The following is a 461,373-nucleotide window of genomic DNA, read 5'->3' on the forward strand; positions in this document are numbered from 1 at the left end:
AACATTCAAAAAAGCGTGCACCTACTCCCAAATATGTAAGTCAAAACCAGTTGGTTTTAGAAGGTTTTGAGAGTCCTTTTGAGAGAGAATTGAACCCTGCTAACCGTTGGGTTCGTTTGGCTAAGCTACTTCCTTGGGATGAACTGTGTTCCATTTATCGCAAACATTTTCCGGAAAAATCGACAGGCCGTCCTGATTTAAGCCCAAGGGTTGTCTTAGGGTCAATCATCATCAAACATTTATGCAATTTAGATGATAGGGAGACGGTTGACCAGATTTCTGAGAACATCTATATGCAGTATTTTTTAGGCTATTCTTCATTTAGTGATGCACCTGCGTTCGACCCTTCTCTTTTCGTAGAGTTCCGCAAGCGTCTTGGCCTGGAACAGATTAATGCTATTAACCAGCGAATTTTACAAATAAAACGAGAAGCAGAACAAATTAGAGAAAAAGGATCAAATGATGCAAGGGATGATGGTGAAGACCCACCTCACAAAGGGACTTTGATCGTTGATGCAACAGTTTGTCCACAAGATATAGCATATCCTACGGATCTAAATTTGCTCAATGATGCGCGCGAGAAATCCGAATCATTGTTGGATATTGCCTATAAACTTTCCCCTTTAGAGACTAAACCGAGGAACTACAGGGAAAAAGCAAGGAAAGAATATCTAAAGACAGCGCAAAAGAAAAGAAAAACACATAAAGAGATACGGTCTGCTATAGGGAAGCAATTAAAGTATCTCCATAGGAATATACGTTCCATCGAAGGTATTTTGGATACCCTTGACCGGATCCCTTTCGATAGGCAAGAGTATAAATATTGGCTGGTCATCCAGGAACTCTACAGGCAACAAAAGTTGATGTACGATACTAAGACCAAAAGTGTAGACCATAGGATTGTGAGCATTCACCAACCCCATGTTCGTCCCATAGTGCGTGGGAAAACAAATGCAAAAGTGGAGTTTGGTGCCAAGATAAACATGGCACTGGTAGATGGTTTTTCATTTTTGGATGATACTAGTTGGGAAGCCTACAATGAGGGTACCAGATTGAAAGATTGTGTGGAGAAGTACCGAAAGCGGTTTGGTCATTATCCAAAGAACGTTTTGGTTGACAAAATATATTGTACCCGAGAGAACCGTAAGTACCTAAAAGAAAAAGGGATCAATCTCAGGGCCAAACCCCTTGGAAGGCCCTCCAAAAAGGCTTTGTCAAATCAAGTAAGCCCTGGGGAACGTAATCCAATTGAAGGAAAGTTTGGTCAAGCAAAGACAGCATATGGTTTAAACCGTATAAGGGCAAGGCTTGAAAATACCAGTGAGTCTTGGATTGCAAGTATCATATTAGTGCTCAACTTAGTCCATTTGGCTGAGGTGGCACTCTATTGGATAAAAGCAATCTTATTCAGTGAAAACTTTATTCAAAACCAAACCAATTCGATCATAAACTTGAAAATCAATGAAGGCTGAGTTTTTCAGCAGACCCTACCTAATTCGTTAATTTGAAATGCACCTAAAACTTTTAAACCCAATTAATAAACAAAAGAACCTTCTCTAAAAAGAGAGGGTTTCTTTTGTTTAGGGTCAGAGGGATGGCAGTATTGTAAATTCATCTACCATCATTTACGATCATAATCCCACCCCAACCCTCCCGAAGGGAGGGATTCTTACCTTCTTATCTTTATATTAAATAATTTTGATTCCCCCTTTGGGGGTTAGGGGGATAATAGCATTATAAATCTATCCGGTCAATAACTAAACCTATAATTATCAAAATCAACACCTTAAGGTCAGGGGGGAAGGCAGTATGATGAATTTTATCTATTTACTACCATCGGTGTCCGAATAGAATAAATAAAAGTTTAGAAAGCTAGTAATAGTAAGGTAATTCCAAACTTTGAATTGTTTGGAGGTTGCTTTTTTACTTTTTTAAAAGTAATTTGTTCTTTAACGTAAATAGGGTCTGCTGAGAAACTATTTATCTATTGTTTTATAAGGCATTATAGTTATATTTAGGCAATCAAGTGCAAGGTTATTATGACAAAACATTCAAAAAAGCGTGCACCTACTCCCAAATATGTAAGTCAAAACCAGTTGGTTTTAGAAGGTTTTGAGAGTCCTTTTGAGAGAGAATTGAACCCTGCTAACCGTTGGGTTCGTTTGGCTAAGCTACTTCCTTGGGATGAACTGTGTTCCATTTATCGCAAACATTTTCCGGAAAAATCGACAGGCCGTCCTGATTTAAGCCCAAGAGTTGTTTTGGGGTCAATCATCATCAAACATTTATGCAATTTAGATGATAGGGAGACGGTTGATCAGATTTCTGAGAACATCTATATGCAGTATTTTTTAGGCTATTCTTCATTTAGTGATGCACCTGCGTTCGACCCTTCTCTTTTCGTAGAGTTCCGCAAGCGTCTTGGCCTGGAACAGATTAATGCTATTAACCAGCGAATTTTACAAATAAAACGAGAAGCAGAACAAATTAGAGAAAAAGGATCAAATGATGCAAGGGATGATGGTGAAGACCCACCTCACAAAGGGACTTTGATCGTTGATGCAACAGTTTGTCCACAAGATATAGCATATCCTACGGATCTAAATTTGCTCAATGATGCGCGCGAGAAATCCGAATCATTGTTGGATATTGCCTATAAACTTTCCCCTTTAGAGACTAAACCGAGGAACTACAGGGAAAAAGCAAGGAAAGAATATCTAAAGACAGCGCAAAAGAAAAGAAAAACACATAAAGAGATACGGTCTGCTATAGGGAAGCAATTAAAGTATCTCCATAGGAATATACGTTCCATCGAAGGTATTTTGGATACCCTTGACCGGATCCCTTTCGATAGGCAAGAGTATAAATATTGGCTGGTCATCCAGGAACTCTACAGGCAACAAAAGTTGATGTACGATACTAAGACCAAAAGTGTAGACCATAGGATTGTGAGCATTCACCAACCCCATGTTCGTCCCATAGTGCGTGGGAAAACAAATGCAAAAGTGGAGTTTGGTGCCAAGATAAACATGGCACTGGTAGATGGTTTTTCATTTTTGGATGATACTAGTTGGGAAGCCTACAATGAGGGTACCAGATTGAAAGATTGTGTGGAGAAGTACCGAAAGCGGTTTGGTCATTATCCAAAGAACGTTTTGGTTGACAAAATATATTGTACCCGAGAGAACCGTAAGTACCTAAAAGAAAAAGGGATCAATCTCAGGGCCAAACCCCTTGGAAGGCCCTCCAAAAAGGCTTTGTCAAATCAAGTAAGCCTTGGGGAACGTAATCCAATTGAAGGAAAGTTTGGTCAAGCAAAGACAGCATATGGTTTAAACCGTATAAGGGCAAGGCTTGAAAATACCAGTGAGTCTTGGATTGCAAGTATCATATTAGTGCTCAACTTAGTCCATTTGGCTGAGGTGGCACTCTATTGGATAAAAGCAATCTTATTCAGTGAAAACTTTATTCATAAACAAAAACAAACCAATTCGATCATAAACTTGAAAATCAATGAAGGCTGAGTTTTTCAGCAGACCCTAAATAGTTATTACAGTATTGATTTTCAATACCATAATGATGAGTCTTGATTTTTGTTTCCAGAAGCGATAGCGACCTGCCCGTCCGCAGGCAGGTCTTGAATCTTTACTAAACACTAATGATTTACTACTTAATTTCCTCTACAATACTATTCAAATTCAATTCATGTCCCCCCGGATGGGTTTTAAATCTTATATTGGGTAATATTTGGCCAACTCTTAGCTTTTCAAGTTCGATATTTTTCTTTTCAAAATACGGATCATTTTCCCCAACAATATGAATTAATTTCGAAGTATTGGTGAGATGAAGAAAATGTTTTTGATTTAGTTCCTTCGGAAATGCTCCGGAAATGATAAAAAAATAAGAAGGATTAATTTTGTAATTTGCAATCCACCTACTAGCCATACTTACACCTTGAGAATATCCTATAACAACCAATTCTTTCTCTAACGGAATTTCTTCTTTAGTAAAAATAGCATGGATATACTGAAGATTGTTTTCAATTTCTATTGTGGTATTTTCTTTGGTTAGCCAACTCGAACCTATTTTTTTGTAAGAAAAGTCTTTATAGTATTTAGAAGGAGCTTGAGGAGCAATAACATAATTAGTTGTAGGATCTAATTCTTGAAAAAATCGGATAAAATACCTACTGAGATAACCAATACCATGAAATACTAACCAAATCTTGTTAGTCTTGAGAGTTAAGCTAAACAAGGTGCTGTATGTATTGGTACTATGATAAGTAATTTCCTTTTCCATCTTTATTTTTTATAAAAGTATAAATTATCTGAAAAGAAGAAAGTGATTTTTCAGCTTTCACTATTTTTACCTAAAAATATGTTGGACAAAACCTTTATTTTACAAGAATGCGCTAAGATGTGTAAAAATACGCTAATGGAAACTTTAGATATAACATACACAGATGTAGGCGAAGACTTTTTAGTTGCAAAAATGCCGGTTACTCCAAGAGTATATCAACCGGATGGGGTTTTACATGGAGGTGCTATGGTAGCTTTAGCTGAAAGTGTAGGTAGTGCTGCTTCTTATCTGTTTTTAGATACTAAAAAAGTAGCCGTAAGAGGTATTGAAATCGCAGCTAATCATGTAAAAAGTGTAAAGGAAGGTTTTGTATATGCAACAGCTACCGTATTACATAAAGGCAGAACTACACAGCTTTGGGATATAAAAATCAGAAACGAAGAAAAACAATTAGTATCTGTAGTGAAGCTAACAACACTGGCGATTCCTAAAATTCAGTAAAGTTGGATATAACTAAACTAAAGCATAAAGTACAACAGCACTTAGAAGGAAAAAAACCTCTAGTTTTATTTAAAAAACCGGAGGATAAAAATATTAAAGGATATTTTCAAAAAGATACAAACTGTTATTATGTAAGTGATTCTTATAATAATGGATTTGTATTTTGTCCTTTCGATGCTACAGAAGCCAAAATTATTTTTCCAACCAGTCAATGTGAAGTTATAAATACCTCTTTAATAGAGGAGAGTGTAACAGGTCATAAAGTTCCGGTCGCCTCTATTGATTTAAAATTAAATACAGAAGATGATAAAATAAGACATATAGAATTAGTCCGTAAAGCAAAGCATGCTATTGATAGTCAGTTTTTTAAAAAAGTAGTAGTATCTAGAAAATTGCAGTATACCATTGATCAACCGGATCACTTTTTAATTTTTCAGAAGTTGTGTCAAAAATATCCCGAAGCCATGACCTACTTCTGGTATCATCCTAAAGTAGGATTATGGTTTGGAGCTACACCTGAATTATTATTAGGTAATAAAAATTCTTACTACGTAACTACAGCACTTGCTGGTACTAGAAAAGTAGATAATTTAGAGGTTGCATGGCAGTCTAAAGAAAAGGAAGAACAGCAAATTGTCACGGATTTTATTGTACAAAATCTGTCCAAAGAATTCAAGAATATAAAACGTATAGGGCCAGCAACAGTAAGAGCGGGTAATTTATTACATTTAAAAACGGATATTTTTATTGAAGAAGCCATTTCTAATAATAAAATACTATCAATTATTAGCCTGCTGCATCCCACTCCGGCGGTTTGTGGTTTGCCAAGACAAGCTGCATTCAATTTTATTCAAGAAAACGAAGGGTATCACCGTAAATTTTACACCGGGTATCTAGGAGAAATTAATGAAGGTGAACCACATAAAAAAGTTACCCTTTATGTAAATTTAAGATGTATGGAAATTGTACAGGATCAACTGAATATTTATGTAGGTGGTGGAATTACTGCACAGTCTGACCCGGAAAAAGAATGGTTAGAAACCATACACAAGTCTGAAACTATGACTAAAGTTTTATTTAGTAGCTAACTTGACTGATCAGCTTTAGCCTAACTAAGGAAAGGAGTTGGCTCGGCAATTTTTAATTTATTAAAGAATAGGGTTATCAAAGAATTCTAAAGATACAGGATATCTTATATTTGTAAAATCATACTCATACCATAGATGGCTACTCGCATTTATTCGGCTATACCTTTATCACAAACGATTGTTGCCCTTTGTGCAGCTAAAGAAATAAGCAACATTGTAATTTCACCCGGATCAAGAAACGCTCCTTTAATTATAGAATTTTCAAACCATCCTGATATGAATTGTTATAGTATTGTGGATGAACGTTGTGCTGCTTTTTTTGCCTTGGGAATGGCACAACAACTTCAAAAACCTACTGCATTGGTGTGTACTTCGGGGAGTGCCTTGCTAAATTATTATCCTGCAATTGCCGAAGCCTTTTATAGCGATATCCCTTTAATCGTATTAAGTGCGGATCGTCCTATTGAACGTATTGATATTGGTGATGGTCAAACCATTCGGCAAAAGAATGCGTTTGAAAAACATATTTTGTATTCAGCTAATCTATATTCTGAAATTGTGCCTCAAGAACCCAGTACGGATATTAAAATTTTACAGAAACAAAAGGAATCTCAAAAACACAACGAACGCGAAATCAACCTGGCGATTAACAAGGCAATAACGCATCAGGGTCCGGTTCATATTAACATTCCTTTTTATGAACCTTTATATAACACTACTACAAAAGCCCTGGTTACGCCTAAAAGTTTACCACTTAAAAAAGAAACCTTTATACTGTCCGAAGAGGTTAAGAATGACATGTTAGCAAGATGGAATAAGGCTACTCGTAAAATAATATTGATTGGAGTAAATCATCCGGATCCTTTGCTGAATATGTGGATGGATTATTTTGCCAAAGATAGTTCGGTATTGGTTTTAACTGAAACCACCTCTAATGTTCATCATCAAACGCACATCCAATGTATTGACCGCCTGATTACACCATTAACAACTCAGGAATTTAAGGAATTGCAACCAGAGATCTTAATTACATTTGGTGGTATGGTAGTTTCTAAGCGTATCAAAGCGTTTTTACGAAAATATCAACCGGAAACGCACTGGCATATTGATCCGATCAAAGCTTTTGATACCTACTTCTGTTTGACAGAACATATAAAAGAAATTCCGTCAGTTTTTTTTAGTTACTTTTTCAATACAAACGTTCGTAGTACTTCTGGTTCTTATAAGCAACACTGGTTAGCAATAGATCGTAAAAGAGCATATAAACAGAAAGAATACGAAGCTACAATACCTTTTTCGGATTTTAAAGCATATCAATTGATATTCGAACGTATTCCTCATGATATGCAAATACAACTTAGCAATAGTTCAACAATCCGATATGCCCAGCTATTTCCGACCGACCCGTCGCATACTGTTTTTTGCAATAGGGGCACGAGTGGTATCGATGGTAGTACTTCTACCGCTATTGGAGCTGCCCTTTATGCTAATAGAGAAGTGACGTTGATTACCGGTGACCTTAGTTTTTTCTATGATAGTAATGCTTTATGGAATGCATACATACCTGCTACCTTTAGAATTATTCTAATCAACAATTCGGGAGGAGGAATTTTTAGAATTTTACCAGGTAAAGAAGAATCTGAAAGTTTTAAAACTTTTTTTGAAACAGTACATCATTTGACGGCTGAGCATCTCTGTAAAATGTTTAATTTTACCTATCATCAGGCTAAAAATGAAGAAGAAGTTATAAAAGGTTTACAATCGTTGTATAGTAGTGCTAAACGTCCTAAACTACTGGAAATTATCACTTCACGAACTGTTAACGATAAAGTGTTACTTGATTATTTTAAGAATTTATGTTAAGAAAAATGAATAGAATACCTCGTTTACTATTAAATTAATTGAAGAAATATAGTATATTTGAATTATATGCAAAATTAACTTAATTAAACAAACCATCTTATGAGTAAAAGAGAAGCATTAATTACTAAATATGCCGAAGAAATTAAATCAAAATTTAGTGAAGAGCCGGATATGGATCTTTTAACAAAAGTCGTTATCGGTTGCGGACCCGCAATTTATGGTAAAGATGCCTCTACGGTATCCGGAGGTAACGAGAAAGAAATGGAAACCGTTAAAAATAATTTTATTAAGAAAAAGTTGGGTATAACTGACGAAAGTAAAGTTAATGAAGCTTTGGATTCAGTTATGGATGCTTACGGTAAATCTAATAAAAACAGATACCGGGCAGTCGTATACTATATGCTTACTAAACATTTTGGTAAAGAAGAAATTTACAAATAGTATATCACTATAGGTATGATAAAAGCTGTTAAATTTAATTTTGACGGCTTTTTTTATTTTGTACTAAAGTAGTACTTGACTTTCCGGTATTCCTGTACATTTGTAAAAAAATTAAGATGTTAACTTTAGGAACCTATCAAACATTAGAATTGATAAAAGTAAGAGATCAGGGAGCTTATTTAATTGATGATAAAGAAAATGAAGTCTTGCTACCTAATAAGTACCTTCCGGAAGATTTTGAAATTGGTCAAACTATAAAAGTATTTCTATACCTCGATCATGAAGAGCGTATTACTGCAACAACGCTTCAACCCTATATTACCTTACATTCTTTTGCTTTGTTAAAATGTACACAATCAAATGAGGTAGGTGCTTTTTTAGATTGGGGCTTGGAAAAGGAATTATTTGTACCTTTTAAAGAACAGGCAGTAAAAATGAAATCCGGAAAGAAATACCTGATATATCTTTATCTCGACGAAAAATCAGATAGGTTGGTAGCTTCCAGCAAGACTAATAAATTCTTAGACAATTCTTTAGTCCTGGTTTCTGCCTGGGATAAAGTGGATTTAATTGCTTCGCATCCTTCTCCTCACGGATGGAATATGATTGTAAATCAAAAATATCTGGGCTTAGTCTATGAAGATGAAATTTTTCAAGCCATTTCGGTAGGAGATCAAATGGAGGGCTGGATTAAAAAGGTAAGACCTGACGGGAAAATAGATCTAACACTTCAACAACATGGTTTTAGGAGTATTGAACCCAATGCAGAACAAATTTTAAAAGAGCTAAAGGCACATGGCGGATTTATTGATTTAAATGATAAGTCTGATCCGGAAGCTATTAAAGAAGTTTTTCAGCTCAGTAAAAAGAGTTTTAAAAAGGCCATTGGAAATTTATATAAATCACGCCTAATTACAATCGATACCGAAGGTATACACCTTATCGAGAAAGCATAATAATTAGTTGTTAGTAAGGAAGTCCGGTAAAAGGATTGTAAGCGCCCGTATAAAAACTTGCATCTTTATACACAGAGTTTCTTACCGATCCCCTGTTTACGGTAAAATCCAAACGGTTCCTGCCGGTAATAGTAGTTTTATTTAAAATTTGGGTTGGTAATCTAACTGAGAATTGTTCGATAACATGAGGATTTTTTGACTCATATAAATAAGGCGTTCTGTTTTGAAAAGCCTGACGTCTTAAATCAACTGAAAGGTCAATTTCCATAAGGGTAAAGGTGCTTAAAGGAATACTCTTAAGATAAGATAAGGAGGGTTGCTGAATGGTATATTCTATGACCACATCTCCTTTATCCGTTTGATACGGAGCATTTTGATCTAATTGAAGCACGTTGCTTTCCTGTAGTTCTTGTGTATATCCTGAAAACACAAGACTAAAAGTCAAAATAATCCACGTAAAAAAAAGCTTCTTTTTCATCTTTTATAAATTTATCAAAAATTATGCTAGAAACCGGAAAATCCAGAAAAATAAACTAGAACACCTTTCCTTGATGTTTTTGGTTTATTTTTGACAACCATTAGTTGTATATATTATGAGCGAGATTGCCTGGAAAGTAGTTAAAGAATTTGAAGATATTACCTATAAAAAAGCGGAGGGGGTGGCGCGTATTGCTTTTAACCGTCCAAATGTTAGAAACGCTTTTAGACCTAAAACCGTTAGCGAACTATTTGAATGTTTTCTGGATGCCAGAGAGGATACATCTATCGGAGTAGTCTTGCTGTCAGGAGAAGGACCTTCTACTAAAGACGGAGTATTTTCTTTTTGTAGTGGTGGAGATCAGAATGCCAGGGGACATCAGGGATATGTAGATCAGGAGGGCACACCGCGTCTTAATATACTCGAAGTACAACGACTTATACGCTTTATGCCGAAGGTGGTAATTGCAGTCGTACCGGGATGGGCAGTAGGAGGAGGGCATAGCCTACATACGGTCTGCGATCTTACTTTGGCTAGTAAAGAACATGCGATTTTTAAACAAACCGATGCGGATGTGACTAGTTTTGATGGTGGGTACGGATCTGCATATTTGGCAAAGATGGTAGGGCAAAAACGTGCTCGTGAAATTTTCTTTTTAGGTAGAAACTACAGTGCGCAAGATGCTTATGAAATGGGAATGGTGAATGCCGTAATACCACATGAAGAGTTGGAAACAACGGCTTATGAGTGGGCACAGGAAATTTTAGCTAAATCGCCTACGTCTATTAAAATGCTAAAGTTTGCGTTTAACGCTACCGATGATGGAATGGTAGGTCAACAGGTTTTTGCAGGAGAAGCTACCCGATTAGCTTATATGACAGATGAAGCTAAAGAGGGTCGAAACGCTTTTTTAGAAAAACGAAAACCTAACTTTAAAAATATAAAATGGATTCCATAGATATCCATTGGTTCTTTCCTAGCAATAGGTAAATGTTAATTGATAATTCTTAAAATATTACTTTAAGCCTAAAATCTTTTTGACTTCCCTTCTTCACTTTTGTAGTGGAAAAAGGGCAATTAGATCAATATGAATTTAGCAACAATTAGAATTATTGTCTTGTTGTTCTATCGAAGTTTGGGATATTTTTTTGGGTCAACTTCATGCATAATACCATATACCTTTTCAAAAATATCGTCCGTAGAAGGTTTGCTAAAGTAATCTCCATCTGTTCCAAAAGCAGGCCGATGATCTTTAGCGGTCAAGGTTTGCGGTTTACTATCCAAATAAGAGTAAATATTTTGCTCATCCAATAATTTATGCAACATATATCCGGTAGCTCCGCCAGGTACATCTTCATCAATTAATAAAACACGATTGGTCTTTTTTACACTTTCTAAAATATCATGATTCAGGTCAAAAGGCATCAGGGATTGTACGTCAATAATTTCTACGTCAATATGTACTTTTTGTAATTCTACCGCAGTTTCTTCAACCAATCTTAGCGTAGAACCGTAAGAAACAAGGGTGATATCACTTCCCTCTTTTACAGTCTCCACTACTCCAATAGGAGTTCTGATTTCAGATAGGTTCGCTGGTTTTTGCTCTTTAATCCGGTAGCCATTTAAACATTCAACTACAATAGCCGGTTCATCAGAATCCAATAAGGTATTATAAAATCCGGCGGCTTTTACCATATTTCTAGGAACCAATAATAAAATACCTCGTAACAAACTTAATAGTCCGCCCATTTGCGAACCTGAATGCCATATCCCCTCTAATCGATGTCCTCTTGTTCTGACAATTACTGGTGCTTTTTGACGGGCAAAAGTCCGATAACGCAAAGAAGCAAGGTCATCACTTAAGATTTGTAAGGCGTATAGGATGTAATCCAGGTATTGTATTTCGGCAATAGGTCGCAAACCTCGCATCGCCATGCCTACCCCTTGTCCAATAATAGTAGGTTCACGTATTCCTGTATCCGCAACCCGGATATCACCGTATTTTTTCTGAAGCCCTTCTAATCCCTGGTTGACATCTCCGATTTTACCACTATCTTCTCCGAAGATCAGTAAATTAGATTGAGACTCTAGCAACAGGTCAAAATTATCCCTTATAATGATACGGCCGTCCACTTCCGGACTATCTGCGGTATATTCTGGTTTTACTTCTTTAATATGTATCGCCGCACTCTCATAATCATTATATAGATGTGTACTGTATTTAGCTTCCACTTCTTTCATATAAGCGTGTAGCCACTGTTGCATCCCTAATTTTTCTGAGAAATCCTCATGAATAAGATAACGTAATGTTTTCCTGGAAGTTTCAATAATATCACAACGGATGGGTTCTTCTTTTGCTTTTAGAGTTTGTACCAGAGGTACTATAAATTTACGATGCTCACTTTTATCTAAAATAGCTTCAAGGTGGGTGACCGCAGTATTTCTCTCCTCTTTAATTTTAGAAGTATATTCATACCAGGCCTGAGCCTTTCCTTGTCTGACATTTTTTTTAGCTTCTTTTTCTAAAGCTAATAGCTCTTCATGGGTAGCAATTTTTTTATCAAGAATCCAGTCCTTAAATTTTTTATTGCAATCATATTCCCGTTCCCAGTTCAGGCGCTCTTCACTTTTATAACGTTCATGAGACCCAGAGGTAGAGTGTCCTTGCGGTTGGGTTAGTTCTTTTACATGAACAATAACCGGAACATGCTCATTTCTGGCAACCTGGTTTGCTTTTTCATAGGCGGTAACCAGGGCAGGATAATCCCATCCGTTTACCGTTATAATTTCATACCCTTTATGTGTGTCATCTCTTTGAAACCCTTCGAGGATTAAAGAAATATCTTCTTTAGTAGTTTGATGTTTTGAGTGAACCGATATGCCGTAGTCATCGTCCCATATACTGATGACCATAGGTACTTGTAGTACGCCACCTGCATTTACCGTTTCCCAAAACAAACCTTCACTGGTACTTGCATTGCCGATGGTTCCCCATGCCACTTCATTTCCTTGTATAGAAAAATCTTCATAACCGGAAGCAACACTTTTTTCACCCCGGTACACTTTTGAAGCCTGAGCCAATCCTAACAGTCTGGGCATTTGCCCGGCAGTACAGGAAATATCCGAGCTTGAATTTTTTTGAGCCGTCAACTTTTTCCAGCTTCCGTCAGGATTCAGGCTGTGAGTTGCAAAATGACCTCCCATTTGCCTACCAGCGGCAAAAGGTTCTTTTTCAATATCAGCATGGGCATATAATCCGGCGAAAAATTCCTGGATGCTGTATTGCTCAATAGCCATCATAAAGGTTTGATCCCGATAATATCCGGATCTAAAATCACCATTCTGAAATACCCGTGCCATGGCAATTTGAGGTAACTCCTTACCCCCACCAAAAATACCAAATTTGGATTTACCGGTTAAAACTTCTCTTCGACCTAACAAGCTACATTCTCTACTTAACAGGGCTATTTTATAATCCTCAAGCACCTGGTTTTTATACTCTTCAAAAGAGATAGAAGTAGAAGAAGCTGTTTCTGCCTGCATAGATACTAATTTAGCGATTTTACAAATCTAGTTAAAAAACTACTCATTTGCAATTAAAAAACTAGGAGGGGTATTGAAAATAATGTATAGAATCCGTAATGTTGTTATTGAATTCTTTATTTTATGATTTATATGAACATTTTATTAAGAAATATTCAAAAAATTCACATTTCCCCAGTTATTCTATAAAACGCGGAATTAATACCATTCCCTCGTAAATAATCCGATAAGCGTTTTAGGACTTAAGGTAATCATAAAACGAATTTTCTCCGAATAGTTAGGTTGGCTAATTTCCCATCCGTTGTTAGAAACTACCGGAAAAAATAATTCAAAATAATCCTGTACCAGACTTAATCGTATTCCGGCATCATATACAAAATTAGGTTGATTTCCTTTATTCTTTACTAACCCAATATCTCCGTAGGCATATATCCAATTCCAGATATTAGTATTAGCATTAGCCGTAGCAATCCATTGGTTGGCAAACGGGGTATCAAGTTGTGATTTAAATCCACCTTCGGCTGGAATGATTTGCTGGCTCACCAGACCTTCTTCTTCGCTTCTTCCGATATAATTGAAGTCAAATAAATAATCAGAAGGTCGATCTAACGCAAAACTAAAGTAATCTCCATCTCTTTCCGTATCATTGAATAAAAAGGCTCCTGCAAAAAATCGTAGGTTGATAGATCGATTATTTAAAAATAACTTTCGGTAGTTAATCGTAGCTGCTATCTTACTAAAATTTTTAGCAATTTGATAGTCAATAAGATAAGAAGTAAAGTTAGTAAGGTTAAAATCCGAGTAAAGGTATCGGGTATTAAAAACACTATAATCAGGAGTATTAATAATATCGCCTAAGTTAGCCAACTGCTCTTCACCCGGTTCATCCCTAAAAACATTTACACTCCGAATACTTAAGTTTTCCTTTACATTACTTCGTAAATCCTTAGGTCTCCAAAAAAAAGTAACGGAGGGGGAAAACCTCCAGGCAAATAAATTTTCATTATAGCTACGTTTACTTCCGTTTACAATATATCTTATTTGATATAAGCCATCATCGGCTAAAAAATGTCGATACGTAATTCCACCACCTCCAATTAAAGTTTTAGACCCAAAACCGTAACTAGGGGTAATTTTATACGAGAAATTTCGCCTGATAAAAGTAGTATTATAAAACTTGGCTCCTATAGTAAAACCATCATAGATATTGTCAAATTCAAATTCAGGTATAAAAAACATTTGACTTCTGCTAGGGTCTTCAATATCCTCAAAAAACCGAAACTGAAAGGGTTTATTAAAGAGACCTTTTAAATTCTTATAGTTATTTCTTCGGTTTACTTCGGGGATTACCCTATCGTAATCTAATACTAATTTATCGTAATCTTTATTTTCAATAGTGACTTTACGGGTATTAGAAATACTGTCAACCCAAGTGGTAAAAACCGGTTTTTTATCTTTCAAAGCAGTTATGGATACCGGCATTGAATTTTCTTTTGTGTTTTTAATCGTAATTTGTAAAGAATCCTTTTTCTTTTTAACGGATTTAAACGTAAAGTCAATTAACGAATTAGAACCTACAAAATCACTAAAAAACCAACTTACATCTTTATCCGTTTTTTCTTGAAGCAGTTCCTGAAATTGTGAAGAGCCAGTAATAGTAAATTGATTCCGGTCGTAGAATTCTCTTATTGTATTAGAAAGTAGATTAGGAGCTTCCAGATAGGTTTCTAAATAACGCAAACCTACTCCGGCCTTATATGCATTTGCAATGTTTTTATTAAATTTTATTAGCTCATCTTGTGGCAAGTCTAGAGGTTGATGTAAAAACAACCTTGCCATATTCTTGTAAAGTAAAAAGTATTGGTCATTAAACTCAATATCAGAAAGATGAAACCATCGAATACCAATAATATTACTGAGATTACCAATAGCTTTCATTTTTGAGTAATTTTTTTCTGTATACCCCATCATTAGATAAATGTGTAATCCGTCCTTCAACCAGGCATCATATCTGGGATTAATTAGTAAGGTTTTTTCAAGATAGTTCTCAGTAATAGCTTTTAACTGTTTGATTTCATATTGAAAGCCATCCGGGAAGGGTCTTACAATATCAGGAAGTTGATTTAAACCATAGACCGGATTATTTTTATAATCATCTTTTGTAATAATAATCTTTTTATAAGGATAATCTCCCAGATTATTTTTAAGATAATTGATAATTCGGGTGGTGGCAACTTTTTTCATCTCCGAACTTAAATCATTATCCTCAATATTACTAAGCAACTCAAGTTCGCCTATCTGATAATTATAAAATGAGTTTTTCTGTTCTAAGTAAATAATAAGTTCTGTCCGGTTATTACCTGTCAACAATATCTTTTTATAATTCGGAATATTGCTATCTAGTTCGCTTTCTGTTAATTCTGTAGTGACATGGTAAATATCCGGAAGTTCGAATTCAATGGAATAATCGCTAATAGCACTAAAATAGTCGTCTAGGTTTTTATTGCTATAAGTTTGCCAACCTTCCTGATAAACAGCAGGAGTTATATACCAATGTTTCAAATGATAATCACCATTATCATAAAATCCAAAACGGGTAAACTTCTCACTGGGAATTTTTACGGTGTACGCCAATTGCAAGGTATAAGATTGTCCGGGAGCAAGAGGTTGGGGTAACGTGATTTTAATTAGGTCAGCCTGTTCTTCAAAACGTTGCCAGGTTAACATATGGTTCCGATCATCCTGAATTACTTTAATATCTGTACTTCCACGTTCAATATCCTTCGCATAAAAAAATCGTTTTAGAAATTCTTCTGAAAAACGCTTTCCGAGGGGAGTTGTCTTATCCGTATAACTGTTGGCCCAATCTAAAAGAACCAGGTGATCCAGGGTGTCCCGGGACTTATTTTGATAGACAATGTTCTGATCAATAGTAATGGTATGTAGCGCGGCATCCAGTGTTGCATTCATAGTTACCTGATGTTGAGCCGTAAGAAACAACGTCTGTAAACAGGAAATAGCAATAACTAGTTTTCTAAAATTCAATTTTTTATTTTTAACGATAGGCTACAAAAGGAAATACCATAACAATTTTAAAAGTTCGGACTTAAATTAAATTCGTTATAGAATTCATCCAGAATAGAAAGTACTTCTTCCGGGGTGTCCACTACGTGAATCAGGTCAATATCACCTGAACTGATATTTTGAAAACTGTCCAGTAATGTAGTTTTTATCCAGTCTACCAATCCGCTCCAAAATTCGGTTCCAACTAAAATAATCGGGAATTTACCAATCTTATTCGTCTGAATTAATGTGATGGCTTCAAACAATTCATCTAACGTGCCAAAGCCCCCGGGCATAACTACAAAACCCTGAGAATACTTGACAAACATGACCTTTCTGACAAAGAAATAGTCAAAATCCAGGCTTTTATCACTGTCAATATAAGGGTTATCATGTTGCTCAAATGGCAAATCAATATTTAACCCCACCGAAGTACCTCCTGCCAGATGTGCTCCTTTATTTCCGGCTTCCATAATTCCAGGACCACCTCCGGTAATAACTCCATAACCGTGCTGTACGATTTTTTCAGCCACATCTACGGCTAACTGATAGTATTTATTATCTGTTTTTGTCCGGGCAGAACCAAAAATCGAAACACAGGGACCAATTTTACTCATTTTTTCAAACCCGGTGACAAATTCACCCATGATTTTAAAAATAGCCCAAGAATCGTTAGTTTTAATTTCGTTCCATCCTTTGTGACGTTGTTCTTTTCTCATATTTTATAAATCCGTACTTCATAGCCATTGGATTACCAGTAATAAATACGTTAAATGATAATCTATGTGACAATAATAAGTACACTATTTTACACTTGCTATTTGTTTAGGTGCTAATTCTTTCTTTAAGAATCTGGCAGTATGACTATTAGGGTCATTGCTTACTTTTTCGGGCGTTCCTTTAGTGACTACCGTTCCTCCGTTCTTTCCACCTTCCGGTCCAATATCAATAATATAATCAGCAATCTTGACAACATCCAGGTTATGCTCTATTATTAAAACGGTATTTCCTTTGTCGACTAATTCATTTAAAACTTCCATCAATACCCGGATATCTTCAAAATGTAATCCGGTGGTAGGTTCATCCAGAATATAAAAGGTATTTCCGGTATCTCTTTTTGATAGTTCTGTAGCCAATTTAATTCGTTGCGCTTCTCCTCCGGAAAGGGTGGTGGATTGTTGTCCAAGTGTTATATACCCCAGTCCTACATCCTTTATAGTCTTTAACTTTCGGTATATCCGGGGAATCTGATCAAAAAAGTCACAACTATCATTAATAGTCATTTCTAATACATCCGAAATGGATTTTCCCTTATATCGTATTTCCAGGGTTTCCCGGTTAAAACGCTTGCCCTGGCAGGTCTCACATTCTACATATACGTCCGGTAAAAAATTCATCTCTATCACCCGTAATCCACCACCTTTACAAGTTTCACAGCGTCCTCCGGCTACATTAAAACTAAAGCGTCCCGGTTTATATCCCCGGATCATTGCTTCAGGGGTTTTTGAAAATAAATTTCGAATCTCGGAAAATACACCAGTATACGTTGCCGGATTTGACCTCGGAGTTCTTCCGATAGGCGTTTGATTGATATCAATTACTTTATCTGTATGATCCAACCCTGTAATACTTTTATAAGGCATTGGTTCTTTTACCCCGTTAAAGTAATGTGCATTCATGATCGGGTATAGGGTTTCATTAATCAAGGTAGATTTACCACTTCCGGAAACTCCGGTTACTACGATCATCTTTCCTAAAGGCAGGTCAATAGAAACATTTTTTAAATTATTACCCGTAGCCCCTTTTAAACTAATTTTCTTCCCATTTCCTTTTCTTCTTTTTTTCGGAATTTCAATTTCCCGTTTACCGGAAAGGTAATCGGCAGTTAAGGTCTGATGCAGGTACAATTCTTCCGGCGGTCCTTCACTAATAATTTCGCCTCCGTATTTACCTGCCCGGGGCCCAATATCAATAACGTAATCCGCCCGTTCGATCATGTCTTTATCATGCTCCACAACAATAACAGAATTACCCAAATCCCGAAGTTGTACCAGGGAATTAATTAGTTTCTCATTATCTCTTTGATGTAAGCCAATACTGGGTTCGTCCAGGATATAGAGTACTCCTACCAACTGCGAACCTATCTGCGTGGCAAGCCGGATCCGTTGTGCTTCTCCGCCTGATAAGGATTTACTGCTTCGGTTAAGGGATAGGTAAGTAAGTCCCACATCAATTAGAAATTGAACTCTGGTTTTAATTTCTTTTATAATTTCACTTGCAATGCTTTGTTGTCTTTCTGAAAGGCGATCTGTTAGGCCTTCAAACCAATCAGCAAGTTCAACAATGTCCATCAACGCCAGTTCGGCAATATTTTTACCATCTACCTTAAAGTATAAAGATTCTTTGTTTAAACGGGAACCTTTACAGACCGGACAGGTGATATGATCCATAAATTCCTTTGCCCATCGCTTTAAAGAAGCCGAATCATTATTTTTATAAGTATTTTCAATAAAAGTAGCTACCCCTTCAAAATCAATTTTATACGACCGGGTAACTCCCAGAGTTTTACTATTTACCGAAAATTTATCGCTTCCGCCGTATAAAATAACTTGTAAAGCCTCCTTTGGGATACTTGCAATAGGATCACTTAATTTAAAATTGAATTTTTTACCTATTAAGTCCAGTTGTTTAAAGATCCAATTGTTTTTCTGTGGTCCTTGCGGCACGAGCCCCCCGGCTTTAATAGATTTGGTAGTATCCGGGATGATTTTTTTTTCATTTACTTCATATAAACTGCCAATACCGTTACAATTCTGACAGGCACCTTTTGGAGAATTAAAAGAGAAATTGTTTGGTTCGGAGTTAGGATACGAAATTCCGCTTGATGGACACATTAAATTCCGGCTAAAAAAGCGAGATTCCCCGGTTTCCTGTTCAATCACCATTAAGATATCATTACCATGATACATAGCGGTGTTTATGGTTTCCATAAGTCTTTTAGGATCCTCGCTACCATCCTTGTCAATAACCAACCGATCAATGACAATTTCGATATCATGCGTTTTGTAACGATCCAGTTTCATGCCTTTGGTAATATCCTTAATCTCACCATCGGTACGAACTTTAACAAATCCCTGTTTTGCAATTTGTTCAAATAACTCGCGGTAATGACCTTTACGAGAACGAATGACTGGAGCCAGGATATTAATACGTTTTCCGTTATAATTATTAAGAATAAGATCTCGGATCTGCTCATCGCTATAACTGACCATGCGTTCTCCAGTGTTGTAACTATAGGCATCACTGGCGCGGGCGAATAAGAGCCGTAAAAAATCGTAAATTTCTGTAATGGTGCCTACCGTACTACGCGGACTTTTACTGGTCGTTTTTTGCTCAATGGCAATAACCGGGGATAATCCGTCTATTTTATCCACATCGGGACGTTCCAGACTCCCTAAAAACTGGCGGGCGTAAGCGGAAAAGGTTTCGATATACCTACGTTGCCCTTCGGCATAAATGGTATCAAAGGCCAGTGAAGATTTACCAGAACCAGAGAGGCCGGTAATAACCACAAGTTTTTCTCGGGGAATGGTTACATCAATATTTTTAAGATTGTGCACTCTAGCCCCTAAAACTTCAATGTTTTCTTCGAATTCCGCCATATTTTTGCAAAGTTGCAAAGGTAGTGATTTCGCCTTGGATAGTAAAACAAGTGTAACTTTGAGAGATGTTAAAGATTGTTAAGTAGTTATTCTCTTTTTAATATGAGAAGTACAAGGTATTTGTTATTGATTATTAAGTTATAAAGTAGACTAGCCAAAAGGCACTAGGCAAAAGTGTCTGGTGTTATTAATTATTAGGTTACTGAGTTATTAAGTTATTAAGTTGGGTTATTTAGTTTATTTGTTGTTTTCTTAAAATGTTAGAAGTTAGTAATAGACCGAGGGCTGAGGTACTCGAAGCCCGGTTTCTTTTAGTAATTAGCCAAAAGGCATTAGGCAAAAGTGTCTGGCGTTATTGATTATTAAGTTACTGAGTTATTAGGTTATTAAGTTGGGTTATTTAGTTTATTTATTATTTTCTTAAAATGTTAGAAGTTAGTAATAGACCGAGGGCTGAGGTACTCGAAGCCCGGTTTCTTTTAGTAATTAGCCAAAAGATACTAGGTAAAAGGTGATTTTTATATGATTGTTTGATAGTTTTATGTCCTGCTTCTTGGTTCTTGCGTCCTGATTCTCATATCTAATTTCAATTGTCCATAATTTTAGTACTAAATCAAAGCCACAAAAACCAAATTTGCAATATCCCACTCTTTGTTTATTTTCGTAAAAAATTTAAATATGATTTTAGGTATCGGTTCTAGGATTAAACATCCTACTCACGGATTAGGGGTAGTGACAAATGTGACTTCAAAAATGTATTGGGTTACTTTTATAGAGAAGGGACTGGAAACTATTGGGGTAGATGAAGATTTTGAGGTGATTGAAGGAGTAGATGGTGAAGTGGACAGTGTAAGTTTCCTGGAAGTAGAATCTATTTTAAAAAATATACTTAAAAAGTACAGTGATATTTCTGAAATTGTTCCTATCGCAGATAAATGGAAAGGCGGAAAATTAGTTTTAGAACCGGTAGATACGAATCTAGCGTCCAAAGAGGTCCCTATTGATACCTTTTTTCATAAAATTGTAATGGTAAGAGATCGTGTTCGGGTAATGGAGCAAAAGATCAATAGCTCTGCCCTGGATGAACAACTGAAAATTGATTTGCAACAATATATTTCTCGAATTTACGGAAGCCTGACTACCTTTAATGTTCTTTTTAAAAATAAATCACAACATTTTTCAGGAAGTAGTTCTAAATAATGCAGCGTATATCTATTATATTTCTTTGATGCTATTACTTTGTCAATTGTCAATATAGTTTGTTATAAACTTTCATAATAATCAAAAGCCGCTTCTATAATATCTTCGGATACTAACTGGTTAAATACGGCTTCTCCTATTTCTTTTAAGAGTACAAAATAGACATTTCCGTTTTCGTTTTTTTTATCGAAAATAAGTAGCTCTTTAATTTTCATGCGGTCTTCTCTGGCAATAGCCACTTTATTAAAAGTAGCCAGGATTACCTCACTAATTTCAGTCAATTCGTTATTAGTCAAACCGGTTAGTTCTTTAGAAATATAACTTTCAAGAATCATCCCAATGGCAATGGCTTCCCCGTGTAAAAGGATAGGCTTGTCCGGATTTGTCAAGTAAAAAGACTCTATTGCATGTCCTAGGGTATGCCCAAAATTAAGGAATTTCCGAATGTTTTGTTCGGTGGGGTCTTTTTTTACAATATTATTTTTAATAATTACCGAATCATAAATCATTTGACCTAATTCCGAATGATCAACCGCAGATAAATCACTTAGCTTTTTCCAATATCCACGGTCTTTGATCAAACCGTGTTTTAACATTTCGGCAAAACCACTACACATTTGGTTCACCGGAAGGGTTTCTAAATACTCAGGATCGACCAATACCATTTCGGATTCGCTAATAACCCCCACCATATTTTTTAAATTACCCAAGTCCACACCTGTTTTTCCGCCTACGGAAGCATCCACCATAGCAAGTAGGGTAGTAGGTACATTTATATATTTGATTCCTCTTTTAAAGGTACAGGCGATAAAACCACCCATATCTGTAACTACACCACCCCCCAAATTGATCATCAGGCTTTTACGATCCGCCCCTAATTCTGATAAAACATTCCAGATACCGGTACAGGTCTCAATATTTTTATGAATTTCACCCGGTTCTACTTCAATAATTTCAGTATCATACGAAGCTTCAATATTACTCATAAAATGCGCGAAACAATTCTGATGAGTATTTGTGTCTACCAGGATAAATATTCTAGAATGCTCGGCACTTTCTAAATATTTGTTTAATTCAAGGTATGCAGTATGCCCAAAATGTACTACGGAGGCTAAGGAGGTTATCGATTGCATGGTAAAACTATTCTGAACGCGAAATTAACTAGAATTCTATATAATAACACCTTTAAGTACTATTTTTTAAGAATATCAAAAATGGCAAACGCGCCACAAGGATTCATGGAAAAACGGTAACTTTGGAAGACAGGTTTAAATTGAAGAAATATGAAAACAATGGTTCCTATAAATGTACTATTTGACAATACTAAAATCGCTTTTAAATTAAAAAGCGATGCTGATCTGGAAAGGGCTTACTTCTTATTTAAAATGATTGCAAATGAACCGCTGGTAAGGATTGGTACGGCAGTAACTAATTTTGCCCTAAAAGCGCATTTACCCGTTCAGGGATTGATTCGGGCCACTGTTTTTGACCACTTTTGTGGGGGAGTTGATGAAGAAGATTGTCTGCCGGTTATTGATAAAATGTATACGCAAGGTAAAGTATCCTCAGTTTTGGACTATTCTGTAGAAGGTAAAGAAGAAGAAGCCCAGTTTGATGCGGCTTGTCAAAAAATTTTAAAAATCCTTGATTTTGTAGACGAAAAAGAAGCCATTCCTTTTGGGGTGTTTAAACCAACCGGATTCGGACGTTTTGAACTATGGAAAAAAAAGTCTGCTGGTCTACTTTTAACTCCTGAAGAGGAAGAAGAATGGAACCGGATCATAGAACGGTTTCACCTGGTATGTCGTAAAGCTCACGATTGTAATGTACCCTTGCTTATTGATGCCGAAGAGAGTTGGATGCAGGATGCGGCAGACGATCTGGTAACCGATCTGATGAACATTTATAATAAGAAGAAAGCAATCGTGTACAATACCCTGCAGATGTACCGACACGACCGACATGCCTATTTTCAAAAACTACATCAAAAAGCAATAAAAGAAGGCTTTGTTATCGGTATTAAAATTGTAAGGGGTGCCTATATGGAAAAAGAGAATGAACGTGCCAAAGAAAAAGGCTATGCTTCTCCTATTTGTAAAGATAAACAAACCACCGATCAGAATTTTGACAATACACTTGAATATATTTTATCTAACTTAGAACATATTTCGGTGTTTATTGGTACGCATAACGAAGCAAGTTGTTATAAAGCTATTGACTTGATGTCACAATACAACCTGGATAAAACGGATGAGCGAATATGGTTCGGGCAATTATACGGAATGAGTGACCATATCAGTTTTAATCTAGCTGAAGAAGGGTATCAGGTAGCAAAGTACCTGCCTTTTGGCCCGGTAAGAGATGTAATGCCTTATTTGATCCGTCGAGCTGAAGAAAATACCTCAGTTGCCGGACAAACCACTCGGGAGTTAGACCTTATTAGTAAAGAAAGAAAACGACGTAAAGTTTAAGTACTTTTTCGCTAATTTTGTAAGTGCGGATGATTTCTCTCCTCATCATTTCATAAAAGTAGGAATCACTTATGTATTTAGATTAAAACGAAACACATGTCGGTTTTAAAAGACAAAGTATCACAGGATTTTATAGAACTTGAAGAAAAGTACGGAGCCCATAATTACCATCCTCTCCCGGTGGTTTTAGCCAGGGGCGAAGGGGTGTACGTCTGGGACGTAGAAGGTAATAAATATTATGATTTTTTAAGCGCATATTCTGCGGTGAATCAGGGGCATTGTCATCCTAAGATTGTAGATGCGATGACCAATCAGGCCAAAACCCTAACCTTAACTTCCAGGGCATTTCACAACGATCAATTAGGTCCTTACGAAGAATTTGCTACGAATTATTTTAATTACGACAAATTATTACCCATGAATACCGGGGCAGAGGCCGTAGAAACCGCCGTAAAAATTTGTCGTAAATGGGCGTATGAGAAAAAAGGAATTTCAAAAAACGACGCACAAATTGTAGTTTGCAAAAACAACTTTCATGGGCGAACGACTACGATTATTTCTTTTTCTAATGATCCGGTTGCCCGAAAGAACTTTGGCCCTTACACTTCAGGTTTTCTTAAGATTGCATACGACAATCTGGAAGCCTTAGAAGAGGTACTGGAAAATAATGATAATATTGCCGGATTCCTGGTAGAGCCTATCCAGGGAGAAGCGGGGGTTTACGTACCTTCGGAAGATTATTTAATAAAGGCAAAGGCTCTTTGTAAAAAGTATAATGTATTATTTATTGCTGACGAAGTACAAACCGGAATTGCCAGGACAGGCAGGTTACTAGCAACCTGCGGTAATTGTTCCTGTCCGGAAAAAAACTGCTCAGGTACTCCCGAAGTAAAGGCGGATATTTTAATATTAGGAAAAGCCTTAAGCGGGGGAGCTTATCCAGTTTCAGCAGTCTTGGCGAATGATGATATTATGGAAGTCATCCGGCCCGGAAATCACGGAAGTACCTTCGGAGGAAATCCGGTGGCTGCGGCAGTCGCAATAGCCGCCCTGGAAGTTGTACGTGATGAAGAATTGGCGGAAAATGCGGATCAGTTAGGAAAATTATTTAGATCCGAATTGCAAAAATACGTGGATCGTTCTTCGATTGTTCAGCTAGTTCGAGGAAAAGGCTTACTAAATGCCATTGTTATTAATGATGATGAAAATAGCGATACCGCCTGGAATATTTGTATGGCTTTAAAAGATAACGGGTTATTGGCAAAACCTACGCATGGTAATATCATTCGTTTTGCACCGCCGTTAGTAATGACCAAAGAAGAATTGCTGGACTGCGTTCATATTATTATAAAAACCTTACAGGATTTTGAGTAAGTATGTTTTATCTATTGGTGTCCGGTAAAGCTTTAAGATCGCTATCGCTTCAAGAATCAATACTAATTATTATCATATTGAAAATTAGTATTATAACTCGTGGTGTATTTAAATAATAGTTATTATAAAATCCGTCCGTTCGAGTGCTTCGACCAAAGGAAGAAGTGTATCGAGAACAAGGATTTTTAGTTAAAAAAGCTATTCTCGATACATTTTTTCTTCATTTCATTACGAAAAAACACTCGAATTGACGCTTTTTTCCCTTTAAATGCATCAGAGATTATGATAATTATTAACTTTAAAAAAACAAAACACTTTTTAAAAAAGTAGAAAAGCAACCTCCAAGTACTTTAAAGTTTGGGATCATTCTATTTTTCTTATCGTAGCCAAAATTAAAAGGTCATTGCGAAGAAGTGGTAATTATTAGTTTTACCTTACCTTCTCTACAATGACCTTCCTTTATTTTAGACAAAAGCGAATTATCCTATTCGGACGTTCCGCTTTCATAACTTCTTTGCATTTCTTCAATCATTAATTGATATCCTTCAAAACCTACCGTAACAAATATATAGATCATATAGATTAGTACTAACAAACTTAGAACAATTCCGATAATTGCCAGAATTCTTCCGGCCTTAATATTTTCAAATCCACTATATAGACTAGGATCGGTATTGTATAGCTCTGTGTCTTTTTTAGCAAAGTATAAAGCGATGATAGCAAATATAATTCCGGGAATCCCCCAGCAACAACAGCCTAAAAGAGATAAAATTCCGAAAATTAAAACTAAAGTCGAATTGGGTAATTTTTGTTTTTCCATAAAATATAATTAAGTAAAGATAAATTTCATTTTTAATATATAATTGCCCACCATAAAAACTACAATAGCAGTAATTAGCGTTAACTTTAAATACCAACTGTATTTAATTGTTACAAAGAATTCAGATAAAATAAAAAGTAAGAAGCCTAAAAGCGGATAAATAGCCGGGTACATATAAAAAGCTGCTTTAAATTCCCCTTTAGCGAGTAGCCATAAGGAACGTTGCATACCACAACCCAGGCAATCAATTCCTAAGAAATACTTATTTAAACATGGTAACATATATTCTTCCAAAATACGCTCTTTATGAAAGCAATATACATAATTTGGATTGAATTTATTTTGAAAGAATACTAAAGAATACCGGTTTATTAGTAATTTCGTAGTTAAATAATTTAGTTTGAAAAAGAAAATAGCGGTCATAGCTATACTTGTCGGAGCCCTAATCCTCATTGTACAGCTTGCTTTAAAAAGTAAAGGCTATTATGTGCAAAGTGTAGGTATTCTATTACTTATGGGTGGCCTTTTTCTAATAAATACTTCCATTCCTTCTTCTACATCAAATGTAGAAAAGGATAAAATTGAAAAAGATACTAGCGAAAGTTATGAAGATAGGGGATAAAGTTTCGGTATTAGACGACCCTATAACCGGTGTCATTACTAAAGTTGAGAATGATCAGATTATTATCAGAACCGAAGATGGTTTTGAAATGGAATTCACTCAGCAGGAATTAGTAGTGGAACATAGCACCCTATCCTTGGTACCATCTTTAGAAGAAATAACAGATGCCGTTCAAGACAAAGAACACTTTAAAAAGAAATCTAAGAAACCCCTTATTACTACAAAAAAGAAAGAAATTCCTGCAATGGAAGTAGATTTACATATTCATAAGTTAACTGAATCTTCTAAGGGAATGTCTAATTACGACATGCTAAATCTGCAATTGGAGACAGCTAAGCGACAATTACAATTTGCAATAGAGAAACGTATATCACGAGTCATATTTATTCATGGAGTAGGCCAGGGAGTCTTAAAAGAAGAATTACGTTACGAATTTTCTAAATACGATGGTATTAAAGTAAGTGATGCGGACTACCAGAAGTACGGTTTGGGGGCTATGGAAATTTATATCTATCAAAACCCAGATAGAAAATAGGATAACAACTACAGACAAATGATTATTCGATTTAACCGGTCACTAAATACAAATAAAATCTATTTATTCTGTACCAATCTTTGCGTACCCAGTAAAATTACTTCATTTCGTAAGGATATGCCTTCTCCGTTTAAGGAAGTACCTATCATGGTTAGGGTACGATCAAAGGTTAAAGTGGTATCCGTACTTTCAACTTCTACGTACTGAAATACACCGGCACCACTAATACTTTTTAGTTCAAAATCCACATTATTTTCTGATGGCGGAATAATACTGCAAAAATAGGTGTCCGGATTAATACCTTCGGTTAATTTTCTGTAGATTAATAAGTTAGTTTGTTCGGTTAAATTGATAACAATATCTTCAGCAGAAAAAGTATTAATGTCAAATGTAGAGCTGGAAAAGTTAAATGAAATAAGCTCATCCCGGTTATCTGAAACTTTGTAAAAAACAAAGTCATTCGTATCGTTATTTCCACAACTATCCAGGTTTGCTTCAAAGTCTATATCTCTGGTAATCTCATCACCTTCACTACAAGCTATTATGAGTATTATAAAAAACCCTAAAATCCAATAATTTTGAAACATCCTATTTATCTACTGAAGTTATACTATCTCTCTCGACTTCGCGAAACCCTAAATTTAAAAAGTCTTCATCAAAAGAATCCTGGTTTTCGGAAAATATCAGGTTAAATAAAGATACTTCCGTGCGATAGGTTACCTTATAAACATTATTCTGAGTAATAGGCTCAATTGCCCCCGGTATTATATCTTCCATGCTATTAGTATCCAGATATTCCGGAATACCGTCCCCATCCGGGTCATACTGCTCTGGGTCGTCATTTTCGTTTAAAACTTCATCTCTTGTCAAAATACCATCCCCATCATCGTCATTATCCCGGTAATTAAATATACCATCTCCGTCCGTATCATCGTCTCTTGGGTTTCCATTTCGATTTAAATCTTCTCTGATGGTAGGTACTCCATCACCGTCATCATCATTATCCCTATAATCAGGGATACCATCTTCATCCGTATCTCTATAACTATCATCTGTGGCAATCCCGTTTGATAATTCGGCACTGGTTAAAATACCATCATTATCATCATCCGTATCCAGATAATTAGGAATACCATCATTGTCAGTGTCATCATCTGTCAAATCATTATTAGCATTTAAATCTTCAATTTCAATAGGATCAACCATTGGGTCATCGTCTAATGCCGGTACCCCATCTTCGTCATCCTGTTCTACGATAGTTACCGTAATCTGCGCCAGTCCTTCGGTACTTTTTACTTCGTTAATAACATTAATATCACTATCAGGAACCGTATTACAGTAATAGTCATTAGTAATATCACGGTCAAACTGCCGGTAGGTTAATTCATTGTTACCTTCAGACAGCATAAAAGTCAGTGGGGTTTCGGTTTCAGAACTGGCGTCGTATTGGTCACTTATAAAATTATAAGAAATAGCTTCATCAAGTTGCGGATTAATTTTAAAGAAAACAAAAGAGTTTTCTTCAATTCCCGGGCAAACATTCAGGTCTAACTCATCAAATTCAAAACTAGTCACAATAATATCCCCATCATCACAAGCAGTCACGACCAGGCTGAGTACGAAAAGAAATAGACTATTTTTAAAAAATCTTATCATATGATACGCTTTATTCTACTTAATGACGCTATAATTTATACAATGTTGTATAAAGGCAAAAATAATGGATTTTAAAGATTATCCTGACAAGCTATTTCAATAAAGTTTTTTAAAGTAGTTTTGTATCTCTAAAGTAATTCGCATATGCAGGTTTATTTTGATAATGCAGCTACTACTTCTATATTCCCCGAAGTAATACAACGTATGACGGAGGTAATGCAGCAACCATATGGAAATCCGTCATCCACACATGCTTTTGGACGATCTGCTAAAAGCGAACTTGAAACTTCAAGAAAAGAAATAGCAAAAATCATAGGAGCTCAGGCCTCCGAAATTGTATTTACTTCAGGAGGTACTGAGGCAGATAACCTGATTTTAAACAGTGCGGTTCGAGACTTGAAGGTACGTCATATTATCACTACAAAAATCGAACATCATGCGGTCTTACATACGGTAAATTCTTTACAACTTTATGATCCTTTAAAAGTTAGCTATATACCAGTGCTATCAGATGGAAGTATTGATTATCGAAAATTAACTGAATTTTTACAACAATCGCAACAATCTAAAGAAAAAACCCTGGTTAGCTTAATGCATATCAATAATGAAATCGGGACTATACTTGATTTACAAAAAACCGGAGCATTATGTCAAGAATACGGTGCTTTGTTTCATAGTGATATGGTGCAATCCTTTGGGCATTATCCCATAGTCATGGAAGAACTTCCGATTGATTTTGCGGTTGCCAGTGCACATAAGTTTCACGGCCCTAAGGGTATCGGTTTTGCTTATATTAAAAAAGGTTCTGGTATTAAATCCCTTATTTACGGCGGATCGCAAGAAAAAGGAAATAGGGCAGGTACCGAAAGTTTGCATAACATCGTAGGAATGGCAACCGCTCTTAAAATTGCTACTTCTCAACTTGAAGAAGACAGAAGGTATATAGAAGAAATAAAGAAATATTTTACGGATCAGCTTAAAAATGTATTTCCGCAGGTTCGCTTTAATGCAAAGAGTGATACCAATAATCAAAATACGTACACCCTGGTAAATGTTTTACTACCAGTATCGGTTCAAAAAGCAGCGATGTTATTATTTCAACTGGACATTGCCGGAATTGCTTGTTCAAAAGGAAGTGCTTGTCAAAGTGGAAGTACCAGCCATTCTCACGTTTTACAGGAGATTTTATCAGAAGAAGACTTGCAAAAACCATCTTTACGTTTTTCTTTTTCTAGATATAATGCAAAAGATGAAGTAGATTATTTTATAGATACGTTAAAGAAATTGGTGTAGTTTTAGCCAATCAGTCTTGAAATAATGAATTCTTCATATAGAACCTCACTTCATTAAAGATCAAAAGTGTGTTGACCAGATAGTAATCTCCTTCGGAAGCTAAAAGGTTTTTTCTAGAAATCTAAAATTTCATTGCTAATTTTACGTTTAGTACTCTGGGGGATAAAAAGTTAGGTACAGCAAATTGCAATCCCGAAGATGCATCTCTGACAAAGGTGTTTGTAATAGCGTTTTGGCGGTTAAAAATATTAAAAACCTCTAGTCCTAAGCTTAAGGATTTAAAAGAAGAAAACAATCCGCTTTCCACTTTCTTTTTCTCTTCATCGATAAAGATATAAGAAATCCCTAAATCCGCCCGGTGATAATCCCTAAGGCGTTGATCTCTAAAATTTTCTCCTTCTGAATTTTCGGTATAAGGATCTGCATAATTAGGCGTACCACCCGGAACCCCGGTTTGGAAGAGTAAATTTAGGTAGGCTTTTAAATTAGGAATAGTAGGAACATAATCCTGAAATAATAAACCTACTTTAAAGCGTTGATCGGTTGGTCGTGAAATAAACCCACGGTCTTCAATATTTTCTTCTGTCTTTAAATATCCCACGCTTAACCAACTTTCGGCACCGGGAACAAAATCTCCGGTTAAGCGGACATCAACTCCGTAAGCATAAGCTTTGGCATTATTTGCCGCTTCGTAACGGATTCGTACATTTTCAATAGTGTATGGATTTACATCAGTTAAATATTTATAATAAATTTCTGAAGTTAAGGTAAACGGCCTTTTCTTTAGTAAAAAACTATAATCGTTACCCAGAACGATATGAACGGATTGTTGTGCTTTTACATCTGGTTGTACGGTTCCCGTAGAATCCCGTAACTCTCGATAAAAAGGAGGCTGATGATACCAACCTCCGGAAAGCCTAAAGATCATATCGGTTTTTTCCCAATCGGGTTTTAGGGCAACCTGCATTCTTGGACTTATTTTTACTGAAGCACTAGAGCTTATATTTTTACCGTGAACATTCCAATAATGACCACGAACTCCGAAATTAGCCCAAAGTTCATGTTCTTTCCATTGCGTTCGAATACTGTATTGTCCGAAACCAGATACACGGTCAATTTTAACTTCATTTAATGCCCGTACCGAATTAAAAGGTACGATCGGACTTACATTAGGATTGTAAGGTTGATCATTTACAAATTCGGAAAATGGCGGACGTATGGAAAAACCCAGGGAGTCGATAATCTCATATTCCTGTAAACGATCCAAAATATCTTCTTTAGTATACTTAATACCCCAATCAACCTGATGTTCGTCTTTATTATAAGTACCTTTATGCTCTGCATTGATAATAATGGCATCCAGGTCATTTCGGGCATGGATAAATTGAGACCCGGCCCCTCTAAAAAATTCCACTTCTCCCACATTTTCACTGCCAATATCATTATTTACATCTCCCAGCGCATAATTTGCTAAAATGTCGTAATATTCTTGCTCCTGAGTTTGGTAGGCAGAACCGATAAATCGAAGCGTTGTATGTTCAGTAGGTTTATAGGTGCCTTTTAATGCTCCAAAATAAGTATCATATCGATCAATCTCTTCTCCCTCGTAGATCACCCTCAATTGTTGATTACTTTGTAAGTTACCGAAGTTGATAAAACTTTGTATAGGTTGAAAATTATAACGGTTGATCGCTAAATTTCCTAAAAAACCTAATTCAAATTTATTAGAAAAGTTATAAGAAATATACGTTTGAATATCTCCAAAGGTTGGTCGGAAATTAACATCAGTTGGTCGGGATTTTACAATAATACTATTATCCCGAAAACGAACTCCCAGGATTGCTGCTAGCTTTTTATCTTTTGAGATTCCTTCGGCGGAAACAAAAACATTTCCCAGGCCGGTAATAATCCCGTCTCGATTTGAATTACCACTACTAGGCCTTGTACCTACCAGCATTCCAATATTTGCCGTAGCACCAAATCCCGTGGGACGTCTGTAAGTAATATCTAAAACCGAAGATAATTTATCACCGTACTTTGCTTGAAAACCCCCAGCTGAAAAGTCGACACTTCTAACCAAATCGGTATTTACAAAACTAAGTCCTTCCTGTTGTCCTGATCTTATTAAGAACGGACGATATACTTCAATTTCATTTACATACACCAGGTTCTCGTCAAAATTACCTCCCCTTACCGAATATTGCGTACTTAATTCATTATTAGAACTGACTCCCGGTAAGGTCTTTAATAAACCTTCAACCCCCGGATTTGCCGATGGGGTCAACCGAATGGTTTCCGGGTCCAGGGTAGTGATACCTTCAACGGTCTTCTTTTCCCGGCCACTTATAATTACTTCACTAATCTGTTCAATATCCGTTTTTAAAACCGGATTAAGTTCGTACACCTGATTCTCTTCAAGTGCTATTTTAAAAACAACATTTTTAAAACCTAAATAACTTATAGAAACTTTTATTTCCTGATTTGCCGGTACCAGAAGTTCATAAACCCCATTATTATCTGATAAAGTACCATCTTTATTGTAGCGGATGCTGGCACCTGGAACCGGTTTTTTTTCTTCATCTAAGATGACACCTTTTAAAAGTGCTGACTGTGTATGAACTTTAAAAGTGATAAGGTACATTGCCGCTAACAGCAAGAAAATAAGTTTACGCAAAAGTTAGTATTTAAGGTTTACGATAGAATGTAGTGTTCAATACAGTACGGTTTCCTACTTTATCTAACACGATTACTTCCAGATTATTTTGTGCGGTATCTATAATAGCATCTTTAAATTTGTAAATCAACATTCCGGTTTTATAATCATATTCAGTTAAAATAAATTTACCATTGAGAGTCGCTTTATATGATTGTATTCCGGTTTCCATATCATCAATTTTGAGTTTTAACTCCGTTTCATAAGAAATCCATCGGTCTTTATCAAAATTAACCGGTGTAATTACCGGAGGTATACTATCTGTATAAATGCCATACGTTCCAAAATTACGGGTTTTGGTACTAAGTCGAGTGCCTTTTAGCGAAGTGGTTGAATAATAAACTTTTCCATTTTCTGTAAGTTCGCCAAAATATAATTTAGAACGGTCTTCGGGTTTGTAATTAGAAACATCCGCAGCTATCGTTATTTTTTTATGTAGAGGTATTACATCCTTATGTAAGTATAACGTACTGCCCTCAGTATCTATAGTGATAGTAGCATCCTCATACAATACTTTTTTTGGTATGTACACATCAAAAATCCCTTTATTAAAAGTAAAAAGGTCATTAGCATCTACGGTAATACCTTTAGCATTTGTTATATCCTTATTATTATCTTGTTGTTGGGTAGAGTAGGTAAGAGGTATTTGTATAGTTGTGGTATTTTGTTGAAAGTCTTTTAAAATGATTTCCACATTGTATGACATTTCTTTTTGAACTTCTAGAAAACCATGATTTACCGTTTTATCATAAATACTTAAGGGATTATTTTTTAAGATAAACAACCTGGCAATTCGATCATTATTAGTTTGATAGTAGCTGTAATCCGTAAGTTGGTTGATGTACCGGGTTTCAGAAAAGGAGAAACGATTCATCTCCATCGTAAATACGGATTGGCCGTTAACTATCAATTGATAACTGTATACACCGTTTTGATTTGAACTGCCATTTTGACGATCAAACGCCTGAATTCCAAAACCTATCTTTCCATTAGTTGCTACCGGAAGTGCCTGATATGTATGCATATCTGTTTGAGTAATATTTAGTTGCATCGGAGTTTGTGACAAAGCCATATCCTGACCTTTTGCCTGGTATAAAAATAAATTTTGAATAACAGGAGCAACGGTATCTTTTACTTCTAGGTCATACTTAAGGGGATTCAGCGGTCTGGAATAAGCATCCCGTATTTCAAAATGCAAATGAGGTCCGCCACTTCCACCGGTGTTTCCACTATAAGCTAAAAGTTCATCTTTTTCCAGAGTAAGAATACTATCTTTTGGGTATAATTCAATTTCAAAAAATTCTTTAGCGTATTGACGCTTTTTTACGTAAGCCTCGATTTTTGGAGCAAATTCCTTTAAATGCGCATATACGCTAGTTTGTCCATTGCCATGTTTTACATACAAAGCTTTTCCGTAGCCAAAATGGGAAATCTTAATTCTGGAGATAACCCCGGGTGCCGCAACAAATACCTCAGCTCCTTCCTGACCCTTTGTTTTGATGTCCAAACCGGAGTGAAAATGATTAGACCTTAATTCGCCAAAGGTGCCGGATAACTCTAAAGGGAATTTTACGGGTGAATTAAAGTAGTCATTCTTATTTTTAGTCTGGCTATACCCTAAGAATCCAAAAAATAAGCACAAAAAAAATAGTATTCGCATAGAAAGTAAAAGTAAAAATTTTGTAGCTAAAAATCAGGAATTGTCTTATGAAAAACTAAAGAGCTATAAATTAATGACTTGATTTCGTTTCTTGATAATTATTACCAAATTAGTTTATAAAGTATTGGGTATTCTCAATTGGTATGTTAACTTTGTGATAAGTTAATATCGCTGAAAGCAACATAAAAAATGATCGAAATTGTTGATGCTCTAGAAAGTAAGATTACTTTATTACTGGATAAATACCAACAATTAGAACAGCAACGTAATACACTGCAAGAGCGTATTATAAAACTTGAAGAAGTAAATAAGTTGCAGGTTGAGGAAGTGAAGCATTGGCAGGAAAAATGTTCTGCTATGAAAAACGCCCAGGCGATGTTAGGTAGTAATGAATACAAAAAAGAAACCAAACATAAAATTAATACGTTAATACGGGAAATAGATGCCTGTATTGCTTATCTCTCTGAATAATGATGCATGCCGGAGCAGTTAAAAATTAAAATATCAATAGCTGATAGAATTTACCCGCTTACTATTCATCCTGACCAGGAAGAAGGTTTGCGGATTGCTGCTAAAAAGATTGAAGCCATGATTAAACAGTACGAGCAGAATTATGCGGTGAGGGATAAACAGGATGTATTAGCCATGAGTGCCTTGCGATTTGCAGCACAAACGGAACAAACGGTTTTAGAAAATGATAAGGATAAAGAAAAAGTATATCATAAGCTAATGGCTTTGGATCATTTACTGGATCATCATTTGTCATAACGTTCATTCACATAGCATTAAATTACTGCCTGTACTAGTTATATTTTTTGATAAACTCAACAAGAATTTTTTTAAAAAGGGTGAGTTTAAGTTGTAAGAGCGTGCCGTCGCTATGTTTTACTACATAGAGGAGCGGATTATCGAGCAGCTTGTTAGCCCTAAACCTGTTTTTACAGAGTTTATACAAAACCCGGCTGGTACAGGCTTTTTTTATATATAACTACAAACATTATGGAAACAATCATATTTATTATTATTGCTTTAATTGCCGGTGTAGTCATCGGATTTTTTATAGCAAAATACCTGGAACGCTCCGGTTCTTCATCTCTGACCGCTAATGCTAAAAAAGAAGCGGAAACCATCCTAAAAAATGCAACTAAAGAAGGAGAAAGTATAAAAAAAGATAAAATATTACAGGCCAAAGAAAAGTTTATCGAGTTAAAGTCCGAACATGAAAAAGTAATTTTCTCAAGAGATAAAAAAATAGCAGAGGTTGAAAAAAGAACCCGAGATAAAGAATCACAAATATCCGAAGAAGTCAATAAAAACAAAAGAATTAATAAAGTCTTAGAAGAAAAACTAAAAGACTACGAAAACCGAAGTGAATACCTGGAAAAAAAGAAACTTGAACTAAAGAAGTTACATAAAAGCCAGGTGCAACAATTAGAAGTAATCAGCGGGTTATCTGCAGAAGATGCCAGGGCACAATTAATTGAATCTTTAAAAGAGCAGGCAAAAACAGATGCCATGGCGGTGATCCAAGATACGATCGAAGAAGCCAAACTTACTGCACAACAAGAAGCAAAAAAAATAGTGATCAGTACCATTCAACGTATCGGAACCGAAGAGGCCGTAGAGAATTGCGTATCCGTTTTTAATATTGAAAGTGATGATGTTAAAGGACGAATCATTGGAAGGGAAGGAAGAAATATCCGGGCTATTGAGGCTGCTACCGGGGTTGAAATTATTGTGGATGATACTCCTGAGGCAATCATACTTTCCTGTTTTGATTCGGTGCGAAGGGAAGTTGCCCGCCTTTCTTTACATAAACTAGTAACCGACGGACGTATTCACCCGGCACGAATAGAAGAAGTAGTTAAGAAAACCCGGAAACAAATCGATCAGGAAATTATTGAAACCGGTAAACGTACGGTTATTGATTTAGGAATCCACGGATTGCACCCGGAATTAATTAAAATGGTAGGAAGAATGAAATACCGTTCTTCTTACGGTCAAAACCTGTTACAACACAGTAGAGAAGTAGCTAAACTCTGTGGGGTAATGGCTTCGGAAATGGGATTGAACCCAAAATTAGCAAAACGGGCCGGATTATTACACGACATCGGTAAAGTTCCGGAAACCGAAACGGAAACACCTCATGCTATTTTGGGAATGCAATGGGCAGAAAAGCACGGTGAAAAGCCGGATGTATGTAATGCGATAGGAGCTCACCATGATGAAGTGGAAATGACTTGCCTTATTTCTCCAATCGTACAGGTGTGTGATGCTATTAGCGGTGCCAGACCTGGTGCAAGAAGACAGGTACTTGATTCTTATATTCAACGTTTAAAGGACCTGGAGCAAATTGCCTTTGGGTTTAAAGGGGTTAAAAAAGCCTATGCCATACAAGCAGGTAGAGAACTACGAGTAATTGTTGAAAGCGAAAAAGTAAATGACGAAAGAGCAGCAAGCCTCTCTTTTGAGATTTCCCAAAAAATCCAAACGGATATGACGTATCCGGGACAGGTTAAAATTACGGTTATCCGTGAAACACGAGCGGTAAATATTGCGAAGTAGTTTGATATAATCAACTTCAAACAAGATCAAAAAAAACTCCCGAATGAATTTCATTCGGGAGTTTTTTTGTTATATAAATTCTTTTAAGACTCTGCGGACTCTTCTTTTTTACTAATTTTAATAGTCAACTCTTTAGAGCTTTCATCAAAATCCATAAAAATAGCATCACCTTCCTGTAATTGCGAATTGATGATTTCTTCAGCAAGGGCATCTTCAATATATTTTTGAATAGCTCTCTTTAAAGGTCTTGCTCCATACTGCTGGTCAAATCCTTTATCTGAAATATAATCCTTGGCTTTATCGCTTAACTTAAGGTCATAGCCTAATCCATTAATTCTACCGTACAATTTATCTAACTCAATATCGATGATCTTATGGATATCTTTTCTTTCCAGAGAATTAAATACAATCACGTCGTCTACCCGGTTTAGGAACTCAGGAGCAAAAGCTTTTTTCAAAGCTCCCTCAATAACCCCTTTGGCATATTCATCAGACTGTGATTTTTTAGCTGCAGTTCCGAATCCAACTCCCTGACCGAAGTCTTTTAACTTTCGAGCTCCGATATTAGAAGTCATGATGATGATCGTATTTCTAAAATCAATTTTTCTACCAAGACTATCGGTAAGGTATCCGTCATCCAATACCTGTAACATCATGTTAAATACATCCGGATGCGCTTTTTCGATTTCATCTAATAAAATTACCGCATATGGTTTTCTACGTACCTTTTCGGTTAGCTGTCCACCTTCTTCATAACCTACGTATCCCGGAGGTGCTCCAATGAGTCGGGAAACAGCAAATTTCTCCATGTACTCACTCATATCAATACGAACCAAAGCACTTTCGCTATCAAACAGCTCTCTAGCCAGAACTTTGGCTAACTGCGTTTTTCCGACTCCGGTTTGTCCTAAGAAGATAAAAGAACCAATAGGTTTATTTGGATCCTTCAGTCCAGCACGGTTACGCTGTATCGCTTTCACCACCTTAGTAACGGCTACATCCTGTCCGATTACCTTTCCTTTAATAAGTTCAGGCAATTCAACTAGTTTATTACTTTCGGTTTGAGCAATTCTATTTACAGGAATTCCTGTCATCATAGAAACTACATCGGCTACACTTTCTTCATCTACCGTTTCTTTATGTAGTTTAGAATCTTTCTCCCACTGTTCCTGAGCTTTTCCTAGTTCTTTTTCAAGATTTTTTTCGTCATCCCTCAGTTTAGCTGCTTCTTCATATTTCTGCTTTTTGACAACATTATTTTTATGTTCCCGTACTTCTTCCAGCTTCTTTTCTATGTCAAGGATACGCTTCGGTACATCAATATTAGTAATATGCACCCGTGACCCGGCTTCATCCAGAGCATCAATGGCTTTGTCCGGTAAAAACCGATCGGTCATATAACGGTTTGTCAACTTTACACAGGCTGCAATAGCTTCCTCAGTATAGGTAACATTATGATGTTCTTCGTATTTTTCTTTAATATTATTTAAAATCTCTATCGTTTCCTCAATATTGGTAGGCTCAACGATTACCTTTTGGAAACGTCTTTCTAAGGCTCCGTCTTTTTCGATATACTGTCGGTATTCATCTAGTGTAGTGGCACCAATACATTGAATTTCGCCCCTGGCTAACGCAGGTTTAAACATATTAGAAGCATCTAAGCTTCCGGTAGCTCCACCGGCTCCGACGATCGTATGGATTTCATCAATAAAAAGAATAATATCTTCATTCTTTTCTAATTCATTCATTACCGCTTTCATCCGCTCTTCGAATTGTCCGCGGTATTTAGTACCTGCTACTAAACTTGCCAGGTCTAAAGTAACTACCCGCTTATCAAAAAGAATTCGGGAAACTTTTCTTTGTACAATACGTAAAGCAAGACCTTCTGCAATAGCAGATTTTCCTACTCCCGGTTCTCCGATCAACAACGGATTGTTCTTTTTACGACGGCTTAAAATTTGTGAGACTCTTTCAATCTCCTTAGTCCGGCCTACTACCGGATCCAATTTACCTTCTTCGGCCATGGCAGTTAAATCCCTTCCGAAATTATCTAAAACCGGAGTTTTGGATTTTTTATTCGATTTATTTCCTCCGGAAGGAGAATTAAAGGGATTGTCCTTAGCACTTTCATTAGACAAATCATCATCTTCAGAAAAGGACTCGGCTTTTGTATCTTCTATATAGTCATCTTCGTTTGCAATCATATATTTAAATTGATCTTTTACGTTATCATAATCCACTTTCAACCGGTTTAATAACTTGGTTGTAGGATCATTTTCATTCCTTAAAATGCACAGTAATAAATGTGCGGTACTGATGGAAGAGCTTTGAAATAATTTTGCTTCCAGAAACGTGGTTTTTAAGGCTCTCTCTGCCTGCCGGGTAAGGTGTAAGTTTTTCTTTTCGTTAGAAATTACCGCAACCCCCGGGTTAGCAGGACTTAAAATTTCCACTTTTCGACGAAGGTTGGTTAAATCTACCTCCAGTGCATCCAATATATTAATAGCTTTGCCACTCCCATCCCGAAGCAAGCCTAGCATTAAGTGTTCAGTACCAATAAAATCATGACCCAGGCGTAAGGCTTCCTCTTTACTGTAAGCGATCACATCTTTAACTCTGGGCGAAAAATTATCATCCATAAATTCTTTCTTCTTACTTTTCTAATCCTTCTCTCTTTTACTAAAATAGTAATTTTTACTATCAAATCTCAAAAACTATTCCTTTAATTCTGATAATAATACATATGACAGTTTTACAGGAGAAAAGTATAAGTATTCCTAATTATTTGGTTAAAGATACTATTTGATCTACAAACCCATTAAGAGAATAGCTTAAATAAATAACGCAGATGCGGTTATGGCTGCTCGTCATTATTTTTGTCAAGTTTATGTACAGACCTAAAATAAGCTTGAAATTGTTATTATTGATCCTTTTTTGTTAATAAATTGGTGATATTAAAATTAGGTGTCTTTTATGGAACCGTAGGATTTGCGTAAATTAGCATGTTAGTAATAAATTAAAAGAATTTCCATATTTATGGCAGAAGGAGAAAGGTTAGTTCCTATTAATATTGAGGATGAAATGAAATCTGCGTACATTGATTATTCAATGTCCGTTATTGTATCCAGAGCTTTACCCGATGTTCGAGATGGTTTAAAACCCGTTCACCGAAGGGTATTATACGGTATGTACGAATTAGGGGTACGGGCAAACAGCGCCCATAAAAAGTCCGCAAGAATCGTAGGAGAAGTTTTAGGTAAATACCACCCTCATGGAGATACCTCGGTATATGATACGATGGTGCGAATGGCACAAGAGTGGAGTTTGCGATATATGTTAGTTGACGGGCAAGGTAACTTCGGGTCCGTGGATGGAGATAGTCCTGCGGCCATGCGTTATACGGAAGCCAGAATGCAACGGATATCCGAAGATATGCTGGCGGATATTGATAAAGATACGGTAGATCATACCTTAAATTTTGATGATACCCTCGAGGAGCCTACGGTACTACCTACCCGGGTACCGGGGCTTTTAATTAACGGAGCTTCCGGGATCGCAGTAGGTATGGCTACTAATATGCCGCCACACAACTTAAGTGAAGTGGTAGACGGTACGGTTGCTTATATTGAGAACAATGAGATTGAGGTGGATGAATTGATGCAATACGTGAAGGCACCGGATTTTCCTACCGGAGGAACTATATATGGTTATGACGGAGTTCGGGAAGCTTTTAAAACCGGGAGGGGACGTATTGTTATCCGTGGGAAAGCAACCATGGAAGAGGTAAACGGTAGAGAATGTATTATCGTTACTGAAATCCCATATCAGGTGAATAAGGCCGATATGATTAAAAAGACGGCAGACCTAGTTAATGATAAAAAAATAGACGGAATCTCAACCATACGGGATGAATCTGACCGAAAGGGAATGCGAATTGTTTATATTTTAAAACGAGATGCTATCCCAAATATCGTTCTTAATTTATTGTACAAATACACGGCATTGCAATCTTCTTTTAGTGTAAACAATATTGCCCTAGTTAAAGGAAGGCCTAGAATGTTGAATGTTAAAGACATGATTCATTATTTTGTAGAACACCGTCACGAAGTGGTAGTGCGTAGAACAAAATATGAGTTAAGAAAAGCTGAGGAACGCGCACATATCCTGGAAGGTCTAATCATAGCTTCAGATCATATTGATGAAGTAATTGCATTGATACGTAGTTCTGCAAATGCAGATGAAGCCCGACAAAAACTGGTCGACCGTTTTAAACTTACGGAAATCCAGGCCAAAGCAATTGTCGAAATGCGATTGAGACAGCTTACCGGACTGGAGCAGGATAAATTACGAGCCGAGTACGAAGACTTAATGAAAACGATCGAAGATTTAAAGGATATCCTGGACAAGAAAGATCGTAGAATGGAAATCATTAAGAACGAACTTCTTGAGGTTAAAAAGAAGTACGGGGATGAGCGCAGGTCTCAAATTGAATATGCCGGAGGGGATTTAAGTATTGAAGATATGATCCCTGATGACAAGGTGGTAATTACCATTTCGCACGCAGGGTATATCAAAAGAACTTCCCTCACCGAATACAAGAAACAAAACCGGGGAGGAGTTGGTCAAAAAGGGAGTACTACCCGAAACGAAGATTTCCTGGAACATCTATTTGTAGGAACTAACCACCAGTACATGTTGTTTTTTACCCAAAAAGGAAAATGCTTCTGGATGCGGGTGTATGAAATTCCGGAAGGTAGTAAAACTTCCAAAGGGAGGGCTATTCAAAACCTGATTAATATAGAGACTGATGATAAGGTAAAAGCTTTTATCTGTACTCAGGATTTAAAGGATGAGGAATACATCAACAGCCATTATGTGATTATGGCAACTAAAAAGGGGCAGGTTAAAAAAACATCCCTGGAACAATATTCCCGTCCGCGAACAAATGGTATTAACGCCATTACCATTAAAGATGAAGATGAATTACTAGAAGCTAAACTTACCAATGGGAAAAGCCAGGTGATGTTAGCGGTTAAGTCCGGTAAAGCCATTCGTTTTGAAGAAGAAAAAACAAGGCCTATGGGGCGTGGTGCTTCCGGAGTGCGGGGGATTAGCCTTGCTAACGATGCCGACGAGGTAATCGGAATGATTGCCGTGAATGATATGGAAAGTAACATCCTGGTAGTTTCGGAAAATGGTTACGGTAAACGATCCAAACTGGAAGATTACCGAATTACCAATCGTGGTGGGAAGGGAGTTAAAACCATTTCAGTTACAGATAAGACAGGAAGCTTAGTAGCTATTAAGAACGTAACGGATGCTAATGACCTGATGATCATTAATAAGTCCGGAATTGCGATTCGCTTATCCGTAGAAGATTTACGGGTTATGGGAAGGGCTACTCAAGGCGTTAAATTGATTAATTTAAAAGGGAGTGATGCTATTGCAGCGGTTGCTAAAGTGATGCACGATGAAGATGATGTGGAAACCCTGGAAGAAGAAGAATCACCCAATGACTTAAACAAGAATATCAATACCGCAAATACCACAAATGATGACCTTCAGGATGTTGACGGCACGACTCTTGATGAAGATTCAGAAGAATAACTATTTATTAATACACTATACCCTAAAAATTAGAAAATGAAAATGAATTGGATAACGGCACTTGTGATATGTACCAGTGCCTTAGGATTTTCACAGAAACAAGAATTAAAATCTGCTGCAAAAGCCTTAAAAAGCGGAGATACGGCTGCTGCTAGTCAAGCGCTGGCCACAGTAGAAGGTCAAATTGAGAATGCTGATGATAAATTAAAAGCTCAATATTATTTTTTACAAGGGCAGTCAACTGCTGCGGATACTTCATTACCGGCACAGGAGAAGGCGGCTATGGCTTATGTAAAAGTGATGGAAGTAGAAAAAAAATCCGGTAATAAAAAGTTTTCCGCAGATGCCTCAAAAAAATTGCAACTACTAAGAGAAAACCTGGTAAAAGAAGCTATCAAGGATCAGAAGAAAGAAGCATATTCGGATGCTGCTGAAAAGTTATATTTGGGGTATAAAACAAATAAGAGAGATACTTCTTATTTATATTTTGCAGCTTCAAATGCTATCAATGCTAAGGATTATGATAAAGCATTAGAGTATTATAATGAATTAGTAGCTTTGGATTTTAACGGTGTAGAAACGGAATATCTGGCTACAAAGAAAGAAGACGGTAAGCCAGAATCTTTTCCTTCAAAAGAATTACGGGATTTTTCGGTGAAAACCGGAAGTCATATCAAGCCAGAAGATAAAGTTTCAGAATCTAAAAAATCCGAAATTACTAAGAACATTGCATTGATTTATATTAGCCAGGGAAAAGATGAAGAGGCTTTAAAAGCAATGGAAGCAGCTAAGAAAGCAAATCCTACGGATCCCTCTTTACTACAAGCTGAAGCGGATATGTATTACAAATTAGGTAATATAGAAAAGTATAAAGAATTGATGGAGCAAATTGTTGCTAATGACCCTAATAATCCTGACCTTTTCTATAACCTGGGGGTGAGTGCTTCTAAGTTAGGTGACAATGAGAAAGCTAAAGAGTATTATTTAAAGACTTTAGAATTAAAACCTAATTATAGTTCTGCGCAATTGAATTTGGCTTCCCTGATTTTAAATGGTGAGAAAGAATTAGTAGAGCAGATGAATGCTTTAGGAACTACAAGTGCAGATTATAAAAAGTACGATGCTTTAAAGGCGAAACGTATGGATATTTATAGAGAGGCAGTACCTTACCTGGAAGGATCTTTAGAAAGTAATCCGGATAATATTGAAGTAGTACGAACCTTAATGAATATTTTCTATCAATTAGATGATTCAAAAGCAGATAGTATGAAAAATAAATTAAAAGCTTTAGAAGGAGGTAACTAATAAAGCTTATTAGAAAAATAAAAGAAGCCGTTTCATTCATTTTGAAACGGCTTTTTACTTGAGTTCAATTGGTATTTCTACTTGCGCTATATTTTTGCTAAATGGCAATACGGGGTTTATCAAAAACCTGAACATTGTCCCATAGCCTTTCTTTTACAATATTCATCATTCGCTTGTTAAGTGCCGATGAATTTTTGATATATTCCTGGTACTCCTTAACGGTAAATAATCCTATAATCATACCTTTTATACTGTTTCTAAACTTCATATCTTTTTGCACAGCATACTCCATATAGGTTAATTTCTTTTCTAAGGTAAGATTGTAAAATACATTTTTCCTTTTTACAATATAGTTTTGAAATACTGCAATTAGCAGATCGTTTTGTAATTTAATAATTGGTCTGAGGGTTATATTCTGAAATTTTTCTTCTTCACTCATTCCCGGTAAAACCCGGGCTTTACTGATTTCCGGACGAAGGGTTTTGATGTGTTGCTCTCTATTATCCATAATGCAAAGTTTGTTAAAAGTACCTTTTTATTTCTATGGTGCTTACTAATACGCAATTAATTATGAACTCTTTTGTAAACATTTGGATTATATAGCACAGTTAAAATGGAAAATTATTGATTTTCGGCAAAAATTTTAAACCCGCCTGCAGACGAGTCGGTCGCTATCGCTTCCGGAATCAAGAATTAAGATTAATTACTTTTAAAAAAGTAGAAAAGCAACCTCCAATTACTTTAAAGTTTGGGATTTCCTTATTTCCCTATACTTTGTAATCTTTTATTTATGTTAACCGGATACTAATAAATCATTTAGCTATACTTAAGAGGGAGTTCAGCTTTTTCAATTTTCTTTCTCTTATAAAAAGTAGATTTTATTTATATTAACTACAAATTTGCAAGTATGGAATGGGGAAAACTGGACGATCCAAGAGATGTTGATTTTACATTGCCTTCTGACCCCATTGATTATAGTAATAAGTGGGGTGGAAGTGAAGCGGATGATTTTTTAATATACGTGGGGTATGCTAATTTGAGTAAGGTTGAATTAAAAGGTTTTTATCCTAAAGGAACCAAAGAGTTACTCCCTTATTATTCAAGTCAGTTAAATGCCATAGAATTTAACGCTACCTTCTACAAGGATTTTCCTAAGGAACAGTTGGAAAAATGGAGGTGTCAAACCATGGGTGATTTCAAATTTTTCCCGAAAGTCCCTCGAACTATCTCACATGATAAAAAATTACATCCGGATGCTTCACCATTGGTTCGTTCTTATGTTCATTCCATACAACACTTCGGATCAAAATTAGGGATTCCTTTTTTACAAATGTCGAAAACCTTTACACCTCATAATGGATTCTACTTAAAACAATTTATTGAAAACTGGCCTACCGATGTTCCGTTAGCTATAGAATTAAGACATAAGGATTGGTACAGAAATCCCGGGGTTAGTAACCGCCTTTACGATTTGTTAGAAGCGCATAAGGTTACGCATATTATAACTGATACTCCAGGAAAAAGGGAGTTATTGCATATGCGACTTACCAGTAAAACTGCCTTTATAAGATTTGTAGCTTCTGAATTGTCTGCGGATTATCAAAGAATGGATGATTGGATAGAAAGAATATTTACATGGAAAAAATTGGGTTTAGCACAAGTCTGTTTTTTTATCCATCAGGATGTTCAAAAAACAAAGCCTTTTTTGGCACATTATCTAATTCCTAAAATAAATGAAGTCTTTAAAACCTCATTAAAGCTTCCTACGCATGACTATCATCAACCTAATTTGTTTACATAGTAGGGTTATGCCCTATTTGTTTAATACTATTTACATACCTAAAATTCTATATGATTTCTTAATTACTTCTAAATTTTAACACACTTCTCATGTTAAAATTCAAGGACATTGTGTTATTTGTCTTATTTTTTTGTAATTTGTCGATGAATGTGAAATAAATATTTTAATAATAGCTAAACACTTCAAATGAAAGCCCTAATTTTTTACCCTTTTTTAAGTTTCAGTTTATTTTTGTCTGGTTGGTGTTCTGCACAGACTAGTATTAAAGAACAGCCTATAGAATTAAAACCTATTTTAGAAATTTCGATACTATCTACAGAAACTGAGCATGAGCATTCTCACTGTGAGCATGCTTTATTTAAAGACTTTAAGAGTAGCCATGAAATTACCGGAATTATGTCCCTTGACGAAATAATTTCTTCTGACGATGTGTCTGATTTCAGATGTACCGGTGGCTTCTGTATGAATGAGGGTCATAGTCATAAAAAGGGGTTGTCATTTCAAAAGCAACTTTTTAATTATTTTATGAAGGTCTCCATATAGGAAAGTATCCTCAAGATTTAATCTCAATAATCTTATTTTTTCATTTTATACTGATTAGTAATCTTTTGGTACGCTATATTTGCGGTTCTAATAGGTATATATGAATTTTTTAGATTTAGGAGTTACTTCTGATTTAGTTAAAGGCTTAAAGGAGATAGGGATTGTATCGCCTTCTGCTATACAACAAAAAGCCATACCTGTTCTCCTGGAGAATACTTCTGATATGGTTGCCAGAGCTCAAACCGGAACCGGGAAGACGGCTGCTTTTGGTATTCCGTTACTTTCTCATATCAATCCAAAAATTCCAAATGTACAGGCTCTGGTGCTAGCTCCGACCCGGGAATTATGCCAGCAAATTGCCAAACAGTTTTTTAAATTCACCAAGTATTCAGACAAAATCTATGTAGAAGCTGTTTACGGAGGGGAAAAAATTGATCGACAATTAACAAGGTTAAAAAGAACTACACATGTGATTGTAGCCACCCCGGGAAGGTTAATCGATTTAGCAGACCGTGGTATTATCGATCTGGCTAAAATTAGATTTTTAGTTTTAGATGAAGCAGATGAGATGCTAAGCATGGGGTTTAAAAAGGAACTTACCACGATTTTAGAAAAAACAACTTCACAAAAAAGTACCTGGTTATTCTCTGCCACTTTACCAAAAACTTTACAGGAAATTATTAAAAGGTATGTACAACCCAACGCCACTCACATTACCATTGATAAGGGTAGTGTAGTTAATAGAAAAATTACGCATCAATATGTACAGGCAGAAGAAATTGCAAAAACAGATATACTTACCTATTTCTTAAAGTCCAGAAAAAATGACCGGGGTCTTATTTTTACCCGTACGAAAGATGCGGCCAGAAAATTACACAAAGTACTTCTTGCCAAAGGATATCCGGTAGGTTTATTAGAAGGGGATATGCATCAAAAAGATAGGGATAAGGTGATGCGCGCTTTTCTAGGGAAAAAGGTAAATTTATTGATATCTACGGATGTAGCGGCAAGAGGGATTGATGTACAAAACCTGGCCTTTGTATTACATTTTCAGCTTCCGGATCAGATTGATTACTATACACACCGTAGCGGAAGGACTGCTCGAGGTGGTAAAGAAGGTCTATCTTTAGCCTTGGTATCAAAGGAGGAATTTAAATTTTTAAGGGCTATTGAGAACGAATTGAAAATCCGTTTTAGCCAAATACGATAAAGGTAATCGTTTAAAATACTTTTATCGTAGATTTAAGATCTTTAGTATCTGGTAAGGAATCAAGAATTAAGAGTTAAGATCGCTATCGCTTCTAGAATCAGGAATCAAGACTAATCATTATAATATTAAAAATCAGTGTTATAAAATTATTTACGTAAAAAGTAAATTACTTTTAGAAAAGTGAAAAAACAGCCTCCAAATACTTTAAAGTTTGGGATTACCTTATTTTACTATGTTTGTTATATACTTATCTATTTTAACCGGACACTGATAATCAGAATGTTAAAGAAGAGTTAGGCTCTAGTTTAAAATAACGTATATTATTCTCATTCATATAAATCAATCCCATCCCCAGCCCTTCCCAAAGGGAAGGTAGCTAAAAGTCCTTTCCTTTGGAAAGGATTTAGGATAGGATAGGTAGCTGTAAATAAAATAGTTGAAGCAATTTTAATACACCAATACCTTTATAAACTAAAGCTAAGAGTTACTTCTTTACACCGAAGTCTTGTTTTTACCGGAAGGTTTGTTTTTTATACGAAGGGAAGTATTAATTTTGTTATTTTTTGATTCTACCAGTTCAATGGCGGTCATCAATTTTTTAAAATCTACGGGTTTTGAAAAATATTTGTCAAATCCAATCTTTATAAATCGCTGTTTGTCTCCAGGCATGGCATAAGAGGTAACTGCATAAATAGGAGTGTCATTGATATCATCTAATTTTTTAAGATGAGCTAATAATTCACAACCGTCCATTTGATCAATACCCAGATTGATATCGACTAAAATCAAATCCGGTTTTACTTCTTTAAGTGTATCTAAAGCTTTAGTCCCGTTTTCTGCAATGATAACATTGAGGAATTGAGATGACAACATCTTATCCATAACCATTGCGTTAATTTTATTATCTTCTACATAAAGTATTTTCATATGATAAGGGGTAAGTTTATAATAAATTTAGTTCCCTTATTCCTCTTACTTTGTACAGTTATTGTTCCCCCTAATAACTCTATATATGATTTGGACAAACTTAATCCGATACCCGTACCCTCATACTGTCGGTTTAATCCAAAACTTTCCTGAATAAACGGATCAAATATTTTTTCCAAATTCTCATTCTTTATACCTATGCCCGTATCGGTTATTATCACTTTTGCAAAGTTAACTTTATCCATTTTCAGGATCGTAACAGTCACGCTTCCCTCATTCGTGTATTTGATAGCATTATTAATTATATTATTAAGTGCTATCCTAAAAATTGTCTCATCGATACGAACACGAGGACATTTCTCTTCCAGGTTTAAAATATACGTAAGATTTTTGGCTTTTGCAAGATGTTTATACTCTCTATAAGACGTTTCAACGGAATAATTAAGGTCTATTTCTTTAAATTGAAGGAATTCTCTTATTGTGTCTATTTCACTAAAACGAGAGAGGCTATCCATCGTTTCTAATAACCTGTCTTTGCTTTCTTCTAGATGTTGTAGTAGTTTTTGTTTATCTTCAGGAAATTCTTTTTGGTTTAACAAAAGATTGATGATAGTAATAATACCATTGAGCGGGGTTCTTATCTCATGACTAAAGTTGGAAAGAATATTTGATTTTAAATCACTTAATTCCTGCTCTTTAATATGTGCTTGCTTTATGGAAATTTCAGCATTTTTAAATTCGGTAATATCATGAAAGGAGACCAATACGGAACCTATTTGATCTTCAGAATTAAAAATGGGTGTGTATTTTGATTCCAGCCATTGCGTCGAACCTTTATACGTAGACCGTTCAATTTCTTTTTTTACGACTTTACCTTTTAAAACTTCATTAAATTCATGGGCAAAACTGTTTTTAAAATTTACCGGCATAACGTCTATAAAATGAGTAAGATCATTGGTAGTATCAATACCATAATCTCTCTTTATAATCGTATTGGTATCTTTATCTGCCATTAAAATCCGACCTTCGGTATCTAATAAAATGGTATAGGTAAAACCATTATTGATCATAGCAAACAACCGGCTTTGATTTTCGGCAACTAGCTGTTCGTTAACCCTACGCTCATGTACATCGATAAGGTTACCGATCATTCGTACTGATTTTCCGTTTTCATCTTTCTTTCGGTATCCGTATACTTCATAAAACCGATATCGATCATCTTTTTGCTTTAAACGAAAGTGATTAAAATAAAGATGCCCATCATTTTGAATTGCTTTTGTATGACGGTGCATGGCTTCTTTTACATCATCAAGGTGAATCATTTTACGGAATTGTAATTCATGTACCAATTCCTGATTAAGCGGAAGGCCCAGCATTTTTCTAAATTCTTTGCTGTAAAAAACCAAATCTGTGGTTAAATCATGATCAAAAAGCCCGGAACGTATGCCTTTTAATGCCAGGCGTTTTGTTTCTTCATTCTTTTTAAGTTGAAGTAAATTAAGAACACGTTCCGTAACATCACTCACGGTACCATTGATAAATAGTACTTGATTTTTATGTAGGATAGGTTTCCCTATAACCCGGTAAAATCTTTCTTTTTTATCTTTAGTAATTATGGTTTGTTCATAGTCCAATACCTCTTTTGAAGCTACTACCTCCTTTATCCGCAATTGCATGGTTTCCAGCGCCTTTTTTATTTCGCTTTTACAAAAGGTATTGTCATTTTGAATATGTAGCACTTCATGAAATTCGCGTGAAAAGAAGATGCGGTCATTCTCCGGGTTATAATGCCAGGCACCCGTACTTGTAATTTTGGACAAGGTATGTAGCGCAATATGTTCTTCGTTTTCTTCGGTAGAATCTATTCCTATACCATAGATTAGATCATTTTGTAATACAAAATTGAACTTTAGGGTAAGCAGGTGCTGATGTTCTGTAAATTTATTAAAGCGTAAATTCTGCAAACCGGCACTGCCGTCATTTTTAAGGTTATTGAATAACTGTTCGCATGTTTCTTTATCTGCTTCAACTAATAAATCCTGGAGATATAATGTACTTTGATCATGGGTCTCTAAGCCTAAAATAGCTTGTGCATGCGTATTTACCTTTAAGATTTTCCCGTCCTCTCTTAAAGTGATAAAGAGCAGTAAAGTTTTATCAATTAGAAATTCAAATTCTGTATTATTGAACGACATTAGGTGGAAATTGTTCTTTTAAATGTACAAAATTGATTTAATAAATTACGGAGTAGTTGGGCAAAACAGATCATAATGACAAGGTAAAATGAAGTAATGGACTACAAAAAAGGGTAAACCGTAATAATCACCGCTGATTATTTAAATATTCTTATCCAAAAATCATTTTGAAATTACTCTAATTTCCCCATTTTAAGATGTTTATGGGTATGGATTTATATAAAAATATATTGGTTTCTGGTATAGAATCAAGACCCGCCTGCGGACTAGCAGGTTGCTTAAAAAGTAGAAAACTGACCTTCAAATATTTTTAAGTAAGGCAGTTTATAGAAATGAATATGATACTAACTGAAAAGCCTGTCAAAATTATGGGCTGACAGGCTTTCCAAAATATGACTAGTTAATTTTTTAGAATTTAACTACTATCTGTGTTTTAAGTAATGCCCCGCTGATTGCATTTCCTACTTTAACTATATAAAAGCCTTTTCTAAAGGAAGTGGTATCAATGGTTAATTGACTACTTTGTGAGGGTATGTTATATACTTCTTTGTAGACCAAACTCCCTCTATAATCGTAGATGGCTATAAATCCAGGAGTAGGATTGCTAAAATCAAATTGCAGGCCTAAGAATTCATTAAAAGGATTGGGTGCTATTTTAGTTTCCTGTTTTATTGCAGCTGTACCAACACTACAACTACCTAGAGTATATCCACGATCTAATAAATAAGGTACGGCAAATGAAGGTACACAGCGGGTTTTTTGACGAATACACATTTCTACACCCGTAAACCATGCTTTATTACAGGAAACATCTGTAACAATTACTTTAACTTCTTTACTCACAGCGTTATTTTCTGAGTCCGTAACCGTTATAGTTAAGGGAAGATTTGTTGTAGTGGTTACCAGTTGAGTAGGTTCTACATTGCCGGTACTCCATTGATAGGTATAAGGAGCCACCCCACCGGAGGCTACGGCGGTTATTATTTGTTGCGAAAGTGGTTTATATCCCTGATAGAGTACAATACTATCCAGAACGCTTACTTCTAAGGGTTCTACTGGTGCTTTATAAAGAAAACGAACTACCGTTGGGAAATGATCTGAAGTGGTAGTGCCATAATCCGTAATAAAAGACTGAGGGTCAATTAGTACTTCGGAATCTTCAATATAAGGTTCAAATAATTCATTTGAAATTGCAGTATGGTCAATCACGGAGCCAAAACCAACGGTTGAACTTAAACCCTCAAAGGAAAACGAATCGGATACAATATCAAAATTGTCCGTATCATTTACAAAAGGGAGTAGGGGAGTTGGGCCACCTCCAATAGAGACATCCACGTCGTCATTATAATCTCCAAGTAAGATTAACGAAGCATCTTTATAAAAGGTATCTATGGTATCTTTTAATACTCCAAAATCATATCTCTTACGGGCTACATCGTCGTCTGATCTTCCTGATTTAGCATGTACGTTGATAATCTGTAAGGTGTCAATGACGTTATTAAAGTTAGTTTCAACTTCTAGCAGGTAAGGTAGACGTCCGCTGGACCAAAAAGAACTGGCACTTCCGGTAGGATAATCAGCCAGGTCATTGGTAACACCCGTACGTGCATTGGTATAGAAGGCTTCAAAAATTACTCTTTCATTCAATACTTTAATCTTTTGGGAATCGTAGATAAAACACAATTGCTGAGGCGGAAAGTCATCGTTGTTATTTTCAAAAGAACGGGAAAATACATCCGAACAAATGACTTTAAAATTACCTTCTTTAAATTCCGTTAAGGCATCCATTAGAAATTGCTTATCTGAAACCTCTTGTACGGCAATAATATCAGCTTGTAAAGAATCTAATACACGTAGTACATTTTGTTTTTGTAATTCTACATCAGATGGACCAAAGCGCGGTAAGGTAGCTCCAAAAAATTCAAGGTTCCAGGTAGCTACATCTAAGGTTATAGCTCTGGGAATTTCCTCTCCTGCAGGAGGTTCTATGACAAATTCGGTACTTTCCGGAATATCTCCTAGGACTCTGGGTAGAATCTGAAAAGCTCCGTTAAAACTTCCTACCACCCCGATAATAGTGGTTGGATTGTTCGGTTTTACCCGTCCTATCAAACTCTCTACGGAATTATCAATACGAATGTTTAAAGAAGTAGATCCGTCAGTTATTTCGTGATTACCACTATTGAGACGTCCGGGAACCACAAAAGATACATTATCTACCTGTACCAATTGTCCTTCTATCGTACTGATTTGATCTAAAATTACTGATAAGGGGTCTATAGAAAAGTCAGTATCGATCTCTTTTACTTCAGTTACTGCGGATAATTGCATCATTCCTCTAAACTCGCTTAAGGTAGCTGTAATTTCTAAGGAATTTCCGATAGAAAATACCCCTTCTCCATGAACCTGGTTATCAAAAATAGCAATGCCACCGGTATTATCCTGAATATAGGCAGGTCCTCCAAACTCATCTGCTACGGTTAAGGTACCGTTGATTTTTACCTGTGTTCCTAATGGTAAATTTCTTACTTCCGAAATTGTTTTTAGTTCCACCTCAATAGGATCTACTCCTTGTCCGAAGGATTGGTTTTGGTTTACAGCGCCAAAGCTTTGAGTACCGCTATCCCAGGTAAAATCCTGGTAGGTTTGCCCGGTTCCAATCAGTTGTAAGGAAGTACCAATTGGGGTGTTAGAAGCTTCAGCAATACCAATATCTTCACTAGTCAATCCGTTTGCTGGGCCATCTGTTGCCGTTAAGGTACCTTCGTAGCTTAGAAATTGAAGTATTTCTGCCTGGTTATTTACTAATGCCATACCATCCGGAGATCCGTTTTGTAATCCGTTGATAGGTATACTGACAAAACCAAATCCTTCAATAGTTTCCGGAATGACCATGTCCAGATTGATCGTATTGTAAACTGCGCCTCCGTTCCCATTGTATAAAACAATCTGGTAACCCGTCAGATCTAAATCTGCAGGACCTGCAAGTTCAATCCCTTCATTAGCGTCAGCTCCGGCATTATCATAATGTATTTCGTTAATAAAAACTTCTTGTGCGTATGTGAATTTAAGGCATAAACATAATAAAGAAAAGAAAATCCCGGGTAATCGTAAAGTAGTTTTCTGATTCATAGTATTTTAATAAAAATAATATTTATGGATGATATAATAGGATTGACACCTATTTTGATGAAGCAAATAAAGTAATAAAAATGAGTAGATAGCCTTTATCTATATTATTTAATGATTTTTTAATATTTCCTTTTAAGAGAATTTTTTCAGATAATAGTAATCTGTTCATCAATACGTTGAAGTAGATTTTAAATATAAGCTTTCCTTATGCTAAAATTGATTTTAAAGATTTGCTTCTTAAACGGTGATAGGCTTATACAATTAAAACTTAATAGGGTTCTTACTGTTATATATTTTCGCTTAAACCTTAAGTAATATCCTCATTGCGAAGTGCTAATCAACTAATATTAGTTCTTTTAAATAACTTTATGTTGACGGTAAAATATCGATATACTTAGCGGCTAAAGCTTCGCCGACTTCCATAAGCGTTTCGGTTTCTTCTTTGGTAAAAATATAAACTGCTTTTTTTGCAATTCCGATGGTACCGTAGAGTTGTTGCTTATGTAATAGGGGAGCTGCGATAGAACCTTCTACCTTAGTTTCTTTGGCGGCAGGACGTGCAATACCACTTTCATCTAGTTGTAGATTACACATTTCTACCGGTTCTTTACGTTCGGCGGCGATACCTGCCATCCCTTTACCGATGGGTATGGTGGTTAATTTTGGTAATAAAAAAGCAGGAATGCCTATTTGGGCTTGTAGTTGTAATAAATTAGTTTCTGTGTCTAAAAAATGTAAGGTTCCGGTTTCACAATCAAAAGCCGAGATAATTTCTTTTAGGATAAGTTCCCAATCTATGGAATCCGTACTTAATAGATTGTTTATTTTAGATACTAGTGTCGTATTTGCCATTTGGACGCTTTTATAATAAGGTATATAATTTTTTTAAGTAATAGGTCTCTGCAAGATAGATACTTTTGTTCGATTTTTAAATTGAAGCATTAAGGTTTTATTTTAAATCCTTAGTGTCTGGTAAAGATTGAAGACCCGCCTGTGGACGGGCAGATCGCTATCGCTTCCAAAGTTAAGATTCACGACTAATTATGATCCTATTGAAAATAAATATGATAAGTTCATCCACATTAAAAAAACAAATCACTTTTTAAAAAAGTAAAAAAGCAGGCTTTAACTACTTTAAAGTTTGTAATCACCTTTTTTAGAAAATATTTTGTGGGTTATCCTATTATTCTTTTGATACTACCTTTATTTTGGTTTTTTTAAAAAAACAAAGGTTTTACTTGGCAAAACGTTGGATTTTATTACTTTTGTGGCGCGTTAATCGGAACGCATTATTATTGAGGTAAATTAGGTCGCGTAGCTCAGCTGGATAGAGCATCTGCCTTCTAAGCAGACGGTCACAGGTTCGAATCCTGTCGCGATCACCATTGTTCACAACTACGCTGTAGACAGGAATATAAAAATTCTGACAAGTTTACTTGATCAGAATTTTTTGTTTTTACACACTTAGTTTGTAAAGACAGGCAGTTGTATTTACATTATTGAGCTTTGCAGGATCAACCTAAGTTTATCTTCATCGAAATTTTCTTCTATTTTTTTTACTTTAAAAAATCATATTTCTGCTTATAGCTAAATCAACATGAAATTATAGGATTCTTTATATAAAAAATATCTAAATACTATCAAGGTATATCTCTATTTAAACTACCAAACGTATACTCATGTCGTCATAAATACTTTTAAATTAATCTAATTTCCCTTAGATTCGTAAAAAATATATGGGAAATAAAGGATATATGTTTTTTATATTGTTGTTAGGTTTCATGCAAAAAAATCAATCTACTCTATACAAAATAAGCTAAATGAAAATAAAGAAAATTGAAGTCCAAAATTTCAGATTATTAGAAAATATAGATTGCAGTCTTGAAGACGACATAACGTTGATAGTCGGAAAGAATAACACTGGAAAAACTTCTTTTTTTGAAGCACTAAAACTAGCTACTTCTACTGATAATAAATTTGTTTTTGAGGATTTTTCTCAAAGCTCTTATGTTATTTTCAAATCTATTTATAGTAAATATTTAAAATCCAGAAAAGACGGAATTACAGAAGAAGATAAAGAAAAAATAGAGTTAGAACTAATAGCCGAAATCCCTAAAATTAAAGTCAATTTTGAAATTCAATACAATAAAAGAAATAATGAATCATTAGTTGAACTTAGTGAATTTATAACTGACTTAGAAGATGCGAGAAATGATGCTACAATTTGCATTTCTTTTGAGCCTAAAAATACTTTAAATATATTTCAATCATTCGATAAGAGAGAAGATACAACAATAGAATTAATAGAATATCTACATAAAAATATAAACTTCTTATACGAAACTATTTGTTACGCAGTAGATAAAGAATCTAAATATCATAGAAAAATTGAAGATAGCTTTAAAGCCAAAATTCAAAAAGTAGTACTTTTTGAAAGCATAAAAGCAATTAGAGTTTTAGATGATATAAAAGGAGATTCTAACAACTCATTATCTTTAGGCTTTTCTAACTATTATAATCAAAGAGATAAAACTAATAATCAAGATGTAAAAGATTTAGAAAAAAAACTAGATGAAGTTTCAATAGAACTAAAAATAAAATACGAGAAAGTATTAGAAGGTATAATGTCAAAACTTGAAAAATTTGGAGCAAAAACTCCAATTTCAATTCCTCCAATAGGTATTGACTCAAAATTTGATTCTGAAAAAGTTATAAAAAACAATATTCAATATCTTTATAAACAAGACGAAATAGATTTACCTGAAAGTTATAACGGACTTGGATATAGTAATCTAATTTACATGATTTTAGAGTTGGCTAGTTTCATTGAAAAATTCAAAAACTCAAAAGAAGAAAAATTATCCAATTTTCTAGTAGTGCTTGTAGAAGAGCCTGAAGCTCATATGCATCCGCAAATGCAACAAATCTTTATAAGTCAAGTTTCAGAAGTTGTAAAAGATGCAAAAAAAAATACTGAGATACACATACAAGTAATTATCACAACACATTCTTCACATATTCTTTCAGAATCTGGAATTGATACTGAAAGAGGGTTTAATAGAATTAGATATTTCAATAGATTGTCAACTGAAACTGGATTCAAGATAACAAATCAAGACTTTAATAATTTAACAATTAAAGATGATAAACGAACTTTTAGATTTTTAAGACAATATCTGACTCTCCATAAATCTGATTTGTTTTTTGCGGATAAAGTAATCTTAGTTGAAGGAACAACCGAACGTATGCTGTTACCTCAAATGATTAGAAAATCTGCAAATTCATTGTGCAATGAGTATGTTTCGATTTTAGAAGTAGGTGGAGCTTATGCACATTCTTTCAAGGAAATGTTAGAGTTCATTAATGTTCGGACTTTAATAATTACAGATATTGATGCCGCTCACAAATACACTAAAGATGGTAAAGAAAAAAAAGGGAAATGTAAAGTTGATATTGGAGAATTTACTACGAACTACACCTTAATAAACTGGTTACCAAATAAAACTAATATATCTGATTTAGTAAGTTGTAAAGTTGAAGATAAAATAAAAGAGAATATTCGTGTAGCTTATCAAACAAATGAAAACGGATATAACGCAAGAAGCTTTGAAGATGCTTTTATAAATACAAATAAAGAATTATTTCTATCTGAACATCCTATTCAAAAAGAAAAAAAAATAAAAGATGAGTTTGCTTACCTAAGAAATAAAAAAATTGATCTATCTAAAAATATACCAGACGAATTTAGTTCTAAGCAAAAAACAGAATTTACATTCGACATTATGTCTTTTAACGAAAAGGATTATGGAGAATGGAAAGTTCCTGAATATATAAATGAAGGTTTGATTTGGTTATCTAAAGACGATTAGGATGACAGCTATTAAACAAATAATCAAACACATAGAAGATAATAAAAGTTTTGTTCTTGAAGCTGGAGCAGGTTCAGGAAAAACATATACTTTAATTCAGACAATAAATCACGTTTTAGAAATAAGAGGTAAAAGTCTCAAATTAAACAATCAAAGAATTGTTTGTATAACATATACTAATGTTGCAAAAAATGAAATAATTGAAAGACTTGAAAACAATCTTTTAGTAATTGTTTCTACTATTCATGAATTTTTATGGGATTGTATTAAAAGATTCAACAAACAATTAATAATCGAATTGGATTTATTAAATGAAACTATGCTCATTGATAAACCTGAAAAATATAAAACTGGATTAAAAGATAGAATTAAAGAAGTTACTTATGATGATAGCGGTTATAGAGATTTTGAACAAGGAAGTCTTCATCATGATGATGTAATAACTTTGTCTTTACAAATGTTTAATAATTATACTGCATTAACTCATATTTTAAGTCAAAAATATCCTTACTTATTTATAGATGAATATCAAGATACTGCAAGTGAAACTGTTGATGCTATTGTTAATCATTTACTGGAAAGAAATAAAACAAAACTATTAGTTGGCTTTTATGGAGATTCTTATCAAAAAATCTATGATGAAGGAATTGGTTCTCTTCAATCTTATATTGATGAAAACAAACTAGAACTCGTAACGAAAAACGACAATTATCGTTCTTCTGAATGTATTGTTTATTTGTTAAACAACATTCGAGATAATATAACTCAGACAATACCTGAAAACAAAGTTAATATCAAAGGAAGTGTTCAATTTATTAATTGTACAAATGATCTAATACAACCTAAAGAAAAAGTTACACACTATCGAGCTAGAATAGCACCAAAAAAGGATTTAGACTACAATAGTATAGTTGCAAAATTAGAAACGGAAGGTTGGGATTTTTCAGAGTTTGGGGATGATAAAATTTTAATAATTGCAAATAGCAAAGTTGCGGAAAGAGCAGGATTCTTAAGTCTTTATAGGCTTTTTGTAAAAAGGTATTCTCTAAGTGCTAAAGAGGCTTTATTAAAAAGAGAAAATATTTTTTCTTCATACTTTATGGGCTCTACAGACAAGAAGACTTCTAAAGAGCGTGAAACTGGAATAGAACATTTAGTTTCATTTTGGGAACAGAAAAACTATAACAGAGTTATAAAGTACTTAAAACAACAAGGTGTTTTTAGTTCTCTAACTAAACATTCTGATAAACAAGAAATAGAAAATAAATTAGAGGAGTTAACTGCATTAAGAACGACTGGAACAGTTCAAGATGTTTTTGATTTTTGCCAAACAAACCAATTATCGTTATGTTCTAGGAACTTACAACGGTTTCTAGAAAAAGTAAAAATAGATATAGAAAGTATTACAGATGATGAGGAAAAGAGGAGAGCAACTAAAAATAAAGCATTTTATGATTCATTAATGCATATTAATTATAATGAGATAATTTGTGCTTTTAAACATATTCAAGAACAAACTTCATATTCAACAAAACACGGAACAAAAGGAGAAGAATATAGAAATGTTTTAGTTGTAATTGATGATACCAGTTGGGTTGCTAAATATAATTTTGAGAAATTCTTTAATGATACTGATGATAAAGAAGACAGAAAATTAAGAACTAAAAATCTGTTTTATGTTTCTTGTTCAAGAGCTAAAGAGAATTTAGTCGTTTTAGCTCTTTCTGAAATGGGAGAATCAGCAATGAATAAAATAAAGAAATGGTTTGGTGCTGTAAACGTAGAAACACAATAAAAAAGCACAAAAACCTAACTTAAGAGTTATAAAAACATGGTACGGGTGTGCTCAATTAAAAGGTTTGTGAATATTAACAAAGTACGCCAACTATAAAATTTAACATTTAGAAAAAAAGATAAAAGCAAAATATTTATAGTTACTAAGTTATAAAGGTAGTGTAAATTAAACTCTGTCTGAGTTATTTTTTCTTATTCATTTCAAAATTAGTCGAAACTTGTTTTCGACTGATTTTGGAATGCGACCTAGCGTCAGCGACACGTTTTGATTGGTTTTTACCAATATCCAGGTCTATCCTACCCTCAAAGATAATATAAAGTTGCTGTATGGTAGAGCTCCAGTTGTGCAGAGGGCTTGTCCACTTTTTCTGGATGTTCATCGTAGCAAGGTAAACGAGCTTGAGCAGTGCCATATCATTTGTAAAGGCACCCTTGGTCTTGGTTACTTTGCGTACCTGGCGATGGTACCCCTCTACAGCGTTGGTGGTATAGATGATTTTTCTGATAGGTGCTGTATACTTAAAGTACTGTGATAGATGCTCCCAGTTGTTTTGCCAACTTTGAATGACTACCGGATATTTTTCTTCCCACTTGCCCGATAGCTTTTCCAGTTCATCCTCTGCCACTTGTTTATTTGTTGCCCGATAGACTTTTTTAAGGTCTTTCATAAACTCCTTTTGATCCTTTGAAGCTATATACTTTAAGGAGTTACGTATTTGGTGAACGATACAAAGTTGAACCTCAGCTTTAGGGAAAACACTGAGTATCGCATTAGTAAATCCTTTTAGGTTATCGGTACAGGCTATCAAAATGTCCTTAAGCCCCCTATTGTTAAGGTCGGTGAGTACCTGCAACCAGAAGTTAGCACCTTCGCTCTCAGATAAGTATATCCCTAGTATTTCTTTTTGCCCCTCTTTGTTAATTCCCAAGATGTTGTAAAGTGCCTTGTGAACGATCTTCCCTTCTACTTTAACCTTGTAGTGCATAGCATCTAACCAGACGATGCAGTATAAAGGTTCTAGAGGACGGTTCTGCCATGCTTTTACATCCGGGATGATCCTATCTGTAATCTGGCTTAGCACGGTATGGGAGATCTCTGTGTCGTACATCTCTTTGATGTGTGAAGAGATATCACGGTAGCTCATCCCTAGGCCATAGAGACCGATTATTTTATCCGAAAGGTTGTCTGCCAGGATACTTTGCCGCTTTTTGACCAACTCTGGTTCAAAGCTACTGAGACGATCCTGAGGGGTTTCAATATCAAAAGTCCCAAAACCGCTCTTGATGGTCTTCTTGCCCTTGCCATTACGTTTGTTTCCTTTGGAACGTTCAACTTCGTCCAGATGACCTTCCATCTCAGACGCTAAAGCCTTCTCAATAAAACTTTTTAGCATTGGTGCAAAAGCACCATCTTTACTAAAAAGACTCTTACCAGACATGAATTGCTCTAGTGCCTTCTTCTCTAATTCTTGTTGTTCTTGTGTTGTCATAATATCTCATTAAAATTAAACTAAAATTTTAATCAGACAGAGTACAGTTTACACTCTCGTTATAAACTGAAACTGCTTATTTTCTCCCCCTATATCCCTTATACTAACTGTTACAAAGTATTAAAAATTTCCTTTTGAGCCTTACCACACGAAATAATTATTAATTTTACTAAAAGTGTTATTATGGATATACAATCAGAAAAAATTGAGCTAACGAAATTGTTATTGAGTACCAACAATCCAAACATATTAAATTCCATTAGAGAAATTTTTAATTTAAACAAAACTGATGATTTTTGGGATGAATTGGGTATTGAAGAAAAGGAAGAAATAAAAAAAGGCTCTAAAGAAATCCGAAATGGTGAGTTTATAAGTTATGATTCTTTTATGTCAACACATAGATAGAGAATTGAATGGATAGAAAGGTTATAATTTCTAAAACTGCACAAAAGAAATTTGATAATTTATTTGAATACTTAGTTGATGAATGGTTGGAAAGAGTAAAAAATAAATTTATAGAAAAACTGGATAAAAGCATACACGTAATTCGAACTAACCCTGAAGCTTTTCCAAAGTCAGACAAGGCTAAAGGATTGCGCAGATGTGTTATTACAAAACAGACTACCTTATACTTTAGATACAATAATAAAAGAATAGAAGTTGTAACTATATTTGATACCAGACAAAATCCTAATAAGTTAAAGAAGAGTCTAAAATAACGCTTTACACTACTGTATAAAAACATGGAGCTGGTTAAAGATGTGCCAAAGATTCTGGCTTTTCTACCAAATCTCAACTATACAATTTAGTTTTTAGAAAAAGAGATAAAAGCAAAATATTTATTTTTAGCTAAGTAATAAATCGAAACGATAGTGCTTGTTAACTGCCCTACGTTTCTTTTATGAAACGTTGCAATTAATTTAATAAAAGAGAGTGCGAAACGAAGAACAATCTTATCTTTAATCATATTGAATCTTCAATAGTTTTAATAGGAATGAACATTTTTCCTGTTCCTGGAATTAAAATAAAACCATATTTAAAATAGAACTTTTCAGCTTTAGAATCGATTGGGTCAACCACTACTGCTAAGGTTCCAAGGTTTTTAGATATTTGAACACACCTGTTAAGGGCATCTAATAATATTAATTCGCCAAATCCATTTCCTTTATATTTCTCATCAATAGCTAATCTACCCAGAAGAATCGTTGGCAAGTCTTGATATGACGTTGGTAATTTTTTGGAAATACTCATTGGAAAATCACCTCTACTTATCGAGTTAGCTGACAAAGTGTAGTAGCCTACTACTAAATGACTTTGTTCATCTTCTAATACAAAACAAGCCGACAAGTCTCTTTTTATATCTTGTTTTGCTTGTCTTTGTATATAATTATCCAGCATTGAATAACCACAACTGAAAGACTTTTTGTCGTGATTATTTTCTAGCGTCGTTATTTTTAAATCCATTTGTCTCTTTAAACTTTCTATAATTTAATTGAGCACTTTTTAGTCTCTCGTTAGGAGAAGGTGGATTTAATATTGCATTTAAGAATATTTTCTTGTCTTCTAAAGTTTTAACAATTAGGTTATTATCTTTTACAATATTATTGGCTTCAGTATTAATACAGTAAACTACAAATTCGGACAAGCTCTTAAATCCACGCAACTCTGACGCATACTTTACAAACTCTTTCTGTTCCTTGCTGATACGAACATCAATTCTATCTTTTGATACGGTTGACATAATATTCTTTGTTTGTCTTAATTGCTTTATTTCTGTTTTTTTTTGTAATAATGTAATCAGTCTTATAAATGTACGTGTTTTTACCGTACATAAAAAATTAAAATTGAAGAAAGTTGAAAAAACTACCCAAAACAACACAAATAATCTATTGCTAGTTCTAGCCTACCTACAAAGATCTCTTAGATTTTCTATTTTGTTTTTACTAGCTAAATTAGGTGAGTAAAACACGAAACAAACTATATATAAGGACGCTACCAGTAATTTAACAAACCTAAAAGCACTGATATTTACTATTTAAATAAAAAACAATTTTAGCTAATTTTCATGCTATTTCGCTCTTTTAACTTGTAATAACTAATAAAAGAATTGAATGAAATGAATTAATTTTCAGTAGTGAATGATGCATTTAATAATTAGACTTTAGATGAAAACTAAAGAGATTATTATAGGATACTCGAGGAAATGCCAACAATTAATATTGAGAAACTAAATCAATGGGATTTCTAAATTCAGTAAAGTAAACACTTTTTTACTCATTTTAAAATTTCTAAGTAACGCCTTAAAATCATTGAATAATGTCTACATATAGGCTTTAAAGCCCTATTATTTTCAAACTAACAACTGTAAATATAGATACTTAGCAAAATACCTTAATACTTTTTTATGATTTCTATCGTTAATCATTTGAACGTCGACTGAACTTATTATTGCTAATTGTATAAATAACTGATATAATTAGGGCTTACACTTTTAATCTATCGTTATCATTTATAATTAAATGATAAAATTAGAATATCAGTAATAATAAAAGATTCAAGCAGCGACCTCAACAACTAACTACTAATTAACACAACAAATCATGAAAACAAAAGCTTTACTTCTAGTCTTCTGTTTGTATTACAGTTTTACTTATTCACAAAACATCGTTCCTCAACAAAACAATTTGGTTCTTGGAGAACGAACCGTACTATGGATCAGAGGATTCAATCCTGCAACGGATACCTGGAATGGGTCGGATCAAGAAATTAATACCGTGTACAACGCCTGGAATGATTATGTTTCCAGAAATTCTTATAATACCGCTTCGATAGCGGAATTTGATATTACCCCCGTTTATACTTTTAACGCAACTAATTCGGGTGGAATGGTTGATCAACTACGAGCGGCTGCGAGGGCTGGCGGTTATGATGTAGATAGTTATAACACAGTAGCTTTTCACTTTGCTGCAAACGTTGCTATCGGCGGTGGAGCCGTAGGGTCAGGTAATGGGGCTAGGGGTACGATGCTTATTCCTACAGCTGCTACTGCTTTCTTCCCCGGAGTTGTTCATGAAGGGATTCATACCATGGGATTAGGGCACGCCGAAGGTCTTGATGGAGGTAATAACATATATCCCGGGATTAATAAAGGTGGAGTCGATCCTTACTTTTTTATGGGTAGTGAAGGACCGGACGCAAGGTTAAAAGCCGATATGAATACGTATTTTAAGTATCGGTTAGGATGGATAAATGCTTCAAACGTACGAGTTCAAAGTACCTCCCCCAGTAGCTGTGTGACCAGAAGATTGTATAAATCTTCAAATATTCAAAACTATGATCCAAACAGAATATATGCTATGCAACTAGGAGCTCCTAATAATAGGATATGGCTGAGTTATGAACCTAACACTTTTAATTTAGATATTCAAAATAAGGGTAATACCGGAACCTTAATTCATTTTTTACCTAGACAATCTCCTGCGGTATCCAGACTTCTGGATGCACACCCCAATTCAATTATTGCTCCAGGTAAGTTTTCTACTGTTGCTGATTTTTGGGATGCTGCACTTAAAGAGGGAGAACAATTTTTTTGGGAAACCGCTGCGGTCACCATCCTCAGTACCGGAGGAACCGGCGATAATCAATGGGTTGATGTAGAAGTTTGTAACTGTCTAGCCACCACAGGAGATGATGATAATGATGGTATTTGTAACCAGATTGATGTTTGTAGTGGTGGAGATGATAATATGGATAATGACAACGATGATATCCCGGACTTTTGTGATGAGTGCCCTGACGACCCGGATAATGATGAAAATAATAACGGTGTTTGTGATAATTTAGAATGTTTATCTAAGGCGAAAGATGATTTTGACTACATAGAAACCTTTGATGTATCGAGCGCCAGCGGTAATTCAGATTCAAAGGCTGAAGGCTGGAAAGGGAATTGGTATTTAACTTCTGAAGATAAAAGTACTTCTGAAATTGCAAAAGGATCTTTAACACATCCTCTTGTTACTTCATCTGGAAATAAAATTAGAATCAAACACGATACAAAAGAAGAGGTAACTTCTTTAGTAAGAAAACTGGATTATAGCTTTAAAAACGGAGAGAGTTTCTGGATTGATTTCCTTATCAGAGGAAATAAAATAGGGTACGGAGGTATGTTTATAGAACCTCAGGAATTACACCAACTTTCTGTAGGTAAAAGTTGGAATACGGATATTGGAATTGCTAACATTCCGTCAGGGGTATTTATGAATGCAAATACGGACTATTGGGTGGTTGCCAAATGGACTTTAGAAACTACGGGAACGAGGATAGAATTATGGGTAAACCCAACACCTGGTAATTTTAACGAAAATAGACCTAGACTTACAGAATTTTCGAATACGGTGTTATTTGAAGTTGATAGAATTGAAATTGTTCATTCGCTAAATGCTCAAAGTAGTGATTATGAAATGGACGAAATCACGGTAGGATGTAATCCGCCGACCATATTGTCAGCATGTGCGCAAGCAGGTAGTCCGTGCGATGATAATTCTAACTGTACAGAGAATGATGTATATGATGAAAATTGTAATTGCTATGGGGTATTGATTGATGCCGATTTTGATGAAATCTGCGATTTGGACGATCCGGATGTTACTTCTTGCTCTGTAAATTCACCTTGTGATGATAATGATGACTGTACTATTAATGACGTTTACGATAGTGAGTGTAATTGTATAGGTGAATTTTTAGACGAAAACGATAACAACATTTGTGATGAAGAAGAATGTTCTTTAACTATGGTTGAAAGTTTTGAATACGCCGAGAATAGTTCCATAAACGGAGCAAATGGTGGCTTTGGGTTTGATGGTAGTTGGAGTGTTAACAATACGGCAATTAATGGTAAGATAGAAATAGAAAAGGGATCACTTGTTTACGATCAATTCATTTCTAAGGGTAACAGGTTAAGAGTTCATAATGCGAGTGAATCTCCAAACATTAACATCAGTAGAACCGCAAGTATTAATTTGGCAAGTACGGATACGATTTGGGTTAGCTTTTTAATTAGGGCAAATCAATTGAAAAGCGGTGGTGTATGGCTAAGATTGAATGACCGCCAGGATATTGCTTTAGGTAAACGTACCGCTTCACTATTCGGTATAGATAACAATAGTAATGAAAATCCTATAGAAGGAGGAACAACGCATTGGTTTGTTGCACGCTATGCCATAAGTCCATCGGGTGTAGAGGTGAATGGCTGGATAGATCCTAAGCTTGGTTCCTTTGATATAAACAATCCGGATTTGAGTAAAACGGTTAATCGTCGTTTAGCTTCGATTAATTCAATTAATATCAGATTTGATAACAGTATTAGTTCAGAATACGAATTGGATGAATTTACTTATGGATGTAAAGCGCCGTATCCATTAAGTAATAGTTCCAAAGCTACCTTATCTGTAAACAGTTTTGAAAAGGATTTTGAGATTACTATTTCTCCAAACCCAACTAAGGATATGTTATTTATCAACAAAAACAGTCCTACTGATTATAACATAAGTATGTATACGCTATCAGGGCAGGTGATTTTTGAAAATAAATCAACCAATGAAATTGATATGTCTAGCCTTAATTCAGGTATTTATTTTCTAAAAATTTCAAATAGTGATTTAACAAAAACGACAACCAGAAAAGTGATTAAGAATTGATAATAAAAAGTTTAGACTTATTTTTTTGGGATTGGTCTATATGAATGATAGTTGTAGGATGGGTGTCTTACACTTCAATAGCACTCGTTTATAATAGGTGCGAATCATAAAAATTAAGCCTAATAAATAAAACAAAGCTACCCGGTAAGATGAGTAGCTTTGTTGCTTTTATGACGGGTGTGAGTTAACTATAGTGGTTTAAAATCGTCAATATATCACTTGTTACGATGTTGTGTTTAAACTTTCGCGAAAGCGAAATAAAAACCAGACAATAAAGACTTTAAATTTCTATTGAATATTACTTTAATTCAGATATAAACTTCATTGCATTTTTCATGTTTGTTGCTTGTAATAATACTTGTTTTGTATTTTCATCTTCTCCACCAGAGGTGACGAGTCCTATAACCTCACCTTTTTTATCAACCACCGGAGAACCACTTAGCCCACCTAAACTTGTAGGGCCTTTTACCTGAATAAGTTGATGATATATTCCATCCGTGGTATCATATTTATATTCGTAAATACGTTGCGCCCCCAGCGTATCTTTATAAGACCACCCGACTACGTATACATCTTCTCCTTTCTTAAGAGGTTTGGTTCTGAATTTTAAAGGCTTATGGTTGGGTTTATTTTCTTTTACAGAAAATATAAGCCAGTCATTATAGGTTTCCCAATGATCGTTCATATAACTCCAGGTAAGCGAATCTTACCTATTTACACTTAATAGTTTGTCCAGGTTTATATAAGAAGTGCTATCATTTTTAGGATGCATTCTCCATTGATCCAGTTGTCCTTCAAAATCTACAAATTTCATCCGGTCTGTTTTAGCGATCATTAAAACGTGCTTTGCGGTAATCGCATACGTACGATTATCGTATTGAACTAAAAAGCCATTTCCGGCATTAGGATTATTAAAGGATGCGTCTGAATAAGTAACCTTATTAATGAGACCTATAGGTCGGTTTTCTAATTTTTTTGATGTTGAACAACTTACGATCGCAGTAACTACAAGTACTACTACTATATATCTTAATAATATTGGCATAGGTAGCGTTTTTTCATAGCAAATTTGTAGATAATAATGCTTGTATTCTTCTAATATCGACAAATACGCAATAACCGAATGTAAATAGGCCGCATCATCCGTTTTTTTGAATTATAGACAGTAAACACCTCTTTGTCTACAGAAAAGTTGAATCTGTCCATATTCCAATACATTGTTAATTATTCAATTACTTTTGTACGTTAAGAACCGTTCAGCAACCCATTATTCTGGTATAAATCTATTTATGAAAAAGTTATTTTTCTTTTATCTATTATTTTTATTTATTCATTTTTCCGGATGGAGTCAAAGTGAAACTTACCAAAATAAAAAAACTGAAAAAATAGTTCAAGGCTCTGTATTTACTAAAATTATAAATAGAGAATTACCCGCTACTATTGTATATGAAGATGATGATATTATATCTTTTGTGCCTTTGAGGCTTCAGGCTCCTGTTCATCTTCTTATTGTTCCAAAGAAAGAGATTTATACTATTAATGATGCTACGGAAGAAGATATGAAGGTTCTGGGTAAAATGATCCTGGTAGCCAAAAAGTTAGCAAAGGAAAGAGGCGTTTCAGAAACCGGTTATCGTCTCTCCATCAATACGAATGAAGATGCCGGTCAATCTGTGTTCCATATTCATATGCATTTACTAGGCGGTAAGAAATTAGGGCCTATGGTAGTACAAGAAGAGTAAGTTGATGCCTATCTATAAAAATAGAGTAGTGCAGCATATCCTTTTTTGGATAGGTATTTTTATATTTTATATTTTTTCAAATGCAAGCCCGGAATTATTAAGGCAATCCATAGAAACTACTTTGCTCAAGTTTCCTTTGCTTATGATCGCCGCTTATGTTTTTAATTTCTGGCAGGTGCCAAAATACCTGGTTCAGAAAAAATACATGGCTTTTGGGATATCCATGATTGCCATAGTGTTGTTACTTACCGTGTTATTTCGCGTGAGTGGATATTACTATCTGGATAAGTACTGTGAAAACGGACCGTATCCTTTTATTAGTTTACAGGATTTTCCTTTTTATATGTTGTCTTTTCATTTTCCTGCATTACTCATGTATTTTTATAAAACAAATAAAATGCAGGAGCAAGAAAGAGAAAAAATCCATCAACTAAAAAGGGAAAAAATTTCTACGGAACTCAAATATTTAAAAGCACAGCTTAACCCGCATTTTCTATTTAATACGCTTAATAACCTATATTCTTATGTAATTACTAAATCTCCCAAGGCTCCTAACATGGTTTTACAGCTTTCCGAAATTTTGGATTATATTTTATATAAAAGTCAAAGAACTTCTGTAGGGTTGAATGAGGAAATCCATACCATAGAAAACTATATTGCTCTTGAACAAATAAAGTATAACGACCGCTTAGTAGTTAATTTTAAGAAAAACATATGTAGGGCTGAATGAGGAAATTCATACCATAGAAAACTATATTGCTCTTGAACAAATAAAGTATAACGACCGCTTAGTAGTTAATTTTAAGAAAAACATAGCTAATGAGCGACAAGCTATTACACCGCTTATATTATTATCTATCGTAGAAAATGCTTTTAAACACGGGGTAAGCGGAAGTATTGAAAAACCGGAAGTTCGAATCTCACTGGAACAAGCAGAAGATTTTTTAAAATTTGTAGTTTGGAATACCAATACGAGCGAGATAAATAATAAAACTGACCATTATAAAAGTGGAATTGGGCTTGTTAATATTAAAAGGCAATTAGATTTAATTTACCCGGATGCGCACGAGTTAAAAGTTGAAGAAACCGAACAATTTTTTGAGCTAACACTGATTTTAAAAATTACTTAAGATGGTACGATGTTTATTAGTAGACGATGAATCTCCGGCAATAGCACTATTGAATGATCATATTAAAAGTTTTAAGGATTTAGAAGTAATTGCTACTGCCTATAGTGCGGTGGAAGCTTTTGAAATACTTAAAAAAGAAGAAATTGACCTTATTTTTCTGGACATCGAAATGCCGGTTTTAAAAGGTATTGACTTTTTAAAAACATTAAAAAACCCTCCAAAAGTGATCATTACCACGGCCTACCGGGAGTATGCACTCGATGGGTACAATCTGGATATTATAGATTACTTGTTAAAACCGATTTCCCTAGATAGATTTATAAAGTCCATAGACCGCTATTATGAACGTGTACAACATCAACTTGATACCACTCCGGAATTGGTGCCTACGGAATCGTATTTCTTTGTAAACGTAAATAAAAAACAAATTAAAGTTGTTTTTGATGATATTTTATATGTAGAAAGCCTTAAAGATTATGTAAGGATTCATACTACAGATCAGAGAATTGTTGTTAAAAGTAATATTGGTAAGATGGCAACACGTCTTCCTTCCCACCTTTTTTTACGAACACATCGTTCCTTTATCGTTGCTATTCAAAAAATTACAGCCTACACACAACGGGATATTGAAATCGATACGATCGAAATACCAATTGGTTCTAGCTATGCTCTACAGGTATCGGCGACACTCACTGTATAATTCAACCTTATGTTCGCTTAAAGGCTATTCATAGTTGGTTATTTTAAAGTAATCTATTTTGGTGAAAACACATATTTATACAGGCTACATTTGGAATCTATCTATTAATTAAAACAGCTATGTTTCATATAAAGTACACCATTGTTTTAGCCATTTTTTTAACAACAGTTTCCTGTAAAACGCAAAAAACACAAAGAGAATTAGAATTTGAAGCAACAAAAAATTACCAACCTAAGTCTTTAAATAACTATGGGTTTGTTCTTCCGGTAGGTTCAAAGGTACCCGAGGTGCATCAACTTGCCAACGATCTTCAAGCTGATTTCTTTTTCTATAGAAATAAGGAAAAATATGAACAAACAGCAGATAAGATTATTCAATTGGATTCAACTTATGCCACCGCCTATTTGATGAAATCCTTTTACGAAACAGATACTTTAGCATATAAAAGGCTTATGACTAAAGCTTTTGAACTCTCAAAGAAAAATGACTTGATATCAGAACGATCTATGGTACAAGCCGATTACTATCTTCTTATCGAAAAAAATTATAAAAAAGCACAGGAATACTTTCAAAAGGTGGTGGATATCTATCCTGATAGTGCTATTGCCATCTAGTGTGTAGGTATGGCATATTATATGGATGATAAGTTTGAGGGTGCTTTAAGGTGTTTTACAAAAAGTACGGAGCTTATACCTAACTTACCCAAAGGCCTGGAAATGATTTCAGGCGTCTTTTATCACATGGGGAATTATAAAAAATCATTGAAATACCTTAAAAAGGCCATGCAGCATGGTGCAAATGCCAAAAACGACATCAACTTTTCTGAATTTGAAAGTTTTGTATACTACAGAAACGCTTTATACAAAGAAACGATAGCCTCTGTAGAAAAAGCTTTTACTTACGGCGAAAAATATAGAAACAGTGATAATTTGAATAAGGTATATAATTTGGCTAAGGGTAAGTTGGATTCTATTCAATCTTTGGGAAATTGATTTTATTTGTTGCAATATATTTTCTGTTATTTAGCTTTATCTTCTAAGTAAAAGGTTTGCAAAACTAAGTTTCTATCGATGTTAATAAAAGCCAGGGAAAATTGTAATTATTACTTGGGTTAATGGATTCGTAAATTTATATTTGATGAGTTTGAAGTACGATAATCACACGCAAATCAAAACATTACCAGATACACTATTGTGGATAAGATAAAAATAGTATCTTTTTTATAACTACTTTCAAATTTCCTTTATTAACATAAAACTATAGTTAAAATGTCCGATTTAAAATCCGAATTTTTATTTGAAATAACAGCTCTATTAGATAAACCCATAGAAATTGGTGAATCGCCGCTAGGCAAACGATTAATATATCCTGTGGTAGGGGGTACTTTTGATGGCCCTGACCTTAAAGGTAAAGTTTTACCAAATGGTGGGGATTGGCTTTTAATGCTAGATGCTACCACGACAAAATTAGATGTCAGAGCAATTTTAGAAACCGATGGAGGAGATAAAATATATATTCATTACGGTGGATTTATCCATTACAAAGCAGATGGAAGTTACTATTTCCGTACTAATCCGGTATTTGAAACCTCTTCTGAGAAGTATAACTGGTTAAATTATACCATTGGTGTTGGCGTTGGGGAGTTAATTGAAGGAGGTGTAAAATATAAAGTTTACGCAATAAAATAATTAGTATGAGATCCAGGGTAGCACGATATAATTTTCCTACTCACTAAAATTATTTCTTTTAATTATTAGTGTCCGGTTGAAATGAGTAAAAGTTGGTAAAGCATAGTAAAAAAGGTCATTCTAAACTTTAAAATATTTAGAGGTTGCTTTTCTACTTTTTAAATTAATTCAATTTTTTAGCGTAAATAATTTTATAATATTGATTTTCAATAGTGTAATTATTAGTCTTGATTCTTGAAGCGATAGCGATCTTGAATCTTTTCTAAGCATCAATTTTTTTTATTATAGCTTAGTAAAACATGTTATAACCTTACTTATTTTACTTGCAAATTAAATGAAACAATTAATCTACTCATAAACTTTTTATTGTTTTGGCCTCTTTCCATTAAAAAACTTTAGTTTACAATGTTGCAATGGATTTACCGGAGCATATCATAAAGACAATGAAAGATCGCATTTCCTTTAAAAAATGGAACTTAAAATAAACATTGCCAGTATTATAGGATTAGTTGTCAATGCTAGCCTATCTATAAAAATTTCACTTCTTCTTTATTTAAAACATATTTACTAAATTTGACGTCAAATCATCAATCAATATAAATCTTCAATCAATATGCTGTCATTTTACGGTAAACAATTAAAAATCTTAATAATCCTCCTTTTAAGTTCTATTTCTATTTTTTCTCAATCTGATATTGCAGAAAAGAATCTGGATGATAGGTTGAAAACATTAAAAGAAAAAGCGGTTTATAATGGAAAGCGTAATAATTATTACACTAAGGAAAGTTTCATATTAGTTGATGAGGCGGAAAAAAAATCTTTCGAAAGCTTAGCAAGACCATCAAAACAAAGTGAAATATCAAAATTTTTTAGGAGTAGATTAACTCGGGATGATTTGAAAAAAATTAATTATTCAAGAATTAGATCCGGTATGGATTTTAATAATAATCCCTTTAAGAAGAAGAATTATGATTATAAGATAAGATTAAATTTTGAAGTTAATAAATTTAATAAAATTAGCAATCCGATAATTATTACTGGTAATACTGAGTTTAATAGAAAAATTGGAAAGATTTTTAGAAGTATTCCTATTGAAAAATTAAATATATCAGATATAAATAAAGCTTGTAAATATCAAATTCAATTATTTACTAAAGAAAAGGATAAAAAAGTTATAAATGCTAGTACAAATGTGGTTTGTGATGAGTTACCATCGTTTAAAAAATGTGATGAATTGGAATTTTTTAGTGCTGAATCAACATGTTTTTATGAAGAATTATACAGTTATATATTAAATAACATATCTATAAATGCTATTTCCAAACAGAAGAAGAGAGGGAAGATTAAGATAGAACCACGATTTACTATTGATGCTAGTGGTGATATTGTAAATGCTAACTCGATAGCACCAAATCAAATCATTAAAGATGAGGTTGATAGGGTATTGAGAACATTAAATGGAAAAATCTCACCCGCCAAGAGAAATGGAAAACCTTTTAATCATTTTTACAAAACAACTTATATAATTGTCGTAGAAAAACAAAGGAAAAATAAGAATTAAGGTATTTATAATCAAGTTCTTATTTGAAATTTTAAGAATCAATTTAATTAATTTTTTTGGAGTTTTTAAGTTTGGAAAAGGTGCAAAATAAATCTAAACTATAAATTTTTTTAGTAAGGTTAAGGAAATAAATACTCATTATTGATCTTAAAATCAAGCTAAGTATAACTAGTAAAATTCAGCAACCATATTATAGCCTTGTTCCCATTAAAACAAAATAATTTATATATCACTCTACGTAAAAACACTACAACTTTACGTACTTTACCTACAAGTTAAATGAGACAATTTATTCTATTTGTACACTTCTTTACTGTATTTACTTCTTTTTGTCAGGAAACCTTAGTTTTTAATCCAATTAATCATCTTCATCGACCATTTTTGAGTAAGAACAATAATGATTGTTGTAAAATTGAAACTGATATTTTCTTATCACAACAAAGGCCGTTAATAAAAAAGAATAGAGTTAAACAAGTTTTGATTGAGCATTCACAGATAAGTAAAGAGTTTGAGCAAACATTTGAAATTAATTATGATAAAGAGGAAAAGCTCATTAAATATTGTGGTTGGGGTAAACAAAGTGAACACTTTTGCCATGAATTTACATATAATAATAAAAAACAATTAGTTAAAATTGCAACAAATAATGTAAAAGGTTTATACGTTAAGTCACCTTATGATTCCTGTTTTAACTATGCAGGACGTTATCTTAAAAATATTACTTTTGAGTACGATCATAAAGATCGATTAAAAAAACAAAGATACGAGTTCACTTCTGAAATAGAAGAATATAACTATACGCACAGTAAAGACGGTAATACCATAATTACGTATGACTCTGATGGATTAGAGGTAAAAAGAGAAGTAAAAGTAAGTGATAAAAAATTTATTTATTTTAATGGTAATAATAGGGAAGAAATAATATTTTATGATACTGAAGATAGAATTATAGGAATCAAAGTAATTAACGATCTTAAAACTAACGGTTCCAAACGAAAATATTACTATAATAAAAATAACACTTATAGGTATTCTACCTGGGAAGGTAAAAACTTTGGAGCATTTTTGTATTATGATTCAAATGGAAAACTTAAAGGGGGTCTTGTAGGTGACGAAGATAAAAGCATTACGGAATACTATTATAATCAAAAAAGTTTATTAAAAATTGTTAATGAAAATTTCTTAAGTTCAGAATATTCTTGTGAAAATTCCTATTCTTATTATAACAATGGTTTAATAAAAAAAATTATACGAAGAATAATGACTGTAAATGAAAAGTGGAAAAGAGAAATATACAAGTATACATATGATATGTGGTAAAATTTGAACTAAAAAATTAATGTCATAGTCCCTTTTCAAAAATTAAACCTAACATCGACACTACCATGAATGCCTTAGATTTTACTGTAAAAATAGATGACCTTCACCAGTACGAATTGATCACAAAAAATTATCCTGAAAAACTCTTACCTGATCAGGTAATGTTAGCAATTGAAAAATTTTCTTTTACTTCAAATAATATTACCTACGGCGTCGTGGGAGAACAGATGAACTATTGGAAATTTTTTCCAACACAACCCGGTTATGGGATCATTCCGGCCTGGGGTATCGCTCACGTAATTAATTCTAATCATCCGGAAGTAAAAGTAGGGCAACGGTTTTATGGGTACTATCCTATGAGTACCCATTTATTAGTTACCGCGGGCAAGGTTAGCAATAAAGGTTTTATGGATATTACCGAACATCGACAGGCGCTTCCACCCATTTATAATTTTTATGTAAATATAGAACAAGACCCTTTGTTTACACCAAGAACCGAAGGATTAATCTCTATATTTCGTCCGTTATTTGTCACTTCTTTTTTAATTAATGAGGCTTTGGCGGATCAAAATTTCTATGATGCCACGCAAATTATGGTAACCAGTGCTTCCAGTAAAACCGCTCAAGCTTTGGCCTTCTTATTAGCGCACCGAAAAAAAGAAATAGGACAAGAATTCAGTCTCGTAGCACTCACTTCTGATAGCAATGTAGCATTTGTCAAAAACCTAGGTTGGTACGATCAGACCATCAGCTATGAGCAAATTTCTCACTTAACAGCTGATAAAAAATCAATCATTGTAGATTTTGCCGGTAACCATAACCTACAATTTAAACTACAAACGATACTGAAAGAAGATTTAATATACAATTGTTTAGTAGGACTGGTGGATTGGCAAAATTTAGAAGGCGAGAACCCCTTGCCAAAAGAAGGAACTTTTTTCTTTGCTCCCAACCAGGTAGAAAAGCTACAAAAAGAATGGGGAGTAATCAAATTTCAACAAAAAGTCGGAGAAGCATTATTGCAATTTATAAGTCATGCACAATCAACCATTTCAATTAAAAAATATCAAGGGGTGGAGCAATTAAAACAATTGTATACAGATACCTTAAACGGAAAAGTGGATCCTAAATACGGGAATATAGTAAGCCTAAATGAAAGTTGATTATTATAACGATTGAACAATCATAACCCTACGCTAGCACAGAAATATAGCTTAACAAATATAAAATGGCATAGAGGTTTTATAAAGAAAAAAATGGAAGATTTAGGTAAAAAACGCAAGCATAGTCTTAGCTAAGACGAGGTTTTTAACGCAGGGATTCAAATTTTCTCTATGAAGATTTATGCTATTTTAATATTAGCGTCCGGTTAAAATATATAATAGCTTATGAAGCATGATAAAATATGGAAATTCTAAACTTTAAGGTAGTTAGAGGTAGCTTTTTTGCTTTTTAAAAGTAATTTATTTTTTTGGACATGGATAATTTTATAATATTGATTTTCAAAATTATAATAATTAGTCTTGATTCTTGATTCTAGAAGCGATAGCGACCTGCCCGTCTGCAGGCGGGTCTTGAATCTTTACCGGACACTAATGCTATTTTATGTTGATGTAGCAATACATTCAATCTTTAGCATTCAGTTCGAAATAATTTACAGGGCACCTCTATCTACAAAAGGTAAAAAAACGTGGTATTTTTTAAAAGAAAAAACGCGTTACAAAAATAAAGTAGTAACGCGTTTTAACCATACTAAGAATAAGTAGTTAAGGGGTAGTAAATACTTTAATTCTTAACAAATTTTACTGTATTCACGGTATTTAGTCTGGTATTCCGGATAGAGGCAAAATACATTCCTGTCGAAAGGCCATTAACATCAATATGTTCCTCTGAAAGATCGGATATTTCGATCACCTTTTTACCCAAACTTGAAAAAATAGTAATATTCAATGGTTCGGATTGCGGATTAGTGATGAATAAATCTTTATTTGCAGGACTTGGATAGACTGTGATACGATTCTCGTTTTCTAAATCAATATCATTAGAAAGTGTGGTGCTATTAAAAATAGCACCATAGTTCTCAGTAATTGCTATTCTATCCAGATTATAATTACCTGAGCTTCCTACTTCTACACCTAAGGTACTGATTTCATTAATACTAATTCCTGTACTTTTGGCAATAGCGTTGGATTGATCAGGTTCTCCGTTTAATTTTGGTTTAGGATTAGCCCATAAATAGATATTGCTATTTCCGTTACCATTAATTTCGTATTTAGCAACAATAAGAACAGTTTCCCCTTCTGATAAACTTCTTTGTTTATCAAAATCCTCATTAATACCAAGGGTATTACTTAACATTTTACCAACTCCAAGAGTAGTATTACTATTAGGAGCTACCCGGAAGTGACCTTCCCTCAGTTCGTTTGCTTTGATAAGGTAACTCAGCCACATGGTTTCTCCGGTCGAAAAAGTTCTATAAAGTGGTCTTTCCATAGAAAATAACGGGTTACGCGGTGCTGTTCCGTTTGCTGAAAGAATTCTAAAACTATTTCCTTCTGCTTCAATCCCTTCGGATTTAAGGTTAAGCCTATCGATACGGACCATCTGTCGAGAAGCATCATTTAAGTTCCATATAGTACTAAAGCTACTTGAACAAGGGTCGTTGTTACCAACCTTATCATAAACAAAATCTTCTGTTTCCAATTTATTATCTACACTATTACAACCTACAGGAGATATTCTAAACTCAACCGAGTAATTATTTTCACCCGGTTCTTTGGTTTCTTTTAGTACTTCAACTTTATAAAGATCAGAAATATCTACGCTTTGACCCTCAGCAATAGTACCATCTCCAGCATCATGCATATCCGTATAGGTTTCGTCATCCGGGCGTTCGTCATTACTGGTAATAGAATTAGGGGTAAGATCTAATAGTACAGAGATAGCCGGACTTCTGTAAGGTACATGATGTATCATAAGTCCATCTGATCCCAGTCTTTCTCGTTCCGATAAATTTTTTACTTTCAGGTAGCTTAAAACAAATACCCCTTCATTATCATAATCGGTTAAATACACCCCAAGACGTTCTTTTGTATTCCTTGTGTGGTTATCGTGATTATAAATTTTAAAAGTTTTACTACCATTGTCATTTTTATGAATGATGTATTCATCTTTGTCAATCCAGCCAAACCTGCCTTTATGTGGTAAAGAAAGGTTAGCATCAATCTCGCAAATGTTTGTATTAAAAGGACAGTTTTTCTGATCCCCTTCACTTCCCATAAAATGATACGGATCTCTACCGCCTCGGATTTCACCGGGAAATATATTAGTACCTGCATCTAATGTATGAGCGTGACCTACAGAAAACATATGCATCATTTCATGTACAATTCCGGGGATCCAAATATTGTTTCCTCCCATTGTTATTTCACCGGTAATACCATTACCGGATCCCAAACCACCAAATTTATCCATATCTTCAGAGATGATAACATACCCCAGATAGGTTACATCTACATCAATACCGCTACGTTCAGCATATTGCCTCATAATTCGCTTCTTAGTCTGTAGCTCATCGGCACCTTGGCTATCAGCATCGCTAATATTAAGTATAGGGCTAATTAAAGAAGTTACTACAATTTTACCACCTGACATCCGGCTTGCATACTCGTTAAAAACATCTACGGCTGCACTAACTCTTTCTACAGTTGTTTCCGGAACCGGAAAATTTCCAAAAGTTGCAATAAGCACGGTAAAATTCTTGTTACCAATGGCGGGGGTCTGATCTAAGGGATAGTCACTCCGCTGGGCATTACTCACCTGGAAGCATAAGACTAATAAAAAGATTTTAATTAATAATTTGTTTAAAATAGTCATGATTGTGTGTTTAAGTAGTTAATTAAAATGTTGAATAATTCATGTGATAAGCAGAGATGATCTGCCTGTAACTTAAATATAAGCTTGCAAAAAAAAGAATAGAAGCGTAGGGAGGGAATTAGGCTATTATTCGTAGTAAAGATTAATTCGCAACGTGTTGTTTAAGAATTATCAGATGTTTTAGTTATTGGTTGTGTTAAAGTATTTTAGGTTCAAACGTATTTTTTTTATTCTTATTGTATTAACGTAATTATTGTGATTTTTTTAGTATAAATATCAATTATTTAGGTTTTTAATAACATATTTAGGTCACTTTATATTGATTTAGCAAATGGTGCGGTTAAAATGACTAAGAGCTTATAAAGTATAGTATAATAAGGTGATTCCAAACTTTAAAGTATTCGGAGGCTGCTTTCTTACCTTTTTGAAAAGGAATTTGTTTTCTTAACATGAATAATATTATAATTATTAGTTTTAATTCCTGATTATAAAAGCGATAGCAACCTGCCCGTCCGCAGGCGGGTCTTGAAACTTTACCGAATACTAATGTTAGATAATGATTAAATTACCGTTACAAACCTTCAAATTTATTATGGATAATGGTGCTTTTTTCCTGTTCCAGGTAATTAAGAAAAGCTTTGGCAACCAAAGAGAACTTTTTATTTTTAAGCCAAATCATATGCCATTTCGATTTAATAGGAAACCCTTTGATAAGAATAATCTGTAAAAGTCCGGTTTCCAGTTCGTTCCTGATACCGATCAGAGGCATAATAGAATAGCCCAATCCGGCAATAACCGCTTGTTTAACCGCCTCGTTAGAAGTTAATTCCATCTTTTTACTTACCGGTATATTGTTCTCTTCAATATAGCTTTCCATGGTATAGCGGGTTCCCGATCCGTTTTCGCGATAAATCAGGGGTAATTTTGATAAAATGGATTTATCATAATTTTTTTTATCAAATCTCTTATCCCTGTTTCCTACCAGATATAATTGATTTTCCATCAATTCGGTTTTTTCAATTTTTAGTTTGTCCGGAAGTACGGAAACTAATGAAAAATCCACTTTATTTTTCTCTAAACTACGGATAACCTGCGCTTTGTTAGTAACATCCAGTACCAGTTCTACCCCTTTATGCTGCCTGATAAAATCAGATAAAAAGTAAGGCATAATATATTTTCCGGTAGATACCACAGATATGGTCAATACGCCCGATAACTGTCCCTGATACGCCAGGGTTTTATAATTGATTTCCTTAACCTCTTCCAGGATTTTTTCCGCAGCACTAGCAATTTCTTTTCCGAAATCCGTGATGTATAACTTCCTTCCTATAACTTCTGTCAGCGGAATCGGAAATTGCTGTTGAAAATTTCTAAGTTGTATGGAAACAGCAGGTTGGGTTAAATGCAAATCCTCAGAAGCTTTTGTAATACTTTGCATCTCCACTATTTTAGAAAATATCTGTAGTTGATGAAGCGTGTAATGCATAAAATTTTATTATAAAAACGATTATAAATATAAATGAAAATATATGAAATACTACTTACATCTTTGTATAAAAAACAAAATGGAAAGCTTCGGATTTAAAGATAAAGAAGTTGTTGTAGTAAGTATGGTACATCTAATCTGCAACCCAAAAAGAAAGATTTCAGAAGTATGTAAGATGACCTTACTATTACTTCTTTTAACGCCATTTGGTTTTTCTTATTATCATCACCCTTTTTCAATTAAAATTTTATAACAAAGAAGACGTATTTATGGACTTACATTTACTTATTGATAATCTGACCAATCCAGCCTTACTTTTTTTCTTTTTAGGGGTTATCGCGGTTCAGGTAAAAAGTGATCTTAGCATACCACCTAATTCTTCAAAATTTATTTCATTATATCTTTTGCTTTCCATAGGCTTTAAAGGAGGGCAGGAGTTGTCGCACAGTGAATTTAATACCGAAATTTTATGGTCATTACTCTTTGGGATTTTTCTGGCAGTAGTGATACCGGTATACGCTTATTTTATTCTAAGAAGGAAGTTTAGTGTCGATAACGCTGGAGCTATAGCCGCAGCTTATGGTTCGGTAAGCGCAGTGACTTTTGTGACTACCATCTCCTTTTTAGAATTAGAACAAATTGCATTTAACGGTCATATGGTAGCCGTGATGGCACTGATGGAAGCACCTTCCATTATGGTAGGCCTGCTTTTGATTACTATTTTTAAGAAAAATAAAACCGAAGAAAAAATTCCTATGAAAAAAGTAGTACACCATGCCCTTACTAATGGAAGTGTGTTGTTAATTATAGGTAGTTTACTAGTAGGTTTACTAGCAAGTGAAGCACAAGCCGAAGGAATCAAACCCTTTACTACGGATATTTTTAAAGGGTTTTTAGCAGTCTTTCTCCTTGATATGGGAATCACCAGTGGGCGAAAACTTTCTGATTTTATCAGTAAAGGGTGGTTTGCCTTGCTCTTTGCGATCATCATACCCGTAATTAATGGGTGTATAGTAGCTGTAGTCAGTGGATTTTTTAGTGCCATAGAAGGAAACCGGTTGTTATTTGCCATATTAGCGGCAAGTGCGTCATATATTGCGGTACCTGCCGCCATGAAATTTGCAGTTCCTAAAGCCAATCCTAGCCTTTATATACCTATGGCACTTGTCATTACCTTTCCTTTTAATATCACGTTAGGCATGCCACTATATTTGTATATCATACAGCTATCATAAAATTAATTTATGATTATGATTAAATATATAAATAAAAATAGATAAAATATTATTTCGACTTTTACACCAATTAAAAAAACAAATCTCAACACCATAAAATATGGAAGCTACTCTGGATATGCCAAACGAAACAAGTACCGATCAAAAGATAAACCTGATTGAAGGTGGTTTTACCGCTCAGGAAGCAGCCTATATTGTGAATTCGGTTTTAAATGTAAAAATTAATTTTCATAAGTTAAACCGTCTTTCTATAACAGAAGGGAATAGTGCGGATAAATGTGAAGAGGATAACGGTAGAATAGAGGAATTATTAGAAGCGCAGGCCAAAGCAAGAGAGTTTTTTACACAGGCCAGGGTAAACGATAAAAAAGTAAAAGTAAATGCGACTATTCATATTTCAATAGAAGACTAAAGTACCTTGCATTGTTCAGAACAAGGTCTCACTACCAATAACGATAATACTTTTTCAATAATTATTAACTTTAGTGAAAAAAACGGCTCTTTATTTAAGAGTCGTTTTTATTTGTTAAACAACTAATCATATATCTATTAAAAGGCTTTTAAAAACATTAAAATATTAACGAAGCCTTTGCAATGGCTAAATCAACACTAAAAGTTTTGTTATAAATTAAAAGGTCTTTTTTCTTCTATTAGAATAAATGATATGTTTGATAACGAATAAAATACATACTATGAAAACCGTATTACACAAAGCAGATACCAGGGGAGATGCCAATCATGGATGGTTGCATTCCAAACATACGTTTAGTTTTGCCAACTATCATGACCCGCAACGAATGAATTTTGGGGTACTTCGAGTACTTAATGATGATACCGTAGCCGAAAAAAGAGGATTTGGTACACATCCGCATCAGGATATGGAAATCATATCCATTCCCTTAGAAGGAGACTTAAGGCATGAAGACAATATGGGAAACCAAACCATAATTAGGTCCGGAGATGTACAGGTGATGAGCGCAGGTACCGGGGTCATGCATTCAGAATACAACGCAAAAGAAGATGCTCCGGTTAAATTCCTTCAAATCTGGGTGTTTCCTAATACCAAAGGTGTGGAACCCAGGTATGATCAAATTACGCTAAATAAAGAAGATCGAAAAAATAAATTACAACAGATTTTATCTCCTGACCCGGAGGATGATGGCGTTTGGATTTATCAGAATGCGTGGTTTTATATGACAGACCTGAATAAAGATTCATCCGTAACCTATACCTTACAAAAACCGGAAGAAAACGGGGTTTACGTTTTTGTATTAAAAGGAAATGCTACTGTTAATGAACAACCTCTGGCTACCCGGGATGGCTTTGGTATTTATGATGTAAGCACTCTAAGCATAAAAGCCGATACGGAGGCGGAACTTCTTTTAATGGAAGTCCCAATGAGCTTAAGTTAATAAAAGCCGGAATTTTTTTAACAAACAGTAAGTTTAAACCCATGGTACATTTAAGTAATAATATTATAAAATCCGTCAGTTCGAGTGCTTCGACCAGAGGAAGAAGTGTATCGAGAACAAGGATTTTAATGAAAAAAGCTATGTAATCCTGAGTTAAACCGAAGGACTCGATATCCTCGATCAAGTCAAGGACAGGCTATTTTTTCTTCATTTTATTACGAAAAAACACTTGAATTGACGCTTTTTTCCCTGAATGCTTCGGGGGTAAGACTAAATTCATCAATTAGTAATATCTATAGCTTTAGGCGGTTAAAATGAATTTATTTGAATGTATAATAAAATTTTAGAATCAATTCAATATATCAATTTCTTCGGTAAGAAAGGAAGGTTGGCTTAGGAAGTCTGCCGAAGTTGAAAATATTTATCCCTAGCCCTCAAAGAAAAGGAACAAAAAACTGAAATTGAACAAACACCTTTCCATAAATAGTTGGTAATACGAAACAAAGATATGCTAGAGATAATAGAAGATTCAGCATTAAGTAAAGTAAGACAACTTGCAAAATATCTGGATGTCAGTTTAGTAGAAAGTTATGGAGTAGCTGTTTTACGTTTAGATAATAAAAAAGGAAAAGGATATATTAGTTATTTTTCTATTATACCAGGCCTTTCCCTGGTCGTATTTAATATAACCTTTTATGAAAAACTGGTCATTCATAAAAAAATAATAGAAGATCAGATTATTGATTTTTACTACGTATTAAACGGGATTTTTAAACATCAGTTTTCTGATATGGACAGTATCCGGAAGGTAGATAAAAACAGGAACCTTATTACCATCAGTAATTCTAATAGTACCTCTAGCATTACCTTTCTTGAAAACATAAAAATAGAAGTAAGCGATATAGTCATAAATAATCAACTATTGCCTCGCGGTACTACTAATTACATTAGACAGCTGGAACGTAATGTTAAAGAACTGGTACAAAAGGTAGGAGAAACCGCTCCCTTTTATTACGAGAGCTTAATTGACCCAATTCCCGCAGAATATGCGCAAATCCTAATTAATAATAAAAAAATGGATGTAATGGGGCGATTAATGACCGAAGGTGCCGCCATCAATATGTTATTCAGCCAGCTTAAAAATTATGAAAAAGAAACTAGCGAGAATAAAATTTATCTTCCTACAAAACTAAAAGACGAAGATTTATTAAAATGCACAAAAATCGGCGACTATATAAAAAAGTATATAAATCGTCGAGTAACTATTACCGAACTGAGTAAACACTTTTTGATTTCAACTAAAAAACTTCAGAACGGAATTCAGTTTTTATATGGGGATACGGTAAATAGGTATATTTCTAATATTAAATTAACCCATGCCAAAGAATTACTTCAAAAATCGGATTTAAGTATTAGCGAAATTTGTAAAATTTGTGGGTACCCTTCGCCTAGTTATTTATCTAAAAAGTTTTTTGAACGATATCACTTTCTACCTAAAGATTATAAGAGTTCTTTCCAAAATAAAAATGCCTTATTTGAAATTAGCTACAGGTCTGTTGCCTCACCATCCATGACTCCGGAAGATGTAAAACAAATTGTAGAAAAAGCAATTTCTTTTAATAAAATACACAATATTACCGGATGTTTGATTTACCACAATCAGACGTTTTTTCAGATTCTGGAAGGAGCAAAAGAAGAAGTAATGCGACTATACTATCAGATTACACAAGATCCTCGGCATAGCAGTCTTGTCATTGTCTGGAAAGGAGTAAAGTTTGTGAGGAATTTCAGTATGTGGAATATGGCATTAGTTACTGATAATGGCAATTTAAGAGTAACTTATGAAGACAATACAGAACATCAGGATTTAGGAAATATTATGAATAATCTCGATAGTTCCAAAGCAATTTCTGATATCCTCTGGAAAAGAATACATAAGGTTATTGAAACTCGATCTACTGCACCACCGGGTGTTTAAAAGCGTATACAATTATAATATCTAAATCTAAATCCGTAATGTAGATTCCCTGACGATCAAATTAGTTTTAATCTCTACCGTTCTGGTGGTTAAACTAGTAGCCGTAGTATTAATTTCTTCAATTAAAAATTTTACCGCCGTACGCCCTATTTTTTGTCCTGGTTGGTCCACCGTAGTAAGGGCAGGTGTGATGATAGTAGCATGCATAGAGTTACTAAACCCAACAACCGAAATCTCGTCCGGTATCTTAATTTTGTATTTGTGCAGTGCCTGAATCACCCCAATGGCGGCTCCATCTGTGATTGCAAAAATTCCATCGGGTCTGTTTTTAAGACTTAAAAGTAGATTAGCCGACCTTTTTCCATTGATAATGGATATATCTTCAGTACTAATTACTAATTTTTGATCAAGTTCAATATTATTTTCTCTTAACGCACGCAAGTATCCCGCGTATCTCATTTCTGAATTAAAGGAATTTTCGGTTTCTTTAATAATGGCAATCTTTTTTTTTCCGGTTTGAATTAAGTGGTCAACTGCATTAAAGGCAGCTTCTTCTTCATTAATTACAATTTGAGTACAAGGGACTTTATCTGAAACTTTATCAAATAATACGAGGGGTAAACGTTTTGCTAATTTTAATATAGGATCTATAGCAATGGTTTTTCTGGCTAAAGACAATAAAATTCCATCTACCCCAAATTGCATCATGGTTTGCAACATTTCATTCTGCTTCACTTCAGAATATTTAGAATCTGAAACAATAACTTTATAACCCTGATTTTCTGCTTCATCCAGAATCCCTTTTAATATGGTTGAAGTAAAAAGATGTGAAATATTAGGCACAATTACCCCTAGGATATAACTTCTTCTTGATTTTAACCCCCTGGCAAAAATATTAGGTGCGTAGTCCAAATCTAGAGCTAATTGATTTACCCTTTTTTTTGTCTCCGCACTGATGTCCGGGTGGTTTGCTAAGGCTCTGGAAACCGTAGAGATGGATAAATTCAGTTCCTGCGCCAGTATTTTAAGAGTAGCAGGTTTTTTTTCGTTCATTATAAGGTTTATTGATGGATTGGAGATGTAAAGCTAATCTGTTAAGACTAAAATTGCAAACGTTTGAACAAACGTTTGCATAATATTTTAGTGATTATTATGTAAAAATAGTTAGATATTCATATAAATTTAACCAAATATTGAGGATTATTCAATTAAAAGCACATTTAAAACGTACAATTCCTATGAAAAAAACGATAGTAACTATTATTTGCGTGTTTGCGGTAAGTCTGGGATTTGCTCAAACCGAAATTACGGGAAAAGTAACCGACAATTCGGGTGCTCCTATCCCTGGGGCCAATTTAGTAATCGCAGGAACAACTACTGGTACCGTTACGGATTTTGACGGTAATTATACGTTAACTACAGAGGTATCAGGTCAACAAAAAATACTTGCCTCCTATATTGGATTTCTGACGTTGTCTAAAAGTATAGCATTATCCGATAGCCCCATAACCTTAGATTTTGTGTTACAAGAAGGAGGGCAGCAATTAGAAGAGATTGTACTTACAGCTTCCAGTACTTTTCGTTCGCAAAAACAGGCACCTTTATCTATCAGCTCGGTCGAAATGAAAGAGATCACTAAATTATCAGCAAATAGCCAGGCTGATATCTTAAGAAGCGTACCTGGTATCACGGCAGAAGGTGGGGGAGGAGAGACCGCTACCAATATATTTGTCAGAGGGCTTCCTTCTGGGGGACAATATGTATTTAATCCGTTACAATATGACGGTATGCCGTTGATGAGCACCTTTGGGCTAAACTCATCCGCTCATGATGTGTATGCCCGCCCGGATATTGGTTTTAAAGGAGTTGAATTTGTTCGTGGGGGGTCTGCCATTTTGTTCGGAGCAGGTTCTGTTGCAGGTATTATTAACTATACTAGTAAAACCGGAGACACTAACCCCGGAAATATATTGAATATGGAAGTGGCTAACCAGGGTAGGTTAAAAACTGATTTTTACAGTGGTGGTCGCCTGGGAGGAGAAGATTCCAATACATTTTATGCCTTTACCGGTTTTATACGACATGACAGAGGTCCGATAGAAACCGGACTTACCACCCGCGGTGTCCAGTTCAGGGGGAATATTAAAAAGAAGTTCGATCAGGGGTCATTCACCTTACACGGTCAATACATTAACGATAATGCACAATTTTATCTTCCATTACCCTTAACAGGTGGTAGTAGAGAACGTATTGCAGGAAATGACGGGGAACCGGTAAGCCAATTATTAACCGGCGAACTAGCCAATGTATCTTTTAATACGCCTGGAGGTGTTTATCAAAGTCCTATTGCTGATGGGGTTTCAACTACCGGAGGGTACGTAATGGGAGATTTTAACTATAACTTTACAGATGACCTAAGATTTAAAGCCAAAGCCAGGTTTGCTAACTATGCTCATAATTTTGCCTTGTACGTAGGAGGAAATGGAGATAATGGCAATCCTATCACTTTAGATAATTATATTCAAAGCATTGCCCCCGATAATCTTGGATTTACTGCTACCTACCAGGGAGGATCCGGGGATCCGATCAACGGTTCTGATCTGGTAGTGGAGAATCTGCATGTGGATCGTCTACGACCCATGACGGATTATTCAGGTGAAACTTCTTTAATAAAAACCATAACTACTTCAGGTGGCAACAGTCATACAATCACCCTGGGATCTTTTATTGCGCGTACCGAAGCAGAAGATGTCAACTATCAATTCCGAACCCTTACCGAATTTAATAATGCGCCGCGTTTAGTCAACCTTACCTATACCGCAGCAGACGGTAGCAATGTAATTCATTCGGATGGTGGAATTTATAATCGAATTGGTCAAACCGCAAACAACTTTTTGTCGCAAGATAAGGTAGCGGTGTTTATTGCTGATGAAATGGTATTTGATCGATGGCGGTTTGATGTTGGTTTTAGATGGGAAACTACTAACGGAGAGTTTAACCAGGGACAATTTCTTACTGAAACGGTGTATGATAATCCGGAACTTACCCCTGAATTAAGTACCGTACAGGCTGAAAGCGGTAATTTTAACCGGGGTAAGGTAAGTGCATCTGATTGGGCAGTATCCCTGGCAGGACTTTATGAATTGACGGAAACGACTAATTTATATGCGAATTTCTCCAAAGGATACTTCTTTCCGCAGATACGAGGTTTTGCTCCTATCCCCGGGATTTCTGAAAATGTGTATGATGCAGAAAATATCAATCAGGTAGAGGTAGGGGCAAAATTCGGAAATGCGAAATTTTCAGGTTCCCTCGCCGGATATTATGTAGCGTTAAAAGATAGAATCCAAATCCTTCAGGCAATCGTAGGAGGACAATTAATCGATCAAACCAGATCCGAACAGAATACGGAAACCATTGGTGTTGAAGCCTCATGGAATTGGAAACTCCTAAATAACTTTAGCCTCATTGGTAATGCAACTTTTCAGGATCATCAGATTACAGAAAACCTGGATGTGGACCTGGTTAACAATACAACCACGGAGACCAATGTAGGTAATGAACTAGCCAGGCAACCTAACTTTCTGACCAGTGCCGGATTATACTATAATAATACCAAGTTTGATGCCGTGTTTAACCTAAACCATACTGGTAAAAAATTTACAGATAATACAAACAATATCGAACTGGATGCTATTAATATCTTTCGCCTTGGTGCCGGGTATACCTTTCAGAAAAAGGAAGGAAATGAGTCCGTAAGGATAGGATTTTCAGTATTTAATTTGTTTGATAGTGAAGGTATAACTGAAGGAAACCCGAGAGCAGGTGCTGCAGGTGCTACCGAAGGTGAATTCTTCTTTGGCCGACCGATATTACCAAGAAGGGCATTTATAACGGCAACTTTTAATTTCTAAGATTAGTTTAAATCAGCTTTATTTAAATTAAAACATACGGGTAATTTGAATGAATAATCCCGTCACCTACATGCGAAATATATGATACATAAGACATTGATAAACGATGCGAAAAAAGTGTTGAACGCCAATTTTCAGGAAGCAGGATTTACCATACCCAGTAAAGGATTGTATCCTTTCCAATGGAAATGGGATTCCGGATTTATTGCCATAGGTTTATCCTACTATAATATTGCTAAAGCAAAATTAGAGGTAGAAACGCTACTGAATGCCCAATGGAACAATGGCTTTATTCCGCATATTATATTTCATAAAGAAAATGATTCTTACTTTCCCGGAGCTGATTTTCACTGCTCGGAATTACACCCTTTATCTTCTAAAAAACACAAATCCACTGGTATGACCCAACCCCCAATTACGGGTTTTGTTTTAAAAGAAATGTACCGGATTGCCGAAGATAAAGAAGATATGCTTCAATTTATCCAAAAGCATATTGATAAAGTATACGAAAATCATTTGTATTTCTATACGAACCGGGACCCATTTAATGAAGGTTTGATGTATATCTATCACAACTGGGAATCAGGAACGGATAACTCTCCGGTATGGGACGATATCTGGAAAACTATGGATCCACCGGAATACGCCTTTGAACGAAAAGACACTACTCATGTAAATGCTTCTCAGAGACCTTCAAAAAGAGAGTACGATTATTATTTACACCTTATTGAAATTGCAAAAAAACATAAGTATGATGATGAAAAAATTGCTAAAATTTCACCCTTTTTAGTACAGGATCCGCTTTTTAATGCAATGTTGATTAAAAGTAATGAAGCCCTGATAGAACTTTATGATCTACTGGGAGGTGAGGGTGCTAAAAAATTAGTTATCCAACAATGGCAACAAAAGAGTAAAAAAGGTTTTAAAAAATTATTTGATGCCGAATTAGGAGCTTACATACATTATGACTTAAGGAATAAAAGACCGATACGCCATATCACCTCTTCCTCTTTTTCTCCATTATTTGCCGGGATTCCGGACGTGGAGAAAGCTAAAATTTTGACAACTACCATGCTGGAAAAATTCGGGGGAGAAGATAAATACCTTTGTGCCTCTTTTGATCCAACCAACGATAAGTTTAACCCAAAGAAATACTGGCGGGGACCGGTCTGGATCAATATGAACTGGATGCTGTACTATGGCTTAAAAAGATACGACTACAAGGAGTTGGCTGACCGGATTAAAAAAGATTCTATTGAACTAATAGACCGCGATGGGTTTTTTGAGTATTTTGATTGTAGAAAAGAAAACGGCGAACCTAACAGAACAGGGTACGGAGGAGGAAATTTTTCCTGGAGCGCTGCGCTAATTATAGACCTTTTAAAAAACTAGGTGTATGAATCTCTCAGATAATCCAAGAAAATTTGATTTTTCAAAGAAATATATTTTGGAGGATGATTTTGTTCAATTGCTTCCATTAATCGAGGCACATATTCAACCTTTATCAAAAATATCTGATGATACTGATATTTGGACTTTCTTTTTTGAAAATGGGAATACTATTGATGCTCTTTCCAGATACATTATATCGGCAACTGACAATCGAAAATTTAATAAAGAATATCCTTTTGTAATCTTTGATAAAATTACAGAACAATATGTAGGCACAACCAGGTTTTACGAATACCTGCCTATCTTTAATACGATTAAATTAGGACATACTTGGTATGGCAAAGCATTCCGTAGTACAGGATTAAACAAACGTTGTAAATATTTATTATTTGAGTTCGCATTTGAGAAAATTGGCTTAGAACGTATTGGTTTCGGAGCTATGAGAGATAACATAAGAAGTATTGCAGCTATGAAAAGCGTGGGTTGCAAAGAAGAAGGTGTATTACGAAATATGTTTCCTTCACGGGACGGTAAGGGAAGAACGGATGCCGTTCTAATGAGTATATTAAAAAACGAATGGTACCAAAGCACTAAGTATCAATTAAAAGCAAAAATTGACACATGAATTATTTAGATTACATCGTAATCATTATTTACCTAATTGCTTTTTTAGCCTTGGGTTTTATATTTAAAGAAAATAAAACCGGTGGAGATTACTTTTTAGGAGGTAGAAAGACTTCGTGGTTACCCTTAAGCTTATCTGCTATGGCAACCCAACTTTCGGCAATTAGTTTTATATCCGCCCCCGCTTTTGTAGGATTAAAAGATGGTGGGGGGATGCAATGGTTGACTTTTGAATTTGGAGTACCCCTGGCGTTGGCTTTTTTATTAATCGCCATACTACCTACTATTTATAAATCCGGTATCGTAAGTGTTTACGAATATCTCGAGAATCGTTTTGATGTATCCTCTCGCCTGATTATTAGTTTTGTTTTTCAAATCAGTAGATCGGTAGCCACAGGGGTGATGGTGTATACGATGGCGTTAATATTACAAGCAACCATACAACTTGATTTTTGGATCTCAATCTTACTTATAGGCTTGATCACTATGATTTATTCTTTTCAGGGTGGGATGAAGGCAGTAATTTGGGGTGATGTTATTCAGATGGGAATCCTGTTCTTAGGGATCCTTATATGCTTGTTCTACGGGATAAGCGAGTTAGGAGGCATAGATAATTTTTTGACCCATGTGGATAAGGAACGAGTGACGGCAGTAGACTTTAACAAATGGGGTTTTGATAATGCAGATGGTAAAGATGAATTTGGATTTTGGCCTATGGTTATTGGGGGTCTTTTTTTATACGCTTCTTACTATGGTACGGATCAGACACAGTCACAACGTTTATTGTCGTCCCGTAGTTTAGGAAATTTAAAGAAAATGTTACTGGCAAACAGCTTGCTTCGTTTTCCTTTTACCCTGACATATTGTATTATGGGATTGGTGTTGGGAACCTTATTATTTCAGGACGTAGGTTTTCAAGAACAGATGGAAAGCGTGTATCAAGCTAATGTATCCTCTCTGGAAGGTAAAAAAGCAGATTTAATGGTACCCGTGTTCATCATTCATTATTTACCAAATGGAGTAATTGGTATTTTAATTATAGCTATTATGTCCGCAGCTATGTCCACCTTGAGTTCGACGGTAAACTCCTTGTCTGCGGTGACTATGGAAGATTTTGTAAAACGCTTCCATCCCAATTTACCGGATAATAGGTATATGACCTATTCTAAATTCCTTTCTATTTTTTGGGGTATGGTCTGTTTATTCTTTGCCTTTTTTGCCGGAAACATTGAAGGTACGGTAATTGAAGTCATCAACAAAATAAGTTCAGTATTCTATGGTCCTATTTTAGCAGCATTTATACTTGCCGTATTAACCAAAAAAACACATGCCCTGGGTGCAAATGTAGGTATCGTAGCCGGAGTACTTTTTAATATGTTTTTATGGCTCTACGTACCTCAGATATTTTGGTTTTGGTGGAATGCTATTGGTTGTATAGTAACCGTCGTAGTCGCTATGATTGTCAGTAACTCTACAAAACGCCAAATTAACGAACGTGTAGAAGTGGTATATGTGTCCAGTAAAAAAGAAGTACTTATCATGTTGGGGTATTTTGTTTTAATCATAGTCTTCAGTGTAAACCTTCCTACGATCCTGAAGTAAATTTTACCATATGAAATTTATTATTGCACCCGATAAATATAAAGGTTCACTTACCGGATTAGAATTTTGTGATGCCGTAGAAAAAGGTTTAAAAAAAATATTTAAAGATGCTGATATCATAAGAATACCTCTGGCAGATGGGGGTGACGGGACTATTGAAGTTGTAAAGTATCATTTAGATACAAAAACGATAAAATTAACTGTCAACGACCCTTTATTTCGACCTGTTGAAGCTTCCTATCTTTATTCAGAAAGTACTGATACCGCTTTTATTGAAATGGCAGAAGCTTCCGGGTTAAAATTATTAACAGAAAGCGAGAAGAATTGTATGTATACCTCTACGCTGGGAACTGGGGAATTAATTGCAATTGCTTTAGCCCAAGGGGCAAAAAAGATTATTCTGGGTATCGGCGGTAGTGCTACCAACGATGGTGGTATGGGGATGGCACACGCTCTAGGTTTCCGTTTTTTAGATAAAAATAACAAAATACTTCCTCCTACAGGGAATAGCCTGATACATCTTAAAAGGATAGATACTACCCAGGTTAACCCTAAATTAAAAAATGTAAGTACTAAAGTTTTATGCGATGTAACAAATCCTCTTTACGGTAAAAACGGGGCAGCTTATATCTATGCTAAACAAAAAGGAGCGAGTGCAGCGCAAATAGAGTTACTTGATCAGGGCCTTAAAAACTATGCTAAGGTTGTTTCTGAAGATTTTAAAGTTAATCTGCAAAGAATTACTGGTGCCGGAGCTGCTGGTGGAATGGGAGCTGGTACATATGTTTTTTTAAACGGTCAGTTAACCCGTGGGATTGACCTAATAAAAGAAACGACTAATTTTGATCAAGCTATAGATAAGGCAGACTGGATTATAACCGGAGAAGGTAAATTGGACGACCAAACCATTACCGGTAAAACTATTGCCGGGGTACTTACTTCTGCTAAGAAAAAGAATATTTCCGTAGCAGCCCTATGTGGTATAGTCGACTTATCCGAAGAAAAAAGGAAGCAATTGGGCTTGTCTTATGTAGCTTCGGTTTCTAAAGATATGCCGAATATGGAACTTGCTATAAAATGCGCTTATACAAATGTTGTCAAGGCAACAGTCGATTTTGCAAGTCTTCTTAAAAATGGCAAGTTGTAACCCGGATGTATTTAGGAAAATAAGATGACCCCAAACCTTAAAGTATTTAGAAGTTGCTTTTTACTTTTTAAAAGTAATCTGTTTTTTTAAGGTGAATAATTTTATAATTTTGATTTTCAATATTATAATAATTAGTCTTGAAATTTGGTTCTAGAAGCGATAGCGACCTGCCCTTCTGCAGGCGGGTCTGAATCTTTACCGGACACTTTAGCTAAATATAGTTAAGAGAGATTAACAGAATTACCAATTTGTTTGACCCGAATCCAAATTTTAGTAAAATTATAACATAAATAGGTGACAAAATCGCGATAATAACATAGTAAAGCTGAAAAGTGTTATGTATTCATATGAAATAGCAGTAGATTTATAGTGTTATCAAACAATGAGTTGATAATAAATGATTTATAATCACACAAAAACCTAATACTATGAATACACTAGCAAGGAATACGGATCGAAATGAGTTAAATAGTATTAAAAATTCCATACCGGGAACAATACGAGATACTTGTAATTCTACCCAATTTATTATTGACCAGGCGTATGGAAAAGGAGAGATCACTCAAATTGAAATAGCCAAAGGAATACAGGTGTATAGTTTTAACCTGACTGCTAATCGTGCAATGGCAATTAACCTGGATTTTATACCTAGCCATACCCTTCAATTTATTTTTGGGATTAAAGGTACTTTTTTATATAACTATTCTGGAAACACAGAACCGGTTATGCAACAGGTGGATACTTTACAAACTGCGGTAAGTTACAGTAGTAATAGTGCCTTAACAGAATTGAAGATAACGGCACAAACACAGGTACAATTATCTATCATTACTATTGACCTTCATACTAATACCTCTGCGTTTAAGAGTGAATATACGCTAGCTAATAATTCGGAGTTAAAAAGTATAGTTTCTGAAATCGAAGGAAAAGACTATTATTTCTATAAAGGTTCTATGGATTTAATTATTGCAGAAAAATTTAAAAGTATTGAAGCTATTTATATGGATTCAAACAATATTACCCATTCACTTTCCAGTAAAGGAGCGTATTTTATTATCCTGGCAAAAGAAATTCAGAAATTTTCAAAAGAAATCAACCAGATTCAAACACCGGGTTCTTTGTTAAAAGAAGATATGAAAAATATTATTGCAGTAACCGATTGTATTAAAAAGAACCCCGAAAAGGATTATCTTATTGTAAAGGTAAGCAGGGAAACCGGGCTGTCTCCAGCTAAGCTTCAAGAAGGTATTAAAAGTTTATACGATGTGACTTTTTCGCATTTTGTAAGAGACTGCAGATTGGATAAGGCAGAAGATTTAATAAAAACTACAGACCTTACGATTTCTGAAATTGTTTATACCATAGGACTTACCAGTAGAAGCTATTTTTGTAAAGTTTTTAAAAATAAATACAAAACAAGTCCTACAAACTACCGTAATAAAACTAAGCTTACTCAACTTAATTACTCTTAAATAACTTTCCTGTGATTTTTAGCATGAAAAAGTTTAGCCCGAAACAAAATCGGGCTTTTTGACGTCTTCCTATATTTTCTTCTAGGGAAATCAATATTATCCTGATTAGTCTTAATTTTAGACGCCATAGTGACCTGCCCGTCTACAGGCGGGTCTCGAATCTTTACTAGACATTAATGTTTAAAATAGTAAAAGAGAAGAAACACTTCCATATTAATTCAATATCTTGCCTCCTTTAAAATTTTGCACAAAACCTTTATTACTTTATGAAAAAACTCGCGCTACACTGGCAGATTTTAATAGGAATGTTTACTGGGATACTTTTTGGTTTACTGATGACTCAATTAGAATGGGGGGATACTTTTATCCGAAATTGGATTAAGCCTTTTGGTACTATTTTTATTAATGTACTTAAATTGATCGCCGTACCATTGATATTAGCTTCTTTAATTAAAGGAGTGTCGGATTTAAAAGATATTTCTAAGTTATCCAAAATGGGTGGGCGTACCATCGGTACTTACGTTCTTACTACGGTTATTGCAGTAAGTATAGGTTTGCTAGTGGTTAATATTGTAAAACCGGGGGCAGCTATTAGTGAAGAAACCCGGCAAGAATTAATTGATAGTTATAAAAGAGATGCCAGTGGCAAAATTGCAGATGCGCAGAAGCAAAAAGACGCTGGTCCATTACAAGCCTTGGAGGATCTTGTACCCAGTAATATATTTAGCGCTGCCTCAGATAACCGGAATATGTTGCAGGTTATCTTTTTTGCCATATTCTTTGGGATTGGATTAATTTTAATACCGGAAGCTAAAGCAAAACCAGTTAAAGATTTTTTTGACGGTTTTAATGATGTGATTTTAAAAATGATCGATCTGATAATGCTTGCCGCTCCTTATGGGGTATTTGCTTTATTAGCAGCCCTGGTGGTGGAATCTCCAAGTGCTGATTTATTTGCTGCCTTAGGGATGTATGCTATTTCCGTAGTGATCGGATTACTTATTATGGTGGGTATTTATGTATTATTTGTTTGGATTTTTACTAAGAGAAGTCCGGCATTTTTTATTAATGGAATTTCTCCGGCGCAGTTACTAGCATTTTCAACAAGTTCGAGTGCAGCAACCTTACCGGTAACTATGGAAAGAGTGGAGGAGCATCTGGGGGTAGAAAGAGAAGTAACAAGTTTTGTATTACCTATTGGAGCTACCATTAATATGGATGGGACCAGCTTATACCAGGCAGTAGCTGCGGTGTTTATTGCGCAAGCATTCGGAATGGACTTAAGCCTGGGTGCGCAACTGGGAATTATAGCTACGGCGACCCTGGCTTCTATAGGTTCTGCAGCAGTACCGGGAGCAGGGATGGTCATGTTAGTCATTGTTCTGGCTCAAGCAGGAATTCCTGAAGCCGGACTGGCTTTGATTTTTGCAGTAGATCGTCCGCTGGATATGTGTAGGACTACGGTAAATGTTACCGGAGATGCCGCAGTGTCGATGTTGGTTGCGAAAAGTGTAGATAAATTAGGGAACCCTAAGGTTAAAGACTGGGATGATCATTATACAAAATCCGCATAAGACTAAGTTATACGTATAGATAAAAAAAATGCAGTATCTCAACATACTGCATTTTTTAGTTATATTATCTTATGGAGCCTAAAATTCTAAGCGGAACCTAAAACCTGTTTTAAGTTTCCGATCATATTTTCCCATAACATTTTACTTTCATCTGTTTCATCTTCTTCCGCAAAGTCAGAAACCATTAGGGATACATCTTTGGTAATTTCATCAACTTGGATTCTTATTTCAAAATAGTAGTCATTGCCTTCCTCTTCATCTTCTACCCATCGGAATTTTACCCGTTCCCCACTTTTCTTACTTAGTAATTTGGCTTCTTCTTCACTATCATCCCATATAAAAATAAACAGCTCTCCTCTCGAATTTACATTATCGGCAAACCATTCGGATAAGCCGGAAGGGGTAGAGATGTATTGATATAAAAGTTGAGGTGAAGATTGTATAACGAATTCCAGTTCGTATTTTATTTTATCAGCCATAAGGGTTTTTTTGTTAAAGCCAATATATAATTAATTAGCATACTATAAAAGAAATTAAAAAAATTAATTGTACTTTATTGTTTGTCTCGATGTTATTTGTTTTTATATTTGCACCCGCCCGGGTAAAACTAACAGATTTGAAAAAATTTCAATTGGTTTTATTGGGTATACAAAACAAAATTTGGCGAGGTAGCTCAGCTGGTTAGAGCGTCGGATTCATAACCCGGAGGTCGGGGGATCGTGCCCCCCTCTCGCTACGGATAATCCTTTCAAAATTACTGGAAGGATTTTTTGTTTAAAAATTGATAATTTTGGAGGATTCATATCCGCCATGGGCGGACGGTGGGATCGTGCCCCCCTCTCGCTACGGATAATCCTTTCAAAATTACTGGAAGGATTTTTTGATTGAGCTATGGAAGAATTTGTAGTTTATGTTTTATATTCTGAAAAATATAGAAAACACTATACTGGATTCACTACCAGTTTGATAGAACGATTCAAATCTCATAATAAACTAACAACTAAAGGATGGACTATTCGCTATAGACCTTGGAAAGTAGTATATATAGAATTTTGTAATTCAAAACAGGAAGCACTATCTAGAGAAAAATTTTTAAAAAGTGATTCGGGTCGAAGGTGGTTAAAGGATAAATTGATATACTAAATGGAGGATTATATCCGCCACGGGCGGACGGGGGATCGTGCCCCCCTCTCGCTACGAAAACAACCTTTTGATTGTCAAGAGGTTGTTTTGTATTTATTAGCCTGATTACTACATATTTTCAAAATTAGAGTACTGCTTTGGAGTACAGTTTAGCTACGTTTTTATTTTGTTTAGTTGTGAATCAGTTCTCTATATTAGTATACTAGCCCTCGTTTGAATTATTAAAATAGATTCATTTGATTTCCGATTTTTATCTATGATTATTTTGAATAACTATTTGTTGATTCTAGAATAACCAACAGTTCTGATTAAGGGAAACTTACAATAGTCGCTACTTGTCCAGCTGTGGGAAGGATAGCGCATTTTTCTCCACTAAATATTTCATATCTTGCTACGCAAAAACACGCCGTAGTTGCCTGCGCATTACCACACATTGCTGAAAATGACCAAAAAACAGCGAAAAAGATATTATGCTACGATTCTGATTTTAGGTTTATTTTTAATGGTTTGGCAAGTAACAATATTTCGGAATACAATAATTGACGTCTCAATCCTAATCGGAATTATTTTAGTTGTAGGAGTTATAACTTTTTTAGTTGATTTTAAGAACTACGGAAAGACTTATAAGAAAAAAGGAATTGAACTTTACCTTTATTCTGGAATGCAATATATTTTGAGTTATGGCTTTATAGCTTGCTCAATATTTATGCTGACCAATTTTTATATGGCGGATTCAGAACATATAAAAGAGACTTATGAAATAGTGAGGCGCTCATCTATACCTGGAAGAAAATATCACCGAGATAAACGAAAACCAACTTTTGACATAAATTATGACGGAATAATTAGGGTCTGCTGAAAAACTCAGCCTTCATTGATTTTCAAGTTTATGATCGAATTGGTTTGGTTTTGAATAAAGTTTTCACTGAATAAGATTGCTTTTATCCAATAGAGTGCCACCTCAGCCAAATGGACTAAGTTGAGCACTAATATGATACTTGCAATCCAAGACTCACTGGTATTTTCAAGCCTTGCCCTTATACGGTTTAAACCATATGCTGTCTTTGCTTGACCAAACTTTCCTTCAATTGGATTACGTTCCCCAGGGCTTACTTGATTTGACAAAGCCTTTTTGGAGGGCCTTCCAAGGGGTTTGGCCCTGAGATTGATCCCTTTTTCTTTTAGGTACTTACGGTTCTCTCGGGTACAATATATTTTGTCAACCAAAACGTTCTTTGGATAATGACCAAACCGCTTTCGGTACTTCTCCACACAATCTTTCAATCTGGTACCCTCATTGTAGGCTTCCCAACTAGTATCATCCAAAAATGAAAAACCATCTACCAGTGCCATGTTTATCTTGGCACCAAACTCCACTTTTGCATTTGTTTTCCCACGCACTATGGGACGAACATGGGGTTGGTGAATGCTCACAATCCTATGGTCTACACTTTTGGTCTTAGTATCGTACATCAACTTTTGTTGCCTGTAGAGTTCCTGGATGACCAGCCAATATTTATACTCTTGCCTATCGAAAGGGATCCGGTCAAGGGTATCCAAAATACCTTCGATGGAACGTATATTCCTATGGAGATACTTTAATTGCTTCCCTATAGCAGACCGTATCTCTTTATGTGTTTTTCTTTTCTTTTGCGCTGTCTTTAGATATTCTTTCCTTGCTTTTTCCCTGTAGTTCCTCGGTTTAGTCTCTAAAGGGGAAAGTTTATAGGCAATATCCAACAATGATTCGGATTTCTCGCGCGCATCATTGAGCAAATTTAGATCCGTAGGATATGCTATATCTTGTGGACAAACTGTTGCATCAACGATCAAAGTCCCTTTGTGAGGTGGGTCTTCACCATCATCCCTTGCATCATTTGATCCTTTTTCTCTAATTTGTTCTGCTTCTCGTTTTATTTGTAAAATTCGCTGGTTAATAGCATTAATCTGTTCCAGGCCAAGACGCTTGCGGAACTCTACGAAAAGAGAAGGGTCGAACGCAGGTGCATCACTAAATGAAGAATAGCCTAAAAAATACTGCATATAGATGTTCTCAGAAATCTGGTCAACCGTCTCCCTATCATCTAAATTGCATAAATGTTTGATGATGATTGACCCTAAGACAACCCTTGGGCTTAAATCAGGACGGCCTGTCGATTTTTCCGGAAAATGTTTGCGATAAATGGAACACAGTTCATCCCAAGGAAGTAGCTTAGCCAAACGAACCCAACGGTTAGCAGGGTTCAATTCTCTCTCAAAAGGACTCTCAAAACCTTCTAAAACCAACTGGTTTTGACTTACATATTTGGGAGTAGGTGCACGCTTTTTTGAATGTTTTGTCATAATAACCTTGCACTTGATTGCCTAAATATAACTATAATGCCTTATAAAACAATAGATAAACAGTTTCTCAGCAGACCCTATTTAAAGAATTAATTTTTTATCATAAGTATTACGAAAAAATGGAATTTTACTCAAATGTGGAATTGGAAGTTAGGAAAGGATATTTCGGATTTGACATTTTAGAAAATAAAAAACTTAAGTAAATAAATACGTGTAGTAACAAAAGTGGCTGTTGCGCAACTTTTTAAAATAGTATTTTTTTATTTTTAGTTATGCAAGGCAAGAAGAATTATCAGGAGAAGTTATTCTAGCAGTTTCAATGATCAAATCGTGTTCCGGAATTCAATTTTTATCGCAGGCTTCACTCACTTTTAGATTTGAACTTTCTTTATAAGGTAGGGTGATACCCTTTAAAAAGGTGTTTCTAGATTACCGAACTAAAACAAAGAAGAAAGAATACCGCGCATCGAGCAAACTCTGTAAAGACTGCCCAATTAAAGCTACTTGCTTTAGAAAAGTAAAAGAAAAACGCATTGCTGTTACCTACTACCGTGAAGTATATGAAAGGAACAACAAAAGGGTATATAGCCATCTGGGCAAATAAATAAGAAAGATAAGGCAGTCGAGAGTAGAACCAGTATTTGGTACCCTCACCCAAAATATAGGTATGCAAAAGATAAATGTCAGGGGAATTTCCGGAGCAAATAAATGCATGCATATGGTAGCAATAGCTTATAACCTCAAGAAACTATTAAAATACACAATTAAAAAGCCAAAGAGCAGAGCTAAAACTGCTGTTTTATCCAAGTTAGAAAAATGGGTAATTATAAAGTTCAATAATTACTTTTTAAGACCTCTAAACTTAGATATGAAATAACTAAAAGTTGAAAACCACATCTCATAAAAATGCCTAAAAACAAGTAAGATTAGTAAAATTTAACCCAACTTTAGGTTGCGCAACAGCTACCATTGTTAGGTAATGTTTTTTGAATTTCAATTAATTTTAACCCTGGTACCTTACACTTACTAATCATTTGAAACTTTCAAGAGGTTCATTGGTGAGTCTAACCCTTTTAATTGAATTACTTTTCCATTTTCATTCAATATAAACTGAATTCGTTCTTTAATTTCACCCACCTTAAAAATATGATTCTCTAGCTGCGTTAATTCCATTTTTCCGCCATTTCCTGCCATCTGCCCATATAAAACATTGTCTTCTAATGTTATTTTGATATGAATAGTATTACTCTTATAACTGCCTTTATATTTTAAATATTTTTTGGAATCTACAGTTGAATTTTGCGGTTTTCTAATAAAAGAGGTCAAATGATTATAATTTGAAGGGTGTATATTTCTATTATTATGTTCCCTTGCATATGTTAAGGCAAGTTTATAAGCTTCGTTATAAGCTTGCTTACTAGTTGTTTTGATATGTGGGATAACACCAACTTTTTCAAAACTTGTTTTTGTGATAGGATTAATGGTTTCTTCACTGGATACTTGAATACTAAAGCGATCATTTATGTGATGTTGCGAAGCACCATTACCTGCACCAGCTGTAATTTCGCCTATAATTGTTCCTCTTTTTAAATGTTTTATAATATAGGCAAAAGATTCTGCTGCAGATCCTGTATTTGCATTTACTAATATATATAATTTCATATTAGGTAATTTTGGACCAGATACGTTTGGATCTGTTGAAATACCATAAATGTGGTTATGCAATGTACATCGATAATCAGAAAGATGAATAGGTATTTCGCTATCAAAAAAATAACTTATATAGTGAGCGACCATTTCTTCAAAACCTCCTCCATTGTTTCTTACATCAATAATGAGTGCATCGGTATTTTTTAAAAAAGTAAAAGCATTTGCAATTAATGGTTTAATATTTTCAAGATATTGATGTTGTGTAAAATTTTTGATTTTTAGGTAGCCAATATTCCCTTCTAGAACCTTTATTTCATTAAGGCCATAATTACTCCAAAGCCCAGCTTCGTTTACCTGAGTTGGAGCTTTATTCTCATAGATAATATTTCTTGGGTCTCGATATACTATATTCATATGTAAATCGCCATTAATTGCTCTTAAATCATTTTTAAGAGAATCTTTTAAAATACTAGGATTGGTAATTTGACTATATTCATTATTAACTTTCTTTTGACGTATTCGATTTACTATTTCTATTCCAATTTCTGGTTTTATATAATAGCGTTTAACAATGGCCGAAATGGAGTCTACAATAGTATTTAGTTCGTCAGGAGTTACTGGTTCAATATTTGGTTCTTGTGCTGATACTTTTATCGATGTAATTGAGATTACAAGTAATACAAATAATATTTTCCTTACATTGACTAATTTAAGGTTAAAATTAATTATCATAATCTTTGTTTTAGTTGATGTAAAAGTGGCTTCATTCAGGAAATAGAATGAAATTAGCTTGTTTCTTAAAATTTCCTATAATCTTTTGGTAAGAACCCAGTATACAACTTAAAATTTCTTGTAAAATGACTTTGATCTGTAAATCCACAATAAAATGTTATCTCTGAAAGTGAAAGAGAAGTGTTTTTGATAAGATCAATGGCTTTTTCGATTTTTAATTTACGTTGATATTCTCCTAAGGTACATTGAAAGTATCTTCTAAAGTTTTTAGAAATCGTTACTGGATGGGCTCCTACAAGTTTTGAAATTTCTTCCAAAGACATAACTTGATCCCATTGACTGTGCAATAATTCTTTGAGTAATACAACCCATTGTGGATTACTCAGGTATTTTTTTTGTGTTTGAAAAGCAAGGAGTTCAAGCAATACAATTTGAAAGTGTAAGTAATTTTCCGAATTTAAATGCAATAATTCTTTTTGTAATTTTAAAATCAATCCTTTAGCACTTACATTAGTTTCAATGGATTTTTTGATGTTTTGCTCCGTTAGATTATGTTTTTTTAGAAAGGAATGCTCTATTTCGATATTGAGACTTTTAGAGGTTGGCTCAGGAGATATCCAACGATGTAATTCTTCTGAATGGTAAAAAAAGATGCTGCCTTCCTTTTTACTATAGGTTGTTTGATGTCTAGTTTCGGCTTTTCCTCCTTCATATACAAAACAAATATGTAGATTTTCGTGATAATGCCAATTAGGGTTATTTTTACGAATGGTATACAAGGTATTGGTAAAAATACTCCCATCTATTTGATGTTTATGAATTATTTCTCCAGTATACTCCCCTTTGTTCATTAAGGTCATTTCAAATTATCTTTTTTAATGTTGTTTAACGTCTAGCTATGCGTAGTGTGGTATTGAAAATCACTGACTTTCAATCGAGCACTTAGCCAAAGTTTATGTTTTGTTTTTATCTTTTTCTAAAATACTAAGTTTAATACTTTGGCGGCAAACCAAATAGACAATGACCTTTCAGTTAAACCCAAACCCCGCATTATCGTATAGGTGTTGTGCTTGTTGCACAAGATAGTAAAAAGCTAACATTGGTTTAATATGTTTAGTTCTTTGATTTCTTATCTTGAAGTATGCAAGGCAAGAAAATATATCAGGAGAAGTTGTTCAATAGTTTCCAGCTTAGTGATCGTGTTGGCAAAGGTAATTTCTACCGCAGGCTCAAAGAGGCTTTGGACCTGGACTATTTATACAATCTTACTTCAAAGTTTTATGGTTCTAGCGGCCAAAAAAGTATTGATCCAGTTGTTTTCTTCAAACTCTGTTTGGTAGGTTATCTGGAGAATATCATAAGTGACCGCAAGCTTATTGATCACTGCAGTATGCGACTGGATATTCTTTATTTCTTAGGGTATGATATTGATGAAGAACTTCCTTGGCATTCGACTATCTCGAGAACACGCCAGTTATTTCCGGAGTCCATATTTGAAGAGGTTTTTACTAAAGTACTTGAATTATGTGTGGAAAAAGGTATGGTCAGTGGTCACACCCAAGCTATTGACAGCGCCCCTGTAAAAGCCAATGCCTCCATGGATAGTTTAGAGCTTAAAGTCCCAAGCCAAGATCTGGATGCCCACCTGGCAGAAGTACGCCATATCAGCAAAAGGGATAAACAAACCTTCAGAAAAGCAAAGCAGGATAAATCCAGTAAAGACCAAAGAATCATTACTGCTAATGAGAAAGAACTGCAAGGAATCACTTCCAGGAACAAAAGATGGTCAAAAGATCAGGATCAGCGCCCGGGAGCTGGAAACAAAGGAAGTCGTTATACGAGCAATAAAACTCATTACAGCCCCACAGATCCGGATGCAAGGATCAATGTTAAGCCAGGTAAGGCCAGAAAACTGAACTATTTAAGCCAACTCAGCGTAGATACAAACAACCACGTCATTACCGATATAAAAGCTTACCATGCAGACGGCAAGGATAACCAGCAACTACCTGATATTGTAAAGCGCTTACAAAGGCGGTTATGGAAGCAAGGTATGATTTAGGAAAACTGTGTAGCTGATACCGGTTATAGTAGTGGAGAGAACTATGCATTTTTGGAAAGTCAAGGTATAAAAAGTTTTATACCGCCTCACGGCACCTATAAGGGTGGTCCGGATGGTTTTCAGTATATAGAAACAGAAGATCATTATCTGTGTCCCAAAGGAAACGTAATCCCATTTACCAAAGAGTTTTTAGATCATAGAACTAAAACCAGAAAGAAGGAATACAGGGCCAGTAAAAAGATATGTGCTGGTTGTCCACTGCGCAAAGAATGCCTAAAGAGCAGTCAGGAGAAACGAATAACGGTTACTTATTACCGGGCGGAATATGAGCGTAACATAGCTAGAGTAAACAGTAAACAGGGACGCTATATGAAAGCCAAACGGCAGAGTACTGTGGAGCCGGTATTTGGGACTCTTACCCAATTTATGGGGCTTCGAAAAATAAATACCATTAGCATTGGACAGGCTAACAAAGTAATGCACTTGGCGACTATTGCTTATAACTTGAAGAAATACCTAAAATTCACCAAGAAAAACCCAATAAGTAAAGTGGGAGTCTGTTTAGCCCATAATTTTTCGATTAAAATGCTCTTTAAGACAGGAAATGTAGTTGTATTAAGGTAGTTGTAAATATATGCTTTTAGAAAATCAGGGCGTAAACTCGAAATTATTGATTATCTAGTGATTTTTTAAGGGCTTGTGCAACGGTTACTAGTGTTGTGCGTTCGTACTTTTTTCAATTAATGACTTGAACGTTGTACTAAAACTGTTTTTTTGTCAGACAGAAAAGCAACGTAATAAAATTTATCTTCGTTTTCTTTCGAAAATTCACGTTCGATTTTCAATCCGTTCATCTTGAGTTTTGCATTGTCCATTTCTTTACAACCAATAGTTAGCCCATTTTCAGTCAATCCATTTTCAGTCAAATCCGATTGTAATTTTTTATAAAATTCAGTTCCGATTTCAATTATCGAAACAGATGTATAATCTCCGTGTATGTCTGGATAACCAGCAGTTTTATATTCAAATTCAGAGTTTTTTTGTAATTCAATTCCGGTTACTTCTTTAAAATCCTCTTTATAAAATTCCGCTGAGGGATAAAAAGCATCGTAAACAAAATATCCGACTATGAAGATTGGAAGGAAAACGAGAATTCTCCATTTAGAATTAATTCCTTTTTTTCTTAAAATTCTGTAAATCCAAAAAGTGAGTAAAATAGGAATTCCAATAATTAATATTGGTACTAAAATTAGAAGTAAAAAGAAGAGAAATTCGTCCATTTATTTATTCAATGTAAAGATTGGCAGGTATGACGCACAACGGTTAGTATAAGAAACGTAGGGCAATAAATAAGCACTACATTTCGGTTTATAACTAAGCCAAATTTACATATTTTGCTTTAATTTTTCTCTAAATGCTAAATTGAAAATTTGGCGACCTCGTAAAGAAGCACAGACCTTTAAATTTAGCCTAAACCGCCCTCTGTTTTTTATACCTTGTGCTTGTTGCACAAGATAGTAAAAAGCTAACATTGGGTTAATATGTTTAGTTCTTTGATTTCTTATCTTGAAGTATGCAAGGCAAGAAGATATATCAGGAGAAGTTGTTCAATAGTTTCCAGCTTAGTGACCGTGTTGGCAAAGGTAATTTCTACCGCAGGCTTAAAGAGGCTTTGGACCTGGACTATTTATACAATCTTACTTCAAAGTTTTATGGTTCTAGCGGTCAAAAAAGTATTGATCCAGTGGTTTTCTTCAAACTCTGTTTGGTAGGTTATCTGGAGAATATCATAAGTGACCGCAAGCTTATTGAACACTGTAGTATGCGACTGGATATTCTTTATTTTTTAGGGTATGATATTGATGAAGAACTTCCTTGGCATTCGACTATCTCGAGAACACGTCAGTTATTTCCGGAGTCCATATTTGAAGAGGTCTTTACAAAAGTACTTGAGTTGTGTATGGAAAAAGGTATGGTCAGTGGTCACACCCAAGCTATTGACAGCGCCCCTGTTAAAGCCAATGCATCCATGGATAGTTTAGAGCTTAAAGTCCCAAGTCAAGATCTGGATGCCCACCTGGCAGAAGTACGCCATATCAGTAAAAGAGATAAACAAACCTTCAGAAAAGCCAAGCAGGATAAATCCAGTAAAGACCAAAGAATCATTACTGCTAATGAGAAAGAACTGCAAGGAATCACTTCCAGGAACAAAAGATGGTCAAAAGATCAGGATCAGCGCCCGGGAGCTGGAAACAAAGGAAGTCGTTATACGAGTAATAAAACTCATTACAGTCCCACAGATCCGGATGCAAGGATCAGTGTTAAGCCAGGTAAGGCCAGAAAACTGAACTATTTAAGCCAACTCAGTGTAGATACAAACAACCACGTCATTACCGATATAAAAGCTTACCATGCAGACGGCAAGGATAACCAGCAACTACCTGATATTGTAAAGCGCTTACAAAGGCGGTTATGGAAGCAAGGTATGATTTGGGAAAATTGTGTAGCTGATACCGGTTATAGTAGTGGAGAGAACTATGCATTTCTGGAAAGTCAAGGTATAAAAAGTTTTATATCGCCTCACGGCACCTATAAGGGTGGTCCGGATGGTTTTCAGTATATAGAAACAGAAGATCATTATCTGTGTCCCAAAGGAAACGTAATCCCATTTACCAAAGAGTTTTTGGATTATAGAACCAAAACAAGAAAGAAGGAATACAGGGCCAGTAAAAAGATATGTACCGGTTGTCCACTGCGCAAAGAATGCCTAAAGAGCAGTCAGGAAAAACGAATAACGGTTACTTATTACCGGGCGGAATATGAGCGTAACATAGCTAGAGTAAACAGTAAACAGGGACGCTATATGAAAGCCAAACGGCAGAGTACTGTGGAGCCGGTATTTGGGACTCTTACCCAATTTATGGGACTACGAAAAATAAATACTATTGGGATCCAGCAAGCAAACAAGATTATGCACATGGCTGCCATTGCTTATAACTTGAAGAAATACCTAAAATTCACCAAGAAAAACCCAATAAGTAAAGTGGGAGTCTGTTTAGCCCATAATTTTTCGATTAAAATGCCTTTTAAGGCATAAAATAAGCAATTTAGCGCTAGTTGTGTTAAGGTAGTTATGAATATATCCCTCTAGAAAATTAGGGCTTAAACTCAAGATTATTGATTATCCTTTGACTTTTTAGGGGCTTGTGCAACGGTTACCGATGTTGGCAACAGTATTTTTGGCAATTATCAATTTTCAGACTTCTCTCTACCTTCTTTACACTTCACTAATTTTTTTATAGCATTTTTGTTTTCGGGATTCAATGCTAAAGATTTGGCATAGTTTTTTATAGAATTGTTCCAATCTTTATTTTCGAGATAAGCCTCTCCCAAACTATCATAAAGGTCATAATCGTTTGGCATTACACTAATCCCATATTGAAAAACTTTTATTGCCGTCTCTGGATTCTTTTTTTCCTCTAACCATTCGTATCCAAGTACATTAATAGTTTCATTAAATTCCATTTTTTTTAATTCTTCCTCAGAATATGCCTCTGGATTCAATTGTTCTTGTAAAAATAAAACTGGGTTGTTGATATTATTGTATTTATTATAAAATTTACTTCCTAACGACTCTTTAGGAAATAGGTGAACCATCATAGTTTTATGATTTCCCCTTTTTAATTCTTTCTTTAGGTCTACTTCCACATATTCAGTAAAATCTCCATATAAATAAACCCTAATTTTCAAAGAGGTTAAATCATAAACTGTAGAAAACTGGGTCGAAAATAAATCAGGACTTTCTTGATTCAAACTTTTCATAACACTACTACAGTAGTCTAAAGTAGCTTTTCCTTTTGTGTTATTAAGAAATTCTTGTCCTACCTGAAACCAAGGAAGAGTAACTTCTTCAAGAGACTCTATTTGAGAATAATAAAAATTAGAAAAAGATTTTTCTGATTCTTCGCCAGTAGTTAATAGGTCGCCTTCAACAATTAGATACGTTCCTGATTTATCAACGAATACAAGCATACTACTTGAAAGGGAACTTAAATTAATTGTATCTAAATATGTTTTAACTTCCTCTACTGTGGACATAGTTTGCATAATATTCCTAATAGCCTTGCCAATAGCTAATTTTGTTTTTCCTTCTGTATTTACGACTGGTAATTCTGGTTCTGCAAAACCATCGAAAACTAAACCTGCCTCATTTATAGCTCCTTGAGCGAAATTATTTAAAAGTCCCATATACATTACTCCGAAATCTTTATCTCCAGCAACTTCAAACCAAAATTGATTATTTGGGCTCAAAAAATCTTCATTATTTCCAACAAAGGTTCTGCCGTTTTTGGTGATTTTATACATACTACAAGCACTTGCTATTACTGGATTAAGTAATAGAGTTACTACTAAAAAACTTACTAATTTATATTTCATCTGTCTATTTTATCTTAATTAAAGACTTTCTGTTTTCATTATTGTTACAGTTTTGTCATATTGTTGCCAACAACAATATGAAAGACATATATCCTTTATACTACATGTATGTTTATTTACAAATCTAATGGATTTTTAATTAGCTTAAAATTATTCACAGCTACTCGCATATATATTTCCGTTGTTTTTGTGCTATTATGCCCTAGTAACGTTTGAATATATCTTAGATCTGTTCCGTTCTCTAACAAGTGAGCAGCGAACGAATGTCTAAGCATATGTGGGGTTTTTTTTCTTAGGATACCAGACTTAACGCTAGCTCTTCTAACAATTTTTGCCACACTTTCTGCTGAGTATTTACCACCTAGCGATCCTTCAAATAAATACTTTTTAGATTCTCATTGTTTATAATAGATTCTTAGGTCTTTTAGTATAGTTTGAGATAGCAGCGAATATCGATCTTTATTATTCTTTGCATTTCTAATAAAAATCAACATTCGTTTACCGTCAATATCAGTTAACCGTAGGTTTAATAGTTCGCTTCTACGTAAACCCGATGAATACAACAAACCTATGATGCAACGATGTTTTACGTTATTAGTATGTTCAAGCATAAAGATAGTTTCTTCTTTTGATATTACTTTGGGGAGTTGTTGTTGTTTTCTCGGTCTTTCAATGCTATAAAAACGATTAGGCATACTCATTACTACCTCATAATAAACTTTATACTATTGATAGCCTGATTGATATAACTATTGGACTTTCTTTGACCAATGAGATGCTGTAAATAGCTTCGGATCTCCTCTTCTGATAAGGTAATGATACCCCTATTATAAAAGTGATTGATGAATTTTTCAAAGTGCAAGATGTAAGTTTTACAGGTATTCAAAGCACATCGTTTAAGTTCTAATATTCTAAGGTATTCCTCCGGAACATACTTGTAAGAAGTTGTTTTACTTCGGTTTCGATACCAGTTGATATCCACAGGCCTGTTATCACGTATAGGCTTTTCTTTAAAAAAGAATTCCATTGACCCATGCTACTCCTCTAAACTTCTCAAATATACTGTTTAGATTTTCTTTGTTATTTACAACATATACTATTGAAAACTCTTAAAAGCTTACAATAAATTAGGACTCTCCACCATACGCAAAGAAAAATTATTTGTTGAAGGTTTTGCTTCTAATTATTTTACATATTACTGGAAAAACAAAAAGAGACAAGTGTATCTTTTTTGTTATGAATACGGGTTTTAGGATTTAAAAGAAAACCAAGAAGAGAAATACCTTTTAGTAAACTGGCAAGATTACATGAATAGATAATTAAGAACATTGACTTGAGGTATCTTATAATGGTCAGAAACAACTCGTGTAATCAATTTGCTTCATATTTTTGTATACTTTTTAATATATCTTTAAGCCAACTATAGAGATCTATATTGTTCATTTTTAAACTGGCAAACAAAGAATATAGTATTGCTGCTTTTTGAGCAGTTCTATAAGAACCAGAAAACAGATAATTTTTTAGACCTAAAACCAATGGTCTAATTGTGTTTTCTACCAATTTATTATCAATCTCATAATATCCATCAACGATATATCTTTTCAATTTATCCCATAATTTTAATGAGTATTTAAAAGCTTTTCCGATAACACTCTTGGAAAGTACTTCAAGAACTTGTGCTTTAAACCATTATTAGAATACTAAAAATTCTTCTTAAACTGTACTCCGGGTTTGGAGTACAGTTTTGAAGTACAGTTTTGCTATAAAATGAAAGGTTTTGCAATTATCGTAATTGTATAAGTATTTGGTTCACAGTACTATTTAACTATATTCAATCCTATTCATAACCCGGAGGTCGGGGGATCGTGCCCCCCTCTCGCTACGGATAACCACGTCATTATGAGGTGGTTATTTTCATTTATAAAGGTTTTACTTTTATAAAACAGAGTACAGTTTTGGAGTACAGTTTAGCTACGTTTTTATTTTTATTAGTTGGCAATCAGTTCTCTATTTTAATATACTAGCCCTCGTTTGAATTATTAAAATGAATTTATTCGATTTCCTATTTATATCTGCGATTATTTTAAATAACTATTTGTTGATTCTAGAATAGCCAACAGTTCTAATCAAGGGAAGCTTACACTAGCTGCTACTTGTCTAACCGTAGGCAGGATAATTCAATTTTTCTCCGCTAAGATATTTTATATCTTGCTCCGCAAAAACACGCCGTAGTTGCCCGTGCATTAGGCACAAGGCAATAAATTTCTCGACAAAAATCAACATCTCGCTGAAAATCGTAAATTTATAGAATGAAAAAACAGCGGATTTTTATTTAGACACCTCAGTTTTCGGTGGCTACTATGATATCGAATTTAGTGAATTTACAAAACCCTTGTTCGAGCGAATAAAAAATGGCGAATTTACCGTTTTACTTTCCGCAGTTTTACAGCAAGAACTTAAACCTGCACCCGAAAGAATAGTCAAATTGATTACGGATTTGAAGAGTGAGTATATCGAATTCCTTGATGAGGATGAGGATGCGGTTGAATTAGCGACTGAATACATTACAGAAAAAGTGGTTGGACAAACCAGTTTTGCGGATTGTCTGCATATTGCGCTCGCCACAATAAATCAAGCAGACCTACTAGTAAGTTGGAATTTTAAGCATATCGTAAATGTGGAGCGAATACGTGGCTATAATTCTGTAAACATAAAAAAAGGATATAAACAATTGGATATTCGCTCACCAAGAGAACTGATGAAATATGAGAACTAAAACAAAAAAAGAATTTGATGCCGTCAAATTCGCAAGAGAACAAAAAGACAGATTAAGTGCTAAATTGGTGAAAATGACAAAGGAAGAAATCGTGGCTTATTTCAAAAAAGTTCGAATAGAGAGCCGAATAAAGCCCAATGCCTAACATTGTATAAAATCAATAGGGCTATTAATTGCTGATACCTATGGTTTAGGCGTACTTGCAAAGTTGCTATTTTTTGTTTTAGTTTTTAAGAATGTAAACTGTAAAATCGTAAAAATAAAAAACTGCTTGTGCCTAACCGAACAGATCGTGCATTTTTTCTCCACTAAGATATTTCATATCTTGTTCTACCACAACATGCCATAGTCGCTCATGCATTACTTGCAAGCATTTTGGAACATAATTTGGGCTCAACATTAAAATTAGGTACATTTAGATATGCAAATAGAACGAACAAATAAAGAAATACTCATCCGATTATCCTCTGGAACTGACTTAATTGGACTTCAGCGAATTTTGGATTATCTAAAATTCCGTGAAATAGCATCCAAAAGTGAAGCATTGCAAGAACAAATCGATAAAATAGCAATTGAATCCAAAAAATCTTGGTGGAATAAAAATAAAGACCGTTTCATAAAGTGAAGATTGTAGTTGATACGAACATAATTTTCAGCGGATTGCTTAGTCCCGATGGAACGATTAGCGACCTTTTGCTAAATTCATATGATAAAATTAACTTTTACTCACCAACGTTTGTCCTCGACGAACTTGGATACCATCGTAAGAAACTTTTAAAGTTGACTGGATTTTCAGAAAAAGAATTGGATTATCTTCAACTGACAATTTTCAAAAAGGTTGATTTAATTGATTTGGAATCTATAAGAGAATCCACATTTGAAAAGGCTTTTGAATTAACTAAAAATATAGACCAATTCGATATACCTTTTGTTGCTCTTGCGCTTGAATTAGAATCGCCTCTATGGACTGGCGACAAGAAATTAAAGAATGAATTGTTGAAAAAAGGAATTGATTGGATTTTAACGACGGATGTAATAACCGAAATTAGAAATACGGAATAAAAACACCTGATAATGCTGTATAAAAATAATAATCAATATGAGTTTAAACCAAAAGTTCAAGCATACTTGCAAAGTCGCCTTTTTTGGTTCAGCTTTTAAGAATGTAAATTGTAAATTGTAAAAACAAAAAACTGCTTGTGCCTAACCGAACAGATTGTGCGCACTTTCTCTGCCCTTCTGTTCTTATACGAGACTGTTCAAGCCCATACTCCGCTAAGCTCCGTATAGGCTTGAATGCACGGTTAGCTACGCCACTAGTTCTTTTTTGCCACAGGCAGGAGCGTGGAACGAGCAAAAACTGATTATTATTTACTGAGCCGTAGGCAAGATAATGCATTTCCCCCCATAAGATATTTTATATCTTGCTCCGCAGAAACGCGCCGTAGTTACCCGTGTATTACCAATAATTACTCGAAAAAATATCCAATTTTACACTCTGCCGAACTTTACGCTGAAAAAAATTACTTAAAATCTGAAAAAAACTACTATAAAGGGGTAGGGTAAATTAAATCTAATTCGTTATACATATACATACAAACAAAAAATATAAAACTCATGAAACAAATAAATAGTTTTTTACTAGTATTCCTATCCTTGTGCAATTTTGTTATGGCACAGAATTTAGAAACAATTAAAGAAATAAATGATGATCTCGGACCAATGGCAATTAAGGACAATTACCTTTATCTTAGTGTTGAAGATACTACAAACCTTGGCATATCTAATAACTCAAGAATTGTAAAAATAGATATAACAACTAATAACCCAAGTATTATAAATGTTGTGACGGCATCCGACTTTATTAATTCGCTTGCATTTCATGGAAATGATCTTTACTTTACTATTAGTGGTGGTGCATATGGTGAAAATAGTAAAATTGTAAAAACAGATATTTCACTACCTACACCAAGATTAATAGATGTTTTTACCGGAATAAACAGTCCTAGATCTCTTGTTTTTAAAGGTGATATCCTATTTGTACTAGAATCTGAAAGAATTACAAAAGCTAATGTAACAGATACAACACCAGTACTCACAGAATTTATATCACTTTCTTCTACAACTCCTAATAGATTAACAAATGTTACAGATATGGCACTGCATAATGATGACCTCTATATATCTTTAAATGATGGTACAGGATTTAAGGTTGTAAAGACAGATGTTACTGCTACAAACCCAGTAGTATCAGATGTTCTTACCGGAGTAAATTTTATAAATTCATTGGCGTTTAAGGGTGATGATTTATATATATCGTTCCCTATTGTAGATGACAAAATAGCTAAAATTAATGTAGTAACGACTACACTACCAACAACGATAGTAACCGATGTTCTTACAAATAGATATAGTTCATTTCAACTTGAATTAGCGTTTAAGGATGATGATTTATATATTGGTGAAGCGACAAATCAAATCATTCTTGGACCGCCATTACAAATTATTCGTTCAGATAAAATTCTAAAATTAGACGTAGATGAAACACTATCTATTACTGATTTCAATACTACAGAGGAATTAAAGTTATTTCCTAATCCTGCAAATGAATTTATTAAAATATCTGATTTAAAATCAAATAGAACGCTTGATTATACGATCTATAATTCAATAGGTGCGCTAGTCAAAAGAGGAAAGTTATCGAAGGATGCCACAATTAATGTTGAGAGTTTGTATTCAGGGTTATATTATTTAAGTATAGAAAATAATAAGACATTTAAATTTGTTAAGAGCTAAATACACATCTTGGCATTTTTAACTGAAAATGAGGTAGTAAATTTTTACTTGAGAAGAATGGCCTACAAGTGGTGTATCTAACATAGCTGGTCAGTGTAAAACCAAAAGTTTTGTGTTTACTTGCAAAGAAAAAACAACCAAATTTTGAAATTTGGCTTTTAAAATAGAAAAGTCAAAAGCATAACATAAAATTCGGCTCTTTGTTAATCCGGAAAAAGTAAGAGTCTTTTTACACATTACGTTTCAAGTTATACAAGTCCGTTCAAGCTAATTTACACTCTGCCGAACTTTACACTGAAAAAAATTACTTAAAATCTGAAAAAAACTACTATAAAGGGGTAGGGTAAATTAAATCTAATCCGTTATATATATACAAACAAATACATATATAACTCATGAAACAAATCAATGCTTTTTTACTAGTATTTTTATCCTTGTGCAATTTTGTTATGGCACAGAATTTAGAAACAATTAAAGAAATAGATGATAGATTCGGACCAATCGCAATTAAGGACGATTACCTTTATCTTAGTGTCGAAGATACTACAAACCTTGGCATATCTAATAACTCAAAAATTGTAAAAATAGATATAACAACTAATAACCCAAGTATTATAGATGTTGTTACAGCATCCGATTTTATTAACTCGCTTGCATTTCATGGTAATGACCTTTACTTCACTATTAGTGATGGTCGATTCGGTGTAAATAGTAAAATTGTAAAAATAGATGTTTCACTACCTACACCAACATTAATAGACGTTTTTACAGGAGTAAACAGTCCTAGATCTCTTGTTTTTAAAGGTGATGTCCTATATGTTCTGGAATTTGAAAGAATTACAAAAGCTAATGTAACAGATACAACACCTGTACTTACAGAATTTATATCACTTTCTTCTACAATTCCTAATAGATCAACAAATGTTGAGGATATGGCATTGCATAATGATGAACTCTATATATCTTTAAATGATGGTACAGGATTTAAAGTGGTAAAAACAAATATTACTGCTACAAACCCGATAGTATCAGATGTTCTTACTGGAGTAAACTTGATAAATTCATTGGCATTTAATGGTGATGATTTATATATATCGTTCCCTGTTGTAGATAATAAAATCGCTAAAATTAATGTAGTAACGACTACACTACCAACAACGATAGTAACCGATGTTCTTACAGATAGACATAGTTCATTTCAACTTGAGTTAGCGTTTAAGGATGATAATTTATATATCGGTGAATTGACAAGTCAACTTATTTTCGGACCACCATTGCGATTTATTAATTCAAATAAAATTCTAAAATTCGATGTAGGTGAAACACTAGCTATTAATGATCTTAATACTACAAAGGAATTAAAGTTATTTCCTAACCCTGCAAATGAATTTATCAAAATATCTGATTTAAAATTTAATAAAACGCTTGATTATACGATCTATAATTCATTAGGTGTGCTAGTCAAAAGAGGAAAGTTGTCGAATGATGCCACAATTAATGTTGATAGTTTGTATTCAGGGTTATACTATTTAAGTATAGAAAATAATAAGACATTTAAATTTGTTAAGAGCTAAATACACATCTTGGCATTTTTAACTGAAAATGAGGTAGTAAATTTTTACTTGAGAAGAATGGCCTACAAGTGGTGTATCTAACATAGCTGGTCAGTGTAAAACCAAAAGTTTTGTGTTTACTTGCAAAGAAAAAACAACCAAATTTTGAAATTTGGCTTTTAAAATAGAAAAGTCAAAAGCATAACATAAAATTCGGCTCTTTGTTAATCCGGAAAAAGTAAGAGTCTTTTTACACATTACGTTTCAAGTTATACAAGTCCGTTCAAGCTAATTTACACTCTGCCGAACTTTACACTGAAAAAAATTACTTAAAATCTGAAAAAAACTACTATAAAGGGGTAGGGTAAATTAAATCTAATCCGTTATATATATACAAACAAATACATATATAACTCATGAAACAAATCAATGCTTTTTTACTAGTATTTTTATCCTTGTGCAATTTTGTTATGGCACAGAATTTAGAAACAATTAAAGAAATAGATGATAGATTCGGACCAATCGCAATTAAGGACGATTACCTTTATCTTAGTGTCGAAGATACTACAAACCTTGGCATATCTAATAACTCAAAAATTGTAAAAATAGATATAACAACTAATAACCCAAGTATTATAGATGTTGTTACAGCATCCGATTTTATTAACTCGCTTGCATTTCATGGTAATGACCTTTACTTCACTATTAGTGATGGTCGATTCGGTGTAAATAGTAAAATTGTAAAAATAGATGTTTCACTACCTACACCAACATTAATAGACGTTTTTACAGGAGTAAACAGTCCTAGATCTCTTGTTTTTAAAGGTGATGTCCTATATGTTCTGGAATTTGAAAGAATTACAAAAGCTAATGTAACAGATACAACACCTGTACTTACAGAATTTATATCACTTTCTTCTACAATTCCTAATAGATCAACAAATGTTGAGGATATGGCATTGCATAATGATGAACTCTATATATCTTTAAATGATGGTACAGGATTTAAAGTGGTAAAAACAAATATTACTGCTACAAACCCGATAGTATCAGATGTTCTTACTGGAGTAAACTTGATAAATTCATTGGCATTTAATGGTGATGATTTATATATATCGTTCCCTGTTGTAGATAATAAAATCGCTAAAATTAATGTAGTAACGACTACACTACCAACAACGATAGTAACCGATGTTCTTACAGATAGACATAGTTCATTTCAACTTGAGTTAGCGTTTAAGGATGATAATTTATATATCGGTGAATTGACAAGTCAACTTATTTTCGGACCACCATTGCGATTTATTAATTCAAATAAAATTCTAAAATTCGATGTAGGTGAAACACTAGCTATTAATGATCTTAATACTACAAAGGAATTAAAGTTATTTCCTAACCCTGCAAATGAATTTATCAAAATATCTGATTTAAAATTTAATAAAACGCTTGATTATACGATCTATAATTCATTAGGTGTGCTAGTCAAAAGAGGAAAGTTGTCGAATGATGCCACAATTAATGTTGATAGTTTGTATTCAGGGTTATACTATTTAAGTATAGAAAATAATAAGACATTTAAATTTATCAAGAGCTAAATACACATCTTGGCATTTTTAACTGAAAATGGGGTAGTAAATTTTTACTTAAGAAGAACGACCTACAAGTGGTGTATCTAACATAGCTGGTCAGTGTAAAACTGGACTACCTCAAAATCCCTTATTATTATTGCTATCAAAAGCTTAAGCGGAAACCCATACGATAGTACAATAACTGCCCCTTTTGCTAGATCAAATTAAAGACAATGGTTCGCAAACCCCTAAAGAAGTTATCTATGACCGGGTAGGAAAAGAGGAGCCAAATAGGGGGTACAAAGGTAGCTACATTAAGGAACGACTAATTAGTTATGTTTATTTAAACCTATTCATATTCGCAACGGGTGGACGAGGGGATCTTGCCACCCTCATGCTAAAACAATCTTTTCAAAGTTATCTGAAGAGATTTTTTAATTCTGTAAATAGCCATTTTAATCTAAATTTTAGTCATCTTCACATAATATAAATAATGGTCGGAAATGTCTCGACTTTTTATAGGAGCTAGTTTTCCGGATTGTATGGTAAAATTGGTTTTATCTGTAAAAATATAATCTAATACCGATCCCCGGATAAAAGTGCCGGAATTCAATATAGCTACTCTTTCCGTTTCACTAATTTGCTCAAGGCTATTCGTAAAGTTTTGGTTCAATGTTGATAGCAGATTAAAGTCTGATTGATAAGGTATATTTAAGTCACCAGTAAAAATATAAGGTTGCTTTTCTTGTTTTACTAAGTTTTTTATTTTTCTTATTTGATTGTTTTTTTCATCATCGGTACTTCCTGCTGCAAAATGTGAATTTAAAACTATAATTTCTGTTTCTTCGTTTAGCTTTATTGTTGCCTTTAGGGAATGATTTTGATTGTAATAATCAAGATAACGAATGGTAGGATTTTCCAGGTGTACTATTTTATACTTTGATAAAATTGCATTTCCCCAAAATCCGTTGAGAAAAAGAGTACCAAAGTTTTGTATTGCTCTATCTGTTCCATAGGCGAAATTCATATTAGTTTTACTTGCTAGATATGCTGCCTGATTTTGGATTAAAGTGGAATCATAATCAAGACCTACTTCCTGCAAAGAAACAATATCCAAATCCAGGGAATTTATTAAATTAGCTATTCTGTTTAGTTGTTGGTAACCTCCGCCAATTTCTCCTGAAAACGGATCACATGTTTGGCAATAGCCAAATTTAATATTAAAAGTACCAACTAATAATTGACCGGAAAATTCGTCTTGTACAGTTCTTGTATTGTTATAGAAAGATATATCTTCTTGATCTTTTTCAAAAATGGAAAAATCTTCACAAGAGAATAAGGTGAAAAACAAAAGAAGTACAAATATCTTCATAACTTATAATTTATTCCTAATGAAAGTAATCCGGCAAATCCCCATTTATTTTTAGGAGAATTTGTATTAAAATTAAAATCTCGTCTTTCCAATAGTGCACCTAAACCTATAGTACTCTTAATCAAAAGATGTTTTACAATTTGATATTCAAACCCATAGCCGAATGTAATTTGAAAAGTACCCGTTTGAGTTCTGGCATTTTCTACAGATACGGAATTTTTAAAATAGGTGAAGCTACTTATAAAATGAAAATTGAATTCCTCTTCTCGTTGTTCGTCTGGAAAAAGTAGAATATCTCCTTTCACTCCAAAGGTACTCTTATTATTTACAAAGCTGGAACCTGCTAACAACCCTACCTGGACGTTAAGTTTACTAAAATTTCTTCCAACTATGGGATTTGCAAACACACCTTTGGTAGTAGAAATACCTTCAATTCCTATGTAGTAGTTACTTTTCTCTTGAGCAGTAATTGTCAATAAAGTAAATAGTATAAATAGCAAAAAAAGGTTTTTCATAGTAGCATATATATTATCGACTAGTCAAGGTTGACAAATTTAATTGAGAAAAGGTATTACAGTCTTTTCTAGTTAGGTCTTTATTAATTTCTCCATAAATTTGATATAATCAAACCTATTTTAATTGCTTATACATTTATTACTAAGTTCTTTATTTTTTTATTTCATTAGCGTCCGGTCAAAATAAATAAAAGTTTATAAAGAATGGTAAAATAACGTGATGCCAAACTTTAAAGAGTTTGGAGGTTGCTTTGTCATTTTTTTAAAGTAATTCATTCTTTAACGTAAATATCTATTACAATATTGATTTTCAATACTATAATGATTAGTCTTGATACTTGTTTCTAGAAGCGATAGCGACCTGCCCGTCTGCAGGCGGGTCTTGAATCTTTACCGAAACTAATAATTTTATCCCTATTGTCAAACGTACTGCTTTCCGGAACAACATTTAATATTAGATATCTTACTTTCTTTTCAGTTCATAAAGAACACAACTTTCCAGGGTTTTATAATCTTTTAATAAAGGATGTTTAAAGGTTTGTACCTTCTTCATTCCAAGTTTTTCTATGACACGTTTGGATTTATGATTTATTTCAGGACAAATTGAGTTTATGGATTTTAATCCTATGGTTTTAAAAGCGAAATCAAGGCATTTTCTGGCTCCTTCAGTTGCATATCCTTTTCCCCATTCTTTTGGTGCTAACCTCCAACCAATATCTACACAAGGGGTAAAGTCAGCTTTAAAATTTTGTTCTGAAATTCCGATAAAACCAATAAATTCGCTGTTCTCCAGCTTATCAACCGCAAAATAACAAAATCCGCTTTTTACATATTGTTTTTTCATTCTATCAATAAATCCTTCCGTTTGCTCTTTGCTTAGAGTACCTGGAAAAAATTCCATAACTTGAGGATCAGAATTAATTTCAGACATTCTGAGTTTATCTTTGTTAGTCCAATTTCTAAAACCTAATCTTTTGGATTTAAAAAGGTACTTTTCCATTTCAGTTTAGCTACTTGTTTTTTATAGAGGTTGATGGCTACAAAGTGTTTAAATGGTGCAAAATATGTAATTTTGACGAAGAATATATGCAATTCTATTGTCGATACTAGAGATAAAGCTTTTAATACTTATAAATTTTTCCATCTTTAATAATTGTTTTTTCCGAAGTGAAATTTTGAACAGCATCAAAAGGGCTTTTGTCCCAAATAATCATATTAGCTTTTTTATCTTTTGAAAGTGAACCTGTATGTTTATCAATACCTATGGCTTTAGCCCCATTTAAACTTGCGATTTTAAAAACATCTTCAATCGAAAAACCGTAACTACCTAATAAAATTAATTCCGAAATAGTTGCTTTTCCGCCATCGGGCATATCCGTACCGATTCTGATTTCAATTCCTTTATCATGCATTAGTTTCACATATTTCATAAAAATTTTAAAATTCTCAATACATCTTCTTCTCTGTAAATCAGTAAGATCCATATCCATTGGTTCTGTAAAATAAGTTGATTCAAACTGTTGATACAAATAATGAATGGTGGTCGATATGGAAACTTTGTTTTTTGATAGTTTATCTATAAACTTTTCTAATTCATCCTTTTTAAATTCATCGAGAAATCTAAATTGTTCCAGTAAATATTCTAAAACTCTGGATTCGGAGTTTAATTCTCCAAAATGTTCTTCGAATTGTTGGTCAAGTTTATCCCAGTCACTTTGCTCGGTCAATACATTATTAGGAATAATACCTAAATGTTCATAATTAGTTAAGCCTAATTTTAAGGTTTCGCTCATTTTAGGATGTTCTAACCCAAAGCCACCAATATGTCCATAAATTTCCATACCCAAACTATCTGCTGTTCTATAAGCTACTTCAAATTCGGGATTGTTTAATCGGTAGTATAATTTAATATGCTTGATACCTGATTTATGGTATTCAATAATTTTAGATTGAGCTTCCTCAGTATTTTTCAGTACACTATGTGCTATATAAGGTTCCTGGTTTTCTTTTGATATCATTGCACCGCCAGCAGTGAAAACATCGACAAATTCCGGGGTAGGATGCTTTTGCCAGGTGAGGATTTTATCTAACCAGTTTTCGGGTTGTCCTAACATTAATACGGTAGTAGTTCCACAAGGTAAATAAGCGTCAGAAAGTCTTCTTCGGGCATCTTTATTTAAATTTAATGGTGCTTTATTCCTATCCCCAAAAACATCTGTTGGGTGAATATGAGTATCTATAAAACTAGGAGTTACCAATTTATTTTCAGCATCTAAATTTTTAAGTCCATTATAGTTTGAAGAATTATCAACTATGGCTTCAATTTTGCCGGAATTTATTACCAGTGATTTGTTTTCTAAAATAGTTCCGGATGCTACATCTAATATATCGGCATTTGTAATCAATAAATCACAAGTGATCGTTTGTTTACATGCTGATAAAAGCACAAGTAATATAATCGAAATGTAGCTTCTGATCATTAGTTTTGGTATTTTATGTATAATTTATAACCACTTTACATCGAGTATATGAACAATATATTATATATACTTAGGAACAATTTAGTAAACCTTGGTATACCGTATATAATTTTTTTAAAATTTATGAAACAAGTTTTTATTTAATAACAATAGTGTCCGGTTAAAATGAATAAAAGTTTGTGAAGCATAGTAAAAAAAGGTGATTCTAAACTTTAAATTATTTGTAGGTTACTTTTTCAAAGTAATTCATTTTTTTAGCGTAGCTAATTTTATAATATTGATTTTCATTAATGTAATAATTAGTCTTGATTCTTGATTCTAGAAGCGATAGCGACCTGCCCGTCTGCAGGCGGGTCTTGAATCTTTACCGAACATTAATGATTAAAAATCTAATAATACCCACTACAATCAAGACACCACACCCCATAACTTCCCTATTTTAAAATATTGTCCATGCTTTAGTAGAAAACATCCATTCCATAGTTCTCTGTTTCCTTTCAAATTTGCATAGTAGATAAAAACAAATTAATGATGAAAATTAAAACTTCACTAAAATCAATACTTCTGGTCTTAACACTAGGATTCACCCTTCAAACATTTTCAAAAACTAAAAACAATAAAATTATGCAAAACACCAAAAAAGAAACTATCGGATTACTAGTAATAATGAAAGCAGAATCAGGTAAAGAACAGGACCTTAAAAATTTCCTGCTCGGTGGTTTAGACTTAGTTAATCAAGAACCTCTTACTATGTCCTGGTTTGCGTTTCAGATAGATAACAATACTTTTGGGATCTACGATACTTTTGAAGTAGAAGAGGGTAGAAAAGCTCATTTAACGGGCGAAGTGGCAAAAGCTTTACTAGCAAATGCAGCAGATTTATTAGAAAATTTTAATCCCGATACAGATATACAGCAGGTTGATGTATTGGCTTCTAACCATAAGAACGGATTACAAAACAAAGGTTTACTGGTTACGATGAAAGCTAATAAAGCAAAAACTACAGACCTTGAAAATTTCCTTAATGCTGGTAAACAATTGGTTACTGATGAAGCAGGGACATTATCCTGGTATGCTATCAAAATCGATGCTACTACCTATGCAATTTTTGATACTTTTACCGATGATCCTGGTAGAGATGCCCATCTAACAGGTAAAGTAGCCGAAGCACTTATGGAAAATGCTCCTGTTCTTTTGGAAGATTTTAAAGCATCCGCAATACAAAAAATAGATATATTGGCTTCAAAATAATCGTTATATTAAAAAAGGGGTGTGATAAGCACTCCTTTTTTTAACCATCTTATGTAAAATTTCCTATGGCTCAAGTTATAATTGATAAGCAGAACGGCGAGTTAGCCTTTAGGCTGGAAAAGTTTGATAATCTAGATCATTTTGACCATTTACAAAGAAAAAATTATTATTCTGTTATTCTAATTAAAGGAAATAATTTAAAACTAAGCGTGGATTTTTTTAAATATGAATTACATGGTGATCAGATGATTTGTTTGTCACCTTACCAACCCTTTATGATTTCTTCTGAAGAATCTTGTTCGGGATACCTGTTAAATTTTCACCCAGATTTTTTCTGTACCTATCGACATCAAAACGAAATTGAAACCGAAGGTATTCTTTTTAATAACTTTCACGGATTACCTAATTTTAAAATTTCTAAAGAAGCCTTGTTTTCTAATCTGATAGATCAAATGTCAAAGGAGATGGACAGAAATTCTATCGCACAACACGAAGTCCTCGTTGCTTATTTAAAAGTATTTTTAATTGAAGCGGTAAGGCAAAAGAAAGATTTTGATAAAGAGTTGAAACCGAAATTTTCTGATGGTCAATCTGAAATATTACAAAATTTAGTAAATTCTATTGAAAACAATTACCGTAAGTTACACGCTCCCAAAGATTATGCGGAAGTTTTATGTTTAAGTACAAAAACACTAGCCGGAATCGTAAAAAAGTACCTGCAACAAACGCTTAGTTCCTTAATTTCCAATAGGATTATTATGGAAGCCAAACGGGAACTCTATTTAACCTCAAAACCTTTGAAGCAAATAGCTGCTAGCCTCGGGTATGAAGATGAGTTTTATTTCAGCAGGTTTTTTAAAAAGAAGGTAGGCGTATCTCCCGATCATTATAGAAAAACGGTGGGTTTTGCAAAATTGGAAAAATGATGAGGTTGGGATAGTGCAATGCAATTTATAATAAGGTTTTTGCATTTATTAATATTCTCTATACCATCCTTTTAATTAAATTTAAACCTAAATGATATCCTTTTGAAAATAACATACTTCTCCTTTTTGGTAATGTTCGGGTAATCCGTTGGTATTTTCAAGTTGGTTGGCCCCTAAAAAGGTAAACCCCAGTTTTTCATAGTGTCCGATTAAGCCTTTGTTTAAGCCAACAGTATCCATTCGGATGTTTTTTAAATTTCGGTTTTTACCAAAGTCATTTGCCCAATCAATTATTTTACTTACCAAATTTTGTCCACGAAACTCCGGATTGGTAGCAATCCGGTGTATATATAGTGAAGGTTCATTCTTAGTTCCCCAGATCAATTCGTCGTTTAAAGTTGTTGCCCAGATGCACGCAATTTTATCCTCAATAAGTAACTTCCATTGCCTATTTTCTTCTATTTCAGTAGTAATTAAATCTTTAGGAAATTCAGGCCAGTGCACCTGATTTTTGGACTTCATATAAGCTGTCGCCATACGGTACAAATCATATATGATAGGAATATCAGTAAGTTCACTGTTTTTGATGGTCATCTTTAGAGATTTACTTGATTTTTATAGTGTTAGTTGGAAGGGATTTAAATTAACTTATATGATTTGTAATATACTAGATTTGCTGTTAATTTAATTCTATAAAGCTAAATAGATTATACTACTTTTTAAATTAATACCTAGTAGAAAATTCATGAATATTTTAATGTTGTAATTTTAAATCAATGATTTTTAACTAACAATAAATAGCATGGATCATGCCTAAACCACTAAAGTTATGTTACTCAATTTTACGCTATATTGCCCTTTTTCTTAATTAACATATTCCCCAATAAAGTAACTCCATTGCTAGAAAGCCAAAGCCAAAACCCTAATTCATACCCAATAATTTTTCTGTAATGTCCTGCTTCATCATCAATTATTTCATCAAATAGTAAAAAGGATGATGCTATCAGAAAAGAAGCTAAACTTAATAGCAACGATACTTTATTTTGGTTAATTAAAAGCCAAGATAGAATCAGTAGAGGATTCGCCAACCAACAAAGAGTTGCTCCTCCAAAGAAGATTCCTATAGCTCCAAAAATAAATACAACAATAGAATCACCACAAAGACTTGTGGTGCAATAACATTTTTGCGTTAACGCAATAATAAGTAGTCCTATCGAAAGACTTATAGTTGTTATCTTAATTGTCTTTGTATTCATGTTTATTGCTTACAAAGTACTAGTACATATTACATATTTTCTTAAATCAAAATATACAATTTTCTAACTTAATGAAACTGGCTATAGTATTATAGGCCCCCACTATTAAATCTTCTTTGCATAATTCATTTAATAAATAAAAATAGTATTCGTGTTTACCGGAGGTGGTAACGAAATGACCAATTCCTTATTTTACCGGTAAGAACAATTTCATTTCTTCAATATTTACCTCGTCTACGTGCCCCATTTTACTTTCATCCTTTGTGATTAAATGTAAATGGATGTTTGAATCATGATGGGTAAAAATACCTTTATGTTCGGTTGAGAAAAATCCAATAATTGTTACTTCTTCATTTTTTAATTGGTAATCAGTTTGCCCCTGATGTGCTTCTTTGGGTGATGAAACCTTCGTTCCTTCAGGTAAATTTTGAATATGTATGGTTGCTTCGGATATTTTTCCAATTAGTTTAAAAGCAAAAGGTCTCTTGGAGTTAACAGTTTTTTCGTCCACAAAATTCTCAATATCTTGAATCGTTTTAATATTAGAGGTTAGAGCGATCTCATTCCATTCCGTTACATGCGTATAGACCAAAAAAGGTGCGGAAACATCAAAAGTTTTTTTAACTGTCATCGTTGAATCCGACGTGACCCTTGATACGTAACTTTGCCCGTTATTAATTAGTATTTCTCCGGTTAAATAACTTTCCGGTCCAAGTCCGTAAAGACCCGTTCTATTTGAGATCGTATCCAGGTTGATAGTACCCTGCAATTCCCCTTTCCACATCACATTTTTCATTGCTCCAACAATTTGAATGTCGTGATAGGTATGATTTGAATTATCTTTCTTTAGATTAGAATTACAACCAAATATTCCAAATACTAAAAATCCAATTATTATGTATTTTATCATCGATAATGTTTCTCTCAAGTTAGAGTTTATAGATAAATAGCTATAACCTCTTTTATATTTAGGGAAAAAAGCGTCAATTCGAGTATTTTTTCGTAATGAAATGAAGAAAAAATGTATCGAGAATAGCTTTTTTGACTAAAATCCTTATCATCTTAAGCCTGGTCGAAAGACTCAATAGTTCTGCTGAACTAGTTGAAGCACACTTCTTCTTTTAGTCAAAGCACCCAAACTGATGGATTTTACAATAATTATTATTCAAATGCACCACGGGTTAGCTATAGTATATTTTATAATACAAGATACAAAATATCTAAGCGGAGTTAAAAGCAATAACTTGCCTATAGCTATCCATATTGTCGCATATTATACGGTTGCTTATTTCATTTTCAGCTTTTCTTTAGCTAAAAATTCAGTAATAATCTTAATTTGCCTATCAATATCTTTTAGTTTTGTAAAACTAAAAATCAGACTTCTTTTTTTTCCATCTGTTAGCTTGTCAAAAATTACTTTTGCATCCATATCTTGTTCCAGAAAAACACTTAAAACCTCGGGTATGTCAACTCCTAGGGGATCCGGATCCTCTTCGATTTTATAAACAATATTTTCACCAAGTTCTTTGTTTAATTCTTTAAGGTATTTTCCGGCAACAATTATATAAAAATTCCCATCTCCTAAATGATTTAAACCACAACGATAGGAAACTTTATCATCAATCGTACAAATCATTCTGGTAGCTCTTTTTCTACTGAATTGATTTATGATTTCAGAATCGAACTTTAAGTAATAGTATCCACCCTTTCTTTTTTCCAGTTGTTTAATTGACTGTATTCCTTGATATGTTTTCATTTATAAGTAGGTATAACTTGTTTTTAAGAAGCAAGGCATAACACGTTGTAAGAGGGCAATATACCTAATCTTTTAAGGCACACTCTTTTTAACTATTTAAAAAGCTGCCTACTCAATTGTAACAAATGTTATTCCTCTAATCTTTTTCCTCCTATTTTAAATCCGATGAATAGCCCAAGATAACTATTATCTATGGTGCCAACAGACTGTTTATTTCGTATGTTAATAGTAGCTTTTGGTATAAAATTATATTCTAATCCATAGCGTATATTTCCAATTTCGATTCCACCTCGTAATAGAAAACCCATTTGATTTTTCACGCTTCCTTCTAATATTTCTAAAGAGCCATTATTTCGATCGGAAACATCTATATTGCTAAACAAATAATATCCTAAGCCAAATCCTAAGTAAGGTCGATATCTTTTAGTATTAAAATAATAATCATAGGTAGGGATAAAAGAAATGACGGCATTATCGTTTAATTCATCTATAAAATATGGTAAATTATCATTTAATCTAATTTTTTGAGGGTTGGTAGCAATTCCAAACCTCAATCCAATTACCGCATTTTTTGAAGCTTCGACTTTAGGTTCTATATTCAGTAACAATCCTAAACTATTAGAATTTGATTCTAAAAGTAGTCCTGGTTCTATCCTTAAAATTACTTGTGCATTTAAATTAAGCAAAAGAAAAGATGCTATAATCATCAAAATAATTGCTTTAAAATTGCTTTTTATATTTTGAAAAAAAACAGATAGGAAAACGTTCATTCACTTATTTAGATCGGTTATCATAATTAAAACGTTTACTATCCACTATAATTGTTACCCTGTATGAGCGGCTATGATATGCTTTTAAGGAGCAAAATGGAAATATCTTAATAGAGTATGAACTCGAACGGGTTGATATAGCAATGGTATTACAGAACAAAAAAACAAGAAATACACCTTTTACAACTGACTTTCTTTTTGTCCGGTGACCATTAAAAAAGCTTTAAGGAAGTTGTCGATATTACCGTCCATAACCGCATCTACATTCCCGGTTTCTTCGGCGGTACGTACATCTTTAACTAATTTATAAGGGTGCATTACGTAGTTTCGGATTTGCGAACCCCATTCGATCTTCATTTTAGAAGCTTCAATTTCATCCCGTTGTTCTTGTTGCTTTTTCAATTCCAGTTCAAATAACTGAGATTTTAACATTTGCAAAGCTTTCTCACGATTGTCATGTTGCGAACGGGAATCTGAGCACGAAATCTGAATTCCGGTAGGGAAGTGGGTAAGCTGTACTTTGGTCTCCACTTTGTTTACATTTTGTCCTCCGGCACCACTGGAACGAGAAGTGATAATTTCGTATTCTGAGGGGTTAATTTCAATTTCAATAGAATCATCAGCCAGCGGATATACGTAGACGGAAGCAAAAGAAGTATGCCGTTTCGCATTACTATCAAAAGGTGAAATCCGAACCAATCGGTGTACCCCGTTTTCTCCTTTTAACCAACCAAAAGCGTATTCCCCGTCAATTTCAAGCGTAACCGTTTTGATTCCAGCTACATCACCGTCCTGATAGTTCAGTTCTTTAATTTTAAAACCGTGTTTTTCTGCCCACATCATATACATTCGCATCAACATACTTGCCCAATCACAACTCTCCGTACCGCCGGCACCTGCAGTGATTTGAAGTACGGCACTCATGGCATCGCCTTCTTCACTTAACATGTTTTTAAACTCCAATTCTTCCAAGATATCCGTTACCTGATTGTATTTTTCAATAACTTCGGATTCGGGGGCATCGCCTTCTTTATGAAATTCTAATAATACCTCCAGGTCATCCGCAAGTTGCGCTGTTTTTTTATAATCCGCAACCCACTTTTTTTCCGCATTTAAGGCACGCATGATCTTTTCTGCTTCCTGGGCATCATTCCAAAAATCAGGAGCAAAGGTTTTTTCTTCTTCATTACTAATTTCAATCTCCTTTTGTTCAATATGAAGATATTCTTTTAGTTTTTCAACCCGCTCATTAATTTCCTTTACCTGTTCGGCAGTAATCATAATTGAAATTTTTCCAAAAATACGCTATTTTCAAAAGTTGACATTCCTCAAAACTACTTTTCTAAAGTAAGTATCCTTTGTTCTATTAAACAGAATATTTTAAATCTAATTTACAATAGCATTGGTGTACCAAAATTGCCCAGACTATTTTAGTTACAGCTATCTATCTTTTCCTAAATCCTTTCCAAAGGAAAGGACTTGTAGCCACCTTCCCTCAGGGAAGGGCCGGGGATGGGATTCGAAAAAGTAGAACTATTAGGGCCGGGTCGGAGATGGGATTTAAAAAAGTAAGCCTATTCAGAAAGTGCCCCCGGGACGGGATGGGACGTAGAACAAGTTGGATCATTAAGAAAGGACCAGAAATGGGAATAAGATAAAACCACTTACCAACAAAATTCACCTAACAAGAAGTTAATATCATCTTTACTACCTATTTTCTAAAGCTAAAATTTTCAACTAAAGGTATTTCCGTTTATTTTTACCCTTTTAGAACACTTTTATACAAATCATGACCAGAATATACCGTTTACCTCATTTCTTTTTGCTTTTTTGCTTATTGTTTATAACCAACATCACTTTTTCACAAGCTATTTCAGAGCAAAAAAATATAAAAAAGTATAATGGTTTTTTTAATTTCTATTACCAGGAAAAAGAGGATAAAATGTATCTGGAAGTCAAAAAAGACTTAGGTGAATTTTTATATGTTCATTCTCTAACTACCGGAGTAGGATCTAATGACCTGGGTTTAGACCGGGGGCAAATTGGAGATGGTGTTGTGGTTTATTTTAAAAAAGCCGGAAATAAATTGTTACTGGTACAGCCCAATCAGGAGTATCGGGCGGTTACGGATAATAAAGCCGAAAAAACCAGTGTAGCCCAGGCTTTTGCTACTTCGGTACTTTTTGGATTTAAAATTGAAGAAACTACGGCAACTAGTTTTATTGTTAATCTGACACCCTTTTTACTACAAGATACCCATAAAGTTAGTAAACGCTTAAAAGATAGTAAAGAAGGAACTTATAAACTGGATACGTCCCGTAGCGCGTTGGCTATGGATAGAACACGTGCTTTCCCGAAAAACGTAGAATTTGAAGCTTTGCTAACTTTAAAAGGAGAACCTACTGGGAAACAGTTGCAAAGCGTAGTACCCAATCCTAATTATGTAACCGTAAACCAACATCATTCTTTTGTAAAACTACCGGACAATAATTATAAAAAAAGGATTTTTGATCCCAGGTCGGGTGCCATGTACTTTAGTTATCAGGATTATGCCACACCCATTGATGAACCTTTAGTTAAACGATTTATCTACCGGCATCGGTTAGAAAAAAAGAACCCCGGTGCTACCCTTAGCGAACCAGTTGAACCTATTATCTATTATCTGGATCCGGGTACGCCGGAACCGGTTAGATCTGCTTTGCTGGAAGGTGCATCCTGGTGGGATCAGGCTTTTACGTCAATTGGTTTTAAAAACGCTTTTCAGGTTAAAATGCTACCGGAAGATGCAGATCCGCTAGATTTACGTTACAACGTTATTCAATGGGTACATCGATCTACCCGTGGGTGGAGTTATGGGGCTAGTGTAGCTGACCCCAGAACCGGCGAAATCCTAAAAGGGCATGTGAGTTTAGGTAGTTTAAGGATTCGGCAGGATTATCTGATTGCACAAGCCTTGCTGAACAAACCTTTTGATCAACAGTCTAATGCTGAAAAGACAATGTTAGAAATGGCATTAGCACGAATTCGCCAGCTTTCTGCTCACGAAGTAGGACATACCTTAGGTTTCGCCCATAATTTTGCTGCAAGTACTAATAGTAGGGCTTCGGTGATGGACTATCCCCATCCTAAAATTGAATTAAAAAATGGCGAAATTGATTTGACTAATGCCTACGATACAAAAATAGGGGCATGGGATAAAATTTCCGTAGCTTATACCTATTCCGTTTTTACTTCAGAAGCTGAAGAAAAGGAAAAATTAAGTACTCTGCTTCAAAATGCACATCAAAACGGGTTGCGCTATATTACCGATCAGGATGCGCGTCCTCGTAATGGTTCTCATGCCTACGCTCACCTTTGGGATAACGGGGGTGATCCGGTAAAAGAATTAAATCATATTTTGGAAGTTCGTAAAACTGCTATGACTAATTTCTCCGAAAAAAATATAAAAGTAGGCGAAACCTATTCTAGTCTGGAAGACGTTTTTGTACCTCTTTACTTTTTACATAGATATCAAACCGAAGCCGTTGCTAAAATTATAGGAGGTTTGGAATATACCTATGCCAGTAGGGGAGACGGTCAACAAGTTGTAAAGGTGGTTGATGCTAAAATGCAGAAAAAAGCATTGGAGGCACTTTTACAAACCTTAACTGCAGCGCAACTGGCAATCCCGGAAGAAAAGTTAAAACTATTTCCACCTCGTTCTTTCGGGTATCCTAAAACCAGGGAATCTTTTAAAGGCAAAACCGGTTTGAGCTTTGATGCGTTAAGTGCAACGGAGACCGCAACAGATATGACCTTAGGATTCGTATTAGAGCCTCAAAGATGCTCCAGGTTGATTCAGCAGAAAAGTTTAGATAATAATACCTTAGGGTTAAAAGAATTACTAGAAATTTTACAAAAAGAAATTTATAAAAATACGGCTTCGCAATCAGCTTATTACCAGGAAATTTCTTTTTTGGTTTCTGAAGTATTTGTCAAACATCTCAAAAATTTGGCGGTAGCCAAAAATGTGTTACCACAGGTTAATGCGATCGCCACAAACCAACTACAGCAACTACAGAAAAGGTTAGAAACTAAAGAAACAACTTACAAAGATTATTACATGTACCAGGCACAGCAAATAGCTAAATTTTTAGAAAAACCAGAACAATTCACCCCAATACCAGCGCCAAAAATCCCGGACGGTTCCCCAATTGGAAGTTTTTGTGGAGGTTTCGATTTAACAAATAAGTAGATATATGTTCTGAAGGAATAATATTTAGCAGTGTAGATGCACTTTTACAATTAAATATTTCTATAAAATTACTAGAATGTTAGAACGATAGTTTTTAATATAGGAAATATACGTGTATTTATTTTTAAAAATACACGTGCTCCAATACGATTTCGTATATTAGTAAATAAATCGCTACAATGAACACAAAATTGACCTTAACTATAGGACAAGAAATTATTCATAAGGCTAAGCAGTACGCAAGAGAAAAAAACCGTAGTTTATCTGATATAATCGAGAATTATCTTAAAACCCTTATTGATAAAAAACCTCAGGAAGAAAACGATTCCAGTCCGATCGTAGCATCTTTAAGAGGTTCTTTTAAAGCACCTTCAGATTTTGATTATAAAAAGCAATTAAACGAACGTCTAGAAAAGAAATATCTGTAATAGATAACGTACTTTTAGATACCGATGTGCCTCTTGACTTCTTTTTCGATAGAAAACCTTTTTTGAATGATGCAGCTAAAGTCTTAAGCCTTTGTGAAAATAAAAAAATTAAAGGGTATACCACTCCTGTAATCATAGCAAACGCCTACTATCTCTTACGAAAAACGGCTAAACAAGAAGTTGTCATAGGTAAATTAAATCAACTTTTAAACCTAATAGATGTAGTAAAAATGGATAGAAAAGTAGTTTTAAAAGCATTAAATGCTGATTTTAAAGATTTTGAAGATGCTCTACAAAATTTTTCAGCAGTTAATAAAGGTGAAATTAAGATAATTCTGACCAGAAATATAAAAGACTTTAAACGTAGCGAACTGGCAATTTTAACGCCTGAAACATACCTTAAGGCTAGAAGCGTCAGTAATTGATAGTTTCTTATATAGCTTCATACAAAGCATTACGTTAGTCATGATTTTTGATACTACAAACGATAGCAACCTGCCCGTCCGCAGGCGAGTCTTGATTCTTTACCGGATGATAATAACTTCAAATTAATTTACACTACAATACCATACATTTCTTAATTTTAAACTTCCAATTAAAACAAATCCACCATGAAAATTGATTTAAGAAGCGATACGATTACCAAACCTACTCCGGAGATGCTTAAAGCCATGATGAATGCTGAAGTGGGGGATGATGTATATAAAGAAGATCCTACCGTTAATCAATTAGAAAGTTATGTAGCGGAATTATTTGGAAAAGAAAAAGCATTATTTTTTCCTACCGGAAGTATGGCTAACCAGGCTGCTATTAAAATGCATACCCAACCCGGGGAGCAACTCATTGCAGATGCTTACGCACATGTATATAATTATGAAGGAGGTGGGGTTTCCTTTAATAGTGGGGTTTCTTGCAAGCTATTACCAGGAGATCGCGGACGTATTACAGCAGAACAAGTGGTAAATGCCATTAACCCTCCGGATTTTTACCATAGTCCGTTAACCAGTTTGGTTTGTATTGAAAATACCACCAACAAAGGGGGCGGGGCTTGTTACGATTTTGCCGAACTTGAAAAGATTAGAGAAGTTTGTAACCAACATCAGTTGGGGTATCATCTGGATGGTGCTCGTTTATGGAATGCACTGGAGGCTAAAAACGAAACTCCGGAACAATACGGAGCTTTATTTGATACTATTTCAGTTTGTTTAAGTAAAGGTTTGGGTGCTCCGATGGGGTCATTACTGGTTGGGGATGGCGAAATCATGGAAAAAGCCTTACGGGTTCGGAAAGTGTTAGGCGGAGGTATGCGTCAGATCGGATATATGGCAGCAGGCGGACTTTATGGATTACAACATCATCGTAAACGCCTGATGGAAGACCATCAAAAAGCGAAAGAAATTGCTCAAGTTCTTCTAAGCTTACCTTATGTAGTTTCTGTAGAACCGGTAGAAACGAATATCATTATTTTCACCATTTCAGGAAGTGAAAAAGAATTTATCGATCAAATGGCATCAAAAAATGTTCAATTTTACGGAATGGGCGGGGGTAAACTTCGTTTTGTCACCCATCTTGACTATACGGATAAAATGCATACTTATTTTTTAAAATTACTAGAAGAGAGTGCTACGATTCACTTAACTTCTTAGATTTATTTTACGCTACTCCAATTCCTGCCAGCGTAGATTTAAATAAAAGTATTTCATTATTCATTCCAGATTCCGAAGTGTACTCATTACTTTTAGCTACAATGCCTCCCTCTCTAACTTTAAGAACAAGATAAAATCTACTGTGTTCCTTTGTTTTTCGTTCAATTAAATTATGAGCAGCTATCTCTCACATGTCTTTAATACAATTCCGGATTCTTCTTTAGAAGTATATATAATACTCTTCACCAATTGCTACCCCGTAACGGTACAAAAGGAAAATTAAAAAGAACTTACCCCATGTTTTTAAATTGGCAACGACTTATAATTTAAAAAGAATTACCAGACTATTTCTTAGCATCTCCGGAATTTTCGGCGTCTTCAAATTCAATTTCGTCATCTACCGTGTTTTTAAATGCCTGTATCCATGCATTTTTAAAAATATTAGTGACTGTAGGCCAAATTTTAGTAGAAACCTTATTTAAATCTCCTTCAATTGGCACTTTAGTAGCTAACGTATTGTTCTTTTGGTTCTTTAAAACAAACTTAAAAAAGCCAACAAAGCCTTCCCATAACTTATTAAAGAACCCATCTTCTTTTCCAACTAGCTTTGCATTCTTTAAGAGAGGCTTGATATATCCTTTCAAATATCCATCAGCTATAGCCATTTCGCTGTACAAATTAAATTGCCCCTCATTAAAGTCAATACCTGCATAATGTTTAGTAAAATCATTAAGAGCCGTAGCCGCCGCTTCTTCTAGTGAAAAAGAAATATCCATATCAGGAACCTCTTTGACCAGGTCCATCTTACCATCCAACTTTACTTTTCCATTACCAATCGAAACAGCAGTAGCCTCTAGGGTAGAAGGTAATTCCCTGTCCGTTCGTACGACATTTCGTAAGTTAGTAGCATTCAGTGTTATATTATTCATATTGAGATCAATAGTAGGTTCTGCTGTTACCTCTACAAAGGCTACTTTTCCGTTAGTAATCTGCAAGGTATTGATATCAATAGGTACCAGGTCTGTTAAAGCCTTTGTCCAGTCTTCTACTTCCGGAGTTTGTGTACTATCCTGTGTTTGATCTTCAAAAACATAGATAATTGTAGGGGCATCCATTACAATTTCGGTAACAATCTTGCCTTTTAATAAAGAACGCCATTCTACCGAGATATCAGTTCGCTTAAAATCCAAAAACGGAACCTGCGAGGTAGCATCTACTTTATTTAAATACAAATTATCAATGGCATACGCTCCTCGGATCAACGAAATATCAATATCTTCTACCTGCCCGTAATATCCTGGAATCGTAGCGAGGGTCTTATTTACATAACTTTTAACCAGGTAGGGTAAGGCTAAACGCAGTATTAATAATAAAACAATGATTAATACCGGAATCAGGTACCTTTTCTTTTTATATCTTTTTCTATGTGGTGTATTCATATGATAGGTTGTGTTTCTAAAAATAAGACTTTAGAAACAAAAAATGACGTATCTCATAATTTATTCTTTTTTTCCATTGCCTACCATGGTAGAAATCATTCCGTCACGAACCTGTAACCATAGATAGTTGAAAAAGGATTTTTCCGGGTTTCGTTTGGTTTCTATCTGTCCGTATCGGTACCCGTTCTTATCAGTTTTTGAACCATTATTAATTAATAACCTACCTACCGCAGTTAAAAATTTATTGACTCCTAATCGGTCTTTCTTTAAGACTTTAAATTCAAAATCCTTATACTTCATTTTCATGTTCCCTTTTGCCATTTGGTTATTACCATAGCTTGTAAAGTATAATTCTTCCACTTTTCCGGATGCTTTGGATTGTAAATTTGAAGTTAAAAACGGATTGAAAACCTGGGCGTTAAGATGAAGTATGGTACCTGAAAGAGAAAATTGATCTGTATTTTTAGCAATACCAAAATTCCAGTCTAAGGTTAAAGGAGCAGCACCCATTAATAAGGTATTAATTTTTATTTTACAAGTATCTGCAAGCGAACTTAAGTTAAAAATAGACGCATCTAAATCTGAAAAATACAATGCTTCCGGTTGAACGCTGTTTTCCGTCTCTTCCTGGTAGCTGATATACCCCTTTTGAATCTGCGTAGTATCAATTTGTAATTGAAAAGGTAGTTCTTTTAAAAGTTGTCCGTATGATTTTTTATAAGAAGTGTCATCTGGCAAACGTTTATCACGGTAAAAACGAGCCTTTGGAGATACTGTAACTAATTTTGAAATAGCTAATTGTAAACTATCCTGTACATGTGAAATTTGAGGAGCGTCTATAGTAATCACAGGAACTTCCAGGTGGACATAATCCCTTTCGGTCTTTATTAATTTAGATAATTCACGTTTGGAAACCTTTGTTTTATAAGAGGTGTTTTCCATGACAATTTGATTTCTCTTAACCGCTACGTTTTCAACTTTAAATACTTCGTAATAATCCGTGTAGTAGGTAATCTGATGAATTCTGCCCTGAGCCGAAGAAAAAGTAAAGGGAATGTTTTGTTTTACTGTTTTTTCGGTAAAAGCAAGATTTTCTAATTGTAACTGAATTCGATTTATACTAAATTTAGGTTCTTCCGAATGTATTGTATGCTGTAATATTTTTCCATTAGTAATTTGTAAAGATTCAATAATGATAGGTAAAACTTCGGAAGTTACTTCTAAACTTAGTTCATTCGTAAAACTGTCTTCAACTATTTCAGATTCTTTAAATATTTTAATAAAAGGGTGATTGACCTTAACTTTTTCAATAATAATATTGTCATTCAATAGATAGTTATAAAAACTTAACCCGGATGCTTTTAGTTTTACATTTTCTATATGATGAGAATACTTTGCATCTAATTGTATACGAAGGGTAAGACTATCAAACTCCACAAAATTTTGAAGTAAACTAACCGAAAGGTTTTTGTAATTTACAGTGATAGTTTTAGGAAGTCTGGTAGAAAGTGCATCTTCAATCTTAGCTTTAGCATAACGTTCTAATCCGAAGATACTTAGTACTATGATAATTAGAACTAAAAATAAAATGCCACTCCACTTTTTAATCATATATAAATTTTAATTGAAGATAGAAGATATCATTTAATTTAATAGTCCAAAGCTTCTTAAATCAAACTAGTTTTAAAATTCTAAAATGACCTTAAAGCAATGATAAAAATAACAACCATCAACTAATTATTCTATAGTGTAATTTTCCATGAGCAAAGCGAACTAACCTCTAACAGCGAAGCGATCTATTATTTGAAAGCAAAGCGGTCTATATTCTATAAGCGAAGCGATCTATTGCCTACAAACGAGAGCAATCCAACCTCTAGCAGCAAAGCGGTCTATATTCTAAAAGCGAAGCGATCTAACTTCTAGTAGCAAAGCGGTCTAAACTCTATCAGTAAAGCGGTCTATTCTCTAAAAACCAAACCTACTTAAACATATCCAACCCCGGTATATTCGGCATTCCGTCTTTAGCCGCAGCAGCAAGTTCTCGCTCATTAATTTCAGAAGCTTTAGCAATTGCTTTGTTCAAGGTTAAAATTAAGTAATCCTCTAATTGTTCTTTATCTTCCAGTAGTTGATCATCAATAGTAATCCCCTTTATAACCCGGTCAGCTGTCATAGTTACCTTTAATAGATCATCACTACTTTTTTCCTCTAGGCTAATAGTAGCCATTCTTTTTTTGGTTTCTTCCACCTTTTGCTGGGCTTCTTTTAATTTGCCCATCATTCCCATCATATCTCCGAACATTTCTCTTCTTTTTTAAATTAGAAAACAAAATTAGTATTTTGCACTTACATACGACTATTTTAGATCAAATCATTACATAAAATGTAGTTCCTTTCTGTTATTTTTGTTCTCAGTTGCTAACTAGAAAAATTCCAACTTTTGAGTACAAAATTTAACCCGCCGATTGCCGATAAAATTCCTGTAACTTTAGAAAAACATGGAGATGTTAGAGTTGATAATTATTTTTGGCTTAATGATCGCGATAACGATAAGGTCATTGATTACCTCAACCGGGAAAACGATTATAATGACAGGGTAACTGCACATACAAAAAATTTCCAGGAAGCACTTTTTAAAGAAATGAAAGGTAGGATAAAAGAGGATGATGCTTCCGTACCGTATAAAAATAACGGGTACTGGTACATTACCCGATTTGAAAAAGGAAAGAATTATCCCATTTATGCCTGTAAAAAAGAAACCTTAGATGCCCCGGAAGAAATTCTTTTTGATGTAAACCAGGAAGCCGAAGGTCATAGCTATTTTAATATGCGTGGATTAAGTGTAAGTCCGGACAATCATAAAATTGCTTTTGCCACAGATACCACCGGGAGGCGTAATTACACCATTCGCATAAAAGATTTACGTACTGGCGAAATCTATACAGATGTTATTGAAAAAACTACCGGAAATTGTACCTGGGCTGCGGATAATCAAACCTTGTTTTATACGAAAAAAGATGAAGAAACTTTGCGATCAAATCGTATTCTAAGGCATAAATTAGGACAACCAGTAAGCAAAGATCAAGTAGTGTATTTTGAAGAAGACGATACCTTTTCAACCTATGTATATAAAACCAAATCAAAAAAATACATTGTAATTGGTTCCAGCAGTACTTTAACCTCAGAATATCGAATCCTACCTGCTACTCAACCCGAAGGGGATTTTACTGTTTTTCAAAAAAGAACAAGAGGTCTGGAATATAATATAGCACATTTTCAAGATTCTTTTTACATCTTGACCAATAAAGATAAAGCTACAAATTTTAAATTGATGGTAACCCCTGAGACTAAAACGTCAAAAGAAAACTGGGAAGAAGTGATTCCACATCAGAAAGATGTATTGTTAGAAGACATTGACATCTTTAAAAAATACCTGGTAATTAGTGAGCGCTCCGAAGGGTTATCAAAAATTCGAATTAAAAGTTGGGATGGCTCGCAAGATTATTACCTTCCTTTTGATAATGAGACTTATACTGCATATGTTAGTACCAACCCGGATTTTGATACCGAAATTTTAAGGTATGCCTATAATGGATTGACGACTCCCAATTCTGTCATTGATTTCAATATGGATACTAAAGAAAAAGAAATCAAGAAAGAACAGGAAGTTTTAGGGGGAACCTTTAAAAAAGAAAATTATACCTCAGATAGAGTGTGGGCTACCGCGCGGGACGGAGTTAAAATTCCAATCTCGCTAGTTTATAAAAAAGGAATCATTAAAAACGGAAACAACCCATTGTTACAATATGGTTACGGATCTTATGGTAATACGATTGACCCGTATTTTTCAACGGTTCGCTTAAGTTTGTTAGACCGCGGATTTATTTATGCTATCGCCCATGTAAGAGGAAGTGAATATTTGGGTAGGCCCTGGTATGAAAACGGAAAACTACTCAAAAAGAAAAACACCTTTACTGATTTTATCGACTGTTCAAAATACCTAATTGAAAATAAGTATACGTCAAGCGAACATTTATACGCTTCCGGCGGATCAGCGGGCGGATTGCTTATGGGGGTAATTATCAATGAAGCTCCCGAACTATATAACGGGGTTATCGCATCAGTGCCTTTTGTAGATGTAATGACAACCATGCTGGATGAAAGTATACCCTTAACTACGGGAGAATATGATGAATGGGGTAATCCTAACGAATCTGTTTATTATAAGTATATGCGATCGTATTCGCCTTACGATAATGTAAAAAAACAAGCCTATCCTAATTTATTAGTGACTACCGGGCTACATGATTCACAAGTACAATACTGGGAGCCTGCAAAATGGGTCGCTAAACTACGTGAACTCAAAACCAATGATACCCTTTTACTATTACATACCAATATGGATGCCGGGCATGGGGGCGCTTCCGGAAGGTTTGAAGCAATTAAAGAAGTCGCTGAAGAATACGCATTTATCCTTGACCTGGAAGGGATTACCACATAATTAAAAAAAATATAGTAACTTCGCGTAGTTACGATGACTGTTTATAGAGGAAGTTGATAGGAAATAGGCAGTACGAAAACACCCTTTATGAAACAAGAAATTAGAGCTCATAATTCTGTTTTGGATTTGATTGGAGATACTCCTTTAATTAAGTTAAATAGGATTTTGGCTAAATACCCTGGTAACTATTACGCAAAAATTGAAGCTTTTAACCCAGGACACTCCACTAAAGATAGAATTGCACTTTACATCATAGAACAAGCTGAAAAAAAGGGAATTTTAAAACCTGGTGATACGATTATTGAGACGACCAGTGGTAATACTGGTTTTAGCTTGGCTATGGTAAGTATAATTAAAGGTTATGACTGTATTCTGGCAGTAAGTTCAAAATCATCAGCAGATAAAATAGAAACCCTTAAAAATATGGGGGCCAAAGTATATGTTTGCCCTGCTAATGTCAGTACGGATGACCCCAGGTCGTATTATCAGGTAGCCAAACGTTTACATGAAGAAACACCTAATTCCATTTATATTAATCAATATTTTAACGAACTTAATATTGAAGCACATTATAAAACTACCGGTCCGGAAATCTGGAATCAAACTAATGGACTACTAACGCATTTTGTAGCATGTTGCGGTACCGGGGGAACCATTTCGGGGACCAGTCGTTATTTAAAAGAACAAAATAAAGATATTAGTGTTTTAGGCATTGATGCGTACGGATCAGTTTTAAAAAAATATCATGAAACCGGGCAATTGGATAAAAAAGAAATTTATCCGTATCGAATTGAAGGATTGGGTAAAAATTTGATTCCAAGCGCTACTGATTTTGATAGTATTGATCATTTTGAAAAAGTAACAGACGAAGATAGTGCACATACCGCTCGAGAATTAGCAAAAACTGAAGGATTATTTTTAGGGTATACCAGCGGTGCTGCCATTCAGGGCGTAAAGCAATTAGCTAAACAAGGTGTTTTTGCTAAAGATAGTAATGTGGTGATCCTGTTACCCGATCACGGTTCAAAATATTTAAGCAAAATTTATAGTGACCAGTGGATGGAAGATCAGGGGTTCTTTGATACGGAACAAATAGAAAATCCACAGAAGGTAGAAGTGATCCGATAGCGCTAAATTCGGGTTGGGTTTCCTACGAAATTATTATGCGAAACGATCAATTTTCTGTATTTTCGCACACTTATGTTACAATCAAAGTTGAGGTAGATGAAAGATTTATTTGATAAGATTTATGCAGACAAAGGGCCCTTAGGCAAATGGGCGGATCAGGCAGAAGGATATTTTGTTTTTCCTAAATTAGAAGGCCCGATATCAAATAGAATGAAGTTCCAGGGTAGAGAAGTCGTTACCTGGAGTATTAATGATTACCTTGGATTGGCTAATATGGACGAAGTCCGAAAAGTAGACGCCGAAGCAGCACAAGCTTACGGATCAGCTTATCCTATGGGAGCCAGAATGATGAGCGGACATACCGACCTACACGAACAATTACAAGACGAACTTGCTGAATTTGTGGATAAAGAAGCTGCTTATTTATTAAATTTCGGATATCAGGGAATGGTTTCTACCATTGATGCCCTGGTAAACAAAGACGATATTATCGTTTATGATGTAGATGCACACGCTTGCATTATTGATGGTGTACGATTACATCAGGGACAGCGCTATACCTATCGTCACAACGATATGGAAAGTATTGATAAAAACCTGATGCGCGCTACGAAGATGGCTGAAAAAACTGGAGGAGGTATCCTGCTGATTTCAGAAGGTGTGTTTGGAATGCGCGGCGAACAAGGTAAGTTGAAAGAGATTGTTGCCCTTAAAGAAAAGTATAACTTCCGTCTATTCGTAGATGATGCGCACGGATTCGGAACATTAGGAAAAACAGGGGCAGGTACCGGACAAGAACAGGGAGTACAGGATCAGATTGATGTATATTTTGCCACTTTTGCAAAAAGTATGGCAAGTACCGGAGCATTTATTGCTGCGGATAAGGAGATTATAGATTATTTAAAATATAATTTACGGTCCCAGATGTTTGCTAAATCTCTACAAATGCAACTGGTCGTAGGTGCTTTAAAGCGTCTGGATATGTTACGTACCATGCCGGAATTGAAGCAAAAGTTATGGGCAAATGTAAATGCTTTACAAAATGGTCTGCGCGAACGAGGTTTTGACTTGGGAACTACCCAAAGTTGTGTAACACCGGTATATTTAAAAGGAAGTATCCCGGAAGCCATGGCACTAGTTAAAGACTTACGTGAAAATTATGGTATCTTCTGCTCGATTGTAGTATATCCAGTTATTCCAAAAGGATTAATTTTACTTCGTTTAATTCCTACTGCATCTCATACTATGGAGGATATTGAAGAAACTCTCAATGCCTTTTCTGCCATACGGGAACGCCTGGAAAGTGGAGTTTATAAAAAAATGTCTGCTGCATTAGCAGAATCTATGGGCGACTACTAAATATTAGGGAATTGCCAGAATGTATAATAACTATCTTATAAGTAGAAAGAGCTAATTTTTTCTATAAACATGCATGTCATTTTATTATTGGTGTCCGGTTAAAATAGAAAATAGTTTATAAAGCATAGTGACATAAAGTGATTCCAAAATTTAAAGTATGTAGAGGATGCCTTTTTACTTTTTCAGATACCCGTCCGCAGGCGGGTCTTAAATCTTTACCAGAAACTAATATAATTTTACGTTGATTTGGCTATACTAATGGGAATATGCTAATAATTCATAGGTTTCATACTATTAAAACCATACCTGAAAACACTTTTTTATAATACCTATATCACCCACAAAATTAACTCTGTCCTACTTCATACAGAGCTTTAAAATTTTTTTCAAAAGAAATCTTAAAATAGGTTAATGTTATCATAAACATATTTACTTTTATAGCGTAGATAAATTATATGTTAACACTATAATTTGTTTGCGTATTCATTTAATTTATTAGATCACAAACCTTAAACTAATCTCAAAATTCACATTTTTATGACACAACATTATCTTTTAACACTATTACTATTACTAACATTATCAGTGCGTAGTCAGTCTGTTCCGCAGACGTATGAAGCGGAAAGTTCACTTCTGGGAGGTGCCGCCAAAGTTAATACCAATCATATAGGCTTTACCGGTAGTGGCTTTGTAGATCAATTTACCATAAAAGGGGCATCCGCAGCATTTACGATTGAGGTTGCCGAAGCGGGTTCTTATTATGTAACTTTACGTTATTCTAATGGCACCAAAAACGACAACACCCTAAGCCTTTATGTAAATGATGTTGATGTACGCCAAACGATTCTAAAACCTACTTCTCAAAGTTGGAAAGTCTGGGGTAATAAAACCGAAATTTTAGAATTAAACGAAGGAACTAATACGATACGGTACCAACATGATACCGATGATAGCGGGTTTGTAAACCTGGATCACATTTGGCTATCTAAGCTGGCGGGTAATGGTGTAATAGGCACCCCGATCCTTAAAGATCAGTATAGTGTAGTAGTACAGGATTATGTGCAACTACCAAATACCGCAAATAATAAACCTCCCAGACTAAATACTTTTGCCTTTTTTGAAGACCGAAAATTTGTGGGGGAAGAAAGAGAAGGTAAAATATACGAGTTAATTGAAGAGGGACAAGCGGTAACTTACCAATTGTTTTTAGATACCCGAAAAGCAATTGCTCAAAACACCGGAAGAAATTTAAATACACAATCCTCTATGCACGGAGGATTAAGGGGTATTGCTTTTCATCCGGATTTTGCTACTAATGGAAAGTTTTACACCTCGGTTATGGAAGACAGACCTTCTAACCCGGCGGATTTCAATTATATTTCAGATTCTTCGAACCCTATTGATGCTGATGGTGTATTAGTAGAGTGGACGTATGATTTTGCTTTAAACCGTATAGATTCAACCAGTTATCGGGAAGTTTTTAGAATAGGGATGCCCGTATATGATCACCCGATCAAACAGATTGCATTCAACCGCTATGCTGCTCCTGGTGATGAAGATTATGGTTTACTATACGTAACGCATGGTGATGGTAGTGTACAATCTGCAACTGCCGGAGGAGGTCTTAACAATGACGCACTGGGCAAAATACTGCGAATAGACCCACTTGCCAATGATGAAAGTCCCTACACTGTACCTGTTACCAATCCCTTTGTGGGCGATGATGCTTACTTGGATGAAATATATGCTCTAGGTTTTAGAAACCCGCATACGTTAAGCTTTAACCAGCATCGGGACGGAAAAAGTTATTTAATTTCCGGGGAAGCAGGTCGTGACAATATTGAAGAAGTTAATCTAGTGTATCCCGGGGCAAATTACGGATGGGCTAACCGCGAAGGTACCTTTGTACACCTTAATAGCGGGGGAGGTATTGTAGAAGGGCTTTCTCCTTTACCAGAAAATGAGGCAGAATTAGGGTATACCTATCCCGCGGCACAATGGGGACACGAAGGTGATATTGGAAAAGGTTTTGTAGGTCAGGCAATAGCCGGGGGCTACGTATATACCAGTCCCGACCAAAATATTCAACAGTACATATTTGTAGATTTTGCAAATTCCGGTCGTTTGTTCTATTGTAATTTTGATGATTTGCTTGCCAGCAACATTCAGTTAGATGTAAACGATCCTTTACGTAGCAGTCCTTCTTCTTTAACACAAGCACAGATTTATGAATATAGTGTGTACTACGATGATGATAGTGACCCTTCAACGCCAGCCATAGCTAAAGAATCTATGAAGGATATTATTGATGATGATGAGAACTATGATGGCAGCAACCGTGCCGATATCCGGTTTGGGCAGGATCAGGAAGGTATAGTATATATGCTAAACAAGAGAAACGGAAGAATATATACGATACAAACGGTTACTCCTGTAATACCACCTACTTTTACGTTTTCTTATGAAGCCGAAGATGCTAAAACAAATGGGGTTATCGGAACAAAACATCCGGGTTTTCGGGGAACAGGATTTGTTGAGTATTTAACTAGACAGGGTAGATTTGTAACCTTTGAAGTTGAAGTACCAGAGGAGGATTTGTACATTGTAGATATGCGGTACGCTGCCGGAAGTCCGAATGGACCTATTCAGGAAAGAACTATGAGTCTATATGTAAATCAACAAAAAGTAGAAAGTATAAATTTTGAAATAACAGGTTCCTGGAGGACACGAAGCAATAAGTTGCTGACCATACCACTCAATAAAGGAAGTAATACCGTCACTTTTCAATATGATCCTGGTGATACCGGGTATATTAATATAGATTATATAGATCTTAAAAAATCAACTTACCAGGCAGAAGATGCTTCTACAAATGCCATTATAGGAGATAAACACGCAAATTTTGCAGGAACGGGGTTTGTCGAATACCTAACCCAACAAGGAAGGTTTGTCTCATTTGATATTGATGTTTCTCAATCAGGAACCTATCAGGTAGACGCCAGATACGCTGCTCAAGAATGGAGAAATGCTACCCAAGATCGAACTATGAGTTTATATCTAAACGATACGCTTGTAGATCAAATTGCATTTCCAGTAACTAGCTCGTGGAGCGAATGGGCTAATAGTAGTATTGATCTGCCTTTGGAACAAGGTATAAATAAACTTAGATATGAATTTGATCCTGGCGACACCGGTTTTATCAATTTAGATTATATTGTAGTGTCTCAAAATATAAAAGATACAGTAGCTGCTGCTATTACTTCTCATCTGAATAATTTGATAACTGAAAAGTCTGAGGAAGTATTTGGAACGCTTTATCCTAATCCTGTACGAACAAATGTTTCACTAGCGTACAAAGGTAATTCTGAAAAAGTTCAAATTTCGGTTATGGATATGTATGGTAATAAAGTATATAGTCAGGTTTCTTCTTCTCAAGATGTTCTTTTTACTATGAGTAATCTTAAAAAAGGAATGTATTTTATAACTTTAAAAGATAATTCTCAAACGGTCACCCGTAAAATTTTTAAAGAATAGCGTTGGCATAAAAAATTAGAAGCAACTATATATATTAAAAAGCTGTCTATAAAGGCAGCTTTTTATTGTAAAAGGTTAGGGTAAAAGAACAGTCTAAATTTCTTTTCTGAAGGTACGACGCATCTTATGTTGAGTATGGTCATAATCCGTCCAAAGTGCCTGAATTGCCTTATTTTCTTCTAACTCTGGGTTAGTTTCAACCACTTTAATCCCATTGCGGATAAAGGTTTCGTTCATTTCCTTAAAAATTAAAGCCGTAATCCCTTTATTTTGATATTCAGGGTCAACTCCTATTAGGTAGAAGGATGCAGTATCATTTCTTTTTTGTGCTTTTAGGATATGTAAAAATTTTAAGGGGTAAATCTTTCCATTCATCTTCTTTAAAGCTTTAGAAAAAGAAGGCATCACAATAGAAAAAGCAATTAATTTACCAGTTTCATCGGCAATACAAGTAATATATTCCGGATTGAGATAAGGTAAATATTTCTTTTTATACATATCAATCTGATACTGCTGAATAGGTACAAAAGTCTGTAAACTACTATAGGTTTTATTCAGTAATTCAAACATATCATCTGCATATGCCAGTAACTCTTTGCTTTTATTGAACTTTAAAAGTTGTAGTTTATATTTTTCCTTGATAATTTTAGCAAAACGGATAACTTTTGGTCGGGTTTCCGTGGGTACTTTAATTTTATATTCTACCCAGGTTGCTGCATCTTCAAAACCTAATTGTTTAAAATGCTCAGCATAATACGGATAATTGTACCAGGTGATCATGGTATTTAACTCTTCAAAACCTTTAATTAATACTCCTGCTTTGTCCATATTCGAAAAACCTACTGGTCCTTCCATATATGTTAAATCATGCTTTCTTCCGTAATCAGCTACGGTTTCCAATAATTTTTTAGTAATCTCAATGTCATCAATCACATCAAACCACCCGAAGCGGACTTTTAGTTTCTTTTGCTCTTTAACTTCAATCCAATTGATAATAGCAGCTATTCGTCCTACAATTTTATCATCTTTAAGGGCTACATAATAGCTTGCCTGAGCGTTTTTATAAACCGGATTTTTTTCAGGATTGACGACATCTAATTCTTCCTTGATAATAGAAGGAACATAAAAAGGGGAGTCTTTATAAAGGGTAAAAGGAAATTTGATAAAAGCTTTCAAATCACTTTTAGAAGTCATCTCTTTTATGGTAATCATATAGCCACGATAGTTCTTTGACAAATATAGGTTGCTTTTCCTAAAAAGATGAACCTTATTTTATCATTTTGTCAGGAGAATATCAACTAAATGTTAACTAAAACCAGTTTTCTTTTTATCCGGATTCGTATTCTATCCATCTTCGTTTTCCTCACCTGCTTTCGCACGTTTTTCCTCTTCTTTTTTCCGTTTCTTTTCTTCTTTAGCCTTACGTTTTTCTTCTTCTTTCTTTCGCTTTTCTTCTTCTTTTCGTGCTTTTAAGTTCTCCTTTTGTAATTGATCATAAGCATCATCTACATCTTCTTCTTCAACTGGCTTACTTTCCTTTTTCTTCTCTTTCTTTTCTTTCTTGTCTTTTTTCTTTTTGGAGGTAGGTTTACTATCATCACCCTCCAGCTTTTTTAATTCTTCCTCAATTTGTTTTAATTCGTCTTCAATACCATCATCCTCTTCCATTTTATCCAATTCGGCATCGATATCATCAATCATTTTTTGCTTCTCTTTCTCTGCCTTTATTTTTGCTTTTTCGGCCTTTTTTGCTTCCTGGGCTTCTCGTTTTAAACGGCGTCTTTCTTCTTTCCTAAACTTTTTATCGTCTTTCTTTGCCTGTTTTTCATCAGCAACCCTAATTCGTTCCTCTTTTTCAGCAGCACGTCGTTCATCCAGTTCCTGTTCTAATGCATTTCTAAATTCTTCATCTTCAAATTGATTGACAAAAGGTTGCTTGTTCTGCTTGATACTGTCATTATCAATATCGTCTAAATCTCTCTCGTCACTAAATTCATCTCCTTCTTCATCATCCTCTAACAAGTTGTCATCTTCGAATTCTTCAAGACCGGGTTCTTCAATAATCTCGTCTTTTTTATGCCAGTCAAAGCGATAAGAAGCTCCGGCACTTACCACAAAAATAGAAGGGGTATCTTTAAAATTAGTGGCAATATTAGCATCAAGTTGAAAATCTTTACCAAATAAATAAGCACCTCCCAAACGTAAGATATCATCGCTGTAAAAATTACTTTTCTGACCCTGGTATTCTCCGAAGAGCGCCACTTTTCTTTTTATCGTATGTGTACTGGTAATGATCCATCCGATTGCCGGATTATCCGTAGTCACTTTATCCACAATTAGGTTAGTAACTAATACCCAACTACCTGCGCGGTTATTAAACCAATTGTTCTGGGTTGCAATTACAAATTTGGGTGAAATGGTTTTATCCGTAGGAAAGGTAAAAGGGTTGTCTGCACCATTAAAATTAACACCTACGTAAGCAGAAACTGCTGGAATTAAAGAACGCCATCTGAATTTATAGGTTTCCCTGGCACTTTTTAGTTTGACCAGGTCTAAAGAATCCTGCTTTTTCCAGGGGCGTTTATACGGATCATAAATTAAGTATTTGGCTCCTAAGGTATTAAATTCAAAATTGGTGCGACTGATTTTTTCTTCTTGTCCGCCCACGGTTTGGCGCACTCCGTCGCTACGTAAACGTCCGTTAAAATTAATCTCTAATTGTTCAATTAGCAGTCCGTATCTGACCGTATAATCCAGATTAAAAAGATTGGTTCGGGTTTTAAAAATATCATGTTTTTCACGTCCTAAACCTAAACCCCCTTCTAGCTGTAATACATTGTTACCTACAGAAAATGCCCCTTGCGAAGTACCCGGACGATTGGAATTAATCTTTTCAGTATACTGCGCTGATGCCTGTAGCCCAAGTAGTAATAGGCTAAAAAACAATAGAATAGATTTAGGGCTCATATTCATGATATTTGCTCCAAATATAACAGATTTTATCATTTTTTTAGGTTTACCGGTCGGTAATTCCAGAAAGAGTTCTTTATTTTTGCAAAAAACAGGTATGCATTTGGCTTCAATGACAGGAGTACTCAAGTTTATTCTTATTCTGTTGCTCATATATTACGGACTCAAGGTACTAACGCGTTTGTTAGGCCCTCTATTGCTTCGGTATATGACAAAAAAGGCAGGTCAGAAATTTGAAAAGTTTTTTCAGCAGCAATCTACCACACAACCATCCCCTGAAGGAGAAATAACAATTCAGAAGAAATCCCGAAGAAAAACCAGTAGAAATTCGGGAGGCGATTATGTTGATTTTGAAGAGATCGATTGATATCCTTAGTCTTATTTAATATATACAGAAGGCTCCTTTACAGTCAGTTTTCACTCCAAAGATTTTAAGTACCTTTAGCCGCTATATTATTTACCAAATCATTTAGATATATATGTCTGCTACTTTTAAAAAACTACTTCCGCACCTTATCGTAGTCCTTGGGTTCGTAGTTCTGTCTCTCACTTATTTTTACCCGGTATTGCAAGGGAAAATGATTTATCAAAATGACATTAAGCAATACGAGGGAATGGCTCGTCAACAAAAAGAATTTAGGGAAGATACGGGTCAGGAAACCTATTGGAACAATGCCGCTTTCGGGGGAATGCCCACTTATGCCATTGGAGCAAGGTTTCCAAACGATGTGATGGATTGGGTAGATCGTGCCATTCGTTTTTTACCACGTCCGGCAGATTATTTGTTTCTCTATTTTATTAATTTTTATATATTGATGCTTGTCATGCGGGTACCCTGGAAATACGGGGTTCTAGGTGCCTTAGCTTTTGGTTTTTCTACCTATTTAATTATAATTTTAGGAGTTGGGCATAATGCCAAAGCACATGCCGTAGCCTACTTTCCATTAGTACTATCGGGAATTCTACTGGTGTTTCAAAGGAAGTATATTTGGGGGTTTGTACTGACAGCGCTGGCTATGGGATTAGAAATACAGGCCAATCATTACCAAATGACTTATTATCTGGGATTATTAGTGGTTGTTTTGGGAATCGCTTACCTGGTCGATGCCATAAAAAAGAAAGAACTACCTCATTTTTTTAAATCTGTTGCCATTCTGATTGTTGCTGTAGCGCTGGGCATTGCGACTAATGCAACTACCTTACTTTCTACAATGGAGTATGCCAAAGTCAGTATTCGGGGTGAGAATTATTTAGCCGAAGATGATCCTACAAAATCCTCCACGACAGATGGACTGGATTATGACTATATTACTGAATATAGCTACGGAAAATTGGAATCCCTAAACCTTTTTATACCAAAGTTGATGGGAGTAGGACGTGCTTCGGATTTAGGACGGGATTCTGAATTTTATCAAAAACTCATTGCCTTGGGCTATCCTGCAAAACAAGCAGAATATTATGCCCAGGGAACTCCGCTGTATTGGGGGGCACAACCTTTTGTAGAAGCTCCTCCGTATCTTGGGGTGACCGTGGTGTTTTTAGCATTACTTGGCTTTTTATTAATCAAGGGAAGGTTACGATGGTGGTTGTTAGGAGGTATGATCGTATCCCTTTTGTTAAGTTGGGGTAAAAATCTGGAATTTGTTACCCGCTTTTTTGTAGAAACGGTTCCTTTATATAACAAATTTAGGGCAGTATCCAGTATTCAGGTACTATTAGAACTGCTTATTCCTATTGCTGCCGTATTCGGAATTTATAAATGGTTTACAGGGATTGAAGAAAAACAGGTCAAGCTTAAAAAATTAGCGATTGCCACTGGTAGTATCGGAGGCTTATGTTTACTATTTTGGTTAGTGGGGGGGAGCCTCTTTGATTTTAAAGCACCTAGTGATACGCAGCTAGCTATAGAGCAACCTGAAATTTTTGAAGCAATCAAAGCAGATCGGATTGCCGTAATGAAAAGTGATGCCTTACGTTCCTTACTTTTTGTGGTAGCAGCGGCGCTAAGTTTATGGTTATTTTTTACAGGAAAAATTAAGGAACATATCGCCTTAATTTTACTAGGAATTTTTATCGTATTAGATTTAGGGGGTGTGGACCGACGTAGTGTAGATGAAGAAAGTTTTATTACAAACCGGGCGTATCAAGCTAATTTTGAACCTACAGCCATTGATAAAGCTATACAAAAAGATAATTCATACTACCGGGTTTTAGATTTAGCCAGAGGTCTTAATAATTCTCATATTAACTATTTCTTTAACGGAGTAGGGGGATACTCAGCAGTACGGCCCCGTAAAATAGAAGATGTATTCTACAAATACCTGGCAAAAGGAAATACGAATGTTATCAATATGCTAAATATTAAATACATATTGCAACCAGATAAAGAAGGAAAAGTAGGTGTACAGCAGAATGCACAAACTAATGGACCTGCCTGGTTTGTCAAAGAATTAAAGTTTGTAGATAGTCAAAAAGAAGCTTTTGAAGCACTGGAAAAGTTGAATACCAAACAAACTGCTGTAGTGGTTACTCCGCAAGCCCAAGAATTGGAAGGATTCAAGCCGGTAAAAGATAGCGTGGCTACAATTGCGATCTCAAAACACGATCCTGATCATTTAACTTATAATGCTTATACACCGAATGATGCTTTTGCGGTCTTTGCCGAAACTTATTATAAAAACGGTTGGAAAGCTTATATAGATGGTAATGAAACTTCTATTTATGAAGTCAACTATATGTTGCGGGGAATCAAAATTCCTAAAGGGAAGCACAACATTGAATTCAAATTTGAACCCGTTGTTGTACAAACTGGTAGTACCATAACCTTATTTAGTTCGTTAGCTTTATTGCTATTATTGATAGGAGCTTTATTTTTAGAATATAAAAATAAAGGAAGAAAACTAGGAGATGTCCAAACAACCTGATCGGGTGAAAGTTTTAATTATTACGTATTATTGGCCCCCGGCGGGAGGCCCCGGAGTTCAGCGTTGGTTAAAATTTGTAAAATACTTACCACAATATAATATTGAGCCTGTTGTTTATATTCCCGAGAACCCGGAATATGCATTACTGGATAAAACCTTAACTTCTGAAGTTCCTAAAGGGGTTACTATTTTAGAGAAAGCAATATGGGAACCTTATAAATATGCTTCTTTATTTTCTAATAAAGAAACAAAAACCATAAGCAAAGGCATTATAGAAAAAAAGGCAAAACAATCATCTATTCAACAGTTATTACTCTTTATCCGCGGTAATTTTTTTATTCCGGATGCCCGAAAATTCTGGATAAAACCATCCGTAAAATACTTAAAACAGGTTCTTACAGATCAAGAAATCAACACGATAATTACTACAGGACCACCGCATAGTGTACATCTAATTGGTAACCAACTTAAAAAGCAATTAGGGATTCGATGGATTGCTGATTTTAGAGATCCCTGGACTTCTATTGGTTATCATAGCAAACTAAAACTACTACCGTTTGCCCAAAAAAAGCATAAGAGACTGGAAAAAGAAGTTTTAAATTCAGCTGATCATATTATTACTACTAGTTTTACCACCACTCAGGATTTTCAAGAACTAACTCAAAAACCAGTAACTACCATTACCAATGGTTTTGATGCTGAAAAGGTAGAAGGTGAAGTTTTTTTAGATAAAAAATTTACCATTTCACATATCGGATCGCTATTGGCAGATCGCAATCCTACTAATTTATGGAAGGTATTATCAACATTAGTAAAAAGTCATAAAGACTTTGCATCCTTTTTCGAATTGAAATTAGCGGGAGCTGTAAGTGAAGAAGTATTGTCTTCCATTGAAGAAGCCGGGTTAAAGGAGTATACCACCAATCTTGGTTATGTTTCGCATACAAAAGCAGTTCAATTACAACAAAGTTCGCAATTGCTATTATTAATTGAGATTGATCATAAAGATTGCAAAGGTATTATCGCCGGTAAACTTTTTGAATATCTGAAAGCTAAACGCCCGATACTTGCTTTAGGTCCTGTAAATAGTGATGTGGAAAAAATTATAAAGGAAACAGAAAGTGGTTATTATTTTACCTATAACACTACTGAAACATTACAGAACCAACTGCTTACTTACTATAAGCACTATAAAAATAAAGAATTGCAAAGTGCTTCCAAGAATATCTTAAAGTACCATAGAAAGAATTTAACCGGAAGTTTGGCGGAAGTAATTAAGAGTTTCTAATTTCAATGTACCTTTGAACCTATATGGGCATAGTCATTCAGCAATCCGTTCGTAATGTTGGGATTACCGGTATTGGTTTTCTACTGGGTGCGTTAAATACTTTGTTTCTGTTTACCAACTTTATGGATAAGCAGTATTACGGCCTGGTTTCCTATTTATTATCTACCTCTGCCTTGCTATGGCCTATTTTAGCCTTCGGGACTTTTAATACGATTATAAAATTTTATTCGTCTTATACCGATACGGTTGAGCAAAATCGTTTTATGAATTTAATGCTGTGGCTTCCGCTGGTTACCGCATTTATTATAGGTAGTATTAGTATTCTATTTTATAAAGAAGTAGTTACTTATTTTGACGGAGAAAATGACATTGTAAAGCCTTATATCTTTACCATCTATATCTTGGCAGTAAGTCAAACCTATTTTGAAATTTTCTTTTCATGGGCACGGGTCAAGCTAAAAAGCGTATTTGGAACAGTTTTAAAAGAAATTTTTATCAGAGCTGGTAAAACTTTGCTGTTAGTATTCTATTATTTAAAGATTATTACAATCGCTGAATTTATCTATTTACTCCTGGGTATTTATCTATTGCGTCTTTTAATCATGGCTGTATATGCTTTTAGAAAACATAATTTTTCGTTAGAATCTAAAATTCCCAAAAACACCAGTTCCATTTTAAAATATTCATTTTTAATTCTGATTGCCGGTTCGGTGGCTTCTCTATTGTTAGATTTGGATAAGACCATGATTGAGTATTATTTACCTTTAGCCTTTGTGGCTCAATACGCAATTTGTGGATATATTGCTAATGTAATTACATTTCCGGCGAGAGGTATGCATCAGATTTTATATCCGCTCACATCAAAGGTAATGAACGAAGGTAATTTTACTGAACTGCGGGTACTTTATAAAAAGAGCGCATTGAATCTTACTTTGATTTGCGGTTTATTATTTGTCTTAATATTTACCAATGTAGAACAACTATTCTTGTTAATTCCTGATACGTACCAACTATATCTGGATATCATATTAATCTTATGTCTGGCTAAATTATCTGATGCGATGGTAGGAAATAACAACGCCATTATCTATAGTTCGGATTACTATCGTTATGTACTTCTATTAGGCATCGCTACGGTAATTATTGCTATTGCTAGTAACTATTATTTAATTCCATTAAAAGGCTTAGCCGGAGCCGCTATTGCTACCGGAATTGCTATTGGTTTATATAATGTAAGTAAATTAAGTGTAGTTTACTTTAAATTTAGAATGCATCCTTTTACTTTAAAAAGCATATATAGTATAGTAATAATTAGTTTTTGTACGATCATATTTTATTTCTGGACGTTTCCTTTCCATCCTTTGCTAAATATCGTAATAAAAAGCTTGCTTATTTGTATTACGTATGCCATTCTTCTTTACGTAACTTCTATTTCTCCGGATATTAAAGAAATGATGCAAAAGGTTCTAAAAAGAAAATCCCTTTAAGGTACTTTTACATACAACTTAAAAGGATTCTCCAACTAACCAACCAAAAAAATCATTTTTATAAATCTACCTGCTTCTTGAAGATCTTGATCCGCTCTGATTACTACGGGTTGCTGATCTTGAAGTGGTATTTCTTTGCACCCCTGCCGAAGAACGGCTAGATGTACTCTTTCTACTATATTGACTGTTATTATTTCTATTTGTTACAGTTCTACTTGCTTTTTGTGTATTTCTTGAAGGACTTGTATAATTACGACTGTTTCCTGAACGTGAATTAGACGGTGTTCTTAAAGTTCCACTTGGTTTCTTTAACCTGCTATTTGTGTTTGACCTACTTGTGTTGGTATTTCTTGTAGGTGTATATTTTCTACTGTCATTACGCTGAGTTGTGGAACTATTCCTGCTTCCAGAATTGGAACTACTTCTGCTTCCGGCATGAGAACTACGAGAAGACCTTGAACCAGAATCGTAATTTCTATTATTAGAAGTAGTTGATTTAGTTCGCGAACCAATATATGTTCGGTTACCTTCTTTTCTAGTCGTACTTCTACTAGTACCTACTTTACTTCTTGACGGCGTTGTCGTATTATAACTTCTACTTCTGCTACTCGTAGCAATGGATCGTTGTGTACCATTATTGGTGTTTCCACTACTTCTGGTAAATGATCGGTAGTTGCGGTCATTAGCAGCATACATACTTTTTCTGTACGATCGTGACTTATAATTTAATCCTCTGGTTCTGCTTGCTGTAACTCCGCTTCTGTATTGGGTTACTCTTTGAGAAGGTCGGTAATAATTTCTTGTACGGTACGATCTACTATAATATCCGTCATAGTAATTGTTTCTATACACATTATACGAACAACGGTAAGGGGTATAATACTGTCGGTAAGGTCGGTTATAAACAACACATCTTTCTACGACCGGAACGGTAAAATATTGGTGAAACGAACGATATACATAACTTCGGTTATATCGGTTAATATATCCGGTACAGTTTACAAACCGCCCGAAGTTATTATAATGTACATATAAGTTACCTACCTGAGCTACTCGCCCGAAGTTGTTATAATTGATAAACACGTCTCCAACCTGGATAATCCTACCATAGTAGTCATAAAAAATAGGAACATTTTCTACCTGCACCACAGCACCATAATCATCATATTGTACATACGGATCATAATTGTAACCAGAGTTAAAGCTAATATTTAATACAGGACTGTTAATCTGAACGTTTACATTGTTTACCACCTGAGGAACATAAAAGTCAAATTGCCCGTCGGGATAAACAGAAAACTCAATCCCATTTTCATTAAAAATAAAAGACTTTCCGTAGTTATAGTTAAAGCGAGAGGAGTTAATAGCGTTTGTCTCCGTTGTCAAAGCAGTTGCTGAAAATGTAAAAAGTAGCAAGGTTGCAAAAAATAAAATTGAATTTCTCATAATTCTTGGTTTTAGTGGAATCTTGTGTGAGTAGGATTCGTTTCATACTAATCAAGCCTTATGCCAAAAATTTAAAAATAATTCAATTTTATGTAGAAAGTGTTGTGATTATTGTCACTAATTGACTGAATGTTAGGGGGTAGTGGGGGTTGGTAGATATTTTTAGTTTCATAGATTTTGGGGTAGGTACTATTTTTAATTTTGCTAATCATAAGGCCTGTAAAGGGTTCCCCTCTCGAGAGGGGTTAGGGGTGTGTTGAGTACGAGTAAGAAAATCAGAGTAAGCCAATCAGCACGCGACACACCCAAGTACTTCTAATCCAGCAAGCTGAATTGAAGTACTATCCCTCTCGAGAGGGAAGTTTATAATTCGACCGTAATACAATTGTTAGCGTTCCCCTTTGAGATATGTACTGAGGTTGTCGAAGTAGGGGTTAGGGGTGTGTTGAGTTTGAGTAAGCCAATCAGCACGTAGCACACCCAAGTACTTCTAATTCAGCAAGCTGAATTGAAGTGCTATCCCTCTCGAGAGGGAAACTTTTAAGTAGATACGGAAATACAATAGTTCCCCTCTTAAGACTTATAGTGAATTCTCCTCATGAGACCTGTACTGAGGTTATCGAAGTAGGGGTTAGGGGTGTGTTGAGTTTAAGTAAGCAAGTCGGAGTAAGCAATCCAGCACGTAACACACCCAAGTACTTCTAATTCAGTAAACTGAATTGAAGTGCTATCCCTCTCGAGAGGGAAGTCTGTAAATTTTAATTTTAAACTAATGTTATATGAAGTATAGGTTCTCCTTCTCGAGACCTGTACTGAAGTTGTCGAAGTAGGGGTTAGGGGTGTGTTGATTTTGAGTAAGCTAGTTCGTTTATTGTAATTTCTCCTTCAAATACTGTCCGGTAAAGGAGTCTGGATTTTTACTGATTTCTTCCGGGGTGCCGGTAGCGACTACGTGTCCGCCTCTTTTTCCGCCTTCCGGACCCATATCAATGATGTAATCGGCACATTTAACCAGGTCCATATTATGCTCAATCACTAAAACCGAATGCCCTTTATCAATCAGTTCATTGAAGGATTTTAAAAGCTTTTTAATATCATGAAAGTGAAGTCCGGTGGTAGGTTCGTCAAAAATAAATAAGGTTTTGTCTTTAGTAACCCCTTTTACCAGAAATGAAGCCAATTTTATACGTTGGGCTTCGCCTCCGGAAAGGGTAGAAGAGCTTTGACCTAATTGAACGTAGCCTAAACCAACATCCTGTAGTGGTTTTAATTTCTTAATAACCTTATTTTGCTTATATTTTGTAAAGAAAGTAATGGCTTCATCGATGGTCATGGTAAGGACATCATCAATATTTTTATCTTCAAAAGTTACTTCCAGCACCTCTTTTTTAAAACGTTTTCCATTACAAGTCTCACATAGTAAATGTACGTCAGCCATAAACTGCATTTCGATAGTTACTTCTCCTTCTCCTTTACAAGTTTCACAACGCCCTCCATCTACGTTAAAAGAAAAATGTTTGGTTTGGTACTTCCTCAGTTTTGCTGTTTTTTGAGAAGCAAATAAACTCCGAATATCATCATAAGCTTTTACGTAAGTGACCGGGTTAGAACGAGAAGATCTTCCAATAGGATTTTGATCAACAAATTCGACACTGGTCACATTTTGATAATTTCCTTTGATTTCGGTAAACTGACCGGCTTTTTCTCCGAAACCTCCCAATTGTTTAGTTAAGGCAGGGTAAATAATTTTACGAACCAAAGTACTTTTACCACTACCAGAAACCCCGGTAATGGCAGTCATCATCCCTAGGGGAATGGTCACATTTACGTTTTTTAAGTTATTCTCACGAGCCCCAATAATTTCAATGGCATATTTAGTTACTTTTTTTCTTTTAGGAACTTCGATTTGAAGGCTTCCATTTAAGTATCTACTGGTAAGTGAAGTAGATTTTAAAATTTCGTTGAAAGTTCCCGCAGCAACCAGTTGACCTCCAAAGGTTCCGGCTTCCGGACCAATATCAATAATCATATCGGCAGCTTTCATGATATCTTCATCATGTTCTACAACAATCACTGTATTTCCCAAGTCCCGTAAAGATTGAAGTACTCCAATCAACCTTTCTGAATCTTTTGGGTGTAAGCCAATACTGGGTTCATCTAATATATACATAGATCCTACTAGGCTACTTCCTAATGAAGTGGCCAGATTGATTCTTTGTGATTCTCCACCCGAAAGTGTATTGGATTTTCGGTTTAAGGTTAGATATTGAAGTCCAACGTTTTCTAAGAAGGAAAGTCTGCTGTTGATCTCTTTTAAAAGACGTTTACCAATCGTTTGATCATGTTCTGAAAGTTTTAAATTTTTAAAAAACAAAGCTAGTTCGTCCAGTGGCATTTCGACCAGATCCATGAGGGTAGCCCTATCAATTTTGACATAATTCGCTTCCTGACGTAATCGTTTTCCCCTACATACATTACATTTGGTTTTTCCGCGATAGCGTGAGAGCATCACCCGGTTTTGAATTTTATAGGCTTTAGCTTCCAAATGTTTAAAGAAGTCATCAATTCCTTCAAAATGTTGATTTCCTTTCCAAAGAACCTCCTTCTGTTTATCCGTAAGTTCAAAATAAGGTTTATGAATGGGGAAGTCAAATTTATACGCCCGATTGACCAGTTGATCGCGATACCAGCTCATAGAATCGCCCCGCCAGGGGTATACGGCATTTTCAAAAATACTTAACGAAGTGTCAGGAATTACCAGGTCTTCATCGATACCAATTACATCTCCGTAGCCTTCACATTTAGGGCATGCACCGTAGGGATTATTAAAGCTAAAAAGATGCACGTTAGGTTCCAGGAATACCATTCCATCCAATTCAAATTTATTACTAAAATTCCGCTCGGTGTTATCTTTTAACGACAGCACCGTACAACTTCCTTTACCTTCGTAAAATGCGGTTCCTATCGCATCTGCCAGCCGATTGTAAAAATCCTCTTCATCTCTTTTTACAATTCGGTCTACAACTAGTGAAATAGGTTTTTCCGAGATAGTCTCCAATACCTCTTCAATCCGTATTACCTCTTCTGCGACACGTACCCGTGCAAACCCCTGTTGTTGTAAAACCGTTAATTTTTCTTGTAGCGTCCGACCTTCTTCTACCAGGATTGGAGTTATTAGTAGCAATCGTTCTCCTTCTTCTTTACCTTTTACAAATTCAATAACATCCGTAACCGAATCTTTTTTTACTTCGTTTCCCGAAATAGGGGAGTAGGTTTTACCAATACGGGCAAACAATAACTTTAGGTAGTCATAAATTTCAGTAGTAGTACCTACAGTAGAACGGGGGTTAGTCGAATTTACCTTCTGTTCAATGGCAATTGCCGGGGCAATACCTTTAATATAATCAACTTTAGGTTTATTTAACCTACCTAAAAATTGGCGGGCGTAGGATGATAAACTCTCCACATACCTACGTTGTCCTTCGGCATATAAGGTGTCAAAAGCCAAACTGGATTTTCCGGAACCAGATAAACCGGTAATAACGACTAATTTATTACGGGGGATGGCAACATCTATATTTTTAAGGTTATGAAGTTGTGCCCCTTTTATTAAAATATTTTCTTTGGGATTGAGCGTATCAATATTCTCCTGAATCATAGTTATCATGCGGTATAAAGGCAAAGATACATATATAAGCAGGACTTTATAAAGTAAAATTTTGACTATGCCTAGTTAAAAAAATTAACAAAATAATGTTTGTTTTTGGGATAAAGTTCATATATTAGCGATCTAAATAAATTACCAAAAACATTTTGCCTATAGCGTAACATTACTTTAATTAAGTTTAACATAGCCTGAAAGCCCCATAGCTTGTTGGTACCAAATTAAGTAATCGATATGAAAAATGTAACGTTATCTGATGCAGTCTTAGTAAGTAATTACATTAAGGGAGAAGAATCTTCATTATCTATCCTTATTGAAAGACACAAACAACGTATTTACAGTTTTATTTATTCTAAAGTTTTTGATCGTGACGTATCCGAAGATATTTTTCAGGATACTTTTATTAAAGTGATTAAGACACTTAAAAAAGGTAAGTATAATGAAGAAGGTAAATTTTTACCTTGGGTCATGCGAATAGCTCATAACCTGGTAATCGATCATTTTAGGAAAGGTAATAGAATGCCAAAATTCGAAGACAACGGAGAGTTTAGTATTTTTTCTGTTATTAGTGATGGGAACTTAAATGCTGAAAAAAGAATTATTAAAGATCAGGTAGAAGAAGATTTGAGAAACCTGGTAAGAGAATTGCCGGACGATCAAAAAGAAGTTCTGGTTATGCGAATGTATAAGGATATGAGCTTTAAAGAAATTTCTGATAAAACCGGAGTTAGTATTAATACTGCTTTAGGGAGAATGCGTTATGCATTGATCAACCTAAGAAAAATTATTGAAAAAAATAATATTGTTCTAACAAATTAACAAGCTATTGTGAAATAAAGTCATGAATTGTTCGTTATTTAATATAAAGAAAAACAATTCGGGATTATGGCAAAATTTTACTTTACTTCTTCTAATGAAGAACATCAATTAGTACCAAGAAAATCTACTATAGATTTTCTTCTAAACTACTCAAAAGCTTTAAGTGTTATAGATTACAAAATGATGAAGTTTGAAACACTTCTGAATTAAAACTAAACTTTGTAAAAACCCGCTAATTTTTAGCGGGTTTTTTATTTTTATGATATTGAGATAGTACGGTTTTACGACCAATAGTACTGGTAATGATATCTTTATCTAATTTCCATCCTCTTGCCGGTGAGTACTCCCGGCCATACCAAATAATTTGTAAGTGCAAATCGTTCCATAATTCTTTAGGGAATAAACGTTTAGCATCTTTTTCGGTTTGAACTACATTTTTACCGTTGCTAAAACCCCATCTGTACATCAAACGATGAATATGCGTATCTACCGGAAATGCAGGAATACCAAAAGCTTGTGACATGACTACACTAGCAGTTTTATGGCCTACGGCGGGTAAAGCTTCCAGGTCCTCAAAGCTTTGAGGAACCTTACCGTCATATTTGTTGATCAAGATATGGGATAGCTCAAAAATTCCTTTGGATTTCATTGGACTTAATCCAACAGGTTTAATAATCTCCCGTATATCTTCTTTTGATAATTTAATCATATCATACGGGTTGTCTGCTTCTTTAAATAGTAAAGGGGTAATTTGATTTACCCGTACATCTGTACTTTGTGCGCTTAGTAAAACGGCAATTAATAAAGTATAGGGATCTACATGATCTAATGGAATGGGAATGGTAGGGTATAGTTCCTGTAAGGTTTTAATGGTGAAATCAACTTTTTCTTTTTTAGTCATGATGGTAGTAAAAGTTCCGGTTGCAAAAATAGGAAATCGAACTATCTCTTAAGTAGGGTTCACTGTGAAACTCATACTCTTGTACTATAATTAAGTACAAATCTTAAGTCAAGTTTACTATAATGATTAGTTTATAGGATATTTTGTTATACATTTATGGTTAATTAACAAACATAATAATATAGAGTATGACAACCTTAACTGTAGGGGATAAAGCACCTGATTTTTCGGCCTTAGACCAGGATGGTAATACTATTAGTTTACAGGATTTTAAAGGGAAGAAATTAGTAGTTTTCTTTTATCCAAAAGCCAGTACACCCGGTTGTACGGCGGAAGCTTGTAACTTAAAAGATAATTATCAAAGCTTTCAGTCAGAAGGATACGAAATTTTAGGAGTAAGTGCGGATAGTGCTAAGAAACAGCAGAATTTTAAAAATAAATACGAATTACCTTATCCGTTATTAGCAGATGAAGATAAAAAAGTTATTGAAGCATTTGGTGTTTGGGGACCTAAAAAGTTTATGGGCAAAGAATATGACGGAATTCACAGGACGACTTTTGTAATAGATGAAGAAGGTATGATTGAAGAAGTCATCACTAAAGTAAAAACAAAGGACCATGCTGCACAAATTCTGTAGTTATAGAAAGAAATAGTGTTTTGTTTTAAATTCTGGTTATAATTTAGTAAATTTACATAATTGAAAACGTAAAATTACTACTATGCTTGCTGAAAAGAAAATATTTAATACTATTCCCGGAGAGTTAGATCCTTCCTGGGTGGTAAGTTACTTGAATACCGATCAATTTACTTCAGGTCATGTTAGGGTTTTACGAAACAAAGTTAAAACAAGTGATAAAGTTCTTTCTTCTTTATTAAACCTTGCCCCAAAAACCTTTGTAAGTTATACAAAAGATATTTCAAAAATTAAAATTGACACTAAGGAGCATATCTTACTATTGATTTCTCTGCTTAAACATGGTTCTGAAGTATTTGGTTCTGAAGAGAATTTTAGTAACTGGTTAGATCGTAAAAATGTCTTTTTAGACAATAGAAAACCTATTTCCTTTTTGAATACCATAAGTGGTATACGGATAATCAACGATCGGTTGATTGCTATAGAATATGGAGATAATGTTTAATGGACCTTTACAGAATAACCCGTGACAAATATGCTAATTCTCTGGATGCTTCAGGTAGGGCAAATCGATGGAATTTTGAAAAGCAATACGTAATTTATGCATCTTCTAGCAGGTCATTAGCAACCCTTGAGTTAGTTGCCCACCGAAGCGCTATTATGGAAGGAGTTCTTTATAAAATGATTGTAATTAGCGTACCTGATAATCCTACCAACATTCAAACCGTTCCTTTAAAAAAGTTACCGTTACAATGGAATCTATTGCAAAATCGATTTATCACCCAAAAAATAGGCAGTGAATGGTACCTCAATAAAAAAAGTCCTATTTGTAAGGTTCCTTCTGCTATTATTAAAGAAGAATACAATTATATGATAAATACCATGCATCTCGCATTTTCTGAAATAAAAATTAAAAGTATCGATAATTTTGAGTGGGATCAGCGGTTGTTGTAGGGTTTTTATAATTAGTATCCAATAAAGATCCAAGACCCGCCTGCAGACGGGCAGGTCGCTATCGCTTCTAGAACCAAGAATCAAGACTAATTATTATAATATTGATTACAATTTTATCTTAATTGTTCAAGTTCAAAAAACAAATTACTCTTAAAAAGAAAAAAGGAACCTCCAAAGACTTTAAAGTTTGGAATCACCTTGTTTTACTATGCTTTATAGACTTTTATATATTTTAACCGGACACTAATGATTCTAAAACTAAGTGCTAAATATTGAAGATGTCGACTTATCTATTATGAAAATCCCTATTCGGAACCTTTATATTTTCCTTTACATAGAAGTCTTTTATCCACATCGTTTTATTTGAAAATTGTTTATGTTGATAGGTAACTTGTAAGGTGCTATCCGTTATTTCTAAAATTTGGAAATACTTATAATTTTCTTTAGTATTTAACAACTGTGGTAATTGTTCACTTTTCAGTTTAATAAAACTATTTCCTTTTTTATCTTGATACATTTCCCACGTTGCTTTTAAAGTTGGACCACAATCCGGGTAATCCCCATTATTATCCTGCATGGTCATATTGGGGAAATATGTTTGTCGATAAGAAAGAAAACAATCTCCCATATTCATCCGAATGTCATTATTTAAACGCTTCGCAATTTTCCAGGTTTTTCCTTTACTTCCGGAAATTAGTTCAATAGCATTTTCTGGCAGTAGATAAGGTTTTTTAACCTCAGAATTGCAACTTAAGAAACAAATACAAGCAACTAAAGTTAATAAAATGAAGGGTTGTAATATTTTTTGATCAAAATTATACGACAAGTTAAGTTTTAAAATTAAGAACTCACTTTTTCTTTTTGTTCTACATAACCGAAGAATTTATGTTTCTTAATCATTTCTGGGACGATGTCCGGTAATTTATTTTCCCAGCCTGGTTCCCCTTTCTGAATCATCTGTAATACTTCACGTGAAAATACATCCATAATTTCCGGATCGTAATCTGTGATATCCTGTAGTTTTCCATTATTCTTAAAGAACTTATACAGTTCTTTCATACGAGGATGCACTTTTAGATTTTCACTAGTGGTCACTTCTCCGGTTTTAGGATCTTTGAGCGGATATAAATATACTTTTAAGTCTTTAAAAAATAATTTTCCAAAGGCTTCTAAAATACCTCCACTCAAATGGCGATAGTACTGCTCGTCAAAAATATCTACCAAGTTATTAACACCCATTGCAAGTGCCATTCGCTCTTTCGTATAATTAGAGAAATATTCTACTACCTTATAATACTCTTGGAAGTTGGAGATCATTACCGTTTGTCCTAGCGAACAAAGTAAACGGGCTCTTGCCATAAAGTCTTCTTCGTCAATTTCACCTTCTGCTCTTAAGTTAGAAAGGGTAATTTCGAAAATTTCTACTGTCTTTCTTTTATCAACTTTGTTTTCGTTTAAAAACATAGACAAGGCACTTTTGTAAATGTCCATATTTACTTTAGTCACCGGTCTAAAACTTCCGCGAAGCGCCAAAATATTTTTCTTGTATAGAATACGCGCCGGTAAAATATTGTTACCATCAGGTCCGAACATAACTGCTTCTGTCATTCCGTTTTTAACCAACTGTAAACTCATCAAACGATTATCTACTTTTTCAAACCGGGGACCGGAAAAGTTAATCGTATCAATTTCAATCTGATCTTTGTCCAGATGATCGTATAGATAGCGAAGTAATTTTTTTGGATTATCGTATTTGTAATAAGCTCCGTAAATTAAATTTACTCCCAGAATTCCCAGGGTTTCCTGTTGTAATTTGGCATCGTTTTCATGAAAACGAACGTGGAGTATGATTTCGTTATAAGCTTCGTCAGGACGTGTTTGATATCGGATTCCTACCCAACCGTGACCTTTATATTTTTTTGCAAAATCAATAGTAGCTACCGTATTTGCATAGCTAAAAAACAACTTATGCGGATGTTTTTCACGGGAAAGACGCTCTTCCATCAGGCGTACTTCGTGTTTTAACATCTTTTTTAACCGGGCTTCAGTCACATATCTTCGATCATCTTCAATACCGTAAATAGCGTCACTAAAATCTTTATCATAGGCACTCATCGCTTTGGCAATTGTACCGGATGCTCCGCCTGCCCTAAAAAAATTCCGAACTGTTTCCTGACCTGCACCAATCTCCGAAAAAGTACCGTAAATATTGGCATTTAAATTAATACGAAGTGCTTTACTTTTAATAGAAGGGACAGATTCGAATTCTTTATCCCCCATGATCGTAATTGGCATAGAGCGGTGATTTTAGTTAAGTAAATTTAAGAATACCTGCGTTAACAATGTAAAACAAAACCTAAAAGTTTTGGTTTGATCCGTAAATCTATGATAACGTTAAAAAAGCACGTAAATTTTAATAAACTTTAATAATACCTACTACTTTTTCGTTAATAACCTCAGTTGTTCAATTAAAATAATACCTACATTTGCCTGCGCAGCTTGCCATTTATGAAAGTTACTTTTTTAGGTACCGGTACTTCACAGGGTATTCCTATAATCGGGAGTACACATCCTGTTTGTTTAAGTGATGATCCTAAGGATAAACGGCTTCGGGTTTCCGTATTGTTAGAATGGGATGACTACGTGTATGTTATTGATTGCGGGCCGGATTTCCGGCAACAAATGCTTGCGAATAAGGTGCGCCGAATTGACGGAATTTTATTTACGCATGAGCATGCAGACCATACTATGGGTATGGATGATATCCGACCTTTCTTTTTCCGACAAGGGGATATTCCAATTTATGCTCATCCCCGGGTTTTACAGTCATTGAAAAAGCGTTTTGATTATATTTTTGCTTCGGAAAATCGCTATCCTGGGGCACCAAGTGTTACGGAACATCGTATTGAGAATGAAGCTTTTGTTTTAGGAAATACCGAAGTTATGCCGGTAAACACCTTTCATAATCGCTTGCAAGTATTCGGTTTTAGGATTAAAGGATTTGCCTATTTGACGGATGTAAAAACGGTAGAGGAGGAGGAGCGGAACAAATTACGTGACCTGGAGGTTTTAGTTGTCAATGCACTTCGGATTGAACCACATCATTCTCATTTTAACCTGGAAGAAGCCTTGCAATTTATCAAAGAAGTTAAGCCGAAGAAGGCTTATCTTACTCATATTAGTCATTTATTAGGTTTTCACAAAGAAGTATCCAAACAATTGCCGGAACATGTATTTCTGGCGTATGATAATTTGAAAATTACGGTTTAGTTATGAGAAGTAAAATCTTTATGTACCTTTTTATATTTGCTGCCCTTTTTATTTTATTTCAATTTATGAATGCCAAAAAGGCGCAGGAATCGTATGATGCTAAAATCGAAAACCTGGAGAAAAAAATAGAGAAACAAACCGTGGCTTTTGATTCATTAGTAGGTGTTAATTTGGACATGACATATTTCTCGCTGGATAGTGATGAGGAAGCTATTTTGTATTTTGAAAATTTAGGTTACGATGCTAAAAAACTAGGGGCAACCATTGCCGATCAATTACTTGCTCAGAATAAGGCCGGTGTTGACAATCCTATTGTTCCTTTTGATGGGATGGAAGGAAATATGGCGATCAATAAAGTTCGGCTTTTAAACCATAAATGGATTATTGCTGATTTTACTGATGGGGTATATTGGGGACAGTTGTTTATTATTTATGAAATTAAAGAAGATGGTATTATTGATTTTGAAGTAGAACGTTCTTTTTTATATCCTAAGGATTAGAGGTTGATTATAAAAATAAATCCCTCAATTACTAAAGTATTTTTTAAATTTATCTAAGTAGTATTCTTTTCCAAAAATATTTTGGTCAATTTTTACATCTCGATCATTTCTAGTAAGAAGAATACCATAATCGATTGAATCTCTATCAATAATTACTGGACATTTATTACAATTGAAGATTTGAACATATCTTCTTTCCGTTATGGATTTCTTAATACTGTCTAATTCAAAAGAATCTAAAGCTTCTGAAACTCCAAATCCAAAATCTGAGTCGACTTCATATATTCCCGGTTCTTCAATATTAACATAATATTGAAAGCGTAAGCTATCCGGTCGAAGAATTAAAATTGTATTTCCGGAAACCTTAATAGTATCTTTGAGATGAGGTATATCTTCTTTAACCGTTGAGTGTTTAATAAAAGCTTTATTTTCTAGGTTCTTAAAATCTTTGGATTGTACTTTGTAGAGATATTTCTCAACTATCCTATTTTTTGTTGGATCAAAAGATTTAGATTTCATCTTGATCTTCGTATTTTCAAAACCACACCCCAAGATCATAACTGAAAAACATATCAAAACTACTATTATGTAATCTATAATGTGAATTTGTTTCTTAAATTTTAGCTTCTTCATTTCTTTTAAAAACTATATTTAACAAGAATTAAAGGAAAAATAGGACCTGCATCGGCAATAACAATTCCGTTTTTCATTATTTCAATTTATCCATATCACTAAGAATATCTTTTTTGGTAAGGTTTGAGATCGAAATATTATTTTTTGAAAGTACTTCTTCAAATTGGAACCTCGACAATCCTGCAATTTGGCTCGATTTCCCAATCGTCAACTTTTTTGATTTATACAATTGTATAGCTAATATAATTTTAATACGATCTTTTAAATCTTTCTCTGATTCGTTTAGAGCTAAAAGAATATCATTAGGAAAATCGATTGATATAGTTTGTACATTCATAATTTCTACTTTTACCCAAATTTAATGATTTTTAAAATTCTACTTTATACATAGTTTGATTATAAAGTATCAATGAAATTCAACAAATTTATTTCACCAAACTCTTATGTACAAAGCCATAATCATCTTCACTTAAACTTATTCGATACCAATCCGTGGTTTTTCCTAAAAGCATAAATTTCTTTGAACTAGTAGTAGTTTCTAAAATAGCATAGGAGGTACCTGGTCCTTTCCGAATATTAGTTCCTTTCTTAATTTGGGCTGTTTCTTTATCAGAAGTAATTTCCCACTTTTTAGCTTCTTTTCTTTCTTTGACAAATAACAGCGGATCGATGGCTCCCCGGTTGGTATAGATACCAAAGTGTAAATGCGGGGGCGTGGTACGGGCGTTTCCGGTATTACCTACAAAACCCAAGGTATCTCCAACTTGAACTTTTTGAAAACCGGAAACAGCAATGCTATCCAAATGTGCGTAATATAATGAATAACCTCGATGTCCATCTCGTAACCAAACCTGTTTTCCACCTAAACCTCGATTGCCGGTTGAACTGATTCGGCCTGCTACCGCTGCTACTACAGGAGTTCCACGTTTGGCAAAAATATCAATTCCTTTATGACTTCTTTTTCCACCATCTCTGGGAGCTCCCCAAAAACTTCGGATCGCTTTGCTATTTTTACCACTAACTGGAAATCTATATGCTGGTTTTATTTCAAAACTTATATTAAAATATGGAAAGGCAGCGAATTCAGGTTGTACAATAATTTGATAGGTTCCCGGATTATCTAACTGTATATTTTCTTCTTTTTTGGTCACCAGAAAATCTATAGGTTTTACGTTATTTAAAGGTGCTAAAGGTAAAATGTTGATAAAAATACCTTCTAAACTATCTGATTTTTGAACTTTACAAATCAATTGCTCTCCGTTTTTTATAGAAACCTGGTAACTTCGGGCGGAATTGGGTGAATTAGAATAATAAAGTTGTTCGGTATAAGGGGCTTTAATAACTAGACTATCATTTTTAACCATTTCAAATGAATGTTTCCATTTTAAAAATAAGGTGTCTCCTTTTGTAAAATTACGCTCGTATTTTTCTCTAAAAGTGGGTTGAAGAAAAACATCTGCCACTTTTTGATAATGTGTACAGGATAAAAAAACCAGTACGGTTAAAGTCAGAAAAATGCCTAGTGCTTTTACATATTTCATAGGTTTCCTGAAACCCATAAACTATGCCAGAATGCTACGTATCCGAAGTATGTAAAAATTTAGAAAATATTAACTGGAAAACCTCTACGCTCTTTAACTAAAACGGTGGAAATAATAGCTATTAAACGCTACAACCCTAATTATTTGGCATTTTCTAGATAGATTAATTCTTTTTGATACTCACTTTCAAACCAGGGTTGATATTTATATTGGCTTCCCCTAGTTTTTGAATTTCGGTATTTATAGGGTAGGTTAAAAAATTTCATGTCTTTTGTATGTTGTAAAAAGGTGGCAATATGTTTTTCTATTCTCCAGGTCATTGCATTGTCATCCCACCGGTACCAACCCTCAAACTTTCCGGAAGCATTTTCTTCAATTTGCTGTTCAATAAGCAGTGCTTTTTTAGCGTGCTGGTGCGCTGCATACGTAGCAAGTTGGGCTTGATGATAGTCTTCGATTACATAATATTGTAAAGCCAAGGTTAAATCCGCAGCCATACCCGTGAGGTGCCAGAGTTTTTGCGTTGGATAAACCAGATCCGAAAAATAGAAATTACGCCGGTTGCCGGATAGTTCACCTGCACTTTCCAGGGATCGTTGTACGGAAACCTCCCAAAGTTGTTCAGCAGACTGGTACAATGCATAATATTCTTTTAAGGCCAGGTTTATTTTTGCTTCAAAACCTTTTAACTGTATAAATTCGGATTTACGATTTCCGGGAAATTCAGATTTAAAGAACCGCGTGTTAACTTTGCGTTGATGAACCATATTCAGCATCATTTCAACATAATAAGAGTACCATTCATCACCTGGTTTACGTTCCGGATCACCTAAATCGAACTGGTTGGAGAAAAAATCTTTATAACTTTGTTTTAAATTGGTAGATTTAGATTGATATTTTTGATCAACGTACCAATCAAAATAGTAGTTTCCGGAAGGGTAATTCTTATATTTTTTAAAGTCCGTAAAATAATTTACCACCTGATGAATTCCAAAGATTTTTTCCTTCATGTTGCTCATATTTAGCACTCCCATTTCAGTCATGTTATGATCTATTGCTTTTGATATTTCGCGGTGTAAAACATTGGGGTGAATGGTATTTATCCGTAAATGCGACTTTCGGTTATGATAGGAAACATGTTGGTAAATACCCTTTTTAGTAGTACCTTTTTTGGCGATTTCAAAGGTGCGATCAGGGAATACCCCATATCCGGTATCTGCAAATAGTAAAATAGTGTTTTCCGGAAATTTTATAAGTCCTTTACGATACAATCCTCCCACATGTCCCCAAAGGTACCCGCTTACTAGCGGATTTGGATTTCCAGTGATTTTTTTAACCAGTTCGTATTGTGTTGCGATGGCTTCATTGATTACACGAGCTTTATCCGTATCAGGACTATCATCCGATATATTCGGATCATCATCCCAAAAGGCGTGATCTAGTAAACCTCTAAAACCAAGATTCCAAATAACATTTTTTCCTGCCTGGCGTTCAATAGCTTTTGTCCAGAATTCAATAAAATATTCTTTATGCGTACTCCAGGAATAAGGGATGTTTTTAGGCCAAAATAAAGGAACACTTCCTACTACTTCTCCGGCATTTTGGCAAATGTATAAACCCATATCAGAAGCCAATTTAAGGTGTGCCTCGTCAGAAAAAACCAGGGTTGACGGAATGGTTCCGGTTAATTTAAGTCGTAACATGGTTTCATAGAATTTTTCCATAAATTCCATATTAAATCCGTATTCCTGTTTTTCCATTCGGAATCCGGTGATAAGATCCTCGTCGTTTACAAAAAAGGCACGATGTTTAAAGGTATATGGTTTGGAAGTTATGACACCTATTTTAATAGTAATGCTTTCTTCAATAGTCGGCATCAGGTCAGTAAAATAGATAAACGGATCAATACCTAAATATTCTTCTGAAAAAGTATAAATAGCATGAACAAGACCTAATTCATCAGATCCGGTAAAATGAATACTTTGCTTTTTAAATTCAATTTTATAAGTATCGAATTTATGTAAAGTAGTATCTATTTTAAAATAAAAGTCAACTTTAGGTTTGTCACTGATACTTGTTCCAAACTTACGGTGTAAATCTTGTCGTAAAGCTTTTATGGCATACTGCACAGCGTCTGATGGACTTTCCTGATGCATAACTACATTATTGTGTACTACCATATTTTTTGAAAAAGCTACACTGATGGAACAGTGTAACACCATAACTAAAGCAATTATATTTTTAATCATATAAAAATGTATAATGATAACCTTCTAAGCCCTTTAGGTACATAAAGCTTTAGAAGAAATAACGAAAAGCAATTTAAGGATTCTGTATAAGGCTAAAATAGATATAAGTTTTAAAAGATGAATCAAATGAACAAATTCCTCTTGTTTATAACGAATTACCAGGTAATTTTAATAAGTCCATAGTTTTCTACGAAATTTATAAATTGTACCGCAGTAATATGTTTGTCAATTATGGAAAAATTTCAGGAGATGTTAACCGGAGGTCATCCTAACTCTTTAGGTAGAACGGTTGAAGTGGTAGATATCATACTTCATGATCATAGACGTATTGAGGAATTGTACCAATGCTATTTTAGCCAGGATGAAGTGGTACGCTTACGTACTTCTAACGCTATGAAACGGATTTGTAAGGAAGAAAAGCAACTTTTACTTCCTTATGTTGAATCTTTTTTAAACGAAATTTCGCTACTTAACCAGGCTTCTGCACAATGGACATTAGCCCAATTATTTTTAGAATTAACCCCGGATTTTACTAAGGAACAGAAGAAAAAAGCTACGGATATTTTAAAACATAATCTGATTCATCAAAAGGACTGGATTGTTTTAAATATGACTATCAAAACCCTGGGGAATTGGAGTAAAAAGGATCAGAAATTAAAGGATTGGTTGTTTCCTCAATTGGAATATTTGGAGAAAGATAAACGGAAATCGGTGGCTAATAGTGCCAGAAAAACAATGAAGCTGCTCGAAAAGCATTGATGTTGTCAAACAGATGTTACTGTAAATTAGTTTCCTTAATTTAGAAAGGTACTAATTATAGTTAGAATGACAATTACAGCTTTTCAAACAGCCTCATCAGGCTAATTTACATAATCAATATTTATATCATTCTTTAATTAATTTTCTTTTATAAAACGCACCGTTCATTTCTATTACAGCAATATAAACTCCGGAAGGAATTTGTTGAGTATTAGCTTGTGCTAAATTCCAGTGAACCGTATGTCCAAAACTATCTACGGTTTCTTCTAAAGTTTTTACCAATTGTCCGTTGATATTGTAGATAGTAATGTTAGCTTTAGTAGGCTCCTGAGCACTTAGTTCAAAGGATACTTTATCTGTAAAGGTGTTAGGATATACTTTTAGGTTTTTGTCTATGATTTGATATAATTCTTTTGCATTCTTTTTCCAGGTGGTGCCTAAAGGTTGGTCAAGCCAAACTAAAATAAATTCGTTATCATCTGGTAAGGAGGTACCTACATGTCGGCCTACGCTAAACGGATAATTATTATCATTTACAATTCCTACCAGGAAAGGGTTAAAGACAACTACACTCTCTATGGTCACAAAAGGAAAAGCAAATTCTCTACCAATACCTACGTCACCCGGTAAACCCGGAACGGACAGTTTAGCAAAATCATTCATATTTAATAGGTCAAGGTTTAGCTGTTTGGCCACTTCTTTTTCACCTTTGTTAAACTGAACTTCGTATACCGCCTTAAAGCCATTCAAGTCACCCTGTGAATCATCTCTTTCTATAATTACCCCACGGTTATCACTGAATAATACAAAATCCCCGATAGCGGTAGCTTTTTCGTTAAGTGGGTATTCAAAAATATTTTGGCTATACGCTTTTGAACGAATATCAAATTCATGGATAAGCAAGTTCTTGTTTTCAGCGTTTTCCAGAGGTTTTTCTAAAAGCGGATACAGTTTTTCTCCTTTTATATCGATGGCCATTCCTTCAAATCCACCGCTTCTTTTTACTAAAAACGGATGATTTAATTGGGTACTACGATATGGCCAGTACATACCGGCTAACCAGGGTGTGTTCTCACCATTTTGATCTTGTAAATTGGTTCCATCACCAGAAGTCCCCACTTTTGGGAAATCCCCGAATAAGCAAACCGTTCGAATGGATGGATAGTTTTGATGTGCAAGCAACAAAGTCCTAAAATCAAAACTCTGGATATCAGCTCGGTCTTCTAATTTATTAGCAATAATAGTTTCTACAATCTTTTGGGTAAAAACTTCAGGGGATAAGGTTCTTTCGGCAAAAACATCTCCCCGGTCATCTGTATCTGTACGCGGATTAATTTTAGTTTCTATATTATAACGTACTTGCGCAGCGTTTTTCCATCGTAGGCTTGCTTCAGGATGCGACTTACCTTCACCGTACTTATAATACCTCACGTAAGACCTTACAAAATCAAAAAGCTGCTGTAGTGAGGGCATTACGTAGGGATGCGGTAATCCGAATCGTTCGGTAAACGCAACGGATACCGGGGATAAATCCAAATCATTACTTTGTAACGGACGTCCGTCCAGTAATCTATCTGCGATAAAGGTGTTCTGAATTTCAGCTAAAGTCAAATCTTTTACCAATACTTCATCTTCATAAACATAAGGCATACTGTCAATTCTTCGCACTTTTGCTGCTTCAATATGCGGGTCATGATCCAATACCGGTATGGAATCACGGGTAATTCCGCAATCTGTTTCCAGAGTTGGCATGAGATTATCCAATGCTGCTTCCATAGAAGGTAAGGTATTCTCAGGACGTAAATTACGCGCTCCGCGGTGTCCCTGTGCGTCAAACTTGGTGATATCAATTAAACCTTCACTGGTAAGGAAATCTGCTTTTCCGTCCTGATCCCCATCAAAATTGCGTACTGCAGCTAATAACACATCCGGACTATCCGAGATAATTCCCTGTACTCCCAAATTCATTAGTAAGTTCATATTTACGGAATCATTAACGGTGTATACTACTACATCATGTCCGCCACGATTTAAGGAAGATATGTTAAAAATAGCACTGGAGGCTTCGGTAAGTTCTTCGGTTGGATTTTTACGATCTGCTACGAAGGTAGCTTCATTATTATCGTCTAACATTACAAACCAGGGGGACATTACCGGAGGTTTACTTCCAAATTGTGCAGCATGTGATCGCATGGCATTCATGATACGTAAAGCACTGGATTCTTCATTAAACGGATTTTGAGGCGATCTTAATTCACCACCTTCTTCGGAAACATTTGGAAGGGGGATAGGAGCACTCAATAAAATACCATTACGGTCAAACTGAAGAAGAAAAGGACCGAATTCATCTCCGATCCAATAATCCCCATTTGCGGTTTGTTGAATAGATTCGATATCAAAATCAGCTCCGGTTAAGATTCTTTCCGCAGAAAATTCATTAGTGATAGCAAAAGGAATTAAATTATTTGGATCTTTTAATTCGATAAAATTAAGAACTTCGATATCTCCCTGGTTTTTGTTTATTACCGATTTAAAATTAGGTTTGATGGTATATAACCTAAGATTATAACCGGCAGAATTTTCCATACTTCCGAAGCCATTATCCGAAAGAGCGATAAAAGTACCATCAAAGTTATTCAATACCGATGAAAAGCCCTGTACCGGTTGCTTATCTATAAAAGGGACGGGTTGTTTATTGATAGTATCCGTACCCAAATAACGTCCGGAAGTGGGTCCGGTAGCAAAGGTATTAGCGGGTAATACGGCACGGGAAACCAAAATATCTCCGAAGTTAAAGAAAGATTTTCCTAAACTTTTAGAAAAGTAGTTTTGACTAAAATTTTGATCTTGTTTTAGTTGAAATTTAGTAGTATTAGCTTCTTCTATCTGATGGGTTTGAGCCATCATTGGGATTGAAGACAACATACTGATTTTGGCAGCTCGTAACCAGGTTTTCCCTAATACTTTTAGCGTAAGACGCGTAACATACTTCATATTTTGAGTTTTAAATTAGTAGTGAAATTTTAATGAAGTAAAAGTATAAGAAGCGTGTTACGCCTGCGTTTTGTAGAGTTCACTAAAACTTTAGGAAGTTATTATTAAAGTGTTATGCGTGTAAAATTTTTGTTTTGTGGTATTAATATAAGGGTAGAAATTAATGTAAAATGAGTCATGAAGAAAGCGTTTATTTTAGACTCTTTTCTAACTTTTTAAGGTTTTATATGTATTAAATATTGTTATAATTTCTATTCTTTTACCATTGTTAAGCGTGGTTATTATTCTGTCTGCTTTTGAATCCATTCCATAAGTTCATCTTGCTTTAACTTCGATTAAGAAACTAATTACCTATGAGCGATATATGTTGCTATTGAGTGCCATTATCCGCTATGATTTCGACTACTGTTTTATTTCGCTCCGAAATCAGGTGAGCATCTTTTTCATTCACAAAGAAATTCGAGTTCGTCCAATTATTAAAATTAGTATTTAAATCTGCTAAATAATATTGTCCGGAAATCTCAAAGTCAATCATCGCCATTTGAAATTTATAAATTCCGTTTAAATCAAACATCGTTTTTCTTAAGAATTCCGTTAGTTCTGTGGGATATTTTGGATTTTCATTCCATGTTTGATATTCCGCTCCGAAAATTTCTTCTATGGTTGATGTATAAAAACAAACATCAAACCAGTTAAATCCAGTTTCAATCGACTCAGTTTCGTGAATATGGAATGTCTTAAATGGAATTGAATAATTGTCTAGATTTAAAATCCATTCATGTTCAAAATTTTCAATTTTAATATCGGTTACCTCGAAATTTTTGTTAAATGGTCCATCAACGTTTTCGAGTGATTTAATAAAATCAGTATATCGTTTTATTGGTTCCATATCTAGACTCGGACAAACTTGAATGCACAATTCATAAAATCCTCCGCACCTTAATTTTTCATTTTGAAATATGTCTTTTGTTTTAATCACGATGTCTTTTTTATACTCAACGGATCGTCTGTATCCTTTGTAGGCATTATCTTATAACGTAATACAGTTTGTAATTTTTTGTTTTACTGAGACAATACGTTAGTTATAATTTCTTTGAACATATCAATTCCTGTCTCTATTAATTCATCCGGAAAATCATAATTGGAATTATGCAAAGCTGGAGTATTCATACCTGCGCCTAATCCAAACATTGCAGTTTTGTAGTGAGTGGTAAACCACCCGAAGTCCTCCCCAAACTTAAATGGATACGGTCTTTCAATTATTTTAAATTTGTTTTTTTGAGCTGCTTTAATTACCTGTTGGTTACATTCACTATTATTTCTGCTTGCAGGAAAGTATTCAAGCCATTCTATTTTATACTCTAGATTATGACTTATACAAGTATCTTTTAGAATTGTCAATATTCTAGATTTTAACAAGTTCAATTCTTTTGTACCCCATGTTCTGATAGTATAATGTAATTCTCCATTTGAAGGTGAAATCCCATAAGATTTTTGTCCCATGTTTATATGTACACAGGTCAAAACAGAAAAATGGTCATCAAGTGGATTATTATTATTCAATTTGGATACGGCGTTTATAAATTTAGCAATCGCTAAACTTGGATTAATTCCGTTTTCTGGTTCTGCTGCATGTGACTCTTTTCCATTAAGAGTTATGATAAAACTTTGCACTTCAGCAGAAAATCCTTTATTCATTGTAATAACAGAGTTGAAAGGTGCTTGCGGAATATTATGAAGAGCAAAAATATAATCAGTATTAAGTTCTTTAAATTTTTTATCCTTAATTACTCTTTCAGCTCCTTTACCGTTTTCTTCTGATGGTTGAAATAGTAGTATTAATTTTCCGGAATTAAAAGATTGGTCTCTAAGCCAGAAAATTAAACCTGCTACCATTGCCATATGCCCATCATGTCCACATTTATGAGATATACCATTGTGCAGCGATTGATGTTCAAACTGATTATCCTCTTGAATGGGCAATGCATCTAGTTCGCAACGGATAGTAATAGTGTTTCCTTTTTGCGGAAATTCATAAATAGCAGCTAATCCAGTTCCTCCAATTTTTTCAATAATTTTTGTGGGGTGATGTTCTTCAACAAAATTCCGTATTCTTTTAGCAGTTTCAAATTCAGAACCCGATAATTCCGGATATTTGTGTAACTCTTTTCTTAATTCTATAATTTCTTTATTTACCAATTTTTCTAATCTGTTATAAAAGGATTTATCTTTTTAGGTGATTTTATTGTGCATAATAGGCTTGTGCATGAGTAGTAGTAGTAAACTAAAAGATAGTAACCTTTCGAATTAATATAGAGCTTAATTATGATACTTTTTTTAACTTTCAGTTCTAAATTCAAATAAGAAATTTAGCGGTCTTCGTAAATAAAAACAAATCTTTCGGTTTAGCAATAATTAGCTATGTTTTATTTACCTACCGTGTTAACCATAATTTATTTTTCAATTAATTCCGTTTTAAATTCCAGCCAAATAGTCAAAATATTTTCTGCTTTTTCTATTTTAATATTATCAGTCGTATTTATAATTGTTAACGTAATATTATTGGTAAGTCTCTTTTCAGCACGTTTTATATTCCGCCAAAATAGTTTAGAGTTTTCTTTATCTAATTCTTTCTTATTCATGTACAATTTTCCAATAACATAATATGGGATTACATATAAATGATGATTGTCATAATCGTGTGGCATGAATTCGTCCATTCCTTGTCCGACATCTTTGGTCAAATCAATTCCAAGTTGCTTTTCAAGTCCGTTTAGGTCGGATTGTACCTTAGAAATTTTATTTACATAATTTACGCAATCCGGACAGTCGCATATAAATCCGCTTTGAGATTTATAGAATTTTTCAGTTGCAATTCGATCAATTTCTAATTTTATATTTCCTAATTCTACAGTTATCATTTAATTCTGATTAACGGTTAGTGTAAAGAATGTAGGGCGGGCCATAATTATTGTCATTTTGGTTTGTTATATAATTAGATAAACATATTATTCTTAAATTTTTCACTGTGAACGCCAAATTTTATATATAGCGAACCTTATTAATAGTAACAACCAGTTTGGTTTAGCACAAATCCTATATTTTATATGGATTATAAGCCTACGTCTTTATATTCTCAGTTCTCCTTTTAAAATTATTTGTGCTTCACTTTTTATTGTCAATTTGCTATCATTAATCAATTCAACTTCCATGAAACCAGTTCTTTCAGAACATTGAAAAGATTTCATTCTTTTTTTATTCAACCTTTCAGACCAATATTTTGCTAAAAAAGTGTGAGTTCCTCCAGTTACAGGGTCTTCATTCGTTCCACTCCAAGGCCAAAAATATCTTGATTCAAAGTCAAAGTTATTCTTATCGGATATTGCAGTAACCAGCACGCCGTTAATAGAATCATGAGAAGCTTTTAACTTTTCAAAATTAGGTGTGAGATTGTTTAAAAGCAGACAGCTTTCTATCTCAATCAGTAAAATGTTTGTTTCTTTATTAAACTCACTATTTACGATTCTTTCTATTCCAAGTGCTTTTAATAATTCGTCAGGAGCATTTTGAGGCATTGTATCATATACAGGAAATTCCATCTCGATTTTTTCTTGAAATTTTTTAACCATTAAATCCAAACCCTGAATATTCTTGAAGTGAATATCATTTATCTCGGGATTAATTTCAAAAAGAACTTTTGAGGATGCGAGAGTTGCATGTCCGCAGAGTGGAATTTCCATTACTGGAGAAAAGTATCTTATGGAATATTTATTAGGTTGATCTATTAGCTTTATGAAAGCCGTTTCAGAAAGCCCTAATTCTTTTGCGATAGCTAACATTTGCTCATCTGTCATTTTCTGACTTAAAAGACAAACTCCAGCAGGGTTTCCTTTAAACGGTTTGTCGGTAAAAGAATCAACTATATAGGTTTCTATTTTTGTCATTTTTTATGATTGGTGCTAAAAGTGTTGTACAAGATTAGTTGTGTGGTTTAAGTACTAAAGTTAGCAAATAGATCATAAATAGAAGGTCCGTAAAGACTTTCGTAAGTATTCGAGAACAAGCAATTACTCGTAGCCATTGGTATATGTTCGTTTATTGTAATATATTAATTATCACATTTCCCCTTTTTCGCCCTTTGTCAACATATTCGTGAGCTTTTACTATTTCATCAAGTTTAAAGGATTTGTCGATAAAAGATTTTAATTCTCCTTTTTCAGCCATAACTTTTATCAGCTTAAGATGTTCATCTTTTTCTTTTGTTAGCATTTTAACTGAAACGAAAGTGCCTCCGGTTTTAAGAACCTTTTTTGCTTTTGCTTTTGATGTTTTTCCAACAGCATCGAAGATTATATCGAATTTTTCATTGCCTTTATAATAGTCATCTTTTTTATAATTTATTAAACTTACAGCACCTAATGATTTTACCATCTTAAAATTCGAGGTGCTACATACACCTGTTACTATTGAACCTTTTTGATTCGCAAATTGTACAGCATAGCTTCCAACGCTTCCGGAAGCTCCATAAATTAAAACGTTTTGTCCGTTTTTCAAATTGGCTTTTTCTAAAAGGTACATAGCAGTCATTGCTCCAATTGGTAATGCGGCAGCCTCATGATAACTCAAATTCTCTGGTTTTAATGCAATCACACCATGTTTCCATTTTTTCGGCAGGCATATATATTCAGCATACGAACCTGTATTCAACATTGTAGTTGTCCCAAATACACTATCTCCCACGTTAAATTCAGTGACGTTTTTTCCAACTTCTTCAACTATTCCAGATAATTCATGTCCTAAAATTCTCTTCTTAGGTTTGAAAAGTCCAAAAATTAACCTTGCAGGAAGCCAAAAGAAAGGTGGAAAATCAGAGCTTCGAAGTCTAACATCTCCCGAAGTAACCGTGGCTGCATATATTTTTACTAGAACCTCATCTTCTTTAGGTTTGGGTTTTTCTATACTCTTTAGTTTAAGGACTTTTGGCGGACCATATTTTTCATAAACTACTGCTTTCATATTTGTTCTTAGGTATTCTGGAAATGACACATAACGGACTTGTTTATGAAATTTAGCGTGTAAATAGGATCTAACATTTCTGACTATACACTGCGCCTAATTTTTATATTTAGCTTTAATTTTCCAGTTTTACATTTAAATTAAAAATTTAGCGGTCTTTACAAATAATACAGGAAAATTTCAATTAAACACCTAACTAGCTATATTTTATACACTTTATTAACAATAGTTATTTTTTATTTAAAATTATTTCGATTGCTTTTTTCTTAGCACTTTCACTCTTAACATTCACATCAGGTATTACTCCTTTTCGCTCCCAATTTGTTTTTGTTATTTCATTCACCGGCATTGCCGTTGAAATAGAAATTCTAAAATTATCGGATAAGGAAAAATATTCATTATTATGTGCTGAACCAGCTGATTTTTCTCCGATGATTATGGCTTTTCCAAAAGCTTGTAAGGTATAGGCAAAATATTCTGAGGCAGAACCTGTATTTCCATTTATCAAAATATATAATGGTTTTCCAATTCTTAATTTTCCATATACCAAATCCGATGTGTATTTGGTATATGCCGTCATTTTAGGATCCGAAAAGTAAGTTGTAGAAAGTAATGTTGGCGGGCCATCAAAATAATGATTTATAATATATTCTAAGACACCTGGATAACCCCCGCCATTATCACGAATGTCGATGATTAAATTTTCTGTATTCTCTACCATTTTCATAGCAGCAACTGCAGTTTGCATAGAACGTTTTGGCTGCATGAACTCCACTATTTTAATGTACCCAGTATTGTTCTCTAAAATTTGGATTTCTGTAAAACCATAGTTGAGTTTTATTTCAAGTGCTTTTTCCTGTGCTTCCCAATCTTTAGTTCCTGCTGTTTTAGTATCACTTGCCTTTAGATGATTTATATACATATGACCATCTTTACTTATTCTTTTTAAATCTTTAGAGAGTACATTAACTAAAGTGTCAGAATTTCTGATTGAATAATACTTACCAGAATTCATTTCATGCTTAAAATCAATCGCTATTTGCTTCCCCTTTTCTTTATCTACATAATTACTTTCAATTAATTCAGGAATAGAGTAGATAATTGTTTTAATTTTCTCTTTTGTTAAGTTTTGTGAATAGGTATGGGCTTGGGAGATTATTACTAGCAGTAAAATAATAATATTTTGCATTGTCTCTTATTCTAATTATTGCCAACGTTTTGTCTATGAGCAGTAGGGCATTTAAAGTCACTAAACTGTCAGCCAACAAGATACTTATTAAAATACAAAAACAATTCAAGTTTACACTTAAACCGCTATTGCTTACACAATTTATTAGCAACAGTTATTTATTTCTTTTTCCAAAAAGTGTATGAAGTTATTAATAATAACATAACCAATGGTGGAGAAATATGGTCATGAACCGGAGCATTTAATTCTGCAATAAAAGCCAATAAGAAAAGAAAGAGAAAACCGCTATATGTCCATTCTTTCAAAACTTCAGATTTATTTGTCCATATGGCGATTAACCCTAAAGTTTTGCTATTATTAGGGGAAATATTAGTTAAATGAAAAGCTTATTTCTGAAAACCTTGTTGCAAATTCAGTATTGAATATACTATTACTAATAGTTGCCAATATCATAAGTGTAAGCAAGCTGGTTGAAACGAAGTAAAAGGTTTTTTTAGTCCTTAATTTCATTTTTGTTAATTCAATGTTTCTAAAAACTTTTCTAACCTATCCAAAGCTGAACCCCAACCGTTATAGAATCCCATTTCTTCTTGTTGTTTACAATATTCAGGTGTTGCGTGAACAACACTAAAAGTAAACTTGGTTTTATCTCCATCTGCTTCAAAGTAGGTTTGTAATTCTACGTTTTCGGTCATAGGTTTAAAGTCCGCAGAAGTAATTATTTTTTTAAATTCTTCAATTTCTTTATATTTCCCTTCCGATATAAATTCGTTTCCGTTAGGCATTGGCATTGAGTATTTCCATTTTCCTCCAACTTTAAAATCATGCTGAATTACTTTGATTTCCATTCCATTTGGAGCCCACCATTTTAGAATGTGTTCAGATTGTGTCCAAGCATCCCAAACTAATTGTATAGGTGCATTAAATGTTTTCTCTATTGTTAGAGTTCTGTTTGCTAAATCGCTCATTTTTTATCGTTTTTTGTTTTTATTTGATTAATGTAATTTTCAAAGGAGTCTATTCTGTCTTCCCATAATTTATTGTACTGTTTTATCCACAAAAAAGCAGGGATTAGTTTCTGTGGTTGAATTAAACATAAACGCTCTCTACCAATTTGGTTAAAATCAATTATTCCGCATTCGTTTAAAATTTTTAAATGTTTAGAAATTGCAGGTCTACTGATTTCAAACTTTTCTGCAACTTCATTTACGCTTAAAGTTTCGGTAGCAAGCAATTCAATAATGTCTCGTCTGACTGGGTCCGCAATTGCTTGAAAAACATCTCTTCTCATTGTAAGTGTAACTGTTCGGTTACGAATATAAATGTAATCATTTAGTTACGCAAATTATTATGTTAAAAAATGATTTTGGTAAAGAATTTTGGAGGTGTTTTATTAATTATTGTTAGCTTCTGTTGTATGTTGCGTTTGCTTCCCGAAGGGAACAAATGAACTATAAAAATTGTTTCAGTGTGTTTTCTTTTAATCTATTATAAAATTCATTTTTGTCGGCATTATCAGGTAATCCAGCAACTTGTCCGTCTCCAAGTTCCATAATGATCCATTCTCCGTTTTTCTTTTTAGCAACGTCCATTGTGAAGAAACTACTATCAATTTTCTGAGCTATTTCTATAAAATTATCAAGTTCAGGTTTTGTTTCTCCATAATCTCCTTCGTCCCAGTAATCAAATACTTTAACTATTTTCTTATTTGCAAAAAAGATTCTAAACTCTTTTGTTAAAGGCATTCCACTTTTTGAGTGCTCAGCTAAATATTCAAGTTCTTCAAATTGTCTAAATACCAATCCTTCATTTAGAGAATCTCCTCTTAATTCAATGAATTTGCTAACAATAGATTTTACTTTGTCCGAATTAGATGCGTCTGGAATAAAGCAAGCTTCTTCCCAGTTATGTTTTTCGGATTTTACATAGTCTTTGACGATTATTGAACTGTCTCCAAATTCACTAGTCAATTTTAGTATTGAATCTTCATTCAATTCCCTTGTCCAATTAGATTTAGGAGTTTTTGATTCTATTTTATTGTATGATTCTGGTAAGTAATGGCAATGCTTATACTCGGCTGGAGAATTTATTAACTCGATATTCTTTCTTAAAAGTCCATTATAAAGATTCTGGTATTGAGTTAGAGTAAGCATCCACCCTCGATAGATTCCAAATTCTTTGCGTTCGACTTCTTTTATAAATTTTAGAGCCGTAGCAATATTTCCATCTGTCAATTCTTCAAAACTGATTAAAGAAAAGTCAAATCCAACATTAATAGCAGATTTCTTTTCTTCTTCATAATCAGGCTCGATTATTTTATTATCAAATACACTATCGCAATATATTATTCTCATCATTTATTTTTTCACAATGCACTACAACTGTTTGGCTATGAGAGGTAGTATACCACAAAGCGCTATTGCTCTAAGGTTTTGTTGTGTGCAGTTTTTTTTATTTCATATTCAAATTTAAGAACTTTTAAATTCCATAAAGTCAAAGTTTGTGTTGCGGTAATTCTATCATTTAAGCTTTTTACTACCAATTTGTCCTTAAAAGATCTGATAAATTTAGTCCATAACTGATCTTTTGAATCTTTAAGTAAAAAATAAAATCCACTATCTCCAATTCTTTGTCCCGAAGAATCTAAAATGAGTTCTCCTTTTTCACCAACTCTAGGAGTCAATATCACCGTTGCATTTCCATTTGGTAAAGGAAAAATAGCCTTGATACAAATCCGTTTGTTTGGTAAAGAGCAGGTCTCATAAACTCCTGAGTAAACAACTTGACCTGTTGATTTAATAGTCCTCAGCCAAATTGTCCTTTTGATTACATTTGTCTTTTTATCGACTAGTTTTATAATTTCATTCGTTAGTCCTGATGCATCTTCTAAGTTTTCTATCGGAACATTCAGTTGTTCAATTCTCCTACTAAAAACATTTTTTATGAAGATTCCAAAAATTTTGAAAAATGGGTTCCATTTTGCCTTTAGAAGCAGATCATAATTTGATGTGTTTTCATAGAAGTCAATTACGTTTGGAGATAGTCTTTTGAGTTCAGTTTCTGGCAGTCCTAGATTTAGAATTGAATCAAGTAGTCCTTTATTTTTTCTTTGGCTATCAATGACTGAATCCTCATCTTTAGCTAATTGGTCAACGAATTTAATCCCAATTCCTTTTATCCCGCCAAACGGTCCTAAAAGCCATTGATAGTTTTTATTGTCAATTCGCTGTCCAAACAGTATCACCCATTGTTGAGTAATCCAATCCTGAATGCTTTGATTTTTTCTAGCTAGTCCCATCTCCACAGATAAGGTTTAAAGAATGGGAATAAAATTGGACTTACCTTTCCATTTTCCAAACTCCGCTAAAGGCTTAAATCGAAGAGTGATAAACTCAAAATGAAAGTCTTTTCTTTCCCTTTCTTGCATTGCCTTTGAATGCCTTTTTGGTTTCTCCACTTTACTATAACCATGCACCATATCGGTCATTTCTTTCTCAGATTTCCAAATTGAAAAGGTTGAGACTGTGTTAGGGAATTTAACTGAGGCTAAGGAGAGAGTAGTTCCTGGGTGCTCTTTGACAAGCTTCTCGACGGGTTTTCCCCAATGTATAAATCTAGGAACTGCCAGAGGTTTCATTCTTGCTATTGTAACAGCAACAACAGGAGAATTTGGACTTTCTAATTGGTCTTTTTCATTTGGTAAATTAAATCCGCTAAACTTTCCCCATTCTCTAATAAAAGACAAACGCACATGCCAACCTTTTGCTAAAGTTCTTCCAAAATTGTCTTGTTTTAAATAGGATTCAAGTGCATTTTCATTTTTCCATTGTATAAAGACAGCAACTTGTCCTATCAAAATTCTAGAAGGTGAAAAGATGGAAGAACCTAAAGTCATTGTAGTCATGTATTCGGAATGAACAAGTCCTTTAGTGTCTTTGGAAATTGGACTTGAGAATATCCTCCTTACTGCTTCAAAAAATGGAAGTTCGATTAAATGATAAGAGAATATGCTCACTTTGTTTTTATTTGAATTGCTAGTTCTTTAGGTTTCTTTAAATTATATACAACGTTATAAATATGTGTCGTAGCAAAGCAAAATGTTACCAAGCCATCGACTTATTCTGCGTTGATTTTATAACTTTTTCATCATAAAATTTTTACGCCAAAGCAAATATTTGAGAACCATCAAATTTATTACTATAACTTGCTATGATATATACTTGGTATTGTAACCAGTTTTAATTTATTATTGAGTTATAAATTTCATCTTTAAAGTTTTCCTTTTGAATATCAATACTCATTTTTTTTGCATTGTCCTTGTACTTCTTATTGCTGATAAGATCAATTATTTTTGGTTCGAGATTATTGATTGTTATTTTACTAATATCAATCCCCAAAGGTCCAACTCCTTTTTGGTGAATAATTTTATTCCAAACATACTGGTCAATTATATGGGGAATGATCAAATTGGCACAGCCATATTTCAATGCCATGTGTGTTGTCCCAGAACCACCGTGATGGATAACTGAATGCGCTTTTGGAAAAATCCAATCATAAGGGATGTTTTCCATAAAATGAATTAGGGGATTGGGGTAATTTTTAGGACGAATAATACCTCCTGCACAGGTATTGATAATAGCAGCGATTTTATTGCTTTCAAGAATTTTAAGTATCGTTTCTGTTTTCTTTTCAGGACAATCATTAATCATACTGCCAAAAGTTATGAAAACGAATTTAGAATGCTGCTGCAAGAAATTGTCTAATTCAATTGATGGAGTCCAATTTCTTGTTTTATCTCTTTCCTGAAATCCTAAAACTTTTAGGTTAGCGTTCCAATATTCAGGTCTTTGAAAAAGAGAAGGTGATATGGTGTATATAACACTGTTGTCTAAAAATGCTTTTTTGATTTTTTTGGCAGTTGCTCTTCTATCTTTGTTTGCTAGCCATTTTTGAGAATATGTTACGCTTTTAACTAGACCAAAGTTGACTAATCTATAGGTTAATTTATTAATAAATTTTCCGAAATTTTTGTGAAAAATAATGTGAGGGTGATCTTTCACATAATGCATATATGGTACTGGGCTAATTAGGGTAGTTTTTCCTTTGTTTTCTATACTCCAAAGTAAGAGCATGTTTAAACTAAATTTTCGGATAATTTTTTTGTTAAAAAGCTGGATAGTCTAAACTTTGTAGTTGACTAAAACAACAATGTTTATGCAATCTAAATATAACAGATTAACTACCCAGCAATGGGAATATATGGAATTATTTTTACCTAAGAAAACCCGGGGGCATTATAAACTACGGGATATTGTAGACGCTATTTTATGGCAACTCCGTACAGGTACTCAGTGGCGTAACCTCCCGGATAGTTTTCCAAAATGGCAAAGTGTATACTATTACTTTCGCAAATGGCAAAAAGATGGGACACAAGAGAGATTAAATATTGAGCTTAACAAAATGGAGCGGAACCGACAAGGGAAAGAACCAACACCTAGCTTGTTATCCATTGATAGTCAATCCATAAAGTCCGGTCCTTTTACAAGTATGTCAAAAGGGGTTGACGGTAATAAAAAGGTAAATGGCCGTAAACGTCACGTAATTACTGATACGTTAGGTTTAGTTTGGGGGGTTGTTGTAGGGGCTGCCAATGAAGCTGATGGGGTAGTAGCCAACAAAGTTGTGGAACCTTTATTAGGGTACCTGGATAGGATGGAAAAAATAGTAGCTGATCATGCCTACAAAACAATATTTAAGAGGTGGGCTGAAGAAAATGTAATTGGACTTGAGGTAAAGATATCATCAACTCCCCCATCCACAAAAGGTTTTGTTCCCTTGAAGTGGAGATGGGTAACTGAAAGGACTTTCGGTATCTTCAACTTCTTCAGAAGACTCGATAAAGACTATGAAAAAACGAAGGAAAGTCAAGAATCTTGGGTATTATGGCAGAATTGTCAAATCATTCTCAATAGAATAAGGTAATTTATAAGAATCTTATTTAAACATGCTCTAAAGGATATATTGCTTTTGAATGATGGATAATTCTATCGGGTTTTTGCGCTTCTATAAAGCTTTCGTGTTTTTTTATTATTTCTTCATTTGCTTTTGGTTGCATAGAAATGAGTTTACGATATGCTTTTAGTTTTTTTATTCCAAATTTCCCTCCACTCATTGCAATTCTACCTGCAGAACTATCTAATAATTCGATAAACTTTGATCCCAAAGAAGCAAATTCAAATCCAGAATCTATAGCAAGATGTCTAAACTGTTCAGGAAAAAGACAAATAACTTGATGTCCATGTGCTTTTAATATTTCACCAATTGCTAAGAATGGCTCCATATCTCCTCGAGTACCTATGGATGTTAAAATTATTTTCATTCAATTGGTTACAACGTTTTGTATAAAATTCGTTTTAATGCATTTTTACACTTTGTGCTTGTTGCACAAGATAGTAAAAAGCTAACATTGGTTTAATATGTTTAGTTGATAGATTTCTTATCTTGAAGTATGCAAGGCAAGAAAATATATCAGGAGAAGTTGTTCAGTAATTTCCAGCTTAGTAACCGTGTTGGCAAAGGTAATTTCTACCGCAGGCTCAAAGAGGCTTTGGACCTGGACTATTTATACAATCTTACTTCAAAGTTTTATGGTTCTAGCGGTCAAAAAAGTATTGATCCAGTTGTTTTCTTCAAACTCTGTTTGGTAGGTTATCTGGAGAATATCATAAGTGACCGCAAGCTTATTGATCACTGCAGTATGCGACTGGATATTCTTTATTTTTTAGGGTATGATATTGATGAAGAACTTCCTTGGCATTCGACTATCTCGAGAACACGTCAGTTATTTCCGGAGTCCATATTTGAAGAGGTTTTTACTAAAGTACTTGAATTATGTGTGGAAAAAGGTATGGTCAGTGGTCACACCCAAGCTATTGACAGCGCCCCTGTAAAAGCCAATGCCTCCATGGATAGTTTAGAGCTTAAAGTCCCAAGCCAAGATCTGGATGCCCACCTGGCAGAAGTACGCCATATCAGCAAAAGGGATAAACAAACCTTCAGAAAAGCAAAGCAGGATAAATCCAGTAAAGACCAAAGAATCATTACTGCTAATGAGAAAGAACTGCAAGGAATCACTTCCAGGAACAAAAGATGGTCAAAAGATCAGGATCAGCGCCCGGGAGCTGGAAACAAAGGAAGTCGTTATACGAGCAATAAAACTCATTACAGCCCCACAGATCCGGATGCAAGGATCAATGTTAAGCCAGGTAAGGCCAGAAAACTGAACTATTTAAGCCAACTCAGCGTAGATACAAACAACCACGTCATTACCGATATAAAAGCTTACCATGCAGACGGCAAGGATAACCAGCAACTACCTGATATTGTAAAGCGCTTACAAAGGCGGTTATGGAAGCAAGGTATGATTTAGGAAAACTGTGTAGCTGATACCGGTTATAGTAGTGGAGAGAACTATGCATTTTTGGAAAGTCAAGGTATAAAAAGTTTTATACCGCCTCACGGCACCTATAAGGGTGGTCCGGATGGTTTTCAGTATATAGAAACAGAAGATCATTATCTGTGTCCCAAAGGAAACGTAATCCCATTTACCAAAGAGTTTTTAGATCATAGAACCAAAACCAGAAAGAAGGTATACAGGGCCAGTAAAAAGATATGTACCGGTTGTCCACTGCGTAAAGAATGCCTAAAGAGCAGTCAGGAGAAACGAATAACGGTTACTTATTACCGGGCGGAATATGAGCGTAACATAGCTAGAGTAAACAGTAAACAGGGGCGCTATATGAAAGCCAAACGGCAGAGTACTGTGGAGCCGGTATTTGGGACTCTTACCCAATTTATGGGGCTTCGAAAAATTAATACTATTGGAATCCAGCAAGCAAACAAGATTATGCACATGGCTGCTATTGCTTATAACTTAAAGAAATACCTGAAATTCACCAAGAAAAACCCAATAAGTAAAGTGGGAGTCTATTTAGCCCATAATTTTTCGATTAAAATGCCTTTTAAGGCATAAAATAAGCAATTTAGCGCTAGTTGTATTGAGGTAGTTATGAATATATGCTTTTAGAAAATCAGGGCTTAAACTCAAGATTATTGATTATCCTTTGACTTTTTAGGGGCTTGTGCAACGGTTACCATTGTTGTGTACCGTTTTTTTAGCTTTGGTTTGGGTAATGTTGCAATAGCTTCTCCTGCGCCAACATAAAGAGGTAAACCTAGAAGGTTTGGTTGACTAAAATGTGTGGGATTGGGAAATTTAAAGCCATTCAAGTTTTTAGAAGCTACGAAAAAAACCCTTCTTCTTTTTTGAGGTGTTCCATAATCTGCTGAATTTAATTCTTTATGAATTACTTCGTAGCCAATATCAGAATAGGACTTTTTGATAAGTTCAATCATGTTTGCAGATTTAACTTGTGTTAAGCCATAAACATTTTCCATAACCACCATTTTGGGCTGTAAGTTTTTAACCTGTAAGATAAAGTCCGAATATAGTTTCCCCAGAGGGTCTTTTGTTGCTTTTTGTTTACCAGCAACGCTAAAAGGTTGGCATGGTGGTCCTCCAATAACAATATCGGGATTGGATCCAATGGCAAGTTTTACTTCTTCACTTGATAATTCCCTGATATCCTCTCTTAGGAAATTCCAGTTTGGACGATTTGAATTTATGGTCATTTCTGACCATTTTTCTATATCAGAAGTGAAAAGAGTCTCAAAATTCAGGATATCGTCAGATGCTTTTTCAAACCCAATATCAAGCCCTCCAGCACCACTAAAAAATGATGCAATTTTCATATTTCCAGAATAATTGGAACTTATAAGGAATTCTTTAACAGATGTAGCTACTGCTTTCGCTAAATTAATTGGTACTGCATTTCCTATCTGCTTTTGAACTTGACCCAATGTGCCACAAAATTCCCAATCTATAGGAAAGTCTTGAAGACAAGCCGCTTCCCTAGGAGTTATATATCGGTCTTCAGTTGGATGAACAAATTTATTGAATATATATGCGGTTACAGTTAATGATGGTATCGCGTTCTCTAATCTATAAAGACGCATATTTGGACCGCCAGTTTTTTTATCTCCCTTTCGAATAAAGCTTTCGTGTTGAAGATATTCTGGTAAATCTCCCATTTTACCACCTTCTTTTAGGTGTTTGAAACGCTCCAAAACAATGCCTGAATATTCACGAGTTATATGGTTAGTCATTACTTGTTTCATTTATCTCAATATTGGAGAGTCCAAAGTTATTAAATGGTCAAAAATATACTTCAGATTATCTTTTTTAATATATTCAAAATCATCATTTTTTTCTAGACTATTTTCCGTACTCCATAATAGTTCGATAAACGGGTCAACATAATCTTTTCTATGTCTATAAGCTGGTAAATTAGAAATAAGAGCGGTCTCTATATTTGGATTGTCTTTGTTAATCACTCCCAACTTCAATACCTGATAAATACCTTTTTTGATATCATCTGTTCGATCCATTCCAGCACTAGTCTTACTGTCACTAATAGATTCTTTTTGAGGCCAACCATCACGCTCTTTTGCTATTTTAGGTGGGCCACCAGAAGCATTTGCTAAATAGTAAAAAGGTGAATTTCTATCCTTATTTTCATAGGCTAGTCTAGCTTTATTCCAAATATTTGACATGCTAATGATTCTTTCTTTATTTGCATTATTTGTAAGAAAGTCTGCAACAGGTTGGAATGGCCAATTGTCTGATTTGACTGTGCCTAAGGGAATTGCTTCTCCGTTATGCATATAAATTGCTGATTCTAGTTCTCTGAACTGTGAAGAAGTTAAAGTACAAGGCAAATGTTTATCACTAGCTTGATTTGATTTCACTAATAATGGAAAAGTTAGTAAAGGTGCTGATTTCACTTCTGCAAGTATTGTTTTCCCATCTTTATGCACTAATCGTGCATCAGCTGTTTCAGTTCCTCCAATACTGTATACTTCCGTAAATTCATCAAAAAGAATTTCAACGAATTTCAATATCATTTCACTACTCAGTTTACCCAATGCTCCTGATTGAGGCTTTGTTGCTTTTTGATATTGCCAAGTTCCATTTTTTTCGTAGCATGGACTACATAAATTGATAAAACCTATATGGCTATTAAATCCGCTTGGACAAGATGGACATGTCTGTAAATGACGTTCTAAGCCCGAGGTACTGTCAATATATGCTAATGACATACAAAGATCGAATACAAAAGCTCGATATTCTTTTGGTTGTTCCTTTAGCCAATTAATTATTCTAATAGCATCCATTTTCCATGGATAGTCAATAAGTGGTTCTTTTATATTGTATTCTTTCATGTTTTTCAAATGGTACACAACGGATCGGTGATATGGAGCGGACGCAGCGATAGCAAGTCTGATCTCATATCACTTGTTATCTGTCGTAACTCTTTCACTGTTTTGCTTATATAATGTTTCTAATAACGGACTTAAATGTTTACAGTTTTCAAAATTATGTTCATCTAATTCCATCCAATAGAATATAGTAAATTGATGTATTTCAAAGTCTCTATGTAATTTTTCTTCTGAACTAGTCCAACATTTCCTTAGTTGCCCTTCATTAGGTTGATCAACAATAGCCTGAAGAATCATTTCCATTAAAACAAATTTAATGTTGTCATCATTTGTTTTATCATATTCATTTAGGTAGTTGTTTATTTCATTTGGCTTTGAATAAATATATGATCAATCTTGAAATCCATATTTAGTAGGTTTATCAAATTTTGCTACAATAGTTTCCATTGCTTTTGTTGTACTAAATCTGTATTTTGGTTTTTCGAGTTTCATTGAAGTTTATTCTGTATTTAATAACTCACCAAGCCTTTCAACTATTTCATCTATGCTATATATTGATGAGTTTAAAGCTACTTTATCTGCAAGTGTTGGACTATAACTAACAACTTCATTCTTACTTACTTTATGCCAAATTGGTAATATTACTTTTATGCCTTCCATTTCTTTGGTCACCAATCCATCAAGTTCATATTGAGTCCAGTTTTTCTTAAAGAATGAACTACTTAGAATTACTACTCCATATTTTGAATTAGAAAGACCTTTGTCAATTGATCTTCTTAAACTGTCTCCAACTTTTAATTCGAATTCGTCATACCAAACTTCAAGGTTTTTATTCTGCATGGCTTCAATTAATGGCTTAACAAAGTCTTCTTTATCTTCGCTTGCATGGGAGACAAAAAAATCGAATTCCTTGATTGCTGGTAGTTGGTCAAGTTCAAGTCTTGATTCTTTACTCCAATTAGAACTTGCTTTGTTCCACCTATGTTCGCTATCAAAGTTTTCAGATAGTCTTTTAGTATTTCCTAGTTCCCTTTGAAGTTTTTTTTGAAAATCTATTTGTTCTTTTTGCCTTTTATTCTCGAGTTTGGTTTGTTTGTCAAGTTCTTGTTTACTAAATCTTTCAATATCAGATTTAGTCCGATATATTTCTTCATTCTTACGAATTATTTTCCCTTCAATATCATTAGACTTTTTTTGATATTGTTGTCCTTGTTTTGTTTTAGTTTCAATTTGCTTCAACTTATTTGTTAATTGGGACATTGAAAGATTTTTCATTGAACTTTGAATACGTGTAATTTCGCCATTGATCCTTGTGATTTTTTGATTCTCAGTCAACTGCTGCTTTTCAAGATTGAGTTTTTCTTTTTGTAATCGGATTAGTTTTGATTCAGCACTTTTTAGTTGACTCATATTTCACTTTATTTTATGACAGATAACAACAATATAAAGGACATATATCCTTTATATTCCATGTATGTTTATCTACAAATCTAATGGATTTTTAATTAGCCTAAAACTATTCGCAGCTACTCGCGTATATATTTCCGTTGTTTTTGTACTACTATGTTCTAACAAGGTTTTAATATATATCAAGTCCGTTCCGTTCTCTAACAAGTGAGTGGCAAAAGAATGTCTAAGTAGTATGGAGTAATTCTTCTTTTAATACCAACTCTTGTGGCAAATCTACCGACAATTGCATCTATACTTTCTTGGGATAATTTGAACCATTAGGAGATTAAAAATAATAGATTGTTCAACTCAAATATTCTAAGATTTAATAGCTACAAAGTATAGTAGTATCTTAGCCAAACAATATTCAAATAGAGTTTATATATTTCAGTTAAGTAGAAAATAACAAATTTTACCTGTATGATAAAGCCAAAATTTTAGGAAGATTTGATAAGAATAAGGTTTTATTCTTCCTACATTCAAGTTATAAATGCGACAGTTTGGGTTTTGTTGATCAAAGTTGCGTATACCTCATTGGGTGTTTTATACCCGAACCTTTTCCTAGGCCTATTGTTTAAAATGTTTTCTACTTTCTCTACTGCTTCCTTAGTTATCTCTGCAAAGCTACTACCTTTTGGGAAATATTGTCTTATCAGCCCGTTGAGGTTTTCATTGGCACCCCTTTGCCAGCTATGGTAGGGTTTTGCAAAGTAGAAATCAATGTCAAGCTCCTCTGCTATTTCCCGGTGGTTTGCAAACTCCTTCCCGTTGTCACTGGTAATAGTTTTGATAAAGGGCTTCCAATCTTCCAGTAGTTCTTCCGTTTTCACCTGGACTTCTCGGGCTGATTTGTTTTCTATATGCCCCATCCTTAGCATTCCTGTAGCCCTATCGTTTATAGTGACAAGGGCACCTCTATGGTCTTTACCTATCACCAGGTCAATCTCAAGGTCACCTATCCTTTCTTTTTTGTCTACTACTGGGGGGCGTTCTGTTATGTCCTTTCTATTAGGGATGCACCCCCTACCTGCTTGCTTACCGCCTCTTTTCTGGTACTTCCTTCCCTGGTTACGCAAACAAAGGTATGCTTTCCCGCCTGCTTTCTTATCCTGCCATATAAACTGGTAGATACGTTCATGCGATACACAAGGGGTCCCCTCTAGCATAGCCCTTCCTTTGATCTGTTCCGGGCTAAGGTGGTCTTCAAGCCCATCACAAACCAACTTCTCCATAGAAGGGGTAAAAACCTTATGCTTTGCTTTATCCTTATGGCGTTTTTGGGCTTTTCTTTGGGCTAGCTCAGCATTGTACTTCCCATTTCGGTTGTCAACATTGCGTCCTACTTCCCTATATATAGTAGAGCGATCCCGACCCAACTGTTCTGCTATTTCCTTTTTAGGGGTTTTAAGTTCTAAAAGCGCTGATATTTTGTACCTTTCCTCCAGCGTTAAATGTTCCATATTCTTTAAGTTTTCCAACCCAAAGGTATGAGATTTTTCGCCGCCCCCACCATAGTTTTAGCCCTAGGGCTAAAACTATGGTGGGGGCTTTTTATCAACAGATAAACTGTTGCATTTATGTGTTGAATCTAAGCTTTGTAAATCCACTTATCAATATCAAAAGCAGATATTATTAAAAAATAAAATTCACCCTATATAAAATTATATATGATCTATAATCCATTCCTTAAGTTGATGGAAATTCCTAGGATCCACACCATGCCCTACAGGGAATTCGTTTAGCTTGGTATCTATACCTAGTTCCTTCAAGGTAACCGGAGCTTTACGTGCCCAGTCAATCGGAATTACCTGATCCACCGATCCGTGAGAGCAGTAAATATTTAACTTAGAGAAATCATTTTGCTTATAGCCTTCTTTTAGAATATCTTCATTTAAATACCCGCTGAGTGCCACTACATTTTTAACTTTTTCGGGATAAGAAAGTGCCACGGCATAACTTAAGATTGTACCTTGACTAAAACCCAAAAGGCTAATATTTTTTGGATCTACCTCATAAGCGGTAACGACTTCATCAATAAAACCAGCAATTTTATCCCTTGATTCGATGGCTTGCTGATCGTCGCTAAATTTTCCGTTGGTATTGTCAAAATAAATAGCATACCACGCATTACCAAAAGGTTGCATAGGGTAGGGAGCCCTAACCGAAATCACAAATAACTCCTCCGGTAACTCCGAAGCAAATGAAAATAAATCTTCTTCATTACTACCGTATCCATGCAATAAAATGAGGGTAGGAGTATTCGGATTTTTACGAACAGGTTCTTTAATAATATGATAAAGTGATAATTCTTTAGTTTGCATACTAAAATGTTAAGTTACGAAGGTAAACCATTTCTGAAAGTAAGAACCTACAATAGGAACTTCTGTTTGCTCTTCTCGGATAGCAGATAAAAGTCCGTAAACGATTAAAACAACAGAAAATATGTAAAACCCAAAATAGACCAGGCCAGAATGAAAGATTTCGGCCAAGGCGGTCAGTACGTAGAAAGTAATCCATAACCCTAAAGCTTGTCGGATATGAAAAGTAGCAAATTTGCTTTTGTCCGGGGGTTGGTTCATAAATAAGGAAATGATGGTACCAATAATTGTAATATAAGCTACGATGGCCGTAACTTTTCCCGGTTTACCATTATTTTTAGGTAAATTATTCTCTAGAGAACCCTTTGCATTCATTGATTAAGATTAATTTTTTGATTATGAATTATACCATAGACGTTACCCTTTCCCGGATACCCTAGAAAAGCACTATTTTTAGAAGTAGAAGCAATATGTTGCGTATCAAAAATAAAATTTCCATCTGGATTAAATAGACTTAGATCAGCTTTATTACCAACTTTAATAGTATGAACCGGAACTGTAAATATCCCTTTTCCCGAAGTTAAATAACGAATGGTGTTTTCTAAACTAAAATGATTATTTAGTACACTAAAGGCAGATTCCAGCCCAATCGTACCGTAAGAGGCATATTCAAACTCGGTTTTCTTTACTTCGATATCCATAGGTCGGTGGTCGCTGGTGATCATGTCAATTACTCCATCTTGCAAAGCTTGTTGCAGTGCCTCCAAATCTTCTTTTGTACGCAAGGGAGGTAAAACCTTGTAGCGGGTGTCATAACTTTTTAGCTTTTCATCCGTAAGGAACAGGTGGTGAACGGCCACACTACAAGTAACAGCTAAACCAGCTTCTTTAGCTTCTTTAATTAATGCTACACTTTTTTTAGTGGATATGGTTGGGATATGCAGTTTCCCTCCCGTATATTTTAAAATAGAAAGGTCTCTTTTAATTTGTAATTCTTCAGCAAGTGCTGGTATTCCTTTTAATCCCAGGTGGGTACTTTGATATCCCTCGTTCATGACTCCTTTACCCGCAATAGCTGGATCTGACGGAAATGATTGTACCAATCCACCAAAATTCTGGGTGTATAATAAAGCTAGTTTTAAAAGGTTTGGGTTGGTTACCGGACTATTGTAATCACCAAATGTTACTGCCCCCGCTTGATGCATATCGTATAGTTCTGCCAGGTCATCCCCTTTTAACTTCATCGTCATGGCACCTATAGGTAATATAGTCACGGCTTTATCCGCACAGTAATTTTTTAAATAAGCAACTGCTCCGCTATGATCTGTAACCGGTAAGGTATCCGGTTGTAAAGCAATATGCGTAAATCCGCTTTGCGCAGCGACCTGCAAACCATTCTCTAGAGTCTCACGTTCTTCATACCCGGGTTCCCCGAAGCTTACACTACTATCAAACCATCCCTGCGAAATATGCAAATTAGGTAGTTCTATACTCGGTATATCCGAAGCTACGGTAATATCAGTTGCAATTTCTGTAAAAACGCCATTTTCAATAAGAAGATCCGTTGTTTTACCATGATGCGGAGATGAAGTATCAATAACCGTCGCTTTTTTCAGATGTACTTTCATGGCAAAAATTTTAATAATACTATCTCCAGGAATAAAAATAGCAGTGCAAAAATAACAAACCATTTCCAAAGATCCTTTACTTCAAAATCTTGTTTTAATTTATCAAATAACGTACTGATTTCCGTAAAATAGGTTTGGTTTTGTAGGTCTTCCGGTTTATAATAATTCAGGTAACTCTCTTTTGCATTATAATTATAAGCCAGGTATTGCAAGGTTTGATCTCTTAGCGTTGCAGAATAGATACCGGCTTTCTCAGGATTTTCCTGAGTGGTAATTTTAATTTTATTAGAAAAAGATTGTTGTAAAGGAATTATTTCTTCATCTTCAGTTCGCAATCTAATAGTTTCTTCTCCTTGGCTTGCCACCGGAAGGTCATAACTGTTTTTTTGTCCGATGGTATAGTAAATAGCCCCTATTTGTAAACTTTGCTTAGCCATATTATAAAAAGTAGGAACAATCAAGGGTGAATTCTGAAAATTAGAATTGTCAGAAGATAACGAGGCGGTAAAAATATAAGCTTTCTTACTTTCAAAAAGAAAAGGTTGTTTTCCGTTGTAATACAAAATACCATTGGTAGCAGGGGTTTGAAAATATGACGTAACCTGGGGATATTGAAAGTTGGAGACTTCTTTATTAAAAACGCCTTGGTACAAGGGATGCTCAAAGTTAATAGCGGTTATTTTCTGAATGTCATCCACCTTTTGTAAAAATGGAGTAGGGGTAAGGTTGGATAAAAGCGCGTTATAACTAGACATATTACCCTGGGAAGAAGGTATAAAACAAAAATGACCCCCTTGCGCAATAAAATTTACTATTGCATTACTTAAAGAAACCGGGATTTCTTCCAGCGAATTACAAATTAAAAAATTGGTGTCGCTTAATAAATTATAATTAAAGTTTTCTAAGCTTTGATTAGTAAATAAAAATTCATCTTCCGTAAAAATCTTTTGTAAAAAAGCACTGTCATCATTAGAAATAGCAACCACCTTAATTTTATCAGTGGGATTAATAGTAAAGTAAAAAGAATTATCAAACCTAAGGTAATTATCCTCGATTTCTACTTTTCCTTTTATTTGCTGATTTTCTTCAATTTTAAATTGAGCGATACTTTTGCGCTGCGTATTAAAGGTAAGCGTTGTTTTTCCAATTAATTGAAGCTCATTATACACTGCAACCGGGGTGGTTTCAGGTACCTTACCAGTTGCAGAAACTACCACATTTAGAAATAGTTCCCGTTGCTTATTATGAGAGAGATACATACTGTCAATACTCTTATTTGCCTTAACCTGTGGTTGTAACTGAACCATGGATAGCTGAGAATTTGACAGGGTATCCTGCTTTGTAAAATCAGAATTTTTTTGAAAATCCGAAATGATTATCGTTTGTTTAACTGTATTCTTTTCTTTTGAAATACTGTTTTTTGCTTTTTGTAAAACCACGTTATACGGTAACTGTTCCGGGGTATACTGCGTATTTAATAGATCTTTTTTAATATCTGTTAAAGTAACTTCTTTATAAAGATTGTTGTTAGTAAAAAGTGTAAATTTTTGATCTTCTGGTAAGTAATTTAATAAATCCTGGGTAGCTTGTTGCAGTAAAGAACCCTTACTGCCTTTTGCCTGCATGCTAAAAGAATTATCCAGATAGATCACCATTTCTTTTTTTACATCCGGATTATGAACTGCTGAAAAATAGGGTTGTGCAAAAGCAAAAATAATAGAAGCTATAGCTAACATTCTGGCCAGTAAGGTCAGCCATTTTTTTATTTGCGAACTTTTACGGGTTTGTAATTTTACCTGTTGGAGTAAGCGAACGTTAGTAAATTCAACTTTTTTAAATTTTCTGAGTTGAAACAAATGAATTATAATCGGTATAAGTACGGCAAAGAGACCGTATAATAATTCAGGATGTTTGAATTGCATAAAAGACATTGATTACTCAAAGATAAAGATACTATATCTTTAAATAGTGATACGCTTCTTAAGATAAATTATAAAAGTTTTGGATATTTTTTGATTTAAGGTTGGCAAGTAATAGCCTTATCTATTCATACTTTTTTGGTAAATAATCATGACTACGGAACTTTATGATTAGAAAAAGGTAAGTAGAATATACCTGCCTTACCTACAATTTAAAAGCCTTTTATTACCTACGATTAAAGTGTAATAACATTCCAAGTTTTAATAAAAGTTAATGCTTTTAAAAGAAAAAAGCCGAATATCCCTATCCAGCTTTAAAGTCTACGTAATTAGTCTTGATTCTTGATTCTAGAAGCGATAGCGATCTTAAATCTCTACCAGACATCAATGATCTAAAATATATAATAACCTACAGAAACCTGAAAAATATTATTTTTTGAATCCACACCTTCTACGGAATCACTTAATCCGAAATTGTATCGGATCTGAGCAAAAAAGTCCGAAAATTCAACTCCCGCTCCAATAGCACCGCTAAGGTCAAAGTTTTCTAATTCGGGATTAGTAAAGTCATCAGCAATATTATCATTTACTAAAAATCCAAATTGGGGACCAGCTTCTATACTTACAATTCCGGCTACTTTGTATTTAAAAAGAATAGGAATATTTAAGTAATCCAGATCAAAGTCTTTTGCCCCTTGTGCAGAATATAATAATTCAGGTTGTACCGCAAACATACCCAACAAAGAAAATTGACTTACCAACCCGATGTGATATCCGGTTTTTGATTCAGTATCAGGTCCAAATTCACCATCATCCACATTAATCTGTGCAAAGTTTAATCCGCCTTTTACCCCAAATTTAAGGTCTTGTGCTTGCGCAAGATGGGTGCAGCTTATAAAAACCAACGTAACTAAAATAATTTTTTTCATAAGTTCATCTTTAAAGTGTTTTAGTAAATATAATAACTATAACCCTAAATAAAGGTTAAAGTTGGGGAGGGTTTCTACTACTGGTAATAGTTTATTTCCGGTTAATTCCGGTAAATACATTGACTTTTGGATCGAGTGGATTACCGCTGGTTCTTCTAAAACTTACTAGCTGTCCGGTATGATATAGGGCATCTGCCAGCTGTCCGTTAAGTAGGTTCCAAAGGGGGAACGGGTATAATTTCTCTTCTCGCTGAAAGTTCATTTGTACCTTTTGTATATCTTCTTCATTGAGAGAACTAAAGTTTTTGCTTGCTATTTCTAAATTAGTCAAAGTTAATTTCCTAAGCGTATTAAAATCATACTCAGAAGGAGGAAGCTTTGTTATGGGTTTATTCTCTGAGGTTTTTCGTATGGTTTCTGATTATTCATAAATATGAACAATGGTTTGAAAAGAACTTTGTGCTTCTTCTGAAGGTTGAAAAGCCAAATCCTCTTCCCTTAAGCCTTCAGTAGCCCAATAATACCGATAACCTAACCCGTCAATCATCCGGCTTATGACAGTACCGCTAGTATAGTTTTCAGGGGTATTGGGTATTTGAACGTAGGGGAGTGTATCTCCCGAAGTTTGTCCCATCAGTGATAGCGTTTTTGTAATTATCAGTATATAAAGTAGAATCCCTACCAGATACTTTAAAATCATACGTACTTTAAAAAGAGTAGAAAGGTAAGTAATTCTAAAAGAAGTTGGTGAACTAAACGCTATCTCTATTGAGAATAATAAAAGAGTAACTTAAATTGGCGACCTGCCCGTCTGCAGGTGGGTCTGGAATCTTTACCGAACACTAATAATTAAAAATCCTTAATCTTTAACATAGAAAAATCAAAAACCGTTTTTTCTCCGGGAATTGATGAAACTGAAATGGTTCCACCTAGATTTTCGACTAACTTCTTAACCGTCGATAAACCAATACCGTTTCCTTTATTTCCGTTTCTATCTGTAGTATTTGCGGTTTTAAATAATTCAAAAATCGTATCAATTTTATCTTTTGGGATGCCCATACCATTATCAGTAACCCTAAAGTAATAATTCTGAAAATCTTCGGTAAACTGAATATCTAATCGAATGGTATCTTTATCATTATATTTAATACTATTTCCAATAAGATTAAAAAAGATCTGTTTTAAAGCAGACTTGTTGCAGTATAAAGTCGGGTCAGATTGAGGGCAACGGGTATGCATATCCTGCTTTACCGCAAGCAGAATCAAAATATCTTTTAAAACATCATTCAGCTTAAAATATTCCGCACCTACCTGAGTCAGACTATCACTTTCATAATGATCGAGGATATCGTTGATGTAACTACTCATAGAAAAAGAAGATTCTTTAATATACCCGAAGTACTCCTTACTTTCTTCATCTAATCGGTCACCTAATTTTAACTTTAACAAATCAGAAGTGGTAATTACATTAGCTAACGGCATTTTAAGGTCATGAGAAATGACCCTGGCAAACTCTTTTAAAGATTCGTTTTTCTTTTCAAGTTCCAGTTGCATCCTTTCCAGATCCTTATTTTTACTATTTAATTCAAATAAAATAACGACTTGATGCGCTAACGAATGTAATGATTCCAGTTGTCTTTTAGACAGAATTTTAGTTTCGGAGTCAAGTACACACAGCGTACCTAATGCAAATCCATTTTTATCTATTAAAGGGATTCCTACATAAAACTTGATTTCCTCTTCTCCGGTAACAAAGGAATTTCTTTTAAAACGTTCATCCCTTGTTGCATCATGAACGATTAAAGGTTCCTCTGGGTGTAAAATATTATGTGCACAAAAAGAATGTTCTTTAGGGAGTTCACTGACTTCCAAACCATACCTGGACTTCACCCATTGACGATGCCGATCTACTAAACAGATCAAAGAAATTTTTACATCACATAAGTGAGCTGCCAGTTCTGTAATCTCGTCAAATTCAGTTTCCGGAGGAGTATCTAAAATGTGCAAGGAGTCAAGCGCATTTAATCGTAAATCTTCATGGATAGGTTCAGTTGGTATAATCATGGTAATGAAAGATTTAGCTTAACTTGCAAATCTTAAATAAAATTAACAAAAATTTATCCAAAAACCGAGCTTTATTCGATGTATTTTAGGCTTATACGGTAAACACCTCTTAAAAAAACATTTAATCTGTTAGTGTTTTCATAAATAATATTAAATCTTCTTCTTCTTTTGCGGTTAAGGCAAGTGGATCGGGAGGCAAGGTTTGATAAGGTTGATCAATACCAATTCCGGCCCCTCCGCCTTTTTTATAGAAAGTTACTACCTCTTCCAGTGTGGTATATACCCCGTTATGCATATACGGTGCGGTTTTTTCAGAGTTTCTCACAGTAGGTGTTTTAAAAAAATGTTTTCGTTCTTCGGTTTCAAAAACGTAATACCTGCCCAGGTCCGGACTGATTACCGCGTTTACAGTATCACTTTCTTTAGGTACTCCGATTAATTCCATCTCCGTTTCTTTATAGTTGGGTGGAACCGTTCCGTTATAAAGAGGAGGGAAGTGACAGGTAGCGCATTTTCCTTTTCCGTGAAAAACATTAAACCCGTTAATTTCCCTTTGACTAAGAGAATTTTCTTCACCTCTCATATTTCGATCCAGTTTGGAATTAAAAGGAGCCAAATCCCTGATGTAAGTAGCAATAGCATTACGTAATTGATGCTGACTTACCTTAGTATCTCCGTATACTTTTTTATACACCTCTTGATACGAATCGTCCCGGATAACTGTTTTTTCTAAAGTTTCCAAATCCGTATGAAACTCTTGTTCATTAGCTACTACAGACATAATTTGCCCTTCCAGGCTTCCGGCACGTTTATCGTAGAAAAAAGCTTGTTGTAATCCGGCATATAACAGCGTAGGACTATTACGGGTCAATCCTTTACTAATCTTTAAGCCGTCCGTAAAAGCAAGTTCCGGTTGATGGCAGGTAGCACAACTTATATTTTTTGAAGTGGAAAGATTGGTATCATAAAATAGCTTTTTACCTAATGCAATTTTCTCCGGAGATGAAGTACCTGTTTGTCTTTCGGCAAAAAAAGATTTGTTAAAGGTATCTTGTCCAAAAAGGGAAGTAGCATCATTTTGGATTGCCAGTGTAAACGGAAAGCTTACGTTCCAGTCCTTCACAGTACGGTTCCAAAGCTTCAATTGTGCATGGGTATGTTCTTTGATAAAATAATAGCGGTCAAAACTGTTAAACTCACCTTGAAGCGCCTCCTTTGTAGCCTTAATTTCAGCGATCCAATCCTGGTACAATTCTTCATTAGTAAAGTTTGATTTTAATAAAGAAAGATAGGTTTCTAGGCTTTGATATACTTCTTGTGCTTCGGTAAGCGAATTTTCTAAAACCGGGGAATCAAAACCGGTAATCCCTGTTAATGCTACTTGAACAAATGACTTACGTATCATCCAGAGTAAATGATATTCCTTTAAATGATCTAGCGATATATTATCGGCTACCAGGGCTAATCGTTTTGCGGTTAATTTTGCATGTTTTTCAACCTCTTCAGGTGTTGCCGTCTCATCGTAGAGCGTTTCTTCTAATACCTGGTATCCGCTCGGGTTGATCATCTTAATATCCGTTTTATCCTCTTCCTCTATTTTTAAAATATTGGGTTGATTTAAAAAAGTATAATTATCAATATCCAGAAATGACAGGAGTGGTTCTGTTTTTTTAAAAAGCATTCGGGACTGATAATAATAGTCTTTAGCATTCTCAGGATACAAGCTAATACTGTCCAGGTAATCTTCTGCCGTACCAAGATCAGCAACCAGCTGGTTTTGTAGTAGGGTAGTTACCGGAACTTCCTCTAATTTCTCTTGCTTTTTACAACCGATTTGGCATAAAAGTAAAAAGAGGGCAATATAAATACTGCCCTCTTTTATAAGACCTTTATGATTTTTCATAGTCTTTTATATTATTGAATTACCTATCGGTCTAAACCTTGTATTACAAACATCATACTTCCTTCTGCGCGACTATCGGCAAGGTTCGGATTAGCGTTTGGATCCGTAAAGGGTACTTCGTCTTCGCGTTCCCAACCGTGATTTTGCGTCATTAATAAGAAAGATTTATCCACTCCGGTTTCTTCAGAGATATCGATCATCCCGGTAATTTCCCAAATACGGTCTTCTGTTCCGTAACCTGCTGCCGCAGCTGCAATTTGATCACATTCTAACACAGTTTTTAAAGCCCTGGTATTTAAGTTGTATTGATACAGTCGGGAGTAGTGCGCTGCTTCTGGCTTAAAGTCTTGGATACCATTAGGGTCTTCTTGGATATACGCATAGTTTTCAGTAACCAGGATATTGTCAGGACTGTGAAATTCAATGGCTTTTCCACCTATTTTATCTCCGTCTAATACACAGGTTATTTTACCGGCAGCAGAAGGATCATTATCGTTCAACTCAACCTTATAGATACGTCCGGAACGGGTTCCTTTACCGATCAAACCGGGTTTATCACGACCAGTCACTGCAAAATAAACTTCTCGGTTTTGATCAGCAGTTCCTCTTCTCCAGTCTACATCTTCCAGGCGGGAAAAGCCCATCACTCCTTTTTCCTTGGCTTCAGCATCCAATAAGTCTATATTTCTTTCCGTAAGCTCTACAAATTCCATATCATAAGAAGTACCTTCTTCCATATCCATTTCATAAGTCACTCCTGGCGAAGTCACTTTTAAACCGTATAGTTTTCCGTTAACCAGGTCACCACGTCGTCCTACGTACATTCCTAATTGTCCGGAAGGGATTTCATTATCACTATTATCATCTCCAATAAAAACTACAGTTTTATCCGGATAGGCATTTTTACCGATAGCAACCGCATTTTCAGTAGACCATTGTCCCATAGCGGGCAACATTCTGGGAGTAGAGGCGTCATTTGCATCTTTAAATGGAAAAGTAGCAAAAACACCTTTGGAATTTCCACCCCATTCGCCACCAGAAAGGTAAAGTGGTCCAAAACCGTGTTCTTTACGGGTAATCATTGAACCTGAACATTGCGCAGTTTCTGCCGTAGCTACTGCATTTAAAATATATTCTCCTTTTACCGGTCTAAAGGTTTTATCCAGTTCAATACGAGCAATAGAATAATCAGCTTCCAGATTGTTGATAAGCGTAAAAGTACCATCCTGATTAGTTAATAGTCCGGCACCATCTGCCATAGATCCGTATACAAAATCAGGAATGTAAGTATCTTCTGAAGAAAGGATATTGTAAATTTTAATATCTTCAAATTCAGGAAACTTTTTTAGTACAACTGGCGATTTGGAATGGTTTTTAAATTCAACCTCAGATCCCTTAGGCGGATTACTAATACCATCATCATCCTGACAGGAAAAAATACCGGTACAGATTCCGGCGACAAGCAAACATTTCAAATAATTCATAGGTGTGTAAAATTTCGTTTGTTCAAAAGTAGAACAGATTTGGGGTTTATAGATTAAGGGTTTATTTTAAAAGTATTATGATACCATTAATAAAATGTAAGATATGTAAAAATATTGTTACATACGGGAATTATTATCTGTAGTGTTTTTTAGTATATTGACTTATAACAATTTTAAAGCACTTAAAAACAATGGTTTAAAATCAAAATTTTTCAAAAACGCCTAGACCGAATAAGGAAAAATCATATTTAACCGGATCATTTTTGTCCATTTTCCGTAATACTTTGTCTAGTTCGTTTACGGCCTTTAGATCATTTTGTTTTCGATGCAAAATGTTAAGTTTACGAGCCGTGTTTCCGGAATGAACATCTAGCGGACAGGATAGGATGGAAGCAGGAATTTTTTTCCAAATACCCAGGTCTACTCCTTTATCCGGTTGTCTGACCATCCAGCGTAAAAACATGTAAATTCGCTTAGCAGCTGAATTTTTTAACGGATCGCTTACATGCTTTTCGGTTCGTTTTAAATGAGGTGGCGTAAAAAATTCTTTTTTAAATTGATGTATAGCCTGATGTAGGTTGATGTCATTCCGGTAAGGTAAAAATACGGATTCTAAATCCGGGTAGGTACTATATATATGATGTAAGTTGGCAATAAACGTAAGTAAATCGGTACTGTTAAAGGTTCTATGTACAAAAGGGGCAAGCGTAGTTAGGTCTTTTTGAGAATGGTTCATAATAAAATCATATGGAGCCATTTCTAACAGGTTCATCAATCGATGTGCGTTATTCAAAATACTTTTTCGATTGCCCCAGGCAATCGTAGCTGTTAAAAACCCCGAAATTTCTTGATCTTCTTTTTTTGAAAACAAATGCGGAATCTGAACCGGGTCGGATTCTATAAATTTAGGTTGTTCGTAGAAGATTGCTTTCTCATCTAAAAATTCTTTGGTCTCCTTAAATGTCATACTTTCTGTACTAAGAAGCAATCATTCCGTCAACCATAGTAAGCTTACGGTCTGCCATAGCTGCCAGTTCTTTATTATGAGTAATAATTACAAAAGTTTGTCCAAACTTATCTCTAAGGTCAAAAAATAATTGATGTAAATTTTCAGCAGATTCACTATCCAGGTTACCGGAAGGTTCGTCGGCAAAAATTACTTTTGGGTTATTAATTAAGGCTCGTGCTACTGCGGTACGTTGCTGTTCTCCCCCCGACATTTCTTTGGGTTTATGATTCAGGCGATGCGATAACCCTAAATAAGCTAGCAATTCTTCAGCTTTTTCCTTAGCTTCCTGCTTGGGTACCTTTTTAATAAATGCAGGAATACAAACATTTTCCAAAGCCGTAAATTCCGGAAGTAGTTGATGAAATTGAAAAATAAAACCCAATTGTTCATTACGAAACCCTGCTAATTGTTTGGCCGATAATTTAGCTATTTCTACCTCGTTGATGAGCAGAGACGAATCTTTCTTCTTATCCACTTCGTCCAGGGTACCCAATATCTGTAACAAAGTAGTTTTTCCTGCCCCTGACGCACCTACGATAGAGACGATTTCGCTTTTATGAATTTCTATATCCACCCCTTTTAAAACATGAAGGTCCCCGTAATGTTTATGGATATTAGTAGCTTTAATCATACGATGGTTTTACAAATGTGAAAGTAGCTATAAATGTAGTAGCTTACAAACTGTGACTGCCATTGCTTACTAAGATATTGTTAAATGAATCCGTATACAATTGGGAATGTGTAATTTTAAATAAAATTGAAAATTATGATGAGTGAAAAAATAGAAACTGCAGTTTTAGCCGGAGGCTGTTTCTGGTGTACTGAGGCAGTTTTTCAACGTTTAAAAGGAGTACAAAGTGTGGTTTCGGGATATACTGGTGGAAATATTAAAAACCCGGCATATCGGGAAATTACTACGGGTAGAACCGGACATGCTGAAGCTATCTCAATAACCTATGATGCAAATCAGATATCATTTACGGAGTTATTAGAGGTTTTTTTTGCCACCCATGATCCCACGACCCTCAACCAACAAGGTGCGGATCGAGGTACTCAATACCGCAGTGCCATATTCTTTGGGAATATTGAACAAAAGCAGTTAGCAGAAGAATTTATACAGGATCTAGAAGATCAAAAGGTATTTGATAAACCTATCGTCACCGAAGTTACTCCACTCGGACCTTTTTACAAGGCAGAAGATTATCATCAGAACTACTATAACCAAAATAGTAGTCAGGGATATTGTCAGTTTGTAATCAATCCGAAAATAAATAAGTTGACTAATAAATTTACCGCCAAACTAAAAGAAACTGCTTAATTCAGAAAATAGCTTAGTTCACTTCCATATTATATATTAAAAGTAAAGAATGCCATACAGACAATTTGAAGAATACAACATACAAGTTACTGATGAGGTAAAAAGTAAATTTAAAGCCATTATTTCAGATTTAGGAGAAGATGTAAACCGGGAGGGAATTTTAAAGACCCCGGAACGTGCAGCTAAAGCAATGCAATTTTTGACGCAGGGTTATGACCAGGACGCCGCAGCTATTTTAAAAGGGGCTATGTTTGCAGAATCCTACGATGATATGGTGATCGTTAAAAACATAGAATTATACTCTTTATGTGAACATCATATGTTACCCTTTTTTGGAAAAGCACATATTGCCTACATCCCTAACGGACATATTGTCGGTTTAAGTAAGTTACCTCGTATTGTAGATGTTTTTGCAAGACGATTGCAAGTACAGGAAAGGCTAACCCATGATATTTTGGAATGTATTAATAATACCCTTAAACCCCAGGGGGTTGCTGTAGTAATTGAAGCTTCTCATATGTGTATGATGATGCGGGGAGTTCAAAAACAGAATTCTACCACCACCACTTCCGGATTCAGGGGGCAATTTGAAAAAATAGAAACTCGTACCGAATTTTTACGTTTAATTTCTGCTGATTTATCCAATTAATTTTTGGAATACTGTTTGTTAATCCTTTAGGGTATGGTTAAAATTATTTTAATTCATATAAATCAATCTCATCTCTAACCCTTCCCAAGGAGAAGGTAGCTAGAAGTCCTTTCCTTTGGAAAGGATTTATGATAGGATAGATAGCTGTAAATAAAATAGTTGGGTTCAATTTGATATATCAACGCTATTGTAACCTAGAACCATTAGTCTTGATTATTGGTTCTAGAAGCGATAGCGGCCTGCCCGTCCGCAGACGGGTCTTGAATCTTTACCGGACACTAATGTTTGTTAATTACAATTTAAAATTTAAGAACATGCAGGCAAAATATAAAAAACTAGGATTAAGTATCATTTTTGACGCACTGGGAATGGCAACTTTTGCTATCCCTTTTGTAGGAGATTTTGGTGATATTGTATGGGCACCCGTAGCAGGTTGGCTAATGACCCGGATGTATAAGGGCATGGCCGGTAAAGCAGCGGGAATCATTGCTTTTATTGAAGAAGCCTTACCTTTTACGGATGTAATTCCTACCTTTACTTTAATGTGGTTATATACCTATGTTTATAAAAATGAAGAGGCTCCGGTAGAAAATACTATTGAAGTAGATTCCTTATAATTGCGATTAGGTTATTTATCAACCAGTTCAATTTGGTGCGGACTGGTTTTTGGTATTCTACGGATCACACCTCTTGCTTCTAAATCCAGTTTAACCGTTACTAAATACCATCCAACTTTTCCGTCAAAAGTTGGAGTCAGTTCGTTTATGGCTCTAGTATTTAAATCCTGATAGGTTAAGGTACCTTCTTTTTTGAGTATCGAAATAATATACTTTTTAATTATCTCATATTTAGCAAGTGCGATATTTACTCCTTTTTTACCGTCAGGGTGTAGTGTAAGTATTTTTTCTGACATCTTGATACTTCTTTAATAATAGTAAATGTAAAAAAAATTACTCTTTTATAAAACGTGCAAACCCCATTCGTTTTAGCATCCTCTTTTCAAAATTCCAGAAAAAACGAAATTGTCCAAACAACCACCCTATAAAAATAAGTAATACCTGATACACCGGGAAAATAATTAAAATACGTACAGGCCAGTACAACCAGGGGTTTGTATTCTCAGGGGTGAGTCCAACAGAATGGAGCAATGGATCTGATAAGCGAGCGGCAGTAGAACCCGTAATGGCAAATACAATAAAGATGGCTATCAGTTCCCATCTTCGGTTTACCTTCCACTTTTTAGCCAACGGCTTAAATATAAGTAAAGTGATTTGTAATAATACAAAAGCTATGATTAGAGTTATTGCAGTTGCTACTATATTTTCTAAAGTATTAGTTAATTTCATATCAATTAACTTTAATAATCCCCGTCCTATCAAGTATCCGGAAAGTAGCAATCCTAAAATACCTAAAAACGGAAAAATTAATTGCCAGGTTTGGGTAATCTCCCAGCGCTCTTTAAACTTCTGCATACAACAAATTTAAGATATAGAAATTCATCTTCAAAATCCTACACCACGAGACCTGAAAAATCTTTGACCTAATCGCTGTTCCATATATAAAAAGTAGTGATATAGCAGATAATCTACCTCATAGCCGTAGTCAATTTGAGACTGGTAGTCTATTTGTTGTTGATAAATCTGAGGATCGAACCGATTGGGTTGTATGACACGCTGATTGTATTCCTGAACGTATTGTATATTACGGGTACGTAAAAAAGTTTTCCCGTAGTATCCTCTTGGACGTTGGGTTACCAACCATCCGTTAAATCCGGGTTCGATAATAATAATCTCATACTCCAGGCTATCATTAGCAATACGTAAAGTATCTGACAGTGTATTTTGAGAAGTATTATCAGATACAGCTGTATTTCTAGTAGTAGTACAAGCGATAACGATCAATAGTATAAGAATATAGAAATATTGCTTCATAACAGACAAGATAGTAAATACCACTTGTTTATATGGATGTTAATGAATAAGGATATTAATAAATGGGATAAAATAGGAGAGTGGTAGTCGGAGTAACTGGATTACTTATATTAAGTCTAAAAATTAATTTCACAAATTTTAATCATTTTCTGATTTGGCTTTTGAAAATGCGAAAACATTTTCCAGAAAGCCACTTTTCTCTCTTCTAATGAATGAAGAAAACGGTTGTGTGAGATCTTTTTTCTCATAAACCACCATGCTCTCTCTACAGGGTTGAGTTCCGGACTATACGGGGGCAAGTATACGATCTCAAGTTTTGGGTGTTTCTTTAACCATACTTTTAGTAATTTTGCATGGTGAAACTTTACGTTATCCACTACCATAATAATCTTAGTGTGTTTTCTATAGATGTGCATTATTTTTTTCAAGTGCTTTTTAAAACTTTGATAGTTCCCCCTTTGATGAAAGGTAACGGTAATTTGCCCGGTCTCAAAATTGTAACTCCCCATAGCTGTCTGGCGTTCCCTTTTTCTTTGTTTGCAGATTGTTTTAGGTTGCTTGCCCTTAGGTGACCATTGATAACTTACAGTGGCAATGTTTGACAGGGAGAACTCATCTTCAAACAAAAGTACCGTGTCAGCAGGACTCTCCAAGAGTTTTTTTTAACTCCTCTTTGAACTCCCCTTGTTTCTCAAGATCAGCTTCCGGATAGATGCCTTTCGATTTCTGATAGCTAAAGCCAAGGCCCTTTAATATATTATAGATCTGAGCCCGTTTGTAGCTAACCCCCATATGTTTCTCAATCCAATCAATAAGTAAAGGACCGTTCCAGGTAGCTGAGTTGTACCCGTAATCCTCCGGGGTTGCCTCTAGAATTAATTGGCTCAACTCCGTTTTTTGATCCTCTGTAAGCTTTGGTTTGCGCCCTCTACCTGTTTTATCCTTTAGCCCTTCAATACCTTCTTTTTCAAACCTGGATACCCAGTTTAAAATTTGCTTAAAACTTGTGTTGTACAACGCCTCTAGTTCCCGGCTTGGCTTTCCTAAAGAAACTTGGTAAACGGCATACAAGCGTAAACCTATTTTGTATTTATCCTCGTTGTTGAAAAGTGCCTTTATTTGATCCGGTGTATAACCAGACACTTTACGTGTAGATCTACCCATATGTTTTTAACAAAGATAAACCTTTTTTGTGTAATAAAATATTAGACTTTATATAATAATACTCCCTATCATCCTGCTTTATTTTACAAAAAACAATAGCCCGTCAAAAACGGGCTATTAATGTATTATTAGTTTCTATGCGAAACATCGATAAATTATCTTTAGATGTAATAATTAGTGTCCGGTTAAGATATATAAAAGTTTATTAAGCATAGTAAAATAAGGTGATTCCAAACTAAAAAGTATTCAGAGGTTGCTTTTTTACTTTTTTAAAGTAATTTATTTATTTGACATGAATTATTTATAATATTGATTTTCAATAGTATAATATTCAGTCTTGAGTCTTGATTCTAGAAGCGATAGCGATCTTGAATCTTTGCCGGACATGAATGATAAAACATATCTAAATTCCACAAAATTATAGAGGTAAAGAAACAGTATTACTTTCCAAAAAGTCCTCCTAGCATTCCACCAATACCGTCACCCTTACCTTTGTTAGAACCCAGTACCATACCAGCTACATCGTCTAGCACACTTCCATCTCCGTCAGCATCAATTAAAGAAGTGATCAGGCTTTGGTTTTCATTAGGTTGTCCGCCTAGCATACTTCCTAGCAAAGTAGTTAAACCACTTGCGCTATTAACCGATCCTTGTTGGGTTTGTTTACCGATTACTCCCATTAATAACGGAGCAGCAACTTTAAGGATTTGTGAGATAGCTCCAGTGTCCATACCAGACTTGGCACTCAAAGTACTTTCTACCGCAGATTGTTTGTTTCCTAAGATATGCCCTAAAATCCCGGCACCATCGTTAGTTACGCTTTCATCAACACCACCATCAAATAAACCTCCCAGATTGTCCAGAATACTTCCGTTATGTTTATTAGATAAAGCACTCATCAATCCCTGAGCTCCTTCCGGAGTGGAAGCATTTTTTTTCATGGCTGCCATTAAAACAGGCATAGCCATACTTAATACGCCTGCTGTTTTTTCTTCGGGCTGATGGGTCTGTTTGCTTACCCCACTGATCATTTGTTTTCCTAAATCACTATTTAATAAGTCTAGTAATCCTGCCATTTGTTTAATTTTAATGTGAGTCTACAAGATACATTTTTAATTTTAAAATAGAAACCATGTTCTTGCAGCTTGCTTTTGTTATTTTAAAATAGAAATAATTTGATCTGCCAATTCCTGACCAATACGATCCTGAGCTTCTCCGGTAGCCGCACCAATATGAGGTGTAAGGGATATTTTTGAATTCATCAATACTTTCATCGCCGGGGTAGGTTCATTTTCAAAAACATCTAATCCGGCAAAAGCTAATTTACCACTTTCTAAAGCTTCAACCAGAGCTACTTCATCAATAACTCCCCCACGAGCAGCATTAATCAATCCGGCACCCTCCTTCATTTGATCTAGTTCTTTCTTACCAATAACGTATTCTTTTTGAGCTGGAACATGTAAGGTTATAAAATCAGCATTCTTAAGTAGTTCTTCTTTAGAAACAGTTTTTAATTTAAATTGTACCGTTTGCCCGTCATAAAACTCAAGGGGAATCTCAACCTCTTCAATAAACGGATCAAAAACCAGTACTTTCATACCAACCCCTAGCGCTATTTTTGCAGTAGCTTGCCCGATCCTTCCGATTCCAATAATCCCAAGGGTTTTACCCCGCAGTTCAATTCCGCCGGCATAGGCTTTCTTTAGATTCTTAAATTTGGAGTCTCCTTCCAGTGGCATATTACGGTTAGCATCATGTAAAAAACGTACACTACCATATAGGTGGGCAAAAACCAACTCGGCTACAGAACCTGAAGATGCAGCTGGGGTATTAATTACTTTTATCCCTTTTTCTCTGGCATATTCTACGTCAATATTATCCATACCAACCCCGCCACGTCCGATAATTTTTAAGGAAGGACAATTATCAATAATATCTTTACGTACTTTAGTAGCACTACGTACCAGAAGTACGTTAATTTCGTTTTTATTTAAATAATCTACCAATTGGTCCTGTGCTACAGTAGTAGTAATTACTTCAAATCCGGCTTTTTCCAATGCATCAATTCCGCTTTGCGATACACCATCGTTTGCTAAAACTTTCATATTGTTTTGGTTATACAAAGTTGTCCTTTACTTATTATCAGACCGCTTTCTTTTTTTGGTTATTAAATTTTTATGCTTTTCGCTCCAGGTCACTCATCACGTCAACTAAGACGGCAACACTGTCCAGGTCCATGGCATTATACATGCTTGCCCGGTAACCTCCTACACTTCGATGTCCGTTGATACCGTTGATTCCAGCCTCTTTACACATTGCATCAAAGGATTCTTTTAAGTCTTCATTAGCTAATGTAAAAGTAGCACTCATGGTAGAGCGGTCTTCTTTAGCCGTAAATCCGTTAAATAAAGGATTTAAATCAATTTCAGAATAGATTAAATTCGCTTTTTTCTCATTACGTTCTTCAATACCGGTAATACCTCCCATTCCTTTTAACCAACGTAGTGTTAACATGGACACGTATACGGCAAATACAGGAGGCGTATTAAACATACTTCCTTTGCTAATATGTACGCTATAGTCCAGCATAGATGGTATTTTTCGGCTCACCTTACCTAAAAGGTCTTCTTTTACCACTACCAGGGTGGTACCAGCAGGACCCATATTCTTTTGCGCTCCCGCATAAATTAATCCGAACTTAGAAAAATCAAGCTGACGGGAAAAAATATCACTACTCATATCACAGGTCAGAGGAGCATCGGTTTCCGGAAAATCTTTAATCTGCGTTCCGAAAATAGTATTATTAGAAGTGCAATGTAAATAGTCCAAACCTTTAGGAATGTCGTATCCTTTAGGAATGTAATTGTAATTTTTATCTTTAGAGGATGCTACTTCAATCACTTCTCCAAAGAGTTTGGCCTCTTTAATTGCTTTATCACTCCAGGTACCGGTATTGATGTATCCAGCTTTGTTTTCCAGTAAATTGTAGGCAACCATTAAGAATTCCAGACTTGCCCCCCCTTGTAAAAATAGGGCCTTATAACCCTTTCCTTCTAATCCTAACAATTCTAATGCTAAGCTTCGGGCTTCTTCCATAATATCCACAAAATCCTTGCTACGATGCGAAATCTCCAAAACAGATAATCCCGAATTATTTAGGTCTAAAACAGCCTGGGAAGCTTCTTTAAAAACGGATTGTGGTAAAATACAGGGACCTGCGCTAAAATTGTGCTTTTTCATTAGAACTTTATTGTTTATTACTTAATTCTTTAAAGAATTCTTCCATTTTTGTGAAGACTTCAAAAACATGACAAAGGTGCTAATAATCTAAAAGAAAACAGAAGATTTTTAAAAAAATTACGCATTAATTTTTTTTAGGAAATTAATTACATCAATACCATCTGCGTAGTCATTTAAGGATGGTTGCTGGGTTTCTCCAAAGGCTACAGAAGGAATGGCGGGGATATCACTGACAATACATTGTAAGGAGTCTTGATTTTTTTCCAGGTCACGTTTTAGTTGCTCCGGATCATGGTAATACTCATAAAAAAGCGAAGCTATGGATGAACTCATACTAGTATCTTCTTTTAAAATTAAAAACCCATTCTCCAGGAGTTTAAAATTGCTCATTAAGTACACCGCCTTATTGTAGTCATAATTATTGGCATACTTCGCACTATCCATCAGATAATGGTAGTCGTAGATAGCAGTAAAAAAACGTTCAAAATTATACCCCTCTGGTACATATAGTTTAGAAACACTACGGCAACCCAAGCCGTAATATCTAAAAATATCTTCCCCTAATGCCTTCAATTGCTCGGTAGTTTCATTACCTGTTAAAATCGCAATTGAATTCCTGTTTTTCCTGATAATAGCAGGTTGATCCCTAAAATAATATTCAAAATAGCGAGCGGTGTTATTACTTCCGGTCGCTATAACCGCATCAATCCCAAGTAATCGATCTTTTGTCAATTCGATTCTTGTATCAAAAGCAGGTTGTATTTTTTTTAAATAATTACATATCAAGGGAAGCAACTGCATATCATCCGAAGATTGCTTTGCTTTTACCTTATTCCCAGTAATCAAAACACATAAAAAATCATGAAATCCAACCAGAGGAATATTTCCTGCCATAACAATACCGATAGTTTTTAGCTCCGATTCCTGTAAGTCATAAGGAACTAGCCAATCTCTCAGGTTTTCGCTGGTTAATAAATTTCCCCATTGAACAAGGGCGTATCTGATATTTTCTTCAGTAAACCAACCGTTTTGATGTATGGTGCTTTTAATAATAGTATCAAATTGGGTATAAAATTCATCATTATAAGGAATGTTGAGATCAGGTGCACTTATGGGTTGTTCAAACTGTCTTAAAAATGTTCCTAAAGCAGAAAAGGCCTCAATTCTCTCATTTAAAGTCATGGCTAATTTGTTTACTATCGGTTTAGGACTTATTTTTGCAATGCAAATTTAGAATAAAAAAAGCTATGGCAATTATAATCACTGATGAATGTATCAACTGCGGTGCTTGTGAACCGGAATGTCCTAATACTGCGATCTATGAAGGTGCTGATGACTGGCGTTATGCAGATGGTACGGAGCTTGAAGGAGACGTCGTATTGCCGGGGGGAAAGGCTGTAAATGCAGAAGAAGCCCAGGAACCGGTAAGTGATGAAATCTATTATATTGTACCCGATAAATGTACGGAGTGTAAAGGTTTTCATGAGGAGCCACAGTGCGCGGCGGTTTGCCCGGTAGATTGTTGTGTACCGGATGAAGATGTAGTGGAGAGTGAAGAATTTTTATTACAAAAACAAGCTTTTATGCATAAATCGTAAAGCTTGAATAACAAAAACTTAAGGCCTATCCAATCAGATAGGTTTTTTTGTTGGCTTACGTTAAATTTTACTATTTTAGTCGCTATAACCCAAATACTATTACGAATGCAAAAATTACTATTTTTTATAGGTTGTTTAATTTTATACACTGGTTCTTATGCACAGTATCGCTGGGAACTTTCCGGGGGTATTACAAATTCAAGTCTCAATCTCGAAAATACGGAAACGACTAGCGGTATCGGATACTATCTTAGTGCTGGTTACGGATATATTTCCGGGGTTCGGGCAAAGACAAGTATTGTTTTTTCTATTGAAGCTTTACAACGCAGTAGTGAATTAACAGAAGATTTAGTTTTAGCAGAAGGTATTGGTAATATTTCCAGAGGATCGGAGTTTACAGTGACACAATTTGGTTTTTCACCTAAATTCAGGTATTTATTCTTTACAGGTAAAGACCGTTTTCGGCCTTTTATAAATGTTGGACCTAGCTTACGTTTTACCGCTAATGCAGAACTAGGCGATACGGAACTGGAATCCGAAGCTTATGAACAATTAATGATAGGAGGGGTTTATGGGGTAGGATTTTCACAAATGATTGGAGAACAATTTGATATCTTTTTTGAAGCAGGTGCTATGAATGACTTTTTAGATAACTTGAACGACGTAAAAAGTAAGTTTTTTGATATCTATGCACGAATAGGGGTACGTTTCCGGATTTATGATGCCAGAAGATAAGACTAGTTCCGTTTTTAAAAAAGCTAAATAAATATAAACTGCCTCAATAGTTTTCTACTGAGGCAGTTTTATTTTAGAATAAATTTACATTTATAACTTATAAGTAAAAGTAATATTGAACAAAGTCCCTAACTGACTAAAATGATATCCGTCATAGGTCATTTGTGAATACCGTTGGTTAAAAGTGATTAAGTTAGAATTTACCATAAGTTGTGCAGGATCGTTTAAGATGGCAGTTCCTTCTGCATTTAAAGCTTTAAATTCCCATTCTGGTAAAATATCAAAAATATTATTTACATTTAATGAAACGCTAATCTTATCACTGGCATTTACACTAATTCCAAGATCCGTCACGATTTTAGGTATAAATTCCGTTTTTAAGTTTGTATCCAGTCCTTGTTGTCTAAAGGTAGTTTTACCGAAATACGTATTATTTAGACTCACCGCGAACTTACCAATACGATAATCGCCTCCCAGAATCCATTTGGTTTGAGGCCTGGAGGTAAAGAACAAAGCTTCTTGCGTCTCATTTACTACGGACTGACCAGCATTTTCAATTAACTCCGGATTATTAACTGCGCCTTCCCGTTCATTTTGAATGGTGTAATTACCGGAAAGGTTAAAACCAAGTGTACCGTTACCCAAGCCAATATTTCGATAACTTGCCACTACATCTACTCCGGATGTTCGTGTATCAATAGCATTAATAAAGAAGCTAATATCCGACAGGTTGTTATTTTGTAATACTTGGTCTAAAGGAGTATTACCAGCGTCTGTACTTTGTATTTCGGTACTTAGTACAATCCGGTCTTCTACTGCAATATTGTAGTAATCTGCTGTTAAACTAATGTTATTGTTAATTTTTGCTCCGATCCCTGCGGTGAAATTGGTAGATTTTTCAGCATCTAGTTTAGGAATGTCCAATAAATTAGCTTGCGGAGAAACGTTATTGATCAAACCACCCACCTGGATTCCAGAACCGGCAACAAAACTAAATTGTGCTTTTTGTGTAAAAATCTGGTGTAGGGTAGGGGCCCTGAATCCGGTAGATACCGAACTTCTTAAGGTTAACCGATCTTCAAAAAAACGGTAGCTAGAACTTACTTTCCATACAAAAGCTTCTCCGAAGTCACTATAATCTTCTAAACGTATCGTTCCGTTAACCAGCCATTGTTCTGTAATATCTGCGGAAAGATCAAAATATCCCCCGAAGTTGTACCGGGTAAACTTACCTGAATTTTCCGGACGGTTTCCGGAAAAAGAGTCGGCTCCGCCACCCTCATAAGAAGCTTCATCCCCTTCAAAAATTTCAAAAATTTCTGACCTGAATTCAGCACCAAAACCTATACTGACCTTGTCAGACAGTAGACGGGATATATCTATATTCCCTACGTTATGTTTAAAGGAAGTTCCCCCCGGATCAAAAGAAATCGGACTATTTTCACGGTATTTAAAACCTCCTCTGATAAGTTCAACCCCTTCATTGGCTTCGATAGTACCGTCTCCATCAAAGTCAAACGGGGTTAAGTCAATCGTACCGTTATTATTTATGTCTCCGATAAATGTATCCGGGTTCCGGGTGTCGCTTCGGTTATGGGTATTATTGACTTTGTAACTTTGTGAATTTCCTCCGGTAGTGTAGCTGACATCATATCTCCAGTTATTACGTTCAGTAATAAAACCAATCGTACCGTTATAATCATTCAGGTCCCCTTCAAAAGTAGGAAGATATCCTATATAAGATCCGCCAGGCCCATTAGGGAAGAAATCTGCGAGATATGGAAAATCTTCTTCCGTACGCCAATAGGGAGTTCTGTAGTTAGCAAAACTATTTACTTTTTTATACACGTAGGCAGCATTTACATAAACTTCAGTTGCATCACTTATTTGATAACCCCCGTTAATTAAAAATTTGGAAGCTGCGGTCTCAGGAGATCCGTTGATATTACCAGCATCCGGAAATAACGCAAGGAACTCTTGTACATCTGCAAGATCTGCCCCAAAATCGCCGGCTTCCCCCTGAGCATCCACCGTTCCCGGTCGGTTCGCCAGGTTCACCTTAGAAAAATCTACCGTATAATTTACAAATCCTTTATCATCATCACCGACAGTTACCCCATTTTGTATATTGATACCGTAATTTTCTCCGTCACCTTCAGATGTAAAGCCGGTTCTTAGGTTGATAGCACCTGTGTCTGCATCATCCTTTAAAACTATATTCATTACTCCTGCAATGGCGTCAGAACCGTATTGCGCAGAAGCACCATCCCTTAAGATTTCGACTCTTTTAATAGCCTCGGTTGGTATACCGGAAATATCAGCTCCTGTCTCACCACGTCCCGGTGATGTTTGTGTATATAATAAAGAACTTAAATTTTTTCGTTTTCCATTGATTAAGATTAAAGTACGACTAGGCCCCATATTTCGTATTTCATAAGGGTCTAATAACGAAGTTGCATCATTCACCGGGGTTTGTACGGTGTTGAAAGAAGGTATTTTATATTGTAAGGCTTTATCAAAGGTAACCTGACCGGTAGAAGCCAATTCTTCAGCCGGCAAAATATCAACAGGTAGTGCAGAAACTGTATTACTTCTTGGTAAAGACCGGGTTCCTACCAGTACAATTTCTTCCAGTGCATTTCCGCTAATTAGTGTAACGTCTATGGTAGCTTGATTATTAATTGCCACTTCTTCTGTAGTAAAACCTATATAACTAAAAACCAAAGTGCCGGTCGGAGATGCTTCCAGCGTATACACTCCGTTAAAGTCTGTAACCGTTCCGTTATTCGTACCTTTTTCAATAATATTAACTCCGGGTAAAGGAGTTCCTGCCGCGTCAATAACTGTTCCGGTAATAACTTGTTGCGCCCATCCTAATTGACATAAGAGGAATAAAAAAATAAATTTAATTTGTTTCATAAATGAATTGTGTTTGTTAAAATAAATACGTTTATATTCTGTAGGAGGAAAAAGAAAACAGAAGTTTAAAACCACTGGAACTAACTATAAAATAGTCCGTAATTAAAGCCCTTATTGATGTTTACCCTCATACAATTGCGGATAATTTAGAAATATAATTCTATAAGCTACCTATAGGAAAGAGGAAAAAATAAGTGAAAACAGGGGAATTCGTAAAAACCTAAATTTAAAGTAATCATTTTAAGATTTCACAAATAAAATGGATGAGTAATTACATTTTTAAAAAGGTAAAATAGTTTCAAAATCAGAATTATTTCTTTATTGATGGAATACTAGTATCTTTGCCATCTTAAAAAATAAAAATGAAAGCAGGGATCGTTGGTTTACCTAATGTTGGAAAGTCTACTTTATTTAATTGTCTGTCTAATGCCAAAGCACAAAGCGCAAATTTTCCGTTTTGTACGATTGAACCCAATGTTGGAGTGGTAAATGTGCCAGACGGACGTTTACAAAAACTAGAGACTTTAGTCAATCCGGAAAGAGTACTACCTGCTACTGTTGAAATAGTAGACATTGCCGGATTAGTCAAAGGTGCTAGTAAGGGAGAAGGTCTGGGAAATCAATTTTTAGGTAACATTCGGGAGACTGATGCAATAATCCACGTACTTCGCTGCTTTGATAATGATAATATTGTACATATAGACGGATCAGTCGACCCTATCCGAGATAAGGAGACTATTGATATTGAGCTACAGTTAAAAGACCTGGAAACCGTAGAAAAAAAACTAGACAAAGTAAAAAGAGCGGCAAAAACAGGAAATAAAGAAGCTCAAAAAGAAGAAGCGGTGCTACAGACTTTACAAAAAGCTTTAGAAGCTGGAACATCTATACGGGCCATCGACTTATCTGATGAAGACCGGGAAGCCTATGTAAAGCCACTACAGTTTATAACGGATAAACCCGTGCTTTACGTTTGTAATGTTGATGAAGGTGCAGCAGTTAGCGGGAATGCTTATGTAGATAAAGTCAAAGAAGCGGTTACGTCTGAAAATGCGGAAGTGATTGTTCTTGCTGTGGGTACGGAGGCTGATATTACTGAACTAGAAGACTATGAAGAACGACAGTTATTCTTACAAGATATGGGATTAGAAGAACCCGGGTCTTCGGTTTTAATTCGAGCCGCATATAAATTATTAAACCAACAAACCTATTTTACCGCCGGGGTTAAAGAAGTTCGTGCCTGGACCATACCGATCGGTGCCACTGCTCCACAAGCGGCCGGAGTGATACATACGGATTTTGAGAAAGGCTTTATTCGTGCGGAAGTTATTAAATATGATGACTACGTCACTTACGGTAGCGAGGCTAAAGTCAAAGAAGCCGGAAAACTTGGAATAGAAGGGAAAGGCTATGTAGTTAAAGATGGAGATGTTATGCATTTTCTTTTTAATGTGTAATATTTATAACATTTTTCGGACTTCAAACATTTTTGGTATAATACCTGCTATTCATATATGAAACTAAGATATCTCTTTAATTAGTTTAATTACTAAAAAAGGGAACTACTACTACTAAAAAACATGAAAAATTTATTTTATACCGTACTATCCGCAATTTTGTTAGTAAGCTGCGGGGGTCTTAAAACCGATGTAAACTTAGCTTCAGAAAGTCCGATTTTTACGACTTTGGACTTGACAAAAACTGAAGACGATAAGGTAGCCGTTATCATCAATCCAGGTAAGGTATTAAGGGACACCCTTACCTATAGAATACCTAAAGTGGTACAGGGAACTTATGCCATTAGTGATTTCGGTAGGTTTCTAGAGAACGTAAAAGCCTTGGATTATAAAGGTAATAATATGCCTTTACGAAAAATGGACGATAATACCTGGGTAATTACCAATGCTAAGAAATTTGACAAGCTAACGTATCAGGTGAATGATACTTATGACCTGGAGAAGGGTGATAAGAACATGCCATTTTCACCTTCAGGAACCAATATTGAGCCTACTAACGTAGTGCTTAACCTCCATGGTTTTATCGGTTATTTTGAAGAATTAAAGAATGTTCCTTACGGAGTAGAAGTGATAGCTCCTAAAAATTATAAAAGAAGTGCCTCTTTAAGCCTACTAAACCGGGAGGAAGTGCCTGAAAATAATACGGTTGTTGATCGATACCTGGCTAACCGCTATTTTGAGATCACGGATAACCCTATGATGTACGGTGATCTAGATATTGAAGTATTTACGGTAGGTGATATCAAAATTACGCTAAGTGTATATTCCCCTAACAAATTACATACGGCTGCTAGCATTAAAGAAACCGTATTTAAGATGATGAAAGCTCAAAAAGCATATCTGGGTGATATTGATAGTACTCCCCGGTATGACATTTATCTGTACCTTGCACCGGGAGAACTTACTGCCCCAAAGGGTTTTGGAGCCCTAGAGCATCATACTTCTACGGTTGTAGTACTTCCGGAAGCCATACCTGAAGAAGCATTGGCATCTGCTATGGTTGATGTGGTATCCCATGAATTTTTTCATATAGTTACGCCATTAAGCGTCCATTCTGAAGATGTGCATTATTTTAATTATAACGAGCCTACGTTTTCTAAGCATTTATGGATGTATGAAGGGGTAACAGAGTACTTTGCTACCTTATTTCAAGTACATCAGGGACTGGTCGGTGAAGCTGAATTTTATCAAAAGATTGCTGGTAAAATATTAGCTTCAAAAAGATATGACGACTCTATGAGTTTTACGGTGATGAGTGAAAATGTGATCGAAAAAGAATACCAGGATAACTATGCAAATGTATACGAGAAAGGAGCTTTAATCGGTATGTGTATAGACCTTTTACTTAGAGAAGAAAGTGAAGGTAAAAAAGGAATTTTATCTCTGATGAAGGAACTCTCTAAAACTTACGGAAAAGAAAATCCTTTTGAAGATGATAAAATTATTGAAGAAATAGTAGCAAAAACCTATCCTTCTATAGGAGAATTTCTTAATAAACATGTGATAGGAACCACTCCAATTGATTATTCTGAGTTTTTAACAAAAGTGGGCTTGGAATTCAAAGAGATGCAGGTTCCGACTTCGTATATTCAAAACGGATCAACTCTGATTGTGGGAGGAGATCCTGTAAGTAATACGGTGTTTTTTAATGAAGAAGTAACAAACAACAGTTTCTGGAATGCTCAAAAAGTAATGCCGGATGATGTTATCAAATCGGTAAATGGTACAGAAATTAACATTGCTAATGCTAACCAGGTTTTAAGTCAGATAGCAGGTTGGCAAACGGATCAGGAGGTTCGTGTCGTACTATCTAGAAATGATGAAGAAATTATTATTGACACCAAGCTAACTCCGAGTACAACAAAAGCGAAGTCTATTGCTCCGCAGGAAAATGCTTCTCAAGAACAACTTACTTTACGGAAAGCCTGGTTAACCGGATCTTAGATAAAGAAGATTAATAAGTTATAAAGCTAATTTCTTGTGCTTTCCTAGGGCAGGTACTTCAATTCTTAAGAAGCTATACTTTTGGTTCTATGAGTGTCCGGTTAAAATTAATAGAAGTTTAAAAAGCTTGGTAAAGTAAGGTACGTTCAAACTTTAAAATATTTGGATGCTATTTTTCCAAGTATTTTTTTTAAATAATAATCAGTCTTGGTTCTTAATTCTAGAAGTGATAGCGACCTGCCCGTCCGCAGGCGGGTCTTGAATCTTTATTGTATGCTAATATTTTAGGCTTATTATTTTTTAAGTTAATCTCTTTATTTTTTAGAATACTTAGATGGAGATTGTCCTGTTATTTTTGTATTGAAAAATTTTAACAGGCTTTAAAGGTTTTAGGGTTGTTAAAAGTTGATCCATCTTTTAAACAATGATAATCTATAACACTAAGCCTTCATCAAATATTTACCTATGAAACTAATAATACTTCCGGCTGCATTATTACTATTTGCATTTTTTTGTTTATGTGGTTTGCATATAGATAATATTAATAAATTGGAGAATTTATCTAAAGAAAGAAAGATGAAATTAAATAGCTTAAAAGTTAATAAAACTGCTAATAATGATGTGGTATACACCGTCCAAAAAGGGGATCAGGAGTAAATAAATTAATCTATAAATAAGGATCTTTGGTCAGGTGTTGGAATCATACATTCTGTTTTTTTACCGAACCATTTATACCTATTTGCAGCAATAATATCGTAGATACCATCGCGTATAAATTTAGGCAATATTAAAAAAGAACTAAGTAACGGGTATAAACCTGATAGTTCCTTTGCAATTTTAAGAGCTGCTGTAGATTTCACATAATAAGCCTGATCCGGATGTACTAATATAATCGAATCCAGTACCTTAGGATCTATATTACGTTTAGATAAAAATTCTTTCCCCATATCACTTTGTAAAGACGCATATCTGAAAATTCTATTTTTATCACGTGCAATTATAAATTGAATTGCTCCATTACACATGTTACAAACACCATCAAAAAAAATAATTTTCAACTCCTTATCTTTCACTTTACAAAAATACAAAGCTTTTAAAGGAATATCATATTCTTTAGATTACTTTTTTAAAGTATCTTCTATGACCTGCCGTGAAGTAATCTGTAAATTCTTAGGCAAAAGATTGTCTTTAGGTAAAACCGCAAGATATCGATCGTGATTAGAATCAAAAACCTGTTTAAAAATGGGATCTTCTAACTTAAGTTCTTCACAAATTTGTTCGATTAAATCCATATGATAGATCAAGTCTGTACTACCCAGGTGGTAAATTCCCTTTTTGCTTCGATTTACTATATAATGTAGTTGCTGGGTTAGCTTAGAAATGGTAGTGGTATTAATAATTACATTAGGAAATACTTCGATTGGTACCTTTAAGTCATAAAGTCTCCGTAGTTCCTGAACTCTAGGAGAACCGGAACCAAAGATCATAGGTATTCTTGCAATTACGTATTTGTAAATAGGCAAGCGTAACAATTGATTTTCAATCTGAATTTTAAATCTTCCATACACACTTTCACTAAAGGTTTTATCAAATTCATAGGAAGGATAATTACTAAACGTATCAAACACGTTTGCACTTGATAAAAAAATTAATCTTGCCGTATTATTTTTTATCCATTGGATTATCCGCTGATGCGCATCTACCTGTGAATTAAAGTTACCTCGTATTGCCGATATGATAACGGATGGCTTTACATTATTTAATAAGATAGAAATATCTTCCAGTTCCATATCATACTGAAGAAATTTATGATTTTTCTCTAAAGTAGCATTATCCTGATGATAGGTGGCGTAGGTATCAAAATAAGAATTAAGTTCTTTATACAGAGCATTTCCTACAAAACCATTTCCTCCGATAATTAATACTCTTTTCAATATGTACTTTCCTTATTTTACTATTTGTTGTTTTTGAAAAATGGAGGTTTTACTACGGTGGCTGGTATGTTCTTATTACGCACCTTTATATGAATCGACGTGCCAGGTTTAGCATAATTGGATAAAACATAGCCTAGCCCGATTCCTTTCTTTAATGAAGGTGACATAGTACCGGAAGTTACCACTCCAATGGCTTCTTCTGTAGAAGATACAATAGGATAGCCTTTTCTGGGAATACCCTTCTCGTTAATTTCAAATCCAACCAACTTCTTTACGGATCCGTTTTTCTTTTCGATAGTTAAATTGGAGCTGTTGATGAATTCCTTATTAAATTTAGTAATCCATCCTAACCCAGCTTCCAGAGGGGAGGTTTGATCATCGATGTCATTACCGTATAAACAATATCCCATCTCTAATCTAAGCGTATCCCTGGCAGCCAATCCAATAGGTTGTATATCAAATGTTTTTCCGGCTTCCAATACCTTGTTCCATATCCTAACCACCTCCGAATTTTTACAATAGATTTCAAACCCACCGCTACCCGTATACCCGGTTGCCGAAATAATCACATGTTCAATTCCAGCGAAGTCAGCTACTTTAAAGGAATAATAAGGAATTTCGGAGAGATCAACGGAAGTTAAGGATTGCATGGCTTCTATAGCTTTCGGACCCTGGATAGCCAGTAATGCATAGTCATCGGACAGATTACGTATGTCTGCACCCATTGTATTCTGACTGGTAATCCAATTCCAGTCTTTCTCAATATTAGCTGCATTTACTACCAGTAAAAATTTCTCTGCACCCAACCGATAAATAATCAGATCATCTACAATACCACCTTTCTCATTCGGTAAACAACTATATTGTGCTTTACCATCGGTAAGTTTTGAAACATCATTAGACGTTACTTTTTGTAGAAGTTCCAAAGCTTTTGATCCGGATACCAGAAATTCACCCATATGAGAGACGTCAAACACCCCTACGTTATTTCTAACCGTTTCATGTTCTTTAGTAATACCTTCATAAGAAATAGGCATTAGGTATCCGGCAAAAGGAGCCATTTTTGCTCCCAGTTCCTGATGAACTTCAGTAAGAGGTGTTTTTTTCATGTTTTTCCTGTTAGATGATAAGGATGTCGAAATTATAAAACTTTACCTGATCCTACAATTCTTGTGGTACAAAAGATAGTATTCCATAAAACAATAGTTGTACCACCATTAGAAAACAGGTAGGGATAACAATTAGATCTTGAGAGTTAATGAATAAGAATTATTTTTTAATACTAGTGTCCGGTTATAATAGATGAAAGTATAGCAAGCATAGTAAAACAAGGTAGTTCTAAACTTTAAAGTATTGAGAGGCTGCTTATTTACTTTTTTAAAAGTAATTCATTTTTCGATATGAATAATATGATGATGTTAATAGTCATTACTATAATGATTAGTTTGGCTTTAGTTTATAAAAGCGTTGAAGTATTAAAATTAACTCAACAATTTTATTTACAGCTATCCCTCCTATCCTAAATCCTTTCCGAAAGAAAGGACTTTTAGCTACCTTTCCTTTTGGAAGGGTTAGGGATGAAATTTATAGAATTATCAAAGCTATTTTAAACTAGAACCATTAATCTTGGTTCTTGATTCTAGAAGCGACAGCGATTTTGATTCTTCACCAGGCACTATTTTTTTTAAATACTAATTGTATGGTAAATCTGTAACTGGCACATTTATTGGAAGAATAATGATGTTTTAAAATTATGTTAAATTATAAATTGATGATTGAATTGGTTTTTAAGTTAGGTTTTTTAACTTTGTGGCTATTCTAAATTTGGCGGAAAACAATTGGAATATATATATGAGGAATAATTTATTGATAGTGTTTTATGGAATCTTGATGATTTATAACACTGGTTTTTCCCAAAATGATCGTGATGCGGAAGAAGCTGAAGTTATCAATGCCCAAAAAAGTATGGTAGCAAAACTGACCGGTAAAGAGCCGATTTCTTCTAAAAAAATATTAAAATCGAGATTTACCAATGCGGAAAGAAAGCTTACTGCAGAATATTTATTTGATGAATTAAAAGAGCTAGGTGTTAAACCTTTACGTCAGAAATATGATGTACAAGATAAGTCAGGAAAAACCTATTCAGGAACAAATATTTACCTTAAGATTCCAGCCACCAATGGCAGTAAGGAATTTGTAGTGCTAGGAGCACACTACGACACTGCCGAGGATAGTCCCGGTGCTGTGCACAATGCAACCGGAGTTGCCTTAGTTTACTATGTTGGGAAAAAATTATTACAACTGCCGGCACGTTCTAAAAATGTGCTGATTGTTTTTTGGGATCAGCAAGAACAATCTATGATGGGGTGTCGGATGTTTGCAGATATGTTAAAAAAAGAGAAAAAAAATATAAATTCCATGCACCGAGTAGATTTTATAGGTTGGGATAATGATGAAGATAGAGCCATTGAATTACTTGCATCAAATCTGAGTTTGGAGTCCGCTTATCGAATAGAGTCCTTTGCGCCGGTTTTTAAAAGAACGGTTTCCTCACCGGAATCCAAAGTGTTTTCTCAATTAGGCTATGAAAACATTACGGTTACTTCAGAATTAAAAAACGGCGATAATTCGCCATTTATACATCAAACCGCAGATCAGTACAATACGGTTAATTTTAAATACGTAGCTTCCACTACAGAAATTATGTATCGAGTACTCCGAACTTTAGTAGGTCAATATTAGGTAATTATCTATCCTTTGATAGATAATATGATATTGCAACGAATTGTTATTCGTTTCGGGTAGTTAGTTCTTGTTTAATTTTTTTACCTTCTTTTTTTGTAAAATATATACTTAATCCTAAGCAAGCCGCTACTACAAATAAGGATATTGATAAAGCGACATTCTTTTTCAATACTAATATGTATAAAGAAGTAGGTATCATTACTGATAACAACCCCAAGGAAGCTCCTACGGTACTCTTAATAGTTTTTAACCTTCTTTTTAAGGTTGTAGTTTCTTTATACTTCAATTCTTTTATAAAATAACTCGTTAGCAGTAGAATAGTATTTGTTTTCTAAAATATTATTTTTCCATATTTGCTAAACTTCAGTAAGTATATTCCTTACAAGTTGTTTTGTAGCCTCACCAGGACTCGAACCTGAATCTAAAGTTTAGGAAACTTTTGTTCTATCCCTTGAACTATGAGGCCTCTTCTTATTATAAGTAATAAAAACATATCATTTATAACCCTATGGTGCATTTGAATAATAATTATTATAAAATCCATCAGTTTGAGTGCTTCGCCCAAAGGAGGAAGCATATTAATAACAAGGATTATAGTTAAAAAAGCTATGTAATCCTGAGTTAAACCGAAGGACTCGATATCCTCAATCAAGTCAAGGACAAGCTATTTTCTCTTCATTTCATTACGAAAAAACATTCGAATTGACGCTTTTTTCCCTAAATATACTAGAGGTTATTTACAATAAGTTCCCAAATTTACAAATTAAGAATTAGCTATTAAAAATTATAATAATTTAAAATGCTACTAGGGTATAAATTTTGTCTATGAAGTGGTTTAAACTTTTCTGATTGAAGCGAAAAATAGGTATTTTTTGCTTAATTGAAATCATTTTTCAGTTGCATAGCCGTAGCTACGGAACTTAAAAATGATAAAAAGTAAGTGAAAAAGAACATTTTGCAGCCAATTAAGGAAAGTTTAAACAACTTCAATGTATGCAAACTTGTAAATAGGTTTACTAAAATCCGAATAAGCGAACTTTTAACTGTATACCTCAATTAAATAATAGTTGACTGGCCTACATGAATATTTTCAAAATTCATATTAGAATCCTCGGGGTTAAGGATATAGTCGTAAATAAAATCGCCTACTTTTTCTGTAGTCAACGGGTTGTTTTTATTTAAGTCCTGAGTGGTAATATTAAGTTCTAAAGCTTTATCAATAGCATCCCTGACCGCACGGGCTTCTCCCTTTAAATTGAAATGGTCTAATAACATAGCCACACAAAGAACAGCTGCCAGCGGATTTGCCATTCCTACCCCCTGATGCGGATGATAAGAACCCCTTACCGGTTCAAACAAACAGGAATTTTGACCAACGGAAGCCGAGGCCAATAGACTGGAAGCCCCGCCGATAATACTAGCTTCATCTGCAATAATATTTCCGAACATATTTTCGGTAAGAATAATATCGAACTGGTTGGGATTTAGAATAATTTGCTTCGCTGCATTATCTACTAACATAGCATTGAAAGTAACATCCGGGTATTCTTTACTTATCCGGGTTACCGTATTTCTCCATAATTGCGAAGAAGCTAAGATATTTGCTTTATCTACCAGCGTTAATTTCTTTCTACGGTTTTGCGCAGCTTTAAAAGCTAGGTGAGTAATACGTTCGATTTCTACTTCAGAGTACTCGCATAAATCCGAAGCTACCGTACCTTTTTTACTAGTTTTCTTTTCTCCAAAAAAGATCCCCCCGGTTAATTCCCGATAGATGATAAAATCCGTATTCTCAAAAATGTCCGCGCGTAAAGGAGATCGATCTAATAAACTTTGGTAAGCAATGACAGGCCGGATACTGGCATATAATCCCAATTCTTTTCTTAGTTGCAACAACCCGCTTGCAGGTCTCTTTTTAGTTTCATGGGCATTGTCATAGTCAGAATCACCGATAGCCCCCATTAAAATTGCATCCGTTTGTACACAAAGTTCAAGCGTTTCTTTCGGCAAAGAAGAGCCGGTTAACCGGGTAGCCGCACCTCCAATTAATCCTTCTTTAAACGTAAAAATATGATCAAAACTATGCGCAATAGCATCCAAAGTTTTGACCGCCTGAGCTATAATTTCCGGACCAATACCGTCACCGGATAATACTGCAATATCTAACCTCATATAAGTAGTTTGATTCTAATAAGAGAACCCCGTTTATTCGGTATTATGAAGATACACATAATTACGAATAAACAATTTTAAATCTTAAAAATAAATGAAATCAATTGTCAACAAGCGTTTATACTTTAATTTTTTTTAGAATGGATTAGCGATCTCTCTATAAAATTGGATAAATAGGGGGTAGGTGGTTCGTAGCTAATGAGTTGTACTAATTGAGGGAGTGCCAAAGCAACAATCTTAATTATCCTGGTTTAAAAAAGAAATACTATGTACTGCTGCTATTGCCGCAGTTTCTGTCCGTAATCGATTTGTACCTAACGTTATGGCGGTAAAATTAGCCGATAGAGCCAATTCAATTTCTTTGATAGAAAAGTCTCCTTCCGGGCCAATTATTATAAGACTATCTTTTGCTTTTTGATAGGTAGTAGCCAATCCTTTTTTATCAGAATCTTCGCAATGTGCAATGTATTTTTGTCCGTTAAAAGTAGCAGTATTTCGAATAAATTCAGGGTAGGAGATTGCCGGGTTAAGCACAGGTAGGTAACATTGTAAACTTTGTTTCATCGCACTTTGTAAAATACGTTCAAAACGTTCGGGTTTGATTATCTTTCTTTCGCTGTGTTCACAAATAATAGGAGTAATTTCAGTAACCCCGATTTCCGTAGCTTTCTCTAAAAACCATTCGTACCGATCGTTCATTTTAGTCGGTGCTACCGCCATATGTAAGCGATAGGGAATTTTATTTTGTAATGCTGCATTTGCTACGTAGGCAGTACTTTTAGTATTATGCGAACTGTTGATCACAAGTGTGTATAAAGTTCCCTTTCCGTCGGTACTAAATACCTCATCCCCTTCTTTTTTTCGTAAAACCTTACTAATATGCCTGCTTTCTTCTTTTGAAAAAGCGTATTGTGAATCTTCTTTAGTTAAAAAAGGAGTGTAAAAAAGTTGCATATATTTTTAAAATGAAACTCGGGCTTTTGCCACGGTGGATAAATCAGAAAATTCTGCATTTTTATATTTTAAATATCCTACGATACCAATCATAGCGGCATTGTCAGTAGTATATTCGAATTTAGGGATATAGGTCGTCCATCCTAGAGTTCCTTCGGTTGCTAATAATGCTTCTCTAATCCCGGAATTTGCTGAGACCCCTCCACCAATAGCAACCCTTGTAATCCCTGTTTGCTTTACTGCCTTTTTTAATTTTTGCATTAAAATGGTTACAATAGTGTATTGAATTGAAGCACAGATATCATTTAAATTTTCTTCAATAAAATTCGTGTTTTCTTTTGTTTTCTTCTGAATGAAGTAAAGAATTCCTGTTTTTAAACCGCTAAAACTAAAATCCAGTCCTTTTACCTTTGGGATAGAAAAGGGGAAAGCAAGCGGGTTTCCTAGGGCAGCATACTTATCAACCAAAGGTCCGCCCGGATAGGGTAGTCCCAGGATTTTTGCACTTTTGTCAAATGCTTCTCCTACGGCATCATCCAGTGTTTGTCCGATTATTTCTATATCAAAGTAATCCTTGACTTTTACAATTTGAGTGTGACCACCACTAATTGTCAATCCTAAAAAGGGAAATTCAGGTTTCTTAGTAGAAGCTCCCTTAATAAAATGAGCTAAGATATGTGCCTGCATATGATGTACTTCAATTAACGGTATCCCTAAGCCTAAAGAAAGAGATTTTGCAAAAGAAGTGCCTACTAATAAAGATCCCATTAAGCCGGGTCCGCTGGTAAAAGCAATCGCACTTAATTGTTCTTTCTTAATTCCTGCTTTTTTTAAAGCCTGGTCGACAACGGGAACAATATTGGATTGATGTGCTCGTGAAGCCAGTTCCGGAACTACCCCTCCGTATTGTTCATGAATCTTTTGGGAGGCAATACTATTAGACAAAACAAGCGTATTTTCCAATACTGCTGCTGCCGTATCATCACAGGAAGATTCAATTGCCAGAATATAGGTTTTTTTTACAGGGTTCATGAGGAAAAGGGCATAGAAATTGTTAATATTGTGTACAAAGTTAAAACATTATAACACATCAAAAAATTTGGGAAAATAATACGTATTCTCTTTCTCACATTAGGGGTACTTTTATTTCTGCTTATTTTACTTTTTTCGATTCCATCCGTACAGACTTACGGAGGTAGTAAAATCACTTCTTTTTTAAATGAAAAATATAATGTTAATATTGGTGTAGAACAGGTAAGCCTTTCTTTTACCGGAGGGGTCGAACTTGAAAATGTGTTAATACGAGACCATCGTCAGGATACACTTATTTTTTCAAAAGTATTAGAAACTTCCATTCTTAATGTCCGGGAAATCGTTCAGGGAAGACCTCTATTAGGAGACGCCGACCTTGAAGATGTAAAAGTATACGTAACTTATTATAAAAATGATGAAACCGATAACCTTAGTTATTTTATCAAACAATTCAGCTCCGGAAGAAAAGCGGCAAAACCATTTTTATTAACTGCAAGTTCGGTAGATTTAAAGAATGGTTTGTTTGTCTATAAAGATTTTAATAAAGCGTCACCGGAAATTGTAAGATTTCGCAATATTGACTTACACTCTCAGGATTTTAAAATTGAAGGGGAAGAAGTTTTTTTACAGGTGGAAGCACTATCTTTTGAAGAATCCAGGGGATTAAGCGTGAATGATTTTAAAACGAAGTATTACTACAGCCCGGAGGCTATGAAGTTTGATCAACTGGTCATGACTTCCAAAGATTCGAAGATTGAAGGAAATTTGGATTTTTCTTACGAAAGGGGAGGCTTAGCTGACTTTAGTAATAAAGTTAACATCTTGTTTGATATTACAAAGGCTACAGTTTCTACTAATGATTTAAAATCCTATTATAAAGAGTTCGGTACTGATGAGGATATCGAAATTAGCAATACCACCTTTACCGGAATTTTAAACGATTTTAAACTCATTGACGCTACTATTAGCGGAATGGACAGGTCTTTAATTAAAGGTAATTTACGTTTTGAGAATTTATTAGACGACCCGAAACATTTTAAACTTACCGGAGATTTTACCAATCTACTTACAAATTACTATGACCTGGTCAATCTGCTACCAGGGTTGTTGGGCCGTTCATTGCCAAAACAATTATATCAGTTAGGAAATGTAAGAGGTACAGGTAACGCCATTATTACCGCCAGAGGCCTGGATGTGGATATGAACTTTTACTCTCGCTTAGGTGCCATAAATGCTTTTGTACTATTAGGAAACCTTGATAATATAAAAGAGGCAACATATACAGGTAATATTATATCCAAACAATTTGATGTGGGTAAAATGTTAGGCAAAGAACGATTAGGACTTGCTGCCTTTGATATCAACGTAGATGGGAACGGTTTTACTTTAGAAAACCTAAATACCCGGGTTGAAGGACGAATTACTAAAATGTACTTCAATGGCTATACTTATCAAAATCTTGAAGTATTAGGTATTTTAAGAGATCCTGTCTTTGACGGAACCCTGGTCGCCGATGACCCTAACGTAAGATTGACTTTTAACGGAGTTGTAGATATTTCAAAAACTATAAACAATTACGATTTTGTGGCAAATGTTGATCACGTTGATCTTAAAAAACTAAACTTTCTATCCCGGGATAGCATTGCCGTCTTCAATGGGGATGTAATTATGAAGATGAAAGGGACTTCAGTGAATAATGCGTACGGAACCATCTCTTTTGAAAAAACACTATTTAGAAATCATAACGGGAGTTATTTTTTTGATGACTTTGAGATAGTTTCTTCTTTTGATGAAGAAAATGTTCGAACAATCACGATGAACAGTCCGGATATAATTGAAGGCACGGTCAGGGGAAAATTTAAGGTAGAAAATGTTTATGACCTGTTTCGAAATTCTATCGGAAGTTTATATACTAACTTTGAAGAGGTAAAAGTAACGGATAATGAGTTTATGGAGTTTAACTTCAATATTTACAATAAAATTGTAGATGTATTTTTCCCGGAAATTCAGTTTGCTCCAAATACCTTTATAAGAGGAAAAGTACAAAGTGATGATTCCGAGTTTAAACTGACTTTTCGTTCCCCTCAAATCAGTGCCTTTGATAATACGATGGACAACATTAATATCCAGGTAGATAATAAAAATCCACTTTTTAACACCTATATTTCTATAGATAGTATTAATACTAAGAATTATGATATTTCAAAATTTAATCTAATCAACGTTACCTTAAATGATACCTTATTTATAAGATCTGAATTTAAAGGTGGTGTGGAAAACAGAGATACCTATAATTTGGAGTTATATCATACCATTAATGAAGAAAATAAGTCCGTAGTCGGATTCAGAAAATCAGATTTGACTTTTAAAGACTATACTTGGTACCTGAATCCTGATAAGCAGAAAGGAACTAACATCATAACCTTTGACAACAACTTTAATAAAGTAATAATCAAAGACATTTTGTTAAGTCATGAAGAAGAAAATATTTTACTTTCCGGTTTTACTAACGGAAAAAATAATAAAAATATTAAAGCCGTATTTGACAATGTAGACTTGCTTAAAATAACACCGGATATTCAAAATTTTAAACTTGATGGAAAAATTCAGGGTAATTTTGATATTCTCCAGGAAGGAGGACAATATTTTCCTACGGCCTCTATAACCGTTAAAAATACTTCGGTAAACAATGTAGCCTACGGAGATTTACAATTTGAAGCTTCAGGAAATGAGTCTTTAACCGCATTCCGGATTAATTCCGGATTAATTAATCCCGAAGGTAAAGAGGTAATTACAGCAGTAGGACAACTAAATAGAAAGGAGGACCAAGTCCTGATGGATATTGATTTGAACATTAACGACGTGAATTTGTCGGGTTTTAGTGATCTAGGGGGTATTGTTTTAGAAAAAATGCGTGGAACCGTTCGGGGGCGGGCCAGGTTACTTGGAGATTACCGCAATCCACAAATGTCAGGAGATTTATACTTACACAACGCCGGTTTAAAAATACCTTATTTAAACGTTGATTTGAATTTAAAATCCGGGTCGAGGGTATGGTTACAAGGGCAACAATTTGTTTTTGATAATATTGACTTTACGGACACGAAATTCAAAACCAAAGGAATATTAGGAGGGGTAATTAACCATACTCAATTTTCAAAATGGGATATGGGATTAACGATTACTGCTCCTGAACGCTTATTAGTGTTAGATACCAAGGAAGAAGAAGAATCCTTGTATTACGGTACTGGATTTATTCGGGGGGATGCTACGATAAAAGGCTTAACCACAGAATTAGTGATAGATGTAAATGCCACTACCCAAAAAGGAACTATCTTCAAAATACCGCTAAACGATACGGAAAGTCTGGGGGAAAACAATTTTATACATTTTTTAAGTCCCGAAGAAAAGAAAGCTCGTCAAGAAGGTACGGAAATATTTATTGAAGAATTAAAAGGACTGGAACTTAATTTTGAACTGGATGTTAATAATGAAGCCGAGGTAGAAGTAGTGGTAGATAAAGATACAGGAAGTTCCTTACGCGGGAGGGGAGCCGGAACCTTACTGATTGAAATTAATACCAATGGTAAATTTAATATGTGGGGGGATTTTATTGCTTATGAAGGAAGTTATAATTTTAGGTATGGAGCTTTTTTAGGAAAAGATTTTACCGTACGCTCCGGAGGTAATATTACCTGGGATGGTAATCCAACCCGGGCTATTCTGGATTTAAGCGCTGTTTATAAAACCGAAGCCAATCCGGCAGTATTACTTGAGAATGCTTCCATCAACCGAAAAATTCCTGTAGAAGTGGTGGTAGACTTAAAAGGAGAATTAATTCAGCCGGACTTACAATTTAATATTGACCTTCCTAACCTAAGTTCAGTAGCAAAAAGTGAATTAGAATATCAATTAGAAGATCAGTCTACAAAAGAATTACAGGCCTTATCTCTCGTTACACAAGGACAATTTTACGGAGGTACATTAGGTTCTTCCCTAATTACCGGAAACCTGGTGGAACGGGCTGCCGGATTAGTTAACGGACTTTTTGCCGGAGATGATGATAAATTTCAGGTAGGACTGAATTATGTTCAGGGCAACCGGGCAGTTGATCAACAAGCTTTTGACCAGTTTGGGGTGACGCTTTCTACTCAAATTAATAATCGTGTTTTAATTAATGGTCGAGTAGGAGTGCCCATCGGCGGTGTAAGTGAATCTATAGTTACCGGTGATGTAGAGGTAGAATATTTGTTTAATGAGCAAGGTAACTTGAGGGGCACTATTTTTAATCGACAGAACGAGATTCAGTACATCGGGGAAGCCCAGGGGTATAAACAAGGTTTGGGATTATCTTATTCGGTAGATTTTAATACGTTTAATGAACTTTGGAAAAGAATTTTCAACAAACCTGTACAGCAGGAAGTTCCGTTGAAGAAAAAAGATAGCATTCCTGTACTAGCTCCGGAATTTATAAACTTTACTGAAGATGATAGTAAGTAGTGAAGTTGAATTTTAGAATTAATAAATACCTGAAAAAATAACAGTTATCTAATGTAATAAAACTAGTAATCCGGCCACTAAACTTTTTATAGGTTTATCTAATAATCCAACTAAAATTAAGAATAAGTCCTTATTAGAACCATCTTAAAGGGCAACGGGATAATAATTAGTTTAAAAATTATTATTAAATAACTTTACAACAATTAACTTTACAAAATACTAACCAGCAGTAAAACTATATGGCAAAAGGAATAAGAAAAATAGGAGTAATGACTTCAGGGGGAGACGCACCAGGTATGAATGCGGCCATACGGGCAGTTGCCAGAGCTTGCTCTTATTATAATGTGGAGTGTATCGGTTTCTATCGGGGCTATCAGGGCATGATCGAGAACGATTATTGCGAGTTAAATGCACGAAGTGTCCGAAATATTATCAGTACTGGGGGTACCATTTTAAAATCAGCACGCTCACAGGATTTCAGAACTAAAGAAGGCCGGAAAAAAGCTGCTGATAATTTAGTTGCCCTTAATGTAGATGCCATGGTTCTAATTGGTGGTGACGGGACTTTTAAAGGGGGAGAGATTTTTAGTAATGAATATGATATACCCGTGATTGGCGTACCCGGAACTATTGATAATGATATTGCTGGAACGCAATTTACCATTGGATATGATACGGCTTTAAATACGGTAGTCGAAGCGATTGACAAAATCAGGGATACCGCCAGTTCTCATGACCGCTTGTTTTTTATTGAAGTAATGGGTCGGGATGCTGGTTTTATTGCTTTAAATACCGGAGTAGGAGCAGGAGCCGAAGAAATTCTCATTCCGGAAGAAAATCTGGGGTTAGACCGGATGCTAGAATCTTTACGAAGAAGTAAGCGTTCCGGAAAGAATTCAAGTATCGTAGTAGTATGTGAAGGCGATAAAATCGGTAAGAATGTATACGAACTTGCTGACTATGTTACTGAAAATCTACCGGATTATGATGTACGGGTAACCGTATTAGGTCATATGCAACGGGGTGGTTCTCCTACTTGTTTTGATCGTACACTGGCAAGCCGACTGTGTGTAAAAGCTGTTGAAATGCTATTAGATGGGGAGCGGGATATTATGGTAGGCTTAATTAATAACCAGGTAGTAGGTACCAGCTTAAAAGAAGGTATAAAATCCGGACACGGTATTAATAAGGAACTACTCCGAATTTCTGATATTTTATCTGTATAACTATACTATATTATGACAATTGCTATTATCGCCCACGACGGTAAAAAAGCCGAAATGGTACAATTCCTAAACGAACATCAGGAAATACTGCAATCAAAAAAAATTGACTTGATTTCTACCGGGACTACCGGTGAAAAGGCAGAACGGGCAGGTTTTCAGGTAAACTCTTTATTATCCGGACCACTTGGGGGAGATGCACAAATTGCCGCCGCCGTAGCAGAAAATAAGGTGGATATGGTGATTTTTTTTAGAGATCCTTTGGCTAAGCATCCGCATGAACCGGATATTTTTATGCTTATGCGATTATGCGATGTATACAATGTACCTTTAGCAACTAATCCGGCAACCGCAGAGTTATTACTAAAAGCTATATAGGTTTATCTTACTTTTTTCACTTGAGAATGAGAGATATTCTTTAAAATGGTTTGGAAAAACTGTTGCGTATCATAAGGTTTGATAATCACATCATTCATTCCTACGGATAAAGCTTGATCTCTGACTTCACCTTCTTCTACCGCAGTTAAAGCAATGATCGGTATATAAGGATTAAAAGTACGAATAACTTTAGTCGCGTCTAACCCGTTCATTTCCGGCATATTAATATCCATAAGAATCAGGTCGTAATCATTTACTCGCACCAGGTCAATAGCATCTGATCCATTGCTTGCCACGTCACAGGTATATTCTTTTTTCTTTAAAATATTTTGAGTTACAATTTGATTGATTTTATTATCGTCAACGATTAAAATATTAAAAGTGGTAGTTCCAATACTTAGGTCTTCTTCCTGTACAATATCTTCATCATAAGTATCACTACTTCCTTTTTTCTTAGCTAATTCGTATACAATGGTAAACGTGAATTCGGCACCTTTACCTTCTTCACTTTCAATTTCAATCTCGCTGTTATGTAAATGAATGAGTTTTTTAACAATAGCTAATCCAAGTCCGGTGCCTTCAAATTCTTGTGTACCGTTTTTGACCTGCGCAAAGTTCTCAAAAATATTTTTTTGTTTATCCTTAGGGATACCAATTCCATCATCTTTTATCACAAACCGTAGCTTGCAATCATGATCCGAACTTGCCAATTGATCGACTTTGATCCAGATATTTCCGTTTTTTGTAAATTTTAAAGAGTTTCCTACCAGGTTAATTAAAATTTGCGATAGTCTGATAGAATCACCGTATAACATCGAAGTAATAGCAGGGTCAATCTGTATATGAAGGTTATTGTTATTGTGTTTTTGTTTGGATTGTAGGGAATTGCTAATACCTTCAATTAAGGTTCGCAGGTCAAACGAAACTTTTTCCAAAGTAACTTCGTTGGTTTCAATTTTACTTAGTTGTAAAACATCATTAATTAGCGCCAGTAAATAATCTCCTGAGAACTTTAAGGACTCCAAGTATTCGTAACGCTTTTTTTCTTCCGGATGTTCCATTAATAAAGAGGTTAATCCAATTACTCCGTAGAGTGGCGTCCTTAATTCATGACTTACGGTCGAAATAAATTGCGATTTTAAGGTAGATACTTGTTCAGCGGTTTCTTTGGCTGCTTTAAGCTCAGCATTCTTCTCAATCAGGTCCTTATTTAATTTTTTCTTTTGTGTATTGTTCTTGTAAGCATTAATTAGAAAAGCTAAAGAAATCAAGATAATGACAACACCAAGAATAATGCTTATATGCCATTTAATTTCCTCTTCGGCTCTTTCGTCTTTTTCAACTTCATTCTGTTTGATCTGCTTTTTAAACTGACCCACCTCAAATTGTATGGTAGCGCGTTGCAGTTCAATCTCTTTCTTTAATTTGGAAGCACGAGTAAAATTACTTTGATATTCCAGTAAGTAGTTATATGCCTGTTCAAATTCATTTTGTTTACTATATAAATCTGATTTCGCTTTGTATGCAGAGGCTAATTCCCAATAGTATGTGTATAATAGTTCGGTACTATTCGCTTTGTTTTTACTTTGGCTTAAAGCCATAGATATACCCTTATCAATATATTTATTGGAACGTTCAAACCTTCTAATACTTAAAAAATATTTTCCTAAAAGAATATTAAGCTTAGTTTGATACAGGATCGGAGAATGCTCATTAATAAGTTCTTTTGCAACCTTCAGGTGTTCGTAAGATTCCAGGTATAGATCCTTAGAAATATAGTAATCTCCTAGATTAAGTAAAGGTTTGACCATACGTGCCGTATCTTCCAAACGTTCAGCAAGTTGATACGCATCAATATAAAATTTAACCCCTTCTCCGCGATGTTCGGGTTTTTTTATAATCAGATTCGCAAGGTTATTATATAAATCGGACTTTAATCCAATATCTTTTACTGTACTTGCATAGGTAATCCCTCTTTTATATTCGGTAATAGCTTTAGTATCTTCTTCATTCAATTCATAGATTTTTGCCAGAATATTTGATATATATCCCAGATTAGAATTGTCATTATGATACAATGCATTTTGGAGAGCAGCTTCTGCGGTTTCTAAAGCACTTTCATACTTATACTCTTTTAGTAAAACTTCAGCTCTTTGAATATAGGTTTGTATACTATCTGCTTCCAAAGAAGTTTGGGCTTGCAATGTAAAAGCACCACAAAAAAGAAGTGGGAGAAAATAATATTTAAAAGTATATATCAATATATGTAAGTACTTAAGACATCACAAATATACAAAATAAAATCATAATTTGAGTAAATCATCGTATATATTTGCAATTGATCTATTTTACTTGTAAGTAAAGTGTGATTTTTGTAAGAATCTTAAGAATCATTGATAAATCCTATGGAAATATAAAATTTTAAAATTTAGAATGTGTTTTACTTATCATAATGTGAATATATTTGCAACTTGAAATTAACACTCTAAAAAATATATACGAAATGACATTAGTTGGTAAAAATTTTCCAAACTTAAGCGTAGATGCAATGGACGAAATGGGGGATACGTTTAAATTAAATGTGTTGGAAGAAGCTAAAAGTAAAGGAAAAAAAATTATACTATTCTGGTACCCAAAGGACTTTACATTTGTGTGTCCTACGGAATTACATGCTTTTCAGGAAGCAGCTGCTGAATTTGATAAGAGAAATACCATAGTAATCGGTGCTTCTTGTGATACGCCGGAGGTACATTTTGCATGGTTAAATACAGCTAAAGATAACGGGGGTATTGAAGGTGTTACCTACCCAATTCTTGCGGACTCTAATCGTAACCTGGCAAATGCCCTGGGAATTTTGGATATTACAAACGAACAATTTGATGAAGAAACCGGCTTTTTAACCGTAGACGGTGATAACGTAACTTATCGTGCTACTTATTTAATTGATGAAGATGGAGTTGTTTTTCACGAGGGAGTAAACCATATGCCGGTAGGTAGAAATGTATCTGAATACTTAAGGTTAATTGATGCATATTCGCATGTTCAAAAGAACGGTGAAGTATGTCCGGCAAACTGGGAAGAAGGTAAAGAAGCTATGTCGGCAAACCGACAGGGAGTTGCTACGTACTTAGCTGCAAACTAAGAACTTTTAAAGAAGTTTAATTAAAAAAACCTAAAATATAATGATTCGGGAATTAGATACGGACAATCTTTCTGAGATTGTTAAAGAGAACGAGAAAGTAGTGGTTCAGTATTCTGCCGGATGGTGTGGTAATTGCAAGATCATGAAACCGAAGTTTAAAAAACTGGCCGGTGAACATGATAAAGTTACTTTTCTGGTAGTGGATGCTGAAAAGAACCCGGAATCCAGAAAGTTAGCTAAAGTAGACAATCTACCTACTTTTGCCACTTTTAAGAACGGTGACTTTTTAAATCAGGTACAGACTAATAAATTTGATGTTTTAAAAGAATTAGTGGATGAGATTACCCATAATTAAACACCTGACTTCATTTGCAGAAATAAATGATGAAGATTATCTAACGGAAACTATTGAAACGCTGGAAGATTTAACGGAACTTTCATCATTAAAAGATGAAGAACTGGATGTGATAGGTGAATTGATTTCTAATATGTACGGAGCCTTAGAAGTAATAAAAATGACTAAAGACGGAACTCCAAAAAAGGAAGCTTTAAATATTTTTATGAAAAGAGTAATGGGATCTATAGATACGTAATTCTTATTATAATTTAATGAAAAAGAAGGAAAAGGGGGCTGTTTAAAAATAGCCCTTTTTCATTTTAGAGAAAAAGCGGCGTATTCAAGGAAGTATAAAACACTTAATTACCGATATAAAGTACTTTTGAACTAAGTCTCACTGGTTTGTAGATAAATAAACCAACAATTTTCTTTGAATCAAATCAGTAGTAAAGATGTATACCAGGATTTAATTACTAACATTTTGCGTCTTGCCGTTCTTTTGTTCTTATATTATTTCTTAGCTTTCCATCGCAAAACCGGGCAGTATGCAAATTATTCAATTTATTAAAGGCAGGTTAAAAGGGGCAGGGTATGCAGCTAAGGGGGCCATTCTATTACTTAAGACAGAACCCAGTATTCAGGTTCAATTTGTGGTCAGTATTGTAGTTACCTTTCTCGGTCTTTATTTTAATATTTCTCGATACGAATGGTTATTTCAAATTTTTGCTATAGGCCTAGTGATGAGTCTTGAAGGGGTTAATACTGCCGTAGAAGGTATTGCCGATTTTATACACCCTGATTTTCATCATAAAATAGGTGTTATTAAAGATGTTGCTGCCGGAGCAGTATGTATCGCAGCTTTAACTGCGACCATTATAGGATTATGGATCTATATACCTTATTTTCTTACGCTAGTAGCATAATAAAACTAATTACCCTATCCCAAGCACTTTCCAAAGGGAGGTAACTAAAAGTCCTTTCCTTTGGAAAGGATTTAGGATAGGATAGATAGCTCTAAATAAAATAATTGGGTTGATTTTAATACACTAAAGCTATGGTAAACTAAAGCCTTAAAATCTGTAAAACAAGCTGACCCCAAACTTTAAAGTATTTGGAAATTACTTTTTAACTTTTTTGAATTTTATTAGTTTTAATTCTTGGTTCTAGAAGCGATGGCGACCTGCCCGTTTGCAGGCGGGTCTTAAATTTTTTCTGGACATTCATAATAATTCTTTTATGAATTTATATTTATTTGGCTATAGTTACAGGAATATCTAGTGTTCCGTATATAAAAACAACAATCCTTACGTTAGGCTATATAGAATTATAAAAAGTTTAATCGAATAGACTTAAAGAGATATTTGTACTTTTGCGACACGATATTTATAAATGGCTAAAAGAAAAACGACAACTAAACCAAAAACGACTACAAAAGCTAAACGTCCCGTGAAGAAAATAAGAGGACTTTCCCGTCAACAGAAAGTTGTTTTGGGGAGTTTTCTGTTTTTTACGGGAGTTGCGTTGTTATTTGCTTTTGTATCTTTCTTTTTTAACTGGCAGTATGATCAGAGCGAAATTTCAAGATTTCCGGAAAGGATTGCCAAGGCAAAAAACTGGTTAAGTATTACGGGTGCAAAGGTGAGTCATTTTTTTATTTTCAGGGGATTTGGGATTTCGGCAATTACAATTCCTTTTTTAATATCCCTTTCAGGTATTTATTTATTTTTTGACCTGACCCGAAAAAAACTGGCTGGTTTTTGGTTTTGGGGACTATTAGTCATGCTTTGGATTTCTGTAGTATTTGGATTTATTCAAAGTGGGGGAGGTTTATTTGCCGGGGTTATCGGTTTTGAAATTAATGATTTTCTACAAGATTATATTGGTTTTATTGGTACCGTGCTACTTCTGGCCTTTCTGGCTATCGTATACGTGGTAGTTCGGTTGGATTATACTCCTGAAAAATTAGCTACTAACCTTAAAAAGACATCTGCCGAAGTTTCCAGAGATTTTAAAAGAGCCGGAAACAAATCCAAAACCTCCGAATTTAAAAAGACAGAGGAAGAAGAAACCTGGATAAAAGATACGTTGCAATCTGAAAAAACATTGAATAGTAGTAAGAAATCTTCGGAATTAATTGTAGAAAATAATTTAGAAGAACCAATTTCTACTAAAACTAAAAATCCACTTTCTTCAGCAAAATCAACGATCAATGAATTTTTTGGTAATCCGGCAAACAGGTCCGAAGAAATCCCTGAAAAATTAGTAATAAAATCAGAGGATGATCCCGAAGATCTGGCAATGGAAGTAGAAACTACGGTGGAAGAAGAGGTAGTCGAAAATACAAGCAATGACTTGGTTAAAAACTTTGGTGAGTTTGACCCTAAACTAGAATTAAGCAACTTTAAATTTCCAACGATTGAGTTGCTAAAAGATTATTCCGTTCAAAACAGAGGTATTACTATTGATCAGGGCGAACTGGAAGAAAATAAAAACCGTATTGTTGATACCCTTAAAAACTATAAAATTGAAATTGCCCAAATTAAGGCTACGGTAGGACCCACGGTAACTTTATATGAAATTGTACCTGAAGCTGGTATCCGGATTTCAAAAATTAAAAACCTTGAAGATGATATTGCTTTGTCTCTTGCAGCCTTAGGAATCCGGATTATTGCCCCAATTCCCGGAAAAGGAACTATTGGGATCGAAGTACCGAACAAAAAATCTACGATCGTATCCATGCGTTCGGTGATCAGTTCACCAAAATTTCAGGGGGCAGAAATGGAATTACCCCTTTCTTTAGGAAAAACCATTTCTAATGAAACTTTTGTAGTTGATTTGGCTAAAATGCCACATTTATTAATGGCTGGAGCTACCGGACAGGGGAAGTCGGTGGGGTTAAACGCGATTTTGACTTCGTTACTGTACAAAAAACATCCAGCAGAGGTCAAATTTGTACTGGTAGACCCTAAAAAAGTAGAACTTACTCTATTTAATAAAATAGAAAGACATTACCTTGCCAAACTTCCCGATACGGAAGAAGCTATTATTACAGATAATAACAAAGTAATTAATACATTGAATTCTTTATGTATCGAGATGGATGCTCGCTACGAATTGTTGAAACAAGCCCTAGTTCGTAATATCAAGGAGTATAATGCCAAATTTAAAGCTCGTAAATTAAATCCTGAAAACGGGCATCAATTTTTACCTTATATCGTACTGGTCGTAGATGAGTTCGCAGATCTAATCATGACCGCCGGAAAAGAAGTAGAAACCCCCATTGCCCGGTTAGCACAGTTAGCCCGAGCCATCGGTATTCATTTAATTATTGCAACGCAACGCCCATCAGTTAATGTAATTACCGGTATGATTAAAGCTAATTTCCCAGCGAGGATCGCTTTTAGAGTAACTTCAAAAATTGATTCAAGAACCATTTTAGACACCGGGGGTGCCGATCAGCTGATAGGTAGAGGTGATATGTTATATACTCAGGGAAACGATTTGATCCGGTTGCAATGTGCCTTTGTAGACACTCCTGAGGTAGAAAGGATTACGGAATATATAGGCAGTCAAAAAGCCTATCCGGACGCACATCAATTACCGGAGTACGTAGGAGAAGATAGTGGCACAAGTCTTGATATAGATAAGTCAGAGAGAGATAAATTGTTTAATGAGGCAGCCGAAGTAATTGTCACAGCACAGCAAGGATCAGCGTCTTTATTACAAAGAAAACTAAAACTAGGCTACAACCGGGCAGGTAGGTTGATTGATCAACTGGAAGCTGCAGGAGTAGTTGGGCCTTTTGAAGGTAGTAAAGCGAGACAAGTACTGGTTCAGGATTTAAATTCATTACAACAATTATTAGATAGTGAACTGTAATTATAAACTATGTATAAGATTAGTACAATATCATTTTTAATTGGAATTCTAAGCTTTTTTCAGGCTCAGGCGCAAGATGCAAAGCAATTATTGAATGAAGTTTCGACCAAAGTAAAGTCATACCATAACATTGTTATTGATTTTAAATATACCCTGAATAATCCTAAAGAAAATGTCAAACAGGAAACTCGTGGTGACGTTACTTTATATGGAGAAAAGTACTGGCTCAGTTTGATGGGTATGGAACAAATGTATGATGGTAGTAAACTGCATGTAATTAGTTCTGAAGATGAAGAAATTAACATTTCATCCGTGAATCCTGAAGAAGAGGGTAGTGTGACCCCTTCTAATATGCTATCCTTTTTTGAAGAAGGATATTCTTATCAAATGGATATTGAACAAAACGTAAACGGAAGAAAGATTCAGTACGTAAAGCTGACACCTATGGATACTAATAGTGAATTAAAACAGATTCTACTGGGTATTGATAAGCAAACAAAGCATATTTATAAGATGATTATGAAGCAAAAAAACGGTACGGATATTACAATGACGGTGAACAGTTTTAAAACCGATCAACCTTTATCCAATACTTTATTTGTTTTTGATGAAACTAAATATGATAATTATTATATTAACCGACTGGATTAATTTAGATAGCTATTTTTGAAAATTTTAGATAAATATATATTAACGTCCTTTTTAAGGACGTTTTTTCCTCTTTTTTTTATCATCATGTTTATTCTGTTATTACAGACCATATGGTTGTTTATATCAGAATTAGCAGGAAAGGACCTGGATGCATCCGTGATCTTTAAATTTCTTATTTATGCTACTCCCAGGTTGATGCCCATGGTTTTGCCCCTGACCATATTGCTTACCTCCATTATGACCTTTGGTAATTTTGCCGAAAACTATGAGTTTGCTGCTATGAAATCTTCAGGTATTAGTTTACAGCGAGCTATGAAATACTTATCCGGTGTCATTGTTTTACTGGCTATTTTTGCCTTTCTATTCTCAAACACGGTGATTCCGGCATCAGAAAGGAGGTTTGTAAACCTTCGTAAAAACCTGGTTAAGGTAAAACCCGCTATGGTCATTACCCCTAATCAGTTTAATGATTTGGGCGATATCAATATTAAAGTCGCCGATAAACACGGGGACAACGATCAATTTTTAACCGATGTGATTATACATCAAAAGGCGGTACTACCTGGTAATTCAAAAGTGATAAAAGCAGATGATGGAGAGTTGATCGGAAATAAAGATTCTGACTTAATTACCTTGGTACTTAATGACGGTAATTACTACGAAGAGGTGCAACAAAATACCCTGAAAAAAAGGGAAAAAGTTCCGTTTGTTAAAACCTATTTTAAAAAATATGTTTTAAATATTGATCTATCCGAATTGAGTAACGTGGATGTTGATCAACAGCAATATAGTAAAGGTTACAATATGTTAAATGTGGTTGGGTTACAAAGTGAAATTGATACTATTTCTAATTTTGTAAACAATGAAGTTGAATACCTGATTGATGATATAGACCGTAGAAACGGGATTATAAATTTAAACCGAAATATGAAGATAGATTCGGTAGAAAAGAGCGTTAGTGATACTGTACATAATATATTTAATGACTTTAGTCATCAAGAAAAAATTCAGGTATATACACAAGCTGGTACCATGGTAGAAAGTATTATTCGAAAGCTTCAAAATACAGAAAACACGGTGAGTCGTAGAAAAAGGGCATTAAATAAATACGAAATGTCGCTACATGATAAATTTGTTTTAGGTGTTTCCTGTATTTTGTTATTTTTTGTAGGAGCACCTTTAGGAGCTATTATTCGGAAAGGAGGAATGGGGTTACCGATTGTGATTGGGGTTTTACTTTTTCTTAGTTTTCATTTTATAGGAATATTTGCTAAAAATGGTGCTGAAGAAGGAGGGATTCCACCTTTTTTGGGTTCGTGGCTTTCTACTTTTATTATATTTCCATTAAGTATATTCCTTACCTATCGAGCCACCACGGATCAAGGTATGTTTAGTCTGGATTACTTAATTCGCCCTATCATCAATTTAATTAAAAAGGAAACCGGTAAAGAAAAAAAGTAATTTTTTCTTATTAGAATTACGTTTAAATAGGGGTGCGTTTTTTTAAATTTTAGCTAAAGTAAGTACCTTTACCACCGAAAACACTATTACGCGCTTATGTCGAATATCCGGGAAAAAATTAAAATAGAACTGCATACAATTGAAGAAGCAATTGAAGATATTCGCAAGGGTAAAGTAATTATTGTAGTTGATGACGAAAATCGAGAAAATGAAGGGGATTTTGTAGCAGCCGCTGAAAAAGTTACCCCTGATATGATCAACTTTATGGCAACCCACGGACGTGGATTGATTTGTACGCCTCTAACTGAACAGCGTTGTGAAGAATTAAAACTTCAAATGATGGTGGCGAACAATACAGATGTCATGGAAACTGCTTTTACCATCTCAGTAGACTTAAAAGGGAAGGGGGTTACCACAGGGATATCAGCTTCTGACCGGGCGCTAACGGTAAAAGCCTTGATCGACAAGCAAACCAAACCTCACGAACTATCCCGTCCCGGACATATTTTTCCTTTAAAAGCAAAAGAAGGGGGTGTTTTAAGGCGTACCGGTCATACTGAAGCCGCTATTGATTTTGCCCGATTGGCAGGTTTACAACCGGCTGGGGTGATCGTCGAAATTATGAATGAGAATGGAACAATGGCTCGTTTGCCTCAACTCATAGAAGTTGCGAACCGTTTTGACCTTAAAATTGTTTCTATTGAAGATTTAGTGGCATATCGAATGCGACATGATTCCTTAATAGAAAAAAAAGAAGATTTCGAAATTGTAAGCCGTTTCGGGAACTTTAGATTACGAGCATATTTACAAACCACAAATAATCAGGTGCATATAGCCCTTACCAAAGGTAGTTGGACAAAAGATGAACCCATCCTTACCCGGATTAATTCTACTTTATTTAATAATGATATTGTCGGTACCTTAACCACTAATGGAGATGAACGTCTGCAAGCTATGTTCAAACGAATTAATGAAGAAGGAAAAGGAGCCATTGTATTTATCAATCAGGAAAACCAGTCGTTTAATGTACTGAATCGGTTAAAAGTGTTGAAAGATTTACAAGATGGAACAACCGTAGCAAAAGCTCCGAAAATGGAGATGGACGTTAAAGATTTTGGTATTGGTGCACAGATTTTACATGATTTAGATATCCATAAATTAAAATTAATTTCCAATTCCATTCAACAAAAAAGAGTTGGAATGCTTGGATATGATTTAGAGATTGTAGAATATGTAAAGTATTAGTAGACCTCATACATTTCTAATTACAAATTAACCTGGTAGTCAAAATTTAGATCACTTTTAGCCTATTTGTTATGTATATGAACTCACCTAAATTTTTATATCATTATTACGAAACAGAAAATGGACCTTTTCGCAATATTACAGAATTAGGACTTGATAAGGCGAAGAATATTCAAAACCAAATTTCCAAAGGTTGGAACAGCAAACGTCCTGATAATTATATAGAATTACGATTTGCTTTAGAAAAAAGAATTAAGGAATTATTTATTGAGAAAGGGGGGAAGCCTCATAGAAAAGACCCGTTTTACTTTACGCTAGGCCCTTGTAGTTGGGCAAAATCCTGGTATGTAAACCCTGGTGTTGTAAAAATTCCGTTAAACGAATTTACATCCGATCAAATTAGCTTTACCTTTCCGGACAGTATGGTTTCCTTTCAATTTTATGATGAACCCAAACTTAAAACTTATAGGAAAGAGTGTAACGGTCAAATTTTTAGAATTGAAGAACTTGAAAAATTAATTAGAGAATACGGATTACCGTCAGATGATCAACTTATCGTTGAAGAAAGTAATAAATATGATAAATACATAGAAGCACAGGTCTGGGATGATACGGTAATTAACAGGTACAAGAATGTAAAAACCTAATTATAGTAGTTATATAAGTGTCGGTAAAAGGAAAGTGTGCGAAACAACATTCTACTTACTCATCTAAGTTAACAAAAAGGCTTGAAATTCCAACTAGGAATTTACGCTGTTATTTCCTTTACACTTTGCCGTAGCACGTTTTTGTCAATTACTTAATTGATTGTTAATTTCAATTACACTCTCAAAGTATTGCTTAATATTAGAATTAGTAGTTTCTTTGATTTCATCAAAAATAAAAGTTTTGGAAATTCCATCTGATTTTAAATGGACGAAATAGTCAAAATCTGCTAATATTTGTTCTGTGATATCATCGTTCGATACTAATAAATTATTTGATATTTGTAGAAGTTGCTTTGCTAATTCAAATTTTTCTATCGATAAAGGTTGGTTTTCAAAAGTAGTATTCTCCCAATTACCAAATTCCCTGTCATTGTTTGAGTCCGTAAATATTCCTTGTTCTGTTAATAAATATAATTTCCGACAGTCACCACCGCATTGACCATATATTTCTCCAAAAATAACTTCCTTTGATTCAGGTTCTTGTTTATCATCCGAACTACAGCCCCAAGCAATTATTACTAGCATTATGATTAATCCTATTTTTTTCATTTGTCTAAGTTTGATTATATATTACAAGATTCTAAATTTCCAGAATGGTTGCGCGTAAATGTGCTACAACTAGATAATAAATAGGATCTAATTCTATAAACTTGTAATTCATTTGAGTTATATATATTACAAAATCCATCTGTTCGAGTGCTTCGACCAATAGAAGAAGTGTATTTCATCTGCATTTGGTAGAGCTATCAAGTCCTTCGACCAGACTTAAGATGTTAAGGGTTTTTGTCAAAAAAGTTGTGTAATCCTGATTTAAAATGAAGGGTTCTATAAATTATTTCTTCATTTCATCGCGATAAACACTCAAATTAACTCCTTTTTCCCATAAAAGAACTACAGATTCTATAATTAATATTGAACTAGGATAAAGTTTTGATGGTTCATAAAATAGCACAATAACTTAGTAACTAAAAAAACTTCTGCCTAGTGCCTTTTGCCTAGTAACTAATAACCGGTACCTAAACTTACATCCAAACCACCGTATCTTCAACCGAACGTCTTACCTTTTTAAATTCAGCAAACATATCATCATGTGCCCGGTATCCTATGGGAAGAGCCAGTACGGATTGTAGATCTAGTTTTTCTAAACCTAAGATTTCATCATACCTTTCTGGTATAAAGCCTTCCATTGGGCAGGAATCAATTTGTTCTACAGCACAAGCTGCTAACAAGTTACCTAAAGCTAAATACGCCTGATTTTTTGCCCAGTTTTGTATTTCCTCTTTAGGTTTAGAAGCAAAAGAAGTAAGTAATTGTTGTTTAAAAGGATTTAAAATATCATCAGAAGTGTTTCGAATAGATTTTACGAGTTTAAAATGCCGTTCAATATATGCACTGTCAATGGTACGTTCTATACAGATTACTAAGATATGAGATGCATCTACCACCTGTTTTTGTCCGTAAGAAGCAGGTAAAAGCGCTTCTTTCTTCTCTTTATTTTGAACAATAATTAATTGTAGCGGTTGTAAACCGTAAGAAGTTGCAGTAAGATTAAAAGATTGGATAAGAATATCAATTTTTTCTTTGGAGACCACTTTTTTTGGATCAAAATTTTTAGTTGCATATCTCCACTGTAAATTCTCAATAAAATCCATTAGCTATATTTTGGCGGCAAAGATATTAGGATTCTCTTACCTTTACCTACATATTTATAACTAATACTTATTGTATGATAAATTCTTCTATCGAAGAGCTTAAAGCCAACTCTGTAACCCGGGTATTTAAAGCTGTATTTCCCAGTACGACAAATCATTATGAAACTTTGTTTGGAGGAACTGCCTTGCAGTGGATGGATGAAGTATCTTTTATCTGTGCCACCCGTTTTAGTAGAAAAAAAGTCGTTACCATATCTACTGGTAATATTGCTTTTGAAAAATCCATACCGGAAGGTACTATTGTAGAATTAGTAGCAGAAGTTGTGGAAGTAGGAAATACCAGCTGTACCGTACAGGTTACCATTTTTAAAGAGGATATGTACAGTTATGAACGTGAAATTGCCGTTACCGGAAAATTTAAGTTTGTAGCAATCAACAATGACAAAAAACCTATACCTGTCATCTAGTTAACCACTGGTTTAACTGTTAATTGTTTGATTTTAATATGAAACGCTGCAAATAATAAGGTCATAAAAGGACTTATCCAATTAAAGAACGCATAAAATCCATAATCTACCACGGGTACTCCCAGTACGCCACTTTGATAGGCGCCACAAGTATTCCAGGGAATTAATACGGAGGTAACAGTTCCGGAATCTTCCAGGGTTCTGCTTAAATTTTCAGGGGCGAGGCCTTTATCGCGATAGGCTTTAGCGTACATTCTGCCTGGAACGACCAGCGCCAGATACTGATCAGAAGCCGTAATATTTAAGGCAAGACAGGTAAATACGGTACTGGCAAATAACCCGAACACCGTATCAAATAAATGGAGAAGTGTTTCACTAATTCGGGCTAAAGCGCCGATAGCATCCATAACTCCACCAAAGATCATTGCACATACGATTAACCAGATGGTTCCTAGCATACCCGCCATACCTCCAGCGGTAAATAAATCATTTAATTCCGCACTACTGGTTTCCACTGCGGTATCCACCGTAATAGCTTTCATTACCCCAATATATGCCGAATTAAAAGTTAAGGTATCTGCTCCGGCAATAGCAAGAACGATATTAGGTTGTGCAATAATAGCAGCAATAGCACCTAATAATGTACCGGCAAGCAGAGCGATGAGCGGAGGTGTTTTTTTTACAATTAAAAAGATAACTAAAACCGGAACTATAAACAACCAGGGTGAAATGGTAAAGGCTCCATCAATTGCTTCTAATTGGCTTTCAATTTGAGGCACGCCCGAAGTGTTTTGAAAAAAACCGAGTATGATAAAAATGATCAAAGTAATAACTACGGTTGGTACTGTAGTTAAGGTCATATACTTGATATGTGAAAATAATTCTCCCCCTGCCATTGCCGGAGCCAAGTTAGTGGTATCCGACAACGGGGACATCTTATCTCCAAAGTATGCCCCGGAAATCACCGCTCCGGCCGTCATTCCCAAAGATATTCCCAAGGTATCCCCAATGCCAATTAAAGCAATACCCACCGTTGCCGAAGTAGTCCAGGAGCTTCCGGTAGCAATAGAAATTATAGCACAAATGATTACACAGGCAGCCAGAAAGATAGTAGGATTTAAAATTTGTAATCCGTAGTAAATCATGGTTGGAATAATACCACTGATGAGCCAGGTTCCAGCAAGAGAACCTACCATTAATAAAATAAGTAGTGCCCCAGTAGTTGATTTGATATTATTGGCAACTTCTTCCATCATCTGTTTGTAGGACACTTTATTATAAAAACCAACAATAGCGGCAATAGCGGCACCAAAAATTAGGATAAATTGGTTACTACCACTTAACGCATCGTCACCAAAGGCAAAGCCTACGTTATAGAATAACATACCTACCAAGGCCAAAATAGGAAGTAGTGCTTCCCAAATAGAAAGTTCTTTATTCTTAATAATTAGTTCTTCTTGATTAGAATTATTTGCAGCGGATTCCTGATTCATATTTTTGATTTGTAAAGTAGTAATGTTACAACATTATCTAATTTTATGCAATTAAAAGGTTCTGACAGAAAATTAGAATAAAAGCTTGTAAATGTGTTCAAATGTTAAAATTAAGTGTATTTTATCGATATTTATTGCTTTTTATCGTGTTAATAAAAATAATGATTTATATTTACACCGTAGAACAAAGCAAAAACATTATTTGACCTACTAAACTATTGCAACAATTATTGAAAGCCCCAAAATAAATTGATAATTGAAATTGTTTTACAATTAACATTTCGCCCCAAACAAAAAAGTTCCATACCCCAAGGAACTTTTTTAGTTTGTGGTAGTTATAATTACTAGAGATATAGCTAATAAAATGTTCTAAATTTTAGTACATTCCAGCTTTATCCAACCTGTCTTTACTAGCTTTATGAATAACTCTTTACCAGCCTATTTGGAACTTATTGGCTTATTTATTTTACTTCCGGTAAGCTTTCTATGGTCTTATCCTATTTATATAAAAATGGTACTTGTCATCATTGGATTATTATATATCATTATACGATTAAAAAGAGCAGGTGCCATACATTTTGATAAAACGGTTTTAAATCAAAACGCTCCATTTTGGAAGCGATTAGGTATACAACTACTTCTATTAATAATAATCACTACCGTATACGTATATATAGAGGCACCGGATAAACTTTTTTCAGTTCCTTTAAAAAAACCGGGCTTATGGTTGGTTATTTTGGCGGTGTATACCTTTCTATCCGTTTGGCCACAAGAAGTGATCTACCGCACTTATTTCTTTAAACGTTTTGAAGTTATTTTTAAAAATAAATGGGTACTTATCCTAGTCAACGGATTGCTTTTTTCATTAGCGCATATCTTCTTTAAGAATGTACTGGTGCTCGTATTGACTTTTATCGGAGGAATTTTATTTGCCTATACCTATTTTACGACCAGATCTACCTTGTTGGTAAGTATTGAACATGCTATCTACGGAAACTGGTTGTTTACCGTGGGAATGGGGGAGATGCTGGCTTTTCCAGGGGCAGAATGAATTATGAAATGGTGTTTTTTATAAATTCAATCAATTGTGTAAAGGCTTTACCCCTGTGACTTATTTTATTTTTTTCCTCTATGCTCAGTTCAGCGAAAGTTTTATCGTAGCCTTCAGGCTGAAAAATAGGATCGTAACCAAATCCCTGGGTACCACTTTTCTTTTGGGTGATTTTTCCATTACAAATCCCCGTAAAGGTATATTGTTTTCCTTGATGTAATAAAACAATACTGGTGACAAACCGTGCCTTTCGATTAGGATGACTCTGCAATTTATGAAGAACTAAATCCATATTTAAGTGAGCGTTACGTTCGGGTCCGGCATATCGAGCCGAATAAACCCCGGGTTCGTTATCCAAAGCTTCGATTTCAAGTCCGGTATCATCCGCAAAACAGTCCAGATTGTATTTTTCTTTAACAAAAGTAGCTTTTAGTAAAGCGTTCCCTTCTAAAGTTGAAGCAGTTTCCGGGATATCTTCATGACATTCGATATCAGTCAGGCTTACCAAATCAATTTCCGGAGGAAGTATGGCTTTTACTTCTTTTACTTTATTGTCATTATGTGTGGCAAAAACTAATCTATTCATTGGTAATCTGGTTTGTGTTATAAACCTATTTTAGGCTTTTTTTGCATCAAAGTCCCGCATCCACTTTCCCTGAACTTTTAAAACCTGTTCAATGACATCGCGAACTGCCCCGTCTCCGCCATTTTTAAAAGAAATATAATTAGATACTTCTCGTACTTCTGCCACAGCGTCCTGCGGACAGGTAGGCAAACCTACTTTTTTCATGACCGGAATGTCCGGAATATCATCACCCATGTACAATACGTTTTCCGGCTGAATAGTATACTTTTCCACATATTCCTTAAACTGATGTATTTTATGGTGGGCTCCTAAAAAAATGTCCGTAATACCCAAAGCAGCAAGGCGGTTCCGAACTCCTTCATTAGTTCCGCCGGAAATAATACACAGGTTATATCCCTGTAAAAGAGCAGTTTTCATAGCATAACCATCTTTAACATTCATGGTGCGTAATAATTCGCCATGACTGTCAATAGTAACCCTTCCATCAGTTAACACACCATCTACATCAAAGATAAAGGTGGTAATATGCTTTAAATATTCTTTATAACTTTTCTCCATAATAATTCTGAATGGCTTCCGTAAGTATTCTATAAATCAATTGCTGGTGCGAAGGTAATAGCTTCAAATGATTTTCTATAGTTTTATTGTCTTTTCTGATAGCAGGACCGGTTTGTGAAGTGCCGGACAAAGTCTTCAACCCATTCTGCATGGTTTTTTTAATTAGCGGAATCAGTAATTCATACGGTACCTGATGTTCTTCACAAATATCATGGCTGATAGTCATCAGGTGATTTACAAAATTGTTACTAAATACTGCAGCAATATGAAGCTGTTTTCGCTGTGCGGAAGACAAATGATAAACCCTTGGTGAAATTTGTAAACTAAGTTTTTTTAAAAGTTGAAATAATGAAGTATTTGAAGCTTCTAAACAAAAGGGAATTTCGCTTGCCTCTACAGTTGCTTCCGAAGAAAAAGTTTGCAACGGGTACCAAACACCCCGATTAGGTTGTTCTTTTAATATATCTATATCCGTCGCACCTGAGGTATGTACCGTACCTACTTCTTTAAAAGGAATTTGACCAGCAACCTCTTCAATTGCCCGATCTGCTACGGCAATGAGATACAGGTCTGCTTCTTTCAATTGATTAGTATTGGATATAATGGTATTTTGGTTTTGTGCTTCGTGTAGTTGTCTTCCTTTTCGGTTATAACATTGTATAATTTCTACCTTAGGAAGTTGTTCTAATTCGCGGTAAAAAAAACGGGCAACCGGTCCCGCTCCTAATATGGATATCCGTATCATTCGGTAAAAATAAGGAACCTTTTAAAATCCATCTTTCTTCTTTTATGCTTAAGTTATTTTAAATGTCTCAACATCTGTTAAAACCGGAAATACGCTAGGTCTTTCAAGGTTAATCCTTGATAATGTCGTAAATTTGCATAGCAAAAAAAAGAGCAGATGCAAAAGAAATTAGCGAGAATCCTTTTTTCAACCCGCCTTATGGCACTTTTGTTTATCATCTTTGCAATTTCGATGGGGGTAGGCACCTTTATAGAAGACGGATATGGCACTCCGGCTGCCCGAATTTGGATTTATAACACCTGGTGGTTTGAAGCTATTATGGTTTTTTTCTTACTTAATTTTTGTGGTAATATCGTACGTTTTCAATTATATAAAAAAGAGAAATGGGCTACTTTATTATTACACCTTTCCTTTATACTTATTATCGTAGGGGCGTTTGTTACCCGGTATATTAGTTATGAAGGGGTAATGCCCATACGAGAAGGGGAAACTACATCACAATTTTTATCCGAAAAAACCTATTTGACGGTATTTTTAGATGGCGAAATCAACGGCGAAGCTAAAAGAAGGGTAGTTGAGAAACCCTTAGAACTTTCGGCTGCGACCGATAATGATTTTGTCTTAGAGACAGATTACAATCAACAACCAGTTACTATCTCCTATATTGACTATATTGAAGGAGCAGAATTAGCACTAGTAGAAGATGAAAACGGGGATCAATATTTGAAAATTGTAGAAGCGGGGGACGGGCAACGCCACGATCATTTTATTAAAGAAGGGGAAGTTTCAAATATTCATAACATCCTGGTCTCTTTTAATAATCAGACAAAAGGGGCGATTAATATTGTATATAAAGATGATCAGTATTTTATAGAATCCCCCTTTGAAGGAACTTTTATGCGAATGGCAGACCAGCAGCGGGGTACTCTGGTAAAAGATAGTATTCAACCGCTAATGCTCCGGTCTTTATATCAAACCGGGGGGATGCAATTTGTAATCCCGGATCCAGTCACCCGCGGTATTTATGATGTGATTTCTACCGAAATTAAAGATCAAAATCAGCAGAATGCACTTATTGTAAATGTGGAGACAAACGGAACATCTAAAGTTGTTAAACTACTAGGAGGTAAAGGTTTTGCCAATGATATGGAAAAAATAAGCCTGGGCGGACTAGAGATGTACCTAACTTTTGGTTCTAAAAAATTAGAATTGCCCTTTGCGCTAAAACTAAATGATTTTATCGCTGAAAAATATCCGGGTACAACGGATGTTTATAAATCCTATAAAAGTAAAGTTGAAATTGTAGAAGAAGGTAAAACTGAACCCTATGACATTTATATGAACCATGTGTTAGATCATCAGGGATATCGTTTTTTTCAGGCTTCTTTTCAACCGGATGAAAAGGGTACGGTATTATCAGTAAGCCATGATTATTGGGGCACTATGATTACCTACGCTGGTTATATGTTGCTATATTTAGGGATGATTTTGATCCTATTTACCAGGGGTTCACGGTTTAAAGACCTGGATGTTATGTTAAATAAAATAAAGGCAAAAAAGCAGGCCTTAACTTTATTACTTTTATCTTTTGGACTTACGGTTTCGGCTCAAAATGATACTATTCCTCCGTCAAGCGTTCCTGCAACTACTTCGATACATACGGATCATACTCAAACCCTCCCTGGAAAAAGACAACTTGATTCTATCATCAAAGCTAATGTGGTGCCAAAAGAACATGCTGAAAAATTTGGTAGCCTTGTGATCCAGGATGAACGCGGAAGAATGAAACCGGTAAATACTTTTTCTTCGGAATTATTACGGAAATTGAGTAAAAAAGATTCGTATGAAGGATTAACCGCCGATCAGGTTTTTGTTTCGATGATTCAGAACCCGTTTTTGTGGTATAGCGTACCTATTATAGAGCTAAAAAGGGAGAATGATAGTATTCGTAAAATCTTAGGAGTTCCTTCTACGGATAAAACGGTTTCCCTGATTGATTTGATGAACCCGGACGGATCGTATAAGTTAGCTCCTTACCTGGAACGTGCCAGTAAAACCAATACTCCTAGTAACTTTGAAAAGGACTATTTAAAGACGCATGAAAAGTTTTATTTATTGAATCAGGCGTTAAGCGGAGGGATTTTAAAAGTTTTCCCGGTTCCCGGGGATGCTAGTAACAAATGGGTATCAGTTCCTGAATTAAACGAACATCAATTTTCAGGAATGGATTCGGTATACACCCGGCAAATTATTCCTATTTATCGGCAAGCATTGGCAGAGGCTAAAACTTCCGGGGATTATAGTAAACCGGATCAATATGTAGAAAGTATAAAAAGTTTTCAAAAGAAATTCGGTAGCGAAGTCTTACCTACGGATCAAAAGATACAAGCGGAGATTGCTTTAAATAAATACGATATTTTTAAAAACCTTTATCGATTTTATGGAGTTGCAGGATTACTGCTTTTGATTGTGGTGATCGTTCGTATTTTTAAGGATACTAAGGTGGTAAAAGGCCTGGTTTACGCCATGTTAAGCCTGGTGATCCTTTTATTTATGTTACATACTTCAGGATTAATTATCCGGTGGTATGTATCAGGACATGCTCCATGGAGTGATGCTTATGAATCTATGATCTATGTAGCCTGGGCAACGGTAGCTTTAGGTCTAGCCTTCGGGCGAAAAAGTCATTTAACGGTTGCGGCAACGGCTTTTGTTGCCGCTATCATCTTGTTCTTTGCTCATGAAAACTGGACGGACCCGGCAATAGCTAATTTGCAACCGGTACTGGATTCTTATTGGGTATTAATTCATGTATCTATTATTGTAGGGAGTTACGGACCTTTCTTTGTAGGGGCTATTTTAGGCGTTTTAGCTTTACTTTTAATGATTTTGACCACTACTTCTAATAAGAAAAAAATGGATTTAAACATTAAGGAATTAACGGTCATAAACGAAATGGCGCTAACTATTGGTTTAGTAATGCTGACCATTGGAAACTTTTTAGGAGGAATGTGGGCAAACGAAAGTTGGGGTCGGTACTGGGGTTGGGACCCAAAAGAAACCTGGGCGTTGATCAGTATTATGGTATACGCGTTTGTTATTCATATGCGATTAGTGCCCGGACTTCGCGGACGATGGTTTTTCAACTTAATGTCCGTAGCCGCGGTGGGATCAATTCTTATGACTTATTTTGGGGTGAATTTTTATTTAAAAGGATTGCACTCTTATGCCAGTGGAGACCAGGTAGTCACTCCATCTTCGGTATATTATAGTGTGGTGGTATTAGCTATTCTAGGTACAGTTTCTTATTGGAGATACACTAAGTATTATAAGAAAAGCTGATGATTCATTTTAAACTAAATGGAAGAACCTGATGAAAGGTATTTAACCTGTTATTTTTTCAGATTGAAAACTGATTTTCAGTTTCTTATTATAGCTTGGAATTTGATTATAAAATTAATTTTAAAATTGTTGCAAGATAGGCACATAAAACATACATTTGCATCCGCATAATTGATATGCAGACGATCATTTACAAGTTGAAAAATAGGAGAGGTGCCAGAGTGGTAATGGAGCAGATTGCTAATCTGTCAACGCGTAAGTGTTGCCGGGGTTCGAATCCCCGTCTCTCCGCTTTAATTTATTTAAAATTAGATAGTAATTATTAGTTTAACTAAATAATTTAAAATAGATTTGCAAACTGAAAATTTTAGATAACCAGATCGGGGTGTAGTCCTGTATTAATTACAGGATAAACCCCTTCCAGTTATCGCGCCGCGTTTGGGATGCGGAGGTTGTTATGCTTAAGGCTTGACCGCTATAAAAAACTTAATACATTTCGTTGTAGCGATTGTATTGAATAAATTGAATTATTAAAACGTGTTGTATTTGTACTAAGTTTTAAAACTGGTAGTCAGATAAAACAAAATTTTAGATAACCAGATCGGGGTGTAGCGTAGCCCGGTTATCGCGCCGCGTTTGGGACGCGGAGGTCGCAGGTTCGAATCCTGCCACCCCGACAAATTTTAATGTTGATTTACAGTAAATTAGCATTAAGATGAATAATAAGAAGCTAAAGGTGGCAGTTGAAGTGGCAGTAAGCCAGTTCGCTGCTAAATTTAGATTAGTAAATAAAGATCAATTTCAGGATATGCCCCTATTCAAGAAAGCGAGATTTGTTCACTCTGAAGGAACTACAAAAGGAAGTTACATTCTATTCTACGTTTGGGATGTTCAAAAAGGTGATCTTACCCGCAAGCGTTTAGCAATTCCGCAACAGTACAAAACATTAGAACAGCAAAAGGCTTTTGCTAAAGTTCGTTGTAAACAAATAGATAGACTTCTAAAAGAAGGGTATCATATTGATCGAAACAAACAAAAGCTACAACAGCAGGATTCAGCAGATAATTCCTCAAATCAAACGATTAAAGAACCTGTAAAATTAAAAGAACGTGTTACTATAGATAAAGCTATCACATCATTAGTAGCTATAAGAATTGCTAAAAAGTATAGTGAAAACGGTATCAATACTTATAGAAAAGAATTGAAAGCTTTTCTTAAGTGGGGTCAGGTTAAAAAGAAACCTTTGAAATTTATCGATGATATTACCTTTTCCATTATACAAGATTATCAATTATACATATTAACAGAACTTAAAAATGAATCTAAAACTCATAATAATAAAATAGGAGTAATCAGCGCATTTTATAGTGATTGTATTAAACAGGAATGGATTGATAAAGAAAACAATCCATTTGAAAAGGTCGATGAATTACCAACAAATTACGGTACAAAAAATAAACCTTATACCAACGATCAGATAAAAGAAATAAAGGAGTATGTTTTACAAACAAACCCTTATCTATGGAATTTCATTGCATTTATTTATTACTCCTTTCTACGTCCCAATGAACTTAAGGCTTTAAAGGTTTCTGATATTGACCTTAAAAATAATATCATTAAAGTTTGGGTTGAAGGAACAAAAGGCAAAAGATGTGATGTATTACCTATAGCACCCGCTTTACGCGAGGTCATTTTAAAAATGAATATAGATCAGTACCCAGGTAACTATTTTCTATTTGGAAGTAAAAAAGAGCCTTCATTTGAAAAGCTAGGAAAAAATTATATTACTAAAAACTATTTAAGAGTAAAAAAACATTTTGGTATAGACGAAAATAAAGATTATACTATTTATGGTTTTAAACATACGGCTTGTGTAAATTGGTATAAAGCTGAAAAAGATATTGTTAAGATTCAAAAGATGTGTAGGCATAAGAGTGTAACTATGACTGAACGTTATCTCAAGTCTCTAGGTTTATTAGAAGAAGAAAATGCAGTGGCACTTTTACCAGAAATTTAAAATTTTAAAAAACGTAAAAACTACACGACTACATTGACTACATGACTACAGCTATTATAAAAAATTATAAAAGGCTTTCAAATTAATGAAAGCCTTTTTTGTAATTATTAATTAATGTATCTATTTCTATTCCTTCTTACTTAGCTGACTATACTTAATTTGTACATTGTCATCTGGATCACCAATATAATAAACTAAAAGCCAAGGTCTACTATTACCTAAGATACCTTCTCCCTGAATAAATAAATTAGTACCCATACCATAAGGTAAATCTTCACCCTTCTTAAAAGAAATTTCCAATTTCCATCTTCCATACTGCTCGTGTAAATTCCATAATCCCTTCCCTTTAAAACTAGAAAATTGAAATTTTTCAGGAAATGGTAAAATTTGTTTAGTAACACTTTCTACTTCAAAAGTCGAATCATTGTAAAAGGTAAATGATCCATTATCTTCTGAATACCAAGTTCCAACAATCTCCTTACTCGTTGGTTTATCTGAAATACAGCTAAAACTAAATAGTAGTAGAAACAAACAAATAAATCTAATCAGTATGCTATTAGCTCTCTCCATCGTATCGCCTGAGTTGTTTTTGATAATGCTCTGTTTTGAATTCCATTATTAATCCAACCACCTATAGTGTTTTGTCACCAAGGGGTATATCCTATTACAGGAGGTCGAGTTGCCGATTGTAAAGTTGTAAGAATACTTTGTTTGATCTAGTATAAAGTTTCAATTCTAATCCTTTCAGTTCAGAAAAAAGTAAAAAGTTTTTAAGTTGCCTAGTTAGATTAGACGAGCCACATTCTTAAATTCAATTAAGCCTTTCATAGTCATACCATCAATTATTCTTTAAAGAACTATTATACTAAAAATAAAGGAGGGTGATCTAATCACCCTCCTAAAGTATTATTTAATAATTATACATCTTTTTTCGATAACCATTTTCACCTTGGTAATCTTTTAATTTTAATTCCGAAGGAAAAAATTCAATTCCGGTCAATTTAGATTCTTCCATAGCAGACCTCAAATTATCTGACACAAAGTACATTCCACTTTGAGGAAAAGGATTACAAAAAATATGTTCCTTCAAATTGGGGTTGACTACTAAGTTTTCAATTCTTAAATTAACAAGAGTAGTACCCCTCCATCCAAATTTACGAAGTTCCTCCTGGTACCTTATGTAATGTTCTGCCGATTCTATAGATACTAAATCTTTATACTCATTTAATGGCGAGGTTATAAAAATTTCACTCTTTGGATAGTCTACAGCATCATAATTTACCTTTGCTGGATGAAGATAATAATAATTAATGTTCTTTAAAATTTTATACTTTACCTTAATTTTAAAAAATTGAAAATCTTCTAAATTAATACTAAATGTTTCTAATACTTTTCTAAAGTCTTCACTAATTATTAAACATCCTACATATCCCATATCATATGGAGCATGTAATAGATCGGTAAGTTTAGCCTTTCTTTTTAAGACTATATCAGGAATATTAGGATTATCAAAAGGAACTTTCTTTTGTATCCAATTTCCAATGAAATCTTCATCGTCAACATGTCCTTTCATTACAGCTTTATCCGACTGAGGGAAAGAACCAAGAATTTCAGGATTCCAAGAATGTTGTATACTGAAATATTTCATCTTAAGCTTTTCTAGTTCAAATTTAAAATTAAATCCTGAATTTTTACATTAGGATTTTCCTCAATTATTTTCCGAAGCTTTTTAATTAACATTTGAACAAGATCGTAAGCCTGATCTGGTGTCAAGTTAGGATTTTCAAAAAGTTTAATATTTAGATAATTTTCTATAGCTTTATTGTAAGCAGTATGTTTAGTATTTCTAAATGCCTTTACAGCTATTCCGTTAGCAAACTCATTAATATGAAAACTCCGTTTTGACTTAGCTGCTAATTGAATCAGTTCGTTTTTTCCTAGTTCAAAAGGTATTATATGATGGGCATGTTCACCCTTTCTAATTACCCCTTTTAATACCCTTCGTAGTTGTCCTGATTTACCAAAAGTAATTTTATTTGCACTATTTACAAACCATTTTAAGGTAGTTTTATTTGTTGTTTTAAATATGTTGATAGTCTTATACCCATATTTTGCACCAGTAGAAAACCATCCGGTTATCGGGATTGCAGCAGAAAACGATAAAGAGGCTTGTAATGCATCTCCCTCTATTGTATAGATTACCCCGTTTGCCAAATCACAAACAATACCACCTACTGGGATTAACCCCAACCCATCAAGTGTGATATGAACTATCTCACTACTTGCACGCCATAAGGCAAGGGCGTTACAGGCAGTAGGGTTTTCATTACACCACTTTGCTTCCTCACCTTCTAGGATTTCTAGTTTTTCCTGGGCAAAAAGAACAGAATAATAAAACTGATAGATAGGGTCTAAGGGTTCGTCAGTACCGTATGAAAACCTTAAAGAATCAAAAAAGGCTTCCGGGTTTTTACCATCAATAAGATCATCATCCCATGCACGGAGTATCTTCGATAAAGCACTTTTATACTCCCTGTCTATCGGGTCTTGCTCAAGTATGGTATAGGCGGCTTCTAATGAAAGTTCACGGTTATTAAACAACCCCTCCCCATCAATAGTAAGACCAATCCTGGAATTAACATTAAGGTCTGGCTCTATTCCATGTATATTAAACACACTATTTATAGAAGTAACAGAAAATTGTCCTAGAATTTGATAGTGTGCTGTTCGGAAAAGGTTATCTATATAAGATTCTTCGGTAATATCACTATTTAGATTATTAAATAACGATCTTACATAAATACCTACACCGTTTAAATCATCTCTATACCTATCTGACCATCTAAAACTAAATTGACGTTCCCTAAAAGTTATACTACCAGTCCCCCTCTCAATATAGTCGTTTACATAATTAAACCTCTTGTTTAGAACAGCATCATCTGTAACTAACTGTGTATAGTGTAAAGCAGTAGCATTGTAATCTTGTTGTTCTAAAAATTTCTTTAGACTTTCTGATACATTTCGGTTACTTCGTAAAAAGGCAGTTGCCTTATCGCTATAATTTTGAATTACTGCATACCTTAAAAGGTGATAGTCGAATTTTTCAAAGTTAAACTTCGCAGGGCTGTTATCGTTTATCCAATTATATGCGGAAGAAAACCATTTGATACGAAGGAGGTTATATGGGTTATCAGTTAAATGGTTCCGCCAAGGCATATGGCTAACATCATCGGAATAACCTGTGTATAGCATATATGCAGCAACGGCTTGGTAGCGTAAATCCGGATATTCTATATCGTAGTAATGTTCTTTGTATCTATCAGTTACAAATTGGAAAAAAGGGTGGTCATAATTACCAATTTTAGCCTTTCTTACAATCTCATTTACCATGTTTATACGTTCGCGTAAGTTTGAATGTTGAAACCCTATTTTCCCTATTTCCTGACGTGCAATTTCTGCGAAAGCGTTCATTTGCGATTCATTGTAGTCCACTATCCTTGATCGCTTTTCATTGGTTATTGGATCATATACCCTTAAGTCACCATACTTTTCTTTTCCCTTACCTCCGTCATCCCGCATCTCACGGTACCTTTTTGTGAAAACTTCATGTTGCGTTCTTAGCCTTTCTATTTTTGCCCCTTTCTGGTCTTGCTTATATTCATTTGGATATGTGGCAAGTTGCAAATGGTCTAAATCCTGTCTGGTTTTTTTATAGGCATAAAAGTTTTTGAACATATAGTTTAAACCTTCATCCGTGCTTTTAAATTCAATTTTAAACTTATTCTTTAAGTTCTTATTGATAGCTATGTCCATTTTCCTATGCAAAGCCCTAAGCAAATCTTGATGATAGTTATGATTGATAAAGTCATAAGAGACCTTAAAAGTCCAAATATCTGCTTCCGAGCCACAATAACAGGGAAGTTCAAAATTAGGGTTGTTGATTTTTTCAGGGTCAATCATCCCTTCCTCACATTTTACGCAAGACCTACTCTTACCATCAAGGGTTGTTGCTTGTTCGTAAAACTGTGCGCTTAGGGAATAGGTGCAAAGGGTAATTACTAGGATAACCAGTCTATATAGTATCTTCATCTTGACTAAGTTTTATATTTTGGTAATTGTTTGTGTAAATACTTCACCATTTATAGTAAAGCGTATAATGTGGTTGCCTTTAAGCAATTTTGAACTATTAAAAGTAGCCGTGTTGAGACCTTTTTGTTTTTCTACTTCTTTGGCATCCCCAATAACTTTATTCCCCATAAGGTCAAAGATTTCTATCCTTACCTTAGAGCTAGTGTCTAGGTTATATGAAACTGAAAAGCTATTGGTAAAAGGGTTGGGGTGTACCTTAGCAAAATTATTAGCAGTGTTTAAAGCATTTTTGGCTCCAAGTCCAAAGGATATGTCCGGTAGAATGGATGTAAATAACATCAGACGAACCCCTTTTTCAGCATTACGGCTATCGTAAGTTCTCATACTTTCTATAACGTACCTTGTCGTCCCCCATGGACTGGTTTTAGGTATGTTCATTATCCTAAAATCTGTCATCCCGTAAAAATTATTTTTTACAAAGGGGTTCCATTCATCAGCATCTCTAAAACTTATACTAACCGGTCCAGCATCTTGGTTTATAGAGATAATATTCCCATTTAACTTGCCACGGGTTTTATGATTTTTGAGACTAAGGTATCCTGTAGATATTTCGACATTATACGAACCATCCGGATTTTGGATCATATCGGATTCAATACGTATGGTTATCCTACTTCTCCTTAGTTCATATTTATTGTCGTAAGTCCGTTCCATGACCTCACCTGTCATCCTTTTATTTAGAAACTCAACGGATGTTATATCCCGGTTAAAAAGCCGATCTTCGTATGCTATTATATCATCATAAGTATTCCTATCTGTCAACTTAGTATCAATGGTAGAAGGGTTTCGCTTTTTCAAAAAGTCATAAACTTCCTGGGCATGGGCGACCCCTGATTTTTTAATCATATCTAAACCTAATGCCTTGTCAGGGGTGAACCCGTAGCCAAAATATTGCATGATACCTAACCAATAGTTAGCCATTGGTAAACCACTTTGTAGAAAGTATTTTTTAGCTGTAGGGTATCCTGTAATTTCTCTTTGACCAAGATTTTTCAGGGCAATGTAACCCAGTCCATACTGGGCAATTGAGTTATTTGGATATTTCTGGAAGATCTCTTGTGCCTTTATACCACCATCTTGGAAAGGAAATTTATTAAGGTAGGTATTTGTCATATAAGAAATAGCAAGCCTTATATCCGCTTTTTCGTAGCCTAAAGCAGCTGCTTTCTTTAAATAACGGTACCCCCTTTCCCTTCTCTCTCCACTTAAACCATTCAAATGACTAGTATTAAGGATCAGCAAGGATTGCGCATAAAGGGTCACAGCATTGTTTAAAGAACACGAGGATAATTCATCTACAAGGATATCATATTGTTTTCTATCAATTAAACTAATACTAGAACCAAGGTTGCAAATAGCTTCGGCATTTGCAAGGCACCTGCTCTTTGCATTTTGAGCAGTGAGAAATTGAAGGTTGAACGCTATTATAAATAGTACGCCCAAAAATTTTGTTGTTTTCATTATATAAAATTTATTTTAGATTTCATTAAAATTTTGCGTAGAGCGATCCGTTGGGCTAAAAACCTGGTTTTGCCTTAGATCATTTTTCCGATAAAAGTAAAGAAGGGTACTATAGTTTCATTGGCAAGTGATTTGTGTGATTAGACATAGGTTTATTCATTATCAAAGCAGAAATATCCGCTTTTGTAGTTGTTAGGGTCAAAAGTATGAGGCATAAAACCTTATACCCGGTTGGTAAACGTTTACGTTCGTTTGTAAATATTTGTAAGTATTTGTAACTGAATAAGAGGTTACAATGTAACTACTTACGAGTTGTTAAAAATGTATTAAATCAGATTTAAAGTAAGGTCGTCCATAGTATTGGTTTTAAGTTTTATCGGTTTTAGTAAGGTTGCATAATTATTAAATTGCATAAGTAGGGGTTCATGGCGTTTGGGGATGGGGTAATCGTAATTATGTATGTTAGCTTGCTTCGTCCTCTTTAAAAAAGTGTTCATGCCTTAGCTTTATCAATAACACTTTAGCTTCTTCTACAGGTTTATTTTTTTTAAACAAGTCCTTAATCCAGGAATCTAGTAAAGTTTCATAATCTCTATTTTCAGCTACCCCTTTACAAAAAGGGATAAAGTCTAAATGTAGATGCCCTAGTAGTTCTAAGTAATATTTTGTTTCTTCATCCTCTTTCTTCATTTTAGAAATAGTGTTTTTAATTAATAAATTAAACTTTGGTAAGTTCATAGATAACCTTGTATAACTTTCTAATTCTTTCATCATTAATGCGTTTTCCATATTTTATAAATTTTTGAACTGTTCCTTTAGGAGCATCAATTTTTCTATCTAAAGCTTGTTTATTTATTAACTCATAATTAGTTAGTAGCCAAGATTCTATTTTCATTCTTTTAGTTTGTTTTGTCATCTACTAATTATTTACATAGGTATCTAAGTAATTAATGCTATAGAAAACTTTCTTAATTTTATACTTTTTTAACTTCCGGTTTAACCGTAAAATGTATATATTAGCATTATTAAAATATAATCTATTGTAGAAAATATTCTACGAATATATGAAATTGTAGAAAATATTCAAAATTTATGGGGAAAATAGTTCAAAGGTTAAAAAAGTATGTTGATCATTTGAAGATATCTACTAGGCAAATTGAGACAAGTATTGGTGTATCTAACGGAACCTTAGCAAAACCATTTTTAAATGGTAAAGCAATAACTACAGATACATTAGAAAAATTTGTTGCGAAATTCCCTGATCTAAATCCTGTATGGTTGATAACAGGAGAAGGAAATATGATAATTAATAAAAATCCAAATATTGAACTAAAAGAAACTTTTACTAATGAATTTAGCGACGGTCAGAAAGAATATCTTAAACAACTAGTGGAAGAATTATTAATAAAATCGAATACTCACTACAAACAGGATTTATTAGATACTAAGAGAATTTTGGAATTAGAAGATATGGTAGAAAAATTGAAGCAAAAGGTAATAAATATTAACGGTTAATGTTTTCCTCTCTTAAATATATTTTTAAGGTAAGATTCAAAACTATCTTCTTCTTTTTCTACATTTTTTAGTTCAGACAAAACATATTTATAAAACTCTTGCCTGGTAATTCTACCTTCTATAAAATCTTTTTTCAGAGAGCGAAGGTATTGATGTTTTAGTTCAATATCTTTTTTACTCTTCATTTACTATAGTTTCAATTCCTGTCTTTAATAGTTCTCTTTCATAATCCTTTTTTAATTTAACTTTAGTTATATATTGCTTGTAAACATACAGTAGAAAACAATAGAAAATGAATATGGGTAAACTATAAAAGAATTCAATGGAATCTACGATTTGTAGATCACTATTAACTACCGCTATAATTTGGAATAAATACATAGTTATAGGAACAAATAAAAAATAAGTCCAAAAACGATTTATTCTAACATAGATAAAAGAAAAAGCAATTAAAGGAAGAATTTTACCAACTAATGTCCACATTAAAATGTAAATACTTTCAAAGTAGCTGGAAACATAGGTATATCCAAAGATATTAACTTTGGATATACCTTTCGGTATTAATTCATAAGAATAGAATAGTATTGGGTATAGTATCAATACTATCATTAAAACATAATCAACCTTGTGGTGGAACTTTAATTTTACTTTTTTCAATACTATATGTTTCAGTTGATTCATCAACCTCGTTAATATCAATCTCATTTTTCGATTGATCTTCAAGACTCATTTCCTCACTTATATCCGTAGATGAACAGCTAACTACGGAAATTGATGTTAAAGATATTAAAATTGCTACAGTTAAAAATGATACTTTCTTCATAATGTAAATTTTGACAATTGGATTTAGTAAAAAATGGTTTTTTTGTTGACGTAAAGTCTTAATATACAAGCAAAACTAAAAGATTCTTTGAATAATTGAACTATATGATTTTAACTATTTTAAGTGTAGTTTTGCACCTTTTTTCATTAAAAAAAGGGTATAATAGCCCCCTTTTTTAACTTTTATTTAATAGTCAAAATTCTAGCTTCCTTTTTTAAATAATCTTTTCATCCAGCTTGATTTTTTATCAAATTCTTTAAATAATACTTTTGTCTTCTTCTCCGGAACGAAATTCAAACTAGACCCCCGTTTTATTTTCGGGTTTGAGATATGGTTATCTACTTTAATATGTTCTTTTTTAGCAAGGCTAATAATTGCTTTTTGAAGCGTGTCCGTCCGGATGGATAGGTTTGTATATTGTTTCTCCAATTCGGTATACTTTCCGCTAATAAGCTGGGTTTGCTTCTTGGCTTCAGAAAGGCGTTTTTGAAAGACTGTGTTCCCGGTAATAAAACCTATTGCCAGGATTAATATCCCGGCAATAAGGTGGCGTATAATAGGTAGTTTAAGTAATGCTAACATAGTTTTTGTATTAAGGTTAATAGTGGTTTAGGATAGGTGTACATAATGCCCGTCCCTCTTTCCTGCCCGGTAGCGTTTGGCCAATTCGCTGTGGTGCAGGCTAAAATTCTGGTGGAAGTGCGGGCGGTCTGCCCTTTTCCAATCCCCGCCCCAGGTAAACAGGAATTTCTTTCCTTCCTTTCCGATCAAACCCCAGTTCGGGTTCTTCCAGAGGGGTTTGCCATTTTTAATTTCTACCACATCGAAAGCCAAACCGTAATTATGGTAACTCTCCCCAGGTTTGGCATTGGTCACATCTTCTTCCCGTTCATCGATCAGACCGTTGCCGTTGTTATCTATCCCGTCTTTATCTTGCAGGTACAGCTTTTCCTGTTCTTCCCAGGTTCGCAAGGCAGAGGTAACACGAAGGGTGATATTAAAGTTTTCTTCCATGTGGTTTATAAAATTCACCACATATTGCCGAATGGCAGGGTGCAAGGTTTGGATCCTCCGGTTACTGTGGTAGTCCCAGGTAAGGGCTTTTACATAATTAATTGCTTTCATAGGTAATTGATTTAGGGTTTTATTTTTCTTAAATAAGATTAGGGTAAGGATAAGGGCTAGGATCGCCAGTACCCCCTTACCGTAGTTGTTTGGGGTAAATTTTATCTTCATGTTACAAGGTGTATTGAACGGGAAAAAAGAAACCCGCCTTCGCGGGTTATCAGTTTACAATATCGTTCCACCGCTGAAAATCTGATGCGCTTAGTTCCTTTCGTAGCCGGTCATTCAAGGTTTCGGAAAACTTTAATTGATAGGCTTTAGATACCAGGTCAAGTTTTCCACGGGTCTGGTAGGCTAAACTTAATAGCTGGCTGGTAGAAGTCCCGTCAAAGTCCTGCATCCAGGATATCCCGGAAGGGTTTGCCATTGCCCGGTACTGGTGTACCAGTTGGTTAATGGTGTCCCCATCGTTACGGTCAAACTTCTTTTGGCGTTGCCGTCGTATAAAGTCACCTATTTTTTTTTTAAACAGCCAGTAAAGGATAAGGAGTATCAAAACAATCTGTACTTTTCGGTTGGACAAGATATTTTTAAGGGTGGATAATACAAGTATGGGGGTCATAAGCTAGGTTTTAGGGTAAGTAAATTAACTAATCGCTAAAACGCTCAAAGGCTTTTTTGGCAATCAGTACGTAATCGGTAAGGGTCAGTTCTTTGCCTTCTTCCGGTACGACTTCTTTTACAAATTCGATAATATCTGGGTTCTCTACAATCACCGCAGTGGAGGAGATAAAATCTTCATGGTTTAAATGGTCGCTTAAATCCTGAAAGGCTTGTAGTTTTTCGTTTACTTCTTCCGGATTGTTTGCGAGTACTTCGATGTTTACTTTATAAGGTTTCATAGTCTCGATTTTGGTTGACAGTTGGTAGTTGTCAGTTGATAGTTATTAGTTGTTAAGGTTTTCGGTTAATACAGTATTATCTGCTTCGGTTGAAATAGTATTGTTTTCTGTTTCATCAACTTTGATTACTTCTTCATCATAAACTTCTATATCCTGTAGGTTATCATAGTCTGTATCTCCTTCGGTTGGTTCTGGTTCTTCTTCAACAAAAGAGAAGTTTACTTTGTTCCGGGTAATGGGTGGTTTGATTTTCTTTTTCTTATTAGTGTCCCCTAATGAAGAAGCTTTGCCGTTTTTAACCCCTACGTATTCTTTTATTAGGCTCCCCAATACCCCAGGTACATGCCTTGCATAGCCCTTTAGGGTATCTTGCATCTCAAAGGAACGCTCTTCAAGGCGTGCTTCCTGCTCGGCAATTGCACTTTCCCGCTCCCTTAGCCTACTTTCCCTTTCGTTAAGCATCAGTTCTTTAAACTTTAGGGTTTGCTCGGCTAGTTTGTTGTGCAAATCAGACTGGTAGCGTTGTTCTTTAAGTTCATTTTCTTTGCGAAGTCCTTCCAGTTGTATTTCCATTTCCTGGCGGATGGTATCGGAGGTGTTTTCTACAATTGGGGTTTCTACCTTTGGGGGTTGGAAGTTGATATTAACGTTCCCGTTCTTATCTACTTTATGGGGGATACCGTTTACTTTTACTTCTTCGTCTTCTTCGGGTTCTACCCATTCGATTTCTTCGTTGATCCGGATAAAAAGCGGGGCGTTAAGCCTACTATTCTGTTCGCTAGTCCCAAACTTTACCTGTACCTCGGCATCTACGTTATCGGCAATAATCTTATCCAGGATTTCAGAAAAGGAGAGTTCCTGGTTTTCATCTTCGGAACTGGTGATAATAATCCCGGTTTCGTCCTTGATGCACCAATACTTGTACCGGGTCACTTTCTTTTTGGCAAGGTCGGTAGGGATATAGTTTTTTACTTTTTTCATGTGCTTTTTAGTTGTCAGTTGGTGGTTCGTAGTTGGTAGCCCACGGTTGCTAGTTAGTAACTTCTACTAACAACTAACAACTGTCAACTACCAACTACATTAGTATTGAATTCGTAATACCTGTACATAAAAGTTTACCGGGCTTTTGGAACTAAAGTGTATGTTCCCGATTGCCTGGATGATGGTATTGCTTTTATGGTCGGTAGTATTGTCCGGGGTAAGCCGTACCGCCCTGGTAGGGGTGGTAATTTGTAAATTAAAATCACCACTCTTTATTTCTATATAGTGGATAAAGACTACTTCGTTTACCCCTACCTTGATCTTCTTAGGGCTATACAGCAACTCGTCAACCTGGTATTTGGGGTGTAGCTTTTGAAGGGTGGTATAATTGGCTACCAAATGGCATAAAAGGGCATCGTTTGTTTTCATTCTTGTATAAGGGCATAAAGGTTAATTGTCCTGCTATGGGTAGCGAGGTTTTGTACCATCCCGGAGATATAACTACAATCGGCTAGTTCCTGTTCCCAGGAAATGATACGCTGTGAGGGGGGCAAGTCCAGGGAACTGGTAAGTAGGGTGTCCAGGCTATCAATTTCTAACTGGGTTTCGTTTTGGAAGCTTACCGATACCGAAGCCTTATTGCTATGTAACAGCCCACTTACCAGTTTGCCCAGCCCGTTTAAGGTATAGCTAAAGGCAGATCGTTGCCCCCCTTCGAGTTCCCCGCTAAATAGGGTAATTACTTTGGTATTAGTCATTGGTCAGTTCTAAGTAGATTTTTAAGGTATAAGGGTACACCGCCCCGTTGTTATTTTGAGACCCGTCATAATCCCCGCCATAGTCCCCATTATAGTCCCCTTTGGCATTATTGCTGTATCCACTATTGTCATTATTGCTATTGTTGTTTTGATTAAGGCAACATTCGCTGTGATAGCTAATAAAATTATCCTGGAAATCAATTTCTATCTTCTTCCCCTGGGCGGTTTCATTAAGTGGGAAGAAACGGTCTTTAGGGGCTACTTGGCTATTGCTCTGTAAAAAAGCAACCTCAAACCCACGGGGGAAGATTTCCATACTATCCACGGTCATGGACTGTAACAAATGCCCGCTACCAATGGTGTGTAGAAAGGCAATCCCGGTCAGACGGTCGTAGTTCCTATCCAAATCTTCGGAGATACGGATAAGACTATTGGCGCGGGTGACTTCCCTTTCGATCAGTTGTATTTTCTTTTTGTTCATGGTATGCTGTTTTTAAAAGAGAAGGTTACCCGAAAAATGGAGGTGTTGGACTGGTTGGGGTATTTGTATTATTGTTGTTATCATCGTTATTGTCATCATCCGGAACGTCTTCCGTATTACTTATACTATTGTCAGTATTTCCGTAGATCATAGCGGTATAGGCAGTGATCCCTTTTTGGGTGGTACGGACAAGGGAAGGTAACAGTGCTTTTTCTTCTTCGGGAAGGGCTAATATGGCGGATAAAAGGCTGTCGGCACTTAGCGGGGTCAGCTCTAAACTATCCGGGGTAGTTGTGTTGTTTACCGCTTCCTTTAAGGTTTCTATTGAAGTATCTTTTACGCGTAGTTGTTCGATAAGTTCTGCTTTGGTGTATCTATCGTAGTTGACCATAATGTTTTGTTTTTTAAAGGGGCATTGCAATGGGTTTTAAGCCTTTATTTGCAATGCCCCTGGGGTAGGTAGTTGGTTAATGGTTAGTTCCCGTAAACACTTGTCCCTTCTAAGAACAGTTTTAAATAACCCTGTACTTCTTCGGGGAGGTTGATGTTAAACTCGATCGGGGTCTGGGGGGCAATGATCTTAGGGTTGTTCAGTACGTATAACCCGAAAGGCTTATCGGAATTATAGCCGTAGAACCCATCAAAGAACCGCCTTACAGGTTGCTTCTCAAAAATCTTTTGACCGTTAAGACTCATTTCCCATTCCCCGTTTAACAGCCCGGCAGGGAAGGTATCGGTAAAAGAACCGTTGATCGCATCCTTATCAAAAAGTAAGCGGATACCCGATAGGGTCAAATACCGGTCTTTGTTCAGCTTCCCGTTATCGATATTGGTCAGCCCCAGTTCTTCGGGGGTACTTAGTTTGATAAGTTCGGAGCGTGTCCCGCGCATCTCACTGGTAGAATAGTAAGGGGCATCGGAGATTTGGGCTTTCCCTTTTGCCAGGGCAGATTGGATATGCCCGGGAAGTAGGTGCAAGCGATCTAGAAAATGCCTTCTAAACCGGGAAGCCCCTTGTTCGCTACGGATGGCTTTCCGGGCGCGACGTACCCGGGAGTACCCACGGCTCCTTCTCCTTCCGCTTAGTTCGTCATCGTCGTAATCTTCAAAATCATCCATATCGTCCATGTCAATTTCGCCCAGTCCGGCTAAGATTACATCGTTGTCTTCAAATTCGTTAAACTCGTTCATTATATTATAGTTTTAGGGGTTGGTAAATTTGTTACTCTTTAGTAGTTGTCAGTTGTTAGTTGGTGGTTTTCAGTTTATAACCCTCCTAGGTACTATCAACTACCAACTATCAACTAATCTAAATCTGTTTTGATGCCCTTTTTAGGAGCGTTGCGTACTTAGTATTAGGGTGTTTCTTTTGTAGTTGTTTTGCCTTTGCGTGCATCTTAGCTAAGTGCGAACTAGGCTTTTTTTTTACCCTCCCCACCGTGGTTGCCCTTCGTTTAGGCGTTGTACGTTTTGGGGCGGGTAGTCTTCTGGTGGTGGTTGTCCTCCGGGCGGGGAGCCTACGGGTAGCGGGAACCCCCGCCAGGGCTTTTCTACGGTTACGCGCACGGGTTTTAGCAGCTTTAATCCCTGCCAGGGAACGTTTCTTTTTCTTCTTGCTCTTTTGCCAGATAACCGCCCCGATAATGGCAATCAGCCCGATTGCCCCAAAGGTGATGATCTTCTTTTTATGTTTGTTAAATATCATTTTTACCCGGCTGATAAAACTTGGCTTTTGGGTAGGTACTAGGGAAGGGTTTGGGTTCATGGTAGTAGGTATAAAATTTTGGGTGTTCCTATTAATTGTAGTTGGGGTAAAAGACGGGGTACTCATGGGACTTCTCCGGGTAGGGAATGGAACCGCAGGGGTACGCTGGCTACCCCGCTTGTTAAATACTTTAGTGGCTACTTTTTTAAAGAGTTTAGCGGGGTTGATCGTACTTAGTATCTTCTTTATAAAGATCAAAAAAGGGCTTGCTGCTGCGGTACTGGTAGCGGTAGCGGCTGCCCCTAAACGAAGCCCGGTTTTCTTAGCCGCACGCCCCCGGACAATGGCACGTTTAAAACGGTCGGCTTTCCCGCCTATCTTAGTATAAAACTTTTCTGCTTTGTCTTTCGCCCGGACTAACTTACGCCATTCGTTTAGGTCTAGCCCTTTTTGGTTTGCCTGGGCTTCGGTTAAGTAGCCGTAGATAAGCCTACTGGCAATCTTACCCATGTTCAGGGAAAGTACGGTACGGATAGCAGCGCGGGCAACGACGGTCAGCGGATTGAACCGGACAACGGCTTTTACCGCTTTTTTAATCCCTTTACCGACTTTACGCCCTACTTTTTTTACCCCGCGCCATATCTTACGGAAAAGCCCGCGCCTCCTCCTTCTCCTGCCTAAGCTTCCCAGTCCGTTTAGCTTGGGGTCGCTTTCATCCAACAGGTCATCAAAGGCACTGTTTTTCATATCCATACGGGCAAGGTAGATCGGTTCATCTAGGGGGGTATTGGCTACCCCTTGTAAACTTTCACCTTCCATCTGACCTAGGGTCGCCAGGATTGCCCGGTAGAAGTTGGCATAACTACTGCCCGAAGCAATGGCTTGTTTAAGTGTGGTTATCCGGGTACTTTCATTATCAAAGCTTCGTTTTACATTAGAGAGTAACGCCAGTTCCCGGGGTACGTTGATGGTTTGGCTAACAATCGAAGGGCTACGCAGTTCTTTTTTTAAGCTTGCTTCGGCTTTATAGATTTCGGTTTTAATGCCTTGTTCTATAAGGTTGAGTACATCACTAGTACCGGAGAGTACGATCTCTGCCTCGTCTGGGTCTAGTACTTCCCCGAAGCCGGAGAGGAACGCCCCTTCAAATTCCGTATCGCTATCATCTTCTTCATCAATCCCCGCTAGGTCAAAAGGTTCGTTTAACTCGTCCAGGAGTTCTTGTTGTTCTTCACTAGTAATGGCACTTTGCATGGGGTCGGTGCCAACACCGGATAGTTCGTGTAGTTCCATAGGTATGGTTTTAAGGTCTATAATGGGTTTTGCTTCGTAGTTAAAGTGGGGTATCTCGGGTACGACATCAATGATATACGGGGTATTGTCGGTATCAAGGGCTACCGGGTAGATATGCCCGAAATTCCCCTTTTCTTCGTATGCTGTTACCCGGTATTCATGCCTAATCCCCAGGTTTAGAAGAATGGCACTTATAAGGATGGTATAGTCATCACAGTCAATCCCGTAACTAGGGTCGCTAAGGGCAAGCTTGCCATCATGTAAACTCCTGGCTGGGGTACGCAATTCCTCAATCCCGTTTTGGTCTAGTTTGTAGCGGGTGTTCTCCCTAAGGTAGTCCCAGATGTTGTTACTGGTTTGTTTGATCGAACCACCTTGCAGGGAAAAGGCTAAACTTTTTACCTGTAGCATATCCCTACGGGCAATACGTTGCATATGGGTCAGGGTATCGTCCAAGCTTGCATTATCTTTTAGGGTTTTTCTTAAGCCATCGCAACCGCTTACCGTAGCTACCCCGGCAAGGGGGGCGTTACGTTTCATCAGGTTAAAGCCCCGTTTAAAGATACGCTCGTAAAAAGGGGCTACCTGTAGCATCAACTTTTCACTGGGGTAGTATTTTGCGTTGTAGGAAGGTTTTACTAAGAACGTATTTTTAATCCCTTGTTCCTGTAATTTGTGCCATACGTATACTTCAAAAGTTCGGGTAAAGATTTCGTTCCTACGGTTTAGGTATTCGTTGGGTTCATCCCGCTTATCCTTTGGGATTTCCTTACCACTGCCCGTTACTTCACCTAATAAGTAGCGGTGAAAGAAGGTCTTTTCCCCTGTCTTATCCCAAAACAGCACGTTAAAGAGTTCTTCGCATTGCTTTTCAAAGTAGTTATCGCTTTTAGCAATTACCGGGTCATAGCCTTTTCTAGTAGTCCTACCCCCGGATACAAAGGATTGCTTTTTTTGCCCGGTATGTACCGATAACAGGTTATCTACCGCATGCCCGTATTCATGGGCTAAAGAGCCAATACCCTGGGTTTTGGTAAGGTTGATTACCACCGAGCCGTAACGCTCGTAGTGGGCTGCTGCTTTTCCTTTCCCCCTTGCCCCCAGTGCCAGGGAAAGCTTTCCTTTCATCCCAATCTCTGAATCTTTAATATCCAGTAACAAGGCTAAATGGTGCAAGGATAAGGTGGATGCATATAAAAAGTTAGCCCGGTCTTGTTGGCTCATCCAGTTTCCAAACTCAATGCTTTTAAACTGGAAGTGTTCCAGGGCAAGGTTGCTATCATACATCCAGGGTTCGTCCTTCGTATCATTGAACATCTTTTTAAAATCGATGTCGATCCCTTCCCGTGTCCAGTAGCGGTCAATCCCGCCACCGTAGACAACCGTCCCGGCATCTTCTATTTTTCCAAGTAAGTTATCCATTGCTTTTAGGGTTTGGTTGGTTTTCAGTCAGGCGGGCGGTACTGCGGTACAGGGTTTTAATGTCTGCCTTGATCTCTACGATGTCCGCTTCAATGCCTTTATCAATTTGGGTCTGAATCCCTACGATCAGTTGTTTTAAATGGCTGGTATAGGCGGTCAGTTCTTTGATAAAGGATTTTACCTCGATATGCACGGTGCGTAGGAAGTAACCGATCACCGCCAGGACAACGGTAAAGGTGAGCGAGAGTAATAGTAATAACAGGTTTTGCATAGTTTAAACAGTTAAGGGTTGGTCAATATCTTTGGTCAGGTTCCCCGAAGCAATAAAACCTTTAAGTACGATCGGAAGCCCGTTTTTACCTTCGGTGATCTGGTTCGCCAGGATGGAACTGATACCGCCTATTTTATGTACTTGCGATAAGAGTACCGCAGTATTAATTCCGTAGGTTAAAGGGAGTTTGCTGTTTTGGTTGGGGAGCAGGGTAATAGGGCTAGGTAGCGGGTTAGTTTGGGTAGCCAGGAGTTCCCCGGTAGTGGTATATATGTTAATACCAATCTGGTCAATAACAAAGGTGGAAGGGGAAAAGTTACCGATACTTAATATAACCTCGCTTTTAATAGTAGTGGAAAGGTTGCGTATTTTAAATTTGGCTACCCCAATTTGTAAACGCCCGGCATGGCGTAGTTTTTTAACTACTTTCCAACCTTTATGCCCGGCAAGCAGGGTCATAAGCAGTACGGTAATGGCTATAATTTTTTTCATAGGTCAAACATACGGTGCGAGTTCTATGAGGGTTCCGATTGATGTAACTCTCTGCACCTAAAAGTATTTCTTTGTTTAAAGGTGTAGATATAATATCCTATATAGCTACTGAAAAAACCTGTTTATAGTTTTATTGGAAAAAGACTGCTCGATATATGGATTTATTCCTACTTTAGTAGGAATAAATCCTAATAAGATGATAAAGAGAGAAAGAAACGTAAGGATGGAGTTAAAACAACCCCGGATGGTCTATGGGTTTAACCATGAGTTTGTACGTACCCTTATACGTGAAGCTTACCGCAGGGAGGGCTATGCTATTGTAATTTCAAGCGACCGGAACCACTGGGCGAAAGTCCAGGATTATAAGCATTATATCTATGATGGGGACAACATCCGGAAACTGGAAAAGAACAAATACGAGATGGAAACCATGCTGACCCGGCTTGCTTTTAAACATGGCTTTATCTACTCAAACAATATCGTTTACTATATGCACCCCATTGAACAGGTATGGTTTGAACGCTTACCTACGGATTATGAAAACCAGGTGAGTAGAATATTTCGATAAGTTTAAAAAAGATAGTATGGATATGATAGGAGAACAACTGATAAATAAGCTAGATAACTTTGAATTATCGACCAAATTAAATAAAGCTGATCTATTACGCTTAATTAAAGAAGCTGGTTTTAATGATTTAGTTATGGTAGTAGCTAAAGATGGTCAAAGGTGGGCTAAACAGAAGGACAAGGGATATTTTATGTATAGAGGGGTAACTGTAGAATGTCAGATCAATGTACCTGGGGAGCTTGATTTGCTTTTTTTTGATCTTGCTATTAAACACTACTGTATTTATTTAAATAATAATGAATATACTTTTAATATAAATTTAAAGGTTTAATTAAAACGTTTGTTTACCAATTTTGGAATCTGAATCTACAAGAAATACTGGTTATTTTGATGTGATACTAGATAAATTAAATAATATTTTTTCCATATTTTTAAACTACTATTTCAAACTTTTACCAATAAAAATTTAAAGTATGACTAAAAAATACAAGGAAAACAATGTTTATTATTATCAAATTAAACCACATTTAATTAACCCAAAAACCCAGGATATTAAAAAAGTTAAAAAGAAATTTAAAAAAGCCTTTAAGTTCAAGGGTAAAGTAGATAGTATTAAACAAGGGGTAGAAGGTTCAGTTAGTGCGACTAGCGGAAAAGTATATAATAACAGATATATAGGTGGTGCTTTAATTTATACTCAAGAGACTAATATACCCCCTAAAATGGATGAAACAGGTACAAAACCTCAAGTATTAGATTTATCTGGATTTAAAGGATTAGGATATGATTCCGCATATTTTTACGATGTAGAAACTATGGTTTTTGCATTTGAAAGTAGAGTTCCTGGAGTTACATTATCATCTCTTCAAACTTTAATATATAGGAACCAAGAAATAGACACTTTCGATTTTAAACCTATAGCCTCAAGCAATGCTTATGAAGAATTTCTTGAAAGTCAAGGTGTTACTAGTTTAGAAATGGATGTAGTCTCGGTTGATAATAAAAAGAAAAAAAATAGTTCGACCCCTGCTATATCTGAAGCATTAAACCTTTTGGATGAAGCTAATGGCGAAAAGATAACTATATCTGTTACAAGTGGTCGAACCAAGAAAAAATATTTAGATAAAAATTATTTAAAGAAACTAGCTAATGATGCACTTAGTTCTATGGGATATGAAAAAGAATTTACTAGCTTTAAGCTTAAGATAGAAGATGTTGATTCCGGGAAAATAGTGCCAATTGATTTGATAACTGGACGTATAAGAGATAAAACCAAAATAGAAAAAGTCAAAGCTATTAATGAATTTTCAATAAAAAGTAAGATTAAACAATTAGAAGGTCTATATTTAAAAAGAAGAGAAGCGATTGAAGTACAAATTAAATTATGAAATATTCAGGTTCAGCTTTGATAGAAATATTGTATCCAACTTTAGTAGCATTTGTAATATCTATATTTATTTATTTCAATTATGACCGGTACTGTTTTAACTATATAAAATTAATTGATACTTCAATAAATATTTTTTCTACGCTCTTAGGCTTCTTAATTGCAGTAATAACTATTATAGAATTTATTGATAATATGTACATAAGAGAATTAAAGAAAAATGACAATTATAATTTGCTTTTAACATATTTAAAAAAAGCAATATTAGGTTGCATATATTCACTTATGATTGGTGCTATATATTTTTTTCTTTTTCCAACACTGAACTGGAATTTTCAGAGACTTTTGAATTCTATTGTTGTACTTATCATTACTTATAGTCTTTTAGCCTCCTTTCGTTTTATAAAAATTTTTTTAAGAATAGCATTTCAGTAGAATTATAAAATCGTAAAAAAATTATGGTTGATATAGTTACTTTGGAAAATAATAAAATTGTTCACGTCAAAAGTGTTCAATTAAAAGTGGCGGATAAAATAAAAAACGATTCTGAATTGTTAAAAAATTCCCATAAACAATATGTTATTTTTAAACTTTTACAACTTAATATTACGGAATACTTTGAAGTAGTTAAGGAAACATCTAACATACCTGTTATGTATGTGAATAAATTTGAAAATCTATTTAATTATGATTTCCTTCTTAACATGAATAGAATAACGATAAACCTTTTAACATCGTTCAAATTGTATTTAGACAATAGCGAATTATTTATAAATAGAAGGTTTAGTAAAGAATCCGAGGAATTTAAAAGTTTTAAAAAGCTTACAGGTAAAATTTTTGATAACTCTTTTGCCTTTCGGTTTTTATATAAATTGAGAAATTATTCGCTTCACATTGGATTACCTTTAGAAGGTTTAACATTCAGAACATCTGAAAGCTCAAGTAAAAATTCAGAAAATAAACTCTCATTCAAACATCTATTAAATATCAACGATTTACTAAAAGAAGGCAAAGTATTCGGAAAATTAAAGTCAGAGTTATCTAAAATGGATGGTGAGATTGATATTGTACCGCTAATGACTAAATTAACGCACGATATATTTCGTATACAAAAACTTATATTTTCTTTTCAGCAAGAAAAGATTGAGAACGCAATTTTTAATCTAGAAATCTTTCTTGGCGACTATAAAAATTTAAATAATAAAGTTTGGTTATTGGATACTGTAAATGATACTGGCGATTATATAAACTTCTCAGGCTATCAAATTCCGTTTGATATTATTAACGACTACAAAGAATTTCAAAAAGTATCGCTTTTGAAATAATACATATATATTAGATTTTGTAAAAAAAAACTTATTTCCCTAATATTGTAGGATTATTTCAGTACTCCATAGGAGTACATTTACTATTAATTAGATAATAAGTTGATTATGCATAGGGATGACATAGTACGTGTACAGGCTAAAAAAGTAGAAGTCTGTTTGGAAACTTCTCAATTTGAATGGTGGCATATTATTCTTTTTATATGTTGTTGGCTTATTGGTTTATTTATTATAGGAGGTATAAATAAAGCAAAATATAGAATATTAAGATGAGTAAGTTTTTAACAGGGCAACAACTAGAAGAAAAACTAACAGATATTATATGGAATGCAAAAAAGTATGTGATTATTGTTTCTCCATATATAAAATTAGATCAACATGTAATAAGCATATTTGATAAAATAAAAGCCACTCACGAAACACAGTTGATATTGGTTTTTGGAAAAAACGAAGGTTATAAACAAAAAAGCTTAAAAGAAGTAGATTTAGAATATTTTAAAGAATTTAAAAATATTGCTATTCTCTATAGTAAAGACCTTCATGCAAAATATTATGCTAATGAGAAAGAGGGTTTAAGTACCTCTCTTAACCTCTATGATTATTCTATGATTAATAATATAGAGTGTGGTGTATATTTTACAAAGAAACTAGTAAGTACAACAGAAAAGCTTTTTGAAGATAGTAAAGCTTTTATTGATGACCTTATTTACAATCAAAGTCATATCGTCTACCTTAAGCGACCACAATACAAAAGTAAACTTTTTGGTTTAACAAAATCATTTCAAAATTCAACTGTATTGCTTGATATTTCAGAAAGTTTTTTCGCTGAAAAGCCTTACGACGCTAGGTACTTGAACGAATTTGATTTGGAATTATGGAGTGATGTAGAGAAAGTATTTGAATCAAAACCACAAAGGGAAATAGAAGTAGTCGAACCGGAACCGGAATTCGGTTATTGTATTAGAACAGGTGAACAAATAGCATACAACCCAGAAAAACCTCTTACATATTATGCTTTTAAGACATGGCAACAATTCGGTAATGATGAATATCCTGAAAATTATTGTCATCGAACTGGAAAGAAAAGCTTTGGTAAGACTTGTATGAAAAATCCTATTCTTTAATAGTTCATTTTGAACTAATAAGAATTATTGAATTTAATTGAGTCAATATAAGATTGAATTAAATGAATCTTCTGATTAATTTTTCTATCAATTGTATTTTGCTCGACGCTAAAAGTATCAACTTGTACTGAGGAGTTTGGATTAACCTTCCATGCTAAATTAATACTATCTCTATATTCAGTTTTAAATTCTGCGTATTCAAACTGGTTTAATTTATCATCTTTTGAAATTAGAACTTTATCTAATAGAGCTTTTTCACTTATTTTTTGAAGATTAATCAAAGTATCCAGTTCTTTTAATCTGGAACTATCTAAATATGGAATTGATAAGGTTTTAAAAATATCAAACCTATTTCTTCTTTTATATATTTCAATCATATTTTTTATCCAATCATTATTTAGTGGATATGATTTTTCTATAACATCTAGTTCAATCAGAATGTCCTCATTATTTCCTTTATTAGTCTGTATAACTTGTAAAACTAATTTAGCTCGCTCCCTACTAATTGTTTCTAAACTTAATTTCCTATTAAGTATTGATTCGGGTTGCCGAAGTAGGCAAAATGTTGCAATAGCACCTAGAGCAAGTAATCCTAATTTAATACGTTCTAAGCATCTTTTTTCTTTCAAGCTTTTTATATTTTCAGAAATTTCTGAAATTTCTGCTTGTTCCTTGTTCTCAAACTTTTGTGCTGGCATCAAACTATTAAATGGCTTATCAATATTTGTTTGCTAAGTAAATATAATCAATTCTTTACTTTCAAAATATAGTATTGACTACACCGACTACGCTAAAAACTACACCCAACTACGCTATCTATACACTTAATATTATATATAATATACTAATATATAGGTATATATAGTATAAAAGCAATAGTAGGAAAATAGGTGTAGTCGTGTAGTCAGATAAAATTGCAGAAAATTGAATTTTTAAAAAACCTCCTAAAAAATAAAGCCGATACGTGTAGTCCGTATCGGCTTATTGTTGTTTTTAATTGTTTGTTATTTTGGTAACGTAACTTTCTATTTCTTAGTATACTCCCTCCTTAAATCGCTTTGTATAGTACTTTCCATCTCATCACTTACGATCTCTACCGGGTACACCCTTCGGGGGCTTCTACCGTTTAAACGCTTCTTTATAGGTTCCCCAAACTTTTGGGTTTCAAAAGCCGTAGCCAACCGTTTAATACTCATTCGTAACCCGCTCCGGGCATTCATATGGCTTAAGATTTCAGAAGGCATTAAGAAGATTACCCCCGGTTTAGTAGGTGCGCAGGGTTTATAGAGTTTGATTAGCCATTCTTCTTCTAAGGTGTTTTGTTTAAATACATCGTTGATCTTGTTTAACTGCTTCATTTCTTCATGTGAAAACCAATAGGTAAAATTACTCTTTGCCAAATGCGAAGCTTGCGCCCAAACTTTGTGCATATCAACCTTATGTTGATAGTTTACCTTTTCCGCTGAAAAGACCAGGTAACGCCTGTTTTCCGTATCGGTTAAAAACCTCCGGCTATTGACCGAACCAACAAAAGAACAAATCCGGGGGCGGGTTTTAGATAACCGATGGAATACTTTACGAAGGGTAACAAACGGGGCGGTAATAATAGCCTTCATACTATTAAAGTCCTTTCCAAAAATCGTTTCCAACTGGTCGTCAATATTGACAATCCATTTTTCCGCTAGAAAGTTAGCGGTGTTTTTATCGGTAAGGCTAGGGTTGATATGTGAGCAGATCAAGAACTCCTTCATATCGTCCGGACAAAGACGGTTCAGCCAGGTAGTCTTACCGCTCCCTTGGCTCCCTACTAAAATTAAACAGGTTTGGTTAATCCCTAAGCCTAAAACAGTAGCTGCACTTGCCACAAGCCACTTACGAAGGTAGGGCAACCAAAGTTCATTAGATGTTGCCCCTTCGTTTTCCAAAGCTTCTATAGTGATCGTTTTACTTAGTTCTTTGATATAGTCTTTACCATCCCATTTGGGCAATGCTTTAAAGTATTCCTTTAGCGGGTGGTAGAGTTCCGTATAGTTACTGTTTAGTATTTTGATTAGGGTGCTATCCGTACATTTAATCCCTTCGTTTTGAAGGTCGAGCCAGATCGTGTTTAACTGCCGATCTTCCAAGTTACGGAAAGTAGTAGCCCCTTTCTCCCTATATTCCAGTTCAAAGGTAAGTTCATTAATACGGATGTCATAGTAAGCGTTAAGATACTCCTGTACCTGTACTACATTACTTTTCTTTGGTTTTCTAGTTTGTTTCTTACCTTCTTTTTCCACTGTAGTACTATCAGTATCGGTTTCATCTACAATAGCCCACTTTTGACCTTCGGGGCGTATATCTTCAAATTCCAGGGGCATAGAATGTATATTTTCAGTTTAAAATAGCTTTGGTTTCTTTCTTAGGTTGACTTTAGCCAGTAGGTCGGTAATCTTCTTATTAACTTCCTTTTGTAGTATATCCATTACCGTCTTACCCAAATGATCCGGTAAAGCTTCGATCTTATTTACCAGACCTGTAGGGAGTATTAATTCATTATCTTTCATTAGTTCCTTTGCGCGGTCTACTAAAACATCCGTAGGGGTACCTAGCCATGATCTAAGGTCATAGATACCATGAATAAAACAAACCGCTTCTAGCTTATAGGTATGGTCATTATACTTTTTAGCCAGTAGGTATTCGCTTTTTCTCTGGTCTTGTAAACCCTTTTCCAAACGGGTAAGGGTAGACTGGGTTTCCTGGTAGTAGATAACAAGGGATTTGATAATCCGGTTTTGCTTATCAAAAAATGCAGTACTAAGCGTATTTTTATCCGCCTGGTACTGCAAGTCTTGTTGTAGCTGTTTTACAGCCCGCTCAAAGTCAATGGCAACTCTATTCGTCTCTTTATACACAAAGTAGGTTGGTTTCTTCGGGGATCCCCAAATGTTCAACAATGGTAGCTACTTGTTTAGGGTTATAACAACCACCGGAGTATAACCCGATTTCTTTCTCAAAAGGTTTGAGCCATTTGTTTAGTGTCCTTCCGGAAACATTATAGGCAAGGGCAACGGTAGTTTTATTGACTGCTTTAAAGTGTAGGGTAGTATCAATCATGGTAATTTAGGTTTTAGGTACTTTCTATTTATTAAGGTTTAATTCATTAATTAGGGTCGAGTCTGGCAAACTAGTAAGTGTAGCTAAGGTTACTTCTTTAATTTTATAATTAAAAAGTTCGTCCATGGATTCGAGATTAAGAAATTTAGCGATTATAGCCAATTTATCGGCTGATATTTCAAACCTGTCGTCCATAGTGGCATATAACCACCTTTCAAATGTTCTTTTACTTACATCTAATGCAATGGGAAGTTTTCGTTTTGCAATTTTATATTCTTTATAAGGTAATGCATTTAGAAATTCCAAAATCTTATACTTCTTATCAAAATTCATTTGTTCACGGATCATTATTGTAATAAATTAAAGTTTAATGTATATAGACGTATTTATATGTATTTCATCGATACAAATATATTATTGAATCGGATAAAAGATAGAATAATATATGGCATTTATAAACAGAATTATTAACAGTAGTATATGTCTTAGTTCACGTCATATATATCGAAAACACTGTTAATAATATACAATGGAAGATAAAAACAAATTGAAAATATGCAAATATTTATAGGGAATTATAGTTCAAAATTATTAACAAATACAAAATAATTATTAACATAATAAAAGTAAGTATTTTACTACAAAAATATTCAAATTTTTTTTAGAATTTAAGGAATATGTTGCTAATTTTTCAAATTATTAACGAAGTATGAATAGCATATTTAAAGCAAATATTCAATGTTAAAAAAATTGATTATTTTCAAAATGAATATGGTAGTGATAATATCAGTATTTTGATAAAGTTTGTAGTAATAAAAAATTAAATATATGATAATTAACTGAAAATCAATTATATGATTAAGTGGCAGTAAGTGGCAGTAATTTTATACAAATGAAATATTTCTTAAATCAAATAAAATTAATGCATAATTTGATTAATTCCTGATTTTTAGTACATTTATGACGTAAGTAACGACGTATATTGGCATAAAATTTTAAGATATGTGACAGGTTCGAATCCTGCCACCCCGACATACGGAAATCCCTTTGAAATCGTGAGGTTTTAAAGGGGTTTCTTTTATACATACTTTCATCTGAGATACTAAAAGGTTGGTATAACTGACTTGTTTAGAGTTATAAAAATGACTATTAAAATGTTGTGATAACTACTTTCTTTGATTGGGTTATCAGTTCTTTTTTTGATAGGTTTGTATATACCTATATTCAAGCCCATACGGAGCGTAGCGGAGTATGGGCTTGAATGCGCGGGCGGCTACGCCACCAGTCCTTGCCCGTCACCGCCGAGAGCGGAGAACGGGCAAGAACTGGCTGCTATTTGTCCAGCCATAGGCAGGATAACATATTTCCACTCCGCCAAGATATTTCATATCTTGCTCCGTGAAAACATGCCATAGCCGCCTGCACATTGTAAGCCATTTGACCCAAAAACATTATGAGAAAAATAATTACATTAATATTACTGATTTTTATATCAATTAACAGTTATTCACAATCTGATAAAGAATTGATTTTAGAATCCTTTGACAATTATAAAAATGCAATCCTTACTGATAAAGGAAAGTTAGCTGCTGATTTTGTTGACAGCAGAACTATGAATTATTATTCTACTGTTTTGGATAAAGTTAAAATGGCTGATTCATTAGAAATAGACACAATGGGGATAATAGATAAACTTACCGTATTGACTATGCGTCATAGAGTTTCTAAAAAAGATTTACTTAGTTTCAATGGTAAAGACTTATTTGTTTACGCAATTGACAATGGAATGGTTGGAAAAAATAGCGTAGTAAATGCTGAATTAGGTGATGTGGTCACAAATGGTGATTTCTCAAAGGCAGAATTTGTTGTTAATGGACAAAAAACACCTTTTTTCTTTCACTTTTATCGTGAGAACAAAATATGGAAAGTTGATATTACTCATTTATTTTTATTGGGAACAATAGCTTTTAAAAAAATGGTTGAGGATAGTGGAGAAACTGAAAACGATTTTATAACTAACATTTTAGAGGTTTTAACAGGAAAAAAACCGTCAGAAAACATTTGGAAACCGATAATATAAAACACGGCTTACAACACGGGTGGCTGTTGCACAACTTTCTAAGCATAGTATTTTTAGTATCTTTAGTTATGCAAGGCAAGAAGAATTATCAGGAGAAGTTATTCCAGCAGTTTCAATTATCGAATCGCGTTCCGGAATCTAATTTTTATCGCAGGCTTCATTCACTTTTAGATTTGAACTTTCTTTATAAAGAAACCAAAGTATTTTACGGCACTTCGGGTCAAAAGAGTATAGATCCTGTGGTGTTTTTTAAACTATATTTGGTAGGATATTTAGAAAATCCCATAAGCGATCGAAAACTCATAGCGCACTGCAGTATGCGTTTGGATATTTTATTTTTTTTGGGCTACGATATTGATGAAGAACTGCCATAGCATAGTATTATAAGTAGGACCCGGGAGTTGTTTCCCGAAACTATTTTTTAGGGTGTATTTACACGTATACTTAGTATGTGTATAGAAAGCGGTATGGTAAGCGGTCATACTCAAGTTATGGATAGTGCACCGATAAGAGCAAATGCTTCAATGAACAGTTTAGAGCTAAAGGTTCCCAAGCAGGAACTAGAAGCTCATTTAGCAGAGATACGTCATATCAGTGCTATGGATAAAGAACAGTATGGTAGGGCAAAAGCGAATAAAGCTACAGAAGCTCAAAAGATGATAACAGCTACCCAAGCTGAACTAAAAAATATAGAAAGTCGTCAAAAGAAATGGAGAAAAGACCAAACGCAAAGACCGGGGGCAGGCAATAAAGGTTCCAAATACACCAGTAACAAAACGTATTATAGTCCTACAGACCCTGACGCTCGCATAAGTGTAAAACCAGGCAAAGCCAGAAAGTTAAACTACACTAGTCAGCTTACTGTAGATAGTGCCATGCATGTAATAACTGATATTAAAGCTTATCACGCCGATGCTAAAGACAATCAGCATTTACAAGACATGGTCAAACGTACCAAACAACGCTTATGGAGAGAAGACTTACCCCTAGAGAATATACTAGCAGTTACAGGATACAGTAGAGGAGAGAATTATGCTTTTTTAGATCGTCCTTCCCAAGATATCAGTAGTTTGGTAAAAAAGCTAAAGGGAAGGAGTTCAAGACGGCTTCAACAAGAATTTCCTGAACTGCACAAGCGTTACTGGGGCAGGCATTTTTGAGCTATAGGTTTTGGATGTTGGAGTACTGGTAATATTACTGATACTATAGTGAACGAATATCTAGAGCATCACAGGAAGTCTAGTAATGACAATGGGAATTTCATACTTGAGTAATCAGTAAAACTTACGTACTGCTGACTTTAGTCGGATTTACAAACCTATGGACTTTAGTCCATAGTGATTTAGTTGGGTATCTTGTCAACCGAAAAGCAGTTGCATAAAGTCCGCTACTGCGCTTATACCAGACCGTTGTGCTTCATTATCAGAAACCACAGTCTAATAAAAAAATCTCTAAAAAAACAGACGAAATTTGTTCTTAAAACTTAAAACTAGAAAATATTTTAAATCTGACCTTAGAAAAATTATTCTTTACTTTTGAATTTGAAAAAAAGTTTTTAATCCGTGTCTATTAAACACCAGAAGAAAAATAAAATAAAAACTGTGTGTCAGGAATTTCTGAGTAGTTCAACATCTCGTTGGTTACAGAAAGTCATTGTATTAATCCTTTTCTCATTAGTTGTAAATCATATAGCAGCAAGCGATAATTTTCAGGAAAATGCTTCATATAGATTTCCTATAGTAGGTTTTTTGTTTACCATTGGTTTTTCTACTCTTGTTGGTATTATTGCACATTCCAATTTTAAATTTCATAAAAAAAAGTATTTTTCCTTGAAGGTAGACATAACTAAAATTGGAAGATTTATGGGGTCTACATTAGGCTATATTGCATTAATTTATATTCCTGTAAATGTTTTTATCGCAGTAGTTATAGATGGAGAAATACAGTTCTACTATATAGTAATTGGCTTACTAATTACACTATTAGTCTGTTTTATTCTTATAGGCTTATGGTATGCCCAAGACTTATACAACTTATCTTTAAAAGATGCAGAAATTACTATTAATAGTGGAGCGAAAATAAAAAAGCTTACCTACCAAAATATTGCTTGCTTTTATAGCGAGAATAAAATTGTGTATACGCTACAAAACGATGGCACCACAATTGATACCGAATTTACATTAAATGAGCTTGAAGAAAAAATAAACGATCAATTATTTTTTAGAGCAAATCGACAAATTATTATTCATAAGCATGCCGTAGACCAAATTGAAAAGATAGAAAATGGTAAGCTACATATTCGGTTAAAAGCGTTCATTAAAAACGATGCTGTTACAGAAATTACTATAAGTCGTTACAAACGCAAAGCGTTTATGGATTGGTTTCAATAAATGCTACCAGAATATTACTGACTATTCAGTTATTAATTTCGACCATTCAGTAAAAACATAAGTATTTAAAGGAACTTTCAGAGATTTTGTTCATTATTTTGCTTTGAATTTAAAATCAAAAAACAATGAAAAAAATCACCTTAAAACAAGTATTAATTCCATTAATTACCATTGCAACCATTCTCTTTTTATGGTTTGGTCCAATACATTTAGGTTTTCTAGAGCTTATTATTTCTTCAATAGTAGTTTTTATAGGTAGCGCAATTGAATATAAAAGAAAATGGTTTTCGGCACTTGGGTTTCAACAAGAAAAATTAAAATTTAAAAATTTTTTTGTTCTTGCGCCGTTGACTGCGCTAGGGCTTTTCATTTTTTATGTCTTTGTATTAGTTCCAGGTGTTACCAAACTTACTGGAGTTCCTATAGATTATTCGTTTTTTAAAGAAATAACTAAAGACCTAAAAACCTTTCTTATTAGTTTAGTATTAATATTAATTGGTTCTGGTTTTGGTGAAGAAATCATTTTTCGCGGGTATTTTATGAGACAGTTTTTAAAATTCTTTGGCGATAGCAAAATTAGTGTTGCATTAAGTATTGTTTTAATTACTGCTTTTTTTGGTTTTATGTATAGTGGTCAAGGTATTACAGGGCAAATTGTCACTTTTGTAATTGGGTCGCTTATAGCTTATATATTCTACTTGCGTAAATACGATTTGTGGTTTGTTTGCTCTGTACACTGCTTTTTTAATACTATAGCTTTAACCTGTATGTACTTTGGTTTGGCCTAACAATATAAATTACTTAATCCTAATAATTTACTAGAAAAACGAATCAAAGAAAATATTTAAAAACCATAAGGAATAAAATAACGAAAGCACAACAATATATAAGAAAAAATAGGGCGGTTTAGGCTAACTCTGAAAGCCTGTGTTAATTTACAAAGTCGCCAAATATAAAATTTGGCATTTTCAACAAAAAAGATAAAAGCAAAATATTATATTTGGCTTAGTACCAAACCAAAACGTATCGCTTATCAACTGCCCTACGTTTCTTATACGCAACGTTGTGCACCACTTGGGAAAACCGAAATCAAAAGATAAAATGGACTACCAAACATACGAACCAAATATTGACTTAAAATCACTTATTAGTTGTTATTGGACTTTGGAAGTGCCTAAACAGCCTGAACCCCAAAAACAACGGATAGTCCCTGATGGTTGTATTGAAATGGCGTTTATTCTTGGAGATGACATAAAACGGTACACGTCCGAAAATGAATTTATACTTCAACCTCGTGCAATGGTACTCGGACAAACAATGGAGCCTTTTTATATTGAGCCAACAGGATTTGTTAAAACATTCGCTATCCGATTTTATCCTTATGGAATTGCAAACTTTATTTCTGAACCTATTAGTAATTTGGCAAACAAAGAAACACCTATAAATAAACTTTTTGAAAAGGAAACCGAAGATAATTTAACGCAAAAAATAATCCAAGCGGAAAATACGAAACAACGAATCGGCATTATTGAAAGATTTCTTATTGAAAGGATTAATAACAAAAAAACGATTGATAAAATCGTGAAAAGTACGGTTGATTCTCTTCTATCCACAAACGGAAGTGCATCAATTAATTCAATCCTGAAAGAAAATTTGTCAAAGCGAAGACAACTTGAAAGAAACTTCAAAAAACAAATTGGAGTAAGTCCTAAACAATTAGGTAAAGTTATTCGATTACAAACTGCTTTAAAGATGTTACTTGACCCAAAGTCAAAAAAACTTACCAAAATTGCCTATGAAAGCGAATATTTTGACCAAGCACATTTCGTTAAGGACTTTAAAGAATTTACAGGAATAAATCCTAAAGATTTTATCAATCACGATAATTTGGCTCTATCTGCTCTTTTTTATAAATAGTTTAAGAGTGTCGCATTTTTACAATTTCAAGCGACTTTCTACTGCTTATTTTGTTTAACCAACAATAGACGGAAAATGAAATATACTTTACTCGTAACAATTATTACTTTGACTTTTAGCATTGTATCCTGCAAAATCAAAGAAACTTCCGCTACCAATTTAAAACCTACTAAAGAAACAACAATCAAAAACGATAAGAATATGAACAGTTTTATATCAATATTTGAGATTCCATCTACGGACATTTCGAGAGCCATTAACTTTTACAAAGAAATTTTAGGCGTGGAAATTGAAAAGTTAGAATTTACAGGAATGGAAATGGGTTTATTTCCCTACCAAGACCAAATGGTAACAGGAGTAATTATAAAAGGAGAAGGTTACGAACCTTCTGCCAGCGGAGTTACAATATATCTAAATGGCGGAGATAACTTACAAACAATTCTTGATAAAGTAGAAGGAAATGGTGGAAAAATAATTATTCCTAAAACACCTCACGCTGACGAAATTGGATTTTTTGCAATTTTCCACGACTCGGAAGGAAATAAAATCGGACTTCATTCACCAAATTAAAAAAAAGAGCGAACGCACAACAATGTATAAGAAAACATAGAGCTTTTGAGCTTAATCGAAAGACCTGTAATTATATGTAAAGTCGCCAACTATAAAATTTGGCGTTTATGAGAAAAAAAATAAAGTAGAATATTTATATTTGGCCTAGTATTAATCCGAAATGTATTGCTTATCAACTGTCCTACGTTTCTTAGTGTGCCGAGCAAGCAACAAGTAGCAACAAACCTGTTGAAGTATACCTTATTAATCGATTTGTTAAAATAATCTAAATGCCAATTTTAGTTAAATAAAAATTTGGCTTAAAAGTTAGCAGGCTAGTTTAGAACGTATTAACTCTAAATCCTGTAGATAAAAGTTCGAACTATCCCGCGTGTGGTCGACATACGGTAATCCCTTAAAAATTGTAAGGTTTTAAAGGGATTTCTTTTATACATACTTTCATTTGAGATACTAAAAGCTTGGTATAACTGACTTGTTATGAGTTATATAAATGACTTTTAAAATGTTGTGATAACTACTTTATTTGATGGGTTATCAGTTTTTTTGATAGGTTTGTATATACTTACGTTCAAGCCCATACTCCGCTATGTTCCGAATGGGCTTGAGTGTGCGGGCAGCTACGCCACCAGTTATTGCCCGTCACCGCCGAGAGCGGAGAACTGGCTGCTACTTGTCAAGCGGTAGGCAAGATAACATATTTCCACTCCGCTAAGATATTTCATATCTTGCTCCGTGAAAACATGCCATAGCCACCCGCGCATTGTGCGTAATTAGAACCACGAAAACATGAACAAATTTTATAGAACAATTTCACTTTTGATGTTACTGTCTATTTTCTGTAATAACACTTTTGCTCAAAATCTAATACAACAGTATGAACCTAAAAAAACCGATAGCATAAGAATTGGAAAAGGAGAAAAAGATTTCTTAAAATACATACGAAAAGGCTATACTCTTTCGATTCCGAAAAAGACAAAAACAATCGGAACACTTATCTTTTTAGAAGGTTCTGAATTTGATAAAAAGAATAAAAGCGCAAAACTGATATATAAACAAGCAAACAAAAAAGGGTTTGCTGTTTTGTCCGTTTCAACAGAAATCCCTTTGGACTTTTATTTTACTGATAATTCAAGCCAAACAGCTCATAAAATAATTGAAAAGGTTTTTAAAAAACATAATTTATTAAACAACAATGTTTTTCTACTTGGAGCTGGTTTATCAGGACATAGAGCAATGAAATATGTGGAATATATTGAAAAAACTAACCCTGATTTCAAACTTAATTTAATTGGAATGGTTATTTGTGACTCTGCACTTGACTGGGTAAGACAATACAACGAAGGAGCGAGAGATAAAAGAATTAACTATAATGAAGGCTCGGTTTGGGAAGGAACATTTTCCACTTATCTTCTAAACAAAAATCTGAAAGGAACACCGAAAACGAATTTAGAAAGCTATCTTGAGTTTTCCCCTTATAGTTACTTCGATGAGGAAAGTCGACATATAAAATATTATAAAGATTTAGCTGTTAGAACCTATATGCAAGTTGCAATTGAATACTGGCTTAATGAAAAAAGAAAAACACCATTTGACAATAATGGACCAGATATGGTTGGATTGATTGCGGAATTAAAACTCGCTGGCAACAATAAATCCGAGTTAAAAGTGATATACCCAAAAGATAGTAAATCCGAAAAGAAAAACGTAGACGGAACTTGGATTTCTGTAGACAAGAAAGAACTAATTAAATGGATTTTAAAACAAATTGAATAGAAATAACTACGCACAACACCGGTAACCGTTGCACAAGCCCCTAAAAAGTCAAAGGATAATCAATAATCTTGAGTTTAAGCCCTGATTTTCTAAAAGCATATATTCATAACTACCTCAATACAACTAGCGCTAAATTGCTTATTTTATGCCTTAAAAGGCATTTTAATCGAAAAATTATGGACTAAATAGACTCCCACTTTACTTATTGGGTTTTTCTTGGTGAATTTCAGGTATTTCTTTAAGTTATAAGCAATAGCCGCCAAGTGCATTACTTTGTTAGCCTGTCCAATGCTAATGGTATTAATTTTTCGAAGCCCCATAAATTGGGTAAGAGTCCCAAATACCGGCTCCACAGTACTCTGCCGTTTGGCTTTCATATAGCGCCCCTGTTTACTGTTTACTCTAGCTATGTTACGCTCATATTCCGCCCGGTAATAAGTAACCGTTATTCGTTTCTCCTGACTGCTCTTTAGACATTCTTTACGCAGTGGACAACCGGTACATATCTTTTTACTGGCCCTGTATTCCTTCTTTCTGGTTTTGGTTCTATAATCTAAAAACTCTTTGGTAAATGGGATTACGTTTCCTTTGGGACACAGATAATGATCTTCTGTTTCTATATACTGAAAACCATCCGGACCACCCTTATAGGTGCCGTGAGGCGGTATAAAACTTTTTATACCTTGACTTTCCAAAAATGCATAGTTCTCTCCACTACTATAACCGGTATCAGCTACACAGTTTTCCCAAATCATACCTTGCTTCCATAACCGCCTTTGTAAGCGCTTTACAATATCAGGTAGTTGCTGGTTATCCTTGCCGTCTGCATGGTAAGCTTTTATATCGGTAATGACGTGGTTGTTTGTATCTACACTGAGTTGGCTTAAATAGTTCAGTTTTCTGGCCTTACCTGGCTTAACACTGATCCTTGCATCCGGATCTGTGGGACTGTAATGAGTTTTATTGCTCGTATAACGACTTCCTTTGTTTCCAGCTCCCGGGCGCTGATCCTGATCTTTTGACCATCTTTTGTTCCTGGAAGTGATTCCTTGCAGTTCTTTCTCATTAGCAGTAATGATTCTTTGGTCTTTACTGGATTTATCCTGCTTGGCTTTTCTGAAGGTTTGTTTATCCCTTTCACTGATATGGCGTACTTCTGCCAGGTGGGCATCCAGATCTTGGTTTGGGACTTTAAGCTCTAAACTATCCATTGATGCATTAGCTTTAACAGGGGCGCTGTCAATAGCTTGGGTGTGACCACTGACCATACCTTTTTCCATACACAACTCAAGTACTTTTGTAAAGACCTCTTCAAATATGGACTCCGGAAATAACTGACGTGTTCTCGAGATAGTCGAATGCCAAGGAAGTTCTTCATCAATATCATACCCTAAAAAATAAAGAATATCCAGTCGCATACTGCAGTGATCAATAAGCTTGCGGTCACTTATGATATTCTCCAGATAACCTACCAAACATAGCTTAAAGAAAACAACTGGATCAATACTTTTTTGACCGCTAGAACCATAAAACTTTGAAGTAAGATTGTATAAATAGTCCAGGTCCAAAGCCTCTTTGAGCCTGCGGTAGAAATTACCTTTGCCAACACGGTCACTAAGCTGGAAACTACTGAACAACTTCTCCTGATATATCTTCTTGCCTTGCATACTTCAAGATAAGAAATCTATCAACTAAACATATTAAACCAATGTTAGCTTTTTACTATCTTGTGCAACAAGCACACCGTATAAAAGTAATTGCTAATGCAATCTTGCTTACGAAAATCCTCGCAGATTTTCTATTTAGTTTGTATTTGCTAAATTAGGTGCTTAAAACACGCAACTAATCTTATACAAACCCGTTCAAGCCCATACTCTGCTACGCTCCATATAGGCTTGAATGTGCGGGCGGCTACGCCACCAGTCCTTGCCCGTCACCGCCGAGAGCGGAGAACGGGCAAGAACTGGCTGCTACTTGTCCAGCCATAGGCAAGATAACATATTTCCACTCCGCTAAGATATTTCATATCTTGCTCTGTGAAAACATGCAATAGCCGCCCGTGCATTGTGCAACATTTGACCAAAAATGAAACTATTCCAATTTTTAAAGAAAAAACTGAACGAGTTAGATAACATTCCAGAGGAAAAACCGCCTAAAAAGATTACGGAAAAAACTACTGTGGAAAATGAACGAAAAGCGGAAACAAATACTGAAAACATTGACCGAACGAATTGGACTGGCGAGAATTTCGAATTTTTAATAACTGAAGTTGATGAAATTCCAAACGAGGAATATGACAGAATAATGACACCAAATTCATTTGAATGGAAAAAAGTAATTAAAGACGACTGGCCTTTTTATGTTGTTGGTGAAGATGAGTTTAGTTTCTCCTCGGAAATACCAGGAATTCAATTAACTTTTAATAAAGAAATGAAATATGAAAAAGCAAAAAAGATTGCGGACGAAATTATTGAGAATATTAACTCAATCGGACAGAAAGCCAAATTAATAACATTGGAGAAAAATAAAGTTTTCCGATTTGAATAAAAAACGTTGCACAACACTATATCCTATAAAACATAGGGTGGTTTAAGACTGAGTTAAAAGTTTATATATATATATATGCAAAGTCGCCAACTATAAAATTTGGCGTTTATGAGAAAAAAATAAAGTAGAATATTTATATTTGGCTTAGTATTAATCCGAAATGTATTGCTTATCAACTGTCCTATGTTTCTTAGTTTGCTGAGCAAGCAACAAGTCACAACAAACCTGTTGAAGTATACCTTATTAATCGATTTGTTTAAATAATCCAAATGCCAATTTTAGTTAAATAAAATTTTGGCCTAAAAGTTAGCAAGCTAGTTTAGAACGTATTAACTCTAAATCCTGTAGAAAAAAGTTCGAACTATCTCGCGTGTGGTCGACATACGGTAATCCTTTTAAAACCATATGGTTTTAAAGGGATTTTTTTGTTAGAATAAAGGTTAAGAAAGGTTGCAATAACTCCTTCCCACATAATTAAAATATCTGTTTTTTTAATAGTTTTTCATACATCATTTTTAACAATAATTTGAAGCAACCCTTTTGCATTTCTTCTATCTAACATAAATATAACTAAACTAAAAACACATAACATGAAATTTAATTTGCAAACTATTCTTTTAGCGCTATTAACATGCTTTCAATTTGGATTTTCCCAAAATGGGAATTCACTATTTGATGACACCTTAATTCATAACATAGAAATTAACTCGATTGATTCTTATACGTACGATGAATTTCATAAGGTACTATATGACAGTCATAAACCTGTTTTCTGGTCCCCAGATTCCAGTACAAAAAACTATTTTATGGCTGAGCTAAAAATTGATGGTACTACGTTAGATACTATTGGTGTTAGATATAAAGGAAATTCTACTTTTGAATTTGCGGATGTTATAAATAAATATGCGATTAAATTGGATATTAATGAATTTGTAAAAGGTCAAAAGTATGATGGGATTAACAAAATTAATTTAAATAATAATTTATTAGATCCAAGTGGCTTAAGAGCTAAATTGTCTTTTGATATCATGAAGCGTATGAATATTATTTCCCCTAGAGTAGCTTATGCAAAAGTAACGGTAAATGGTAGCTATAGAGGTTTATATACCATGGTAGAACAAATTGATAAAACATTTGTAAAATCATCTAATTTTGATCCTGACAATACAGGATACTTACATAAATCTTTTGGGTTTACCGTTGGAGATCTTTCACCTTCAGATAATGGAAGAGACCTTTCTGACGAAAGTTTATTACTTAATATACCTCTAAAAACAAAAAAGTCAACTAAGAACTACCAACCTATTAGAAATTTTGTTCTGGCAGCGCGAAATGCAACTGATGAAGAATTTGCAAATGATATTAATAATACTTTCGACTTAGATTCATTTATCAAACAACAGGCGTTAAATATGATTTTAAGTGATAGAGATCATTATTGTACGGCAAATGTAAATTTTTATATGTATCAAAATCCATTAGATAACAAGTGGTATATGATTCCCTGGGATTATGATTTAGCATTTGCTGCTATAAGTGGTTCTTTAATTACTGAGATTGCAAACTATCCCCTATTTTATAAAGAATATTGTTATCTTACTCAAAGAATGATGAATATTCCAAGTTTAAAAACGAAATACAGAGAAGCATTATGTGAGATAATAAATACCGGAATGGATAGCACTTGGATAAATAATAGAATTACTACTCTTGGAAATTTAATAGGTGCAGAAATAGAGAATGACCCGTATTTTTGGGATATTTCTGACTATAATTTTTATTTAGATAATCCCTATCCTATAAATACTCCTGGAACAGGTTTAGAAGGGACAGTTTTAAGCGGAATAAGAGATTTTGTAAATAAGAGATATGACCAGGTGGTTGATGATTTAGCGGCATATGATTTTAGTTGTAGCTTAACTCTTAATGTAGATGATACTTCTTTAGAATTAACTAACATAGATGGCATATATCCAAATCCAACAAATGACTTCATATATCTGAAGGGAAACGATATAAAGGTAGGCGATATCAGTATTTATAGCATGTTAGGTCAAAACATGAATATTAGTAGTATTAAAAGAATTGATAATAATACCACACAGATAGATTTATCTACACTTAGTCTTGGGATGTATTTTATCAAAACAAAAACTACTACTAGTAAAGTATATAAAAACTAGGGGGTTTACAACGTAAATAGAAGATAACTTTAATAGAACAAGGGTTCGTTTGTAGATTCAAATATAATCGCCTTGTAGATCATCACTTTTCATAAACAAATTATTTGAGTCCATGCTGAGCGTAGCGAAGTATGGACTCAAATTCTATAAGCTAGAATGTTAGTTTTTGCTCTTTAGTGCCGGAAATGGAAAAATGGTAATAACTTGCTGCATCTATTTAGGGTCTGCTGAAAAACTCAGCCTTCATTGATTTTCAAGTTTATGATCGAATTGGTTTGGTTTTGAATAAAGTTTTCACTGAATAAGATTGCTTTTATCCAATAGAGTGCCACCTCAGCCAAATGGACTAAGTTGAGCACTAATATGATACTTGCAATCCAAGACTCACTGGTATTTTCAAGCCTTGCCCTTATACGGTTTAAACCATATGCTGTCTTTGCTTGACCAAACTTTCCTTCAATTGGATTGCGTTCCCCAGGGCTTACTTGATTTGACAAAGCCTTTTTGGAGGGCCTTCCAAGGGGTTTGGCCCTGAGATTGATCCCTTTTTCTTTTAGGTACTTACGGTTCTCTCGGGTACAATATATTTTGTCAACCAAAACGTTCTTTGGATAATGACCAAACCGCTTTCGGTACTTCTCCACACAATCTTTCAATCTGGTACCCTCATTGTAGGCTTCCCAACTAGTATCATCCAAAAATGAAAAACCATCTACCAGTGCCATGTTTATCTTGGCACCAAACTCCACTTTTGCATTTGTTTTCCCACGCACTATGGGACGAACATGGGGTTGGTGAATGCTCACAATCCTATGGTCTACACTTTTGGTCTTAGTATCGTACATCAACTTTTGTTGCCTGTAGAGTTCCTGGATGACCAGCCAATATTTATACTCTTGCCTATCGAAAGGGATCCGGTCAAGGGTATCCAAAATACCTTCGATGGAACGTATATTCCTATGGAGATACTTTAATTGCTTCCCTATAGCAGACCGTATCTCTTTATGTGTTTTTCTTTTCTTTTGCGCTGTCTTTAGATATTCTTTCCTTGCTTTTTCCCTGTAGTTCCTCGGTTTAGTCTCTAAAGGGGAAAGTTTATAGGTAATATCCAACAATGATTCGGATTTCTCGCGCGCATCATTGAGCAAATTTAGATCCGTAGGATATGCTATATCTTGTGGACAAACTGTTGCATCAACGATCAAAGTCCCTTTGTGAGGTGGGTCTTCACCATCATCCCTTGCATCATTTGATCCTTTTTCTCTAATTTGTTCTGCTTCTCGTTTTATTTGTAAAATTCGCTGGTTAATAGCATTAATCTGTTCCAGGCCAAGACGCTTGCGGAACTCTACGAAAAGAGAAGGGTCGAACGCAGGTGCATCACTAAATGAAGAATAGCCTAAAAAATACTGCATATAGATGTTCTCAGAAATCTGGTCAACCGTCTCCCTATCATCTAAATTGCATAAATGTTTGATGATGATTGACCCTAAGACAACCCTTGGGCTTAAATCAGGACGGCCTGTCGATTTTTCCGGAAAATGTTTGCGATAAATGGAACACAGTTCATCCCAAGGAAGTAGCTTAGCCAAACGAACCCAACGGTTAGCAGGGTTCAATTCTCTCTCAAAAGGACTCTCAAAACCTTCTAAAACCAACTGGTTTTGACTTACATATTTGGGAGTAGGTGCACGCTTTTTTGAATGTTTTGTCATAATAACCTTGCACTTGATTGCCTAAATATAACTATAATGCCTTATAAAACAATAGATAAACAGTTTCTCAGCAGACCCTATTTAGCTATAGATAGAAGTGGTTTAAACTTTTCTGATTGAAGCGAAAAATAGGTATTTTTTGCTTAATTGAAATCATTTTTCAGTTGCATAGCCGTAGCTACGGAACTTAAAAATGATAAAAAGTAAGGGAAAAAGAACATTTTGCAGCCAATTAAGGAAAGTTTAAACAACTTCATAATATAGCAACTTTTAATTACGTTAAAAAATCTCATAGTTTGTTTTGTAAAAAACATCATTAGCGTCCGGTAAAAATAAAAGTTTGTAAAGCATAGTAAAATAAGGTGATTTCAAACTTTAAAGTATTTGGAGGCTGCTTTTTCACTTTTTTAAAAGTAATTTGTTTTTTAAAGTGGATTATAATTATATTGAATATCAATAGTACAATGATTAGTCTTAATTTTTAGTTCTAGAAATGATAGCGATCTTGAATTTTTATTGGACACTAATGAATTCAAATAAGAAATTAAGCACCTATTCATCAAACCTTATTCCGATTGGTAGAATTGCGGACTACAAGAAAAGACTTTAAAACCTTTTTAATGTAACCTTCTTCCGGGTAATCAATTTGTTTAAAAATCAAATTAGCCGACTCTTCTCCCATCAATAATGCCGGTTGGTCTACACTGGTTAAAGATGGTTCCAAAAGTTCATCTACCGGTTCATTGTTAAAACCAATAATGGCAAGGTCTTCTGGGATTTTTAAACCCCGTTCTTTTGCTGCAACCATTAATCCAATAGCCATTTGATCACTATAGGCCAGCACCCCGTCAGGTGTTTCAGGAGCATACAGTAATTTTCGAGCCGAACTTAAAATATTTTCCCTATCAAAACTACTATAAACCATAAAATCCGAATAGGGTTTTAAATTATATTTTTGTAATGTAGATGCGTAACCGGCTGCTCTCACCTGGTTGATCTGAAGAATTTCAGGCCCGCCTAAATAAGCAATTTTTTTACATCCTATGGTAACAAGATGTTCGGTTGCATTACAGGCTGCTTTATAATTATTGATAACTACCTTATCCGTTTCCACTTCATCACATTGTCTATTAAAAAATACAAGAGGAATTTTACTTTGTTTTAAGGCTTTAAAATGGCTAAAATCAGTAGTCTCACTCGCTAAAGAAACAATAACTCCCGCTACCCCCAGATCCATTAATTCGTATACAATGCTTTGTTCCCTCTCTTGAGATTCGTTCGATTGACAAATAATAATATGCATCCCCCTTGTTTCAGCCACTTTTTCTATACCGCTTATCGCCATTGCATAAAGGTGATAGTTAATTTTAGGTATGATTACACCAATAAACTTGCTTCGCTTCTTAACTTCCAACGCTAACATACCGGGAGACATATACCCTAAATCCCTTGCCACCTTTAAGACGTTTTCTCTGGTAATCGCTCCAATCCGGGGATGCCCTTTTAACGCCCTAGATACTGTTGAAATAGAAACCCCCAGAGTAGTTGCAATATCCCCTAAACTTGCTTTGCTTTTTTTCATCTACAAAAGTAAAGTTGTGCAAATATTTGCGCAAATTAAAGCAAAAATATGTATGACTCATTATCTGAAATAAATATATTTGGCAAAACTAAGATAAATTACAATGCGCAAAATTGCGCAATTATTAAAATTATAAACCTGATTATGGGGAAAACATATAAAATTGCAGTTGTAAACGGGGATGGAGTAGGAGCCGAAATTGTGCCTGCGGGCGTTTCAGTACTTGATGCCGCAGCAAAAAAGTTCGGATTTAAACTTGAAAAAGAAGAGTTCCCTTTTGGTGCCGGATATTACAAGCAACATGGAAAATTTATGACCGATGATGCATTAGAAACATTGCAAAATTTTGATGCTATCTTTTTTGGTGCCGTTGGCCTCCCTGAAATTGACGATACTTTACCTGCAAGGGATTATACTTTTAAAGTTCGTACTTCATTTCAGCAATACATCAATTATCGCCCGGTAAAACTATTTTCGGGTGTGGATAGTCCTTTAAGATATAAAACACAAAAAGATATTGACTTTGTAGTTATTCGCGAAAATAATGAGGGCGAATTTGTACAAAGTGGTAAAATATTACATGCCAAAGAACCTGCAGGGGTAGCAATGGATACCAGTATTTTTACAAGGTTTGGTATCGAACGTGTAGCTCATTATTCTTTTAAACTGGCGCGTAAAAGAAATCATAAAGTTACCAATGTAACTAAATCAAATACTTTGATTAGTAGTCTAGCTTATTGGGATCAGGTAATTGCTGAAGTAGCCGAAGAATACCCGGATGTGGAATATAGTAAAATGTATATCGATAACGCATCGGCAAGTTTTGTGTTACGTCCTGAGATTTTTGATGTTATTTTAACTACCAATCTTTTTGGTGATATCCTTTCCGATTTGGGTGGTGCCATCATGGGTAGTTTAGGCCTGGGTGGAAGTGGAAATGTCAATCCGGAAAAAGAATTTCCATCCATGTTTGAACCGATACACGGATCAGCACCTGATATTGCAGGAAAAAATATAGCGAACCCCATCGGACAAATTTGGTCTGCGGCTATTATGTTGGAACATTTGGGCGAAACCGAAGCGGCAAAAGATATCATGGCGGGTATAGAACATACGACTTCTAAGGGAAATCTAACGAAGGATCTGAAAGGTACGGCAACTACTACTGAAGTAGCAAATAGCGTGGTTGAGTTTATCCGCGCTACAAATTTGATTACCGTTTAGTTCTATTTATAATGATCGATAAAAAAGTTATTGACCTCTCCCTATCTATCAATGAAAACATGGCAGGCGTATCCATTGAACCAGCCAAAACCTTGAAACAGGACGGATGGAATGCTACGACCTTGCATTTGTATTCGCATAGTGGTACGCATATGGATGCCCCTCTACATTTCGAGGTGAACGACCAAACGATGGATACCATTCCTGTTAACCGACTTATATCGGAAACCTGGGTGGTTGATTTAACCCATATTCAGCCGCAAGAATTAATTACGATTGGTCATTTAAAAGTTATTGAAGATAAAATTCAAAAGGGGCAAAGTATTCTCTTACATACGGGATGGAGTAAAAGATTGGGAACCAAAAGTTACCGGGACGGACTTCCCAGAATTAGTCCTGAACTAGCAGATTGGTTGGGTAAAAAAGGGGTAAATATGTTAGGGGTTGAGCCTCCTTCAGTCGCTGATGTCAATAACCTGGAAGAAGTTACCGAAGTCCATACATTATTAATGAAAAACGATATTGTAATTATTGAAGGCTTAACCAACCTGGAAGAGCTATCAAAGGAAAAGATAACCTTGATCGCTATGCCGTTAAAAGTAGAAAATGGCGATGGTGCTCCGGCAAGAGTCGTTGCCTTAGAATAAATGCAAATGACCGACCAGGCAATTATAAAATCAATACAAGAAGGAGAAAAATCTAAGGATAATCGTGAAGAAATCCGTAAAGAACTTCTTAGAAACCCAAGAACTATCGTCATTTTGGATGATGACCCAACTGGGACTCAAACCGTTCATAATGTTCCGGTAGTTACCCAATGGTCAGAAGAAGTTATTGAAAATGAAGTAGTAAAAAGTCCTGTATTTTTTATTTTAACGAATTCACGTGCCCTCCAGGCCGAAGAAGCTAAGGCTTTGGGTACTTTGATAGGGCAACGACTTAAAAAAGCGGCGGTTAAATACGATAAGAAATTATTGGTAATCAGCCGTAGTGATTCTACTTTACGGGGTCATTATCCTAATGAAGTAACTGCATTAGCTGAAGGATTAGGTTGGACCCGTACAAAAGAATTATTAATTCCGGCTTTTTTTGAAGGAGGAAGATATACCTTTAATGATATCCACTACGTTAAAGAAGGTGAGGACTTTATTCCGGCGGGCGAAACCCCTTTTGCCAGGGATAATACCTTTGGTTACAAGTCTTCCAATTTAAAAGAATGGATAGCCGAAAAAACCGATGGTGCTATAAGTACTAACGAAGTTAAAAGTTTGGGCTTAGATCTTATTCAGAATCATTCGATAGAGAAAGTATGTGATATCCTTAATGGAGACCAGCATCATTTTATAATAAATGCTACTTCTTACAATGACTTAAGTACAATCGCTTTGGCATGCTTAAGGTCAAAAGGTCCTTTTATCTTCAGAACAGCCGCATCATTTGTTAATGCTATTTCGGGTATCGAGGTAAAACCGCTTCTTCAAAAGGAAGAACTTTTTACAAAAACTAATTCAACCAAAGGATTGGTGGTTGTAGGTTCGTATGTGCCAAAAACTACAGCGCAGTTAACTTATCTTAAAAAGTATTCCGATGCTTTTTTTATAGAACTTAATGTAACCGAATTGATAAAAAGTACTTCTGTAGAAAAAGAATTAAGGAAAATCAGTGCTAAAATTGATGATCAAATCGAACAAAAAAAGACCGTGGTTTTATATACTGAAAGAGAAGTAATAAAAGGCGATACCAAGGAAGAAAGCCTGGAAATTGTAAATCAAGTGTCCCGAAATTTAATAACTATCATTAAAAATCTTAAAAATAAACCCGGGTATATTTTAGCTAAAGGAGGAATTACTTCTAGCGATATTGCTGTAAAAGCATTAAAGGTAACCAGAGCTAATACCATTGGACAGGTCATTAAGGGTGTTCCGGTTTGGCAATTGGGTAGTGAAGCCAAGTTTCCCGAATTACCCTATATCATTTTTCCGGGTAATGTAGGGGAGAGTGATTCCCTTTATAATGTAATTCACAAATTATCATGAGCGAAAAAAAATATTTCCCAAGAAGGTATTTTATGGTTTTAGGCACCTTTTTATTAGCACTTTTACTTTATATAGACCGTGTTTGCATCTCGGTTGCCAAAGAACCTATATCGGGAACGCTTAATTTAAATGATAAACAAATGGGTTGGGTATTGGCAGCTTTTTCTTTGGGTTATGCCTTTTTCCAAACTCCGTCGGGAATGTTATCCGATAAGTTGGGGCCTAGAAAGGTACTTTCTGTCATTGTAGCTGTTTGGTCAGGGTTTACTGCGTTGACCGGGGCAGCCTGGAATTTTATTTCGCTTTTGGTTGTCCGGTTTTTATTCGGTGCAGGTGAAGCCGGGGCTTTTCCGGGGATGTCTAGGGCAATTTATAGTTGGATACCCCTACAAGAAAGAGGTCTGGTTACCGGAATTAATTTCTCAGGTTCAAGGTTAGGAGCTGCCTTTGCGTTGCCTCTCGTTGCTTGGATGATCGATGATTTCGGATGGCGTACTTCTTTTGTTATTTTAGGGTGTATCGGAGTAGTTTGGGCAGGGGCATGGTTTCTTTTATTTAGAGATAATCCCGAAGAACATAGCGGTATTTCAGAAGATGAAAAAGATTTTATAATTGCAACCCGACAACAAAATGAAACCGAAAAAACAACAGAGAAAATCAGTATGGCCATTTTGCTTCGGTCAAAAAATATGTGGCTTGCCATGGGGCAGTATTTCTGTAGTAATTTCACTTTTTTCTTTGCTTTGACGTGGCTATTTCCACATGTAAAAACAGCATATAACCTGGATACCATTGAAGCGGGTTTTTATACTTCGATACCTTTGATTTTCGGAGCTTTAGGTAATTGGACCGCTGGTGCAATGAGTGATCGTATTTTTAAAAATGGTAATTGGGACCGCTCACGTATTTTTCCGGCATCCCTTGGATTTTTATTAGCTGCTATCGGATTGATCGGTAGTATATATATGAATAATGTGGTTGGTGCTATTATTTTCTTAAGCCTTGCTATATTTGGAGCAGATATGACTTTACCACCCTCATGGTCTTTTTGTGTGGATATTGGTAAAGAAAATTCCGGGGCAGTTTCAGGAACTATGAACATGGCCGGAAATATCGGGGCATTTCTAACTGCGTTGGCATTTCCTTATCTACAATCCTGGACGGAATCGACCACTCCTTTTTTTATCGTTGGTGCCATATTAAATATCATTGCTATTATATTATGGTATAATATGAAACCGCAAAAACACTTCTCAACCTATTAATCACATGACAAAATTAAAAGGAGTTTGCATTGGTTCGGGATATTTTAGCCAGTTTCATTTTGAAGCCTGGAAACGTTTGGAAGATGTAGAAATTACGGCGGTTTGCGACTTAAATAAAGAAATAGCAGAAAATGCAGTTAAAACCTACGGATTTACAAACGCTTATGACGATATAGAGGAAATGTTTATAAAAGAGCAACCTGATTTCGTCGATATTATCACTCCGCCGCAAACTCATTTAGAAATTTGCCGTTTGGCAATGAAACATCAGGTTCATATCATTTGCCAAAAACCTCTAGCACCTTCGTTAGACGAGGCTCAACAAATAGCTGATCTCATTGAACAATACAATGTGAGAATGATGGTTCATGAAAACTTTAGGTTTATGCCCTGGTACCGGGAAATAAAAAAACTTCTTGAACAAAATGTAATTGGTAGTCAGATTCACGCTCTAAATCTAAGGGTACGCATGGGAGATGGTTGGCAGAAGGATGCCTATATGAACCGTCAGCCTTATTTTAGGGAAATGAAGCAATTGTTGATGTATGAGACTGGGGTTCATTTTATTGATGTATTTCGTTATTTAGGAGGGAAAATTACCAAAGTATACGCCCGGTTAAAACGGCTGAATACCAATATAAAAGGGGAGGATTTTAGTTGGGTACAATTTGATTTTGCTAACGAAGGATTGGGTTTTATTGATGCCAACCGTTATAATGAAAGCACGGCAATTGATACTAGGTTGACTTTTGGTGCGGTAGTCTTAGAAGGGAATAAAGGAACCATCCGACTTTACGAAGATGGAAAAATAGCTATTCAACCTCTTGGGGAAAAAGAAATTATACATAACTATACGTTCAAAAACCGAAATTTTGCCGGGGATTGTGTATTTAATACCCAAGAACATTTTGTAGAACAACTGTTATCAGGAAGCCCTTTCGAAACAGATATCGCTACCTATATTAAAAATATTGAAATATTGGAAAAAGTGTACGAATCTCATGAAGCTGGGTTGCCTTTAGATATTTAGGGTAAATTCTGCTATACAAACCGTTTATATCATAAATAATCATTATTAGTAAATTAAGCAGAACCTCTTACAACTCCTAATTTTATTAAAATTTGTAGTTTTTAAGGATACTTTATGCATCTTTAAATTCCCTCAAACGATTGGAAGCTACCCACTAACAATTTTAGAATACGTTAAAGCAATTTTATATACTAATTATAAATGTACTTTTCAACCATATCATTGATTTTTACTATTTTTAGTCTTACTTTTACTTAATATTAATTCATATTTAAACTATTTTAAGTATTCAACTTTTGTATAAATCTAAAAAATTAATTTTCTAACAATGTCTTAATTGCAGCTTCTAGTTGTTGATCTCGTCCTGTTATAACTATACCCGGGTCTAAAGCAACCTTTACATCAGGTTCGAGTTGTTGATTTTCTAGGTACTTACCTTTAGTATCAAGCATCCCTACCATTGGTATTCCAAAAGTAATTCCGTTTTGTAACTTTTCCCACCATACTGCTGTTCCAGTCCCAGGTACTGGCATTCCTACCAGCTTGCCAATACCCATGGCTTGATAAGTAACCGGGAACATATGAGCATCAGAATAATTACTTTCACTCATAACTACAACGGATGGTTTACTCCATTTAAATTGAGGTTCTGACCCTAAATTCTGATCTCTAGGCCTAAAGTTCATATACGTCTTTCCATTCAAGAATGTGGCAAGATCATCGTGAAGCCAACCCCCACCATTAAACCTAGTATCTACAATGAGTCCTTCTTTATTATAATGTTTCCCTAACGCATCATTGTATACTTTTCTAAAGCTCTCATCATTCATTCCCTGCACGTGTACGTATCCCAATTTACCTTCAGAAAGTTTTTCTACAATACGGTTACAATTCTTAACCCATCTTTCGTAACGAATTTGACGTAATTTTCTATTAGTAATAGGTTTTACTATTTCATCCCATTGTTTTTTTGATTTAGGATCATATATAGTTATTAAAACATTTTTACCAGCTTTTCGATTAAGAAGTGGATAATAATTTAAATCTTTATCTATCATCACACCATCTATGGATTTTATGATATGTCCAGGTTTAGCTTTACTACTTTTATTTTTAAACGGACTTTTATCCATGATTTCTATAATCCTCAAACCATTATCAGAGTATGATGGATCTAGAAAAATTCCTAAAGAAGCAGTTTGATCTCCATTTGGATCAGACTTTCTATAAAATGCACCGGTATGAGAAGCATTTAACTCACCTAACATTTCACTCATTAGTTCCGCAAAATCAAAGTTGTTGTTTATTTCTTTGAGTTTCGCAAAATAAGCTTTCTTATAAAAATCCCAATCTACTCCCTGCATGTTTTTAAGGTAAAATTTCTTCTTTGTCTGACGCCAAATATGTTCTGCCAGATATGCACGTTCAGACATCTCATTAAGAGACATTTCGCCTTTAACCGAAATACTTTCTACTTTCCCTTTTTTTAGGTCAACTTTACTTAGTTTGCCACCGGATAAAATATAGAGAAATTCTTCTTTAGCTCCCATCTCAATATCACCTTCGCTTTGTGCGTTTAAAGAAGCAAGAATTTTTGTTGCTTTCGTTCGAAGGTTAGTTTGCCACAGATTATAACCTTTTTCAAATTTAGCTAAATAGTACAATGTTTTACCATCTTTTGAAACAATGGCTGGTCCTAGATGTGAAGAATGAGTAGTTAATCTGGAAATTCGATCTTCTCGACCTTCAAGTTCAATGCTAATGGGGTCAACTTCTTTTTCTTTATCTTCGGTTTTCTTCTTATCCTTTGATTCTTTTTTTTCATCTTCAGAATCTACTTCTTTTTTCTCTTCAGCTATAAGTTCTGCTTCAAGTTCAGTTAGGTTGTAACTATCCCAGGCAGCTTTAGTTAAAAACATTCCGTAGAAGTCCATTTCATTTCCCCAACTGCCGTGATTCTTCATTCCGTTTCGAGCTGAATACCAGGTAATCATTTTACCTTCCATCATCCATCTCGGGGCGTATGCACCATAACCGGTAGGAGCTATATTGATAACAGGTTCTTTACCGGATGCTTTGACCAGACCTGCCTGATCTATCCATTGACCTTCTCTTAGATAGTTTACTAAAAACCACTTGCTATCCGGAGACCACTCATAAAATTGATCGCCATCTGAATATGAATAGTTATTATTATCAGGTATGACCTCACGTACTTCCTTACTCTTTAAGTTAATTACCTTAAGATGGGTGCGTTCTTCCAAAAAAGCAACTTCTTTACCATCAGGAGAATAACTTGGTTGAAATGTTTCAGAATCCGAATTAAGAATTATTTTCTCTTTTAAAACTGTCGAATTAAAAAAGTATTTTTCTTCTTTACGGCTTATTGAAGTTTCATATAAATTCCAGCTTCCATCACGTTCGCCGGCATAAAGTACAGTTTTTCCATCAGGACTAAAAGATACATCACGTTCTTGTTCGGGAGTGTTTGTAATTCGTTTGGTTGTTCCGTCTTTAATTGAACTGACAAATACTTCACCACGTTTGATAAATGCTATTTCTTTCCCATTTGAAGAAACACTAAACTCAGTAAGACCGTCATTTACCGGAACTGTTTTAACAGGTAGGTTACGTAAATCAGAACGTATATCGATCTTTAAAAGTTGAGGTTCAGCAGTATCATCTTGCAAATAAATGCTACCGTGATAACTGTAACAGATTATACCATTTGAAGCTATACTTAAATGACGAACCGGATGCGTACTAAAATTTGAAATTTGCTGAGAAGGTCCTCCGGATAGGGTTGCTTTATGTACATTAAAACTACCCGATGATTCACTTAAGAAATAATAGGAATTACCATCTTTTGCAAAAACAGGATCTACGTCTTCTCCATTAAATATACTTAATTGCGTATAAGTCTTCGATTCAATATTATACTTCCAAATATCGCGGGTAACAGAGGATGTGTGATGTTTTCGAAGTGGATCTTCATACCCTTTTGAATCTTGAAAGAGTATTGTCTTTCCATCCCTACTAATTTTAGCATTAACTGCGGGGGTAGTTATAACTTGTTGTACTCTACCTCCTTTAGTTGGTACCTGGTACAACTCTGGTAATACAGAAGAAGGAAACAGTTGATTAGTGTGTAAATCTAAACGTGAAGATGAGAATAAAACAGAATTGCCATCAGGACTAAAATCACTAGGGCTATCATTAGAAGAATGGAATGTTAATCTACGGGAAATACCACCTTTTGAAGGCATTATAAAAACATCAAAATTTCCATATCTATTTGAAGCAAAAGCTATTTGAGAACCATCAGGAGACCATATAGGCATGCGATCATAGCTATCGCTTATAGTGAGAATAGTAGCCTTTCCTCCGGTAGATGGTACTGTATAAATGTCACCCTGATAGCCGAAGGCTATAGTTTTACCATCCGGAGATATTGCCGGAAAACGTAGCCACTGAGAACCCTCCTGAGTAAACAAAATTTGGTATGATAAGATGAAAGTGAAAAATAGAAAAATTGATTTTTTCATTTCAATATAATATTTTGATTGTTGAATATGCTAATATAATTATTATCAGATTAAATATAAAAATGTAGAAACCTCTTCTTAATTAATTACATTTATAACAATTTAAAGTAATACTAATTAAAGATATTTTCAAATTGAGTAGTATAGTTTGCTAAAGCTTTATATAATTAACGAGCAATTCAAATTTTGAGCCTATTTAATTATCAGGCATTTTATATTTAAACCAATTACTCCTTAATCTCATTCAACAGTAAAAAAGCATCATTTACATAAACTTTTTCTAAAAAGAGTGTAAAAAAATTAGAGGTAGAAATGATTTCAAAAATAGGAATTCCTTCATATGCCAGTAGTTTAAAGATGTAAAAATAAAGCCCTACGGTTTTTGAATTATCTTCGGGTAAAGCAATGGATATAGAAGACAGGTCATCAGCTACCGCTATACAGGTTTCTTTGCTAAAGTGCTTCTCAACAATGGGTTTTAACACCGAACTTACCAAAATATTACTTTCCTGAAAATTACTGGAGTAAGTAAAATAGGTGTTAGTTTTATCTTTTACGGCCTGTAGCAGTTGGGTCTGGCTGGTCAGTATGGTATTTGAATTTAGAAAAGTATAATCTGTAATTCCTGATCTAACGACAATATCCCCAAGATTACGTATGCCTTTAATATGCTTAACAGGTTTGGGAAAATAACGCCGTAAAGCCATTACAATAGATCCCGGCTTCACGGACTTACGAAGTTCTTTTTCTACCGTAGGTTGCAAGTCTATTGCCAGCGAACTGAAGTTAATAATGTTTCGCTGTAAAGCATCTTCTAAAAAAGGTTGATGCCTTATAATTTGATGTACGCATTCCGTAACTGTTTTCATATTGTTATATATATAACATTTTGTTCAAATTTATATAATCTTGTGAAATAATTGTTAATAGAAATTAGTTAAAGTATCTATGCATTCTAAAATTGATAAAAGTGAAAGTTTTAAAGTTTGGTGGTACTTCCGTTGGTTCAGTTAAAAATCTACAAAGAATAAAGGATATTCTAACTATAGAAAAGGATGACAAAATAGTAGTCTGTTCCGCTATGTCAGGGGTTACGGATATTTTAGTCAAATTAACTCAATATGCTCGTCTTAAAGATGATGAAGGGGTAAATACTATTACCAGTCAGTTAGAAACTAAACATAGAGAAGTCATTGATTCTTTAATTAAGGATGAATCTGTAAAAATGGAATTATATGACCATTTATCCTTTATGATTAATGAAATTTTTGATCTGTGTCACCGTCAATTTTCAGAAAGTATAGAAGCACAAATTGTTACTTATGGAGAAACTTTATTGACCTATATCTTTTCCGGTTATTTAAATGCCGAAGGAGTGGTGAACACGCTGGTGCCAGCAAAAGATTTTATGTTTGTTGAAAATACAGATAGCCCTAATATTAATTTGGTAGCTCAAAGATTTAAGAAAATTCTTAAAAGCGAAGAACCTTCTCTTATCATCACGCAAGGTTTTGTTTGTAGAGATCATTTAGGACAAATTAGTACGTTGAAGCGAGGCGGTAGTGATTATACAGCAACTATTATCGGAGCAGCCGTAAATGCAAGCGAAGTACAAATATGGACAGATATTGACGGGTTACATAATAATGATCCGAGATATGTAGATGATACTAATCCTATCGCACACTTGACCTATAACGAAGCAGCAGAACTTGCTTATTTTGGGGCAAAAATTTTACATCCGCAAACCGTATCTCCGGTAGTTGATAAAGATATCCCGGTACTTTTAAAAAATACGTTTGACCCCGGAGCAACCGGAACCGTCATTTCTGACCGAGTACATCAAAAAGGTTTAAAAGCCATTTCTGCAAAAGATAATATTACAGCAATCAAGATCAAATCTAATCGTATGTTGATGGCACACGGATATTTAAAACAAATTTTTGAAGTTTTTGACCGATATGCCACTTCAATAGATATGATTACCACTTCAGAAATTGCCATTTCATTGACCATCGATAACACAGAATTTTTAGATCAGATAGTGGCAGAGATCGAGACTTATGCAGAAATAACGGTAGAAGAACAATACAGTATTATTTGTATTGTAGGAGAGTCTGTAATTAAAGATCAAAAATCGTATAAGCTATTTGAAATTCTTAACCATATTTCGGTACGAATGATTTCTTACGGGGGTAGTGATAATAATATTTCGTTATTAGTTCCTACCAAAGATAAAATAGCCACTCTCCGGTTTTTAAATAAAAAATTGTTTCAAAAAGAGAAAGAAACAGTACTATAAAGACCATCTAAAACTTAGTTAAAGATTTTTACCATAAAACTGATAGAATGTATGAAAAGTAATCTAATTACTGTGCTGTCGTATTAGGTAATTTGTTTATGTTTAATTATTTAAAAATTAGCTTGTTACTTTTTTCACTTTATCTAAAAACGATGAGATAAACCTTTAAGATAACCTCTTCAAAAATTTTTAAAGTTTAAATCAAGGCTTCAATTAGATTTTAAAAGAGAAATTATATCCCATTTGGTATACCAATTTTTCAACTTTTAAGTGCCATAATAAACACTCCGGAAGATTGAAGCTACAATAAAAAATAAGATAAGGGATTGCCTTATCTATAAAAATGAATTACCTTTACTTATAAACCTATCTTTATATAATTGAATTGTTGGCGTCCGGTTAAAGTATATAATTGCTTATGAAGCATAGTAAAATATGGCAATTCCAAACTTTAAAGTAGTTAGAGGTTGCTTTTTAAAAGTAATTTGTTTTTGGACATGGATAATTTTATAATATTGATTTTCAAAATTATAATAATTAGTCTTGATTCTTGATTCTAGAAGCGATAGCGATCCTGAATCTTTACCGGACATTAATGGAATTAAATATAAAGTGCATATAAGTTTTTTAACTGCTCCATTGAAAAACTTTTATAATTCTTAAAACCTATAATATATTTTTAATTAAAGTTATTTTGAGCAGTGCCAGTACCTACAATATAAAATTATTTTTATTTCTTCTTAGTATCTCCTGTACTCTTTTCAGTCAGAATGAAGTTGATGAAGCTTCATTGTACATACAACATGATGAAGTTGTAGGTGTAGAAAATACAAATTTGTATAAAGGTGTTTATTACATACAAAAATATGTAATGCAGGAAGATAACCATGCGTTTTTTAAATCCTATGATTTTTTTGACGGATCTGTTACTTATGGAGGTCAAAAATATTATCATCAACAAATGAAGTACAACATTGTCGAAGGACAACTTGTTATTTCCTTAAAAACTTCGTCAGGCAGAAACATTTTAGTACTAAATGAAAATAGAATTTCAAAATTTACCTTAGGTCCCTACAGGTTTAAAAAATTAGATAATACAAACCTCCCTATAAATACTACAAAAGGAATTTTTGAGGTACTTCTGGAGAACAAGCATTTTTCCTTTTATAAAAGTTATAAAAAGACTGTATTCCGGAAAATAGAAAATAAAAGCGCCTTTATAAAATTTAGAGAAAAGACGAAGTTTATGTTGGAACATAATGGGATGTATTATGAAATTAAATCCAGAAAAAATATTCTTAATCTTTTTAAAGCGTATAAAAAAGAACTGAAATCTATTAAGAAAGGAAATTCTGAGTTATCGTCAAATCAAGAACTTTTTACGTACCTGCTAAATAGAGTAAAAGTATTGATAGACGAAGAAAATAAAAGCACATATACCATTGAAAATAAGTAAAAAAATAAAAATTATTTTTACATTATTGATGATTTGCTCGATCATTTCATCGGCACAAGAAAAAATAAAAGATCAATTATCGCTGAGTTATGAAGAATCAAGCATTCGGGAGGTACTCCTAGCTATAGAGTCTCAATCTTCTTATCGCTTTTACTTTTTGGATTCTTGGGTTGAAAAAAAAATAGCGGCAAGATCATATCAAAATGAAGCAGTAGATAATATTTTAAAAGATCTTTTAGAGGAAACAAGTCTAAACTATTACATTCAAGAAGATAATATCTATATACTTCCTAATAGTATTGTATATGATAAACTTCCTAAAGGTTTTTTCGGTCAGGAAGAAGAAACTAATATAGTAAAGAAAAAGAAAACGGTAATTCCTATTTTTCAAAATACCGAAAAACAATCTAACCCTAGTAAAACTAAAATTGTAAAAATTGGAAAGGAAAATACATCAGAAAGTACATCAAGCGTTACTTTATCAGGGTACGTGAGGGATGTAAAAAATAATCAACCGGTTCGCGGATTAACGGTAACTGCTAATAATGGAGATATCGCCACTCAAACAGATGCAAATGGTTTTTATACCCTTAATCTTCAACGAGGGCTTAATGTAGTAGAAACTAAATCACTCCAATACGAAAAGCAAAAGGTAAATGTAGTTATGTATGGAACGGGTTCTTATAACCTAGAAGTATCAGAAAAAATAGAGTTGCTAGATGCAGTAGTATTGAGGGGCGGGGTTGTCGATAAGGTAGAAGAAGTTATTACGGGTACGGAAAATATTGATGTAGAGGAATCCAAAAACATACCGTTAGTATTAGGCGAAAGAGATGTTTTAAAGGTAGCTACTACCTTACCAGGTATATCTACTGCCGGAGAGGGATCTGGCGGAGTTAATGTGAGAGGAGGAAGAGCTGATCAAAACCTTATTATGCTCGATGAAGCGGTTATCTATAATTCACAACATTTTTTTGGTATTTTCTCCGCAGTAAATCCTTATGTTTTAGGTGATTTCACGATTTATAAAGGCAATATACCCGCAGAATTCGGAGGTAGGTTATCCTCAGTATTTGATATGAAAACAAAAAATGGCAATGTAAATAAGTTTGGCGGTGAAGGAGCTATTGGTCCGGTAACCGGTAACCTTAAACTGGATATTCCTATTGTCAAAGAAAAATCCTCCCTGGTCATAGGGGGTAGAAGTGCTTATGCAAATTGGATTCTTAACTCTTTAGATGAACCTTCTATACAAAATAGTGAAGCCTCTTTTTATGATGTTATTGCTAATTATACACATAAAATTAATGACAAAAATGATATAAAAGCCACTGCGTACTTTAGCAAAGATAATTTTAGTGTTTCTTCTGATTCGCTGTACACTTATAGCAATGCATTAGGATCAATTAAATGGAATCATCGTTTTAATGATCAGAAAAAAGGAAGTGTTCTGTTCTCTTCAAGTCAATATGAATTTGATATTGCTTTTGACGGAGAGGCTAATAATAATTTTGACCTGGGGTATAAGATTTTAGAAAGCGAATTAAAGTTGAAAATGGATCACTCCTGGAATGAATCTGGTGATTTTACGTACGGATTATCCAGTAAATTATATTCGGCAAATCCCGGTACTATTGAACCGAAAGGAGCCGAATCTGATATTGAAAGAATTGAAATTCCCAGGGAAAAAGCATTAGAATCTTCGGCATTTGTATCTTATAAATTTAGTATTAACGATAAATTAGAATTAGACACAGGAATTCGTTTTTCCGTATTTAACGTATTAGGAAGAAGAACTCAGCGAATTTATCAGGAAGGTGTTCCCAGAAATGATAGTAGTGTTATTGAAGAAAGAGAATTTGGCAACAATGAAGTCGTAGAAACCTACGGTGGGCCGGAATTTAGGATTTCTGCCAGGTATTTATTAACTCCTGATCTATCGTTAAAGGCGGGGTTTAATAATTCTTATCAATATATACATCTACTATCCAATAATACGACTATTTCTCCCGTAGACACCTGGAAACTTTCTGATCTCAACATACAACCTCAACAGTCTCAACAATATTCGTTAGGTCTTTTTAGCAATCTAGGAAAAGGATACGAGGCAAGCATCGAAGGTTTTTATAAAAGTTCTCAGAATCTTCTGGATTTTAGAACTGGTGCGGATATTATTTTACAGGAAAATATAGAGACCCAAACCTTGCAGGGAGACGGAAGGGCTTATGGGGTAGAGGTTTTATTTAGAAAACAAATAGGTAAACTAAACGGTTGGTTGGGATACACTTACTCGCGGTCAATGATTAAAGTAGATAGTGAGTTTAGAGAAGACCGGATAAATAACGGAGCGTTTTTTCCGACTAACTTTGATAAACCCCATGACATTAGTATGGTGGCGAATTATAAATTTACTAAGAGGTTTAGTTTTTCGGCTAATTTTGTATATCAGACAGGAAGGCCGATTACGTATCCGGTTGGGCAGTTTGATTTTGGAAATTCCACTTTTACCGTCTTTAGTGAGCGTAATGAATTCAGAATCCCGGATTTTTATCGATTGGATTTAGGCTTTAATATTGAAGGAAACCATAAATTGAAAAAACTAGCCCATAGTTTCTGGAGTATTTCGGTTTATAATGTGTTGGGTAGAAACAATCCGTATTCTTTATTCTTTGTTACTGAGAATGGTGAAGTTAAAGCTTTACAAAGCTCAATTTTTGCCATACCTATCCCTACTATTACTTATAATTTTAAGTTTTAAAGGTGAAAAAAACGGAAAGCACACATATTATAATTACATACTGTGTTATAGCTATGCTCTCCTTATTTTTTAATGGATGTATCGAAACCGTTCCCCTGGAAACTGAAGGGTATGAAAACTTAATCGTGATAGAAGCTTTGCTAACAGATGAATTTAAAGAACAGGAGATACAAATATCCAGAAGTTATCGGTTTGAAGATTCTTTAGCCGTAAAAGAGACCGGTGCGGATGTCAAAGTAGTAGATGATGCCCAAGGTACTTTTACCTTTTTAGAAGTATCCCCGGGAATATATAAAAGCGAGGAAGCTTTTAGCCCTTTACAAGACAGAACCTATCAATTGCAAATTAGCACTACAGACGGAAGGAGTTACCGTTCTGACTTTGTAAAACCAGAACCTCCGGCATCTCTAGAAAAAGTTTATGCAGAAAGGACTGTTACAGATGATGGTTTTGAGGGGATTGGGATATTTGTAGATAGTGACGGTTTTTTGGATCAACCGGGCTACTTTAGGTATGAATACGAAGAAACTTTTTTACTGGAATCTCCTTTTTGGAACCGTTCTTTAATTGTTCCTCCGGCAGAACTTCCATCGATTACTGAATTTGAAATATTATTGTATAATTTTGAATTTGACCTAAAACCTAAAGATTTTGAAGACAGGATATGTTATCGGACAGAAGTATCTAATAGCTTGATTTTTACAGATACTGAGAATCAGGCTAATAATAGGGTTAAAGGCTTCAGAACCCGATTTATAGAGAAGAGGGATTACAGGTTAAGAGATAGGTATAGTATTAACGTAACTCAAATATCACAATCAAGGGACACCCATAGATTTTACGAATTACTAGATAAGTTCTCAGAATCCGAGAACATCTTTTCTCAAATACAAACGGGATTTATAGAAGGTAATATAGATGCTGATACTGATTCTAATGAGCAGGTTTTAGGACTATTTTCTATTTCTTCAGTTAGTAGCAAACGAATTTTTTTAGATTTTAAAGATTTTTTTCCGGAAGCACCTTTGCCGGATTATATTGGTGGCTGTATACGCAACATTAACTACAACCCTAATTTGGCAGCAATTCGCGAAGAAATCGAAGAAAATCAACTAGATGCAGGTAGAATAATAGCTTTTATGGTAGTAAGAACGCAAAAGGATATGAGAGATACGGAGCTTAGGTACTTTTTTACTTCAAGCCTGACTGGTCAGTTAGAGTCCGGAACAAGATATCTTATAAATAATATACCTATCATGGTTCCTAATCGATGTGCGGATTGCCGGATCTTTGGTTCCACTATAAAACCGGATTTTTGGGAAGATTAGCTTATAGTTTTAAGTTTTAAAAATGAAAAAGATAAAAAGAATACATATTATATTTAGATACAGTGTTATAACGCTTTTATCTTTTTTTCTGAAGGGATGTATTGAAACAGTTCCCTTGGAAACTGAAGGATATGAAGATATTATTGTTATAGAAGCATTGCTAACCGATGAGTTTAAAGAACAGGAGATACAAATATCCAGAAGCTATCGGTTTGAAGATTCTTTAGCCGTAAAAGAAACCGGGGCAGAGGTAAGAGTAGTTGATGATGCCCAACGTACTTTTACCTTTTTAGAAGCATCCCCGGGAATATATAAAAGTGAAGAAGCCTTTAGCCCTTCACAAGATAGAACCTACCAATTGCAAATTAGCACTACAGACGGAAGGAGTTACCGTTCTGACTTTGTAAAACCGGAACCTCCGGCATCTCTAGAAAAGGTGTATGCAGAAAGAACTGTTACAGATGATGGCTTTGAGGGAATTGGAATATTTGTAGATAGTGACGGTTTTTCGGATCAACCGGGCTACTTTAGGTATGAATACGAAGAAACTTTTTTATTGGAATCTCCTTTTTGGAACCGTTCTTTAATTGTTCCGCCAGGAGAACTTCCATCAATTACTGAATTTGAAATATTATTGTATAATTTTGAATTTGACCTAAAACCTAAAGATTTTGAAGACAGAATATGTTATCGGACAGAAGTATCTAATAGCTTGATTTTTACAGATACTGAGAATCAGTTCAATAATAAAGTTAGGGGGTTTAGAGTACGATTTGTAGAGATGGGAGATTACAGGTTAAGAGATAGGTATAGTATTAACGTAACTCAAATATCACAATCCAGGGACACCCATAGATTTTACGAATTACTAGATAAGTTCTCAGAATCCGAGAACATCTTTTCTCAAATACAAACTGGGTTTATAGAAGGTAATATAGATGCTGATACTGATTCTAATGAGCAGGTTTTAGGACTATTTTCTATTTCTTCAATTAGTAAGAAACGAATTTTTTTAGATTTTGAAGATTTTTTTCCGGAAGCACCTTTGCCGGATTATATAGGTGTTTGTGTACGCAACATTAACTATAACCCTAATTTGGCAGCGATTCGCGAAGAAATTGAAGAAAATCAACTAGATGCAGGTAGAATAATAGCTTTTATGGTAGTAAGAACGCAAAAGGATATGAGAGATACAGAGCTTAGGTACTTTTTTACTTCAAGCCTAACTGGTCAGTTAGAGTCCGGAACAAGATATCTTATAAATAATATACCTATCATGGTTCCTAATCGATGTGCGGATTGCCGGATTTTTGGTTCCACTATAAAACCGGATTTTTGGGAAGATTAGCTTATAGTTTTAAGTTTTAAAAATGAAAAAGATAAAAAGAATACATATTATATTTAGATACAGTGTTATGACGCTTTTATCCATTTTTCTGAAGGGATGTATTGAAACGGTTCCCTTGGAAACCGAAGGATATGAAGATATTATTGTTATAGAAGCATTGCTAACCGATGAGTTTAAAGAACAGGAGATACAAATATCCAGAAGCTATCGGTTTGAAGATTCTTTAGCCGTAAAAGAAACCGGGGCAGAGGTAAGAGTAGTTGATGATGCCCAGCGTACTTTTACCTTTTTAGAAGCATCCCCGGGAATATATAAAAGTACAGAAGCTTTTAGTCCTTCACAAGACAGGACTTACCAATTGCAAATTAGCACTACGGACGGACGGAGTTACCGTTCTGACTTTGTAAACGTAGAACCTCCGGCATCTCTAGAAAGAGTGTATGCCGAAAGAACTATTACCGATAACGATTTTGAGGGGATTGGGATATTTGTAGATAGCGAAGGTTTTTCAGACCAACCGGGATACTTTAGGTATGAATACGAAGAAACCTTTGTCCTGGAGTCTCCTTTTTGGAGCCGTTTTTTAATTGTTCCCCCTAATGAACCTAGTATTGATATAAGTAAAAAGGTACAAAGTATTGAATTTGATCTGAAACCTAAAGATTTTGAAGATCGAATATGTTACCGCACCGAGGCATCCAATAGTCTTATACTTACGGATACGGAAAATCAGACTAATAATAATGTTGAAGGCTTCAGGGTACGCTTTGTAGAGATGGGGGATTATAGGCTGAGAGATAGGTTTAGCATAAACGTAACCCAGATCTCACAATCCAGAGATACGTATAGGTTTTACGAATTACTAAACAATTTTTCAGCATCTGAAAATATTTTCTCTCAAATACAACCCGGGTTTATAGAAGGTAATATAGTTTCTGATTCTAATTCGGATGAACAGGTGTTGGGACTTTTTACTATTTCTTCGGTCAGTAGCAAACGAATTTTTCTAAATTTTAAGGATTTTTTTCCGGAAGCACCCTTACCGGATTATATTGCCAGTTGTACTCCTGATACTAATTATCGTCCTAATTTACCGGTAATTAGTATGGAAATTGAAGAAACCCCATCTGATTTAGACAATCTTCTAACCGCTATACTAGGCAATATAGAATTTTTTATGAGAAGTACAGAGCTTAGATACTTTTTTACTTCTGCCTTAGTTGACGAACAACCTATGCCAAGATTTGTGATAAGTAATATACCTATCATGGTTCCTAATGAATGTGCGGATTGTAGGATATTTGGTTCCAATATAAGACCGGATTTTTGGGAAGATTAATGAAGAATTTGTAGTATAAGCTATAACAATGAAGAGGATAAAAAAAATATGTATAAAATATAAATATATCTTGATAGTTCTTTTATCTTTTATCCTAAAAGGATGTATAGAAACCATTCCTCTGGAAACCGAAGGATACGAAGATCTTATAGTTATAGAGGCATTACTAACTGATGAGATGAAAGAACAGGAGATACGAATATCCAGAAGTTATCGTTTTGAAGATTCTCTGGCAGTAAAAGAAGTAGGAGCTGATGTAAAAGTAGTAGACGATTCGCAGCGTGCTTTTACCTTTTTAGAAGCATCCCCGGGAATATATAAAAGTGAAGAAGCCTTTAGTCCTTCACAAGACAGGACCTACCAACTGCAAATTAGCACTACGGACGGAAGGAGTTACCGTTCTGACTTTGTAAACGTAGAACCTCCAGCATCTCTGGAAAGAGTATATTCAGAAAGAACTATTACCGATAACGATTTTGAGGGGATTGGGATATTTGTAGATAGCGAAGGTTTTTCAGACCAACCCGGATACTTTAGGTATGAATACGAAGAAACCTTTGTCCTGGAGTCTCCTTTCTGGAGTAATTCTTTAATTATCCCTCCGGGAGAACCCCGTATTAACATAAATCAGAAGATTCAAGGGATTGAATTTGATCTAAAACCTAAAGATTTTGAAGATCGAATATGTTACCGGACAGAAGTATCAAATAGTATTATTCTTACGGATACGGAAAATCAGATTAACAATAAGGTTGAAGGGTTCAGAGTACGGTTTGTAGAGATGGGGGATTATAGGCTAAGAGATAGGTATAGCATAAATGTGATCCAGATCTCACAATCCAGGGATACCCATAGGTTTTATGAATTGATCAATAAATTCTCAGAATCTGAAAATATATTTTCTCAAATACAACCCGGATTTATAGAAGGTAATATAGTTTCTGATGTTAATTCGGATGAACAGGTGTTAGGACTATTTACTATTTCTTCGGTCAATAGTAAACGGATTTATATAAACTTTAAGGACTTCTTTCCGGAAGAACCTTTACCGGATTATATTACTAGTTGCACCCCTAATATTAACTATAATCCTAATTTAGAAGTATTCCGTACTGAAATTGAAGAGAATCCCACACGAATTTGTAATATAATACCAGCATTACTATCCAACATAGAAAATTTTATGCGAAGCACAGAGCTCAGATATTTTCGTTCGTCTAGTTTGGTTGGTGACGGATATAATATAAATCAAATACCTATCATGGTTCCTAATAGATGTGCGGATTGTAGGATATTTGGTTCCAATATAAGACCGGATTTTTGGGAAGATTAGTTAATAGTCAATCAGTTATAAAAATGAAACAAAATATAAATGTAATATTGTGCGGTTTAATAGTTCTTTTGTGCAACAAATTTTGTTATGCACAACAAATAAATACTTCACATACAAACACAGAAGATATTGATATTCCTGCAGAGCGTATTTTTATGCATGTAAACAGTACTTTTTTTCTTCCTGGAGAAACGATATACTACAAGATGTATTGTTTAAGTAATCAAACCAAAAAATTAAGTTCTCTTAGTAAAATAGCCTATGTAGAATTAATAAATGAAGATAAAAGTATACTATTTACCCAAAAAATTAAAATGAATAACGGAGTAGGACAGGGAGATTATTTTATTCCTACTTCCATACCTTCGGGAAATTATAAAATTATCGGTTTTACACAGCTTTCTAAAAATTTTGGAATGGATTTTTTATTTCAAAATGATATTACGATTATAAATCCCTATCAGGGGAATCAAAACAGTTTGATTGCAAAGGACAGAGATACGCTGAATACCCCTATAATTAAAGGTGAATCTTCGACTTCCAAAGAATTACCGATTAATTATATAACTTCCGAAAATTCATACGCATCCTTACAAATTTCAGATAGTACTTTTTCAAAAAGAGAAAAAGTACTTCTAAAACTGAATAGTGAAATTGACGATTTTCAAAAAGGAAACTATTCTATCTCTGTTCGTAAAATAGACACCGTTCTAACTGCTTCAAAACCTTCTGCTTCCTTATGGTATTCTACGATAAAAAAGGAAAAAAATCTGACCTCCTGGCAATCTGATATGATTATACCGGAGTTAAGAGGAAACTTGATAAGTGGTAAGATTATAAGTAAAGATGCGAATGTAAAAAGTTTAGATAAAAAACATATTGCTGTTTCCCTTCCGGGCAAAGCTTATGAACTAAAAATCGTAAATACTGACGAAAAAGGTTCATTTTGGGTAAATATCGAAAATAAATATGATCAAGATGAAATTATTACGCAAGTAATGGGACCTGAAAAGAAGTCATTTGAGGTAGCTATGCAGTTCTATCCTAAGCCTAAGGTGAATTATGATTCCTTGCAATTCAATCAGTTTTATTTAAATGCTGATATGGAGCAAATGATCTTAGATCGAAGTACGCAAAATCAGATAAAAAACGGATATTTTTCAGTAAAAAGGGATACGATACAGGTAAATCCAATAGATGTTTCTCCCCTTGACGGAATATATGATATAGAATATGTTCTGGATGATTTTACCAGATTTCCTTCAGTACCTGAAACTATGATAGAAATTATAGATAACGTATGGATAGGTAAAGATAATTCCGGCAATAAATCATTTAAAATTAGGTCAAAAGATGGTGTGAATAATTTTAACTCGTTTCCTACATTGGTCGTTGTAGATGGTTTATTACTTCAGGATCATGAATTATTAATGGAGTATCCTGCCTCAAAGATTAATAAAGTGAATATAATCAGAGAAAAATTTATGGTAGGATCAGAAATTTTTTCTGGTGTGTTGGAAATTGAGACTTTTAAAGCAGATTTTTTTAAGTCTATCAATGCGGATTATGTATATACAGCTGAAATAGCAAAGCCCTTACAAGACAAAAAATATTTCAGGCAGCAATATCCGGATTCATTAAAAAGGACAACGGATAGAATTCCTGATTTTAGAAATCAGCTTTTATGGGATCCTTCTGTTTCATTGACTGAAAAAGAAAATACAATTTGGTTTTATACCTCAGATAATGAAGGTATGTTTGAAGTAGATCTTTCCGGATTCACAGCAACCGGAAAACCAATTAGTATTCAAGAAGTATTCAGGGTGCGCTAAGTTTCGTTATAAATCTAAAATTTAATTAGTAAAACTTTAACATATTATTTACTTTTGACGAAAAGTAAGAACGTATGCTTATTAAGGTTTTTGGAAGTGCCGTCTTTGGCGTAGAAGCAACTACGATAACTGTTGAGGTTAATATTGATAAAGGGATAGGATATCACTTAGTGGGATTACCAGATAATGCTATTAAAGAAAGTAGTTTCCGTATTGCAGCTGCATTACAAAACAATGGTTATAAACTGCCAGGGAAGAAAATTACTATTAATATGGCACCAGCGGACCTCCGTAAAGAAGGTTCTGCTTATGATCTTACCTTAGCCGTTGGAATTCTCGCTGCAAGTTCGCAAATCAAAGGAGTTTGTATTGAAGATTACCTCATTATGGGAGAGTTATCCCTGGATGGTAGCTTACAACCTATTAAGGGGGCGTTACCTATTGCTATTAAAGCTAGAGAAGAAGGATTTAAAGGTTTTATCTTACCCAAACAAAATGCAAAAGAAGCCGCTATTGTAGATGGTATTGAAGTATATGGAGTAGAAACTATTAAAGAAGTAATTGACTTCTTTGATGAAAAAGATAAACTAAATCCTACTATTGTAAATACAAGGGAAGAATTCTATAAAGAATTAGCACATCCTGAATTTGATTTCGCGGATGTAAAGGGGCAGGAAAGTATCAAACGCTGTATGGAGATTGCAGCAGCAGGTGGTCATAATATTATTCTGGTAGGACCCCCAGGTAGCGGAAAAACTATGATTAGTAAACGACTACCTAGCATTTTGCCCCCTATGTCCTTGCATGAAGCTTTGGAAACGACTAAAATTCATAGTGTTGTTGGACGGATTAAAGAAAATGTAGGCTTAATGGCACAACGGCCTTTCCGGTCACCCCACCATACGATTTCTGATGTAGCTCTGGTAGGAGGGGGTGCTTATCCCCAACCCGGTGAAATCTCACTTTCTCATAACGGAGTCTTGTTTCTGGACGAATTACCGGAATTTAAAAGAAGTGTACTGGAAGTAATGCGCCAACCTCTGGAAGATAGAGAAGTAACCATAAGCAGGGCAAAATTTACGGTCACCTATCCTTCCAGTTTTATGTTGGTTGCCAGTATGAACCCCAGTCCGGGAGGCTATTTTAATGATCCGGATGCTCCAGTTACTTCCTCACCTGCCGAGATGCAACGGTATTTAAGCAAAATTTCAGGTCCGTTGTTAGATCGTATTGACATTCATATTGAAGTCACTCCCGTACCATTTGATAAATTAAGCGAAGAACGAAAGGGAGAGAGTAGTGTGGATATTAGAAAGCGAGTGATTAAAGCCCGGGATATTCAAACCAAGCGTTTTGAACAATTACCAAAAATTCATTACAATGCGCAAATGGGGGTAAAACAAATCAGAGAATATTGTGAGTTAGATACGGCTTCTAAGAACTTATTAAAAAATGCTATGGAACAATTAAATCTCTCTGCCCGCGCATACGACCGAATTTTAAAAGTTTCCCGAACTATCGCTGATATTGAAGGAAGTGAACACATCCAGGGCAATCATATCTCCGAAGCTATTCAATATCGAAGTTTGGATCGGGATGGTTGGTTAGGGTAATTTTTAGATATGAGACTGATTCACCGTTAGATGTTAGATCATTCTCTACTCACTGTTAAAAAATAGATCGTTCGTTTTACATGCTGTTAGGAGTTGGATAGCTTAGTTTGCTTATTGTTAGAGAGTAGATTCGTTTGCTTTGCTCAACGTTTGATATTTGGACTAGTTTGCTTTACTCATTATTTTGAAGTTCATCTAGTCAGTTATCTTCAAATTTTAAATCCCAATCAATTAGAGATATTCTTTCTTTAATAAAGATTAAAGTGTGTAGTAATTCTGCTTTATTAGGAAACGAGCCATAAACTAAGTTTTTAAATTTTACTTGAATTCACCATACGATTTAAAGCTTTAATAACAGCTTCTTTTTTATTCACATCAATACTTAAATCATCATAGGTGAAAACATATCCCTTTGGTAGTCGATCCATGGTATCCTTTATTCTATCAGTTACTTTCAAGCTTTCTATTTATTCAAATATAATAAAAATGTCCAGTTTTTTAACTAATAAACTGGACAAAACAATTTGTCTGGATAGTATCAATACCTTACTTTCTAAAAATTATATTTAAACAACATACAACAAACCAGAGGGCTGAGGCTCTCGAAGCTAACCGGAGGGCTGAGGATCTCGAACAAACCGGAGGGCTGAGGCTCTCGAAGCCCTGAACAATTTTGTTTAAAAATTATCTTTTTATGTTTTTGAATACCGTCCATAATCCTTATTTTTCAACTGAAAAAGAATACATGATTTGGAAGATTATATTCAGGAATTAAATGATGCACAACGGGCACCCGTTCTTCAAAAAGACGGTCCTATGATTGTAATTGCAGGTGCAGGTTCGGGTAAAACCCGGGTGTTAACCTATCGCATTGCACATTTAATGCACCAGGGGGTAGACCCCTTTAATATCTTAGCACTTACATTTACGAATAAAGCAGCTCGTGAAATGAAAAAGCGGATTGCTGCCATAGCTGGTGCCAGTGAAACTAAAAATCTTTGGATGGGTACGTTTCACTCTGTTTTTGCTAAAATTTTACGAATCGAAGCAGATCGGTTGGGGTATCCTTCTAATTTTACAATTTATGATACACAAGATTCCCAGCGTTTAATTTCTTCCATTATTAAAGAAATGGGTTTGGACAAAGATGTGTATAAATACAAGCAGGTATATTCCAGAATATCTTCTTATAAGAACAGCTTGATCACGGTTAAAGCCTATTTCCAGAATGGAGAATTGATGGAGGCAGATGCGATGGCAAAACGGCCTCGGATGGGAGATATTTATCAAAATTACGTAGACCGTTGTTTTAAGGCGGGTGCTATGGATTTTGATGATTTATTATTAAAAACGAATGAGCTATTAAACCGTTTTCCGGAAGTACTGGCTAAATATCAAAATCGATTCCGATATATCCTGGTAGATGAGTACCAGGATACCAATCATTCTCAATATTTAATCGTCAGAGCATTATCCGATAAATTCCAAAACATCTGCGTAGTAGGTGATGATGCACAAAGTATTTATGCCTTTAGAGGTGCAAATATTAATAATATTCTGAATTTTCAAAAGGACTACGATAATGTACAACAGTACCGTCTCGAACAGAATTACCGATCTACTAAAAATATTGTAAAAGCAGCTAATTCAATTATTGATAAGAATAAAACCAAACTGGATAAGGTAGTTTGGACGGCCAATGACGACGGACCCAAGATTATTGTCAATCGATTACTAACAGATGGTGATGAAGGAAGGTTTGTGGCTAGTTCTATTTTTGATAATCAGATGCAACACCAACTGACGAGTGGTAATTTTGCAATTTTATACCGGACAAATGCACAATCACGTGCAATGGAAGACGCACTTCGGAAAAGGGATATTAAATACCGGATTTTCGGCGGATTGTCCTTTTACCAACGTAAAGAAATTAAAGATGTATTGGCATACTTACGATTGATTATTAACCCAAAGGATGAAGAAGCTTTAAAACGGGTGATCAATTATCCTGCCCGGGGAATAGGAGCTACCACCATAGATAAACTGGTAGTTGCAGCCAACCATTACAACCGTTCCATTTTTGAAGTAATGGAAAACTTGGATAAGATTGATCTTAAAATCAATAGTGGCACAAAAAATCGGCTGGAAAATTTTGTGACTATGATTAAAAGTTTTCAGGTTACTAATCAATCTGTAGATGCCTTTACACTAGCGGAAACAGTGGCAAAACAAACCGGTTTGCTACAGGAATTAAAGAAAGACGGTACACCTGAAGGAATTGCTCGGATTGAAAATATTGAAGAATTATTAAACGGTATCCGTGATTTTGTAGAGGGACAAAAAGAAATTGTGGATGCAACCGGTAATTTAGCCGAATTTCTGGAGGATGTAGCCTTAGCTACTGATATGGATCAGGACACCGGAGATGATGATCGGGTAGCATTGATGACCATCCATTTAGCAAAAGGTCTGGAATTTCCGTTTGTATATATTGTTGGAATGGAAGAAGATCTTTTTCCCTCCGGAATGAGTATGAATACCCGTGCCGAATTGGAAGAAGAACGGCGTTTATTCTATGTAGCCCTTACCCGGGCAGAAAAACAAGCTTATCTAACTTATACACAATCCCGATATCGTTGGGGAAAATTAATTGATGCGGAGCCCAGCCGATTTATCGAAGAAATTAACCCGGAATATATTGATTATCTGACACCCGTAGAAGAATATCGTTATAAACCTCTCATGGACACAGATATTTTTGGAGAAGTTGATAAAAGTAAATTGCGTTTAAAGAAACCGGTTTCCAGTTCGCCTCCCAGTAGTTTTAAACCTTCTGAAGAGCAACTTCGTAAATTACGTAAAATCCGCCCGGAACATAGTTCTTCGAGTCCAACCCGGGGAGCTATTACGCTGGACGAAAACTTAAAAGAAGGAGCTACAGTAGAACATGTTCGTTTCGGTAGAGGAAAAATCATAAAAGTTGAAGGGGTAGGACAAGACAAAAAAGCAGAAATTAATTTTGATACTGGGGGTATTAAAAAGTTATTGTTACGATTCGCCAAATTAAAACTGATAGAATAAAGTAGAGTGGATAAAATTAAATAACCAACTATTTATGTATTTAGAAAAGAGCTTTGAACTACCCTAAAAAGAGAAGGCTCAATAGTTATCTAATAAGAATTATAACGGTAGATAATGATTCAACTATATCCAGTTGTTTTAAAAAGAACTTATTTTTATGAAATCAGAAAATGATATACGTTGGGAACAGCGTTTTTCCAATTATAAAAATGCTCTACAAAATTTAGAAGATGCAGCTTTATTTTATCATAATACCTTTACTTTAAAATCTGAAGCCTCTGCCGATAAGAAGGCGACTACCCATAAAAATATTGTGAAACAAGGCATTATTCAAAGTTTTGAATATACCTATGAACTGGCATGGAACGTCATGCGAGATTATGCGGAATATCAAGGAAGTCCGAATATACCCGGATCAAGATCGGCAATTAGGGAAGCCTTGCAGATGGGAATTATCAAAGAAGGAAAAACGTGGATGGATATGGTGGAAAGCCGGGTTCGAACTACACATACGTACCATAAAGATACCGCAGATGCAATATTTTCAAAAATCATGAAAGATTATTTACCTTTATTTAAAGACTTTAAGGAAGAAATGGAGTTGAATAAAGGATGAATTAACAACCTACTTACAAAATATGTACGGATTAGACGAAGAGGATATACAGCGGATTATTAGTGTAATAAAACCATTTAAAACTATTGAACAGGTAGTACTTTATGGTTCAAGAGCTAAAGGAAACTTCAAACCCTATTCTGATATTGATTTGACGCTAAAAGGAAATAAAGTCTCTCCGGATACTGAACTAACTATTGCCGGCCGACTTGATGATTTACTACTCCCATACAAAATTGATCTTTCTATTTATCATCTTATTCGTAATAAAGATTTAGTTGACCACATTAATCGTATAGGAATCAGTCTTTATAAAAGGAATTAAAAAATGTTACTTTAAAAACTCCGTTAAAAATGCATTCAGTTTAGCATCAAGGTCTAGAAAACTACTTGCATCCCAATTACCATGTCCACCGTTATATACAGTTAATTCATTGATCACTCCTTTAGTGTCCAAAGCCAATTTTAAACTTTCATGTTGTGAATTAGGAATTAACGAATCCTGATTTCCGTAAAATAAAAGAGTAGGAGGGGAGTTTTTAGTTACCTGAAAGCTTGGACTAATCTGTTGTAAAAGTGCTACATTTTCAGGATTAAAATCGGCTACTAAAAAAGGAAAAGCGTTCACGTATAGGGGTTCATTTAAATAATTAGGGTCTGTAAAATCCGCAGGACCTACGACACTACAAACTGCTTTTACTTTACTATCCGTATCAAACGAGTAACTATAGAGCATAGATAAATGTGCCCCGGCGCTTACGCCTACAAAAGCAAATTCGGGTGTTATTTTATAAGCAGTTGCATTGTCAGTAAGATGAGTAACCGCTTTTACTAAATCATTCACCTGGTTTGGAAAAGCTTTAGTCATACTATCAGCCAGTACATAATTGATATTAGCAATAGCAAAATTATTGTTTTTACCTTGTATCAATTGTTGAATAGGAGCCATATCAGCCTTATCCCCAGTTGTCCAACCTCCCCCATGTACTAAAACCACTACTTTAGCTGGAGTTTTAAAACGTTCTTCTGGTAAAAACAGATCGTAAGTCTGAAGCGAATGGTCGCCGTAAGCTATATTGGTAATCACTGAATCTTTAGCGATTTCTTTCTCCGTATTAGTTATATTTGAAGTATCATCGGTACTACAAGAATAGCCACTAATAATTAGTGTAATTAAGAAAAGAAAAGTTTTCATGTAAGCAATTTTGTAATTTTTATATAATTCCTTACAAAAATTCTTCCGAAATTAAAATAGAAACCTATTTTCACAAAAAATTTAAATGGTAAAGCATAACTTTTTTGGTTTAGTTATTCAAAAAGTTTAGTGATACAAAGCAAATAGTCTTTATGTCTGAGTTTATCAAAATTTACGAAGAAAACCCAAATCCCAAGCAAATTAAGAAAGTAGTAGAAACATTACGTAAGGGCGGGCTAGTTATTTATCCTACGGATACAGTATATGGATTGGGATGCGATATCACTAATAACAAGGCTTTGGAACGAATTGCACAAATCAAGGGAATTAAATTGGCTAAGGCAAATTTCTCTTTTATCTGTAAAGATTTAAGTAACCTCTCAGATTATGTGAAACAAATAGATAATCAAACTTTTAAAATTTTAAAAAGGGCTTTGCCCGGACCTTTCACTTTTATCTTACCAGGAAATAATCAATTGCCAACTATTTTTAAAAAGAAAAAAACTGTAGGTATCCGGGTGCCGGATAATGAAATCTGTAGAACTATTGTAGAAGAACTGGGGAATCCGATCATAGCCACATCCATCTATGATGAAGATGAAATAATCGAATACACCACTGATCCGGAATTAATTTATGAAAAATGGAACAAATTAGTAGATGTAGTCATTGACGGTGGATATGGCGGTAACATCGCTTCAACAGTCGTAGACCTCACGGAAACCGAACCTAAAATTATGAGGGAAGGAAAAGGAGCGCTCCATAATATCTTGTAGCTTTAAGAAATAACATACATTAATTCGTTACGATATGCACTGGGGGTTCTCCCTGAAAACTTTTTAAAGAGTTTGGTAAAATGAGAGAAATTGCTAAAACCGCTCTCATAGCAAATATCAGTAATGCTTATCTGCTTCTCATGCAATAATTTGGCAGCATGTACCAGTCGGTATTCATTGAGAAATTGCACAAAGGTTTTACCAGTCATTCCTTTAAAGTAACGACAAAACCCAGGAACACTCATACTCACCATGCTGGCAATCTCCTCAAGGGTGATAGGACGAGTAAATTCTTCCTGGACAAAATTAAATACAATATTAATACGATTGGTGTCTTGTAACGAGGTTTCCATGGTAAAGCCTTTAGCATTTAGTACCGTATAATCCTTAGCAGCTTCCATTTCTTTAAGCGCTTTTAATAAACCCATCAACCGGGCAAAAGGGGCTAAGAGACCTAAAGATTCTATACGGGCTCCAATACGTCTTTTAGTATCACCGTGAAAAACAATTCCTTTTTTAGCTTTTTCTAATAAAGCAGGAATACCTTTCATTTCAGGAATGTGAAAAAACTGTTCGCCTAAAAAATCCGGTAGCATCTGTAGAATCGTTTCGGATTTATTACCCGTATGATGGTCGGTAAATCCGCAATGAGGTAGGTTAGACCCTATTAGCATCAAAGAACCGTTACGGTAGTAAGACATATGACTCCCCATTTGTATCTTACCACTACCTCCTTTTACATATACAATTTCAATTTCCGGATGATAGTGCCAGACAGGGGATTTATTTTTATTTTCCTTAGAGAAATTTTCGTAGTAAAAAGAGTTACCAAACTCGGGAATAATTTTTTCTAGGGTTGGTTTATTTGAAAAATCTATATTTTCCATAATAAGGGATATTTTAATATGACTAAAAGTACAACTTAAAGTAAATATTTCTTCAAATTAACGTGAAGATAGTGTTAAGGTTGTTTTATTGCAAATATTGAACACATTTATGTAAAAATTGATGTGCTGGCAGACAGTAATCAGGATTACATTTGTATAAAATTACTAACTAAAAATTTCGGTATTATGAAAAACTGGATTAAAAATGTAGGCGTGCTAGTTCTTTTATTTGCATCTATGGCAATGAAAGCAGATGATGGTTTATCGATTGAAATTAACAACATTTCTTTTGTAAATGTGTCATTGACAAATGTTGAAAAAGGAGACAAGTTAATTTTAACGGATCAGTCCGATGTAGTTTTGTACAACATTACTTTGGAAGCTTCTAATCAGTTTAGAAAGTATTTTAATCTTCATAATGTACCTAACGGAACATATTATGTAGAGATTGAGAACCAAAAGTATATTAAAAAGACTCCTATTATTAAGACGGATAATGGAGTTTCCTTACAAGAAGGTTCAGAAGTAACAGTTTTTAAACCTCAAATAGAAGTAGCAGATAAAGTATTAAAAGTACTTTTTGTAAATACGGAATTAAAACCTTTTACTTTAAGTGTTTACGATAAAAGCGGAATATTATTATCTACTTCAAAAATAAATGAAAAAGAAGTATTAACTAAGACTTTTGACTTTACTACAATGCCTAAGGGAGTTTACAGTGTAAACGTAGATGTAGATGACAAAAGTTTTTCAAAGAGCTTTTCAATTTAAGTAAATTAGAACGTAACTAATTAATTGTAAAGGGTAATATTTAAAGTGTGAAAAAGCCACTCTGACAACCGGTTAGAGTGGCTTTTTTTATTTCGTACATTTTGTCCTATTGATTGATATGTTTGATTGGAACCAGTTAAGGTTATAGTATTTCTACGTAAATAAATGTAAGTTATATAGTAGTGTATTCATATAAGATATGTATACGCGCCTTGAATACAATAGCTTTATTTGGGTAACCTATAAATTGTAAATAGTAAAATCTAAAGGATTACTTATCATTTATAAATTCAAATAGGATGACAATATTTCGGCCTTTATCCTTAATTAATACTACATTTCCTTATATAATATGTATCCTCTAATCACCTTTACAAGCTTGAATTATAAATAATTTTAAAAAAAGCTAAATTCGTCCGATCAAGAGGTGTACGACAAATTTCCGGTTTCGCTATTAACTTGATTTTTTCAGAAACAAAAACTCAGTAAAATCAAGAAATTTTGGAAATTAAAAAATTATAAAAATCTCTATTTACGGAAATTTGTCGTACACCCTGATCAAGATGGGTTGACTCTATTTTTCCCATATGTGAAGGAGGTTATATTAATGCGAACGTTACCAGTTGAAGGCAGTCCTACGCTAACTTTTATTCTTACTTAGTAGAGAAAAGTGTTTTAAAATAAAAAACCGTCTAAAGATAGATGGATCTTTAGACGGCTTGTTTTTATAAGAAATAGGAAATTTTTAAACCCTTTCTTTTATTGAAAAGTTTATTGTCCTTTTTCGGACGCTTCTTTCATACCTTCTTCAATCATGTTGTAAAACTGATCTAATTTAGGTAAAACTACAATTCGTGTTCTTCGGTTTTTAGCTCTGTTTTCTGCGGTAGAGTTATCGGCGATAGGCACGTAATAGCTTCGTCCCGCAGCAGTCATACGTTTTGGCTCCACACCAAATTCGTCTTGCAATACCCGTACTACGGATGTAGCTCTCTTTACACTTAAATCCCAGTTATCTACTAATCCTTTATTACTAAAAGGTACATTATCCGTATGTCCTTCTACTAAGAATTCGATATCCGGCTTGTCATTTACTACTTTAGCTACTTTACCTAATACTTCTTTAGCCCGACTGGAAACATTATAACTGCCGCTTCTAAATAATAATTTGTCAGAAATAGAAACATACACCACTCCTTTTTCTACATTGATCTCAATATCTTCATCAGCAAGATTACCCAAAGCACCTTTTAGACTGGTAACTAAAGCTAGCGTAACCGAGTCTTTTTTGTTTAATGCGTCGTTCATCGTTTTTATTTGCAGATCTTTCTCTTTAATACTTTCTAAAGAACGCTCTAGATTTTCAGCTTCTTTAGTAGATAAGGTTGCTAAATTACCTACATTATTTAATAAAGCAGCATTGGTGTTCTTTAGTGTTCCTACCTGATCCCTTAAAACTTTCAATTCACTGGTAGTACTCGCTTTTTCATCAAGACACTCGTTTAATTTTACGGTTGCTGTATTTAAAAGATCCTGTGTTTTCTTGTTTTTGGCTTCCATATCCGCATATTTCTTCTTTGATACACAAGAAGAACACATAATCGCTAAGGAAGCTCCGATAATCATCAATTTTTTCATTCGAAAATATATTTTAGTTTTGTTCTGGTTATTAAAACTCAAAATTATCAAAAAAGTGACGGTAGCACCGTCGATTAACAATAATTTAAAGGTTTATTCCTTTTATTTTGTTATAGGTTTTTCGTCCTAAAACATAATACTGCCATACAACGGAATTGATTTGGTAATATTTTATTTTTTGTGAAGCCTTACTACGTTTTTTAACAAATTTTGGAAAATTTTTGTAAAAAGAGCCATGTGCTTTCAGAATAGCCCACATATGCGAACCCTGTCCTGAAAAAAGAAATTTAATTCCGGCAATACCATCAAGTACCATCCGTATTAGGATAATAAATGGATATACGTGAGAAGGTCCGTTTTTTACCAGAAGGTATAAGTTGTTTCTAAAATTTAAATAAGTTTTTCTGGGATCTTGAGTTGATAAAGTAGCACCACCTACGTGATAAACACAACTATCTGCTTCATAAAAAATTGAATAGCCTTTATTAAATAGCCGCCAACAAAGGTCAATTTCTTCTTGATGTGCAAAAAAATCTTCGTCAAATCCGTCCATTTTTAAAAAATCGGCTTTTTTGATAAAAAAACAAGAGCCACTTGCCCAAAATATCGAACCCGATTGGTCGTACTGTCCGTAATCTTTTTCGGTAGTTTCAAAAATACGTCCCCGGCAATACGGATATCCCAAGCGGTCAATAAATCCTCCGGCTGCTCCGGCATACTCAAACCTATTTTTTGATTTATAGTCCAAAATCTTTGGTTGTACTACACTTATACGTTTGTCTTTATTATATAAGCTAATAATAGGCTTTAACCAATTTTTAGTTACTTCAATATCACTATTTAATAAACAAATAATTTCGGCATCAATTTTTAAAATACCTTTATTATAACCTTCTGCATATCCGCCATTTTCTTGGTTTTGTACAATAGTTACTTCCGGGTAGTTAACAGCAATAAAATCGACAGAATCATCGGTTGAAGCATTATCAATAACATACACAGAAGCATCAGGAGAATATTGTACGACCCTAGGTAAAAACTTTTTTAGTAAATTTTTACCATTCCAATTAAGTATAGCTACTGCAATCCTCATAGGTTAATATCATTGAAACTTAGGCAATTCTTTTAAAAAATAGTATTGCTCTTCAGCATAATCCATTTGACAATAGTAATGTTGTAAACCGTTTGAAATCATTAAATATTCAGCTTGAAGTGCCATATTATAACGTGCAATCTGATCAAAGGTCTGTTGGTTAATCGTGATTTCCGGTGCTTTACATTCTACCATGGTAAAAATGCTTCCGTTAGGATAAAATACCACAACATCGTATCGTTTGCTAAGACCGTTTATTTTTATTTGTTTCTCTACATTAATCAAGTTTATGGGTACTTCTTTCTCTTCGATTAAGTAACAAATAACGTGTTGGCGCACCCATTCTTCGGGAGTAACCACCACAAACTTTTTCCGAATCCGGTCAAAGACAGAAACTTTATTTTCGCTACTTTTGAAACGAAATGAATATCCGGGAAAGTTAAGGTCCTGCATGGTACAAAAGTGAGCATTTTTTTTAAATGAATGAAGTTTTACAAATATTAGATTCCATAAAAAAAAGATCGTATCATCCTGTATATTTTCTGATGGGCGATGAAGGTTATTTTATTGATAAGATTTCCAAAACCTTAGAACAAAATGTTTTAGCTCCTGAAGAAAAGGATTTTAACCAAACCATTCTATATGGGAGAGATGTTAGCGTAGAAGATATTATAGGTACTGCCAAACGCTTTCCTATGATGGCAGAAAAACAGGTAGTTATTGTAAAAGAAGCACAGGAACTATCCCGAACGATAGAAAAGCTGGTTTCCTATGTGGAACATCCCCTAGATACCACCTTATTAGTTATCTGTTACAAATACAAAAAGATTGATAAGAGGAAAAAACTGTATAAAGCTGTTCAAAAAAAGGGGCTTATTTTTGATAGTAAAAAGTTGTATGAGAACCAGGTGTCAGATTGGATACGATCTGTTTTAGGAGATAATTCATATAAAATTGAAGCTAAAGCTACACAAATGTTGGTTGAATATCTGGGTACTGACCTGGGTAAAATTAATAATGAGCTGGATAAGTTAAAGTTAATTATTCCTGGTAATACTACAATTACTCCTGCTCACATAGAAGAACATATTGGTATTAGTAAGGACTTTAATAATTTTGAACTTCGGAAAGCTATTGGTAAAAGAGATATGACCAAAGCTTTTAAAATTATCACCTATTTTTCTCAAAACCCTAAAGACAATCCTATTGTAGTCACTATTTCTTTATTATTTTCTTTTTTCTCACAATTGATGCAATACCATGGTCTTGCTGATAAGTCTAAAAAAAATGTAGCCTCCGTCTTACGAATAAATCCCTATTTTGTAACTGATTTTACAGAAGCTTCTCAAAACTATCCTATGAAAAAAGTAAGTCAGGTAATTCATTCTTTACGAAAAGCCGATATGCAGAGTAAGGGGGTAGAGGCTAACAGTCTCCCTCAAAATGATATTCTTAAAGAATTACTGGTAGCTATTATGTGCTAATTACATATGATCCGTAAATATTATATCGAACTGAGGACAGTAAGTACGTAGTAAAATGGTAAACTTTGATGTAATGAAGGCTGACCAATTATTTTTAATAACAACCACAGCGCGTATCATCCAGGAACTTATAGATGACTCCTATATTTACCTGCAAATAATTACTACCATCAATTCTATTATCAAGGGTAATTTTAGCTAGTCCCTGACCCTGGAACCACCAGTTATCTGATAAATAAATATTGACACCGGGCCCAATAAAAAAGTTAGGGCTACTATCCCCATCCAGAAAGGTTAAACTTATACCTCCGGTTCCGAAAAGTTCATAGTTAGTTCTTTCGGGATTTGTCCATAGGTTAGATGGATAAAACCGAAGTCCCAGATCGGCTGCAAAAAATCTAATATCTTCATCTACAATTCTATTATTAATGATCTTACCTTCCAGATACCGATTATTATTTAATCCAAGGTTTAAACCTAGTAAAGTATTAAACTTTTTCTCTATAGATAGGGAGAATGGCATATGATAATGATATCGGTCACTGAAGTCTAATAGTCCGTTACCACCCTCAACAGAGTCGTTAATTAAATTTACTCCAAAACCCATAATCCAGGGATTTTTAGGTTGGCTGAACTGCGCATTCATGGTGGTTGAAGCAAAGCCTGTTAGAATTACAAAAATTGTAAAAAATTTAAACATTTTATTTTGGTTTTTAACAAAAATATAAGTTTCAAAAGTACTTAAATACATTTATTAATGATGGTGCTTCTTGATTTTATCCGTATATTTTACGAATGCAGTTCTAAGTTTTAGGGTTTGTGGCAAAAACAGTAGCCTAGGCAATAAAACCTCGATTCTTTATTTCTCAACATACTTTTATAATATGTGTGATTTCAATACCTCTCAATTTAGTTTTTTTCGGTTTCATTGTCTTCGGTTAAGATCATAGGTTGTTTTTAATTGTTGTAATTGGTTAACTTCTAAATTTTAAAATCTACGGATAATACTTACTAAACTTATTTCTTTTCTCTTTTAGTATATTCCCAATACTAAAATAATAATAAGAAATAATATCATACAGGTGAAAATAGTCATCCCGAAAGTAGTAACTAAAGATTTAATTCATAACACAATGAAGTATTGACCAAATCTTTTTTTGCTTACATAGAATTGCCAAATCAATAATAAATTTTATTAGTTAATAAGAAGTCCTGGTTCCTTGAACCATACTTAATATAGGTCCTGGTACTTAAACTGATCGTCAATTCTAAGCTTTACTATAAAATTTTAGCTTTAGGTATAAAATTCAAATAAGAACTATGGTGTATGTATCTGGTTATTGATTGCATGTTATGAGTTAACATAAAAAGCATCAAGGACTTACTTTTATCCAAATAAAATAAACAGCATGGCAGAAATTAGAATTGAAAAGAAACGAACCTTGTGGCCCTGGCTTTTAGGAGCTTTAATAGTAGCAGGCCTTATCTATTTTATTGTTCTATTAACCAATACTTCATCCAACGAAGTTTCGGAATTATCTGAAATTGAAACGATCAGTCCGGCACCCCCGCTGGTTGAAGATTTAACTGCTGCAAAGGCGGATATAGCATCAGTACCTGTTTCCGATATTTCTGGCGAGGAAGTAATTACAGATACTTCTGAGCCTTTAATTGAAACTGAAGAAATCACTTTAATAAAAGAAAGAGGGGTTGCAAAGTATGTAGCTTTTACCACTAACCAGGGTGAAATGGATTTGGATCATGAATATAGTAGTCAGTCGCTATTATTGCTGATCGATGCGGTTAAAGAAGTTGCGGACGCTAAAAAGATGGACCTTTCCGTTGATTTGAATGAAGCCAAAAAGAGTGCCAAAGTTATAACTAAAGATCCTTATGCACTGAACCATGCGGATCATATAAAGAAGGCAGCAACCTTACTTACAAAAGCTTTAGAAACTGTTCAAAAGAAATCTTTTATTTCTCTTGATAATGATATTGCTTTGTTAAAAAATAAAGTTGAAGCGATCCAATCAGACGAAGAAACGCTTGATCAAAAACTTACGGTAAAAAATTATTTTAACCAGGCAGCCATTGTATTAACCAAAATGCAATTATAATGATTGAAATTAAAGAAAAAAACCTGTATTATTTGGAAGAATTACCAGATTATCAAGTAGCTAGTGACGACTCTGATGTGAGAGGGTGGCAAGTTTTTGATAGAGATTCAAAAAGTATAGGAACTGTTACGAATTTATTGGTTAATATTAATACGGAGAAAGTAGTATACTTAGATGTTGAAGTAGATCCTACCATTATAGAAGCTAATCATAAACCTTATGCCACACCATCTTCAGAAGGAGTACATGAATTTTTAAATAAAGATGGCGAAAATCATATTATCATTCCAATAGGGATGGCAGATTTGGATACAAAAAGCGAATTGGTGAAGTGTAATTATATCACACATCATACATTTGCTGAAACTAAAAGAAAAACAAAAACCGAAACGGTTTATCGGGATTACGAAATAGCCGTGATGGACACTTATAAAAAAGAAAATCCCATCAGCTCTCATCCTTTAGATGATGATTTTTACGAACAGGAAGCTTTTAAATTTGATTAATTTTTTACAAATAAAGAAGTTAAACTTCAGAAATACTTACCTTTTGATAAAGTAATGGAATTGAATCCTAAAAGATAAAAAATTCAACATAAAAAACTAAAAAAGCCGTTTCAAAATTCTATGAAACGGCTTTTTAATTATTATTGCTACACTTCTTTTAAAAATAAAAAAGTTTAATGCATACTTCCTACCATATCTTCCGGACGAACCCACTGGTCAAATTCTTCTTCTGTGACATATCCTAGATTTACTGCTTCATGTTTTAACGTAGTACCGTTTTTATGAGCCGTATTAGCAATTTCAGCAGCTTTGTAATACCCAATTTTAGTATTTAAAGCAGTTACCAGCATCAATGAATTGTTTAACAATTCAGTAATACGTTCCTGATTGGGTTGAATACCCTGTGCACAATGCTCATCAAAAGATACGGCTGCATCTCCCAGAATTTGAGCACTTTGTAAAAGATTGGAGGCCATAACCGGTTTAAAGACGTTTAATTCAAAATGACCTTGCATACCTCCTACGGAAATAGCCATATCATTACCTATAACCTGAGCGCAAACCATAGTTAGTGCTTCGCATTGCGTAGGATTCACTTTACCGGGCATGATAGAGCTACCAGGTTCATTAGCAGGAATAACCAGTTCGCCGATACCACTTCTGGGTCCGGAAGCTAACATCCTGATATCATTTCCAATTTTATTTAAAGAAACCGCCAGTTGTTTTAAGGCTCCGTGGGTTTCTACAAACGCATCGTGAGCGGCTAAGGCTTCAAATTTATTTTCGGCAGTTACAAAAGGTAATCCGGTAAATTGAGCAATAAATTCCGAAACCCGTTTAGCGTATCCGCGAGGCGTGTTTAATCCGGTACCAACTGCGGTACCACCTAAAGCCAATTCGGCTAAATGCGGAAGGGTATTTTCCAAAGCTTTGATACCATGATCCAATTGGGAAACATATCCAGATAATTCCTGACCAATGGTAAGGGGAGTGGCATCCATAAAATGCGTACGTCCTATTTTAACCACTTCTTTAAATGCATCCGACTTTTTCTTTAGAGTATCCCTTAGTTGTACGATACTGGGAATGGTGTTTTCCACTATTTTTTTATAAGCGGCAATATGCATTCCGGTAGGAAAAGTATCATTTGAGGATTGTGATTTGTTTACATCATCATTAGGTTGTAAGGTTTTTTCTCCTTCACCTACCTTTTTTCCAGTCAGTTGATGTGCCCGGTTTGCAATGACCTCATTAACGTTCATATTACTTTGTGTACCCGAACCGGTTTGCCAGATTACTAATGGGAATTGGTCATCATGTTTACCATCCAAAATTTCATCGCATACCTGTGCAATTAAATCCCTTTTTTCAATATCCAAAACTCCCAGTTCGCAATTTGTAAAAGCCGCCGCTTTTTTTAAATAGGCAAAACCATAAATTATTTCCAATGGCATGGACCCGGGACTTCCAATTTTAAAATTATTACGCGAACGTTCAGTTTGTGCTCCCCATAACTTCTCGGTAGGTACGCGTACCTCACCCATTGTATCTTTTTCTATTCTAAATTCCATTTTCCGGATGATTTGTTTTCAAGTTGGCAAATTTAAACATTTACAAGAGTTGTATTGAGGAAAGCTTTTCCTTTTTTGGGTTTAAATTTCTTTAAAAATAGTGAGTCGTAATTATGACATTTATATTACACTTCTTATCTTTGGCAAATATTGAAAATAAAAGGTAATTCATGGAATTTGATCAGTACTTAGGATTTCTAGCATTTTTAACCATTTTGACTATAGGTTTTTGGTTAATGATCTTTTTATTAACCTTTGTGATTCCCTATTGGTTATTCGGATCAGCAATTGAAAATTTTAAGTTGAAACGTGAAGCAAAACGAAAAGAAAGAGAAGTTGTTTAAGATTACAGCTTAAAAATATAAATAGAAAAAGCCGTGTCATTATTTTATGAAACGGCTTTTTTAGTTTTTCTTTCGTAAGTTATATATATTAAAACTGGTTTTTAAATTCTTCCAGGGTTTGTCCTTGTAATTCAGAACTTACTGCTTGATCGATCGTAATAAAGACAGCACTTAACTTAGTATTAATTTGTTTACCCACTTTACAATTGGGATTAGGCTTATTTTTAAGGAGTGAGAGTACTGTATCAGAACCTTTTACCAAATTAAAGATATCTGATAAGTAAATAGTGTTGGCATCTTTTAATAAACGTATTCCTCCGTTTTTACCTTCTTTGCTCTCAACCATTTCACCCTTTTTCAGTGTTGCTAATTCTTTTCTTACTAAAACAGGATTCATATTTAAACTACTGGCAATGGTACCGGAGGTGAGCCAGTCTTCTTTATACATGGCAAGTAGTGTTAAGATATGTAATGCTATAGAAAACCTTGTTTTTACCAATCCAACTGTCTTTTTTCTTATTACAGTAGGAATATACTAATTTATCTACTTAATAATAGTCCTAATTTTAATAAATCTAGAGGTAATGATCTGGTAAAAGAATTAAAATTTATTCTTTTATAATCCTTTTTGTAATACTACGGCCATCAAAATTAAACTGTATAAAATAGTGACCGGGTACTAGGGATTGCAAATCTATTGTTTTCACCTTAATTTCCGAAAATTCCAATTTAGCCGCACCTAACATGTCATAAACAATGATAGAACCCATAGAACTCAAATTGCCTTCAATATTTACTATTCCGGAAGTAGGATTAGGATAGATGTTTATATCTGAACTTGTTGTTTCTACAAAAATATCTTGAGTATTTAACGTAGGATTGCAAGAGTTATATATAAATCGCTGATTATATTGACAGTTTCCGTTAATATTACCATCGTATCTAAACTCGTATACTTGATTAGGTTTAATCATAGTCGAAGAAAACGCTCCGGTACCAAGAGATACTTGAGTAACCAGGGTAAATGAACCATCCGCATTAACTTCATATAAACCCACAGTAGAAGTGGCAATTAATGAGGTATTATTAGTTGTAAATTGGAGTAAGGCCTCGGTATCAGTAATACAATCTGCCTCACCTTCTAATTGGAATACCAGGGGTATGGCATTTATCCTTACAAATTGTGAAGTTTCACAACCTGCATTATCAGTAACTTTAAATTGATAGTCACCTGCCGGAACCTCAAAATTTGCGGTAGTCACCTGAAGATCACTTGTTCCTAATGACCTGTTATTACCCATATTATCAAGTCTTACGCTGAAAGGTGCTATTCCTTTATTAATTTCAAGTGTCAATAAGCCTATACCGCATTTATTAGTACCAGAAGTAGTTAAATCATATTCTACGGAATTTAACGTACAAGTAGTTTGAGCGAATATGGTGGTGGTTATAAAAAGTATAGCTATTTGTAAAGGTGTTTTAAAGTATCGCTTTAAAAGAATAAAAAAGTTCATATGCCTATTTGTGTTAGTTAAAAGTTGTGGCTTTTCAGGATATAGAACACTTCATAAGTAAAGTACCCTACCTAAATAAACTTTTTTAACTTTTTATTAACAATTTGTAAGACTTTGCAAATACGCTATAAGACAGATTTTTACCCTCAATATGTTTACCTATTTTCTATTTAGACACTAAGTAAAATCTGTTGATGTATAAATAAATAACGTCACATAAGGCGGAAACAGAAAAGCCTTGAGTAATTCCTCAAGGCTTTTTAATGGTATTTAATAATTTTAACTATACTTTAATTGCTTACTTTTTTAAAAATTTAAGTACAGCACCGGTATCAGACTTCAAGAAATAAATTCCGGAAGTTAAACTTTCAACATTGATACGATCATTTGTTTTAGCCGATAAAATTAATTGTCCGGAAATATTATAGATACTAAAGATAGCCATCTCCGAATTACTGATAAATAGATTTTCTGCTACCGGATTAGGGTAAATAGCTAATTTCTTATTTTCTATTTCTACAGAAGGGGTAGCGAGCGTTTGATTATCTGTAACATTTACATCAACAAATTGCAAAAGTCGCTGAGCCTGACCCGCACTATCCGTATAATTTACCCGAATACGCATCCTGTACTTTTGGTTACTAGGTAAGTCCCTGGAAAGTATCATGTTGGATGGTATAGTATATTGAAAACTTACGTTATCTGCCTGTTTTGGCGAACCAAGTGTTGCTACTGCAATTTGAGGAAGTTGTTCACTAATAAAAATATTGTCAGTAGACGTTATAACTAATCCGAATTGAACTAATTCCAATTCTTCATCATCCATAATTCGATAAGAAACTGCCTGCGTAGTTTCTACACCCCTCTGTTGATCTCTTTTAAAAGTTTCCCATCGTACTAAGTTACCACCCGCTTCTACTACGGTTACATCGGTAAAACTTATGGTAATGACTACATTTCCAGCGGCATCCCTAGTTTGTAAACGGGTACGTAAGGTATATTTCTCACCTGCACTCAAATCACTACTTAAATCAATACCTGGTGGGGTAGTATATTCAAAAACCTGAGTACCTGAATTCGAACCGGCAGGAATTGGAACTGAAGTTTGTGGAATTATTTCTCTTAAAAAGAAATTATTTGCTACATCACGAACAATAAATCCAAACTGAATAAATTCAAAGGTTTGATCAGGTTGAAAAAAGTAAGACACTTGTTGTTCTCTGGTCACACCTAACTCAAATTGGGTATTATTCCTTGTATCCCATATAATTGTATTAGGAACTGTAATAGTTACCGGAGTAATTTCAGAGGTAAATTTATCCGCACCGCTGGCGTCCTGAGTTCCTAAAATTACCCGGATTGCATAACGTTGTCCCGCCGGTAGTTCTGCTGATGGTAAAATGTTATCAGCCACCGTATAGCTAAAGGTTTTGGTTTCCCGTTGCTGAATATTCGTAGCCGTAGATGGAAAAATCTGTGGATCTATCGCAGAAACAACACTATTATCTGCAGTATTTACAATAAATAACCCAAATTGAGTAAAAATAGGAGTTTCAGTAGATAATACGTCATGGCTTATCGTTTGTTGTGAGGTTGAACCTAATGGAAATTCGGTAACAGAATCACTATCCCAGGTTATTTCAGACTCCGTAATATTTCGGAAGATCGAGACAGGTAGTTGAATTTCTTCTACGATATCAGGACCGGTTCCGTTTACTTTAGTGATAAGTCGTAAACGTACAGCATAAAACTGATCGTTAGGTAACCTGTTTGAAGCCTCTATACCAGCCGGGATGGTATAATCAAAACTTACGGTATCTGCATTAGAATCACCTGCGGTTGCAACGGGGGCAAGCGGTAATACTTCTTCTACAATGGTATCAGTTGAAGAATCAACGACTACCAGTCCGAAATCAACAGATTGAAGCACTTCGTCTGTTTTTCTAACTCCATATGAAATTTCCTGGGTAGTAACTTCACCTAGTAAAAATTCACGTGTTGCACTGGTATTCCAGGATACATAATTATCGGTAACAGGTCGGAAAGACCACATAGCATCAGCTTCTAAATCGACTGGAATACGGGCAAAACTATTTGGTGCTTTTTGTCTGGCAGCAACCAGATTAACCACATCTGTAGGAGTAGCTGCAATAGCTGACTGTAATTCGTTTCCACCCGGAAAAATTACATATTGATCTCCGTTTTTACGAAACGCCCAAAACGGTAGTCTGTTTACCAAACTTGGTGTAAATCCGTCAAAGGTATTTTTGGCAAAAGGAAAAAGATCTGGTAAATTATTTGGGTTACCTATAATGTTACTTTCTGTAAAAGGAATATCAAGTTCTAAGTATTCATTAGTTGCCACATTCTGAATGGTATAAGTAAATGGAGGTATAAAAGTTATGCTCCACTGGGCAGTATCATCAAAAGTGTTTGAAGTCATGAGAAGGTCAGAACCACTATTAGGAATCATATTCTTAGTGGTATTTTTGTTTACGATCTCATAAACCCCATCACTAAGCAATTGTTTAGGTTGTTCAAAATTATTAATAACGGTTCTACTAACAGGAAAATCACTACTAAAACCGGTATTACCCGTGGGCAAGTTTACAGTTAATACACCCCTATTTTCGTCAGCTACTCCCGTGTTACCGGAAATAGTTAAGCCATTAGTAACAAATTCTCCTGGAAGATCCGGATCAGATCCGGGGGCTATAGGTTCTTCACCGGCATTTTCATAAAAAATTAAATTAACCCATGCGGATCCAACGTTGGTATTTCCATTTGTAAAATCATTATTGGTAATGGTTAAATTATTAGGTGCATAGGCTGCTATAAAATACCTGTAAAAACCGGTAACTGTATTTCCGCTAACGGTAATATCGCTAACTCCCTGTAACTCTCTATCAAAGGTGATAATATTAGTTTGTGAGTTATTACAATTAAAAAGGTTATTAGTAATGGCAAAGTCACTGGAAAATTCTTCAACTCTTACAAGTTCAACAATACCCTGGGTGTCGTTAAATTCATTGTTATTAACAATTACATTAGTTCCTCTGGAAGATGCTCCAATACCTGTATCCAGAAACAGGCACTTTTCAACAGTAGAGTCATTGTGATCCCATACAATCGGATACGAAGTATTTCCACCGTCAAAGGAAATACCACGATCATTAAAATTAATATCACTACCTCTTTCTACCGGAGTTCCTGCCGAATTTACTTCATTTCTTGGCCTAAAGGTACAATTTGTAAAATCAACTCTGGAATGTTCGTTTACATTTCCAATTCGGTTGAACCATACTCCGATCACATTGAAGTTTACAATAGAAACGTTGTTAAAGCTTCCTCCAAAACCGTTTCCGGCCCTTACCGCATAACCCCCTCCTACAATTCTAACGTTATCAAGTTCTATCCCGGTAAACTCGCCATTAGTATCAAGATCTTGATCATTGTAAGTTGGATGCGCCAGGTTAAAAAAGATATTAAACTGAGGTCCGGTAGTTTTTTCAAACTCCAAACCTTCAATTCTAATATTATTAGATCTGAAGGTGATAATATTACAATTAATAAACTTGGTTTGAATGTTGCTATTATCCGCACCTCTTCCGGAAAGATCGATAGTAACATTAGGATCAGTTATACCTTTTAAGGTAATTTCCGTTGGAATATTCAGGCCTTTATTATCCAGATCATATACCGGAGATTTAAATTCAATAATGGCACCCGGATTGGTCCGAATAATTCGCTGTATTTCGGTATTTAATTGAGCAGTAGGATCTCTTACCGCATCAAAATCAATAACCGTTTGCGCTTGAAAGCTAAAAATGCTGAACAATATAAAAATTGTACTCAGCATTTTTTGAAAGGAATTTAGTTTCATAAATAATGTATTAAATATAATTGAGTGTTAACGTTTCTTTTTTAAGAATTATCATATTGATAGTTCAGTCTAATTTTTTAACGAATCATTTCAAAATTCTGTACTAAATCTAAGAATTAGACATTCGTCGTATTTTTTTAATCATACCAGCCCTTTAACGAAAACGAATATTCGTTTTATATAGAATACTGTTTAACCTAAATGTGAAAGTTTAACTAATTATAAATCAATTAGTTGAAAGTGAAACGTGACGTGATACTGAGTTTGAATACGAATAATTTGGTTCTTAAGAGTTATTACTATGTTAAATTATATTCAAAAGACGGTAAAAAATGGCAGATATGCTAATTATATGCCATTAAAATAGGATAGAATTGCGCAAATAATTAATAGTATGATAAAAATTAGACCATAAAATTATTATAATTCCCGTTATTAAGCTAAATAAATGCGGAATATTTAGTTTTATATATTTTGAAATTTCCCGGTTTAGTTGATAAGTATTTTTTTTCTAACCGTAGTTTTTCTAACTATGTAATTACAAAACCTGTGTACTTTATATCTAATTTTATGTTCGGATAAAAGTTGCGCAATTAATGCTCTTGTTTCTTCTTCATTTAGTCCTAACTTTTCTCCAAGGTCAATTTCATTTAGTGATCCATTATGGTTGATTAGAGCTTTTAAATAGCGATCTTTATTTTCCATATGCAATTTGTTTTTTTACAGCTATCATCATGTGCGGACTAAAAGACAAAAGATGGCTGTCATTCTCTGTAATTTTTATAAGTTCCATTAATTTACTTCTCTTTGTATCATTTTGCATATTAGTAAAGTAAGCTTTGTCTAACCAAGCCATACCTTCAATTGCATAAGTATTGAGATAGGTTAGATTCTGTGCTCCAAACTCTTCTTTTAGTTGTCCCGGGTTGTGATAATAAGCTTCGGCTAAAAGCCAGGGAAAACCATCTGGTGGATTGTGTATTCCTGTAGTTAATTCTTCTTTACACATTTGAAAATAGGTTTCTTCATGAAAAAGTCCGTTTAAAAGACCAACCAGAGTGGACGCGGTACGGTTGATAGCAAAACCTAAGATAATTCCGCCATTTTTAAGAATTCGTTTTGCTTCACGAATACTTTGATCTCGATCCTTCCGGTTTTGAAGATGATATAACGGTCCGTGTAAGATGATTAAGTCGGCAAAGTTGCTTTGAAATTTTAAATTCCTGGATTCCCCCAGTTCAATTGAAAATTTATTTTTTAGTTTATTTGATCTTTTTTGCGCTAGCTTTACATGTTTGTAAACAGGATCTACTAAACAAACTTGATGTCCTTTTCTTGCCAACCACTCCGAATATTTTCCGGTTCCGCCACCAATATCGATTATTTTTGAATTTGGAAACGGTATATATTTTTCTATCAGTTCTTTAACTCTTTCAAACTCAAATATTCCCATTCCATTATTAAGTCTGGTTTCTTCGGAAGCTTTGTTGTAAAATAGTTCTATGTTTTTACTTATTAGTTGTTTATTATTCATATTAACACTTGAATTATGTACCCTCTATCACAATACAGAACGCATGGTAACAGAGTGAATTAATTTTTTAATAATCAATTGAATTGATTAAAAATTTTATAAAATGGAGTACGTATGTATCTGCGCGTTAAAAAGAGGATTTTACGCATTTACGGTTTAATTACCGTAGATTGTCTTTTAGGCAAAAGACACAGATACTATGTGAATCAATAAAACAGATGGTAAATATAAAAAATTCACCTTAATCCTTCCGTAAGCAATCTTTAAATTAATAAGGAAAAATTCTTTATTTCGGTAACCCTGGGTTGAGTACGTACTAAGGTTAAATTAGAAGGTTTACTATTTACTTTTATAGAAGATAAAAATAGTAAAGGCAAACGTAAGTATTATCAAAGTAGATTTGCAATAAGCAGAGGAAAAATAACAATTACATTGGATCATAAAATTATTCAAAGGCTTTAGAAAAGTAAAAAGCACCCTAATAGAGTGCTTTGTAAATTATCTAAAGTTGTGTAATACAACTTGTCTATTCAAAACCATTTATATTCAGATGTAACTTATTGTAAACATCCTTAATATCACTAAAATCAATATCTAAGTCCTGACTAATTATATTTGCTGGTACTGTTACTATTTGAAATACTTGGTTTCGAGTAAATTCAGCACTTAAGGCTGAAGGATCGAGACTTTCAATTAAAATATCTACATCCCTAAAAGTATAATTAAATCTATATTGAAGAGAATTATCAATAATTCCATCATTATTTTCATCAAAATTAAACATTGCGGTAGGCAAAGGCTCCCAAACTTCATCTCCATTAACTACATTTTCAAGGCGATACACTAAAACCACATCACCTGCTATTAATTCAAAATCAGTTGGTAACGGGAATCCAATTGCAAAATTATTAGATTCATTAAATTCTACATTTTCAATTAAGAAATTATTACCAATAGTGTCTGTATCCTCAAAGTCATCATCGCTGGAACAAGAAGTAATAAAGAAGCTTAAACCTAATAGTAGTATTCCAAATTTTTTCATCATTTTATTTTTAAGTTAAGTAAAAGTATTTTGTTTTTAGTAAAGTGCTTTTTTAATAATATCTTTCTCTGCAATGCTATACAACTTCATAAGTTCCTCTAAAGAAGTGGTTTTAGTATTCTTAGTACTTCCAAAAACAGCAGGAACTACAGCAATTCTAAAAACCTGATCATTTGTAAACTCTTCACCTAAAGCTATGGGATCATCACTTTCAATAAGTATATCTACATCATCAAAGGTAAAATTATATCGATATTGTAAAAAACCATCGTCAATGCCGTCATTATTATCATCAAAGTAGATAGTGGCGGTTGGTAGGGGCTCCCAAACAGCTTTTCCATCAATAACATCCTCTAGCCTATACACAAAAACAATATCTGTCTCAGGCACAGCTTGTGGAAATGCAAAATTAATTCCAAAGTTATTTGCTTCGTCAAAATTTACCGATTCGATTTCGTATATCTGAGTCAAGGTATCTCCGTCTCTTCCATCTTGTCCGTCCTGACCATCTCTTCCATTTTGACCGTCTCTTCCATCAAAACCATCTCTTCCGGGTAAACCCTCCGGTCCTTCACAAGACCAGTTTCCTATGACGAGCAAGGAAATAAACAATAATTGCATTAATTTTCTCATAATTCAAAATTTTATAGTGAGTCAACAAGTGTTAAACAATTACTGTTCCATAATTATTTTTACTCCTAATAACTATTCGTTTTTAAAATCAATACTCACTGAATTTACACAGTAGCGTTGTCCGGTTTCCGTAGGTCCATCGTCAAAAACATGACCAATATGACTTCCGCAGTTCGCACATAAAATTTCAGTTCTGATCATTCCCAGAGTGGTATCCCTGATATATTCGATGGAACCTTCTACGGATTTATCAAAGCTAGGCCACCCGCAACCGGAATCAAACTTTGAAGTACTGTCAAACAATACGGAATCACAAGCTTTACATTTATAAGCACCGTCTTCTTTATGTAAATTATATTTACCGGTAAAGGGTCGCTCCGTTCCTTTTTGCCTTAACACCCGATATTCTTCTTCAGAAAGTTTCTCTTTCCATTCTTTTTCGCTCAGCTTATACTTATAGCTACTCATACTAATTATTCTGTTTCTGGTTTAAAATGAAGGGCATCCCCATTAATACAATGTCTCTTTCCAGTTGTTTCTCTAGGTCCATCGCTAAAAACATGTCCTAAATGACCCCCACAGGTGGCACAAAGCAGTTCTGTACGGGCATAGCCTAGTTTATGGTCTACATCTGTGATCACTGCGTCTTCTACGGGCCGGTCAAAACTAGGCCATCCGGTACCGCTATCAAATTTATATTTGGTTTTATACAAAGGGGACTGGCATCCGGCACAAACAAAGGTTCCGGCTTCTTTAATATTATTAAGGGGGCTACTAAACGGCACTTCGGTTCCGGCCTGACGTAGAATATAAAATTCCCTATTGGTCAAAACCTCTTTCCACTCTTCGGTTGTTTTTTCTACTTTAAACGTACGTGCTTCTTTATTTTTCTCACTACCCTTTTGGGCAATACCATTACAACTGATAAATAAGAGGAGCAAGGTACCTGCTAGTATATGTTTCATATATAAAATTTTAAAAATCGAAATGCAATAATCAGACCGTATTAACTTTTACAGTCTCTTCTTCTTTTATAAAATTAAGGATTGCATCAATAACGGAAGGATTTCCTAGGATTTTACGATGTCCCAGTCTCTCAGTAAGGATTAATTGACTATTTGTAAGGGCGGCATGAATAGAAGTAGCTGCTTCGTAAGACACATCAACGTCATCCTTGTCATGAATGACTAAGGTAGGGATCGATACCTTTGTAGCGGATACGGCACCAGAATAGTTGTTTAAATCTTCACCGAATTTCCGGTCAAAATATTTTTTCATTCGTACTCCGGTACTGTATTGCAATTGCATGTTTTTAGCAAAATCATTAGTAATCTCCGTAATACTATCCGCCGTTCCGATAATGACCAATTTCCGTAAAGTAAGGTCTTCTCCTCCAGCTTTTAGAAGCGACATTCCGCCAAGCGAATGACCGATCGCGATATCAAACGGACCGTATTGTTTTTGTAATTGATGAATACTTTCAATAAAAAAAGGCATCATACTTATTTTCCCCGGAGCCTCTCCATGTGCCGGAGCATCAAAACTAACTACGCCATACCCTTCTTTGACTAATACATCTGCAATTTTAGCTAGTTGGGTGCCGGTACCTGACCAGCCATGTACCAATAGTGCTTTTTTACCCCTTTGTAGATTACCGTATTGATATACTTTAATCTGCTGATTTATTTTTGGTACCGCTATAAGTTCTTTTTTACTTTTGCTGTACATTTTTTCCTCCCGTTTTGGCCTTTTATATTTAAAAGGGGTAAGAAATAAACGAGCAGCAAAGCGTGTAGCCAGAAATGGGGAAATACGTTCTAACAGTTTTCCTAGTTTTACCAATCTTTTGGGAATCAAAAGGCTTTGTACCGGGATTTTACTGTTTTTCATAAGTTTTACTACATCTTAATTAAGTAAAATTAAAAATTACAAAATAGGGCAATACTACATTTATGATATATTAACAGTTTTTCCGGAAATTGTGAATTAATGTCGTTGTCACAAGACAAAAACCTAACGAAAGCTTCAGTTTTTATATTTTAACGATAATTTCCATGTAAAACCTTTTTAAAGTCCGTAAGTTTGTAGCTTGCTTTTTAACCGAAGATGCATGGCAACACTACCAACCCAAATTGACAATTACAAAGAAGAAAAGGTACTCTACGACTACCAGGAACGGGATATCGAAAAGATATTCAGTCGGCTGGAAGAGTTTAAGGAAGACTATAATTTATTGTATCAACTACCTACCGGAGGGGGAAAAACAGTTATTTTCTCTGAAATTGTACGACGTTATATCAAACAATCCAATAAGAAGGTGGTTGTATTGACGCATCGTATTGAATTGTGTGGGCAGACCTCGCGAATGCTTACCGAATTTAATGTTAAAAATAAGATTATTAGCAGTAGTGTAAAAACACTAGAAGATCAAGGGGAATACATGTGTTTTGTAGCCATGGTAGAAACCTTGAATAATCGCCTGAATGAAGATCAGCTGGAATTAAATGATATCGGGATGGTAATTATTGATGAGGCGCATTACAATTCCTTCCGTAAGTTATTTAAGTTTTTTAAAAACTGTTTTATCCTGGGCGTTACTGCGACTCCACTTAGTTCCAATATGAAAATGCCGATGAAGGATAATTACCAGGAACTTATTGTGGGTGATACTATCCTGGCACTGATTAAAAAAGGATTTTTAGCCAAACCGGTTACCTATACCTATGATGTAGGATTAGGTTCGTTAAAAATAGGGATGAATGGGGACTATACGGTAAAATCTTCTGAAGATTTGTATACCAATGCACTGATGCAGACTAAGCTGTTAGCTGCTTATGAAGAACGGGCTAAAGGGAAAAAAACCTTAATATTTAATAACGGTATCAATACGTCCATCCAGGTTTATGATACGTTTAAAAGAGCTGGTTATCCGGTCAGGCATTTGGATAATACCAATAGTAAGCAAGAACGGGCTAGTATTCTGGAATGGTTTCATAAAACCAAAGATGCCGTTTTATCTTCGGTAAGTATATTGACCACCGGATTTGACGAACCCTCTGTAGAAACCGTTATTTTAAATCGGGCAACCAAGTCGTTAACCCTTTATTTTCAAATGATTGGTAGGGGATCACGTATTTTTAAAGGGAAAGAAGAATTCTCTATTATCGATATGGGTAATAATACGGCCAGGTTCGGGTTATGGAGTGGAGAAATTGATTGGCAATCTATCTTTAGGTCTCCCGATTTTTATTATGATAACCTGGTAAGTGATGATGAAATCGAACGTAATTTTAAGTACGTAATGCCCGATGAGATTAGAAAAGAATTTGCAAACTCAACAGATATTAGTTTTGATATCGAATCTGCTTATTCGGATACTAAAAAATACAATTTGCGTAGTAAAAGCGTACTTGAAAAATCTATTGAACAGCATGCACGCATGTGTGTTGAAAATAGCGAAGATGTATTTGACGCCCGGATATTAAGTAAATTATTAGATAAAGATATTGAATACCGGGTACGGCGTTATTCGTATTGTATTAGTAAGAGTACTAAAAATTACAGGGATTGGTTAGAAGAAGACTATAACCGTAAATTGCGTTCTAAAATCAACGAATTATTCCGTTAAAAAGCTTTTGGTCATTTTTACGGTGACATCTTGCATAATAATTGGTCTTGAATCTTAATTCTGGAAGCGATAGCGACCTGCCCGTCTTAAGCGGGTCTAGAATCTTTACTCAGGCCTAATGTTATTATATAATTGTTCCAAATTGACCCAATGCCGTATTCGGTACCTATTCTATAATTTAATTTATTAATACCAGAAAGGTATGATTCTATTACCGGAAATTGAAACTAATACAATCGCGGTAAAGATTACCAATAAAGCTGAAAAAAAGGTTCGACAGCGACATCCCTGGATTTTTGACGGAAGTATTACCAAACAGAATAGGGAAGGAGTATCGGGAGATTTGGCTATCCTTTATAGTCAAAAGTCTAAAAAATTACTCGCTGTTGGTCTTTGGGATCAGGAAAGTCCGATACGAATTAAATTGATCGAATTTTTAAAACCGGTTCGCCTTACTAAAGAATGGTTCCGAAATACGGTAGCTAAAGCTTTTAAAAAAAGAGAAGAATTATTACAAACAGATACCAATGCGTATCGACTGCTATTTGGTGAAAATGATCAAATGCCGGGTTTTATTGCGGATGTATATAATAGAGTTATTGTTATCAAATTATATTCGGCTTGCTGGTTTCCTTATCTAAAAGATATTCTTGAAGTTTTACAGGAAATCCCAAACGTTCAAACCGGGGTGCTCCGACTTAGCCGTAAATTACAATCTTACTCTCAGAAAAACTACGGTTTAATAGATGGCACTATTCTATTTGGAATCCTTGACAATCCTACTATCATTTTTAAAGAACATGGCATTCAATTTTCAGCAAATGTTATTGACGGACATAAAACCGGATATTTTCTGGATCATCGGGAAAACCGAAGGAAGGTGGGTATACTATCTCAGAATAAATCGGTACTGGACGTTTTCTCGTATGCAGGAGGTTTCTCCGTACATGCTTTAGCCGGGGGAGCTGCCTCGGTTATCAGTATAGATATTAGTAAACAGGCCTTACTACTTGCTGAACAAAATGCAAGTCTAAATCAACACCAGGGTACACATACCACTATCGCTAAAGATGCTTTTGTAGCCTTAGCATCCCTAAAAAAAGAACAACGACAATTTGATATCGTAGTCATTGACCCACCGGCATTTGCAAAAAAAGAAAGTGAGGTAATCAAAGCCATACAAATGTACCGCCGATTAACAAAATTAGGAGCTGCTTTAGTTAAGAAAAACGGGATTCTAGTAATGGCTTCTTGTTCTTCAAGAGTTACTAGAGAAGTCTTTTATACCGAAGTAGAGAATACTTTAATACATTCAGGTTATACCTTTACAATTCTAGAAAAAACAGCTCATGACACGGATCATCCCATCACTTTCCCTGAAGGGGCTTACCTTAAAACTGGCTATTATCGGATCGATTCTTAATTCAAGGCATTACAAAATGTGAATAACCTTTTAATAACCTGTAGGTATAGCATACCATAGCTGTATTCTAAAAGTATATTTTTAAGCTTATAAACCAAACGGGTAAAAATAGTTTGAGAACTACTGCTACTATAGAAGAGATGACGTCTGCTTATGTACTTTTTACAGATACGGAGACGTATGTCGTAGAGTATCTTCTAGGAGAATTGATACTCTCCAATAGTATTAGCGAAGCCCTGGTTTTTACGAATGAATTACAGGCTTTACGCTTTAAACAGTTATTGTTTCAGGAATGTCAACTGACTACAAGTGTAAATACATATATTGGGTAAAAACTTCTTTCTACAATACGTTAGCAGGAATGTTCTAAAATTGTTAATATCAGGTAAAGATTCTAGACCCGCCTGCAGACGGGCAGGTCGCTATCACTTCTAGAACCAAGAACCAGGACTAATTTATTATACTATTGAAAATTAATTACTTTAGAAAGTTAAAAAAGTAGTTTCTAAAATTTTAAAGTTTGGGACTCCTTATTTTAATTTTACTATACTTTATAAATTTTCATTTATTAACTGACCTACTAATGTTTTAAATAAAAAAGAACGGCTATCTGCCGTTCTTTTTACTAGATATTTTATAAGAAATTATTCATTAGCTCCAATCATGGCAAAGAACTTATCCAAGTCCGGTAACAAAACAATTCGGGTTCTACGATTAGCAGCCATATTTTCTTTATTATCATTAGGCACTAAAGGTTTATAACTACTTCTTCCGGAAGCAATTAATTTTGCAGGGTCCACATCATATTTATTTTGTAATAAACGAGCAATAGAAGTAGCTCTTTTTACGCTTAAATCCCAATTATCTCGTAAATCAGGTGTGTTGATGGTTTTAGAATCCGTATGACCTTCAATCATTACCTCCAGACTAGGCTCGGAATTAATTACGCTAGCTAATTTTTCTAATAACTCAGAAGCTTTATTACTTACTCTATAACTTCCGCTATTGAATAAAAGTTTATCAGAGATTGATAACATAACCACAGTTTCATCAATATCTACTGAGATATCTTCATCATCTTTAATGCTTGCATCTAGCGAATTCATGAGATTTTGAGAAACTGCAACATTCATAGAGTCTTTTAAAGTTTGCGCGCCCTCCAGTTTAGCCGGATCTACATTAGCTAAAGCAGCACTCATTCTGTCCTTCTGATTTTTAGAAATGACCAGATTGTCTACTTTTACTAATTTTTCATTATTAGAATCAGTCAGCGTATTGATTTTATTATTGTATTCTTCAACACGTGCTTCGATGGCAGCAAACTTGGTTTCTAATTCTTCTTTTTCTACGGTAGTCTTTTGTAGATTACTTCTTGTATTATTAAGATCAGTCTCTAAGGCTACATACTTTTTCTTAGAAACACAGGAGGTCATCAACAATGATCCTGATACTACTAATACGGTGATTACTTTTTTCATGGTTACTTAATTACATTTATACTACATCAAAACTACAATAACCTTATTTTTATTATAATTTTACCTACTAAACTTTTCAATACAAAAAGTTAAAATATGTTAATTAATTAAAAATACCATGCAATATTATTGGTGATTTTTTTTAAAATTCAATGTAAAAAATACCTGGAAAATCGACGAGGAGCCATAATAAACTAATAAAATTACGTAAAATATCAGCTTACCAGCATTGGTTCTCGCTGTAGTTGTTTATGTACTATTTCAATCAATAGATTTCGATCATAAGGTTTTAATATATAATCATTAAACCCTGCTCCGATGATCTGTCGGTTAAGTTGGGTCACATCAACAGCAGTAAGAGCTATAATGGGAGTATCTTTATCAAATTCTCTTATTCTCTTGGTAGTTCCGATTCCATTAAGTTTTGGCATATTGATATCCATAAGGACTAGATCATACTTATTTTCTTTAACTAGACTGATAGCATCAAAACCATTATCAATTGTAGTACAAACAAAACCTTCTGAAGCCATAATTTTTTCGGCAACTAATAAATTTAACCTATTATCATCTACGATTAAAACTTTTGAACTGCGATTGGTTAAGTCTGTTATTTGTCTGGGTTCTGCTTCTAAAGCTTCCATAGGGACTATAAAAGCATATTCAGAACCGGAGATTTCATCTTGGTTCACCATAATTTCGCCATTCAATGTATCTACTAGTTTATTGACAATAGTAGCATTCAGTCCGGTTCCCAGGTAGGCATATTTAGCCGTATCTAAATCCGAAAATTCTTCATAAAGCGTTTTTTCTGCTTCTTTGCTTAAATCATTTCCGTCATGACTGACTTTAAATACTAAGGTATACGTACTATTTTCTTGTTTGGCATTTTCAACATGAATATATACATTTCCATTTCGGGTAAAGCGTAAAGCATTATTGATGAGATTCATAAGTACCTGACTTATCATAGACTTATCAGTAATCAAATGTTCCGGTAGACTAGGGTCGATCTCGAGGTGAATAGTATTGTTTTTAGTAACACCAACATAATTAAAAGAATTAACAATTTCGTGAATAACTTCTTTGATAGGCGTTGATTTTTTATTGAGTTCAATCTTATTTGAATTCAAAAAGTTTACGTGTAAAACGTTGTTAATTAGATTAAACAGATAAGAACTTGTAAATTTGAGTGATTTTAAATGTTTTGAATGAGCCATAGCTTCTGACTGTTCAGATAGTAAATTAGTCAAACCCATAATACCGTATAAGGGTGTTCGCAATTCCTGACTTACCTGTGCTATAAATTCCTGGCTTAACTGGAACTCTTTGTTAGTAGACTTAATAGTTGTACTTAATTGGTTGTTTTTTAATTTTAGTTTTTTAAAAGCCATAAAAAGTATAGCCAACACCATAAAAAGTAAGAAAATAACTACATATAAATAAATTTCTAAGGCCATTTTAATATTTTTATCGAAGATAAGTTATGATTAACGATTTTCAAAATGATTTTTTGATTTTTACCGAAAATTCTCTCAATTATATATTTATTTCGTTTACCCAATTTTAAATCAGGAAGTAGTATTTATGGTTGAGCATAAATATCCTATTGAAATCATCATAATTTAAATTACGATGTCGTATGGGAATGGTTATTGTAAGGATAGATTTATAAGTTAAAGCTTTAGTTTGAAATAGCGTTGATAATTCTAATTCATATAAATTCATCCCATCCCCAGCCCTTCCCAAAGGGAAGGTAGCTAAAGGTCCTTTCCTTTGAAAAGGATTTAGGATAGGATAGATAGCTGTAAATAAAATAGTTGGGTTCAATTTTGATACACAAATGCTATTGTAAACTAAAGCCTAAGTAAAAAGATATAAATTTCTAAATTTTATGTGATAACTCTTAGTTTATTTATAATTGACTAAGGGGTTAGTTAAACTACTTTAATTTTATAAATTGTACTTATATAGTAATAGTTCATATACTCATGCATAATAAAAATATAATTCCCCACTCAATAAGTTGTTGGTTAGTACTTCTCTTATTTACTGGAATACAGTTATGTGCTCAGGTAGAAGGGAATCAATCAAGTAAAAATATCAATTCTTCTGGGTTAAGTAAAAGCGGATTGGATTATCAATTCGGAAAAATTGAAGATCCTAAAATCAATAATTTTACACTAGAAGAAGATAAAAAAAAGGAATCCAAATATTTAAAAGAACCAGTTCGTACCTATGATATGCATTTATCTGACGGATTATTAAAACCTGATTTTGACGGAACGCCTAAGCGATTTAAAAAGGATAAAAGCAAGGGTGCTATAAGAGGAAATCAAGACTTAGGTTCATTTGAGGTAGATTCAAAAATTGTACAGTTGGTATATAGAGATCATATGGCGGTTGACGGTGATGTCATACGTATTTTTATCAATGATGATGTAATTCGAGGTAAAGTAGTATTAGGAGGAAGTTATCAAGGGTTTGCTGTATATCTGGCAGATGGCCTGAATAAAATAGAAATCCAAGCATTAAACCAGGGCGATTCAGGACCTAATACGGCTCAATTCAAGTTGTATGATCAGGAAGGTACATTAATAACTTCTAATATTTGGAATTTATTGACCGGAGGTACTGCAACCTTATTAATTACTAAAACAGACGAAGAAAAGTTGATTTTAACTAAATAAAATTTTAATCACTTGGGTCAAACCGTTTGGCTTCAAAAGTTTTAAATAGGAACGCCTTATACGCTCGAATATAGCAAAGGTTTTTATTTTCTTCTTCAATCCATAGTTTGACATCATAAGTTTTTCCACTATCTGCATTATAAATAGTACCTCCTTCCAATTCTTTTTCTTTAAAGGATAAGTTTGAGATAATATCGCAACCTACTAATTTACGCCCCCTTAAGCCTTTATCCGGATTTTTGTTATCCAGTCCGTTCAGATTTGACAATGGTTTAGCAGCACGCTTAATAATCTTACCATAGTACAGGTTGCTTTTTTTATAAATTTCAATCACGGAGCCACCTTCTATCTGCCATTGTCCTAAATAGGTCTCAGGGGTAACCTGAGCGTAAGAAAAACCTATACATATTATGAATAAAAGGTAGTGCATAGGTCTAAGATACTATAATTTAACTTGACTGACAGGGGTACATGAATTACCGATCTCTAATTCCCTTGTTTTAGTTGTAATTAAATACAACAATTAGCGTCTGTTATATGAGAAATTTAATATTAAAAAATTTATATTATTGAAAAGACTGTGTTAATTAATGTTTAACTATTTCAATTAATAATTAAACATTTTGTAAATTTGATTAAATAAAAGGTTATAATTAGAATATTATTACTATTTATGCCGCCATTTGTATAAAAACTAACGTATTTACAGGCTGTTTATAGTAAAGTCTTCAAAACTGAAATTATAACGGATAGGTACCCTAAAAAAAGTGAAATGGATATTGTTGCGAGAGCTTTAGAATTTGAAACTAAAAAAACTTCTTTTCCCAGTACTAATGAACGTATTCAGGCCTCTCGTGAGGTGAAGGAATTGATTCTTGGTGTGAACGAAGTTTATAAAGAAAATAAAGATCCAGAATTAATGGACCTTATGAAACGATTGACGGTTATTAAAAAGAAGATCGAAAAACGTATTAAAGGTGTACCTAAAGTTTAGCATACCGTGTCCCTATTAAATGTTTTAGGTACTGAATTAAAACCTTGTTGTTTTAATCCGTTAACCGGATATTTTAGAGATGGATTTTGTAAAACCATTGAAGAAGATACTGGTACCCACATACTTTGTGCAGTGGTTGATAAAGAATTTTTAGCATTTACTAAATCAAAGGGGAACGATCTTTCTACACCTATACCGTATTACAATTTTCCTGGTTTACAACCTGGCGATAAATGGTGTCTATGTATTTCAAGGTGGTTACAAGCTCTTAAAGAAAACAAAGCACCACGTTTGTTTTTAGAAGCATGTCATAAGGACGCCTTGCAATATACTACCCTGGAAATTTTAAAGAAATATGCTTTTGTTGAGTAATATGTATTTAGGTAAATTCCGAAGTAAATTCTTCTACAACTAACCCATCTTCTAAAGATTTAATAATTCCTAATGCAGCTCTTTCTCCTGAAATCATTGCCGCGTTTAAAGAAGGATTTAATAAATAATCTCCAGCTAAAAAAATAGTATTATTTAATCGGGTTTCCGTAGGGTCTAATTCATATTGCTGCGAAGATAGTACGGGTAGTGCATTCTTGATAATAAAACGTTTTAAAAAACTTACTTGATCCAGGTTATAATAAGTATTTAATTCATCTATTACTTTTTGTATCAATTCTTCTTCAGATAAATCGTGTTTTTTTACGATAGTAACCGATACAACTTCTTTAGTGCCTTTAGATTTATTGGGTATACTGGTAGGATAAAAAATATTATTGACTAGCCCTTCTTTGTATCCCTTTAATCCAATGATAGGTTTTTGTATCCTTCTTTGATTCGTAGTAAAATATAAAGTATCGCAATAGTTCCAGGATATTTTTTGATTTTTTAAATTCGTAATCAACGTCCCGGGATCAGTAGCCACAATGGTAAAATGACTTTTCATCTCGGATTTATCCTTAAGAATAAGTAGACCTTCTTCAATTCGTTTAACTTTAGTTTGAAATAAAAATTGGGTATTTTTTAAATTACTTTTGAGTTGTATTGGAATAGCTTCGATGCCATCCTTCGGAATAGTGGCACTTCCTTCAGTAAACATTTTAAAAACAAACTCAAACATACGGCTGGAGGTAGCCAATTGATCCTCCAGGTAAATTCCGGCAAAAAAAGGAGTAAAAAATTGAGTAATAATTTGCTCTGAAAATGCAAGATTGCGTAGATATTGTAAAGTAGTGGTTTCTTTATGATTAAAAATATCTTCTACTCTTGTCTTTTTTAAATGAAGGGCAAGTTTTAAAATTTTAAATTTATCTGAAAACGTAGCAGACTTGGCCAATACGGTAGAAAAAAACAAAGAAGGTTCACGTAAAGGATCACCTATTTTTTCCGTATGATTTTCAGAAAATAGTAATGCCCCCGGTGTTAATTTTTGAAGGTTTAGTTTCTTATAATCTAAATATTTCTTCGCAGCCGGATATGCATCCAAAAGTACCTGAAAACCTACATCCAACACGTACCCATTAACTGTTTCCGAACGAACTCGACCACCTACCCGATCAGAAGCTTCGACAATCACCGGATGATATCCGTAATTTTCTAAGACCTGTGCTGCAATCAAGCCACTGATACCCGCACCTACAATATGTATTTTATAATCTGATTTATTCATTACACCTTACGATCATCGCTGTAAACGCTAATTAAATAAAAATCGAAGAGAGAACCCTTTTTTTGTTTAATGTTTAACACTTCTTAATAAACATTATTATTAGCTTTATCTAAACATTAAAACAAATTATGTATAAAACGGCTATTATTCGGAAAGAGCATTTCAATGCCGCGCATCGCCTCCATAATCCGGCATGGGATGCACAAAAGAATAAAAATGTTTTTGGAAAATGTAACAATCCCCATTATCACGGTCATAATTACGATCTGGAAGTAAAGATTATTGGAATACCTAATAAAGATACCGGGTACGTAATGGATGCCAAAGTATTATCAGATTTAATAAAAAATCAGGTTTTAGATCGTTTTGATCATAAAAACTTAAATATTGAAGTAGAAGAATTTAAAAACCTCAATCCAACGGCAGAAAATATCGCCCGTGTCATTTACGATTTGCTTCGACCTTATATCAGCGATGATTTTGAATTACGAATTAAACTTTTTGAAACTCAACGAAATATCGTAGAGTATCCTTATCTATAAGATGAATACCTTGCTAAGTTTGTTAGATCTAAGTCGTCTTATCGTTGATACCGGATTATTTGTATTAATTTGGATGGTACAATTGATTATTTACCCCGGTTTTTCTTTTTATGAAGTGTCTGATCTGGTAAAATGGCATCAACAGTACACACCTAGGATTACATATATTGTAGCCCCTTTGATGCTCCTTCAAGTTACTTTAGTATTCATACAATTATTTCAAATACGATCATTTTATACTATGGTAAGTACCATAGTTGTAATACTACTTTGGGGAATTACCTTCTTTTATTTTGTGCCCAATCATGGTAAAATTGCTAATAATCAGGCTACTCTACAAATGATACATCAAATGATTGCAATAAATTGGATACGAACTGTATTATGGACCTTTTTGTTTTTGTGTTCCCTAGTGCATTTTTATAGAACCTTCTACTGATTACCTTAGTGGAATATTTTGTTTCTGTTACTTCAATTCTTCCTTTTGTTCATTAATTTTCGTAATTACACTAAAACAATTAGTAATTGTTCATTTTTTGAAAACCTTATATAGAATCACCTTTTTTTTAGATTTTAACAACATAAGATATACCCATATTAAAATAATTCCATCCAATCTAAATAGTTAATACGGTAAAACCATAATATTTATAAGGTTATGAAAATTTTACTGTTAATTAATTCTTAAATTAATTTTTATTTTATAGTATTGTAGTCCCAAAATAACCTATTTATGGTAAAATTATTACGCTTTACCCTTATATTTTTATGGATTTCCTATGCGTCTTTAGCAAATACTATCACAAAAGATAGTATCCATAATAATTTAGAATACAACAAGTTAAACTTAAAAAAAGGGTCTAAAACATTAATAGCTTCGTTAAAAACAAATTTAAATTTAAAGGTTAAGACTTCAAGAACTTTTAAGGAATTTACCAACTTAGATATTTCTGAAAAAAATGTTAACAATTTTCAAAAAAAACAAATTGAAGAAGGTTTTAATTTTAAAGCCGCTGATTCCAGCTTAAATAAGAAATGGTTGCAAATAGCAAAAAATACATTTGCTACCATTGAACAAAGTCAAAATTATATCGACCTTCTTACTGAAGATGATCTTTCATCCCTTCCTGTAGCTACTAGACCCAAAGAAATTAGTAATATAAAGTATACTATGGGAGTAGCCAAAGCGGTCTTCAAGCCAGCTTTTACAGAACTCATTGTTTTTCTTAAAGTCGAAACTCCAAAAGGTACGCTATATCTCGGAGCAAAAGATATTAAACTATCACATGAGGGCGGGATTATCGGTGAAGCCAAACTAAGCCTTATCTCTCAATTTACTATGAAAATTGACGATGGTAAGGCTATAGTGATCTTAAAAGGAAGTTTTCAGCAACCTTTCACATATGCACTTATTGACTGTTCCGGGTTTAACGAACTAAGTGTCGATGCGGATGTATTATTTTCACAAGGTCTGATTCACCCAGTTGATAAAGATGGGAACAAAATTGGTGGATATGTGCAATCCAGTTTTCGAACGGTCATCACCGATTGGAACGATTTAGTAGTTAACATCTCCTTACCAGAGTTTGGGATCAATGGATTGAAAGGTACTACCTTCCGATTGAACAGTGCTGTGTTAGATTTTAGTGATATTCGTAATGACCCACTAATGCCTGGTGCTTACCTGTCTAAATATTACAATAATAATCCGAATCTATGGCGTGGGGTGTATATCAACTCCCTTCAGGTGGTTTTGCCTAAAGCTTTTAAAAAGAAAAATCAAGATAAAAGAATTTCTTTTGGGGCTACCAACTTAATTATTGATTCGCAAGGGATTACCGGAACCTTTATTGGGGAAGACATATTTTCAATTGATGAAGGTTCTGCATCCAAATGGAAATTTTCTCTGGATCGATTTGCCCTAGGCATTGAAGCTAATACCTTAACAATGGGAGAATTTAATGGGGAACTAGTGCTTCCGGTATCAAAAGTAGAACGCTTGCAGTACAATGCCATAATTGGTCCGGACGAATATACATTACAGGTGTCGAGTACTAATGCTATACAATTTGATGTTTGGAACGCTGAGGTGACCTTAAACCCAGAATCATATATTGAAATGAAGGTCAAAGACGGAAAATTTTTACCGAAGGCTAACCTTCACGGAACAGTTAATTTGGCTTCTGGTCTCGGAGATAATAGCAATCAACAATCCGAAAATAAAACCGTAAACTTTCAAGGGATAAAATTTGAAAACATGCTTTTACAAACCGAAGGACAAAAGTTTTCTGTTGAGTACTTTGGATATAAAGGCAATCTTAAATTAGCAGGTTTTCCATTAACTATTAATGAAATTGGATTGCAAACCCCCCAAGGGTCTAATCGGGCAAACCTGATTTTTGATTTTAATATAAACCTTACTTCTGAAAGCGACGGGGGTAATGGTGCCGGAAGTAAACTAATATTTGCCGGAAAGCTTGAAGATGACAATGGAAGAGATCAATGGAAGTTCGATAGGGTAGAACTGGAACGTATGATGCTGGCCATGGAGGTAGGCGGTACTAAATTAGCAGGAGCTATTTTTATCTTTGATGACGACCCTACTTATGGAACCGGATTTGCGGGGTCGGTAAGTGCCAAATTTGGTGCGGGACTAAATTTGGAAGTTCAGGCTAAAGCTTTATTTGGGCGAACTCAGGAATTTCGTTATTGGTTTGCAGACGCTCAAGCGGTTATTCCCGGTGGTGTGCCTATTTTCACTGGCTTTGCTCTCAATACTTTTGGCGGTGGGATATATAATAGAATGAAAATGGCAGGGGTCTCTAATGACCCCAATGCCGCTATGAATCATATTGGTGCTTCTTCTTCGGGAGTAATTTACGAACCATCCTCATCGAGCGGATTAGGGATGAAAGCTATGGTTGGGATAGCTACACAGAATTCAGAAGATTTATTTCATGCCACCTTAGAATTCGGGATGACCTTCGCTAAATCAGGAAAAATCAATGATATTTATTTCAGAGGTCGTGGGGAATTGCTTTCTCCACCTACAGGTAACTTTGCTGAATCTGTGCTGGAAAAACTCGCCAAAATTGCTTTGGAAGAAACAGTAAGCTTTCCATCAACCCCACCTTCGGGAGCTATGAGCGCAGATGTGTTTATCAGCTTTGATTTTGCGAATGATATTTTTCACGCTACTTCTGATGTTTTCGTCAATTTTGGTGTATTAAAAGGCTACGGTAATTACGGTCGAGCCGGGTGGTTGGATTTTTATGCTTCTCCAGATGAATGGCATATGTTAATTGGAACTCCGGAAGATCCTATTGGGATTGTCCTAAATATTGGCATCTTAAAAATAGAAACTACTTCTTATTTTATGACTGGAGAAAATCTGCCAAATAGCCCTCCACCGTCGCCTATGGTGTCAGAAATCTTAGGGATTGATGCAGCAAAACTTGATTATACTCGCGATTTGGGTCAATTAAAATCCGGATTGGGACTCGCTTTTGGAGCAAATGTAAGTGTAGATACCGGTGACCTTAAATTTTTAATTTTTTATGCACGTTTTCAGGCAGGATTAGGTTTTGATGTAATGATTAAAGATTACGGAGAGGCTCGATGTAAAGGTTCTTCCGGACCTATTGGACTTAACGGGTGGTACGCTAACGGACAAGCCTATGCTTACTTGCAGGGAGAGTTAGGCTTATTTTTTAAACTCTTCGGAAGTAAGAAGCGAATCCCAATAATCAAAGGAGGGGGTGCCGTGATTGTACAGGCACGTCTACCGAACCCAGCCTGGTTCCAGGGGTATATGGGAGGACATTATAATCTACTGGGTGGTTTAATTAAAGGAAAATTCCGTTTTAAACTGGAAATTGGTGAAAAATGCGAAATCGTAGGAGGAAGCCCTATTGAAGGTATTGTAGCCATAGGGGATATGAGTCCAAAGGATAATAAGAAGGATGTAGATGTTTTTGCCTCTCCCCAGGTAGTCTTTAATATGCAACTGAATAAAGTATTTGAAATTCCGGATGAGACGGGTGACCGTAAATATCGGATTATGTTAGATCATTTTAAAGTAACCAAAGATGGACAACTGATTAAAGGTGAAATTAAATGGAGTGATCAGAATGACGTTGCCATCTTTCAATCTCATGAAATTCTTCCTCCAAAGTCGAATATAACCAGTGCGGTTCAATTACACTTTGAGGAGTTCAAAAATGGGCGTTGGGAAGTAATTAAGGAAGATGGAAAAGTATCTCTGGAAAGCAAAGAGGTCACCTTTACCACCGGAGAAGCTCCTAAAACTATTCCTAAAGAAAATATTGTTTATATGTACCCAGTCATCGAACAACAGAATTTCTTTATTAAAGAATATAATTTGGGTTATATCAAATTAGAAAAAGGACAGGAATATTTATTTCAACCTGTCCCAAATTGGAAGAAAACTTTAATAATGAAGGGGTCAGACGGGCAGGAGTTAGAAACTACTTTTAGCTACAACGCTTCTAAAAAACAAGTGGCCTTTCCCTTACCCAAAGGAATGAATAGATCAACAGCTTATGAGGTTAAAGTAGTTCTTATTCCTCCTAAAAATGATATGCAATCAAATGTGACCACAACCGAAGTTCGAAAGGATCTTAATGAAGATACAAATATTACGGTACGCTCCCGAAAAGCAGAAGGTGTGGTAATTTCCGGAGAAGAAAGGGAATTACTTACTTATACTTTTAAGACTAGTGAATTTAACACGTTCCAAAAAAGAATAAACGCCATGCGAGAAAACAAGGAGCTTTACTATTATCTGACCTATCCTTATGGTTTGGCATTGGTCTCTTCAGTAGATGATATGGAAGCTTTTGATCTGGCTGAATTGGTAGGTAACGAGTATACGGGGAACCAACCTCTGATTCGTGTTAAAGCGGTATTAGACAATCCGTATTACTTACAGAATATTTATCCTTTACTTTATAAAGGCTATCCGTTCCGTGAAGATTTAACCATAGACCGCAAAACTGATAAAATCAGTATTCCTCCCGTAGAAGGGGTAGAACCTATGTCCTGGTATCTGGATTATCTCGAAAATAATTATACCGGAGAAACTAGACAGTACAACCCGTACCGCTATAATCTTACCTATTATTTCCATCAGGATTATGAAGCCATTCGTTATAAGTTAGTCAATTCCGGGCAATATGATACTCCGGGGATTCCAAGAAAGCTTGTAACTGATCCTTTTCCGTTGATGCGAAATGGAAAATATAAAACCGAACTTAAATACGTACTTCCCGGACAGGTGAATACCGGTAGGTCACAACAAATTAAATATACCAATCCGCTTTATGAATAACCAACGGTATACATATCAAAAATGCCTGCTATGGATAACGGTCCTTTTAATAGCAGGTAAAGTGCAGTCACAAGAACCTATCGGAGACCTTCTTCCGGAAGTAAAGGTAATTGGTAAGGCTACTAAAAACAGTATTTTGCTACGTTGGGGGGTAACTACTCCGACCAGCTGGAAATATGCTAATGATTATGGCTACATTATCGAGCGAAAAACAATTACCCGAGGTGGTGAGATCTTAAAAGATTCGGAGGTTACGCTATTAACAGAGCAACCTATTAAACCACAACCCATGATAAAATGGGAGGAGTTTACTGAGAAAAACAAAAATGCTGCTATTGTTGCTCAGGCACTTTATGGTGAAAGCTTTGAAGTGGACCTAGAAGGTGGTGGTAATGCCATGGTGAGCATCGTTAACCAGGCTTCTGCTCTGGAACAACGATTTTCGTTTGCTTTATTTGCGGCAGATCAGGATTTTGAAGTAGCTAAGTTTTCAGGACTGGGATTTGTGGACGCATCGGTACTTCCCGGAGAGCAGTACTTATATACTATTAAAACTGCCATTACAGAAGAAAAACTATCCGTAAAACCAGGGGGAGTATATTTAGGGCTTCAGGATTTTCAGCCTTTACCAGAACCTCTGGATGTGAACGGGATATTTAAAGACCAGAGTGTAGCATTAAGCTGGAACTATGTGCTTCTTAAAAGGCAATATAACAATTACATGGTAGAACGCTCAACTGATGGCGGAGTTACATTTGACAGGTTAGATCATATACCGGTAGCTAATTTAAGTGAAAAAGTAAAAAATCCTTCTGACCGGATGTTCTACCTGGATAGCCTTCCACAAAACGGGAAAGAATATCAGTATAGAGTTAAAGGTATTTCTCCTTTTGGAGAAGTTGGTCCCCCTTCGGATATCGTAAAAGGTCAAGGTGTTAAAGCCTTAGGGTTTACTCCGGGAATTGCTTCGGTAAAACTATCTGAAACCGAAGATACGGTTCTGTTAATATGGGAATTTCCGGAAGAAGGAATGGAGCAGTTGTCCCATTTTGAACTCAACCGATCTGATAAAGTAAGAGGCGGTTATCAAGTACATACTCCTAATATTTCAAAAGCGCAACGGCAAATAGAAGTAGGAAACCTGCAAGCTATCAATTATTTTAACATTACTGCCGTAGGAGTAGACGGGTCAAAAAGAGGATCTTTTCCTAAAATGGTGCAACTTGATGATAGTACCCCACCGGCAATACCTATAGCAATTACAGGAACCATAGATTCTACCGGAGTGGTACAGTTACAATGGCAACAAAACCTGGAAAATGACTTTTTAGGCTACCGGGTGTTCCGTGCAAATATGGAAAATGAGGAGTTCACCCAGGTGACCGTAGAACCTATTTCAAAAAGTTCATTTACAGATACTGTTAGTGTCCGACTCCTTAATAATACCATTTATTACAAAGTCCAGGCCTTTGACAAACGCTATAATCCTTCTGAATTTTCTGAAGTTGCTGCTATTAAAAAACCGGATATAATTCCTCCTACCCAACCGGTGTTTGGTTCTTTTCTGGTTGAAGAAGGAAAAGTCATTTTAAAATGGATTGCAAGTAGTAGCGAGGATGCTTTAAAAACCCTGGTATATAGAAAGGAAAAAGGAAAAGAAGATATCTGGGAGCTAGTTGCGGAAAAAGCAATTGCTGAGACTAAATTTGAAGATACTTCCATAGTTCCGGCTACCACATATCTCTATACCATTCTTACTATGGATTCTTCAGGATTAGAATCAGAACCAGTAGTTCCCCTAAGCATCACTACAACTAAAACATCGATCAAAGCGGTTGATCGATTCCAAGCTGTGGTCAATGTTGAAGCTCAAAATATTAAGATCACCTGGAAATACACCGGTGGGGAGGTTGTAGAATATTCGCTTTTTAAAGCCGGAGAAGAAGAACCACTTACTTTATATAAAGTATTTAAAGAAGGGCATAAAGATTTTATTGATAGCAATTTAAAGATTAATACCAACTATACTTATGGGATACAGGCCTTACTTCGAAATGGTGCTAAATCCCCGGTAAAAACAATCAACGTAGCATATTAAAAGTGGGAATTATGAAGAGATTATTATTGTTACTAGGGATGTTATTAGGTATGCATTATACTTATGGACAAATATATAATATCAAATATGAACTGAAGGTAGCCCCTGGACATGGAAGTTATGGAGGGGGATGTAGAAATGATATCAGGGTACGTGTTTTTTATAGAGTTAACAATGGTCGAGAACAATTTAGGGACCTTAATAATGGGAGATATCTGGATTTAAATGGAGGCTCGACAGATCCTGACCCTTTTTCTGAGAGATTTGAAATAAGGGGGGGTACGGTAAAATTCACCAAATTAGAGACCTGGGCTTCCCGAAACTGGCGTAGGAAAGCGGGAGGATGTGGAGGAAGCGTAGCTTTTAATACTGAAAAGGAAACACATCCTATAAATTCAAACTGTACTACTATAGTAACTGATATTACAAAATGGTGGAGAGCTTCACTGTCGATAACTATAGAACCAGAATTAAGTATTACCAAACCGGGTAACAGAAAATCCGTAATTGCATGTGTTGGTGAAGACCATCTTTTACAAGCTACACCAGGGTTTACTCCAAAGGGTAATATATATGTATGGGAGTTTTTGGATAAAATTAATAGAGAGGGTACAAAAACTCCCGGATATCAGGCAGTAATAGATTATGCCGCAAAAAAACATATTGAATTAGAAGCTTGCAATACAAGTACAGATCCTGATAAATGTCAAGGGGAACTAAAGGCCTTTACAGATGCTATGGTAGAATCATTCAATTATAGTCCGAAATATACCTATAGTGATGTCTGGAGGCCTATAAGAAATATCACAAGAGATGCATCTTCCCAAGTTTCCTTACGTGATATTTATCCGTTAGATATATATTATCAAAGGGCAATAGGAACACCAATTGATATTCGTATTAAAACAAGCTGTGATAAAATTGTTCATGGTTACCAAGTAACCTTTTTACCTGAACCTCCGAAAGCCATAGGTACTCCCGACATTATTGAACCTACCTGTTCGTATACGGATGATGCGAGATTTACGCTATTTTTTGATCGGCAGATAAATAGGAACGAAAAAATAAATATTGCACTACGTAAAAAGTTTAAGAATGGAACTTATGAGACTTTTGATAGTAATGACAATATTCGATATTTTGATTTTGTAGATGGTAGAAAATGGTCATATACTTGGAAAACTAAACCTAATATAGGCAAGGAATTAGTAGCCGGTGATTATGAGTTCTTAGTAGCAGGAGTTGAAAGAAATGCAGGGTCGAATGCTACTCCTACATGTGATCCGCTAAAAGGTTATTTTACGATTGAACCCACTGATCGTGTTCAATTTAACGCTACTAAACTACAAGATGAAACCTGTTTTAACCTTAATAATGGGCAGATTGAACTTACCGCATCAGGGGGTTCAGAAACGTATTCTTATATTCTGAATGGCACTAATTGGGTTGGATCTAAAACCTTTACTCAAGCGCAATCACCATTTCTACTCAGGAACCTGCCCCCTGGAACTTATAATATTCAGGTTCGGGATTCTAATGCATGTTATGATAAAGAAAGTAGTGGCGACACTAATAAAGTAGTAACTATACGGATCGAAGAAAAACAAGAACTACGGCATCAAATTATTACCAGTACGACGAATCCACAAAATCCCGGGGCACCCGGATTAAGAGATGGAGTGATCAATATCACTTCGGTTTCCGGGGGTAGCCCCAAAAAGGAGAACGGAAAGGACTATTATGACTATGTAGTATTGCTAAATGGATCTTCTGTAAATACACTTACGGGCAGAGGGTATGCAAATGGTTTTCGAATAGATGGTCTGGGCGAAGGGAACCATCGAATCCGATATACCGACGCCAATGGGTGTTCAGTAACTTCTGATTTACCCCAAATTCGGGATCCGCAACCTATTACCTATACCCTCACTAAAAGCGATCCAAGTTGTGCCGATGCTAATGACGGAGAACTTAAGGTTTCAAATATTCAGGGTGGATATCCTAATTATGTTGTACGCTGGACTCGTAACGGAGTTCCCATCCCCGGTAATATAACTTCCATTACCGGTAGCGATGCCACCTATACCCTTACTATTACCGATCAACGCTCCGGTCGAGCCTATCAAGATAATATACGATTTGACAACGTACCGCTTCCAATTATATTTACTCAAAATATAGCTCTAATTCAGTGTTATGGTGAAAAAGCAGCGGTTACAATTACCGCCCGCGGTGGAAAACCACCTTATCAATATGGTGTATGGTCAGGAACTCAAGTGACCTGGTATAATTCTAACCGGATTGAACTTCCGGCTTCTACAGGTGCCGGATATCGATTCCAGGTGCGCGAACGGTATCATACAGGCTGTGATTCGCCTATCTCTCGGTATTACCCCATACGAGATGTTTCCCAGATCCTCATTGATGACAGTACTATTGTCGATAACAAAATATTTGGGGATAATAAAGGAAGTATTAAGATTACTGTAACCGGTGGCAAACCACCTTATACCATCCGCTGGAGTAAAGAAGGAGATACTGGTTTTATAGCAAATGGAAATACAATTACGGGATTAACTTACGGATACTATATCCCAACAATTACCGATAATACCGGAAGTTGTACCGTAATAGGCGATCGTATCTTAGTTGACCAACCTGATGAACTTATAGTAACCCTGGATGTGCTTTCTGATCCAATCCGGTGTTTTGAAGAATCCGGAACGATTACAGCAACCGTAACCGGAGGTTCTGAGAATTATGCTTACACCTGGTATTTGGACGGAATTAAGATTTCCGGTGAAAATGGAAATCAATTGGAAAATAGTAGTACCGGAAATTATAGTATCTTAATTGATGATGGCTATACCACTACTACAGAGGCTGTCACCTTTACCCAACCGGATCAATTAGGTTTTACCATTGCAGGTAAAGACGTACTATGTTATGATGGCTCTGATGGTGAGATTCATATTAATGCTACCGGGGGAACCCTTCCTTATTACTATTCCATCGATAATAAGCAAACTTATACTTCTTTTAACTTGACTGCCGATCATCATCTTACTAATTTGATTGCCGGAACCTATGAGGTTTGGTTAAAAGACGCTAATGATTGTGAACCGGATTCGTCACAAACCATTGAAATTAACCAACCCGGGGAAGTTCGAATTACTTTAGATACGTTATTTGACGTAACCCGAAGAGGAACAAACGATGGGTTTATCGAAGTGTCCATTACCGGTGTCGATGGACCATATACCGTAGAATGGACTCGGGCAGAAGATCCAAGCTTTTTAGAAACCTCAGAAGACCTTAAAGATGTATATTTTGGAACCTATACCCTTAGCATCTTAGATCAGAAAAACTGTGGTTTTACACAAACCTATACCGTACGAGAACCTTTACCTATGCAGGTAGCCTTAACTATAGAAACCCCGGTTTTATGTTATGGAGATCAACTGGGCGAATTATTGGCAAATGTAACCGGTGGTTTCCCCATTGAATCAACCCCGGAAGATTTTAGTTATCAATGGTTCCAATTAGAAGGAGCAAACGAGATAGCGCTAAATACGGATACATCCCTATATACACTTTCTAACTTACCAGCCGGATGGTATAAACTCATAGCTACGGATGCTAAAGGGGTGGTTGCGGAAAATACTATTGAAATTACACAACCTGATGACCTAATCGTTACACTTATGGATACCACTAATGTTTTATGTTACGGAGAAGCTACAGGAAGTATCAAAATTTTGGTAGAAGGTGGACCTAAAAATCCTCAAACCAATACTTATTTACCTTACACCTATCAATGGACAAAGGAAGAAGATCCGGGTTATACGGCAACTACAGCAAACCTGGACAATATCACCGCTGGTACGTATAACTTACTGATTTTTGATGATAACCTTTGTACTACTACTTTAAAAGATATAGTCATCGACCAACCTAAAGCTCCGCTAGAGGTTACTAATGTAGTCGCTACAAACTTAACCGGGTTTCAAACAGGTAACGGTAGTATTTCGATGGAAGTTATAGGGGGAACTCCTCCGTATACCTATCAATGGACAAATGCAGATGATGCTTCTTATCAAGCATCTACTTTAAATATTCAAAATCTTTCCATTGGAAATTATACCCTCGTAGTGACTGATACCGCAAACTGTAGCCTTACTTTTAAACAACAAATTACCGAACCGGATAAATTAATTAGTACTATCAATCCGCTTACTATTGCAGAAAGCGTACAATGTCATGGAGGTAATACGATACAACCCTTAGTAACTAGAACCACCGGGGGATTCGGGGCCTATAGCTATGCCTGGTACGAACAAGGTGACCTATCTACTATTTTATATACCGGGGCAGATACTCCCGTAGTCCCGGCAGGAACGTACAAGGTAATTGTTACTGATGAAAACGGAAATATTGCTGAAGATGTTTATAGGGTAGAAGAACCGGATGCTTTAGAAATAACCGAGAAAGTAACTCACCTTAAATGTAATAATGATACGGACGGGCGTATTGACGTTACGGTTTCCGGAGGTGTTGCCCCTTATACGTATGTTTGGAGTAACGGTACAATACAAGAAGATTTAGATAATTTAAGAGCTGGTAGTTATACGTTGCGTATTAAAGATGCAAACGGATGTATTTTATCTAAAGTTATCGAAGTTGTTCAGCCGGGAGCTTTATTTGCCAATATCACCAGAACTTACCCTTCTTCAAAAGGAGCTAATGACGGAAATATTCATATAGAAATGATTGGAGGGACTCCTCCCTTTACTTATAACTGGAAAATGAGTAACGGTTCCTCCCTAACCGAAAGCGGAAATATTCTAAATAATACCAGTGCCGGAAAGTATGCTGTTACCATCACGGATGTTAATAATTGTATGTTGGTCATTGATGATGTTGATCTATTTGAGCCCCCGGCCTTAGAAGTAACGGTAGCACAGAATAACGTAATTTCATGCTTTGGGAATACCACCACCGGAAGTTTAATTGCTGTAGTGGAAGGAGGCGTACCATACAATGCAATCAAACAATTCGAATACCAGTGGTATGATGCAACTACCAATGTATTTCTCGGTAGCGATGCAGCAGTTCTATCAAATATTAGTGCAGGAGATTATTACGTACGGGTAACGGATGCCGTAGGTACTTCAGCCACAAGTAAGGTATTTACAATAACGGAACCCGAGGAGCTGGTTGTGACTATAGATACTGACTTTATCAATTGCGGAGACCAGGAGGACTGGCATTTAATTCCTATAGTACAAGGTGGAACTCCACCTTACAAATACCAATGGAATACCGGGGATACAAAAGTGGAACTATATAACCGCTTGGCCGGAACCTATAAGGTAGACCTTATCGATCAACGCGGATGTACTGCAACGACTCAGGTAACTTTGGTTCCGCCACCAAACTTACAGGCTAGTCATACTTTTACCATTCCTACTTGTTATCAAGGTTGTGATGCTTCTATTGATCTAGAAGTTATTGGGGGAACGCCTCCTTATCAATATAACTGGAGTAATCAAACAAAAAGGAAGAATCTAACCGAGGTTTGTGTGGGTACTTATTCTGTCACTGTAACAGACTTTAAGGGTTGCCAGATGGATTATACTATAGAAATTCCAAACCAGGAACCAATAGTTGTGGACTTGGGTGAAGATGTTACTTTATGTAAAGATCAGTTTGAGAAGTTGGATGCTAGCATTGCTGATACTAAAGCAACTTATCAATGGACCGCAACTAACGGATTTACGGCAACAACCGCACAAATAGAGGTGGATAAGAGTGGTACATATACTGTGATTGCAACAAATAGTAATGGCTGTACGGCAACCGATACTATTGAAATACAAACTACTACTAATGAAATCTACACTAATTTTATTGCAAATTCTCAAGTTTATGTAGATGAAGTTTTTGTTCTGGTTGATATTAGCGAACCGAATCCGGATACCCTACTTTGGGAATTCCCTTTAGAAGCTGATGTACTGTATCAAGATAATGACTATGCAGAACTGTCTTTTGACCGTCCCGGGGAATATGAAGTAAGCATTCAAACCAGTTTCGGGTTGTGTACTGAGGTACATTCTAAAACCATTTTTGTTGTAGAAAAAGAATTTGGCCCTAATACCGAAGAAACGAACCTACCGGAAGAACAAATTGAATTTATGATGTATCCAAATCCGACTCTTGACGGAAAGTTTACAGTAGCTATTGAGCTTCCATACAGGCAAGCGGTAAGTTGTAAGATGTACGGAATTGCCAATAACACCTTATTAGCGGTACAAAAAGGAACTGATAAAAATAAATACGAATTTAAATTTGATATGGATCATTTACCTAGTGGAACCTATTTTATGTTGTTTGAAACTTCATCAGGTAGCCAGGTACACAAACTAATATTGGAATAAAGTAAAGAGCCCCATAAAGCAATGCCCCAAATAAACGCTTTATCAATAAGGAAATGGTATACCTATGCATTATTTATTAGCATAAGTATACAAAGTGCCTTCTCTGTTTGTTACGGACAAAACCTGGAACAAATAGGAAAAGCCAAGCTATTTACATTTACCGGTGGGGTGGCGGCCAACTCCGTTTTCTATAATGGGGAGGCAAACCGGGATCCTTTTACTTACTTTTTAAGTGGAAATGTAAACTTAAATATAAGTGGGGTATACAACCTTCCGTTTTCATTTTCATATAGTAATCAAAAGTTCAATAGTAGCAACCCTTTTTCATTTAATCGCCTAAGCATACATCCTTCATATAAATGGATAACAGCACATATTGGGGATATTAGTATGTCTTTTTCCCCATATACGCTAAGCGGACATCAATTTACTGGTGTTGGTGCAGACCTTGCTCCTGAGGGACCTTTACAATTTAGTTTTATGTACGGAAGATTATTAAAAGAATCTGAGTTTAATCCGGAAGACGCGCAGTCTGAACCCGCTTATAAACGTTTTGGGTATGGTTTTAAAACTATGTATACCCATGAACGTTTTGGTTTGGGGATCATTCTTTTCCGGGCGAATGATATAGAAAATTCTTTGCAAAATCCGGTACCTGTAAGTTTTGAGTTAACCCCAAAAGAAAATATAGTAGGAAGTGTAGATGCTAATGTGAAAATTTTTGACCGGGGTACGATTCAAGTAACTTATGCATCTTCTGTCATTATAGAAGACAGTTCTGTCAAAGGAGAGCCCGGGGTGAGCAACCCGCTTTCTGTATTTATCAAAACCAATGCAAGTACGCAGCAGTATAAAGCCTATACTACTAATTTTACGTATCCAGTAGGGCAGGGGAGTGTAGGGGTGGCATATGAACATATCGACCCGGAGTACCGGACGTTTGGGGCATATTTCTTTAACAACGACCTGGAAAATATTACGGCTAATGCCTCACAAGCTATTTTTGGTGGTAAAGTAAATATTGCAGTTAACGCAGGTTTACAACGAGACGATTTGGATAATACTAAGAGTTCGCAATTACAACGGGTAATAAGTGCAGTCAACCTAACCTATACCCCTTCAGAAAAACTAAACTTAGCTGGTGGCTATTCTAATTTTCAGTCGTATACCAATATTAAAAACCAATTTGATTACATTAATGAAGTAGCTCAATCCGAAAACCTGGACACGCTGGACTTTCAGCAAATATCTCAGAACGCTAACCTAAATGCGAATTATATCTTACAAGAAACCGAACATAAAAATAGTTCGCTTACTCTAGACCTTTCTTACCAGAGTGCTGTAAGCCAGCAGGGTGGGGAAGTTACTGAAAATGGAGATTCTAACTTTTACAATACCAGTACAGCCTTTTCCATAGGGTACCCACAAAACACCTTATCTGTTTCAGCAGCGATGAACGTTTCGTACAATACCCTAGGAGAAGATAAAAGTTTAATTCTAGGTCCTTCGTTATCCGCTAGCAAACAGTTTTTTGAAAAGCGGTTACGTACCACTGGCTCGGTAAGCTACAATCAAAACCGGAATAATGGGTTAAAAGAAGGAGAAATTACTAACTTTAGGATAAGTAGTAATTATAGTTTAAAAAAGAAGCATAACCTTAACCTAAACTTCTTGTCTCAGTTTAGAAAAGGAACTACTAACACTACCGACTTTACGGCAACGTTAGGGTATACCTATATATTTAAACCTGTTAACCCAAAATTAAAACTGCCTAAAAGAAGAAAAATAGAAAGCCCTCTGGGTAACGCGGTTATTGAATTTAAATATCGGGATTCTGTATATGGAACTACCCAAGCCGAAGTGAATACGCAACTTGCTGATTTACAAAATAAAGCGATGTTCCGTCATATTCCTAGTTACAAACGGGTGGCTTTAAATCAAAAAAGGGAAGCTTTAGCCAAAATTAATAAGGCGGCGGTTTACAAGGTGGAAGCCATCCAATTTTTAGAAGAATTATACAGCTACGAGGACTTTGTAAAGGGATATCACCAGCTGGTATTTGATATTTTGGTAGAACTACAAAGAGATATGCAACGCCTGGACCATGCTTTTGAAAAGGCTTATATCCGGGCCAAAGTCAAAGTGGAAAACCACCCCTTACATCAAAAATCGGAAACGGAACGGAAAAAAGTTGCAAAAAACTTACAGGAAGTATACCAGGAACGTAGCAAAAGCCTGGAAGAGAATCAGGCGCGACTGGTAGCCCACCGCTGGATGTTACCATTAATTAGTAGTTACACTACCATAAACCGTGTACAAGAAAGTGATGCTTTATTGTCAGAACTCATGGAAAAAGAAAAGGATAATTTATACAAACTTAAAGACGAAGGTAAAACCGCCCCGGAGTTGCAACGCTATTTAATTGAAAAAATCATTGATTTTTATTTTAAAGCATCTCAATCACACACTGATCCGGAGGCTATTGAGTTGAAATACATTGAAAAATTTTAAATTAAATTATGACTGACTTAATTATGAAAACTAGAAATTATTTTTATCAAGTTTCAATAATTATATTATTGAGCTGTATTGTATCATCCTGTTCTGAAGTGGACGAAGAATCTTTAATACAAGAACCGACTTCTTTTAGTGCAAACTTTAGGAATTTTAATGGCAATACTCTGTCCAGAGGAGCTAGGTTACTAAACGGTGCTGCCATTCAATTTGAAGTGATCAATGATCTAGGTTTTTCTGAGGATCTAACGAAATTTAGCGTTAATAATGTATCAAATAATAAAGTAGCTATCATCATAGATCAGAATAACCAGCAACTAATTTTTACAACCAATGAACTAGAACCGCAAGAAGTTTCTTTTGACGCTTTTTTTAATGGAGAGAAAATAGGAGATTTTGATGTAGTAGTAGATGTCCCATATAAATTAACAACAAACGGAGAAGATATTAGAGGTCCGATCATTCTTGATTTTACACAAAATACGACACCCGTAGAATATAAATTGATACGTATCGACGGCTCGTATATTGAAGATTTTGAACTTAGAAATTTATACTTTACTAATGAAAATACTTTATCCTTATCGAACTATGAAGTTTTTGAAGGTGATAATTTCAAATTCTTTATTCAAGCATCAGAAGTGACAGGTAATGAATTTACAGCTGCATTGTATTATAGAAGTGAGCAATTTGATTTTCAACCTGTATTCGTTAAAAGTTTTCAAGTAACAACAACTCTAATAACAGATACAAATTGCCAGATCACAAAGGAAAAAATGGTAATTATTAATGATGTGGGAGAAGCGGTGAATAGGGATTTTAATTTTTTGATTAGAGATAGTATTATTCAGGAATACAGTAGTTCATCTAGGTCTATTCGGGATAAAAAAATATTTTATGAAAATGGAAAAATCAAAGAAATCTTGGATGCCAATGATGGAACTCCAGAAGCAACTTATACTTACCGAAATAATCTTTTAGTTCATAGCGAAGTATTTCGGTTAAGTTCTCAAATAGAGAAATATGATTTTTACTATGACAGTGAAAAGAATTTAACTTCTAAAGTCTATAAAATTTATAATAACTTTTCACAAACAACAGAGGTAAAAGATAGTATAATATATGAAAATTATAATAAAGGACTTTCAGAAAGAAGAATACATTATTCAGACTTCGACTATACCGGAATTATTTATGCACTATATTATAAAACTTTTTATGACGCCAATAGAAATGTGGTTCGTGAAGAAGTATCTAGAGATGACCAGGAATATATCCTTTACATTGAACAAGAATTCGATCCTGTTGAAACTACAGTCCATCATCTGAACCTGATAAACGGAAAGACTTTCATTAAAAGCCCTGTGCTCTTATCTAAGTCTTTTTATACCAATGAGCGAGGTTCTCAAACTTCTCCTTCATTTTTAGAATTAAAGGAAATAAAAAAAGATAATAGTGATAACATTATTAAGGTGGTTCATGAATATTTTGACAACGGTTCTTCGAATAGTTATTATACCCAAGAATTATTATTCTCTTTTGATCCATGCAATTAATCGAGTTTGAATAAATGTAAGTCACAAAGATGAAAAAATACATGCTATATTTCCTTTTCCTTTCGTTTTTTTCAAACGTTACCGCCCAACGCTTCCCGGTACAAGTATTCCCGCGTGTAGTTCCCCCAGCCCCGGTAAACTTTTATAACTACGCTGACGGCAGTACGTTAAATAGCCCCTTGCAAGTTCTTTTACTGTTAGGTGACTTATCTATTAACAGAAGGCAAATCCGGTTAAAAGTCTACTTTGAAGGCAACGGGATTGCTTTTGAAAGCATAGACAATGTTACAGGTGCACCAGTGTTGTTAATAGACGGGGGAACACCTCTTTACCTTACTAACGTCGAACTTGCTCCGTACTTTGAACTCCCTAATTTGAGGGGTATCAGCTCAAGGGTTTACGGACGTACCATCCCGGAAGGGAGCTACCAGTTTTGTTTTGAAGTTTTTGATCTTATTACGGGTAATAAACTAGGGGATAAAACTTGTGCTACTACCTTTATCTTTAAAAACGAACCCCCGCTACTCAACCTTCCCCTACAAGATGCCATTTTAGAACCCAAAGCAGTAGAAAACATTGTCTTTCAGTGGACACCCCGGCATATCAATGTTAGTAATGTCGAATACGAACTAAGCCTTGTAGAGATTTGGGATGAACGGGTAGACCCCAGGACGGCTTTTCTATCTTCACCCCCGGTATTCCAAACCACCACCAGGGCCACTAGTTTTGTCTACGGCCCCGCCCAGCCCCCGCTACTTAACGATAAACGCTACGCCTGGCAGGTAAAGGCAAAAGCCATTAAAGGGGCAGAAGAGATCGGACTGTTTAAAAACGAAGGAAAAAGCGAGATCTACTGGTTTAGCAAAACCGAGCCTTGTGTTATGCCAACCGGGGTTTACGGCGAACCCAAAGGTCTCTCTCGGATGAACATCTTCTGGGACGAAGACCTTACGGTGTACAACGAATATGAAATTACCTACCGGGAAAAAGGAAAAGCCAATGCCCGGTGGTTTAGCAAACGTACCAATGCCGGATGGGCTACGGTATGGGACTTAAAACCCAACACTACCTATGAATTCAAACTCCGGGGCAAGTGTAAATTTGGCTACAGCCCCTATACTAAAACCCAAAGCATCACCACCGAAGCCGCAGAAGACAAGACCGCCAACTATAACTGCGGGATCGTACCGGATGCCATAGCGATCACCAACCGGGAAGGCCATCCGAACATCCTTATCGGGGATAGGATCACGGCAGGGGACTTTATAGTGACCATTACGGATATTACCAGCGAACAGGACGGGGTAATCTCCGGGAGTGGTTTTGTACGGGTACCTTACTTAGAACAAGCCCGATTTGGGGTAACCTTTAATAACATCCTTGTTAATACGGACTACCAGTTAGCCAAAGGGGAGATCGTCACTTTATACGACCCGGTGTTTGGGGAAGGGGAGGAGATGATTGTGAACCTACCGGTTACGGAATGGTTGGAAAATATTAGAGGCGTTATAAACAACAACCGAAATAAAGTACATGAAGCTTTAGTAAATGGTAACATAACCCAAGAAGAAGCGGACGAATTGGAAGAACAGATTGAGGAGCAAGAGCAACTAAAGGAAGAAATAGAAGAAGAACTAACCAAAGGAGATGATGCAGATAAAGAAAAGGTTAGAGAGGCTAGGGAGTCAACTGAAAAAATAACAGAACAAATAGGACAAAAACTGAATTCAGCTCAAACCAATAGTGCAAATATTAGTAGTGTAGTTATCCAATATAAAGGTCAAAATTATAAACATACAGATACTATAAATATTCCTTTCAATAGAAACTTAGGAAAGCAACTTTTTAAAATCATCGGGATTAAGGAAGAAGCCAAAGTTGACTGGGCATTTTATACAAATCTAGATGTGAAAGAAGCTTCCTCATCTTTAGGTAATGGAAAAGCCATAGAAGTTAACTTAATTAAAGACTACGGTGACAACTTGGTATTAGGAGCAGAATACTGGAAGTCAGAAGATGATTTCCCTGAAGGAAAATCTAAAGAAGTTCGGGTATTTATAAAGGTAGTCAAGGAGCCTTTTGAACTTGTAGAACTAATCGCTACCCATAAAGATAAACCAAAACGAATAGCGAAGTCAGGAGAGACACTTTATTTAATAGACCCTCCTAGTGCAACCGATACAAAAAAAGAAGTAGTTTATAACATCGAAATTGAATCTGAACTACCAAAAGAACAAATTGACAACTCAAATATACAATGGTTTTATGATAAACCAGGTACTTCTTCTTATAGTCCTAAGAATGAAGGGGAAAAGATAATTACTAGAAATCTTGTGGAGAACTCCGATAAAATAAATACAGCTGTCAAAGGAGGTTATTCAGAAGTATTAGAAAAAAATGTTGATGTACAATGGGTAAAAGAGAATAAACAAAAAATTAAAGTCGTACCTCCCTCTATTCAAAATACTATCAATACCGTTTTTAAAAATATGAAAAGATTAAATGAAATAACAGAAAAATTTGGTAAATATAAGTTGAAAATAGAACCTAAAATTGAATTTTTTGGAAGTGAGTTTAATCAGGAAGATGAAATTAGCAGATTCTATAATATAATTAGGGATGGTGGTATTAATGCAAGTTTAGATTTAAAATATAAAGTACCATTGCCTCCTCCTTATTCAATAGACTTAACTATTCCTTGGATAGACTATAGTATTGGTGAAATTGGTGCTTATATAGATATAATAGCTTCTTTAAAGACAAGTGGAATTCTTCGTTATCAAAAAAGAAGTGATCAGAAGACATTTAATATAGTTATGAATACAATAGCTATAAAAGGAGAAGGAGGTCTTGAATTTGGTGCAAAAGCAAATGTTTTGCCTGAAGTTGAATTGGTAACAATTAATTTAAAAGCGTATGGAAAATCAAAGCTAAGTGTTTCTGGTAAAGTTAATTTTACCACTAGTAATAATACTAATTTTAAACCAGAGATTTATCTCGAACCTTTAATTGGTGGTTTTAATGGAGAAATTAAAACAGGAGACTATATAATTTTTAAAGATACCTTTGAAAAACAGTTGTCTCAAAGAATTAAAATTTATCCTTAAAAAATGAAGAAAGAAAATAGAAAGATTTTGATTGCAGTATTAATTTTTATAGGTATAATTCCTTCTATAATTTTTTTAATTATAGGAATAAGGTCGTTATCAATCTTTTTGAATTTTAATAGGTATGAAAAAGGTATTATAAATATAAAATCTTTTGATTGTGGTAGTAGTCATGGAGGAGATGATTCAAATTGTTACGGTATTGGTACAATAAATGGTTTAGATTATAGAGTAAATTTAGGATTGGCACCAGGTAATAAGAAAATATTTAATATTCATAATCATGCAGATTTATCTAAAACAAATTATGAAGTTTTTTTTATTAAAAATAAAAAAAATGCTATCTTAATAAAAGATGGTCAAATAGAGTTTGATAGATTTAGTTATTTACGTAAATCTATTTTTGAGTTACTTTTACCTTTATTAATCTTTCCTTTAATAATTTATCTATATAAAAAGAAATAATGATAAAAATTATAACATACTTGATTTTTTTAATCTTTTTTAATTCTTTATTCTGTCAAAAAGATGAAATTGGAAACAGAATCATTTTAAATTCTGGGAACATAAAGAATTCTAAATATCATGTTTATAAACCACCTTTTAAAGCTAAAGCAATTTATAAAAATAAAAACGAAGCATTAAATTTATATCCGGAACAATTAATGAGTTCTATATTAAGTGCGTCAAATCAAGAATGGGTTGATTACAATACTTTAGGGGGAAGTAATGAATCTGATAAAAAAGGTCAAGAGCATTTTAACAAAGTAAAAACAATAAATATTGATCAAAAGTATTTTGAATTACAATCTAAATTAGAATTTATAGCTAATAACTTCCAAATGGCAATAGTTAAGTTTTATTATCATCAACCAAACAAAAAGCCTATTGCCGGTTCAATAGTAATGCAAAAACAAGAAGATATATGGAAAACTACATCAACACCATACACGACAAAAATTGCAATGGCATTAATGGTTTTTAAACCAGAAATTTTTGGAAGAATATTATTAGGTGAAGGTATAAACGAGATGGAATATGCTTTAATTAATGACGTTACTGATAATAATGGTTTTAGTTTTAATAAACTGATGAAAAGAAAATTGTCGGAGATCGAAAAAAATTATTTTACCAATCCTTTAAATTGGAAATGATGATACGAATTTTATCTCAAATTATTTTTTTTATCTGTTTTTTTAATCTTTATACACAAGAGGTTGATTATTCAGCTTTTAAAGGTAAAGATGTGAAATTGAATCATTCGTCAAAAGTTATTAGACCACATATTTTAAATTACAACTACTATCCGTCAAAAGGAATTGATTCAATTGCCTATAAACCCAATTTATTAGGACAATCAGAAAACGTACTTTATAATAAATATAAGCAAGATTTAGAAGCTAATTCTAATTCAAAAATATTATTAGAGTATAAATTTACTTATGGTTCTGAAGCTAACTTTACATCAATTATAAAATTTAGAGTTTTATCTCTAAATGAGTCAGAAAGTAAAATATTAATTTTAAAGAAGGTGGACGGCGAATGGAAAGAAATTAAAAAAAGTAAATATTCAAGCTTTGAAATTATTATGAAAAATCTAGACATTGAGATATTTTGGCAATTCTATAATTCTAGCGACAATCCAAATTATCCTGAAATTAACAAACTTAAACCTTTAGTAAAAGACGCTAGTGGAGTTTTGAATATAGAAAAATTAGCGCAGGTAATTGAAGAGAACAAAGCAAAATTAAATAAATATCTTGATTAGTCATATTGCGTAAGGGATAGTAGTGACATCCTTTTTTGTTTTGAGAAAAACAAAAAAGATATAGCGGATAGCCCGACCCATAGTGTAGCGAAGGGTTACGCACAAACAATTACCCTTCTATCCAACGCTTCCCGGTACAAGTACTCCCCCGGGTAATCCCCCCGGCCCTGGTAAACTTTTATAACTACGCTGACGGCAGTACGTTAAATAGCCCCTTGCAAGTTCGTTTACTGTTAGGTGACTTATCCATTAACAGAAGGCAAATCCGGTTAAAAGCCTACTTTGAAGGCAACGGGATTGCTTTTGAAAGCGTGGACAATGTTACAGGTGCACCAGCGTTGTTTATAGACGGGGGAACACCGCTTAACCTAACCAATGCTGAACTCGCCCCATACTTTGAACTCCCTAATTTGAGAGGTATCAGCTCAAGGGTATACGGACGTACCATCCCGGAAGGAAGCTACCAGTTTTGTTTTGAAGTTTTTGATGTTATTACAGGTAATAAACTAGGGGATAAAACTTGTGCTACTACCTTTATCTTTAAAAACGAACCCCCGCTACTCAACCTTCCCCTGCAAGATGCCATTTTAGAACCCAAAGCAGTAGAAAACATTGTCTTCCAGTGGACACCCCGGCATATCAATGTCAGTAATGTAGAATACGAACTAAGCCTTGTAGAGATTTGGGATGAACGGGTAGACCCCAGGACGGCTTTTCTATCTTCACCCCCGGTATTCCAAACCACCACCAGGACCACTAGTTTTGTCTACGGCCCCGCCCAGCCCCCGCTACTTAACGATAAACGTTACGCCTGGCAGGTACAGGCAAAAGCCATTAAAGGGGCAGAAGAGATCGGACTGTTTAAAAACGAAGGGAAAAGCGAGATCTACTGGTTTAGCAAAACCAAGCCTTGTGTTATTCCCACGGGAGTCTACGGCGAACCTAAAGGCCTCTCCCGGATGAACATCTTCTGGGATGAAGACCCTACGGTGTACAACGAATACGAGATCAGCTACCGGGAAAAAGGAAAAGCCAATGCCCGGTGGTTTAGCAAACGTACCAATGCCGGATGGGCTACGGTATGGGACTTAAAACCCAACACTACCTATGAATTCAAACTCCGGGGCAAGTGTAAATTTGGCTACAGCCCCTATACTAAAACCCAAAGCATCACCACCGAAGCCGCAGAAGACAAGACCGCCAACTATAACTGCGGGATCGTACCGGATGCCATAGCGATCACCAACCGGGAAGGCCACCCGAACCTACTCATCGGGGATAGGATCACGGCAGGGGACTTTATGGTGACCATCACGGATATTACCAGCGAACAGGACGGGGTAATCTCCGGGAGTGGTTTTGTACGGGTACCTTACTTAGAACAAGCCCGATTTGGGGTAACCTTTAATAACATCCTTGTTAATACGGACTACCAGTTAGCCAAAGGGGAGATCGTCACTTTATACGACCCGGTGTTTGGGGAAGGGGAGGAGATGATTGTGAACCTACCAGTTACGGAGTGGTTGGAAAGCATCGGGGGTATTATAAACAACAACCGGGATAAAGTACGCGAAGCTTTAACAAGCGGTGCCATTACCCAAGAAGAAGCGGACGAATTGGAAGAACAAATTGAAGAGCAAGAGCAGTTAAAAGAAGAAATAGAAGAAGAACTAACCAAAGGAGACGATGCAGATAAAGAAAGGGTTAGGGAATTTAGGGAGAAAGTAGATGGTATTACCGAACAACTCCAAAAAGAATTAGGCGCATTTGAAGGGGGTCAAAATATAGTGAATAAAAACGATGTAATTACAAATGATACCTACTTTGACGGGGCTATAAAGTTTTCTATTGCAGATAAAACCATACAATTTCCACAAAAAGCAGAAACCCCGGTGCTAAACCTTTCAGAGCTAGCGCCTTCGCAGGGTAATAGTGACGCTACTTATTTTAATTATACTACCCTTAAAGGTGCGAATAACAAAACCTACTATGTTTCTAAATCTAATTTAGGTGAAGCGTTAGAAACCAATGAAGATTACAAAACCATTAAAGAGAAAATGGCAAACGTAGCTTCTGATGAATATTTATTATGGGTACATTACGATTTTAAAAATAATGAAACCAAGTATAAAGTAGTATTTGGTGATCAATACTATAACGGTGCAATCACACAGCATGAGCTGGCAAAATTGTACAATAATGTACTATCTTTTGACCTTAAAGGGGCTATAGGTTCTGCTATTGTCAATGTTAGTTCTTCTTTGGATGGTCTTTTAGAAAAGTATAAAGATGACTTTGAGTTTTTGAATGAAGAACTAATTGCAGGATATACTACCTATGAAATATTAAAAGTAGTTTTAAATTTTACCAAGAACTGCGGGGAAGATTTTAAAACACAAAAGAATGGTATTGTACCCAAATGCCTATGGGATCATGAAGTAAACCCAGCCATGGCTTATTACGCCGGGTTTATCGATGGGGCATGGGAGTCTGTTGCCATTGCTGTAGACCTTTACCAATTTAAAGAAGCCTGGGACCCGTTAAGTCCATTTTTCTTAACCTCAGAAGCTACTGAGATCAGGAAGCAAACCGTTGAGATTATACTACTGGTAAAACAATTAGAAGAAAAAGACCAACTGGCAAGTACCATAAAAACAACGTTTAAACAAGAGTTTAAGAAATACATAGATACTACCATTGCCTTAACCCCCAAAGCAAGGTATAACCAAGGGAAGCTTATATTTGATGTAGGTACCATGTTTTTTGGGATAGGGGAACTTAATACATTACTAAAAACGGGAAAAGTTACCTCTACCTTATTAACTTCTTTAAAGAAAATACCAAAAAGCTTTGTCAGTTTTATCAAAAGTACGGGTAAAGGTTTAAAAACAGTAATAAAACGTATTGATGATGTTACTTCCGCAATTTTTGTAGAAGGTCAGGAGATTGCTCGAATTACCAAAGAAAAATTAATTATCTTGGAACGGGCGTTCATACAAAGTATTGATGATAATTTACAACCGGTAGGGCAGTTAGTCACCCCTAATGGGTTAATCGTACAAATGGATGATGGCCGTACAATTAGCGATAGGGTGTTTGATATCATGAAAGATGCCCAGGGTAATTATAGAACCGCGGTTGGGAAGTTGGATGATGCGACAGAAAAGGTAATTGGATCGATTGTAAGAAATGGTAATAAAGTAGAATATACTAACCCTGCAAAAAACATACTTAAGTGGACAGATCAACATCCAAATTCTATAAAACAAGCAATTAAAAGTGCCTTAGAAAGTAAAAATGTTGGTAAATTAACCGAAGGAAAGGTAGGTGATTTTATTAATAAATTAGGCATTGAAATAGAAGCCTTCGGATTGAAAATTAAAAATACCACAACTAATAATTTGGCAGGTGATATTGATGTATTAACCAAATCTCATATTATTGAAATTAAAAAAACATACAAATCAATAAAAGAGGGGCAATTAGATAAATTTGTTGATCGCAATTTGGATAACTTTTTAAATCCATTCAATAAAAGGCCTATACTTTACATTGACGAATTACTAACAGCCTCGGAAAAGGCCTAAATATTATCTCAAATACCTGATGGTATTATACTAATTAATTCATTGGATGAACTTGCAAAAATTTTAAAATAATGGGACTTCTTATATTGTCTACTAGGAAAGTAACTCCTGAAGAAAGTATTGCCAGTATAGCATCTTTGTCATTGAAAAATGGGTTTAAATTTCATATGGAGGAAGTGAAAGATAATTCCAAAAATTACGTTGACTTATATATTGCTAAACATTATAAAAAAGATGAAGAGGAATATTTTTATCTTGAGTTAAGATATGATCAAATGAAAATCATTAAAAATAACAAACTTTATAATCGATTAGGTGTAACAGACCAAACTGATTATCCGAGATTAATGTATGACTTTTCTTTGGAATATTTACGTTTAAATCCGGATCACTGTATTTCTTTTCATAGAGAAACGTTCTTTTTTTTGAAAGATATGGAGGACATAGAATCCGGAGGCGGTTATTTTGATGATTGGTGTTTTGAAAATCCTAATGATCAATTATAATTATTATTGTTCAGTATTGAAAGGGTTTTAAGTGATTCAAAACAAAGTAATAATCCAAATACACCTTTTTTTTCAAACATACATTTAAAGATTTTGATAATATATCAGATTATAGAAAGAACTTAGCAAATAAAATAGGAGCACAAGTTAAAGCTCCTAAAGGTTTGATTACAGTATTCGAAGATGGTACTTATAAAATTTCTAATAGTGGAGAATGGAGAATTTTTAATCCTGGATGAGGAACACCGCTTAACCTTACCAACGTCGAACTCGCCCCGTACTTTGAACTTCCTAATTTGAGGGGTATCAGCCCAAGGGTATACGGACGTACCATCCCGGAAGGGAGCTACCAGTTTTGTTTTGAAATAAGCTTTAATAACCTCTTAGTCAGCACAGACCACCAGTTAGCCAAAGGGGGAGATCATCATTTTCTAATAACTTGTATTAAAATTATACAGATTATAACCCTAATTTCTAAAATATGATGAGTAGTAGTATTTTCTTCAATTTATGGCCCTGTAACGAAAAATATAACAAATAGTTCACACCTATAAATTCCAACCAAACAGTATAGTAGTTAAATAGTGATGTATAGAAAAATGCCGTATTACAAATTAGTGATCTACTTTAAAAGATAGCTTCCCAACATAAAACGCCCAACCCTTACCTCATTATTATAGGATAATATTATATTTGAAAAAAAGCTAAATTCAAACTTTACCTAGTTCAACCTACAAAAGCTTTGGTAAGGGTAAGATACGGTTGGTAGTAAAGTTTGAATTATTTTCTAATTGTATATTATGCGAACAATAACCATCCGCACGCGCATTATGCTGATGCTTCTCTTGGTTGGAATCCTATCTTGCGCTATCCTGGGCTATTTAGGCTCAGATTACGGGCAAAAAATTATTGCTAAAGAAGTAAACGATCAGTTGAGTATTGTGCTTTCTTCCAAAAAGGATCAGATAAAAACTTATCTAACAAGTATTGAGAATGTGGTGGAAGTTATGGGACAAAACCCTACGGTAATAGAATCCGCAGAAGCATTTTCCGAAGCTTTTTATAAGTTAGAAGAAGAGCAGTTAAACGCTGAGTGTTCTTCGGCTTTGGGTAATTATTATACACAATTTATAGATCGGTTGTCTCAAAACATGGAAATTAAAAAGGATCAGCTGCTTTATTATCCTAAAAGTTTAGAAGGTTGCTATCTTCAGTTTGAATATATTGTTAATAACCCAAATCCGCTTGGTGAAAAAGATAAAATGAACTATGCTCCAGATAGTTCGGCATATTCTTCCGTTCATCAAAAGTATCATCCTTTCTTCCGGATGTTATTAAAAAAATACAATTTCTACGACATTTTTATAGTTGATTTAAAGAAAGGGGATATTGTTTATTCAGTATTTAAGGAAACTGATTTTGCGACTAATCTGTATACCGGACCGTATCGATCCAGTAATTTGGCGGATTTAGCCCGAAGGTTACAAACTAATAGTGACCTGCAAAAAGCTTCCTGGATTGATTTTGCGCCTTACCGACCGTCTTACGGGGCACCAGCTGCCTTTATTGGGATACCACTTACGATCGAGGGGCAAACGGTGGGAGGCTTAATTTTCCAATTACCTATTGGTGAAATCAATCGTATTATGACCGGTGGAAAACAATGGGAAACGGACGGTTTAGGTAAAACCGGAGAAACTTTTCTGGTAGGACAAGATCATTTGATGCGATCAGTATCCCGTTTTTTTATTCAGGATTCTTTAGGCTATCGTAAAACCTTATTGCAAAAAGGAGAAGTTGAAGCTAACATAGATCGTATGTACCGCTACGGGAGTACTGTTCTTCAGCAAAAAATACATAGCAATTCTTTAAACGAAGCCTTTGAAGGTAAATCCGGGGTAATAGAAGATTCGGATTATCGGGGGATTGAAGTTATACGCCATTATGAACCCCTTAATTTTCCCGGATTGGACTGGGCAATTGTTTCAAAAAAAGATAAAGAAGAATCTTTTCAACCTGTGACTGAATTTAATAAGAGTATTTTTATACAAACATTAGTCCTTATCTTATGTATTACGTTGTTATCTTTAATTTTAGCCAACCGCTTTGTAAAACCAGTGGAAAAACTTACCCAAGCGGCAAAACAGTTAATTAATGGAGACACTTCACAAAAAGTGGTAATTAAATCTAAAGATGAATTCGGGGTACTAGGAGATACGTTTAATACAATGATCGGACAACTGGACGAGCAAAAGAAAGCAATTCAAGATCAACTACAGGAAAATCAAAATCTTTTAGAAAATTTTGTTCCTCCGGATTTTATCAACCGGATTAAAAAAGGCGAACGTACCTTTGCTGATGAATATCAGAATGTATCTTTTATTACCGTAGATATTGTAGGTTTTGGAGCATTGACCAATCAGGTGGGAGCTAAAAAATCCGCTACGATTCTAAATGACTTAGTAGATGCTTTTGACGAAGCAGCTGCCAGAAACTATGTAGAAAAATTACGTACTGTAGGAGATACATATTTTGCCGCCTGTGGTTTATTTGAACCCCGTTTAGACCATGCGAAGCGCATTGTACAATTCGCATTAGAAATTAAACAATTACTCGCACAAATTAATCTTAACCGAAAGTTGGATTTACAAATGAAAACCAGCGTGCATACGGGTAATGTGATGGCTGGAATCGTAGGCACAGATAAGTTTAGTTTTGATGTCTGGGGTGAAACGATCAATTATTTATTTACCATGAACCATAAAACTCAAGATATATCGCTGGTATTATCAGAAGAAGTTACCGAGCGATTAAGCGATTTATATACATTTACCCCCGTTGGGGAAGGTACGATGTCAGGAAAAAGAATTTTTACCATAAAAACGGTGTAGAGTGGAGACATGGTTTACTAATTTTACGGAGTTAAGTCCTATCTGGCATTGGGGTTTTGGGTTATTAATTGGTTTTCCGTTATTAGTGGTATTACTCAATGAGATAGGTTATTTTGCCACACAACGTGACCCGCACTTAGGTAAACCTATCCAATCGGTTCGGAACTTTATTTTACCCTTAGGAGTTCTGGTTATTTTACTAGTTCGCATTTTTAATTTCGATCGGGATTCACTTGCTATTAATATCCTAGAAACGCTTATTGGGGTATTGGCTATTAATACCGGCCTTACGCTGGTTACACGGTTCTTTTTTAGTAAAGATGGCTTTTCACTTTTTAGTAAAAACGTTCCTCAATTATTCCTGGATATTATACGGGTATTTTTAGTGCTAGTTGGATCTGCCATATTACTTTCTGCGGTGTGGAATGTAGAACTGGGCGGATTGGTCACAGCATTAGGTTTAGGATCTTTTGTGTTAGGTTTAGCTTTGCAGGATACGCTGGGTAATCTGTTTTCCGGTATTGCTTTGGTTTACGAAAAACCTTTTGAAGTAGGTGATTACATTAAAGTAGATGAGCGCTATGGTAAGGTTATAGAAATGAATTGGCGAGCCGTACATATATTAACCCGTGAAAAAGAGTTGATCGTCATACCGCACTTGATGGTTGGTCAGAATGTTATCATGAATTTTAGTAAACCTACTAAAGTTCATATCATCAAACAAATAGTCAATTTCTCCTATCAAGATCCCCCAAATACGGTAAAAGAAGCCTTACTAAATACCTGTTTAAACACTCCCGGTATTCTTGATCATCCGGAACCTGAAGTTAAAACAAATACCTACGGTGATTCGGCAATTCAGTACGAAGTAGAATTTGGGATTAACTCTTTTGAATTTCATGAAGAAATTACCGATGCTTTTATGACCCGGGTCTGGTACGCTGCCCAACGCTATCATCTTACCATACCTTATCCGCAACTTACCCTGCATCGCGCGGAAAATACGATTCCCCCGAAGGAAACCTATGCTAATGAATTAGATAAGAAGTTAAAAGAATTACCTAGTCAATTACCTCTGGAATCTTATAAAAAATCATTAGCTGAAAGCGGAAGAATTCTATATTTTGGGGCGGGTGAAATAATTATTCGTCAGGGTGATGCCACCGGAGTTATTTATATTTTGATACAGGGGGAAATTGAATTATTAATCAAAGGAAATACGGGAAAAGACATTTTAGTAAATACAATTAGCGAGGGAGACTTTTTTGGCGAAGTAGCCTTGCTGTCCGGAAGGAGAAGTTCTATGACTGCCAAAGCTAAAAATGATGTAAAAGCAGTCAAACTTACTCCGGATGAAGTCCGAAATATGGTCAGTAACAACCAAAACCTTGCTTATAAAATGGACGAAGTAATGGATAGCCGAAGAAAAAGTGCTAAAAAACAAGCAAAAAAGGAGGGAAGTGCTTCTGGAAAATTATAAAGAGTTTAAAAAAAGAAACGGTTGTACTATCGTTCCTTTTCTAGTTACACTATTACTCCAAAATTAGATATTATTCCTTTTTATTTTTCTCCAAATAAGAAACTACCTCATGTGCCACCGCTGCGGAAGTCAGGTTGCTTTGACCGGTAATTACCCTGCCGTCTACTACATAATGAATATCATCTCTTTTACCGTAAGTAAAAGTTCCACCATGCTTTTCAATAGTTTCTCCAATTAAAAAAGGAAAAGATGTAAAGTACGGTTTTTCTACATTTTCATAAGCTTCCGGCCATCCGCTAATTTCTTTATTGGCTACCAGATAATTTTCATCTTTTGTCTTTAAATTGACAATACCGGCGGTTCCATGGCATACCGCAGATATAATTCCGTTTTGTTTTTCATAAATTGACATTGCAATAGCCTGGATTTCTTTATTTTCCGGTACATCAAACATCGCAGCTCCTCCACCTACATAATAAACGGCATTATAACTCGAAGGATTTACCTCTGTTGGCTTTTTAGTATACTTTAAGCGGTTCATAAAAGGTTGATTTTCATAATAAGCCTTTTGAATGGTATCATTTTTAGCATAATAAACAGAGGAGATAGCCCCACCTTCCGGACTGACAAAATCTACGTAATATCCGGCTTTTATAAAGGTATCATAAGCCAACACTATTTCAGAAAAACTAGTCCCCGTTTTAATAGTGGTACCTTTATAGAAATCAGCGTTTGAAACTATAAACAAGATTCTTCCGTGATGTTCTTGTTTTTTCTTGGTGGCAGTTTTACTTACTATTTTCCACTGACTTTCAATATTTTTGAGTAAGAACAAATCTGTGAAGATTAAATCCGCTTCGGGAATCACAATTTCAACCTGAGCGGTAGCAATGTCGTTGTCAATAGCAATAGACAAGATGTTTCCAATTCGGCCACTAAAACTACCTTTTTCTTTATCCTTATAAAATGCAACATACTCGTCTGATGATAGACGTTTTTCTCCATCTCTCAAGGTTAAATACAAAGTCGCGTTATTGCTAAAGGCACTTTGAAGTTGTTCAGCATTATTAAAAGAGCTTCCGTTAATATAATTATTTAAAACTTCTGCAACAGCCATATCATCTGTAGACTGCGCTTTTATACCTATGATGGTAAGATTAATAAAAGTAAAAAGTAGGATTTTGAATTTCATTTGTATTGTTTTTATGATTTGCGGTAAATCTCTAAAAACAATAGAAAACGGTGGTTCGAAGTTATAATTGAAAGGTTCAGAATTATAATTTCGGACTAAAACCTCTTGATTTTTCCTTTTTATACTCAGCTGGTGTTTTTCCAGTTAGTTTTTTAAAAGTAGTATAAAAGGTAGATTTTGAGCTGAACCCTGCTTCAATACCTATAGCTTCCAGGGTATATTTTGAGTCATGTACTAGTAGTTGTTTTGCTTCTTCCACTCTCCATTCGTTGATATAAGAGGAGAATGATTTTCCTAAATTATCGTTTAGCAGTTGCGATAATTTATGAGCAGAAATGTTCAATTTGGTTGCAAGGTTTTTTAGTTTGATTTCACTATCCGTATATAATTTTTCTTCTGACATTAGTACTTTTAACTTATCCAATAATAATTCAGCTTCTGGTAAAGTGATTTTTTTAGTAGCATATTTATATTCTTCTTTATTAAAAATATCCTTTCTGTTTTTTTTAAACAATAAAAAGAAAATCAGCAAATAGGATACTACCGAAAAAGAAATAGCCCCAGAAATATACCAGGTTTTTCCACCCACATTATAGGCAATAAAGATGGCTAAAACACTTGCACAAACTACAAGTAACCATACTTCTTGTAGGCTGCAAGAAGTTTTTTTTCTAAAGAATTTTACGATAACCTTTCTAAGGGTATATATGGTTAATGCAATATAAATACCCCATATTAAGTAAATAAATTGTACAAAATGAGGGTTCCAAAAGGCTCTTTCTGTTTGGTAGGGCTTCCAAATACCCACTGTCGTAATAAATACAGCTAATAAACTTATATGTATTTTCCACGATTGTGGAATACGCTTTATATTTTGTAGGGTAGCCAGGGTATAATAATACAGCATAACTCCAATAAGAAAACAAGCAGAAAGACCCATCTGAATGTATAGAAATACGTAATTTTTATTGTATACCATATAAACTGATTTACCTATACGAATACTAAGCATTAGGATTAACAGGCCTAAAAAATAGTTAGGTAATTTGTTCTCTTTGCGAAAGAAAAGCAGGTAAAAACTAAGTAAAAAACCGTTAAAAACTCCGAGAGCGCTAAAGAAAAATACAAGTTGACTTTCTAAGTTCACTTACAATATAGATTTAAGGGGTATTAGATGCTTAGATTAAAAACAAAAACTGATAGTAGTGCTAATATATTCAATTTATCAAATACTCAACTTTTTTTAGAACTGTTATATATACTATATTGGTCAAAAGTTAAAATCAGTATATTGGTAAAAGTTGAAGGTTATTTCATTAAAAGTTGGTTAGACTCAGGATATTCCATCTGATTAGATTAAGTGCAAACTGATGTAAAAATTATTATTTTTTAGTGTTATAATGGTAAATATGACTTATAATGCCTATATTTAACCATTATATTGGTATAATATGTTAGATATAACTACAATAAAAGAGGTTAAAGTCAAAATTGGCAAGGTATGTAAAGCACTTCGTAAATCAAATGAGCTCTCTAGAGATGAACTAGCAGAAATGCTTGATGTCTCTAGTACCACTATTCAAAACATCGAGAATGGTAAAAATGCTACCCTCGATACTATTTTAAAAGTAGCAAATCATTTTGGATTACTACCATCTATAGCCAATCAAATAGATAAAGTCATTGTTGATCAAAATGACGTTTCACTATATTAATAGATGGCTAGGGATAAAATCATAGCTATAATTGCTTTTGGTCAAGAGATTGGCAAATTAGGCTATGATATAGACCAAGGTAAATCTTTTTTTCAATATAATCCTGAATTTTTAGATACTGGAAAATACTCAAAACTGTTTCCGTTTATTTTCAAACGTACCAAATCAGCGCAGGTATTTACGGAATACCAACAAGATACGTTTCAAGGTTTACCGCCAATGATAGCGGATTCGTTGCCTGATACCTTTGGAAATATTATTTTTCAAGAATGGTTAACAGCAAGAGGTATCCAAAAAGTGACACCGTTGGAACAGTTGGCATATGTAGCCGATCGTGGTATGGGAGCCTTAGAATACAAACCCGTAAAAGAGCTACCCAATACTTCATCTATAAATATTAATGAAATCATTAGCATCTTAGAAAAAGTATTGAAACTAAAAGAAGATACGTCTGGGGTAGCCCTTAATGATTTGTCTTTACTAAATGTTTTCAAAATAGGAACGTCTGCGGGTGGTGCCAGACCTAAAATCTTAATCTCAGAACATAAAGAAACTGGTAAAATCATAGCTGGAGATAGCGTAACAAGCGAGGACTACAACCACTATCTAGTCAAGTTACATCTTGATAATAGTGATGGCTATAACAAAGAAAAAGTAGAATACGCCTATTATTTACTAGCGCAAGAAGCAGGTATTGATATGATGCCCTCTAAGTTGATAGAAGATAAGCACTTCGCCACACTTAGATATGATAGACAAAACGGAGAAAAACAGCACGTATTAACCGTAACAGGTTTAACGGGTTGGGACTTCAAAAGTCAACCAGAAAACTCGTCCTACGAGAATGTTTTTAAAGTAGCCTTAGCATTAGAAGTACCACATAAAGACTTACAACAGTTGTTTAAGCGTATGGTGTTCAATCTTATCTTTAGAAATGTAGATGACCATTTAAAGAACCATAGTTTTATCTATAACAAAGAAAAGAATAGTTGGAATTTAGCACCCGCATATGATTTGACCTATGCACTCAACCCACTATTTACATTTAAAACTACCTCTAGGGCTTTGTCTATTAATGGAAAGCGTACCGAGATTACTGCAAAAGACTTGCTAATGATTGCGGAAAAGTTTGTTATTAAGAATCCCAAGGGGATCGTTAAAGAGGTGCAGGCGTTAATTCCAAGATGGATGGAGGTTGCTGGGAAATTAGACATACCTGAGAATATAAACAAAGCAATCCAAAAAGAAATAAACCGAATTGAATAAATTTAATTTTAGTATTATCCAAGTTCAATTGGAAATCGATGTTAGAATCTAATCTAATACAGATAAAGAGATATGAGTGAAATTAAGAATTTAACAGATTTACTAATAAAATTTAGGGATGATAGAGATTGGAAACAATTTCACAATTCTAAGGATTTAGCTTTAGCAATTTCTATTGAGGCATCAGAATTAAATGAGCTCTTTTTATGGAAATCTAATGAAGATGTTGATAAAGAACGGTTAAAAGAAGAATTGGCAGACATTATTTCATTTGTTTTACTGCTTGCAGAAAAACACAACCTTGATCCTTCCCAAATTGTAAAAGATAAAATTAAGCTTAACGCACAAAAATATACCGTTGAAAAATCAAAAGGGTCTGCTAAAAAGTATAATCAATTATGATTGGCAAGGAAGCTTTTAAAATTGAAATACATGATTTCAATATCTCAAGTATAGATGCACTAGATAATTTTTATGCGAACAATCTTTGGCCTGTGGTATACTTACTTCATGATGAAATAGTAAAAGAAGCCTACGTCGGAGAAACTACCGATACGATTATTCGTCTTAAGACTCATTTAAAAAACAGTAGAAAGAATTCACTAAAAACGTTTAGGCTTATAAGTAGTCCTTCTTTTAATAAATCTGCCACACTAGATATTGAATCACTGTTGATTAAATATCTTTTTGGAGATGGACAGTACAAATTGCTCAATGCAAATTTGGGTATAGCAAATCATAATTACTATCAAAAGAAAGAAGTATATCTAAGTATTTTCAAGAACATTTGGAATCGACTAAGAGGAGAAGGTGTTGCCAAACATTCTTTGTCTCATATAGATAATTCGGATTTATTTAAATATTCTCCATACAAAAGCCTAACAAATGAACAAATAGAAGGACTTCAAGTGATACTTGATAGTTTATTAAATGATACAGTTCGTAGAACTTTTATTGAAGGAGCTGCCGGAACGGGGAAGACAATATTGGCGATTTTTCTCTTCAAGTTGTTAAACTCAGATAGCGCAGAATTCAATTACAGAGATTTTGGTAATGATGAAATTATAATTAGACACAAAGTAGAAAAATTAAAAGATAAGCTAGTTTTACCTAAGATTGCGCTAGTAGTACCCATGTCTTCTCTCAGAAATACGTTAAAGAAGGTTTTTAAAAATATACAGGGATTAAAAGCTAACATGGTGATAGGACCTGCTGAACTTGGGAAAAATAAATATGATATTATAATTGTTGATGAATCTCATAGGTTGAGGAGAAGAGTAAATTTAGGTGCTTATTTTGGTGCGTTTGACAAGATTAACGCTAAACTTAATCTTGAAAAATTGAAAGGTAATGAATTAGACTGGGTATTACTACAAAGTTCAAAATCTATCCTTTTTTATGATGATGCTCAATCAATAAAACCATCTGACATTCCGAAAGATGACTTTGATGCTCTCAAGTCTCAAAAAAATACTCAAATAAAATATTTACGTTCTCAATTTAGGGTGAAAGGAGGTAATTCTTACGTAACATTTATTGATAATTTACTTAACTGTAAATTAAAGGAAACAAATGAAATTTATACTGATAAAAATTACGACTTTCTACTCTTTGACAATATCCATTCATTTGTAAAAGAAATCAAAAAAAGAGATAAAGAGGTCGGATTGTCACGAATGATCGCTGGCTATTCCTGGAAATGGATCTCCAATAAGAATGGCAATTTATGGGATATTATAATTGAGGATGTTAAGCTAAAATGGAATTCTACAAATATAGATTGGATTAATTCACCAAATGCTATTAATGAAGTTGGCTGTATTCATACCACTCAAGGATATGATCTAAACTATGCAGGTATAATTTTTGGGAATGAGATATCATATTCTAAAGAAAAAAAGGAAATCTTTATTAAAGAAAAAAACTATTTTGATATAAATGGAAAACAATCTATCAGTGATCCAAAAATTTTACACGCGTATATCCTAAATATTTATAAAACTTTAATGCTTAGAGGTATAAAAGGAACATACCTATATGCTTGTGATGAAAACTTGAGAGAATATCTATCGTCTCATGTTGAACAATACGAATTAACCGAAACAATTATTGAATCTTCAAGATTAAAAATGAGTGGTGATCATTTTGAAAATAGTATTCCTTATTTTGATCTTCAAGTTGCAGCCGGAAGTTTCAGTGAACTACAAAAAGCAAACTTAACTAGATGGATAGAATTACCAAAATATATGAGATTTTCAGAAGATTATTTTTCTTGTACAGTGATTGGCGAATCTATGAACAAAATTATTCCAAATGGGTCTATTTGTTTGTTCAAAAGATATAGAGGTGGATCACGAAATGGTAAAATAGTTTTGGCACAATCATATGAGATTCAAAATGATTGTTTTGGAGCTGGCTATACAGTTAAAGAATATTCGAGTATTAAAAAAAATAACGAACAAACATGGGAACACGAATCGATAACGTTACGTCCCAGATCTTTTAATAATTCTTTTATCCCTCTACAACTTGCACAACATGAAATGGAAAGTTTTAAAATTATTGGAATTTTTGAAAGAATTTTAATTTAATAAAAGTAAGAATGTGTAATGTACTTAAGAGCATGTTTAAACTAAATTTTCGGATAATTTTTTTGTTAAAAAGCTGGATAGTCTAAACTTTGTAGTTGACTAAAACAACAATGTTTATGCAATCTAAATATAACAGATTAACTACCCAGCAATGGGAATATATGGAATTATTTTTACCTAAGAAAACCCGGGGGCATTATAAACTACGGGATATTGTAGACGCTATTTTATGGCAACTCCGTACAGGTACTCAGTGGCGTAACCTCCCGGATAGTTTTCCAAAATGGCAAAGTGTATACTATTACTTTCGCAAATGGCAAAAAGATGGGACACAAGAGAGATTAAATATTGAGCTTAACAAAATGGAGCGGAACCGACAAGGGAAAGAACCAACACCTAGCTTGTTATCCATTGATAGTCAATCCATAAAGTCCGGTCCTTTTACAAGTATGTCAAAAGGGGTTGACGGTAATAAAAAGGTAAATGGCCGTAAACGTCACGTAATTACTGATACGTTAGGTTTAGTTTGGGGGGTTGTTGTAGGGGCTGCCAATGAAGCTGATGGGGTAGTAGCCAACAAAGTTGTGGAACCTTTATTAGGGTACCTGGATAGGATGGAAAAAATAGTAGCTGATCATGCCTACAAAACAATATTTAAGAGGTGGGCTGAAGAAAATGTAATTGGACTTGAGGTAAAGATATCATCAACTCCCCCATCCACAAAAGGTTTTGTTCCCTTGAAGTGGAGATGGGTAACTGAAAGGACTTTCGGTATCTTCAACTTCTTCAGAAGACTCGATAAAGACTATGAAAAAACGAAGGAAAGTCAAGAATCTTGGGTATTATGGCAGAATTGTCAAATCATTCTCAATAGAATAAGGTAATTTATAAGAATCTTATTTAAACATGCTCTAATTCCTAAGAAAGCCAACCCAAAAACTAGAAGATTGCTAAACTGTCTTAAACTTTGGGGAACTATTTATCAAACTTAGGGAAAAAGTAAGAATAAATATAGATGATGTAAGTGAGTTGTAAATTAATATGGTAAAATATAAAAAAGTAAATTAAATGGCAGGAGAAGCAAGTGTATTTCAAACTGGTGGAGGTGGTTTCAATTATGAAAATTATGTACAAGCATCATTTTTATTACAAATGATGATTAATGGAATGGTGCCATCATTCACTGATGGTAGTATTAGTGAAATTGGATTTCAAAATAAAAATAAAGGGTATCAAACTGATGATTTATTCTTAAAGATAGAAGAAGGTAATACTACTAAAAGGATAATTTCTCAAATAAAATATAACATTCCTATTTCATCAAAGAATGAAGTCTTCTTAGAGGTAATTAATGCTTTTTGGAAGGATTTTAATAATGCTAGTCATTTCGATAGACAAAAAGATAAAATGTTTCTCATTAAATCTAGCCTAACTAATAATGATAAAAACCATATTGTTTATTTATGTCAAATTGCTTCTAAACAGAGTAATTCAAAAGATTTTTTTTCTGAAATTAATAGAACTAAAATAAAAAAAGAAGCTCTTGATATATTTGAAGAAAGTCTAAATCTAGCAAAAGGAGAAGCGGTTACTAAAGAAGAATTATTTCAGTTTTTAAAATGCTTTAATCTACTGGCGTATGACTTTACAACTGATGCAAGTACGGATGAAACTTATCTGCTTAACCTTATAAGGTTATCAAAATCAAAAGAAACGACAACTACTGCTAATGAAATTTGGAGTGTTCTTTTAAACGAAGTTGCCACATATAATAGAAATGGTGGGAGTATTACTAAAAAAGATTTAGGCAATTTTCAACCTTACACCTATTTTGATTTATCTATATCCAATGATGCGTATTCATCATTTAAAAAAATCCATCAAGACGGTCAATTACTTTTAAAACCATTTAAAAACACCATTGGAGGTTATCATATTGATAGAACTATAGTTAAAAAATCAATACTAGAATCAGTAAATCAATCAGATATTTCTATAATAACAGGATATCCTGGTGTTGGCAAATCATCAATTATAAAAGACATTTTAGGTGAAGAGTTGTCTGATACATCACCAATAATTTTTAAAGCAGACCAACTTAATAAATCATCCTTAGCTCAAGTATTTAGTGAAGTAGGAATAAACTATAGTTTAATCGATTTATTTAGTTTAATATCAACAACCCCTAACAAAATTATAGTAATCGATAGTGCAGAAAAACTATTAGAAGCTCAACCCGATTCTGCTTTTAAACAATTACTATCAATCATTTCTGAGAATAAAGGGATAAAACTTTTAATGACCTGTAGGTCTTATGCAGTTAATGTTATCAAACAGAAGTTTGGTATCAACTCAAAAAAAATAAATGTTGTAGAGATACCACTTTTGGATGATGATGAAATAGAGTCAGTCAAAAATGAATTTCCTCAATTAACTAATTTCCTTTTAAATGATAAGATAAGTGAAGTTTTAAAAAGCCCTAAATATCTTGATTTTACAATTTCAGCAATAAAAGAAAATGATAATATTTCAGATAATATTAACTATTCAGAGTTTAAGGAGATATTGTGGAATGAAGTTATCGAAAATTCAACTGTAACAAAAAATGGTCTTCCGAGGAAACGAGGTATTACTTTTAGTCACATTGCGGTAGGTAGAGCTATCAATATGAGATTGTTTTTTGAACCAGAAGATGATAAAATAAATTATGAGGCAATAGAACTTTTAGAGAGCGACAATATAATAGTTCGAAATAATAATAAATTTCAGTTTTCCCCATCACACGATATTTTAGAAGATTGGGCATTAGTAAAACACATTGCATCAATTGAAAACAAACTTTCTAACAAAGCGGAATTATTTAATAAACTTGGTAACCAACCAGCTCTAAGAAGAGCTTTTAGGTTATGGGTTGAAGAGTTACTTACTAATGACATAGATAAAGTAGCGAGCTTAATTACTTTGACTATAAATAACGAATCAATCCCAACATATTGGACTGACGAAATACTTACGGCCGTATTTAGGTCAGATGATTGCAGTTCTTTTTTTAAACATTTTTCTTCTAAATTATTGGAGAATGATTGTGAATTTTTAAATAGGTGTATTTTACTTATACGTACAACTTGTCGAGAATATAGTTTTAACAAAGAAAACTCAAATGATATTTTATTTCCTGTAGGCTCTTGTTGGGAAGAAGCTCTTAGTTTTTTATCTTCTAATATTTCTAGTATAATAAGTATCAGAAAATCTATAACAAATTTTTTACTGGATTGGGAATATAAATTTCTTTTTCAATTCAAGGTCTGTTCTAGTAGAGAAATAAAGGCAGCTAATGAAATAGTTTTTCATCACATAAAAGAAATTTATAATGAAAATGACCATTGGAGTTATTCTAGAAATGATTATCAACAAACAAGCTTGCTTTATATGCTCTTTGGCTTTGCGAATTATTGTAAAGATGAATTAGGCATATTTGTTGAAGAGTGTAGCTCAAATACAGACGAGTACGGAAGACTAAATGGTTTCAGTGAATTAGTAATTAAAAAGGCTTTAGGAGGTGTAAGAAATAGTTCATTGATTAAAGAACTACCAGATACATTAATTAAGATTGCGCATAAGCATTGGAAGCGCATACCACCTGAAAGTCTACCAAAGCGAGAAGGTCTCTTGGATTTTCATTTCCAGAGCGAAAAGAACGAGAAGATGCTTGGGGTATTACAAAAACAAGGTTTGATTTTTTTCCTTCTGGTATTTATAAAACTTTTGTGTATAATCTATTAAGGTTCCACCCATTAAAAGCAGTAGTTTTTATATGTGAGTTTACAAATTATATAACATTGTCATATAAAGAATCAGATTTTGGAGCTAAAGACGGAATAAAGGAAATTATTATTAAACTAAATGACGGTAGTGAAAATACTATATATGGTAATGAGTTTTTATGGAACGCATATAGAGGCACTACAGTAACTCATTACCTACTTGAGTCTATTTTAATAAGTCTTGAAAAATACTTAATTGAAATTGCTCAGTTTGAAGTACCTGAAAACAAATTATTAAAATCAATAATCAATCACTTGTTAGCTAGCACAAACTCAAGTGCTATATATAGTGTTTTAACTAGCGCCTTTATTGCCTATGCAAAAGCATTTGGAGATAGTATTTTACCAGTATTAAAAGTTAGGGAATTTTACGAATGGGACACACATAGAGCAACCAGGGAACATTCTGCTTCAGCAATTTACGACCAGGAAATTTCTTATGCTCAAAAAGAGAAAGGTGAATTTAATAGATTGCCGCACAGAATAAAATATCAACGTGGTCTAAGAGAATTTTTGCTTCATTATCAAATAAATGGTGGTTTACTAAATAAAGAATTACAGATAATATTTGATGACTTTTACGAAAAGTGTGATAAAGAAGATATCTTTTGGGAAAAGGCCATTACAGAGATGGATATACGAAAATACAAAGCATCAATTGTAGATAAAGAAAAAGGTGTTTTTCAACTTGAGGTAAACTATCCAGACCCAGTTTATGACGCAGTTCAGACTTTTACCGAAGAGAATAAGAATGATAATCTTTCTATGCATTATTCTCATTTATTGAGACAAGCTAAAAAGAAAAAATCTAAAATTTCATTTGATGAATGGGAAACTATTTTTAATCATTTTTCCTCAGACGAAATTGAGAATACAATGTGGGATTCACCAGTAACTTTATCTGTCCTGGGTTTAGATTTGTTTTCTTCAGAATTAAATAGACCTCAAAAAGAGTATTGTGTTAAAACAATAATTGAAGCATTAAAGCAGGTTATAAAAGAAGCAAATGATAGAGGTTCTTTCAGTATGCAGTATGGCTTTAATATATTAGAAAAACAGTTAACAATAGAATCTATTCATTTACTTTATGAATTTAAAAACGAAATTATAGACGAAAATGAACTTGATGTACTCATTGTTTATTTGCTAACAAGTCATTTGGCTGACCACGAAATAAGGGGGTTTCAAAAGTATTATAGAAATACTTTTAGCAAGAAATTCCCACAGAAAGCTAATGAACTAATTGTTATACTTATCAAGTACGCTAAATTCCATATTGAAAATAGATTGAATCATTATGGCAGTGAGCAAGAAATAAAGCAATACAGAGAAAAACAATTCAGTTTTATAGAAAATTCAATACTTGAAAGTGAATTACCTGAAATTTCTTCTTTGACTTTTGACTCGCACGAGGCTCATTTTCTAAATAACTCATTACTTCTTATAGTTTCTAATACAAATAATGAGTTTTTTCAAAACTATATTTTGAAAATGTGTGAACTAATTCTAGTTGATTTAAAGCTAGAAAATAATTATTCATATTCCCGTTCGAGAAAATCCCGAAAAATAAATCATACAAACCTTGTTGACTTACGTTTTTATTTTAATGAGATTCTTTTATTTAATGAAGTAAGTATAAGCAAAACATTAACAGATAGATTATGCCACCCTATTCTAGAGAATGATTTCAAGCTTAATCATAACCTTAAAGACTTGTACGAATTTATTTCAGGTATATTTAATACAACAGTAACAAGGTTAGACGATATAATCAATGAGGATAATGAAGTCGAAAGATATAGAAATCAATTTTGGGAATTATGGAAGTATCTTTTTGAAAAGGTCAAGACATCTGAAAATTCTTTTTTTGTAAAAGAAATTTTATTGGATGTTAATGAAAATTATTGGTCAATAAAATCAAATAGTTGGAAAGGTTTTGTTCATAATAAAATCCAGTATAAAGAATTTGTAGATTATTTTAAATCAAAATCATTGCCTCATATAATTTCAGTTTTTTCCAGTTTTGGAGAAAAAGTTTTTCTTCCATCTGGTGTAAACCTAATTGTGACAAATTTAAAAGATGATGAAAGTAGTCACAAGAGTTTAGACTCTAAAAATGCAGTTAAGCTAACTCAAGTACTTTTTAATAATCATATACAAGAAATTAAAGAAAATCAAAGTTTGATTGAGGATTTTGTATATATTTTAAATAAAATGATTGATTTAGACTATTGCGAAGCTTATCTAATAAGAGAGTGTGTGATTACCTATAAAAAATCAGCTTAATATCACCAATTACTAAACCTTTATACAACTCAAAAAATCACAAAATATGAGCCGAATAGCATTCCTAATCGGCTCATAACATCAAAATGGTAAAGTAATCATAGCCCGTTCCACCCCATTCCTCTGCATTCCGCCAAAAAAGGGCTTCCTTACGAGAGAAGAGGTTCACTACATTATCTTGAACCCAGTCGCCTCAACAGCAACAGCGTTCGCTTGGCAAAAAGATTACCCCAACCTTTTTCTACATAAAGTTTGAAATGCTGCCCGAGACGAACTGCATGATCGTTCGCTCACCCGTTCGACATAGCCTGTATTGAGCGAAGTCGAAGTGCTCAAAGCAAGCTTTACTTTTATTAGTTCTTACTCGCTCATAATTTTAGTTTTGGTTACCGAAAAGGTAACGGCGATAGCGCTATGGGAAGTAAGTGATTAACTACCGTTGATCCTAGCAAGGAAATCCAATACAAGCAAAACGTTTTGCTTGAGCAAAGCTTGTTTTTTATTTTACTCCAAAACTTTCAAACTTCGTTTAGGGATTAACTAGTGTTGATCCCAAATGGAAATCCTGTGCAAGCATAGAACCCTAACCAAGCTGCGCTTGGTCGGTTTTGTGTTTTCATCCGCTTATGAGAACTGCATTCTCGATGCTCCTGAAAACACAAAACCCGCAACTCTCGTTGCGGGTCCCTTTCGCGGAGAAAGAGGGATTCGAACCCCCGGAGGTGTGACCCTCGCTGGTTTTCAAGACCAGTGCATTCGACCACTCTGCCATTTCTCCAAATGAAATTAAAATTCTAGGTTTTAACCCCAAAATTTTAGATCGAATAGTCCTAATGCTTATCAAGACCTTTTAACAGACCGCCAAATCTTATGAAAATCCTAGATCTTCAGCGGGTCTGTACGCCTGAGTGAACTTTTCTTCGTTCAAGCGGGTGCAAATATAAAATCTTTTAGCATATAATACTACTTAAGAAAAAGTTTTTTAAATAAATTCTACTTCAAGATTTCTTTAGAAAAACAAAATGTACATCATCCCAGTTTTAAATACAAACTATAGTTCTTATTATAAATAAACAATTCAAACCTTTTTAGAATATTCTTATTTTAGAAGGGTTAAAACAAGAACCCTTCGGTTATTTAAGAAAAGTTTGTAAGTTGTCTTTCTGGCAATTTCGGTATCTTGCAAGCTATGCATTCGCCTACTTAGAGTATTTAGTGCATATTCTAATCAAAATTGCTTAGTAATGATTAAGACTTTTATCAGTGTTTCTATATGTTCTCTATTGTTAAGTTGTGGAGGAGGTAAAGAAATCACAGAACAAACAGTAACCCCCGTTCCTAAAAAAGAAATTACAGATTTTGCAGAAACGATTACCGCCGAAGAATTAAAAGAATATCTCTATACTTTTGCCGGAGATGAATTTGAAGGGCGGGATACTGGTGAACCCGGGCAAAAAAAAGCTGCTGAATTTTTAAAAAAACAGTATCAAAAAATGGGCATTCCCAGTCCGCTAGGAGAAGATGACTATTTCCAGGAAATACCAGAAAGTTATTTCAGAGGGAATATTAAAGCTTCAGAAAATGTACTGGCAATTATAAAAGGTTCTGAAAAGCCTGAGGAGATTATTGTACTTTCTGCGCATTATGATCATATAGGAATCGATAAAGAAGGCAATATTTATAATGGCGCTGATGACGACGGTTCTGGTACGGTGGCATTATTAGAGATTGCCCAGGCTTTTCAAAAAGCAAAAGAAGAAGGACAGGGGCCAAAACGTTCGATCCTATTTTTACATGTAACCGGTGAAGAGAAAGGGCTCTACGGATCACAATATTATACGGAGAACCCGGTATTTCGGTTAGAAAATACGGTAGCAAATCTAAACGTAGACATGATCGGTCGAATTGATAAGTTTCATGAAAGCGAAGAGGCGTCTAACTACGTGTATTTAATTGGAAGTAATCGATTAAGTACCGATCTACATAAAATAAGTGAAATAGCAAATTCAAAATACGTGAACCTGGATTTGGACTATAAGTATAACGCAGAAAACGATCCGAACCGTTTCTATTACCGAAGTGATCATTATAATTTCGCCAAAAATGACGTGCCGATTATCTTTTATTTTAACGGGGTTCACGAGGATTACCATAAATATACCGATACACCAGATAAAATCGAATATGAACTAATGGCAAAAAGAAGTAAATTAATCTTTTTTACCGCCTGGGAACTAGCCAATCGCGAAAATCGAATTATTGTAGATGGGGCAGATTAGTGTATAGTGATAACTTATAATTAACCTTTGATGTATTTAGAGAAAAAAGCGTCAATTCCAGTGTTTTTTCGTAATGAAATGAAGAGAAAATAGCTTGTCCTTGACTTGATCGAGGATATCAAGCCCTTCGGTTTAACTCAGAATGACATAGCTTTTTTGACTAAAATCTTTCTCATCTTGAACTAGGTTGAAGGACTCATATAGTTCTGCTGAATTTGTCGAAGTACTAAAACCAACATTTCATAATAATTCAAATACATAACTGGATGATTAATTAAACTATTGTTGATTCAGAGTTGGTATACCTATGATCCTTATAAATTTTTAAGAAACCACTAATACAGTAAGTATAGTCAAATAATACACCGACCCTATATTTTCTAACTCGCAGTAGAAAATTAATCAAGATTTAGAAGCTATTGATTACCAATAATACAATGTCGCCATCGACCTTTCTTAAGCCGTAGCGCCCAGAATATCAAAACTCTTCATGATTTTATGAATGTCCTGATTTTCTATTTCTTTTTTATGATCTGCATATATCAAAAACTCTTTGTACACATCATCAAGCTGTAACTTGGTTAATTCGTAACCAATCTTTTTAGCGCGGTAAGCTAATGCTGCTCTACCACTACGCGCGGTAAGAACAATGGAAGATTCGGTAACTCCAACGTCTTCCGGATCGATAATTTCGTAAGTTTCGCGATTCTTAATAACTCCATCCTGATGAATCCCTGAACTATGGGCAAAAGCATTAGCTCCGACAATAGCTTTATTAGGTTGCACCATCATTCCCATTTTTTCAGATACCATTAGACTGGTATCATATAAAAGTTTAGCATTAATATCCGTATGAATTCCTAAGTACGGATGTTGTTTTAAGATCATCACTACTTCCTCCAGGGCGGTATTACCAGCTCTCTCCCCGATACCATTAATGGTACACTCAATCTGTCGGGCTCCATTGGCAACCCCGGCAATAGAATTAGCAGTAGCTAGTCCAAGATCATTATGACAATGGCAAGAAATAGTCACCTTATCAATACCCTTTACATTTTCCTTTAAAAATCTGATTTTAGCCCCATATTCTTCTGGTAAACAATAGCCTGTCGTATCCGGAATGTTGAGTACCGTAGCTCCAGCCTTAATCATGGCTTCGCAGACTTGTGCAAGATATACATTATCCGTTCTTCCAGCATCTTCAGCAAAAAACTCCACGTCTTCAACGAAAGATTTTGCGTACTTAACCGCTGCAACTCCTCGTTCGATTACCTTTTCAGGCGTAGAATTAAACTTATATTTAATATGGGATTCAGAAGTACCTATACCCGTATGAATCCGAGGGTGTTTGGCATTTTTTAAAGCTTCTGCTGCTACTTTAATATCATTCTCAACGGCTCGGGTAAGTCCGCAAACCGCAGCGTTTTTAACCAATTTTGTAATTTCTAAAACAGAGTTAAAATCACCCGGACTGGAAACAGGAAAACCAGCTTCAATCACATCAACTCCCAGTTGGTCCAGGCGTTCGGCAATTACTAATTTTTGTTCTGTGTTTAATTTACAACCCGGAACCTGTTCTCCGTCACGTAACGTGGTATCAAATATTTGGACTTTCTGATTACTCATGTGTTATGTTCTAAAAAGTGAATAGCTTCGTTTTTCATTAATATCTTTGGTTTTAAACAAAACTTTATAGTACTTGCACCTATGTACGAATTTAGATTTTGAAGATAAAACTTCTATTCATATTATAAATACTCTACAACGCTAAATCAGTTTCGGAATATTATATTAATTTGAAAATCAATATCTTAAAATACAATCCCTTACAATGACTAATGATCGAAAAGATCCGCTATTTATTTTGATCAAATCTTTATCCAAATCTGAAAAGAGACAATTTAAAGTGTATGCCGGTAGACTTGGAGTAAATACCGATTCTAAATTTATAGCGTTATTTAATCACTTAGATAAAAGCGATTCGCTAAATGACACTGAAATTATTACCAAAGGTATTGTAACAAAGTTACAACTTTCTAACCTTAAAGCCCATCTTTACAAACAAATTTTAGTTAGTCTGCGTCTTAGCCCTATACATCAGAATGTTCGGTCACAATTACGAGAACAAATTGATTTTGCCACCATCCTTTATCATAAAGGATTATATAAGCAAAGTCTTAAAATTTTAGACAAAGCAAAATCACTGGCCATAGATAATGAAGAAAATAATATGGCTTATGAAATCGTAGAGTTTGAAAAGATTATAGAAACTCAATACATCACTAGAAGTATCAATACCAGGGCAGACGAACTGACCATCCAAGCCAAAAATTTAAGTGTTAAAAACGTACTAACCAGCAAGCTATCTAATCTCTCGCTACAATTATACGGTTTTATGTTGAAGTATGGCTATGTCCGTAATGATCATGAATATAACGAGATTACTAACTATTTTGAAGATAAGTTACCTAAATACGAATGGTCGGACTTAGGCTTTAGAGAGAAGTTGTGGTTATTTAAGGCACATCTATGGTATAATTTTATGGTTCAGGATTTTTTATCCTGTTACCGGTATTCAAAAAAATGGACGGAGTTGTTTTACGAACATCCTAAGATGATTGAATTAAATCCGGTTTTTTTCTTGCGAGGAAACCACTATTTGATGGAATCCCTTTATTTATTAAAGGATAAAACCAAATTAAAACTACATCTTAAACAATTTGAAGCAACGGTTACATCAAAAGATTTTCCGAAAGATGATAATCTGGAAGTACTAGCTTTTCAATATACTTGCAACAATAAATTAAATATACACTTTCTGGAAGGTAGTTTTGAAGAAGGAAGTCAATTGATACAACCCATTCTGGAAGGAATCAATCAATTTAAAAACCGTATTGATGACCATCACATCATGGTATTTTATTATAAGATTGCCTGTTTGTACTTTGGTATGGAAAAATACAAAGAATGTATTGCCTACCTGAATAAAATTATTCAAAATAAAACTTTAAAGATGCGGGAAGACTTAATGTGTTTCTCTCGGGTGTTGAGCCTGGTAGCACATTATGAAGCGGGTATGGATTACCACCTGGAAACGCAATTAAAAGAGACGTACAGGTTTTTAATAAAGATGAATGACTTACATGCCGTACAGAAAGAGATGATTAAATTCCTAAAAAGTTTGGGCGAAATCTATCCAAGTGAAATTAAAAATGAGTTTCGTAAACTGTTGATTACCTTAAAAAAGTTTGAAGATCACCCTTATGAAAAGCGAGCTTTTATCTATCTGGATATTATCTCTTGGTTAGAAAGTAATATAGAAAATAAGTCTGTTGCAGAAATTGTAAGGGAAAAGTCCAAAAAACTAGTTCGGGAGTAGATGCAGAACTCTTTTAAAAGTACACACCTTGCCAATGTTGCCATGCTAAATCTGGCCATGCTTCTGATAAGTACTTCCGGCACTTTGGGCAGATATATTGATGCGCCTGTTTTTATGACTATTTTCCTTAGGGCTGTTTTAGGTACGCTTTTTATTTTTTTGTTTTGTAAAATAGTAAAGAAAAATTTTAAAGTAGCTTCTAGCGACCTTCCTATAGTTGGGTTAAGTGGGTTTTTAATGGGGGCTCATTGGATCACTTATTTTTATGCTTTGCAGTTATCAAATGTAGCGATTGGAATGCTTTCCATATTTACCTACCCGGTAATTACCTCTTTTTTAGAACCTATATTTTTAAAATCAAAATTTCAAAAAATGCATTTGCTTTTAGCCTTTATGGTTATGGGCGGAATCTATTTTTTAGTTCCTTCTTTTAGTTTTGAAAACCAATATTTTAGAGCTATTTCTTTAGGGGTTTTATCTGCCTTTTGTTATGCGTTGCGAAATGTTATTTCCAAGCAAAAAATAGGTACCTACGACAGTTCCATACTAATGTTTTACCAGTTAGTAACCGTCAGTATTTTTTTATTACCCGTGGTTTTTGTGCTACCCCTACATACGATTTCCGGTCAATTACCGGCTATTGTCACGCTTGCCCTGGTAACCACGGCTATTGGGCATACTTTATTTTTACAAAGCTTTACAAAATTTAGTATTACTACCGCCAGTATTATTAGTAGTACCCAACCTATTTACGGAATTATTATTGGTGCTATTTTCTTAAACGAAATCCCTCAATGGTCTACTATTATAGGCGGAATATTGATCTTAGGAGCTGTAATTATTGAAAGTATTCGATCTTATCCAACTAAAACCTAGCTAGTAATATTTTGCCAAATAGATAAAGTAGGAGGGGAGGCAACGATTTGTATATGTTCTTTCTTTACCGGGTGTATAAATTCTATGGAACGTGCATGTAAACAGATGCTTCCGTCAGGATTACTGCGTTTAGCACCGTATTTTAGGTCACCTTTAATGCAATAGCCAATTTTTGATAACTGCGACCTAATTTGATGATGTCTTCCGGTTTCCAGATCAATAGTAAGTAATGTATACTTTTGTAATAGTTGTACAATAGAAAAGTGTAAAATGGCGAGTTTGCTATCGGAAACACTATGGTCATGTGCATAAGACTTATTTCGTGTAGGATTCCGTACCAAATAATGGGTTAAGGTTTTCTGTTTTGTAGTAACCAACCCCTCAACGATAGCCCAATACGTTTTCTTTATTTGCTTTTCCTTAAAAAGTTTATTCAAACGGGTAGTGGCTTTACTTGTCCGGGCAAAAACTACAATACCACTAGTGGGACGATCTAATCGATGTACTACGCCCAAATATACTTTCCCAGGTTTATTGTATTTTACAGAAATATATGCTTTCACAAGTTCGCTAAGCGGAACATCCCCGGTTTTATCACCCTGAACAATATCGCCCGGCCTTTTATTAATAGCTATAATATGGTTATCCTCATAAAGTACCTGAAGGTTTTGAGAAGTTGAAATAATTTTAGGATTCAAAAGAAAGTGTAATTAGGATATATTAATTGTATTAGTAATTCTTGAGCTAAAGACTTATTAGTGTCTGGTTAGAATGAATAAAAGTTGATTAAACATTGTAAAATAAGGTCATCTTAAACGTTAAAGTCTTTGGAAGCTACTTTTTTACTTTAATAAAAGCAAATCGTTTTTTAAGTAATGTGTTCAAATATAGTTGGCGATTTTCAATATTACAACAATTAGTCTTGATTCTAGAATCTAGAAGCGATAGCGACCTGCCCGTCCGCAGGCGGGTCTTGAATCTAACCGGACACTAATAGTTAAGATTTAAAAAATTCATAGCACTCATCTTTTTTTATTAATTTACCATCAACCATCAACCATCAACCATCAACCATTAACCATCAACCATTAACCATTAACCATCAATACTGTTCCTCTTTATTCGGGAAATCTTTAGATTTCACATCACTCACATAATTTTTAAAAGCATCGGTCATCATGGTATACATATCCAGGTATCTTCGTAAAAAACGCGGATGAAATTCATGGGTCATACCAAGCATATCATGTGTAACCAACACCTGACCGTCTACTTGTCCGCCAGCTCCTATTCCTATAATCGGAATGGTTAAGCTTTCTGCTACTTCTTGTGCCAATTGCGCAGGAACTTTTTCTAAAACAATAGCAAAACATCCTATTTTCTCTAAAAACAAAGCGTCCTCCTTTAATTTTTTGGCTTCCTCTTCTTCTTTTGCCCGTACCGTATAAGTTCCAAATTTATAAATGGATTGTGGAGTTAATCCTAAATGTCCCATAACTGGAATCCCAGCATGTAATATTCGTTTAATTGACTCTTTAATTTCTCTACCACCTTCCAATTTTACCGCATGTCCGCCGGATTCCTTCATAATCCGTATAGCAGAACGTAGGGCTTCTTTGGGATCACTTTGATAACTCCCGAAAGGTAAATCTACTACCACTAACGCACGATTCACTGCTCTAATCACCGAAGATGCATGATAAATCATTTGATCCAATGTAATAGGTAAAGTAGTTTCATGTCCAGCCATCACATTGGAAGCAGAATCGCCGACCAGAATAACATCCACTTTGGCATGATCCACTATTTTAGCCATGGTATAATCGTAAGCAGTTAACATGGAAATTTTCTCACCGTTTGATTTCATTTCGGTCAGTGATTTTACCGTTACCCGCTTGTAGTCTTTTTTTGCTGTAGACATGAAAATAATTTAGAAAGGCTAAATGTACATATTTTTTCTGTTTGGATTTAGGAGTTTACAGGTGAAAGAAGTTAATTTTAGTAGTAGTTTCTTATTGATTAGCATAAAGTGGATGAAGTACAAAATTTTTAGGTTGCTGGTTACCAGTTACTGGGTTATTAGGTTACTAGGTTATTAAATTATCGAGTTGTCAAGATTACTTTCAGATTATGAGAGATTACCAGGCGCTATCCAAAAGGCACTAGTATGGTATTTGTTGTTCCCCCTACATAATACTTTGGACTTAATACTTGTTACATTAAAAGGACACCACTCTAAACTCCGAACTCTGAACTCATAACTCTTAACTTTAAACTAATTCTCCATTCCTAATTCAAAAAGTCTCAGCCCTCGTCTTTAGTTGACTAGGCACTAGCCAAAAGGCACTAGTTGTGATATTTATTATTCCCCACTTAATACTTTGGACTTAATACTTGTTACAATAAAATTTAAGCAACTCTGCACTCATCACTTCGTATAAATTCATAATTCTGCATTCCTAATTTAAAAAGTCTCAGCCCTTGTTTTTAGTTGACTAGGCACTAGGCAAAAGGCACTAGTTCTGATATTTGTTGTTCCCCCTACATAATACTTTGGACTTAATACTTAGTAAATTAAAAAGAACACTACTCTAAACTCCGAACTCTGAACTCATAACTCTTAACTTTAAACTAATTCTGCATTCCTAATTCAAAAAGTCTCAGCCCCCGGTTTTAGTTGACTAGGCACTAGCCAAAAGGCACTAGTTCTAATATTTATTGTTCCCCCCTACATAATACTTTGGACTTAATACTTAGTAAATTAAAAAGAACACCACTCTAAACTCCTAACTCTAAACTAATTCATAATTCCACATTCCAAATTCTAAATTATAAAAAATGACAACCTGTCATAGTTGAGGTCATGGCATAATCCTTGACTTTTTGGAGTTGTAGTAATCAAAATAACAACACTTAAAATAATAAAAGATGAGTAAGATAATAGGAATAGACTTGGGAACTACCAACTCTTGCGTTTCCGTAATGGAAGGTAATGAGCCTGTGGTAATTCCTAATGCTGAAGGTAAAAGAACAACTCCTTCGGTGATAGCTTTTGTAGAAGGAGGTGAAATTAAAGTAGGAGATCCTGCAAAAAGACAAGCAGTTACAAATCCTACAAAAACCATTTCTTCGATAAAGCGATTTATGGGGAATAAATTCTCTGAGTCTTCAAAAGAAGCAGAGAGAGCAGCATATAATGTAGTAAAAGGAGACAATGATACGCCTCGAGTAGATATTGACGGACGTTTATATACACCTCAAGAACTTTCTGCAATGATTCTTCAGAAAATGAAGAAAACAGCTGAAGATTATTTGGGACAAGATGTAAGTCAGGCGGTGATTACGGTACCAGCTTACTTTAATGATAGTCAGCGACAAGCTACTAAAGAAGCGGGTGAAATTGCAGGTTTAAAAGTAGAACGAATTATTAACGAACCTACCGCAGCAGCATTAGCGTACGGTTTGGACAAAAAAGGTACGGATCAGAAGATCGTTGTATTTGACTTTGGTGGAGGTACTCATGATGTATCCATCTTAGAATTAGGAGATGGAGTATTTGAAGTATTGGCTACAGATGGAGATACACACTTAGGTGGAGATGATGTAGACCAAAAAATTATCGATTGGTTAGCAGAAGAATTTAATAAGGATGAAAATATGGATCTAAGAAAAGATCCGATGGCGTTACAACGTTTAAAAGAAGCGGCTGAAAAAGCTAAAATTGAATTATCATCTTCTGCACAAACCGAAATTAATTTACCGTATGTAACGGCTACGGCTAGCGGACCAAAACACTTGGTACGAACGTTAACCAGAGCTAAATTTGATCAATTAATTGACGACTTGGTAAAAAGAACGATTGAACCTTGTAGAACGGCTTTAAAATCAGCTGGATTATCTACTGGTGATATTGACGAAATCATCTTAGTTGGAGGATCTACCAGGATTCCGGCAGTACAGGAAGCAGTACAACAGTTCTTTGGGAAAGCACCAAGTAAAGGAGTAAACCCTGATGAAGTAGTAGCCGTAGGAGCAGCAATCCAAGGAGGTGTATTAACTGGTGATGTAAAAGATGTATTGTTACTAGACGTAACTCCATTATCATTAGGTATTGAAACCATGGGGAATGTGATGACCAAGCTTATTGAAGCAAATACGACGATTCCAACTAAAAAATCGCAGGTATTCTCAACAGCAGCAGACAATCAACCATCCGTAGAGATTCATGTATTACAGGGAGAACGTCCGATGGCAGCAGATAATAAGACCATAGGTAGGTTTCATTTAGATGGAATTCCACCTGCACAAAGAGGTACGCCACAGATCGAAGTTACGTTTGACATTGATGCTAACGGTATTATCAAAGTTTCTGCTACAGATAAGGCAACTAATAAGTCTCAGGACATTCGAATTGAAGCTTCTTCCGGGTTGACTGAAGAAGAAATCAATAAGATGAAACAAGAAGCCGAAGCTAATGCCGAAGCAGATAAGAAAGCTAAAGAAACTGCGGATAAGTTGAATGAAGCAGATAGTATGATTTTCCAAACTGATAAGCAATTAGCTGAATTTGGAGATAAAATATCTGAAGATAAGAAAAAACCAGTGGAAGAAGCTTTAGCAGAACTTAAAAAGGCTTATGAAACCAAAGATATGAATGTGATTACACCAGCTTTAGACAAGATGAATGAAGCCTGGAAAGTAGCAAGCGAAGAAATGTACAAAGCACAAGCCGAAGCTGCACAGGCAGGAGGAGCACCAGGTGCGGATGCAGGAGCACAAGGTGGAGCTACTAGTGGTGAGAGTACAAATGCTGAAGGAAGTGACGTAGAAGATGTAGACTTCGAAGAAGTGAAATAATTAGAAAATAATTTTAGTAAAATAAAATTTAAATGTAAAAAGTGGTAGAATCATCATCTGCCACTTTTTTTAATATCCATTTTTCAAAGTGAATCTATCATATACTCTAAAAATTGGATTAAGAAGTTTCCGGTGACTTACATTTAGCATGCACGGAATGTCTACAGAAAGTTCTTTATTAAAGATAAATACAAAGGAATATTTAGAAGAATCTCAAAAAAGTTTTGATTGAAATGTTACAAAAATTTGGGTAGATATGTAATTGCACTCTTTTTAAAAAGTGTGTTTAGGTTTTTGAACAAAAGTTTACAATAATGTTTAAGAAAAGCTCAGATATAAGACATCCAACGGGCATTATGCAACTTTTATGAATAAACAAAGACTGTTGTATTTATAATTTGAATACAATTTTATTTATGCTTAGATGCAGAGAACAAAAAAGCAACCAAATAAATTTGATTGCTTTTTTATTGTAAAGAAAGTTTTAAGTAAAGCTTTTAAGAAATCAAAAGCTTCTAATTCAACTATTTTATAAACTTTACAGATCCCTTTTGACCATTCTCCGTTGCTATTTGTAGAAAATATACTCCTGGAGATAATTGAGATACATTTAATTTATAACTGTCTTGATTGGATTCAAAGCTTGTGTTATATAAAACGGCACCAGTCATACTAACAATACTTGCTTTTGAAGAAGTTCCGTTTAAAATAGAACCTGAAATAGTCAAATAATCCCTAGCAGGAGTAGGGTATACTACTAATTCAACTCCTTTAGAAAATTCTTCGGTATTTAACGTTGAAAAAGGCTCAGTTCCGCCAGCTAACTTTCCATCTACATAAATTGGAATATTATTACTAATTTCTAGATTATTAGTTAATCCTTGCGCAGAATAGTCATTAGTAGGATCCCAGGCACTTTCAGATGTATTATTAGAGACAGCTACCCTTAACTGAATTTCAGAACGGTGTTCTCCTTGTCCTCCGGGGAATGGTATTTTATCCTGGTCAACTTCTACCTCTACATAATAGATATTTTTTGAAGGTTCCCATACTTGTAAACCACCTACTGCTTTTCCATTTCCTCTCGCAGTAATCTCATAATCATCCGGGGTTAATCCGGCTGCAATTCCTTCAGAAATATCAACAAAATACCGTGCAGATAATCTTCCTGGTACTCGCGCTGGCCATCCGGAACGGTTGTTTAACCAAATAGCAACTTCTGTATAACGAGAGCTAGAACCATTTATACGAACTTCGTTTAAAAATTCTTCTCCCGGAACTTCTGGCTGAGGAAAATTATTTAAAGCTTTTCCACCAAATTCCATAACCATTCTTGCTAATACTCCTTGAAAACAAGCATTGTAGTCTACTGCAACCTCATTTGCCTGAAAATCGCTTCGGTCCTCAACAAAAACATCATCAGGTCTCGAAGTACCTCCCATTAAAGCCCCATAAAGTGTGTGTCTGGATTCTTCAGGAATGCTTTCGCTACGAAACCAACTACTATGTTGACCTCTATGGTGAGGTTTATTTGGAGGATTTTTACCGAAACCAAGTTGGAAACTACGATCATTAGGGTTATCTCCTAAAATATAATTGATTTGATCTACCGCAAAATCATGGTATTGCTTCTTGTTTGGAGTATCTACCTTATCGCTATAAATGAAAGCTGTAAGTGCAGCATTCATAGCATGTCGAAAAGATCCCCATTGAGTAAGATGTGCATGTCCCCCTGGAGAATAGGTTACTCCCGATGTGCCTTTTTGCCAAAATTGAAGGTGCTTTTCCGCATCATCTTTATATTTTTGTTTTCCGGTAATTTCAGCCAACATTACCATGGAACCATAAGATTTATCATCCCAAACCAAACTCCATAAAAAGTCAGGTTGAGCGTATGCAGCTTCGGCTTTAGTTAGGTAACTAGTATCTCCGGTAGCCTTATATAACCAGATAGCTCCCCAAACCAATTCGTCTTCTATACCATTTGAGGGGTAAGTACCTTTAGCAGGTATGTTTCCCTCCTCGGTATATATTCCACGATACGTATCTCCAAAGGTATAAAGTTCCTTGGCATGTCTCAATAGTAATGCACTGTAAGCAGGATCACTATCTTTAAAAACCATACTGGCAGAAGCCAAAGCGGCAGCGGTTTCGCAAGCAACATCAGTACCTGGATTCGTGGTAGATAGTTTAAAGGATTTACGTTGCCCGTACTGCGGGTGAACTTCTACCATTTCGGCCGGCATCCAAAAACTATGATCCTGTGATTTTTCTGAAATCTGAGCGTAAAATTCATTAGGAGTCGGATGACATTTGATAAAATAATCGGTAACCCATTTGATATTACGTTTAAAATGTTCTACCTGACCTGCTTTTTCATAGCCTTCTGTATATTCTAAAAAGCCCCAGTTGAGTGCAGTTGCCGCAAAAGCCATAGGTAACCCGAACTTAATATGGTCTCCGGCATCATGCCAACCTCCGCTTAAATCCAGGCCAACATCACTACCATCCTTTACTGCCGCATCACCTCGCCAGGAAACACGGTTCCAGCTAGGTAATTTACCTGATTGTTGCGCTTCGTAAAATAGAATGGATTTTTGTAAAGCTTCGCCGTAGTTATACTTTTGTGACCATACAAATGCCGATAAGCAAAAAAATACAATGCTTAGATTGAGTTGAAATTTTTTCATTTTAGTTTGTGTTGTTTGATTCGTTTAAAGTAACGTTTGATTTTAGATAATATTTCTATAAATGATTAAAAAATTTTTGAGACCACAAAGAAATATAAAATTTGTAAAATAAGTAAGTAAATACAAACGAATTTTTACTAGAAAATTAAGTCTAAAACCCAACCACCGTATCATCTCCCCGGGGATCGGCGCCTCCTTTTAGAAAGCCGTTTTTATCAACCAAAATAGCATCCACTTTACCAATAATTCTATTATCAGATTGATCAATAGAATACCCTTTGGACGCCAAACTATCTAATAGTTTCTTAGAAAACCCGTTAGGTTCAAAAACTACCTTATCCGGTAACCATTGATGGTGAAATCTGGGTCGGGTTACTGCTTCTTGCATTGTCATATTGTATTCGTATACGTTTAGGATGGTTTGTAAGACCGAAGTAATGATGGTAGATCCCCCCGGAGTACCCACCACCATCCATAGTTTATCATCTTTTGTGACAATAGTTGGGGTCATAGAACTTAACATTCGTTTCCCAGGGGCAATTTCATTAGCAACAGACCCGGTCAATCCGAACATATTAGGTGATCCCGGTTTGGCACTAAAATCATCCATCTCATTATTTAAGAAGAAACCTAGTTCGCTAGCATATAATTTAGATCCGTATGCTCCGTTTAACGTTGTAGTGACTGAAACGGCATTTCCTAAGGCATCCACAATAGAATAATGAGTGGTTTCGTCACTTTCATAACCGGTAATAGTTCCTTTACTAATCTCAGATGACGAAGTTGCAGCCGAAAAGCTGAAATTCTTCATTCTTTTTTTCAAGTAGTTACCATTCAATAAAGTATCTATAGGAATCGTTACAAAATCCGGGTCGCCTAAATAATGATTACGATCCGCATAAGCCCTTCTTTCCGCTTCAATAATGACCTGTAAAGTCTTTAAATCATAGGCTTCCGATTTATTAAACGGATAAGGTTCGATCATCTTCATAATCTGACCTAAAGTTACCCCTCCGCTAGAAGGTGGTCCCATGGATATGATATCTAAATCTTTATATGAAAATTGAACCGGATCTCTCCATACCGCTTCGTATTCAGCTAAATCTTGTAAAGTGATAATGCCTCCTCTCTGGTTAAGGTAGCTAACTAATTTTTTGGCGGTGGTTCCGGTATAAAATTCATCCTTTCCGTGTTGCGCAATCCGTTGTAGAGTTTTGGCAAGTAAACTGTTTTTTAAAGTATCTCCAATTTGATATTGTTTTGCAAATAGAATAGTGTCTTTATTGATCCTGATAAAATCTTCTTGAAACCGGGCTAGTCTAGCTTGTTGTTTTGTGGTAATTACAACTCCTTTTTTAGCTAACTGAATAACCGGTTCCAGAATTTCAGCAATAGGTAAAGTGCCGAACTTTTTATGTACCTCAAAAATTCCGGCAACAGTACCGGGAACACCTACGGCTAATGCACCTTCGCGACTTTTACCAGCGATAGGTTCACCTAGACTATCCAGATACATATCCTTATGAGCAGCAAGCGGAGCCTTCTCACGGTAGTCCAAAGATCCAACTGTTCCGTCATTCAGGCGATACACCATAAAACCCCCACCGCCCAGGTTTCCGGCAAAAGGGTAAGCCACGGCCAGTGCCATTTCCGTAGCAATCATCGCGTCGAAGGCATTACCCCCTTTTTTCATAATGTCTACACCAATTTCCGAAACTTCTTCCCTCGCTGAAACTACCATAGCTTTAAAATCAGATGAAGTAACTTTAGAAGTTGGTATAGCTTTGTCCTTTTCAGTCCTCTTACAGGAAGTGTATATAAAAACAGATAGAAATAAAAGGCAAAACGTTAAGCGGATAGGTATTTTAGTAGTCATATTTGAAATAGTTAGAAAGTCAATAAACTAAAATTTTTAGGATAAACTCTGAATTTGATCGTGAGTAAATTGTTGCAATTCCTTAAAAAACAGCTCGAATTCCTTTTGAAACAAACTATAATGTTGTTCCAGTTCAATGATGGCAAAATTCATTTTGGAGACATTTTTTGTACGCTGATTCATTTGGTAGAGAATACTGGAAATACCCGGTATGGAAGCATATTGTAATAACCAGTTATTCTTAATCATATACGGCATAAAATTTTGAACACGTTTAGGCAACACCTCTTGATACTCTTGTAAAAGTTTATAAAATTCAACGGAATAGGTTTCCAGGGGAAGATCAGCGTAAGAATCCCAATTGTACGCTAAAAAATGGTCATAAAATAAATCTACAATGACTCCGCTATATCTCTTATAGGTAGGTTTTAACCTGGAAATACTTTGTTTTACAATAGGATGATGATCCGTATAATGGTCAATCTTACGGTGTAAGTGAATCCCCTGAGCAATCCTTAAAGGAAATTTTTCGAATTTTTTACCCTTTACCGAATCCGCTATAAAATTACCGATTTTAAGTTCCGGATCTTCTGCAGACAGGTAAATATGAGCTAAGAAATTCATACGTTCAATATTACAATATTATTTTAAAGAAATTATATTTTCTAAAAGCTTTAGGGTCAATATTCCGTTCAATTTTTACCTTTACGGCTTTTAAAACAAACTAATACAATAAATAAGAATGACACTAATAAAATCTATATCAGGAATACGGGGAACGATTGGAGGGGCAGTAGGAGAGAACTTAACACCGGTTGATGCCGTAAAATTTGCTTCGGCTTATGGAACCTGGCTTTTAAACAGATCGGGTAAGAAGAACCCAGTCGTGGTGGTAGGTAGAGACGCCCGGATTTCCGGGGCAATGATTCAGGAACTGGTCATGAATAGCCTAATAGGATTAGGTATACAGGTAATTGACCTGGGATTATCTACTACGCCTACGGTAGAAATTGCAGTACCCATGGAACAGGCAGATGGTGGTATCATTCTTACTGCAAGCCATAATCCTAAACAGTGGAATGCTTTAAAATTACTGAATGAAAAAGGGGAGTTCTTAAACGGTACCGAAGGGGCAAAAATTCTTAAAATCGCCGAAGATGATGCATATACCTTTGCCGATGTAGATAGTTTAGGTACGATTAAAGAAGATACAACCTATATCGAAAAACATATTAATGAAGTACTTAACCTGGATCTAGTAGACGTTGCAAAAGTAAAAAATGCTAAACTTAAAGTAGTAGTGGATGCGGTTAACTCTACCGGAGGTATTGCCGTACCCATGTTACTAAAAAAAATGGGAGTTTCAGTTGTTGAACTTTATTGTGAGCCAACCGGTCATTTTCCTCACAATCCCGAACCTTTAAAAGAACATCTGGTAGATTTATCTGAAAGGGTAGTAGTTGAAAAAGCAGATATGGGCATTACCGTAGATCCGGACGTAGACCGTCTGGCTTTTATTGATGAAAACGGAGAGATGTTTGGCGAAGAATATACGCTGGTTGCCTGTGCAGATTATGTTTTAGGGAAAACAAAAGGAAATACGGTTTCTAATTTATCCTCTACCCGGGCGTTACGGGATATCACGGAAAAACACGGGGGAACCTATGAAGCAAGTGCGGTAGGCGAAGTAAATGTAGTTATCAAAATGAAAGATAACCATGCGATTATTGGAGGCGAAGGGAATGGCGGTATTATTTATCCGGAATCGCATTACGGGCGTGATTCGCTGGTTGGGATTGCTTTATTTTTAACTCATTTCGCCGAAAAAAAAATGAAAGTAAGTGAATTACGGGCCTCGTACCCGGCTTATTATATGAGTAAGAATAAAATTCAACTTACCCCATCCTTAAAAGTAGATCAAATACTAAAGGAATTTCATCAGCAAAATAAAGATGAAAAGGTAACTACTATTGACGGAGTAAAAGTAGATTATAAAGACAGTTGGGTGCATCTTAGAAAAAGTAATACGGAACCTATCATCAGAATTTATACAGAAGCAAACACACAGCAAGCAGCAGATGAGTTAGCAGAAAGCACTATTAAAGATTTAAAAAAAATAGCAGGTATTTAAAATATCAAGCTATGGTGACATCTTTGGGGATGGGAGCATTGCGGTGCTTCCATCTTTTATGTGTCCATAAATAGTTGCCAGGGTTTGACTTAATTTGGTTCTCTAATAATTCAATAAACCTTTTTGTAATGTAATGGTTGTCTTCATTTTTTGGGTCTTCACTAATAGGAACCAGGGTGGCACTGTAAAAACCTCTCTTCACTTTTTCTACGTTTAAGTAGTAAACACTTAACCCCATTTTTTTTCCGATAACTTCAGCTCCGTTTATGGTAGGTACTTTGATATTAAAGAAATCCGTCCAAAAGGTAGCATCGTGAATTTTTGGAGATTGATCGGATATAAGACCGTAGAGGTAAAGTCCGCTTTTTTTTCGCTCGTCTATTAGAATTTTTCGGAAAATATCACGTTTAGCAACTACTTGAGACCCAAACCTGCCCCGAATACGATGGGCTAAGGCGTCAAAATATTTATTCTTTAAAGGTTTGTAGACACCTACGCAGGTGAAATCAGATACAATTTCAATAGCATTAGACCACTCGTAACTATTGTAATGGCCCATAGTGACGATGATACTCCTGCCTTCTTCAGATAAGCGGGTAAACATATCCAGGTTGGTAATAGCAAAACGCTTGACCATTTCCTTTTTTGAAATACTTAAGGTACGTGCCATTTCCAGGAACATATCACACATATGTTTATAGGAAGCTTTACTAATCTTTTTATATTCAGAAGCAGTTTTATCAGGAAATGCTAATTGTAAATTGGTTAGAACTGTCTTTCTTCGGTAACGAATGATATAATATACAAAGTAATAGACCAGGTCAGAAACTTTGTAAAAAACACTCCAGGGAAGACGGGAAAGTATCCAAATAACCGGATAAAGTAGTCGATAAATAAGTAGCTGCATAGGTGCAATTAAAAGGCAAAGATATCATTTTTAACCTAGTCAAATAGCATATTATATTTTATAGCGGAGTTCAGTTTTTATTGCATTCAGCAAAAAATATGATTTATATTTGACCAAAAACCAGGCATGGGAGGTATAAGTATTGTACTAATAGTAGTAATTGGGATAAATGTTCTGTTTTCACTTAAAGGGTTTAATGATTTCTCTTTTTTTGAAAAATACAAATTTAACATTGGTGCTATCCGCAATGGCGAACAGGTACGAATGGTTTCATCAGCATTTTTACATGCAGATACTACACATTTGTTTTTTAACATGCTTACCCTTTACTTTTTTGCCCCCTTAGTACTTTCCTATCTAGGAAATATAAAATTCCTGGTGGTTTATTCGGGAAGTCTGTTAGTTGGAAACCTATTATCTTTTACCTTTCATAAAAATGAATATCAGTATAGTGCGGTGGGTGCTAGTGGGGCAGTTTCTGGCATTATATATTCCGGAATCCTATTTCAACCGGATATGAAGTTATACATGATGTTTATTCCGATTCCTATCCCAGCGTATCTTTTTGGAATCGGATATTTACTTTTTTCTATCTACGGTATGAAAAGTAAGTTAGGGAACATTGGGCATGACGCTCACTTCGGGGGAGCAGTAGGAGGCTATATTTTGACCTTACTTATGGCACCTTACCTGCTTGAAACTAATTTTTTAATAGTTGGTTTACTCGCTATACCTATTGTCATCCTGTTTGTAATGAAAAAGTTAGGTAAGATTTAAAGAGGACTAATGGATTATTTAAAAAATCAAATTTTAGACTTTGTTTCACTCAAAAGAATTCCCCAAAGCTCTACTCAGGGTGTAGCGTATAAATTTACGACTTTTAGAACCAAGAGTCAAGATAAAAAGAGTCTTGGTTCTTGATTCTTGTAGCGAAGCGATCTTGTTTCTGATACTTCGATGTCTCTGCCTAAGGTGTTGCGTATAAATTCACGACTTTTAGAACCAAGAGTCAAGACAAAAAAAGTCTTGTTTCTTGACTCTTATAGCGAAACGTTCTTGTTTCTGATACATCGATGTCTCTGCCTAAGGTGTAGCGTATAGATTCATGACTTTAAGAACCAAGAGTTCAAGATGGAAAAAAGTCTTGTTTCTTGATTCTTGTAGCGAAGCGTTCTTGTTTCTGAATTTGAAGTACTCTACAGAGAAACCTTATAACGTACTTTCTGAAGTCTCTCCCAATATCTCTGCAATTTTGCTTTCTAAGGCCGGACCTCTCAGATTTTTTGCAATGACCTTTCCGTTTTCATCCAAAATAAAAGTAGCGGGTATGGAACGTACACCGTAGGTTTTTGCAATAGGATCTTGCCAAAATTGTAAATTAGATACGTGGTTCCATTCCAGATTATCCTGATCTATAGCACTAATCCATTGTTCTTTTTTACGATCCAGCGAAACACCTACAATATTTAAACCTTTATCATGATATTTATTATAAATACGGACTACATTCGGATTTTCAATACGACAGGGACGACACCAGGAAGCCCAAAAATCTAAGATAGTTATTTTACCTAAATTATCATGCAGGGTTAGTTTGGACCCATCCGGAGTAGGAGCCGTAAAATCTTCGGATTCACTTCCTACATCAATCTTACCAATGGAAGAGGCAATCATCATATCCAGGTTTTTACCTAAACGTGATTTTTTTAAAGTGTCGGGTACGGCAGTATATAATTTTTTAATCTCTCTGGCAGGCAATGCTTTTAAATTCATTAGATCGGTTAATACCATTACGGACACAATACTATTCGGGTATTCTTTTGCCAGGTTTTTGCGAAAAGCTTTTTCTTCCTCATCAATACTTTTTAATTCCTCTCTGTATTTAAGGACTTTATCATTTTCACCCAACTTTGAAGCTACTTGAAAATCCGTACCAATCTTCTCTTTTCTTTTACCAAAATTATTTAGCTTATCTACGTAAGTAAAGAATAATTCATTTTCAGACCCACCTACTACTTTAGAACTACGTAAGCTATCTTTGTAAACAGTCATCGTAATTTCCTGATTCTCCGGTAAAAAAATTATATTTCCCGGAATATTAGGAAAATTAATATAATTAAAGTCCGAAGAAGAAGTATCAGGTAAATCAAAAGTAAAACGCCCGTCTTGTACTTCAGTGGAATCTACGATGGAGGGACGATTAGATTGACTTATAGCATTGATATATACTTTAGTACCGTTTTCTATATCTTTAGCTTCTCCGACAATCCGATATCCGGTTTTCTTCTGGTCGCATGAAGAAATAAAACATATCGCTAAAAGAACTAGGCTAAAATATTTCATATTAAAATAAATTATAAATCTATAAAACAGTTACTTAATGAAGATAACCGAAAGATTTGTAGATTGAAATGTAAAATTATCAAATGCTATTCAGTATTACTAAAGTTTTCTTTTAAAATTATGAAAATATTAAAGCCAATTTTACCGTATTTAATGTTTTTATATCTAAATAATTGAGCTTTTATCGTTTTCGGAAACGTAATTTAATGTTAACAGCATATTATTAGCTACCGGATTATCCTATTTTTGTTAAGGTAAAGGGGGTATTATGGCAATAATGGAACAAGATTTTCCGTTGCAGATCAAAATAAGCTTTTCAAAATTATTTGAGAAGTATAGAGAGTTGTGTAAAAGTGAAAGCTATCTTAGTCGGGAAAGGGCAGAAGGAGTACTTAACATTGCTTCTAAATTTCCGGAACTGGAAGAAGGCGTTACGTCTTTAGAAAGAATTAAAGAGCTTGCGCCTGAAATAGAGATGATACTTGAAGATGCTTTTGCTCCGGTATTGCAGAGTAACGAAATTAAAATTGCTACCATTCCTTTCAACAATGCGGTCTTAAAAGCAACCGAACGCTATCAGAATATTGTTAAAGCAGCAGGAAAAGATTTTATACCTCGTATTAAAAACCTGGACGAAGACCATTATTACATCATGGGATGTAGTATGATTCTGAAACAGTATTACGGATTTAAAATTGACTTTAGAAGGCCATTCTTTTACGATATTCCTGATGCTTCTAAGATTTTACGTCATTATCGTATTCTCTACAACGCAGATTTTATAGAAATTCAAAAAACTGCGAATGCAAAGGAAATAACTGCCGACGATGTTTCCGAACTATTAGATAATTTTGATAATGTAGCTGTTTGGAAAGAAAAATTTCCTCCTTCAAGTTGGGTATTTAAAGGAGTAATTATTGCTAATTTATTTGATGCCACTATTGATGTGGCTTTATCTGAATTTAAAACAAGTTTGCTTAAATATGATAAAACCCAAACAAATTTTGTAACAAAATTCGAAGAAATATTTCAGGCAATTTTTAATCTACCAGAGATTAAAGTTGGTTTTACGGCGTATAATGAAGAAGAAGGAATATTAGAGCGAGTTCCGGATCGAAGTTTTTCAAGTTATATCTTAAGTTCAAAGGATAGCGAAACTTGCGAGGAAGTCTTATGTGACCGAAGTTATGAGAATTTACTAAAACAATCTATCTACTTTGCGATCTCAGATATAGAAAGGCAACATAAGCTTGATAGAAAAGAAAAATTATATAAAAACCTAGAGGATAAAGGTATTAAAAGCGCTATTTTGGCTCCTATTGTTCACAATAAAAAATTTCTGGGAGTACTAGAAATTGTTTCTCCTAACAGTCAGGAATTAAATAGTATCAATGCTTATAAGTTAGAAGATATCATGCCCTATCTTATGGATGCGGTTGTACGTTCCAGACAAACGGCTGATAATGAGATTGAGCTTTTGATTCAGCGGGAATGTACTTCTATTCATCCCAGCGTGTATTGGCGGTTTAGGCAAGAAGCCAGAAAGGTACTTTACGGGAAAGCAAAAGGTAGAAAAATTTCGTTTAATGATGTAGTCTTTGAAAATGTATATCCGTTATACGGGCAAATTGATATTAAAGGTTCTTCGGAAGCTAGAAATCAGGCAATTCAAAAAGATATTGTAATTCAGTTGACTTCCGTAAAGAAGATTATTAATACCATAGCTTCCGTAGAAAAACTACCTATTTATGAACAGTTGATCTTTAGAATAAACAGCTATATTACCGAAATTGAAAAGCAACTGGAAGTAGATAGTGAAAAGAAAGTACTGGATTTTATTAAAAACGAAATCCGCCCGCTCTTTAGGCACAGTACACAGAAAGGAAGTAAAGTAGGTTCGTTAATCAAAGAGTATAACGATATGATTAATGATGATCTTGACCTGGTATATCGACATCGTAAAGCCTATGACGATTCTGTAATGCAAATAAACAAGGAACTTGCTAACCTACTAGATGAAAAACAGGTGGAAGCACAGGCGATGTACCCCCACTTTTTTGAACGTTTTAAAACAGATGGAGTAGAGCATAATATTTACATCGGGGAATCTATTACTAAACGGAAAAGTTTTAATAAAATCTATCTACATAACCTGCGATTATGGCAATTACAGGTAATGTGCGAATTAGAAAATGAGTACTACCAGTTAAAAAAGAAGCTTATTACGAATCTGGACGTTACTTCTATGATTTTGGTATTTAATACTTCGCTATCCGTTCGCTTTAGAATGGATGAAAAGCGTTTTGATGTAGACGGTACCTATAATGCCAGGTATGAAGTAATTAAAAAACGAGTGGATAAATCCTTTATTAAAAACTCACAACAACGCGTTGTTCAAAAAGGAAAACTGGTCATTATTTATTCGCAACGCTCTGACGAAAAGGAATATATGCGCTACTTGCAATTTTTACAATCCAAAAATTATCTTGAAGATCAGATAGAAATTGTAGAATTAGAAGATTTACAGGGAATTACCGGTTTAAAAGCACTGAGAGTAAATATACTTTATCATAAAAATAATGATGATAAAGAGTTTTATACGTATGAAGACTTGATGAAAGAAATTAATAATTAAAAATGTAGTCATAATTCATGCGCTTACCTTTTACTCCTCCTGGAATTTACTTATTTACTTTTTTATTTTTCACAGTATTATTATCAGGATGCGCAACTTTTACCCCACAGTACGAAGAAGAAAACTTTACGAAAAAAGATCCTGGTAAAATTATAGATAAGCGGTTCTATTTAATTGGTGATGCAGGAGGTGCTTTAAAGAAAAAACCTACTCCCGGCTTAGAAGTATTACGACAACTTATTGATACGGCTTCGACAAAACAGGATTACCTTATTTTTTTAGGAGATAATATTTATCCGGCAGGAATGCCTAAAAAGAACAGCGCCAGAAGAAAAAAAGCAGAATTTAAAATTGATGCTCAAATACAGGCAGCTTCTAACTTTGAAGGTAAAACCATTTTTATTCCTGGTAATCATGATTGGTACAGTAACGGGGTAGTGGGATTAGATCGCGAACGAAGATATGTTGAAAAAAAACTTAAAGATAAAAAGTCGTTTTGGCCTTCAAATGGATGTCCTATTAAAAGTCTGGAAGTCGAAGAAAATATTCAGCTGATTCTTCTGGATACGCAATGGTACCTGGCTAACTGGAATAAAAACCCAACAATCAATGATGAATGTTCGATCAAAACACGTGAAAAGTTCTTTACGGAGATTCAGGGGGAGTTAAAAAAAAACAATGGTAAATATGTGGTTTTGGCAATGCACCACCCTATGTTTACCAATGGTCCTCACGGAGGTAAATTTCATTTCAAGAATCATATTTTTCCTTCTAAAAAGAGAATACCGCTACCTATTCTAGGTTCGCTTGCTACACAACTACTTACACAAGGGGGTATGTCTCCGCAAGACCGCTTTAATCAACGATATAATGAGCTCATGAAACGCCTGGAAACGATGGTAAGGGACAATGACCGTATTGTATTAGCATCCGGACACGAACATTCCTTACAATATATTGATGACAATGGTTTAAAACAAATTGTTTCTGGTGCGGGCTCTAAACAATCGCAAGCATCCCTGGGCAGTAACGGATTGTTTTCTTATCCTAAACAGGGAGTTGCCGTATTGGATATTTTTAAGGATGGTTCATCAAACGTTCGGTACTTTGGCTTTGAAAAAAAGAAAGCAAAGCTGGTTTTTCAAACCCCAGTCCATAAAAAAATAATTCCTTTTAAAACCGACACCTTACCTACCCAATTTAATCAGGAGATTCAAACGGCTATTTACGACACACTGGAAACCGATAAATCCAATTTTTTTAAAAATATCTGGGGGCAACATTATAGAGAAGTCTATAGCAAGCATATTAAAATACCAGTGGTTACCCTGGATACCTTGTACGGCGGACTCCGCATACAACGACAAGGTGGGGGGCAGGTAACCCGTTCGCTTCGTTTGGTAGATACTTCCGGAAATCGATATAGTTTGAGAGCTATGCGTAAGAGTGTTACCCAGTTTTTACAAAAAGGGGCATTTAAATATACCTATCTTGAGGACGGGTTTAATGATACCTTTACCGAAGAATTATTGGCGGATTTCTATACTTCTAGCTATCCCTACGCCTTCATGACTACGGGTCCTTTAGCAAAGGCTATTGATGTCTACCATAGTAACCCTTCTATCCTTTATATGCCTAAACATGCCAGGCTAGGTAATTACAACAAAACCTTTGGAGATGAAATGTATTTTATACAAAAAAGACCAGGTAAAGAGTATAAGAACGAAGCATCCTTCGGAGCACCGGATGATATAGAAAATACCGAAGATATGTTAGAAAATCTTCGGAGAGATGAAAAGTATAAAATGGACGAAGCCTGGTACATTCGGACACGTCTCTTTGATATGTTACTAGGAGACTGGGACCGTCATTCGGATCAATGGAAATGGGCAAGATTTGATAGGGATTCCATTCAGTTATACCGCCCAATCCCAAAAGACAGAGACCAGGTATATTCCAATTATGATGGGGCCGTTTTAAAATTTGTTCGGTTAATAGTGCCTACAGTTAGAAAGTTTCAGGTTTTTAGTGACACTATACGTAATGTAAGGTGGTTAAATGAATCCGGATTAAAATTAGATCGTACCCTGGCAAAAGAATCTCCCAAAGCCGTTTGGATTGTAGAAGCTGAAAAAATACGGAAGCAACTAACGGATAGTGTTATCGATAAAGCCTTTACCCATTTACCCATAAGTTTGCAAGATAGTATTGCTGATAAAATTAAATCCCAACTTAAAAACCGAAGGAATCATATAGTTGATGTAGCAAGTCGCTATTATGATTATATGTCAAAACAAGTAATAATTACCGGTACGGACAAAGATGATAGATTTGAGATTGTAAGAGGAGATAAGGTAACCGAAGTAAAGATTTTTCGTCTAAAAAAAGAAAGTACGCTACCTTACTATTACCGTTTAATTTATACCGAAGAGACAGATGAAATATGGATTTACGGGCTTGACGATGATGATGAGTTTATCGTAACCGGAGAAGGTAAGAAGCCAATACCTATCCGGATTATAGGAGGGCAAAACAATGACATTTACCGTATAGAACGAGGAAAAAAAACAAAAATTTACGATCATCAATCCAAACCGAATACGATTGTAGAGAAAGGGTCTGCAAAATTCATTTTAAGGGATAACTATAATCAAAATACTTTTAATATAAATAAAGCAATTAGTAAAACAAATGTGCTTACCCCTTTAATAGGATTTAATCCGGACGATGGCGTTAACATCAATTTTAATTTTACTAAATCAGTAAATGGTTTTAATGACGAACCTTATCCGACAAAACATATTCTTAAGGGAAGTTACTTTTTTGCTACCAGTGGTTTTGACCTTTCCTATTCAGGACTATTAGCTAATGCTTTAAGAAACTGGAATTTTATATACGGTGGCAGGTATACCAGTGAAAATTTTGCCCAGAACTTCTTCGGTTTTGGAAATAATAGTATCAATCCCGATGATGATCTGGGATTAAACTATAACCGTATTAAAATTGGTATTCGTTCGCTGTTTTTAGGAATTAACCGGAAGAATTTCTACGGAAGTGAATATAAATTCAATACCTTTTTCAGAAGCGTACAAGTACAGGATTCACCAGATAGGTTTATAAGTTCAGGAGACAACACTTTGGCCGTTATTGGCAATGATGACGACTTCTTTAAAAATAAACTGTTTGCCGGGGTAGAAGCCAAATATAATTACCAGAGTTTTGATAATATTGTAGTACCTACGCGAGGATTACTATTTAATATTGAAGCCGATTTACAGACTAACATTGAACAAGCAGATCGGACCATCTTAAAATTGAGCCCTATCCTGCAATTATACAATGCATTAAGCCGCAATAAAAATTTGGTCTTAAAAACAAGTATCTTTTCAGAATTTGTAATTGGAAATGATTTTGAGTTTTATCAAGCGGCATCCCTTGGAGATACAAAAGGTCTCCGGGGATTTAGAAGAGAGCGTTTTACGGGGCGTTCTGCACTGGCTTTTAGTGGTGACTTACGCTACGGCTTTAAAAAATTTAAAACAGGAATTTTACCCTTACAAATTGGATTGCTAGGAGGTTATGATATAGGTAGGGTTTGGTCGGATTTTGATAAAAATGATGTATGGCACAACTCTATAGGAGGAGGATTCTGGCTAAATGCAATAGATACGATCGCCGGTGAAGTAGGTTTGTTTAGTAGTGATGATGGTCTACGAGTTTCATTTACTCTGGGAATGAATTTTTAAAATTTTATGATGGAAGTTAAATTGGTCTCTTTAATTGAAGATGCTATACCTTTTCTGTATAAGTTATTATCAAATCCCCTTGTAGATCAGTATAATACTTTAGGTATTCATAAAGAGATAAGAGAAACAGAGGATTATTTTTGGAAATTAAAACAACAAGAAGAAAATAATCAAAGTATAACTTTTGTGATAGCATCTTTAGACAATCAGAAAATAGGGTTAATTGCGCTTGACTTTTCTCAACCAAAATTTAAATCAGCAACCTTATGGTATAAGATTCATCCTGATTATTGGAGAAAAGGAGTTGCAACGGCAGCCGTTCTTAAAATAACGACTATGGGTTTTTCTCAATACCATTTACATCGTATCGAAGCCGGATGTGCCGTTCAAAATATAGGTTCTCAAAAAGTGTTATTAAAGACGGGATTTATCAAAGAAGGCTGTAAAAAGGAAGTACTACCCCTTTTAACAGGTTGGTCAGATGCTTATATTTATGCATTAGTAAGTAAAAAAGCATAAGTATTTATATTATAGCATCTTTAAGCCCTAGTTTAAAATAGCGTAGATAATTCTCATTTATATAAATCAGTCCCATCCCCAGCTTTTTCTAAAGGGAAGGTTGCTAAAAGTTCTTTCCTTTGGAAAGAATTTAGGATAGGAAGCTGTAAATAAAATAATTGGGTCAATTCCAATACACCAACGCTATTATAAACTACAACCTATACCATCTTTAAAGCTCTAGTCTAGTTGATACTTATATAAGTAGTTGCCATTGCTTTTCTTCTTTTCATCTGTGATAAGTAGTGTGGAATCATTTAGAAAAGTAATTCCTTCCTTTTGCGAAGAATGATTCAATTTAATCTTTGAAAGCGTTCCATCCCAAAAACTATCTTTTTTAAAAGAATCTAAAATCATGACCTTATTATAGGTAAGAAGCACAATTTTGTTCCCTTTAGAATTGATTGCCGCATCTGTAATAAAACAATCCTTATCATCATTTCCAATAAATAAAGTAGTTATTAACTCTGCGGTTTGAGTTCCCGGTTGATTGAGTAGTTGATAGATTTTAGTATTTCCATTAAAATCCGAACCTCTGTTTCTTGAAAATAAAAAAATATGATCCTTCATTATAATAAAAGCCTCAATATCAAAATTTCTCCCTTTCTTTTTAGGAGGAAAAGCTTTTTGATCAGAGAGGGTAAATGAAATAGTTTTCACAACGGGTTTTGCACTAGATATAGAAGAAATTTTATAAATCTTCAGGTCTTTTCTTTCGTTTTTGTTGTTTCCAAAATCACCTATATATAAGTTGTTCTGGGAGTCTAAGCTAATGGCTTCCCAATCTTTATTATAAACACCTTTTACAGTATATTGATTTATAATTTGACCTTTAGTATTTAATGCAAAAATGTTATTGTCGTTGCCAGAGTCATTGACTGCAAACAAAAGTCTATTTTCAGGATCATAAGTAATTCCTGAGACTTCCTTTAGTAAAGGCGAAAGGCTATGGACAATAGTGAAGTCTTTATCCTTAATATTTTGGCAGGAGACTGGCAGGTAAAGTAAAGCAAAAAGTATCCATACGAAATATAAATACTTATTCTTGTTTAAATAAATCAAAGAAGTTTTTTAAGAAGATGATAATAATTTTTGAATTTCTGAAAATACAAAATCAAAATACTTTTTTTCGTGGGGTACGTAACATTTGGCTTTATCCGGGTTAGATAAATCTTGTTTTAGTTTATTAAGAGAGATCATTTTAATCGCAGCTACTTCTTCCTCTTGAATGACTAGCTCTTCCAGAGACGTTTGTAATTCAGCTAAGTAGATATAATGAAATTCATTATCCATAATATTTTCACGTGGATTAGTTTGTTCCAAATACACCCCGATAAAATTAATATGGTCTTTTTTGATAGTAAGTCCGATTTCTTCACTAATTTCCCGAATAGCAGAATATTCAGGTGTTTCGCCAACACTGATATGCCCGGCCACAGAAACATCCCATAAATTAGGAAAGGTATCTTTAAAATCAGCTCTTTTTTGAATTAAAAGTTCTCCATTTTTAGTATAAAACCAGATATGAACACTAGAGTGGTATAAACCTAACCGATGTGCTTCGGATTTAAGTTTAATTTCCCCCGTCAATTTCCCATGTTCATCCAAGATATTTATAAATTCGTCTGCCATGCATATAGTGTTTTAAAGAGTATGACCTTACTTTTAAATATAAAATAATAAGGTAAACCGCAGAAAGTCCTACAATATATTAAGAAAATCCTTAAGTAATCCTAAGTTAAATGTCAAAATTTTTAAAATATGCTTTTTACTTTAAAGAATAGATGCTTGACTGTAAGATTAAGACTGTATAACCCTTAAAAATTTATCATCTTCTCAAATAAATTGCATAAAGTTCCATTTTAATTCTAATTTAGTAGCCTATTCAAAATCATTTTGTCAGCCATTTACGGTACGACTTCATTATACGACATATGAGTAATTATCACATAAAACATCTGGAAGAATATTTTCAGGTATATAGAAAATCCGTCCATAATCCGGAATTATATTGGGCAGAAATTGCAGAAGAACATTTTTTATGGAGAAAGAAGTGGGATCAAGTCTTACATTGGGATTTTAACAAACCGGAAATTATCTGGTTTCAAAATGCAAAATTAAATATTACTGAAAACTGCTTAGATCGGCACCTTAGTATAAGAGGAGATAAAACAGCTATCATTTTTGAACCTAATAATCCTGAAGAAAAGGCAGATTATATTACCTATAATCAATTACATAAAAGGGTATGTAAAATGGCAAACGTATTAAAAGACCAGGGGATAGGTAAGGGAGATCGGGTTTGCCTCTATCTGCCTATGATCCCTGAACTTGCCGTAGCAGTTTTAGCTTGTGCACGTATTGGTGCTATTCATTCGGTTGTTTTCGCTGGTTTTTCTGCGACTGCACTGGCCACACGAATAGAAGATTGTCAGGCAAAACTGGTAATTACCTCCGATGGTTCGTATCGTGGAGCTAAAACTATTCCCCTAAAGAAGATTGTAGATGAAGCCCTGGAAAAATCTAAGGTAGTTAAAACAGTCTTGGTCGTCAAAAGAGTTGATATTGAGATTAATTTTAAAGCTAAAAGAGATCAATGGATACAACCCTTATTAGATAAAGCTTCTCCAAAATGTCCGATTGAAATAATGGATGCTGAAGATCCTTTATTTATTTTATATACTTCCGGGTCTACGGGAAAACCCAAAGGAATGTTGCATACCACAGCAGGATATATGGTGTATACTGCGTTTACTTTTAAAAATGTATTTCAATATCAGGAAGAAGATGTGTATTGGTGTACCGCTGATATAGGTTGGATTACCGGGCATTCGTATATCGTATATGGTCCCTTGTTAAACGGAGCGACAACGCTTATGTTTGAAGGAGTTCCGTCATACCCTGACTACAGTCGTTTTTGGGAAATTGTCGAAAAACACAAAGTTAATCAGTTTTATACCGCACCAACTGCTATTCGAGCATTAGCCAAAGAAAATCTGGATTTTGTAAAAAGTCGCGATTTATCAAGTTTAAAAGTTCTGGGCACTGTAGGAGAACCAATTAATGAAGAAGCCTGGCACTGGTATAACGATCATGTAGGAAACAAAAATTGCCCGATCGTAGACACCTGGTGGCAAACAGAAACTGGCGGAATTTTAATATCTCCTGTTCCGTTTTCTACGCCTACAAAACCTACATATGCAACCTTACCTTTACCGGGAATTCAACCTGCGCTGGTAGATGAAAATGCCAATGAAATTCACCAAAATCAAATAAACGGAAATCTTTGTATCAAGTTTCCCTGGCCCTCAGTGGCGAGAAGTATATGGGGGAATCATCAAAGATATAAAGACACTTATTTTTCAGCTTATAAAAACATGTATTTTACCGGAGACGGTGCCTTTAGGGATGAAGTTGGCTATTATCGGATAACCGGAAGGGTAGACGATGTGATTATTGTTTCAGGACATAATTTGGGTACCGCACCTATAGAAGATGCTATTAATGAACATCCAGCCGTCGCCGAAAGTGCCATTGTAGGTTTTCCTCATGACATTAAAGGCAACGCTTTATATGGTTTTGTTATATTAAAAGAAACCGGACAAATGCGGGACCGGGATAATTTAAGCGCCGAAGTAAATCAACAGATCACAGAACGTATCGGACCTATCGCCAAATTAGATAAAATTCAGTTTGTTTCCGGATTACCTAAAACCAGAAGTGGAAAAATTATGAGGAGAATTCTACGGAAAATCGCAGGTAAACAAACCACAGAAAAGGATTTAGGAGATACAAGCACACTACTAAATCCGGATATCGTTCAGGAAATCATAGAAGAATCCTATTAGTAATCGTAGGATTTTAACAAACAGGAAAAGTCGTTATTTGTATTTTAACCACTGCTTTTCCTGTTTGTTCATTAGTTACAAATATTAGTTGTACATATTCTATTTAAAATAACTAAAGGTTTCCCCTTCCTTAAGTGCTAATAAACTATGGTAGATAAGTTTGATCACATTTTCTACATCATGCTGATGCACCATTTCAACCGTAGTATGCATATATCGTAAAGGTAAAGAGATTAATGCCGAAGCAACCCCACCGTTACTATAAGCAAAAGCATCCGTATCCGTACCGGTCATCCGGCTGGAAGCCATTCTTTGAAAAGGAATTTCATTTTTATTTGCAGTACTAATTAGAAGTTCCCGTAATTTGTTTTGAACCGCAGGAGCATAAGAAATTACCGGTCCGTCCCCAATTTTAGTTTCTCCCTGTGTCTTTTTTTCAATCATAGGAGTAGTCGTATCATGACATACATCCGTTACAATAGCTACATCAGGTTTAATGGTTTCAGTTATCATTTGTGCCCCTCGCAACCCAATTTCTTCCTGAACCGAATTAGTAATATATAAACCAAAATCAAGACTTTTGTTGTTTTCTTGGAGAAGACGGGCTACTTCGGCAATCATAAATCCACCCATACGGTTATCCAACGCTCTGCAAACAAACTTATCTTTATTTAGAATCATAAATTCATCCGGATAGGTAATAACACAACCTACATGGACTCCCAGGTCAAGTACCTCTTCCTTAGTATTACATCCTACATCGATACAAATATTATCCAGTTTTGGCGGAGTTTCTTTAGCACCACGATCTCTGGTATGTATGGCTGGCCAACCAAAAACACCGTGTACTATGCCATTATCCGTATGAATGTGAACCCTTTTAGAAGCTGCAATTTGATGGTCGCTACCTCCGTTTCTAATTACATAGATCAAACCATTATCCGTAATATAGTTAACGTACCAGGAAATTTCATCGGCATGTCCTTCAATAACAACCTTGTACTTAGCGTTGGGATTAATAACTCCTACTGCAGTACCATATGTATCCGTGATGAAATCATCCACATAAGGTTTTAAATAGTCCATCCACAATTTCTGACCTTCCCACTCGTAACCTGTAGGAGCTGCGTTGTTTAAATATTTTTCTAAAAAAGTTAAGGAGTTCTTATTCAATATGCTTTTTAATGCCATTATTTTATGCTTTTTGCGAATGTAACAAAATAAATAAATTCTAAGTAATCTTGGAGAGAGTAACTATAGCTTAAAATATAATTGTAGTTGAAAAATTTATATTTTGCAAAGTGTTTAAATAACTTTGTTAAAACTATTAAAGTTTTTAAAACCGGTTGATACTAAAACAATAATAAGTAGAAATGATTAGTTTTAACAATCAGTATCAACTGTAAGTATTGACTATATAATAAAAGCTGAATTTTTAGCTATGTATAAAATTTTATTAGGATGTGTCCTATATATAATGGTAAATCCGTTATTCTGTCAGGAGCAGAACACCGTATCTGATAGCATTGCAAAGACAAGTCAATTTGTACAATATTATATAATTGAAGGAGATACCATTCCACACGATGCCATTGATCTTGATGAAGTAGTTATCTTAGGGAAGTTAAAATTTAAAGATAATTTAGCAAGGCGTAAGTACTTAATATTAAGAAGAAAGACAAAAAAAGTATATCCCTACGCAAAACTGGCTGCAGACCGATTAGCAACTCTTAATGAAAGGCTACAAACCATTACCAATAAAAGAGCCAGAAGAAAGTATGTTCGACAATTACAAAAATATATGGAAGGCGAATTTACGGACGAACTAAAAAAGATGACTAGAACAGAAGGACAAATTTTGGTAAAATTGGTTCATCGACAAACTGGAATTACTTTTTTCAATCTTGTAAAAGAGTATAGAAGTGGTTTTAGGGCTTTTAGCTATAATGTAACCGCCAGTTTTTTTGATATTTCATTAAAAAGAGAATACGATCCTATTAATGTAGAAGAAGATTACTGGATTGAAGACATACTTCAGCGAAGTTTTCAAGCTAATGAATTGGAAGAACAAAAATCTGCATTGTCTTTTAGTTTTTACGATTTAAAGAATAAATGGGATCATTCAGAATAGGATTTGTTAATGAAATAATTTTTTTAACCTTAACAAATAATTTACTTTAAGTAATTAAATTGTTTACTATCTTTAAGTTCCTCAAAAATAATTATACAAAAGATTAATTATTTTAATGAGTATTTTATTCATAATCAACTCTTTATTTTTAGAAATCTTTTTTGTCTAAAAAAACTCAAAAAAGTTTTGTTTAAAAGTAAAAAGTAGTTGTATATTTGCACCCGCTTTGGGGCTGAGAGAATGGGTTAAAGAAATAAGCGAGAAGGTTCATTTATATAGGTGTAAGAAAGGGTATTGCTTTGGTAAGTAATAGGTAGGGGTTCGATTCCCTGGATACTCACAGGTAAATTTCCACGAAGGTGGAAATCTATAGACCTTTAATTAAGTTGGAGGTAGAGATCTTTAACTGGATTGAGGGTAAAGTTCATAGACATATTGATTGACAGCGCGTACATTTTTTGTCATTCCTGCAAAGGCAGGAATCCATGACAGATAGTGATACAAATAAGAAAGAAGAATTAAGACTAGCATCATTAGCTTTTTTTAAGTTGCGGTTTATTCTTTACGGTAAGCAATTATGGTAAGGATAGGATTATAGCTTAAGAGGGCAGAGAAGAGGAAGTATCAGAATTCCGGTTGTATTTTTTGAGAAACATGGTAATTGAAGGGTGCTATTGAGGCACTATGATTATTATCATCCCTGCGCAAGTAGGGAAAGATTATACGATGAAGAGTTTGATCCTGGCTCAGGATGAACGCTAGCGGCAGGCTTAACACATGCAAGTCGAGGGGTAACATAGGTGCTTGCATCTGATGACGACCGGCGCACGGGTGCGTAACGCGTATAGGACCTACCTTTAACTAGGGGATAGCCCAGAGAAATTTGGATTAATACCTTATGTGGTAATGATGTTACATGGCATTATTATTAAAGATTTATCGGTTAGAGATGGCTATGCGTCCTATTAGCTGGTTGGTAGTGTAATGGACTACCAAGGCTACGATAGGTAGGGGTCCTGAGAGGGAGATCCCCCACACTGGTACTGAGACACGGACCAGACTCCTACGGGAGGCAGCAGTGAGGAATATTGGACAATGGAGGCAACTCTGATCCAGCCATGCCGCGTGCAGGAAGACGGCCCTATGGGTTGTAAACTGCTTTTATAGAGGAAGAACGCCCACTACGTGTAGTGGAATGACGGTACTCTACGAATAAGGATCGGCTAACTCCGTGCCAGCAGCCGCGGTAATACGGAGGATCCAAGCGTTATCCGGAATCATTGGGTTTAAAGGGTCCGTAGGCGGGCTTATAAGTCAGTGGTGAAAGTTTGCGGCTCAACCGTAAAATTGCCATTGATACTGTAGGTCTTGAATTATTGTGAAGTGGTTAGAATGTGTAGTGTAGCGGTGAAATGCATAGATATTACACAGAATACCGATTGCGAAGGCAGATCACTAACAATTAATTGACGCTAAGGGACGAAAGCGTGGGTAGCGAACAGGATTAGATACCCTGGTAGTCCACGCCGTAAACGATGGTTACTAGTTGTTTGGATGTAAATCTGAGTGACTAAGCGAAAGTGATAAGTAACCCACCTGGGGAGTACGTTGGCAACAATGAAACTCAAAGGAATTGACGGGGGCCCGCACAAGCGGTGGAGCATGTGGTTTAATTCGATGATACGCGAGGAACCTTACCAGGGCTTAAATGTAGTATGACAGGTTTAGAGATAGACTTTTCTTCGGACATATTACAAGGTGCTGCATGGTTGTCGTCAGCTCGTGCCGTGAGGTGTCAGGTTAAGTCCTATAACGAGCGCAACCCCTGTTGTTAGTTGCCAGCATGTAAAGATGGGAACTCTAGCAAGACTGCCGGTGCAAACCGCGAGGAAGGTGGGGATGACGTCAAATCATCACGGCCCTTACGTCCTGGGCCACACACGTGCTACAATGGTAGGTACAGAGAGCAGCCACAACGTGAGTTGGAGCGAATCTATAAAACCTATCACAGTTCGGATCGGAGTCTGCAACTCGACTCCGTGAAGCTGGAATCGCTAGTAATCGGATATCAGCCATGATCCGGTGAATACGTTCCCGGGCCTTGTACACACCGCCCGTCAAGCCATGGAAGCTGGGGGTACCTGAAGTCCGTCACCGTTAAGGAGCGGCCTAGGGTAAAACTGGTAACTGGGGCTAAGTCGTAACAAGGTAGCCGTACCGGAAGGTGCGGCTGGAACACCTCCTTTCTAGAGAAGTTCTGCGAGTAGGTATGACCGGTAACCAATAGGTAGCCGTTATATTTACCAATAAGCAGGCAAACGAAGGGTACGATCGGAGGCTTTCTTTTTCTCTTTACTTTTATTTTCTACTGGGTCATTAGCTTTTATAGTTGATTGTTTAAGTAGGGGTAGTGGTAGATGAGTACCTAGTTTTAATTCTTTTAGCTGTCGATTAATTAATTTAAAAAAAGATACAGAAAACAAGAAACAAGAAGACAAGACGTTTTTGTCTTGGGTCTTGATTCGTATGGTCTTGGGTCTATTTTAAAAGACAGTCTCATAGCTCAGCTGGTTAGAGCGCTACACTGATAATGTAGAGGTCGGCAGTTCGAGTCTGCCTGAGACTACTGTCGAAAGGTAAGACGAGGAGTTTACCCTGACGAAAGGAAGGGAGTCTGCCTGAGACTACTTTATCAATTAAGAATTCAGAATTTTTAGTTGTTGTAATGTGATATAGGATAGAATAATTTTGGATTCATAATTTTGAATTCTGGATTATAAAAAAGTTCATTGTAAAGAAGATTAAAAGGAAATTCAAGAAGTTGAGTTGGTATGGGTTTGATAGCTCATAACTCATAACCCATCACTCATAACTTGAGGGAAGGGGGATTAGCTCAGCTGGCTAGAGCGCTTGCCTTGCACGCAAGAGGTCATCGGTTCGACTCCGATATTCTCCACAAGCCCCTCCTAACCTCCCCATTGGGGAGGAACTCTTAGGGGGGTAACAAATGTTACTCTCCCCCATTGGGGGAGTTGGAGGGGGCAAAAGTTCATTGACATATTGATTAAGAGAAACGAGAAGGATTGGTTGTTTTGACTTATTTTATTTGGTTGGCTTTACGATAGGTACAGTATGTTTGTTTTGGTTAAGAAATTACCGGGCAGGTATAAGGTATGTATGATGAGAGTTAGTAAAATAGAAGTAAGAAAAAGATAACTGATCTGAAAGAGAAATAGAATAATAGAGAGATAAAAAAACTAAGAAGAGCGAGTTTAAGAGCAAAAGGCCAGATAAGCTAGATAAGGGCGTATGGGGGATGCCTAGGCTCTCAGAGGCGAAGAAGGACGTGATAAGCTGCGATAAGCTGCGGGTAGTGGCACATACACTATGATCCGCGGATTTCCCAATGGGGCAACCCGGCATGTTGAAGACATGTCACCTGATTTATCAGGGGCGAACCCGGAGAACTGAAACATCTAAGTACCCGGAGGAGAAGAAAACAATAGTGATTCCGTTAGTAGTGGCGAGCGAACGCGGAGAAGCCCAAACCAATTATGTTACGGCATGGTTGGGGTTGTAGGACCACGCTATAAGATATGTATTGAACTAGAACACTTTGGAAAGAGTGGCCAAAGAAGGTGATAGCCCTGTATAGGTAAGGTATGTTGATTTAGTGGTATCCTGAGTAGTGCGGGACACGAGTAATCCTGTATGAATTAGGCGGGACCATCCGCTAAGGCTAAATACTCCTGAGAGACCGATAGTGAACCAGTACCGTGAGGGAAAGGTGAAAAGAACCCTGAATAAGGGAGTGAAACAGATCCTGAAACCATACGCTTACAAGCGGTCGGAGCTGATATTTATATTGGTAACGGCGTGCCTTTTGCATAATGAGCCTACGAGTTACTTTTACTGGCAAGGATAAGATTTTAAGGATTGGATCCGTAGCGAAAGCGAGTCTGAATAGGGCGCTATGTAGTCAGTAGTAGTAGACGCGAAACCGTGTGATCTACCCTTGGGCAGGTTGAAGCTTTGTTAACCCAAAGTGGAGGACCGAACCCGTTGACGTTGAAAAGTCTTGGGATGACCTGAGGGTAGGGGTGAAAGGCCAATCAAACTCGGAAATAGCTCGTACTCCCCGAAATGCATTTAGGTGCAGCGTTAGTTTAGTTATATAGAGGTAGAGCTACTGATTGGATGCGGGGGCTTCACCGCCTACCAATTCCTGACAAACTCCGAATGCTATATAATGATGACTGGCAGTGAGGGCATGGGTGCTAAGGTCCATGTCCGAGAGGGAAAGAACCCAGACCATCAGCTAAGGTCCCAAAATATATGTTAAGTTGAGAAAACGCGGTTGGACTGCCCAGACAGCTAGGATGTTGGCTTGGAAGCAGCCATTCATTTAAAGAGTGCGTAACAGCTCACTAGTCGAGCGGTCCGGCATGGATAATAATCGGGCATAAACATATTACCGAAGCTATGGATAGTCCCCCCCCTTTGGGGGTTATGAGGCTGTGGTAGGGGAGCATTGTAGTTTTGTTGAAGGTGAGGGGTGATCCTTGCTGGAGGGGCTACAAAAGAAAATGTAGGCATAAGTAACGATAAGGGGGGCGAGAAACCCCCCCACCGAAAGACTAAGGTTTCCTGGGCTATGCTAATCAGCCCAGGGTTAGTCGGGACCTAACGCGAACCCGAGAGGGGTAGTGGATGGACAAGCAGTTAATATTCTGCTACCTGCACGGCATTAAAAGCGACGTAGGCGAGAAGTTGGTGCGCACAGACGGAATTGTGCGTTGAAGGGAACAGTAATGTCCTGATAGTACACGGAGTCTTCGGATGAAGTGATAACCCAGCGGATCGACTACCAAGAAAAGCAAGCCGATGCAGCCCGTACCGTAAACCGACACAGGTAGTTGGGATGAGAATTCTAAGGTGCTCGAGAGATTCATGGCTAAGGAACTAGGCAAAATCGACCCGTAACTTCGGGAGAAGGGTCGCCCCCGCTTTGGCGGGGGCCGCAGTGAAGAGGTCCAGGCGACTGTTTATCAAAAACACAGGGCTATGCGAATTAGAAATAAGAAGTATATGGCCTGACACCTGCCCGGTGCCGGAAGGTTAAGAGGAGGGTTTATCCCGAGCAATCGGGAAAAGATCTGAATTGAAGCCCCGGTAAACGGCGGCCGTAACTATAACGGTCCTAAGGTAGCGAAATTCCTTGTCGGGTAAGTTCCGACCTGCACGAATGGTGCAACGATCTGGACACTGTCTCAGCCATGATCTCGGTGAAATTGTAGTATCGGTGAAGATGCCGGTTACCCGCTGTGGGACGAAAAGACCCTGTGAACCTTTACTATAGCTTAGTATTGACTTTGGATAAGTAATGTGTAGGATAGGTGGGAGACTGTGATCATGCATCGCCAGGTGTATGTGAGTCATTGTTGAAATACCACCCTTTGCTTATTCGAAGCCTAATCCCGAATATTCGGGAGACAGTGCTTGGTGGGTAGTTTGACTGGGGTGGTCGCCTCCAAAAGAGTAACGGAGGCTTCTAAAGGTCTGCTCAGTACGGTTGGTAATCGTGCGTAGCGTGCAATGGCATAAGCAGGCTTGACTGAGAGGCATACAGGCCGATCAGGTAGGAAACTAGAGCATAGTGATCCGGTGGTTCCGCATGGAAGGGCCATCGCTCAAAGGATAAAAGGTACTCCGGGGATAACAGGCTGATCTCCCCCAAGAGCTCATATCGACGGGGGGGTTTGGCACCTCGATGTCGGCTCGTCACATCCTGGGGCTGGAGAAGGTCCCAAGGGTTGGGCTGTTCGCCCATTAAAGTGGCACGCGAGCTGGGTTCAGAACGTCGTGAGACAGTTCGGTCTCTATCTACAGTGGGCGTTAGAAATTTGAGTGGATCTGACTTTAGTACGAGAGGACCGAGTTGGACGAACCGCTGGTGTATCAGTTGTCCCGCCAGGGGCACTGCTGAGTAGCTACGTTCGGAGTGGATAAGCGCTGAAAGCATATAAGCGCGAAACCCACCACAAGATGAGATTTCTTTAAAGGGTCGTGGGAGACTACCACGTCGATAGGCTATAGGTGTAAAGGCAGTAATGCAAGTAGCCAAGTAGTACTAATAACCCATAGGCTTACAGGGCCCGGTAAGTCCCCTTTCTAAAAGAAAGGGGCGGATACTTTGCTTTTAAACAAAGCCCCTTTTTAGTTTTTTATCCCTTCTATTCCCTTCCCTTCGACAAGCTCAGGAACAATAGTATTGAGTAGTGAGATGCTGGTACTTAACCTTGATAAGCTTAAGGTATGGTATATAGATAGTGAGTAAGCTTAATACTTCTCACTTTGTACATCATACTTAATACATCATACTTAATACATCATACTATACTTCCTACTTCACCTCTTCGTTGTCTCTACATCTATATGTTAACCGTATACGAATTCATAATTTTGAATTCTGAATTTAAAATTATAAAAGCTTAAGGTGGTTATAGCATCGGGGCTCACCTCTTACCATTCCGAACAGAGAAGTTAAGCCCGATAGCGCCAATGGTACTACAATCCGTGGGAGAGTAGGTCGCCGCCTTCCTTAACCTCGCTAAAAGCGTGGTTTTACTAAAACCCTTCACATCATTGTGAAGGGTTTTTTGTTTTTAAAACCTAAACTCAAGGCTAACTATTATCCTTAAATACCCGTGGTAGTAGTGGGTAGTGTCCATTTTAGTGTGTCTAGGGTTTTTTAGAAAAAGTTTTCAATCAACTTAATAAACCACGCTTTCCCTACACACAATGTACTTTGTACTTTGTATTTTGTGCAATATGTCCAGCAGTGTTTAGAAGGAATTTCAATCAAATAAATAAACACATTTTCTCGTTATACATAATAATTCGTACTCTTAGCTTTGTACTTCGTATTAACAATATGATGGTAATTCTAAACCACTGCTTCAACGACTAGAGGTGTGTTTAGTTATTAGAATCACCTTTTAAGTGGGTTTATAATAAACTAAAAGACTGCCCGTTAAGGCAGTCTTATCAACAATTTTATCTTGGGGCAACAAAATAAAAATAGTTGGTGTTTATGTATTGATATTAATTTTCTTCAAAAATGGCAAACTGCTGTATGGCACTTTTTGCTAGTTCTTTAGCTCTGTCTACATAAAAGCTTTTCGTATCATCTAAGGTTTCGTTTTGCAGGTCTTCTTCATTTCTTACAAAGGAACCTTCAGTTTTAAAGTTACCTTCTGTGTTTAATACGGAACTTAATTCTTGTAATGCAGTTTCCAATTTCTGTAAGGCTTGTTCAGCTTTTGTTTTGACTAAGGTTTGCTCTTTAAATTCAGCTACCCGTATAGCTTCTAATTCTGCCTGAGCTTTTTGCTGTTCTAGAATTTGAGCTTCTAAAGCTGCTTGCTCTGCCTCTAATTGTATTTTTCTTTGTAATAATTCATTTTCTTTTTCACTTAATTCAGCAATTTCGTTCCCATCTAGTTCATTAGCAGCCAGCATACCATTATCTTTATTTGCACGACAGTTTGTAATTTCTTCCAGAATTTGAGAACCTATCTCTTTGGCTTGTTTGGCGTAGTAACGACTTCTTTCATATGTATCTTGTCTTAAAGCGCTTTCCATATTTGACTTGGCTTCATAGGCAAGTTCATTTGCTACATCACAACCACAATTAGCAGCAAGGTCTTCTACTTTCTGATAAGAATCCACAGCTTTATCGGCATATTCTTGCGTATGAAAAACATTATTAGCACCATGTGCCTTCTTAGAATGTGCATAAGCATAACTAGCCGCAGTCAATGCGTCTTCATAAACATCTTGTGCGTAAATTTGTAAAGAGATAGTAAAAATAGCAATAGCTGTAAAAAGAGTTTTCATTATTTGGGGCTTTTAAATGAACACTACAAGTATACAATATAAAAGTAGTAAAATCCAAAAAATGACGCACTTTATCGATGAAATACGCACTTTATCTTACTAATTATGGAAATACCATAACAAAATGGTCAATAATATACTTAATATAAAGCTTTAATTGGGTGGTTAAATTATATTGATGTATCTTGAACCGCCTATGAAGAAAGTAATTATAGCTGCCGTCAATCAAAATCTTACTAAAGCCATACAATTATTGGATAGTATTACAGATAAGCATTATACAGATGTATCTGTAGGGCCTTATTATTCTAGTATTGGATCTCATATTCGTCATAGCCTGGATTTTTTTAATTGTGTTATTAACGGATTAGATACAAATAATATAGATCTTACTAAAAGAACCCGTGATGAGGCTCTCTCAAAAGATAGGATAGCTGCTAAGAACCATATTTATGCCTTACAGCAAACACTGGTTTCGTATCAATCTGTATCTACTAATTATCTGGTTCACGTAACAGACGACCTGGGACAAGGAAATGTTCAGGTAAACTATACTCTGGAAAGTATATTGGCACATGCTAATAGTCATGCGCTACATCATTTTGCAATTATTGGGTATATTTTACATCAATTAGAAGTTTGTATTGAGATTCCGGGATTTGGTTATAATCCTACTACACCTGAACAAAAGCGAAAAGGAATTTGATTTTCAAAAGGTGAATTTTCTTATTTGACAATTTCGATCTCGAATAATTTATCCCAGTACTTACCGGTAACGTATAATTTGTTTGTATTGCTATTATAAGCAATTCCGTTAAGAACATCCAATTGCGGATGCGCAGTCACTTGATCGCGAAGTCCGGTCAAATTAATTACTGCTTCTAAAGCTCCGTTCTTTGGATTAATAATAGCAATTCCGTCTTTTTGCCAGGTATTTGCATAAATTTTTCCATTCACCCATTCCAATTCATTAAATTTTGTTTTTACACTCTTATTAGTAGTCACCTGAATGTAGTTTTGTTCGGATAAATTTTCTGCATCGAGCAACCAGATTTTTTCAGTACCATCACTTTTATAGATTGTAGTACCATCATTGCAAAGTCCCCAACCTTGTTTACTTTGGTTGTAAGCAAAGCTTCCTGTTCTTTTTAATGTAGGTAAATCATAAATAAAACCTTTTTCAGCAAGCCAGGTTAGCTGATATATTTTCTGATCCATAATGGTAAGGCCTTCGGCGAAATACTGATCTTCGAGTGTTACTTTTTTAATAATCTCACCGGTACTAAAATTAAGTTTTCGTAAGGTAGATTTAGTTTTTTGACCAGTACTCTCATATAAGGTATCATCTTTAAACTCTAATCCCTGTACAAATGCTTCCTGGTCGTGCGGATAGGTATTAATAATCTTATAAGAATAGAGTTTAGGGGCTTTGTCATTTAAAACCGTAATCTTCTTTTCCACTATTTCGCTTTTTCCTTCATAGTATACCGTAGCAAGTAGTGGTTGGTGTCCTAATAGTTCGGTATTAATAGTTTTTTCAAAGTTTTGAGTAGCGGGTAGCGTAGTATTTTGATCATTCCAAAGATAAACAACGGAATCAATTTGTTTATTTTTCGGGTTGTTAACTGAAGCTTTTAGAGCCTCTCCCAGTTGGATTTTAGTTTGTTTTTTATCGATGTCCAAGCTAAAAAATCTTTTTTTTGCTTCGGAGTTACTTCCGCAGGTATAAAATAGAAAGGATAATATTATGAAAGCGAAAGGGTTAACGTAGCGCATAAGTATTATAAATTTTTTGAAAGATATTTATTTTATTCGAACCTTTAAAATCATTGTTTAATATAATCATAGATTGTATATTTGCGCCGGCAAGTCCTACACAACCAGCTCCTGTTGAATCCTCCAGGGCGGGAACGCAGCAAAGGTATATGGTCGTAGCGGTGTGATGTAGGTAGCTTGCCATTTTTTGTACCTGATAGTTAACCAAATGAATCAAAAAGTTGTTTTAATTACAGGAGCTTCTACCGGTATCGGTAAAGCGATTGGTCTTTTTTTACAAGAAAAGGGATACCTTATATACGGAACGAGTAGGAACCCGGAAAAATATAGTTCTCAATCTCAGTTTACATTATTACCATTAGATGTTGCTGACCAGAAAAGTATACAAGATGTGGTTAGTAATATTATACAACAGGAAGGTAGGTTAGATATATTAATTAATAATGCGGGCGCAGGAATTACCGGTCCGCTTGAAGAGATTCCATCTTCTGAGATTTTACAAAATTTCACAACTAATTATTTTGGTCCTATTGATGTGACTAAAGCAGTATTACCCCAGATGCGTACGCAAAAGGAAGGTCTAGTCATACACATTACCTCTATCGCCGGATATATGGGGTTACCTTATCGCGGTATTTATTCCGCAGCAAAAGCGGCTCTTGAGATTACCTCAGAAGCCTGGCGGATGGAATTGAAAGAGTTCAATATCAAAATGACTACAATTGCTCCCGGTGCTTTTGCTACAAATATTGCCGTCGGACGTTATCATGCTCCGCTTCTTGACGATTCACCTTATCTAAAGAATTACGGACGTACCCTGGAGTTGATTAACCAGGATGTGGACGGAGGTCAGGATCCGATTGTGATTGCTAAAGAGGTATATGAGATTATTAAAAAAAATAACCCTAAAGTCCATTATAGGATTGGTGCATTTTTACAAAAGTTTTCTATTACCTTAAAAAAAGTTTTACCAGATACTATTTACGAAAACATGCTTCGGAAACATTTTGAATTATAGATTTTGAGTTCACAAGCAATTCAGTTAATCAGCAGTGACTTGAAAAAGTTATTATTTAATTATTCATGATCTTTAACATGAAGAAATAAAAAATTGACAATTTCTTCTAAAAATTTACGAATTACTTAAAAAGTCTTGTTACAATTTAGTCTAAATTTGCAAAGTCCATTATAAAATAAAGGGCTACTTTTTAAAGGTAACTGGGATGACATCTGCTACTAACTAATTAGAAAACTTAATATTAAGTATAATACCATCTATTAATTTATAATAATCTATGAAATTTTTTATTGATACCGCTAATCTTGATCAAATTAAAGAAGCTCAGGATCTTGGCGTACTTGACGGGGTAACCACCAACCCTTCCTTAATGGCTAAAGAAGGAATAATGGGTAGTGAGAATATAATAAATCATTATAAGAAGATTTGCGAAATCGTAACCGGTGACGTCAGTGCAGAAGTCATTGCAACGGATTATGATGGAATTATAAAAGAAGGTGTAAAACTAGCACAATTGCATGAACAAATTGTGGTAAAAGTGCCTATGATCAAAGAAGGTGTTAAAGCCATAAAATATTTTAGCGATAAGGGGATTAAAACCAACTGTACCTTAGTATTTTCCGCAGGGCAGGCTTTACTGGCAGCAAAGGCAGGTGCTACTTATGTTTCTCCTTTTATTGGTAGGTTAGATGATATTTCTACGGATGGTCTCAATCTTATCGCAGAGATTCGGTTAATTTATGATAACTATAATTTTGCCACCGAAATTCTGGCAGCTTCCGTTCGGCATACGATGCATGTTATAGATTGTGCTAAAATAGGGGCTGATGTCATGACTGGTCCACTATCCTCTATTGAAGGGTTAATCAAGCATCCTTTAACGGACATTGGTTTAGAGAAGTTTCTGGCAGATTATAAAAAAGGAAATTAAAAACTTTTGTTGCGGTAACCGGTACTTATTTTGTTTCGGTTACTGTGTCCGGATAGAGTTCCATTAATTTTTCTTCAAAACTTACGGAGAACAAATTAGCGTTTGGAATTAAGATTTTACCTTGTTGATCTAATAGAATTGCTTTGTTTTTATAATAAACAACTAGGTTTTTAATAGCTTCTTCAGGATTAATAAACTTGTATTCTTTATCCGGATTAAAATTATTTCTTTTGATGGTTTTTAACCAATCTTTCTGTTTTTCAGTATCTATATTTAATCCAATAAAATCAATCTGATTATAAGTTTCAGATAGTGTTTTTACTACACGATGTATTCGGGTAAAATGAGGTTTATCCTGAATAGACCAGAAGTATAAGATTGTATGAGGTGCTTTAAATAAGGAGCTTAAGAGAAGGGTGTCCCTGTTTTTATCGATTATTTCGTGTTCCGGTATCATATTACCCGTACTCAAGTTAAGTATTGCTTCGGATAGTTCGGTTATTTCCTTTCTAAAGGTTGCATTTTTTGATTTGGTTATATAATGTTGTACAATTTTATCCGATTCTTTCTGATTTTTGCTTTGTAAAAGATAATTACCGGTTCTGGATCTAAAAATATTTTCTTTGGTATCTCTATTAGTGATTAAACTATCAATAAAATCAAGCTCATAAATTTTCTTTTCGGCTTGATTATTTATTACATTTTTAGCCTTGGAAGAATTTAATAAATTATCAATATAATTTTTTAAAAACCTACGATAAGCAAATAAGCTTTGCAGTTCCTTAGCCTCTAGTTGAATTCCATTGCGATAGGAAAAGAAGCCTGACGGATAAGATGTTACATAAGCTTTATTTCTTTTCTCTTTTCTAATATTTTCAGAAGCATAAAGTTCAAATCTAGAGTAAAAGTCATAAGTATAGCTTGCGGTTAAAATACTTTTTGCAAGAAGCGACAGGTCACCTTCTTTATTTACAAATTTTTCAAAACGCTTTCTTCGTTGTTTTAACAAAGAATCTTGCTGAATTTTAAAAAGTTCCGGGGGTAAGGTAAATGATTTTCGACGTAGCCCAACTTTCTCATTTTCGTTTTGTAAAAACATATCAATTAGAAAGTTATTCTTTGCCGCCCCATCTCCTGTAAAAACAAGAGTTTCGTCAAATTCTAATGTATTTAACCGTAATAAGATACTATCTCCTTTTTCCAGTAAGATGATTTGGCTTTCAGGTCGATGCCTTATTGTATAAATACCTTCATGAATGGTATCAAATTGATAAAGAAACCTATTGTTTTCATCCAGAAATATGGTGTCCTTAAAAATGGTATCTTTAGAAAGAACCAGGTAGTTACTATTTGGGTTTATAATTTCACCGCCTATATATGTTTTTGCCCGAACAGCAGTATTCTTTTTATTGCATGATACTAGGTGAACGCAAAGAATGAATAGGAATACAACGGAAAATTTATGGTGTTTCAACATGAATGGTACCTTTCAACATAGGTCATATTTTCAAAATTATAGGGAAAGCTGGTTTTGGTTTGTTAAGGGATAGTTAATGTTTAGGTAATTTAGGGTATAGCATACTTCTAATAGTATTATAAATAATACAACATTCTTTTATCATTCTTAGCTAAATATGTAATTTTGCAAAATTCATTTTAAATAATCGTTCACATGTTATCAGTATCTAATTTATCAGTTCAGTTTGGGAAGCGCGTATTATTTGACGAGGTTAATACTACGTTTACACAAGGAAATTGTTATGGTATTATCGGTGCTAACGGGGCGGGTAAATCTACTTTTTTAAAAATACTTTCAGGCGTGATGGATCCTACTTCGGGCCATGTGCACCTGGAACCCGGGAAACGTATGTCGGTTTTGGAACAGAATCATTATGCCTATGATGATTTTACTGTGTTAGAAACGGTGGTGATGGGTAATAAGGAGTTGTATACAATTAAAAAGGAAATTGATGCTTTATACGCGGATTATTCAGATGAAAATGCGGATAAAATTGGAGAGTTACAAGTTCGGTTTGAAGAAATGAACGGATGGAATGCAGATAGCGAAGCTGCTGCCATGCTTTCAAACCTAGGTATACGTGAAGATCTTCATTACACCTCTATGAGCGATCTGGATACTAAACAACGGGTTCGGGTATTGATTGCACAGTGTTTATTTGGTAGTCCGGATGTACTAATTATGGATGAGCCTACAAATGACCTGGATTATGAAACAATTAATTGGTTAGAGAATTTCCTGGCAAATTATGATAATACGGTGATCGTTGTATCGCATGACCGTCACTTTTTGGATGCAGTTTGTACCCATATTTCTGATATTGATTTCGGGAAGATCAATCACTTTAGCGGTAATTATACGTTTTGGTACGAATCGTCGCAGTTAGCTGCTAGACAACGCGCGCAACAAAATAAAAAAGCAGAAGAAAAGAAAAAGGAATTGCAGGAGTTTATTGCTCGTTTTAGTGCCAATGTAGCTAAATCCAAACAAGCTACTTCCCGTAAGAAAATGATTGATAAATTGGATATTTCTGAAATTAAACCTTCCAGCCGAAGATATCCGGCTATCATTTTTGAAAGAGACCGGGAAGCTGGAGATCAAATATTAAATGTAGAAAAACTAGCGGCTTTTAGTGAAGAAGGAGAGGTGTTATTTAAAAATGTACATATTAACCTGGCAAAAGGGGATAAGATAGTAGTATTTTCCAAAGATTCTCGAGCAACCACCGCCTTTTATCAAATTTTAAATGGGAAGCAGGAACCTGCTGAAGGTAAATTTGCATGGGGAGTTACTACCTCACAATCCTATTTGCCAGCAGATAATAGTGAATATTTCCAGAATGATTTAAGCCTTGTAGATTGGTTACGTCAATGGACTACTACCGAAGAAGAGCGAGAAGAGGTATTTTTACGCGGCTTTCTAGGTAAAATGATTTTTAGTGGTGAAGAAGCCTTAAAGAAATCAAATGTTTTGTCCGGGGGTGAAAAGGTGCGATGTATGTTGTCCAAAATGATGATGACCCGGGCTAATGTATTGATGCTGGACGAACCTACCAATCACCTTGACCTAGAGTCAATCACGGCTTTTAATAATTCCTTAAAGAATTTTAAAGGAACAGTATTATTTACCACCCATGATCACGAGTTTGCTCAAACCGTAGGAAACCGGGTTTTAGAATTAACACCAGGTGGCATTATTGATAGATACGCCACTTTTGATGAATATATGAGTGACCCAAAAATTAAAGAACTTCGCGAAAAAATGTATGCGGTACCGGTGTAAGCTTTAATTTTCTTCTAATAACCTATTAAATAGGCGTTTTAATCCTATACTCAAAACCATACTTGTTTTGTGGTCTCTTATGGTTAGTACCTATCTTTTAAAAAAATAATAAAAATAATAGCAATTGTATTTTGATTTGTTTAATAATCAAATATTTACAAATTTTAGTGGTATAACTAGTTGGTAAAAAGTTGTCAAATCGAGCAACTTTTATGGTGAAACGTAGAAAAATCTATTAAGATTAAGTTTTTAACCGAAAATTATCTTGTCTTCGATACAATTTCTGTTGAAAATTACCCAGACTGATGTTAATTTTTTAACGTCGAGTTCATCTCATAATTTTTTTCATTTTTATTTACGTGTATGTAAAAGTTCAGTTGTCTTAGCATTGAAATATTTATATACGTAAAACTTAAAATCAATAAAATGAAAAAAGGATTTTTAATTTTGACCATTGCCAGCTTATTTTTAAACATTGCGTGCAGTAAAGATGATGACACTGAACCCAGTGTAACTCCCGAGGCAAAAGCCGCAGCAGAATCGTTTATTGCCGGAACCTGGAAAATGACTGGTATTACATATGAAGGGAAACCCGTTGATCTGGAATGTCCGGATGAACAAACAATCGTTTTTAAAGAGGATAATTCGGGCACCTATTTTTTTGCCGAAATAGATTTTGATGAACAAGCTCAAACCTGTATTGTTTTTGAGACTATTACAGGATCTGTTAATTGGGAGGTAACTGAAAAAGATAAAATAATTATTTCAGATGCTGATGACAAAAGTGAAACACACGAACTGGATTTAGCCATGGGAGATGATACTTTTATTTTAAACTTTCTTGAGGTAGATGAGTTTTCAAACACTGTCGAAGTCTACGAGCGCAAGTTTGAACGTCAGGATGAAGAATAATTCTAATCAACTATAGCTAAGTTGATATGGATTTTACTTCGTATTGATTTAGCTATAGTATTTCTATACCGCTATCGTTATTCCATTTAATCTTAATAACCTTCCATCCTATGTATGCTACTATTAACAAACTTATATGTTGTATACTTATTAATGATGTAACCGGAGAAGCTTCTTTAAAAAAACAAATACTTGCAGAAACATGGATGGCAGATGATCCTCAGAACAATTATTACTTTTAGCAATTTAAAAACTTATGGATCAGAGAGTGATTCTTTAAAACAATTGGGTTTGAAAAAAAATATTTTATTTATAATTATCATTTTAGTTTTTCAGAAGGCAACTTCTCAAAGTGAAAGCAAAGAACAAAATGCAAAGCAACAACATACGCTAAGCGGATATATTACTGAAGCAGGTAGTGGTGAGAACTTATCGGCAGTTTCAATTTATAGTGAACAATTACTCGTAGGAACAAGTTCTAATAATTACGGCTTTTACTCTCTTACATTACCGGAAGGTGAACATACCTTAAAAGTAACCTTTATTGGGTACGGGTCTATTGAAAAAAAACTGGTACTTACTGATGATATACAGATAAGCTTTGAATTAACTCAAAGTGAGGAAAGCTTGGAAGAAGTTCTTATTGATGCAAATCGTGGAGTTCATGAAAGCGAAGTAACCCAAATGAGTGTGGTCTCTTTAAAACCTTCAGAAATTCAGGATATTCCTGTGATCTTAGGAGAACGAGATGTCATCAAAACCTTGCAATTATTACCGGGTATCCAGGGAGGCACTGAAGGAACTTCCGGTTTTTTTGTAAGAGGGGGTTCTCCTGATCAGAATTTAATTATTCTAGATGAAGCTCCGGTATATAATTCGAATCATTTATTCGGTATTTTTTCAGTGTTTAATGGTAATGCTATTCAATCTATTGATACCTATAAAGGTGGATTTCCGGCAAGATACGGTGGTCGGTTATCTTCGGTATTGAATATTCAAATGAAAAATGGAAATAAGCAAAAATTCTCTGGTAAGTTTGATATCGGTTTGATTTCATCTAGTATCTTACTGGAAGGCCCTTTAAATAAAGGTAAAACTTCTTTTATTGCCAGTGGTAGGAGAACTTATGCCGATTTACTAAGTATACCTTTCCAGCCCGATGATGTTTTATTTAGATACCACTTTACTGATTTTAATTTTAAAGTACATCACGTCTTTAATGAAAAGGATAAGCTGTATTGGAGTACCTATTTCGGACAAGATAAGTTTAACGGAAGGGAAAGAACTGATTCAGACGATATTTTTAAAACTAAATTAGGTTGGGGTAATATTACTTCTACCTTGCGGTGGAATCATCAGTTTTCCGCTAACCTTTTTTTAAATACTTCCCTTATCTTTAGCAACTATCGATTTTTTGCAAACATCGAAGATAAATTTGATGATGTTCGATTTACGCTGGACACCAAATCATCAATTGACGACATCGGAGCAAAAATGGATTTTGATTATTTTCCTAATCCTAATCATACCGTAAAACTTGGTTGGGCTTCTACCTATCATACCTTTACCCCAAGACAGACTGAAATTAGGGAAACTGGTGTAGATCCTATCTCCGTAGATCAAAAAATCAAATCGTTAGAAAGTGCCATATACGTAGAAGATGACTGGAGAATCACGGATCGGTTGACTCTAAACCCCGGATTGCGTGTAAGTCATTTTCAATTTGAATCTACTAATTACCTAAATGCAGAACCACGGGCAGCGCTATCCTATAAATTAAAACATGATTTTGCCTTAAAAGCATCTTATGCTAGAATGAACCAATATATTCACCTGTTATCAAATACTACCGTAGGCCTACCGATTGACTTATGGGTATCCTCGACGGATGTGGTCAAACCTCAAGTGTCTCAACAATATGCACTAGGGGTAGCTAAAGATTTTTACAATGCAGGGTATTCCTTTAGTTTTGAAAGCTACTATAAAAAAACCGATGATATCATTGGTTATAAGGAAGGTGCATTATTTATAGCTGCCGAAGGTATAGAAAACGGAGATGAGGTCAATTGGGAAGATAATATAACTACCGGGCAGGGATGGGCGTACGGAGGTGAATTTCTACTCAGAAAAAAAACCGGAAAACTTACAGGATGGCTGGGATATACCTTATCCTGGTCAGAAAGGCAATTTGACGAATTAAACAGGGGGCAAAAGTTTTTTGACCGTTTTGACCGCAGGCACGATGTTTCTTTGGTAAGTATCTATAAACCCGGTCCTAAAATAACCTTATCAGGAGCCTGGGTTTTTACCACAGGAATAAACTTCACCATTCCGGATCAGGTAACTTCTATTAGTCGCTCAAATTTTCCCTTATCTGAATCTTTTAATTTTCCTACTATTTCGCAGGGAAATACAACGAATATTACTACTGAAAAAAATAACTTTAGAGCAGAAAATTACCATCGACTTGATTTGAGTATCCAATTTCACAAAAAAAAGAAAAAAGGAAGGTCAAGTACTAAAGCATTTTCTATCTACAATATATACGGACGTAAAAATCCTTTCTTTTATACCATTAAAAT

At 35.0% G+C, this 461,373-nt stretch carries 374 protein-coding genes, 8 tRNA genes, 3 rRNA genes, 2 other RNA genes and 6 pseudogenes (2 of these 393 running past the window's edge); 206 read left to right on the forward strand and 187 right to left on the reverse strand.

What is annotated here, in order from left to right; translation table 11 throughout:
• Nucleotides 1-1,472 carry the 3' portion of an IS5 family transposase gene (locus NBT05_RS11165; RefSeq protein ID WP_265769941.1) on the forward strand. Its footprint begins 7 nt before the window's first position, so only the last 1,472 of its 1,479 coding nucleotides appear in the window; its start codon lies off the left edge, out of view; the stop codon is at nt 1,470-1,472.
• Nucleotides 1,473-2,039: 567 nt separating this feature from the next.
• Entirely contained in the window at nt 2,040-3,524 is a 1,485-nt protein-coding gene (locus NBT05_RS11170; protein ID WP_265769942.1) for an IS5 family transposase, read from the forward strand.
• A 142-nt stretch (nt 3,525-3,666) separates the two neighbouring features.
• On the opposite strand, the gene NBT05_RS11175 is transcribed toward NBT05_RS11170, so the two are convergent.
• Nucleotides 3,667-4,299 carry an alpha/beta hydrolase gene (locus NBT05_RS11175; protein ID WP_265769943.1) on the reverse strand — a complete coding sequence of 211 codons (633 nt, stop codon included), beginning with the start codon at nt 4,297-4,299 and terminating at the stop codon, nt 3,667-3,669.
• Between the two features lie 135 nt (nt 4,300-4,434).
• Between NBT05_RS11175 and NBT05_RS11180 the strand changes: the two genes are divergently transcribed.
• From NBT05_RS11180 to NBT05_RS11200, 5 genes are all read left to right on the forward strand, one after another.
• Complete coding sequence (locus tag NBT05_RS11180; protein WP_265769944.1) at nt 4,435-4,800, forward strand: PaaI family thioesterase; 366 nt, start codon at nt 4,435-4,437, stop codon at nt 4,798-4,800.
• Between the two features lie 2 nt (nt 4,801-4,802).
• On the forward strand, nt 4,803-5,888 hold the full coding sequence (locus NBT05_RS11185; protein WP_265769945.1) for a chorismate-binding protein: 1,086 nt from the start codon (nt 4,803-4,805) through the stop codon (nt 5,886-5,888).
• A 135-nt stretch (nt 5,889-6,023) separates the two neighbouring features.
• The gene (gene menD / locus NBT05_RS11190; RefSeq protein ID WP_265769946.1) at nt 6,024-7,751 is read left to right on the forward strand and encodes a 2-succinyl-5-enolpyruvyl-6-hydroxy-3-cyclohexene-1-carboxylic-acid synthase; all 1,728 of its coding nucleotides are present in this window, start codon (nt 6,024-6,026) and stop codon (nt 7,749-7,751) included.
• 99 nt (nt 7,752-7,850) lie between these two features.
• Nucleotides 7,851-8,192, forward strand: coding sequence for a DUF2853 family protein (locus NBT05_RS11195; RefSeq protein WP_265769947.1), 342 nt, complete (start codon nt 7,851-7,853; stop codon nt 8,190-8,192).
• Nucleotides 8,193-8,308: 116 nt separating this feature from the next.
• Nucleotides 8,309-9,148 (forward strand): S1 RNA-binding domain-containing protein, encoded by an 840-nt coding sequence (locus NBT05_RS11200; RefSeq protein ID WP_265769948.1) that lies wholly within the window; start codon nt 8,309-8,311, stop codon nt 9,146-9,148.
• A gap of 10 nt (nt 9,149-9,158) precedes the next feature.
• Here the strand turns inward: NBT05_RS11200 and NBT05_RS11205 are convergent, their stop codons facing one another.
• Nucleotides 9,159-9,626 (reverse strand): hypothetical protein, encoded by a 468-nt coding sequence (locus tag NBT05_RS11205; RefSeq protein ID WP_265769949.1) that lies wholly within the window; start codon nt 9,624-9,626, stop codon nt 9,159-9,161.
• A gap of 115 nt (nt 9,627-9,741) precedes the next feature.
• Between NBT05_RS11205 and NBT05_RS11210 the strand changes: the two genes are divergently transcribed.
• Nucleotides 9,742-10,584 carry a 1,4-dihydroxy-2-naphthoyl-CoA synthase gene (locus NBT05_RS11210; RefSeq protein ID WP_265769950.1) on the forward strand — a complete coding sequence of 281 codons (843 nt, stop codon included), beginning with the start codon at nt 9,742-9,744 and terminating at the stop codon, nt 10,582-10,584.
• Between the two features lie 167 nt (nt 10,585-10,751).
• Here the strand turns inward: NBT05_RS11210 and NBT05_RS11215 are convergent, their stop codons facing one another.
• The 4 genes from NBT05_RS11215 to uvrA (NBT05_RS11230) form a co-directional block, all read right to left on the reverse strand.
• Nucleotides 10,752-13,169: an alpha-ketoacid dehydrogenase subunit alpha/beta gene (locus NBT05_RS11215; RefSeq protein WP_265769951.1), complete on the reverse strand. Its 2,418-nt coding sequence runs from the start codon at nt 13,167-13,169 to the stop codon at nt 10,752-10,754.
• A gap of 198 nt (nt 13,170-13,367) precedes the next feature.
• A complete protein-coding gene (locus tag NBT05_RS11220; protein WP_265769952.1) occupies nt 13,368-16,214 on the reverse strand; it encodes a metalloprotease in 2,847 nt (948 codons plus the stop codon).
• 47 nt (nt 16,215-16,261) lie between these two features.
• Nucleotides 16,262-16,951 carry a TIGR00730 family Rossman fold protein gene (locus NBT05_RS11225; RefSeq protein ID WP_265769953.1) on the reverse strand — a complete coding sequence of 230 codons (690 nt, stop codon included), beginning with the start codon at nt 16,949-16,951 and terminating at the stop codon, nt 16,262-16,264.
• Between the two features lie 84 nt (nt 16,952-17,035).
• On the reverse strand, nt 17,036-19,894 hold the full coding sequence (gene uvrA, locus NBT05_RS11230; RefSeq protein WP_265769954.1) for an excinuclease ABC subunit UvrA: 2,859 nt from the start codon (nt 19,892-19,894) through the stop codon (nt 17,036-17,038).
• A 678-nt stretch (nt 19,895-20,572) separates the two neighbouring features.
• Between uvrA (NBT05_RS11230) and NBT05_RS11235 the strand changes: the two genes are divergently transcribed.
• Nucleotides 20,573-21,094: a hypothetical protein gene (locus NBT05_RS11235; protein WP_265769955.1), complete on the forward strand. Its 522-nt coding sequence runs from the start codon at nt 20,573-20,575 to the stop codon at nt 21,092-21,094.
• Between the two features lie 62 nt (nt 21,095-21,156).
• Here NBT05_RS11235 and aroB read toward each other — a convergent pair whose 3' ends face one another.
• Nucleotides 21,157-22,227 (reverse strand): 3-dehydroquinate synthase, encoded by a 1,071-nt coding sequence (gene aroB / locus NBT05_RS11240; RefSeq protein ID WP_265769956.1) that lies wholly within the window; start codon nt 22,225-22,227, stop codon nt 21,157-21,159.
• Between the two features lie 168 nt (nt 22,228-22,395).
• Here aroB and NBT05_RS11245 point away from each other — a divergent pair, with 168 nt between their 5' ends.
• The gene (locus NBT05_RS11245) at nt 22,396-23,565 is read left to right on the forward strand and encodes a proline dehydrogenase family protein (protein WP_265773239.1); all 1,170 of its coding nucleotides are present in this window, start codon (nt 22,396-22,398) and stop codon (nt 23,563-23,565) included.
• Nucleotides 23,566-23,661: 96 nt separating this feature from the next.
• Nucleotides 23,662-24,939, forward strand: coding sequence for an ornithine--oxo-acid transaminase (gene rocD, locus NBT05_RS11250; protein ID WP_265769957.1), 1,278 nt, complete (start codon nt 23,662-23,664; stop codon nt 24,937-24,939).
• Between the two features lie 484 nt (nt 24,940-25,423).
• Here the strand turns inward: rocD and NBT05_RS11255 are convergent, their stop codons facing one another.
• Together NBT05_RS11255 and NBT05_RS11260 are read right to left on the reverse strand one after the other, a co-directional pair.
• Nucleotides 25,424-25,759: a CCC motif membrane protein gene (locus NBT05_RS11255; RefSeq protein WP_265769958.1), complete on the reverse strand. Its 336-nt coding sequence runs from the start codon at nt 25,757-25,759 to the stop codon at nt 25,424-25,426.
• Between the two features lie 9 nt (nt 25,760-25,768).
• A complete protein-coding gene (locus tag NBT05_RS11260) occupies nt 25,769-26,041 on the reverse strand; it encodes a DUF2752 domain-containing protein (protein WP_265769959.1) in 273 nt (90 codons plus the stop codon).
• Between the two features lie 118 nt (nt 26,042-26,159).
• On the opposite strand from NBT05_RS11260, the gene NBT05_RS11265 reads away from it, so the two are divergent.
• Together NBT05_RS11265 and NBT05_RS11270 are read left to right on the forward strand one after the other, a co-directional pair.
• On the forward strand, nt 26,160-26,381 hold the full coding sequence (locus NBT05_RS11265) for a hypothetical protein (RefSeq protein ID WP_265769960.1): 222 nt from the start codon (nt 26,160-26,162) through the stop codon (nt 26,379-26,381).
• Nucleotides 26,365-26,916, forward strand: a complete 552-nt coding sequence (locus NBT05_RS11270; RefSeq protein WP_265769961.1) for a DNA mismatch repair protein MutS — start codon at nt 26,365-26,367, stop codon at nt 26,914-26,916. Before NBT05_RS11265 ends, NBT05_RS11270 begins: the two co-directional genes overlap by 17 nt.
• Nucleotides 26,917-26,975: 59 nt before the next feature.
• Here the strand turns inward: NBT05_RS11270 and NBT05_RS11275 are convergent, their stop codons facing one another.
• The gene (locus NBT05_RS11275; RefSeq protein WP_265769962.1) at nt 26,976-27,503 is read right to left on the reverse strand and encodes a hypothetical protein; all 528 of its coding nucleotides are present in this window, start codon (nt 27,501-27,503) and stop codon (nt 26,976-26,978) included.
• Nucleotide 27,504: 1 nt separating this feature from the next.
• Nucleotides 27,505-28,572 carry a hypothetical protein gene (locus NBT05_RS11280; protein WP_265769963.1) on the reverse strand — a complete coding sequence of 356 codons (1,068 nt, stop codon included), beginning with the start codon at nt 28,570-28,572 and terminating at the stop codon, nt 27,505-27,507.
• Nucleotides 28,573-28,716: 144 nt separating this feature from the next.
• Between NBT05_RS11280 and NBT05_RS11285 the strand changes: the two genes are divergently transcribed.
• Nucleotides 28,717-29,865: a cysteine desulfurase family protein gene (locus NBT05_RS11285; protein ID WP_265769964.1), complete on the forward strand. Its 1,149-nt coding sequence runs from the start codon at nt 28,717-28,719 to the stop codon at nt 29,863-29,865.
• 121 nt (nt 29,866-29,986) lie between these two features.
• Here the strand turns inward: NBT05_RS11285 and NBT05_RS11290 are convergent, their stop codons facing one another.
• Entirely contained in the window at nt 29,987-32,539 is a 2,553-nt protein-coding gene (locus tag NBT05_RS11290) for a TonB-dependent receptor (protein WP_416346162.1), read from the reverse strand.
• 10 nt (nt 32,540-32,549) lie between these two features.
• Nucleotides 32,550-34,238, reverse strand: coding sequence for a peptidoglycan DD-metalloendopeptidase family protein (locus NBT05_RS11295; RefSeq protein ID WP_265769965.1), 1,689 nt, complete (start codon nt 34,236-34,238; stop codon nt 32,550-32,552).
• 189 nt (nt 34,239-34,427) lie between these two features.
• Here NBT05_RS11295 and NBT05_RS11300 point away from each other — a divergent pair, with 189 nt between their 5' ends.
• From NBT05_RS11300 to rny, 4 genes are all read left to right on the forward strand, one after another.
• Nucleotides 34,428-34,709, forward strand: coding sequence for a hypothetical protein (locus tag NBT05_RS11300; RefSeq protein ID WP_265769966.1), 282 nt, complete (start codon nt 34,428-34,430; stop codon nt 34,707-34,709).
• Nucleotides 34,710-34,715: 6 nt separating this feature from the next.
• Nucleotides 34,716-35,006 (forward strand): cell division protein ZapA, encoded by a 291-nt coding sequence (locus NBT05_RS11305; protein WP_265769967.1) that lies wholly within the window; start codon nt 34,716-34,718, stop codon nt 35,004-35,006.
• 54 nt (nt 35,007-35,060) lie between these two features.
• Nucleotides 35,061-35,187, forward strand: a non-coding RNA gene (gene ssrS / locus NBT05_RS11310) — 6S RNA.
• 50 nt (nt 35,188-35,237) lie between these two features.
• Nucleotides 35,238-36,803, forward strand: coding sequence for a ribonuclease Y (rny, locus tag NBT05_RS11315; protein WP_265769968.1), 1,566 nt, complete (start codon nt 35,238-35,240; stop codon nt 36,801-36,803).
• An 83-nt stretch (nt 36,804-36,886) separates the two neighbouring features.
• On the opposite strand, the gene NBT05_RS11320 is transcribed toward rny, so the two are convergent.
• Nucleotides 36,887-39,442, reverse strand: a complete 2,556-nt coding sequence (locus NBT05_RS11320; protein ID WP_265769969.1) for an ATP-dependent Clp protease ATP-binding subunit — start codon at nt 39,440-39,442, stop codon at nt 36,887-36,889.
• 397 nt (nt 39,443-39,839) lie between these two features.
• On the opposite strand from NBT05_RS11320, the gene gyrA reads away from it, so the two are divergent.
• Entirely contained in the window at nt 39,840-42,410 is a 2,571-nt protein-coding gene (gene gyrA / locus NBT05_RS11325; protein WP_265769970.1) for a DNA gyrase subunit A, read from the forward strand.
• A 42-nt stretch (nt 42,411-42,452) separates the two neighbouring features.
• A complete protein-coding gene (locus NBT05_RS11330; RefSeq protein ID WP_265769971.1) occupies nt 42,453-43,715 on the forward strand; it encodes a tetratricopeptide repeat protein in 1,263 nt (420 codons plus the stop codon).
• Nucleotides 43,716-43,812: 97 nt separating this feature from the next.
• On the opposite strand, the gene NBT05_RS11335 is transcribed toward NBT05_RS11330, so the two are convergent.
• Nucleotides 43,813-44,223: a glyoxalase gene (locus NBT05_RS11335; RefSeq protein WP_265769972.1), complete on the reverse strand. Its 411-nt coding sequence runs from the start codon at nt 44,221-44,223 to the stop codon at nt 43,813-43,815.
• A 399-nt stretch (nt 44,224-44,622) separates the two neighbouring features.
• On the opposite strand from NBT05_RS11335, the gene NBT05_RS11340 reads away from it, so the two are divergent.
• The 3 genes from NBT05_RS11340 (at nt 44,623) to NBT05_RS11350 (ending at nt 47,269) form a co-directional block, all read left to right on the forward strand.
• On the forward strand, nt 44,623-45,516 hold the full coding sequence (locus NBT05_RS11340) for a DUF72 domain-containing protein (RefSeq protein WP_265769973.1): 894 nt from the start codon (nt 44,623-44,625) through the stop codon (nt 45,514-45,516).
• A gap of 186 nt (nt 45,517-45,702) precedes the next feature.
• On the forward strand, nt 45,703-46,059 hold the full coding sequence (locus NBT05_RS11345; protein ID WP_265769974.1) for a hypothetical protein: 357 nt from the start codon (nt 45,703-45,705) through the stop codon (nt 46,057-46,059).
• Nucleotides 46,060-46,159: 100 nt separating this feature from the next.
• Nucleotides 46,160-47,269, forward strand: coding sequence for a DEAD/DEAH box helicase (locus NBT05_RS11350; RefSeq protein WP_265769975.1), 1,110 nt, complete (start codon nt 46,160-46,162; stop codon nt 47,267-47,269).
• Between the two features lie 492 nt (nt 47,270-47,761).
• Here the strand turns inward: NBT05_RS11350 and NBT05_RS11355 are convergent, their stop codons facing one another.
• The 4 genes from NBT05_RS11355 to NBT05_RS11370 all read right to left on the reverse strand — a co-directional run bounded on the left by NBT05_RS11355 (nt 47,762) and on the right by NBT05_RS11370 (nt 54,375).
• Nucleotides 47,762-48,196 (reverse strand): response regulator, encoded by a 435-nt coding sequence (locus NBT05_RS11355; protein ID WP_265769976.1) that lies wholly within the window; start codon nt 48,194-48,196, stop codon nt 47,762-47,764.
• Nucleotides 48,193-50,391 carry a PAS domain-containing sensor histidine kinase gene (locus tag NBT05_RS11360; RefSeq protein ID WP_265769977.1) on the reverse strand — a complete coding sequence of 733 codons (2,199 nt, stop codon included), beginning with the start codon at nt 50,389-50,391 and terminating at the stop codon, nt 48,193-48,195. Before NBT05_RS11360 ends, NBT05_RS11355 begins: the two co-directional genes overlap by 4 nt.
• Nucleotides 50,392-50,799: 408 nt before the next feature.
• Nucleotides 50,800-53,523 carry a DUF5689 domain-containing protein gene (locus NBT05_RS11365; RefSeq protein WP_265769978.1) on the reverse strand — a complete coding sequence of 908 codons (2,724 nt, stop codon included), beginning with the start codon at nt 53,521-53,523 and terminating at the stop codon, nt 50,800-50,802.
• Between the two features lie 366 nt (nt 53,524-53,889).
• On the reverse strand, nt 53,890-54,375 hold the full coding sequence (locus NBT05_RS11370) for a GAF domain-containing protein (RefSeq protein ID WP_265769979.1): 486 nt from the start codon (nt 54,373-54,375) through the stop codon (nt 53,890-53,892).
• Between the two features lie 456 nt (nt 54,376-54,831).
• On the opposite strand from NBT05_RS11370, the gene NBT05_RS11375 reads away from it, so the two are divergent.
• The 3 genes from NBT05_RS11375 to NBT05_RS11385 all read left to right on the forward strand — a co-directional run bounded on the left by NBT05_RS11375 (nt 54,832) and on the right by NBT05_RS11385 (nt 59,187).
• Nucleotides 54,832-54,908: transfer RNA gene (locus NBT05_RS11375), tRNA-Arg, on the forward strand.
• Between the two features lie 435 nt (nt 54,909-55,343).
• Nucleotides 55,344-57,392: an ATP-dependent nuclease gene (locus NBT05_RS11380; RefSeq protein ID WP_265769980.1), complete on the forward strand. Its 2,049-nt coding sequence runs from the start codon at nt 55,344-55,346 to the stop codon at nt 57,390-57,392.
• A 1-nt stretch (nt 57,393) separates the two neighbouring features.
• A complete protein-coding gene (locus NBT05_RS11385) occupies nt 57,394-59,187 on the forward strand; it encodes a UvrD-helicase domain-containing protein (protein ID WP_265769981.1) in 1,794 nt (597 codons plus the stop codon).
• Between the two features lie 289 nt (nt 59,188-59,476).
• Here the strand turns inward: NBT05_RS11385 and NBT05_RS11390 are convergent.
• Nucleotides 59,477-60,676, reverse strand: a pseudogene (locus NBT05_RS11390) (IS256 family transposase); the annotation flags it as partial.
• Nucleotides 60,677-60,859: 183 nt separating this feature from the next.
• Between NBT05_RS11390 and NBT05_RS11395 the strand changes: the two are divergent.
• Nucleotides 60,860-61,081, forward strand: a complete 222-nt coding sequence (locus tag NBT05_RS11395) for a hypothetical protein (RefSeq protein ID WP_265769982.1) — start codon at nt 60,860-60,862, stop codon at nt 61,079-61,081.
• Nucleotides 61,082-61,089: 8 nt separating this feature from the next.
• Nucleotides 61,090-61,395 carry a type II toxin-antitoxin system RelE/ParE family toxin gene (locus NBT05_RS11400; RefSeq protein ID WP_265769983.1) on the forward strand — a complete coding sequence of 102 codons (306 nt, stop codon included), beginning with the start codon at nt 61,090-61,092 and terminating at the stop codon, nt 61,393-61,395.
• Nucleotides 61,396-61,639: 244 nt separating this feature from the next.
• On the opposite strand, the gene NBT05_RS11405 is transcribed toward NBT05_RS11400, so the two are convergent.
• Together NBT05_RS11405 and NBT05_RS11410 are read right to left on the reverse strand one after the other, a co-directional pair.
• Nucleotides 61,640-62,140 carry a GNAT family N-acetyltransferase gene (locus NBT05_RS11405; protein WP_265769984.1) on the reverse strand — a complete coding sequence of 167 codons (501 nt, stop codon included), beginning with the start codon at nt 62,138-62,140 and terminating at the stop codon, nt 61,640-61,642.
• Nucleotides 62,109-62,417, reverse strand: a complete 309-nt coding sequence (locus NBT05_RS11410; protein ID WP_265769985.1) for a DUF1778 domain-containing protein — start codon at nt 62,415-62,417, stop codon at nt 62,109-62,111. The genes NBT05_RS11405 and NBT05_RS11410 overlap by 32 nt, the downstream gene beginning before the upstream one ends.
• Nucleotides 62,418-63,276: 859 nt before the next feature.
• Here NBT05_RS11410 and NBT05_RS11415 point away from each other — a divergent pair.
• On the forward strand, nt 63,277-66,372 hold the full coding sequence (locus NBT05_RS11415) for a T9SS type A sorting domain-containing protein (RefSeq protein ID WP_265769986.1): 3,096 nt from the start codon (nt 63,277-63,279) through the stop codon (nt 66,370-66,372).
• 298 nt (nt 66,373-66,670) lie between these two features.
• On the opposite strand, the gene NBT05_RS11420 is transcribed toward NBT05_RS11415, so the two are convergent.
• Both NBT05_RS11420 and NBT05_RS11425 read right to left on the reverse strand, forming a co-directional pair.
• Nucleotides 66,671-67,057 (reverse strand): S1 family peptidase, encoded by a 387-nt coding sequence (locus tag NBT05_RS11420; RefSeq protein WP_265769987.1) that lies wholly within the window; start codon nt 67,055-67,057, stop codon nt 66,671-66,673.
• A gap of 21 nt (nt 67,058-67,078) precedes the next feature.
• A complete protein-coding gene (locus NBT05_RS11425) occupies nt 67,079-67,417 on the reverse strand; it encodes a hypothetical protein (protein ID WP_265769988.1) in 339 nt (112 codons plus the stop codon).
• Between the two features lie 340 nt (nt 67,418-67,757).
• Between NBT05_RS11425 and NBT05_RS11430 the strand changes: the two genes are divergently transcribed.
• From NBT05_RS11430 to NBT05_RS11470, 10 genes are all read left to right on the forward strand, one after another.
• Complete coding sequence (locus tag NBT05_RS11430; protein ID WP_416346194.1) at nt 67,758-68,114, forward strand: histidine triad nucleotide-binding protein; 357 nt, start codon at nt 67,758-67,760, stop codon at nt 68,112-68,114.
• A gap of 4 nt (nt 68,115-68,118) precedes the next feature.
• Nucleotides 68,119-68,844 carry a sensor histidine kinase gene (locus tag NBT05_RS11435; protein WP_265769990.1) on the forward strand — a complete coding sequence of 242 codons (726 nt, stop codon included), beginning with the start codon at nt 68,119-68,121 and terminating at the stop codon, nt 68,842-68,844.
• A gap of 127 nt (nt 68,845-68,971) precedes the next feature.
• Nucleotides 68,972-69,244 carry a GHKL domain-containing protein gene (locus NBT05_RS18455; protein WP_416346195.1) on the forward strand — a complete coding sequence of 91 codons (273 nt, stop codon included), beginning with the start codon at nt 68,972-68,974 and terminating at the stop codon, nt 69,242-69,244.
• Nucleotide 69,245: 1 nt separating this feature from the next.
• On the forward strand, nt 69,246-69,944 hold the full coding sequence (locus NBT05_RS11440) for a LytR/AlgR family response regulator transcription factor (RefSeq protein ID WP_265769991.1): 699 nt from the start codon (nt 69,246-69,248) through the stop codon (nt 69,942-69,944).
• A 119-nt stretch (nt 69,945-70,063) separates the two neighbouring features.
• Entirely contained in the window at nt 70,064-70,558 is a 495-nt protein-coding gene (locus tag NBT05_RS11445; RefSeq protein WP_265769992.1) for a hypothetical protein, read from the forward strand.
• Between the two features lie 9 nt (nt 70,559-70,567).
• A complete protein-coding gene (locus tag NBT05_RS11450; RefSeq protein WP_265769993.1) occupies nt 70,568-70,936 on the forward strand; it encodes a hypothetical protein in 369 nt (122 codons plus the stop codon).
• A gap of 276 nt (nt 70,937-71,212) precedes the next feature.
• Nucleotides 71,213-71,632 carry a DUF3237 domain-containing protein gene (locus NBT05_RS11455; RefSeq protein WP_265769994.1) on the forward strand — a complete coding sequence of 140 codons (420 nt, stop codon included), beginning with the start codon at nt 71,213-71,215 and terminating at the stop codon, nt 71,630-71,632.
• A gap of 613 nt (nt 71,633-72,245) precedes the next feature.
• Complete coding sequence (locus tag NBT05_RS11460; RefSeq protein ID WP_265769995.1) at nt 72,246-73,193, forward strand: hypothetical protein; 948 nt, start codon at nt 72,246-72,248, stop codon at nt 73,191-73,193.
• Between the two features lie 279 nt (nt 73,194-73,472).
• Nucleotides 73,473-74,513, forward strand: coding sequence for a hypothetical protein (locus NBT05_RS11465; RefSeq protein WP_265769996.1), 1,041 nt, complete (start codon nt 73,473-73,475; stop codon nt 74,511-74,513).
• Between the two features lie 65 nt (nt 74,514-74,578).
• Nucleotides 74,579-75,676 (forward strand): DUF2855 family protein, encoded by a 1,098-nt coding sequence (locus NBT05_RS11470; protein WP_265769997.1) that lies wholly within the window; start codon nt 74,579-74,581, stop codon nt 75,674-75,676.
• A 622-nt stretch (nt 75,677-76,298) separates the two neighbouring features.
• On the opposite strand, the gene NBT05_RS11475 is transcribed toward NBT05_RS11470, so the two are convergent.
• A complete protein-coding gene (locus tag NBT05_RS11475) occupies nt 76,299-78,389 on the reverse strand; it encodes a T9SS type A sorting domain-containing protein (protein ID WP_265769998.1) in 2,091 nt (696 codons plus the stop codon).
• A 571-nt stretch (nt 78,390-78,960) separates the two neighbouring features.
• Nucleotides 78,961-79,875: a LysR family transcriptional regulator gene (locus NBT05_RS11480; RefSeq protein ID WP_265769999.1), complete on the reverse strand. Its 915-nt coding sequence runs from the start codon at nt 79,873-79,875 to the stop codon at nt 78,961-78,963.
• A 43-nt stretch (nt 79,876-79,918) separates the two neighbouring features.
• Between NBT05_RS11480 and NBT05_RS11485 the strand changes: the two genes are divergently transcribed.
• From NBT05_RS11485 to NBT05_RS11505, 5 genes are all read left to right on the forward strand, one after another.
• The gene (locus NBT05_RS11485) at nt 79,919-80,128 is read left to right on the forward strand and encodes a hypothetical protein (protein ID WP_265770000.1); all 210 of its coding nucleotides are present in this window, start codon (nt 79,919-79,921) and stop codon (nt 80,126-80,128) included.
• A gap of 16 nt (nt 80,129-80,144) precedes the next feature.
• Complete coding sequence (locus NBT05_RS11490) at nt 80,145-81,110, forward strand: sodium-dependent bicarbonate transport family permease (protein WP_265770001.1); 966 nt, start codon at nt 80,145-80,147, stop codon at nt 81,108-81,110.
• A gap of 100 nt (nt 81,111-81,210) precedes the next feature.
• Nucleotides 81,211-81,522: a hypothetical protein gene (locus NBT05_RS11495; protein WP_265770002.1), complete on the forward strand. Its 312-nt coding sequence runs from the start codon at nt 81,211-81,213 to the stop codon at nt 81,520-81,522.
• 280 nt (nt 81,523-81,802) lie between these two features.
• Nucleotides 81,803-82,522 carry a pirin family protein gene (locus NBT05_RS11500; RefSeq protein ID WP_265770003.1) on the forward strand — a complete coding sequence of 240 codons (720 nt, stop codon included), beginning with the start codon at nt 81,803-81,805 and terminating at the stop codon, nt 82,520-82,522.
• Between the two features lie 508 nt (nt 82,523-83,030).
• On the forward strand, nt 83,031-84,500 hold the full coding sequence (locus tag NBT05_RS11505; protein ID WP_265770004.1) for a BLUF domain-containing protein: 1,470 nt from the start codon (nt 83,031-83,033) through the stop codon (nt 84,498-84,500).
• 27 nt (nt 84,501-84,527) lie between these two features.
• Here the strand turns inward: NBT05_RS11505 and NBT05_RS11510 are convergent, their stop codons facing one another.
• Nucleotides 84,528-85,553 carry a LacI family DNA-binding transcriptional regulator gene (locus NBT05_RS11510; protein ID WP_265770005.1) on the reverse strand — a complete coding sequence of 342 codons (1,026 nt, stop codon included), beginning with the start codon at nt 85,551-85,553 and terminating at the stop codon, nt 84,528-84,530.
• Between the two features lie 185 nt (nt 85,554-85,738).
• Between NBT05_RS11510 and NBT05_RS11515 the strand changes: the two genes are divergently transcribed.
• The 7 genes from NBT05_RS11515 (at nt 85,739) to NBT05_RS11545 (ending at nt 96,225) form a co-directional block, all read left to right on the forward strand.
• Nucleotides 85,739-88,414 carry a TonB-dependent receptor domain-containing protein gene (locus NBT05_RS11515; protein ID WP_265770006.1) on the forward strand — a complete coding sequence of 892 codons (2,676 nt, stop codon included), beginning with the start codon at nt 85,739-85,741 and terminating at the stop codon, nt 88,412-88,414.
• A gap of 81 nt (nt 88,415-88,495) precedes the next feature.
• On the forward strand, nt 88,496-89,806 hold the full coding sequence (locus NBT05_RS11520; protein WP_265770007.1) for an MGH1-like glycoside hydrolase domain-containing protein: 1,311 nt from the start codon (nt 88,496-88,498) through the stop codon (nt 89,804-89,806).
• 4 nt (nt 89,807-89,810) lie between these two features.
• Entirely contained in the window at nt 89,811-90,431 is a 621-nt protein-coding gene (locus tag NBT05_RS11525; RefSeq protein ID WP_265770008.1) for a GNAT family N-acetyltransferase, read from the forward strand.
• Nucleotides 90,428-92,032, forward strand: a complete 1,605-nt coding sequence (locus NBT05_RS11530) for a sodium:solute symporter (RefSeq protein WP_265770009.1) — start codon at nt 90,428-90,430, stop codon at nt 92,030-92,032. The genes NBT05_RS11525 and NBT05_RS11530 overlap by 4 nt, the downstream gene beginning before the upstream one ends.
• A 10-nt stretch (nt 92,033-92,042) precedes the next feature.
• Complete coding sequence (locus tag NBT05_RS11535) at nt 92,043-93,179, forward strand: glycerate kinase (protein WP_265770010.1); 1,137 nt, start codon at nt 92,043-92,045, stop codon at nt 93,177-93,179.
• 428 nt (nt 93,180-93,607) lie between these two features.
• Nucleotides 93,608-94,651 carry a helix-turn-helix domain-containing protein gene (locus NBT05_RS11540; protein ID WP_265770011.1) on the forward strand — a complete coding sequence of 348 codons (1,044 nt, stop codon included), beginning with the start codon at nt 93,608-93,610 and terminating at the stop codon, nt 94,649-94,651.
• 266 nt (nt 94,652-94,917) lie between these two features.
• Entirely contained in the window at nt 94,918-96,225 is a 1,308-nt protein-coding gene (locus NBT05_RS11545; protein WP_265770012.1) for a dicarboxylate/amino acid:cation symporter, read from the forward strand.
• 86 nt (nt 96,226-96,311) lie between these two features.
• Here the strand turns inward: NBT05_RS11545 and NBT05_RS11550 are convergent, their stop codons facing one another.
• Nucleotides 96,312-96,704: an START-like domain-containing protein gene (locus tag NBT05_RS11550; RefSeq protein ID WP_265770013.1), complete on the reverse strand. Its 393-nt coding sequence runs from the start codon at nt 96,702-96,704 to the stop codon at nt 96,312-96,314.
• A 183-nt stretch (nt 96,705-96,887) separates the two neighbouring features.
• On the opposite strand from NBT05_RS11550, the gene NBT05_RS11555 reads away from it, so the two are divergent.
• The 3 genes from NBT05_RS11555 (at nt 96,888) to NBT05_RS11565 (ending at nt 98,227) form a co-directional block, all read left to right on the forward strand.
• Nucleotides 96,888-96,961: transfer RNA gene (locus NBT05_RS11555), tRNA-Met, on the forward strand.
• A 155-nt stretch (nt 96,962-97,116) separates the two neighbouring features.
• Nucleotides 97,117-97,368, forward strand: a complete 252-nt coding sequence (locus NBT05_RS11560; protein ID WP_265770014.1) for a GIY-YIG nuclease family protein — start codon at nt 97,117-97,119, stop codon at nt 97,366-97,368.
• A gap of 442 nt (nt 97,369-97,810) precedes the next feature.
• A complete protein-coding gene (locus tag NBT05_RS11565; protein WP_265770015.1) occupies nt 97,811-98,227 on the forward strand; it encodes a hypothetical protein in 417 nt (138 codons plus the stop codon).
• Nucleotides 98,228-98,232: 5 nt separating this feature from the next.
• Here NBT05_RS11565 and NBT05_RS11570 read toward each other — a convergent pair whose 3' ends face one another.
• Nucleotides 98,233-99,711, reverse strand: coding sequence for an IS5 family transposase (locus NBT05_RS11570; protein WP_265769941.1), 1,479 nt, complete (start codon nt 99,709-99,711; stop codon nt 98,233-98,235).
• Between the two features lie 418 nt (nt 99,712-100,129).
• On the opposite strand from NBT05_RS11570, the pseudogene NBT05_RS18460 reads away from it, so the two are divergent.
• Nucleotides 100,130-100,588: pseudogene (locus NBT05_RS18460) on the forward strand (transposase).
• Nucleotides 100,589-100,737: 149 nt separating this feature from the next.
• On the opposite strand, the gene NBT05_RS11580 reads toward NBT05_RS18460, so the two are convergent.
• Nucleotides 100,738-102,093 carry a S41 family peptidase gene (locus NBT05_RS11580; protein WP_265770016.1) on the reverse strand — a complete coding sequence of 452 codons (1,356 nt, stop codon included), beginning with the start codon at nt 102,091-102,093 and terminating at the stop codon, nt 100,738-100,740.
• Between the two features lie 65 nt (nt 102,094-102,158).
• Complete coding sequence (locus tag NBT05_RS11585; protein WP_265770017.1) at nt 102,159-102,944, reverse strand: helix-turn-helix domain-containing protein; 786 nt, start codon at nt 102,942-102,944, stop codon at nt 102,159-102,161.
• A 290-nt stretch (nt 102,945-103,234) separates the two neighbouring features.
• Here NBT05_RS11585 and NBT05_RS11590 point away from each other — a divergent pair, with 290 nt between their 5' ends.
• Both NBT05_RS11590 and NBT05_RS11595 read left to right on the forward strand, forming a co-directional pair.
• Nucleotides 103,235-104,155, forward strand: coding sequence for a transposase (locus NBT05_RS11590; protein WP_265770018.1), 921 nt, complete (start codon nt 103,235-103,237; stop codon nt 104,153-104,155).
• An 18-nt stretch (nt 104,156-104,173) separates the two neighbouring features.
• Nucleotides 104,174-104,779: pseudogene (locus NBT05_RS11595) on the forward strand (transposase); the annotation flags it as partial.
• A 116-nt stretch (nt 104,780-104,895) separates the two neighbouring features.
• Here the strand turns inward: NBT05_RS11595 and NBT05_RS11600 are convergent.
• On the reverse strand, nt 104,896-105,435 hold the full coding sequence (locus NBT05_RS11600) for a hypothetical protein (RefSeq protein WP_265770019.1): 540 nt from the start codon (nt 105,433-105,435) through the stop codon (nt 104,896-104,898).
• 293 nt (nt 105,436-105,728) lie between these two features.
• Between NBT05_RS11600 and NBT05_RS11605 the strand changes: the two genes are divergently transcribed.
• Entirely contained in the window at nt 105,729-107,252 is a 1,524-nt protein-coding gene (locus NBT05_RS11605; RefSeq protein WP_265770020.1) for an IS1182 family transposase, read from the forward strand.
• Between the two features lie 152 nt (nt 107,253-107,404).
• On the opposite strand, the gene NBT05_RS11610 is transcribed toward NBT05_RS11605, so the two are convergent.
• From NBT05_RS11610 to NBT05_RS11625, 4 genes and pseudogenes are all read right to left on the reverse strand, one after another.
• Nucleotides 107,405-108,592: a hypothetical protein gene (locus NBT05_RS11610; protein WP_265770021.1), complete on the reverse strand. Its 1,188-nt coding sequence runs from the start codon at nt 108,590-108,592 to the stop codon at nt 107,405-107,407.
• Between the two features lie 116 nt (nt 108,593-108,708).
• Nucleotides 108,709-109,293 (reverse strand): annotated as a pseudogene (locus NBT05_RS11615) (tyrosine-type recombinase/integrase).
• 2 nt (nt 109,294-109,295) lie between these two features.
• Nucleotides 109,296-109,619, reverse strand: a complete 324-nt coding sequence (locus NBT05_RS11620) for a phage integrase N-terminal SAM-like domain-containing protein (RefSeq protein ID WP_265770022.1) — start codon at nt 109,617-109,619, stop codon at nt 109,296-109,298.
• Between the two features lie 344 nt (nt 109,620-109,963).
• Nucleotides 109,964-110,239: an IS66 family transposase gene (locus NBT05_RS11625; protein ID WP_265773242.1), complete on the reverse strand. Its 276-nt coding sequence runs from the start codon at nt 110,237-110,239 to the stop codon at nt 109,964-109,966.
• A gap of 718 nt (nt 110,240-110,957) precedes the next feature.
• Between NBT05_RS11625 and NBT05_RS11630 the strand changes: the two genes are divergently transcribed.
• The 7 genes from NBT05_RS11630 (at nt 110,958) to NBT05_RS11660 (ending at nt 117,312) form a co-directional block, all read left to right on the forward strand.
• Entirely contained in the window at nt 110,958-111,368 is a 411-nt protein-coding gene (locus NBT05_RS11630; protein WP_265773243.1) for a hypothetical protein, read from the forward strand.
• Nucleotides 111,358-111,513, forward strand: a complete 156-nt coding sequence (locus NBT05_RS11635; protein ID WP_265770023.1) for a hypothetical protein — start codon at nt 111,358-111,360, stop codon at nt 111,511-111,513. The genes NBT05_RS11630 and NBT05_RS11635 overlap by 11 nt, the downstream gene beginning before the upstream one ends.
• 276 nt (nt 111,514-111,789) lie before the next feature.
• Nucleotides 111,790-111,993, forward strand: coding sequence for a hypothetical protein (locus tag NBT05_RS11640; RefSeq protein ID WP_265770024.1), 204 nt, complete (start codon nt 111,790-111,792; stop codon nt 111,991-111,993).
• Nucleotides 111,990-112,430, forward strand: a complete 441-nt coding sequence (locus NBT05_RS11645) for a PIN domain-containing protein (protein ID WP_265770025.1) — start codon at nt 111,990-111,992, stop codon at nt 112,428-112,430. Before NBT05_RS11640 ends, NBT05_RS11645 begins: the two co-directional genes overlap by 4 nt.
• A gap of 555 nt (nt 112,431-112,985) precedes the next feature.
• Nucleotides 112,986-114,164 carry a T9SS type A sorting domain-containing protein gene (locus NBT05_RS11650; protein WP_265770026.1) on the forward strand — a complete coding sequence of 393 codons (1,179 nt, stop codon included), beginning with the start codon at nt 112,986-112,988 and terminating at the stop codon, nt 114,162-114,164.
• Nucleotides 114,165-114,559: 395 nt separating this feature from the next.
• Nucleotides 114,560-115,738 (forward strand): T9SS type A sorting domain-containing protein, encoded by a 1,179-nt coding sequence (locus tag NBT05_RS11655; protein WP_265770027.1) that lies wholly within the window; start codon nt 114,560-114,562, stop codon nt 115,736-115,738.
• A 395-nt stretch (nt 115,739-116,133) separates the two neighbouring features.
• Nucleotides 116,134-117,312, forward strand: coding sequence for a T9SS type A sorting domain-containing protein (locus tag NBT05_RS11660; RefSeq protein WP_265770028.1), 1,179 nt, complete (start codon nt 116,134-116,136; stop codon nt 117,310-117,312).
• Nucleotides 117,313-117,745: 433 nt separating this feature from the next.
• Here NBT05_RS11660 and NBT05_RS11665 read toward each other — a convergent pair whose 3' ends face one another.
• The 4 genes from NBT05_RS11665 to NBT05_RS11680 all read right to left on the reverse strand — a co-directional run bounded on the left by NBT05_RS11665 (nt 117,746) and on the right by NBT05_RS11680 (nt 121,652).
• Nucleotides 117,746-118,657, reverse strand: a complete 912-nt coding sequence (locus tag NBT05_RS11665) for an endonuclease/exonuclease/phosphatase family protein (RefSeq protein ID WP_265770029.1) — start codon at nt 118,655-118,657, stop codon at nt 117,746-117,748.
• A complete protein-coding gene (locus NBT05_RS11670) occupies nt 118,654-119,157 on the reverse strand; it encodes a hypothetical protein (RefSeq protein WP_265770030.1) in 504 nt (167 codons plus the stop codon). The genes NBT05_RS11665 and NBT05_RS11670 overlap by 4 nt, the downstream gene beginning before the upstream one ends.
• A 478-nt stretch (nt 119,158-119,635) precedes the next feature.
• Nucleotides 119,636-120,172: a GNAT family N-acetyltransferase gene (locus NBT05_RS11675; protein ID WP_265770031.1), complete on the reverse strand. Its 537-nt coding sequence runs from the start codon at nt 120,170-120,172 to the stop codon at nt 119,636-119,638.
• A 121-nt stretch (nt 120,173-120,293) separates the two neighbouring features.
• Entirely contained in the window at nt 120,294-121,652 is a 1,359-nt protein-coding gene (locus NBT05_RS11680) for an amidohydrolase family protein (protein WP_265770032.1), read from the reverse strand.
• 624 nt (nt 121,653-122,276) lie between these two features.
• On the opposite strand from NBT05_RS11680, the gene NBT05_RS11685 reads away from it, so the two are divergent.
• Nucleotides 122,277-122,903, forward strand: a complete 627-nt coding sequence (locus NBT05_RS11685; RefSeq protein ID WP_265770033.1) for a putative quinol monooxygenase — start codon at nt 122,277-122,279, stop codon at nt 122,901-122,903.
• Between the two features lie 65 nt (nt 122,904-122,968).
• Nucleotides 122,969-123,829, forward strand: a complete 861-nt coding sequence (locus NBT05_RS11690; RefSeq protein ID WP_265770034.1) for a helix-turn-helix domain-containing protein — start codon at nt 122,969-122,971, stop codon at nt 123,827-123,829.
• Nucleotides 123,830-123,916: 87 nt separating this feature from the next.
• Here NBT05_RS11690 and NBT05_RS11695 read toward each other — a convergent pair whose 3' ends face one another.
• The 6 genes from NBT05_RS11695 to prfB all read right to left on the reverse strand — a co-directional run bounded on the left by NBT05_RS11695 (nt 123,917) and on the right by prfB (nt 128,892).
• Nucleotides 123,917-124,423 (reverse strand): GNAT family N-acetyltransferase, encoded by a 507-nt coding sequence (locus tag NBT05_RS11695; protein ID WP_265770035.1) that lies wholly within the window; start codon nt 124,421-124,423, stop codon nt 123,917-123,919.
• Between the two features lie 248 nt (nt 124,424-124,671).
• The gene (locus NBT05_RS11700; RefSeq protein WP_265770036.1) at nt 124,672-125,085 is read right to left on the reverse strand and encodes a hypothetical protein; all 414 of its coding nucleotides are present in this window, start codon (nt 125,083-125,085) and stop codon (nt 124,672-124,674) included.
• A gap of 187 nt (nt 125,086-125,272) precedes the next feature.
• Nucleotides 125,273-125,995, reverse strand: coding sequence for an acetolactate decarboxylase (locus NBT05_RS11705; protein ID WP_265770037.1), 723 nt, complete (start codon nt 125,993-125,995; stop codon nt 125,273-125,275).
• 375 nt (nt 125,996-126,370) lie between these two features.
• The gene (locus NBT05_RS11710) at nt 126,371-126,841 is read right to left on the reverse strand and encodes a DUF1905 domain-containing protein (RefSeq protein WP_265770038.1); all 471 of its coding nucleotides are present in this window, start codon (nt 126,839-126,841) and stop codon (nt 126,371-126,373) included.
• A gap of 128 nt (nt 126,842-126,969) precedes the next feature.
• Nucleotides 126,970-127,551: a hypothetical protein gene (locus NBT05_RS11715; protein WP_265770039.1), complete on the reverse strand. Its 582-nt coding sequence runs from the start codon at nt 127,549-127,551 to the stop codon at nt 126,970-126,972.
• Nucleotides 127,552-127,791: 240 nt separating this feature from the next.
• The gene (gene prfB / locus NBT05_RS11720) at nt 127,792-128,892 is read right to left on the reverse strand and encodes a peptide chain release factor 2 (protein WP_265770040.1); all 1,101 of its coding nucleotides are present in this window, start codon (nt 128,890-128,892) and stop codon (nt 127,792-127,794) included.
• 508 nt (nt 128,893-129,400) lie between these two features.
• Here prfB and NBT05_RS11725 point away from each other — a divergent pair.
• The 4 genes from NBT05_RS11725 (at nt 129,401) to NBT05_RS11740 (ending at nt 133,919) form a co-directional block, all read left to right on the forward strand.
• Nucleotides 129,401-131,845: a zinc-dependent metalloprotease gene (locus NBT05_RS11725; protein ID WP_265770041.1), complete on the forward strand. Its 2,445-nt coding sequence runs from the start codon at nt 129,401-129,403 to the stop codon at nt 131,843-131,845.
• Between the two features lie 179 nt (nt 131,846-132,024).
• The gene (locus NBT05_RS11730; protein WP_265770042.1) at nt 132,025-132,273 is read left to right on the forward strand and encodes a DUF6364 family protein; all 249 of its coding nucleotides are present in this window, start codon (nt 132,025-132,027) and stop codon (nt 132,271-132,273) included.
• Nucleotides 132,274-132,335: 62 nt separating this feature from the next.
• The gene (locus tag NBT05_RS11735) at nt 132,336-132,698 is read left to right on the forward strand and encodes a PIN domain-containing protein (RefSeq protein ID WP_322874177.1); all 363 of its coding nucleotides are present in this window, start codon (nt 132,336-132,338) and stop codon (nt 132,696-132,698) included.
• Nucleotides 132,699-132,884: 186 nt separating this feature from the next.
• A complete protein-coding gene (locus tag NBT05_RS11740) occupies nt 132,885-133,919 on the forward strand; it encodes a threonine aldolase family protein (RefSeq protein ID WP_265770043.1) in 1,035 nt (344 codons plus the stop codon).
• Nucleotides 133,920-134,263: 344 nt separating this feature from the next.
• On the opposite strand, the gene NBT05_RS11745 is transcribed toward NBT05_RS11740, so the two are convergent.
• The 3 genes from NBT05_RS11745 to NBT05_RS11755 all read right to left on the reverse strand — a co-directional run bounded on the left by NBT05_RS11745 (nt 134,264) and on the right by NBT05_RS11755 (nt 137,660).
• Nucleotides 134,264-135,358: a DUF748 domain-containing protein gene (locus tag NBT05_RS11745; protein WP_265770044.1), complete on the reverse strand. Its 1,095-nt coding sequence runs from the start codon at nt 135,356-135,358 to the stop codon at nt 134,264-134,266.
• 60 nt (nt 135,359-135,418) lie between these two features.
• Entirely contained in the window at nt 135,419-136,969 is a 1,551-nt protein-coding gene (locus NBT05_RS11750; protein WP_265770045.1) for a hypothetical protein, read from the reverse strand.
• A gap of 367 nt (nt 136,970-137,336) precedes the next feature.
• A complete protein-coding gene (locus tag NBT05_RS11755; RefSeq protein ID WP_265770046.1) occupies nt 137,337-137,660 on the reverse strand; it encodes a YbaB/EbfC family nucleoid-associated protein in 324 nt (107 codons plus the stop codon).
• Nucleotides 137,661-137,798: 138 nt separating this feature from the next.
• Here NBT05_RS11755 and NBT05_RS11760 point away from each other — a divergent pair, with 138 nt between their 5' ends.
• From NBT05_RS11760 to NBT05_RS11775, 4 genes are all read left to right on the forward strand, one after another.
• Nucleotides 137,799-139,859, forward strand: coding sequence for a S9 family peptidase (locus tag NBT05_RS11760; protein ID WP_265770047.1), 2,061 nt, complete (start codon nt 137,799-137,801; stop codon nt 139,857-139,859).
• An 87-nt stretch (nt 139,860-139,946) separates the two neighbouring features.
• Nucleotides 139,947-140,987: a PLP-dependent cysteine synthase family protein gene (locus NBT05_RS11765; protein WP_265770048.1), complete on the forward strand. Its 1,041-nt coding sequence runs from the start codon at nt 139,947-139,949 to the stop codon at nt 140,985-140,987.
• A 96-nt stretch (nt 140,988-141,083) separates the two neighbouring features.
• Nucleotides 141,084-142,346, forward strand: coding sequence for an aminotransferase class I/II-fold pyridoxal phosphate-dependent enzyme (locus NBT05_RS11770; RefSeq protein WP_265770049.1), 1,263 nt, complete (start codon nt 141,084-141,086; stop codon nt 142,344-142,346).
• 537 nt (nt 142,347-142,883) lie between these two features.
• Complete coding sequence (locus NBT05_RS11775; RefSeq protein WP_265770050.1) at nt 142,884-145,880, forward strand: CBM35 domain-containing protein; 2,997 nt, start codon at nt 142,884-142,886, stop codon at nt 145,878-145,880.
• 93 nt (nt 145,881-145,973) lie between these two features.
• On the opposite strand, the gene NBT05_RS11780 is transcribed toward NBT05_RS11775, so the two are convergent.
• Both NBT05_RS11780 and NBT05_RS11785 read right to left on the reverse strand, forming a co-directional pair.
• Nucleotides 145,974-147,092: a GNAT family N-acetyltransferase gene (locus NBT05_RS11780; protein WP_265773245.1), complete on the reverse strand. Its 1,119-nt coding sequence runs from the start codon at nt 147,090-147,092 to the stop codon at nt 145,974-145,976.
• 132 nt (nt 147,093-147,224) lie between these two features.
• The gene (locus tag NBT05_RS11785; protein ID WP_265770051.1) at nt 147,225-148,886 is read right to left on the reverse strand and encodes a transporter; all 1,662 of its coding nucleotides are present in this window, start codon (nt 148,884-148,886) and stop codon (nt 147,225-147,227) included.
• A 76-nt stretch (nt 148,887-148,962) separates the two neighbouring features.
• Between NBT05_RS11785 and NBT05_RS11790 the strand changes: the two genes are divergently transcribed.
• The 4 genes from NBT05_RS11790 to NBT05_RS11805 all read left to right on the forward strand — a co-directional run bounded on the left by NBT05_RS11790 (nt 148,963) and on the right by NBT05_RS11805 (nt 154,549).
• Complete coding sequence (locus tag NBT05_RS11790; protein WP_265773246.1) at nt 148,963-149,217, forward strand: DUF4834 family protein; 255 nt, start codon at nt 148,963-148,965, stop codon at nt 149,215-149,217.
• 112 nt (nt 149,218-149,329) lie between these two features.
• Entirely contained in the window at nt 149,330-151,774 is a 2,445-nt protein-coding gene (locus NBT05_RS11795) for a YfhO family protein (protein ID WP_265770052.1), read from the forward strand.
• The gene (locus NBT05_RS11800) at nt 151,758-153,062 is read left to right on the forward strand and encodes a glycosyl transferase family 1 (protein ID WP_265770053.1); all 1,305 of its coding nucleotides are present in this window, start codon (nt 151,758-151,760) and stop codon (nt 153,060-153,062) included. The genes NBT05_RS11795 and NBT05_RS11800 overlap by 17 nt, the downstream gene beginning before the upstream one ends.
• A 23-nt stretch (nt 153,063-153,085) precedes the next feature.
• On the forward strand, nt 153,086-154,549 hold the full coding sequence (locus tag NBT05_RS11805) for a lipopolysaccharide biosynthesis protein (protein WP_265770054.1): 1,464 nt from the start codon (nt 153,086-153,088) through the stop codon (nt 154,547-154,549).
• Nucleotides 154,550-154,615: 66 nt separating this feature from the next.
• Here NBT05_RS11805 and NBT05_RS11810 read toward each other — a convergent pair whose 3' ends face one another.
• A complete protein-coding gene (locus NBT05_RS11810; protein WP_265770055.1) occupies nt 154,616-155,995 on the reverse strand; it encodes a hypothetical protein in 1,380 nt (459 codons plus the stop codon).
• 868 nt (nt 155,996-156,863) lie between these two features.
• A complete protein-coding gene (uvrA, locus tag NBT05_RS11815; RefSeq protein WP_265770056.1) occupies nt 156,864-159,653 on the reverse strand; it encodes an excinuclease ABC subunit UvrA in 2,790 nt (929 codons plus the stop codon).
• Nucleotides 159,654-159,893: 240 nt separating this feature from the next.
• Here uvrA (NBT05_RS11815) and NBT05_RS11820 point away from each other — a divergent pair, with 240 nt between their 5' ends.
• Entirely contained in the window at nt 159,894-160,478 is a 585-nt protein-coding gene (locus NBT05_RS11820) for an RNA polymerase sigma factor (protein ID WP_265770057.1), read from the forward strand.
• A gap of 232 nt (nt 160,479-160,710) precedes the next feature.
• Here NBT05_RS11820 and NBT05_RS11825 read toward each other — a convergent pair whose 3' ends face one another.
• The gene (locus NBT05_RS11825; protein WP_265770058.1) at nt 160,711-161,379 is read right to left on the reverse strand and encodes an endonuclease III domain-containing protein; all 669 of its coding nucleotides are present in this window, start codon (nt 161,377-161,379) and stop codon (nt 160,711-160,713) included.
• A 188-nt stretch (nt 161,380-161,567) separates the two neighbouring features.
• Here NBT05_RS11825 and bcp point away from each other — a divergent pair, with 188 nt between their 5' ends.
• From bcp to NBT05_RS11840, 3 genes are all read left to right on the forward strand, one after another.
• Nucleotides 161,568-162,017: a thioredoxin-dependent thiol peroxidase gene (gene bcp / locus NBT05_RS11830; RefSeq protein WP_265770059.1), complete on the forward strand. Its 450-nt coding sequence runs from the start codon at nt 161,568-161,570 to the stop codon at nt 162,015-162,017.
• A gap of 82 nt (nt 162,018-162,099) precedes the next feature.
• Nucleotides 162,100-162,519, forward strand: a complete 420-nt coding sequence (locus tag NBT05_RS11835) for an MbcA/ParS/Xre antitoxin family protein (RefSeq protein ID WP_265770060.1) — start codon at nt 162,100-162,102, stop codon at nt 162,517-162,519.
• Nucleotides 162,519-162,968 (forward strand): RES family NAD+ phosphorylase, encoded by a 450-nt coding sequence (locus NBT05_RS11840; protein WP_265770061.1) that lies wholly within the window; start codon nt 162,519-162,521, stop codon nt 162,966-162,968. The genes NBT05_RS11835 and NBT05_RS11840 overlap by 1 nt, the downstream gene beginning before the upstream one ends.
• Nucleotides 162,969-163,254: 286 nt before the next feature.
• Here NBT05_RS11840 and NBT05_RS11845 read toward each other — a convergent pair whose 3' ends face one another.
• Together NBT05_RS11845 and NBT05_RS11850 are read right to left on the reverse strand one after the other, a co-directional pair.
• Complete coding sequence (locus NBT05_RS11845) at nt 163,255-163,794, reverse strand: lipocalin family protein (RefSeq protein WP_265770062.1); 540 nt, start codon at nt 163,792-163,794, stop codon at nt 163,255-163,257.
• Between the two features lie 14 nt (nt 163,795-163,808).
• Nucleotides 163,809-165,263: a TonB-dependent receptor gene (locus tag NBT05_RS11850; protein ID WP_265770063.1), complete on the reverse strand. Its 1,455-nt coding sequence runs from the start codon at nt 165,261-165,263 to the stop codon at nt 163,809-163,811.
• 213 nt (nt 165,264-165,476) lie between these two features.
• Here NBT05_RS11850 and NBT05_RS11855 point away from each other — a divergent pair, with 213 nt between their 5' ends.
• Nucleotides 165,477-166,238 (forward strand): MBL fold metallo-hydrolase, encoded by a 762-nt coding sequence (locus NBT05_RS11855; protein WP_265770064.1) that lies wholly within the window; start codon nt 165,477-165,479, stop codon nt 166,236-166,238.
• Between the two features lie 2 nt (nt 166,239-166,240).
• A complete protein-coding gene (locus NBT05_RS11860; protein ID WP_265770065.1) occupies nt 166,241-166,738 on the forward strand; it encodes a hypothetical protein in 498 nt (165 codons plus the stop codon).
• A 24-nt stretch (nt 166,739-166,762) separates the two neighbouring features.
• Here the strand turns inward: NBT05_RS11860 and NBT05_RS11865 are convergent, their stop codons facing one another.
• The 4 genes from NBT05_RS11865 to NBT05_RS11880 all read right to left on the reverse strand — a co-directional run bounded on the left by NBT05_RS11865 (nt 166,763) and on the right by NBT05_RS11880 (nt 171,161).
• Nucleotides 166,763-167,257, reverse strand: a complete 495-nt coding sequence (locus NBT05_RS11865; RefSeq protein WP_265770066.1) for a hypothetical protein — start codon at nt 167,255-167,257, stop codon at nt 166,763-166,765.
• A 190-nt stretch (nt 167,258-167,447) separates the two neighbouring features.
• A complete protein-coding gene (locus tag NBT05_RS11870; RefSeq protein ID WP_265770067.1) occupies nt 167,448-167,708 on the reverse strand; it encodes a UPF0175 family protein in 261 nt (86 codons plus the stop codon).
• 88 nt (nt 167,709-167,796) lie between these two features.
• Entirely contained in the window at nt 167,797-168,912 is a 1,116-nt protein-coding gene (locus NBT05_RS11875; protein ID WP_265770068.1) for a M23 family metallopeptidase, read from the reverse strand.
• Nucleotides 168,913-169,052: 140 nt separating this feature from the next.
• On the reverse strand, nt 169,053-171,161 hold the full coding sequence (locus NBT05_RS11880) for a glycosyl hydrolase 115 family protein (protein ID WP_265770069.1): 2,109 nt from the start codon (nt 171,159-171,161) through the stop codon (nt 169,053-169,055).
• A 231-nt stretch (nt 171,162-171,392) separates the two neighbouring features.
• On the opposite strand from NBT05_RS11880, the gene NBT05_RS11885 reads away from it, so the two are divergent.
• Nucleotides 171,393-171,920 carry a hypothetical protein gene (locus NBT05_RS11885; protein ID WP_265770070.1) on the forward strand — a complete coding sequence of 176 codons (528 nt, stop codon included), beginning with the start codon at nt 171,393-171,395 and terminating at the stop codon, nt 171,918-171,920.
• 126 nt (nt 171,921-172,046) lie between these two features.
• Here the strand turns inward: NBT05_RS11885 and NBT05_RS11890 are convergent, their stop codons facing one another.
• From NBT05_RS11890 to NBT05_RS11950, 13 genes are all read right to left on the reverse strand, one after another.
• Nucleotides 172,047-174,914, reverse strand: coding sequence for an esterase-like activity of phytase family protein (locus tag NBT05_RS11890; RefSeq protein WP_265770071.1), 2,868 nt, complete (start codon nt 174,912-174,914; stop codon nt 172,047-172,049).
• A gap of 370 nt (nt 174,915-175,284) precedes the next feature.
• A complete protein-coding gene (locus NBT05_RS11895; protein ID WP_265770072.1) occupies nt 175,285-175,893 on the reverse strand; it encodes a hypothetical protein in 609 nt (202 codons plus the stop codon).
• A gap of 83 nt (nt 175,894-175,976) precedes the next feature.
• The gene (locus tag NBT05_RS11900; protein WP_265770073.1) at nt 175,977-177,113 is read right to left on the reverse strand and encodes an amidohydrolase; all 1,137 of its coding nucleotides are present in this window, start codon (nt 177,111-177,113) and stop codon (nt 175,977-175,979) included.
• A gap of 254 nt (nt 177,114-177,367) precedes the next feature.
• Entirely contained in the window at nt 177,368-177,835 is a 468-nt protein-coding gene (locus tag NBT05_RS11905; RefSeq protein ID WP_265770074.1) for a hypothetical protein, read from the reverse strand.
• 207 nt (nt 177,836-178,042) lie between these two features.
• Nucleotides 178,043-178,858, reverse strand: a complete 816-nt coding sequence (locus NBT05_RS11910) for a PhzF family phenazine biosynthesis protein (protein WP_265770075.1) — start codon at nt 178,856-178,858, stop codon at nt 178,043-178,045.
• Nucleotides 178,859-179,009: 151 nt separating this feature from the next.
• Nucleotides 179,010-179,930 (reverse strand): NAD(P)-dependent alcohol dehydrogenase, encoded by a 921-nt coding sequence (locus NBT05_RS11915; RefSeq protein WP_265770076.1) that lies wholly within the window; start codon nt 179,928-179,930, stop codon nt 179,010-179,012.
• Nucleotides 179,931-180,159: 229 nt separating this feature from the next.
• Nucleotides 180,160-181,119, reverse strand: a complete 960-nt coding sequence (locus tag NBT05_RS11920; protein ID WP_265770077.1) for a S41 family peptidase — start codon at nt 181,117-181,119, stop codon at nt 180,160-180,162.
• 515 nt (nt 181,120-181,634) lie between these two features.
• Complete coding sequence (locus NBT05_RS11925) at nt 181,635-182,087, reverse strand: SRPBCC family protein (RefSeq protein WP_265770078.1); 453 nt, start codon at nt 182,085-182,087, stop codon at nt 181,635-181,637.
• Nucleotides 182,084-182,410 carry an ArsR/SmtB family transcription factor gene (locus tag NBT05_RS11930; RefSeq protein WP_265770079.1) on the reverse strand — a complete coding sequence of 109 codons (327 nt, stop codon included), beginning with the start codon at nt 182,408-182,410 and terminating at the stop codon, nt 182,084-182,086. Before NBT05_RS11930 ends, NBT05_RS11925 begins: the two co-directional genes overlap by 4 nt.
• Nucleotides 182,411-182,570: 160 nt before the next feature.
• The gene (locus tag NBT05_RS11935) at nt 182,571-183,476 is read right to left on the reverse strand and encodes an ATP-grasp domain-containing protein (RefSeq protein WP_265770080.1); all 906 of its coding nucleotides are present in this window, start codon (nt 183,474-183,476) and stop codon (nt 182,571-182,573) included.
• 59 nt (nt 183,477-183,535) lie between these two features.
• Entirely contained in the window at nt 183,536-184,417 is an 882-nt protein-coding gene (locus NBT05_RS11940; protein WP_265770081.1) for a hypothetical protein, read from the reverse strand.
• Nucleotides 184,418-184,432: 15 nt separating this feature from the next.
• Nucleotides 184,433-185,134: a hypothetical protein gene (locus NBT05_RS11945; protein ID WP_265770082.1), complete on the reverse strand. Its 702-nt coding sequence runs from the start codon at nt 185,132-185,134 to the stop codon at nt 184,433-184,435.
• Between the two features lie 223 nt (nt 185,135-185,357).
• Nucleotides 185,358-186,251 (reverse strand): nucleotide disphospho-sugar-binding domain-containing protein, encoded by an 894-nt coding sequence (locus NBT05_RS11950; protein WP_265770083.1) that lies wholly within the window; start codon nt 186,249-186,251, stop codon nt 185,358-185,360.
• Between the two features lie 82 nt (nt 186,252-186,333).
• Here NBT05_RS11950 and NBT05_RS11955 point away from each other — a divergent pair, with 82 nt between their 5' ends.
• Nucleotides 186,334-187,101: an IS5 family transposase gene (locus NBT05_RS11955; protein WP_265770084.1), complete on the forward strand. Its 768-nt coding sequence runs from the start codon at nt 186,334-186,336 to the stop codon at nt 187,099-187,101.
• A 16-nt stretch (nt 187,102-187,117) separates the two neighbouring features.
• Here NBT05_RS11955 and NBT05_RS11960 read toward each other — a convergent pair whose 3' ends face one another.
• Nucleotides 187,118-187,498 (reverse strand): glycosyltransferase, encoded by a 381-nt coding sequence (locus NBT05_RS11960; RefSeq protein ID WP_265770085.1) that lies wholly within the window; start codon nt 187,496-187,498, stop codon nt 187,118-187,120.
• A gap of 129 nt (nt 187,499-187,627) precedes the next feature.
• Here NBT05_RS11960 and NBT05_RS11965 point away from each other — a divergent pair, with 129 nt between their 5' ends.
• The gene (locus tag NBT05_RS11965; protein ID WP_265770086.1) at nt 187,628-188,548 is read left to right on the forward strand and encodes a transposase; all 921 of its coding nucleotides are present in this window, start codon (nt 187,628-187,630) and stop codon (nt 188,546-188,548) included.
• A gap of 18 nt (nt 188,549-188,566) precedes the next feature.
• Nucleotides 188,567-189,151 (forward strand): annotated as a pseudogene (locus tag NBT05_RS11970) (transposase); the annotation flags it as partial.
• A 77-nt stretch (nt 189,152-189,228) separates the two neighbouring features.
• Here the strand turns inward: NBT05_RS11970 and dcm are convergent.
• The 18 genes from dcm to NBT05_RS12055 all read right to left on the reverse strand — a co-directional run bounded on the left by dcm (nt 189,229) and on the right by NBT05_RS12055 (nt 206,791).
• On the reverse strand, nt 189,229-190,356 hold the full coding sequence (gene dcm / locus NBT05_RS11975) for a DNA (cytosine-5-)-methyltransferase (protein WP_265770087.1): 1,128 nt from the start codon (nt 190,354-190,356) through the stop codon (nt 189,229-189,231).
• Nucleotides 190,357-191,460: a hypothetical protein gene (locus tag NBT05_RS11980; protein ID WP_265770088.1), complete on the reverse strand. Its 1,104-nt coding sequence runs from the start codon at nt 191,458-191,460 to the stop codon at nt 190,357-190,359.
• Nucleotides 191,461-191,529: 69 nt separating this feature from the next.
• The gene (locus NBT05_RS11985; RefSeq protein WP_265770089.1) at nt 191,530-191,754 is read right to left on the reverse strand and encodes a hypothetical protein; all 225 of its coding nucleotides are present in this window, start codon (nt 191,752-191,754) and stop codon (nt 191,530-191,532) included.
• Between the two features lie 201 nt (nt 191,755-191,955).
• A complete protein-coding gene (locus NBT05_RS11990) occupies nt 191,956-192,867 on the reverse strand; it encodes a toll/interleukin-1 receptor domain-containing protein (RefSeq protein WP_265770090.1) in 912 nt (303 codons plus the stop codon).
• Nucleotides 192,868-192,939: 72 nt separating this feature from the next.
• Nucleotides 192,940-193,071: a hypothetical protein gene (locus tag NBT05_RS18465; RefSeq protein ID WP_416346163.1), complete on the reverse strand. Its 132-nt coding sequence runs from the start codon at nt 193,069-193,071 to the stop codon at nt 192,940-192,942.
• A gap of 314 nt (nt 193,072-193,385) precedes the next feature.
• Nucleotides 193,386-194,366 (reverse strand): IS30 family transposase, encoded by a 981-nt coding sequence (locus NBT05_RS11995; RefSeq protein ID WP_265770091.1) that lies wholly within the window; start codon nt 194,364-194,366, stop codon nt 193,386-193,388.
• 201 nt (nt 194,367-194,567) lie between these two features.
• The gene (locus tag NBT05_RS12000) at nt 194,568-195,227 is read right to left on the reverse strand and encodes an alpha/beta hydrolase (protein WP_265770092.1); all 660 of its coding nucleotides are present in this window, start codon (nt 195,225-195,227) and stop codon (nt 194,568-194,570) included.
• A 9-nt stretch (nt 195,228-195,236) separates the two neighbouring features.
• Nucleotides 195,237-195,599, reverse strand: coding sequence for a hypothetical protein (locus tag NBT05_RS12005; RefSeq protein ID WP_265770093.1), 363 nt, complete (start codon nt 195,597-195,599; stop codon nt 195,237-195,239).
• Nucleotides 195,596-196,852: a dihydroorotase gene (locus NBT05_RS12010; RefSeq protein WP_265770094.1), complete on the reverse strand. Its 1,257-nt coding sequence runs from the start codon at nt 196,850-196,852 to the stop codon at nt 195,596-195,598. The genes NBT05_RS12005 and NBT05_RS12010 overlap by 4 nt, the downstream gene beginning before the upstream one ends.
• Nucleotides 196,849-198,774, reverse strand: coding sequence for a vWA domain-containing protein (locus NBT05_RS12015; protein WP_265770095.1), 1,926 nt, complete (start codon nt 198,772-198,774; stop codon nt 196,849-196,851). Before NBT05_RS12015 ends, NBT05_RS12010 begins: the two co-directional genes overlap by 4 nt.
• A 389-nt stretch (nt 198,775-199,163) precedes the next feature.
• On the reverse strand, nt 199,164-199,700 hold the full coding sequence (locus NBT05_RS12020; RefSeq protein WP_265770096.1) for a porin family protein: 537 nt from the start codon (nt 199,698-199,700) through the stop codon (nt 199,164-199,166).
• A gap of 91 nt (nt 199,701-199,791) precedes the next feature.
• The gene (locus NBT05_RS12025) at nt 199,792-200,031 is read right to left on the reverse strand and encodes a hypothetical protein (RefSeq protein ID WP_265770097.1); all 240 of its coding nucleotides are present in this window, start codon (nt 200,029-200,031) and stop codon (nt 199,792-199,794) included.
• A gap of 90 nt (nt 200,032-200,121) precedes the next feature.
• On the reverse strand, nt 200,122-200,400 hold the full coding sequence (locus NBT05_RS12030) for a hypothetical protein (RefSeq protein ID WP_265770098.1): 279 nt from the start codon (nt 200,398-200,400) through the stop codon (nt 200,122-200,124).
• 149 nt (nt 200,401-200,549) lie between these two features.
• Complete coding sequence (locus NBT05_RS12035) at nt 200,550-201,764, reverse strand: sensor histidine kinase (protein WP_265770099.1); 1,215 nt, start codon at nt 201,762-201,764, stop codon at nt 200,550-200,552.
• A gap of 121 nt (nt 201,765-201,885) precedes the next feature.
• The gene (locus tag NBT05_RS12040; RefSeq protein ID WP_265770100.1) at nt 201,886-203,667 is read right to left on the reverse strand and encodes a cytochrome-c peroxidase; all 1,782 of its coding nucleotides are present in this window, start codon (nt 203,665-203,667) and stop codon (nt 201,886-201,888) included.
• A 23-nt stretch (nt 203,668-203,690) separates the two neighbouring features.
• Nucleotides 203,691-205,151 (reverse strand): alkaline phosphatase PhoX, encoded by a 1,461-nt coding sequence (locus tag NBT05_RS12045; protein ID WP_265770101.1) that lies wholly within the window; start codon nt 205,149-205,151, stop codon nt 203,691-203,693.
• 202 nt (nt 205,152-205,353) lie between these two features.
• The gene (locus NBT05_RS12050; RefSeq protein WP_265770102.1) at nt 205,354-206,118 is read right to left on the reverse strand and encodes a TIGR02757 family protein; all 765 of its coding nucleotides are present in this window, start codon (nt 206,116-206,118) and stop codon (nt 205,354-205,356) included.
• A gap of 10 nt (nt 206,119-206,128) precedes the next feature.
• Nucleotides 206,129-206,791: an ABC transporter ATP-binding protein gene (locus tag NBT05_RS12055; RefSeq protein ID WP_265770103.1), complete on the reverse strand. Its 663-nt coding sequence runs from the start codon at nt 206,789-206,791 to the stop codon at nt 206,129-206,131.
• A 138-nt stretch (nt 206,792-206,929) separates the two neighbouring features.
• Here NBT05_RS12055 and msrA point away from each other — a divergent pair, with 138 nt between their 5' ends.
• The 3 genes from msrA to NBT05_RS12070 all read left to right on the forward strand — a co-directional run bounded on the left by msrA (nt 206,930) and on the right by NBT05_RS12070 (nt 208,744).
• Nucleotides 206,930-207,478 (forward strand): peptide-methionine (S)-S-oxide reductase MsrA, encoded by a 549-nt coding sequence (gene msrA / locus NBT05_RS12060; protein ID WP_265773247.1) that lies wholly within the window; start codon nt 206,930-206,932, stop codon nt 207,476-207,478.
• Nucleotides 207,479-207,527: 49 nt separating this feature from the next.
• The gene (folE, locus tag NBT05_RS12065; RefSeq protein WP_265770104.1) at nt 207,528-208,127 is read left to right on the forward strand and encodes a GTP cyclohydrolase I FolE; all 600 of its coding nucleotides are present in this window, start codon (nt 207,528-207,530) and stop codon (nt 208,125-208,127) included.
• Between the two features lie 314 nt (nt 208,128-208,441).
• A complete protein-coding gene (locus NBT05_RS12070; RefSeq protein ID WP_265770105.1) occupies nt 208,442-208,744 on the forward strand; it encodes a hypothetical protein in 303 nt (100 codons plus the stop codon).
• A gap of 11 nt (nt 208,745-208,755) precedes the next feature.
• Here NBT05_RS12070 and NBT05_RS12075 read toward each other — a convergent pair whose 3' ends face one another.
• From NBT05_RS12075 to NBT05_RS12115, 9 genes are all read right to left on the reverse strand, one after another.
• Entirely contained in the window at nt 208,756-209,040 is a 285-nt protein-coding gene (locus NBT05_RS12075; protein ID WP_265770106.1) for a DUF6958 family protein, read from the reverse strand.
• 37 nt (nt 209,041-209,077) lie between these two features.
• Entirely contained in the window at nt 209,078-209,599 is a 522-nt protein-coding gene (locus NBT05_RS12080; RefSeq protein WP_265770107.1) for a DUF6787 family protein, read from the reverse strand.
• Between the two features lie 30 nt (nt 209,600-209,629).
• Nucleotides 209,630-210,058: a DUF6146 family protein gene (locus NBT05_RS12085; protein WP_265770108.1), complete on the reverse strand. Its 429-nt coding sequence runs from the start codon at nt 210,056-210,058 to the stop codon at nt 209,630-209,632.
• Between the two features lie 116 nt (nt 210,059-210,174).
• Nucleotides 210,175-210,711 (reverse strand): IS630 family transposase, encoded by a 537-nt coding sequence (locus NBT05_RS12090; protein WP_265770109.1) that lies wholly within the window; start codon nt 210,709-210,711, stop codon nt 210,175-210,177.
• Nucleotides 210,695-211,222, reverse strand: a complete 528-nt coding sequence (locus NBT05_RS12095) for an IS630 family transposase (RefSeq protein WP_265770110.1) — start codon at nt 211,220-211,222, stop codon at nt 210,695-210,697. Before NBT05_RS12095 ends, NBT05_RS12090 begins: the two co-directional genes overlap by 17 nt.
• Before the next feature lie 440 nt (nt 211,223-211,662).
• A complete protein-coding gene (locus tag NBT05_RS12100) occupies nt 211,663-212,298 on the reverse strand; it encodes a DUF937 domain-containing protein (RefSeq protein WP_265770111.1) in 636 nt (211 codons plus the stop codon).
• Between the two features lie 78 nt (nt 212,299-212,376).
• Nucleotides 212,377-213,327 carry a D-2-hydroxyacid dehydrogenase gene (locus NBT05_RS12105; RefSeq protein WP_265770112.1) on the reverse strand — a complete coding sequence of 317 codons (951 nt, stop codon included), beginning with the start codon at nt 213,325-213,327 and terminating at the stop codon, nt 212,377-212,379.
• A 70-nt stretch (nt 213,328-213,397) separates the two neighbouring features.
• On the reverse strand, nt 213,398-214,462 hold the full coding sequence (gene serC, locus NBT05_RS12110) for a 3-phosphoserine/phosphohydroxythreonine transaminase (protein ID WP_265770113.1): 1,065 nt from the start codon (nt 214,460-214,462) through the stop codon (nt 213,398-213,400).
• 117 nt (nt 214,463-214,579) lie between these two features.
• A complete protein-coding gene (locus NBT05_RS12115; protein WP_265770114.1) occupies nt 214,580-215,644 on the reverse strand; it encodes an acyl-CoA reductase in 1,065 nt (354 codons plus the stop codon).
• A 65-nt stretch (nt 215,645-215,709) separates the two neighbouring features.
• Between NBT05_RS12115 and NBT05_RS12120 the strand changes: the two genes are divergently transcribed.
• Nucleotides 215,710-216,060 carry a 4Fe-4S dicluster domain-containing protein gene (locus NBT05_RS12120; protein WP_265770115.1) on the forward strand — a complete coding sequence of 117 codons (351 nt, stop codon included), beginning with the start codon at nt 215,710-215,712 and terminating at the stop codon, nt 216,058-216,060.
• A gap of 105 nt (nt 216,061-216,165) precedes the next feature.
• Nucleotides 216,166-216,795 carry an outer membrane beta-barrel protein gene (locus tag NBT05_RS12125; RefSeq protein ID WP_265770116.1) on the forward strand — a complete coding sequence of 210 codons (630 nt, stop codon included), beginning with the start codon at nt 216,166-216,168 and terminating at the stop codon, nt 216,793-216,795.
• A gap of 90 nt (nt 216,796-216,885) precedes the next feature.
• On the opposite strand, the gene NBT05_RS12130 is transcribed toward NBT05_RS12125, so the two are convergent.
• On the reverse strand, nt 216,886-219,714 hold the full coding sequence (locus NBT05_RS12130; protein WP_265770117.1) for a TonB-dependent receptor: 2,829 nt from the start codon (nt 219,712-219,714) through the stop codon (nt 216,886-216,888).
• A gap of 362 nt (nt 219,715-220,076) precedes the next feature.
• Here NBT05_RS12130 and ychF point away from each other — a divergent pair, with 362 nt between their 5' ends.
• From ychF to NBT05_RS12145, 3 genes are all read left to right on the forward strand, one after another.
• Nucleotides 220,077-221,171: a redox-regulated ATPase YchF gene (gene ychF, locus NBT05_RS12135; protein ID WP_265770118.1), complete on the forward strand. Its 1,095-nt coding sequence runs from the start codon at nt 220,077-220,079 to the stop codon at nt 221,169-221,171.
• Nucleotides 221,172-221,294: 123 nt separating this feature from the next.
• Complete coding sequence (locus NBT05_RS12140; protein WP_265770119.1) at nt 221,295-223,175, forward strand: peptidase M61; 1,881 nt, start codon at nt 221,295-221,297, stop codon at nt 223,173-223,175.
• A gap of 465 nt (nt 223,176-223,640) precedes the next feature.
• Entirely contained in the window at nt 223,641-223,832 is a 192-nt protein-coding gene (locus NBT05_RS12145; RefSeq protein ID WP_265770120.1) for a hypothetical protein, read from the forward strand.
• A gap of 5 nt (nt 223,833-223,837) precedes the next feature.
• Here NBT05_RS12145 and NBT05_RS12150 read toward each other — a convergent pair whose 3' ends face one another.
• The 3 genes from NBT05_RS12150 to gcvT all read right to left on the reverse strand — a co-directional run bounded on the left by NBT05_RS12150 (nt 223,838) and on the right by gcvT (nt 226,218).
• Nucleotides 223,838-224,200, reverse strand: coding sequence for a thiol-disulfide oxidoreductase DCC family protein (locus tag NBT05_RS12150; RefSeq protein ID WP_265773248.1), 363 nt, complete (start codon nt 224,198-224,200; stop codon nt 223,838-223,840).
• Between the two features lie 93 nt (nt 224,201-224,293).
• Nucleotides 224,294-225,109: a sugar nucleotide-binding protein gene (locus NBT05_RS12155; protein ID WP_265770121.1), complete on the reverse strand. Its 816-nt coding sequence runs from the start codon at nt 225,107-225,109 to the stop codon at nt 224,294-224,296.
• Between the two features lie 20 nt (nt 225,110-225,129).
• The gene (gcvT, locus tag NBT05_RS12160; protein ID WP_265770122.1) at nt 225,130-226,218 is read right to left on the reverse strand and encodes a glycine cleavage system aminomethyltransferase GcvT; all 1,089 of its coding nucleotides are present in this window, start codon (nt 226,216-226,218) and stop codon (nt 225,130-225,132) included.
• A gap of 742 nt (nt 226,219-226,960) precedes the next feature.
• Here gcvT and NBT05_RS12165 point away from each other — a divergent pair.
• On the forward strand, nt 226,961-227,851 hold the full coding sequence (locus NBT05_RS12165) for a M28 family metallopeptidase (protein WP_265770123.1): 891 nt from the start codon (nt 226,961-226,963) through the stop codon (nt 227,849-227,851).
• Between the two features lie 46 nt (nt 227,852-227,897).
• Here the strand turns inward: NBT05_RS12165 and NBT05_RS12170 are convergent, their stop codons facing one another.
• The 5 genes from NBT05_RS12170 to tsaD form a co-directional block, all read right to left on the reverse strand.
• Complete coding sequence (locus tag NBT05_RS12170; RefSeq protein ID WP_265770124.1) at nt 227,898-228,140, reverse strand: hypothetical protein; 243 nt, start codon at nt 228,138-228,140, stop codon at nt 227,898-227,900.
• 108 nt (nt 228,141-228,248) lie between these two features.
• Nucleotides 228,249-228,320 (reverse strand) — tRNA-Arg (locus NBT05_RS12175).
• A 590-nt stretch (nt 228,321-228,910) separates the two neighbouring features.
• On the reverse strand, nt 228,911-230,026 hold the full coding sequence (leuB, locus tag NBT05_RS12180) for a 3-isopropylmalate dehydrogenase (protein WP_265770125.1): 1,116 nt from the start codon (nt 230,024-230,026) through the stop codon (nt 228,911-228,913).
• A gap of 237 nt (nt 230,027-230,263) precedes the next feature.
• Nucleotides 230,264-230,980 (reverse strand): 16S rRNA (uracil(1498)-N(3))-methyltransferase, encoded by a 717-nt coding sequence (locus NBT05_RS12185; protein WP_265770126.1) that lies wholly within the window; start codon nt 230,978-230,980, stop codon nt 230,264-230,266.
• 6 nt (nt 230,981-230,986) lie between these two features.
• Entirely contained in the window at nt 230,987-232,012 is a 1,026-nt protein-coding gene (gene tsaD / locus NBT05_RS12190) for a tRNA (adenosine(37)-N6)-threonylcarbamoyltransferase complex transferase subunit TsaD (RefSeq protein WP_265770127.1), read from the reverse strand.
• A 261-nt stretch (nt 232,013-232,273) separates the two neighbouring features.
• Here tsaD and NBT05_RS12195 point away from each other — a divergent pair, with 261 nt between their 5' ends.
• The 3 genes from NBT05_RS12195 (at nt 232,274) to NBT05_RS12205 (ending at nt 238,113) form a co-directional block, all read left to right on the forward strand.
• A complete protein-coding gene (locus tag NBT05_RS12195; protein ID WP_265770128.1) occupies nt 232,274-236,512 on the forward strand; it encodes a translocation/assembly module TamB domain-containing protein in 4,239 nt (1,412 codons plus the stop codon).
• Nucleotides 236,513-236,751: 239 nt separating this feature from the next.
• Nucleotides 236,752-237,738 carry a 6-phosphofructokinase gene (pfkA, locus tag NBT05_RS12200; RefSeq protein WP_265770129.1) on the forward strand — a complete coding sequence of 329 codons (987 nt, stop codon included), beginning with the start codon at nt 236,752-236,754 and terminating at the stop codon, nt 237,736-237,738.
• Between the two features lie 12 nt (nt 237,739-237,750).
• Nucleotides 237,751-238,113 (forward strand): methylglyoxal synthase, encoded by a 363-nt coding sequence (locus tag NBT05_RS12205; protein WP_265770130.1) that lies wholly within the window; start codon nt 237,751-237,753, stop codon nt 238,111-238,113.
• Between the two features lie 2 nt (nt 238,114-238,115).
• Here NBT05_RS12205 and NBT05_RS12210 read toward each other — a convergent pair whose 3' ends face one another.
• A complete protein-coding gene (locus tag NBT05_RS12210; RefSeq protein ID WP_265770131.1) occupies nt 238,116-240,299 on the reverse strand; it encodes an ATP-binding protein in 2,184 nt (727 codons plus the stop codon).
• Nucleotides 240,300-240,616: 317 nt separating this feature from the next.
• Between NBT05_RS12210 and NBT05_RS12215 the strand changes: the two genes are divergently transcribed.
• The 9 genes from NBT05_RS12215 (at nt 240,617) to NBT05_RS12255 (ending at nt 249,475) form a co-directional block, all read left to right on the forward strand.
• A complete protein-coding gene (locus NBT05_RS12215) occupies nt 240,617-241,255 on the forward strand; it encodes a peroxiredoxin (RefSeq protein ID WP_265770132.1) in 639 nt (212 codons plus the stop codon).
• Between the two features lie 40 nt (nt 241,256-241,295).
• Complete coding sequence (locus NBT05_RS12220) at nt 241,296-241,610, forward strand: thioredoxin family protein (RefSeq protein ID WP_265770133.1); 315 nt, start codon at nt 241,296-241,298, stop codon at nt 241,608-241,610.
• Nucleotides 241,591-241,848: a DUF6952 family protein gene (locus NBT05_RS12225; protein WP_265770134.1), complete on the forward strand. Its 258-nt coding sequence runs from the start codon at nt 241,591-241,593 to the stop codon at nt 241,846-241,848. The genes NBT05_RS12220 and NBT05_RS12225 overlap by 20 nt, the downstream gene beginning before the upstream one ends.
• A 289-nt stretch (nt 241,849-242,137) precedes the next feature.
• Nucleotides 242,138-242,515, forward strand: coding sequence for a diacylglycerol kinase family protein (locus NBT05_RS12230; RefSeq protein ID WP_265770135.1), 378 nt, complete (start codon nt 242,138-242,140; stop codon nt 242,513-242,515).
• Nucleotides 242,516-242,981: 466 nt separating this feature from the next.
• Nucleotides 242,982-245,471 carry a DNA translocase FtsK gene (locus tag NBT05_RS12235; protein ID WP_265770136.1) on the forward strand — a complete coding sequence of 830 codons (2,490 nt, stop codon included), beginning with the start codon at nt 242,982-242,984 and terminating at the stop codon, nt 245,469-245,471.
• A 9-nt stretch (nt 245,472-245,480) separates the two neighbouring features.
• Nucleotides 245,481-246,122, forward strand: coding sequence for a LolA family protein (locus tag NBT05_RS12240; protein ID WP_265770137.1), 642 nt, complete (start codon nt 245,481-245,483; stop codon nt 246,120-246,122).
• A gap of 84 nt (nt 246,123-246,206) precedes the next feature.
• Entirely contained in the window at nt 246,207-247,583 is a 1,377-nt protein-coding gene (locus tag NBT05_RS12245; protein WP_265770138.1) for an LptF/LptG family permease, read from the forward strand.
• 96 nt (nt 247,584-247,679) lie between these two features.
• Nucleotides 247,680-248,828: a 3,4-dihydroxy-2-butanone-4-phosphate synthase gene (gene ribB / locus NBT05_RS12250; protein WP_265770139.1), complete on the forward strand. Its 1,149-nt coding sequence runs from the start codon at nt 247,680-247,682 to the stop codon at nt 248,826-248,828.
• Between the two features lie 77 nt (nt 248,829-248,905).
• The gene (locus NBT05_RS12255) at nt 248,906-249,475 is read left to right on the forward strand and encodes a hypothetical protein (RefSeq protein ID WP_265770140.1); all 570 of its coding nucleotides are present in this window, start codon (nt 248,906-248,908) and stop codon (nt 249,473-249,475) included.
• Nucleotides 249,476-249,619: 144 nt separating this feature from the next.
• Here NBT05_RS12255 and NBT05_RS12260 read toward each other — a convergent pair whose 3' ends face one another.
• Complete coding sequence (locus tag NBT05_RS12260; RefSeq protein ID WP_265770141.1) at nt 249,620-250,084, reverse strand: hypothetical protein; 465 nt, start codon at nt 250,082-250,084, stop codon at nt 249,620-249,622.
• Between the two features lie 473 nt (nt 250,085-250,557).
• Nucleotides 250,558-251,187 (reverse strand): NAD(P)H-dependent oxidoreductase, encoded by a 630-nt coding sequence (locus NBT05_RS12265; RefSeq protein ID WP_265770142.1) that lies wholly within the window; start codon nt 251,185-251,187, stop codon nt 250,558-250,560.
• 74 nt (nt 251,188-251,261) lie between these two features.
• Between NBT05_RS12265 and NBT05_RS12270 the strand changes: the two genes are divergently transcribed.
• Nucleotides 251,262-251,654 (forward strand): acyl-CoA thioesterase, encoded by a 393-nt coding sequence (locus tag NBT05_RS12270; protein WP_265770143.1) that lies wholly within the window; start codon nt 251,262-251,264, stop codon nt 251,652-251,654.
• On the opposite strand, the gene nhaC is transcribed toward NBT05_RS12270, so the two are convergent.
• Nucleotides 251,651-253,147 (reverse strand): Na+/H+ antiporter NhaC, encoded by a 1,497-nt coding sequence (gene nhaC / locus NBT05_RS12275; RefSeq protein WP_265770144.1) that lies wholly within the window; start codon nt 253,145-253,147, stop codon nt 251,651-251,653. The two genes, NBT05_RS12270 and nhaC, sit on opposite strands and share 4 nt — an antisense overlap.
• A 418-nt stretch (nt 253,148-253,565) precedes the next feature.
• On the opposite strand from nhaC, the gene NBT05_RS12280 reads away from it, so the two are divergent.
• Complete coding sequence (locus tag NBT05_RS12280) at nt 253,566-254,198, forward strand: CPBP family intramembrane glutamic endopeptidase (protein WP_265770145.1); 633 nt, start codon at nt 253,566-253,568, stop codon at nt 254,196-254,198.
• Between the two features lies 1 nt (nt 254,199).
• On the opposite strand, the gene NBT05_RS12285 is transcribed toward NBT05_RS12280, so the two are convergent.
• The 3 genes from NBT05_RS12285 to NBT05_RS12295 are packed head-to-tail and all read right to left on the reverse strand — an operon-like array spanning nt 254,200 to nt 256,087.
• On the reverse strand, nt 254,200-254,784 hold the full coding sequence (locus NBT05_RS12285) for a non-canonical purine NTP diphosphatase (RefSeq protein WP_265770146.1): 585 nt from the start codon (nt 254,782-254,784) through the stop codon (nt 254,200-254,202).
• A 30-nt stretch (nt 254,785-254,814) separates the two neighbouring features.
• Complete coding sequence (locus NBT05_RS12290) at nt 254,815-255,342, reverse strand: KdsC family phosphatase (protein ID WP_265770147.1); 528 nt, start codon at nt 255,340-255,342, stop codon at nt 254,815-254,817.
• Nucleotides 255,326-256,087 (reverse strand): Rossmann-like and DUF2520 domain-containing protein, encoded by a 762-nt coding sequence (locus tag NBT05_RS12295; protein WP_265770148.1) that lies wholly within the window; start codon nt 256,085-256,087, stop codon nt 255,326-255,328. The genes NBT05_RS12290 and NBT05_RS12295 overlap by 17 nt, the downstream gene beginning before the upstream one ends.
• Nucleotides 256,088-256,243: 156 nt before the next feature.
• On the opposite strand from NBT05_RS12295, the gene ccsA reads away from it, so the two are divergent.
• From ccsA to NBT05_RS12315, 4 genes are all read left to right on the forward strand, one after another.
• Nucleotides 256,244-259,429 carry a cytochrome c biogenesis protein gene (gene ccsA / locus NBT05_RS12300; protein ID WP_265770149.1) on the forward strand — a complete coding sequence of 1,062 codons (3,186 nt, stop codon included), beginning with the start codon at nt 256,244-256,246 and terminating at the stop codon, nt 259,427-259,429.
• A gap of 207 nt (nt 259,430-259,636) precedes the next feature.
• Nucleotides 259,637-259,720: transfer RNA gene (locus NBT05_RS12305), tRNA-Ser, on the forward strand.
• 311 nt (nt 259,721-260,031) lie between these two features.
• Nucleotides 260,032-260,106: transfer RNA gene (locus tag NBT05_RS12310), tRNA-Pro, on the forward strand.
• A 38-nt stretch (nt 260,107-260,144) separates the two neighbouring features.
• Nucleotides 260,145-261,446 carry a tyrosine-type recombinase/integrase gene (locus tag NBT05_RS12315; RefSeq protein ID WP_265770150.1) on the forward strand — a complete coding sequence of 434 codons (1,302 nt, stop codon included), beginning with the start codon at nt 260,145-260,147 and terminating at the stop codon, nt 261,444-261,446.
• A gap of 126 nt (nt 261,447-261,572) precedes the next feature.
• Here NBT05_RS12315 and NBT05_RS12320 read toward each other — a convergent pair whose 3' ends face one another.
• The 6 genes from NBT05_RS12320 to NBT05_RS12345 form a co-directional block, all read right to left on the reverse strand.
• Nucleotides 261,573-262,016 (reverse strand): hypothetical protein, encoded by a 444-nt coding sequence (locus tag NBT05_RS12320; protein ID WP_265770151.1) that lies wholly within the window; start codon nt 262,014-262,016, stop codon nt 261,573-261,575.
• A gap of 340 nt (nt 262,017-262,356) precedes the next feature.
• Nucleotides 262,357-263,094 carry an imm11 family protein gene (locus NBT05_RS12325; protein WP_265770152.1) on the reverse strand — a complete coding sequence of 246 codons (738 nt, stop codon included), beginning with the start codon at nt 263,092-263,094 and terminating at the stop codon, nt 262,357-262,359.
• Between the two features lie 11 nt (nt 263,095-263,105).
• A complete protein-coding gene (locus NBT05_RS12330; protein WP_265770153.1) occupies nt 263,106-265,535 on the reverse strand; it encodes a hypothetical protein in 2,430 nt (809 codons plus the stop codon).
• 12 nt (nt 265,536-265,547) lie between these two features.
• The gene (locus NBT05_RS12335) at nt 265,548-267,056 is read right to left on the reverse strand and encodes a T9SS type A sorting domain-containing protein (RefSeq protein WP_265770154.1); all 1,509 of its coding nucleotides are present in this window, start codon (nt 267,054-267,056) and stop codon (nt 265,548-265,550) included.
• A 462-nt stretch (nt 267,057-267,518) separates the two neighbouring features.
• Nucleotides 267,519-267,746 (reverse strand): hypothetical protein, encoded by a 228-nt coding sequence (locus NBT05_RS12340; protein WP_265770155.1) that lies wholly within the window; start codon nt 267,744-267,746, stop codon nt 267,519-267,521.
• Nucleotides 267,747-267,774: 28 nt separating this feature from the next.
• Nucleotides 267,775-267,972 carry a hypothetical protein gene (locus NBT05_RS12345; RefSeq protein ID WP_265770156.1) on the reverse strand — a complete coding sequence of 66 codons (198 nt, stop codon included), beginning with the start codon at nt 267,970-267,972 and terminating at the stop codon, nt 267,775-267,777.
• 176 nt (nt 267,973-268,148) lie between these two features.
• Here NBT05_RS12345 and NBT05_RS12350 point away from each other — a divergent pair, with 176 nt between their 5' ends.
• On the forward strand, nt 268,149-268,571 hold the full coding sequence (locus tag NBT05_RS12350) for a hypothetical protein (protein ID WP_265770157.1): 423 nt from the start codon (nt 268,149-268,151) through the stop codon (nt 268,569-268,571).
• Here the strand turns inward: NBT05_RS12350 and NBT05_RS12355 are convergent.
• The 15 genes from NBT05_RS12355 to NBT05_RS12425 all read right to left on the reverse strand — a co-directional run bounded on the left by NBT05_RS12355 (nt 268,568) and on the right by NBT05_RS12425 (nt 278,764).
• Nucleotides 268,568-268,756, reverse strand: coding sequence for a hypothetical protein (locus NBT05_RS12355; protein ID WP_265770158.1), 189 nt, complete (start codon nt 268,754-268,756; stop codon nt 268,568-268,570). The two genes, NBT05_RS12350 and NBT05_RS12355, sit on opposite strands and share 4 nt — an antisense overlap.
• Nucleotides 268,757-269,190: 434 nt before the next feature.
• Entirely contained in the window at nt 269,191-269,394 is a 204-nt protein-coding gene (locus tag NBT05_RS12360) for a hypothetical protein (protein ID WP_265770159.1), read from the reverse strand.
• 201 nt (nt 269,395-269,595) lie between these two features.
• Nucleotides 269,596-269,976, reverse strand: a complete 381-nt coding sequence (locus tag NBT05_RS12365; protein ID WP_265770160.1) for a hypothetical protein — start codon at nt 269,974-269,976, stop codon at nt 269,596-269,598.
• A gap of 27 nt (nt 269,977-270,003) precedes the next feature.
• Complete coding sequence (locus tag NBT05_RS12370) at nt 270,004-270,630, reverse strand: M15 family metallopeptidase (protein ID WP_265770161.1); 627 nt, start codon at nt 270,628-270,630, stop codon at nt 270,004-270,006.
• Nucleotides 270,631-270,679: 49 nt separating this feature from the next.
• Entirely contained in the window at nt 270,680-271,081 is a 402-nt protein-coding gene (locus NBT05_RS12375) for a hypothetical protein (protein ID WP_265770162.1), read from the reverse strand.
• A gap of 28 nt (nt 271,082-271,109) precedes the next feature.
• Nucleotides 271,110-271,361, reverse strand: a complete 252-nt coding sequence (locus NBT05_RS12380; RefSeq protein WP_265770163.1) for a hypothetical protein — start codon at nt 271,359-271,361, stop codon at nt 271,110-271,112.
• A gap of 45 nt (nt 271,362-271,406) precedes the next feature.
• Nucleotides 271,407-272,342: a hypothetical protein gene (locus tag NBT05_RS12385; protein WP_265770164.1), complete on the reverse strand. Its 936-nt coding sequence runs from the start codon at nt 272,340-272,342 to the stop codon at nt 271,407-271,409.
• 99 nt (nt 272,343-272,441) lie between these two features.
• The gene (locus tag NBT05_RS12390; RefSeq protein ID WP_265770165.1) at nt 272,442-272,771 is read right to left on the reverse strand and encodes a hypothetical protein; all 330 of its coding nucleotides are present in this window, start codon (nt 272,769-272,771) and stop codon (nt 272,442-272,444) included.
• The gene (locus NBT05_RS12395) at nt 272,768-273,100 is read right to left on the reverse strand and encodes a hypothetical protein (RefSeq protein ID WP_265770166.1); all 333 of its coding nucleotides are present in this window, start codon (nt 273,098-273,100) and stop codon (nt 272,768-272,770) included. The genes NBT05_RS12390 and NBT05_RS12395 overlap by 4 nt, the downstream gene beginning before the upstream one ends.
• On the reverse strand, nt 273,093-273,581 hold the full coding sequence (locus NBT05_RS12400; RefSeq protein WP_265770167.1) for a hypothetical protein: 489 nt from the start codon (nt 273,579-273,581) through the stop codon (nt 273,093-273,095). The genes NBT05_RS12395 and NBT05_RS12400 overlap by 8 nt, the downstream gene beginning before the upstream one ends.
• 25 nt (nt 273,582-273,606) lie before the next feature.
• Nucleotides 273,607-273,972: a hypothetical protein gene (locus NBT05_RS12405; protein WP_265770168.1), complete on the reverse strand. Its 366-nt coding sequence runs from the start codon at nt 273,970-273,972 to the stop codon at nt 273,607-273,609.
• Between the two features lie 83 nt (nt 273,973-274,055).
• Entirely contained in the window at nt 274,056-274,772 is a 717-nt protein-coding gene (locus NBT05_RS12410) for a hypothetical protein (RefSeq protein WP_265770169.1), read from the reverse strand.
• A 118-nt stretch (nt 274,773-274,890) separates the two neighbouring features.
• Nucleotides 274,891-278,001 carry an LPD1 domain-containing protein gene (locus NBT05_RS12415; RefSeq protein ID WP_265770170.1) on the reverse strand — a complete coding sequence of 1,037 codons (3,111 nt, stop codon included), beginning with the start codon at nt 277,999-278,001 and terminating at the stop codon, nt 274,891-274,893.
• Nucleotides 277,994-278,272: a hypothetical protein gene (locus NBT05_RS12420; RefSeq protein ID WP_265770171.1), complete on the reverse strand. Its 279-nt coding sequence runs from the start codon at nt 278,270-278,272 to the stop codon at nt 277,994-277,996. The genes NBT05_RS12415 and NBT05_RS12420 overlap by 8 nt, the downstream gene beginning before the upstream one ends.
• Nucleotides 278,273-278,275: 3 nt before the next feature.
• A complete protein-coding gene (locus NBT05_RS12425; RefSeq protein WP_265770172.1) occupies nt 278,276-278,764 on the reverse strand; it encodes a hypothetical protein in 489 nt (162 codons plus the stop codon).
• Between the two features lie 196 nt (nt 278,765-278,960).
• Here NBT05_RS12425 and NBT05_RS12430 point away from each other — a divergent pair, with 196 nt between their 5' ends.
• The 5 genes from NBT05_RS12430 (at nt 278,961) to NBT05_RS12450 (ending at nt 283,168) form a co-directional block, all read left to right on the forward strand.
• Complete coding sequence (locus NBT05_RS12430) at nt 278,961-279,332, forward strand: hypothetical protein (protein ID WP_265770173.1); 372 nt, start codon at nt 278,961-278,963, stop codon at nt 279,330-279,332.
• 16 nt (nt 279,333-279,348) lie between these two features.
• A complete protein-coding gene (locus NBT05_RS12435; RefSeq protein ID WP_265770174.1) occupies nt 279,349-279,663 on the forward strand; it encodes a hypothetical protein in 315 nt (104 codons plus the stop codon).
• 142 nt (nt 279,664-279,805) lie between these two features.
• The gene (locus NBT05_RS12440; protein WP_265770175.1) at nt 279,806-280,720 is read left to right on the forward strand and encodes a DUF6731 family protein; all 915 of its coding nucleotides are present in this window, start codon (nt 279,806-279,808) and stop codon (nt 280,718-280,720) included.
• Between the two features lie 457 nt (nt 280,721-281,177).
• Complete coding sequence (locus tag NBT05_RS12445) at nt 281,178-282,044, forward strand: hypothetical protein (RefSeq protein WP_265770176.1); 867 nt, start codon at nt 281,178-281,180, stop codon at nt 282,042-282,044.
• A 269-nt stretch (nt 282,045-282,313) separates the two neighbouring features.
• Nucleotides 282,314-283,168, forward strand: coding sequence for a phospholipase D family protein (locus tag NBT05_RS12450; RefSeq protein ID WP_265770177.1), 855 nt, complete (start codon nt 282,314-282,316; stop codon nt 283,166-283,168).
• Between the two features lie 14 nt (nt 283,169-283,182).
• Here the strand turns inward: NBT05_RS12450 and NBT05_RS12455 are convergent, their stop codons facing one another.
• The 5 genes from NBT05_RS12455 to NBT05_RS12475 all read right to left on the reverse strand — a co-directional run bounded on the left by NBT05_RS12455 (nt 283,183) and on the right by NBT05_RS12475 (nt 286,612).
• On the reverse strand, nt 283,183-283,866 hold the full coding sequence (locus NBT05_RS12455) for a hypothetical protein (protein ID WP_265770178.1): 684 nt from the start codon (nt 283,864-283,866) through the stop codon (nt 283,183-283,185).
• 327 nt (nt 283,867-284,193) lie between these two features.
• Nucleotides 284,194-285,528: a VapE domain-containing protein gene (locus tag NBT05_RS12460; RefSeq protein WP_265770179.1), complete on the reverse strand. Its 1,335-nt coding sequence runs from the start codon at nt 285,526-285,528 to the stop codon at nt 284,194-284,196.
• 18 nt (nt 285,529-285,546) lie between these two features.
• Nucleotides 285,547-286,062 carry a hypothetical protein gene (locus NBT05_RS12465; protein ID WP_265770180.1) on the reverse strand — a complete coding sequence of 172 codons (516 nt, stop codon included), beginning with the start codon at nt 286,060-286,062 and terminating at the stop codon, nt 285,547-285,549.
• Nucleotides 286,055-286,264, reverse strand: coding sequence for a hypothetical protein (locus NBT05_RS12470; protein WP_265770181.1), 210 nt, complete (start codon nt 286,262-286,264; stop codon nt 286,055-286,057). Before NBT05_RS12470 ends, NBT05_RS12465 begins: the two co-directional genes overlap by 8 nt.
• 24 nt (nt 286,265-286,288) lie before the next feature.
• The gene (locus NBT05_RS12475; protein WP_265770182.1) at nt 286,289-286,612 is read right to left on the reverse strand and encodes a hypothetical protein; all 324 of its coding nucleotides are present in this window, start codon (nt 286,610-286,612) and stop codon (nt 286,289-286,291) included.
• Nucleotides 286,613-287,717: 1,105 nt separating this feature from the next.
• Between NBT05_RS12475 and NBT05_RS12480 the strand changes: the two genes are divergently transcribed.
• The 8 genes and pseudogenes from NBT05_RS12480 to NBT05_RS12515 all read left to right on the forward strand — a co-directional run bounded on the left by NBT05_RS12480 (nt 287,718) and on the right by NBT05_RS12515 (nt 294,994).
• Nucleotides 287,718-288,344: a hypothetical protein gene (locus NBT05_RS12480; protein ID WP_265770183.1), complete on the forward strand. Its 627-nt coding sequence runs from the start codon at nt 287,718-287,720 to the stop codon at nt 288,342-288,344.
• Nucleotides 288,345-288,412: 68 nt separating this feature from the next.
• Complete coding sequence (locus tag NBT05_RS12485; protein ID WP_265770184.1) at nt 288,413-288,718, forward strand: transposase; 306 nt, start codon at nt 288,413-288,415, stop codon at nt 288,716-288,718.
• A 675-nt stretch (nt 288,719-289,393) separates the two neighbouring features.
• Nucleotides 289,394-289,618: pseudogene (locus NBT05_RS12490) on the forward strand (transposase); the annotation flags it as partial.
• A 288-nt stretch (nt 289,619-289,906) separates the two neighbouring features.
• The gene (locus NBT05_RS12495) at nt 289,907-290,734 is read left to right on the forward strand and encodes a LytR/AlgR family response regulator transcription factor (protein ID WP_265770185.1); all 828 of its coding nucleotides are present in this window, start codon (nt 289,907-289,909) and stop codon (nt 290,732-290,734) included.
• A 125-nt stretch (nt 290,735-290,859) separates the two neighbouring features.
• Entirely contained in the window at nt 290,860-291,522 is a 663-nt protein-coding gene (locus NBT05_RS12500) for a CPBP family intramembrane glutamic endopeptidase (RefSeq protein WP_265770186.1), read from the forward strand.
• A gap of 313 nt (nt 291,523-291,835) precedes the next feature.
• Nucleotides 291,836-292,651, forward strand: coding sequence for an AraC family transcriptional regulator (locus NBT05_RS12505; RefSeq protein ID WP_265770187.1), 816 nt, complete (start codon nt 291,836-291,838; stop codon nt 292,649-292,651).
• 75 nt (nt 292,652-292,726) lie between these two features.
• Nucleotides 292,727-293,221: a VOC family protein gene (locus tag NBT05_RS12510; protein ID WP_265770188.1), complete on the forward strand. Its 495-nt coding sequence runs from the start codon at nt 292,727-292,729 to the stop codon at nt 293,219-293,221.
• A gap of 786 nt (nt 293,222-294,007) precedes the next feature.
• On the forward strand, nt 294,008-294,994 hold the full coding sequence (locus NBT05_RS12515; RefSeq protein WP_265770189.1) for a hypothetical protein: 987 nt from the start codon (nt 294,008-294,010) through the stop codon (nt 294,992-294,994).
• Between the two features lie 143 nt (nt 294,995-295,137).
• Here the strand turns inward: NBT05_RS12515 and NBT05_RS12520 are convergent, their stop codons facing one another.
• The gene (locus NBT05_RS12520) at nt 295,138-296,661 is read right to left on the reverse strand and encodes an IS1182 family transposase (protein ID WP_265770190.1); all 1,524 of its coding nucleotides are present in this window, start codon (nt 296,659-296,661) and stop codon (nt 295,138-295,140) included.
• A gap of 418 nt (nt 296,662-297,079) precedes the next feature.
• Between NBT05_RS12520 and NBT05_RS12525 the strand changes: the two genes are divergently transcribed.
• Nucleotides 297,080-297,541 carry a hypothetical protein gene (locus NBT05_RS12525; protein ID WP_265770191.1) on the forward strand — a complete coding sequence of 154 codons (462 nt, stop codon included), beginning with the start codon at nt 297,080-297,082 and terminating at the stop codon, nt 297,539-297,541.
• An 806-nt stretch (nt 297,542-298,347) separates the two neighbouring features.
• On the forward strand, nt 298,348-299,724 hold the full coding sequence (locus NBT05_RS12530; protein WP_265770192.1) for a CotH kinase family protein: 1,377 nt from the start codon (nt 298,348-298,350) through the stop codon (nt 299,722-299,724).
• A 236-nt stretch (nt 299,725-299,960) separates the two neighbouring features.
• Here the strand turns inward: NBT05_RS12530 and NBT05_RS12535 are convergent, their stop codons facing one another.
• The gene (locus NBT05_RS12535; RefSeq protein ID WP_265770193.1) at nt 299,961-301,439 is read right to left on the reverse strand and encodes an IS5 family transposase; all 1,479 of its coding nucleotides are present in this window, start codon (nt 301,437-301,439) and stop codon (nt 299,961-299,963) included.
• 559 nt (nt 301,440-301,998) lie between these two features.
• Nucleotides 301,999-303,021, reverse strand: coding sequence for a LacI family DNA-binding transcriptional regulator (locus NBT05_RS12540; RefSeq protein ID WP_265770194.1), 1,023 nt, complete (start codon nt 303,019-303,021; stop codon nt 301,999-302,001).
• 144 nt (nt 303,022-303,165) lie between these two features.
• On the opposite strand from NBT05_RS12540, the gene NBT05_RS12545 reads away from it, so the two are divergent.
• Genes NBT05_RS12545 through NBT05_RS12565 form a run of 5 tightly spaced genes read left to right on the forward strand, consistent with a single transcriptional unit; the run spans nt 303,166 to nt 308,576 of the window.
• Nucleotides 303,166-304,245, forward strand: a complete 1,080-nt coding sequence (locus tag NBT05_RS12545; protein ID WP_265770195.1) for an isocitrate/isopropylmalate dehydrogenase family protein — start codon at nt 303,166-303,168, stop codon at nt 304,243-304,245.
• 11 nt (nt 304,246-304,256) lie between these two features.
• Nucleotides 304,257-304,892: a cyclase family protein gene (locus tag NBT05_RS12550; protein WP_265770196.1), complete on the forward strand. Its 636-nt coding sequence runs from the start codon at nt 304,257-304,259 to the stop codon at nt 304,890-304,892.
• Nucleotides 304,893-304,898: 6 nt separating this feature from the next.
• A complete protein-coding gene (locus NBT05_RS12555; RefSeq protein ID WP_265770197.1) occupies nt 304,899-306,281 on the forward strand; it encodes a four-carbon acid sugar kinase family protein in 1,383 nt (460 codons plus the stop codon).
• Nucleotides 306,278-307,546: an MFS transporter gene (locus tag NBT05_RS12560; RefSeq protein WP_265770198.1), complete on the forward strand. Its 1,269-nt coding sequence runs from the start codon at nt 306,278-306,280 to the stop codon at nt 307,544-307,546. Before NBT05_RS12555 ends, NBT05_RS12560 begins: the two co-directional genes overlap by 4 nt.
• 4 nt (nt 307,547-307,550) lie before the next feature.
• Nucleotides 307,551-308,576: a Gfo/Idh/MocA family protein gene (locus NBT05_RS12565; protein ID WP_265770199.1), complete on the forward strand. Its 1,026-nt coding sequence runs from the start codon at nt 307,551-307,553 to the stop codon at nt 308,574-308,576.
• A gap of 314 nt (nt 308,577-308,890) precedes the next feature.
• Here NBT05_RS12565 and NBT05_RS12570 read toward each other — a convergent pair whose 3' ends face one another.
• Nucleotides 308,891-312,070: a S41 family peptidase gene (locus NBT05_RS12570; RefSeq protein ID WP_265770200.1), complete on the reverse strand. Its 3,180-nt coding sequence runs from the start codon at nt 312,068-312,070 to the stop codon at nt 308,891-308,893.
• Between the two features lie 278 nt (nt 312,071-312,348).
• Nucleotides 312,349-312,990, reverse strand: a complete 642-nt coding sequence (locus NBT05_RS12575; protein ID WP_265770201.1) for a hypothetical protein — start codon at nt 312,988-312,990, stop codon at nt 312,349-312,351.
• Between the two features lie 101 nt (nt 312,991-313,091).
• On the opposite strand from NBT05_RS12575, the gene NBT05_RS12580 reads away from it, so the two are divergent.
• The 12 genes from NBT05_RS12580 to NBT05_RS12635 all read left to right on the forward strand — a co-directional run bounded on the left by NBT05_RS12580 (nt 313,092) and on the right by NBT05_RS12635 (nt 331,452).
• Complete coding sequence (locus tag NBT05_RS12580) at nt 313,092-314,423, forward strand: aspartate kinase (protein ID WP_265770202.1); 1,332 nt, start codon at nt 313,092-313,094, stop codon at nt 314,421-314,423.
• Nucleotides 314,424-315,117: 694 nt separating this feature from the next.
• Nucleotides 315,118-315,879 (forward strand): hypothetical protein, encoded by a 762-nt coding sequence (locus tag NBT05_RS12585; protein WP_265770203.1) that lies wholly within the window; start codon nt 315,118-315,120, stop codon nt 315,877-315,879.
• A gap of 28 nt (nt 315,880-315,907) precedes the next feature.
• Nucleotides 315,908-318,637 (forward strand): TonB-dependent receptor, encoded by a 2,730-nt coding sequence (locus tag NBT05_RS12590; RefSeq protein WP_265770204.1) that lies wholly within the window; start codon nt 315,908-315,910, stop codon nt 318,635-318,637.
• 53 nt (nt 318,638-318,690) lie between these two features.
• Nucleotides 318,691-319,965 (forward strand): DUF4249 domain-containing protein, encoded by a 1,275-nt coding sequence (locus NBT05_RS12595; RefSeq protein ID WP_265770205.1) that lies wholly within the window; start codon nt 318,691-318,693, stop codon nt 319,963-319,965.
• 22 nt (nt 319,966-319,987) lie between these two features.
• Nucleotides 319,988-321,313 carry a DUF4249 domain-containing protein gene (locus tag NBT05_RS12600; protein ID WP_265770206.1) on the forward strand — a complete coding sequence of 442 codons (1,326 nt, stop codon included), beginning with the start codon at nt 319,988-319,990 and terminating at the stop codon, nt 321,311-321,313.
• Nucleotides 321,314-321,335: 22 nt separating this feature from the next.
• Nucleotides 321,336-322,652, forward strand: a complete 1,317-nt coding sequence (locus NBT05_RS12605; protein ID WP_265770207.1) for a DUF4249 domain-containing protein — start codon at nt 321,336-321,338, stop codon at nt 322,650-322,652.
• A 28-nt stretch (nt 322,653-322,680) separates the two neighbouring features.
• Nucleotides 322,681-323,985, forward strand: coding sequence for a DUF4249 domain-containing protein (locus NBT05_RS12610; RefSeq protein ID WP_265770208.1), 1,305 nt, complete (start codon nt 322,681-322,683; stop codon nt 323,983-323,985).
• A 23-nt stretch (nt 323,986-324,008) separates the two neighbouring features.
• A complete protein-coding gene (locus NBT05_RS12615) occupies nt 324,009-325,817 on the forward strand; it encodes a hypothetical protein (RefSeq protein ID WP_265770209.1) in 1,809 nt (602 codons plus the stop codon).
• Between the two features lie 74 nt (nt 325,818-325,891).
• The gene (locus NBT05_RS12620; RefSeq protein ID WP_265770210.1) at nt 325,892-327,430 is read left to right on the forward strand and encodes a YifB family Mg chelatase-like AAA ATPase; all 1,539 of its coding nucleotides are present in this window, start codon (nt 325,892-325,894) and stop codon (nt 327,428-327,430) included.
• Between the two features lie 750 nt (nt 327,431-328,180).
• Complete coding sequence (locus tag NBT05_RS12625) at nt 328,181-330,511, forward strand: ATP-dependent helicase (RefSeq protein ID WP_265770211.1); 2,331 nt, start codon at nt 328,181-328,183, stop codon at nt 330,509-330,511.
• Nucleotides 330,512-330,668: 157 nt separating this feature from the next.
• Complete coding sequence (locus tag NBT05_RS12630) at nt 330,669-331,127, forward strand: nucleotidyltransferase substrate binding protein (RefSeq protein ID WP_265770212.1); 459 nt, start codon at nt 330,669-330,671, stop codon at nt 331,125-331,127.
• Nucleotides 331,128-331,149: 22 nt separating this feature from the next.
• The gene (locus NBT05_RS12635) at nt 331,150-331,452 is read left to right on the forward strand and encodes a nucleotidyltransferase domain-containing protein (protein ID WP_265770213.1); all 303 of its coding nucleotides are present in this window, start codon (nt 331,150-331,152) and stop codon (nt 331,450-331,452) included.
• 6 nt (nt 331,453-331,458) lie between these two features.
• On the opposite strand, the gene NBT05_RS12640 is transcribed toward NBT05_RS12635, so the two are convergent.
• Nucleotides 331,459-332,322, reverse strand: a complete 864-nt coding sequence (locus NBT05_RS12640; protein ID WP_265770214.1) for an alpha/beta hydrolase — start codon at nt 332,320-332,322, stop codon at nt 331,459-331,461.
• 152 nt (nt 332,323-332,474) lie between these two features.
• Between NBT05_RS12640 and NBT05_RS12645 the strand changes: the two genes are divergently transcribed.
• The gene (locus NBT05_RS12645; protein ID WP_265770215.1) at nt 332,475-333,098 is read left to right on the forward strand and encodes an L-threonylcarbamoyladenylate synthase; all 624 of its coding nucleotides are present in this window, start codon (nt 332,475-332,477) and stop codon (nt 333,096-333,098) included.
• A gap of 2 nt (nt 333,099-333,100) precedes the next feature.
• Here the strand turns inward: NBT05_RS12645 and NBT05_RS12650 are convergent, their stop codons facing one another.
• Nucleotides 333,101-333,985: a helix-turn-helix domain-containing protein gene (locus NBT05_RS12650; protein ID WP_265770216.1), complete on the reverse strand. Its 885-nt coding sequence runs from the start codon at nt 333,983-333,985 to the stop codon at nt 333,101-333,103.
• A 186-nt stretch (nt 333,986-334,171) separates the two neighbouring features.
• Here NBT05_RS12650 and NBT05_RS12655 point away from each other — a divergent pair, with 186 nt between their 5' ends.
• Complete coding sequence (locus NBT05_RS12655; RefSeq protein ID WP_265770217.1) at nt 334,172-334,756, forward strand: hypothetical protein; 585 nt, start codon at nt 334,172-334,174, stop codon at nt 334,754-334,756.
• A gap of 771 nt (nt 334,757-335,527) precedes the next feature.
• On the opposite strand, the gene NBT05_RS12660 is transcribed toward NBT05_RS12655, so the two are convergent.
• From NBT05_RS12660 to NBT05_RS12670, 3 genes are all read right to left on the reverse strand, one after another.
• On the reverse strand, nt 335,528-336,394 hold the full coding sequence (locus tag NBT05_RS12660; RefSeq protein ID WP_265770219.1) for an OmpA/MotB family protein: 867 nt from the start codon (nt 336,392-336,394) through the stop codon (nt 335,528-335,530).
• Between the two features lie 85 nt (nt 336,395-336,479).
• Nucleotides 336,480-337,487: a glycosyltransferase family 2 protein gene (locus NBT05_RS12665; protein WP_265770220.1), complete on the reverse strand. Its 1,008-nt coding sequence runs from the start codon at nt 337,485-337,487 to the stop codon at nt 336,480-336,482.
• 9 nt (nt 337,488-337,496) lie between these two features.
• Nucleotides 337,497-337,940: a type I restriction enzyme HsdR N-terminal domain-containing protein gene (locus NBT05_RS12670; protein WP_265770221.1), complete on the reverse strand. Its 444-nt coding sequence runs from the start codon at nt 337,938-337,940 to the stop codon at nt 337,497-337,499.
• A gap of 26 nt (nt 337,941-337,966) precedes the next feature.
• Between NBT05_RS12670 and holA the strand changes: the two genes are divergently transcribed.
• Nucleotides 337,967-338,971 (forward strand): DNA polymerase III subunit delta, encoded by a 1,005-nt coding sequence (gene holA, locus NBT05_RS12675; RefSeq protein WP_265770222.1) that lies wholly within the window; start codon nt 337,967-337,969, stop codon nt 338,969-338,971.
• A 94-nt stretch (nt 338,972-339,065) separates the two neighbouring features.
• Here holA and NBT05_RS12680 read toward each other — a convergent pair whose 3' ends face one another.
• The gene (locus tag NBT05_RS12680) at nt 339,066-339,671 is read right to left on the reverse strand and encodes a hypothetical protein (RefSeq protein ID WP_265770223.1); all 606 of its coding nucleotides are present in this window, start codon (nt 339,669-339,671) and stop codon (nt 339,066-339,068) included.
• A gap of 709 nt (nt 339,672-340,380) precedes the next feature.
• On the opposite strand from NBT05_RS12680, the gene NBT05_RS12685 reads away from it, so the two are divergent.
• Together NBT05_RS12685 and NBT05_RS12690 are read left to right on the forward strand one after the other, a co-directional pair.
• Complete coding sequence (locus tag NBT05_RS12685) at nt 340,381-341,088, forward strand: hypothetical protein (RefSeq protein WP_265770224.1); 708 nt, start codon at nt 340,381-340,383, stop codon at nt 341,086-341,088.
• Complete coding sequence (locus NBT05_RS12690; protein WP_265770225.1) at nt 341,088-341,594, forward strand: PRC-barrel domain-containing protein; 507 nt, start codon at nt 341,088-341,090, stop codon at nt 341,592-341,594. Before NBT05_RS12685 ends, NBT05_RS12690 begins: the two co-directional genes overlap by 1 nt.
• A 173-nt stretch (nt 341,595-341,767) precedes the next feature.
• Here the strand turns inward: NBT05_RS12690 and fumC are convergent, their stop codons facing one another.
• Nucleotides 341,768-343,165, reverse strand: a complete 1,398-nt coding sequence (fumC, locus tag NBT05_RS12695; protein ID WP_265770226.1) for a class II fumarate hydratase — start codon at nt 343,163-343,165, stop codon at nt 341,768-341,770.
• A 170-nt stretch (nt 343,166-343,335) separates the two neighbouring features.
• Here fumC and NBT05_RS12700 point away from each other — a divergent pair, with 170 nt between their 5' ends.
• Nucleotides 343,336-343,509, forward strand: coding sequence for a hypothetical protein (locus NBT05_RS12700; RefSeq protein ID WP_265770227.1), 174 nt, complete (start codon nt 343,336-343,338; stop codon nt 343,507-343,509).
• An 88-nt stretch (nt 343,510-343,597) separates the two neighbouring features.
• On the opposite strand, the gene NBT05_RS12705 is transcribed toward NBT05_RS12700, so the two are convergent.
• The 10 genes from NBT05_RS12705 to NBT05_RS12750 all read right to left on the reverse strand — a co-directional run bounded on the left by NBT05_RS12705 (nt 343,598) and on the right by NBT05_RS12750 (nt 354,005).
• Nucleotides 343,598-344,008: an Rrf2 family transcriptional regulator gene (locus NBT05_RS12705; RefSeq protein ID WP_265770228.1), complete on the reverse strand. Its 411-nt coding sequence runs from the start codon at nt 344,006-344,008 to the stop codon at nt 343,598-343,600.
• Nucleotides 344,009-344,117: 109 nt separating this feature from the next.
• Entirely contained in the window at nt 344,118-345,023 is a 906-nt protein-coding gene (locus NBT05_RS12710; RefSeq protein ID WP_265770229.1) for a T9SS type A sorting domain-containing protein, read from the reverse strand.
• Between the two features lie 298 nt (nt 345,024-345,321).
• Nucleotides 345,322-348,906, reverse strand: coding sequence for a T9SS type A sorting domain-containing protein (locus tag NBT05_RS12715; protein WP_265770230.1), 3,585 nt, complete (start codon nt 348,904-348,906; stop codon nt 345,322-345,324).
• 489 nt (nt 348,907-349,395) lie between these two features.
• Nucleotides 349,396-349,611, reverse strand: a complete 216-nt coding sequence (locus tag NBT05_RS12720; protein WP_265770231.1) for a hypothetical protein — start codon at nt 349,609-349,611, stop codon at nt 349,396-349,398.
• Complete coding sequence (locus tag NBT05_RS12725; protein ID WP_265770232.1) at nt 349,601-350,440, reverse strand: class I SAM-dependent methyltransferase; 840 nt, start codon at nt 350,438-350,440, stop codon at nt 349,601-349,603. The genes NBT05_RS12720 and NBT05_RS12725 overlap by 11 nt, the downstream gene beginning before the upstream one ends.
• A 526-nt stretch (nt 350,441-350,966) precedes the next feature.
• A complete protein-coding gene (locus tag NBT05_RS12730) occupies nt 350,967-351,485 on the reverse strand; it encodes a hypothetical protein (protein ID WP_265770233.1) in 519 nt (172 codons plus the stop codon).
• 33 nt (nt 351,486-351,518) lie between these two features.
• Nucleotides 351,519-352,115: a collagen-like protein gene (locus NBT05_RS12735; protein ID WP_265770234.1), complete on the reverse strand. Its 597-nt coding sequence runs from the start codon at nt 352,113-352,115 to the stop codon at nt 351,519-351,521.
• Between the two features lie 72 nt (nt 352,116-352,187).
• Nucleotides 352,188-352,583 (reverse strand): peptide-methionine (R)-S-oxide reductase MsrB, encoded by a 396-nt coding sequence (gene msrB / locus NBT05_RS12740; RefSeq protein WP_265770235.1) that lies wholly within the window; start codon nt 352,581-352,583, stop codon nt 352,188-352,190.
• Nucleotides 352,584-352,588: 5 nt separating this feature from the next.
• A complete protein-coding gene (msrB, locus tag NBT05_RS12745) occupies nt 352,589-353,080 on the reverse strand; it encodes a peptide-methionine (R)-S-oxide reductase MsrB (protein ID WP_265770236.1) in 492 nt (163 codons plus the stop codon).
• Between the two features lie 31 nt (nt 353,081-353,111).
• Entirely contained in the window at nt 353,112-354,005 is an 894-nt protein-coding gene (locus tag NBT05_RS12750; protein WP_265770238.1) for an alpha/beta hydrolase, read from the reverse strand.
• A gap of 220 nt (nt 354,006-354,225) precedes the next feature.
• On the opposite strand from NBT05_RS12750, the gene NBT05_RS12755 reads away from it, so the two are divergent.
• The 3 genes from NBT05_RS12755 to NBT05_RS12765 all read left to right on the forward strand — a co-directional run bounded on the left by NBT05_RS12755 (nt 354,226) and on the right by NBT05_RS12765 (nt 357,498).
• Nucleotides 354,226-355,743 (forward strand): DEAD/DEAH box helicase, encoded by a 1,518-nt coding sequence (locus tag NBT05_RS12755; protein ID WP_265770239.1) that lies wholly within the window; start codon nt 354,226-354,228, stop codon nt 355,741-355,743.
• A 202-nt stretch (nt 355,744-355,945) separates the two neighbouring features.
• On the forward strand, nt 355,946-357,166 hold the full coding sequence (locus NBT05_RS12760) for a class I SAM-dependent rRNA methyltransferase (protein WP_265770240.1): 1,221 nt from the start codon (nt 355,946-355,948) through the stop codon (nt 357,164-357,166).
• Between the two features lie 113 nt (nt 357,167-357,279).
• The gene (locus NBT05_RS12765) at nt 357,280-357,498 is read left to right on the forward strand and encodes a hypothetical protein (protein WP_265770241.1); all 219 of its coding nucleotides are present in this window, start codon (nt 357,280-357,282) and stop codon (nt 357,496-357,498) included.
• Nucleotides 357,499-357,810: 312 nt separating this feature from the next.
• On the opposite strand, the gene NBT05_RS12770 is transcribed toward NBT05_RS12765, so the two are convergent.
• From NBT05_RS12770 to NBT05_RS12780, 3 genes are all read right to left on the reverse strand, one after another.
• Nucleotides 357,811-358,644 carry an OmpA/MotB family protein gene (locus tag NBT05_RS12770; RefSeq protein ID WP_265770242.1) on the reverse strand — a complete coding sequence of 278 codons (834 nt, stop codon included), beginning with the start codon at nt 358,642-358,644 and terminating at the stop codon, nt 357,811-357,813.
• 215 nt (nt 358,645-358,859) lie between these two features.
• Nucleotides 358,860-360,104 carry a response regulator gene (locus tag NBT05_RS12775; protein ID WP_265770243.1) on the reverse strand — a complete coding sequence of 415 codons (1,245 nt, stop codon included), beginning with the start codon at nt 360,102-360,104 and terminating at the stop codon, nt 358,860-358,862.
• Nucleotides 360,105-360,210: 106 nt separating this feature from the next.
• The gene (locus NBT05_RS12780; protein WP_265770244.1) at nt 360,211-360,474 is read right to left on the reverse strand and encodes a hypothetical protein; all 264 of its coding nucleotides are present in this window, start codon (nt 360,472-360,474) and stop codon (nt 360,211-360,213) included.
• A gap of 161 nt (nt 360,475-360,635) precedes the next feature.
• On the opposite strand from NBT05_RS12780, the gene NBT05_RS12785 reads away from it, so the two are divergent.
• Nucleotides 360,636-361,334, forward strand: coding sequence for a hypothetical protein (locus tag NBT05_RS12785; protein ID WP_265770245.1), 699 nt, complete (start codon nt 360,636-360,638; stop codon nt 361,332-361,334).
• 4 nt (nt 361,335-361,338) lie between these two features.
• On the opposite strand, the gene NBT05_RS12790 is transcribed toward NBT05_RS12785, so the two are convergent.
• The gene (locus NBT05_RS12790; protein ID WP_265770246.1) at nt 361,339-361,764 is read right to left on the reverse strand and encodes a DUF2147 domain-containing protein; all 426 of its coding nucleotides are present in this window, start codon (nt 361,762-361,764) and stop codon (nt 361,339-361,341) included.
• A gap of 342 nt (nt 361,765-362,106) precedes the next feature.
• Between NBT05_RS12790 and NBT05_RS12795 the strand changes: the two genes are divergently transcribed.
• Both NBT05_RS12795 and NBT05_RS12800 read left to right on the forward strand, forming a co-directional pair.
• Nucleotides 362,107-362,328, forward strand: coding sequence for a hypothetical protein (locus NBT05_RS12795; RefSeq protein WP_265770247.1), 222 nt, complete (start codon nt 362,107-362,109; stop codon nt 362,326-362,328).
• Between the two features lie 6 nt (nt 362,329-362,334).
• Nucleotides 362,335-362,700, forward strand: coding sequence for a DUF2237 family protein (locus NBT05_RS12800; protein WP_265770248.1), 366 nt, complete (start codon nt 362,335-362,337; stop codon nt 362,698-362,700).
• A 7-nt stretch (nt 362,701-362,707) separates the two neighbouring features.
• Here the strand turns inward: NBT05_RS12800 and NBT05_RS12805 are convergent, their stop codons facing one another.
• Nucleotides 362,708-363,988, reverse strand: coding sequence for an NAD(P)/FAD-dependent oxidoreductase (locus NBT05_RS12805; RefSeq protein ID WP_265770249.1), 1,281 nt, complete (start codon nt 363,986-363,988; stop codon nt 362,708-362,710).
• Nucleotides 363,989-364,116: 128 nt separating this feature from the next.
• On the opposite strand from NBT05_RS12805, the gene NBT05_RS12810 reads away from it, so the two are divergent.
• The 14 genes from NBT05_RS12810 (at nt 364,117) to NBT05_RS12875 (ending at nt 395,824) form a co-directional block, all read left to right on the forward strand.
• A complete protein-coding gene (locus NBT05_RS12810; protein ID WP_265770250.1) occupies nt 364,117-364,530 on the forward strand; it encodes a 6-pyruvoyl trahydropterin synthase family protein in 414 nt (137 codons plus the stop codon).
• 733 nt (nt 364,531-365,263) lie between these two features.
• Complete coding sequence (locus tag NBT05_RS12815) at nt 365,264-369,880, forward strand: hypothetical protein (protein WP_265770251.1); 4,617 nt, start codon at nt 365,264-365,266, stop codon at nt 369,878-369,880.
• Nucleotides 369,873-371,978, forward strand: coding sequence for a hypothetical protein (locus tag NBT05_RS12820; protein ID WP_265770252.1), 2,106 nt, complete (start codon nt 369,873-369,875; stop codon nt 371,976-371,978). The genes NBT05_RS12815 and NBT05_RS12820 overlap by 8 nt, the downstream gene beginning before the upstream one ends.
• 11 nt (nt 371,979-371,989) lie before the next feature.
• A complete protein-coding gene (locus tag NBT05_RS12825) occupies nt 371,990-378,415 on the forward strand; it encodes a T9SS type A sorting domain-containing protein (RefSeq protein WP_265770253.1) in 6,426 nt (2,141 codons plus the stop codon).
• A 21-nt stretch (nt 378,416-378,436) separates the two neighbouring features.
• On the forward strand, nt 378,437-380,926 hold the full coding sequence (locus NBT05_RS12830; protein ID WP_265770254.1) for a hypothetical protein: 2,490 nt from the start codon (nt 378,437-378,439) through the stop codon (nt 380,924-380,926).
• Between the two features lie 23 nt (nt 380,927-380,949).
• Entirely contained in the window at nt 380,950-382,485 is a 1,536-nt protein-coding gene (locus NBT05_RS12835) for a hypothetical protein (RefSeq protein WP_265770255.1), read from the forward strand.
• A gap of 41 nt (nt 382,486-382,526) precedes the next feature.
• Nucleotides 382,527-385,592 (forward strand): fibronectin type III domain-containing protein, encoded by a 3,066-nt coding sequence (locus NBT05_RS12840; protein ID WP_265770256.1) that lies wholly within the window; start codon nt 382,527-382,529, stop codon nt 385,590-385,592.
• Between the two features lie 3 nt (nt 385,593-385,595).
• Complete coding sequence (locus NBT05_RS12845) at nt 385,596-386,057, forward strand: hypothetical protein (RefSeq protein WP_265770257.1); 462 nt, start codon at nt 385,596-385,598, stop codon at nt 386,055-386,057.
• Nucleotides 386,057-386,746 carry a hypothetical protein gene (locus NBT05_RS12850; protein ID WP_265770258.1) on the forward strand — a complete coding sequence of 230 codons (690 nt, stop codon included), beginning with the start codon at nt 386,057-386,059 and terminating at the stop codon, nt 386,744-386,746. Before NBT05_RS12845 ends, NBT05_RS12850 begins: the two co-directional genes overlap by 1 nt.
• Nucleotides 386,743-387,360 (forward strand): hypothetical protein, encoded by a 618-nt coding sequence (locus NBT05_RS12855; RefSeq protein WP_265770259.1) that lies wholly within the window; start codon nt 386,743-386,745, stop codon nt 387,358-387,360. Before NBT05_RS12850 ends, NBT05_RS12855 begins: the two co-directional genes overlap by 4 nt.
• A gap of 215 nt (nt 387,361-387,575) precedes the next feature.
• On the forward strand, nt 387,576-390,947 hold the full coding sequence (locus NBT05_RS12860; RefSeq protein WP_265770260.1) for a fibronectin type III domain-containing protein: 3,372 nt from the start codon (nt 387,576-387,578) through the stop codon (nt 390,945-390,947).
• Nucleotides 390,948-391,018: 71 nt separating this feature from the next.
• Nucleotides 391,019-391,453 (forward strand): hypothetical protein, encoded by a 435-nt coding sequence (locus tag NBT05_RS12865; RefSeq protein ID WP_265770261.1) that lies wholly within the window; start codon nt 391,019-391,021, stop codon nt 391,451-391,453.
• 800 nt (nt 391,454-392,253) lie between these two features.
• Nucleotides 392,254-394,344 (forward strand): adenylate/guanylate cyclase domain-containing protein, encoded by a 2,091-nt coding sequence (locus tag NBT05_RS12870; protein WP_265770263.1) that lies wholly within the window; start codon nt 392,254-392,256, stop codon nt 394,342-394,344.
• A gap of 1 nt (nt 394,345) precedes the next feature.
• Nucleotides 394,346-395,824, forward strand: coding sequence for a mechanosensitive ion channel family protein (locus NBT05_RS12875; RefSeq protein ID WP_265770264.1), 1,479 nt, complete (start codon nt 394,346-394,348; stop codon nt 395,822-395,824).
• Between the two features lie 70 nt (nt 395,825-395,894).
• Here the strand turns inward: NBT05_RS12875 and NBT05_RS12880 are convergent, their stop codons facing one another.
• Both NBT05_RS12880 and NBT05_RS12885 read right to left on the reverse strand, forming a co-directional pair.
• Complete coding sequence (locus NBT05_RS12880) at nt 395,895-397,016, reverse strand: nuclear transport factor 2 family protein (protein ID WP_265770265.1); 1,122 nt, start codon at nt 397,014-397,016, stop codon at nt 395,895-395,897.
• An 82-nt stretch (nt 397,017-397,098) separates the two neighbouring features.
• Nucleotides 397,099-397,995: a helix-turn-helix domain-containing protein gene (locus NBT05_RS12885; protein WP_265770266.1), complete on the reverse strand. Its 897-nt coding sequence runs from the start codon at nt 397,993-397,995 to the stop codon at nt 397,099-397,101.
• A gap of 472 nt (nt 397,996-398,467) precedes the next feature.
• On the opposite strand from NBT05_RS12885, the gene NBT05_RS12890 reads away from it, so the two are divergent.
• The 7 genes from NBT05_RS12890 (at nt 398,468) to NBT05_RS12920 (ending at nt 408,698) form a co-directional block, all read left to right on the forward strand.
• Nucleotides 398,468-398,731 (forward strand): helix-turn-helix domain-containing protein, encoded by a 264-nt coding sequence (locus tag NBT05_RS12890; RefSeq protein ID WP_265770268.1) that lies wholly within the window; start codon nt 398,468-398,470, stop codon nt 398,729-398,731.
• A 3-nt stretch (nt 398,732-398,734) separates the two neighbouring features.
• Nucleotides 398,735-399,997 (forward strand): type II toxin-antitoxin system HipA family toxin, encoded by a 1,263-nt coding sequence (locus tag NBT05_RS12895; RefSeq protein ID WP_265770269.1) that lies wholly within the window; start codon nt 398,735-398,737, stop codon nt 399,995-399,997.
• A gap of 72 nt (nt 399,998-400,069) precedes the next feature.
• Nucleotides 400,070-400,399, forward strand: coding sequence for a nucleotide pyrophosphohydrolase (locus NBT05_RS12900; RefSeq protein ID WP_265770270.1), 330 nt, complete (start codon nt 400,070-400,072; stop codon nt 400,397-400,399).
• Nucleotides 400,396-402,588, forward strand: coding sequence for a DNA/RNA helicase domain-containing protein (locus NBT05_RS12905; RefSeq protein WP_265770271.1), 2,193 nt, complete (start codon nt 400,396-400,398; stop codon nt 402,586-402,588). Before NBT05_RS12900 ends, NBT05_RS12905 begins: the two co-directional genes overlap by 4 nt.
• A gap of 116 nt (nt 402,589-402,704) precedes the next feature.
• Nucleotides 402,705-403,472 carry an IS5 family transposase gene (locus tag NBT05_RS12910; protein ID WP_265770084.1) on the forward strand — a complete coding sequence of 256 codons (768 nt, stop codon included), beginning with the start codon at nt 402,705-402,707 and terminating at the stop codon, nt 403,470-403,472.
• 184 nt (nt 403,473-403,656) lie between these two features.
• Nucleotides 403,657-406,371, forward strand: a complete 2,715-nt coding sequence (locus NBT05_RS12915) for an ATP-binding protein (RefSeq protein WP_265770272.1) — start codon at nt 403,657-403,659, stop codon at nt 406,369-406,371.
• Nucleotides 406,372-406,427: 56 nt separating this feature from the next.
• Nucleotides 406,428-408,698 carry a hypothetical protein gene (locus NBT05_RS12920; protein WP_265770273.1) on the forward strand — a complete coding sequence of 757 codons (2,271 nt, stop codon included), beginning with the start codon at nt 406,428-406,430 and terminating at the stop codon, nt 408,696-408,698.
• A gap of 693 nt (nt 408,699-409,391) precedes the next feature.
• Here NBT05_RS12920 and NBT05_RS12925 read toward each other — a convergent pair.
• Nucleotides 409,392-409,476 (reverse strand) — tRNA-Ser (locus NBT05_RS12925).
• A gap of 466 nt (nt 409,477-409,942) precedes the next feature.
• Between NBT05_RS12925 and NBT05_RS12930 the strand changes: the two genes are divergently transcribed.
• Nucleotides 409,943-410,977, forward strand: a complete 1,035-nt coding sequence (locus NBT05_RS12930; RefSeq protein WP_265770274.1) for a M28 family metallopeptidase — start codon at nt 409,943-409,945, stop codon at nt 410,975-410,977.
• A 456-nt stretch (nt 410,978-411,433) separates the two neighbouring features.
• Here NBT05_RS12930 and NBT05_RS12935 read toward each other — a convergent pair whose 3' ends face one another.
• A complete protein-coding gene (locus NBT05_RS12935; RefSeq protein WP_265770275.1) occupies nt 411,434-412,603 on the reverse strand; it encodes a 2-isopropylmalate synthase in 1,170 nt (389 codons plus the stop codon).
• A 205-nt stretch (nt 412,604-412,808) separates the two neighbouring features.
• Between NBT05_RS12935 and NBT05_RS12940 the strand changes: the two genes are divergently transcribed.
• The gene (locus NBT05_RS12940; RefSeq protein WP_265770276.1) at nt 412,809-414,356 is read left to right on the forward strand and encodes a hypothetical protein; all 1,548 of its coding nucleotides are present in this window, start codon (nt 412,809-412,811) and stop codon (nt 414,354-414,356) included.
• Nucleotides 414,357-415,232 (forward strand): DMT family transporter, encoded by an 876-nt coding sequence (locus NBT05_RS12945; protein ID WP_265770277.1) that lies wholly within the window; start codon nt 414,357-414,359, stop codon nt 415,230-415,232. It begins immediately after the preceding gene.
• On the opposite strand, the gene NBT05_RS12950 is transcribed toward NBT05_RS12945, so the two are convergent.
• On the reverse strand, nt 415,229-415,930 hold the full coding sequence (locus tag NBT05_RS12950) for an RluA family pseudouridine synthase (RefSeq protein WP_265770278.1): 702 nt from the start codon (nt 415,928-415,930) through the stop codon (nt 415,229-415,231). The genes NBT05_RS12945 and NBT05_RS12950 overlap by 4 nt on opposite strands.
• 404 nt (nt 415,931-416,334) lie before the next feature.
• Nucleotides 416,335-417,153: a 3-methyl-2-oxobutanoate hydroxymethyltransferase gene (gene panB / locus NBT05_RS12955; RefSeq protein ID WP_265770279.1), complete on the reverse strand. Its 819-nt coding sequence runs from the start codon at nt 417,151-417,153 to the stop codon at nt 416,335-416,337.
• Between the two features lie 1,007 nt (nt 417,154-418,160).
• On the opposite strand from panB, the gene dnaK reads away from it, so the two are divergent.
• Entirely contained in the window at nt 418,161-420,089 is a 1,929-nt protein-coding gene (gene dnaK / locus NBT05_RS12960) for a molecular chaperone DnaK (RefSeq protein WP_265770280.1), read from the forward strand.
• Between the two features lie 524 nt (nt 420,090-420,613).
• Here the strand turns inward: dnaK and NBT05_RS12965 are convergent.
• The 3 genes from NBT05_RS12965 to NBT05_RS12975 all read right to left on the reverse strand — a co-directional run bounded on the left by NBT05_RS12965 (nt 420,614) and on the right by NBT05_RS12975 (nt 425,279).
• Nucleotides 420,614-422,779 carry a glycoside hydrolase family 9 protein gene (locus tag NBT05_RS12965; protein WP_265770281.1) on the reverse strand — a complete coding sequence of 722 codons (2,166 nt, stop codon included), beginning with the start codon at nt 422,777-422,779 and terminating at the stop codon, nt 420,614-420,616.
• A 151-nt stretch (nt 422,780-422,930) separates the two neighbouring features.
• Nucleotides 422,931-424,655, reverse strand: a complete 1,725-nt coding sequence (gene ggt / locus NBT05_RS12970) for a gamma-glutamyltransferase (protein ID WP_265770283.1) — start codon at nt 424,653-424,655, stop codon at nt 422,931-422,933.
• A 36-nt stretch (nt 424,656-424,691) separates the two neighbouring features.
• Entirely contained in the window at nt 424,692-425,279 is a 588-nt protein-coding gene (locus NBT05_RS12975; RefSeq protein WP_265770284.1) for an ACP phosphodiesterase, read from the reverse strand.
• A gap of 118 nt (nt 425,280-425,397) precedes the next feature.
• On the opposite strand from NBT05_RS12975, the gene glmM reads away from it, so the two are divergent.
• Entirely contained in the window at nt 425,398-426,786 is a 1,389-nt protein-coding gene (gene glmM, locus NBT05_RS12980; RefSeq protein WP_265770285.1) for a phosphoglucosamine mutase, read from the forward strand.
• A gap of 4 nt (nt 426,787-426,790) precedes the next feature.
• Here glmM and NBT05_RS12985 read toward each other — a convergent pair whose 3' ends face one another.
• Complete coding sequence (locus NBT05_RS12985) at nt 426,791-427,693, reverse strand: lysophospholipid acyltransferase family protein (RefSeq protein WP_265770286.1); 903 nt, start codon at nt 427,691-427,693, stop codon at nt 426,791-426,793.
• Between the two features lie 126 nt (nt 427,694-427,819).
• On the opposite strand from NBT05_RS12985, the gene NBT05_RS12990 reads away from it, so the two are divergent.
• Entirely contained in the window at nt 427,820-428,470 is a 651-nt protein-coding gene (locus NBT05_RS12990) for a rhomboid family intramembrane serine protease (RefSeq protein ID WP_265770287.1), read from the forward strand.
• A 432-nt stretch (nt 428,471-428,902) separates the two neighbouring features.
• On the opposite strand, the gene NBT05_RS12995 is transcribed toward NBT05_RS12990, so the two are convergent.
• Nucleotides 428,903-430,036 (reverse strand): TlpA disulfide reductase family protein, encoded by a 1,134-nt coding sequence (locus tag NBT05_RS12995; protein ID WP_265770288.1) that lies wholly within the window; start codon nt 430,034-430,036, stop codon nt 428,903-428,905.
• A 268-nt stretch (nt 430,037-430,304) separates the two neighbouring features.
• Here NBT05_RS12995 and NBT05_RS13000 point away from each other — a divergent pair, with 268 nt between their 5' ends.
• The 3 genes from NBT05_RS13000 to NBT05_RS13010 are packed head-to-tail and all read left to right on the forward strand — an operon-like array spanning nt 430,305 to nt 436,936.
• On the forward strand, nt 430,305-432,671 hold the full coding sequence (locus NBT05_RS13000; RefSeq protein WP_265770289.1) for a GAF domain-containing protein: 2,367 nt from the start codon (nt 430,305-430,307) through the stop codon (nt 432,669-432,671).
• Nucleotides 432,672-432,688: 17 nt separating this feature from the next.
• Nucleotides 432,689-436,417: a metallophosphoesterase gene (locus tag NBT05_RS13005; RefSeq protein ID WP_265770290.1), complete on the forward strand. Its 3,729-nt coding sequence runs from the start codon at nt 432,689-432,691 to the stop codon at nt 436,415-436,417.
• Between the two features lie 6 nt (nt 436,418-436,423).
• On the forward strand, nt 436,424-436,936 hold the full coding sequence (locus NBT05_RS13010) for a GNAT family N-acetyltransferase (protein ID WP_265770291.1): 513 nt from the start codon (nt 436,424-436,426) through the stop codon (nt 436,934-436,936).
• A 219-nt stretch (nt 436,937-437,155) separates the two neighbouring features.
• Here the strand turns inward: NBT05_RS13010 and NBT05_RS13015 are convergent, their stop codons facing one another.
• Nucleotides 437,156-438,037, reverse strand: coding sequence for an SdiA-regulated domain-containing protein (locus tag NBT05_RS13015; RefSeq protein WP_265770292.1), 882 nt, complete (start codon nt 438,035-438,037; stop codon nt 437,156-437,158).
• Between the two features lie 9 nt (nt 438,038-438,046).
• Nucleotides 438,047-438,607: an NUDIX hydrolase gene (locus NBT05_RS13020; RefSeq protein WP_265770293.1), complete on the reverse strand. Its 561-nt coding sequence runs from the start codon at nt 438,605-438,607 to the stop codon at nt 438,047-438,049.
• Nucleotides 438,608-438,909: 302 nt separating this feature from the next.
• Between NBT05_RS13020 and acs the strand changes: the two genes are divergently transcribed.
• Nucleotides 438,910-440,823 carry an acetate--CoA ligase gene (gene acs, locus NBT05_RS13025; protein ID WP_265770294.1) on the forward strand — a complete coding sequence of 638 codons (1,914 nt, stop codon included), beginning with the start codon at nt 438,910-438,912 and terminating at the stop codon, nt 440,821-440,823.
• Nucleotides 440,824-440,922: 99 nt separating this feature from the next.
• Here the strand turns inward: acs and NBT05_RS13030 are convergent, their stop codons facing one another.
• A complete protein-coding gene (locus tag NBT05_RS13030; RefSeq protein WP_265770295.1) occupies nt 440,923-442,014 on the reverse strand; it encodes a M42 family metallopeptidase in 1,092 nt (363 codons plus the stop codon).
• Nucleotides 442,015-442,264: 250 nt separating this feature from the next.
• Here NBT05_RS13030 and NBT05_RS13035 point away from each other — a divergent pair, with 250 nt between their 5' ends.
• From NBT05_RS13035 to rrf, 6 genes are all read left to right on the forward strand, one after another.
• Nucleotides 442,265-442,954: a DUF4294 domain-containing protein gene (locus tag NBT05_RS13035; protein ID WP_265770296.1), complete on the forward strand. Its 690-nt coding sequence runs from the start codon at nt 442,265-442,267 to the stop codon at nt 442,952-442,954.
• A gap of 723 nt (nt 442,955-443,677) precedes the next feature.
• A 16S ribosomal RNA gene (locus tag NBT05_RS13040) occupies nt 443,678-445,200 on the forward strand.
• A 306-nt stretch (nt 445,201-445,506) separates the two neighbouring features.
• A tRNA-Ile gene (locus NBT05_RS13045) sits at nt 445,507-445,580 on the forward strand.
• A gap of 256 nt (nt 445,581-445,836) precedes the next feature.
• Nucleotides 445,837-445,910 (forward strand) — tRNA-Ala (locus tag NBT05_RS13050).
• A 332-nt stretch (nt 445,911-446,242) separates the two neighbouring features.
• Nucleotides 446,243-449,105: ribosomal RNA gene (locus NBT05_RS13055) — 23S ribosomal RNA — on the forward strand.
• A gap of 341 nt (nt 449,106-449,446) precedes the next feature.
• Nucleotides 449,447-449,555, forward strand: a 5S ribosomal RNA gene (gene rrf, locus NBT05_RS13060).
• The 16S, 23S and 5S rRNA genes sit together here with 2 tRNA genes alongside, the layout of an rRNA operon.
• Before the next feature lie 503 nt (nt 449,556-450,058).
• On the opposite strand, the gene NBT05_RS13065 is transcribed toward rrf, so the two are convergent.
• The gene (locus NBT05_RS13065) at nt 450,059-450,853 is read right to left on the reverse strand and encodes a hypothetical protein (protein WP_265770297.1); all 795 of its coding nucleotides are present in this window, start codon (nt 450,851-450,853) and stop codon (nt 450,059-450,061) included.
• Between the two features lie 196 nt (nt 450,854-451,049).
• On the opposite strand from NBT05_RS13065, the gene NBT05_RS13070 reads away from it, so the two are divergent.
• Nucleotides 451,050-451,559: a DinB family protein gene (locus tag NBT05_RS13070; RefSeq protein ID WP_265770298.1), complete on the forward strand. Its 510-nt coding sequence runs from the start codon at nt 451,050-451,052 to the stop codon at nt 451,557-451,559.
• Nucleotides 451,560-451,579: 20 nt separating this feature from the next.
• On the opposite strand, the gene NBT05_RS13075 is transcribed toward NBT05_RS13070, so the two are convergent.
• Complete coding sequence (locus tag NBT05_RS13075; protein ID WP_265770299.1) at nt 451,580-452,536, reverse strand: glutaminyl-peptide cyclotransferase; 957 nt, start codon at nt 452,534-452,536, stop codon at nt 451,580-451,582.
• A gap of 180 nt (nt 452,537-452,716) precedes the next feature.
• Between NBT05_RS13075 and ffs the strand changes: the two genes are divergently transcribed.
• The 3 genes from ffs (at nt 452,717) to fsa (ending at nt 454,578) form a co-directional block, all read left to right on the forward strand.
• Nucleotides 452,717-452,815: signal recognition particle sRNA small type (gene ffs, locus NBT05_RS13080), an RNA gene on the forward strand.
• A gap of 22 nt (nt 452,816-452,837) precedes the next feature.
• Nucleotides 452,838-453,647, forward strand: a complete 810-nt coding sequence (locus NBT05_RS13085) for an SDR family oxidoreductase (RefSeq protein WP_265770300.1) — start codon at nt 452,838-452,840, stop codon at nt 453,645-453,647.
• 277 nt (nt 453,648-453,924) lie between these two features.
• Nucleotides 453,925-454,578, forward strand: a complete 654-nt coding sequence (gene fsa / locus NBT05_RS13090; RefSeq protein WP_265770301.1) for a fructose-6-phosphate aldolase — start codon at nt 453,925-453,927, stop codon at nt 454,576-454,578.
• Between the two features lie 25 nt (nt 454,579-454,603).
• Here the strand turns inward: fsa and NBT05_RS13095 are convergent, their stop codons facing one another.
• Nucleotides 454,604-456,055: a TlpA family protein disulfide reductase gene (locus tag NBT05_RS13095; protein WP_265770302.1), complete on the reverse strand. Its 1,452-nt coding sequence runs from the start codon at nt 456,053-456,055 to the stop codon at nt 454,604-454,606.
• Nucleotides 456,056-456,250: 195 nt separating this feature from the next.
• Between NBT05_RS13095 and NBT05_RS13100 the strand changes: the two genes are divergently transcribed.
• The 4 genes from NBT05_RS13100 to NBT05_RS13115 form a co-directional block, all read left to right on the forward strand.
• A complete protein-coding gene (locus NBT05_RS13100; protein WP_265770303.1) occupies nt 456,251-457,879 on the forward strand; it encodes an ABC-F family ATP-binding cassette domain-containing protein in 1,629 nt (542 codons plus the stop codon).
• Between the two features lie 426 nt (nt 457,880-458,305).
• Nucleotides 458,306-458,791, forward strand: a complete 486-nt coding sequence (locus NBT05_RS13105; protein ID WP_265770304.1) for a lipocalin family protein — start codon at nt 458,306-458,308, stop codon at nt 458,789-458,791.
• A gap of 110 nt (nt 458,792-458,901) precedes the next feature.
• Nucleotides 458,902-459,033, forward strand: a complete 132-nt coding sequence (locus NBT05_RS13110; RefSeq protein WP_265770305.1) for a hypothetical protein — start codon at nt 458,902-458,904, stop codon at nt 459,031-459,033.
• 49 nt (nt 459,034-459,082) lie between these two features.
• A protein-coding gene (locus NBT05_RS13115) for a TonB-dependent receptor (RefSeq protein WP_265770306.1) crosses the window boundary here: on the forward strand, nt 459,083-461,373 show its 5' portion. 79 nt of this gene lie beyond the right edge of the window; 2,291 of the gene's 2,370 nt are visible here — the first part of the coding sequence; it begins with the start codon at nt 459,083-459,085; its stop codon lies beyond the right edge, outside the window.

Source organism: Aquimarina sp. ERC-38 (genome assembly GCF_026222555.1).
In the GTDB taxonomy this organism is placed as follows: domain Bacteria; phylum Bacteroidota; class Bacteroidia; order Flavobacteriales; family Flavobacteriaceae; genus Aquimarina.

Coding starts and splice junctions, on each gene's coding strand:
- NBT05_RS11675 (WP_265770031.1), bottom strand. CDS start 120,172: ATGGAAAAGTACCTTTTTAAATCCAAAAGATTAGGTTTTAGAAATTGG.
- NBT05_RS12535 (WP_265770193.1), bottom strand. CDS start 301,439: ATGACAAAACATTCAAAAAAGCGTGCACCTACTCCCAAATATGTAAGT.
- NBT05_RS11305 (WP_265769967.1), top strand. CDS start 34,716: ATGCCGGAGCAGTTAAAAATTAAAATATCAATAGCTGATAGAATTTAC.
- NBT05_RS11800 (WP_265770053.1), top strand. CDS start 151,758: ATGTCCAAACAACCTGATCGGGTGAAAGTTTTAATTATTACGTATTAT.
- NBT05_RS12845 (WP_265770257.1), top strand. CDS start 385,596: ATGAAGAAAGAAAATAGAAAGATTTTGATTGCAGTATTAATTTTTATA.
- NBT05_RS12555 (WP_265770197.1), top strand. CDS start 304,899: ATGACCGACCAGGCAATTATAAAATCAATACAAGAAGGAGAAAAATCT.
- NBT05_RS12240 (WP_265770137.1), top strand. CDS start 245,481: ATGTATAAGATTAGTACAATATCATTTTTAATTGGAATTCTAAGCTTT.
- NBT05_RS11685 (WP_265770033.1), top strand. CDS start 122,277: ATGCAAAACACCAAAAAAGAAACTATCGGATTACTAGTAATAATGAAA.
- NBT05_RS11200 (WP_265769948.1), top strand. CDS start 8,309: ATGTTAACTTTAGGAACCTATCAAACATTAGAATTGATAAAAGTAAGA.
- NBT05_RS12560 (WP_265770198.1), top strand. CDS start 306,278: ATGAGCGAAAAAAAATATTTCCCAAGAAGGTATTTTATGGTTTTAGGC.
- NBT05_RS12215 (WP_265770132.1), top strand. CDS start 240,617: ATGACATTAGTTGGTAAAAATTTTCCAAACTTAAGCGTAGATGCAATG.
- NBT05_RS11490 (WP_265770001.1), top strand. CDS start 80,145: ATGGACTTACATTTACTTATTGATAATCTGACCAATCCAGCCTTACTT.
- NBT05_RS11225 (WP_265769953.1), bottom strand. CDS start 16,951: ATGAGAAAAGAACAACGTCACAAAGGATGGAACGAAATTAAAACTAAC.
- NBT05_RS11710 (WP_265770038.1), bottom strand. CDS start 126,841: ATGAAAACATATCAAGGAATACAGTCAATTAAACAACTGGAAAAAAGA.
- nhaC (WP_265770144.1), bottom strand. CDS start 253,147: ATGAATCAGGAATCCGCTGCAAATAATTCTAATCAAGAAGAACTAATT.
- NBT05_RS12100 (WP_265770111.1), bottom strand. CDS start 212,298: ATGGCAGGATTACTAGACTTATTAAATAGTGATTTAGGAAAACAAATG.
- NBT05_RS12530 (WP_265770192.1), top strand. CDS start 298,348: ATGGCTGAGCTAAAAATTGATGGTACTACGTTAGATACTATTGGTGTT.
- NBT05_RS12185 (WP_265770126.1), bottom strand. CDS start 230,980: ATGCAACTTTTTTACACTCCTTTTTTAACTAAAGAAGATTCACAATAC.
- NBT05_RS12550 (WP_265770196.1), top strand. CDS start 304,257: ATGATCGATAAAAAAGTTATTGACCTCTCCCTATCTATCAATGAAAAC.
- fsa (WP_265770301.1), top strand. CDS start 453,925: ATGAAATTTTTTATTGATACCGCTAATCTTGATCAAATTAAAGAAGCT.
- NBT05_RS12075 (WP_265770106.1), bottom strand. CDS start 209,040: ATGTCAGAAAAAATACTTACACTACACCCTGACGGTAAAAAAGGAGTA.
- NBT05_RS11460 (WP_265769995.1), top strand. CDS start 72,246: ATGCTGTCATTTTACGGTAAACAATTAAAAATCTTAATAATCCTCCTT.
- NBT05_RS11515 (WP_265770006.1), top strand. CDS start 85,739: ATGAAAAAAACGATAGTAACTATTATTTGCGTGTTTGCGGTAAGTCTG.
- NBT05_RS11545 (WP_265770012.1), top strand. CDS start 94,918: ATGAAAAAACTCGCGCTACACTGGCAGATTTTAATAGGAATGTTTACT.
- NBT05_RS11790 (WP_265773246.1), top strand. CDS start 148,963: ATGACAGGAGTACTCAAGTTTATTCTTATTCTGTTGCTCATATATTAC.
- NBT05_RS12165 (WP_265770123.1), top strand. CDS start 226,961: ATGAGGAATAATTTATTGATAGTGTTTTATGGAATCTTGATGATTTAT.
- NBT05_RS12870 (WP_265770263.1), top strand. CDS start 392,254: ATGCGAACAATAACCATCCGCACGCGCATTATGCTGATGCTTCTCTTG.
- NBT05_RS13070 (WP_265770298.1), top strand. CDS start 451,050: ATGAAGAAAGTAATTATAGCTGCCGTCAATCAAAATCTTACTAAAGCC.
- NBT05_RS11730 (WP_265770042.1), top strand. CDS start 132,025: ATGAACACAAAATTGACCTTAACTATAGGACAAGAAATTATTCATAAG.
- NBT05_RS11740 (WP_265770043.1), top strand. CDS start 132,885: ATGAAAATTGATTTAAGAAGCGATACGATTACCAAACCTACTCCGGAG.
- NBT05_RS12655 (WP_265770217.1), top strand. CDS start 334,172: ATGAAAAACTGGATTAAAAATGTAGGCGTGCTAGTTCTTTTATTTGCA.
- NBT05_RS12500 (WP_265770186.1), top strand. CDS start 290,860: ATGAAAAAAATCACCTTAAAACAAGTATTAATTCCATTAATTACCATT.
- NBT05_RS11795 (WP_265770052.1), top strand. CDS start 149,330: ATGTCTGCTACTTTTAAAAAACTACTTCCGCACCTTATCGTAGTCCTT.
- NBT05_RS11255 (WP_265769958.1), bottom strand. CDS start 25,759: ATGGAAAAACAAAAATTACCCAATTCGACTTTAGTTTTAATTTTCGGA.
- NBT05_RS12635 (WP_265770213.1), top strand. CDS start 331,150: ATGTACGGATTAGACGAAGAGGATATACAGCGGATTATTAGTGTAATA.
- NBT05_RS12640 (WP_265770214.1), bottom strand. CDS start 332,322: ATGAAAACTTTTCTTTTCTTAATTACACTAATTATTAGTGGCTATTCT.
- NBT05_RS12335 (WP_265770154.1), bottom strand. CDS start 267,056: ATGAAAACAACAAAATTTTTGGGCGTACTATTTATAATAGCGTTCAAC.
- NBT05_RS11695 (WP_265770035.1), bottom strand. CDS start 124,423: ATGACCATCAAAAACAGTGAACTTACTGATATTCCTATCATATATGAT.
- NBT05_RS11300 (WP_265769966.1), top strand. CDS start 34,428: ATGATCGAAATTGTTGATGCTCTAGAAAGTAAGATTACTTTATTACTG.
- NBT05_RS11275 (WP_265769962.1), bottom strand. CDS start 27,503: ATGTTTCAAAATTATTGGATTTTAGGGTTTTTTATAATACTCATAATA.
- NBT05_RS12070 (WP_265770105.1), top strand. CDS start 208,442: ATGCAGGCAAAATATAAAAAACTAGGATTAAGTATCATTTTTGACGCA.
- NBT05_RS12885 (WP_265770266.1), bottom strand. CDS start 397,995: ATGGTATACAATAAAAATTACGTATTTCTATACATTCAGATGGGTCTT.
- NBT05_RS12425 (WP_265770172.1), bottom strand. CDS start 278,764: ATGAAAAAAATTATAGCCATTACCGTACTGCTTATGACCCTGCTTGCC.
- NBT05_RS11745 (WP_265770044.1), bottom strand. CDS start 135,358: ATGAATACACCACATAGAAAAAGATATAAAAAGAAAAGGTACCTGATT.
- NBT05_RS11835 (WP_265770060.1), top strand. CDS start 162,100: ATGCTTGCTGAAAAGAAAATATTTAATACTATTCCCGGAGAGTTAGAT.
- NBT05_RS11570 (WP_265769941.1), bottom strand. CDS start 99,711: ATGACAAAACATTCAAAAAAGCGTGCACCTACTCCCAAATATGTAAGT.
- NBT05_RS12245 (WP_265770138.1), top strand. CDS start 246,207: ATGTTTATTCTGTTATTACAGACCATATGGTTGTTTATATCAGAATTA.
- NBT05_RS12680 (WP_265770223.1), bottom strand. CDS start 339,671: ATGTTTAAATTTTTTACAATTTTTGTAATTCTAACAGGCTTTGCTTCA.
- NBT05_RS12430 (WP_265770173.1), top strand. CDS start 278,961: ATGATAAAGAGAGAAAGAAACGTAAGGATGGAGTTAAAACAACCCCGG.
- NBT05_RS12370 (WP_265770161.1), bottom strand. CDS start 270,630: ATGAAGATAAAATTTACCCCAAACAACTACGGTAAGGGGGTACTGGCG.
- ychF (WP_265770118.1), top strand. CDS start 220,077: ATGAAAGCAGGGATCGTTGGTTTACCTAATGTTGGAAAGTCTACTTTA.
- NBT05_RS11510 (WP_265770005.1), bottom strand. CDS start 85,553: ATGAACGAAAAAAAACCTGCTACTCTTAAAATACTGGCGCAGGAACTG.
- NBT05_RS11205 (WP_265769949.1), bottom strand. CDS start 9,626: ATGAAAAAGAAGCTTTTTTTTACGTGGATTATTTTGACTTTTAGTCTT.
- NBT05_RS12905 (WP_265770271.1), top strand. CDS start 400,396: ATGATTGGCAAGGAAGCTTTTAAAATTGAAATACATGATTTCAATATC.
- NBT05_RS12895 (WP_265770269.1), top strand. CDS start 398,735: ATGGCTAGGGATAAAATCATAGCTATAATTGCTTTTGGTCAAGAGATT.
- NBT05_RS13105 (WP_265770304.1), top strand. CDS start 458,306: ATGAAAAAAGGATTTTTAATTTTGACCATTGCCAGCTTATTTTTAAAC.
- NBT05_RS12390 (WP_265770165.1), bottom strand. CDS start 272,771: ATGAAAACAAACGATGCCCTTTTATGCCATTTGGTAGCCAATTATACC.
- NBT05_RS12965 (WP_265770281.1), bottom strand. CDS start 422,779: ATGAAAAAATTTCAACTCAATCTAAGCATTGTATTTTTTTGCTTATCG.
- NBT05_RS12360 (WP_265770159.1), bottom strand. CDS start 269,394: ATGAAGAAAGTATCATTTTTAACTGTAGCAATTTTAATATCTTTAACA.
- NBT05_RS11330 (WP_265769971.1), top strand. CDS start 42,453: ATGAATTGGATAACGGCACTTGTGATATGTACCAGTGCCTTAGGATTT.
- NBT05_RS11930 (WP_265770079.1), bottom strand. CDS start 182,410: ATGAGAAGAGATGTTTTTCAAGCAATTGCGGACCCAGTCAGACGAGAC.
- NBT05_RS11765 (WP_265770048.1), top strand. CDS start 139,947: ATGAAACAAGAAATTAGAGCTCATAATTCTGTTTTGGATTTGATTGGA.
- NBT05_RS13095 (WP_265770302.1), bottom strand. CDS start 456,055: ATGTTGAAACACCATAAATTTTCCGTTGTATTCCTATTCATTCTTTGC.
- NBT05_RS12820 (WP_265770252.1), top strand. CDS start 369,873: ATGAATAACCAACGGTATACATATCAAAAATGCCTGCTATGGATAACG.
- NBT05_RS12295 (WP_265770148.1), bottom strand. CDS start 256,087: ATGATACGGATATCCATATTAGGAGCGGGACCGGTTGCCCGTTTTTTT.
- folE (WP_265770104.1), top strand. CDS start 207,528: ATGCCATACAGACAATTTGAAGAATACAACATACAAGTTACTGATGAG.
- dcm (WP_265770087.1), bottom strand. CDS start 190,356: ATGAAACAAGTAATGACTAACCATATAACTCGTGAATATTCAGGCATT.
- NBT05_RS11410 (WP_265769985.1), bottom strand. CDS start 62,417: ATGTCAACCGTATCAAAAGATAGAATTGATGTTCGTATCAGCAAGGAA.
- NBT05_RS12825 (WP_265770253.1), top strand. CDS start 371,990: ATGAAGAGATTATTATTGTTACTAGGGATGTTATTAGGTATGCATTAT.
- NBT05_RS11485 (WP_265770000.1), top strand. CDS start 79,919: ATGAAATACTACTTACATCTTTGTATAAAAAACAAAATGGAAAGCTTC.
- NBT05_RS11355 (WP_265769976.1), bottom strand. CDS start 48,196: ATGAAAATACTTTATGTAGAAGATAATAAAATTAACGCAATGGTTATG.
- NBT05_RS12285 (WP_265770146.1), bottom strand. CDS start 254,784: ATGAATAGATTAGTTTTTGCCACACATAATGACAATAAAGTAAAAGAA.
- NBT05_RS12340 (WP_265770155.1), bottom strand. CDS start 267,746: ATGAAGAAAGAGGATGAAGAAACAAAATATTACTTAGAACTACTAGGG.
- NBT05_RS12375 (WP_265770162.1), bottom strand. CDS start 271,081: ATGACCCCCATACTTGTATTATCCACCCTTAAAAATATCTTGTCCAAC.
- NBT05_RS11445 (WP_265769992.1), top strand. CDS start 70,064: ATGTTTCATATAAAGTACACCATTGTTTTAGCCATTTTTTTAACAACA.
- NBT05_RS12945 (WP_265770277.1), top strand. CDS start 414,357: ATGCAGAACTCTTTTAAAAGTACACACCTTGCCAATGTTGCCATGCTA.
- NBT05_RS12485 (WP_265770184.1), top strand. CDS start 288,413: ATGCAAGGCAAGAAGAATTATCAGGAGAAGTTATTCCAGCAGTTTCAA.
- NBT05_RS13100 (WP_265770303.1), top strand. CDS start 456,251: ATGTTATCAGTATCTAATTTATCAGTTCAGTTTGGGAAGCGCGTATTA.
- rocD (WP_265769957.1), top strand. CDS start 23,662: ATGTCGGTTTTAAAAGACAAAGTATCACAGGATTTTATAGAACTTGAA.
- NBT05_RS11270 (WP_265769961.1), top strand. CDS start 26,365: ATGAAGATAGGGGATAAAGTTTCGGTATTAGACGACCCTATAACCGGT.
- NBT05_RS12410 (WP_265770169.1), bottom strand. CDS start 274,772: ATGAACGAGTTTAACGAATTTGAAGACAACGATGTAATCTTAGCCGGA.
- NBT05_RS11280 (WP_265769963.1), bottom strand. CDS start 28,572: ATGATAAGATTTTTTAAAAATAGTCTATTTCTTTTCGTACTCAGCCTG.
- NBT05_RS11980 (WP_265770088.1), bottom strand. CDS start 191,460: ATGAAAGAATACAATATAAAAGAACCACTTATTGACTATCCATGGAAA.
- NBT05_RS11875 (WP_265770068.1), bottom strand. CDS start 168,912: ATGAAATATGTAAAAGCACTAGGCATTTTTCTGACTTTAACCGTACTG.
- NBT05_RS12345 (WP_265770156.1), bottom strand. CDS start 267,972: ATGACAAAACAAACTAAAAGAATGAAAATAGAATCTTGGCTACTAACT.
- NBT05_RS12735 (WP_265770234.1), bottom strand. CDS start 352,115: ATGAGAAAATTAATGCAATTATTGTTTATTTCCTTGCTCGTCATAGGA.
- NBT05_RS11440 (WP_265769991.1), top strand. CDS start 69,246: ATGGTACGATGTTTATTAGTAGACGATGAATCTCCGGCAATAGCACTA.
- NBT05_RS11195 (WP_265769947.1), top strand. CDS start 7,851: ATGAGTAAAAGAGAAGCATTAATTACTAAATATGCCGAAGAAATTAAA.
- NBT05_RS12280 (WP_265770145.1), top strand. CDS start 253,566: ATGAATAACTCTTTACCAGCCTATTTGGAACTTATTGGCTTATTTATT.
- NBT05_RS12330 (WP_265770153.1), bottom strand. CDS start 265,535: ATGAAGATACTATATAGACTGGTTATCCTAGTAATTACCCTTTGCACC.
- NBT05_RS12915 (WP_265770272.1), top strand. CDS start 403,657: ATGGCAGGAGAAGCAAGTGTATTTCAAACTGGTGGAGGTGGTTTCAAT.
- NBT05_RS11400 (WP_265769983.1), top strand. CDS start 61,090: ATGGATAGAAAGGTTATAATTTCTAAAACTGCACAAAAGAAATTTGAT.
- NBT05_RS12600 (WP_265770206.1), top strand. CDS start 319,988: ATGAAAAAGATAAAAAGAATACATATTATATTTAGATACAGTGTTATA.
- NBT05_RS11785 (WP_265770051.1), bottom strand. CDS start 148,886: ATGATAAAATCTGTTATATTTGGAGCAAATATCATGAATATGAGCCCT.
- NBT05_RS11470 (WP_265769997.1), top strand. CDS start 74,579: ATGAATGCCTTAGATTTTACTGTAAAAATAGATGACCTTCACCAGTAC.
- NBT05_RS12255 (WP_265770140.1), top strand. CDS start 248,906: ATGAACTCACCTAAATTTTTATATCATTATTACGAAACAGAAAATGGA.
- fumC (WP_265770226.1), bottom strand. CDS start 343,165: ATGGAATTTAGAATAGAAAAAGATACAATGGGTGAGGTACGCGTACCT.
- NBT05_RS12000 (WP_265770092.1), bottom strand. CDS start 195,227: ATGCAAACTAAAGAATTATCACTTTATCATATTATTAAAGAACCTGTT.
- NBT05_RS12595 (WP_265770205.1), top strand. CDS start 318,691: ATGCTCTCCTTATTTTTTAATGGATGTATCGAAACCGTTCCCCTGGAA.
- ribB (WP_265770139.1), top strand. CDS start 247,680: ATGTCGAATATCCGGGAAAAAATTAAAATAGAACTGCATACAATTGAA.
- NBT05_RS11855 (WP_265770064.1), top strand. CDS start 165,477: ATGAAAGTTACTTTTTTAGGTACCGGTACTTCACAGGGTATTCCTATA.
- NBT05_RS12590 (WP_265770204.1), top strand. CDS start 315,908: ATGATTTGCTCGATCATTTCATCGGCACAAGAAAAAATAAAAGATCAA.
- NBT05_RS13005 (WP_265770290.1), top strand. CDS start 432,689: ATGCGCTTACCTTTTACTCCTCCTGGAATTTACTTATTTACTTTTTTA.
- NBT05_RS11420 (WP_265769987.1), bottom strand. CDS start 67,057: ATGAACGATCATTGGGAAACCTATAATGACTGGCTTATATTTTCTGTA.
- NBT05_RS12545 (WP_265770195.1), top strand. CDS start 303,166: ATGGGGAAAACATATAAAATTGCAGTTGTAAACGGGGATGGAGTAGGA.
- NBT05_RS11530 (WP_265770009.1), top strand. CDS start 90,428: ATGAATTATTTAGATTACATCGTAATCATTATTTACCTAATTGCTTTT.
- NBT05_RS12105 (WP_265770112.1), bottom strand. CDS start 213,327: ATGAAAGTTTTAGCAAACGATGGTGTATCGCAAAGCGGAATTGATGCA.
- NBT05_RS11495 (WP_265770002.1), top strand. CDS start 81,211: ATGGAAGCTACTCTGGATATGCCAAACGAAACAAGTACCGATCAAAAG.
- NBT05_RS12525 (WP_265770191.1), top strand. CDS start 297,080: ATGAAACTATTCCAATTTTTAAAGAAAAAACTGAACGAGTTAGATAAC.
- NBT05_RS12145 (WP_265770120.1), top strand. CDS start 223,641: ATGAAACTAATAATACTTCCGGCTGCATTATTACTATTTGCATTTTTT.
- NBT05_RS12770 (WP_265770242.1), bottom strand. CDS start 358,644: ATGAAAAAAGTAATCACCGTATTAGTAGTATCAGGATCATTGTTGATG.
- NBT05_RS11380 (WP_265769980.1), top strand. CDS start 55,344: ATGAAAATAAAGAAAATTGAAGTCCAAAATTTCAGATTATTAGAAAAT.
- NBT05_RS12615 (WP_265770209.1), top strand. CDS start 324,009: ATGAAACAAAATATAAATGTAATATTGTGCGGTTTAATAGTTCTTTTG.
- NBT05_RS11560 (WP_265770014.1), top strand. CDS start 97,117: ATGGAAGAATTTGTAGTTTATGTTTTATATTCTGAAAAATATAGAAAA.
- NBT05_RS12880 (WP_265770265.1), bottom strand. CDS start 397,016: ATGAAATTCAAAATCCTACTTTTTACTTTTATTAATCTTACCATCATA.
- pfkA (WP_265770129.1), top strand. CDS start 236,752: ATGGCAAAAGGAATAAGAAAAATAGGAGTAATGACTTCAGGGGGAGAC.
- NBT05_RS12690 (WP_265770225.1), top strand. CDS start 341,088: ATGATTGAAATTAAAGAAAAAAACCTGTATTATTTGGAAGAATTACCA.
- NBT05_RS11565 (WP_265770015.1), top strand. CDS start 97,811: ATGACCAAAAAACAGCGAAAAAGATATTATGCTACGATTCTGATTTTA.
- NBT05_RS12080 (WP_265770107.1), bottom strand. CDS start 209,599: ATGCAGAAGTTTAAAGAGCGCTGGGAGATTACCCAAACCTGGCAATTA.
- ggt (WP_265770283.1), bottom strand. CDS start 424,655: ATGACTACTAAAATACCTATCCGCTTAACGTTTTGCCTTTTATTTCTA.
- NBT05_RS11455 (WP_265769994.1), top strand. CDS start 71,213: ATGTCCGATTTAAAATCCGAATTTTTATTTGAAATAACAGCTCTATTA.
- NBT05_RS11775 (WP_265770050.1), top strand. CDS start 142,884: ATGACACAACATTATCTTTTAACACTATTACTATTACTAACATTATCA.
- NBT05_RS12035 (WP_265770099.1), bottom strand. CDS start 201,764: ATGATTATACCAACTGAACCTATCCATGAAGATTTACGATTAAATGCG.
- NBT05_RS12225 (WP_265770134.1), top strand. CDS start 241,591: ATGAGATTACCCATAATTAAACACCTGACTTCATTTGCAGAAATAAAT.
- NBT05_RS12755 (WP_265770239.1), top strand. CDS start 354,226: ATGGCAACACTACCAACCCAAATTGACAATTACAAAGAAGAAAAGGTA.
- NBT05_RS11850 (WP_265770063.1), bottom strand. CDS start 165,263: ATGCCAATTACGATCATGGGGGATAAAGAATTCGAATCTGTCCCTTCT.
- NBT05_RS12385 (WP_265770164.1), bottom strand. CDS start 272,342: ATGAAAAAAGTAAAAAACTATATCCCTACCGACCTTGCCAAAAAGAAA.
- NBT05_RS12040 (WP_265770100.1), bottom strand. CDS start 203,667: ATGAAAAATCATAAAGGTCTTATAAAAGAGGGCAGTATTTATATTGCC.
- NBT05_RS12030 (WP_265770098.1), bottom strand. CDS start 200,400: ATGATTTTAAAGTATCTGGTAGGGATTCTACTTTATATACTGATAATT.
- NBT05_RS12575 (WP_265770201.1), bottom strand. CDS start 312,990: ATGAAAACAGTTACGGAATGCGTACATCAAATTATAAGGCATCAACCT.
- NBT05_RS12930 (WP_265770274.1), top strand. CDS start 409,943: ATGATTAAGACTTTTATCAGTGTTTCTATATGTTCTCTATTGTTAAGT.
- ccsA (WP_265770149.1), top strand. CDS start 256,244: ATGCAAAAGAAATTAGCGAGAATCCTTTTTTCAACCCGCCTTATGGCA.
- NBT05_RS12665 (WP_265770220.1), bottom strand. CDS start 337,487: ATGAGGATTGCAGTAGCTATACTTAATTGGAATGGTAAAAATTTACTA.
- NBT05_RS12265 (WP_265770142.1), bottom strand. CDS start 251,187: ATGGATTTTATTGAGAATTTACAGTGGAGATATGCAACTAAAAATTTT.
- NBT05_RS11770 (WP_265770049.1), top strand. CDS start 141,084: ATGAAAGATTTATTTGATAAGATTTATGCAGACAAAGGGCCCTTAGGC.
- NBT05_RS12515 (WP_265770189.1), top strand. CDS start 294,008: ATGAACAAATTTTATAGAACAATTTCACTTTTGATGTTACTGTCTATT.
- NBT05_RS11260 (WP_265769959.1), bottom strand. CDS start 26,041: ATGTTACCATGTTTAAATAAGTATTTCTTAGGAATTGATTGCCTGGGT.
- NBT05_RS11985 (WP_265770089.1), bottom strand. CDS start 191,754: ATGATTCTTCAGGCTATTGTTGATCAACCTAATGAAGGGCAACTAAGG.
- NBT05_RS11520 (WP_265770007.1), top strand. CDS start 88,496: ATGATACATAAGACATTGATAAACGATGCGAAAAAAGTGTTGAACGCC.
- NBT05_RS11880 (WP_265770069.1), bottom strand. CDS start 171,161: ATGATTAAAAATATAATTGCTTTAGTTATGGTGTTACACTGTTCCATC.
- NBT05_RS11535 (WP_265770010.1), top strand. CDS start 92,043: ATGAAATTTATTATTGCACCCGATAAATATAAAGGTTCACTTACCGGA.
- NBT05_RS11580 (WP_265770016.1), bottom strand. CDS start 102,093: ATGATAATTAATTTTAACCTTAAATTAGTCAATGTAAGGAAAATATTA.
- NBT05_RS11465 (WP_265769996.1), top strand. CDS start 73,473: ATGAGACAATTTATTCTATTTGTACACTTCTTTACTGTATTTACTTCT.
- NBT05_RS11295 (WP_265769965.1), bottom strand. CDS start 34,238: ATGCGAATACTATTTTTTTTGTGCTTATTTTTTGGATTCTTAGGGTAT.
- dnaK (WP_265770280.1), top strand. CDS start 418,161: ATGAGTAAGATAATAGGAATAGACTTGGGAACTACCAACTCTTGCGTT.
- NBT05_RS13020 (WP_265770293.1), bottom strand. CDS start 438,607: ATGGCAGACGAATTTATAAATATCTTGGATGAACATGGGAAATTGACG.
- NBT05_RS12365 (WP_265770160.1), bottom strand. CDS start 269,976: ATGTTAGCATTACTTAAACTACCTATTATACGCCACCTTATTGCCGGG.
- NBT05_RS11350 (WP_265769975.1), top strand. CDS start 46,160: ATGAATTTTTTAGATTTAGGAGTTACTTCTGATTTAGTTAAAGGCTTA.
- NBT05_RS11885 (WP_265770070.1), top strand. CDS start 171,393: ATGGAAAAATTTCAGGAGATGTTAACCGGAGGTCATCCTAACTCTTTA.
- NBT05_RS11210 (WP_265769950.1), top strand. CDS start 9,742: ATGAGCGAGATTGCCTGGAAAGTAGTTAAAGAATTTGAAGATATTACC.
- NBT05_RS12435 (WP_265770174.1), top strand. CDS start 279,349: ATGGATATGATAGGAGAACAACTGATAAATAAGCTAGATAACTTTGAA.
- NBT05_RS11500 (WP_265770003.1), top strand. CDS start 81,803: ATGAAAACCGTATTACACAAAGCAGATACCAGGGGAGATGCCAATCAT.
- NBT05_RS13085 (WP_265770300.1), top strand. CDS start 452,838: ATGAATCAAAAAGTTGTTTTAATTACAGGAGCTTCTACCGGTATCGGT.
- NBT05_RS11320 (WP_265769969.1), bottom strand. CDS start 39,442: ATGGATGATAATTTTTCGCCCAGAGTTAAAGATGTGATCGCTTACAGT.
- NBT05_RS11840 (WP_265770061.1), top strand. CDS start 162,519: ATGGACCTTTACAGAATAACCCGTGACAAATATGCTAATTCTCTGGAT.
- NBT05_RS12460 (WP_265770179.1), bottom strand. CDS start 285,528: ATGCCCCTGGAATTTGAAGATATACGCCCCGAAGGTCAAAAGTGGGCT.
- NBT05_RS12710 (WP_265770229.1), bottom strand. CDS start 345,023: ATGAACTTTTTTATTCTTTTAAAGCGATACTTTAAAACACCTTTACAA.
- NBT05_RS12095 (WP_265770110.1), bottom strand. CDS start 211,222: ATGGGTAGATCTACACGTAAAGTGTCTGGTTATACACCGGATCAAATA.
- NBT05_RS11435 (WP_265769990.1), top strand. CDS start 68,119: ATGCCTATCTATAAAAATAGAGTAGTGCAGCATATCCTTTTTTGGATA.
- NBT05_RS12235 (WP_265770136.1), top strand. CDS start 242,982: ATGGCTAAAAGAAAAACGACAACTAAACCAAAAACGACTACAAAAGCT.
- NBT05_RS12995 (WP_265770288.1), bottom strand. CDS start 430,036: ATGAAATATTTTAGCCTAGTTCTTTTAGCGATATGTTTTATTTCTTCA.
- NBT05_RS11600 (WP_265770019.1), bottom strand. CDS start 105,435: ATGGACGAATTTCTCTTCTTTTTACTTCTAATTTTAGTACCAATATTA.
- NBT05_RS12520 (WP_265770190.1), bottom strand. CDS start 296,661: ATGCAAGGCAAGAAGATATATCAGGAGAAGTTGTTCAGTAGTTTCCAG.
- NBT05_RS12790 (WP_265770246.1), bottom strand. CDS start 361,764: ATGCACTACCTTTTATTCATAATATGTATAGGTTTTTCTTACGCTCAG.
- msrB (WP_265770235.1), bottom strand. CDS start 352,583: ATGAGTAGCTATAAGTATAAGCTGAGCGAAAAAGAATGGAAAGAGAAA.
- NBT05_RS11860 (WP_265770065.1), top strand. CDS start 166,241: ATGAGAAGTAAAATCTTTATGTACCTTTTTATATTTGCTGCCCTTTTT.
- gyrA (WP_265769970.1), top strand. CDS start 39,840: ATGGCAGAAGGAGAAAGGTTAGTTCCTATTAATATTGAGGATGAAATG.
- NBT05_RS12540 (WP_265770194.1), bottom strand. CDS start 303,021: ATGAAAAAAAGCAAAGCAAGTTTAGGGGATATTGCAACTACTCTGGGG.
- NBT05_RS12400 (WP_265770167.1), bottom strand. CDS start 273,581: ATGAACAAAAAGAAAATACAACTGATCGAAAGGGAAGTCACCCGCGCC.
- NBT05_RS12795 (WP_265770247.1), top strand. CDS start 362,107: ATGGATATTGTTGCGAGAGCTTTAGAATTTGAAACTAAAAAAACTTCT.
- NBT05_RS12315 (WP_265770150.1), top strand. CDS start 260,145: ATGAATAATAAGAAGCTAAAGGTGGCAGTTGAAGTGGCAGTAAGCCAG.
- NBT05_RS12610 (WP_265770208.1), top strand. CDS start 322,681: ATGAAGAGGATAAAAAAAATATGTATAAAATATAAATATATCTTGATA.
- NBT05_RS11780 (WP_265773245.1), bottom strand. CDS start 147,092: ATGATTACCATAAAAGAGATGACTTCTAAAAGTGATTTGAAAGCTTTT.
- NBT05_RS12725 (WP_265770232.1), bottom strand. CDS start 350,440: ATGAATAATAAACAACTAATAAGTAAAAACATAGAACTATTTTACAAC.
- NBT05_RS12505 (WP_265770187.1), top strand. CDS start 291,836: ATGGACTACCAAACATACGAACCAAATATTGACTTAAAATCACTTATT.
- NBT05_RS11865 (WP_265770066.1), bottom strand. CDS start 167,257: ATGAAATCTAAATCTTTTGATCCAACAAAAAATAGGATAGTTGAGAAA.
- NBT05_RS11810 (WP_265770055.1), bottom strand. CDS start 155,995: ATGAGAAATTCAATTTTATTTTTTGCAACCTTGCTACTTTTTACATTT.
- NBT05_RS11550 (WP_265770013.1), bottom strand. CDS start 96,704: ATGGCTGATAAAATAAAATACGAACTGGAATTCGTTATACAATCTTCA.
- NBT05_RS12395 (WP_265770166.1), bottom strand. CDS start 273,100: ATGACTAATACCAAAGTAATTACCCTATTTAGCGGGGAACTCGAAGGG.
- NBT05_RS12050 (WP_265770102.1), bottom strand. CDS start 206,118: ATGACATTTAAGGAGACCAAAGAATTTTTAGATGAGAAAGCAATCTTC.
- NBT05_RS11660 (WP_265770028.1), top strand. CDS start 116,134: ATGAAACAAATCAATGCTTTTTTACTAGTATTTTTATCCTTGTGCAAT.
- NBT05_RS12685 (WP_265770224.1), top strand. CDS start 340,381: ATGGCAGAAATTAGAATTGAAAAGAAACGAACCTTGTGGCCCTGGCTT.
- NBT05_RS12750 (WP_265770238.1), bottom strand. CDS start 354,005: ATGAAAAACAGTAAAATCCCGGTACAAAGCCTTTTGATTCCCAAAAGA.
- NBT05_RS11805 (WP_265770054.1), top strand. CDS start 153,086: ATGGGCATAGTCATTCAGCAATCCGTTCGTAATGTTGGGATTACCGGT.
- NBT05_RS13010 (WP_265770291.1), top strand. CDS start 436,424: ATGATGGAAGTTAAATTGGTCTCTTTAATTGAAGATGCTATACCTTTT.
- NBT05_RS13035 (WP_265770296.1), top strand. CDS start 442,265: ATGTATAAAATTTTATTAGGATGTGTCCTATATATAATGGTAAATCCG.
- NBT05_RS12605 (WP_265770207.1), top strand. CDS start 321,336: ATGAAAAAGATAAAAAGAATACATATTATATTTAGATACAGTGTTATG.
- NBT05_RS12840 (WP_265770256.1), top strand. CDS start 382,527: ATGCTATATTTCCTTTTCCTTTCGTTTTTTTCAAACGTTACCGCCCAA.
- NBT05_RS11890 (WP_265770071.1), bottom strand. CDS start 174,914: ATGAAGTATGTTACGCGTCTTACGCTAAAAGTATTAGGGAAAACCTGG.
- NBT05_RS11825 (WP_265770058.1), bottom strand. CDS start 161,379: ATGACTAAAAAAGAAAAAGTTGATTTCACCATTAAAACCTTACAGGAA.
- NBT05_RS11505 (WP_265770004.1), top strand. CDS start 83,031: ATGCTAGAGATAATAGAAGATTCAGCATTAAGTAAAGTAAGACAACTT.
- NBT05_RS11690 (WP_265770034.1), top strand. CDS start 122,969: ATGGCTCAAGTTATAATTGATAAGCAGAACGGCGAGTTAGCCTTTAGG.
- NBT05_RS12045 (WP_265770101.1), bottom strand. CDS start 205,151: ATGAATTATTTGAAATGTTTGCTTGTCGCCGGAATCTGTACCGGTATT.
- NBT05_RS12940 (WP_265770276.1), top strand. CDS start 412,809: ATGACTAATGATCGAAAAGATCCGCTATTTATTTTGATCAAATCTTTA.
- NBT05_RS11540 (WP_265770011.1), top strand. CDS start 93,608: ATGAATACACTAGCAAGGAATACGGATCGAAATGAGTTAAATAGTATT.
- holA (WP_265770222.1), top strand. CDS start 337,967: ATGAATGAAGTTTTACAAATATTAGATTCCATAAAAAAAAGATCGTAT.
- NBT05_RS11425 (WP_265769988.1), bottom strand. CDS start 67,417: ATGCCAATATTATTAAGATATATAGTAGTAGTACTTGTAGTTACTGCG.
- NBT05_RS11995 (WP_265770091.1), bottom strand. CDS start 194,366: ATGGAACATTTAACGCTGGAGGAAAGGTACAAAATATCAGCGCTTTTA.
- NBT05_RS12020 (WP_265770096.1), bottom strand. CDS start 199,700: ATGAAAAAAATTATTTTAGTTACGTTGGTTTTTATAAGCTGCACCCAT.
- NBT05_RS12565 (WP_265770199.1), top strand. CDS start 307,551: ATGACAAAATTAAAAGGAGTTTGCATTGGTTCGGGATATTTTAGCCAG.
- NBT05_RS11335 (WP_265769972.1), bottom strand. CDS start 44,223: ATGGATAATAGAGAGCAACACATCAAAACCCTTCGTCCGGAAATCAGT.
- NBT05_RS11235 (WP_265769955.1), top strand. CDS start 20,573: ATGATTTTAGGTATCGGTTCTAGGATTAAACATCCTACTCACGGATTA.
- NBT05_RS12645 (WP_265770215.1), top strand. CDS start 332,475: ATGTCTGAGTTTATCAAAATTTACGAAGAAAACCCAAATCCCAAGCAA.
- NBT05_RS12990 (WP_265770287.1), top strand. CDS start 427,820: ATGGGAGGTATAAGTATTGTACTAATAGTAGTAATTGGGATAAATGTT.
- NBT05_RS12815 (WP_265770251.1), top strand. CDS start 365,264: ATGGTAAAATTATTACGCTTTACCCTTATATTTTTATGGATTTCCTAT.
- NBT05_RS11525 (WP_265770008.1), top strand. CDS start 89,811: ATGAATCTCTCAGATAATCCAAGAAAATTTGATTTTTCAAAGAAATAT.
- glmM (WP_265770285.1), top strand. CDS start 425,398: ATGACACTAATAAAATCTATATCAGGAATACGGGGAACGATTGGAGGG.
- NBT05_RS11640 (WP_265770024.1), top strand. CDS start 111,790: ATGCAAATAGAACGAACAAATAAAGAAATACTCATCCGATTATCCTCT.
- NBT05_RS12975 (WP_265770284.1), bottom strand. CDS start 425,279: ATGAATTTCTTAGCTCATATTTACCTGTCTGCAGAAGATCCGGAACTT.
- NBT05_RS11910 (WP_265770075.1), bottom strand. CDS start 178,858: ATGACAAAAATAGAAACCTATATAGTTGATTCTTTTACCGACAAACCG.
- panB (WP_265770279.1), bottom strand. CDS start 417,153: ATGTCTACAGCAAAAAAAGACTACAAGCGGGTAACGGTAAAATCACTG.
- NBT05_RS11990 (WP_265770090.1), bottom strand. CDS start 192,867: ATGAGTCAACTAAAAAGTGCTGAATCAAAACTAATCCGATTACAAAAA.
- NBT05_RS11920 (WP_265770077.1), bottom strand. CDS start 181,119: ATGCAAAATATTATTATTTTACTGCTAGTAATAATCTCCCAAGCCCAT.
- NBT05_RS11385 (WP_265769981.1), top strand. CDS start 57,394: ATGACAGCTATTAAACAAATAATCAAACACATAGAAGATAATAAAAGT.
- NBT05_RS11935 (WP_265770080.1), bottom strand. CDS start 183,476: ATGATGAGAATAATATATTGCGATAGTGTATTTGATAATAAAATAATC.
- NBT05_RS11480 (WP_265769999.1), bottom strand. CDS start 79,875: ATGCATTACACGCTTCATCAACTACAGATATTTTCTAAAATAGTGGAG.
- NBT05_RS11365 (WP_265769978.1), bottom strand. CDS start 53,523: ATGAATCAGAAAACTACTTTACGATTACCCGGGATTTTCTTTTCTTTA.
- NBT05_RS12010 (WP_265770094.1), bottom strand. CDS start 196,852: ATGAAAGTACATCTGAAAAAAGCGACGGTTATTGATACTTCATCTCCG.
- NBT05_RS12720 (WP_265770231.1), bottom strand. CDS start 349,611: ATGGAAAATAAAGATCGCTATTTAAAAGCTCTAATCAACCATAATGGA.
- NBT05_RS12115 (WP_265770114.1), bottom strand. CDS start 215,644: ATGACTTTAAATGAGAGAATTGAGGCCTTTTCTGCTTTAGGAACATTT.
- NBT05_RS11360 (WP_265769977.1), bottom strand. CDS start 50,391: ATGTCGTTCAATAATACAGAATTTGAATTTCTAATTGATAAAACTTTA.
- NBT05_RS11175 (WP_265769943.1), bottom strand. CDS start 4,299: ATGGAAAAGGAAATTACTTATCATAGTACCAATACATACAGCACCTTG.
- tsaD (WP_265770127.1), bottom strand. CDS start 232,012: ATGAACCCTGTAAAAAAAACCTATATTCTGGCAATTGAATCTTCCTGT.
- NBT05_RS11475 (WP_265769998.1), bottom strand. CDS start 78,389: ATGACTATTTTAAACAAATTATTAATTAAAATCTTTTTATTAGTCTTA.
- NBT05_RS12445 (WP_265770176.1), top strand. CDS start 281,178: ATGGTTGATATAGTTACTTTGGAAAATAATAAAATTGTTCACGTCAAA.
- NBT05_RS11725 (WP_265770041.1), top strand. CDS start 129,401: ATGACCAGAATATACCGTTTACCTCATTTCTTTTTGCTTTTTTGCTTA.
- NBT05_RS11925 (WP_265770078.1), bottom strand. CDS start 182,087: ATGAGCGATTTAGCAAACAGAACTCTAACAATAGAGAAAACATTTAAT.
- NBT05_RS11655 (WP_265770027.1), top strand. CDS start 114,560: ATGAAACAAATCAATGCTTTTTTACTAGTATTTTTATCCTTGTGCAAT.
- NBT05_RS12480 (WP_265770183.1), top strand. CDS start 287,718: ATGAGAAAAATAATTACATTAATATTACTGATTTTTATATCAATTAAC.
- NBT05_RS11395 (WP_265769982.1), top strand. CDS start 60,860: ATGGATATACAATCAGAAAAAATTGAGCTAACGAAATTGTTATTGAGT.
- NBT05_RS11705 (WP_265770037.1), bottom strand. CDS start 125,995: ATGATAAAATACATAATAATTGGATTTTTAGTATTTGGAATATTTGGT.
- NBT05_RS12220 (WP_265770133.1), top strand. CDS start 241,296: ATGATTCGGGAATTAGATACGGACAATCTTTCTGAGATTGTTAAAGAG.
- NBT05_RS12320 (WP_265770151.1), bottom strand. CDS start 262,016: ATGGAGAGAGCTAATAGCATACTGATTAGATTTATTTGTTTGTTTCTA.
- NBT05_RS12270 (WP_265770143.1), top strand. CDS start 251,262: ATGATAAATTCTTCTATCGAAGAGCTTAAAGCCAACTCTGTAACCCGG.
- NBT05_RS12730 (WP_265770233.1), bottom strand. CDS start 351,485: ATGATGAAAAAATTTGGAATACTACTATTAGGTTTAAGCTTCTTTATT.
- NBT05_RS11605 (WP_265770020.1), top strand. CDS start 105,729: ATGCAAGGCAAGAAGATATATCAGGAGAAGTTGTTCAATAGTTTCCAG.
- NBT05_RS11285 (WP_265769964.1), top strand. CDS start 28,717: ATGCAGGTTTATTTTGATAATGCAGCTACTACTTCTATATTCCCCGAA.
- NBT05_RS12325 (WP_265770152.1), bottom strand. CDS start 263,094: ATGAAATATTTCAGTATACAACATTCTTGGAATCCTGAAATTCTTGGT.
- menD (WP_265769946.1), top strand. CDS start 6,024: ATGGCTACTCGCATTTATTCGGCTATACCTTTATCACAAACGATTGTT.
- leuB (WP_265770125.1), bottom strand. CDS start 230,026: ATGAGGTTAGATATTGCAGTATTATCCGGTGACGGTATTGGTCCGGAA.
- prfB (WP_265770040.1), bottom strand. CDS start 128,892: ATGATTACTGCCGAACAGGTAAAGGAAATTAATGAGCGGGTTGAAAAA.
- NBT05_RS12350 (WP_265770157.1), top strand. CDS start 268,149: ATGGGGAAAATAGTTCAAAGGTTAAAAAAGTATGTTGATCATTTGAAG.
- aroB (WP_265769956.1), bottom strand. CDS start 22,227: ATGCAATCGATAACCTCCTTAGCCTCCGTAGTACATTTTGGGCATACT.
- NBT05_RS12290 (WP_265770147.1), bottom strand. CDS start 255,342: ATGGAGAAAAGTTATAAAGAATATTTAAAGCATATTACCACCTTTATC.
- NBT05_RS11405 (WP_265769984.1), bottom strand. CDS start 62,140: ATGGATTTAAAAATAACGACGCTAGAAAATAATCACGACAAAAAGTCT.
- NBT05_RS11755 (WP_265770046.1), bottom strand. CDS start 137,660: ATGTTCGGAGATATGATGGGAATGATGGGCAAATTAAAAGAAGCCCAG.
- NBT05_RS12150 (WP_265773248.1), bottom strand. CDS start 224,200: ATGTGTAATGGAGCAATTCAATTTATAATTGCACGTGATAAAAATAGA.
- NBT05_RS12775 (WP_265770243.1), bottom strand. CDS start 360,104: ATGGCCTTAGAAATTTATTTATATGTAGTTATTTTCTTACTTTTTATG.
- NBT05_RS12470 (WP_265770181.1), bottom strand. CDS start 286,264: ATGATTGATACTACCCTACACTTTAAAGCAGTCAATAAAACTACCGTT.
- NBT05_RS12015 (WP_265770095.1), bottom strand. CDS start 198,774: ATGCAATTCAAACATCCTGAATTATTATACGGTCTCTTTGCCGTACTT.
- NBT05_RS12140 (WP_265770119.1), top strand. CDS start 221,295: ATGAAAAATTTATTTTATACCGTACTATCCGCAATTTTGTTAGTAAGC.
- NBT05_RS12260 (WP_265770141.1), bottom strand. CDS start 250,084: ATGAAAAAAATAGGATTAATCATAATGCTAGTAATAATTGCTTGGGGC.
- NBT05_RS11345 (WP_265769974.1), top strand. CDS start 45,703: ATGAAAGCCCTAATTTTTTACCCTTTTTTAAGTTTCAGTTTATTTTTG.
- bcp (WP_265770059.1), top strand. CDS start 161,568: ATGACAACCTTAACTGTAGGGGATAAAGCACCTGATTTTTCGGCCTTA.
- NBT05_RS12055 (WP_265770103.1), bottom strand. CDS start 206,791: ATGATTAAAGCTACTAATATCCATAAACATTACGGGGACCTTCATGTT.
- NBT05_RS12850 (WP_265770258.1), top strand. CDS start 386,057: ATGATAAAAATTATAACATACTTGATTTTTTTAATCTTTTTTAATTCT.
- NBT05_RS12415 (WP_265770170.1), bottom strand. CDS start 278,001: ATGGATAACTTACTTGGAAAAATAGAAGATGCCGGGACGGTTGTCTAC.
- NBT05_RS11585 (WP_265770017.1), bottom strand. CDS start 102,944: ATGAACAAAGGGGAGTATACTGGAGAAATAATTCATAAACATCAAATA.
- NBT05_RS12830 (WP_265770254.1), top strand. CDS start 378,437: ATGCCCCAAATAAACGCTTTATCAATAAGGAAATGGTATACCTATGCA.
- NBT05_RS11665 (WP_265770029.1), bottom strand. CDS start 118,657: ATGAAGATATTTGTACTTCTTTTGTTTTTCACCTTATTCTCTTGTGAA.
- NBT05_RS12865 (WP_265770261.1), top strand. CDS start 391,019: ATGGGACTTCTTATATTGTCTACTAGGAAAGTAACTCCTGAAGAAAGT.
- gcvT (WP_265770122.1), bottom strand. CDS start 226,218: ATGAAAAAAACACCTCTTACTGAAGTTCATCAGGAACTGGGAGCAAAA.
- uvrA (WP_265770056.1), bottom strand. CDS start 159,653: ATGATTCAGGAGAATATTGATACGCTCAATCCCAAAGAAAATATTTTA.
- NBT05_RS11635 (WP_265770023.1), top strand. CDS start 111,358: ATGAGAACTAAAACAAAAAAAGAATTTGATGCCGTCAAATTCGCAAGA.
- NBT05_RS12785 (WP_265770245.1), top strand. CDS start 360,636: ATGCATAATAAAAATATAATTCCCCACTCAATAAGTTGTTGGTTAGTA.
- NBT05_RS11170 (WP_265769942.1), top strand. CDS start 2,040: ATGACAAAACATTCAAAAAAGCGTGCACCTACTCCCAAATATGTAAGT.
- NBT05_RS13065 (WP_265770297.1), bottom strand. CDS start 450,853: ATGAAAACTCTTTTTACAGCTATTGCTATTTTTACTATCTCTTTACAA.
- NBT05_RS12125 (WP_265770116.1), top strand. CDS start 216,166: ATGCAAAAATTACTATTTTTTATAGGTTGTTTAATTTTATACACTGGT.
- NBT05_RS12455 (WP_265770178.1), bottom strand. CDS start 283,866: ATGCCAGCACAAAAGTTTGAGAACAAGGAACAAGCAGAAATTTCAGAA.
- NBT05_RS12890 (WP_265770268.1), top strand. CDS start 398,468: ATGTTAGATATAACTACAATAAAAGAGGTTAAAGTCAAAATTGGCAAG.
- NBT05_RS11180 (WP_265769944.1), top strand. CDS start 4,435: ATGGAAACTTTAGATATAACATACACAGATGTAGGCGAAGACTTTTTA.
- NBT05_RS11750 (WP_265770045.1), bottom strand. CDS start 136,969: ATGATTAAAAAGTGGAGTGGCATTTTATTTTTAGTTCTAATTATCATA.
- NBT05_RS11370 (WP_265769979.1), bottom strand. CDS start 54,375: ATGGCAAATACGACACTAGTATCTAAAATAAACAATCTATTAAGTACG.
- NBT05_RS11680 (WP_265770032.1), bottom strand. CDS start 121,652: ATGATCAGAAGCTACATTTCGATTATATTACTTGTGCTTTTATCAGCA.
- NBT05_RS13000 (WP_265770289.1), top strand. CDS start 430,305: ATGGCAATAATGGAACAAGATTTTCCGTTGCAGATCAAAATAAGCTTT.
- NBT05_RS12835 (WP_265770255.1), top strand. CDS start 380,950: ATGAAAACTAGAAATTATTTTTATCAAGTTTCAATAATTATATTATTG.
- NBT05_RS12900 (WP_265770270.1), top strand. CDS start 400,070: ATGAGTGAAATTAAGAATTTAACAGATTTACTAATAAAATTTAGGGAT.
- NBT05_RS11820 (WP_265770057.1), top strand. CDS start 159,894: ATGAAAAATGTAACGTTATCTGATGCAGTCTTAGTAAGTAATTACATT.
- NBT05_RS11870 (WP_265770067.1), bottom strand. CDS start 167,708: ATGAATGTACAAACTATATCAATCGATTTTCCTAATGATATTCTTTTA.
- NBT05_RS12120 (WP_265770115.1), top strand. CDS start 215,710: ATGGCAATTATAATCACTGATGAATGTATCAACTGCGGTGCTTGTGAA.
- NBT05_RS11940 (WP_265770081.1), bottom strand. CDS start 184,417: ATGGGACTAGCTAGAAAAAATCAAAGCATTCAGGATTGGATTACTCAA.
- NBT05_RS12935 (WP_265770275.1), bottom strand. CDS start 412,603: ATGAGTAATCAGAAAGTCCAAATATTTGATACCACGTTACGTGACGGA.
- NBT05_RS11340 (WP_265769973.1), top strand. CDS start 44,623: ATGGAATGGGGAAAACTGGACGATCCAAGAGATGTTGATTTTACATTG.
- NBT05_RS12620 (WP_265770210.1), top strand. CDS start 325,892: ATGCTTATTAAGGTTTTTGGAAGTGCCGTCTTTGGCGTAGAAGCAACT.
- NBT05_RS12660 (WP_265770219.1), bottom strand. CDS start 336,394: ATGAAAAAATTGATGATTATCGGAGCTTCCTTAGCGATTATGTGTTCT.
- msrB (WP_265770236.1), bottom strand. CDS start 353,080: ATGAAACATATACTAGCAGGTACCTTGCTCCTCTTATTTATCAGTTGT.
- NBT05_RS12715 (WP_265770230.1), bottom strand. CDS start 348,906: ATGAAACTAAATTCCTTTCAAAAAATGCTGAGTACAATTTTTATATTG.
- serC (WP_265770113.1), bottom strand. CDS start 214,462: ATGAAAAAGCACAATTTTAGCGCAGGTCCCTGTATTTTACCACAATCC.
- NBT05_RS12205 (WP_265770130.1), top strand. CDS start 237,751: ATGACAATTGCTATTATCGCCCACGACGGTAAAAAAGCCGAAATGGTA.
- NBT05_RS12420 (WP_265770171.1), bottom strand. CDS start 278,272: ATGCAAAACCTGTTATTACTATTACTCTCGCTCACCTTTACCGTTGTC.
- NBT05_RS12130 (WP_265770117.1), bottom strand. CDS start 219,714: ATGAAACAAATTAAATTTATTTTTTTATTCCTCTTATGTCAATTAGGA.
- NBT05_RS12005 (WP_265770093.1), bottom strand. CDS start 195,599: ATGAATGCAAAGGGTTCTCTAGAGAATAATTTACCTAAAAATAATGGT.
- NBT05_RS12855 (WP_265770259.1), top strand. CDS start 386,743: ATGATGATACGAATTTTATCTCAAATTATTTTTTTTATCTGTTTTTTT.
- NBT05_RS12910 (WP_265770084.1), top strand. CDS start 402,705: ATGCAATCTAAATATAACAGATTAACTACCCAGCAATGGGAATATATG.
- NBT05_RS11915 (WP_265770076.1), bottom strand. CDS start 179,930: ATGAAAGCAGTAGTTTATGAAAAATATGGTCCGCCAAAAGTCCTTAAA.
- NBT05_RS12805 (WP_265770249.1), bottom strand. CDS start 363,988: ATGAATAAATCAGATTATAAAATACATATTGTAGGTGCGGGTATCAGT.
- NBT05_RS12355 (WP_265770158.1), bottom strand. CDS start 268,756: ATGAAGAGTAAAAAAGATATTGAACTAAAACATCAATACCTTCGCTCT.
- NBT05_RS13030 (WP_265770295.1), bottom strand. CDS start 442,014: ATGGCATTAAAAAGCATATTGAATAAGAACTCCTTAACTTTTTTAGAA.
- NBT05_RS13110 (WP_265770305.1), top strand. CDS start 458,902: ATGTATGCTACTATTAACAAACTTATATGTTGTATACTTATTAATGAT.
- acs (WP_265770294.1), top strand. CDS start 438,910: ATGAGTAATTATCACATAAAACATCTGGAAGAATATTTTCAGGTATAT.
- NBT05_RS12405 (WP_265770168.1), bottom strand. CDS start 273,972: ATGGTCAACTACGATAGATACACCAAAGCAGAACTTATCGAACAACTA.
- NBT05_RS11610 (WP_265770021.1), bottom strand. CDS start 108,592: ATGAAATATAAATTAGTAAGTTTTTTAGTAGTAACTCTATTACTTAAT.
- NBT05_RS12450 (WP_265770177.1), top strand. CDS start 282,314: ATGAGTAAGTTTTTAACAGGGCAACAACTAGAAGAAAAACTAACAGAT.
- NBT05_RS11215 (WP_265769951.1), bottom strand. CDS start 13,169: ATGCAGGCAGAAACAGCTTCTTCTACTTCTATCTCTTTTGAAGAGTAT.
- NBT05_RS11950 (WP_265770083.1), bottom strand. CDS start 186,251: ATGCTCTTACTTTGGAGTATAGAAAACAAAGGAAAAACTACCCTAATT.
- NBT05_RS11450 (WP_265769993.1), top strand. CDS start 70,568: ATGGCATATTATATGGATGATAAGTTTGAGGGTGCTTTAAGGTGTTTT.
- NBT05_RS12810 (WP_265770250.1), top strand. CDS start 364,117: ATGTATAAAACGGCTATTATTCGGAAAGAGCATTTCAATGCCGCGCAT.
- msrA (WP_265773247.1), top strand. CDS start 206,930: ATGAGTGAAAAAATAGAAACTGCAGTTTTAGCCGGAGGCTGTTTCTGG.
- NBT05_RS12085 (WP_265770108.1), bottom strand. CDS start 210,058: ATGAAGCAATATTTCTATATTCTTATACTATTGATCGTTATCGCTTGT.
- NBT05_RS12760 (WP_265770240.1), top strand. CDS start 355,946: ATGATTCTATTACCGGAAATTGAAACTAATACAATCGCGGTAAAGATT.
- NBT05_RS12670 (WP_265770221.1), bottom strand. CDS start 337,940: ATGCAGGACCTTAACTTTCCCGGATATTCATTTCGTTTCAAAAGTAGC.
- NBT05_RS12475 (WP_265770182.1), bottom strand. CDS start 286,612: ATGATCCGTGAACAAATGAATTTTGATAAGAAGTATAAGATTTTGGAA.
- NBT05_RS12630 (WP_265770212.1), top strand. CDS start 330,669: ATGAAATCAGAAAATGATATACGTTGGGAACAGCGTTTTTCCAATTAT.
- NBT05_RS12650 (WP_265770216.1), bottom strand. CDS start 333,985: ATGGAAAATATAGATTTTTCAAATAAACCAACCCTAGAAAAAATTATT.
- NBT05_RS12510 (WP_265770188.1), top strand. CDS start 292,727: ATGAAATATACTTTACTCGTAACAATTATTACTTTGACTTTTAGCATT.
- NBT05_RS12230 (WP_265770135.1), top strand. CDS start 242,138: ATGCAAATTATTCAATTTATTAAAGGCAGGTTAAAAGGGGCAGGGTAT.
- NBT05_RS11700 (WP_265770036.1), bottom strand. CDS start 125,085: ATGAATACAAAGACAATTAAGATAACAACTATAAGTCTTTCGATAGGA.
- NBT05_RS11955 (WP_265770084.1), top strand. CDS start 186,334: ATGCAATCTAAATATAACAGATTAACTACCCAGCAATGGGAATATATG.
- NBT05_RS11965 (WP_265770086.1), top strand. CDS start 187,628: ATGCAAGGCAAGAAAATATATCAGGAGAAGTTGTTCAGTAATTTCCAG.
- NBT05_RS12380 (WP_265770163.1), bottom strand. CDS start 271,361: ATGAAACCTTATAAAGTAAACATCGAAGTACTCGCAAACAATCCGGAA.
- NBT05_RS12700 (WP_265770227.1), top strand. CDS start 343,336: ATGGAATTTGATCAGTACTTAGGATTTCTAGCATTTTTAACCATTTTG.
- uvrA (WP_265769954.1), bottom strand. CDS start 19,894: ATGGCGGAATTCGAAGAAAACATTGAAGTTTTAGGGGCTAGAGTGCAC.
- rny (WP_265769968.1), top strand. CDS start 35,238: ATGGAAACAATCATATTTATTATTATTGCTTTAATTGCCGGTGTAGTC.
- NBT05_RS11620 (WP_265770022.1), bottom strand. CDS start 109,619: ATGGAATTCTTTTTTAAAGAAAAGCCTATACGTGATAACAGGCCTGTG.
- NBT05_RS11415 (WP_265769986.1), top strand. CDS start 63,277: ATGAAAACAAAAGCTTTACTTCTAGTCTTCTGTTTGTATTACAGTTTT.
- NBT05_RS12440 (WP_265770175.1), top strand. CDS start 279,806: ATGACTAAAAAATACAAGGAAAACAATGTTTATTATTATCAAATTAAA.
- NBT05_RS11905 (WP_265770074.1), bottom strand. CDS start 177,835: ATGATAACTGTAGAATTAGGAAATATAAAATTAGAAATTGATCGAATT.
- NBT05_RS11590 (WP_265770018.1), top strand. CDS start 103,235: ATGCAAGGCAAGAAAATATATCAGGAGAAGTTGTTCAATAGTTTCCAG.
- NBT05_RS12985 (WP_265770286.1), bottom strand. CDS start 427,693: ATGCAGCTACTTATTTATCGACTACTTTATCCGGTTATTTGGATACTT.
- NBT05_RS11650 (WP_265770026.1), top strand. CDS start 112,986: ATGAAACAAATAAATAGTTTTTTACTAGTATTCCTATCCTTGTGCAAT.
- NBT05_RS11960 (WP_265770085.1), bottom strand. CDS start 187,498: ATGAAAATAATTTTAACATCCATAGGTACTCGAGGAGATATGGAGCCA.